The organism is Agromyces chromiiresistens, from assembly GCF_029167465.1.
GTDB lineage: Bacteria > Actinomycetota > Actinomycetes > Actinomycetales > Microbacteriaceae > Agromyces > Agromyces chromiiresistens.
This window is the reverse complement of the sequence record NZ_JARFNL010000004.1, coordinates 1-458,991: the sequence shown is the minus strand read 5'-3', so window position 1 is coordinate 458,991 and position 458,991 is coordinate 1. Positions and strand designations below refer to the sequence as shown.

Sequence of the window (458,991 nt, the reverse complement as noted above, 5' to 3'; positions counted from 1 at the left end):
CATCACCACCGGTCGGCACGTATGGGCCGGTCGGCGCATCGGCATCCTCACCGTTGGTGGCCTTCTCGATGTCGACAGCCGGCTCGGCACCGAAGTAGTGCGACGGATCGTCGTCGGTCACCTCCGTGTCCATGGTGTCGGTACCCGTCACGGTGCCGGTGTTCTCGTACTGGCCGGCCGTGGCCGTGCCGGTCGCCACGCAGGTGAAGGATGCCTCGGGCTCGAGCGGACCCGCGATCACGTTGCCGCCGGTGTCATCGCAGTCGATGTCGGCCGCGTCGACGAGGTCGTCGGTCACGGTCACGTCGGTGAGCGGCACGTTGCCGGTGTTCGTCACCACGTAGGTCCACTCGACATCGCCGCCGACCGGCACGAGCGGGCCCGGCGCCTCGTCGGCGTCCTGACCGTTCGTCGCCTTCTCGATGTCGATCGCCGAGTCGACCCCGAAGTAGTGCGACGGATCGTCGTCGTCGACCTCGACGCCCGGCACCGAGTTGCCATCGACATCGGTCGTTTCCGGACCGGTCGCGACCACGCTGCCGAGGTTGGCGTACTGCCCCTCGACGGCGACGCCGGCCGCGATGCACGTCACGGTGTCGTCGGGTTCGAGGGGGCCGGCCACGACGTTGCTGCCGGTGCCGGCGCAGTCGATGGCCGAGGCATCCACCAGGTCATCGGTCACCGTGATGTTCGTCAACGGGACGTCGCCGGTGTTCGTCACCACGTAGGTCCACGCGACGGTGCCGCCGACGGCGACCAGCGGGCCGGTCGGCTCGTCGGCGTCCTCACCGTTCGTCGCCTTCTCGATGTCGACCGCGGGCGTCGCGCCGAAGTAGTGCGACGGGTCGTCATCGGTGACCTCGACCGAGGTCGGGTCGGTGCCGACCACCGTGCCCGTGTTCTCGCACTGGCCGGCCGTCGCGGTACCGGTGGCGACGCAGGTGAAGGATGCCTCGGGCTCCAGCGGCCCCGCGATCACGTTCGAACCGGTCGCGTCGCAGTCGATGTCGGCCGCGTCGACGAGGTCGTCGGTGACGGTGATGTTCGTCAGGTCGACGCCACCGGTATTGGTGACGACGTAGGTCCAGCGGACGCCGCCGCCGACGGTGACGTACGGGCCGGTGGGGGTGTCGGCATCCTGCCCGTTGGTCGACTTCTCGATGTCGACCGCGGGCGCCGGCATGACGGCCAGGTCGACCGTGAAGGTCGTGAAGTCGTCGGGGATCAGGTCGCTGCCGAGGCCCGCGACGTTGTCGCCGGTGGGCCCGTTGCCGCCGACCAGCTCGTCGTCGGCGTTGTACTCGTACGACAGCGTCACCGGGGTGCTCGTCAGACCCGTCGCGGCGGGGTCGGGGGCGGCGGTGTTGTTGTTGTCGGCGTTCTCGTTCGGCGCGTCGGCCCCGCTCGACCCGACCGTGCGCACCACGTTGCCCGCCAGGGGTCCGCCCGGCGCGAACATGGCCGCCGGGACGTGCACGGTGTACTCGCCCGCCGGAATGCCGGCCACCGACCAGCGGCCGTCGGCGTCGGTGACCTCGGTCGCGACGAGGTCGCCGTCGGCGTCGCGCACCTGCACGGTCACGCCGGGCACACCCTGCTCGCCGTCGTCGAACCGGCCGTTGCCGTTGCCGTCGACCCACACCAGGTCGCCGAGCGTGAACCCGGGCATCAGCACGTACGGCTCGTTCGACAGCAGCGGCTGCTCCTCGAAGGTCGCCGAGAAGATCATCGCCCGGTTCACGTAGACGTTGTCGAGGCCGTTGCTCGTCGACACCGCAGGGATGACGGCGCGCACCCGCGACTGCACCGGCAGCGGATCGCTCGAGACGAAACGCACGGCCGTCACGTCGCCGAAGTCGGTCACCTCGTCCGCGGTGAGCCACAGCCCGCCGTCGGCGGCGGGATCCGCGTTCGACGCGTGACGCGCATCGTGGTTCACGGTCGACGGGTTCGCGGTCGTGTAGTACCAGGTGCCCGGCACCGGTCCGCCGACGCCGCCGCGGATGTACGTCGGCGGGTCGAGCTCACCGGTCAGCTGCGCCAGACCCGTGTAGTCCGTCGAGAACTGGTCGCGACGCGAGAGCGCGTCGTCGGCACCGTCGCCGTTCCACGGCAGCACGTCGATCACGTCGGGCGCCTGGAACGACAGCACGGTCGAGGTGTTGCCCCAGTCGAGCGTCCACGAGTACTCCTCGCCGCTCGCGACGAACGGCTTGTCGACGCTCTTGGAGATGCCCATCTGGCCCGACCCGACGACCTGGATGGTGGCGGTGTCGGTCGGTGCGGTGACCGAGTTGTCGGCGCTCGCCTGCATCGTGTTCACGTAGGTGTCGCCGGGCTGGGCGAGGGTGTCGACATCGGTGCAGATCTGCAGGTGCCGAGCCCCCGCAGCGGTCGGGTGGAAGAGCCACTGGTTCGTGCCCGTGGTGACGATGTCGACATCGCCGCCGACGAAGGTGACCTGCCGGGTCGCCTGGTCGTAGCTCATCGTCACGCCGTCGGGCAGCAGCTCCTGCGTGCAGGTGGGGTTGAAGTGCAGGTCGGCGGGGATCGTGTCGACGACGCGCACGTTGAGCATGGTCATGCCGGCGAACGTTCGGTTGGCCAGCACGTTGAGGTCCCACACCGCGGTGTCGCCCGGGAGGTACTGCGTGGGCGAGACCAGCTTGTCGACGAGCAGCTCGGGGCCCTCGTAGCGCCGTTCGCGCAGCGTCGTCGCCCAGCCGTCGGCGTCGCCGGCGGGCCAGCCGCCCGTGTTCGCGAGTCGGATCCGGTGCGGGATGGGCTCGCCGGCATCCGGTCCGCCGTTGTACACGCCGCGCACCTTGAGCCCGGACCACAGGTTGAGCCGGAACGGCCCGACCTCGGTGAGGCCGGCCTCGATCGGACGCACGCGCATCATGTTCACGTGGTCGCGCCAGTCCGCCCCGAACGTCGTGGGATCGGTCGACCACGGCCCGGCGAAGTCGCGACAGTCGGTCGCGGCATCCTGGAGCGAGGTCGTGTCGCTCGGGAACAGGTTGACCGTCGTGTCGAACGGCCCCGCCTGCGTGTCGACCTCGTTCGGGCCGACGGCGTACTCGATCACGTAGTCGGCCAGGTCGACCGATCCGCTGCCGGTGATCCACGCCTCGCCGCCCTCGCGGATGTACTGGGTCGAGACGTCGAAGACGTCGCACAGCTCGAGGTCGGTGACCGAGACGCGGTTGCTGCTGCCGTCGAGGTAGACGAGCGTGTTGAGCGTGTGCCCCGCGTACGACGGGCGGAACTCGTTCGGGTTGCTGCCGTAGGCGCCGCCCGTCTCGGTGGCGATGTACTGCTTGTCACCCGTCAGCGTGCCGCACTGGCTGGCCGAGGGCCGGATGCTGCGGACATCGAGGTTGTTGCCGGTCGCCGTCGTGCCGTCCCAGCCGGGCTCGAAGCCGGGTGCGGCGCCGTTCAGGCCGTCGGGATTGTTCGGGTCGCCCAGCACCGTCCAGTGCTCGGAGTCGATCACCTCGTTGCGCAGGTCGAGGGTCACGTTGGACTGGCAGATGTCGCCTTCGATCTCGTCCATGGGGATGAAGAACGCCGCGACGAAGAATCCGTAACGACGCTCGAAGCCCGACTGGTTCGGCACGAAGCTCATGTCCCATCCGTCGGCGGGCTGCGTGCCGGTCTCGCAGGTCGGCGTTCCGGTCTCGCGCAACGGAGAGCCGGTGGCGAGGGGGCTGCACACCAGGAGGACGGCGTTCGGATGGCTGACGAGCTGGTCCTTGAAGGTGACGGGGCGATCCAGCCATGGGCCGATGTTGTCTGGTCCGGCGAGGTCGCGGACCTGGATGTTGTAGCGGACGATGTACCCGTCGACCTCCTCCCCGCCGACCGTCTCGGTGCTGTAGGTCGGGCCGTCGCGGAAGGACTTGCTCAGATCCCACTGCGGGGGCTCGGCCTCGCCCGCCAGGACGGCGAGGTTGTTGCCGGTGCCGTCCCAGCCGGGCTCGTGGCCGTCGCCGTAGTTCAGCTCGCCGCCGTTGATCGACCAGTGGTCGGTGCCCTGCGCGCGGTTGTCGAAGTCGAACGTGCCGGTCGGCGACTCGTCGCCCGGCTGCCAGGTCGGGTCGATCGCGCGGTTCATCTCGTCGAGCGGCACGAACACCGTCATGACCATGTGGCCGACGCCGGTGTCGCCGCCGACGCCGCTGTTCGGGCTGATGGCGAGCTCCCAGCCGTCCGCGCCCTGCACCTCGCTCATCGCCGGGCACGTCAGCGTCCACGGCGATCGGCCGGCGTTGTCGGCGAGGTTCGTCGGCCGGCACTCCGTGATGCGGGCGCCGGGGAATTCGGGCATCACGTCGGTGAACGTGACCGGCCAGTCCAGCTCGGAGCCGCCGGTGCCGCCGAGCATGTCGGTGATGTTGAACTGGTAGCGCACGTAGTACCCCGGCGTGAGGACGCCGTCGATGGTCAGCTCGGTGAAGTCGGGGCCGGCCGCGACGTTCCCGTTGGTGGGGTAGATGACCTTCTGCAGGTCCCACTGCGCGGTTCCGGTGACCTCGACCTCGGGCCCCGAGACGGTGTTCGAGGTTCCGGCGTCTCCGCCGCCGGCGAGGGCGCGCATCGCGATGCTCGCGTGCGAGGGGATCGGCGTGTCGGTCGTGAACTTGTACGCGAGCTGCACCGCCGCGACGTTCGACGACATGGTGCCGAGGTTGCAGATCACCGTGATCGAGCCGTCGGGGTTGATCGTGCGCGACGACGGCGGGTTCGCGCCGTTGACGGCGGCGAGGCATCCCGCGGGAATCCCGTTCGTTCCCGGGCCCGCGAGGTCGAGCTGCGCGCCGTCGGGCGACGAGACGGTGAACTCGGCGACGACGTTGGGAACCGAGGCGCCCGTCGGCAGGCCGGTCAGGGAGACGGAGTACGCCTGCATGACGGTGTCACCCGTGCGGACGATGCAGTTGCCCGGCCCCGAGTCGTTGCCCGGCGCGTCGTCCGCGTCGAACGGCGGCGTGCCCGTGATCGCAAAGCCGTCGCAGGCGTTCGCCTCGGGCAGCTTCGCCGCCACCAGGTTCGCGATCGGCTGCAGGCCGGCATCGAGTGCGGTCACCTGGGTCGCGCCTGCGATGGTGAACGGCGCTGTCGCCCCCCGCTCGGGCTCACCCGTGTTCGGGGTACCGGTCCTCGCGAAGTCGTTCTGCCCGCTCGCCACCGCGGGGAAGATGAAGGCGCCGGGCGCGTCGGCCCGCACGACGTAGTCGCCGTCCCCCGCATTCGCGAAGCTGTAGGCACCGGTCGCGCTCGTCGTGGCCGACATGACGACGGCGCCGCCCGGCGACGACAGCAGCTGAACCGGCACGCCCGCCCTCACCGGTTCACCCGGATCGCGGACGCCGTTGCGGTTCGTGTCCGCCCACGCGACACCCGAGACCAGGCTCCCCGGGCCGGCCCAGGCCGACTGCGTCACCCCAGGCAGCACGAGCCCCGCGACCATCGCCAGTACCGCGACGAACACGAGTACCAGGCGCCCCCGCGCCCGCTCCGTCGTGCCGCCCCCGTCAACAGTTCGAACAGACATCGTTCCCCCTGTCCCCCGCAGGCGGTGCCGGTCACCATCGTGGAGGATCCCCGGCCCTACCGTTCCGAACCCACTCCGGGTACCGCATCACACAGATCGCATGATGTGCGTCGGCGGCGGTCACGCGCGGGCGGCCACGCTGAACGGGGGACGACTCGTCGACCGGCGGCGTCAGCCGCCGAACGCCTCGACGATCGGGCGGAACTTCATGTCGGTCTCGGCGAGCTCCTCGGCCGGCACCGAGTCGTGCACGATGCCGCAACCGGCATACGCGGTGACGGTGCCGTCGGGGTCGACCTGCGCACAGCGCAGCGCGATCGCCCACTCGCCGTCGCCGTCGCCGTCGACCCAGCCGACCGGCCCGGCGTAGCGCCGACGGTCGAAACCCTCGAGCTCGGCGATCGCGCGGAGCGCGACCTTGCGCGGAGTGCCCGCGACCGCCGCCGTCGGATGCACCGCCTTGACGAGATCGAGCGAGTTCGACCCGTCGCCGAGCGTGCCCTTGAGGTCGGTCGCGAGGTGCCACAGGTTCGGCAGCTGCAGTGTGAACGGCTCGGGGCTCGTGTCGAGCCGCGTGGTGTGCGGCTCGAGCCGCTGCACCGCGCTCGCGACCGCGAGCGCGTGCTCGGCCAGGTTCTTCTCGCTGGCCGCGAGGGCGGCGGCGTGATCGCGGTCGGATGCCTCGCCGGCACCCCGCGGCGCGGTGCCCGCGAGCACCCGCGCCGAGACCGTGCCGTGGTCGACGCGCACGAGCGTCTCGGGGCTCGCGCCGATGAGTCCGTCGACGGCGAAGGTCCACGTGTCGGGGTAGTCTTCGGCGAGCCGGTTGATCGTCGCCCGGAGGCCGGCGTCGTCGCTCAGCGTGCCGACGAGCTGGCGCGCGAGCACCGCCTTCTCGAGCTCGCCGGCGTCGATGCGACGCACCGCCTCGGCGACAGCCGTCTCGTATGCCTCGGGCGGCATGGCGCCTGCCTCGAAGGCGACCCGGGGGACCTGGCGCTTCGGCGACGGCTCGGGAATGGTCACCTCGGCGGGGGTCTCGAAGCCGATGCGGGTGACCCACGCCCGTCCGTCGCGGCGGCCGATCACGAGCTCGGGCACGATGAGCACGCTCGTCGCGGCCGACTCGTCGGCGAACGCGAACGCACCGAACGCGACGAGTCCGGTGCCGGGCAGGCCGACCCGGTCCTCGATGTCGGCGGCCTCGGCGAGCGAGGTCCACGCCGACGCGGCGTCTTCGATGCGGGTGGCGCCCGACGACTCGATGCGGAGCACTTCGCCGAGACCGACGATGCCCTCGCCGCGGCGCAGCCAGACGAGCGGGTGACGCGGGTCGGTGCGCGGAATCAGCGGTTCGGTCTCGTCGACGGCCACGGTCCGGACCACGAGGCGCGCCTGGGCGTGCGTCTGACTCACCGCTCCAGCCTACTTCCCGCCGGTCGCGGAGCGGCCCACCCGCTGCGCGTCAGCTGGCCGCGAGGCGCGCCCGCTCGGTGGCGAGGTCGAAGTCGGCGGCGGGCCAGTCGAGCTCCATCGCCTCGAGGGCGTCGATGAGCAGGTGCTGCACCGCCAGCCGCGCATACCACTTGTGATCCGCCGGAATCACGTACCACGGGGCATCCGGCGTCGAAGTGCGGTCGAAGACGAGCTGGAACGCCTCCTGGTAGGCGGGGGCCAGCAGCCGTTCGTCGATGTCGCCGGGGTTGAACTTCCAGTACTTGTCGGGCCGGTCGAGCCGGTCCTGCAGCCGCGCCTTCTGCTCGTCGCCCGAGATGTGCAGCATGACCTTGATGACGGTCGCGCCGTTCGCCACCTGTCCGCGCTCGAACTCGTTGATCGCGTCGTAGCGCCGCTCGATCTCCTCGGGCGGCGCGAGCTCGCGCACGCGCGCGATGAGCACGTCCTCGTAGTGCGAGCGGTCGAAGACGCCGATCATGCCCGGCCCCGGCGTCTCCTTGCTGATGCGCCAGAGGAAGTCGTGCTCGAGCTCCTCCTCGGTGGGCTTCTTGAACGACGCGAGGTGCACGCCCTGCGGGTCGACCGCGCCCATGACGTGCTTCACGATGCCGCCCTTGCCGGCGGTGTCGAGCGCCTGCAGCACGAGCAGGATCCGCCGGCGGTGTCCGCCCATGCGGCTGCCGGCGAACAGCTTCTCCTGCAGTTCGGCGAGGATGTCTGCGCCTTCGGCGAGCGCCTTCTTGCCCTCGGACTTGCCGCCGTCGAAACCCGGATGAGTGTCGGTCTCGGCGTCGGCCAGACGGAAGCCCTCCCCCACGCGCAGCAGTTCGGAAGGATCGGCGGTCCAGAACGATTCGCGGCTCATGCCGCCATCCTGCCCGAACCACCCGCGGGTTGAGTAGCGCCCGACGAAGTCGGACGCGTATCGAAACCCCCACCCCGCTGGTTGAGTAGCGCCCGACGAAGTCGGACGCGTATCGAAACCTCGTGCCCGGGTGTCGAGAACGGCTCACCCGGTTTCGATACGCGTCGCCGCTGCGCGTCGGCGCTACTCAACCAGCGAGAGGGGGGTCGCCGCTGCGCGTCGGCGCTCCTCAACCAGCGAGAGGGGACGCCGCTTCGCGTCGGCACTACTCAACCAGCGGGAGGGGCGTCGCCGCTCCGCGTCATCGCGGCAGCGGCACCTCGAGGATCGTCGGCCCCTCGACGCGCTTCGCGAGCGCCTCGTCGAGCTCGCCGCGCGTCGTCGCGCGCACGTAGTCCCACCCGTAGGCCGTCGCGAGCGCCGCGAGATCGACGTTCTGCGGCGTGTACTGCACCCGGTCGAACGCGTCGGCGGGCGCTGTTCCCGCGACCTCGAGCGAGTCGAAGATCGTGCCGCCGCCGTCGTTTCCGACGATCACGAGCAGTCGCGGCCTCGCCTCGCCGGCGCCGATCAGCATCGAGCCGACATCGTGCAGCAAGGTCAGGTCACCGATGAGCGCTCGCGTCGTGCTCGAGTCGGCGGCACCGCCACGGGATGCCTCGGCGGCGGCCGCGATCGACCGCTCGACCTGCTCGGCGGCGGCGAGCACCGCGGAGAGATCGCGTTCGGCAAGGAGCGGCGGAGCGGCGAGCGGCTCGGAGTCGGAGGTCGGGTTTCGAGACGCGTCCTCCTGCGTCGCGCGCCCCTCGACCCGCGGAGCAGACGCGTCCTCCTGCGTCGGGCGCCCCTCGACCAGCCGAGCCGACGCATCCTCCTGCGAGCGCGCCTGCGCCGAGGCATCCGCCTGGCTCGCGATCGCGATGCCGAGCGCGGTGGCGACCGTGCCGTCGATGCCGGCGAGACCGCGGTTCGCGTGAGCCGCGATGCGGCGGCCGGGCACGGCTCGGTCGGCGTCGCGGATCAGCCGGGACGCCCCGAACACGAGCCGGTCGTGCGGCCACGTCGCCGCCCAGATCGCGTCGACCAGCATGCGGCGCGTGATCGGCGCGCGCACGCCGTCGAGTTGGGCGCGCATGAACTCGCGGTGCGCCTCGAAGTCGTGCACGTGCCCGGTCTCGTCGATGCCGGGCGAGACCGGCGGCGGAGCGGTCGGCAGGCCCGCGTCGACGAGGATGCGGCTCGCGTGCACCCAGCGGCGCACCCACGCCCGCTCCTCAGGAGACGGCGCGGCCGAGTCGGCGTGCACCGCGCGTTCGAATCGGCGCACCCGTCGTCCGGGGTTGAACCACTCGACGCCCGACGGCGCCACGACGATCGACTCGACGTCGTCGCGCTGCACGAGCGCCGGCACCTCGCGCGACAGCGTCGGGTGCCCGAACACCACGACCCGCTGCACCTGGTCGCCGAAGCCCGCCTCGCGCAGCAGTTCGCGGTAGGCGACGACGAGGTTCGGCCCGAAGTGCGCGCCGCTCGTGACCTCGGCGATGAGCGGCCAGTCGCCCGCGCGGGCGAACGCCTCGGCCTCGGGGCCGGCCCCGGCGCCCGCCACGACGACGGTGCGAGGACCCCGGGCGATGAGGGCGCCGGCGGGTGCTGCCGGATTCGGAGATTCTGGCGACACGCCGGGGGCGCGGACCGCGTTATCGGCGTGTCGCGAAGAATCTCCGAATCCGGCAACAACGCTCCAGGCGGACGACAGCGGCTCGCGCAGCTGCAGGTTCAGGTGCACCGGTCCAGGACCGGGGTGCGCGATGCGCCCGCCCTCGAGGTCGAGACCGAGCGCCGCGGCGACGGCCTCGCGAGCGAGTCGAGCCGCGGCATCCGGTTCGCCGGGCGCCCCCTCGGGCGCGGTCGCGTCCCGTTCGAGCCGCACCGCACCGGCGAACATGCCGGGCTGCATGGTGGTCTGGTTCGAGCGGATGCCGCGCATCTCGGCCGGCCGGTCGCTCGTCAGCAGCACCAGCGGAACCCCCGAGTGATGCGCCTCGAGCACCGCGGGATGCAGGTTCGCGACCGCCGTGCCCGAGGTCGTCACGACGACGGCGGGTCGGCCGGTCTCGACGGCGAGGCCGAGCGCGAGGAATCCGGCGCCGCGTTCGTCGATGCGCACATGCAGGCGCAGCCGGCCGAGCCGCTCGAACTCGGCGGCGGCGAGGGCGAGTGCCTGCGACCGCGACCCGGGTGCGACGACGACATCGGTGACCCCTGCCGCGGTCAGGGCGTCGAAGAGCGCGACCGAGTAGGCGGTGGCGGGGGCGGTCTCGAAACGCTCGCCGGCGCTCACCGCTCGACCACCGGGGCGGGCTCAGGCATTCGGGCGGCCCGTGGATCCGGGCTCCCCCGGCTTGTCGGGGTTCTCGGGGTGCGTGCCGGGTTCGGCCTGGTGGCCGGCGTTGCGGCCGTCGGCCGAGGCATCGGGCTCGCCGTCGAGGTCGGCGAGTTCCGCTTCGAGGCGACGGATCCGCTCTTCCTGTGCCGCGTCGACGCCGAGGCGACGCAGGAAGTCGGCGTCGTCGTCGGGGGCGACCGTGCGGAGTCGGCCGCTGGGCATGCGTTCGGCGCGGGCGCGGCCGACGAAGAACCAGAGCAGCCCGCCGATCACGGGAATGACGAGGATCACGACGATCCACCATCCACGGGCGATGCCCCGGATGCGGGAGCGATCGATCAGGGCGCAGTCGACGACCGCGTAGATCATGAAGATCGCCACGGCGACGACGAGTCCGAAGAGCAGCCGTGCCATGCCCCAAGTCTATGCTCGCCGGGTCACGGCAGGCTGGGAGTCGCGTGCAGTCTCCGCGCCTACACTGTCAGGGTGAAATCCGTACCCGTCTGGATCTGGTACACGGCCATTCGCGTCGTGCTGTTCGCCGCGCCGCTCGCCGTGCTGCTGATCGCGGGGGTGAACGTGTGGGTGTCGGCGATCGTCGCCGCCCTGTTCGGGCTGAGCGCATCGCTCATCTTCCTGCGCAAGCCGCGCAACGCGATGTCGAGCGACCTCTACGAGGCGCGCCACCGCGAGAAGCCGCTCGTGCGCGAGGACGACGCCGAAGAGGACGCGGCGCTCGACGCCGCTTCGCGCGACGCGGATGCCTCGGCCGACGCCGCACGCAAGCCCGAGTAGCCCGGCCCGCCGGCGTCAGAACGCGAGCACGAGCCCCAGTCCGACGCCGTAGACGAGCGCCGTCAGGCTCGTGAGCTGCAGCGCCGTGATGAGTTCGCGCGGCGTCTTCGCGGTGAGCACGATGAGGCACGCCGGCAGCAGGGCGAGCAGCGCGAACTGCACGAGCCACGCCGTCGGGTAGAAGATCGCGAGGAAGCCGGCGATCGCGAACGGCACGAGCGCGAACACGACGAAGAGCACCCTGCCCGCGCGCTCGCCCACGAGCACGGCGAGGGTGCGCTTGCCGGCGAGCTTGTCCTGTGCGACGTCGCGCAGGTTGTTGGCCATGAGCACGGCGCACGCGAGCAGCCCGGTGCCGACGCCGCCGAGCCACGCCTCGAGGTTGACGGTGAGCGCCTGCACGTACGCCGAACCGGCGGTCGCGACGAGGCCGAAGAACACGAACACGAACAGCTCGCCGAGCCCGTAGTAGCCGTACGGGTGCTTGCCGCCGGTGTAGAACCAGGCTGCGACGATCGCGACCGCTCCGATCGCGAGCAGCCACCACTGCTGGGTCACGACGACGAGCGCGAGGCCCGCGAGGGCCGCGATCGCGAAGAACGCGAGGGCGACGGCGAGCACGTGCTTCGGCTTCGCCGCACCCGACCCGGTGAGTCGTGCTGGGCCGACCCGGTGGTCGTCGGTGCCGCGCACCCCGTCGGAGTAGTCGTTCGCGTAGTTGACGCCGATCTGCAGCGCGAGCGCGACGACGAGGGCGAGCAGGGCGCGGGCGGGATGCCACGGGCCTTCGGCGATCGCGAGCACGCCGGCGCCCGTGCCGAGCGCCACCGGGGCGATCGCGAGCGGAAGGGTGCGCAGGCGCGCGCCTGAGATCCAGTCGGCGGCGGTCGCGGGGCCGACCGGCTTCGCCGCCTCGACGCGGCCGGAGGCCTTCGCGGGGTTTCCCGATCGGCTGTGCGTGCGCGGGCGCTTCGCAGGCTGGTCGGCTGGGGTCATCCGTTGGGGTTTCGGGCGTGCCACACGGCCATGCTAGTTCGCGCGGCTATGGGGTCGCTCAGCGCAGGTCGGTCGAGGAGGCGCGCAGCGCCGGATCGAGACCGCGCCGGCCAGGTGGCCTCGATACGCTCCTCCGTCGCTACTCGACCGACCGCCTCACCGCACGTCCTTCACGACGTCGAGGTATCGCGCGACCACCTCGAGCTCGGCGACGGTGAACCCCTCGTGCGCCCGCCGCATGCCCTCGAGGATGTCGCGGTACGGGTCGTCGTCGCCGCCCGCACCTGCACCGGCGAGCGCGCCGGGCGCGAGCTGCACGACCACGCGGCGGCGGTCGGCCGGGTCGTGCGATCGCTCGATGTAGCCCTGCTTCTCGAGGCGGTCGAGCACGCGCGTCGTCGTGCTCGTCGGCAGCTCGGTCGCCTGGCTGACCTCACCGGCCGTCATGGGTGCGCCGCTGCGGGCGATGAACCCGAGCGCCTGCAGGTCGACGACGTTGATGCCCATCGACCGCGCGATGCGCTCGTTGCTCATGACCGACGACGCGATGACGAGCTGCATGAGCTCGGAGATGCGCGCGGAGATCTCGGCCTTGCTTGACATCCCGACGGCACCCTTCTATTCTCTCCAATGTGGGATTATCCCATATCGGAACTATTCCGTTCCGGAACCAAACCCAGCATACGAAAGGACGGCCGCCATGGCCACCGCACCTCGCCGAGGACTCGCCATCGGCATCCTGCTCTTCGCCTCGTTCATGGACCTGCTCGACGTCACCATCGTGCAGGTCGCCCTGCCGACGATCGGCGCCGACCTCGAGGCATCCGAATCGCAACTCGAATGGATCGTGAGCGGCTACATGCTCGCCTTCGCGGTCGCCCTCATCACGGGCGGCCGGCTCGGCGACCTGTTCGGGCGGCGGCGCATCTTCCTCATCGGCATCGGTGGGTTCACCCTCGCCTCTGCCGCCGCGTCGCTCGCCTGGTCGGGCGACGTGCTCGTCGTCACCCGCATCCTGCAGGGGCTGTTCGCCGCGCTCATGGTGCCGCAGTTGCTCGCCTCGGTGCAGGCGCTGTTCTCGCCGCGCGAGCGCGCGCCCATGTACGGCCTCATCGGCGGCGTCAGCGGACTCGCCGCGGTCGCCGGCCCCGTGCTCGGCGGGTGGCTCATCGACGCCGACCTGTGGGGGCTCGGCTGGCGCACGGTGTTCCTCATCAACATCCCGGTCGGCATCGTCATCTTCGTGCTCGCCGCGATCTTCGTGCCCGAGACCCGCTCGTCGCGGCCGATGCGCCTCGACCTCACGGGCGTGGTGCTGCTCAGCGCCGTCGTGCTCGCGTTCATGGTGCCGCTCGTCGAGGGGCAGTCGCTCGGCTGGCCGGCGTGGCTGTGGTGGCCGGTCGCCGCCGGCGTGGCGCTGCTCGGCGTGTTCGTCGTCGTCGAGCGCCGGCGCATGCGCCGTGACGGATCGGCCCTGCTGCCGATGCCGCTCTTCGCCGATCGCGGCTTCTCGGCCGGCATCGTCACGCAGGCCGCGTTCCAGGGCGCGCTCAACGCCTTCACGCTGCCGTTCATCGTCTACCTGCAGATCGCCCTCGGCTTCGACGCGCTCACCGCAGGGCTCAACCTGCTCGCCTTCAGCCTCGGCGCGATGGTCGGCACGGGCGTCGTCATCCCGCTCGTCGCGCGGGTCGGCAAGTACCTCGTGACGCTCGGCGCCGTGACGCTCGCCGCCGGCGTGCTGTGGACGTTCGCGATCGTCGCCGACACCGGCGCCGCGTTCACGGGCTGGGCGGCGGTCTGGCCGATGCTCATCGCCGGCATCGGGCTCGCGCTGCTCGTGATCCCGCTCGTCGATGTCGCGCTCGCGACCGTGCCGGTCACCGACGCCGGGGCCGCCTCCGGGGCGTACAGCACGTTCCAGCAGCTCGGCGCGGCGGCGGGCGTGGCGATCTCGACGACCGTGTTCTTCTCGATCGTCGGCGACGACTGGAGCCGCGAGCACGTGCTCACCGCCCTGCAGGCCTCGGTCTGGGTCGCGGTCGCCGGTTTCGCGATCGCCGCCGTCGCGAGCCTGCTGCTGCCCGGGCGGGCGGCCGTGCAGGCCCACCTCGACGAGGAGCGCCGGCTCGCCGAGGGCGACGCCGCGATCGAGGCGGATGCCGCGGTCGAGGCGGATGCCGCGGTCGAGGCGGGCGCCGCGGTCGAGGCGGATGCTGCGGTCGAGGCGGATGCTGCGGTCGAGGCGGATGCCGCGGTCGAGGCGGGCGCCGCGTCCGCGACGCCGATCGTCGTCGCGACGGGCCCCGCCTCGGCGGGCTGATCCCCACGCGCGGATCCCCGCGCGCGGCCCGCACTCCACCGGTGCGCGAGTCGCCGGAACGTGCGCTTCGCCGACCCGGGAAGCGCATTTTCCGGCGAGTCGTGCGACACGAGGCGGGTGGCACGTCAGCACCGCGCGGCGAGTCGCCGAAAGTTGCGCTTCGCCGACCCGGGAATCGCATTTTCCGGCGAGTCGTGCGACACGAGGCGGGTGGCACGTCAGCACCGCGCGGCGAGTCGCCGGAACGTGCGCTTCGCCGACCCGGGAAGCGCACGTTTCGGCGAGTCGTGCGCGGGGGGACGGGTTGCGGCGGCGAGTCAGCGCGGCGCGGCGGCGAGGGCCGCGAGGGCCCGGCGGTCGGGCTTGCCCGAGGCGAGCAGGGGCCAGGGGTCGGCGACCACGAGCCGCACGGGCCGGGCGGCGGGGCCGAGGCCCGAGGCATCCGTCGCCTCGCGGAGCCGGCCGAGCTCGAACTCCTCGTCGTCGACCTCGACGCCCTCCGTGCCGGCGCCCACGACGACCGCCGCCCGCTCGCCCCACTCGGGGTCGGGCACCGCGACGACGACCGCGTCGCCGCATCCGGGCAGCCGGCGCACCGCGCGCTCGACCTCGCCGAGCACGACCTTCACGCCGCCCGAGATCATGACGTCGTCGGCGCGTCCGCGCACGCGCAGCCGGCCGGTGTCGGTATCGAAGTCGCCGAGGTCGCCCGTGCGGTACCAGCGCACGCCGCGATCGACGACGAACGCCGACGCGGTGCGCTCGGGGTCGTCGAGGTAGCCGTCGGCGAGGCTCGAGCCGCCGAGCTCGATCGAGCCGTCGTCGAAGCGGATGCGCGTGTCACCGATCGGCAGCCCGTCGTACACGCACCCGCCCGCGGTCTCGCTCGAACCGTAGGTGCGCACGATGCGCGCACCGAGCGCGTCGGCCCGGGCCGCGACCTCGGCGCCGAGCGCCTGCCCGCCGACGAGGATCGCGTCGAACGACCGCAGCGCCGCCGCGATGAACGCGTCGCGCTCGGCCGCCTCGACGACCCGGCCGAGCTGCACCGGCACGAGCGACGTGTAGTGCGGCACGTCGGGCAGCATGCGGGCGGATGCCTCGGCGAACGCCGCGGGCCTGAAGCCGCCCCCTCCCCCGTCGCCGACCACGACGACCTCGGTACCGGCGACGATGCCGCGAACGAGCACCTGCGCCCCCGCGATGTAGTGACCCGGCAGGGCGAGCAGCCACTGCCCGGGCCCGCCGAGCGCATCGTGGGTCGCGTGCGCGCTCGCCTCGAGCGCGCCGGCCGACAGCAACACGCGCTTCGGGCGGTCGGTCGACCCGCTCGTCTCGACCACGAGCGCGACGGCGTCGTCGACCTCGCGGCCCGCGACGCGCGCCGCCGCACGATCCTGGGGTGCACCTTGGCGGAAATCGTGGGCCATCTCATCCGCCGCCTGCGGGACTGCTCCCCCGGAAGCCGCCGGGCCGGGCACCGGCCAGACGGCGGGGCCGCCGTCGAGCGCGGCGGCGAGCGCGGCGGTCAGCGCCGAGGCATCCTCGGCCGCAACCTGCACGAGCGGTTTCATGTCACCGCCCGAGCTAGAAGTGCCACGGGTACGGCCCCCAGTCGGGGTCGCGCTTCTCGAGGAACGCGTCGCGGCCCTCGACCGCTTCATCCGTTCCGTAGGCGAGCCGGGTCGCCTCACCGGCGAAGACCTGCTGGCCGACCATGCCGTCGTCGACCGCGTTGAACGCGAACTTCAGCATGCGGATCGCCGTCGGCGACTTCGTGAGGATCGTGCGCGCCATCGCGATCGCCTCGCGCTCGAGCTCGGCGTGCGGCACGACCCGGTTCACGGCGCCCATCTCGTAGGCGCGGTCGGCCGAGTACTCCTCGGCGAGGAAGAAGACCTCGCGCGCGAACTTCTGACCGATCTGGCGGGCGAAGTACGCCGAGCCGTAACCGGCATCGAAGGAACCCACGTCGGCATCGGTCTGCTTGAAGCGCCCGTGCTCGCGCGACGCGATCGTGAGGTCGCAGACCACGTGGAGCGAGTGCCCGCCACCGGCCGCCCAGCCGGGCACGACCGCGACGACGACCTTCGGCATGAAGCGGATGAGCCGCTGCACCTCGAGGATGTGCAGGCGGCCGACCGCCGCGTGCCCGTGCGGGTCGGCGGTGCCGCCCGACCCGTCGACGATCGCGGTCTCGGCGTCGGAGTACTTGTAGCCGTCGCGTCCGCGGATGCGCTGGTCGCCGCCCGAGCAGAACGCCCAGCCGCCGTCTTTCGGGCTCGGGCCGTTGCCCGTGAGCAGCACGACGCCGATGCGCGGGTTCGTGCGGGCGTCCTCGAGGGCGCGGTACAGCTCGTCGACCGTGTGCGGCCGGAACGCGTTGCGCACCTCGGGCCGGTCGAACGCGATGCGCGCGATGCGGCCGTCGAGCGAGTGGTGGTAGGTGATGTCGGTGAACGACGCCCCGACCGGAGCCTCGGCCCACTCGCCCGGATCGAACAGTTCGGAGACCTCGGCGCTCATGCACCCAAGCCTATTGCGGCGCCCGCCGGCGGGCGGGCCGGCCCGCGAGGCGCTGCCGCGCGAGGGCTGCCCGCCGCAGCGGGCCGCCGCAGTCGCGCGGTCTCAGACGCCGGTGCCCGTCGCCCCGGCGAGCATGCCGCTCACGAGCGCATACGCCGCCGTGCCCACGGTGAGGACACCCCACGTCAGCGGGATCGCCGCCGCGATGACGACGAGGATGCCGCCGACGCCGATCGCGATGTCGCGCCCGGTCGACTCGGCGCGCACCTCGGTCGCCTCGAGTCCGAACTCGTCGATTCCGTCAGCGCCCATGCGTCCCACCCTATTCCCCTGTTCGCGTCAGTCCACCGGATGCGAGACTTGGCTCATGCCGTCCGCCGAACGTCCCGCCGCCCCCGCAGCACTCCCGGCGCTCCCGGCGCTCCCCTCGCTCGACGAGCTGCTCGCCACCGCGCGCGTCGTCGCACTGCCGCTCGTGACGCGCTTCCGCGGCATCGACGTGCGCGAGGCGATGCTCGTCGAGGGGCCCGAGGGCTGGACCGAGTTCAGCCCGTTCGCCGAGTACGACGACGACGAGGCATCCGCCTGGCTGGCCGCCGCGATCGACTACGGCTGGAACGCTCCGCCGCCCGCCCTGCGCGACCGCATCCCCGTGAACGCGACGGTGCCCGCCGTCGATCCCGACAGCGTGCCCGCCGTGCTCGCCCGCTTCGCCGGGTGCCGCACGGCGAAGGTGAAGGTCGCGGGCTCCGACCAGACGCTCGCGCAGGACGTGGCGCGGGTGCGCGCCGTGCGCGAGGCGCTCGGCCCCGAGGGCCGGGTGCGCGTCGACGCGAACGGCGGCTGGAACGTCGACGAGGCCGAGCACGCCATCCATGCGCTCGCGCCGTTCGACCTCGAGTACGTCGAGCAGCCGTGCGCGACGGTCGAGGAGCTCGCCGAGATCCGTCGGCGCACGAAGTACATGGGCATTCCGATCGCGGCCGATGAGAGCGTGCGGCGCGCCGACGACCCGCTCGCGGTCGCCCAGGCGGGCGCCGCCGACCTGCTCGTGATCAAGGCGCAGCCGCTCGGCGGCATCCGCCGCGCGCTCGCCATCGTGGCCGAGGCCGGCCTGCCGGTCGTCGTGTCGAGCGCGCTCGACACGAGCGTCGGCCTCGCGATGGGCGCGCAGCTGGCCGCGTCGGTGCCGTCGCTCGAGTTCGACTGCGGGCTCGGCACGGCGTCGTTGCTGGCGGCGGATGTCTCGGCGTCGCCGCTCCTCGCCGAGGGCGGGTCGATCGCGGTCCGGCGGGTCGTGCCCGACCCCGGGCTGCTCGACCGCTACGCGGCCTCCGAAGAACGGGCCGACTGGTGGATGGAGCGCGTCGGCCGATGCCACGAGGTGCTCTCGCGCGCCCACGCCGCCGGAGCGTGAGGCCGGGGCGCGCGGTCAGCCCGCGATCGTCGCGCGGTCGAGGTACGCGGTGATCGCGTCGCGGTTCTTCGTGAGGCAGCCGATGCGCTGTTCGAGCTGTGCACGGCGTTCGGCGAGCGACTCGGCGAGCGCGCGCTGGATGACCGGCGTCTCGGGATCGGCCACGCTCGCGAGGCACGGGATCATGTCGAGGATCACCGCGGTCGGGATGCCGGCGTCGATGAGGTCGCGCACCTGCCCGACCCGCTCGACGGCGCCGTCGGGGTAGTCGCGGTACCCGTTGCTCTCACGCGTCGACGAGATGAGTCCCTGGGCCTCGTAGTAGCGCAGCAGCCGGGTCGACACCCCGGTCTGCGAGGCGAGTTCACCGATGCGCATGACGCCTCCAAGAAGTCGACTTGACCTTAACACTAGTGTCAAGGTTCGACACTTGCGGCATGGCTTCTCCGATCACCGCTCCCGCACCCGTCGTCGACGCGCCGTCGCGCACGCGACTCCCCTACAACGGCCTGCTCGCCCTGGCCGCGATCGTGTTCGTCGGCGTCGTCACCGAGATCATGCCGGCCGGCCTCCTGCCGCAGATGAGCGCCGACCTCGGCGTCACCGAGGCGCAGATCGGATGGCTCGTCGCCGCGTACGCCGTGACGACGGCCGTGACGGCCATCCCGCTCACCGCGCTGACCCGAGCCGTGCCGCGAAAGCGACTGCTGCTCGCCCTGGTGGTCGGCTTCGCGCTCGTCAGCGGCGTGACCGCGATCGCCGGCGACTACACGACCATCCTCGTGGCGCGCACGATCGGCGGAATGCTCGCCGGACTCCTCTGGGCGATCGCGGCCGGCTACGCGATGCGCATGGTCGAGCCCGAGCACTCGGGCCGAGCACTCTCGATCGCCATGGTCGGCACGCCGCTCGCCTTCGCCTTCGGCCTCCCGATCGCCACGACCCTCGGCGCGGCGCTCGGCTGGCGCTCGGCGTTCGCCGTGCTCGCGGGCCTCGCGCTCGTGCTCGCCGCATGGGCCGCGCTCGCGCTGCCCGGGTTCCCCGGCGAGAAGGCGGGCTCGCGTCCGCGGCTCGGCACCGTGCTGCGTCTGCCGGGCCTTGTCGCCGTGCTGGCGACGACCGCCGCATTCGTGCTCGCGCACAACGTCGCGTACACCTACATCGCGCCGCTCACGGTGCCGTCGGGCCTCGACGGACACCTCGACATCGTGCTGCTCGTGTTCGGCGTCTTCGCCGTCGCGGGCGTCCTCGTCTCGGGCGCGCTGGTCGACCGGCACCTGCGCGCGATGGTGCTGATCGCCGCGGTCGCACTCGGCGCGGCGATGATCGCGATCGGATGCCTCGCGGCGCAGCCGATCGCCGTGTACGCCGCGGTCGCGCTCTGGGGCATCGCCTACGGCGGAGCACCGACCCTGCTGCAGTCCGCGCCCGCGCGCATCGCCGGCAGCGCCGCCGATGTCGCCCAGTCGATGGTCGTCGCGACCTGGAACGGCTCGATCGCCGCCGGCGCCTTCATCGGCGGGATCGTGCTCGAGGCCGCCGGGGTCGCCGCCCTGCCCTGGGTCGCCCTCGTGCTCGTCGCCGTCGCGGCGCTCATCGCGTCGACCTCGCGTGCCGCCTTCGCCCCGCTCCGACACTGAGTCGCGCTGCGACTCAGTGTCGGAGGAGCGCGAACGCAACAGGATCGGCCTCGACACGTTGCCTCGCGCCTCCTCGACCGACGGGCTCGGCGCGCGCTCGAGTCATCATCGGCACCGGTCGAGTCCCCCCGGATTGGGGTGCAGCCTCCGGGCCGAGAACGCTTCGTCTCAGTGCGGGCACCGATGCCACCGACGGCCCCACCGGCGACGGTGGAGACCGTGCGTGCGCACTGCGCGTCGCACGACCCGATTTCCACCCGAAGGAGACCAGATGTTCAAGAAGACCATGACCACGATCGGGGCGGGCGTCGCGCTCGCCGCGGCGGGCGTGCTCGCGAGCGGCACCGCCGCCTTCGCGCACGAGTGCTTCAACCCGAACCGCTCGGAGCAGGGCAACGCGGGCGCCTCGCACTCGCAGGCCTGGCTGACCGTGCACATCGACGAACTCACCGCCGGACTGTCCGAGGCCGATGCCGAGTGCGTGCTCGACGCATACGCCGCCACCGGCGCGCCGACGTCGTTCACGATCATGGTGAAGGGCGCGGTCGGCCAGGACGGCACGATCGCCTCGAACAACCCGCACCCCGAGAAGGCTGGCGACGGGTCGGGCATCGACGAGATCTTCGCCGCGCACGGCGCCGACATCGTCGGCAGCTTCGAGGAGTGCGGCGTCCCGATGCCGTTCTGACGCGCGTGCCTCATCCAGGCGGCTACGCCTCCGGTGCGTGTGGCGCACCGGAGGCGTAGCCGTTCGAGCTACGCGATCGGCGGAGCGATCACCAGAGCACGAGCGGCACCGGCATGGTCTGCGCGTCGGCGTAACCGTCTCCGCCGGTGAACACGCCGCGCACGAGGTGCAGGCCGGCGGGCAGCTTCGGAAGCTTGACGTTCACGCGTCCGTCGTCGCCCGCCGCGAGCTCGACCTCGGCGAGCTTCGTGTCGCCCTCGTAGATCGCGAAGCTGCCGACCGGCGCCGAGCCGTCGAGCGCGACGACCTTGCCGAGGTACTTCACGGTCGAACCGGCCTTCGCGAGCGCCTTGCTCGGAGCGCCGACGGCGATCGTCGCGACCGCCGGCGGCGGCTGCTCGTCGACGAGCACGGCGACGCTGCGAGCGGGCACCGTGACCGTGCCGGTCGAGGCATCCCACGTCGTCTGCTTGACGACCTGGTCGGAACCCGACGCCTGCGCCTCGGCGAGCGCGAAGTCGCGCCCGGCGAGCCCGCCGACCGTCTGCGCGATAGCCGTCGGCGAGGCGTTGAAGACGACGAGCGCGCCCTCGAGCTCGGGGTCGACGTCGTCGCCGACGAGGTCGTCGACCTGCATCACGATCACGCCGGGCGTCGCGTCGGGCCCCGAGTTCGGGAACGACACCTTCTGGTCGATCAGCTCGGCGGAGCCCAGCTGCAGCAGGTCGACCGACGAGCGCACGCGCAGCAGGTCGAGGGCGGATGCCTCGGCCGCCGCCATGTCGGCCGCGGTCGGCTTCAGCGCGGGGTCGGCGAGGAGCGGCTGCATGATCGGCCACTTGTCGCCGTTGTCGGCCTCGCCCGGCAGGCCCGAGCCGAAGGTCGACTCCTGCCCGGTCCAGTCGACACGGTTGAACCAGTCGCCCGAGTCGTAGCTGTTGCGGTCGAGCGACTTCGATCGCAGCAGTTCAGTGCCCGCATGCCAGAACGAGGGCGACTGCGAGAGCGTCACGGTCGCGAGCGACAGCGTGTTCATGCGCACGCGGTCGGCCATCGACGTCGACTGCGGCAGCTTGAACACCGAGAGGTCGAAGAGCGTCTCGTTGTCGTGGGCGTCGACGTAGTTGATCGCCTCGTCGGGCTCGTCGGCGTAGCCGGCGGGCGCACCGCGGTAGTCGAGCTGGTCGCCGCGCACGGTCTCGCCCGAGGCATCCTCGAGCTCGTAGTCGCGCAGGTTGCCCGCGAGGCCGAGCTTCACGAGGTCGGTCTGGTGGCCGAGGTCGGCGAGCTGGTCGGCCTGCGACGGCGTGCCGGGTCGTCCGTTCGGGTCGGTGCCGAGGCCGGTGCCGAAGCCCTGCTGGAAGGTCGACGTGCCGTCGACCGGGCTGCCGCCGTGCACGGCGTCGCGCAGCCGGTCGTTGAAGGTGCCGATGCCGGTGCCGCCGAGCTGGCCCTGCGTCGCCTGCTCGAACAGCGCGTTGTTCGCGACCTCGCCGAAGTTCCAGCCCTCGCCGTAGAGGTAGATGGCCGCACCGTCGACCCCGTCGGCCTCGAGCGTCAGCTCGTCGAGCGCGGCGCGGATCGCGAGCATGTTCTCCTTCGAGTGGTGCCCCATGAGGTCGAACCGGAACCCGTCGACCTTGTACTGCTTCGCCCACAGCACGACGGAGTCGACCATGAGCTTCTGCGCCGCCTCGTGCTCGGTCGCGACGTTCTGGCAGCACGTCGAGGTCTCGACGGCGCCGAACGCGTTGAGCCGCTGGTAGTAGCCGGGCACGATGCGGTCGAGCACGCTCTTGCCGCCCTGTCCCGCCTCGGCCGTGTGGTTGTAGACCTCGTCGAGCACGACCTGCAGGCCGTCGGCGTGCAGCGCGCCGACCATCTCGCGGAACTCCTCGACGCGCGCGCCGCCCTCGGCGTCGACGGCGTACGAGCCCTCGGGCGCCTGGTAGTGGTACGGGTCGTAGCCCCAGTTGAAGCCGTCGGCGGCGCGCACCTGCTCGATGCATGCCTGCTGCTCGGCCGACGCGGGCCCGTACGACGCGAGGTCGCAGTCGGGCACGGCCTGCGCGTCGCGTCGCTCGTCGATCGTGGCGATGTCGAACGTCGGCAGCAGGTGCACGGTGTTGATGCCCGCGTCGGCGAGCTCGCGCAGCTGCTTCGTGCCGGCGGAGTCGCGCGTGAACGCGCGGTAGGTGCCGCGCTCGGCCTCGGGCACGGTCTCGTCGGTGATCGAGAAGTCGCGCACGTGCAGCTCGTAGATCGCACGGTCGACCGGGCGCTCGACCACCGGCGCCGGCGTCTCGGCCCACTGCTCGGGGGCGAGGGCCGGGTCGTCGAGGTCGACGACGACCGAGCGCGCCGAATTCGTCGTGAGGGCCACGGAGTACGGGTCGGTCACCGAGTTGGTCTCGATCTTCCCGGTCGTCGGCGCGTACACCTCGACGCGCCAGCGGTACTCGTCGTCCTTCGAGAGGGATGCCTCGGGCACCGCCCACGTTCCGGTCTCGGCGTCGAAGGCCGCATCGACGAGCTCGGGGTCACCGGCCGCGCCGGCGGCCCACCGCTCGAGCTTCACCGACTGCGCCGTCGGCGCCCAGACGGCCGCCGTCGCCGTGGCGGCGTCGCCGCTGCCCGACCAGCTCGTGCCGAGCGGTGTCGACGCGAGCGCGTCGGCGTAGAGGTCGTCGAGCACGCCCGGCACCTGCACGCCCGTGAAGGCGGTGAGCTCGTCGCCGACCCGCTGCGCGACCGCGAGCTGCTCGGTGAGCAGCCCGGCGACCTCGGCGCGGTCGAGCCCGACCGGGTGCAGTGCGAGGTAGCCCTCGAGCGCCGGGAAGCGCTCGAGCTGGCCGTCGCTGAGCCCGGCGGGGTCGAGCCCGAGCTCGACGGCGTCGCCGCCGCCCGTCACCGCGCCGTCGTCGACCGCGAGGCCGGCGTCGGCCGCGTGCTCGATCGACCACGAGGCATCCCCGGCCGCCGTGCCGCCGAGCAGGTCGGCCGGCCAGGCGAGCGTGTCCTCGTCGACCCAGTGCGCACGCGACTGGCCGGTGCCGGCGAGCGGCGGGTCGGTCACGACGATCTCGAGCGCGTGCGTGGCGAGCGTGTAGCGGAACTCGACGAGCTTGCCGCCCGTGGCGGTGAACGTGTAGTTCGCGCCGCCCGGGGCTCCGCCGGCACCGTAGTTCTCGTCCCAGCTGAGGCCGTGCGCGACCTTCACCTCGTACGAGCCGTCGGGGATCGCGGTGGTCGCGAACGTGTAGACGCCGTCCTTGTCGCCGTCCTGCATGAGCGAGGCGAGGCAGTCGGGCGCCCAGTCGCCCGCGCAGCCGATCTCCTGCTGGAAGCTGCCGGGCAGCGTCACGACCGGGCCCTCGGCCGTCGAGGAGACGACCTTCGTGGCGGGGTTCCAATAGAAGGTGACGGGCTTCGATCCGTCGGTCGAGTAGGCGATGTTGCCGCCGTTCTGCTCGCCGTCGGCGCCGTAGTTGACGTCCCAGTTGCCGTTGAGGGCGACCTTGTACTCGTAGTCGCCGGCCGGCACGTCGAAGGTGCCGGCGTAGATGCCGTCGGCGCGCAGCGTCAGCTTCGCCGCCTCGCAGCCCGGCGCCCAGTCGCCCGCGCAGCCCATCTCGCTGTTGTGCGAACCGGGCACCGTGACGAGGTCGATCGGCTGCTCGGGCTCCTCGCCGCCGTCGGCGAGGTTCACGGCGTTGCCGACCGACGCGTAGGTCGAGGCCGCCGAGCGGTTTCCCGCCGCGTCGGTCGAGATCGCGCGGTACTCGATGAGCGTGCCCTTCGCGAGCCCCGCGGTGTCGTGGAACACACGGGGGCTCGTGTCCTCAGCGGTGCCGAGCGCATGCCATGCGTCGTCGCCGGTCGCGCCGGCGACGCGCCACGCGAAGCTCGTCTCCTGCCACGTCGCGTCGTCGACGTCGGCGGCGACGGCGCTCACGCCGGTCACGCCGGCGCCCGCGGCGGGCGTCGCGACGGTGATCGCGGGCGCCGCGTCGGGGGCGCTCACCTCGCGGTCGGCGCGGAGCACGACGGTGCCGCGCGCCGGCACGGCGACCGAGGCCACGCCGTCGGCGTCGGCGGTGACCGCCGGGCCGTCGGTGCCGTAGAGGGGCGCGAACTCGCCGCCCTTCGTGAGCGTCGGCACGTTCACCGTGCGGGCCTCGTTCGCGTTGTTCGCGGCGACGAGGTACTCGACCTTCTCCGTGCGGTCGACCCGGCTGAAGGCGTAGACGCCCGCGCCGTCGTCGACGTGGCGCTCGATCTGCGCACCGCTCGAGAGGGCGGGGTGCGCCTCGCGCAGCTCCGCGAGCGCGGCGATGTGCTCGTAGAGCGGGGCATCCGTGCCGTAGCGGTCGACGCTGCCGGCCTGCTCGCCCGTCACGAGCTGCTGGTTCTGGTACTCGGCGACCTGGCTCGCGAAGAGCGACTGGCGGGCGTCCTTGTCGCCGCCGGTGCCGGCGAAGCCCTGCTCGTCGCCGTAGTAGACGACGGGCTGGCCGCGGGTGAGGAACATCAGGTCGTGCGCGAGCTCGTCGCGCTCGAGCGGAGCGTCGGTCGACTGCAGGAAGTGGCCGACACGACCCATGTCGTGGTTGCCGAGGAACGTCGGCAGCGCCGTCGCCGACGAGTCGGGCGTCGTGTAGTAGTCGTCGCCCGCGAACAGCGACTGCAGGTTCTTCGCCGAGTTGCCCGCCGCGAAGCTCACCGCCTGCGACTGGAACGTGAAGTCGAGCACCGAGCTCATGTCGGTCTTGCGCACGTAGGGGCTCAGCTTCTTCGGGTCGGCGTCGTAGACCTCGCCGAACATGAAGAAGTCGTCCTTGCCGGCGGCGTGCGCGTAGTCCTGCACCTCGGTCGCCCACTGCTGCCAGAACTCGAAGTTCACGTGCTTCGCGGTGTCGATGCGGAAGCCGTCGATGCCGAGGTCGATCCACGTGTCGTACACGTCGACGAAGCCGTTCACGACGGTCGGGTGCTCGGTCATGAGGTCGTCCAGGCCCGAGAAGTCGCCGTAGGTGACCGACTCGCCCTCCCAGGTCGAGTCGCCGCGGTTGTGGTACAGCGTGGGGTCGTTGAGCCAGGCCGGCACCTTGAGGTTCGCGTCGGCCTCGGAGAGCTTCGGGGTGTACGGGAAGCTCGTCGCCGCGTCGAGCTCGGGGAAGTCCGCGCCCGTGTCGGCGCCGGCGAAGTCGGAGGGCTTGAACGCGGTGCCGTCGGCGTCGAGGTACGGGCTCGTCGCCTGGTCGATGTACGAGTACTGCCCCTCCTCGTAGTCGATGACGTCGGCCGTGTGGTTCGTGATGATGTCGAAGTACACCTTGATGCCGCGCTCGTGCGCGTCGGCGATGAGCGCCTCGAGCTCGGCGTTCGTGCCGAGGTGCGGGTCGATCTGGGTGAAGTCGGTGACCCAGTAGCCGTGGTAGCCGGCGCTCGCGTTCGCACCCTCGCCCTGCACCGGGCGGTTCTTGAAGCTCGGGGTCAGCCAGATCGCGGTCGTGCCGAGGCCCTCGACGTAGTCGAGCTTCGAGCGGAGGCCCGCGAGGTCGCCGCCCTCGTAGAAGCCCTTGTCGGTCGGGTCGAAGCCCGTCGTGAGCCGGTCGCCGGTCAGCCCGCCCTCGTCGTTGGCGGGGTCGCCGTTCGCGAAGCGGTCGGTCATCACGAAGTAGAACGTCTCGTCACTGCCGGGCTGGCGCACCGGCGCGGCGACGAGGGCCGCATCGGATGCCTCGTCGTACGCGCCGGCCATCGCCGCCTGCGTCAGCTCGAGACCGACCTTCTTGAGGTTGTCGTCGAACACGACCCGCACGGTCGTGTCGCCCGCGACCGTCAGCGGGATGTTGTCGCCCCCGCCGTTCAGTCCGTACGCCTCGTCCCACGAGTCGTTCACGGCGACCTTGTACTCCCACGCGCCTGCCGGCACGGTGAACTCGGCGGCGTAGACGCCTGCGGTCGCGGTCGGCACGAGCTCGGTCTCGGCGCAGTCGGGCGCCCAGTCGCCGGCGCAGCCGAGTTCGGACTGCAGGCTGCCGACGAGGGCGAAGCTGCGGTCGTCGGCCGCCGCCGCGCTCAGGCCGAGCCCGGGGGCGAAGCTCAGCGCCGTGACGGCGAGCCCTCCCACCAGCGCTGAGGCGAACCACCTGCGAGCGAGCGCGCGTTGCGTCATCCTTGACTCCCGATTCCCGGCACGGCCGTGCCACCGACACTGCTCGCGAAGGTAGCAGCGCCGCGCACGTTAATGCAAGCGTTTACAACATGGATGCCTCAGCGTGACGCGATCGTTGGATTCATGCTGCTCTCAGTCGTGCAAGCGCTGCCAAGATCGGTCGGTTTCGAGTCGCGTCGGCGCTCCGCGTCGACGCGACTCGACCAGCGGGGGCCGCTCCGCGTCGGTATGCTCGACCGGCGGGTGGCGTTGGCGAAGGCCGTCAGAGCAGGCGCGCGTACGCGCCCGCGCGGAACTGCTCCTCACGCAGCCGCCGCGCGTCCTGCCGCAGCTGGTGCCGGCGCGCGAGCTCCTCGCGGTCGAGCGGTTGCGCGGCGGGGCGCCGGTCTCCGATGCGGATTGCAGCGAGTGCGCGCGTCATCCATCCGGACAAGCCCGAGCGGCGCGGGCGGAGTGCCGTGGATGCTGATGCGGCGAGTGCCGTGTTCATGGTGATCCCCTGTCGTTGCCGGTTCCCGCCTTCGCGGGCCGTGAGACCATCCCACCGCGATGCGATCGTCGGGGAATCGGCAAGCACTACCGAGATCACCGGTAGGCGCTACCGAGATCATTCCGACAGCAGATTCCGCTCCTCCGCGATGCGCACGGCGTCCTGCCGGGACGCGACGCCGAGCTTCGCGAGCACGGCGGCGACGTGGCTGTCGACCGTGCGCACCGACACCACGAGGCGGTCGGCGATCTCGGCGTTCGTGAGTCCCTCCGCGAGAAGCCGGAGCACCCCGAGCTGCCGCTCGGTGAGTCCCTCCGGGTTGGCGCGGGTGAGGCTCGACGGCCCTCGCGGGATGCTCCGGGCGCCCCGGTCCCGGAGCTCCGCCCTGACCCGCCGGGCGAGCGGCACGGCGCCGATGCGATCGAGGATGGCGATCGCCTCGATGAGATCCGCCTCGTCGGGGCTCTCGGCGAGTGCGGCCGCCTCGTGGTACGGCGCACCCGCCGCTCGCCAGGACTCGGCGGCGCGACGCCACTCGCCGCGCGCCTGCACGGCGAAGGGATGCGGATCGTCGTCGCCCACCTCGACCTCGTCGCCCGCCCGCCGCAGCAGGTACGCCAGTTCGGCGTGCAGTGCGCGGGCCTCACGGCGCTCGGCCTCGCCGAACTCGGGGCGGGCGATCGTGCGCGCCGCGTCGGCGTCGCCGCGCAGCAGCGCGGCTTCGGCCCTGGCGGCGGCCACCGGGCCGCGCCGCTGCAGCTCGCCGAGCTCCACGGCGAGGTGGTGCGCCTCGTCGAGCAGCTCGCCGGCGCCGTCGTCACCGCGTCGGAGGCGCACGGTGCCGGCCACCGTGAGGGCGACGCAGCGGGCGTGCGGCATGTCGGGTGGCGGCTCGACGAGCGCCAGGGCGTCGTCCCAGCGAGCCCGGGCGAGGTCGAGTCTCGCCTGTTCCATGCGCTGGTAGGTCGCGAAGCCGATGAACTCCGATCGCTCGGTCAGGTCGAGCGCCCGGGCGAGGTGCTGCTCGGCCTCGTCGAGCCGGTACTGGTCGAGCAGCGCCCAGACCAGGTTCACGAACGCGCGCGCCGCGTCTTCGATGTCGTCGATCGACAGCGCCGCATCGGCGGCCTCGAGCAGTTCGCCGACGCCCTCCTCGAGGCCGATGAAGAGCAACCCGGTGCCGTGGTTGTTGAGGGCATGCGACAGCACCCGCCGGTCGCCCGTCTCGCGCGAGATCGCGATCGCACGCGCGGCGAGGTCGAGGGCCCGGTGCGTGTCGTGGGCGAGCAGCGCGAGCTGCGCCTCGTTGCTGAGTGCCATCGCGTGAAGGCTCGGGTCGCCCGCCTCGGCGAGCACCGCGGAGGCCTCGCGGGCGGCGGCCTCGGCGTCGGATCGGTGACCGTCGAACCAGTCGAACCGGGAGAGCCACCGCAGGCTCGCCCCGAGCCTGCGGGCATCGCCGAGCTCACGACGGAGCGCGACCGCCCGCTTCTGCGCGGTCACCGCCGCACTCGCCGCCCCGATCGTGTACGACTCGATCGCGAGCTCCTCGTAGAGCTCGACGAGGTCGGCCGGGCGGTACCGATCGGAGTGGGCGAGCGCCGCACGGAAGTGCGCGGCCGACTGCCGATGCGCGCCCGAGGCCGCGGCATCGCGGGCCGCGCGCGGCGCCCACTCGACGAGCGCATCGACATCGCCCGCCGCAGCCGCGTGGTGCACGAGGCGCGCGGGATCGGCGATCCCCACGTCGAGCAGCGCGACGAGCGCCGCGTGCTCGACCTCGATGCGACGCGACGCCGGCAGTCCGTCGACGACCGCCCGCCGGGTCAGTTCGTGGCGGAAGCGCACGCCGTCGGGGCGGACGTCGAGCAGGCCGCCCTCCTCCGCCGTGCGCAACGCACCTGCCGCGCCGGGCACGAGGCGGGCGAGCAGCACGGGATCGACGGAGGACGGCACCACGGCCAGCTGCTCGACATGCTCCTGCGTCAGCGCGTCGAGCCGCCGCAGGCGACCGGTGACGGCGTCGACGACCGTCCGCGGCACGCCCGATTCGTCGGCCGACGCGACCACCTCGCGCACGAAGTAGGGGTTGCCGGCCGTCGTCTCGAACACGCGGTCGGCGTCGAGTCCGCTGCCGGCGATGAGCTCGCCCACGGCGCCCGAGCTGAGCCGGCGGGGCGCGAGCCTCCCGACCCGGTCGCCGTGGCCGAGGTCGCCGAGCAACCGGCCCAGCGGGTGGTCGCGTTCGATCTCGTCGCGATAGGTGATGACGAGCGCCGCGGGCAGCTCGTCGATGCGTCGCGCGAGGTAGCGCAGCGCATCGAGGGTCGCCTCGTCGGCCCAGTGCACGTCCTCGACGACGAGCACCGTGCCCGAGGCATCCGAGAGCTCGTCGCGGAGGGCGGCGAACACCTCTTCGCGCTCACCGGTGCGGAGCGCCTCGCCGAGGCGCGGCCCGACCGCGTGCTCGAGGTCGCGCAGCGGCCCGAGCGGCCGGGGTGTCGACATCGCGTCGCACGCGCCGAGCAGCACCCGCACGCCTCCGGGCGGATCAGCCCGGAGCGCGTTCACGAGAGTCGACTTGCCGATGCCGGCCTCGCCGTGCAGCAGCACCACCCGGCCGTGCCCCATCGACGCGTCGCTCGCGGCGCCGCGCAGTTCGTCGAGTTCTCGATCCCGCTCGAGCAGCTCCCTGCCCATGGGGTGATCGTGCCCGCAGGCGGCCGACTCCGCAACAGGGGCGGCCCTGACTCACCCCTGCCCGCCCCTCGAGCCCGAGCCCGCTCGCGCGGGTCCGCGCCACAGTCGCCCGCCGCCTGTCGCCCCTCTTCCTGCGCCGAGTTGCCGAAAAGCGCTGCTCGTGGCGCGATGAGCAGCGTTTTTCGGCAACTCGCCGCTGAGAGGGAGAGGCGGGGAGGGGCGGAGGGCGGGAGGCGTTGAGGGCCGGAGGGCGGAGGCGTTGAGGGCGGGGGGCGGGATCAGAGACCCGAGTACGCGTGCAGCCCCTTGAAGAACAGGTTGACCACGGTGAAGTTGAACAGCACCGTCGAGAAGCCGATGATCGCGAGCCAGGCCGAGCGCGAACCGCGCCAGCCGCGCGTCGCGCGCGCGTGGATGTAGCCGGCGTAGACCACCCAGATGATGAAGGTCCACACCTCCTTGGTGTCCCAGCCCCAGTAGCGGCCCCAGGCGCGCTCGGCCCAGATCGCGCCGGCCATGAGGGTGAACGTCCAGAGGATGAAGCCGATGATCGTGACCCGGTAGGCGAGGGTCTCGAGCGTGACCGAGTCGGGCAGCGTCGCGAGGAAGCTCTTCTTCACGGCCTGCGCGCTCGCCACGAGCGACTCGCGTCGCGCCTGCATGAGCTGCACGACCGAGAGCGCGAAGCTCAGCGCGAAGAAGCCGACCGACGTCGTCGCCACGAACACGTGGATCACGAGCCACGCCGACTGCAGTGCCGGCGGCAGCGGCACGACCGAGACGTAGAAGTTCACCGTCGCGACACCGAGCAGGATGAGCACGAGCCCCGTGACGAACGTGCCGAGGAACCGCAGGTCGTGCTTCGCGACCAGCAGCACGACGAGATAGACCGTCGTGATCACGAGCGTGCCGGTGAGCGCGAACTCGTACATGTTGGCCCACGGCACGCGCTCGGCGGCGATGCCGCGCAGCACGTCGGCGGTGAGGTGCAGCAGCCAGGCGACGACCGTCATCGCGACCGCGACGCGCAGCGCCGGCGAACGCCCGTAGTCGACGGTCGCACCGTCGTCGACGGCGCTCTTCCAGCGCGAGCGACGGCCTGCGGCGGGCGACTCGGTCGAACCGGATGCCGCGACCGGGGCCGCACCGGCCGTCGACGCCTTCGCCGCGGCGGCCGCCTGCAGCACGCCGACACGTTCGCCCGTGCTCTCTGCCGAGGCATCCACCGCCGCGTCTGCCGCCGCCGCGGCCGCAGCACCGCGCTTCGCGAGGTCGATCGCGTACGCGATGAACGCGATCGCGTACACGGCCATCGCCGAGTAGACGCAGAGGACCGAGATTTCGTCGAGGGAGGGCACGTGACTACCTTACGTCGTGGGTTTCGCGGTGTCGTCTGGGGATTCGGCGGCGGCCGCCGGCACGGGCGCGGCGTCGTCGGCCGCTTCGGGAACCGGCCCGGCGAGCCGGTCGGCGAACGCGCCGACGGCCTGTTCGAGGTTCGGGTCCTCGCCGCGCGCGAGGCCGGCGAACTCGAGCACGCGGGTGCCGTCGCGGCGCGTGGCGACCTTCACCCACATGCGGCGGCGCGGCACGAAGAGCGAGAGCAGCAGTCCGCCGAGGATGAGGATCGCGAACACCAGCACCCAGCCCTGCGTCGGGTCGTGGTGGATGTCGAACGACGCGAACCGCTTGACCGACTGGTCGAACGAGCGGTCGTCGGTCGGCACGGCGTCGGCCCGGTCGGCCGCGACCTCGACCGCGGGAGCCGCATCGGTGCTGTCGTCGACGAACTCGACCGTGCCGCGTCCGCCGGGCAGTTCGGTCACCTGCCCGGGCATGAGCTCGATCGAGGCGACGTCGGTGTTGCGACCGTTCAGCTGCGTCATGTCCGACGGGTCGAGCGTGTAGACCGACGTGGGCTTGCCCGCGTCGATGCCGAGGTCGCCCTCGTAGACCGTGAGCGACAGCACCGGGTAGACGAGGTCGGGATACGTCGAGGCCGACGCGCCGTTGTCCATCGTCTCCTGCGTCGGGTAGAACAGGCCGATCATGCCGAGCTGTTCGTCGAGCCCGTCGGTGACCTTGATGACGCCGATCGAGAACAGGTTCGCGTCCTGCGGCAGGAACGGCACCGCGTCGTCGAACACGACCTCGCCCGACGGGTCGCGGACGACGACGTGCGGTGCGTAGCCATTGCCGAGCAGGTAGACGTCGGTGCCGTGGGTGCGCAGCGGGTCGTTGACCTTGACCGCGCCCTCTTCGACGGTGCCGTCGCGGTCGGTCACGGTGACGTGCGCGGTGAAGTCGACGGGCTGGCCGAGCGCGTCCTGGTTCTCGGTCTCGTACACCGCGTCGAGCTCGCCCAGCGAGAGCTTGTACGGGTCGAGCTCGGCGTCGCTGAAGAACCGGCCGGGGTTGAACGAGTCGAACGCGGCGAGCGTGTTGACGAACGACTGCCCCTCGACGACGACGCGCTGGCCGGCGAAGCCGAACCCGCCGCCGACGCCGACGGCGACGAGCACGCCGAGCATCGCCGTGTGGAACACGAGGTTGCCGGTCTCGCGCAGGTACCCGCGTTCGGCCGACACGCTCGGGTCGCCCCGCAGTTCGTACGGTTCGACGCGGTACCCCTGCTGCTTCAGCAGCTTGGATGCCTCGGCCACCGCCGTCTCGGCGTCGACGCCGTCGGGCAGGGCGCGCTCGGTGTAGCCCGCAAGGCGGTTCAGCCGGGCCGGCGTGCGCGGCGGCCGGGCGCGCAGCGCCTCGAAGTGGTGCTTCGTGCGCGGGATGATGCAGCCGATGAGCGACACGAACAGCAGCAGGTACACCGCCGAGAACCAGGCCGACGTGTAGACGTCGAACATCTGGAAGCGGTCGAGCACCGGCGCGAGGTCGGGGTTGTCGGTGAAGTACTGGGTGACGCCGTTCGGGTCGCTCGATCGCTGCGGCACGAGCGAGCCCGGCACCGCGGCGATCGCGAGGAGCAGCAGCAGCAGGATCGCCGTGCGCATGCTCGTGAGCTGTCGCCAGCCGAACCGCAGCCAGCCGACGAAGCCCAGCTTCGGCTGGGCGATGCCGTCGCCGCGGTCGCCCGGGGCGGGCGCCTTGGGCTCGGGCGAGTCGAAGTGATCGGCGGGGCGCAGCGGATCGACGCCGTGCGTGTCGTGAGCCGGTCGAGGGCCCTTCCGATCAGAGGACGAGGTCGATGCCACTCATCACTCCCTGCAGGTCGCTCATCCACGCGGTCCAGAGGCCCGACACCATGATCAGTCCGATCACGATGAGCAGGCCGCCGCCGATGAGGTTGATGGTGCGGACATGTCGGCGCAGGAACGCCATCGACCCCGTCACCCAGCCGAACCCGAGGGCGACGAGGAGGAAGGGGATGCCGAGGCCGATGCAGTACGCGAGGCCGAGCAGCACGCCGCGCCAGACCGACTCGCTGTTGAGGCTCAGCGCGGACACGGCGACGAGGGCCGGGCCCATGCACGGGGTCCAGCCGAGGCCGAACACGACGCCGAGCAGCGGCGCACCCGCGAGCCCCGTCGCGGGGCGCCAGCTCGGCTTGAACTGGCGCTGCATGAAGGTGAACTGGCCGATGAACACGAGGCCCATGCCGATGAGCACGACGCCGAGCACGCGCGTGATCGGGTCCTGCCAGGCGCGCAGCCACGCGCCCGCCGCGCCCGCGAGCGCGGAGTAGATGAGGAAGATCGCCGTGAATCCGGCGATGAAGAGCAGCACGCCGAGCAACAGGCGACGGCGGTTGCGTCGTTCGATCGCGGCATCGGCCGAGGCATCCGTGAACCCGCCGATGTAGCCGAGGTAGCCCGGAACCAGCGGGAGCACGCACGGCGAGAGGAACGAGATGACGCCGGCCGCGAGGGCGATCGGCACCGCGATGAGGAGTTGGCCGCTGAAGACGATCTCGCCGGGCGACACGTCAGTTCTCCTCGAGCAGGCTGTCGACGAGCCCGCGGAGGATCGACGCGTCCTCGAGCTGGCCGAGCACCCGGGCCGCGACGCGGCCCTGCTTGTCGAGCACCAGCGTCGTCGGCACTGCGGCGGGCGGAACGTCGCCCGCGAACGCGAGCTGCACGTCGCCGTCGTCGACGTCGAGGATCGAGGGGTACTCGACGCCGTAGGTCTTCTCGAAGGCATTGGCGTTGCCGGCCTGGTCGCGCACGTTCACGCCGACGAATGCGACATCCTCTTCGCCCGAGCCGTAGTGATCGTAGACCTCTTCGAGGATGGGCGCCTCGACCCGGCACGGCGCGCAGCCCGCGTACCAGAAGTTCACGACCGTGACCTGGCCCTCGGTGTCGGCCGAGTCGAACTCGTCGCCGTCGGCCGTCTCGCCCGAGAACGCGACGGGCTTGCCGCGCGAGCCCTCGTCGAACTCCGAGATGCTGCCGTCACCGGCGATGTAGTTCTTGCCGCTGCCCTCGCGGAACTGGTCGGCGAGCGGGTCGCTCGTGCAGCCCGTCAACAGCAGCGCGGTCGCCGCGGCGATCGCGACGATCCCGACCGTCGGTCGAATAGCGCCGCGCGCAGCGCGACGCGTATCGAGACCACGTGCACGAACACGCATCACACCGCACCCACATCCGTCGCCTGCGCGGCGAGTCCCGCCGCGGGATCCGTGTACCCGACCTCGACGAAGCGGCGTCCGGCGGCACTGCCTGCGGCGCCCTGCATCTCGAGGGTCGTGATGCTCGACAGCGCGCAGCGTCGTCGCCGCGGGTCGTGCGAGAGTCGGGCGCCGGCGAGGTGGCGGTGCACCATCCAGATCGGAAGCTGGTGGCTCACGATCACGACGTCGCCGCCGTCGGCTGCGTTCCACGCGTCCTCGATGGCGGCCATCATGCGCGCCGCGATCGAGCCGAACGGCTCGCCCCAGCTCGGCTCCCAGGGGTTCACGAGCAGACCCCAATTGCGGATGTCGCGGAGCGCGCCGCCCGGGCCGCGCATGCGCTTGCCCTCGAAGCGGTTCTCGGGTTCGATCACGCGTTCGTCGAGCGTCGGGGTGAGGCCGAATGCCGCCGCGATGGGCTCGCCCGACTGCTGGGTGCGCTGCAGCGGCGACGTGATGAGCGAGGTGACGGGGCGTCCGCGCGCGACGAGGTCGTCGGCGGCGGTCTTCGCCATCTCGCGGCCGAGATCGCTGAGCCCGTAGCCGGGAAGACGGCCGTAGAGCACGCCCTGCGGGTTGAACACCTCGCCATGGCGCACGAGATGTATCTGCTCGGCCGGCACGGGTTCCAGTCTAGAGAGCCGCATCCTTTGAATCCGCCGAGACCCCGTCGGTCGAGTAGCGCCCGACGAAGGAGGGCGCGTATCGAGACCACCGCCCCGACGATGTCGGCCACACGGAGTGCTCATCGTCGACGGAACATGGTCAACGCTTCATCAGCCCCGTAGTACCTCAGACAGATGTCGAAACCGCACGTCACTGCATCGAGCTCGATCTCCGCCGCCGGTTCGACGGCATCCTGCCACCGGAGGTGCACCGAGTGCCTGTCCAGGCGCCAAGACCATTCGGCACCGCCGGACCCGCTCATCTCTGCTGTCCCGTCCGCGGCGAGCACCATCCGGCGGTCGGACACTGCGGCGCTCCAGACACCGACGAGGTCGTCCTCACTGACGTCCGCAGGGTAGCTCGAGCTGTGGATCGCTGTGACGGCGATCGGAACCGCCACGACGATCATTGAGACCCCCAGAAGAATGTCGGCAATCGTCGGCGCGGGCGCATCGCAGGACCAGCCTCGCCCCATCCCATGATCAAGCCTCGTTCGACATGAGTCGCGGGATGAGATGTTCAAGCGCCCAGCTCGCGACCGGTTCCAGCCCTGTGGCCTCATCGACCGTCGCCGGATGGATCTCTCCGCGAATATAGACCTTGGGTCGACCCGTGAGTGGATCCCATATCGCCTGCGTAGGCGGCCAGTCATCAGCCTCATCGATACCCGGGTCGTACCCGACGACGCTGACCGCGTCGCCACGCAGCGTCCGATCATCCACCCCGACGACGAACTGAAAGTCGCGACTTCCGATCGGCGGTTCACCGGGGCCGTCGGTCGTCGCGCTGTAGAACCCGACAGCAGCGTCATGGAGCACTCGCCCGTAGGCGTACCGACCGTTCGGAAGCGCGAACTGGACAACCGAGCCGAGCTTCGGGCGGCGGGCCATCCTCATTGGCGAATCTCCCCGCCACCAATCCGCGTAAACAGTCTCGACCTGCCGTCGGTCACTTGGTATCACCACTCCCATCCGCAATCCCTTCCAGCAACTGCAGCGAAGGCACGAAGAACGTCGCGCCGGTCACGGCGGTCGAGACATCGAGGATCCGGTCGTGGAACCCCGGCGGGTCTCCGAGGAACATGCGCTGCAGCATCCGTTCGATCACCCACAGGCGGCGGGTGTACCCGATGAAGTAGGTGCCGTACTCGCCGGCCGCGGGACTCCCGAAGGGCATGTTGTCGCGCAGGATGTCGAACTCGTTGCCGTCGTCGTCGGTGACCGTCGCGAGCGTCTTGTGCGCGCGCTGCGGCTCGGTGTCGTCGAGTTCGAGGTCGTCGGCCTTGCGGCGGCCGATCACCGCCTCCTGCTGTTCGGTCGTCATCGCGTTCCACGTGCCGAGGTCGTGCAGGTACTTCTGCACGACGACGTAGCTGCCGCCGGCGAACGCCTCGTCCTCGTCGCCGATGAGGGTCGCGTCGGCCATGCCGCGCCCCGTCGGGTTCGCGGTGCCGTCGACGAAGCCGAGCAGGTCGCGGGCGTCGAAGTAGCGGAATCCGTTGACCTCGTCGACGACCTCGACCGAGTCGCCGAGCTGCTCGAACAGCAGCCGCTCGAACTCGAAGCAGAAGTCGGGGCGTTCGGCGCGGATGTGGAACAGCAGATCGCCCGGCGTCGACGGCGCCGTGTGCTTCGGGCCTGCGATCGCGGCGAAGGGATGCAGCTCCGCGGGTCGGTCACTGCGGCCGAGCCGATCCCAGGCGCCGGATCCGATGCCGACGATGCACGAGAGGTTCGCCCCGAGGTCGCGGAAGCCGACCGACTTGACGAGGTCGTCGATGCCGGCCACGACCTCGAGTGCGGTCTTCAGCTGCTCCGGTGTCGGGCCGATCGTCACGGTGAGGAAGACGGCCGAACGCGACAGCGGCGCGTCGACCTGCTGCGCGTCGAACGGGACTCGGCGGCCGGTCGTGTCCATCGTGTGCTCCCTCGTCGGCGACGGTTCCTGCGGTCACCCTACGGCCGGCCGGGCCGACATGTCACGTGTTCTGGTTGCACGCCCGAAGTCCATCGGCAACCCGCTGAACGCGCCCCGCTCATCGGAAGCGCGCTTGGCGCAGCGTGCGACTCGTAGCTCGTCTCAGCCCCGGAGCGCGGGTATGCGCCGCGCCCAGAGTGTGTTCATGCTGCAGAGGGCGGCTGGAGCAATGACGAAGAGCGGTACGTAAAGACCCAAGCTCATCGGATACCCCCATGGGATCAGGTAGTAGACGGAAAGCGCACCCATCGCAGTTCCAAGGCCGACACTGGCTGCCTCGATCCACTCTGCTCGCACGAACAGCCCAACAACAAGGCGAACCAGCGCGCCCAAGCCCGCCACAGCGGCGCCGATGAAGACTCCGGCGCAGGCTCCGCCGACAGCGAAGAAGGCCGCGATGCCCGCGCCTTGTCGCAGAGCCGCATCGGTGAGAACGAGCGCATGGAGCAGACCGAACACAGCGCCGAGCAGAAGCCCGCCTACAGCACCGAGCAGAAGCAGCTCAGCGGCCCAGCCGGGTTTCGGTGGAACATAGCGGCTGGACTGCACGATCACAGATTCTGCGTCCACGTCATGGGGTTGTCGCGAAGCGTCGAGTTGCGCTGGGCGAGGCCGATGAAGCCGATGGTTCCGAGCAGGACCGGCGCTGGAACTGTGAGCACCCAGAACGACCCGAGCGTGAGCGTGCCCGCGATGCCTTCCGAGATGAGCCACACGATGATCGGCACGTACATCACGGTCGCCACGACGCCGGCCACAATGAGGAAGAGGCGTGCGCGGCGAGCCCGCACCGGAGCGTACTCATCCACCTCGATGTCTCTCGCCCGCTTCTTGCGGCGACGCTGCCCGCTTGAACCCATCTCATCCCGTCCTCTCCGACGCCCGATCGCAGTTCCAGGATGAGCGGACCACCACTCTCGCATGCGGGGGTGGTGGTCCGCTCATCCTGTAAGTCGTGCGGCAGGAGGGCTTCGATAGGCGTCGACGTCGTCGGCGCTGCTCAACCGACGGGAAACCGGCCGAATCGGGCGATCGCCCTGCTCAAGTAGACTTTCCCGCTGTGAACAACCGCACCCTCGTCAAGAACCTCGCCGCGCTGCCCGACGGCCCCGTCACCGTGTCCGGATGGGTCGAGACGGTTCGCGATCAGAAGAAGGTGCAGTTCGTCATCCTGCGCGATGAGACCGGGGCCGTGCAGCTGGTCAACCCGGCCACGCGCGAGCTCGACGAGAGCCAGCAGGGCGACGCCGAGGCATCCGCCCGCCTGGCGACGACCGAGGCGATCTCGGCCCTCGCGCACGGCTCGTTCATCACCGTGACCGGCGAGCTCAAGCACGACGAGCGCGTCAAGCTCGGCGGCATCGAGGTGAAGCTCGCCACGCTCGACGTCGTCGCGGCCGCGAACCCCGAGACGCCCATCGCAGCCGACTCGAGCCTCGACAAGCGCATGGACTGGCGCTTCCTCGACCTGCGCCACCCGAAGCAGAACCTCATCTTCCGCATCCAGACGACGTTCCTGCACGCGCTGCGCGGCGTCTGGGTCGAGAAGGGCCTCATCGAGATCCAGACCCCGAAGCTCATGGCATCGGCCTCCGAGTCGCGCGCCGAGCTGTTCGAGGTCGAGTACTTCGAGGGCAAGGCGTACCTCGCGCAGAGCCCGCAGTTCTTCAAGCAGATGGCGCAGGCCGCCGGCTTCGGCGGCGTGTTCGAGGTCGGCCCCGCGTTCCGCGCCGACCCCTCGTTCACGAGCCGCCACGCGACCGAGTTCACCTCGATCGACACCGAGATCAGCTGGATCGATTCGCACGAAGACGTCATGAACCTCCATGAGGAGCTCATGGTCGCGGGCTTCCAGGCCGTCGTCGACAAGCACGGCGCCGAGATCAAGGAGCTCTTCGACCTCGAGGTCCAGGTGCCGTCGCGGCCGTTCCCGCGCATCCCCCTCGCCGAGGCGAAGCAGATCGTCGCCGACCGCGGCTACGTCATCCCCCGCGCCGACGCCGACATGGACCCCGAGGGCGAGCGCCAGATCTCGGCGTACGTCAAGGAGACGTACGGCCACGACTTCGTCTTCCTGACCGACTACGCGGCGAGCATCCGGCCGTTCTACCACATGCGGCACGCGGATGACTCGGAGCTGACGAACTCGTACGACCTCATCTACAACGGCGTCGAGATCTCGACGGGCGCGCAGCGCGAGCACCGCATCGACGTGCTCGTCGACCAGGCACGCGACAAGGGCATGGACCCGGAGGAGCTCGAGTTCTACCTCGACTTCTTCCGCTACGGCGTGCCGCCGCACGGCGGCTTCGGCATGGGCCTCGCCCGCGTGCTGATGCTCATGCTCGACGAGCACTCGATCCGCGAGACGACGTACCTGTTCCGCGGTCCGACGCGCCTGCTGCCGTAGTCCCGCGGCGGGCCATCGGCCGGCCGGCGCCGAGGTCGCGCATCCCCGCGAGCCCGTAGGCTCGAGTCATGGTCGACCTCACCCCGCTCATCCGCATCGAGGGCGGCACGTTCCGCATGGGCTCGAACGAGTTCTACGCCGACGAGACGCCCGTGCACGAACGGGAGGTCGACGCGTTCGAGCTCGAGCAGCACCCCGTGACGACCGAGCAGTTCGCGGCCTTCGTCGAGGCGACCGGCTACGTGACCGTCGCCGAGCGACCGCTCGACCCCGCCGACTTCCCGGGTGCCGACCCCGCCGACCTCGTGCCGGGCGGCCTCGTGTTCACGCCCACCTCGGGCCGGGTCGACCTGCGCGACTGGCGCCAGTGGTGGCGGTGGGGCGCGGGCGCGAGCTGGCGGCATCCCTTCGGCGCCGACGGCCCCGACGCGCTCGCCGAACATCCGACGCACCCCGTCGTGCAGGTCAGCTTCGAGGATGCCTCGGCCTACGCTGAGTGGGCCGGCCGACGCCTGCCCACCGAGGCCGAGCTCGAGTACGCCCACCGGGGTGGCCTCGACGGCGCGCGCTTCGCATGGGGCGACGACGAGACTCCCGACGGCGAGGTCATGGTGAACCGCTGGCAGGGGCACTTCCCCTACGAGACGAGCGTGGGCTGGGCCGGCACCTCGCCCGTGAAGACGTTCGCGCCGAACGGCTACGGCCTCTTCGACGTGGCCGGCAACGTGTGGGAGTGGACGACCGACTACTACACCCCCCGCCACATCGTGCCGGGCACCGAGGCCGAAGCGGTGGACGCTGGGGCCCGGCCGAACCTGCTCGCCGCGGCGTCGGCCGAGCCCGGTTCGCGCATCCCGCGGCGCGTGCTGAAGGGCGGCTCGCACCTCTGCTCGCCCGAGTACTGCCTGCGCTACCGCCCCGCCGCCCGCTCGCCGCAGGCCGACGACACGGCCACGACGCACATCGGCTTCCGCTGCGCCCGCACCGCCGGCTGATTCGATCGACCGCGCCCGGCGGGCGTCGTCAGTTGCCCGAACCCTCCGACGACCTCGCCGAGACCGCTTCGTCGAGCGTCGGGTAGACGCGGCCCGCCGCCTCGAGCCCGGCGAACCAGCGCCCGCGGCGTGCCGCGGCGGCGCCGTCCTCGGGCACGTCCGCGACGCGCAGCTCGACGCCGTCGCCGGCGAGTTCGCGGTCGAGCTCGGCGAGCCCGTCGAGCACGGTCACCGACACCACGTCGAGCCGGGTGAGCTCGAGGGCGACCGCGGTGACGCCGGCGCGCGCCCGCACCGCGTCGAGCACGGCGTTCTCGTAGGCGAGCACGTTCGCGGTGTACATCGGCCCGAGCAGGCGCACCGGCAGCACGCCGTCGCGCGCCTCCCCCACGCGCACCCGCACCCGGTTGAGCTCGCGCAGGATGACGACCATCGTCGCGATGATGCCGACGGCGACCGCGAGCAGCAGGCCCGCGGTGAGGCCGACGACGGCCGTCGACACCGCGATCCAGAAGTCGTTGTGGCTGATCCGCCAGAACCTGGCCAGCGAGCCGAAATCGATCAGGCCGACCACCGCGACGAACACGAGCGAGGCGAGCGTCGCCTGCGGCAGCAGGCTCAGCACCGGGCCGAGGAAGAGCGCGACGAGCACCGCGAGCACGACCGTCACGAGCGTCGACAGCTGGGTTCGCGCGCCCGCCCCCTGGTTCACGGCGCTCTGCGAGAACCCGCCGGCGGACGGCAGCACCTGGAAGAACGATCCCACGGTGTTCGCCGCCGCCGTCGCGAACAGCTCTTGGTTGCTGTCGATCTGCGGCTCGCCCTGTCGGCGGATGCCGCGCGCCACCGCCGCCGACTCGAGGAACGCCATGATCGCGATCGCGCAGGCGCCCGGCAGCATCGGCAGCACGTTCGCGAACGTCGGCAGCTCGAAGGGCGGGAAGCCCTGCGGCACGGGGGCGATGAGCTCCACGCCCTGCTGTTCGATGCCGGTGAACGCGACGAGCAGGATGCCGGCGGCCACCACGATGAGCGGCGCCGGCACCCTCGGCAGGAACGCCTTCATGAGGAACATCGCCGTGATCGAGGCGACCGAGAGCAGCACGGTCGTCACGTGCGCCGAAGGCAGCGCCTCGAGGGCGGCGAGGAACGAACTGAAGAATCCCTCGCCCGACACGTCGGAGGTCTCGCCGAGCAGCTTCGGCAGCTGCCCGACCGCGACCGTCGCCCCGACGCCGATCTGGATGCCGACGATCGTCGCCTGCGAGATGTTCTCGACGAGCGAGCCGAGCTTCGCCGCACGGGCGATCAGCAGGATCAGCCCGACCATCAGCGTCAGCGCGATGAGGTCGGGCACCGGGTCGTCCGAGCCGGCTGCGACCCCCGCCGACACGAGCGTCGTCGCCGTGAGCGTCGCGATCGTCGACGTCGTCGACACGCTCATCGCCCGCGATCCGCCGAGCATCGCGTACACGAACATCGGCACCATGCAGGTGTAGAGGCCGAGCTGCACCGGCAGGTTCGCGATCGTGGCGTAGGCCATCGCCTGCGGCACGACGACGGCGCCCGCCGAGAGCCCGGCGATGAGGTCGGCGCCGAGCCAGCGGCGCTGATACCCGGCGAGCGTCGGGAAGAGCCGGAACCGTCGGGTCGCGTGGGCGGTCGTGCTCACGTGTTCAGCCCTGGGGGAAGATGCGGGTCCAGTCGCGCTTCACGCTGACGACCGCGTACCCGTTGGCGGATGCCTCGGCGAGCACCTTCTCGGCGCCCTTGTCGTAGGGGATGTCGCCGCGATCGGTGTCGTCGTCGTGGTGCACGACGAGGGCGAACCCGCCGCCCTTGCGGGTGAAGTCGAGCATCGCCTGGTCGCCGTTCGAGTTGCCGCCGGCGAAGAGCGGGCGGCGGCCGATGCGGCTCCAGATGCGCACCGGCTTCTCGGGGCCGTCGTCGAAGACGTCGAGACCGGCGGCGTAGCGGACCTCGTGCGTCTCGGGGTCGTACGAGAGCCCGAACGCCGAGCCGACGACCCGCTCGGGCGGGATGCCGTAGTTCTGCTGCGTCATCGGGCGCATGAAGTCGCGCTCGCCGCCCGAGACGATGTACACCGAGAACCCGTGCGCCTCGAGGTAGCGCAGCAGCTCGACCATCGGCGCATAGACGGCGTCGGCGTACGGGGTGCCGAGGGTGAGGTGCTTCGCCGTCGCGTAGAACTCGGTGACCGAGGTCGCGTAGTCGTCGACGCTCATGCCGGCGGTCACGCCGACGAGCGCGCCGATGAGGACCTTCAGGTCGCGGTCGTCGCCCGCGTAGTGCTTGTCGATCGCGCCGCCGAGCCACGCGAAGTCACCGGTCACCGCCGCCTTGTACGGCTGCTCGTCGGCGAGCGACGGGTCGGCCGCGGCCTGGGTGCGCCACTGCTCGACGATGTAGTGCAGCTGCGTCGGCATGGGCTTCTCGCTCCACAGCGTGCCGTCGTTGTCGAAGACGGCGACGCGCTCCGACTCGGGCACCGCGTCGGGGCCGGTGGTGACGCGTTCGACGAAGTCCACGATCGCCGCACGGGTCGGAGTGTCGGCCCACGAGGGCAGTTCGTTCGGCATGGGAATCCTCTCGAAACGCGGAACGGGGGCGCGAGGCATCCGCACCCCCGTTCCGCCATTCTGGCAGCGGGCCGCTCAGTCGCTCGCGAGCTTCGCCGCGAATTCCTTCTCGACATCGATGTAGTGATCGTCGGCCACGTCGTACACGACCTCGTGGATCGTGCCGCCCGTGAATTCGAACCGGTTCGGGTACGACGCGGTGACGGTGTCGCCCGAGTCGTAGCCGACGCTCAGGCCCTCGCCGGTCAGTGCGTACCGACCGAGCTGGGTGCGGATCTGTCGTGAGCCGACGGCCCGGTCGTCGACGTAGAGCGTCAGCTCCCCGAGCGCCTCGCCGTGCTCGCCGTTGCCCTGCTTCTCGAACCCGACGCCGACGAGGTGCCGGCCTGCCGCGGGCAGATCGGTCGAGAGGCGCTGCTCGGGCGGAATCCCGAGGAAGTTGTACACGAACGACAGCTTGCCGTCCTGCGCGTAGAGGCTGTACCCGCCGAACCGCGACCCCTGCGCGACGATCACGCCTTCGGTCTCGCCGGTGAGATCGACGTCGGCGATGATCTTGAACGACACCTGCTGGGTGCGGGCGGCGAGCTGCTCCTGCACCTCGGTGGTGCCCGGGTAGTAGGTGTACCGGCCGTCGACCGGCACCGGGCGGTGGTACTCGTGCTCGATCAAGTCGGCGACACCGAGGTCGTTCAGCGGCAGCACGTCGTACTTCTTCGCCTCCGACAGCCAGAGCGCCTTCAGCTCCTCGAGCTTCTCGGGGTACTGCTCGGCGAGGTCGTGCGCCTCGGCACGATCCTCGTCGACGTGGAACAGCTGCCAGCGGTCCTCGTCGAAGTGCCCGAGGCCGATCGGGATGGGACCGTGCTCGGCGACCGCCTTCCACCCCTTGTGCCAGATCCCGCGGGTGCCGAGCATCTCGTAGTACTGCGTCTCCTTCGCGGTCGGCGTGTCGGGGGCATCGAAGGAGTAGTTCATCGCGACGCCGGGCATCGGCGTCTGCTCGACCCCGTCGACGACCGCGGGGGCCTCGACGCCGCATGCCTCGAGGATCGTCGGAACGATGTCGATGCAGTGGTGGTACTGGCTGCGCACCTCGCCTTTGGCGGCGATGCGTGCGGGCCAGCTGATGACCAGGGGGTCGGCGGATCCGCCCGCGTACGAGTAGCGCTTGAACATGCGGAACGGGGTGGAGAACGCGGCCGCCCAACCGGTCGGATAGTGGTTGTAGGCCTCGGGTCCGCCGAGCTTGTCGATCATGGAGAGGTTCTGCTCGATGTCCTCGGGGTAGCCGTTGAAGAACAGGTTCTCGTTGATCGATCCGTTCGGGCTTCCCTCACCGGAGGCGCCGTTGTCGGCGGCGTAGATGATGAGCGTGTTCTCGAGCTGGCCCGACTGCTCGAGGTGGTCGATGACCCGGCCGATCTGGGCGTCGGTGTACTCGGAGAACCCGGCGTACACCTCGGCAGTGCGCGAGAAGAGCGCCTTCTCGGCGTCGCTGAGCTCGCTCCACGGACGCACGGAATCACCGGGCGAGAAGGTGCCCTCGGTCATCGGGTTGAGCTCGGTGAGCTCGGTGCCCTCGGGCAGGATGCCGCGCTCGACCATGCGCGGCAGCACCCACTCGCGGTACGCCTCGTACCCGTCGTCGAACTTGCCCTTGTACTTGTCGATGTACTCCTGGGGCGCGTGGTGCGGCGCGTGGTTCGCGCCGGGGCAGAACCACAGGTACCACGGCTTGTCGGGGTCGGACTGCTTCGTGTCGCGGAGCATCCGGATCGCCTGGTCGGCGAGGTCCCTCGAGAGGTGGTAGCCCTCTTCGGGCGGATAGGGCTGGTCGATGTAGTGGTTGTCGACCGCGAGGTCGGGGTACCACTGGTTCGTCTCGCCACCGATGAAGCCGTAGAACCGGTCGAAGCCATGGCCGAGCGGCCACTCGCTGCGGTTCGAGCCGCTCGAGATCGCGTTGACCGGCACGTTGTGGTTCTTGCCGACCCAGAACGTCGACCATCCGGCGTCGCGGAGGATGCGCGCGATCGACGCGTTCGACTTCGGGATGTGGCCGTTGTAGCCGGGGAACCCGACCGCTGATTCGGAGATGGTCGCGAAGGCATTCTGGTGATGGGTCCGCCCGGTGAGGAAGCTCGACCTCGTGGGCGAGCACAGTGCGGTCGTGTGCCACTGCGAGTAGGTCAGCCCGTTCGCCGCCAGCCGGTCGAGCGTCGGCATCTCGATGCGACCGCCGTACGGCGACCACGCCGCGAGGCCGGTGTCGTCGAACAGGATGACGAGGACGTTCGGGGCACCGTCTGGCGCCTTCTGCTCCTCGTACGCCTCCCAGTCGGGTGTCGAGTCCCGGATGTCGAGTTCGATCCTGCCCCTGAATTCTCGTGCCACGACGTGCTCCCCTCCGAACGGTGGGGAGCAGACCCGTGCCCCCCGCTCGTCACCCTAGCCACGGGCACCACGGTGCGCCACAGAATCGCGGCGGACTCGGAGTGATGAGGCACGCTCAACACGGCGCCCCGCGATCTGGGTGCGCTCAGGCCTTCGCGCAGATCGCCGTCTTCAACCGCACGGGGTCGACGCGCCAGTAGTCGTGCACCTCGCCGTCGATGAGCAGCACCGGGATCTCCTCCGCGTACCGGTTGCGCAGCGCCTCGTCGTCGAGGATCGACTGCTCGTCGAGGGCCACGTTGCGCGAGGCATCCTTCTCGAACTCGGCCATGACCGCCTGCACGACCTCGCGCGCGTCGTCGCAGAGGTGGCAGCCGGGCTTGCCGATGAGGGTGAGCTGGATGTCTCGGGCCATGGCTCGATCGTACGTCGCCGAAGACAGCGAAAAGCGCCGAACCCCGAAGGGCTCGACGCTCAGCTGCAGTCGCGAGCGACTACTTCTTGTTGCGACGCTGGTGGCGCGTCTTGCGAAGAAGCTTGCGGTGCTTCTTCTTCGCCATGCGCTTGCGACGCTTCTTGATGACGGAACCCATCAGAACCTCACAGAGAAAGATCGTGCCGGCCGCGCGTGCCGCAGCCGAAGGCAGAAAGCCTCGGAGTAGTCTAGCCGATTCCCGAAGCGTTCTCGTTCACGCGCTACCGTCGAGTGATGCACAGCCCCGACTTCGTGATCCGTTCGACGACCGCCGACGACTGGCAGGCGGTGCGCGCACTGCGCCTCGAGATGCTGCGCGACTTCCCGATCGCGTACGGCGAGACGCTCGAGCACGCGCTCGACGTCGACGAGGCGGGGTGGCGGCTGCGCGCGGCACGCGGCGAGCACACCGACCAGGCGGTGCGGGTCGCGATCGACGGAGCCAGGTGGGTGGGCACGATGGCCGGCTACATTCCGGATGCCGCGACCGGGCCCATGCTCGTCGGCGTCTACGTCGCTCCCGGGTACCGCGGCGACGCCGCGGGCGTCTCGCGGGCGCTGCTCGAATCGGTCGAGCGGTGGGCGCTCGGCTTCGCCGACACCCTGCGGCTCGAGGTGCACGAGACGAACGCGCGGGCCATCCGCTTCTACGAGAAGCTCGGCTTCACGTTCACCGGCCGCGACCGCCCGTACGAGCTCGCCCCCGGCGGCCTCGAGCTCGAGATGATCAAGCCGCTCCGCTGACGCCGAGCGCGCCCGTCCTCAGCCGGCGAGTCGCCGAAAAGTGCTCCTCAGCGCTCGCCGAAGAGCGTCTTTTGGCGACTCGATCGTGTGGGGGGGGCGTGGGCGGGGCCGGGACGGACCTAGGGGGCGACGAGGGGAACGACGAGGGGAACGACGAGGCCCGCGCACGCGGCGGCGGAGGCGAGCCAGCGCACGTGGTTCCAGGCGAGCCACGCCGCGCGAAACTCGTGCCAGGCCGCGGCGAGAGCTGCGGCATCCGCCTCGGGAACGGCGGCCAGGCGGTTGTTTCGCGGAACGTTCGCGCCCGCGGTGACGCCGACCGCACCGACGACATAGACGACTGCAGCCGCGGTCACCCACCACGTCGCGTCGGCGAGCTGGCCGACGAACCCGAGCACGACGAGCACCACGAGCACGAGCCCCGTGCCGAAGAGCGCGAGCATGAGCGGCGGGCGCGGCGCCGTCACGTTGATCTCGCGCATCGCCCGGGCGGCGTCGGCGGGCGGCAGTCGATCGAGCCCCTGCACGACGAATCCCGAGAATGCGAAGAAGACGCCCGAGACGGTTCCGGTGCCGACGATGCCGACGACGATGAGGACGGTGGCGACGATGCTCATCGGGACAGTCTGGCGGAAGTTGCCCGAATCCCGAGCCTTGCGACGCGCGCCGGCGCACGTTGCACGACCGCCGGGGTCGGGAGGCTACGGCTACTTGCGCTTGACGACGGCGGTGACCTGGTGCGCGGTCTCGGCGAACGCCTTGCCGATCTTCGAGGCGAAGGCGAGCTGATCGTCGTTCAGTGCCACCTCGTGCGAGTCGGCGCCGGCCAGGGTCGCGGCATCGGCCGCGGCATCGGATGCCGTGAACGGAATGAGCCAGTCTTCGATCGTCTCGAGCGGCGCGCGGTCGAGACGGTAGTACCGGTGCTGGCCCTCTTCGCGCACCGCGACGAGGCCCGACTCGCGCAGCACCTTGAGGTGCTTCGAGACCGTGGGCTGGCTCGTGCCGAGCGCGGCGACGATCTCGGAGACGCTGATCTCCCCGCCGGACTGCGGCACCGTCGTCTCGCGCTCGAGCAGCACGGCGAGGATGTCTCGCCTGGTCGCGTCCGCCACGACGTCGAAGATGTCAGCCATGCCCCAAGGGTAGTCATTCGGGGCGGGGAGTACCATGACACTCGCGCCGGGTAGGGCTGACGAGGGGGGTCGATGCGCGCACAGCGGGTGAGCCGCCTCGGTCGAGTCGACCGGCGTTCGTGGCTCGGGCGTCTTCGCGACGGCGTCGACGCGTTCATGAAGAGCTCGCCGTCGCGCTTCGCGATCGTCGTGTTCGCGGCGCTCATCCTGCTGTTCACGGTGCTCTTCTCACTGCCGATCGCGCGTGCCGGCGAGGCATCCTCGGCGCCGCTCTACGACGCGCTCTTCACGGCCGTCTCGGTCATCTGCGTGACCGGCCTCGCGACGGTCGACATGGCGACCTACTGGTCGCCGTTCGGCCACGCGCTCGTCTACATCGGCGTCAACATCGGCGGTGTCGGCGTGCTGACGCTCGCGACGACGCTCGGCTTCGTGATCTCGCGCCGGCTCGGGCTGCGGGCGAAGCTGATGGCCGCGAGCGACACCAACCCGTCGCGCATCCACGTCGGCCCGGTCGCCGAGCGGCAGGCGGTGCGACTCGGCGAGGTCGGCGGACTGCTCTTCACCGTCGCGGTCAGCGCGTTGGTCATCGAGGGCGTCATCGCCGTCGCGCTGCTGCCGAGCATGCTCGCGGCGGGCTACGACGGCTGGCATTCGATCTGGTACAGCCTCTACTACTCGGCGATGGCGTTCACGAACACGGGCTTCTCGCCGAACCCCGGCGGGCTCGAGCCCTTCGTCGACGACTACTGGATGCAGACGATGCTCATGCTCGGGGTGTTCCTCGGCGCGCTCGGCTTCCCGGTGATCTTCGCGCTCGCCCGCGCCTGGCGCACCCCGCGCAAGTGGAGCGTGCACGTCAAGCTCACCCTCACCACGACGACGATCCTCCTCGTCGCCGGCGCGGCGATGTTCCTGCTGCTCGAGCACGCCAACCCGAAGACGTACGGTCACCTCGACGCGGGGCCGACGATCTTCCAGTCCCTCTTCATGTCGATGATGACGAGGTCGGGCGGCTTCGCGACGATCGACATGCACGACCTGTACGGGTCGAGCCAGCTCGTCAGCAGCATGCTCATGTTCATCGGCGGCGGCTCGGCGTCGACCGCGGGCGGCATCAAGGTGACGACGCTCGCCGTGCTGTTCCTCGCCGCCTTCGCCGAGGCGCGCGGCGCCCCCTCGATGGAGGCGTTCGGCCGGCGCATCCCCCGCGACATGCTGCGCCTGTCGGTGAGCGTCGTGCTGTGGGGCGCCACGATCGTGGCGGTCGCGTCGATCGCGATCCTGCAGATCACGAAGGCGCCGTTCGAGAACGTGCTCTTCGACGTCATCTCCGCGTTCGCGACGTGCGGCCTGTCGACGGGGCTCACCGCCGACCTGCCGCCCGAAGGCGTCTACGTCATGGCCGCGACGATGTTCATGGGCCGTGTCGGCACCGTGACCCTCGCCGCGGCACTCGCCGCGAGCCAGCGCCGCCAACTGTTCAAACGACCGGAAGAGAGGCCCATCGTTGGTTGACAAGATCAGGCACGACGCCCCGGTGCTCGTGATCGGCCTCGGCCGGTTCGGCGCCGCCACCGCCGGCCAGCTCGACCGGCTCGGCCGCGAGGTGCTCGCCGTCGACACCGACGAGAACCTCGTGCAGAAGTGGTCGGAGCGGGTCACCCACGCCGTGGTCGCCGACGCGAAGTCGATCGACGCCCTCAAGCAGATCGGCGCGCAGGACTTCTCGATCGCCGTCTGCGCGGTCGGGTCGTCGATCGAGGCGTCCGTGCTCATCACCGCGAACCTCGTCGACCTCAAGATCCCCCAGATCTGGGCGAAGGCGATCTCGGCGTCGCACGGCAAGATCCTGCAGCGCATCGGCGCGAACCACGTCATCTACCCCGAGCGCGAGGCCGGCGAGCGCACCGCCCACCTCGTGTCGGGCCGCATGCTCGACTTCATCGAGTTCGACGACGACTTCGCGCTCGTGAAGATGTACCCGCCGAAGCCGATCCGCGGCAAGAACCTCACCGAGTCGGGCGTGCGCTCGAAGTACCGCGTGACGGTGGTCGGCGTGAAGAGCCCGGGCAAGCCGTTCACGTACGCGACCGAGAACACGGTCGTGTCGAACCACGACCTGATCATCGTGTCGGGCACCGAGGGCGACATCGAGAAGTTCGCGGCGCTCGAGTAGGCGGGGGTCGGATGCCTCGGAGTGGGACCGCGCGGCGACACGGCGGTGGTCTCGATACGGCGCTTCGCGCCTCCTCGCCGACCGGGAACCCTCCCGTTAGTGTTCCGTTAGGGAGATTCACAAATTTGTGAATCAGGCGTAGCATCGCGCTCATGACGACAGTGATCAGCGCCAGCGGCCTCGAGAAGCGATTCGGCCGCACCGTCGCGCTCGACGGTCTCGACCTCCAGGTCGATGCCGGCGAAGTGCACGGATTCCTCGGCCCGAACGGCGCAGGCAAGTCCACCACCATCCGCATCATCCTCGGCCTCGCCCGGGCGTCGGGCGGCTCGGCCGCGCTCTTCGGGCAGGACCCGTGGAAGCACGCCGGCGAGCTGCACCGGCGCGTCGCGTACGTGCCGGGCGACGTCAGCCTCTGGCCGAACCTCACGGGCGGCGAGGCGATCGACCTGCTCGCCCGCCTCCGCGGCGGCACGCACGACAAGGCCGGCTACGCCGCGCGCAAGCAGCGCCTGCTCGAGGTGTTCGACTTCGACCCGCGCAAGAAGGGCCGCGCCTACTCGAAGGGCAACCGGCAGAAGGTCGCCCTCATCGCCGCGTTCGCGACATCGGCCGAGCTGTACATCCTCGACGAGCCGACGAGCGGCCTCGACCCGCTCATGGAGCAGGTGTTCAACCGCGAGATCGCGCGCGTCTCCGCCGAGGGCGCGACCGTGCTGCTCTCGAGCCACATCCTCTCCGAGGTCGAGGAGCTCTGCGACCGGGTGAGCATCATCCGTGCGGGCAAGACCGTCGAGTCGGGCACGCTCGCAGAGCTGCGCCACCTCACCCGCACCGAGATCGCGTTCGCGGCCGACGGCGTCGACCCCACGACCCTCGCCGCCGAGGTCGACCGCATCCCCGACGCGCACGACCTCCTCATCGATCACGGGCGGGTGAGCTTCACGGTCGACAGCGACCGGGTGACCTCGGTGCTGCCCGAGCTCGCCCGCCTCGACGTGCACGGCCTGACCGTCTCGCCGCCGTCGCTCGAAGAGCTCTTCCTGCGCCACTACGGCGACGAACTCCGCGAGCGCACGGATGTCTCGGAGGAGGCGCTGGCATGAGCACCCTCGGCACGCTGCTCAGGCAGCGACTGCGCCGCGACCGCCTGCAGCTCGCCCTCTGGATCATCGGCATCGGCGTGCTCGCCTACGGCTCGATCGCCGCCGTGCTCGACACCTACGGCGACGAGGCGGAGCGCACCCAGATCCTGCAGCTCGCGACCGCGAGCCGCACGATCCTCGTGTTCCGCGGCACGCCGAACGGTACCGATCTCGGCGCCTTCAGCTTCTTCGAGCTGTTCGCCTGGCTCGCCCTCATGGGCGGGCTCATGAGCACCTTCCTCGTCACCCGGCACACCCGCGCGGAAGAGGAGCAGGGTCGAGCCGAGCTCATCGCCGCGACCCCTGCCGGCCGGGTGAAGCCGACCGTCGCGACGCTCATCCACGGCGTGGTCGCCAATCTCGTGCTCGGCGTCGTCGTCGCACTCGCGTTGATCGGCGCGGGGCTCGAAGCCGAGGGCTCGTGGGTGACGGGCGCGGCGATGGCAGCGACGGGCATCGCGTTCGTCGCGATCGGGCTGTTCGCCGCCCAGCTGTTCCGCACGTCGCGCGGGGCGAACGGCGCGGGCGTCGCGGTCGTCGTGGGGGCGTACCTGCTGCGCGGCATCGGGGATGCCGCGGGCACGCCGTCCGACGACCTGCTGCACGTCACCCCGGCCTGGCCGAGCTGGCTCTCGCCCATCGGCTGGGGGCAGGCGACGGGCGCGTTCGTCGAGAACGAGCTGTGGCCGCTCCTGCTCGCGCTCGGCGTCTCGGTGGTGCTCGTCGCGATCGTGTTCGCGCTGCAGTCGGTGCGCGACCAGGGCGCGAGCCTGCTGCCCGGCCGCAAGGGGCGCGCGTCGGCGAGCTGGGCCCTGTCGAGCTCGTTCGGGCTCGCCTGGCGGCTCAACGTCTCGACGCTCATCGCGTGGGCCGTCGGCGCGGCCGTCGCCGGGCTCACCGCGAGCTCGCTGTCGGGGCTCATCGACGAAGTCAGCGGCGACGTCCCGCAGGTCGTCGACACCCTGCAGGCCGCCCTCGGCGGCGGGGCGACGCTCGAGCAGGCGTTCATCGCGATGTTCTTCAGCATCATCGGCATCCTCGCCGCGTGCTGCGCCGTGCAGGTCGCGATCCGCGCCCGCCAGGAGGAGGCGCACGGCACCGCCGAACAGGTGCTCGCGACGCCCGTGCCGCGCATGCGATGGCTGCTCGAGTACTGGCTCGTCGGCGTGCTCGTGATCGTGGTCGTGCTCGCCGCGGCCTGGCTCGGCGGGCTCGCCGGTTCCGGTGCGTCGAACACCCCGTCGGACCTGGTGCCGCTCATCTCGCAGGCCGCCCTCGCGCAGCTGCCGGTCTCGCTCGTCTTCCTCGGCCTGACCCTGCTCGTGTTCGCGCTGCTGCCGCGGTGGACGATCGGCCTCGGCTGGTCCATCGTCGGCGTCGCCGCGATCGTCGGCGTCTTCGGTCCGCTGCTCGGTGCACCCGACTGGATGGTCGACCTCTCGCCGTTCACCCACTCGCCGGTGCCGACCGGCGACGACATCGACTGGTCGGGCGGGTTCTGGATGATCGCGATCGGACTCGTCGCCGCGGCGCTCGCGGTCGTGTCGATGCGGCGACGCGAGCTCGCCTCGGGCGCCTGACCCGACCTTGGACTGGAAGAATCGAAGGATGGCACGCGACGAGCAGGCACTGAGCACGGCGGTCGAGCAATCGGCCGCCGTGCTCACGGCCGCCGGCTTCCCGAAGATGCCGGCGCGCGTGCTGATGGCGCTCCTCGTCGCCGACGAGGGCGGGCTCACCGCCGCCGAACTCGGCGAGTCGCTCGGCGTGAGCGCCGCCGCGATCTCCGGCGCGGTCAGGTACCTGCGCTCCCTCGGCATCATCCACCGGATGCCGCATCCGGGCAGCCGGCGCGAGCGCTGGGAGATCTTCGACGACGCGTGGTACACGGCGCTCGCCGGCAAGAACTCGGTCTACGGCACCTTCGCCGAGACCGCCGCGCAGGCGATCGACGCGATCGGCGACCCCGAATCCGCCGGTGCCCGGCGCACGGGCGAGATGGTCGCGTTCTTCCGCTTCATCGAGGGCAAGATGCCCGAGCTCCTCACCGAATGGGAGGCGCTGCGCGCCGCCTCCGCTTCGGCCCCGGTCGAGTAAGCAGGGCGTAGGCACCGCGCAGGGCGGGCGTTAGGGGTCCGTGAGGATCGGCCGCGAGGCATCCCGGGCGGTGTTGCATCGGGGGTGCAGCGCAGGGGCGCTGCCCGCCGCCGCGTGAGCGGGGCGGATCCCGAACCCTGGAGTCTCCGTGCTCGACATCGTCTACCTCCTCGGCATCCTGGCCGTGTTCGTGGTCGTCGGCCTCATCGCCAAGGGGGTCGAGAAGCTGTGATCGTGTTCGAGCTCCTCGCCGCCGCGCTGGGCGTCGCCGCCGTCGTCTACCTCGTGGTCGCACTCGTGAAACCCGAGCGCTTCTGATGGCGGCCCTCCTCGCCGTCGCGCAGGCGGCGACCCTCGCACTCGTCCTCGGCCTGCTGTACCGCCCGCTCGGCGACTACATGGCCCGCATCTACACGAGCGACCGCGACCTGAAGGTCGAGCGCGGCCTGTACCGCCTGATCGGGGTCGACCCCCGCGGCGAGCAGTCGTGGCCCGCGTACCTGCGCGGGGTGCTCGCGTTCTCGCTCGTCGGGCTGCTGCTCGTCTACGCGCTGCAGCGCATGCAGGCCGTGCTGCCGTACTCGCTCGGCCTGCCGGCCGTGCCCGAGGGGCTCGCCTTCAACACCGCCGCGTCGTTCGTCGCGAACACGAACTGGCAGTCGTACTCGCCCGAGCTGACGATGGGCTACACCGTGCAGCTCGCGGGCCTCGCGGTGCAGAACTTCGTCTCGGCCGCCGTCGGCATCGCAGTCGCCGTCGCCCTCGTGCGCGGCTTCGCGCGACGCGGCTCGGCGACGATCGGCAACTTCTGGGTCGACCTCGTGCGCGGCGCGTTCCGGCTGCTGCTGCCCCTCTCGATCGTGGGCGCGATCGTGCTCGTCGTCGGTGGCGTCGTGCAGAACTTCAACGGGTTCACCGAGGTCTCGACCCTCGCCGGCGGCACCCAGCAGCTGCCCGGCGGCCCCGTCGCGAGCCAGGAGGTCATCAAGCTCCTCGGCACGAACGGCGGCGGCTTCTTCAACGCGAACTCGGCGCACCCGTTCGAGAACCCGACCGCGTGGACCAACCTCTTCGAGGTCGTGCTCATGCTCGCGATCCCGTTCGCACTCCCCCGCACATTCGGCCGCATGGTCGGCTCGAACCGGCAGGGCTATGCGATCCTCGCGGTCATGGCGACGCTCTACGTGGTCTCGCTCGTGACCCTCAGCGCGCTCGAGGCGGCCGGCAACGGCACGGCGCCGCAGCTCGCCGGCGCCGCGATGGAGGGCAAGGAGGCGCGCTTCGGCATCTTCGGATCGACCCTGTTCGGCACGACCTCGACGCTCACCTCGACCGGCGCCGTCAACTCGATGCACGACTCGTTCACCGCCCTCGGCGGCATGATGCCGATGCTCAACATGATGCTCGGCGAGGTCGCCCCCGGCGGCGTCGGCTCGGGCCTCTACGGCATGCTCGTGCTCGCGGTCATCGCGGTGTTCATCGCCGGCCTGCTCGTCGGCCGCACCCCCGAGTACCTCGGCAAGAAGATCGGCCCGCGCGAGATCAAGCTCGCGAGCCTCTACATCCTCGTGACGCCGACGCTCGTGCTCGCGGGCACCGCGCTGAGCTTCGCGATCCCCGGCGTGCGGGAGGACGTCGAACACGTCTCGATCTGGAACCCCGGCGTGCACGGCATGAGCGAGGTGCTCTACGCCTTCACGAGCGCGTCGAACAACAACGGTTCGGCCTTCGCGGGACTCACCGCGAACACGCCGTGGCTGAACACCGCGCTCGGCGTCGCGATGCTGCTCGGCCGGTTCGTGCCGATCGTGTTCGTGCTCGCGCTCGCCGGCTCGCTCGCCGCGCAGCGGAAGGTGCCCGAGACCGCCGGCACCCTGCCGACCTACAAGCCGCAGTTCGTCGGTCTGCTGGTCGGCGTCACCGTGCTCATCACGGCCCTCACCTACTTCCCCGTGCTCACGCTCGGACCCCTCGCAGAAGGACTCAGCTAGTCATGTCGCTCACCACCGCCTCGCACGGTTCGGATGCCTCGGCCTCCGCCGGCGCGACCGAAGAGCACCACCCGCACCCGCACCCGAGGCCGAAGGCCCCGTTCGGTCTGCGCCAGCTCGTCACCGCCCTGCCGGGCGCGCTGCGCAAGCTCGACCCGCGGCAGATGTGGCGCAACCCCGTCATGTTCCTCGTCGAGGCCGGCGCCGTGCTGACGACGGCGCTCGCGATCGCCGAGCCCTTCCTCGGGGGGCCGGGCACCTCTGGCGGCAGCGCCGTGCCGCCGAGCTTCACCTGGGCGATCGCCGCCTGGCTGTGGCTGACCGTGATCTTCGCGAACGTCGCCGAGGCGGTCGCCGAGGGCCGGGGCAAGGCGCAGGCCGACACCCTGCGCAAGACCCGCATGTCGACGATCGCACACCGCGTCGACGCGTCCGACGAGGTGTCCGACGCCCTGGCCGAACGCAGCGCCCCGACCGACGTCTCGTCGGCGGACCTGCGGCTCGGCGACCTCGTCGTCGTCTCGGCCGGCGAGCTCATCCCGGGCGACGGCGACATCGTGCAGGGCATCGCCTCGGTCGACGAGTCGGCCATCACGGGCGAGTCGGCACCGGTCGTGCGCGAGTCGGGCGGCGACCGCTCTGCCGTGACGGGCGGCACCCGGGTGCTGAGCGACCGCATCGTCGTGCGCATCACCTCGAAGCCCGGCGAGACCTTCGTCGACCGCATGATCGCCCTCGTCGAGGGCGCCGCCCGGCAGAAGACGCCGAACGAGATCGCGCTGAACATCCTGCTCGCGAGCCTGTCGATCGTGTTCGTCGTGGTCGTGCTCACGCTCAACCCGATCGCCTCGTACGCGGCGTCGCCGGTCAGCATCACCGTGCTGGTCGCCCTGCTCGTGTGCCTCATCCCGACGACGATCGGCGCCCTGCTCTCGGCGATCGGCATCGCCGGCATGGACCGCCTCGTGCAGCGCAACGTGCTCGCGATGTCTGGCCGCGCGGTCGAGGCCGCGGGCGACGTCACCACGCTGCTGCTCGACAAGACCGGCACGATCACCTACGGCAACCGCCGGGCGAGCGAGTTCGTGCCGATGCCCGGCATCGACGAGGCCGAGCTCGTGCGGGCGGCGGCGCTCGCCTCGCTCGCCGACCCCACCCCCGAGGGGTCGTCGATCGTCGAGCTCGCCGCAAGCCGCGGCTGGGCCCCCGCGCCCCGAGGCTCCGCGCAGCGCGCCAGCGATGCGTGGAGTGGGCGTGGGGACCGGTTCGAAGCGGCGCCCGAGGGCGAGGTCGTGCCGTTCACCGCGCAGACCCGCATGTCGGGGCTCGACCTGGCCGACGGCACGATCCTGCGCAAGGGCGCGGGCTCGGCCGTGACGGCCTGGGTCGAGGCATCCGCCCCGATCGACCGTGCGACGGCCGGCGAACTCGCCCGGCGCGTCGACGCGATCTCGGCCGGCGGCGGCACCCCGCTCGTCGTCGCGGTGCACGAGCCGGGGTCGGCACCGCGTCTGCTCGGCGTCGTGCACCTCAAGGACATCGTGAAGGACGGCCTCGTCGAGCGGTTCGCCGAGCTGCGCGCGATGGGCATCCGCACCGTCATGATCACGGGCGACAACCCGCTGACCGCGAAGGCCATCGCCGCCGAGGCGGGCGTCGACGACTACCTCGCAGAGGCCACCCCCGAGGACAAGCTCGCGCTGATCCGCCGCGAACAGGAGGGCGGCAACCTCGTCGCGATGACCGGCGACGGCACGAACGACGCTCCCGCGCTCGCGCAGGCCGACGTCGGCGTCGCGATGAACACCGGCACGTCGGCCGCGAAGGAGGCCGGCAACATGGTCGACCTCGACAGCGACCCGACGAAGCTCATCGACATCGTGCGCATCGGCAAGCAGCTGCTCATCACGCGCGGTGCGCTCACGACGTTCTCGATCGCGAACGACGTCGCGAAGTACTTCGCGATCATCCCGGCGATGTTCGCGGGCGTGTTCCCGGGACTCGAGGCGCTCAACCTCATGCAACTGCACTCCCCCGCGTCGGCGGTGCTGTCGGCGATCGTGTTCAACGCGATCGTGATCGTCTTCCTCATCCCGCTCGCACTGCGCGGCGTGAAGTACCGGCCCGGCGACGCGAGCTCGATCCTCAGCCGCAACCTGCTCGTCTACGGACTCGGCGGCATCATCGCCCCGTTCATCGGCATCAAGCTCATCGACCTCGTCATCAGCCTCATCCCGGGCTTCTAGGCCGAAAGGAACATTCGCATGGCCTCCACCCGCACCACCCTCCGCACCCACTGGGTCGCGCTCCGCGCGATGCTCGTCTTCACCCTCGTGCTCGGCGTCGCGTACACCGCACTCGTCACCGCGATCGGCCAGCTCGCCCTGCCCGCCCGGGCGAACGGCTCGCTCGTGCACGACGCCGCCGGCGAGGTCGTCGGCTCGTCGCTCATCGGGCAATCGTTCGCGGATGCCTCGGGCGCGCCCCTGCCCGGGTGGTTCCAGCCCCGACCGTCGGCGGCCGGAGACGGCTACGACGGCGGCGCGTCGAGCGGCAGCAACCTCGGCCCCGAGAACCCCGACCTCGTCTCGGCGATCGGCGAGCGCCGTTCGCGGGTCGCCGCGGCCGACGGCGTCTCGCCCGACGCGGTGCCCGCCGACGCCCTCACGGCCTCGGGCTCGGGCCTCGACCCGCACATCAGTCCCGAGTACGCGCGCCGGCAGGTCGCCCGCGTGGCCGAGGTGCGCGGTCTGCCCGAGGCCGAGGTCGCGAAGCTCGTCGACGCCCACGTGCAGGGGCGCGACCTCGGCTACCTCGGCGACGAGACCGTGAACGTGCTCGAGCTCAACCTCGCGCTCGCAGCGCTGGTGGGAGACTGACCACATGAAGCGGGGGCGATTGCGGGTGCTGCTGGGTGCCGCTCCCGGCGTCGGCAAGACCTACACCATGCTCGAGGAGGGCAGGCGACTCGTCGGCGAGGGGCACGACGTCGTCGTCGGCTTCGTCGAGACGCACGGGCGGCGCGCGACCGCCGACATGGCCGAGGGGCTCGAGATCGTGCCCCGACGCGCGATCGAGCACCGGGGCGTGACCCTCGACGAGATGGACCTCGACGCGGTGCTCGCGCGCCGGCCCGAGGTCGCCCTCGTCGACGAGCTCGCCCACACGAACGCCCCCGGCTCGCGCCACGCGAAGCGCTGGCAGGACGTCGAGGAGCTGCTCGACGCCGGCATCGACGTCGTCTCGACCGTGAACACGCAGCACATCGAGTCGCTCGGCGACGTCGTGCTGCAGATCACGGGAGTGCCGCAGCGCGAGACCATCCCCGACCGGGTGCTGCGCGCCGCCGACCAGGTCGAGGTCGTCGACCTGTCGCCGCAGGCCCTGCGCGACCGGCTCTCGGGCGGCCTCGTCTACCCCGCCGAGCGCATCGACGCCGCGCTGTCGAACTACTTCCGGCTCGGCAACCTCACCGCGCTCCGCGAGATCGCGCTGCTGTGGCTCGCCGACGAGGTCGACCAGGCGCTCAAGAAGTACCGGGCCGAGCACGGCATCGACCGCAAGTGGGAGGCGCGCGAGCGCGTCGTCGTCGCGCTCACGGGCGGACCCGAGGGCGAGACCCTGCTGCGCCGCGGCGCCCGCATCGCCGCCCGCGCGTCGGGCGGCGAGCTCATCGCCGTGCACGTGACGAACCCCGACGGCATGCGGGCGAGGCATCCCGGCGCGCTCGACGCCCAGCGCACGCTCGTCGAGCAGCTGGGCGGCACGTTCCACCAGGTGGTCGGCGAGGACGTGCCGCGTGCGCTCGTCGAGTTCGCGCGGTCGATGGACGCGACGCAGCTCGTCATCGGCGTCAGCCGCCGGTCGCGCCTCGCGGCCGCGTTCTCACCGCCGGGCATCGGCGCGACGGTGATCCGCGAGTCCGGCGACATCGACGTGCACATCGTGACCCACGCCGCAGCCGGTGCTGCGGTCTCGCTGCCCCGGCTCGCGCGCGGCGCGCTCGGCCGCACGCGGCTCGTGATGGGATTCGTCGTGGCGCTCGTCGCGGGGCCGCTGCTCAGCTGGGTGCTGACGCGCTTCCACACCGAGTCGTCGATCACGAGCGACGTGCTCGCGTACCAGCTGCTCGTCATCGTCGTCGCACTCATCGGCGGCATCTGGCCGGCCCTGTTCGCGGCCGTGCTCTCGGGCCTCACGCTGAACTTCCTCTTCATCGAACCGCTCTACACGCTCACGATCGCCGAGCCGCGCCAACTGCTGGCCCTCGTCTTCTACGTCGCCAACGCGCTGCTCGTGAGCTACGTCGTCGACCAGGCCGCCCGCCGCACCCGAGAGGCGCGGCGAGCGGCCGCCGAGTCGCAGATGCTCGCGACCATGGCCGGCAGCGTGCTGCGCGGCGAGGACGCCCTGCAGGCGATGGTCACCCGCACGCGCGAGGCGTTCGGTCTGACGGGCGTGCGGCTCCTGGTCGACGGCGAGCCGGTCGTCGCCGACGGCGAGCCCTCGAACGACGACCGCGTCACGCTGCTGCCCATCGCCGACCGCGCCGTGCTCGAGCTGCACGGACACGACCCCGATACCTCGGAGCGGCGCCTGCTGCAGGTCATCGCCACCCAGATGGATGCGGCCCTCGAGCACGGCGCGCTCGCCCGTGCCGCCGAGACCGCCGACGCGCTCGCCGAGACCGACCGGGTGCGCTCGGCGCTGCTCGCCGCGGTCGGGCACGACCTGCGACGACCGCTCACCTCTGCCTCGGCCGCCATCAGCGCGCTGAGGTCGGCCGAGGTACGGCTGCCCGACGACGAGCGGCAGGAGCTGCTCGACACGGCCGCCGAGAGCCTCGACTCGCTCGCCGAGCTCGTCACGAACCTGCTCGACGTGAGCCGCGTGCAGGCCGGGGCGCTCGCGGTGCGGCTCGCACCGGTGGAGGCGGCCGACGTCGTGTTCCCCGCACTCGACGAGCTCGGGCTCGGGCCGGGCGAGGTCGAACTCGATCTCGCCGACGATGCGCCGCAACTGCTCGCCGACGCGGGCCTGCTGCAGCGCGTCGTCGTGAACCTGCTCGCGAACGCGGTGCGGCACTCCCCCGTGGGCGAGCGGGTGCGGCTCGCGGCGTCCGGATTCCGCGGTCACGTGCAGTTGCGCATCGTCGACCGGGGTCCGGGCATCCCGCCCGAGCGCCGCGACGAGGTGTTCACCCCGTTCCAGCGGCTCGGCGACACCGACAACGAGACCGGGCTGGGACTCGGACTCGCCCTGTCGAAGGGGTTCGTCGAGGGCATGGACGGCACACTGGAGGTCGAGGACACACCGGGCGGTGGACTCACGATGGTGGTCACCCTGCCGGCCGTGACCGCCGACCGCGACGCCCGCCCACCCGCGACACCCGAGGAGGCGCGATGAGGATCCTCCTCGCCGACGACGACGAGCAGCTGCAGCGCGCCCTGCGCATCACGCTCGCCGCGAGGGGGTACGACGTGCTGCACGCGCGCGACGGCGCCGAGGCCATCGACCAGGCGGCCAACGGGCACCCCGATCTCATCCTGCTCGACCTGGGCATGCCGAAGGTCGACGGCATCGACGTGATCCGGGCCGTTCGGGCGTGGTCGAGCGTGCCGATCCTCGTGCTGTCAGGGCGCACCGACTCGGGCGAGAAGGTCGAGGCGCTCGACGCCGGTGCCGACGACTACGTCACGAAGCCGTTCGCGATGGACGAGCTCCTCGCCCGCATCCGTGCGCGCTCGCGCCGGCCGGCCGACGACGGCGACGGGGCGGCCGTGCATCGGGTCGGCGAGCTGGAGGTCGACCTCGCCGCCCGGGTCGTGCGGCCCGTCGCATCCGAGGGCGGCGGCCGCGAGGCATCCGTTCGCCTGACGCCGACCGAGTGGCGGCTCCTCGAGCTGTTCCTCAAGCACCCCGGGCGGCTGCTCACGCGCGAGATGCTGCTGAGCGAGGTGTGGGGCCCGTATCACGCGAACGACGCCGGATACCTGCGGCTCTACGTCGCGCAGCTGCGGCGCAAGCTCGAGCCGGTGCCGTCGGAGCCCCGCCACTTCCTCAACGAACCGGGCCTCGGGTACCGCTTCGAGCCGTAGGCGACGTCGGGTCGTCGGCAGCGCACCCGCCGGATCGCGCGTTGATCCCCGCCCGACCAGCTGGGATCGTCCCTCCGGTGAACCCGACCACACGGCCACACGGCCACACGGCCACACGGCCACACGGCCACACGACCACACGACCAGTGATGCGAACCCGCCGCCGCTCGTCACCCGCGCCCTACCTCCGACGGAGTACGCGCAGTGTCGCCGCCGGGCGGATGTGCGGCCGGCGCGGCTCGCGCAGGATCGAGGCATGACCGACCACTCCTTCCGATTCGGCGCCGTCGTCGGGCGACGCGGCACGGCAGCCGTCTGGGGCGCCACTGCGCGCGAGCTCGAGCAGGCGGGCTTCTCGTCGCTGCTCGTGCCCGACACGCTCGGTACCGCCTCCCCGTTCCTCGCACTCGCGGCCGCCGCGACGACGACCGAGCGGCTGCACCTCGGCACGTGGGTGCTCGCCGCGCCCCTGCGGTCGGCGGCTGCCGTCGCACGCGGGGCGTCGACCCTGCACGAGCTCGCGGGCGGGCGATTCGAGCTCGGCCTCGGCGCGGGGCGCACCGGCGGCGAGCACGACGCCCTCCGGCTCGGCGTCGACTGGGGTGCGCCCGGCCGGCGCGTCGACGCGGTCGAGCGGGTGCTGATCGCCGTGCACGCCGAGCTGCCGGACCTGCCGGTCGTGATCGCGGGCAACGGCGACCGGATGCTGCGCCTCGCCGGCGCCCATGCGCGCACGCTCGCCCTCGCCGTGCCGCCGACCGCGACGGTCGACGAGGTGGCCGCGCTCGCGACCCGCGCCCGGGATCGGGCGGGCGCCGACCTCGAGATCGCGCTGCAGGTCGCCGGCGTGGGCGAGTCCCTGCCCGAGTGGCTGTCGACGCGGCTCGGGCTGACGCCCGAAGGGCTGCGCGAGGCCGACGCGGCGGCCCTCCTCTCGGGCGACGTCGACCGCGACGCCGCCCACCTCGAGCGGCTGCGGGAGGTCGCCGGCGTCTCGTACGTCACGATGTCGCACGAGCACGCCGCCGTGCTCGGCCCGCTCGTCGCGAGGCTCGCCGGCCGCTGACGGCTGCCGACGTCCGCCGCGGCGCTATCCGAACGCGGGCAGTGCGGCGAGCGCGGCGAACCACGCCGCCGCGGTCGCGCCGTCGAACGGCGGTTCGCGGCGCCGCACCGCCCCGAGCACCCCGTCGGCGTCGGCACGCACCCGCGCCACGAGCTCGGAGGGGTAGCCGAAGCGCACCGAATGCTCGGCGAACTCCTCCTCGTCGTCGATGAACGCAGCCTCGCCGTCGCGTTCGACCACGTCGAGGTCGAGGTCGACGTACGCGACCGTGAAGCCCGAGGCATCCGCGCGCCATTCGGGCACCGTGGCGAGGTCGACGTAGGTGCCGAGTCCGCGCGGATGCCCGAGGTTGAAGGCCGGCACCCATCCCGCCGGCGTGACGAGCGTGAGCGACGGCCAGTCGGCCGTGAACTCCGCGCCCGGCCGCGCGAATCGCGTGCCCGGCGGGAAGCCGATCCATTCGCCGTGCTGGTCGGCGCCGAGCCAGACGCCGTCGAACGCCCAGTGCGGCGAGCCGTCCCACTTCGTTGCACGCACGCGCACGGTGTCGCCCGACCGGCGCCCGGTCATCGATGGGACGTCCATCCGACCACCGTAGCGCCGGGGAGAACCCGGGCGCGGGCGCCGCCGACGCCATGTCCGGAACTCGCCGGACACCCGGTGCGCGGCCCGCGAGGCTGGAGTCCCAGACCAGGAAGGCCGCCCATGGGAACCGTGACCTCGCTCGACGCCCACGCGCATGGCACCCGGCATGCGCCGATCTCGCCCGCGATCCTCTACTTCGGCAGCCAGGTGTCGCTGCTCTCGACCGTCGACGAGGAGGGGCATCCGAATCTCGCGCCGAACTCGTCGGTGTGGTGGCTCGGCCAGACCGCGATGCTCGGCGTCGCGGCGCGCAGCCAGACGGGCCGCAATCTCCTGGCGAACGGCGAGGCGGTGATCAACCTGCCCTCGATCGCCGGCGTCGACGCGGTCGACCGGCTCGCCCTCACGACCGGCCGCAGTCCGGTCCCCGACCGAAAGGCTGCGGCGGGCTACCGGCACGTGCGCGACAAGTTCGCCGAAGCGGGTGTGCGGCCGATCGCGGCCGAGACGGTCGCGCCCCCGCGCGTGGCCGAGTTCCCCGTGCACCTGGAGGGGCGGGTCGTCACGATCCACCCGATGGGCGGCACGGCGACCCCGGCGGAGGCGAGCCTGCTGGCGGTCGAACTCGGCATCACCCGTGTGCACGTGGTCGAGTCGCTGCGGATGCCCGGCCACGCCAACCGCATCGACCCCGGGCGCTGGCGGCCCCTCATGATGAACTTCCAGCGGTTCTTCGGACTCGGCGACGAGACGATGCCGTCGCGCCTCGCGAGCATCGACGAGGAGTGGTACCGCGGCTGAGCCCGCGGGCGCGCACCGGCGGGCTCAGCCGCGAGGCATCCCGTCAGCTCAGCTCGGCGACCGCGCGGCTCGCCTCGTCGACGGCGGCGTGCGTGTAGCCGAACGCCTGGGCGTCGGAGTTCGCGATCGTGATGTTGCCGTGCCGACGACGCGCGGCCTGGAACGGCTGCTGCTCGAGCGGGCCGAAGATCGCGGGGTCGGCGATCGAGTTGTACTCGTAGGCGTAGCCGTGCGACCAGCGGTTCACGGTGATCGCAGCGATGTCGCGCTTCGCCTCGAACCCGAAGCCGCCGAGCGAGCGCTGCATGAGATCGCGGATGTCTCGTTCGAAGTCCGCGAACGTCACCTGCAGCAGCTCGCGGCGACCGGCCTTGTGCTGGTCGCGGGTGATGCGCTCGCCCGGCAGGTTCGGCGTCTTCGACAGCGTGACGACGATCGGCTCCTCGGGGTCGCGCGCCGACCGGTAGCCGCCCTGGTCGGTCGGGGTGGCGAGGCCGAGGCTGTCCCAGAAGTGGTTGTACGGCGTGACCCGCGAGACGCCGGCGTCGGCGAACGCGGTCCAGTTCTTCACCGCGACGCGGGCGTAGACGAGCGGCACCTTCACGCCGTAGCGCATCGCCTCGACCTGCTCGGCGGGCAACCCGTCGACGATGTACGACGAGACCGCGTTCCAGCACGCCATGACGACGTGCTTCGCCTCGACCCGGTACGCCGTGCCGCCGTTGACGTAGTCGACGTCGATCGGCCCGCTCGTCCCGGCGCGGTGGCGCACGGCGGTCGCCATGCTGTTGAGGCGGATGCGGACCGGCGACTTCGGGTGGTCGAGCAGCGCGTAGTTGGCCGAGGCGCCGATGATGCTCTCCTGCGTCTGCACGCCGCCGAACGCCTGCGGGACGAGCCGAGAGACGAGCAGTCGCGACACGGTCGCGCCGCCGTCGGGGAAGTAGTACAGCTCCTCGTCGGTCGTCGTGAGCGACATCGCCGGCGTCCGGCCGATGCCGGGATACGGTTCGGGGCTCAGCCCGAGGCCGCCGAAGCCCGGATAGCCGACGCCCCAGCAGTCGCCGGCGGGCACGGCCTCGATACCGGCGCCCCACAGGCCGTGCGGGCGCTTCTGGTAGTAGACGAGGGCCTCGTCGCCGACGCCGACGAGGTTCTGCAGGTACTCGCGGTAGGTCATGCGGGCGAGCGCCTGCTTCTTCTCGGCATCGCTGAGCCCGGGCAGCACGTCGTCGTCGAACGTCTCGATGCGCATGATGTCGTCGCGGGCCTGCTGCGAGAGCGGCAGGCGTGACACGAGCGACGCGGTGGACTCTCCCGGCGCCCGCCGCAGGAAGGTGTCGGCGCCGAACGACTCCTCGGGGAAGAAGTAGCCGTTCGTGAGCCCCATCGATCCGTAGAGGCCGGTGTCGACGCCCTCCGCGAGCTCCGCGAAGTCGATGCCGAGGTCGTCCATGAGCTCGAGCGACGGCGCGTTCCAGGTGTCGGGGCTGTCGAGGTTCACCATTCCGCCGTTGCTGAGCAGGGTGCGCCCGCGCACCGAGAACTCGTTGCGGTGCTGGTGGCCGCCGAAGTCGGCGAGCGCCTCGACCACGAGGATGCGCGCCTCGGCACCGAACCGCTTGCGGTAGAAGTGGGTGGCCGCGAGCCCGCTCACCCCGCCGCCCACGACGACGAGGTCGTACGCCTCCCCCGTGCGCTTGGGCGTGCCGAAGTCGGCGCCGCCGAACGTCGCGCCGTGCCCGGCCTGTCGAGCCGAGTCGGTCTGCCCCACGAGCCCCGTCTGCCGCGGCCGGCTCGCCGCCGCATGCCCGCCTCCCGCCTGGGCGTGCGCCGCCCCGCCGGGCACCGCGGTCAGCGCCGCCGCGCCGGCCGCGACGGCCATGCCGTTGAGCAGGTCGCGCCGGCTGATGCCCGCCGACATCCCGAGTTCTTCATCTCCGTGCTTCGCCATGTCAGACCCCTTCGTCGTCCACTTCGTCTGCGTCGTCCGATGTCCGCGAGCCCGTGGCCCCGCGTGTCCGCAGGCTAACGAGCGGGTTCGACGAGGGTCAAGGATTTCGTTGAACAATCTGCGAAATCGGTCGAACTCGTCTGTCGCCGACCGGCGATCCGACGGAATCCGCAGCGGCGACGCAGCCGCGATGCCGCGCGGATCGTCGTCGCCCGCATGTCCCGTCCGTTCGCTCGACATCCCGGCGCGGGCGGGCCGGATGCGAGGATTGAACCCGTGGACTGTTCGTACTTCGACGCCGGGCGCTGTATCTCGTGCGCGCTCATGGGCCGACGGTACGACCTCCAACTCGCCGACAAGCAGGCGCACGCCGAAGCGCTGCTCGCGCCGTTCGGCGTCGGCCACTGGGAGCCGCCGGTCGCCAGTCGCGAGGACGCCTACCGCAACAAGGCGAAGATGGTCGTCGGCGGCACGGTCGACGCTCCCACGATCGGCATCCTCGACGCCGACGGCTACGGCATCGACCTGCAGGCGTGCGGCATCTGCTCCGACGGCCACCGGGCGGCGTTCCCCGTGCTCGCCCGCTTCATCACCCTCGCCCGTATCACTCCGTACGACGTACGCCGTCGCTCGGGCGAACTCAAGCACCTCATCGTCACCGAGTCGCCCGACGGCGAGCTCATGGTGCGCTTCGTGCTGCGCTCGACCGAGCCGGTCGCCCGCATCCGCAAGCACCTGCCGACGCTCCTCGCCGAGCTGCCGAACGCGCGCGTCGTGACCGCGAACGTGCTGCCCGAGCACAAGGCGGTGCTCGAGGGCGAGCACGAGATCGTGCTCACCGAGGCCGAGACACTGCCGATGCGGCTCAACGACGTGACGATGCACCTGCGCCCGCAGAGCTTCTTCCAGACCAACACCGCGATCGCGGCCGCGCTCTACGCCGAGGCCCGCACCTGGATCCGCGACCTCGCCCCCGACTCGGCGTGGGACCTCTACTCGGGCGTCGGCGGGTTCGCCCTGCACATCGCCGGCGCAGCCGGCTCGGCGAGCACCGCGGGCTCGGCCGACGGCGCGGGCCCTGCGGTCACGGGCATCGAGACGAGCGTCGAGGCGGTCGCGAGCGCCGAGTTGAGCAGAACGGATGCCGCGCTCTCACGCCTCCGGTTCGCCGCGGGCGACGCGACCGACTTCGCGCTTCGCGCGCAGCCCGCTGACGCCCCCGACCTCGTCATCGTCAATCCGCCCCGGCGCGGCATCGGCCCCGAGCTCGCGCACTGGCTCGAGGCATCCGACGTGTCGCACGTGCTGTACTCGAGCTGCAACGCCGCCTCGCTCGCGAAGGACCTCGCGGCGATGCCGTCGCTGCGGCCGGTGCGGGCGCGCGTGTTCGACATGTTCCCGCAGACGACGCACTTCGAGGTGATGGTGCTGCTCGGGCGGCGCTGACCGGATGCCGCCGGTCTCGCGCCGCGACCGCGTCACTTCGAGGTCGAGTGGCCGCCGGGCGGACTCGGCATCGAGGCCCGATCCCTGGCCTCCGCGATCGCGACGATCAGGTTCTGCATGCCGGCGAAGATGATGCCGTGGAACGGGAGGATCGCCCACCAGTAGAGGCGTCCGGTCAGGCCCTTGGGGAAGTACACGGCCCGCTGGGTGTACCGGGAACCGCCGCCGTTGGGTTCGCAACGCAATTCCAGCCACGCGCGGCCCGGCAGCTTCATCTCGGCGCGGAGCCTGAGCAGGCGTTCTTCCTCGCAGGCCTCGACCCGCCAGAAGTCGATCGCGTCGCCGACGGCGACACGCGTTCGGCTGCGACGCCCGCGCGCGAGGCCGACACCGCCGACGAGCCGGTCGGCCCAGCCTCTGAGCGACCAGAGCAGCGGCGTCGAGTACCACCCGTTCTCGCCGCCGATGCCGGCGATCACCGACCACAGCGCCGCGACGCTCGCGGAGGTCTCTCGCGATCGATCGTCGGTGTACACGGTGCGACCCGCCCAGTCGGGGTCGCTGGTCAACGGGTCGCTCGGCGCCTCGGGCACCTTGGCATCGAGCCAACTCGTCTCGACCTCGTCGTTCTCGACGCGGCCGAGCGCCAACGACACCGCCTCGCGATACGGCGTGAGCCCGCCCGGCGGCGGCGGGATGAGCGCATCGATGTCGTGGTTCTGCATGACGCAGTCGTTCTGCAGCGACTCGACCAGCGGTCGTGCCAGCGCACGAGGTATCGGGGTCACGAGGTCGACCCAGTGCGATGCGAGGCTCGGCGTGAGGACCGGGAGTGCGGCGATCCCTCGCTGCGGCAGGCCCGCTTCGATCGCATAGCCGTTCATCATCTGGCCGTACCGCCACACGTCCGGGCCGCCGATGTCGAGCGTCCGGTTCACCACGGCCGGGAGGTGCGCAGCGGCGAGGAGGTAGTAGAGCACGTCGCGTACCGCGATGGGCTGGATGAAGTTCCTGACCCATCGGGGGGCGGGCATGTACGGAAGCACCTCGGTGAGATGGCGGATCATCTCGAAGGATGCCGACCCCGACCCGATCACGACCCCCGCTTGCAGGGCCACGGTCGGCACTCCGGAACCGAGCAGGATCTCTCCGACCTCCACTCGGGAACGCAGGTGGTCGGAGAGCTCCGCGCCCGGCGGGTGCAGACCACCCAGGTACACGATGCGGCGGACGTTCGCCTGACGTGCCGCCCGTGAGGCGACCAGCGCCACCCTGCGATCGAGGTCCGCGAATCGCCGGCCGCTCGTCATCGAGTGGATGAGGTACCACACGACGTCGACGTCCTGCATCGCACGACCGACGACGTCGGCGTCGCGGGCGTCACCGACGACCACGTCCACGTCGGAGCCCCACGCGAAAGCCGCCAACCGCTCGGGGCTGCGCACGAGGACCCGCACGCCGTAACCGGCCGCGAGAAGTCGCGGCACGAGCCTCCCGCCGATGTACCCCGTCGAGCCCAGGACCAGCACCCGCTCGGCGGTGCCGTCGCCGCGCAGGCGTGACCGCAGTGCGGGTTCGCGCCCCGTCGGTGCCGTCAGGGCGTCAACGCTCATTCCCCAACACCTCCCGGAGCACGGCTCTCAGCGTCTCGCGAAGCCGTCGACACCCGGCGGACTCCGCGTCCTGCCCGCTCGATGCCCATCATCCACCTTCATCCGGGCGCAGCCAACCGAGCTCGGCGTCTGCGGAAGGATGGCGAAGCGACGTGCACCCGGCGCGCGCCCCGGCGGCGTCGGCCCCGCAATCCATTCCGGCGAATTCACCCCTGTTCAGGTGTTTCATTCCGAATCGGCTATACTGGAAGGTCACGCGAAAGGAGGTGACATGCGAAGGATCGGAATCATCCCCACGACCGTCATCGTCGCGGTATGGGTGTTCTTCATCGGCTTCACGTTCGGCTACCTGAACGAGCTCGAGGCCGGCACGACGACGGCGACGAACGCCGGGCTGCTCTCCGGAGCTGCCGCCCTCGCGCTCGGTGCCGCCACGTACCTCGTGGTCAAGCTCGTGCGCGCCGTGACCCACGCACGCCGCGGGCACGACGCGAAGCACGCGGGCTGAGGCCCGGGCGGTCGACGGCGCTGAGCGCCCGACCGCGCCTCATCGGCCGGGGAGCGATGGTCGCTTCCCGGCCGATCTGCGTCTCGGGGTGCTCAGCGGGTCGCGCCCGCCCGCGCCAGGCAGAACCGCCGCACCGGCTCGGTCGGCACGAGCCCGGCGAGCTCGGCGTACTGCGCCGACGCCTCGGCGCGACGCCCGGTGCGCCAGTCGAGGTCGGCGAGCGCGAGCCTCGCGTCGACCGCCGCATACGGTGCCGAGCCCTCGGCGAGCGCGCGCAACTCGCTCGACACCCTCCGCAGCACGGCCGTGCGCTCCCCCGACGGCGAGGCGAGCAGCGCCCGGTGCAGTTCGGCCGACAGCCGCGCGACCGTCACCGACGGCGCACCCCACACCCGTTCCAGCGCGCGGTAGAAGCCGACGACCCGGTCCCAGTCGGTGGCGGCGAAGCTCGGCGCAGTGCTGTGCAGGCCCGCGATGGCGGCCTCGAGCACGAACCTCCCGTCGCCGCGATCGGCCGCGGCCGCCGCGTCGTCGAGGCCGGCCTCGATGAGCCGGCGGTCCCACAGCCGGCGGTCGACCTCGTCGAGCGGCAGGGCCGCGCCCGCCTCGTCGAGTCGCCCCGGCCGGCGGGCGAGGCCCAGCCGGATCACCGCTCGCAGCCCCCGCACCTCGGCGTCGTCGGGATACTCGGCGACGAGCGCGTCGGCGATCGACAGCGCCTGCCGGCCGAGGTCGTCGAATGGCGTCTGCGGGTCGAGCACGTCGCGGTGCGCGACCGTGAACATGCCCGCGACGCTCGCGAGCACGACGGGCAGCCGCACCCGCCGCTCGGGCGCCTCGGGAACGTGGAACCGCCCGCGCGCCTCGGCGAGCGCGTGCTTCGCGCGCGTCAGCCGGGCGGCCGCGGCGGAGGGCTGCACACCGAGGTGGGCGGCGATGCGCGGCACGTCGAGCCCGCAGACCAGCCGCAGCGCGAGCACGAGCCGCGCCTGCTCGGTGAGTGCGGGATCGCACGCCACGAACAGGAGGGCGAGGCGGTCGTCGAGCGCGCCGCTCGAGAGCGGCCCGTCGATCGAGGATGCCTCGGCCGAGGCATCCTCGTCGGTGGCCGTCGCCTGTTCGGCGGCGACCCGCTCGGCGTGGCGCTGCTCGGTCGCGGCGCGACGGCGATCGTCGATGAAGGCGCGCTTGCCGACCGCGATGCACCACGCGGCGAGCGAGCCGAGCGGCGGACCGTCGCCGGCCCGGGCGACGGCCCTCGCGACGGCCTCGGCGGCGTACTCCTGCGCGTCGTCCACGCTGCCCGTGTAGGCGGCGAGGGCGCGCACGATCCGCGGCCAGGCGTCGACGAAGTCCTCGCCGAGGCCGGCGACCGACTCGCTCACGAGACGGGGAACACCTTGCGCCACTCGATGTGCCCGCCGGTGGGCACGAGGGCGGCGATCTGCCGGGCGAGCTGCTCGTCGTCGGTCTCGACGAGGTAGTAGCCCGAGACCACCTCGGTCGTGTCGGGGTAGGGCCCGTCGGAGTAGACCGCGTCGTCGAGCACCCGGTCGCCGTCGCCGGGGGTGACCCGCCCGCCGTGCCGCGCGTTCTGCAGGGCGGCACCGCCGACGAGGCGGGCGCCGAGCTTCACGACGGCCTCCTGGAAGGCCTTGTGCGCGGGGAAGTTGTTCTCGGGGTCGCCGCCGGGCACGCCGCCGCCCCCGTTCAGGAACGCGTCCGAGTCCCAGTCGGGCTCGTGGATGAGGTACATGTACGTGTCGGTCATGGCGTCTCCTTCGTCGGCCCTTTCGGGCACGTGACGACGTTCGTCACACCATGGTGACGAACTCGGCCGCTCGAAATCGACACCCGGCCGTGAAACTCAGAGGTTCGCCGTGAGGCGCGCGAGCTCGGCGAGCCGGTCGGCCCGGTCGCGCGGCGCACCCGGCACACCCGGCCGCTGCTGGTCGGGCCGCGGCCCCGAGGGCGGCCGGTAGGCGACACCCCGCGCATCGAGCCAGGCGAGATACCCGGGCAGCCGCGCGGCGAAGTCGTCGGGGTCGACGGGCCCGCCGTTCCAGGCGACCTCGGCGAACGCCCCGAGCCGCGGGAACACCGCGTAGTCGAGCCGATCGCGACCGTCGAGATGCTCGCACCAGACGTTCGCCTGCACGCCCGCCACGCGGTCGGCGAACCAGGCCGGCGACTCGGCGGGCACGGGGTCGAAGGTGCCGACGTCCTCGACCGACAGCACGGTGCCGACCGGGATCGGCTCCTCGGGCAGGTCGGACTGCCGGTAGTCGAGGTAGGTCCACAGGTCGGGGCACAGCACGACGTCGTGCCCGAGCCGCGCGCCCAGCTCGGCGCCGACCGGCCCGCGCCACGACGCCACGATCGCGTCGGGTGCGGGGTCGCGGCCCTCGAGCATCTCGTCCCAGCCGACGACCCGGCGGCCGCGGCCGCGTACGCGGTCGGCGATGCGCGCGAGGAACCACGACTGCAGCTCCTCCTCGGTCGTGAGCCCGCGCTCGGCCATGAGCTCCTGCGTGCGCGGGTCGGCCCGCCAGCGATCCTTGCGCACCTCGTCGCCGCCGATGCCGATGAACTCGGAGTCGAACACCTCGCACAGCTCGTCGAACACGGTGCCGACGAACTCGAGCGTCGCGTCGTCGACGTTCAGCACCTCGTCGCTGATGCCGAACCGCGGCCACGGCTCGGCGACGCGCTCGCTCACGGCCTCGGCGCCGCCGACCCCGAACTCGGGATACGCGGCGAGGATCGCCTGCGCGTGCCCCGGCACGTCGATCTCGGGCACGATGCGGATGCCTCGCGCCGCCGCGAATCGCACGAGCCCGCGCAGTTCGCCATGGGTGTACCAGCCCTCGTGCGGAACCCCGTCGAGCGTCGAGTGCGGCCCGTGGCCGAGCTGGGTCTGCGAACGCCGTCCGCCGACCTCGGTGAGGCGCGGGTAGGCGCGGACCTCGAACCGCCAGCCCTGGTCGTCGGTGAGGTGCAGCTGGAGCACGTTGATGCGGTGCGCGGCGAGCAGGTCGATGAACCGCTCGAGATCGGCCACCGGCCGGAAGCGCCGGGCGACGTCGAGCATGACGCCGCGCCACGCGAAGCGCGGCTCACCCTCGAGGCGGAGGCCGGCGGCGGTCGAGTCGGCGCGCAGCGCCGTCTCGAGACCCTCCCCGACGTGGTCTCGAAACGCTCCTCCGTCGCTCCTCGACCGACGCCCCACGGTCACGCGCCGGCCGCCAGCTCGCGGGCACGTGCGAGCGCGGCGTCGGTCGCGCGGTCGAACGTCTGCTTGAGCGACGCCTCCTCGAGCACGGCGACCGCGCGCTCGGTGGTGCCCTTCGGGCTGGTCACCCGGCGACGCAGCTCGGCCGGCTCCTCGCCCGCGTCGGCGAGCAGCTCGCTCGCACCGCGGAACGTGCCCTGCACCATGGTCGCGGCCTGCTCGGGCGTGAAGCCCTTGTCGATCGCCGTCGCCGTGAGCTGCTCGATGAGGTAGAAGACGTACGCCGGCCCCGAGCCCGAGATCGTCGACAGCGCGTCGAGCTGCGACTCGGGCACGAGGAGCACGTCGCCGACGGTCTCGAAGAGCGCGACCGCGAGGGCGAGGTCGTCGTCGCTCGAGCGGGTGCCGGGCGAGACGCCGGTCACGGCGCGCCCGACGACGGCCGGGGTGTTCGGCATCGTGCGGATGACGCTGACCGTGTCGGGCAGCAGCGACTCGTACGTCGCGACCGTGACGCCCGCGGCGACCGACACGACGACCGTCCCGGGCTCGAGCGCGTCGGCGATCTCGCGGAGCAGGCCGGGTACCATCGCCGGCTTCACCCCGACGACCACGACCTTCGCGCCGGCGACCGCGCGGCGGTTCGCCGAGGCATCCTCGTCGGTGGAAGCGCTCGTGACGCCGGGCAGCGCGGCGAGCGCGGCGGCCTTCGCCGCCGACCGGTTCGTCGCGCGGATGCCCTCGGCCTCCACACCCGGCCGGAGGAGCCCCGAGAGGATCGCCCCCGACATCGAACCGGCCCCGAGGAAGGCGATGACGGGCAGCTTCACGACGGCGTCGGCACTCATGCGACCATCCTAGGTTTCGTGAACGCGGGCGATCGCGGGCCTCCGTAGGATTGACGCCATGAGTGCATCGGGCGGTACCAAAGCCATCATCGCGGCGTTCCTCGCGAACCTCGGCATCGCGATCACGAAGCTCATCGCATGGGCGGTCTCGGGTTCGGCCTCGATGCTCGCCGAGGCGGTGCACTCGCTCGCCGACTCGGGCAACCAGGTGCTGCTCATCTTCGGCGGCCGCAAGGCGCGCAAGGTCGCCGACAAGGAGCACCCGTTCGGCTACGGCCGCGAGCGCTACGTCTACGCGTTCATCGTGTCGATCATCCTGTTCTCGGTCGGCGGCGTGTTCTCGATCTACGAGGGCGTCGACAAGCTGCAGCACCCGCACGAGCTGACGAACATCTGGGTGCCGATCGCCGTGCTCGTGATCGCGATCGTGCTCGAGTCGTTCTCGCTGCGCACCGCGGTGAAGGAGTCGAACCAGGTGCGCGGCCGGCAGAGCTGGGTGCAGTTCGTGCGACGCGCGAAGGCGCCCGAGCTGCCCGTGGTGCTGCTCGAGGACGTCGCGGCGCTCATCGGTCTGGTCTTCGCCCTCCTCGGCGTCGGCCTCACCGCGATCACGCACAACCCCGTGTTCGACGCGGTCGGCACGCTCATGATCGGCACGCTGCTCGTCGTCGTCGCGATCGTGCTCGGCATCGAGACGAAGTCGCTGCTCGTCGGCGAGGGCGCCGGCGAGGACGACGTGCAGAAGATCGAGCAGGCGATCCTCGCCGGTCCCGAGGCCGAGCGCATCATCCACATGAAGACCCTCTACCTCGGGCCCGACGAGCTGCTCGTGGCCGCGAAGCTCGGCTTCGCCTCCGACCAGCGCCTGCTCGAGGTGGCCGCCGCGACGAACGTCATCGAGCAGCGCATCCGGCATGCGGTGCCCGCGGCCCGGGTCATCTACATCGAGCCCGACGTCTACGTCGACCCGAACCAGACGGCGCCGCCGACCGACGCGATCGTCATCAAGGGCCTCGAGTGACGGCTGGTCCGCGGGCCGGTTCCGCGGCGCCGGCGATCGCGCGCACCGCGCTCGTGCTGCGGCACGACTCGGCGATCGGCCTCGGCAACCTCGGCCCGGTGCTCGAGGCGAACGGCTACGAGATCGTGACGGTCGACACCCCGACCGCGGACGTCTCGGGGCTCGACCCGCTCGGCGCCGACCTCGTCGTCGTGCTCGGCGGTGACGAGGCGGTCTACGAGACCGACCGCTACCCGTACCTCGCCGACGAGGTCGAGCTGCTGCGCGAACGCATCGCGGCCGAGGCCCCCGTCTTCGGGGTGTGCCTCGGTGCGCAGCTGCTCGCCGCATCGCTCGGCGGGCGGGCGTACCGGGGCGAGCGCAAGGAGGTCGGCTGGCTCGAGGTCGAGCCGACCGAGGCGGGCGCGGCGTCGCCGCTGCGTCACTTCGCCGGGGTGCCGACGGTGCAGTGGCACGGCGACACCTTCGAGCTGCCGGCCGATTCCGGGGTCGTGCGACTCGCCTCGTCGCCGCAGTACGAGAACCAGGCGTTCGCGAAGGGCCACTGGCTGCTCGCCGTGCAGTTCCACCCCGAGGTCGACGACGTCATCCACGACGAGTGGCTCGACGCGTGGGGCGACGAGCTGCCCGAGCACGGCACGAGTCGCGACGAACTGCGCGCCGGGCACGCCGAGCACGGCCGGCGCGCGCAGGAGGCATCCGCGCTGCTGTTCGGCGAGTATCTCGCGGGGCTCGACGCCCGCGCCACGACAGCGGCGGCCGAGTAGGCGCGACCGCCCGCCCGGCCACCGCGCCGGGTCAGGAGTGCGCGCCGCCGTCGATGCGCGACGCCTCCCGAGGAGTGGGAGGACCGGCGAGATCGCGCACGAGCGCGAGCACGTCGTCGACCGACTGGGCCGGGTCGGTCACGGGTGCCTGGATGTGCCGCACGACGCCCTCGGGGTCGACGAGCAGGGTGACGCGCTTCAGCCGATCGGCACCGCCGGCGCGGAACACGGGGAGCCGCAGCGCTGACGCTGCGAGGCCGTCCTGGTCGGAGGCGAGCAGGTAGGGCAGGTCGGCGTTCGCCGCGAAGGCTGCGAGCTGCTCGGGATGCTGCGTGCTCACGCCGAGCACCCGTGCGCCGGCCTCGGCGAGCGCCGCGTGGCGCCGGCCGTACGTGACGCACTCGAGCGTGCAGCCGGTCGTGCCGGGCACCTCGCCCCAGTGCGGCGGGTAGCCGTGCGTGCCGGGCGCGTAGGCGCCGGGGAAGAAGAACAGCGCCGTCCACCGGTCGGGGTCGACGAGACGGGCGGCGGACCCGTCGTGCGCCGCGAGCTCGACGTCGGGTACGTGCGCTCCCTCGAGGGCGCGGACCCGCGCGAGGTCGCCGTCGCCGAGCGCGCCGCTCAGCGTGCCGTCGCCCATGACGAACCGCGAGCCCCACTCCTGCAGCGCGAGCAGCACCGGCAGCAACCCCTCGCCGCTCGCCGTCAGGCGGTAGTCGTGCCGCGGCGGCCGTTCCGAGTACGGCACCTTCTCGAGCACCCCGTGCTCGACGAGCGCGCCGAGTCGCTCGGCGAGCGCGCGACGCGAGAGGCCGAGCTCGCGGGCGAACCCGTCGAACCGGGTGACCCCCGCGGCGGCCTCGCGCACGATCAGCAGGCTCTGCCAGTCGCCGACGATCGCAAGCGACTGCGCGATGCCGCACGAGCTGTCGGTGAGGTCCTCGCGGCGCATGCCGTCCATTCTCTCCTGCCCGCCGCTGATGCGCCGGGGTTCGTCCATGCTGTAAGTTCCAATATGGAACTTACCTGATCCCGTCCCGATCGAGGAGGTCGCCGGTGGCCACGAGTGCACGGCCGTTCTGGATCTACTGGACCGCGAGCACGACGAGCGGCGTCGGCACCGCGGTCACCGCCGTCGCGCTGCCGCTGACGGCCGTCACCGTGCTCCATGCCGGTCCGGTCGAGACGGGCCTGCTCGCCGCGTCGTCGTACCTCGCCTGGGTGGTGCTCGGCCTGCCGGCGGGAGCGATCGTGCATCGGCTGCCGCTGCGCGCGACGCAGGTCGTCGCCGACCTGGTGCGCGCCGCGGCGATCGTCATGGTGCCGCTCGTCTGGTGGCTGGGCGAGCTCTCGCTCGTGCACCTCGTCCTCACGGCGCTCGCGGTGAACGTGGCCGAGGTGTTCTACTTCACGGCCAACACGACGTTCCTGCCGTCCGTCGTACCGAAGCACGAGCTGACGAGCCGGAACAGCCTCGTCTCCGGCACCCAGGCCGCGACCCAGCTCGGCGGGCCCTCGCTCGCCGGCCTGCTCGTGCAGGCGGTCGGCGCGGTGCCCGCGCTGCTCGTCGACGTCGCCTCCTACGTCACGTCGGCGCTGCTCCTGCGCCGGCTGCCCGAGCGGCGCGAACCCGCCCCGGCCGACGGCGCCGCCCGCGCCGGGATGGGGGCGATGATCGCCGAGGGGTGGCGGTTTGTGGTGCGGCACCCGGTGATGGCGCCCGCCACCTGGTGGGCGTGCGTCGTCAACCTCGTCTGCGGCGTGCAGGCCGGACTGTTCGCGGTGTACCTGGTGCGCGACCTCGAGGCGCCGCCCGCCATGGTGGGAGTGCTGCTCGCCGCCGACGGCGTCGGTTCACTGCTCGCCGCGGCGGCCACACCCCGGCTCGTCCGCCGCTTCGGGTCGGCACGGGTACTGCTCGTCGACGGGCTGGTCGGGTTCGCCGGGGCCGCGCTCATTCCCCTCGGCGCCGGGGCGGCCGGCTGGCTGTGCTTCGCGATCGGCACCCTCGTGTTCGGCGCCGCGGTCGTGCCCGGCAGCGTCGTGACGCGCACGTACCGGCAGGTGGCCAGCCCGCCCGAGCTGCTCTCGCGCGTCATGGCGACGGTGCGCTTCGTCTCGTGGAGCATGATTCCGGTCGGCGCCGTCGTCGCGGGCCTGCTCGCCGCGCAGGTGGGCAGCCGGTCGGTGCTGCTCGGGTCCGCGTTCATCCTGCTGCTCGGCCCGTTCATCGTGTGGTTCAGCCCGGTGCGCAGGCTCCGCAACCTCGAGGACTACGACGAGGGGCGGCGCAGCGGGTCCTCGAAGAACTCGAGCAGCAGCGCCGCGGATGCCTCGGCCTCGACGCCCGCATAGACCTCGACCCGATGGTTGAGCCGGCGGTCGCGCAGCACGTCGTAGAGCGACCCGGCGGCGCCGGCCTTCTCGTCCCATGCGCCGAACACCACGGTCGGCACCCGCGCGGCGAGGATCGCGCCCGCGCACATCACGCACGGCTCGAGCGTGACGACGAGCGTGCAGCCCTCGAGCCGCCAGTCGCCGGTCGCCTCGGCGGCGCGGCGCAGCGCGATCACCTCGGCGTGCGCCGTGGGGTCGCCGTGCAGCTCGCGCTCGTTGCGGCTCGAGGCGACGACGCGGCCCTCGCGGTCGATCACGACGGCGCCGACCGGCACGTCGCGGGTCGCGGGCGCCCGGGCGGCCTCGGCGAGCGCGAGGCGCATCCACTCGCGGTGGATCGCCGGCCCCGAAGCATCCATGCCGTTCACCCCTTCGCCGAACTCCCCTGACGGAAGAAGACCCCCGCAACCTAGAATCGAGCCTATGCGAGTCCACGTTGCCGACCACCCGCTCATCACCCACAAACTGACGGTGCTCCGCGACGAGAACACGCCGTCGCCGGTGTTCCGCTCGCTCGTCGAAGAGCTCATGACCCTGCTCGCGTACGAGGGCACCCGCGGCGTCCGGGTCGAGCCGGTCGACATCGTGACCCCGGTCGCCCCGACCACGGGCGTGCGCATCGCCGACCCGAAGCCGCTCATCGTGCCGATCCTGCGCGCGGGTCTCGGCATGCTCGAGGGCATGGTGAAGCTCCTGCCGAGCGCCGAGGTCGGCTTCCTCGGCATGGCCCGCGACGAAGAGACCCTGCAGCCGACGACGTACGCCGAGCGGCTGCCCGACGACCTCTCCGACCGCCAGTGCTTCGTGCTCGACCCGATGCTCGCGACGGGCGGCTCGCTCAGCGCCGCGATCGAGTTCCTGCTCGCGCGCGGCGCGACCGACGTGACCGCGATCTGCATCCTCGCGACGCCCGAGGGGCTCGCTGCGGTCGAGAAGGCGCTGCACGGGCGCGAGGTCTCGCTCGTGCTCGGCGCGATCGACGAGCGCCTCAACGAGCACGGCTTCATCGTGCCCGGCCTCGGCGACGCGGGCGACCGCCTCTACGGCACGGTATAAGCCCACCGCCGATTCCACCGGTTCGAAGGATCTGCGAGGTCCGCCGCGCCGTGGCGCAGCTCCCTTGACGAAGATTTTACAGATTCACTATTCGTCGCAGATTCTTTCATGCGAGGCATCCGGCCGTCTGAATCCTCCGGATGCCTCGCGCTGACGCGCACCCGCTGCGACGTCACACCCCGTCATCCGGGGGTCACGAATTGACACACGCTCGACTCTCGGATTTACTCGCACCCATGACTGACAACGCACGCACCCTGACCACCCGCGAGGTGAACAGGACGACCGGCATCATGATGTCGGCGCGTGCGCCCATGTGTTGTCGAATGTGCCGCTGACCGCGACTCGACCGCCGAGTTCCGCAGCCGACCCGCATCCAGGTCGGCACGGACTCCACTGAACCCACCGGCTCTCGGGGGTTCGCCGGCCGTATCGGCCTCTCGTTTCCGACCCCGCAGATCGGGGTCGTCTGCAGCACCCTTCGACTCACAAGGATTCCCGTCATGTCTCTCGCACTCGCCACCGCTCCCGCCGCTCCCGTCGCCCCGGCCGTCCGCCCGGTGCAGGCCCGCACGGCCCCGTCGCTCTCCGCAGCCCCGTCGGCGGCGCCGCTCCGCTCGCTCTCCTCGGCCGTCGCCGCCGAGGCCGCCGCCGTCGCCCGGCCCGCCGCCGCGACGCCCGCCGCACCCCGGGTCCGCGCCGTGCCCGAAGGCACCGAGGCCCGCGGCTTCGTGCTCTACGTCGGCATCGACGAGGCCAAGGCCGCCGAAGACGGCACCACGCTCCACCGCATCGTCGAGGCGCTCCGCGCCCTGACCGCCGAGGTCGCCCCGTCGTCGGAGACCTACGCCGCCGTGGCCCTCGCTCCCGAGGGCGCCGGCGGCCGCGACGTCGACGTCGTGCGCCTCGCCCTGCAGGACCCGGCCGCCCTCGCGAAGCAGCGCGAGGGCAAGGGCACCCGCAACGACGCCGACCGTCACCCGAACGGCGTCATCATCGACATCTCGCGCAAGCGCGTGCTGCTCGACGGCGAGGCCGCCGGCCTCACCTACAAGGAGTTCGAGCTGCTGCAGTACCTCGTGCTGCGCGAGGGCCGCACGATCGACCGCCACGAGCTCATCGAGAACCTGTGGGACGCCGACGACGAGGCGCCGAGCGAGCGCACGATCGACGTGCACGTGCGGCGCCTGCGCTCGAAGCTCGCCCACTACCAGGACATCGTGCGCACCGTGCGCGGCGTCGGCTACCGCTTCGACCGTCACGCGGACGTGTCCATCCGCCAGGCTTCGACGCCGTCGCCCGACCTCTACTGAGCGCCCTGCGGTGCCGAGGCGAGCTCGCGCACCGCATGTGCAGGATCAGGCGTCGAGCGGGCTCGAATACGGCGGTACCGGCCGGCTCATCCTGCAAGTCGCAGCCGGATGCCGCACGGCAGGCACTCCGCCAGCCGTGTCTCGCACGCGATTGCAGGACATTCCATCCGGCAAGCCCGGATAGGGCGGCGCCGGCCGGCTCATCCTGCAAGTTGCGCGCGAGTGCCCCTCCGGTGGCCGATCACCCGTCTCGAGACGCATGATCCTTCGTCGCGCGCTACTCGGCCACCGGGTGCGCCCGCGCGACGTGGCTGCGGGCGTGCGCGACCGCGAGGCCGAGGTCGTCGAACAGGTGGTTCTGGTGACGCAGCGACGACACGACGCCGACCCGCGTCGCGACGCCGAGGTGATCGGCGCGGATGCCCTTCACGAGCACCGTGACCCCACGGCGCTCGAGCGCCGTGATGAGCTCGGTGATGACCTGGGCGCCCGTGGCGTCGAGCAGCTGCAGCTGCGACATGCGGATGATCACGACCTCGATGCCGCGGATGTCGCCGACGCGTTCGAGCATGCGCTCGGCCGCGCCGAAGAAGAGGGCGCCCTCGAGCCGGAACAGGGCGATGCGCTCGTCGCCGGGCTCGGCCGGCGGCGGCAGCTCCTCGCGGTGCACGCCGCTCGAGCGCGACAGTGCGCGCAGCGCGAAGAACGCCGCGACGGCGATGCCGATGAGCACGGCGTAGATGAGGTCGAAGCTCACCGTGATGACGGCCGTGACGACGAACACGACCGCATCCGACCGGGTCGAGCCGAGCACGGTGCGCACCGTCGCGAACGAGATCATGCGGGTCGCCGTGACCATCAGCACCCCGGCGAGCGCCGCGAGCGGGATGACGGCGACGACCGCGCCCCCGACGAGCACGATCGCGAGCAGCAGCAGCGCGTGCACCACGGCGGCGAGCCGTGTGCGTCCGCCCGAGCGCACGTTGACGGCCGTGCGTGCGATCGCCCCGGTGGCCGGCATGCCGCCGAAGAGCCCGGCCGCGACCGAGGCGAGCCCCTGCCCGACGAGCTCGCGGTCGGCGTCGTACGGGCCGGTGTCGGAGATCGACGCCGCGACGCGCGCCGAGAGCAGCGACTCGATGGCCGCGAGGGCGGCCACCGTGAGCGCCGCACCTGCGAGCCCGCTCATGGCCGCCCAGTCGGCCGTCGGCAGCGCCGGCGCCGGCAGCCCTGCGGGCAGTTCGCCGATCGTGGCGACGGGGGCCTGCACGAGCACGGCGACGGCGCTCACGACGATGATCGCGATGATCGAGCCGGGCAGCTTCGGATGCAGCCGCGGTGCGACGAGCATGATCGCGGCGACGACCGCGACGATGCCGATCGACCACGCGGCATCCGGCCATTCGACCGCCGCGAGCGACTGCACGGCCGCGACCGCGGCGTTCGTGCTCTCGCCGGGCGCCGAGCCGACCGCGGCCGGCACCTGCTGCAGGAAGATGATGATCGCGATCCCGAGCGTGAACCCCTCGATGACCGGCCACGGGATGTAGCTCACCGCACGGCCGAGCCGCAGCACGCCGGCCACGACGACGATCACTCCGGCGAGCACGCCCACGAGCGCGAGCACGCCGGCGCCGTGCGACGCGACGATGGGGGCGAGCACGACGACCATCGCACCGGTCGGCCCCGACACCTGCACGTTCGAGCCGCCGAACACCGCCGCCACGATGCCCGCGACGATCGCGGTGACGAGGCCCGCCTCGGCCCCGGCGCCCGAGCTGACGCCGAACGCGAGCGCGAGCGGCAGCGCGACGATCCCGACCGTGATGCCCGCGATCACGTCGCCCCGCCAGGTGCGGCGGAGGTCGCGGTAGTCGGCCGGGCTCGGCAGCAGCGCGAGCGCCGCACGCCCGAGGCGGGCGAGGGCGCCGGTGCGTGCCGTGCGCTCGGCGGCCGCCGGCGTCGGCCCGGTCACGAGCCCACGACCGCGGCGGGCGGGATCTCGGGCAGCCCGGTGCGCTCGATGAGCTGCCGCTCGGTCGTCTGCAGGATCTCGCCGAGCAGCGCCCGGGCGACGCGCAGCAGGTCGGCGACCTGCGGGTAGGCGAGCCGGTAGAACACCTGGTTGCCGCGGCGCTCGGCGACCACGAGCAGGTTGCGCTTGAGCACGGCGAGGTGCTGCGAGAGGTGCGAGGCCTCGAGGCCGGTGGCGTCGAGCAGCTCCGAGACGGATGCCTCGGGGCTGGCCGAGAGCACCTCGAGCACTCGCACCCGCAGGGGATGCGCGAGCCCCTTGAAGAGGTTCGCCTTCACCTCGTAGAGCGGCCGGTGGGCGTCGGGGTGCGGCACGAGACATCCTTCGTTTGATGGATTGATGAATCCATCATCCGCTGGAATCGGCTCTCGGAAGAATCACAGAACGATAACTAGCGCCTGTTACCGATCCGTTATATATTCGGAAGTGCGCCGGCTGTTTGCTGTGGCGGACGGCGCGGAATGTGATTGCAGGACACTCTTGGTGCAAGGGCGAGGGCCGGTCGTCAGCCTCTACGACCGGCCCTCAACCGTTCCCTCCTGCGCCGCCTCTCGCGGTTCCCTATTGTTGGATGCGTCCGATCGACGAAGGGGGCCGGCATGGCCGATCGCGCGACCACCGTCGCGGCGTGGGAGTCGCTCTTCCGTGCACAGGTGACCATCATGCGAGCGCTCGCGGCCGAGTTCCCGAGCGACGTGATCTCGCTCAACGAGTACGACGTGCTGTTCAACATCTCGCGCGCACCCGGTCGGCGACTGCGCCTGAAAGACCTCAACCGCAGCGTCCTCATCACGCAGCCGAGCGTGAGCCGACTCGTCGACCGTCTGGCCGCGCGCGGCTGCGTCACGAAGGCACCCGACCCCGCCGACGGGCGCGGCACGATCGTCGGCATCACCGAAGAGGGGTTCGCCCTGTTCCGCCGCGTCGCGATCTCGCACATGGACGCCATCAACCGGCAGTTCGGCGACGCGCTCTCCGACGACGAGCTGCACACCCTCACCGAGCTCTGCAACCGGCTGCGGGCCGACCCGCAGTAGCGCCCCCCGAACGGGACTAGACGCAGGGCGCCTTCGAGCAATACTCTCAGCCTCAAGAAGAGGTCCAGGGGTCGGGGCTTGGGGAGGTCGCCATGGAGATCGCGCTCGTCGTTCTGCAAGCCTGCGTCGTCATCGGGGCCATCGTGCTCGGCGTCCGGACCGGGGGCCTCGGCCTCGGGCTCTGGGGCGTCGTCGGCACGGTCATCCTGGTGTTCGTCTTCCAACTGCCGCCGGGCTCGATCCCGGTCGACGCCTTCTTCATCATCATCGCGGTGATCACTGCGTCGTCGGCGATGCAGGCGGCGGGCGGCATCGACTACCTCGTCGCGATCGCGTCGAAGATCATCCAGGCGAACCCGAAGCGGCTCACCTACGTCGCGCCGCTCGTCGCGTTCGTGTTCACGGTGCTCTCGGGCACGTCGAACATCTTCTTCGCCCTGATCCCGGTGATCTACGAGACGGCGTACCGCAACGGGCAGCGACCCGAGCGGGCGCTCGCGTCGTCGACGGTCACCTCGGGACTCGGCATCACCGCGAGCCCGGTGTCGGCGGCCATGGCCGCCTACCTCGTGCTCATGGACGGCACGGGCTACGGCCTGCCGCAGATCCTGCTCATCACGGTCCCGGCCGCGATCGTCGCGTGCATCGTGACGTCGATCGTGCAGCAGCGGGTCGGCAAGGACCTGCTCGACGACCCGGTGTTCCTCAAGCGCGTCGAGGCGGGCACCGTCGAGGTCCCCGAGGCGCTGAAGGCCCGCTACGCGGCGAAGGCCGGCTCCGGCACGACGGCCACGGCCGTGAAGACCGGCGGGTCGGATGCCTCGGCCGCGGCACCCGGTGACGCGAAGCCCGTGCGCATCGAGCACCCCGTGCCCCCGGGCGGCGCGATCTCGGCGTGGATCTTCGTCGCCGGCACGATGCTCATCGTGCTGCTCGGGCTGTTCCCGGGGCTCCGCCCCGCGTTCCCCGACGAGGAGGGGAACCTCGAGCCCATCGGCATGTCGACCGTCATCGAGATGATCATGTTCACGGTCGCCCTGGTCATCATCCTCGTGCGCAAGGTCAAGCCGTCGGCGGTCGTCGAACAGCCGCTGCTCAAGGCCGGCTTCGTCGCGGCCGTCGCGCTCTTCGGTATCGCGTGGATGGCCGACACGTTCATCTCGGCGAACGAGGAGACGATCATCGAGCCGCTCGGCGCGATGATCGAGGCCAACCCGCTGCTGCTCGCGGTCGCCCTCTTCATCGTCTGCGGCCTGACGACGAGCCAGTCGGCGACGACGAACACGATGATCCCGATCGCGCTGGCCGCCGGGCTGGCCCCGGGCATCATCACGGCGATGTGGCCGTCGCTCATCGGCGTCTGGCTCTTCCCGGCCAACGGCTCGCAGATCGCCGCGGTCGAGACCGACCTCACCGGGTCGACGAAGCTCACCCAGGTGCCGGTCTGGCACTCGTTCACGATCCCGATGCTGGTGTCGTGGGTCGCCGTCGTGCTCGCCGGCCTGCTGATCCAGCTCGTCGTCCCGGCCTGACCCGACGTCGCGCACCGCGGGCTGCCCCGCTCCGTTCGGCACACCTCGGACTTCCGTCAGAAGCGTCCATCGAAGGAGAGACCATGCCAGACACCGACGACCTGAAGCGTGCCGCCGCCGACCTCATGCCCGAGGTGATCGAACGGCTCGAGGCCCTCGTGCGCATCCCGTCCGTGGCCTTCCCGGGATTCGACCCCGAACCCGTGCACCGCATGGGCGAGGCCGTGGTCGAGCTGTTCGAGGCGGTCGGCGCCGAGGGCGTGCGCCTCCTCGACGTGCCCGGCGGCTACCCGTGCGTCTACGCCGACCTGCCCGGGCCGGAGGGCTCGCCGACCGTGCTGCTCTACGCGCACTACGACGTGCAGCCGGCGCCCGAGAGCCAGGGCTGGTCGAGCACGCCGTTCGAGCCCGTGACGAAGGCCGACGGCCGCATCTACGGTCGCGGCGCGGCCGACGACAAGTCGGGCCTCGTCATCCACTACGGCACGCTGAAGCTCATCGGGCCCGACCGGCCGTGCCGCATCAAGATCCTCGTCGAGGGCGAGGAGGAGACCATCTCGCATCTCGAGGGCTTCGTCGAGGCGAACCCCGAGCTGTTCGCGGCCGACGCCTACGTCATCGGCGACATCGGCCCGCAGAAGGTGGGCCGCCCCGGGCTCACGACCGCGCTCCGCGGCGATGTCGCGTGCACCGTGACGGTGCGCACGCTCGCGAACCCCGTGCACTCCGGCATGTTCGGCGGTGCGGCGCCCGACGCGATGACGGCGATGATCCGCATCCTCGACACCCTGCACGACGAGCACGGCGACACGGTCATCCCTGGCGTCGACAGCTCGGCGTGGAGCGGCGCCGACATGGACGAGGACGTCTACCGCGAGGGCTCGGCGATCCTGCCCGGCGTCGACTTCCTCGGCACGGGTTCACTCTCCGACCGCGTCTGGGCGAAGCCGTCGGTGACGGTGCTCGGCATGGACCTGCCGAACACGGCGGAGGCGTCGAACGTGCTGCTGCCCTCGGTCACCGCGAAGCTCTCGATGCGCATCGTGCCGGGCTCCGACGGCGACGCGCAGCTCGAGGCGCTCATGTCGCACCTGCGATCGCAGCGGCCGTGGAACTGCGAGGTCGAGGTCGAGAAGGTGAAGGTGGGTCACGCGTTCGCGGTGGATGCCTCGCATCCGGCGATCGTCGCCGCCGAGAGCGCCCTCGCCGACGCCTACGGCGCGCCCGTCGAGAACATCGGCAGCGGGGCGTCGATCCCGCTCGTCGCCTCCCTGCAGAAGGTCTCGCCCGGATCGGCGATCATCCTCTGGGGCGCTGAGGACACCGCGCAGTCCCGCATCCACGCGTCCGACGAGTCGGTCGACCCCGGAGAGATCGAGCGCATGATCGCGGCGCAGACGCTCTTCATCCGGGGTGTCGCGGCGTCGGCGCGGTCCTGAGCACCGGCGGGTCCGAGAAGGGGTGGGGTTCTCATGACCGCGGACGAGCCGACGCCGGACCAGCCGCCGGCGAACGTGCCGGAGAAGCGCATGACGGTGCTGCAGGCGACCTTCATCGGCGTCGGCTCGATGGTCGGCGCGGGCATCTTCGCGCTGCTCGGCGCCGCCGGCGCCGTCGCGGGCTCGGCCGTGTGGGTGTCGTTCCTCGTCGCCGGCATCATCGCCGCCCTGCAGGGCTACTCGTTCGCGAAGCTCGGTGCGAAGTACCCGTCGGGCGGCGGCATCCTCACCTACCTGTCGAAGGGGCTCGGCGAGGGCCATCTCACGGGCATCGGCTCGTGGCTCTTCTTCACGGCCGGGTCGATCGTCGTCGCGATGATCGCCTCGTCGTTCGGCGGCTACGCGAGCTCGGTGGTCGCGGGCGGCGACCCGGGGTGGGCGAAGGCGCTCGGGGTACTGCTCATCGTGGTCATGTCGTGCCTGAACGCGGTCGGCTCACAGGTCGTCGCGCGGGTGCAGTCGGTCATCGTCGTCGTCGTGCTCGCCATCCTCGTCGTCTTCGCCGCCGTGACGATCGCGAACTGGGATCCGGCGCTGCTCGACCCGGCCGGCTACCCGGGCCTGCAGCAGATCATCGCGAGCGTCGCGCTCACCTTCTTCGCATTCCTCGGCTTCGGTGTCATCACCTTCACCGCGAAGGACCTGCCGAACCCGTCGCGCCAGTTGCCGAAGGCGATCTACTTCGCACTCGCGATCGCGACGACGATCTACGTCGCCGTCTCGCTCGGCGTCTTCGGCACGCTGACGGCCGAGCAGGTCGTCGAATACGGCACGACGGCGCTCGCGGAGGCGGCGAAACCCACGCTCGGGCAGGCGGGCTACGTGCTGATGGTCGTCACGGCGCTGTTCTCGACGACGGGCGCGGTGAACGCCGGCCTGTACCCCTCGATCGGCATGACCCAGCACCTCGCCTCGGTCGGGCAGTTCCCGCCGGTGTTCGGCCGGTCGTTCGCCCGGTTCCCGTTCGGCCTCATCGTGATGGCGGTGCTCGCCATCGTGCTCGTCGTCGGGTTCGACCTGAACAAGATCGCTTCGATCGGCAGCGCGGTCGCGCTGCTCGTCTTCTCGGCGGTGACGGTCGCGCACTTCCGCATCTACCGCGAGACGGGTGCGAACATCGTGGTGCTCGTCATCGCGCTCGTCGCGACGCTCGGCACATTCGTCGTCTTCTGCACGACGACGCTCGTGAACGAGCCGGCGACCGCGATCGCCCTGGTCGCGATCATCGTGCTCGCCACGGTCGTGGACTTCGCCTGGAAGGCCGCGGCGGAACGGCGCACGACCGCCGCGCGCTGAGTCGCGACCGCGCACGACGATGGGGTGGGAACCCTACCTCCCACCCCATCGCGGTCTCGCATGGAGACCGTCCCGCCGAGCGACCCGAACTGAGCTCGGCGAGCTTGACCCGAGCGGTCGAGAGGGACATTCCGATCGCTCGGCACGTCGAGGTGCAACGGGCCGGTCCGGTCGGGTACGGACTCGGGTTGTGCTCGAATCGTAACCGCCAGCCCGAGTACGCCGCATCGCCCCGAACGGGGGGATTCCGACGGTCAGGCGGGCGACGGCCGGTTCGCGGGCTCAGGGCCAGTCGACGGATGCCTCGTAACCGGGGTGCTCGCGCAGGTACGCCGCGATGAACGGGCACTCGGGCACGATGCGGTCGCCACGGGAGACCGCGTCGTCGAGCACGTACTTCGCGAGGCGACTGCCGAGGCCGCGGCCCCCGAACTCGGGCTTGATCACGGTGTGGGTGAACACGATCGCCCGCGGCTCGAGCCGGAACTGCGCGAACCCGGCCCGCTCGCCGTCGACGACCAGCTGGTACCGCTGCCGGTCGTCGAGGCGAGTGATCTCCACGAGGGCGGCGGGCTCGGCCGCGCGGGCGTCGCTCACTGCTCGACCGGCTCGACGCGGTCGTCGCCGGCCGCCTGGTCGACGGCCGTGGTCGAGGCATCCCCCTGCTCGACCGCGATCTTGCGCGGCTTCGCCTTCTCACTGACGGGGATCGTGACGCTCAGCACGCCGTTCGTGTAGCTCGCGGAGATGCGGTCGGTGTCGACGCCCTGGCCGAGGTTGAGCTGCCGCAGGAACGAGGCGGCCTCGCGCTCGCGCGTGATCCACTTCACGCCGTCGCCGGTCGTCAGGGTGCGCTCGGCTCGGATGGTGAGCAGCTGGCCGTCGACGTCGATGTCGACCGAGCCGGGGTCGATCCCCGGCAGGTCGGCGGTCAGCACGTAGTGGTCGCCGTCGCGGTAGAGATCCATCGGCATGCGGCGCGGGCCGCGCCGGGTGTCGAAGAGGGCGGACGCGACCCGGTCGAGGTCGCGGAACGGGTCGTAGGCGGTGGCCATGATTCCTCCTGGTCGATGATGTTGAGTCGATCTGACTCAACTCTCTATCGAACATAACGCCGGCCCGCGCGGAGGATTCCGGGTCGGCGTGCGCCGACAGCGAACGGCCACGGGCGACATGGTGGATGCCTCGGCTCGAGCCCGCGGCATCCGCCTGCTGCTCGTGGTGACGGTGACCGGAGGTGGTCGCGACGAGGGCGATCAACCATGCGAAGACGAGCGTGAACGCGACGATCTCGAACACCGTCAGGTTGAACCACCCCAGCAGGTCGTAGCCCGCCATCGCCGCAACCTCGACGGCGAGCGCGACGTACGAGAAGCAGACGAACCCGCGCGGCATGCGCTCCGCGTACCAGCGGGTGCCGAGGCAGAGCGACGCGAACGCCGCCGCGGCGAGGAGGGCGAACGCGTTGTGCAGCACGGGCACCCGGTCGATCGGCACGGCGCCGACGCCCATGAGCCCGAAGCCGACGAGGCCGATGTGCACCCGCATCGTGGTGCGGGCGCCACGACGGATGCCGAACCGTCCGACCGCGAGTGCGCGGGTCAGCGCTCCGGAGAGGCCCGCCATTCCGGCGCCCGACACGACGACCGCGACGTTGAAGCACAGTGCGGCGAGGTCGTTCGACGTGCCCAGGGTCGAGAAGTTGCGGGTCCACCAGTCGCCCGTGGGCGTGATGCTCATGCTCGCGAGGCTGCCCGCGGCGAGCAGCATGGCGACGAGGTTGAAGGTGCGATATGCCTCGTGGTCGAGCGCGTGCCGGTGCAGTCGGTAGGTGCCGATGCCGAAGACGCCACCGAGCAGCAGCCCGTACAGTCCGTGCCCGCCCGGCAGGGGGTCGAACGCGGCCGCCGTGAAGTGCACGGCGAGCAGGGCGAGCGACGCCCAGGCGAGTCCGTTCGCGATCGCCCGCGGACGCGCGCCGAGGCCCGGCAGCCGCAGGTGTGCGATCGCCGCCAGGCTCGTGCGCGACGCCGAGGCGACGAGCAGCGCAGCGCACACGGCGGCGCCGCCCGCGATCGCGGGCACGAGACCCGCCGGGTCGAGCGATCGATGGCCGAGGACCCCGCCGTCGAACGTCGCGTCGTGCACGAATGCGCGATACAGCACGATCGAGACGGCAGCCGCGATGAGCAGTGCGTAGACGCGTCGCACGATCGACGCGAAGCGGGCCTGGGGCACCGCGAAGGCCGCGGCGGTGTCGCCGGCGGCGGGCAGCGCGACCGGCCGGCCGTGCTGATCACGGTCGGCATCGCCCGGGTCGCTCGCTCCGAGAGAAGTCGCGAGCGCCCGGCCGTATGAGGCGGAGATCGTCCCCGCGCGTTCACCCCACATCGGTCGATGTCCTTCACCGGAATCAGACGTCACACGAGCCTAACCGCGAGATTCCGGCGCTGCCATCGTACGGATCGAATGGAATCGGCCGACCGAGGCGCCGACGAGGGCCTCGACGGCCGCGTCGAGCCGGTCTCATCCCGTGTTCGATACACTACGGGGGTATCCCATCTTTCCGGAGGTGACCGCCCGATGCTCGACCGGATCCGTGGTGCGGCACTGCCGGCCTCGCGCACCGCGCGGGCGACGCTCCTGAGCGTGGTCGCGATGGCGGCCCTCATCGTCGGCCTGCTCGCGATGCATGCGACGGGATCGAGCCCGGAGCACTCGACGCACGTCGCGCCGACCTCCGCCGCACACCATGCGAACCCGGCGACGGACGCCCGCCACGCGGCCCGCGCCGAGCCCGAGGCATCCATCGCGGGTGCCGGTCACGCACCGGCCGACCTGGGCGACTGCGCGCTCATGATGCTCGGGTGCGTCATGCTCGTCGCCGCGGTCGCCGTGCTCATCGTCGCCGCCCCCGGAGCGGCCCGGGCCGTCGCGCGCGCCGTCGACGACACGCGTGCGCTGCTGCGGAGCAGCGCACCGCCGCGACCACCGAGCCTCATCGCACTCTCCATCAGTCGGACCTGAGTCGACCTCGACCCGCGACCGCGGAAGCGGCCTCCCGTGCACCCCGTGCATGCCGAGCGACCGCACCGCCTGCCGCTGCGGCGCCCCCTCGGGAGCCGCATCGCATCGAATCCACGACTCACGACTCCGACGGAAGAAGCAACCCATGAACACGACCCAGACCCTGCGCGCCGCCGCCGCGGCCGCCATCGCCGCGACCGCAGCGCTCGCCTTCGCGGCCTGCTCCGCCGCAGGCGGCGGCACCGGCACGAGCGCCGGCACCGACCCCGGCTCCGCGAACGACGCCGACGTGATGTTCGCCCGGATGATGATCCCGCACCACGAACAGGCGGTCGAGATGAGCGACGACCTGCTCGCGAAGGACGGCATCGACCCGGCCGTGCGCGACCTCGCGACGCAGATCAAGGACGCCCAGCAACCCGAGATCGACCAGCTGAACACCTGGCTCGAGGAGTGGGGCGCCGTCGACGACGCGATGCCGGGCATGGACCACGGCGACGGCGGCGGCATGGATCACGGATCGTCAGGCGACGGCATGATGTCGGACGACGACATGGCGGCCCTCGCCGAGGCCACCGGCGACGAGGCATCCCGCCTGTTCCTCGAGCAGATGATCGTGCACCACGAGGGCGCGATCGAGATGGCCGAGGCCGAGCTCGCCGACGGGGCGCACCCCGGCGCCCTCGAGATGGCGCAGGCGATCGCCGACACCCAGGCCGACGAGATCGCGACGATGCAGGAGCTGCTCGGCGAGGGCTGACCCGCGCGCGAGCCCCGGCGTTCGCCCATCGCTCGAACGTCGAAGCGGCCCCGCCTCACAGAGCGGGGCCGCTTCCGTTCTGGGGGGCGGACACCCCGGCGGCGTGCCGCGTCAGGGGCGCGGTTCGCCGCCCTGCTCGTGCTCGTGGAGCACCTCGCGGTCGGCCTCGTTGAGCGCCGCCTCGCCCTCGTCGCCCTCGGCGATGACCGCGTCCTCCTCGAACGACATGCGCAGGTTGCGGCTGAAGAAGCGGGTGATCGAGGCCAGCACGATGAAGCCGACCGCCAGCCAGAGCATCCCGTAGAGCATCGCGTCGCCGCTGAGGTTGAGCCAGAGCAGCACGGTGAGGGCGATGCCGATGAGCGGCAGCACGATGTTGCGGAAGACCTGCGCGAACCCCTTGACCTGCTTGTTGCGCACGGCGAAGTGCAGGATCACCGTGAGGTTCACGATCGTGAACGCGATGAGCGCGCCGAAGTTGATGAGCGTGAAGATGAAGTCGAGGTCGGCGACGGCGGCGCCGAGCGAGACGATGCCGACGAAGATCACGGCGACGGCCGGCGTGCGGAACTTCGGGTGCACGAACGAGAAGAAGTGCGAGATCGGCCCGGTGCCGTTGCGACCCATGACGTAGATCATGCGCGAGACGCTCGCGTGCGAGGCGAGGCTCGACGCGACCGCTGCGGCCACCGCGGCCGACACGAAGAAGATCTGGAAGATGATGCCGCCGACCGAGTTCGCGATCTCGGGCAGGGCCGTGCCCTCGAAGCCCGCGTCGGTCGGGAAGAGCGACTGGGTGAACCAGGCGGCGGTGAAGAAGATGAGCCCGCCGAGCACGAGGGCGAGCACGATCGCCTTCGGCACGGTGTGCGCGTCCTTCGCCTCCTCCGTGTACATCGTGATCGCGTCGAAGCCGATGAATGAGAAGCACACGATCGTCGCCGCGCTCACGACCGCCATGATCTGCACGTTCGCGTGCCAGAACGGCTCGAGGCTGAACGGCGTGCCGTTGCCCGCGCCCTGGTTCAGGGCGTTCCAGGCGAGCACGATGAACACGCCGATGAGCACGATCTGGAAGATGAGCAGCGTCGCGTTGACCCGCGACGTCGAGCTGATGCTCCAGAGGTTCAGCAGGGTGATCACCGCGACGTAGCCGACGACCCAGATCCAGCCCGGCACCTCGGGGAAGAACGACTCGAGGTACTGGCGCACGAGCAGCGCGTTGACGAGCGGCAGCAGGAGATAGTCGAGCAGGGCCGTCCAGCCGACGATCCAGCCGACGTTGGGGTGGATCGTCTCCGAGGCGTACGTGTACGCCGACCCGGCCGACGGATAGACCCGGGTCATTCGCCCGTAGCTGATCGCGGTGAAGATCATCACGACGAGCGCGACGAGGTACGCGAGCGGCACGACACCACCGCTCGCCTCCGAGACGTAGCCGAACGTGTCGAAGACGGTCATCGGCGTCATGTAGCCCAGGCCGAGGCCGACGATCGCCCATAGGCCGAGCGAGCGCTTCAGCGTCGGGTTCGCCATCGTGGCGGTTCGGGTCATCATCGATCCTCTCGGGTCTTCGTTGTCGAGCAGGGTGACGCTACCCGATCGCGAACCGCCGAGCCCCGACATTGTGTCCAGCGAAGCGCGACGAACCCTCCACTGTGTCCATCACCCCCACGGGTGAGCGTTCTCAGCGGAGCACGTCACGGGCACTCCCGGAAAACAGTGAAGGCGGCTCGCAAGCTGCGAACCGCCTTCTTCCGTGCGCCCGGAGGGACTCGAACCCCCAACCTTCTGATCCGTAGTCAGATGCTCTATCCATTGAGCTACGGGCGCATCAGATGCCGCCTGCCGCAGGCTTCGCGATCAGGCAACCACGTAACTCTAACCCAAGCCGCGTCGGTTCGCCAATCGAGGGTCGCGCGGGCCCCGAGGCATCCCACCGCCGCCTCGACCGATTCGCGCGCGACGGTCGCGACGGTCGCGACGGTCGCGACGGTCGCGACGGTCGCGACGGTAGGAAGAATCGTGCGACACCCCGCGCCGAGGCGGCGACACGCCGCCGCTTCGGCAGAAGTTCCTACATTCGGGCCTCGAGACGATTCGGATGCCGCGGCGAGGGCACCGAGGCACCCGAATCGCCCGGCGTCCGAGCCGGCACGGGCACGGGCACGGCCACGGGCACGGGCACGGCCACGGGCACGAGCACGAGCACGGGCACGGCCATCCCCCTAGCCCTTGACGGCGCCGCCGAGACCGGCGCCGCGGAGGAACAGCCGCTGGAACACGAGGAACAGCGCGACGGGGATGAGCGTCGAGATCGCGAGCGCCGCGAGGAACACGTCGAGCTCGGTCTGCGACTGCACCGCCGGCAGGCGCACCGACAGGGGCTGCACCGCGGGATCGGGCAGCACGAGCAGCGGCCAGAGGAAGTCCTTCCAGGCGGCGATCACCGCGAACACCGAGACGACGCCGAGGATGGGCTTCGACATCGGCAGCACGATCGACCAGAACACCCGGAAGGGCCCCGCGCCGTCGGTGCGGGCCGCCTCGAACACCTCGCGCGGCAGCCCGTCGAAGAACCGCTTCACGAGCAGGATGTTGAACGCGTTCGCCGCGGCCGGCAGCCACACCGCCCAGTACGTGTTGAGCAGCGACGTGTCGATGAGCGGCGGGTGCAGGATCGTCAGGTACAGCGGCACGAGCAGCACGACCGCGGGGATGAACAGCGTCGCGAGCACGAGCGCGTTCAGCACCGGCGCGTACTTCGGCCGCAGGATCGACAGCGCGTAGCCGGCCGTCGTCGCGATCAGCAGCTGGAAGAACCACGATCCGGCCGCCACCCAGATCGTGTTGAGGAAGTACTGATCGATGTGGATGTCGATCCACGCCTGCTCGAGGTTCGCCCAGTCGATGCCGTTCGGCCAGAGGGCGAACGGCTGGGTGAGCGTGTCCTGCGTGGGCGTGACGGCCGCCTTGGCGAGCCACAGGAGCGGGCCGAGCCCGGCGACGACGAGCCCGGCGAAGAGGAACACGTGGATCGCGCCCATCGACGCGCGGACGCCGCCGCGCCCCCGTTCGTGCTCGGAGACGATGCCCCGGTCGCCCCCGTCCTCCTTGGCGCCCCGGCCGCGCCGCGTCATCCGCGACAGGCGTGCGCGCAGCGTGATGGAATCCGCCGTCGTGGCGGGGGCCGTGCCCTGCGCGGTGGTCAATTCGTGCTCCAACGGTCGGTCAGCTTGAAGTAGAGCCAGCTCAGCAGGCCCAGGAAGACCGCGAGCATGAGGCTCAGCGCGGTCGCCTCCCCGTAGTCGCCGCCGAGGCTGTTCTGGAAGGCGTAGCGGTAGATCAGCAGCAGCACGGTGAGGGTCGAGTTGTTCGGTCCGCCGCCCGTGAACAGGTACGGCTCGAGGAAGACCTGCGCGGTGCCGATGACCTGCAGGATCAGCATGATGAAGAGGATGCCGCGCAGCTGCGGCAGCGTGACGTGCCAGATCTTGCGCCAGATGCCGGCGCCGTCGACCTCGGCGGCGTCGTAGAGCTCGGGCGGCACCGCGATGAGCGCCGCGAGGTAGATGATGATCGACCCGCCGGCGGCGGCCCACGTCGCCTCGATGACGAGCGACGGCATCGCCGTCACCGACGACTGCAGCCACGGCTGAGGCGGGATCCCGACCCAGCCGAGCACGGTGTTGAAGACCCCGTCGGGGCTCGCGTTGTAGAACACCTTCCAGAGCAGCACCGCGACGACGGGCGGCACGACGACGGGCAGGTAGGCCAGTGCGCTGTACAGGCCCTTGCCGCGGCGGACCTCGCTCATCAGCACCGCCATGAGGATCGGCAGCGGGAACCCGAACACGAGCGCGAGACCGGCGAAGTACAGCGTGTTGAGCACCGCGGTGCCGAGGTTCGGGTCGCTCAGCACACGTGCGAAGTTGTCGAGCCCGACCCACACGGGCGGCGTGATCAGGTTCGTCTTCTGGAAGCTCATGACGACCGCCTGCGCGATCGGGCCCCAGCTGAAGACCCCGAACACGACGAGCATGGGCGCGAGGAACGCGAGGTTCCACAGCCCGCCGCCGCGCACCCAGGTGACCGGAGTGCGGCGACGGCGGCGCGCCGCCGCACTCGGCTTCGAGGGCCCGGGATGCCGCGGCAGGGCCTCCGCCGCGGCATCCCGTTCGATCATCGTGGTCACTGGTCGAGCAGGGCCTGCGCGTCGACGTCGACCTGCTTCAGCAGCGCGTCGATGTCGGCGTTCTCATCGGTCAGCACGGCCTGCACGAGGTTGTCCATGAGGGCGTAGATCGGCTGCGTCTGCCCCTTGAACTCACCCACCGGCGTCTGCTCGAAGATGCCCTCGGTGAAGCCCGTCATCTGGTCGAGCGGAACGTTGACGTAGGGGGCGATCCACTCCTGCGACTCGAGGTAGGTCTCCTTGTCGAGCACGGGCAGCACCGGGGTGCCGACCGCCTGGTCCGACTCCGACAGCGCCTTCGCGTCGGCGACGGCCGCGTCCTCGTTCAGGAGCTTCTGCATGTAGTACCAGTCGATCCACTTGACCGCCGCGGCCTTCGTGTCGTCGTCGAGCGTCGGCGGCATGACCGCGATGTCGCCGCCGCCGAGCACGCCGCCGCCGTTCTCCGTCGGGATCACGGTGAGGCCGTAGATGTCGGGGCTCATGCCGAAGTCGCGCACGAGCGCCGTGTAGACGTCGGAGCCCGAGGTGTACATGCCGAGGTTGCCGGCGGCGAACTCCTGGTTGATGCTGCCCCAGTCGAGGTCGAAGGTCGACCCCATCGAGTCATCCTCCCAGCGGAGGTCGTGCAGGTACTCGAGCGTCGCCTTCGTCGCGTCGTTGTCGATGGTCGACGTGTAGCTGCCGTCGTCGTTGGCCTGCTGCAGCGACGCGCCGCGCGAGTCGGCCTGCACCGAGAGCTGCCAGCCGCCGGTGTTGCCGGCCGCCATCGTCGCGTACCCGGCCTTGCCGGTCTTCTCGGCGATGGTCTTCGCGGCTGCGCGCACCTCGTCCCACGTGGTCGGCGGGTTGTCGGGGTCGAGCCCGGCCTGCTCGAACAGGTCGCGGTTGTAGTGCAGGCCGTTGGCGTACGCCTGCCGCGGGAAGCCGTAGATCCGGTCGTCGCCGCCGGTGACCTCGTCGAGGATGATCGGGTTGAACTTGTCGGAGTACCCGAGCTCCTGCAGCTCGTCGGTCACGTCCATCAACTGGCCGTTCTCGAGCAGCGTCTTCGTGTCGGTGAAGGGCACGGTGAACACATCGGGCAGGCTGCCGCCCGCCAGCTGGGCGGCGAAGGTCGGCGCCGTCCATTCGTACTCGAGGCCGACGACGTCGATGTCGGGGTTCGCCTTCTCGAACTGCTTCTCCTGCTCGGCGAAGGCGTCGTAGGCGGCCTGGTCGGCGCCGGGCGGGAAGGTGGCGACGCGCAGTTCGAGCTTGCCGTCGTCGCCGCCCGCATCGGCGCTGCAGGCGGCGAGCGAGCCGGCGACCACGAGGGCGGTGAGCCCCGCGATCGCGATGCTGCGTGATGACTTCATTGTCCTGTTCCTTTCGGTGCTGTGCTGGGTGGTGCGGATGGTGCGGTTCCGGGGTGGTGCGATGGTGCGGTTCAGGGATGCCTCGGCGCCGGCGCGACGCGCAGCCAGGCCGTCGCATCGGCGGGGAGCAGGCCCGCCTCGAGCGGCGAGCTCGCGAGCAGGATGCTCTCGTGGTCGGGCAGCGCGACGGCCGCCCGCCCGAGGTTCGTGATCGAGACGAGGTCGTCGCCTCGGCGGAAGCAGAGCACGTCGGCGCCCGCGTCGATCCACGTCATGGGCCCGTCGCCGAGGGCGGCCTCCCGCTTGCGGAGCGCCAGCGCCTGGCGGTAGAGCCAGAGCATCGACGACGGGTCGGCCTGCTGGGCCTGCACGGTGAGCGACGCCCACTCGTCGGGCTGCGGCAGCCACGGTGCGGCCCCGTCGGGGCCGAACCCGAACGGCGCCGTCGTGCCCCGCCAGGGCAGCGGCACGCGGCATCCGTCGCGTCCGGGGTCGACGCCGCCCGAGCGGTAGTGCATCGGGTCTTCGAGCACGTCGCGCGGCAGCTCGACCTCGGGCAGTCCGAGCTCGTCGCCCTGGTAGAGGTAGAGCGAGCCGGGCAGCGCCGCCGTGAGCAGGGCCGCGGCCCGGGCCCGGCGCGTGCCGAGCTCGACGTCGGTGGGGGTGCCGAAGCGCTTCTTCGCGAAGGCGAACGACGAGTCGTCGCGGCCGTACCGGGTGACCGGCCGGGTCACGTCGTGGTTCGACAGCACCCAGGTGCTCGGGGCGCCGACGGGCGCGTGCGCGGCGAGCATGAGGTCGATCGAGGCGCGGAGCTCACCCGCCGCCCACGGCCGCGACATGAAGTCGAAGTTGAACGCCGTGTGCATCTCGTCGGGACGCAGGTAGGCCGCGAAGCGGGCGGCGTCCGGCACCCAGACCTCGCCGACCAGCACGCGCGTGCCGTCGTACGAGTCGGCGATGCGCCGCCACGAGCGGTAGACCTCGTGCACCTCGTCGCGATCCTCGGTTGGGTGCTGCCCCGGCGCGACCGTCTCGGGGACCTCGCGGAGCTCCGGGTCCTTGATGAGCAGGCCGGCCGAGTCGATGCGCACGCCGGCGACGCCGCGGTCGAACCAGAACCGCAGGATCTCCTCGTGCTCGGCGCGCACGTCGGGGTGGTTCCAGTTGAGGTCGGGCTGCTCGGGGGTGAAGAGGTGCAGGTACCACTCCCCCGGCGTGCCGTCGGGGTTCACCGTGCGGGTCCATGTGTCGCCCTGGAAGTTCGAGACCCAGCGGGTCGGCATCTCGTCGCCGTTCGGGCCCTTGCCCGGGTGGAACCAGAAGCGCTCGCGCTCGGGGCTGCCGGGACCGGCCGCGAGGGCGGCTTCGAACCAGGGATGCCTCGAGCTCACGTGGTTCGGGACGATGTCGATGATCGTGCGGATGCCGCGCTCGGCGGCCGCGGTGATGAGGCGCTCGGCGTCGGCGAGCGTGCCGAAGGCGGGGTGGATGTCGCGGTAGTCGGCCACGTCGTAGCCGCCGTCGGCGAGGGGCGACGGGTACCAGGGGTTGAACCACAGGGCGTCGACGCCGAGGTCGGCGAGGTAGTCGAGCCGGCTCAGCACGCCGCGCAGGTCGCCCGTGCCGTCGCCGTCGGAGTCGGCGAAGCTGCGCACGTACACCTGGTAGATGACGGCACTGCGCCACCAGAGCGGATCGTGCGCGAGGGCGGGCGGCACGGTTCCGGCGGCGGTGAGTGGCATGGTCACGCGGTCGTTCTCCTCGAGTCGGGCGGGCTTCGCGCCGGACCGTGGGAGACGCCGGCGTCGATGCGCCTCAACGTAATGAGAGCAACAGAATGATGCAACTATTCAACAATCGAGCACAGATTTGCGACAGCTTGCGTCGACTTGCGGCAGTCGTTTGCACGAACAGGTCGGTCGAGTGGGCGCGCGGCGCCGTATCGAGACCAGCGGCGCGCGGAGCGGTGGTCTCGATACGCGGTTCGCGCTACCCGACCGACCGCGCCGGCGCCGGCGCCGTCGACCCGCGCACCACGAGCTCGGGCGCGAAGAAGACCTCGTCGCCGATCGTGCGCTCGCTCGACATCTGCCGCATGAGCAGCTCGATGATCATCTTGCCCATCGACTCGATCGGCTGGCGCACCGTCGTGAGCGGCGGCTCGGTGCAGTTCATGAGCGCCGAGTCGTCGAAGCCGATCACCGACACGTCCTCGGGCACGCGCAGCCCGGCCCGCCGGGCGGCCCGCACCGCACCGAGCGCCATCGGGTCGCTCGCGCAGACGATGCCGGTGACCCCTGCCGCGAGCAGCTTCGCGGCCGCGGTCTGCCCCGACTCGAGCGAGTAGAACGAGTGCACGATGCGATCATCGGGCAGGTCGACGCCGAGCCGCTCGGCCGTCGCGAGCGCGGCCGCGAGCTTGCGCCGCGACGGCACATGGTCGCTCGGCCCGAGCAGCAGCCCGATCCGCTCGTGGCCGAGCTGTGCGAGGTGGCCGAGCGCCTGCTCGGTCGAGACGGCGTCGTCGCACGACACGGTCGCGAAGCCGATGCCGTCGATCGGCGCGTTCACGAGCACCGTCGGCAGCTTGAGCTCGCGCAACCGCTCGTAGTGGTCGTGGTTCACGTCGGCCTGGGCGTACGCGCCGCCCGCGAAGATGACGCCCGACACCTGCTGGTGCAGCAGCAGCTCGACGTAGTCGGACTCGGAGATGCCGCCCGCCGTCTGGATGCAGAGCACCGGGGTGAAGCCGTTCTGCGCGAGCCCGCCGCCGATCACCTCGGCGAGCGCGGGGAAGATCGGGTTCTGCAGTTCGGGCATGACGAGCCCGACGAGGCGGGCCCGCTCGCCGCGCAGCTTCGTCGGGCGTTCGTAGCCGAGCACGTCGAGCGCCGTGAGCACCGCGTCGCGCGTCGACGGCGAGACACCCGGCTTGCCGTTGAGCACGCGGCTCACGGTCGCCTCGCTGACTCCGACCTTGCGTGCGACGTCCGCGAGCCTTCTCGACATGGCGGCAATGCTACGCGAACGCTTGCAAGAACTCGACAAGATCTCGAGGCGCGAGGGGATGCCTCGTCAACCCCTTGCCCGCGCGCCCGGCACGACGGCAGCATCGAGCCGAGGGGGTCGGCATGACGAAGGACGCGACCGAGGCGCCCGCCGCGAAACCCGGCGAGCGGCGAGCGGTGCGCTGGCTGCACGAGCACGCCCTGATCATCGTGTGCCTCGCCGTCTTCGTCCTCTGCATGGCGGGCATGGCCGCCAGCGGGTTCCAGGTCGCCAACGAGGAGCGGCTCGATCACGGCGCGAGCGCGGTCGGCCTCTTCGAGTACCTGGGCTCCGGGCAGTTCGTCGAGGCGACCTTCGAGAACTGGGAGTCGGAGTTCCTGCAGATGGGCGCCTACGTCGTGCTCACGGTCTTCCTGTTCCAGAAGGGGTCGAGCGAGTCGAAGCCGCTCGGCAAGAAGACCCCGCAGGACGAGGACCCCCGCGACGCGACCGTCGGGCCGGACACCCCGTGGCCCGTGCGCCGTGGCGGGTTCGTGCTCGTGCTGTACGAGAACTCGTTGGCGATCTTCTTCTTCGTGCTCTTCGGGCTGTCGTTCGTGCTGCACGCCGTCGGCGGTGCCGAGGCGTACTCCGAGGAGCAGGCGCTGCACGGCCTGCCCGGCGTGACGGCCTGGGAGTACCTCGGCACCGCCCAGTTCTGGTTCGAGTCGATGCAGAACTGGCAGAGCGAGTTCCTCGCCGTCGCCGCGATCGTCGGGGCGTCGGTGCTGCTGCGTCAGCGCGGCTCGCCCGAGTCGAAGCCGGTCGCGACTCCGCACCACGAGACCGGCGCCTGAGCCCCTCCCCTCGCACCCTGCCGCGGGACTAGAGTTCGAGCATGGGCAAGCTCATCTACAACTCGTCGAACCGCGAGCTCGACATCGACGACCGCACCCTCGCCCACCTGCGCATCGCGATCATCAACAAGCTGCGCCGCTCCGAGAGCTTCGCGATGACCTGGGAGCACGGCATCGCCAACGGCAGCGGGCGCACGACGCTCTGGCTGAACGAGTCGATCCCGCTGCAGTTCGTGTTCAGCGGCAACCGGCCCCCGAAGCTCAACCGGCTCTGGGTCGAGCAGATGCTCCTCTCGGCGAACAGCACCGCGGGTCTCCAGAACGTTCCCGAGCCCGAGGAGAACGAAGAGTTCGACGGCGAGTGAGCGGCCGGCCGAGGCTCAGTCGACCGCCTCGATCTGCGTCAGCACGAACCGCTGCTCCGCCTCGGTGAGGCGGTCGGGCGCGGACGCCCCGGTGATGGCCACGATCTCCGCGACGACCAGTTCGTCGAGCGGGCCGGTGAGGTCGTCGAGCACGCGATGCCGCGCCCTGATGGAGAGATGCGGCCACCAGCGTTCGATCGCCGGCAGGCCCTCGTCATGGCCTTCCATACGCCATCACCTCCGCGGACCCGCACCGGATGCGTGCCCTGGTTCCCGTCTACCAGCACCGACGCCGAGCGGCAAGCCCCTCGCCGCTCGGCGGGGCCCCGCCTAACGTGCTCGACGAGGCACGCGATGCCTGCCGGGCTCCCATCGGCGCCCGGCGAACGCAGTGGAACGGAGGAACGACCATGACGACGACCGTGACGGCGACGACCGAGGTGGAGGTTCCCATCCGGGTCGCCTACGACCAGTGGACGCAGTTCGAGTCCTTTCCCGAGTTCATGACCGGCGTCGAGTCGATCACCCAGCTCGACGACGAGCTCACCCACTGGGTGGTCTCGATCGGCGGGGTGCGCCGCGAGTTCGACGCCGAGATCGGCGACCAGGTGCCCGACGACCACGTCGCGTGGCGGAGCTCAGGCGAGGTGGTGCACCGCGGGCGCGTCGAGTTCACGCCCGAGGGGGCGGATCGCACGCGCGTCGACCTCGAGCTCGAGTGGGAGCCGGAGGGCTTCGTCGAGCATGCCGGCGCCGTGCTGCAGATCGACGACCTGCAGGTCAAGAACGACCTCCGCCGCTTCAAGGAGTTCGTCGAGCGACGCGGAAGCGAGACCGGCGCGTGGCGCGGCGAGGTCCACGGGGGCGAGGCGACGAGCGACGGCGGATACGTACCCGGCCGGTCGCCCCGGCGAACCGGTGACGACGGCGTCAGCGGCGCCGATCCCGACATCGTCACCTGAGCGCGTCAGCCGGGCGACGGCGCGCGTTGCTCCGACCGGCGGCCGGTCACGACCCCGGAACCGGAGCGACGGGTGCGTCCTTGCGCGCGGAACCCGCCTCGTCGCCGCCGTCGCCGCCCGCGATCTCCTGCACGTCGACGCCGACCTGCACCGGTTGCTCCGCGATGGTCTCGATCGGGTCGGTGTCGAGATGCTCGGGAATCAGCAGGATGCCACCCGTGGTGTTCGCCGATCGCATGAGGTCCTCGATCCACTTGCGACTCAGTTCAGGCGGCTCGGGCTCGTCGAACACGAATCGCAGCGGGATCGACGCGTGCAGCCACAGCGTGCTGCGACCCCGCGGCTGCTCGTCGGCATGCCGCCATGAGAGCGTGAAGCTCTCACCGCGGCGCAGCTTCGTGATGATCGCGACCTTCAGATGCGCGAGCGCGCGGTCTTCGATGCCGATCGGGGTACCCGAGTCGCCGTAGTAGAGAGTGCCCACAGGATCACCGTATTCCTCTCCGCCGCACTGGGGGCCCGGAGTCGGGACGAGCGGCCTGCGCACATCCCACACGTGCGAAGCCCCGCATGTCAATCCCCTGCCGTCGCACCCGTCGCTCTGCCTACGGTTGCGTGGATCGAAGGAGGCGAGATGTCTGACCAGCTCATCGACCCGACGACGAAGCACACGACCGACCGGTTCCCGCGGCAGGAGCAGGAACCGCCCGGCCTCACCGGGGCGATGGCCCCGCTGCCCGACCACGGCGAGCAGAGCTACCGCGGGAGCGGCCGGCTCGAGGGCCGCCGCGCCCTCATCACGGGCGGCGACTCGGGCATCGGGCGCGCCGTCGCCATCGCCTTCGCCCGCGAGGGTGCGAGGGTCGCGATCGCCTACCTGCCCGAGGAGCAGGCCGACGCCGACGAGACGGGCGTCTGGATCTCGGACGCCGGCAGCGACCCACTGCTGCTGCCCGGCGATCTCCGCGACGAGGCGTACTGCGTGAAGCTCATCGAACAGGTCGAGCAGGCGTTCGGAGGGATCGACCTGCTCGTGCTCAACGCCGCGCACCAGCGCGATCGCGGCGGCATCGAGGGGGTGCCGAGCGACGACTTCGAAGACGTGATGCGCGTGAACCTGTTCGCCCCCGTCTACCTCGCGCGCGCCGCGGTGCCGCGGATGGATCCGGGCTCGAGCATCATCACGACCGCCTCGATCCAGGCCTCCGACCCGTCGCCCGCGATCGTCGACTACGCGATGACGAAGGCGGCGCTCGTGGCGTTCACCTACGCCCTCGCGGAAGAACTCGGTCCACGAGGCATCCGGGTCAACGCCGTGGCGCCGGGACCGGTCTGGACCCCGCTCATCCCCGCGACGGGATGGCCCGACAAGCTTCCCGGCTTCGGCAAGAACACGCCCATCGGCCGGGCCGGCCAGCCGGCCGAGCTCGCCGGCGCCTACGTGTACCTCGCCTCCGACGAGGCGTCGTACACCTCGGGCGCGATCGTGCCGGTCACCGGCGGACGCCCGCTCTGAGCAGGCGGGGAGGAAGGAGAGGACGATGCCCGGACGCAGGAACTCATCGCTCAAGGATCCCGAGCTCTACGAGGAACTCCGCGAGGACGGCGCCTCGAAGGAGAAGGCCGCGCGCATCTCGAACGCGGCGGCCAAGCAGGGGCGCAGCGCGGTCGGCCGCAAGGGCGGCCAGCACGGCGACTACGAGGAGTGGACGGTCGACGAGCTGAAGCGCCGCGCGAAGGAACTCGGCCTGCACGGCTACAGCGACAAGCGCAAGTCCGAGCTCATCTCGGCCCTGCGCAACCACTGAGCGCGCCGGCCTGGTGCGCCGGGGATGCCGCGCCTCAAGCGGGTCGAGCCCTACGTCTCACCCGGGTACACCAGGGTGAGACGGGGGCGCGGCTTCAGCTACGTCCACACCGACGGCGGTGCCGCCGGACGCGCGGAGCGTGCGCGGATCGCCGACCTCGCCGTTCCGCCGGCATGGAACGAGGTGTGGATCGCCGACGCCGCGAACGCGCACATCCTCGCCGTCGGCGTCGACGCCGCGGGCCGCCGCCAGTACCTCTACCACCCGGCGTGGCGCGAGCGGCAGGACGCCGAGAAGTTCCAGCGCATGGCCGAGCTCGCGCGCGTGCTGCCGACGGCACGCCGCAGTGCGCGCGGCGACCTCGCGACCGAGGGGATGCCTCGTGCCCGCGTGCTCGCGGCCGCGTTCACGACGCTCGACCTGGGCGGGATCCGGATCGGCTCCGAGGAGTCGCTCGCGGGCTTCCGCAATCGCGGCCTCACGACGCTCCTCGTGCGCAACGCCGCCCTCGAGACGGCCGAGACCGTGCGCTTCCGGTTCCGCGCGAAGGGCGGCATCGCACAGGAGCTCCGGGTCGCCGACGCCGGGCTGGCCCGGTTCGTCGGCGAGGCCGGAGAGCGCTCGGCGGCGGCGCGGCTGTACGCGTGGGCGGACGGCCGCACGATGCGCGCCGCCTCACCCTCCGACGTGAACGACGACATCCGCGCTCGCACCGGCGGCGAGTTCACGGCGAAGGACTTCCGCACGCTGCGCGGCACGCTCGTCGCCGCCGAGCACCTCGCCGCGCTCGGGCCCGCGACGAGCGCACGGGCACGGGCCGCCTCGGTGCGCGACGCGATCGAGGAGGCCTCGCGGGCGCTCGGCAACACGCCGGCCATCGCGCGTGCGAGCTACGTCGACCCGCGCATCGTCGAGGCGTACGAACGGGGCGCCGTCGTGGCATCCGGTCGTGATCGCGAGCGCCGCCTGCTCGACCTGCTCGACGGCTCCGCGTTCGCCGGGTGAGCTCGGCGCGCGCCGCGAGGTCGCCGCCCGCGACCGGCGCGAGTCGCCAGAAGGTGTCCTTCACCGGCCGCGGAAGCGCAGTTTTCGGCGACTCGATCCCGTGTGTGACGAGTGGGCGCGGGCTCAGGCCTCGCGGCGCACGTCGGCGGGCGACTTGTCGGGGCGCAGGCCCCGCCAGCGCGGGTGGCGGGCGACGCCCGTGCCCGTCCACTCGCCGAACTCGATCTCGCCCACGAGCTCGGGGCGCACCCACACCGCGTCGCCGACGTCGGCGGCGGGCACCTCGATGAACGGCGAGCGCGGCTGCGCCAGCCCGTCGAGCCGCTCGAGCAGCCGGTCGAGCTCGCGCTCGCGGAACCCCGAGCCCACGCGCCCCGCGTACTCGAGGCCGTCGTCGCCCGGGATTCCGACGAGCAACGACCGGATGCGCCCCTGACGCGTGCCCACGCCGCGCCGATACCCGCCGATCACGACCTCCTGCGTGCGGGTGAGCTTGAGCTTCAGCCAGTCGTCGGTGCGCACGCCCGGGCGATAAGGCGAGTCGGCCCGCTTCGCCATGATCCCCTCGAGCCCGAGCAGCCGGCTCTCCTCGAGCGCCTCCTCGGGCGAACCCTCGGCGGGAGCCGGCACCTCGATGGGGATTCCGCGGCGCGGGTGCACGAGCGCCTCGAGCCGCGCCCGGCGCTCGAGGTACGGTTCGTCGACGAGCGCCTCGCCTCCCGCTTCGAGCACGTCGAACACCAGCAGTCGCACCGGCACGGATGCCGCGGCGGCGGCGATCTCGCGAGCCTTGGTGAGTCCCATCCGCTGCTGGAGCACGCCGAACGACGGACGACCGGCCTCGTCGAGCGCGACGATCTCGCCGTCGAGCAGGGCGTCGCCGTCGACGATCTCGGGCAGTCGGTGCAGTTCGGGATATCGGGCGGTCACGTCGACGCCGTTGCGGCTGTGCAGGCGCACTTCACCGTGTTCGACCCGGGCAAGGGCTCGGATGCCGTCCCATTTCCACTCGAGCACCCAATCGCCGCCGCGCAGCATGCCGAGCGTGCCCGCGGTCGCGAGCATGGGCTTCTCCGCGACCCGGCCCGCCGGTGGTCGAGCGGCGAGCGACGAAGGAGCACGACCCGCCGGTTGCGCAGCGCCCGACGAAGGAGGGCGCGTATCGAAGCCAGGTGATCCGACCTCGGAACCGGTGGCCTCGATACGCCCCTCCGTCGCTGCTCGACCGACCGGGCCGCCCTGCTCCTTCATGCGGTGCAGCAGCCACGAGCTCTTCTCGCCGCGGCCGTCGGTGCGGATGAGCGCCAGCCGCACCCGCCCGAGCGGGCCTCCTGTGGTCCCCTCGAGGGTGAAGATCACCTCGTCGTCGCGCCATTTCTCGACGTCGTAGACCCCTGTGTCCCAGACCGTCATCGAGCCTGCGCCGTACTCCCCCTTCGGGATCGAGCCCTGGAACGTCAGGTACTCGATCGGGTGGTCCTCGGTCTGCACGGCGAGGTGGTTCGTGCCCGAGCTCTCGGGCACCCCCTTCGGCACGGCCCAGCTCTTCAGCACGCCGTCGCGTTCGAGTCGGAGGTCGAAGTGCAGCCGCCTCGCGTGATGCTCCTGGATGACGAACCGCGCACCCTCGCCCCGTGGCCGAGCACCGGACGCGGGCATGGGCTCGGGCGTTCGCCCCGCCCGGCGCATCGAACGGTACGTCGCGAGCGGGTCGGGCCCCGAGTCATCCCCCAGGTGCGACATGGGGTCGCCCTGCTCGGCGACCCGCTCGAGCACCTCGTGGGCCTCGAGGTGCCGCAGTCCCGGGTCGTCGAGCTCCTCCCACGTGCGCGGCACCGCGACGGTCGGCCGATGCCGACCGCGCAGCGAATACGGTGCGATCGTCGTCTTCTTGCCGTTGTTCTGGCTCCAGTCGATGAGCACGCGCCCCGTGCGCAGCGACTTGCGCATGCTCGAGACCACGAGCTCGGGGTGGTCGGCCTCGAGCGCGCGGGCGAGCTCGTGCGCGACGGCCGACACCTGCTCGGAGGTCTGCCCGCCGTCGAGGGCCGCGTAGAGGTGGATGCCCTTGCTGCCGCTCGTCACCGGCATCGCGTCGAGCCCCATGCCGCCGATGAGCTCGCGCACGTGGCGGGCGACCTCGGCGCACTCGGCGAGCCCCGTGCCGGGGCCCGGGTCGAGGTCGAACACCATGCGGTCGGGGTCGGCCGCCGAACCGTCCGCCGCGAAGCGCCACTGCGGCACGTGCAGCTCGAGGGCGGCCTGCTGGGCGAGCCACACGAGCGTGGCGCGGTCGCCCGCGATCGGGTACGTCTTCGGCCCGTCGGAGTGCTGGATGACCCCCCGCCTGATCCACTCGGGGGCGTGCCCGGCGAGGTTCTTCTCGAAGAAGGGCGTCTCGGGGTCGTCCTCGGTGCCGACGCCGTGCACCCAGCGCTTGCGGGTGACCGGACGACCCGCGACGTGGGGCAGCATGAACGGGGCGATCTCGGCGTAGTACGAGATCACCTCGCCCTTGGTCATGCCCGTCTCGGGATACATGACCTTGTCAAGGTTCGTCAGCCTGAGCCTCCGGCCGTCGACCTCGACGAGTTGCCGCTCCCCTTCGGCCATGCCCCCATCCTGCCGGGTCGTGGCGCGAGCGTCATCTCCCCCGGCCGCGCGACACGGCACGACGTCAGCGGCGGGCGGGCGGGCCGAGCGCGGGGGTATCGCCCAGGCATCCCTCGGGTGTGTACTGGTGGGTATGCGAGCCGTCTGGAAGGGGGCGGTCACATTCGGCCTCGTCAATGTGCCCGTCAAGTTGTACAGCGCGACCGAAGACCACGACGTGTCCCTGCACCAGGTGCACGATGAGGACGGCGGGCGCATCAGGTACCAGCGCAAGTGCGAGGTGTGCGGCAAGGTCGTCGCCTACCAGAACATCGACAAGGCTTACGACGACGGCGAGCGCACCGTCGTCATCACCGACGACGACCTGAAGTCGCTGCCCGCCGAGCGCAGCCGCGAGATCGAGGTCGTCGAGTTCGTGCCGAGCGAGCAGATCGACCCGCTCATGCTCGACAAGAGCTACTACCTCGAGCCCGACTCGGCGTCGAACAAGGCCTACGTGCTGCTGCGCGAGACGCTCGAGTCGACCGACCGCACCGCGATCGTGCAGATGGCGCTGCGCCAGAAGACGCGCCTCGCCGCCCTGCGAGTTCGGGGCGACGTGCTCGTCGTGCAGACCCTGCTCTGGAGCGACGAGGTGCGCGCGGCCGAGTTCGCCTCCCTCGACGAGCCCGTGAAGATCTCGACCAAGGAGCTCGACCTCTCGAAGCAGCTCGTCGAGAGCCTCGTCTCCGACTTCGAGCCCGAGCAGTACGTCGACGAGTACCAGAAGGAGCTGCGCACCCTCATCGAGGCGAAGCTCGAGCAGGGCGAGGCGCTCGACACCGCCGCGACCTTCGGCGAGGAGCCCGAGGAGGGCGAAGGCGGCGAGGTCATCGACCTGATGGAGGCACTGCGTCGGTCGATCGCCGACAAGCGGGGCGGCGCGAGCGGCAAGGGCGGCGCGAAGTCGGGCGGCAAGAGCACGTCGAAGGCGGATGCCTCGGCGAAGCCGAAATCGTCCTCGAAGGCGAAGTCGGCGGCCGACAAGCCCAAGAAGACGAAGTCGGCCTGATCACCGGACGCACCGCACGGCACGGCACGGCACGGCACCGCCCCGCACGCGGCATCGGCACCATGTCGGCAGACGAAAGCGCGCGGCACCCGATGGACGGGTGCCGCGCGTTCGCAGGAGTGCAGCGGAGGCGTTACTCGCCCTCGCACGCCTGGGTGACCGTGATGGACGCAGCCTGGATGTCGCCGGTGACGGCGGCCTGCGCGTCGGCGTCGGCCTCGAAGTTCTCGTCGGGCGCCGTCGGGAGCGTCTTCGCGTAGTCCTCTGCCGCGGTGACCTTCTCCTGGAGGGTTGCGATCGCTGCGGAGATGTCTTCGTCGTCGGCGTACTCGGTGGCGAGGTCGTCGAGACGCTGTTCGTAGCCGTCGAGCTTCTCGAGCACGGCCGCCTGCTCGGTGCCCGTGATGACGGCGTTCTGCGCGCCGTTCGAGATGTCGCGCACGGCGACGCGAACGGTCTCGCACTCGTCGGCGGCAGCGGTGCTGCCGCCGTCGTTGCCGCCGTTCGAGGCGCAACCGGTGAACAGGAGTGCACCGGCGAACAGGATCGCGGTGGTCTTCATGATTTTCTGCATGGTGGCATGTCCCCCAAATCGAATGTGACGTCAGAAGTCTAGTGAGGTGCCACCGACATGGCAGCGCCATCGCCCGGCGCCACCCCGCCGGCACCGGGCGACGGCGCGGTCTTGCACCCCCGTCAGGCGCGCCCCGGCGGATCGTCGTCGTCGAGGATCGCCGGGATGCTACCCGTCGGAATGATCTTCACCTCGCGGCCGTCGGCCGCGATGAGCTTGCCTCCCATGTAGTAGTCGCCGTCTTCGAAGGCGGTGAGCTCCTCCTCGCGCACCATGCGCGGCGGCGATGCGACGAATACCGAGGAGTCCTTCGAGTTGCCCGCCTTGATGTGGTTGAAGAGGATGTTCAGGAGGATGGCCGAGACCGCGGCCGACGAGATGCCCGAGTGGAAGATCGTCGAGAACCAGCTCGGGAAGGCGTCGTAGAACGCCGGCGCCGCGATGGGCAGCATGCCGATGCCGATCGACGTCGCCACGATGATGAGGTTCATGTTGCCGCGGTAGTCGACCTTCGACAGCGTGCGGATGCCGCTCGCCGCGACGGTGCCGAAGAGCACGATGCCGGCGCCGCCGAGCACCGCGGGCGGGACTGCGGCCACGACGCGCCCGAGGATCGGCAGCAGGCCCAGCACGATCAGGATCGCGCCGCCCGCGCTCACCACGAAGCGGCTCTTGATGCCGGTGATCGCGACGAGGCCGACGTTCTGCGCGAACGCGCTCTGCGGGAACGAGTTGAACAGCGGCGAGATCATGCTCGAGAGCATGTCGGCGCGCAGTCCGTTGCCGATGCGCTTCGCATCGACCTTGGTGCCCACGATCTCGCCCACCGCGAGGATGTCGGCGGTGGTCTCGGTGAGGATCACGAGCACGACGATGAGCATCGACACGATCGCGGCGAGGTCGAAGACGGGCGGCCCGAAGGCGAACACCGTCGGGAACGCGAAGACCGGGCCGGTGCCGACGTTCGAGAAGTCGGCCATGCCGAGCGGGATCGCGGCGAGGGTGCCGACGACGATCGCGAGCAGCACCGAGAGGCGCGAGACCGCGGCGTTGCCGAGCTTCGAGAGCAGCAGCACGACGAGGAGGGTCAGCGCGGCGAGCCCGACGTTCGCCATGCTGCCGTAGTCCTCGGCTTCGCGGTTGCCGCCCATCGCCCAGTTGGCGGCGACGGGCAGCAGCGAGAGGCCGATCATCGTGATCACGGTGCCCGTCACGACGGGCGGGAAGAACCGGATGATCTTCGAGAAGATCGGCGTGATCAGGAAACCGATGGCCGCGGCGACGAGCACCGCGCCGAAGACCGCCTGGATGCCGCTGCCGTTGACGATCGCGACCATGGTGGCGACGCTCGCGAACGAGACGCCCTGCACGAGCGGCAGCTGAGCCCCGAAGAACGGGATGCCGATGGTCTGGAGCAGGGTCGCGACGCCGCCCACGAAGAGGCAGGCGGCCACGAGGAGCCCGATGTCGCTCGCCGAGAGTCCGGCCGCCGAGCCCACGATGAGCGGCGGGGCGATGATGCCGCCGTACATCGTCAGCACGTGCTGGAGCCCGAAGGCGAATGAGGTGGCGAGCGGCAGCCGCTCGTCCTCGGGGCGTGGTGCGTCCGCGGTGCCGGCACCCGGCAACCGGGCCGCCCGCTTCGTGATCTTCATGCTCATGCGACGCACCGCGCCCCCGAGCCCAAGGAGAATGCTTCAAGCCTCACTGCTTGTCCTTCGTCCGTGGCCTCCGCCGTGTTTCCACAATACGGAAGTCGTTTTCCACTGAGTGAAGACATTGAACGCCGCGTCAGATCATCTGTCAACCCCCTGCACGACGAACGGCTCAGCGGGGGACCGCTGCCGCCGCCGAGCTTCCGGGTTCGGCGGGCGGCTCGCCGTGCGAATACGCGCCGATGGCGCGCACGAAGACGAGGAGCCACGCGAAGAGCAGGCCGGCGACGATGAACTCGGTGCCCGTCAGATTGAAGTAGCCGATCGGCACCCACAGGACGACCGCCACGAGAATGCCGATCACGACGAACAGCGAGAACCCGGCGACCTCGGCGGGCAGCCCCGGCAGCAGCCGCACCGCGCACAGCACGAACACCACGAAGATGACGACCATGCCCGACGCGGCGCCGACGTGCAGGGGCACGCTCACGGCATCGGGCACGACGCCGGCGACGATCAGGCAGATGCCGATGCCGGCGAACAACCAGGCGAGCGTGCGCACGCGCCCGGCCGGCGCGACGCCGCGTGCGACGAGCCCGAGCTCGAGGTCGTGCCCGACGTAGTTCGCGAGCACGGTCATCACGAGCCCGGTCAGGATGAGCGCGAGGTTGAACCGATACGCCGAGCTGTCGTCGACGTTGCCGAGCTGCGAGAAGTGCAGCTGCCACCACGACTCGTCGGGCGAGCTGAGCATGCTCGCCATCGTGCCGATGAACAGCACGAGCGTCGCGAGCGTCGCGAGGCCGTCGGTCGTGACGCGCGCGCCCGACAGGGCCGCCGCATACGTCGCGGCCGCCGCCGCGGCGCCCGCGAGCGCTCCCCCGCCGAGCGCGTCGACCGTGAGGCCTCGGAACCCGAGCTGGAACAGGTTCGCGACCGCGAGCACCACGAGATAGGCGAGCATCGCCATCGCGAGCGACATCGCGAGGAGGTCGATCAAGCGCTTCACCATCGGCAGCCTGCGTCGCCACAGCGCGTGTCCGCGCCACGACTCGATGATGAAGGATGCCGCGAAGGCGAGCCCGGCGCACGCCGATGCGATCCACCCGGCGAGGTTGCCGAGCGACGGACCGCCGCCCGCGAGCGACCACCGCGAGCCCGCCATGACGACGACGGTGATGAGCAGGCCGCCGACGAGGGCGGCGAGGCCCCAGCGTTCTGCCCGGGCCTCGACCCGCGCCGCCGGACTGCCCGCGATCGCGTCGCGACGCGCCGGATGCGAGTGCGGGATCACGGCGCCTCCTTCGCGAACGGTGCTCGGGCGGTGACGCTTCGATTCTCGACCGCGAGCGCGGCGCTGCCGCTGATGCCGCGCGGGAATCCGTCGGTCCGGGCTACTCCCGCTCGATCGGCATCCAGAGCTCGGTGGTCGCCGTGCTGAAGTCTTCGGCGCGGTCGACGACGGCGACGATCGACGGGCCGGGTCGCAGTCGCCACGGGTTCGAGGGGAACCACTCCGATGCCGTCGCCGCCCAGGTCTTCTGGAGTGCCGCCGGGTACGGGCCCGACGTGCGGAACACCGCCCAGGCGCCCGGTGCGACGTCGATCACGTCGAGCCCCTCGGGCACCGGCGTCGCCGCCTCGACGGCCACGCCGTGCAGGTAGGTCAGTTCGCTGCCCTCGCGATAGTCGGCGTCGACCTCGGCACTCACCTGGAGGAGGCCCGACGGCTCGGTCTCGCCGATCGCCTTGAGCCGGGCGTGCTCGGCCATGGGCAACGAGGCGATGTGCGCCTGGATGTGCGGATTCACCCCCTCGTGGATGAGCGGCACGCGAGCGGCGTGGCCGACGAGGCGGAAGCCGGGGCGATCGGCGATGCGGGTGTCCATGGTGTCGTTCCCTTCGATGGTCAGGCGGAACCTGAGTTTCGGTTGTGCGCGAAGGGGGCCGCCGTGACGCCGGACCTCTGCGGGCGAGGCGCCGTGCACGGCGCGGAACGCCCGGCCGAAGGCCTCGGTCGAGCCGTACCCGTAGCGGACCGCGATGTCGAGCAGCCGGTCGCCGTGGAGGACGTCGGTCGCGGCGACCGTCATGCGCCGGCGCCGGACGTAGTCCGACAACGGCAGTCCCGCCAGCGACGAGAACATCCGGCGCAGGTGGAACTCGGTCGTGCCGAGACTCCGGGCCAGCGCCGCGATGTCGAGCTCGTCGGACAGGTGCGCCTCGACGGTGTCGACGAGCCGGTTGAGCAGAGCGATCACGGTTCTCCCTTCACGCTCCAGCCTGCGCGTCGCGCCCGCCCGGCACCCGATCGTTCGGGTTCGATTCGATCATCGCGGTTCGCCGCGCGACCGCGGCCTGACCTCGTCCAGGAGATTCGGGTCGGGATCCGGGGTCAGGCCTTCGTTCGACGGGCGCGCTGTCGGATGATCCCGAAGATCAGGGTGCCGACGAACAACACGATTCCGATGATGGCGAGCCACAGCAGACCGTCGAAGGCGAAGCCGACGATCGACAGCACCACCCATGCCACGAGCAAGATCACGAGTACTGTCCACATGTTCGAGACGATACGCCGATCCGCACCCGGCCGACATGGGACTCACCCGGACGAAACACGAAGCACCCGAACAATACAAGAAGGCCCCCGACAACCGATCAGGAGCCTTCGCGAATTCAGTTCTTCAAACAGCCATTCGAGCGGAGACGGCGGGATTTGAACCCGCGGTCCCCTTACGGGGACTCCACCTTAGCAGGGTGGTGCACTCGACCGGACTATGCGACGTCTCCTCGCGGGTACGCAAGCGCACACGCGACAGCCATCATAACCCGACGATCCTCCGAAAGACGATTCGAGCACCCTCGACGAGCTTCGGCGAGCGGCGGTCTACTGGTCTTCGAGCGTACGGCCCGCGGAGCACCGGGTCTCGGCGGCGGTCTGACCCGTGACGTCGCTCGGCAGCGGCTCGGTCGACGGGGTCGGCGTCGGCACCTCGGCGGTGTCTTCAGCAGGTGCCTTTTCGCCGCTCTCCTCGGTCGCGAGCGCGGCCGTTCCGGCCTCGCCGTCGGTCGCGGTCTCTTCGGCCGGCGGCGCACTGGGGTCGCCGGACGACGCGAACGTCGCGTCGTCGGCCGTCGGGTCGAAGGTGACCGGGGTGTCCTGCTGGAGGGCGAGGTTCACGATCTCGGCCGAGTCGCTCGGCACGACGCCACCGTCGCTGTAGCCGGTCGGGTACTGGATGAAGGCGATCTTCGAGAGGTCGACGTCTTTCATCGCCTTCGCGATCGAGACCATCGTCGTCGGGTCGGCCATCGTGTCGGAGAGCTCCATGTTCGCGAGCGCCGCCTTGGCGATCGAGTAGAGCGCGACGGGGTCGCCGAGCGTGCCGCCGTCTTGCAGCTTGCGCGCGAGCGCCGACATGAAGACCTGCTGGTTCGAGATGCGCCCGAGGTCGGAGCCGTCGCCGACGCCGTGCCGGGTGCGCAGGAACTGGAGCGCCTCGAGGCCCTTGAGGTCGTGCTCGCCGGCGGTGAGGTAGAGGTTGGTGTGCTCGTCTTCGATGGGCTCGGCGACGCAGACCGAGACGCCGCCGACGGCCTCGCTCATCGCGGCGACGCCCATGAACTGCACGGTGCCCGCGAACGGGATGGTGACACCGGTGAGCTGCTCGACCGTCTTCACGACGCACGGCATGCCGCCGTACGACAGCACCGAGTTCATCTTGACGCCGTACTGCTCGTAGAGCGGCTCGCCGGCCGGGTCGGCCGGGTCGACGCACTGCGGCACATCGACGAACATGTCACGGGGGAAGCTGATGACCTCGACGTGCGAGTGGTCCTGCGAGATGTGCAGGAGCATCGTGACGTCGTTGAGCACCGCGGTCTCTTCGTCGGGGTCGCCGAAGGCGTCGCCCTGGCCCTCACGGCTGTCGCTGCCGATGAGCAGCACGTTCACGCCGCCTTCCATCGCGCCGACGTCGGGCACGCCCTCGAGCACGTCGGCGTTGCCGAGCGACACCGTGGGCTTGAGCGTGTTCGCGAGGTCCCACGCGGCGTAGGCGGCGACCGCGCCGCCCGAGACGAGTGCGACGGCGACGAACGACGCCGTCACCTTCGCGAGCGTGCGCCAGATCGAGTGACGGCCGAGCCGTCCGTGGCGCGCCACCGCAGGGTTCTTCGCGGCGCGACGCGAGCTGGGTCGCAACGCTTCGTTCACCGTGGTCCTCTCCTGTCGGGTCGCGCGGAGGGCGTGGGATTCGAACCCACGAGGCATTGCTGCCCACTGGTTTTCAAGACCAGCTCCATCGGCCGCTCGGACAGCCCTCCATGCCCGTGCGACCCCCTCCGGGGCGGAGGAGATCGTGCAGGCAGGCCCCGATTCTAGCCGAATTGCGCTCTCGACAGCCTGTCAGTCGCGCCTGAAAGAGCCCTGAGGCGAGTCGGATGCCCCGGTCAGTCGCTGTTTCCAGTGACGCAGCGTACTTCGTTGCCAGTGAGCCCTGTGACGTCGGGAGGCAACTGTTCCTCGGCCGGCGTCGTCGCCGGCGCATCGGACGCGGGCGCCTCCTCGGCGGCCTGCTCGTCGTCGGCGGACTGCGCCTCATCGGCGGTCACGGTCTCCGCGTCCGCGTCGGTCGTCGCCTGCTCGACCGCGGGCGCCGAGGGGTCGGCGGTGCCGTAGCCCGCGTTGTCGTTCGCGCTGGGGTCGATGACGACCGGGCGGTCCTCCTGCAGGGCGAGGTTCACGACCTCGGCCGACTCGGCGGGCTGCACGTGCACGCCGTCGCCGTAGTCGGCCGTCGGGTACTGCACGAACGCGATCTTCGACAGGTCGGTGTCCTGCAGCGCGCGGGCGATCGACATGAGTCGGGCCGGGTTCTGCAACTCCTTCGAGAGCTCCATGTTCGAGAGCACGGCCTTCGCGATCGAGTAGAGCTTGACGGGGTCGCTCAGGGTGCCGCTCGACTGCAGCGTGCGCGCGAGCGACGCGAGGAAGGCCTGCTGGCTCGCGATGCGCCCGAGGTCGCTGCCGTCGTTGGCGGCCTTTCGCGTGCGCAGGAACGCGAGCGCCTCGAAACCCTTGATGCTGTGCGTGCCTGCCGAGAGCTTGAGCCCCGAGTCGCGGTCGTCGATCGGGTCGGCGAGGCAGACCTCGACGCCGCCGACGGCCTCAGACAGGGCGGCAACGCCCTTGAACTCGACGACGCCGGCGACCGGGATCTTCGTGCCCGTGAGCTGCTCGATCGTCATCGCGATGCACGTGAGGCCCCCATGCTCCAGCACGCTGTTGAGCGGCACGCCGGACATCGCCGACAGCGGGCCCGAAGCCGGATCGACCGGGTCTGGGCACTCGGGCACCGGCACGATCATGTCGCGCGGGAAGCTCACGACCTCGACGTGCGAGTGGTCCTGCGAGACATGCAGCAGCATGTTCACGTCGTTGAGAATGCCCGAATCCTCTTCGGGGTCGCCGAAGGAGCCGTCGGCAGGGCGCTTGTCGCTGCCGACGAGCAGGAAGTTGAGGCCGCCGTCCATCGCACCGATGTCGGGCACCCCCGCGAGCATGTCCTCGCTCGCGAGCGAGGCACCCTGCTTGACCGAACCGACGAGGTCGACGGCCGCGTAGGCGGCCACCGCGGTCGCGCTCACCGCCACCACGGCGACGACGGATGCCACGAGCTTCAGGGTCGCGCGCGGCCCGGTGTGCCGCGGCAGGCGCCCGTGACGCGTCGGCTCGGGCGCGCCGACCGGCGCCGCGGCGTCGCCCGGCTCCTCGGTCTGGTGCTCCACGTCGTCCCCTCCCGACCACACGAGTCTATTTGCCGCGCCCCCACGCGGCCTGTGCGTCTTCCCCGGTCAGGGCAGCGTGTCGAGGATCGACGCGAGTCCGGCCTCCTCGACGGCGCCGGTCACCTCGCCGGCCGCCGCCCGCACCTCATCGGGCGCCTGGCCCATCGCGACCGCGCGACCGGCGGCCCCCGCCCAGGCGAACATCTCGAGGTCGTTGCGGCCGTCGCCGACGGCGAGCACCCGGTCGGCCCGGGCCCCGAGCCATCCGCGCACCCGTTCGAGTGCGGTCGCCTTGTTGACCCCGTCGGGCGCGATGTCGAGCCACGCCGTCCACCCGATCGCGTAGCTGACGTGGTGCAGGCCCATCTGGTCGACGATCTCGAAGAACTCGTCGAGCCCGTGCTCGAGGCTCGTCACGACGACGCGGGTGGCGCGCTGGTCGAGCAGCTCGTCGAAGACGACCTCGCGGGCGTTCTCGAGGTTCCACTCGGTCATGCCCGCGGTGTAGAGCCGGTATCCGTCGGGGAGTTCGACCATGAACTTGCCCGACGGCAGGAACGCCCGGATGCGCTCCAGCACCGCGGTCGGGTCGAACGTCTCGACGTGCTCGCGCGAGTACCCGCCCTCGGCGGTGTCGTCGCGGCGCATCGTGATGGCGCCGTTGGCGCACACCACGTACTCGGGCGTGAGCCCGAGCTGTTCGAGCACCGGCCGCGTCGTCGCCCACGAGCGACCGGTCGCGAGCGTGACGAGGTGGCCCCGGTCGGCCGCAGCGGCCACGGCGTCGGCGACGAGATCGTCGATCGTGCCGTCTTCGTGCATGATCGTGCCGTCGACGTCGAGCGCGACGAACCACTGGTCAGCCGCGATCTCGCTCGCCGTCGCCTGCTCGCTCATCGCGCGACGGGCTCGAATCGCTCGAGGCCGCCGAGATAGCCCCGCAGCGCCTCGGGCACGATCACCGAGCCGTCGGACTGCTGGTGCGTCTCGAGGATCGCGACGATCCAGCGGGTCGTCGCGAGCGTGCCGTTGAGGGTCGCGACCGGCGCGGTCTTGCCGCTCTCGGTGCGGTGGCGGATGTCGAGGCGGCGGGCCTGGAACGTCGTGCAGTTCGAGGTCGAGGTGAGCTCGCGGTACGCGTTCTGCGTCGGCACCCACGCCTCGATGTCGTACTTGCGTGCGGCGCTCGAGCCGAGGTCGCCCGCCGCGGTGTCGATGACGCGGTACGCGAGCCCGAGGCTCTGCAGCATCTCCTCCTGCCACGCGAGCAGGCGCTCGTGCTCGGCCTCGGCCTCGGCCGGGTCGATGTAGGTGAACATCTCGAGCTTGTTGAACTGGTGCACGCGGATGATGCCGCGCGTGTCCTTTCCGTGCGAGCCGGCCTCGCTGCGGTAGCAGGTCGACCAGCCGGCGTACCGGATCGGGCCGTTCGACACGTCGATGATCTCGTCGGCGTGGTAGCCGGCGAGCGCGACCTCGCTCGTGCCCGTGAGGTACAGCTCCTGCTCTGGCAGGTAGTACACCTCGTCGGCGTGGGCGCCGAGGAACCCGGTGCCGTTCATGATCTCGGGACGCACGAGCGTCGGCGTGATGAGCGGGGTGAACCCTGCGGCGATCGCGCGGTCGAGGCCCATGTTCATGAGGGCGAGCTCGAGGCGGGCGCCGACGCCCTTGAGGTAGTGGAAGCGCGCGCCCGACACCTTCGCGCCGCGCGGCATGTCGATCGCGTCGAGCAGCTCGCCGATCTCGAGGTGGTCGCGCGGCTCGAAGTCGAACGCGGGGATCTCGCCGACCTCGCGCAGCACGATGTAGTCGTCCTCGCCGCCGGCGGGCACGCCGTCGATGACGATGTTGCCGAGCTTCTGCACGGCGAGCGTGAACTCGGCCTCGGCGTCGCTCACCGCCTGGTTCGCGGCCTTGACCCGCGCCGCGAGCTCTTGCGCCTGGGCGACGAGCGCGGCCTTCGCGTCTTTCGGGGCCTGGGCGACCTGCTTGCCGAACGCGTTCTGCTCGGCGCGGAGCGTCTCGAAGACGGTGATCGCGGTGCGGCGCGCCGAATCGGCGGCGACGGCCTCGTCGACGAGCGCCGAGGACTCGCCACGGAGCTCCTGCGAACGCTTGATGAGGTCGGGGTTCTCGCGGAGCAGCACGGGGTCGATCACCCGAGCAAGTCTAGCCCGCGGCATCCACGGGTCTTCAGCGAACTCCCGCGCGCGGGTGCCGTACCGTTGGCAGTGTGACGGCCCAGCACCAGACCAGCGCGGATGGCTCGGAGCCGCGCCCGCGCGCGGCGGTCATCAGCAACCCCACGAAGTCGGGGGTCGATGCGCTCCGCGCCGCCGTCGAGCGCGCCGAGGAGCGGCAGGGGTTCGCCCCGTCGCTGTGGATCGACACCACCGAGGACGACCCGGGCAAGGGCATGGCCCGCGAAGCGGTCGAGGCCGGCGCCGACCTCGTGATCGCGGCCGGCGGCGACGGCACCGTGCGCTCGGTCGCGGCCGGGCTGCGGGGCACCGGGGTCCCGATGGGCATCGTGCCGCTCGGCACGGGCAACCTGTTCGCGCGCAACCTCGACATCCCGGTGAACGACGTCGACGACGCCGTGGTGCTCGCGTTCGCCGGGCTCGACCGGGCGGTCGACGTGCTCATCGCCCGCGTGCGTCGGCCCGACGGCAGCACGGAGGCGCACGCGTCGCTCGTGATGGCGGGCATCGGCATCGATGCGACGATGATCGCGAACACGAATCCAGACCTCAAGAAGAAGGTGGGCTGGCTCGCCTACGTCGACGCGGGCCTGCGTGCGCTGCCGAACTCGGAGCCGTTCCGCATCGTGCACCGCCTCGACGGCGGCCGGCACCACCGGTCGAGGGTGTCGAGCATCCTCGTGGCCAACCTCGGCTACCTGCCGGGCAACCTCGAGCTCATCCCCGACGCCGAGATCGACGACGGCCGCCTCGACGTCGTGCGGCTGCAGCCGCGCAACCTGTTCGGCTGGCTGTTCGTGTGGCGTGTCATCGCGTGGGAGAACCGGGTCATGCGCAAGACCGCGATCGGCCGGCAGGTGCTCGACCTCACGGGTGGCAACCGCCGGCAGGTCGTCGCGTACTCGCGTGGTCGCAACGTCGACCTCGCGATCGAGGGCGGGCCGCAGGAGTTCGAGATCGACGGCGACGAGTTCGGCACCGTCGTCGCGGCGCGGTTCGAGGTCGACCCGGCGTCGCTCGTCGTGCGGGTGCCGCGCTGACCGCTCCGGTGGTCGAGTAGCGAAGCGAGTCGAGACCCTCAGCCGAGCATCGATCCCTCCGCCGACGAGGAGGCCTTCGGGTCGGGGAGCCGACGCATGCGCAGCGCGTTCAGCACGCCGAGCAGCCCCGCGAGGATGGGCACGACGAGCGCGACCTGCAGGGCGATGAACCGCGAGTCGGTGTTGATGCGCAGGATCTCCTCCTGCACGGCTGGCGGCTGGTCGACGAGGAGCTCGGCGAGCCCGGTGTCGGTCATGATCTCGGCGTCCTCCTCGAGGACGGTCGAGACCTGCTGCGCCTCCTCGGCGCTCAGCACCGTGCTCGACTCGGCGCTCGCCGTGAACGTGAACGCGAGCGTCGCGAGCATGATCGCCCCCGCGAAGGCGAGTCCGAACGAGAGACCGAACGAGCCGGCCGCCGAGTTGACACCCGCCGCCTCGCTGACCCGCTCGTCGGAGATCGGCGACAGCGTGTAGTTGTTGAGCTGCGAGACGAGCAGGCCGAGGCCGCATCCGGCGACGATGAGCGGCAGCGTGAGGTACCAGCCCGAGTCGGCGATCGGCACGATCGGCACGAGCACCCCGACGCCCACGACGACGAGGGCGAAGCCCCACAGGATGATGCTCGCCGGCCTGCGTCTCAGCCCGCGGCCGGCCAGCAGGGCGACGACGAACATGCTGAGCGAGAGCGGCGCGATCGAGAGCCCGGCCTGCAGCGCGTTGTACTCGAAGACCATCTGCAGGTAGATCGGCAGCACGATCATGGTGCCGCCGAGGGCGATCTGCTGCAGCAGCTGCCCGCTCGCCCCGGTGCGGAACATCTTCGACTCGAAGAGGGCCGGGTCGAGCAGCACGGGCTTGCCGGCGCGCTTGCGGTTGCGCAGCCAGAAGACGAGGAGGCCGAGGCCCAGCACGCCGATGCCGATGATGAGGCCGACGTAGCCGCCGCCCTCCTGCCAGACGAGGATGCCGGTGACCACGCCCCCCATTCCGATGATCGAGAGCAGCGCGCCGACGATGTCGACCGACCGATCGCCGTGATACGGCACATCCTTCACGAGCCCGATGCCCGCGAGCACCACGGCGATGATGAGCGCCTCGAGCGCGAAACCGACCCGCCACGAGAGGAAGGTCGTGATGAACCCGCCGAGCAGGGGCCCGACGGCGGCGGCGATCGCCGCCGAGGCGCCGACGAGCGCGTACACCCGCTTCTGGTGGTCGCCCTCGAAGTTGCCGTGGATGAGCGACTGCATCGCAGGCAGCAGCAGCGACGCGCCGATGCCGCCGATCACCGCCCAGAAGATGATGATCGCGGTGAGGTCCTGCGCGAACACCATGGCGATCGCACCGATCGCGTAGCCGAGAAGGCCCAGGACGTACGCGAGCTTCCGGCCGATGAGGTCGCCCGTCTTGCCGCCGATGAGGATGAACGCCGCCGAGACGAGGGCCTCGAGCGCGATCGCGCCCTGCACGCCGCTCACCGTGGTGTCGAGATCGCGCACGACCGCGGAGATCGACACGTTCATGAGCGAGGTGTCGACCACGAGCACGAACATGGCCATCGCGAGCAGGAGCGCGAGCTTGCCGTTGAACCGCCCTTCGGCGGTGCCGCGAGAGTCCATGGCTCACTCAAGCACACCCGCGGCCGGGCCGGAAGGGCCCGCTCCGGTTCGAAGCGGTCCGAAACGGCGCGCAGACGGGGGCGGGGCCGGCCGGCCGGCCGGTCCCGCCCCCCCGGTTCGCGCCTGCGTCAGCCGCAGGTCACGATCGCGTCGGCCCAGTCCGCGCGGTCCCACCATTCGGCCTGGCCGGCGGGCGAGCCCGCCGCGTTCGGGTCGACCACGAGCTCGAGCCGCTCGACACCGGTGACGTCGACGTCGACCTCTGCGGCCAGCCCCTTCGTCATCGCGCCGCTGTCGTAACGCACCTCGCCGTCGGCGACGACCCGGAAGATGACGTTGGGCGATGCCCCCGCCTTGTTCATGATGTCGTCGATGCCCACGACCGCCGCGAACGCCGAGCACTGCCCGCCGAGGTTGAATCCGATCGTGGTCGGCGAGTTGACCCCGAGCCCCTTGCCGTACTCGACGCCGGCGAGCCGGATCGGCTTGCCGTCGCCGTACGCGGCCTCGCCGATCTCGGTGTCGCGCTCGATCGGCCCGTAGGCCGCGTTGAGCGACACCGAGGCGAACGGCAGGTCGGAGAGGAAGTGCTCGCCCGCCGTCGGCGGCTCGGGCACGTCGGGCACGGTCGCGTCGTGGGCCTCGACCGCGCGTCCGGCGAGCTCGACGATGTCGCCCTCGGGCTCGGTGAGGAACGCCGAGGTGGCGGTCGACGCCGTGAACTCGGCGCCGACGGCGTACCAGTCGATCGACGCCGGGGCCCTGCCGATGTCGAAGGCCGTCTGGATGCTCGCGAAGAACCGCTCCCACCGGTCCTTGTAGTAGGTGCTGACGAGACCCTGCCACTCGCGGTTCGCGTAGTCGTTGAGGCCGGCGTCGACGGCGCTGCGGTCGCCCCACGTCGTGACGATCGACCGCGCGTCGAACTCGAGCCGGTCGGCCTCGGCCGCATCGGCGCCCGCGGCGCGTGCGTCGGCGATCCAGCGGCCGAAGAGCGTCTGCGGCTGCGTCGCGACGATCGCGTCGAGCAGGTCCATGTTGCCGAGCCACTCCTCGCTGAGCCCGGTGAAGGCCGCCCGGTCGCGCATGCCGTAGGCCTGCTGCAGCTGCGGCAGCAGCACCCGCGAGGTGTTCGAGGTCACCTGGCGCGCGACATCCATGAGGTCGTACCGGTAGCTCGCGTTCCCGCCCGCGGCGGGAGCGGCGGCGAGCAGGTGGTCGAGCGCCTCGGCGAACCGGTCGGGGTCGTACGAGAGGCTGCCCGGCGACCAGGTCGCCGCGGCGCTCGCCGACAGCGACGGGCGGGCGCCGTAGAGCCCGTCGTGCGCCTCGCTGTAGCCCTCGTTGTCGGGCAGGGTGTAGGCCGTCTCTGCGAGAATGCGCCAGGCCGCCTTCAGCTCCGGGTCGTCGACGCCGTACCGGCGCTCGGTCCAGGCGTCGAACCACGCGTTCACGTCGATGGGGCCGTCGCGCCACGCGAGACCGGCGAAGAAGTCGATCGCGGCAGGGTTGTTGAGTCCGCCCTCCGGCAGGGCCGCGATGCCGTCGACGCGGCTGCCGTCACGGTTCAGCCACTCGTCGAACAGCTCGTTCCACTTCGCGAGCTCGGCACCCATCGTCGTGTGCCCGCCGAAGTTCCAGATCGTGCCGAACGCGTACGGCACCCCGCTCCACTTGGCCTCGAGGTCGCCGCGCGCCCAGCGGTCCGACAGGCCGTCCACGATGAAGGTCGTCTCGGGATCCACCGCAGCGGCGACATCCTCGGGCGGGTTGTTCTGCCAGCCGAGCAGCACCCAGGTCGCCCCGGGCTGCGCCGTCTGCAGGGCCGTCTCGATCGCGCGCGTCGCGCCGGGCACGTCGACGCTGCCGCGGCGGCCGCCCTCGTGCAGCACGTCCATCTTGTACGCGTTCGAGGCGCCCAGCTTCTCCTCGGATGCCTCGTAGAAGGCCTCGGCGACCGCCGGGAACACGGCCGAGTTCGGGTCGAGCCAGCCGGGGCGCTGGAACCCGACCCAGCCGCCCTGCGGCTCGACGCGCGCGTCGGCGTTGCGGTCGGCGAAGTCGGTCGGCACGGTGCCGAAGTACCCGGGCAGCACGGGGGTCATGTCGAGCTCGCGCAGCCGGTCGGCGATCTTGCGACCGAGTTCGGTGCGCTCCTCGAGCAGCGCCTCGCTCGTGCCGGCCGGATAGCCCGACATGTTCTGCAGCAGCCACCAGGGTTGGTGACCCGGCAGCGGGATCCACGCGCGGGCCTCCTCGGCCGAGTAGCCGAACTGCTCGAGCACCTCGGCGTAGACCGCTTCGGAGCCGACCGGCATGAACACCTCGTTGAAGCCGAGCGCGGCGAGTTCGTCGATCTCGCGCTCCCACTCGTCCCAGGTGCGGTAGGCGCCGGTGTAGCCGTCCTCGGTGTCGTTGCCGTAGAACCGGTGGCTGACGTTCGACGTCGCCGTGATCGGCTCGGCGGGCAGGGGCAGCGCCGCCTCGGGGTCGAGGTTGCGCACGTTCCACGAGACCGACTGGCCGATCGTGGCGAGGTAGGCGTTGACCCCGGCGATCGCCGTCGCCGAGTCGGTCGCCGCAACGCGCACGTGGTTGCGCTTCGAGGTGATCTCGTAGGCGTCGGCGCCGTCGGCGGACTCGAGCATCGCGAGATCGAACCCGTCGGATGCCTCGCCGAGCAGCCGCTCGACGGCGTCGCGCGCGGGCTCGAGGCCCGGCGCCGTCTTGGGCGGCACGTCGAGCTTCGCGTCGCGGGCAGGAGGCTCGGCGTTCGCCGCGCCGGCGGTGCCGGTCGTCAGCAGGAGTGCGGTCGCGATCGTGGCGAGCGGAGCGAGGGCCGCTCGTCGACGTCGTCTGGGCGTTGGGTGCATCATCGGGCCTTTCGCCGGTCGTTCGGATGCGGCGCGGATCGCGCCGCCATCCCGACCCAATCAGACCTCCGACCTTTACGCAAGGTCTTAACGTAAAGTCTCGGCTAAACTAACCGCCGGAACGGAGGCCGCATGAACGACCCGATCGTCGGCACCGCACGACTCAAGCGCTACAACACCGCGAGGGTGCTCGACGAGCTGCGCTCCGGCGGTGAGCCGGTGCGCATCGTCGAGATCGCGGAGCGCACCGGCCTCACCCGCTCGACCGTCGCCACGATCATCGAGGAGCTCGACGCCGACGGCTGGCTGCGCCGGCACGACCCGCTCGGCGCCCTCGGGCGGCCGGCAGCGCGGTTCTCGGTGACGCCCGAGCGCTTCCACGTGCTCGGCGTCGACATCGGACTGCACCGCGTCGTCGCCGAGGTCGCCGACGCCGCGGGCGCCGTGATCGCCGAGGCGAACGCCCTCCACGAGGTGCACGACGGCCGCGAGCTGCTGCGCCTCGTCAACGCGACCGTCGACCGCGCCCTCGCCGCGGCGGCCCTCGAACGCGACGGCATCGCGGCGGTCTCGGTCGCGAGCGTCGGCATGATCGACCGCGCCGAGGGGCGCGTGCGCGTCATCCGGGGCATCGACGCGTGGACCGACCTCGACCTGACCCGCGAGCTCGGCCGCGGGTTCGGCGTCGACGTCGACCTCGACAACGACGCGAATCTCGCCGCCCTCGCCATGTCGGAGCTCGACGACTGCCCGCCGTCGTTCCTGACGGTGCAGTGGGGCGAGCGGCTCGGCGCCGGCCTCGTGCTCGACGGTCGGCTCTACCGCGGCCCGCTCGGAGCCGCCGGCGAGATCGGCGCGCTCATGGTGACCGACCCGTGGAGCGGCGAGCGCGCGACGCTCGAGGCCGTGGTCGGCGCCGAGCACATCGACGAGATCGCCCGGCTCGTCGCGGCGAGGGACCCGTTCACCCGACTCGCCTCCGAGCTCGGCGCTGAGGCCGCCGCCGCCCACGTGTTCGAGCGGGCCAACGACGGCGAGCGCGCGGCCACCGAGATCGTCGACCAGCTCGCCGACGTCGCCGCGCGGGCGCTCGCGCCGATCCTGCTCGCGCTCGACCTGCACCGGGTCTACGTGACGGGCGGCATCGCGCGCGGCGGCGATGTGCTCACCGCCGCCCTCGAACGACGGCTCACCGCGATCGGCGCCGCACCGATCGAGGTGCGGTTGTCGCCGTTCGCCGAGAACACGGTGGTGCGCGGCGCCGTCACCGCCGCCGTGCGGTCGGCCTGGGAGTCGGCGCTCGACGGCGGCCTCGGCTCCGACGCGCGCACGAGGGCGCGGAGTTCCGCCCGCTGAGCGCGGGCTCAGCTCGACTGCGTCGATCTCGCCGCAGGACGGCGCAGCGCGCGGTGCGCCTCGTGCACGACGACCGCGACGACCGCCGCGACGACCGTGAGCGCGATGGTGCCGATGACCGCCTGGGCGAACTGGCCGCGGGCCATCGCGTCGAGCTGCGCCTGCTGCGTGTCGTCGACGACCATGCCGTTGCCGTCGACCACGATGCCCGAGTTCAGCACGATGGTCTCCTGGATCGCGCCGATCAGTCCCGGCATCGCGATGAGGCCCGCCGCGGCGATCGCGACGAGCGCCCACCACGCGGCCGAGCGCGCGAACCCGTTTCGCGGGGAGTCCGCCTCGCAGAGCCGGGCCGCCATCGCGGTCACGACGACGAGTCCGACCCCACCCGCCATGAGCAACGACGGCGACATCGCCCAGCCGAGGGTGCGCAGCAACTGCGCAGTGGGATCTTCGGCCGGTGACGGGCTCGCGTACCAGCTCGTGTCCGCGTTGGTGAGCCAGCTCAGCCAGGCACCGATCACGGTGACCGCCCCGGTGACGGCCCACCCCGCAGCGAGCCACACCCAGGTACGGCGTCCGAGCGGCTCTGCCGCGGGCTCCGGCGCTGGACCGAACCCATCGTCCTCGTCGGGCATCCCCGTGTGGACAGGTGCGGAATCGAGCGGGTCGCGCCGCACTGGATCCGAGCGGCCGGAGTCGTCGTCGCGCTCGAGGTCCGCCTCGCCGTCGCGATCCGGTTCGAGCACCGCGAACAGGTCGAGTTCCTCGTCGGTGTCGCGTTCGACCGGCACGTTCTCGGCCGGGGATGCGACCGATGCCGTGCTCGCCTCCGAGACGATCGGTGCCGCGGTGCCGGACGCCCCAGTGCCCGACGCCGTCGCCGCGACGGTCGGCTCGACGCCCTGCGCACGGCCCGCGGCCGAGGCATCCGCCCCGTGCCCGTCATACCCGCGCTGGAACCGCGCGTCGTAGCGAGGGTCGATGCCCTCACGTGCCCCGGTCATCGTCGACCCCCTCCGTGAGCCCGCGCCGCCGTCAGGCGCCGTCGGGTTCGCCGCTCAAGAGCCCGCGCAACCAGTCGCGGGCCTCGATGAAGATCTCGTCATCGTACTTCGAGTGGTACTCGATCTCGCGCCGGTCGGCGCGCGGATAGGAGCCGAGGAAGATCACCTTCGGCGAGTAGCGGCGGAGGCCGAGCAGCGCGTCGGCGACCCGCTCGTCTTCGACGTGCCCCTCGAGATCGATCACGAAGCGGTACCGGCCGAGCGCGTCGCCGATCGGCCGCGACTGGATGAGCGAGAGGTTCACGCCCCGCGTCGAGAACTGCTCGAGCATGTCGAGCAGCGCGCCCGGCTCGTCGTCGGGCAGTTCGACGATGAGGCTCGTCTTGTCGGCGCCCGTCGGCGCCGGGACGACGCGCGACCGGCTCACGAGCACGAAGCGGGTCACCGCGTTGGGGTTGTCGCCGATGTCGCGGGCGAGCACGTCGACGTCGAGGTGCTCGGTGATGCCGGGCGGGGCGACGGCCGCGTCGGCCTGCGCCGATTCGAACAGGGATGCCGCGGCCTGCACGTTGCTCGTCGCGGGAATGTGCCCGTGGTTCGGCAGCTCGCGCTCGAGCCAGCCGCGCGACTGCGCGTACGCGACGGGGTGGGCGTTGACGACCCGGACCTCGGCGAGCGTCGTGCCCGGGCGGGCGACGAGCACGAAGTTGACCGGCACGAGGTACTCGCCGACGATGCGCAGGCCGGGCACGGTCGCCAGTGCGTCCTGCGTGGCGCTCACTCCCCCGTCGATCGAGTTCTCGATCGCGATCATCGCGGCCGTCGAACGGCCCTCGACGACGTCGGCGAGCGCCTCGCCGACGTTGTTCACCGGGCGCCAGTGCTTGCCCGCCGCCTCGGGCACCTGCTTCAGCGCCGCCTCGGTGAAGGTGCCCGCCGGCCCGAGATACGAGTACGTCTCGTGAGGGGGCGTCGCCGAGGCATCCGTCGTCATGCGCCAAGCCTAACGAGCGGGGCGGGAGCCGACTGCGATACTGCCCACGTGGAGACCGCGGCGATCACGAGGGCCGTGCCGGGCGATGCGGAGCGGCGCATCGCGCTGCGCCGTATGAAGCGCGTCGCGACGAGCCTGCTCGCGGTGGCCGCCGTCGTGTTCGCAGTGTCGTTCGCCCTGCAGGACGAGATCGCCTGGATGGGCTACGTGCGCGCCGCCGCCGAGGGCGCGATGGTCGGCGCGATCGCCGACTGGTTCGCGGTCACGGCGCTGTTCCGTCATCCGCTCGGACTGCCGATCCCGCACACGGCGATCATCCCGCGGCGCAAGGACGAGATCGGGGCGAGCCTCGGGGCCTTCGTCGAGCACGAGTTCCTCTCCGACGAGGTCGTGCTCGGCAAGCTGCGCTCGATCGGCATCTCGCGGCGGGTCGGCGGTTGGCTCGCGGCGCCCGAGAACGCCGAACGGGTGACCGCCGAGGCCTCCGTCGCCGCACGCGGCGTGCTCACGATGCTCGGCGACGACGACGTCGAGGACGTGATCGAACGCCTCGCCCGCCGCCACCTGTTCGAGCCCGAGTGGGGGCCGGCGATCGGCCGCATCGGGGCGCAGCTCGTCGCGGCCGACCAGCAGCGCGCCGCCGTCGACGCCGTGCTCGAGAAGGCCGAGTCGTGGCTCGCCGGGCACCCGGAGGCGTTCGGGCGCATGGTCTCCGAGCGGCTGCCGCGGTGGGTGCCGGGCTTCGTCGACCGCCTCGTCGACGACCGCGCGCATCGCGAGGTGCTCGCCTTCGTGCGCGCGGTGCGCGCCGACGACGCGCACCCGCTGCGCCTCGCGATCGACCGCTACCTCGCGGAGCTCGCCGACGACCTGCAGCACGACCCGGCCATGATCGCCCGGGTCGAGCGGCTCAAGGCCGAGCTGCTCGCGAGCCCGCGCGTGCGCGAGTTCGCGGGCGAGGCGTGGGCCGCCGTGAAGGCGACCCTCGTCGACGGGCTCGCCGACCCCTCGAGCGAGCTGCGCACCGGACTGCGCGCGGCGATCGTCGAGGTCGGCACCCGCCTCGCGACCGACGACGCCCTCGCGGCGAAGGTCGACGACTGGGTGACGGATGCCGCGGCCTACGTCGTGCGCAACTACCGGCACGAGATCGCCGGCGTCATCACCGAGACCGTCGAGCGCTGGGACCCGCGCGAGACGACCGAGAAGCTCGAGCTGCAGGTCGGGCGCGACCTGCAGTTCATCCGCATCAACGGCACGGTGGTCGGCGCGCTCGCGGGCGTCGCCATCTACGCGGTCGCGACGGGCGTGCACGCGCTCGCCATCTCGATGTGATGTCCCGGCCGGTGGCGGGCGCAGTCCCATTCCTCAGGTGAGTCCCGCCCCATGGGGGCGGACGCGTCGAACGATCGCGGCCCGTCTGCGGGACGCCCGGTCCCTCCCGCATCGCGGGGCGCGGTGCCAGACTGGGGGGCATGCACGAGCGAGCGGGAACCCCGGCCATCGAGTCCGACCTCATCGACGTGGAGGCGCTCGTCAGGGCGTACTACGAGCTGAAACCCGATGCGTCGGTGCCCGGGCAGCGCGTCGCGTTCGGCACCTCGGGCCACCGCGGCTCGTCGCTCACGACGAGCTTCAACGAGCACCACATCCTCGCGACCACGCAGGCGATCGTCGAGTACCGCGCGGCGCAGGGCATCACGGGCCCGCTCTTCATCGGCGCCGACACCCACGCGCTCAGCGCCCCCGCCCAGACGACCGCGCTCGACGTGCTCGTCGGCAACCAGGTGCGGGTGCTCGTCGACGAGTTCGACGACTACGTGCCGACGCCGGCGCTCTCGCACGCGATCCTGACCTGGAACAACGACCCCGCGAAGCGCGCGGAGGGCGAGGCCGACGGCATCGTCATCACGCCGTCGCACAACCCGCCGCAGGACGGCGGCTTCAAGTACAACCCGCCGCACGGCGGACCGGCCGACAGCGACGCGACCGCGTGGATCGCGGCGCGCGCGAACGAGCTCATCGAGGGCGGGCTGCGCGGCGTGAACCAGGCCGAGCCGAGCGGCGTCGAGACCTACGACTTCCGCGGCGCGTACGTGGCCGATCTGGCGAGCGTGATCGACATGGAGGCGATCGCGCGCAGCGGCATCCGCATCGGCGCCGACCCGCTGGGCGGAGCCTCCGTGCACTACTGGGCGGCGATCCGCGACCGATACGGGCTCGACCTCACCGTCGTGAACGAGCGCGTCGACCCGACGTGGTCGTTCATGACCCTCGACTGGGACGGCAAGATCCGGATGGACCCGTCGAGCCGCAACGCGATGGCCTCGGTCGTCGCGAAGGCGGGCGCGTACGACCTGCTCACCGGCAACGACGCCGACGCCGACCGGCACGGCATCGTCACCCCCGACGGCGGGCTCATGAACCCGAACCACTACCTCGCGGTCGCGATCGAGTACCTGTTCGCGCACCGACCGGGCTGGCGCGACGACGCCGCGATCGGCAAGACGCTCGTGTCGAGCTCGATGATCGACCGGGTCGCCGCGTCGCTCGGCCGCCGCCTCTGGGAGGTGCCGGTCGGCTTCAAGTGGTTCGTGCCCGGGCTCGTCGACGGCTCGGTCGGCTTCGGCGGAGAGGAGAGCGCGGGCGCATCGTTCCTGCGCTTCGACGGCACCGTCTGGACGACCGACAAGGACGGCATCCTGCTGTGCCTGCTCGCGGCCGAGATCCGCGCGGTCACCGGCAGGTCGCCGTCGGAGCTGTACGCCGACCTCGTCGAGCGCTTCGGCGAGCCCGCCTACGAGCGGGTGGATGCCGCGGCGAACGCCGCGCAGAAGACCGCCCTCGGCCGACTCGACGGCGACGCGATCGCCGCGACTGAGCTCGCGGGAGACCCGATCAGCGCGAAGCTGTCGAAGGCGCCGGGCAACGACGCCGCGATCGGCGGGGTGAAGGTCGAGACGGCCGAGGCGTGGTTCGCCGCGCGGCCGAGCGGCACGGAGGACGTGTACAAGATCTACGCCGAGTCGTTCAAGGGGCCCGAGCACCTGAAGCTCGTGCAGGCCGAGGCGAAGCGCATCGTCGACGGCGCGCTCGACGTCTGACGCCTACTTCAGCGAGAAGTAGGTGACCGAGCCGCCCGACGCGAGCGCCTCGTCGACGTCCCAGTAGTCGGCGTCCTTCGTGTGGCCGCCGACCCAGATGCGGGTCGTGCCGCCCGAGTGCACGACCCGGGTCACGACGGCCGTGTGGTCGCGATCGCCCGAGTCATCCCAGTCGAACTGGGCGATGTCACCGACCTTGACGAGGCCGCGCTGCGAGTCGTCGAGCGCGGTGGCGAGGTCGGTGCGGCCGAGCAGGTAGTCCCGGAGCGCGGTCGAACTGGCCCAGCTCGGCGACATGGCGCCGGTCGCGTGGTCGTAGTACCAGCCGTCGTTCATCTTCCAGCCGCGGGCGATGAGCGACTGGCTCGTGAAGTTGGCGCAGTCGACACCGCTCAGGACGGTGTACGCGTCGGAGTTGTAGTCGCTCCAGTGGGCGAGCACGTAGCCGACCTGCGCGTCGATGCGGGGGTCGGTCGTGTAGTTCAGCGTGAGCGCGGTCGGCGCCTCGTTCGTCGACGCCTCGACGATGCCCGAGAGGTCGCTCGTCGACGCCGACGGCACGTCGACGCCGGCCGCGACCGACGCGGCGGACGCCTCGACGGGGACCGGGTTGCCCGCGGCGTCCGAGAAGCTCACCTCGACGCCGCCGAGCGAGTCGGCCGACGTCGCCGGCACCGCGAACGTCACGGTGCTCTCGTCGGCCGCGACGATCGTCGCAGCGGTTCCCGCGACCGTCACCCCGCCGACCTGGTCGAGTCCCTCACCGGTCACGGTCACCTTCGTGCCGCCCGTGAAGGGCACCGACGCGGTCGAGAGCCCGCTCGTGATGGTCGGCCGCTCGTCGGCCAGCGCCGCCGTCGAGACGATCTCGTCGCGGGCCGCCGCCGCCTCCGGCGATGCCGCGCGGACGGTGCTCGTCGAGCCCGGCACGCCGCCCGCGGTCACGGCGATCGCCGACCCGTCGGGAGCGATCGCCGAGGCGACGGCGCCGAAGGCGGTCACGCCGAACAGCGCGGTCGTCGCGCCGAGCGCGACGAGCCGGCGCGCACCGCTCGACGGGCGTCGGTTGCGCGCGTGGTCGGCGCGGTGCCGCGGGTGGCGGTCGCCCGGGTCGGTACCGGGCGGGTCGGGCGTGGCGGCCGTGCCGGCCGTGGTCGGCCGGGTGGGCCCGTGGGCCGGCCCGACTGCACCGTCGCCGTGGCGACGGGACGTCGGCGGGCCCGGGTTACGGGGAACGGAACCCGGACCCTGCGGCGTCCCGGCGTCGGGAGCCTCCGGATCGGCCGGCGCCGCGTCGGGGGACGCTGCGGCACCGGCCGATGCGTCGCGACCGCGCATCGCGGCCACGAATCCGCGACGAGCCTTCGCGGGGCGGGAGGGCTCGGCCGTATCGGGCGCGGCCGAGTCCTCCCGGATGCCGACCGGTTCCACCGCGTGCTCGAACGAGTCCCCCTCGCCGTCGCCGTCGACCGTCGCCTCCGCGCCTTCGGCGAGGAGTGCGGGGTCGATCGCGCCCGGCGCGCGGAACGTCGCGCGCCGGCGCTGCGGCATGGGGGCAGGCGGAGTCTTGGAGATTCGTTTGAACACGGGATGGGTTCCGGTCGGCGTTTCGGGGGACACGAAACCTCACCACGCGAGTTTGTGAGGAACCCTCTCGAACTCTGGGAGGACGATGAGAGCGATCTCCCAACACCCTGCACGCGACGTTGCGGAACCCGTCGTCAACTGTTCTAATAGTCATAGAACAGTTGTGAAAGGAGTGCCGCCGTGCTGATACGCGTCGACCCCGCGAGCGAGACACCGATCTTCGCCCAGGTGGCCGCATCGGTGCGGGCGGATGCCGCGGCCGGGCGCCTGCGAGCCGGCGACAAGCTGCCCTCGGCACGCGAGGTCGCCGCCTCGCTCGGCGTGAACCTCCACACGGTGCTGCGGGCCTACCAGTCGCTGCGCGAGGAGGGCCTCGTCGACATGCGCCGCGGTCGCGGCGCGGTGGTCACCGAGGCCGTCGAACCGCTCGCGCAGCTGCACCACGACGTCGCGACGCTCGTCGCGCGTGCCAAAGAGCTCGGGCTCTCCCCCGACACCCTCGCCGCCCTCGTGAAGGAGACGTACCGATGACCGCATCCGACGATGTCCGCACCGCCCGCCGCCGCTACCTCGTGGTCGGCTGCGCCGTCCCGGTCGCGCTGACGCTCGTCGCCGTCGCGCTCATGCTCGCCTGGCTGCCCGAGATGCCCGCCACCGTCGCGACGCACTGGAGCAGCACCGGCGAGCCCGACGCCTTCGCCCCGGCGTGGACCGTTCCGGTCGGCACCGCCGTGCTCGGCCTGGGGCTCACCGCGTTGTTCGCGACGATCATGCTCACGGGCACGCGCGACGGGCACTGGGGCCCGATGATGCGACTGCTCGGTGCCGCCTCGCTGGCCACCACCGTGCTCGTCACGGTCGGCATGACCTGGTCGTTCGGCCTGCAGCGCGGCCTCGCCGATCCGCACGACGCCCCGGGCATCGGCCTCCCGATGCTCGTCGCGCTCCTCCTCGGCGTCGTCGCGGGCGCGGCCGGGTGGTACGCGCAGCCGAACGTCACGACCGGCGCCCGGGCGACCCGGACGATCGAACCGCTCCGACTCGCCCCGGGCGAGCGTGCCGTCTGGGTGAGCACGACCACGATGTCGCGCGCGGCGATGGTCGCCATCGTCGCGAGCATCGTCGCGCTCGCGCTCGGCACCGTCGTCGTCGCGGCCACGGGCTCCCCGGCCTGGTGGGTGATGCTCGGCGTCACCGTGCTGCTCGTGCTGCTCGCCGCGACGACGTTCGTCTTCCGGGTGCGCGTCGACGATCGAGGGCTCACCGTCGCCTCGGCGGCGGGGGTGCCGCGGTTCGGCGTTGCGCTCGACGATGTGGCGTCGGCGGCGGTCACGACGGTCAACCCGACCGCGGACTTCGGCGGATGGGGGGTGCGGCTCGTGCCGAACGGGTCGTTCGGCATCGTGCTCCGCGCCGGCGAGGCGTTGCAGGTCACTCGCCGCGACGGACGTCGCTTCACCGTGACCGTCGACGACGCCGCGACGGCGGCGGCGCTGCTCGAGGCCCTCAGCTCGCGGGTTCGCGGGGCTCGGAACTGACGCGGGCGCGAGCCCGTGCGCGCAGGCCGGCCACGACGAGCGGCAGCAGCACGAGCGCGCCCACGAGGCACACGCCGGCGAACCCGCCGAGGCCGAGCACGAAGCCGCTGAGGGCCGCCGCGACCGCCGCCGAGAGGTTCATCGCCGCATCGGTCGCGCCCTGCAACGGCACCCGGATCTCCTGCGAGACGGAGTCGGTCACGAGGGTCGAGCCGCCGATGAGTCCGCACGACCAGCCGAGTCCGAGCAGGCCGAGCGCGAGCGGCACGAGCAGCATGTCGTCGGCCGGCGCGAGGATGCCGATGAGCGTCGCAGCGGCGAGCACCCCGATGCCGATGAAGATCACCCGCTCCGACCCGATGCGGTCGGCGAGCCACCCGACGATGGGGCTGGCGCCGTACATCCCGACGATGTGGATGCTGAGCACGACGCCGACCGCCGTCAGCGAGAGCCCATGCGCCATCATGTGCACGGGCGTCATCACCATGACGCCGACCATGACCGTCTGCGAGCAGACGATCGCGAGGATGGCGAAGAGCGCACGGGGGTTGCGCGCGGCGATGCGCATCGCCTGCCACGATCCGATGGGCTTCGAGGCGCCGCCCGCACCGGCCGCTCCGGTCGGCGTCGGGGATGCCTCGTCCGCCCCGGCGTCGCTCGCGAGCCGCCCGGCCTGCGGCAGGCGCAGGAGCGCCGCGACGAGCAGCGCGGAGAACGCGAACGCGGCACCCGAGAACAGGAAGGGGCCGACGAGCGCCGGCAGCCCGATGGCCTGGCCGACGGTGTCGCCGAGGTCGGAGAGCAGCGGCCCGGCGACCGAACCGAGCGTCGTCGCCCACAGCACGAGCGACATCGAGCGCGCCTCGAAGCCGGGCGCAGCGACCTCTGTGGCGGCGAAGCGCGCTTGCAGGCCCGCCGCGGTGCCGGCCCCGAACGCCATGAGCCCGAGGAACACGAGCGGCACGAACCCGCTCACGGCGGCGCCGATGACGAGCACTGCGCCGAGGCATCCGAGCGCGTAGCCCGTGGCGAGCGCGACGTGCCGCCCACGCCCGACGGCGAGCTTCGCGAGCGGGATCGCCGCGATGGCCGCGCCGAGCACGCTCGACGACTGGGCGAAGCCCGCGAGGGCGACGACGCCGGTGAGTTCGTCGACGAGGAGGGCCGCGACGGCGATGCCCGAGGCGACGCCGACGCCCGCGAGCAGCTGGTTGACGATGAGGACGGTCAGCGAGATCCCGCGGTGCGGCACCGGCGTCACCCGCGCCGTCGTCGGCTCGGGTGCGCTCGGCGCATCGCTCATCAGGCGCCGCCGCCCGGTACGCCGAAGAACTCCTCGAGCGTCGTGATGCCCTTCTCGTGCATCTCGGTCGCGAGCGGCACCCCGACGTAGCGGAAGTGCCACGACTCGTGCGGGTAGCCCGTGATGTCGACCTTGTCGGCGGGGTAGCGCAGGATGAACCCGAATCGCCAGGCGTTCGCACGCACCCATTCGCCCTCGGCGGAGTCGTCCATGCACTCGAACGTGCAGCCGCCCTCGGTGCCGATGTCCATCGCGAGGCCGGTCTGGTGCTCGGAGTGCCCCGGCGGGGCGGTCGTCGGGTCGCTGCCGTCGCCGTAGAGCTCGACCTGCGTGTCGTAGCTGCGGTAGGCGCTGTTCGAGGCCAGGTAGAAGTCGGCCTCGTCGGCCGCGGCGGCGAACATCGCGACGACCGCGTCGGACGCCTCCTGGCGCATCTCGGGCACCCAGCTGTGCGCGACGGGCACCTCGACGAGGTCGTCGGGAACGTAGTCCTGCGGGTTCAGCGGGCGCACCTGGTTGACGACGACCCAGATGCTGGCGGGGTCGTCGAGCGAGTGCGCCGTGCGATCGAAGGTGTCGACGCTCGCGGGCGGCGGCACGGTCGCCGGCGCCGGCCGCGGCGTCGCACTCGCGGAGCCGGATGCCTCGGGGCCGCCGCCGGTGGCGCCGGCCGAGCCCGAACCGGCTCCGGCGACCGCGCCGACCACGACGACGCTGATCGCCGCGAGGATCGCGATGAGCACGAGTGCCACGGTCATGCGCCGTCGCTGCACCGCCTCGTCGACGGCGGGAGGATCTGCGGGTTCGGACACGCTGCCGATTCTACGCGCGGCGGGCATCGCCGCCGCCCCGGGCGGCGAACACCCACCGCGGCCGCGGCGCTGTGAGAGCGCTCTCTTGACAGCAGCAGAGATCGCGTCGTAGAGTCACCTTCCGAAAGTGTGAGAGCGCTCTCACAATAGCGAGAGAGCGCTCTCTTGTTCCTGCATCATCCCCCATTCGACCACGCACACAAAGGAGTGACCGTGAAGCTTTCACGACGCACCCGGGGCGCCGTCGCCATCGCCGGCGCGGCATCCATCGCACTGCTGGCCACCGCCTGTTCGACCGGCGGTGGCGCGAGCGCCGAGGGCGAGGACATCACCCTCACCGTCACCACGTTCGGCACCCAGGGCCTCGAGGGCCTGTACGAGCAGTACGAGGCCGACCACCCCGGCATCACCATCAAGGCCACCAACATCGACACCGGCGGCAACGCCCTCACCGACTGGCAGACGAAGCAGGCTGCCGGCGCGGGCCTTCCCGACGTGCAGGCCGTCGAAGAGGGCTGGCTGTCGAAGGTCATGCAGGTGAGCGACTCGTTCACCGACCTGCGCGACTACGGCGCCGACGACCTCAGCGACCAGTGGGTCGACTGGAAGGTGAAGCAGGCCACCGACGCCGACGGGCGCATCATCGGCTACGGCACCGACATCGGCCCCGAGGGCCTCTGCTACAACGGCAAGCTCTTCGAGGAGGCCGGCCTGCCGAGCGACCGCGAAGGCGTGGCCGCCCTCTTCGGCGGCGAGGATGCCTCGTGGGAGAAGTTCTTCGAGGTCGGCAAGGCCTATCACGACAAGACCGGCAAGGCGTTCTACGACCAGTCGGGCTTCGTCTGGAACTCGATGGTCAACCAGCTGCCCGAGGGCTACTACACCGCCGACGGCGAACTGAACGTCGAGGGCAACGCCGAGCTCGAGGCCCGATGGGCCCTGCTCGCGCAGGGCGCGGCCGACGGCCTCTCGTCGAACCAGACCCAGTGGGACTGGGGCGGGGGCAAGGCGTTCACCGACGGCTCGTTCGCGACCTTCGTCTGCCCGGGCTGGATGCTCGGCGTGGTCAAGGGCCAGGTCGAGGCCGGCGGCGGCGACGCCACGACCGGCTGGGACTTCGCCGACGTCTTCCCCGGCGGCGCGGCCAACTGGGGCGGCGCGTTCCTGACGGTGCCGACCACCTCGAAGCACCCGAAGGAGGCGGCCGAGCTCGCCGAGTACCTGACGAACGCGCAGTCGCAGGTCGCGGCCTTCCAGGCCGCCGGAACGTTCCCCTCGAACGTCGAGGCGCAGGCCGACGCCGGAGTGACCGGCGAGAGCGAACTGACCGCGTTCTTCAACGACGCACCGGTCGGCGAGATCCTCGGCTCGCGTGCCGAAGGTGTCGTGGCCCAGTACAAGGGACCGGACGACTCGGTGATCCAGGAGCAGGTCTTCGGCCCCTCGATCCAGGAGCTCGACTCGGGCAAGGCCGACGGCCCGACCGCGTGGCAGCACGCGCTCGACCTCCTCGACCAGCTGGTCCAGCAGTAGTCCGACCGGCGAAGTGAACGCGGGCCCTTCGGAACGCTCCGAAGGGCCCGCCTCACGAGAGGAACCCCGAATGACTTCGACCATCACGCCGCCGGCGGAGGCGGCATCCCCCACGCCCTCGGGCGGCGCGAAGCACGACCGCACCGCGCACCGCACCGCACTCACCACCCGGCAGCGCCTCAGCCGCTGGGACGTGAGGTACTCCCCCTACCTCTACATCGCGCCGTTCTTCGTGCTGTTCGGACTCGTCGGGCTGTTCCCCCTCGGCTACACCTTCGTGGTGTCGCTGAACGACTGGAACCTGCTCACCGGCCCGGGCGAGTGGGTCGGCCTCGAGAACTTCGCCGCGGAGCTCCAGGACCCGCTGTTCTGGAACTCGCTGTTCAACACGTTCAGCATCTTCCTGCTCTCGGCGGTGCCGCAGCTCATCGCGGCGATCGTCATCGCCGCCGTGCTCGACCAGAACATCCGCGCCAAGACCTTCTGGCGCCTGTCGGTCATCCTCCCCTACGTCGTGACGCCCGTCGCCGTCACCCTCATCTTCAGCAACGTCTTCGGCGAGAAGTACGGCCTCATCAACAACCTCCTCACGACGATCGGCGCCGATCCCGTGATGTGGAAGACCGAGACCCTCCCGAGCCACATCGCGATCGCGACCATGGTCAACTGGCGCTGGACGGGCTACAACGCGCTCATCCTGCTCGCGGCGATGCAGGCCGTGCCGAAGGACATCCACGAGGCCGCCGCCATCGACGGCGCCGGCGCCGTGCGCCGCTTCTTCTCGGTCACGATCCCGAGCATCAAGCCCACGATCGTCTTCGTCATCATCACGGCGACGATCGGCGGCCTGCAGATCTTCACGGAGCCGAAGCTCTTCAACGCGACGAGCTCCGTGCCCGGCGGGCCGCAACGGCAGTACCAGACGACCGTGCTCTACCTCTGGGACCTCGCCTTCAACCGGCAGGACTTCGGCAAGGCCTCGGCCGTCGCATGGCTGCTCTTCCTCATCATCGTCGCGATCGGGCTCGTGAACTTCTGGCTCTCGCGGCGCATCGCGGGAGCCGAGGCGAAGCGCACGAAGCGCAGCACCCGACGCAGGCTCGACGCCCACGCCGCGGCGCGCGCCGAGGCATCCGCCCTCACCGCCCGGGTCGGCGCCGGAGGCGTGACCGGGGCCATGGTGGCCGAGCCGATGCTCGACGACCCAGATCTCGACGAACCACGTCCGGAGGAACGCGCATGACCGCCACGAAGGCCGTCGTCACCCGCGACGCGATCAAGCCCGCGCGGTACGACGCACCCCGCAGGCGCTCGCTCGGCATCGAGCGCCGCCCGGGCTGGCTCACCTACACGCTGCTCGGCGTCTTCTTCGTCGCCGGGGCGTACCCGCTGTACTGGTCGTTCGTCATCGGCTCGAGCGACAAGTCGGCGCTCACCGACACCTGGCCGCCGCTCCTGCCGGGCGGCCAGTTCTGGACCAACGTCGGCGAGGTGCTCGACACCGTGCCGTTCTGGCTCGCGCTCGGCAACTCGATCATCGTCGCGAGCGTCATCACGCTCTCGGTCGTGAGCTTCTCGACGCTCGCCGGCTACGCGTTCGCGAAGCTGCGGTTCCGCGGCCGCGAGGGGCTCATGGTGTTCGTGATCGCGACGCTCGCGGTGCCGACCCAGCTCGGCATCATCCCGCTGTTCATGCTCATGAAGCAGTTCGGCTGGACGGGCACGCTCGGCGCCGTGATCGTGCCGACGCTCGTGACCGCGTTCGGCGTGTTCTTCATGCGGCAGTACCTGGTCGACGTCATCCCCGACGAGCTCATCGAGGCGGCGCGCGTCGACGGGGCGTCGATGATCAGCACGTTCTGGCACGTCGGCGTGCCGGCCGCCCGCCCGGCGATGGCGATCCTCGGGCTCTTCACCTTCATGACGGCGTGGACCGACTACCTCTGGCCGCTGCTCGTCGTGCCGCAGAACCCGACCCTGCAGGTGGCGCTGAGCCAGCTGCAGTCGGCCCGCTACGTCGACTACTCGGTGGTGCTCGCGGGCGCGGTGCTCGCGACGCTGCCGCTGCTGATTCTCTTCATCATCGCCGGCAAGCAACTCATTTCAGGGATCATGGCAGGAGCAGTCAAGGGATGACCATCGGACTTCGAGAGGACCTGTCCATGACCGACACGTCGACGGCCCCGGCGCGCGCGTTCCCCGAGACCTTCCTGTTCGGTGCGGCGACCGCCGCCTACCAGATCGAGGGCGCCGCGTTCGAAGACGGCCGCACCGCCTCGATCTGGGACGCGTTCTGCCGGGTGCCCGGCGCGGTGATCGGCGGCGACCACGGCGACGTCGCGTGCGACCACTACCACCGCATGCCGCAGGATGTCGCGCTCATGCGCGAGCTCGGACTGCAGACGTACCGCTTCTCGGCGTCGTGGTCGCGGGTGCGCCCCGACGGCGGCCCCGTGAACCCCGCGGGCGTCGACTTCTACTCGAGGCTGGTCGACGAGCTGCTCGGCGCCGGCATCAAGCCGTGGCTCACGCTCTACCACTGGGACCTGCCGCAGGCGCTCCAGGAGCGCGGCGGCTGGACGGTGCGCGAGACGAGCGACCGGTTCACCGAGTACGCGCTCTCGCTGCACGACGTGCTCGGCGACCGGGTGACCGCGTGGACCACGCTCAACGAGCCGTGGTGCGCCTCGTTCCTCTCGTACACCGGCGGCGAGCACGCGCCGGGGCATCAGAGCATCGCCGAGGGCCTGCTCGCCGCGCATCACCTGCTGCTCGGCCACGGTCAGGTGGTGCGCGAGCTGCGGAGTCGCGACGCCGGGCTCGACCTCGGCATCACGCTCAACCACACGGTCGCCGACCCCGCCGACCCGAGCGATCCCCGCGACCTCGACGCGGTGCGCCGGCTCGACGGGCAGTTCAACCGATGGTTCCTCGACCCGCTGTTCCGGGCGAGCTACCCGGCCGACATCGTCGCCGACATCCGCGAGTCGGATGCCGCGGCCGTCGACCGGTTCGAGGCGGCCGTGCGCGACGGCGACCTCGAGCTGATCTCGACGCCGATCGACGCGCTCGGCGTCAACTACTACCACGGAGACCTCGTCTCGGCGACGCCGCCGGCTCCGGCCGACACCCCGGTGCCGAGCGCCCCCGGCAACCCGCGCCCGACCCGCAGCCCGTACCCGGTCGCTCGCGACCTCTACAACGTCGAGCGCGGCCTGCCGCGCACGGCGCAGAACTGGGAGGTGCAGCCCGAGGGGCTCACCCGACTGCTGCGCCGCATCTGGGAGGAATACGCGGCCGCGGCCGGGGTCGAGCTCTACGTCACCGAGAACGGCGCGGCGTACGACGATGTCGTGTCGACCTCCGGCGGCGCCGCCGTCGTCGACGACGCCGACCGCGAGTCGTTCGTGCGCGCGCACCTCGCGGCGATCCTCGACGCGATCGAGCAGGGGGTGCCGGTCAACGGGTACTTCTACTGGTCGCTGCTCGACAACTTCGAGTGGGCGTGGGGGTATGCGAAGCGGTTCGGCATCGTGCGGGTCGACTACGACACCCAGGAACGCACGGTCAAGCGCAGCGGGCACGCGTACGCCCGCGTCATCCGCGACCGGGCGCTGTGATGGCCGGCCGGCCGAGCGGGCGCGCGGCGCCGCATCGAGACCACGCACCCGCCGGTCGAGGAGCGCGCAGCGCGTATCGAGACCGCGGGCCGCGGCGCCACGCGACCTAGACTGACGACATGGCGAAGGATGCCTCGGGGGGTGCCCCCACGCTCGAGATGGTCGCACGCGTCGCGGGAGTGTCGCGGGCGACGGTGAGCCGCGTCGTCAACGGCTCGCCGAAGGTGAGCCCCGAGGTCGCCGCAGCGGTCAACGACGCGGTCAAGCGCCTGCGCTACGTGCCGAACCGGGCGGCCCGCTCGCTCGCCAGCCGCTCGTCGAACGCGATCGCGCTCGTCGTGCCCGAAGACGTCACGACGTTCTTCGGCGACCCGTACTTCGCCGAGATCGTCAAGGGCATCATGAGCCGCATCGACGACAGCGACTACGTGCTCAACCTGCTCGTCGCCTCGAGCGATCCGCGGCACAAGACGCGTGCCTACCTCGAGTCGGGCGTCGTCGACGGCGCCCTCGTGATCTCGCACCACACGGGCGACGAGATCGTGCTCGCCGATTCGACGGTGCCGCTCGTCTTCGGCGGCCGCCCGGTCGACGGGCTCGTCGAGGGCGCGACCTACGTCGACGTCGACAACGAGGCGGCGGCCGAGGTCGGCACGCGCCACCTCATCGATCTCGGCCGGCGTCGCATCGGGTCGATCACCGGTCCACTCGACATGCGCGCGGGCGTCGACCGGCTCGACGGGTTCCGTGCGGCGGTCAGCGCGGCCGGGCTGCCCGACGACCTCGTCGAGTCGGGCGACTTCACCGCCGAGGGCGCCGCGGCCGCGACCCGTCGGCTGCTCGACCGGGTCGGCGCTTCCGCACGCGGGAGCGACGGCCCCGGCATCGACGCGTTGTTCGTCGCGAGCGACCTGATGGCGAGCGGCGCCCTCGCCGTGCTCGCCGAGCGCGGCCTGCGCGTGCCCGACGACGTGGCCGTGGTCGGCTTCGACGACAGTCCCGTCGCGACCCGCACCGCCGTGCCGCTGACGACCGTCGCCCAGCCGTCGGAGGAGCAGGGCCGCACGATGGCGGAGCTGCTCATCCGCCTCATCTCGGGCGACGACGACGTGCCGAAGCAGACGATCCTGCCGACGCGCCTCGTGGTGCGCGAGTCGGCGTAGGCCCCGGCGCCCTCGGCACCGGTCAGGCCCCGGCGAGCAGCCGCTCGACGAACCAGAAGAGCCCGACCGCGGCGACCCCGAGCTCGATCCAGAGCGGCGAGCCCGGCAGCCGGCGACGCAGCAGCACGATGAGCGGGAACGTCACGGCGATGAGCACGAGCTGGGTCAGCTCGATGCCCACGTTGAACACGAGCAGAGCGCCGAGCAGGCCCCACGAGAACGGCTCGTCGATGCCGAGCGCACCCGCGAAGCCGACGCCGTGCACGAGCCCGAAGACGAAGACCACCGCGACCCGCACCCAGTCCTCGCGCGAGAACCCGCGGGGCGGCGCGAGCACCGTCGGCAGCACCGTCACGGCCGTGCGCTCGCGGAGGGCGAGGCCCCCGCGCGGGCCGGAGCCCGAGGCGCCGCCCGGGTTCGGGGTGGCGCCCGGCCGGGCTCCTGCGGCCGCAGCGACCTCCCCGGTGCTCGCCGCGTTCCCGCGCCGTCTCAGCAGGCCGTCCAGACCTCCCCGGCCGCGTCGCGACGCCCAGACGCTCCAGAGCGCGACGGCGGCGATCGAGAACGCGATGACCGGCTCGACGAACGCGGGCGGCACGCTCACGAGCCCGAGCGCGGCGGCGATGAACGTCATCGAGTGCGCCACCGTGAATGCCGTCGCGACCACGACGATGTCGCGCAGGCGCCTCGCACCGACGATGAGGGCGAGCAGGAACAGCAGGTGGTCGGGTCCGAAGAGCAGGTGCTCGGCGCCGAGGATCAGGAACTCGCCCATCCGCGAGCCCCAGTCCTGCGTCGTCGTCATCGTCGGGCTCGTGTCGGTGTCGAGGTTCGCGACACCGGCTCCCGAGCCGAGGTCGTAGCTGACGATCGTGGTCGTCCTGCCGCCCGGTGCCGTTCCCGGGAACAGCTCGGTGCCGATCCGGTAGACGGCGGCGGCCGCGCCGACCTCAGACCGGCAGTCGGCGTCGATCACGAGCCGGGCGTGCGGCACGCCGTCGCGGATCGTGATCGCGAACGGTTCGACGAGGGTGTTCGGGCAGGCCGCCCCAGCCGAGTCATCCCCCTCGACCGCGACCGAGTACCGCGGCAGGACGTACCCGAGCACCGTGTCGGAGTGGCGCTCGAGCACCTCGGTCGTGAGCTTCCGGGGATCGCGGCCCGACGCCTGCACGTCGGCGTACGCGTCGGCCTCGAACCCGGCGTCGTCCATCGCCCGCGCGCCGTCGGTCGCGAGCAGCACGTACTCGATCTCGAGCACGGTCCGCACGAGGCCGGGCTCGGGCTCGGTGACGTCGGCGAAGACGGTCGCGGCGTAGCTGTGCGCGGCCGCCGGGTCGGCCGGGGCGAGCACGGCCGACGCGAGTGACCCGACCGCGGCGACCGCGCAGAGGAGCGCACGCACGAGGCGCGCGCTCCCCCTGCGGCGTGGTTCAGGCCGCACCGAGGTCCGCCCAGGCCGGGTGCTTCGCGGTGCCGGGCACCTCGCCGCGGGTCCACCACTTGGCGCGATAGAGGCGCCCCTCGTGCTCGACGGTCTCGCCGCCGGTGTAGACCCACGACGCGGTCCAGGCCCGCACGATGCCCTTCGCGGTGCTCACCTCGACCCCCTGCTCGGCCCAGGCGCCGTTCACCTTGCCGTTCTTCGCGGTCGCCCCGGGCGTCGCCCCCTTGGTCCACCACTGCGCGACGAACACGCGGCCGTCATGGAGCACCCGGTCGCCGGCGACGTACGCGCGGTCGGCGCGCCAGGTCGGCAGCTCTGCGATCGCGACATCCTTCGAGGTCGCCGTGCCGTCGGCGCTGTTCGGGCGGCTCGCCGTCACGGTCACCGCGATCTCGGCGCCGTTGAGCGATCCGTCGACCTGCAGCTGCGCGCCGGTCTCTCCCGCGAGCTCCTCACCGTCCGCCGTCCAGCGGTAGGCGAAGGCGAGGCCCTCGGCGTCCCACTCGCCCGGCTTCGCGAAGAGGATGCCGCCGACCTCGGCGGTTCCCGAGACGCTCGGCTGCACGGTGGCGACCGGCGCGGGCTCCTCGACGGTGACGTCGAACTCGGCCGCGGTGTCGTTGCCGGCGGCGTCGACCGCGAGGTACCGCAACGTGTACGCACCGGCGGCCGGGGGCACGATCGTGCCCGGCTCGAGCGGCACGTCCTCGCCGATGGGCCCCGACGCCGTGATCGTGAGCTCGACCGAGCCCGAGTCGTCGCCCGCGAGGCCGGCGGGCACCGTGTACTCGGTGCCGACCGTCGCGGTCGCGGCGGGCGCGGGGTCGACCTCGACGAGCGGCGGCGTCGTGTCGTTGCTCGTCAGGGCGTGCGCGGCGAGGCGCTCGACCGATGCGGCCGCGAGCGGCTCGCCGAAGATCTTCGCCGTCGAGATGGTGCCCTCGAAGGGGTACTCGACCGTGCCCGACGACGAGATGTCTCCGCCGACGACGAACGACCGTGCTGCGCCCGTCGGGTTCTGCACCTTGCCGCCGCCCGTCGCGGTGGCCGTGCCGGCCTCGCGGCCGTCGACGAACACGCGCAGTGCTCCCGACGCGGCGTCGTACGTCGCCGCGATGTGCGACCACTGCCCGGCGGTGACGGCGTTCTCGGCACGGGCGACGACGTACTTGCCGCCGACGCGCACCCACAGCTCGGGCGAGACCTTGCCCGGCTGCGTGCCGGGCAGCATCTCGAGGCCCTGCCCCGCACTCTGCGTGTTCGAGATCATGTCGCGCTCGGTCGTGATCGCGGGCACCTTGACGACCGACTCGATCGTGAAGCCGTCCTCGGTCTCGGCGTAGTCGCCGTCGGACCATGCGATGCGCGAGCCCTGGGCGGAGCTGCCGGTGAACGTCGCGACCTCGGTGCCGAGTGCGGCGTCGACCGCGATCGGCGCGTTGCCGGCGGTGATGGCGTGCGCCCGCGGCGACCGGTCGACGGGCCTGCCGCCGACGTAGTCGAGATCGAGCAGGTCGGCCGCGGGGAGCGGCTCGAGGAGTCGGGCCAGCTCGGCCGATCCGTTCGCCGCGGTCACGGTGAACGAAGCCTGCGACTGGCGGGCGGCCGCGTCGGTGACGACGTAGGCGAGCGTGTGCGCGCCCGCCACGCTCGGCGTGAACGTGTACCGGCCGTCGTCGGTGCGCGCCACCTCGACGACACCACCCGTCGGGTCGGTCACCTCGACGGCGACCTTCACCCGGCCCGAGTTGTCGACCGCCTGCGGCGCCGGGGCGATGTAGGGCCGACCGACGACCGCGGAGGCACCGGGCGCCGGGCGCTCGGCCTCGACCTGCGGCGGCGTGGCGTCGATGAGCTTGAGCTCGCGGTTCGCGACGCGGTAGACGTTCTTGTCGCTCAGCGGCGTGCTGTAGATCTCGACGCCGGCGATGCGGCCGTCGAGCGTCGCGTCGTCGAGGGTGCCGCTCGCGTTCGCGTCGCCGCCGATCGCCATGTAGCGCGCCGCGGTGTTGCTCGGCTTGACCGGGAACGAGACGTCCTCCGTGGTCACCGCCCTGATACCGTTCACGTAGAGGCGGGCGTCGGTGCCGTCGTACCAGCCGGTCACGTGGTACCAGGTGCCGTACTCCAGCTCGACCGACGGACGAGGGCTCGAATACCAGAATCCGAGCTCGTACGTCGTGGCCGACGCCGTTCGCACCGCCTCGAGGCCGACGCCGCCGCCCTGCATGCCGCCGAACACGTCGACGTATCCGCCGACGGGCTTGTCGATCGCGTCGAGCTTGAACGTCGCGTCGATCGTGAAGCCGTCCTGCAGCTTCGCGTAGTCGGCGTCGCTCCAGGGCGCGGTCTTGAACGCGGTGGCCGCGTCCTGCTCACCGACCGCGACCTGTGCGCCGAGGTCGGCGTCGTCCGCGACTCGGGCAGCGCCGCCTGCGGTGAGGGTCCACGCCTTCGGCGAGGCATCCGCGGCCTTGCCGTCGGCGAAGCCGACATCGAGGAGATCGGCGGTCGGCACCTGCTCGCGCAGGTCGTCGAAGGTGAGCTTCTCGGGGTCGAACGGCGGCTCGACCGGGCCGGTCGAGCCGGTCGTCGTGAACCGCGCCGTGAGCGCCGTACCCTCCTTGCCCCACGCGTTGATCGGGGTGACCCGCACCTCGTACTGTCGCGACGGGCGCAGGTTCCACACCTCGTGGTTGCGGCTCGTCGGCATCGGCAGGTTGTAGAACCCCGACCACTGCAGGAAGGTGTTCACGGTCTGCCCGGTCGCGACGTCGACCGTCGTGTAGCGGTACTTGTGCACGATGTCCTGCACGGTGTTCGGAGCGGGCACGGCCTGCGGGAACGCGACCATCGCCTTGTCCTCGCCGATGCCGTCGACCGTCACCGCGGAGCCCGCCTTCCACTCGGGCGCCTTCGAGAGGCTCGCGCGGTGGGTGTTGTTGAGCGGGAAGCGCTCGTCGTACGTCTTCGTCGTGTCGACCGAGTCGGCGACGTCCCACGTCCACGTCTGGTCGATCCACTGATCGGCGAGCAGGTCGTAGTTCCTGATCGTGACCTTCGAGCCGGTGATCTCGACGACCGCCGTCTGGCGGTTGTTGCCCGCGTCGTCGGGCGTCGTGTCGTTCGATCGGCTCGTCGGGCTCGTGCCCACGACGCCCGACTCGAACTCGTAGTACGCGAGCGGCGGTGCATTGACGGTCGTGAAGCCCTTGTCGGCCTTGTCGCCGGCACGGTTCTCCTGGCCCTGCCAGACCGACGTCGGGATGTTCTGCGGCGTGTGGATGTGCCCGCCCCAGACGACCGCCTGCGGGAAGTCGTCGAAGACCGACTGCAGGGTGTTGCCGCAACCGCTCGAGAGGCCCGTGCCGTACCACTCGTTCGAGACGTAGTGCGTGCACTGCAGCGGGTGGTGCACGAGCACCATGACGGGCTTCGTCGGGTCCTCGGCCGTGGCGGCCGCGAGTCGCTGCTGCAGCCACGAGGCGGCGTAGGCGTAGTTGCCCGAGCTCGCCGACGACGGCTTGCCCGTGACGGGGTCGAGCGTGCCGGCACCCGGCGAGACGGTGATGAAGTGGTAGCCGTCGATCGTGTAGTCGGCGTTCGGCTTCTGGCCGCCGGTGGCCTGGGTGAACAGGTCGTACGACGAGATCGCGCTGACGTCGTGGTTGCCGAGCGAGGCGACGAGGTCGATGCCGAGGCCGGCCTTCGAGTCGATCGTCGACTTCAGCCCGGCGTACTCGCTCGCGGTCGCGGTATTCGTCAGGTCGCCCACGAAGAGGGCGGTGCCGACGTTCTCGGCGGCCCAGAAGTCGTACGCCTCGGCGAGCTCGCTCCAGTTGTTGTGGATGTCGCCGATCGCCGCGAAGCGGATGTCGGGCTCGCCGTCGGCGGTCGCAGGGGCTTCGACGACCGACTCGGTCGACGACGGCCCGGACGCCTCGGCGGCGGGCTCCTCGGACGCCGGCGCACCGGCCGGGGCCCGGGTCGCATCTCCGCCGACCGTGACGGTGCGCGTCTCCTCGGTGATGCCGCCCTCGGCATCGGTGACGGTGAAGGCGACCGTGTACTCGCCCGCGACGGCGGGCACGAAGCGGTAGGCGCCGTCGTCGCCCGGGCTCACAGCGGCCACGACGCCGTCGGGGCTCGTGACCGAGACGACGAGGTCGCCGGCCGCACCGGCCCCGCCGGTGAAGACGACGGTGTCGCCGACGACGGCGTCGGTCGGGCCGGCGATGGCGACGGGCGCGTCGGCCGCGCCCGCTGCGGTGGCGGCCGACTCGGCGTCGCCGTTCGACGGCGCGACGGCCGATGCGGTGGTGGCGGGCGCGGCCTGCGCCTGGGCAGGCGCGGCGGCGATGCCGGTGAGGAGCAGCGTCGCGGCGGCGACGGAGGTGACCACGAGGGCCGACCGACGCCGGGATCGGCGGGGAACGGCGGAATCGGACGGGGGGACGGCGGGCTGCGACACGATATGTCCTTCGAGTGACCTGGGCCGGAACGGTGCCACGAAACCGAGCCGAGGTGGCCGCCGGGTGAACGTGAGGGGACCGCGCGGCGGCGGATTCGCGAGCGGGGCCGGATTCGTCGGCCCGCTGCGCACAGTGGGTGCGCGGCCCGGTCGTGCCCGGGTCTCAGCCGGCGTCGGGCAACTCGGCCGTGCCTGCGGCCTGCGCCTCGAACGAGATGGTGTGCGGCAGGTACCGGTCTTCGCCGCACTCGACGGGGCGCCCGTTCGCGGCGTACGTCTCGCGCCGCACCTGCAGCATCGGGCTCGAGCGTCGGACCCCGAGCAGCCGTGCGTCCTCGCTCGATGCGGCGACGGCCTCGATGCGGTGGTTGCCGTGCGTGATGACGATGCCGGCGTCGGCGAGCCGTCGCGTGGTCGAGTGCGCATCGTCGGGCATGCGTGCGACGTGCGGCATCACCCACGGCGCCCAGGTCGAGCGCTCGACCATGACGTCGCGCCCCTCGAGCGTGCGCACGCGGATCATGTGCAGCACCTCGTCGCCCGTGCCGATGCCGAGCAGCCGCGCCTCGCGCGGAGTCGCGCGTCGGACCTCCCTCGCGACGACCCGACCGCCCGACGCGCGGCCCTGGGCCTCGGCCCACTGGGTGAACGAGCGCATGCGGTCGAATCCCTGGGTCTTCGCCGCCTGCACGAACCAGCCCGCGCCGCGGCGCGACTCGACGAGGCCCTGGCGCGCGAGCGCGGCGAGCGCGCTTCGCACGACGCTGCGCGAGGAACCCTGCGCCGCGGCGAGCTCGAGCTCGCTCGGCAGCCGGGTGCCTGCCGGCAGCTCGCCCGACACGATCCGGCGACGCAGGTCGCCGATGAGGTCGACCGACCCGGTCACTCGAAGACGACCCCCGCCACCTCGGCGAACCGTCCGCGCATGACGGCGATCGCATCGGGGTGTTCGTCGACGAGCACGAACCGGCGGCCGAGGGTCGCGGCGACGGCGCCGGTCGTGCCGGACCCCGCGAAGAAGTCGAGCACCCAGTCGCCCTCGCGGGTCGAGGCCTGCACGATGCGCCGCAGGATGCCCTCGGGCTTCTGCGTCGGGTACCCGGTCTTCTCTCGCCCGGTCGGCGAGACGATCGTGTGCCACCAGACGTCGGTCGGCAGCTTGCCGAGCTCGGCCTTCTCGGGGGTCACGAGGCCCGGCGCCATGTACGGTTCGCGGTCGACCGCGGTCGAGTCGAACCAGTAGCGCTCGGGGTTCTTCACGTACACGAGGATCGTGTCGTGCTTCGTCGGCCAGCGCCGCTTGGACTTCGCGCCGTAGTCGTACGCCCAGATCAACTCGTTGAGGAAGCACTCGCGCCCGAACAACGCGTCGAGCAGCACCTTCGCGTAGTGCGCCTCGCGGTAGTCGAGGTGCAGGTAGAGCGTGCCGTCGTCGGCGAGCAGGCGCCACGCCTCGACGAGTCGCGGTTCGAGGAACGCCCAGTAGTCGTCGAAGCGGTCGTCGTAGCGCAGCAGGTCTCCGCGGATGCGCTCGTAGCGCTTGCCCGCGAACCCGGTGATCGTGTTGACGGTGTTCGCCGCGCCCGGCTCGGGCTCCGAGTCATCCGCCTCGACCTGCCGCACGTGACGCAGCGACTGGCGCGCCTGCACCCGGCCGGTGTTGAACGGCGGGTCGAGGTAGATGAGCGTGAACCGGCCGTCGGGCAGGGTGGGCAGCACCGCGAGGTTGTCCGCATGGATGATGCGGTCGGGTTCGTCGGAGGCCACGGGCTCCAGTCTGCCAGTCGACCGCTCCGCCGGTTGCGGTAGCGCCCGCCGAAGTCAGCCGGCGTGCTCGTGCGCGTGCGCGTCGGCGATCTCGCGGCCCGCGGCGGGGTCGGATGCCGCGGCCGAACCGACGACGTCGGCGACGGCGCCGCGCGAGTGCACGACCTGCCCGCCCACCAGCGTCACCTCGGCGTGCTCGGCGAGGAGGCCCGCCGGGTCGTGCTCGTGCGCGTAGAGGTCGCCCGACCACACGACGAGGTCGGCGTCCATGCCCACCGCGAGTCGCCCGCGCGACCCCTCGAGATGCCAGGCCCGCGCACCGTGCACCGTGTAGGCCTCGAGCGAGCGGTCGACGCCGACCCGCTCCCCCGCGGTCCAGGCGTCGGTGCCGTCGAGCGCCGCTCGGGTCGCGGCCGAGAAGACGCCGACGAGCGGGTCCATCTCGCCGACCTGCCAGTCGCTCGAGAAGGCGACGGTCGCGCCCGAGTCGAGGAGGCTCCTGAAGCGCCAGGCACGGCTCCAGCGCTCTTCGCCGACGTTCTCCATCCACGTGCCGGCGACGAGGTCGGGCGAGCAGTGCCGCGGCTGCATCGCCGCGGTGACGCCCAGCTCCGCGAAGCGCGGCAGGTCGTCGGGGTGCAGGCACTCGACGTGCACGACGCCGTGGCGCCGGTCGACCGTGCCGTTCACCCGTTGCGCGTGCTCGATCGCGTCGAGCGCCAGCCGGATGCCCGCGTCGCCCGTCGCGTGCGTGTGGGTCTGCAGGCCCAGCCGGTCGAGTTCGGTGACGACGTCGACGAGCTCGCGCCCGCCGTTGCCGGCGTAGCTCGGGCGTCCGCGCCGGCCGGGCCGGTTCGCGTAGTCGTCGAGCATGAGCGCGGTGTGCGGCTCGATCACGTCGTCGGAGTAGAGCTTGATGGGCCCGAGGCGCAGCAGGCCCGCGTCATCCGGGTTCTCGGCCGCGTTCGCGATCGTGTCGCGGAGCGTGCGCCGGAACTCGCCGTCGGCCCCGACGGGGTGGAAGAGCGCGGCGATCACTCGGGAGCTCAGCACGCCCTCGGCGAGCGCACGCTCGAAGAGCGGAAGCTCGGCGAGCGGCACCTGCGGCTCGACGACGGTCGTGATGCCGAGCACGGTCGCCATGCGCATGCTCGACCGCAGCTTGCGGTACCGGCGTTCGGGCGAGTACATCGGGATGTCGCACTGCAGTGCCGCGAGTCCCGCGACGGTCATCGCGCTCGTGTAGAAGTCGGTGACCCATCCGGTCGCCGTGCCGTCGGCGTCGCGCTCGGCGCGGCCCCAGGCGATCTCGCCGCCGTCGGCGAGGCCGAGCACCTCGAGCGCGCGGCGGTCGAGCCACACCGAGTGCTGGTCGTAGGTCGTCACGAAGATCGGCCGGCCGTGCGGGTCGAGGCCGGCCAGGTCGCGCGCGTTCGGCCGGCGGTTCTCGACGACGGCGTACACGGCGTTCTCGGCGCAGATCCACGGCAGCTCGGGGCGGGCGGCCGCGAAGCCGGCGATGCGCCGGCGCACCTCGTCGAGGGTGTGCGCCCCTTCGAGCGAGACCGCATCGTCGTCGAAGCCGAGCAGCAGGTGGTTGTGGCTGTCGATCACGCCGGGCGTGACGAGCCGGCCGTCGGCCTCGACCGTGCGCCGCGCGGCGGGCGCCTCGGCCGCGGGGCCGACGTAGGCGATGCGGTCGCCCGTGACGCCGATCGCCTCGGCCCAGGGCCGCGCGGGGTCGAAGGTGCGCACGCGTGCGCCGGTGATGAGGAGGTCGAGGGTCATGGTGCTGGGCTTTCTGCGGTGTGCGGTGGAGCGCGGTGTGCGGTGGAGCGGTGGTGCGGTGATGCGGTGATGCGGTGATGCGGTGGCCGATGACATGGGGCAGTCACCAGCCACGATTCGCCGGACTCCGGGGGCGTTCGGTCCGCCGGAGCTGTGGATTTGTGGACATGTGCGCATCGATCGTGTGGATGTGTGGAATTGTCGACGCGCACGCTGTGGACATGTGGACGTGTGGACGCCCTTGCGAGAAGCGTCCCCGGCCGGTGCGTTCGCTCCTCGGACGGTGTGGTCGTGTGGGCACGTGGACTCGTCCCGTGTGGTCATGCGGTCATGTGGTCGCGCTCCCGGCCGAGACATCCCCGACCCGGGCGACGGGATCGCGGAGCCGACGCGGCCGGCCGCCGTGATCCCGTCGGACCGTGGGGATCCTCAGGCGAGGTCGTCGTCCTCGTCGGCGTCGAGCAGGTGCGCCGCGCCGGGGTTCGTGCGCAGGTACAGCGCGTAGTAGAGGAACCCGGCGACGATGATCCCCGCCGCGATGCCGAGGCTCAGCCACTGCGCGGGGTCGAGGATCCCGATCACGAAGATCGTCGCGATCGCGGCGAGGGCGACGATCGGCGCGATCGGCCAGAGCGGCATGCGGAAGTACGCCGACATCGACGCCCCGGCGGCGGCCTCGCGGTTCGTCTGCCGGCGCACGACGAGCGCGGCGAGGGCGATGAAGCCGTAGCTGAACGCGAGCGTCGATCCGGTGGCGTTGAGCAGCACGTCGAAGGGCACGAAGCATGCCGCGAGGGCGAGCACGCCCATGACGATCGTGGCGACGACCGGCATCTTCGTCGTCGGCGACACCTTCGCGAGCGGGCGGGCGAGCCCGGCCGGCATCGCCTGGTCGCGGGCAGCGGCGAAGAGCAGGCGGCCCGACTGCAGGGCGATCGCGATGATCGCGTTCACGATCGCGAGTGCGATCGCCACGAGCACGACGATCGTGACGGCATCGCCGGCGCTCTCGGCGAGGAACGTCTCGACCGGCAGCGCCGCGCCGAAGAGGTCCTCGAGCGAGTCGGCACCGAGCAGGATCGCGGTCAGCGGGATGAGCTCGGCGAGCACGGTGATGAGCGCGCTCCAGAGCACGGCGCGGGCGATGGTGCGGCGGGCGTTGCGGGTCTCCTCGGCGAAGTAGATCGCGCCGCCGTAGCCGTTGTACGAGAAGATGCCCTGCGTGATCGCCAGCACGAGCCCGGCGATGCCGAGCGGAGCGAGTCCGCCCGTCGCGGGGTCGAGCACCTGCGGGTCGAAGAGCGCGGTGATCGGGCGCTCGACGTTGATGAGCCCCAGCACCGCGAGCAGCACGAGCGCGGCCATCTCGACGAAGAGGAAGGCACCCGTCACCCACGCGTTCGTGCGGATGTTGAAGCACGCCGTCACGGTCGCGAGCACGATCACGATGAGCGCCGTCCACAACGGGTCGAGCCCCGCGATCGCGACGCCGAGGTAGTCGGCGACGCCGAGCGCGAAGATCGCCACGATGAGCGGCAGCGTGATGAGGTTGATGAAGAACACGGCCGCGCCCGCGGCCGGCCCGAGCACGCGGTTCACGAGCGAGTAGTCGCCGCCGGCGATGGGATGCCGCGACCCGAGCTCGGCGTAGCACAGCGCGACGAGCAGGCTGATGACGCCGGCGAGGGCGAAGCCCCAGAAGACGCCGGTGCCGTAGGTGGCGAGCGCGGCGCCGCCGAGGATGAACACGCTCGAGGCGGGCGAGATGCCCGAGAGGGTGATGAGCACGTTGCCGCCGACGCCGAGCGAACGCGACAGCTGCGCGCCGTGCGTCGTCGTCGCGGCCGTGTCGAGGGCGGGCGCTGGAGTGGGTGATGACATGGGTGGTCTCGCTTCGTCGGGGGAACCAAGGCATTATTTGACTCAAGTGTCAAAGAATGCACCGAGCATGACAGGCCGATCGGTTAGTGTCAAGAACATGGCCCGACCCCGCAACCAGCACGCCCGGCGCGCGGCCCTCATCGAGGCGACGTATGCCGCGGGGCGCATGCACGGGCTGCGGTCGCTGTCGCTGACGGATGTCGCGGCCCAGGCCGGCCTCACGCGGGGCGCGATCCTCTACTACTACGAAGACCTCGACGCACTGCTCGTCGAGGCCCATGCTGCCGGTGTGGAGCGGTTCTGCGACGATCGCGATGCCGTCGTCGATCGCCTCGACGACCCCCGTGCGCAGCTCGCCGCCGCCATCGACGGCGGTCTGCCGAGCGGGCCCGATGACGCGCTCATGAGCCTGCTCTACGAGTTCGACGTGCTCGCCGGCAACTCGCCGCTGCACGACGAGCTCGTGCAGAAGCTCTACCTGCGCCAGCTCGAGACGTACCGTCGCATCCTGGCCGCGGGGCGCACTGCCGGCGTCTTCACGCCGAACCTCGACGACGACCGGCTCGCGATGACGTTCGTCGCCCTCGAAGACGCGTACGGCCTGCACATCGTCGGCGGCAACGCGCTCATGACGGTCGAGACCGCGGCCGCGGCGATGCGGGCGGTCGCGGCGGAACTCGGCTGCCCGACCACCCCGTCGGCCGAGTAGGCGCGCAGCACCGTATCGAGGCCGGGCCGCTCGACCCGGTGGCCTCGATCCGCTTCGCCGCTCGACCGACCGACCGTCCTCAGACGTCGAGGCGGATCGAGCCCTTGAAGCGATCGGACCGCGCCGGAGGCGCGCCCGCGGCATCCCCCTCGTCGTCGGCGAAGGCGATGCCCTTGTCACCGTCGGGAGTCGGCGCCGGCGTGGGCAGGCGGTTCTGCCGGTCCATCTCGACCTGCGCCTCGTACTTGCGCGGCGCGAACACCTCGTCGCCGATCATCATGACGGCGCTGCCCGAGGGCTTGCCCTTCTTGGTCTTGTCGGAGAGGTCGATCCAGCCGAGCCGCACGGCGACGACGATGACGGCGAGCGCGCCGAGCGCGATCGCGAGCCAGATCCACCAATCCACCCGGCGATTCTAGCGGGGTGACCCTGAGCCTTCCTCGCGAGCCGTCGCTCAGCCGCGACGCGCGACCGTCACGGCACCCGGTAGAGCCACTCGCGCGTCGCGAACTTCGTCTCGACGAGCTCCTCGGCCTCGGCCAGCTCGTCGGCGGTCACGCTGCCCGGCGTCGCCCCGTTGAGCGCGACGAACGTCTGCTTGAGGCTCTCGATGATGGCGCCGCGGCTGAGCCCCGTCTGCGAGCGCAGCGGGTCGACGCGCTTCGCCGCCGAGGCGATGCCCTTGTCGCTGATCTTCTCGCGGCCGATGCGGAGGACCTCGAGCATCTTCTCGTTGTCGAGGTCGTACGCCATCGTGACGTGGTGCAGCACTCCCCCGTTGCCGAGGCGCTTCTGCGCGGCGCCGCCGATCTTGCCGAGCGGGCTCGTGATGTCGTTGAGCGGCTGGTACGTCGCCTCGATCCCGAGGGCGCGCAGGCCCTGCAGCACCCAGTCGTCGAGGTAGGCGTACGACTCGGCGAAGCTCATGCCCTGCACGAGCTCTGCAGGCACGTAGAGCGAGTAGGTGACGACGTTGCCCTGCTCCATCATCATCGCGCCGCCGCCCGAGATGCGGCGCACGACGTCGAAGCCGTAGCGCTCGGCGCCCTCGGGGTCGACCTCGTTCCTCACCGACTGGAACGAGCCGATGACGACGGCCGATTCGTCCCACTCCCAGATGCGCAGGGTCGGCTTGCGGCGGCCCTCGCCGACGCGGGTGGCGAGCACCTCGTCGAGCGCGAGGTGCAGGCGCGGCGGCACGGCGGGGTCGTGCACGACCTCCCAGTCGTAGTCGGCCCAGCTCGTCGCCTCGGTGAGCGCGCGGCGCACGGCGACCGCGACGGCGTCGGCCGAGAAGCCCAGCATGACGGCGTCCTTGCGGAGGCGCGCGCCGATCGCGGCCGAGATCTGCTTCGCGTCGGACGCCGCGGGCAGGCCCTCGAGCGCGGCGTTGATGTCGTCGAGCGCTTCGTCGGGTTCGAGGAAGAAGTCGCCGGCGACCCGCGGGTTGCGGATCGCGCCGCTCACCACGTCGAAGTCGACGATCACGAGCTTGCCGCCGGGCACCTTGTATTCACCGTGCATGCGGTACAGCCTACGGATGGGTTCCGTCGGTCGAGTAGCGCGGGAGCGTCACGGGCTCGGACGCGCCGCGTCAGGCCGACCGCCGGGTGCACTCGCGGGAAGGCGGCCACAAATCCACAAATCCACTCGATCGGTGTCCACAAATCCACAAGTGCACACCCGGTACGGACCGCATGGCCCGCCGGTGCCGCCCCGGCGTCGCCGGCCTGAGCGGGCTGCCACGCTCGGCGCCGTCATCCCCGAGTCGCCTCGGCCGACGCTTGCTCGAGGAAGAGGGCATCATCGGCGAGTGCCCGCGTTGCCGTGCGCCGCCAGCCGTAGGCGACGCTCGCCCCGGTCACGATTGCGCCGTCGATGGCGAACGCCGCTGCCGACGCGGCGATGGTCATGCTCGTTCCCGCGATCCACCCGACGACGGCACCGACCAATGCGCCGAGCAGTGCGAACGCGACGAGATGCACGCGGAACGACTCGACGCGCCGGAACGCGAGACCGAGCACCCATGCCGACGGACCGCCGATCAGAACCAGGGTGCCGATCGACCACGGAAGTGCGTAGAAGGCGCTCATCAGGATGCCGAGGAACGCCCAGCTCACCGCGTTCGCCATCGACTCGAACGGGTTCGGCGACCACAGCGCCATGACGATGAGCATGACCGGATAGCTCAGCGGGAACATCCACTGGAAGGTCCACCACCCCCACCCGGCCCCGCGCACGAACTCGCCCCACGTGAACGCCATCGGCGCCTCAGGCGTGCGCACCCGAGCGCCGTAGCGACCCGCCACACCGGGCGCCGGCACGGTCATGCCCGCACCTCGGCGATGAGCTCGACGAGTTCGCGGAGCGGCTTGCGCAGCAGTGGCACCTTCGCAAGCGGCAGGGCGAGGGCGAGGGCGAGCAGCTTGAGTCCGCGCTCGAGCAGGCGCAGCGTGCGCTCCCGGCCGGGCGACGTGTCGTAGACCCAGAACATCGCGAGCAGCAGGTAGCCGAGCCAGAACACCTCGGGCAGCGAACGGGCGAGGTCGTCGGGCAACGAGTGCTTGGCGCCGGCGACCGCCTCGGTGAAGAGGCCGACCGCGAGCTGGCGCGCCTCGGTCGAGTCCTCGGCGAGCGGGTTGATCGGCGACTTCGGCGAGACCGCCGCGCTGAGGAAGCCGGGCGCGAAGGCGTGGAACGGCTCGAGCGTCGCGAGCCCCGTGCGGTAGACGACACCCAGCCGCTCGACGAGATCGGTGTGCTCTGCCAACAGCGGCTCGGCCACCGCGCGGTGCTCGCGCTGCACCTCGACGTAGAGCTCCTGCACGAGGTGGTTCTTGGTCGGGAAGTAGTAGTACGCGTTGCCGAGCGAGACCCCGGCCTCCTGCGCGATCAGCCGCAACGTCGTGTCGTCGAATCCCCGCGCGCGGAACGAGGCCACCGCGGTGTCGCGGATGAGTGCCCGCGTGCGTTCGGCCTTGGTGCGAGGCATCCGCTCGCCATTTTCGAACATGTTCAAAAGATAGCGCAGATGGCCGAAGAAGTCACGTGGTCTCGATACGGCGCTGCGCGCCTACTCGACCGACGGGACCCTGCGTACGCTGGCGACATGACGACGTTCTTCCTGGCGCGGCACGGCGAGACCGTCTGGCACGCCGAACACCGCTACGCGGGCAACTCGGATGTCGCGCTCACGCGCCACGGCCTCGGCCAGGCCGCGGCGCTCGGCGCGTGGGCGGTCGACGCCCGGCTCGATGCGATCATCGCCTCGCCGCTCAGCCGCGCGCAGCGCTCGGCCGCACCCGCCGGCGAGACGACCGGCCTGCCGGTGCGCACCGACGCCCGGCTCGTCGAGATCGACTTCGGCGCCGCCGAGGGACTCACGCCCGACGAGCTCACCGAGCGGTACCCGGCCGAGTGGGCGGCGTTCTGCGAGGCGCCCGCGTCGAACCCGTTCCCGGGCGGCGAGACCGGCCGCGCCGGCATCGCTCGCGCGCTGCCGGTGTTCGACGAGCTGGTCGAGGAGTTCCCCGACGGGCGCGTGCTCGTCGTCGCGCACGCCACCCTCATCCGGCTGCTGTTCTGCGAGCTCGCCGGCATGGACCCCGACGGCTACCGCGACCTGCTGCCCGTGCTCGGCAACTGCAACGTGACGACGATCGTCTACCCCTGGGCGACGGAGTCGCGCGCGGCGCACCATCCCCGCATCCGACTACTGGGCTACGACGTGCCGCCCTGGCACGCGGGCATGTAGCCGCGGCGGTCGGCGGCGCTTCGAGGCGCTCGCGACGGGCCGGAACTCGAACGAGGCGCCACCGGGTGAGTCCCGGCGGCGCCTCGTGCGGGGCGACGACCCCTACTCCTCCCAGGGCACGTCGGGCGCCTTGTAGTAGCCGATGCCCATCTCGTCCCAGCGGTGGGCCTGCTGCCCGATGCGGCGTTCGAAGTCGTCGAACGAGCGCACCTCGGGCGCCGACCAGCCGACCTCGGCGATCGCCGGCATGCGCGGGAAGCTCACGAAGTCGGCGTACTGCGACACGGGGATGAACTGGTCGAGCGACGTCGGCAGCTTCGTCGAGCCGTAGTAGGCGCGGTCGGCCCAGAGCGCCGCCTCGACGCCCTCGATCTGCTCCTCGGTCGCGAGCGAGACGCTGCCGTCGGTGCTCGAGGTCACCGAGATCGGGTCCCAGTCGTACGAGCGCTCGAGGTCGACGAGGCCGGCCCAGCTGAGCCCGTAGGGCACGCTCGCGTCGTACTTCATGTCGAGGTACGAGCGGTCGGCGGGCGAGGCGACGACCGTCGCGCCCTGCGCGAGCGCGTTGCGGAGCTCCCGCACGTCGGGGCGCTCGTTCGGCGTGCCGATCGAGGCCTGGTCGCCGGCGTCGGCCCACCACTGCATGATGGAGCCCTCGGGCAGCGGCGAGGCGCCGATCTGGTGCCAGCCCATGACCCGCTTGCCCTGCTCGGCGAGCACCTCGGCGGAGGTCTCGACGTACCAGTCCATCTGCTCCTGCGTGGTCGACGGCACCTCGTCGCCGCCGATGTGCACGATGTCGGAGGAGCTCTGCTGCGCGGCCTCGGTGAACACGTCCTGCAGGTAGGCGCGCACCTCTTCGCGGCGTTCGGGCGTCAGGCAGATCGTGGGCAGGCCGACGTCGAAGCCGGAGTACGGCGCGACCGCCTTGCCGTCGCAGTTGATCTCGGGGATCGACGCCTTGGCCGCCATCGCGTGGCTCGGCCCGTCGATCTCGGGCACGACCTCGATGAAGTGGTCGGCGGCGTACTTCACGATCTCCTGGTAGTCGGCCTTGGTGTAGAACCAGGGCCCGCCGGTGCCGGGCTTCCATCCGCTCTGCGTCGATGCGCCGACCTGCGTGAGCTCGGGGCGCGCATCGACGGTGAGGCGCCAGCCCTGGTCGTCGGTGAGGTGCAGGTGGAGCGCGTTGTACTTGTAGAGCGCCATGTGGTCGATGAAGCGCTTCACGTCGTCGACGGGGTAGAACCGCCGACCGACGTCGAGCATGGCGCCGCGGTAGTCGTAGCGGGGCGCATCGCTGATGTCGACCGACGGGATCGCCCAGGCGACATCGGATGCCTCGGCCGATTCGACCTCGGGCGGCAGCAACTGCCGGAGCGTGGTCGCGCCGCGGAACAGCCCCTCGGCGGTGTGCGCCTCGAGCGACACGTGCGTTCCCTCGGCCTGGATCGTGTAGCCCTCGTCGCCGAGGGCGGCGTCGCCGCGAGTCGAGAGCTCGATCGTCGCGCCCCGGGATGCGCCCGCGGCTCGCTGGCCGACGGGGACCGCGTAGCCCGTGGCATCCCTCAGCAGTTCCGCGAAGCCCTCACCGACCGACGCCGCGCCGTCGTCGAGCGGGTGCACCTTGATGACGGTGCCGGCGCCGAGTTCGACGGGATCCGCGCCCGTCGCGGCGACGTGCGACGGTTGTGGAACGAGGGCGAGGTCGGCGAGCGGGTCGGCGCCGGCAGCGGAGTCGGCGGCATTCGCCGGCAGGGGCGCGGCGACGAAGGCGAGCGCACCCACCGCGACAGTGGCGGCGAGTGCGGCGCGGGGCGATCTGGACATCGGTGTCCTCCTCGAGCTCGGTGGTAGGGCGTCTCGGGTTCTCTCCGAAAGCTAGCCAGCGCTGATCGAGTCTGTCAATAGTCCGATGTTTTCGGTCAGAAACAATCACCAGGGGTGATCATTCGCTCATTTTTGCGATCAGTCGACCGCGTACCGCTCGTCGAGCCAACGCACGAGGTCGCCGAAGACCTCGGCCCGGTTGGTCTCGTTGAAGGGCTCGTGCCGCGCACCCTCGTACACGATGAGCTCGACGTCGCGCAGGCCCGACCGCTCGACGTACGCCTCGGCGAGGCGACGCACGCTGCGCTCGCCGCCGACGGCGCACTCGGTGCCGCTCATGATGAGCAGCGGCAGCTCGGGCGGGAGGCCGCGCGCGGGCCGGCCGAGCAGCCTGAGCGTGTCGGGCAGTCCGAACAGCTTCGGCAACGGCACCTCGGTCGCGTACGGGTCGGCCATGAACGCCCGGGCCACCTCGGGGTCGCGGCTGAGCCACTCCATCGGTGTCGGCCCGGTGTGCCCGAAGCGCCTGTTGCTCGGCGAGTGGAGGTCGAACAGCGTGCGGTAGGCGGTACCGGTGAGCACGAAGCCGTCGTACCGCTCGGGGTGCCGGTTCATGATGATCTGCCCGAGGAACGACCCCCAGGACTGCCCGAGGTAGACGAGCGGCAGGTCGGATGTCTCGTGCTCGCGGATCACGCCGGTGAACTGCTCGACCGCATCGATCGCCGCACGCAGGCCGCCCGGGCCGAGCCGCCCCATGCGGGTGAGGTCGCCGCCGTGCTGCACGTAGCCGGTCTGCCCGTGCCCGCGGTGGTCGTCGGCCCAGACCGAGTAGCCCGCCGCGTTCAGCACCCCGACGAGCTCGCCGTACCTGCCGATGTGCTCGCCCACGCCGTGCGCGAGCTGGACGACGGCGGTCGCATCGGGCACCCGCCACGATTCGTAGTGGATGGCGACCCCGTGCGCATCGATGAAGCTCGGCATGCCGAACATCATCGCAGGCGGCGCGCCGACCGCCGGGCGGCCGATCGTCCCGAACGAGCGCGACCCCTTGACGGGGGTGATTCCAAAGTGCTCTTATATGAACGTTTGGTGGCGGTAAACGTCACAATCCATCACTTTGAGATTGCGAGCAATGATGCAGCAACCGTGTACCCGGCCCGTCGGGCCGCCGCGTCGCTTCACCGCACTCGGCCTCGCCGCCCTCGTCGCGATGACGGGCCTCGGCTCGTTCGCGCTCGCGGCCGGCTCGACACCGAGCGTTGCCGAGGCCGCCTCGAGCGAGCCGACGCCGATCACGCCGAAGAAGGTGAACCCCGAGGTGCCCGTCGACGACACGGGCACCACGCTCGGTGCGATCACCGGCGTCGAGCAGGACGGCGCGACCGTCACCCTCGAGGCCGAGCACGGCGCGCTCAGGGCGACCTTCCTCGACGAGCGCACCCTGCGCCTCGAGGCCACCCCGACCGGCGAGTTCACCGACCCCGCGAACACCCCGCAGGGCGACCCCGCCCGCACGGCGAACATCGTCGTCGGCGAGGACGACTTCGACGAGGCATCCGTGACCGTCACCGAGGGCGACACGATCACCATCGCGACCGCGAAGGCGACCCTCGAGATCGACCGCGCCACCGGGCGCACCGCGCTCGAGCGCGCCGACGGCTCGACCGTCTGGTCCGAGTCCGAGCCCCTCACCTTCGGGCGCAGCTCGACGACCCAGCACCTCGAGGCGGTCGAGGGCGAGCAGTTCCTCGGCGGCGGCATGCAGAACGGCCGGTCGATCCACACGGGTGCGACCATCAACGTCGCCAAGAACTTCGACTGGGACGACGAGGGCTACCCGAACGCGGTGCCGTACTACATGTCGTCGAACGGCTACGGCGTGCTGCGCGACACGTTCGCCGCCGGCAGCTACGACTTCGCGGCGGGCACGACGACGCACGCCGAGCAGCGGTTCGACGCGTTCTACTTCGTGGGCGACTACGAGGACGCGCTCGACGGCTACACGAAGCTCACCGGCCGGCCGATCATGCCCCCGGTGTACGCCCTCGAGTACGGCGACGCCGACTGCTACAACCGCTCGAGCCCGACCTACTCGGGTTCGAAGGACCCGGCGAAGCTGAAGACCCCGCAGGCGCTCGAGATCGCGAAGGACTTCGTCGAGCACGACATGCCCGGCGGCTGGATGCTCGTCAACGACGGCTACGGCTGCGAGTACCAGGAGCTGCCCGAGACGGTCGACGCCATCGAGGCCGAGACCGGCCTCAAGACCGGCCTCTGGACCCAGCGCTCGCTCACGCAGCAGGAGTACGAGGTCGGCGAGGCCGGCATCCGCCTGCGCAAGCTCGACGTCGCCTGGGTCGGGTCGGGCTACCGGCTCGCGCTCACCGGCTGCGAGGCCGCGCACGACGGCATCGAGCAGTACTCCGACGCCCGCGGCACCTCGCTCATGGTCGAGGGCTGGGCGGGCGCGCAGCGCTGCGGCATGCAGTGGACGGGCGACCACTCGGGCAACCTCGACGCCGTTCGCTGGCAGGTCTCGGCGCTCACGGGCGCCGGCAACTCGGGCCTGCCCTTCACGACCGGCGACGTCGACGGCATCTTCGGCGGCTCCGCCGAGAGCTACGTGCGCGACCTGCAGTGGAAGGCGTTCGCGCCCGCGCTCTACTCGATGAGCGGCTGGGCCTCGGTCGACAAGCGGCCGTGGCTCTACGGCGAGCAGGCGACGGCGATCAACCGCTCGTACCTGCAGCTTCGCCAGCAGCTCATGCCGTACATCTACACGCTCGCGGCCGAGTCGCACCGGAGCGGCCTGCCGATGATGCGGTCGCTCGCGCTCGAGTACCCGAAGGACCCGGGCGCCTACAGCGTCGAGGCCAACAACGAGTTCCTGCTCGGCAGCGACTACCTCGTCGCACCCGTCTTCACGAAGACGACCGTGCGCAACGGCATCTACCTGCCCGAGGGCGAGCAGTGGGTCGACTACTGGACGGGCAAGCTCTACGAGGGCGGCCAGGTGATCAACGGCCACCCGGCACCCCTCGACAAGCTGCCGATCTTCGTGCGCGCCGGCGCGCTCGTGCCGCAGGGCGTCGTCGCCCGCAACGCCTCGTTCGTGCCCGAGGACTCGCCGATCACCCTGTCGGTGTACCCGCAGGACGAGAGCGAGTTCGCGCTCTACGAGGACGACAAGGTGACCCGCGGCTACGCCGACGGCGAGTCGAGCACCCAGGAGTTCACGGTCGACGCGCCGGAGCCCGGCAAGAAGGGCACCGTCACGATCGGCATCGGCGAGCGCGAGGGCGACTACGACGGCAAGGCCGGCGCCCGCCCCTACGTGATCGAGGCGCACACGGGCTCCGCGCCCCAGAACGTCGCGGTCGACGGCACCGGCCTGAAGAAGGCCGCGTCGCTCGAGGCGCTCGAGGCCGCGGCATCCGGCTGGTTCTACGACGCCGCCGACGCCGGCGGGGTCGTGACCGTGAAGCTCGCGCCGATCGCCTCCGGCGAGCGCGCCGAGGTCGTGCTGGCCGCGACGAGCGCGGTCGGCGGGCGCGACGCGGATGCCTCGGCGGCATCGGTCTCGGTCGACCTGGCCGATCGCGTGTTCCAGGGCGACGAGACCACGGTGACGGCGACGTTCCGCAACACCGGAACCAAGGCGAAGGACGACGTCGTGCTGACGCCGGCCGCGCCCGAGGGCTGGGAGCTCGTCTCCGCGACGGGCGACCGCGCCGGCACCGTGCAGGCGGGCGGCTCGGCGAGCGCCGAGTTCGTGTTCGAGGTGACGGATGCCGCGGCGGCCGACCGCCAGACCGTCGGCGTCGAGGCGGCGTACACGTCGCAGCGTTCGCCGCAGACGGTGTCGGGAGCGAACCAGATCTACGTCGCCTACGGCTCGCTCGCGGGCGCCTACAACGCCGACGCGATCAGCGAGATCGCGACGGCGAAGGCCGCGAACTTCGACGGCGGCGGCGCGAGCTTCTCGGCCGAGGCGCTCGCCCGCGCGGGCGTCACGCCGGGCTCGACGGTCACCGTCGGCACGGGCGACGCGGCGATCGGGTACACGTGGCCGGCGCCCTCGGGTGCGGCCGACTCGGTCTCGCCGGCCGGCCAGACGATCGCGCTCTCGGGCCGGGGCACGCACCTCGCGCTCCTCGCCTCAGCTGCGTCGGGCGGCGGGGTGAACCCCGAGCTCGAGCTGCACTACGCCGACGGCAGCGTGTCGAAGCAGAGCGTGTTCTTCCCGAACTGGCTGCCGCAGGCCTCGGGCCTCGGCGGTGCGAGCGTGGCGATCACCTCGCTCGGGCGCAACAGCGCGACGAACCCGGCCGTCTACGAGTATCCGACGTACAAGTACCAGGTGTACTCGAACGTGCTGCGGCTCAACCCCGCGAAGGAGCTCGCCTACGTCGTGCTGCCGACCGAGTCGCGACTGAAGATCTTCGACTGGAAGGTCGTCGACCAGCCGCTGCCGACGCCCCCGTCGGGCACGGTCTACGCCTCCGACCTGCCGTGGCTGAGCGCCACGAACGGCTGGGGCGTGATCGGCAAGGACGTCGCGAACAAGGACGCGGCGAGCTCGCCCGACGTTCCGCTGGCGATCAACTACACCGACCCGGCGACGGGCGCGAACCCGACGTACGAGAAGGGCCTCGGGGTGCACGCGCTCTCGAAGATCACGTACTACGTCGGCGGGGCGTGCTCGGCCTTCACGGCCGAGGTGGGCCTCGAGGCGCGGTTCGCCGGCAACGTGATCTTCAAGGTCGACGCCGACGGTGAGAACCGCTACCAGTCGCGGACGTTCACGCCCGGGTTCGCGCCCGAGTCGGTCGACGTCGACCTCAGCGGCGTGCAGTACGTCGACCTGATCGTCGAGGCGCCCGGCAGCATCAACGGCGCCCACGGCGTGTGGGGCGACGCGAAGTTCACCTGCGAGTGAGGCCGGTGCGGGCCGCTTCCCCACGGCCCGCCCAACACTGAACGGATGCCTCGGCGAGCGCTGCTCGCCGAGGCATCCGTTCGTTCGGGCTCAGAGTTCGACGCGCCCCACGAGGTTGACCTTCACGCCGAGCCGGTCGAGCATCGCGGCCTTCGCGACGAGGGCCTTGTCGGCGGTGTCGGCGTCGGGCGCGTAGACGAGCTGGGCGTGGTTGGCCTTGTGCCTGGCCATGAACTGGTCGCGGCTCACCTCGTGCAGCACGACGTGCGCGATCGGCCACTCGGGGTTCGTGGCGTTCTTGCGACGGATCGTCTCCTCCTCGGGCAGCACGACGACGGTGGCACGCAGGAGGTCGGCCTGCAGCCGGCCGTCGGCGATGAACACGCGCGAGAGGACCACCTCGCCGGGCTTCGAGACGCCGTTGACCGTCGATCCGCCCGCCGGGAAGAACACCGGGTCCTGCCGCCACCCCTCGGCGTTCTGCCAGCCGCCGAGGTGCGAGCCGGGCACGGAGCCCGAGATCTCGTACACCCACACGAACTCGCCCGCGAACTCCTCGCCCCAGCGCACGTCGTGCAGCGTGTTGTCGGGGACCATGCCCATCGCCCGCCAGATGCGGTCGGTGATGAGCGCGTCGACCGCGACGCCCTCGTCGGCCTCGTTGAAGTGCGGGAACGCGCGCCCCTCGTGCAGCACGCGCTCGCCGTCGCGCGACGTGACGGGCGGGCGCTCGGTCGAGTTGAGCAGGCCCTCGGCGAGGTCCGACGCCGGCACGAGGTCCTTCAGGCCCTGCTGGTACTGGATGCCGACGGCGTCGAGCCCGAAGTCGTCGGCGATCCGCAGCGCGGCGATGTACATCTTGTACTGCCAGCGCAGCTGCGCCTCGGTGAGCTCGGTCGCCTCGTCGCTGCCGAGCTTGAACGTCATGCCCCGCTCGACGAGCCAGGCCCCGACCGCGTCGGCCTCGTCGTCGCCGACCGTCAGCATCTCGGCGTAGAGCGCGGACTGCGAGAGCCGCTCCTTGTAGATGCCGAGCCGGTTCAGCAGCTCGTCGTCGAAGATCGCGTTGTACATGCCCATGCAGCCCTCGTCGAAGACGCCGATGATCGCCTTGTCGGCGAGCAGCTCGTCGGCGAGCGCACGCCCGAGCTCGACCTCGGCGGTGTCGGGCAGCTCTGGCAGGGGCCGCACGTGCGACGCGTCGTGCGTGATCGAGCCGGTCTCGACCCACTCGCGCAGCCCCTGCCGGAACCAGTCGTCGGTGAAGTCGACCGACCAGATCGTCGAGTACTCCCTGCCCATCTTGGTCAGACCGGCGTTCAGGCCGAGCAGGCCCACCAGGCCGGGCCAGTCGCCCGCGAAGTTCGCGACCGTGAGAATCGGCCCCCGGTGCGTGCGAAGGCCCGCGAGCACATGGTGCGAGTACTGCCACACCGCCTCGGCGACGATCAGCGGCGCGTCGACCGGAATGGACTTGAACACCTCGAGCCCCATGCGCTGGCTCGAGATGAACCCGTGCCCGGTCGCGGGATCGACCTCGTTCGCGCGCACCACTCGCCAACCGAGCTCGCCGAGGGCCGCCGTGACATCGGCCTCCATGGCGGCCTGCGTCGCCCAGCCCGCCGTGTTGGCCGACTCGCGCAGGTCGCCCGATGCGATCAGGTAGGCGGTGTTCGGCTCGGCCGCGGGGCGGGCCGCCGGCCGCGGGAGCGCGTACCGGGTCTGAGCGGTGTCGGTCATGGATGCCTCCTGGTGGGTGCTGCACGTCGGTGCTGGTGGTGGTTCGTGGTCATGCGCGGCCGCGCTGCTCGGCGGCGAGCTCGTGCACGACCTCTGCGCTCGCCGCATAGAGCCGCAGGTAGCGGTCGAAGAGCGCGTCGTAGGCGGCCCGCGCGGCGGGGTCGGGGCGGATCGTGCGGGTCGTCGGGTTCCAGTCGGCGATGACCGGGGGCGTCGCGCCGTCGCGCGAGGCGACCGCACCCGCGGCGAGGAAGGCCGCCCCGAAGCTCGCCCCGATCGTGATCTCGGGCACCTCCTGCACGAGCCCCGTGGCATCCGACACGATCTGCAGCCAGAGCTCGCCCTGCGTGCCGCCGCCGACTGCGACGATGCGGCGCAGGTCGGCGCCCGCGGCGCGCATCGTCTCGACGTTGTGCCGCACGCCGAGGGCGGTCGCCTCGAGTGCCGAGCGGTAGAGGTCGCCGCGACCGTGCTCGAGGGTGAGTCCGGCGATGACGCCGCGGGCGTCGGGGTCCTGGATGGGCGTGCGCTCCCCCGCGAAGTAGGGCAGGGTGACGAGGCCGCGTGCGCCGGGCCCCGACGCTGCCGCCTCGGCGAGCAGCTCGGGGTAGTCGGAGCCGGTGAGCTTCGCGAGCCACGCGGTCAGGGCGCCCGAGGTCGAGAGGCCGCCGGCGAGGTTGCGCGTTCCGGGGAAGGCGCCGGCCGTGGTCCACATCGAGGGGGTGCGCAGGGTCTCGTCGCCGGTGGCGATGAGGAACATCGTCGTGCCGTACATGAGCATCAGGTCGCCGACCCCATGGGCGCCGACGCTCACCGCCTCGGTCCAGGCGTCGATCGTGCCGACGATGACGGGCGTGCCCTCGGCGATCCCGGTCTCGGCGGCGGCCGACGCGGTCACGAGGCCCGCGAGGTCGCCGGCCCACGCGAGCGGGGGCGCCTCGACGGTCGCCGCGTAGCGGTGCCACCACGGCTCGTGCCATGCCTCCGCCTCGACGTCGTAGAGGGGCGAGGTCTGGCTCGCCGACTGGTGGTCGAGCACGTAGGCGCCGGTCAGCCGCCGGGCGAGCCACGAGGCCGGCATGTAGAGGCGGCGGGCGCGCGCCCATGCTCGGGGCTCCTCGTCGGCGACCCAGGCGATCTTCGCGCCGGCGGCCTGGGAGGTGAGCTGCGAGCCGCCCACGCGCGCGATCTCGTCGGTGCCGAGCTCACGGTTCATCCGGTCGATCTGCGCGCCGGCCCTCGTGTCGACGCCGTAGAGGATCGCGGGCCGCACGGGCTCGTCGTCGTCGTCGCAGAGCAGCACGCACGGGCCCATGCCGCTCACGCCGACCCCGACGATCTCGGCCCCGGGCGCACCGCCCCGGAGTTCGCGGGCGAGCTCGACGAACTCGCGCCACCAGATGCGTCCGTCCATCTCGACCCACCCGGTGCGCGGGCGGTCGACCTCGTGCTGCCGGGTCGCCGTGGCGAGCAGGGTGCCGTCGCCCGCGACCAGCACGCCCTTGCTGCTGGACGTGCCGATGTCGACCCCCAGGGTGCATCGCACCGACATGGCGCTCCTCCTCGATCACCGTCGTTCGCGTCGTCGCGGACGCTGCGTCCGCGCTCCGGCACTCTGCGGTCACTCTATGCGAAATCGATTTCATGATCAACCGCACGGGATGCCTCGACCCGGCGCCGATGCCCGTGTGCGGGCCGCGCTCAGCCGGCTGCGCGCGCCGGCTGCAGCTCGCCGCGCAGCACGACGGTGCGGGCCGGCTGGTCGTCGCCGGCGATGCGCTCGAGCAGCATCTTGGCCGCCGTCACGCCCATGTGGCGGGCCGGCAGCCGCACGAGGGTGACCGCGCTCGGCGACAGCGTCGTGAACGGCAGCGAGCCGACGACCGCGACCCCGAGCTTCGGCGGCGTGAGCCCGTGCTCGGTGAGCACCTGGATCGCGCCGACGCCGAGCAGGTTGTTGCCCGCGACGACGGCGTCGGGCGGCTCGGGCAGGGCCAGCAGCTCCTCCATCACCTCGCGCCCGCCGTCGACGCGGAAGGTCGAGTAGCGCAGCAGTTCGTCGGGATCGACGTCGGGGAACTGGCGGGCGACCACCGCGCGCCATCCCTGTGCTCGTTCATAGGCCGTCTCGATGAGCTGCGGGCCCGTGATGCAGGCGATTCGCCGGTAGCCGGCTCGCACGAGGTGCTCGGTCGCCGCCTGGCCGGCCGTGCGGTTCGCCATCACCACGCCGTCGATGTCGTACCCGGTGCCCCGGTCGACCGCGACGACGGGGCGGCCCGCCGCCTGGATGTCGTCGAGGTTCGTCGTGTCGGAGGCGGCGGCGAGGATGACCCCGGCCATGTGCTCGGAGATCGCGATCTGGAGGTAGGTCGCCTCCTTCTCGAGCTGCGAGTCGGTGTTGCAGAGCACGACCGAGTAGCCCGCCTTCTGGGCGACGTCCTCGACGCCGCGGGCGAGCTCGGTGAAGTACGGGTTCTCGATGTCGGGGATCACGAGCGCGATCACCTCGGACTCCTGCTTGCGCAGGGTGCGCGCCGTGCGATTGGGCGTGAACTTCAGCTGCCTGGCGGCGTCGCGGACGGCGGCGACCTTCTCGTCGGAGACGGCCACGCCGTTGAACACGCGTGAGACCGTCGCGGGTGACACCCCCGCGAGCTTCGCCACTTCGTAGATCGTCGCCATGCGCCCTGCCCTGCGCCGGCCCGCGTTGACATGCCGGTGAGGCCACTTTACAGTGTTGAAATCGATTCCAAACGCGAGCGCCGCAGCGCCGCGCCGACACACGAGGAAGTGGTCGCAACGTGAACGCCCCGCACCCGCCGAGTCCGGACCTCTCGTCGATCGCCGCGATCCGGCCGCTGCAGACGCGGTCGATCTCGCCCGAGAACTTCGACGGGTCGAAGGGCGGCGGCGCCCGCGCGACCGAGGGCACCGGGGCCTCGTGCGCACGCGACCTCGGGCCGGGGTGGAAGATCTCGCCGAGCGTCGACATCACGGCCGGCGAGACCTTCGACCTCGCCGCGATCGACGGACCCGGCCGCATCACCCACGTCTGGATCACGACGCATACCGACAACTGGCGCACGCTGATCCTGCGCGCCTACTGGGACGGCGCCGACGAGCCCGCCGTCGAGGTGCCCTACGGCGACTTCTTCTGCAACGGCTGGGGCGTGTTCGCGCAGGTGAACTCGCAGGTCATCGCGGCGAACCCGCACGGCGGCTTCAACTCGTACTGGCCGATGCCGTTCAAGCGGGGCGCCCGGCTCACGATCGAGAACACCTCGGTCGTCGACGTGCGCGTCTACTACCAGGTCACCTACGAGATCGGCGGCGACTACGCGAGCGACGGCTACTTCCACGCCCAGTGGCGCCGCTCGAACCCGCTCGAGGAGCTCGTGCCGCACACCATCCTCGAGGGCATCGAGGGGCAGGGCCAGTACGTCGGCACCTACCTCGCCTGGGGCGTGAACTCGAACGGCTGGTGGGGCGAGGGCGAGATCAAGTTCTACCTCGACGACGACACCGACCACCCGACGATCTGCGGCACCGGCACCGAGGACTACTTCGGCGGTGCGTGGAACTTCGACATCCCGGGGCGGGGCTACACGGCCTACTCGACCCCGTACCTCGGCATGCCCCAGGTGATCCGGCCCGACGGGCTCTACGTCTCGCAGCAGCGCTTCGGCATGTACCGGTGGCATCTGCTCGACCCGATCCACTTCACGACCGGCCTGCCGAAGGTCGACATCCAGGCCCTCGGCTGGCGCAGCGGATGGCGCTACCTTCCCCTGCGCGACGACATCGCCTCGACCGCGATGTTCTACCTCGACCGGCCCACCGCCCGCCGACCGAAGACGCCGACGGCCGACGACCTGGAGGTGCACTTGGGCTCGGCCCCTGTGCCCGACCTCGGCGCGACGCCGCCGCGCACCTGACCGCCGGCATGAGGGGCGACGCGCTCGGCGCGTCGCCCCCGTGTTCAGGCGGGCAGCTCGACCCACTGCACGAGCTGCCAGACGAGGCCGTTCGGGTCGGCGAACTGGCAGTAGCGCTCGCCCCATGGCTCCGTCTCGGGTGCCGTCACGACGCGGGCGCCGGCCCCCGCGATGCGCTCGAACTCGGCGTCGAGGTCGTCGACCACGAAGACGAGCAGCAGCCCCTGCCCCGCCGAGCCGGCGATCTCGCTCGGCTTGAAGGTGGCGAGGCCCGTGGCGAGGAAGATCAGGTTCGTGTTCGAGTCGGCGTGGCGGAGCGACACGAACCCGTCGGCCGCCATGGCCTCCTCGTAGCCGAAGCAGGTCTTGGCGAAGTTCGCCGAGGCGTCGACGTCGGCGACGTTCAGCGAGACGGCGGTCTGGGTGATGTTCATCGGTTCTCCCGTTCCGTAAACCCTGTACAACGTACAGTACCGTCTACAACGTACAATGTTGCGACGGTATTCCGAGGGAGGTCCCGCGATGCCCAGGCCCCTGATCGACCTGCTCTGGCGCGACCGCCCCGGCGCGACCGCCGGCGGCAGCCGCGGCCCCAGGGCCCGCTACTCCACGGGCGACGTCGTGTCCCGCGCGATCGCCCTCGCCGACGAAGGCGGCCTCGCCGCGGTCACCGTACGGGCTCTCGCCCAGTCGCTCGAGCTGACGGCGATGTCGGTGTACACCCACGTCAACAGCCGCGACGACCTGCTCGTGCTGATGGCCGACCACGCGCACGGGCAGATGACGACGACACCGTTCGGTCGATCGACGTGGCGCACCCGGGTGCGCCGCCTCGCCGAGGACAACCTCGCGCTGCTGCGCGACCACCCCTGGCTGCTCGGCATCGACGATCCGCGGACCGCCCTCGGCCCCGGCACCATCGCGAAGTACGACCACGAGCTGCACGCCTTCGACGGCACGTCGATCAGCGACATCCGACGTGATGCGGCGCTGACGTTCGTGCTCGACTTCGTGCGGTCCACGGCCGCCAGGACGGTGATGACACCTGCGACCGGAGACTTCGGCGAGCTCTGGGAGCAGTCGGTCGATCGCCTGGCCGGCTACCTGGGCGACGACTTCGCACTCGCGCAGCGGGTCGGTCGCGCGGCCGGTGAGGCGATGGGCGGCCCGCACGACGCCGAGCGCGCGTGGCAGTTCGGGCTGACCCGCGTGATCGCCGGCCTGGGCGACCTCGACTCGCGCTAGGCGGTCCGCGGGTGGAGCCGGCAGTTCGTGTGCAGGTAGCGCGCCGCGCCGCGCTCGACGTCGAAGATCGCCACGGTCTGCGAGTCCTCCAGCGGGCCGACCGGCGGCATCACGAAGTGCGTCTCGCTGATCGGCAGGAGCTCGTAGGTGATGCGATCGGGCAGGCCCGTGAACGCCGCCTGCATCGGGTTCAGGTCGACGGTGGCGAACAGCCTGCCGGCCTCGGCGGTCACTTCGAACGCCGTGCCCGGGCGCTCGTAGACGCCGACGTACCTCGACGTGTCGAGGACGAGCCCGGGGGCCGGCGCGGGCAGCGGCGGGATCCGACCGAGTCCGAGTTCGTCGAGGATCGCGTCGAACACGTCCCGGTAGAGCGAGTCGCGCTGGCCGCCGTTCGTCAGCAGGACGAGTGCGAGGTCCTCGGCGGGCAGCATGCGCAAGCGGGCGTTCTGCCCGATCGTGCTGCCGTCGTGCGCGTACACGGTGCGGCCGCCCCAGTCGCACACCACGAGGCCGAGCCCCCACTCCGGGCCGAACATGTACGGGTCGGGGACCGGAACGCGCGAGGTCGTCATCTCGCGGATCGCCGCCTCCGAGACGACGCGAGCGCCGTTCGGAGCGATGCCGCCGTGCAGGATCACGTGGGCGAGCGCGAGCACCTCGCCGGCCGTCGAGCTCACGTTGCCGCCGGGGCCGTACGCGCGCGGCAGCCGATCGATCGGCGTCGGGATCGGCCCCTCCTCCATCGACCGGATCAGGTGACCGGCTGCCGCGTGCGCCGGATCGACCTCGGCCGGCCGACTCGTGGTGGCGGCCAGTCCCATCGGGTCGAAGAGGCGGTCGCGCATGATCGCGTCCCAGCGCTTGCCGTCGGCGACCTCCATGATCCGGGCGAGGATCGCGTAGCCGAGCGCCGCGCTGTACCCGTGGACGGTTCCCACCGGACTGACCTGCGGGGCGTCGGCGACCTGCTCGACCATCCGCTCGTAGACGTCCTCCTCCTCGCCGGGATCGCCGAAGGCCTCTTCGATGCCGTTCGTGTGATCGAGCAGCTGGCGCGGAGTGACTCGTTCCGTCGCCTCAGGGTCGGCGACCCTGAACCCCGGGATGAGACTGCGCACGGGTTCGTCGAGGTGCACCGCGCCCTCGTCGACGAGTTGCATGAATGCCAGGGCGGTCCACGTCTTGGTCAGCGAGCCGCACTGGAAGACGGTGTCCGCCGTCACCGCGACGCCGGAGTCGATGTCCTGGACCCCGTGCACGAGTCCGGTGACCACGCCACCGTGGAGCAGGCCGACGGCGGCGCCGGGAACCCGGTGCTCGGTGAGGACCTCCGCGATCCGCTCCGCCGCACGTCCGAACTCCATCACAGCCCCGTGCTCACCGGGCGAGACCGACGGCATTCGCGGCGTCGGCTTCGAAGTACTCCGTCGTCGCGGCCCGTCCCGCATACGCCTCGAAGAACTCGCGCACCGCGTCGGCCGAGTCGTGCGCGATGACGTTCACCGCCCTGGTTCCGTCGGTGCTCGCGATCGCGAGCACCCACTTCGCCCCCTTGGGCAGCCGCCCGTGGGCCTTCTTCAGTGCGCCCCAGAACAGGTCGCCGTCGTCGACGGTCGAGATGGCCATGATGTGCATGTCGCGCCTTTCGTTTCCGAATGCCAGAACGCTACGTAGCCTTTCCATCTGCGTCAACGCCAGATCCCCGAAAACACGCCAATCGTTGCGTGGTACTGTCGTCGAACGCAACGTGCGTTGCGTTGCACTCCGTGAACGACGATGGGGACGCGGCATGACCGGTGGCAGGCTCACCCTGCACGAGCGACGATCGATCGCCGAAGGAATGGCCGACGGTCTCGGCTACGCCGAGATCGGCCGGCGCCTCGGCCGCCCGACGTCGACGATCAGCCGCGAGGTGGCTCGCAACGGCAACGGCCGGTACTCGGCCGGCGCGGCGCACGAGGCGGCAGGGCATCGTGTGCGCCGCCCCGCCGCTGCACCGGAGCCGCCGACCGAGACCCGCGCGTTCGTCGAGGAGTTCGCGGGCCTGCTGTCGGCCACCGGGATGCCGCGGATGGCCTCGCGCGTGTTCACCGCCCTCCTGCTCTCCGAGGCCGGAAGCCTCACCGCCGCCGAGCTCGTGCATGGACTGCAGGTCAGCCCGGCGGCGGTGTCGAAGGCCGTCGGCTACCTCGAGGGACTCGGCCTGCTCCGGCGCGAGGCCGATCGCCGCAGCCGTCGGGAGCGGTACGTCATCGACGACGACGTGTGGTTGCGGGCGCTGCGCACCGACTCGTCGGCGCACGCCGACGTGGCGACCGGTGCGGCGCGCGGCGCCGCCATCTTCGGGGCGGAGAGCCCCGCCGGCGTGCGACTCGGCCTCATGGGGCGGTTCTTCGGCGAGCTCACGGAGCAGATCGACGGAATCGACCTGGACGATCCGGAGGCGGGCGACGCGATGACCGTGCTCGCGGCGCTGGTCCACGCCGATCGGGCGCTCACGGTCGACGAGCTCTCGGGCGCGCTCGGCTGGACGCCGACACGTGCGGCCTCGGCGCTGACGGAGCTCGAGCGACGTCCCAACCTCGCCGATCCGCTCCTCGTCGGCGTCCAGGGCGAGCGGTACGCCGTCACCGCGCGGCCGGATCGGCTCTCGCAGGCCCAGCGCGCCGCACTGCGGCCGGCGAGCGGTGCCGCAGGCTAGGCCCGCACCACCTCGAGACCGAACGCGCCCTCGGCGATCTCGACGGCCACGTCGTCATCGGTCACGACGACCGTGCCGTACCCCGTCGAGGCGACCCACGGCCAACGACCGTTCGCCCCGACGTGCAGCGATCCCGTCGCCTCGTCGACGCGCACGCCCGATCGGGCCTGAAGCAGCGTCCAGCCGGCCATCGCCCTCGCGTAGTGGTCGCCGCACTCGATCTCGTTGTACGGGTTGCGTCGCGAGCCGTCGTGCCGGTTCCACAGTCCGTCGAGCACGGCCTGGCCCGCGTCGTCCAGGCCCTCGAAGAGGCAGTGCGCGGCGACCTGCGCCTCGATGCCCGTCCAGACCTCGTCGGCGTACCGCGTCGGGACCTCGGGTCGGCCGCCGTCGGGCCACGAGCACATGAGCAGCCCGACATCGTCGGCCGTGTCGGCGTAGACCCGGTAGGGGTGGGTGAAGTCGGCGAAGCCGTGCCGCAGGTTCGAGCCGACGACGTGTCGCAGCGCGCTGCGCACGTGCTCGGCGGGCAGGATGTGCCCGAGGCCGAGCTGGTGCGCCCACCACTGCCCGATGACCTGGTCGCTCAGGATGCCGGTCAGCCATTGGAAGTCGGTCGGGTCGCCCTCGTCGAGGCGCTGGATGTAGTGCGTGCCGTCGAAGATCGCCTCGTCGTAGCCGCGCGAGCCCGACTCGAAGCGCGCTCGCGCCTCGGCCGCCGCATCGTCGTCGCCGGCGAGCAGCGCGAGCTCCTCGTACGCGCGCAGCGCCGCGAGCCACAGCGTGCCCATGAAGGGATTGACCCCAGCCAGGTCGATGTCGTGCGTCGACGGCTGGATGCCGTGCAGCACGCCGTCGCCGTCGGCGTCCCACTTCTCGGCGATGTGGCGATAGAGCCGCTGGAGCGACGGCCAGCGCCGCTCGAGCCACTCGGCTCCCGCGCCCCGCTGCACGTCGCGGAGCGACTTGAGGATCGTCGCGAGCATGCCGTCGAGCGCCGGCTCCTCGGGCCCGCCGATCATCTCGTGGGTCATCTGCGGCAGGTACGTCGGTACCCGAAGGCGGTGCGGGATCGCGCCGTTCGGCGCCTGCATGACGTCGAACTCGGTGTCGCGCATGTCGCGCTCGAGCTCGGGCCAGAGCCCGGCGAGCGCCGCCTCGTACTGCCAGACGTGCGTGCAGTTGAGCGGGCACGACCCGCCGAACACCCCCGACCACATCCAGGTCGAGGCGCCGAGCGAACCCTCGTATCCGTAGAAGCGGCCGTCGGCGCCGATGAAGCAGGTCGGGCTCCGCACGTAGGCGGCCTGGGCGGCGAGGTAGTCGGCCTCGCGCGGCGCGAGGCTCGAGGTCGTGAGGGTCTCGGTCCAGCGCGAGGTGCGGGCGACGAGGTCGTCCCACCGCTCCTCGACCTCGGCCTGCACGTCGAGCGCATCGCGGTATCGCTGCCCGTAGCCGTTGCCGAGGTAGAACCGCGACGCGCCCGCCTCGGGGTGCGGCCGGCCGAACTGCTCGATGTCGACGAAGCGGTTCGGGAAATGCCAGGACATCGAGAACCGGATCGTGCGCGACTGCCCGGGCTCGAGCCAGTACGGCACCCCGACGACGCCGAGCCACGAGCGCCCCGGCGCACTCGCACCCGAGCCGCCGCGCGGCGCGTTCAACTGCGGGTCGCCGACGGTCGGCGCGACCTCGAGACGCGAGCGCCCGTCGTTGAGCGCGCGCGAGTCGAGGAAGGCGCGCAGGTGCTCGACGCCGGTGCACCGCGCGAGCACGGCCGCGGACGGGTCGTCGGCGGCGAGCACCAGCTGCCCGGCGAGCTGGTCGGACTCGTCGATCGACGGGTTGTCCATCACCACCCGCGACCAGCCCCGCCCGCGGAGCAGTCGGTTGACGTTGCCGCCGAGCCCCGGGGTGTGCTCGCCGATCGGGGTGATGCCGTCCCACCCGGCGGCGTTCAGCAGCGAGCCCGCGAGCGTGCCGTGCACCGGGAACTCGCCCGTGTTCGTGAGGGTGAACGAGAACAGCCCGCTCGGCATGCCGCTCGTCTCGACGTCGCCCGGCACCATGGGGTTCAGCGCCCGCATGGTGACGGCGACGGGATGCCTCGGATCGGAGAGCCCGACCTCGGCGATCGGATAGGTGCCGCTGAACCGGGCCGACGCGAAGGTGCCGAACCGGTCGGCCGCCGCCGACATCCACTCGGGCACGACCGCGTCCGTCGTCAGCGACGCCCCCGGGTCGTCGACGGGGTGCCCCTGCACCATCGAGACGACGTCGAGCGGCGGCTCGATCTGCGTGACGCGCAGCCAGAACCCGGTGCCGGGCAGGGCGCCCACGTGGTTCGGCATGCCGTGCAGCTGCCATTGGCGGAGCGAGCCGTCGGCGCCCACGGCGAATCCGCCCGTGCCGATGCCGCCGATCGGCATCGCGAGGGCGGGGACTGCGGAGTGCGGGAGCTCCTGCCGGAGGATGTCGGTCATGCCTCTCCTTGCGTGACGGTGATGGGGCTGCGGCGCAGCGGTACGAGCGGCGGCAGCGCGACGCCGACCGCGGCCGCCGTCGGCCAGGCGCAACCGACGGCGAGCACGACGAACACCGGCGCGGCGATCGCGAGCAGGACGGTCAGCCAGGTGAGTCCGAGCCAGACGACGGCGGCGGCGGCGACGACCGCGGACACGGGGCCGAGCGGCCGGCGCACGACGGCGATGAACGCCATCGCGACGATGCTGCGCAGGCGGACGTCGGCCCGCACGACGCCGACCGGGATCGCGACCGCCGCGACGAGCGCGGCGACGACGGCCAGCGCGGTGCCGGCGACGGCGAGCACCTGGAAGGCCACGGATCCGGAGGCCTCGGCGACGACGGCGACGAGCGCGCTCCACGCCGCCAGCATGCAGGGGGCGACCGCGAAGACCGCGACCACGAGCAGGCGCCGCCCGAAGCCGGGCCGCTCGCCGCCGAGTTCGAAGAGCTCGGCGCCGAGCCGGTCGACCGCCCAGAGCAGCCCGGGCGCCGCGAGTGCGGCGACGACGATCCAGGTGATCGGCGACGCGGGGCCGAGCACCCGACCCGCTGCGGCGTAGACGGCGACGACGGCGACGCCGAGCACGGCGAGCGCGGGCAGCGATCGCCACGCCGCAGCCGGCAGCCGGCGCAGCACGGGGTCGACGGCCGCGCCCGGCTCCACGGCGGTCATCCCTTCAACCCGGTCGACGCGACGGACTCGACGATCTGCCGCTGGAACGCGAGGAACACGATGAGCAGCGGCAGCACGACCATCGTGATCGCCGCGAAGACGACGACGGCCGGTGCCGCCCCGAAGCCGTTCTGCAGCGTGACGAGCCCGAGCGGCAGGGTCATGTTCTCGGGGCTCGAGAGGAAGATGAGCGGTCCGAAGTACCCGTTCCACGACGCCTCGAACCCGAGGATGGCGAGCGCGGCGATCGCCGGCGCCGACAGCGGCACGAGCATGCGGAAGAGGATCCACAGGTGCCCGGCCCCGTCGATGCGGGCGGCCTCGTCGAGCTCGCGCGGGATCGTCTTGAAGTACTGCGAGAGGAAGAAGATCTGGAACACGTTGATGAGGGCGGGTAGCCACAGCGAGGCCAGCGTGTCGACCAGCCCGACCTGCCGCATCATGATGAAGATCGGGATGATCACGAGCTGCGCCGGCACCATGAGCGCCGACAGCATGACGACGAGCAGCAGGCGGCTGCCCCGGAAGTCGATGCGGGCGAACGCGTAGGCGGCGAGGATCGAGAAGATCAGCGCTCCCGCCGTCGAGACGGCCGCGAGCAGCAGCGAGTTGCCGAACTGCTGGAAGAACGGCATGTAGTCGAGCACGTCGGCGAAGTTCTCGAACGTGAACGGGATCGGCAGCCAGCTCGGCGGGCTCGCGAAGGCGAACTCGGGCACCGTGAGGCTCTGCACGATCAGCCACACGAGCGGGGCGATCATGACGATGCCGAACACGACGAGCACGATGTCGACGGCGACGCCGCCCGGGGTGCGTCGCCGCGACTTGCGGCGGCCGGCCTTCTCGAGGGTGGCGAGCAGGTCGTCGCTCGGCATCGGCCGGGCCTGCGGAATGGTCGTCATGATTCGTGCACCCACCTTCTCCGGCCGATGAACTGCAGGAGCGTCACACCCATGATGATCACGAAGACGAGGAGCGCGACGGCGGCCGCGTAGCCCATGTCGAACGCCTGGAAGCCCTTCTCGTACAGGTACATGATGATCGTCGTGGTCGACCCCTGCGGCCCGCCCTTGGTGATGATCTGGATCGGGTCGAAGATCTGGAACGCCCCGATGAACGTGATGATCGTCGCGAAGAACAGGGTCGGCGACATGAGCGGAAGCGTGACGTTCCAGAAGATCTGCCGGCCCGTCGCACCGTCGGTGCGCGCCGCCTCGACGAGTTCGGACGGCACCGTCTGCAGGCCGGCCAGCATGATGATGAAGGTGAACCCGACCGTGTGCCAGAGGTCGATGACGATGATCGACGGCAGGGCCCACGCGGGGTCGGCGAGGAAGTTCGGCAGCTCGATGCCGAGCATCGCGGCGTACTGTCCGACGTATCCGAACGTCGGGTCGAGCACGTACTTCCACAGCAGCGAGACCGCCGCCCACGAGATCAGGAACGGGAAGAAGATCGCGACGCGGGCGAAGTAGCCGATGGACCTGCTGATGAGGTTGTTCACGGCGAGCGCCAGCAGTAGGCCCAGCACGAGGTGCGTCACGATCGACGCGAACGCGAAGACGAAGGTGTTCCACAGCACCTGCGGAAGCTCGGGGTCGGTGAACAGCTGCTCGAAGTTCGCGAGGCCCACGAACTCGGGCGGCGTCAGCAGGTCCCACTTGAGGAACGCGAGCGCGATCGCGAAGACGAACGGCCCCGCGACGAAGACGAGGAAGAGGAGGACGGCGGGGCTGACGAACAGCCAGCCCGCCGCCTCGGCGCGGCGCCGCTGGAGCAGTGCTCCGGGGCGCCGCGCCGTGATCGTGTCGCTACTCACTGACCAGCGACTCCAGCTTGTCCTGCGCGGCGTCGAGCGTCGGCTGCGCCTCGCCCTGGCCCGCGACGATCGTGCCCCAGGCCTCCTCGATGACCTTCTGCGCCTCGGCGCCCTGGTCGATCGACGGGATGGGCGTCGCCCAGCCCATCGCCTCGCTCAGCCGCACGGTGCCCTCGGGGGCGTTGCCGGTGAACGCCTCGGAGTTCGCGACCGACTCGCGCGCCGGCACGATCGTGCCGCCGATCGTCGCGAAGTACTCGCCGGCCTCCTTCGACATGAGGAACTTGATGAAGGTCCAGGCGGCCTGCTTGTTCTCGCTGTTCTTCGTGATGTTCCAGGCATCCCAGCCGACCGGCGAGCCGTTCTGGGTGTTGGTGGGCCAGTTCACGACGACCGTCTGGTCGACCATGTCCATGTCGCGGACGCCGAGCACCGGCCACCGCCCGCCGTTGAGGGTGGCGAGCTTGCCCTGCTTGAACGCCGTGTTGCCGTCGAACTGCCCCCCGGGCTTGGGCGCGAGGCCCATCTCGACGAGGCTGCGGGCGAACTCGGCCGATTCGACGGCCTCAGGGGTGTTGTAGGTCGGCTCGCTCCAGTCCTGGTTGAAGGTGCTCGCGCTGTTGGTCGTGAGCCACGGCATGACGTCGACGAAGTAGCCCGAGCCGGCACCGGTGAGGTACGCGCCCGTCTTCTCCTTGATCTGCTTGCCGGCCGCGACGAACTCGTCCCAGGTCCAGTTGCCGTCTTCGGGGATCGGCACCCCGGCCTTCTCGAACACCGACTTGTTGAGGTACATCGCCATGGTGTTGAAGCCGCCGGGGATGAAGACGGTCTCGCCGTCGGGTCCGGAGGCGTACTCCTCGTTGAACTTGACGAGGTTCGGGCTGAGGTCGGCCCAGTAGTCGTCGACGACCTCCTGGTCCTGCTCGATGTACGGCGCGAGGTCGGTGAGGATGCCCTTCGAGGCGAACAGCCGCTGCCCCTCGGTCGCCACCTGGATGATGTCGATCTTCTGCCCGCCGGCGAGCCGCGTCGCGACCGTCGTGGAGAACGTCGCCCAGTTGCCGCTCGGAATGCCGACGGCCTTGAGCTTGATGTCGGGGTACTCCTTGTTGAACTCGGCGAACAGGGCGTTGAAGGCCTTCTGCTGGTCGGCGTCGCCCATGTAGACGAAGCTCAGGTCGCCGCTGTCGGGGCTGCCCTCCGCGCCGCCGCCGCCTCCGCCGCCTCCGGCGGTGCAGCCCGTCATGAGCAGTGCCGCGGCCGCGATGACCGCGGCGGCCTTGGCGAGACCCTTCATTCTCTTGTGCATTCGTCCCTCCTCAGGAACTCGACTCGTCGATGAGTCGATGCTGTGGCCGGGTCAGGAACCCCGGTTCGGTCGGGCTTCGGCCGTGGGCGCCGGCAGGTTCTCGGTTCGCCGTTGACCTCACCTGCGGCCAGAGTATGCGAAATCGATTTCAAGCGCAACGATCGGATGTTTCGAGCCGATGCGGTGGGCGATGACGACGCCCGTCCGGGTCTCGATCACTCCGCCTTCTCGAGCTCGGCCGAGAACCAGTACACGTTGTACGGCCCCCAGAGCGAGAGCGCGAAGTAGACCGTGCGCCCGCCGTCGCCGACGTAGCGCGGGTTCAGGTAGGGCGCATACAACCCCGGATACTCGTCGCCCGGCACGAGCTCGACCGGGTCTCCCCACGGCCCCCACGGCGTCGCGCCCTCGCGCAGGTACGCGTTGCCCGCATCCGAGTAGCCCATGAGCCAGCGGTCGAGGTAGTCCGACCACATCACCGAGAGCTCGCCGATCGTGCCCTCGACGACCGTGGATGCCTCGGCCGGATCCGCGCTCCAGGCCGGAGCGTCGCCGGTGCCGGCGAAGTACTCGTACGCCGAGGCATCCTCGACGGCCTCGACCGTGGCGGGCACCCGCATCAGTTGCACGTCGCCGAAACGTCCGGCGGGGATGCCCCAGAGGTAGACGTACTCGGCGCCGTCGTCGACGACGTGCGCCGCGGCCACCTGCACGAAGTTCGAGTCGCCGGGCCAGGTCGGCGACTCGAGCGCGGTCCAGGTCTCGCCGCCGTCGGTCGACGTGGCGAGCCCCGCGAAGTTCGCGTCCCACGCGCCCGGTTCGCCCCAGAACTTCACCGACATGTACGAGAGGTAGAGCGTTTCGCCGATCGCGAAGCCGTACGTCGGGATCTTCGTCACCTCTCCGGTGCCGTCGTTCGCGTCGTGCTCGCCCTCGACCATCGCCGTCGCGAGGCCGAGCCCGTCGACCGGCGCCCACGCGTCGAACTCGATGCCGTCGGACGGGTCGTCGTCGGTCGTCCACGCCGACACGTTCGAGCGCCACAGGCCGCCCTGCCCGCCGTAGGCGTCCGGATCGCGCTCGCCGAACGTGTCGCCGAAGAGGAAGTACGTCGTGTCGCCGAGGTTGACCATCGAGCCGAGGTCGGTGCCGGCGACCCCGACCGACTCGGTGTCGTTCATCGCATCGGGGCCGGTGAGCTTCGCGATCTCGGTGAGCCCGGTGACACCGGTCAGCACGGCGGGCTTGTCGGGGTCGGGATCGACCGCGACGGGGCTCATGGGGTCGCCTCCGCCACCCGTCGCGCTGCACGCGCAGAGCGCGACGGCGATGGATGCCGCGACGGCGGCGACGCGGACGGGACGACGGGTTCGGGCACGGCGCATGATCCTCCTCGATCTCCCCGACACCCTACGCGCGACGCGCGATTTTCGAAATCGATTTCAGTACTTTTCGCACCGATCCGGCCGCTCCCGTGATCCGCGGGCACCCGCGTCCGCAGCGGGCGGCGAAATGCTTAGCCACACTAATTTGTTAGACTAAGCATCATGACCGATGCCCTGCAGACGACCGCGCCCGAGCGGCCCGCCCCCTCGGCATCCTCTCGGCTGACCCGGGACCGCCGTACGCTCGCCGAGCAGTCGACCGAACTCCGCATCGCCGTGATGCGCCTCTCGCGGCGCCTGCGACAGCAGCGCAGCGACACCGAGATCAGCGCATCGCAGTTCTCGACGCTCGGGTGGATCCACAGCGAGGGGCCGCTCACGATCGGCCGTCTCGCAGAGCTCGAGCGGGTGACCGCACCGAGCATGAACCGCACCGTCAACTGCCTCGTCGACGCGGGCTACGTCACCCGCCGCACCGACGACGACGACCGCCGCAAGGTGCTCGTCGAGGTGACCGACGCCGGCGACACGGTCGTCCGCGAGACCCGCAAGCGGCGCGATGCGTGGCTCGCGAAGCGGTACGCCGCCCTCAGCCCCGACGACCGCGAGGTCCTCGCCCGCGCCACCACGATCCTCGGGAGGCTCCTCGACCAGTGAGTGCCATGTTCCGCTCCCTCAGCCACGTCAACTACCGCATCTGGTTCATCGGCGCCCTCGTCTCGAACGTCGGCGCCTGGATGCAGGCCACCGCCCAGAACTGGGTCGTGCTCACCGAACTCAGCGACAACGACGCGTTCGCGGTGGGCATCACCATGGCCCTGCAGTTCGCCCCGCAACTGCTGCTCGTGCCGGTCACGGGCCTCATCGCCGACCGCTTCGACCGGCGCAAGATCCTCATGTGCACGCAGACGGCGCTCATGCTGCTCGCCCTCGGACTCGGCGCCCTGCTCATCTTCGGCCACGCCCAGCTGTGGCAGCTCTACGTCTTCGCGGGCCTGCTCGGCATCGTGAACGCGATCGACAACCCCGCCCGCCAGACCTTCGTGACCGACCTCGTGTCGAGCACCGACATGTCGAACGCGGTGGCCCTCAACTCGGCCTCGTTCAACACGGCCCGCCTGATCGGCCCGGCCGTCGCGGGCGTGCTCATCGTGCTCGTCGGCTCGGGCTGGGTCTTCATCATCAACGCGCTCACGTTCGTCGCGGTGCTCGCGGCCCTCGCCATGCTCAAGGGCAAGAAGCTGAAGCGGATGCCGCGGGCCAGCCGCGAGCGCGGCGCCTTCGTCGCGGGCTTCCGCTACGTGTGGAGCCGACCCGACCTCGTCGTCGTCTTCGTGATCGTGTTCCTCGTGGGCGCGTTCGGCATGAACTTCCCGATCTTCTCCTCGACGATGGCCGTCGAGTTCGGGCGCGGCGCCGGCGAGTACGGCCTACTCAACTCGATCCTCGCGATCGGCTCGCTCGCCGGGGCGCTGCTGGCCGCCCGGCGCGAACGAGCGCGCATGCGCGTCGTGATCCTCGCGGCCGCCGGCTTCGGCGTGGCGGCGGCGATCTCGGCGGTGATGCCGACCTTCGCCCTGTTCGCCGCCTCGACGGTGCTCATCGGCTTCGCCGCGGTCACGATGCTGACGACCGCCAACGGCTACGTGCAGACGACGACCGACCCCGCGCTGCGCGGGCGCGTGCTCGCACTGTACTTCGCGATCCTCTCGGGCGGCACGCCGATCGGGGCCCCGATCGTCGGCGCGGTCGCGAACAGCTGGGGCCCGCGCTGGGGCCTCGGCGTCGCCGCGATCGCCGCGGGCGTCGCCGCCCTCATCGGCGCGATCTGGCTCGTCGTCTCGCGCGGCATGCGGCTCACGAGGCATCCCGAACGCCGCTGGGCCCCGGCCGTGCGCTTCGACGCTCCGCCCACCGCCGCGATCGCGGTCGTGCCGACGGCGGCCATCGCCGTGCCGACCGAGGCGCTGCAGGTGCCGACCGCGGCGCTGCAAGTGCCGACCGAGGCGCTGCAAGTGCCGACGGCGGCCATCGCCGTGCCGACCGAGGCGCTGCAGGCACCGACCGCGGCGACGAGTGTCCGGGACGCCTCGCTGCGGGCCTCGCTCCAGGGCTGACCCGTCACCCGCGGCTGACGCGCGCGCACGCCTCGCACCCACACCGCGCGTCTGCGACGAGGTCGCGCGAAGAGTCCGGGCCGTCGCCGTTCAGCGGCCGTTCGCGCGACTTCGCGATGCGGAGTCGCACGAATTGCGCGAACGCGAACGGCGCCGGCGCCGCGCGGCTCAGGCGTCGAGCGCCGACTCGGGGTCCGCGAGCAGCGGCCCGAACGCCAGCTCGGCCGCCCCGATCGCGAGCCGATCCTCGCCGAGCGCGGCGACCCGCAGCTCGACACCCTCGGCAGCGGCGGGCATCGCCTGGGCCAGCACCGCGGCAGTGAGCGCATCGGCGTCGCTCTCGGCGATGGTCGCGAGGAACCCACCGAGGATCACCCGTGAGGGGTTCAGCACGTTCACCGCGTTCGCCAGGGCCGTCGCGAGGATACGCCGCTGCCTCACGAGCTCGGCCGCGACCTCTGGCGAGTCGCTTGCCTCGAGCGCGGCCCGCAACGTCGGCTCGTCGGCAGCGGCGAGCCCGACGACCGCGAGCAGTCGCGATCGCGCGACCTCGTCTTCGAGCACGCCGCCCTCGGCCCGGCGGTCCTCGTCCGCGGCGATGCCCGGGCGATTCTGCCCGAACTCGCCCGCGTATCCGCCGGCGCCGACGACGGCGACACCGCCGACGACGAGCCCGCCGCCGATGCCGCTCGCGCCGCCGTTGAGGTAGACGAGGTCATCGATGCCCCGGCCCGCGCCGAACAGGTGCTCGGCGCGGGCGCCGAGGCTCGCGTCGTTGCCGACGGCCGTGGGCAGCCCGGTCGCGGCCTCGACGAGTTCGCGCAGCGGAGCGTCGTTCCACTCGAGGTGCGGTGCCATGCGGACGAGCCCGTCGGCAGCGCGCACCAGGCCCGGCACCGCGAGGCCGACGCCCACGATGCGTGCCGAGCGCAGCGGCCCGTCGCGCCAGCGCGCGACGGTCGATGCGACGATCGCTGCGACCTCCTCGGGCGAGACGAGGTGATCGACCTCGTTGCGCTCTCGTACGGGGATCCGCCCGTCGAGTCCGACGGCCGAGATCGTGACGGCATCGACCTCGGGGTTCACCGCGATCGCGGTGACGCCGGGGTGGGCGGCGACGACGGGCGAGGGACGGCCGACGCGATTCGTCGGGTCGGGCGCCCGCTCCTCGACGAGCCCGGCCTCGGCGAGTTCGGCGGCGAGGGCCGCGATCGTCGAGCGGTTGAGGCCGGTCGCGGCGGTCAGCGCGGCGCGCGATCGAGGTCCCTCGAGGTGCACGAGCCCGAGGACTTTCGCGAGGTTTCGACGATGCACGCCGTCGAAGGTGCCGATGCGCTCTGCCACGCGACAACTCTAGGCGGGGCCGTCGACACGCCCGCTCGCAACGCACCGAATATGTTGCCCTTGACTCGAAATTGTCCGAGCCGTATATTCAAGGCGTCCAGATCACTTTCGACATTGGTGTCGAAACTTTCGAGAGGTTGTTCAAGGATGAACAGACGCAGCACGGCTCGTCTCATCGCCCTGGCGGCGGCGAGCGGCATCGCGATGGCCGCACTCAGCGGCTGTTCGGCGGGCGGCGGGGAGGAGAGCGGCGAGACCGCGATGACCTTCTGGCACAACTCCACCACCGGTGACGGCAAGGCGTACTGGGAGGCGACCGCAGCCGCCTTCGAGGAGGAGCACCCGGGCGTGACGATCGAGATCCAGGCGATCCAGAACGAGGACATGGACGGCAAGCTCCAGACCGCCCTCAACTCAGGCGACGCGCCCGACATCTTCATGGCGCGCGGCGGCGGCAAGCTCGCCGCCGTGGTCGAGGCCGGCCAGGCGCAGGACCTCAGCTCCGCGCTCTCCGACGAGACGAAGGCCGCCCTCGGCGAAGGCGCCCTCTCGGCGTTCTCGGTCGACGACAAGCTCTACGGGGTGCCGTCGTCGGTGCTGCCGGGCGGCATCTACTACAGCAAGGACCTCTTCGCCCAGGCCGGCATCACCGAGACGCCGACCACGTTCGACGAGCTCGGCGAAGCCGTCGACAAGCTGAAGGCCGCCGGCATCGACCCGATCGCGCTCGGCGCGAAGGACGCCTGGCCCGCCGCCCACTGGTACTACTTCTTCGCACTCCGCGAGTGCGGCCAGGACGTCATCACCGGCCTCACCGACGACCCCAGCTTCTCCGACGAGTGCTGGCTGCGCGCCGGTGAGGACCTCGAGGAGTTCGCCGGCATCGAGCCGTTCAACCCGGGCTTCCTGACGACGACCGCCCAGCAGGGCGCCGGCTCCTCCGCAGGGCTCGTCGCCAACCACAAGGCCGCGATGGAGCTCATGGGCGCCTGGGATCCTGGCGTGATCGCCTCGCTCACGCCCGACGAGAAGCCCTTGGCCGACCTCGGCTGGTTCCCGTTCCCCGAGGTCGAGGGCGGCGACGGCGAGGCCGGCGCGCTCATGGGCGGCGTCGACGGCTTCTCGTGCTACGTCGACGCACCGAAGGAATGCGGCGAATTCCTCGAGTTCGCTTCGCAGAAGGAGTACCAGGAGGGCTATGCGAACGCGTTCGTCACGCTGCCGGCCAACAAGGACGCCCAAGGGGTCGTGACCGACCCCGCCCTGCAGGAGGTGCTCGCCGCCGTCAACGAGGCCCCGTACGTCTCGGTCTGGCTCGACACGCTCCTCGGCCAGAACGTCGGCAACGCGCTGAACGTCGGCGTGGTCGACCTGCTCGCCGGCAAGGGCTCGCCCCAGGGCATCGTCGATGCGGTCGACGACGCCATCAAGAAGGGCTGAGGCCGAACGCATCATGAACGTTCGCACCAACTCCCCCGTTGCGGGACGAGTCGAGGCGGACGACGTCACGGCCGGAGGCGGTTCGCCGTCTCCGGCCGCCGGCCGGGTCGCTGCAACGTCGCCCCGCGACCGGCGTCGTCCCCGCCGCGACCCGCGCAAGGCCATCGAGATCGCCGTCCTCGTCGGCCCAGCACTGCTCGTCTTCCTCGCGTTCGTCATCTTCCCCGTGGTCATGGCCGGCTACTACGGCTTCTTCCGCTGGAAGGGCTTCGGCCCGCCCACCGACTTCGTCGGCCTCCAGAACTACGTCACGATCTTCCAGGACCCCACGTTCCACGAGGCCCTGTCGCACAACGCGATCATCGTCGTGATGTCGCTCGTGCTCCAGGGCCCCGCCGCCCTCCTGCTCGCGCTGCTCCTGAACCGCCCGATGCGCGGCCAGTCCGCGATCCGCGTGCTGATCTTCGCGCCGTACGTCATCGCCGAAGTGGTCGTCGGCACCGGATGGAGCCTCATGCTCCAGAGCCAGGGCGCGCTGAACGGGCTCCTCGAGAAGGTCGGGCTGGGGGCGTTCACCCAGGACTGGCTCGCCGACCCCGCGATCGCCATGGGGACCCTGCTCGTCATCCTCACGTGGAAGTACATCGGCTTCGCCGTCATCCTCTTCCTCGCCGGCCTGCAGGGCATCCCGCAGGAGCTCACGGAGGCCGCGCAGATCGACGGCGCCTCCTACTGGCAGATCCAGCGCCGCATCACGCTGCCGCTGCTCGGCCCGACCCTGCGCATCTGGGCGTTCCTCTCGATCATCGGCGCCCTGCAGCTCTTCGACCTCGTGTACATCATCTGGGGCCAGTACGTCGCGTCGACCGCGGGCACCTCGACGATGGCGACCTACATGGTCGCGAACGGCCGCAACGCCGGCAACTACGGCTACGGCAACGCCGTCGCAGTCGTGCTCTTCCTCATCTCGCTCGTCGTCGCCCTCGTCTACCAGCGATTCGTGCTCCGCCGCGACACGGCCGGAGCCCTCACCGAACGGACGGAACGATGACCGCGTCGTCAATCGCCCTGCCCCGACCGCCGAAGGCGCGGCAGACCAGCAGGCTTCCGTGGGGGAGCCCCACCATCTACGTCGTCGCCGTCGTCGTGATCGCCCTCATGCTCGCGCCGCTCGCGTACATCATCATCGGCGGCTTCCGCACGAACTCGCAGATCACGGCCGATCCGTCGGCGCTGCCTGCGCCCTGGGTGTTCACGAACTACGCCGACGTGCTGGCCAGCACCACCTTCTGGGGCCAGGTGCTCAATTCGGCCGTCGCGGCCGTGGTGACCACGGTCGGCGTCGTCGCGCTCGGGCTCATGGCGAGCTACGTGCTCGCCCGCTACCGGTTCAGGGCGCGCGGCGTGCTCTACGCGCTGTTCGCGGCGGGACTCATGTTCCCGATGACGGTCGCCATCACGCCGCTCTACATCATGGTGCGCAACCTCGGCCTCATGAACTCGCTCGGCGGCATCATCCTGCCGCAGATCGCCTTCGCCCTGCCGACGACGATCATCATCCTCGTGCCGTTCCTCAGGGCCATCCCCGACGAGATCGAGGAGGCCGCCGCGATCGACGGCTGTTCGCGGCTCGGCTTCTTCTGGCGGATGGTCGTGCCGCTCGCGCTGCCCGGCGTCATCACGGTGGGCATCCTCGCATTCATCGCGAGCTGGAACGGCTACATCCTCCCGCTCTTCATCCTGAACAACGAGGCCGCGTTCACCCTCCCGCTCGGGGTGCAGGCCTACGCGTCGCAGTACTCGGTCGACACGGCGAAGGTGCTCGCCTTCACCTCGCTGTCGATGATCCCCGCCCTCGTCTTCTTCAGCGTGTTCGAGCGCCGCATCGTCGGCGGCCTCACGGGAGCGGTGAAGGGATGACCGAGCCGACGATCACGGATACCGCGACCGACGGAACCACTCGCAGCACGACCGCCATGACCACCACGGACCCCACGATGACGGAAGCCACGATGACGGAAGCCACGACCCAACCCGCCGCGACGACCGACCCGCCGTGGCGCGATCGGTCGCTTCCGGCCGCCGCGCGAGCCGGTGCCCTCATCGCCGAACTCACCCTCGAGGAGAAGATCGCCCAGCTCTACGGCATCTGGATCGGCGCGGCCGAAGACGGCGCCGACGTCGCCCCGCACCAGCACGAGATGAGCGGCGTCGTCGACCTCGACGTCCTGCTGCCCAAGGGGCTCGGCCAGATCACCCGCGCCTTCGGCACCGCGCCGATCGACGCGGCCGTCGGCGCGCAGTCGCTCGCACGACTGCAGGAGCGAATCGTCGACTCGAGCCGGTTCGGCATCCCGGCCCTCGTGCACGAGGAATGCCTGGCCGGCTTCGCCGCCTACGGCGCGACCGCGTATCCGGTGCCCCTCTCGTGGGGCGCGACGTTCGACCCCGGCCTCATCGAGCGGATGTCGCGTCGAATCGGCGAGGACATGCGATCGGTGGGCGTGCATCAGGGACTGGCGCCCGTGCTCGACGTCGTCCGCGACGCCCGCTGGGGCCGGGTCGAGGAGACCATCGGCGAGGATCCGTACCTGGTGGGCCGGGTCGCCACCGCGTACGTGGTCGGGCTCGAAGCCTCCGGGATCGTCGCGACGCTCAAGCACTTCGTCGGGTACTCGGCGTCGCGCGCCGGCCGCAACCTCGCGCCCGTCTCGGTCGGTCGCCGAGAACTCGCCGACGTCCTGCTGCCGCCCTTCGAGATGGTCGTGCGCGAGGCCCGGCCGCGCTCGGTGATGAACGCGTACACCGATCTCGACGGCGTGCCCACCGCCGCCGACCACGAGCTGCTCACGGGGTTGCTGCGCGACACCTGGGGCTTCGAGGGGACCGTCGTCGCCGACTACTTCTCGGTGGCCTTCCTCCAGACACTGCACGGCACATCCGGCGACCTGGGCGATGCGGCCGTGGCCGCGCTCGAGGCGGGCATCGACGTCGAGCTGCCGACGGTCCAAGCCTTCGGCGATCCCCTCAGGGCCGCCGTCGCCGACGGCCGCATCGACGAGGCGGTCATCGACCGGGCCCTCCTCCGCGTGCTCGAGCAGAAGGTCGGGCTCGGGCTGCTCGACGACCCGGCCGCGCCCCCGGCCGCCGCTGCGGCGAAGGGCTCCGTCGACCTCGATTCCCCCGAGAACCGCGAACTCGCGCGCCGCATCGCGGAGCAGGCGATCGTGCTGCTCCGCAACGACGGCACGCTGCCGCTCGCCGCCCCGGCCAGGATCGCCGTCATCGGGCCGACCGCCGACGACCCGCTCGCGGTGCTGGGGTGCTACGGATTCCCGACCCATGTCGGCGTGCACCACCCCGAGAGCGGGATGGGCATCGAGCTTCCGACCCTCGTCGAGGCGCTGCGCGAGGAGTTCCCCGGGGCCGAGATCGCCCTGGCGTCGGGAACCTCGATCGACGGCGGCGAGACCGACGGCATCGCGGCGGCCGTCGACCTCGCGGCATCCGCCGACGTCGTCGTGCTCGCGCTGGGCGACCGAGCGGGTCTCTTCGGCCGGGGCACCAGCGGCGAGGGCTGCGATGCGGAGACCCTCGACCTGCCGGGCGCGCAGGGCGCCCTGCTCGAGGCGGTGCTCGACACCGGCACGCCGACCGTGCTCACGCTCCTCGCCGGCCGTCCCTACGTGCTCGGTTCCGCCCCCGAGCGCGCAGGGGGGATCCTGCAGGCGTTCTTCCCGGGAGAGGAGGGCACGCGCGCCCTCGCCGCGATCCTCTCGGGGCGGGTGAACCCGAGCGGGCGACTCCCGGTCAGCGTGCCGGCCAGCCCCGGCGCCCAGCCGTCGACGTACCTGGCTTCGACGCTCGCGCGTCGCAGCGAGGTCTCGAACATCGACCCGACAGCCAGATACCCCTTCGGCCACGGTCTCGGCTACACCTCGTTCGCCTGGAGCGACCTCGTGGTCGAGGCGGCCGAGGCGACGACCGACGGCAGATTCCGGCTGTCGCTCACGGTCGAGAACACGGGGCACCGGGCTGGGGCCGAGATCGTGCAGCTGTACCTGCACGACCCGGTGGCCTCCGTCGTGCGACCGCTGCAACGGCTCATCGGTTTCGAGCGGATCGAGCTCGAGCCCGGGGCATCCGTGCGGTTGGGGGTCGAGGTGCCGGCCGATCTCGCGTCGTTCACCGGACGCGACGGTCTCCGCATCGTCGAGCCCGGAGCGCTCGTGCTCGGGTTCGGCCGTTCGAGCGCCGACCTGTCGCTCACGGCGGCCGTCGAGCTCACCGGCCCGGTGCGCGTGGTCGACCACACCCGCGAGCTGCACCCCGTCTGGAACGCCGAGCGGATCGGCACCGAGGCACCGTGACCGCAGCACGCAACCCCGTGCTGCCGGGGTTCCATCCCGATCCGAGCATCTGCCGCGTGGGCGACGAGTTCTACGTGGTGACCTCGACGTTCGAGTACTTCCCCGGGCTGCCGGTGCACCGCTCTCGCGACCTCGTGGAATGGGAGCTCGTGGGTCACGCGGTGCACCGCGAGGAGCAGCTCGACCTGTCGAGGGTGGCGGCGTCGGGCGGCCTGTTCGCCCCGACGATCCGCCACCACGACGGCCGCTTCTTCGTGGCCTGCACGCTCATCGGCGACGAGGGAGCACAGGACAGCTTCGTGGTGACCGCGACGGACCCGGCGGGCCCGTGGTCGGACCCGGCATGGATCGAGGATGCCCACGGCATCGACCCGTCGCTCCTCTTCGACGACGACGGCCGAGCGTGGTGGTGCGGCACCCGGCTCGCCGATCCCGGCGACTGGCCCGAGCAGACCGAGGTCTGGGTGCGCGAGCTGGATGTCGCCGCGATGAGGCTCGTGGGCGAGGAGCACGTCGTCTGGCACGGCGCCGTCGAGGGCGCCGTCTGGGCGGAGGGCCCGCATCTGCACCGGCTCGACGACGGGGTGCTGCTCCTCGCGAGCGAGGGCGGCACCGAACACCACCACGCCGTCAGCGCGGCCCGCGGCACCGCACCGACCGGCCCGTTCACGGGGTCGAAGGCGAACCCGCTGCTCACCCACCGCCACCTCGGCGGTGACGTCGACGTGGCGAACGTCGGGCACGCCGACCTCGTCGACGACGGCCGCGGCGGATGGTGGGCCACGGTGCTCGCGACCCGGCGGCTCGCCGGGACCGGGATGACGCGCGCCGACGCCCTGCAGGGTCGTGAGACGTGGCTCGTGCCCGTCGCCTTCGAGGACGGCTGGCCCGTGTTCGCACCGGGCGAGGGCCGCCTCCGCCACGAGGTGGAGGTGCCCTGGGCCGACGCGACCGCTCCCGGCCCGTCGAAGCTCGTCGACGAGTTCGACGGGCCCGCGCTGCATCGCGAGCTGCTCACGATCCGCACGGCACCCGGCATGCGCCGGGCACGGCTCGGCGAGCGCCCGGGCCACCTGCGGCTCGAGGCCGTCTCCGGCGGTCTCGCCGAACCGGTCCCCCACGCCTTCGTCGGCTTCAGGCTCGAGCAGCCGGTCGCGCGCCTCTCGACCGAGCTCGAGATCCCGGATACCGCGTCGGCCGGCCTGGTCGCCGGGCTCGCGCTCCGGCTCACCGACCGCCGTCACGTGCGCTTCGCGGTCCGTGTCATGAACCCGGGTCCGCGTACCGAGGTGCCCGGCTCGGGATCGGCCCGGGTGCTCGAGCTCGTGCTCCACGTCGACGGCGACGACCGGCTGCTCGCGAGCGTCGAGGCGCCGCCCGGACGGCTCGGGCTCGTGTTCGACCTCGACGGGTTCGGGGCGGTCGCCCGCCTCGAGCGCGGCGACCGCGCCGACGACGACGCGGCCTCCGCCCCGGTCGGCGTCGTCGACCTCTCGCCGCTGAGCCCGAGCGAGGGCGGTGGCTTCGTCGGGGTCGTCGGCGGCGTCTTCGTCGTCCGCGAGCCCGTCCCGGCGGGGCCCGCCGGCTCCGGCTCGGCCGACGGCCCGATCCCCGGGTCCTCGCCCTGGGCCGACTTCGGCCGGCTCCGGCTGGACCATGCGGCGGAGCGGGGGGAACGAGCCGATGTCTGAAGCGGATGCCGTTCCCGGGGGCGCGATCGACCCGGTCGTCGCACCCGTGCACCTCGCGGACGGCACGGGCGACGTCGCCGCACTCACGTTCGACGACGGCCCGGACCCCCGGACCACCCCTGCCCTGCTGGACTTCCTCGCCGAGCACGACCTGCAGGCCGTGTTCTGCGTCATCGGCGAGATGATCACCGCCCCGGGGGGCGCGGCGATCCTGCGACGGATCGTCGCGGAGGGGCACGTGCTCTGCAACCACGCCACGAGCTACGCCGACATGGGCTCGTGGCCGGCGGGCCGGGTGCGGGCCGACCTGGTGGAGAACCTCGCGATCATCCGCGACGCACTCGGCGACCCGATCGCGCCGGTGCCGTACTGGCGGGCACCGAACGGCAGCTGGGGCATCACGCGACAGGTCGCCGTCGAGCTCGGCATGCAGCCGCTCGCCGTCGTCAACACGATCGGCGACTGGGAGACGCAGGATGTCGCGACGCTCACGTCGAACCTGCGTGCGGCGATGAAGCCCGGGGAGATCGTGCTCGGGCACGACGGCGGCACCGGCGACCGTGGCGACCGGGCAGGCACCCTCGCAGCCGTGAAGACCGTCGTGGCCGAACGCCTCGCCGCCGGCTGGACCTTCGTCCTCCCGAAGGGCACGCCGGCCGTCGGCGCGCCCTTCGCATCCGGCGACGGCGGCTGAGCCCGCCCCGGTGCCGCCGAGCAACAGGCGGCCGACGTCAGCCCGCCGGCGGCGCCGTGCTCTCGCGCACGACGAGGTTCGTCGCGAGGTCCATGCGAGGGGTCGTCGTGGGCTGATCGCCGCTCAGGCGGATCGCGAGCCGCGCGGCCTCCTCGCCCATGCGTCGGAGCGGCTGGTGCACGGTCGTGAGCGGTGGGCTCACCCACGGCGCGAGGGTGATGTCGTCGTAGCCGACGATCGAGAGGTCGCGGGGCACCGACAAGCCGGCGTCGCGGGCCGCATCGATGGCGCCGAGGGCCTGCAGGTCGCTGCCGGCGAAGATCGCGGTCGGCCGGCGGTCGGCGGGCAGGGCGAGCAACTCCCGCGCACGATCTCGGCCCCCGCCCACCTCGAAGTTGCCGTAGCCGACCCAGGCGGGGTCGATCGCGAGGCCGGCGGAGTTCATCGCGCTGCGGTAGCCGTCGAGCCTGGCGAGCGAGCACATCATGTCCTCCGGCCCGGTGACGGCGGCGATGCGCCGGTGCCCGAGCTCGATCAGGTGACGCGTCGCGGCGAGGCCGCCCGACCAGTTCGCCGAGCCGACGCTCGGCACGTCGGGCGACGGATCGCCGGCGGGGTCGACGATGACGTAGGAGATGGCCCGTGCCCGCAGCCGTTCGCGGTATTCGGGCGAGAGCTCGGAGAAGACGAGCACGACGCCGACCGGGCGTCGCCGGATGACGCCCTCGATCCAGTCGGGAGCCGGTGCATGGCGATCACCGCTCACGGTCAGCACGACACTCAGGCCGTGCTCCTTCGCGACAGCCTCCACGCCGCCGATGAGTTCCATCGACCAGATCGGGTCGAGGCCGTGGAAGACGAGCTCGAGCAGTTCGGGGCGGGATTCGGAGCGTGCTGGGCCGCGGCGCACGTACCCGCGTTCGCGCAGCACCTGCTCGACGCGTTCTCGCGTCGCGTCCGAGACATCGGTGCGACCGTTCAGCACCTTCGAGATCGTCGAGAGGCTCGTGCCGGTCTCGTCGGCGATCTCGGCGAGGGTGACGCGCTCGCTTGCGGCATCCGTCTTCATCTTTCGAAGCCTAATCACGAAAGTTGCGGCGCGAAAGTCTTGCGCGCGCTGTTCCTGCGGTTTATGTTGTATCTGCCAACAAATCATCGATGACGCTGAAAGGCGGACCCTCCATGGCCAGCGCGCCCACCCGCGACGACAAGTTCTCATTCGGTCTCTGGACGGTCGGGTACAACGGCACCGACCCGTTCGGGGGCCCCACCCGCGAGCCCCTCGATGTCGTGCACGCCGTCGAGAAGCTCGCCGAGCTGGGCGCCTACGGACTCACGTTCCACGACGACGACCTCTTCGCGTTCGGGTCGAGCGACGCCGAGCGCCAGACGCAGATCGACCGGCTCAAGGGCGCACTCGCCGACACCGGTCTCATCGTTCCGATGGTGACGACCAACCTCTTCTCGGCCCCCGTCTTCAAGGACGGCGGCTTCACCGCCAACGACCGCGACGTGCGTCGCTACGCGCTCCGCAAGGTGTTCCGCCAGCTCGACCTCGGCGCCGAGCTCGGCGCCAGGACGTTCGTCATGTGGGGCGGCCGCGAGGGCGCCGAGTACGATTCGGCGAAGGACATCCGCCAGGCGCTCGAGCGCTACCGCGAGGCCGTCGACCTGCTCGGCGACTACGTCGTCGACCAGGGCTACGACATCCGCTTCGCGATCGAACCCAAGCCGAACGAACCCCGCGGCGACATCCTGCTGCCGACACTCGGCCACGCGATCGCCTTCATCGATTCACTCGCGCGTCCCGAGCTCGTGGGCCTCAACCCCGAGGTGGGCCACGAGCAGATGGCCGGCCTCAACTTCGCCGCCGGCATCGCCCAGGCCCTGTACCACGGCAAGCTCTTCCACATCGACCTCAACGGCCAGCGCGGCATCAAGTACGACCAGGACCTCGTGTTCGGCCACGGCGACCTGCACAACGCGTTCGCGCTCGTCGACCTGCTCGAGAACGGCGGCCCCGGCGGCGTCCCCGCCTACGAGGGTCCGCGCCACTTCGACTACAAGCCGAGCCGCACCGAAGACGAGAAGGGCGTGTGGGAGTCGGCCGCGGCGAACATGCGCACGTATCTCCTGCTGAAGGAGCGCGCCGCGGCATTCCGCGCCGACCCCGAGGTGCAGGAGGCGCTCGCGGCCGCGCGGGTCGACGAGCTGTCGGTGCCGACCCTGAACCCGGGCGAGAGCTACGCCGACTTCCTCGCCGACCGGTCGGCGTACGAGGACTTCGACGCGAACGCCTACCTGGGCGGCAAGGGCGGCGGTTTCGTGCGTCTGCAGCAACTCGCCACCGAGCACCTGCTCGGCGCGCGCTAGAGCTCGCGAGGCGAACGGTCATGCCACTCGTCCTCGGGGTCGACTCGTCGACCCAGTCGTGCAAGGTCGTCGTCGTCGACGCCGACACGGGCAGCGTCGTGCGCTCGGGTCGTGCCGCCCACCCCGACGGCACCTCCGTCGACCCCGAGGCCTGGTGGCTCGCGATGCAGGCCGCGATCGTCGAGGCCGGCGGCCTCGACGATGTCGCGGCCTGGTCGATCGGCGGGCAGCAGCACGGCCTCGTCGCCCTCGATGCGTCCGGCGAGGTCGTGCGCGACGCCCTGCTCTGGAACGACGTGCGCTCGGCCGGGGCCGCCGAGGACCTGATCGCCGAGTTCGGCGCCGCCCGCCTCGCGACGCGGTCCGGCCTCGTGCCGGTCGCCTCGTTCACGATCACGAAGCTGCGCTGGCTGCGCGATCACGAGCCGGCGAACGCGTCTCGGGTCGCCGCGGTCGCGCTGCCGCACGACTGGCTGACGTGGCGGCTGCGCGGCTTCGGTCCGGCTCGGACCTCGCCACGCGGCCCGGTGCTCGACGAGCTCGTCACCGACCGTTCGGATGCCTCGGGCACCGGCTACTGGAACCCCGCGACCGGCGCGTACGACCGCGAGCTGCTCATCGCGGCGCTCGGCCACGACGTGGTGCTCCCACGGGTGCTCGGGCCGTTCGGGTCGACGACCGATGCGTCGGGCCGCCGGGTCGGTGCCGGTGCCGGTGACAACGCCGGCGCAGCCCTCGGCCTCGGCGCTGAGCCCGGTGATGCGATCGTCTCCATCGGCACGTCGGGCACGGTGTCCGCGATCAGCCGCGAGCCGATCTTCGATGCCTCGGGCACGGTGGCGGGCTTCGCCGACGCGACCGGCAACTTCCTGCCCCTCGTCGCGACCCTGAATGCGGCGCGCGTGCTCGACGTGACCGCGTCGCTGCTCGGCGTCTCGCACGAGGAGTTCGGGGTGCTCGCCCTCGAAGCGACGCCCGGCTCGGGCGGTCTCACCATGCTGCCGTACTTCGAGGGCGAGCGCACTCCGAACCTGCCCGACGCGACCGCGTCGCTCACCGGCATGACCCTCGCCTCGACGACTCGTCCGAACCTCGCGAGGGCCGCCGTCGAGGGCATGCTGGGCGGGCTCGGCGCCGGCCTCGATGCCCTGCGCGCCCTCGGCATCCCGCTCGAACGGGCCCTGCTCATCGGCGGCGGCGCGCAGTCGGAGGCCGTGCGGCGGATCGCTCCGGCCGTCCTCGGCCTTCCGGTCGAGGTGCCCGCTCCCGGCGAGTACGTCGCCCTCGGTGCCGCGCGCCAAGCCGTGCTCGCGCTCGAGGCTGCGGCCGTCGCGTAGTGGCACTCCCCCGACGTCAGCGCGACGCGAGCAGCCCCGCCAGCCAGCGACCGCTGTCCTTCACGATGCGCTGCTGCGTGTCGTAGTCGACGCGCACGATGCCGAACCGCTTCGAGTATCCGTAGCCCCATTCGAAGTTGTCGAGCAGCGACCAGACGAGGTACCCGCGCAGGTCGACCCCGCGATCCATGGCGCGCCGTGCCGCCGCGAAGTGCCGTTGCAGGTAGTCGACGCGCTCGGCGTCGTGCACGCGCGGCCCGTCTGGCCCGTCGGACACGACGTCGGCGAACGCCGCCCCGTTCTCGGTGATCATGAGCGGCAGCCCCGGGAACCGCTCGCCGAGCGACACCAGCAGGTCTTCGAGACCGTCGGGCGCGATGTTCCACCCCATGTCGGTGTACGGGCCGGCCTGGGGCAGGAACGCGACGTGCTCGCTGCCGGGCCACGGCGTGCCGCCGACGTCCTTGTGCCCGTCGTTGCGGCTGCGCTCACCCTCGCCGTCCCACATCGCGACGGTGACGGTCGAGTAGTAGTTGACGCCGAGCACGTCGAGCGGCTGGTGCACGAGCGCGAGGTCGCCGTCGTGCACGAACGACCAGTCGGTGACCCCGGCGGTGTCGGCGACGAGGTCGTCGTCGTACCGGCCGAGCAGCATCGGGCTCGTGAAGGCGCGGTTGGCGAGGGCGTCGATGCGACGGGTCGCCTCGGCGTCGCCGCCCCGGATCACGTGGAAGTTCAGGGTCACCGACACGTCGGGGTCGTTCGAGGCGCGACGCCGGATCTCGGGCACGGCGAGCCCGTGCGCGAGGTTCAGGTGGTGCACCGCGGCGAGCGCGGCGGCCCCGTCGGTGCGACCCGGCGCGTGGGCGCCCGACCCGTAGCCGAGGTAGGCCGAGCACCATGGCTCGTTGAGGGTGGTCCACGTGTGCACCCGGTCGCCGAGCGCCTCGACGGCGTGCCCCGCGTAGTCGGCGAAGCGCAGCGCGGTGTCGCGGTTCACCCAGCCTCCGGCGTCTTCGAGCTCCTGCGGCAGGTCCCAGTGGTAGAGCGTCGCGATGGGTCGGATGCCCCGGGCGAGCAGCCCGTCGACGAGGCGCGAGTAGAAGTCGACGCCGGCCGGGTTCGGCCGGTCGCCGGCGCCGGGCAGCAGGCGCGACCACGAGATCGAGAACCGGTACGCCTCGAGCCCGAGCGATGCCATGAGGTCGAGGTCGGCGTCGAGCCGGTGGTAGTGGTCGCATGCGACGTCGCCGGTGTCGCCGTTCCAGGTGCGGCCGGGGGTGCGGCTGAACGTGTCCCAGATCGACGGCGTGCGGCCGTCCTCGTCGGCGGCGCCCTCGATCTGGTACGACGCGGTCGCAGAACCGATCACGAACCCGCGCGGGAACTCGAGACGGCCGTGGTCACGGGGCGCTGCACTGGTCACGGCGCTCATCCTCGCACCTCTCGGAGCCGGCGACGATGCCGGCCGTCACGTTCCGTCAGCCGAGCGCGGCGATGCGCCACCCGGCGACGTGGGCGGCGCCGGGCTCGAGCACGACGAGGTCGACGCCCGAGTTGAAGGCGTCGGGCGGGCAGGTCATCGGCTCGACCGCGAGGCCGATGCGGTGCGTCGCGTCGGCACCGGGCGTGTCGGCGGTGTGCACCTGCACCCACGGGCAGTCGGCGCCCCACGCCATCTCGACGCCGGTGCCGCCCGGTGCCATGAGCACGACCCGGTACGGGGATGCCTCGGCGCCGGCGCCGATCGCCGCGTCGATCGCGCCACCCGGCGATGCCGCGAGCCCCGTGAATGCGTGGTCGATGAACGTCGGCCCGATGGCCCGCGGAGCACGGAAGTCGAAGCCCTGCACCTCGGCGGGCTCGACCGCGAGCGGGCTGAGGCGGTCGGGCGTCACCGTCAGCACCTCGGCGGCGGGCAGCTCGAGCGTCCAGTCGTCGACCCGTCCCGGTCCCGCGATGAGGTACGGGTGCGGGCCGGTGCCCCACGGCGCCGCGTCGGGCCCGAGGTTGCGGCCGGTGACGGTCTGGCCGAGGCCCGCCGCATCGACCCGGTACTCGACCTCCACCTCGACGCGGAACGGGTATCCCGCCTGCGGCTCGATGACCGCGGCGAGCACGACCCGATCGTGCTCGACGACGCGCGGCGCGAAGTCGAGCCAGGCGGCGAGTCCGTGCAGGGCCTGCCCGCGGGCGGGCTCGGTCAGCGGCAGCTGGAGCTCGTCGCCGGCGAACGCGTACCGCCCGTCGACGATGCGGTTCGGCCAGGGTGCGAGCGTCGCTCCCCGGTAGCCGGGGCGCACCTCGTCGGCGTCGAACGGCACGACGAGGTCGCGGCCGTCGAAGCGCAGCGTGCGCAGGCTCGCGCCGACGCTCGCGATCTCTGCGGCGTACCCGTGCGCGGCGATCCCGAACTGCCGCCCCGATCGGGGCACCGTCGTGGCCGCGAGCGCCGGCCGCGAGGCATCCGTCATCTCAGAGCCCCTGCGCCAGGCGGTAGTACGCCTGGTTCCAGCGCACCTGGTGGGCGAACCCCTCCCGCGTGGTCTGCTCGTCGATCACGAGCAGCTCGAGCTCGGCCATCTCGGCGAAGTCGCGGAAGGCCTCGATGCCGACCGCGTTCGACATGACGGTATGGTGCGCGGCGCCCGCGACGAGCCAGGCGCCGGCGCTCGTCGCGAAGTCGGGCGCGGGCTTCCACACGGCACGGCCGACCGGCAGCTTCGGCAGTGCCTCGCGCGGCGCGACGTTCTCGACGACGTTGGCCGTGAGCCGGAAGCGGTCGCGCAGGTCGGTGAGGGCGACGACGACGGCGGGACCGGGGTCGGCGGTGAAGACGAGTCGCACGGGGTCGTCCTTGCCGCCGATGCCGAGCGGGTGCACCTCGAGCGTGGGCCGCGCGGTCGTGAGCGACGGCGAGACCTCGAGCATGTGCGCGCCGAGGATGAGTTCATCACCCGGCGTGAGGTCGTAGGTGTAGTCCTCCATGAGGCTCGCACCGCCCGGGAGACCTGCGCCCATGACGTTCGCGATGCGCACGAGCACTGCGGTCTTCCAGTCGCCCTCGGCGCCGAAGCCGTAGCCCTCGGCCATGAGGCGCTGCACCGCGAGGCCGGGAAGCTGCTTCAGCTCGCCGAGGTCCTCGAAGCTCGTCGTGAAGGCGCCGAAGCCGCCCTCCTCGAGGAACGAGCGCAGGCCCAGCTCGATGGCCGCTCCGTCGCGCAGCGACGCGTGGCGGTCACCGCCGCGGCGCAGTTCGGGCGCGACGTCGTAGAGCTCCTCGTACTCGGCGACGAGCGCGTCGACGTCGGCCTCGGTCGCCGCGGCGACCGCCGCGGCGAGCTCGTTGACGCCCCACGTGTTGACCTGCACGCCGAGCCGCAGCTCGGCCTCGGTCTTGTCGCCCTCGGTGACGGCGACGTAGCGCATGTTGTCGCCGAACCGGGCGAGCTTCAGGTCGCGGCTCGCCGCGAGGCCGGCGGCGGCGCGCTGCCACGTGCCGAGCTCGCGCTGCACGGCCGGGTCGGAGGCGTGCCCGACGATCGTCTTGCGCGGCACGCCGAGCCTCGTCTGGATGTACCCGAACTCGCGGTCGCCGTGCGCCGCCTGGTTGAGGTTCATGAAGTCGAAGTCGATGTCGGCCCACGGCAGTTCGACGTTCGCCTGCGTGTGCAGGTGGGCGAGCGGCTTGCGCAGGGCGTCGAGACCGGCGATCCACATCTTGGCGGGGCTGAACGTGTGCATCCAGGCCACGAGCCCGATCACGCGGTCGTCGGCGTTCGCCTCGAGCGCGGTGCGCTTGATCGCGGCCGAGTCGGTGAGCACGGGCTTCCAGACGACCCGCACCGGCACGTCGGACGCCTCGTCGAGCTGCGCGGCGATCGCGCGGGACTGCTCGGCGACCTGCGCGAGCGTCTCGGGCCCGTAGAGGTGCTGGCTGCCGGTGAGGAACCACACCTCGTAGCCGTCGAGCGAGGTGGAGAGCTTGGTGCGGGTCATGTCGTTCCTTCTGGCCTGGTCGGCCGGGGTCTGGTCCGCGGCGGGGCCGTGACGGCCCCGCCGCGGAAGAGGTGGCGCGCCGCGGCCACCAAGCCGACTACTTCTGTTTCGTCGACTCGTCCTCGGGGGTCGGGGTGGTCGTGGGGGCGAGCGCCGCGACGGCCGCGGCTTCCGCGACGAGGCCCGCACGGTACCGCTCGAGGTAGGCGGCGAAGCCCGCGACGTCGGATGCCTCCGGCTCGACGACCTCGACGGCCGACCCCGCGAACACCCGGTGGTCGAGGTACGCGCCGAGCGAGGCATCCCGCTCGTCGTCAGTGCCGTGGCCGCGCTCGCGCAGGTACGCGGCGAGCACCGCGATGCCCCACGCACCGCCCTCGGCGGCCGTCTCGCCGACCGCGACCGGGGCATCGAGCGCCCCGGCGAGCAAGCGCTGCGCCACCCCGGCCGTGCGGAAGATGCCGCCGTGGCCGAACATGCGGTCGAGCTCGACGCCCTCGGCGGAGAGCACGCGCATGCCGAGCGCGAGCGTGCCGTACACGCCGTAGAGCTGCGCGCGCATGAGGTTCGCGAGCGTGAGCCGGCTGTCGGGCGTGCGCACGACCATCGGCCGGCCCTCGTCGAGCCCCGCGATCGGCTCGCCCGCGAGCGTGTTGTAGGCGAGCAGTCCGCCGGCGTCGGGCTCGCCCGCGAGCGCCTCGCCGAAGAGCACCTCGAAGACCGCGTCGCGCGCGAGCGGCGCGCCGTCGCGGGTCGCGCCGGCCGCTTCGGCGAAGCGCTCGAAGACGCCCGCCCACGCCGCCAGCTCGGAGGCGCCGTTGTTGCAGTGCACCATCGCGACGGGATCGCCCGCGGGGGTCGTCACCAGGTCGATCTCGTGGTGCGCGCTCGCGAGCGGCCGCTCGAGCACGACCATCGCGAAGATGCTCGTGCCGGCGCTCACGTTGCCCGTGCGCGGTGCGACCGAGTTCGTCGCGACCATGCCCGTGCCCGCGTCGCCCTCGGGCGGGCAGAGCGGCGCGCCCGGTCGCAGCTCGCCCGTCGGGTCGAGCAGCATCGCCCCCTCGGCGGTGAGCTCGCCGGCGTGCTCGCCCGCGCCGAGCACCTCGGGCAGCAGCTCGGCGACCCGCGTACCCGGCCGACGGCCCTCGGCGAGTGCGTCGTAGCGCACGAGGAGGTCGGGGTCGTAACCGCCTGTGGCGGAATCGATCGGGAACATCCCCGAGGCGTCGCCGATTCCCAGCACCTTCCGGCCGGTGAGCCGCCAGTGCACGTAACCGGCGAGGGTGGTCAGGAAGTCGAGCCGCTCGACGTGCGGCTCGGCGTCGATGATCGCCTGGTGCAGGTGCGCGATCGACCAGCGCAGCGGGATGTTGAGGCCGAACGCCGTGCTCAGCTCGGCGGCGGCCGGACCGGTCGAGGTGTTGCGCCAGGTACGGAACGGCACGAGCAGCCCGCCCTGCTCGTCGAACGCGAGGTAGCCGTGCATCATCGCCGAGACGCCGATCGCGCCGAAGGTCGTCGGCCGCACGCCGTGACGTCGCTCGGCGTCGGCGACGAGTTCCGCGTAGGCGGCGGCGAGACCCGACCAGACCGACTCGAGCGAGTAGCTCCAGCGACGATCCTCGGTGAACTCGTTCTCCCACTCGTGCGAGCCCGTCGCGAGCACCGTGGTGGGGTCGTCGGCGTCGACGAGGCAGGCCTTGATGCGGGTCGAGCCGAGTTCGATGCCGAGCGCGGTGCGCGCCTCGAGGATGGTCGACGGCGAGGCATCCGTGCTCATCGGCGCGCCTCGCCGGGCTGACCGTAGACGTGCTGGTAGCGCGCGAAGAGGCGGTCGATCGACTCCTGCGGGAGCGGGACGAGCGGCCCCGCCTCCCGGGCGTGGTGCACCGTGCGCGCGACGTCCTCGAGCATGACGGCGGCCTTGACCGCGTCCTTCGCGTCGGAGCCGATCGTGAACGGCCCGTGGTTCTGCATGAGCACCGCACGCGAGCGGTGGCCGGTGAGGGTTTCGACGATGCCGCGGCCGATCGAGTCGTCACCGATGATCGCGAACGGACCGACCGGCACCGGGCCGCCGAACTCGTCGGCCATCGCGGTGATCACGCACGGGATCTCCTCGCCGCGTGCCGCCCAGGCGACGGCGAAGGTCGAGTGGGTGTGCACCACTCCCCCGACCTCGGGCATGTTGCGGTAGACGTAGGCGTGCGCGGCCGTGTCGCTCGAGGGGCTGCGGTCGCTGCCCGGCGTGCCGGGCACGACCTCGCCGTCGAGGTTGCACAGGATCATGTTCTCGGGCGAGAGCTCTTCGTACGAGACCCCCGAGGGCTTGATGACGAAGAGGTCGGCTCCCGGCACCCGGCCGGACACGTTGCCGCCCGTCCAGACGACGAGGCCGTAGCGCACGAGTTCGCCGTGCAGGCGCGCGACCTCGTCGCGGACACGACTGATCGCGGTCTCGACCGCTGGTTCGTAGTGCCTCGATGCACTCATGCGGGTCGACTCCTCTGTTCTGGCCGGACCACCGGGGTCCCGGCCGGTCTCAACGAGCGGCCATGTTTCGAGACCACCGCACCGAGCCAGCGGCCGTGACCGGTCACTGTGACCGGTCACGGAACAGTGAACCATGAACCGGTGAGCGCGTCAACCCGCTCCGGTTCGTCGCTCAGCGGGGCGGTGCTGCGACCGAGCGGCGAACCATGAGCTCGGGAACGAGCGGCTCGCGGGGCACCTCATCCGCCCCCTCGGCCGCACCGATGAGGGCGTGCACGGCCCGGCGGGCGAGCTCCTCGAAGTCCTGCCGCACGGTCGTGAGGGGAGGCGAGTAGTATGCGGCGTCGGGCACGTCGTCGAAGCCGACCACGCTCATCGCGGCGGGCACGTCGATGCCGGCCTCACGCAGCCCGCTGAGGAGCCCGAGCGCCATCTGGTCGTTCGCGACGAAGACCGCGGTGACTCCGGAGGCGAGCACCGCGCCAGCGGCATCCGCCCCCGAGCGCGCGGTCCAGTCTCCGGCGAACCGGGGTCCGGTCTCGAGCCCGCGTGCGGCGAGCTCCGCCACGAAGCCCGCGGCACGGGACTCGGCCTCGAGCCAGTTCGATGGGCCCGCGAGGTGCGCGATGCGGCGGTGCCCGGCATCGGCGAGGCATGCGACCGCGAGTCGAGCACCGGCCACCTGGTCGACCGAGAAGCTGTTCGGCTCGTGCCCGGCCGAGTGCAGGGTGACGATCGGGATGCCCGCGTCGAGCGATTCGATCATCTCGAGCGCGCCCCTCGTCGGCGCGACCACGACGAGCCCTTCGACCGACTGCGCCTGCAGGTGCTGCACCGCGGCGGCGACCTGGCCGGGGTCGTCCGATTCGGCGAAGACGGCGCTGACCCAGTAGCCCGCGGCCCGAGCCGCCTGCTCGACCGCCGCGATGCTGCGCGATGGGCCGTACTGCAGTGCGTCCGAGGCGAGTACGCCGATGGTACGCGACCGGTTCGTGCCGAGCGCGCGGGCGGCGTTGTTCATGCGGTACCCGAGCTCGCGCATGGCGTCGAGCACCCGCTGCTTCGTCTCGTCGGCGACATCGGGATGATCGTTCAGCACACGCGACACGGTCTGCCGCGACACACCGGCGCGGGAGGCCACCTCGCGTACGCCGACCGGGCGGGCACGCGCGCGGTCGGCGCCGGATACCTCGGGGCTCGCCTCGCTCACCGCATCACACCTCCACCGCCCGAGTGTACGGCGGGCGGGGCCGGGCATGCGGCGGGCAGACCCGAGTGCGCGGCGGCGAGACCGCGCGTGCCGCCGCGGAGGCAGCCGCGCACACGGGCGACCGGCCGCTCACGCGAATGCGGCGAGGGCGAGGACGGCGCCGGTGACGGTGAGGGGCGCCACGACGAGTCCGAGCGCAGCGAATCTCAGCCACGAGATCTGGACGCCCATCGCGACCAGCCGGTGGTGCCACAGGAGCGTCGCCAGCGATGCCCATGGCGTGATCAGTGCGCCGGCGTTCACTCCGATGAGGAGGGCCGCGGTGCGCAACGGGCTGTCGGCGAACGGCTCGAGCGCGAGGTAGGCCGGAAGGTTGTCGAACGCATTCGCGCTCAATCCTGCGACCCCGGCGAGGCGCAGGAGCTCGATCGGGCCTTCCCCGCCGCCGGCGAGCGAGGCGAGGACCTCGGTGAGACGGAGCTCATGGGCGGCCTCCATGGCGAGGAAGAGCCCGGCGACGAACACCACGAGCCGCCAGGGCACCAGCGCGGGGCGGACCACGGCCGGTCGGCGCACGAGGAAGACGACCACCAGGACCGCTGCGGCGGCGGTCGCCGGAATCCACACCTCGACGCCCGACACGAGCAAGGGGACGAGCAGGACGAGCACGATCGACGCGATCGTCAGGAGCACGCGGTCTCGGGGCGGTGCGGGCTCGTCGGGCACGAACCGCGTGTTGAGCTGCCTCCGACGCGTGGCGAGGAGGAACCCGGCGGGCACGAGGATCCCGACGAGGGTCGGGGCCAACATGAGCGCCGCGAATCCGATCGGGTGCAGTTCGAGGCGCTGGGCGGCGAGCAGGTTGGTGAGGTTCGACACCGGGAGCAGGAGCGAGGTCGTGTTCGCGAGCCAGACGGTCGTCAGCGCGAACGGGATGGGCGAGATGCGGGCGTGCGCCGCGACCGCGACGACGACGGGCGTCAGCAGGACGGCCGTCGTGTCGAGCGAGAGGAAGATCGTCGACGCGGTGGCGGCCGCGACCACGAGCAGCCACAGCACGATCGCCCGGCCGCGGGCGAATCGGGCGAGCCGCTGCGCCATCGCACGGAAGACCCCGGCCTCGGCCGCGAGCTCCGCGACGATCGTCATCGCGACGACGAAACCCAGGATGGGCGCCGATCGAACGGCGAGTGCGCCGACTGCGTCGAGTGGGAGGACACCGCCGACCATCGCCGCGATTCCGAGGACGACGAGAACGACCCCCACGACTGCAATCCGCACGAGGAGAGGGTAGCCGACTCCCGGAGCGGCGCCCGCCACCGCCTTGGGCGGCCGAAGGTCCGCCTCGGCGACGGTCGCGTCGGCGACGGGCACGCGCGAACGGGCCGGACCGCCGGGGCCCGGCCCGTTCGCGTGCGATCAGCCGCGAGGTTTCGAGGGCGGCGTGGCCGGAGTCGCCCGCGCGACGCGCGGGCTCGCCACGACCGGCTCGGATGCCTCGGAGGTGCCGTGCTCATTGGTCGCCGTCACCACGACGGTGTAGTCGACGCCGTTGCGCAGGCCGCTGAGGGTCGCGGCCGGCTCCGTGGTCTCGACGACGACGGGCACCGCCTGCTTCGACTTGCCACCGGTGACCACGGGTGTCGCCGTCACGCGGTACGAGGTGATCTCCGAGTGGCCGTCGCTCGCGGGCGCCTGCCAGGTCACCTTCGCACTGGCATCGCCGGAGACGACGGCGACGGCCTGCGGCGCGGTGGGCGCCGTCGGCTGCAGGGCCGCGAACGCCCAGTTGTCGACCTCGACGAGGTCGGTGTCGGCGTCGAGGCCGTCGGGAGCGGCGAACACGAAGAACACGTCGTGGGTGCCGCTCGCGCCGTCGACGTCGGCCGTCACCGTGGTCCACTCGCCGACCTCGCCCTCGACGGGGATCTCGGCGACGACCTGGCCGTCGGCGTCGTCGAGGCGCACCTGGATGCTCCCGCCCTCGACCAGCGGCTTGACCTCGGCCGACACCGAGGTGGCTCCTGAGCCGAAGTCGACGCCCGAGAGGCCGGCGAAGTCGCCGTCGTCGATCCGCGACAGCACCATGTTGCCGTTGCCGTTGTGCTCCGGGAACTCGGCCGAGGGGACGTCGGTCTTGGCCGTGCCGATGCCGAGCTGCCAGGCGAGGGTCTCGGCCTCGAACGTGCGGTACGGGTCGAAGGCCTCGACCTGCTCCACCCCTGCGCGGGTGCCCGTGATCGGCTTGATCGTGCCGTCGGCGTTGAACTCGAGCTTGTCGATGTGCACCGAGCGGTAGCCCTGGGTCGCACCCGGGGTGCCGAGCGCAGCGGCCCACGCCGCCCCGCGCGTCTGCGCGTGGTAGGTGAAGTACGTCTCGCCCTTGTAGGTGAACATGTCCGAGTGGTTGTTGCCGCCGTTGCCCGCCCCGAAGAACGTGCCCTGGTTCTGGAACGCGACGCCGGCGTACTTCGCGGCGGGCAGGTCCATCGGGTCGTCCGTCATCATGTAGGCGATGGCGCCCCGAGAGGGGTACTTCCCCGGCACCTCGTTCACCTGGAAGTTCGACGAGTACGAGTAGTAGTACTTGTCGCCGTGCTTGAACATGCTCGAGGCCTCGAACATGCCGGGTCCGTCGATCTCGACCGGGTCGCCGTCGAGGGTGACCATGTCGTCCTTCAGCTTCGCCACGCGGGTCGACTTCGGGTTCTGCGGCCCCTGGATGTTCGGCGCGGTGCCGATCTGCGAGTTCCCGCCGAAGTACAGGTAGCCCTGCCCGTCGTCGTCGATGAAGACCTCGGGGTCGAAGAGCCACATGCCGGCCGGGAACCCGCCGCTCGCGATGTAGTCCTGCGAGACGGTGTCGGGGATGATCTTCTTGCCGAGCGGGTCGGTCCACGGCCCGAGCGGCGAGCCGCCGACGACCACCGCGGTGCCGGTTCCGCTGTCGCAGAAGTAGAGATAGACCTTGCCGTCCTTCTCGATGGCCGCCGGAGCCCAGGAGTTGCGGGCCCACGGGGCGGCGCCGCCCTCACGGGCGACCGGGACGGCGCCGTGGTCGACCCAGTTGACCATGTCGCTCGTCGACATGACGTTCAGCCGGGTGATGCCGCCGTAGCCGTTCGACTGCGTCGGCAGGCCGTTCGCGTCCTTGCTGTTGAGCTCGTACTGCTGGGTGTCGTCGGTCGAGTAGATGTAGAGCCGCCCGTTGTACACGAGGTGGTGCGGGTCTGCGCCGAACTTGTGGCCGACCAGCGGGTTGTGGTCGCCGACCGGCTTCGTCTGCACCTTCTCGAGGCTCGTGTACTCCGGAGCCGGCGGGGCATCGGCGATCTTGATCAGCGAGACGTCGTCGACCTTGAAGTCCTGCAGCGCGTTCGCTCCCCACGGCGTCTCGACGAAGAGCCAGTTCGCCGCGGCATGCTTCGCCTCCGCCGTGAACTCGCGCGAGAAGGTGCCCCACTCGCCGCGGGTGAAGCTCTGGCCGTAGTCGGCGCAGCCGTTGAAGTTCGAGGGGCAGAAGGTGAAGTTGAACTGCTGGGTGTCGTTGCCCTGCTCGTACTTCAGCTTGCCGCTCATGCGGTAGGTCGCCCCGACCTCGAGCTTGCCCGTGACGTCGGCGAACGGACCCGACTGCGTGTTGGCGCGGCCGGTGACCTGCAGGGAGTTGGCACCGCTCGAGGCATCCGTGCTGAGCGCGAGCGTGCCGCCGCGCACGCTGCTCCACCCCGTGAAGCCGTCGACGAAGCGACCGTCGGGAAGAAGATTGCCCGCGACGGCGGGCGGCTCTTCGATCGCCGGTCCTGACCCGCCCTCGGTCGTGAGCGACACGTCGTCGATGACGAACGTCTGGATGTCGGTGTTCCACGGGGTCTCGACGAAGAGGATGTCGTAGTCGGCCGAGAGGGGCGTGAACGCCTTCTCGATGGTGGTCCACTGGCCCGCCGTCACCGCCGCGGAGGCCACGACGTCGCAGCGGCTCCGCGATGCCGTGCAGAGCACGACGTTGAAGTTCTGGGATGCCCGCCCGGCGTCGAACTTGACGGCGAGGCTCAGATCGTAGGACCTGTCGGTCTCGAGCAGGCCGGTGACCGTCGCCGCAGGGCCGGACTGGAAGCTCGTCCGTCCGCTGATGGCGAGCGCCTTCGCACCCGACTTGGCGTCGTCGCTCTCCGAGAGCGTCCCGCCGAGCGGGGCCGACCATCCGACGATGCCGGTCTCGAACGTACCGTTCTCGATGATGTCCGTCGTTGCGCCGTATGCGCCGCCTCCCACGCTGAGCACGGAGGCGACCAGGGCGCCGATGCCGAGCGTCGCGGCGAACGCCCGGGCAGGGCGGCCGCGTCCGCGGCCCGCGAGTCGTTCATGTCGTTTCACGTCTTGTCTCCTTTGATTCGATCGCGATGAGCTCCGCCCGCCTCGCGCTGCGGACGCCGGAACACCGGCGCGACGCAACGTCTGGACACGATGGCAGAGCTCGATGGAGCTGCCGGCGGCAGTCGGTTCACGTGAACCGACTGCGGCCGGCCCCAATCGGGCTTGTGGGTGTGCGGGGAGGTGCCGTCGACGAGATCGCCGGGAACCGAGCGTGTCGGCTACGTCCGCCGGCGCATGAGCACGAGGCGCTGCAGGAGCACGAACACGAGCAGGATGCCGCCGGTGATGATCGTCGTCATCTCGGGCGGGATGCCGCCGTCGCGGGTGATGAGCACGTTCATCAGCCCGAGCACGAGGGCTCCGACGACCGAGCCCAGCACGTAGCCGTAGCCGCCCGTGAGCAGTGTGCCGCCGATGACGGTCGCGGCGATCGCGTCGAGCTCCCACCCGATGCCGGTGATGTTCTGCGCGATGCCGAGGCGCGAGGTGTACACGACCGCCGAGACGCCCGCGAGCGTCCCGCTGATGACGTACACGAGCACCTTCGTGCGCGGCACCGCGAGGCCCATGAGCGACGACGAGCTCTCCGAGCCGCCGATCGCGTAGACGGTGCGGCCCGTGCGGGTGCGGTGGAGCACGAAGAACGCGACGATGACGACCAGCACGGCGATGATGACGCCCGGCGTGATGACGACGTCGTTCACCTTCTCGCCGTCGATGACCTTGAACTGCTCGCCGAGCCAGAGGATCGGCGAGTCGTCGGCGAGCCGCTCGGGCCTCGTGCTGAGCAGCGATGCGAGGCCGCGCCCCAGGAACATCATGGCGAGCGTCGCGATGAACGGCTGCACGTTGAAGTACTGGATGAGGATGCCGCTCGCGAGGCCGAACGCGGTGCCGATGAGGATCATCAGCACGATCACGACCCACGGGTTCCATCCCGCGTTCGAGAGCATGACGCCTGCGACGCTCGACAGCGCGATCACCGAGCCGACCGACAGGTCGATGCCGCCGGTGAGGATCACGAACGTCATCGCCACCGCGAGGATGATGAGGTGCGCGTTGTTGATGAGCAGGTTCGACAGGGTGTTGTACTGCACGATGCGCCCGTAGGCCACCTCGCCGTAGATCACCATGCCGATGAAGATCACGATGGCCGCGGCCGTCGGCAGCACCGACGGGTTCGACGCGACGACGCGCTTCACGCGTTCCCACAGTCGCGAGTGCGGGGATGCCTCGACCTGGGGCTCGAGGCGGGGGGACTGCAGTGCGGTCATGCCGACACCTCTTCTCTCGCGGCGACGGCGTTCGGAACGGGTCGCTCCTTCGGAGGCTTCCGACGCTGTACGAACCAGCCGCGCACCCGGTCGGACTGCAGCAGGCAGAGCACGACGATGACGATCGCCTTGAACGCCGGCGTCGCCGACGACGAGACGCCGAGGAAGACGACGGTCTTGTCGAGCGTCGCGATGAGCAGCGCGCCGACCACTGCGCCGCCGATCGAGAACTTGCCGCCCGACAGGGACGTGCCGCCGATGACGACCGCGAGGATCGCGTCGAGCTCCATCTGGTAGCCGGTTCGCGAGACGTCCACCGTCATCACGGTGCCGACCGACATGATGCCGGCGATACCGGCGAGCACGGCGCTCAGCACGTAGACGGTCAGCAGCAGTCCGCTCGGTCGGATGCCGGCCATGCGGCTCGCCTTGGGGTTGATGCCGATCGCCTCGATCATGAGGCCGAGGGCGCTGCGGCGGACCACGAGCCCGACGAGCCCGACGATCGCGAGTGCGAGGAGGAACACCACGGGGAGGCCGACGACGAAGCCGTTCGCGAGCCAGCGGAACGGATCGTTCGTCGCCGACGTGTTCTGCCCCTCCGTGATCACCTTCGCGATGCCCCGCCCTGCGAGCATCATGATGAGGGTCGAGATGAACGGCTGCAGGCCGATGTAGGCGACGAGCACGCCGTTCACGACGCCGAGCACGGCGCTCACGGCGAGCGCGAGCCCGATGGCGCCGAGGGCGACGCCGAGGGAACCCGACTGTCCGGCGTCCTTCATGAACACCATCGCGACCGCGCCGGAGACCGCCATCACCGATCCGACCGAGAGGTCGATGCCACCGGTGGCGATCACGAGCGACATGCCCACCGCGATCATGAGGATCGGCGCCGAGGCGCGGAGGATGTCGACGAGGTTGCCGACCAGGTTGCCGTTGTCGGGGTTGACCGAGATCGCCAGGTACGTCGGGTCCTTCATGACGTTGAGCAGCAGGAGGGCGATGATCGCCACCACGCCCCAGAAGAACGGCTTGCGCACGAGGTCGTGCAGCCAGGTGGATCGAGCGGCGGTGCTCATGAGTGTTCCTCCGTCAGCTCGGGCAGTTGCCCGTCGTCGGTCGAGGCGGTCGGGTGCGCGTCGTCCTCGGCATCGATGATGCCACTGCGAGCGGCGGCGTCGACCCCGTGCGCGGCGATGACGTCGACGACCTGTTGCGCCGTCACGTCGGGGCCGTTCACGATCTCGCCGATCTTCTGGTGATCCTTCAGGACCACGATGCGTTCGCTGAGTCGCACGACCTCTTCGAGCTCCGAGGAGATGAACACGACCGAGACGCCGTCTTCGGCGAGCCGGGCGACGGCCTCCTGGATCTCGGCCTTCGCGCCGACGTCGATGCCCCGCGTGGGCTCGTCGAGGATGAGCAGGTCGGGCTTCGTGGCGAGCCACCGGCCGAGCAGCACCTTCTGCTGGTTGCCGCCCGAGAGGTTCTTGATGAGGCGGTTCGGGTCGGCGGGCCGCACGTTGAGCGCGCTGACGTATCGGTCGACGATCTCGTCCTGCTCCTTGCGCGACATCGGGCGCGCCCAGCCGCGCTCGGCCTGCACCGCGAGGATCATGTTCTCGCGGATCGTGAGATCGCCGATGATGCCCTCATCGCGCCGGTTCTCGGTCGAGAAGGCGATGCGCCTGCCGAGGCCGTCGCCGGGATTCTTGATGTCGACGTGCTCGCCCCGCAGCGTGATGGAGCCCTCGTCGAGGCGGTCCGCGCCGTAGAGCAGTCGGGCGAGCTCGGTGCGGCCCGACCCGAGGAGGCCTGCGAACCCGACGACCTCGCCGGGGTGGATGTCGAGGTCGGTCGGTTCGATCGAACCGCGACGGCCGATCCCCTTCGCTGCGAGCAGCGGCTCCTCCGCCGCGTAGTCGCGCTCCTCGACGCGGCGGTTGCCGCCGAGAGAGGAGAGCACGTTCAGGTCCTTGCCGATCATCGTCGAGATGAGTGCGTGCCGGTCGAGCTCTCGCGCGAGGTACTCGCCCTCGTAGCGGCCGTTGCGCAGGATCGTGATGCGATCGCTGATCGCGTAGACCTGATCGAGGAAGTGCGAGACGAAGAGGATGGCGACGCCCTCGTCGCGCAGGGTCCGCATGACGCGGAACAGGCCCTCGACCTCTGCCGCATCGAGGCTCGAGGTCGGCTCGTCGAGGATGAGGACCTTCGCCTTGATCGCCATCGCGCGGCTGATCGCGACGAGCTGCTGCATGGCGATGGACAGCGTGGAGAGGGGCTTGTGGGTGTCGAGGTGCCCGAGTCCGAGCCGGGCGAGCGCCTCGGTCGCGGCCGCGTGGGTGGCCTTCCAGTTGACGCCGAACGTGCCGCGCACCTCGTGCCCGAGCATGACGTTCTCGCCGATCGTGAGGTTGGTGACCAGGTTCACCTCCTGGTACACGGTCGAGATGCCCGCATGCTGCGCATCCGCCGTTCCGTTGAACTGGCGTTCCTGGCCGGCGACGACGATCGAACCGCCGTCGATCCGGTAGACGCCCGTGAGCGCCTTGATGAGCGTCGACTTGCCGGCGCCGTTCTCGCCCATCAGCGCATGGACTTCGCCCTGGAAGAGGCGGAAGTCGACCCCGTCCAGCGCTTTGACGCCCGGGAACTCGATCGAGATGTCGCGCATCTCGACGATGGGCAGTGCTTCAGTCATTACGTTCGCATCCTGTACCCGGCCGCAGCGGCCGACGTCTCGGTGGGCAGCGGTGCGGGGCCGCCATCGGGCTGACCCCGCACCGCATGTGCAGCGCGCCGAGGGAGACGGCGCCGTCGGCTGGTCAGTACTTGCGGTCGGCGAGCACGGCCTGGGCCGCCTCGGGCGAGTCGAACGCCTCGCTCGGCACGATGATGTACGACTCGACCGAGTCGCCCGCGAGGGTCTTCTCCACGACGTCGAGCGCGGTCTCGCCGAACAGCGGGTTGTACTCGTGCACGTAGCTCAGCTGGCCGTTCGCGAGCGCTTCCATGGCCGCGGCGGTGCCGTCGATCGTGGCGATCTTGACGTCGACGCCGGGCTTCAGGCCGGCCTCTTCGACGGCCTGCGCAGCGCCGAGGCCCATCTCGTCGTTCTGCGCGAAGATCAGCTGGATGTCGTTGCCGTTCGCCTTGAGCAGCGTCTCGGTGACGCTCTTGCCCTCCTCGGCCGACCAGTTGGCGGTCTGCGCGGCGACCTCGACGAGCTTCGAGCCGTCGACCGAGGCGTCCCAGCCCTCGTTGCGCTCGTTCACGACGCCGACGCCGGCCGGGCCCTCGAGCGTGATGTAGTTGCCGCCGTCCGGGAACGTCTCGACCGCCCAGGCGCCGACCTCCTTCGCGACCTCGACGTTGTCCGGTGCGATGCGGGTCACGTACAGGCTCGTGTCGTCGGGCTCGATGCCGCGGTCGAGCAGGATCACGGGGATCTCGGCTTCCTGTGCGCGGGAGAGCGAGTCCTCCCAGCCGGACGCCTCGGTGGCCGAGAGCAGGATGACGTCGACGCCCTCGTCGACGAACGACGTGAACGCGTCGATCTGCGACTTCTGGTCGAGGTTGGTGGCCGGAGCGTACTTCAGGTCGAAGCCGGCGTCCTTCGTGAACGTCTCCTGGATGTTCTTCTCGTTGGCTTCGCGCCACGCCCCTTCGGGGCCGACGGCGACGAAGCCGACGGTGGTGAGGTCGTCGTCGCCGGCCTCCGCGCTGCCGCCGCCGCTCGAGCAGGCCGCGAGGCCGATGCTGATCGCGCCGACGGCCGCCAGGCCGAGGAACTTCGTGAATCGCCTCTGAACTGACATGAGATCTCCTCCTTGAGACCCGGCACCGATGCGCCGGCTAGCTCCCCGCTCGCGCGGGATTTCGAGTGATTGCAGCGACGCTCGATGCGTGGCCACGCGGCGATGTTACCGGGAACAGAAACGTCCGCGCAATACAAAATGTTCCCGGGAACATAACGTTCTGGACACACGTCGGAAATCGAGCGGCAGGCTGGGGTTACGCGTCGTCGTCGGTGTCGGCCGCGATCATCTCGATGATCGTGTCGACGCTGAGCCCCGGGCCGTTGCTCACCTCGCCGATCTTGCGGCGGTCCTTGAGGATCACGATGCGATCGCTCAACCGCACCACCTCGTCGAGCTCGGACGAGATGAAGACGACGGCGACCCCCTCGCGCGCCAGCTCGGCGACGACGGCCTGGAGCTCGACCTTGGCCGCGATGTCGACACCGCGGGTCGGTTCGTCGAGCACGAGCACGTGCGGCCGCGTGGCGAGCCATCTCGCGAGCAGCACCTTCTGCTGGTTGCCGCCCGAGAGCTGCCGCGCGGGCGCATCCGGCCCCGGGGCGACGATGGCGAGCGACTCCATGAACCGATCGACGAGCGCATCCCGCTCCGCGCGCGAGATCGGCCTCGCCCAGCCGCGGATGCCCTGCAGCGCGAGGATGATGTTCTCGCGCACGCTGAGCTCTTCGATGATGCCGCCGTCCCGGCGGTCCTCGCTCGCGAACGCGACACGGCGGCGAAGGGCCGCTGCCGGGTTCGGCAGGGCGGCCTCCCGCCCGTCCACGCGGATCGTGCCCGAGTCCCGCCGGACGACCCCCGCGAGCAGCTGCCCGAGCTCGCTGCGACCGGAGCCGCGCAGGCCGCCCAGTCCGACGATCTCACCCCGGTGCAGCTCGAGGTCGGTCGGCGCGAACTCGCCGCGCCGCCCGACGCCGGCTGCCTGGTAGAGGGGCTCCCCGGTCGGGTCGGCGCGGTGCGCGCGCCGCTCCGATCCGATGCGCCGCAACTCCGTGAGGTCCTTGCCGATCATCTTCGAGATCAGCACGGCGCGATCGAGCTCGCGTGTCGGGTACTCGCCCTGACCGCGCCCGTCGCGCAGCACGGTGATGCGATCGCTGATCGCATAGACCTGTTCGAGGAAGTGCGAGACGAACAGGATGGCCACGCCCTGGTCGCGCAGCCTGCGCAGCGCGCGGAAGAGCGTCGCGACCTCGTCGGCGTCGAGGCTCGACGTGGGTTCGTCGAGCACGAGCACCTTGGGGTGGGTCACCATCGCTCGCGCGATGGCGACGAGCTGCTGCATCGCCGGCGCGAGCGTCGCGACGGCGCTGCGCGGGTCGAGGCCCCCCAAGCCGAGTTCTTCGAGCACCGACACGGCACGCCGCCGGGTCGCGCCCCAGGCGATGCCGTACCAGCGGCGCTCCTCGTGCCCGATCATGACGTTCTCGGCGACGGAGAGGTTGACGCAGAGGTCGACGTCCTGGAACGCCGCGGCGATCCCGGCGGATTCCGCCGCACCGGGTCCGGCGAGCGAAACGCTCTCCCCCGCGATCCTCACTTCACCGGCGCCGATGCGGTACGCGCCGGTCAGCGCCTTGACGAGCGACGACTTACCGGCGCCGTTGCCGCCCATGAGCGCATGCACCTCGCCCGGGTAGAGCCGCAGATCGACCTCATGCAGCACCGGCATCCCCTCGATCTCTACCGTGACGCCGATCATCTCGACGACGGGCCGCTCGTCGGCGACCCGCGACGGCGAGGCATCCGTCGCGGTCATGTCGACCTCGGCGGCGCGGTCGACGACCGAACGACCAGTTCGCTCGCGATCTTCGAGCGCTGCGGTATCTCTCGCCCCTCGAGCGCAGCCCGGAGCACCTCCATCGCCTTGGTGCCGAGTGCGTGGAAGTCCTGCCTGACGGTCGTCAGCGGTGGGATGAAGTGGCGGGAGAACGGCAGGTCGTCGAAGCCGACGACGCTGACGTCGTCGGGCACGCGGATGCCGCGGTCGTGGAAGCCGTGCACGACCCCGAGCGCCATCTCGTCGTTCGCGACGAACATCGCGGTGTAGTCGGGCACCCCCTTCAGCCCGGCCGCGTACTCGTAGCCGAAGTCGGCCGTCCAGTCGCCGACGACGATCGGGCGCGCCTTGAGTCCCCATTCCTCGATGCGGGTGTGGAACGCACGCTCGCGGCCACGGGCGTCGAGCCAGTCGAGCGGGCCGGCGAGATGCAGGATGTCGCGGTGGCCGAGCGACACGAGGTGATCGACGGCGAGCATCGTTCCAAGCTGCTGGTCGACGCTGACCGTGAGGAAGGTCGGATCCTTCGCGGCCTTGACGACGAGCACCGGCACGTCGATCGAGATGCTGCGCAGCGCCGTCACCGACGAGGAGCGCGGGGCCACGACGCACAGCGCGTCGACGCCCTCCGCGATGAGGTGGCCGACGGCCGCCTCGGGGGTGAGGTTCGCATCGTCCTGCATCGCGACGGAGGTCACGGAGTAGCCGCTCGACCGGGCCGCGAGCTCGAGTCCGCGCAACGTGCTCGTCGGCCCGAACTCGACCGCGCTGTCGACGATGACGCCGATGCGCTGGGTGCGCTGGGTCGCGAGGGCCCGGGCTGCGCTGTTCGGCTTGAAATCGAGCTCGCGCACGACATCGAGCACGCGCTGGCGGGTCGACGGCCGAATCCCGGGATGCCCGTTGAGCACTCGCGAGACCGTCATGTGCGATACCCCGGCGAGCGCGGCGACCTCGCGGATGCCGAGCTTCTCGGGGCGCTCACCTACCTCGATGCCGCTCACCACCGATCTCCTGCCTCGGGAGCGCAGATGCGCCGGACCTCGGCCGCGCATCCGCGAGCCGACGGGACCAGACTATTCGCTCCGTCCATCCCGCACACCGTGCGGGATGGACGGTTGCCGGAGGTGTCGCAGGACTCGGCAGGGCGGTTCAGAGCCCGAGCCGCTCCAGGTAGGAGTTCACGAAGCGGCGCTCGGGATCGAAGCGCTCCCGCAGTACCGCGAAGTCGCGCCAGCGCGGGTACCGGCTGGCCACCTCCTCGCCGGGCAGCGCGAAGAGCTTGCCCCAGTGGGGACGCGCGGTCGCCGGCAGGGCCGCCTCGATCCGCGGCAGCAGCGCCTCGACGGCCGCCTGCTCGCGCCGCCACGTGAAGTGGATGCCGACGGCGTCGACCCCGTACGACGAGCTCAGCCACAGGCGGTCGGCCGCGACGGTGCGGATCTCGCACACGTGGAGGAGCGGCGCGACGCGGTCGGCGAGCGAGCGCACGGCCGCGATCGCGGCGACCGCGTCACGGCGCGGCACGAGGTACTCCGACTGCAGCTCCTCTCCCGCGGAGGGCGTGAATGCGAGCCGGAAGTGCGGCAGCCGCTCGTGCCACGGGCCGGGCGCCCCGAGCTGCTCGGTCGTCGCTCGCGCGTCACCGCCCGGCACGGGATGGCGTGGCGATGCGGCGGCCGTCGCCCCGAGCGTGCCGGCGATGAACGCGGATGCCTCGCCGTCGGCACCCGGCCCCGAGGCATCCGCTCGCTGCTTGAGCCAGAGCAGGTCGGCCCGGTCGGTGCGCTGCCATGTCGTGAAGACGCTGACGCTCGTCGCGAGCGAGGTGACCCGGTCGAACCCGTCGAGCACGGCGTCCCACCGCGGCCCGTCGAAGACGTGCTGCGCGACCGCGTACGCCGGCTCGACGTCGAGTTCGAGGGCGACGACCACGCCGAGGGCGCCGAGGTTCACGACCACGCCCTCGAAGTCGGCGTCGCCGCGCCGAAGGCTCCGGACCTCGCCGTCGCCGCCGACGATCGCGATCGCGCGCACGGCGCTCGCGAGGGAACCGAGCCGGTCGCCCGAGCCGTGGGTGCCGGTCGCGATCGCACCCGCGACCGAGATGTGCGGCAGCGAGGCGAGGTTCGCGAGGGCGAGCCCGCGCGCGTGCAGCGCCTCGGCGAGTGCACCGTAGCGCAGTCCGCCCGAGATGCGAACCGCCCCGGGCGCGCTGCCGGCATCGACCTCGACCGGCAGCCCGTCGGTCTCGATGTGGGTGCCGGCCGTGTCGGCGAGGTCGTTGAAGCTGTGCCGCGAGCCGAGCGCGCGGAACCGGTCGCCGCCCACCCAGCCCGGGTCGGCGAGGAGATTCTGGAGCTCGGCGACCGAGCGGGGTCGCACGACCCGGCTCGCTCGATATCCGAGGTTGCCGGCCCAGTTCCGCCGGCCCTCACTGGTGCGCATGGTCACCACCGTACGGGTCGGCGCGCCCGCCGCTGCGCACGGTTCACCCGAGCGACAGCGCCGTCCACGACACCGGCGGCAGCGTCACGGTGAGGGCGCCGCCCTCGATGCGCACCGAGTCGTTCTCGTCCGGCGCGACCCGCTCGGGCTCGGCGAGGGTGTTCTTCGCGTACGCGTCCTCGTCGGCGAGCGTGTGCGACTCGAGGACCGAGACGTCGCCGAGCGAGGCGACGTCGACGGTCACGTCGAGCGCCTCGGTCGTCGAGCGGTTCACGAGGAAGACCGCCGAACGCCCCGTCGACGCGTCGTGCGTCGCGACCGCGTCGACGAGCGGCACGACGCCGTACTCCTTCGTCTCGTACGTCGGCGCGTCGAGCTTCAGCTCGAGCGCCGCGCCCTGCGCGAGGCGCGAGGTGATCGAGAAGGGGAAGAACGTCGTCTGGCGCCAGGCAGGTCCGCCGGGCTCGGTCATGATCGGCGCGATGACGTTGACGAGCTGGGCGAGACTCGCCGAGGTGACCCGGTCGGCGTGCTTCAGCAGCGAGATCATGAGGTTTCCGAACACGACCGCGTCGGCGACCGAGTACACGTCCTCGAGCAGGCGCGGCGCGACCGGCCAGTTGTCGAGGCCCTCGATCTTGTCGACGTTCTGGAACCGCGAGAGGTACCAGACGTTCCACTCGTCGAACGAGATGTTCACGGTCTTGTCGCTGCCGCGCACGGCCTTCACGTGGTCGGCGGTCGCGACGACGGTCTCGATGAAGCCGTCCATGTCGACGGCCGACGCGAGGAAGGAGCCGAGGTCGCCGTCCTTCTCCTCGTAGTAGGCGTGGCACGAGATGTAGTCGACGTCGTCGTAGGCGTGCGTCAGCACGACCCGCTCCCACTCGCCGAAGGTCGGCATGTGCGCACTCGACGACCCGCAGACGACGAGCTCGATCGACGGGTCGAGCTGGCGCATCGCCTTCGCGGTCCGCGACGCGATCTTGCCGTAGTCGTCGGCGCTGCGGTGGCCGAGCTGCCACGGGCCGTCCATCTCGTTGCCGAGGCACCACATCCTCACGCCGAACGCGTCGGTACGGCCGTTGTCGATGCGGCGCTGCGACAGGGCGGTACCGCCCGCGAGGTTCGCGTACTCGAGCAGGTCGAGCGCCTCGAGGGTGCCGCGGGTGCCGAGGTTGACGGCGAGCATGAGCTCCGAGCCGACCTTGTCGAGCCACGACGAGAACTCGTGCAGCCCGACCTCGTTGGTCTCGGTCGAGTGCCACGCGAGGTCGAGCCGGCGCGGACGCTCCTCGCGCGGTCCGACCGAGTCCTCCCAGCGGAAGCCCGACACGAAGTTGCCGCCGGGGTACCGGATGGTCGAGACGCCGAGCTCCCTGACGAGTTCGACGACGTCGGTGCGGAAGCCCTCCGCGTCGGCTGCGGGGTGACCGGGCTCGTAGATGCCGTCGTACACGTGGCGGCCGAGGTGCTCCACGAAGCCGCCGAAGACGCGGCGGTCGATGCGGCCGACCTCGAAGTGCGGGTCGATGGTGAGGTGTGCGCTGGGCATGCGGGTGCTTTCTGTTTCGTGTTCGGTTCAAGGGGGCGGTCGCCTCGGCACCGCCCGTTCGTCGAGTGCTACTTGATCGAGCCGACCGAGAGGCCGCCCTGCCAGTAGCGCTGCAGGAAGAGGAAGGAGAGGATGAGCGGCAGCACCGAGATGAAGGCGCCCGAGGTGATGAGGTTCCACACCTGCTCGCCGCCGGCGCCCGCGTTCGAGAGCGCCGTCCACCGGTTGAGCCCGACGGTGACGGGCAGCAGCTGCGGGTCGGTCAGCACGGCGAGCGGCAGGAAGAAGTTGTTCCACGTGCCGACGATCGAGAGCAGCAGCACCGTCACGATCGCGGGGCGCAGCAGCGGCAGCGCGACCTGGAAGAAGGTGCGCAGCTCGCCGGCGCCGTCGATGCGGGCCGCCTCGAGCATCTCGTCGGGCACCGCGTCCTGCGTGTAGACCCGCATCAGGTAGACGCCGAACGGGCTGAGCAGGCTCGGCAGGATGACGGCCCACGGGGTGTTGATGATGCCGTACTGGCTGAGCAGCATGAACGTCGGGATGACGAGGGCCGTGAGCGGCACCATGACCGAGCCGAGCACGACCGTGAACACCGCCCCGCGACCCCGGAAGTCGTACTTCGCGAAGCCGTACCCCGCGAGGATCGCGAGGATCGTCGCGCCGATGCCGCCCGCGAAGGCGTACAGGAACGAGTTGCCGAGCCAGCGCCAGTAGATGCCGCCCTGGTGGGTGAACAGCTCGGCGATGTTCGAGAACAGCGAGAAGTCGCCGGAGAACCAGAACGCCGGGCTCGAGAACAGCCCTGCCGTGTCCTTCGTCGAGGCGACGACGAGCCACCAGATCGGCACGACGAAGTAGATCGCGAGGATCACGAGGAAGACGTGCGAGCCGATGCGCCGCCCGCCGGCGCGGCGGCGGCCCTTGGCGCTTCGGTCGACGTGCGAGGGCACCCCGGTCGCGGTGGTGAGCGGCTCGGCCGCCTCGGTCGGGCGCTGGGTGAAGATCGACATCACTTCAGTCCGCTCTGCTTGCGGGTGAGGAACAGGAAGACGAACGAGCCGGCGAAGACGAGGGCACCGAGCGAGAACGCGATCGCCGACGCGTAGTTGAACTGGCTGTACGAGAAGGCGAGCGAGTACGCGTACATGTTGGGCGTGTACGCCGCGTCGATCGCGCCCTGGGCGACGTTGCGCAGCACGACCGGCTCGGTGAAGAACTGCAGCGTGCCGATGAGGGCGAACATGACGATCATGACCATCGACGAACCGATCATCGGCACCTTGATGCGCAGCGCCGTCTGCCAGCCGTTCGCGCCGTCGATGCGGGCCGCCTCGTAGATCGACGGGTCGATCGCGCGCAGGGCCGCGTAGATCACGACCATGTAGTAGCCCGCCCACTGCCACGTGACGATGTTCACGAGGCTGCCGAAGATCGTGCCCGGGGCGAGGAAGTCGGGGGTCGGCATGCCGACGAGGTTGAAGAGCGTGCCGCCCGGGCCGAACCGGGGGCTGTACAGGAAGCTCCACATGAGTGCGCCGATGACGCCGGGGATGGCGTACGGCGCGAAGATCAGCAGCCGCGAGAGCTTCGAGAGCTTCGTCGCGAGGGTGTCGAGCACGAGCGCCGCGGCGATCGCGACGATGAGCTGCGCGGGGATCATCACGACGGCGAACGCGAGCACCCGCAGCATGCCCTCGAGGAAGAGCGGGTCGGTGAACGCCTTCGCGTAGTTGCCGAGCCCGGTGAACTCGGTGCCGGTCGCGAGCGTCGACGTGAACAGGCTCATGCCGAACGCGTAGGCGAGGGGGAACACGAGCAGCAGCGCGAAGACGGCGAGGAACGGCGAGACGAAGAGCCAGCCCCAGCGCTGCCGTCGGCGCAGGAGGGTGGATCCGCCGGCGCGCAGGGCGCGGCGTCGCGGCACCGCGGGGGCGGCGACGCTGGTCTGGGTGGTCATGGCTCGTTCTCCTCGTCGAGACGGTCGGAAGCCGGGGTCCGTGGTCGGTGCGTGGGGCACGGGCGGATGCCTCGGCATGGGCGCGAGGCATCCGCCCGCCGATCACTCGAGCGTGAAGCCCTGCTCGGTCGCGTACTGCTCGAGCGAGGCCTGCAGGTCGTCGAGCGCCTGGTCGGAGGTCTTCTCGCCCTGCACCATCGCGAACTGCTCCTCGGTCAGCTGGTCGTAGGCGTAGTTCTGGAAGGGGCTGAACGTGAAGCCCTGGTAGCCGGCGGCGGCCTCGAGGAAGACGTCCTTGTTGATCTGCTGCCCACCGAAGAACGGGTACTCGAGGTCGCGGAAGTAGTCGGACTCGAGGATCGGCTTCCACAGCGGGAAGAGGGCGGCCTGCTCGATGCCGATCTTCCACGCCTCCTCGGTGCCGAAGATCTCCTTGGCGACCGTCGCTGCGGCCTCCTTGTCCTTCGCCTGGCTCGTCACGGCGAAGGTCGAGCCGCCCCAGTTGATCTGCACGGGGTTCGCCGGGTCCCACTGCGGAACCGGTGCGGCGCGCCACTCGGCGTCGCTGTCGGCGTCGGACAGGCCCTGCAGGTAGCCGGGGCCCCATGCGGCGGCGACGTAGATCGCGTACGAGCCGTCGACGAGCTTGGTGTTGTAGTCGGCGGTGAACGCGTCGTCGGTGGCGACGAGGCCGTCCTTCACGAGCCCGTCCCAGTAGGCGAGCACCTGCTTCGAGCCGTCGTCGTTCACGTCGATGCCGATCTCGGTCGGGTTCGCGTTGTCGTAGGCGAACGGCACCGAGCCGGCCTGGGCGAAGAGCGCCTGGTTGTAGGCGCGGCCGTTGGTCGGGAAGTCGGCGAGCACGCCGGGGGCGCCCGCATCCTTCAGGGCCTGCGCGGCGGCCTTGAACTCGTCCCACGTGGTGGGGGCGGCGATGCCGTACTGGTCGAGGATGTCCTTGCGGTAGAGCATGCCCATGGGGCCGCCGTCGACGGGGATGGCGTACACCGCGTCGCCGCTCGAGACGTCCTTCCAGGCGCCGTCGGTGTAGTCCGCCTGCACGTCGCCTGCGCCGTACTCGGTGAGGTCGACGAGCGCGTCGCGGATCGAGAAGCTCGAGAGCACCTCGCTCTCGAGCATGATGACGTCGGGGGCGCCCGAGCCGGCCTCGATGGCGGTCGAGAACTTCGTGTACTCGTCGTTGCCCTGCCCGGCGTTCGTCCAGCAGATCTGGACGTCGTCGTGGCTCTCGTTGAAGAGGTCGACGACGTCTTCGAACGCGGGGTACCAGGCCCAGACGCTGACCTGCGTGGCGTCGGCGTTGACGATCTTGTTGGTGCAGGAGGCCTCTTCGGCGCCGCCGGCCGAGCAGCCGGTGAGCGCGGCTGCGGCGACGGCGACGACGCCGCCCGCTGCCAGGAACTTCGACTTCATTGTGCTGTGCTTCCTCTCGCGGTGGGGACACCGGTGTCTCTGGGTGCCGCCGCGCCCACGTCGGCGCGGTCGGGGGGATCCGCTTGTTTTACAACGTTGTACGTAAACGTTGTAACGGACATGATGCCGCGCCCGTCGCGACGTGTCAACCTCGCACGGACGTACGGCGTGCGGTGTTCAGCCGACGACTGCGGCGATCGCCGCCGGCACAGGGTCGACCGCGGGCGCCGACTCGCGCGCGACGACGGCGAAGTCGGCGAGCAGGGTGCGCGGCCCGCCGGCCGCGTCGCCGCGCTCGATGCGTTCGAGCAGCGTGCCCACCGCGGTGTTGGCGATCCACTCGCGCCCCGGGTCGATCGTCGACAGCGACGGCACCGTGTACTGGGCCTCGTCGATGTTGTCGAACCCGATCACCGCCACGTCGTCGGGCACCCGCCTTCCGGCCTCGAGCAGCGCACGCATCGCGCCGAGCGCGAGCGTGTCGTTCATCGCGAAGACCGCGTCGAACGGCACCCCGCGCGCGAGGATCTCGCGCATCGCCCGCGCACCGCTCTCCCGATGCCAGGCCATCGACGGCCCCACGAGCGCCTCGTCGAACGCGATGCCGTGCGCCTCGAGCGCCTCGCGATAGCCCCGCAGGCGCAGCCCGGCCGAGCCGATCACCTCGCCCTCGTGCACGCCGACCACCGCGATGCGCCGGCGACCGGCGGCGATGAGGTGCTCGGTGGCCGCGCGCGCCGCCGCGACGTTCTGCATCGTCACGTGGTCGGTCGGGCCGTCGAAGATCCGCTCGCCGAGCAGCACGAGCGGGTACGGCACGTCGAGCACCTCCGCATCGTCCTGTCCGAGGCCGAGCGCGCTGAAGAGCAGCCCGTCGGTCATCTTGAACCGGGGGCTCCGCAGCAGCTCGAGCTCGCGGTCGCGGTCGCCGCCGGTCTGCTCCACGAGCACGACGAGGCCGGATGCCTCGGCCGCCGCGATCACCGACGCGGCGAGCTCGGCGAAGTAGGCGAGCGCGAGATCGGGCACGGCGAGGGCGATCGCGCCCGTGCGACCCGACCGCAGGCTGCGCGCCGTCAGGTTCGGGGTGTAGCCGAGCTCGGCGATCGCCTGCTCGACCTTCTCGCGCGTCGCCGGGCGGATGTGCGGGTAGTCGTTGATGACGTTCGAGACCGTCTTGATCGACACCCCGGCGAGCCGGGCCACGTCGTGCAGCGTGACCGCCATTGCGCCCTCCCTCGCCGAACCGGATGGAGTCACTGTACAACGTTGTGATCCGGAGGGGCGGCGCCGCGAGGCGCCCCGTCCCGGACCGTCAGATCACGCCGAGCGCGAGCATCGCGTCGGCGACGCGGATGAAGCCGGCGATGTTCGCGCCGACGACGTAGTCGCCGGGCGCGCCGTACTCGTCGGCGGTCGTCGCGCAGCGCTCGTGGATCGCGGCCATGATCGCGGCGAGGCGCTCCTCGGTGTGCTCGAAGCTCCACGAGTCGCGCGACGCGTTCTGCTGCATCTCGAGCGCGCTCGTCGCGACGCCGCCCGCGTTCGCCGCCTTGCCCGGCCCGAACAGCACGCCCGCCTCGCGCAGCACCGCGATCGCCTCGGGCGTCGTCGGCATGTTCGCGCCCTCGGCGACGGCGACGACGCCCGCGGCGACGAGCGCCCGTGCGTGCGCCTCGCCGAGTTCGTTCTGCGTCGCGCACGGCAGCGCGACGTGGACCGGGCCGCGATCGGCGAGGTCCCACACGGTGGCGCCCGCGACGAACTCGGCGCGCCCGCCGCGCTCGGCGACGTACCGTTCGATGCGCTCGCGGCGCACCTCCTTCACCTCGCGGAGGACGGCGACGTCGATGCCGTCGGGGTCGTGCACGGCGCCCGACGAGTCGGAGGCGCCGACGACGAGCCCGCCGAGCTCGTGCACCTTCTCGATCGCGTGGACGGCCACGTTGCCCGAGCCCGAGACCAGCACGCGGGCGCCGTCGAACGAACGGCCGCGGGTCTCGAGCATGTGCTGGGTGAAGAAGACGGCGCCGTAGCCGGTCGCCTCGGTGCGCACGAGCGAGCCGCCCCAGGTGAGCCCCTTGCCGGTCAGCACGCCCGACTCGTACTGGTTCGTCATGCGCTTGTACTGGCCGAAGAGGTAGCCGATCTCGCGACCGCCGACGCCGATGTCGCCGGCGGGCACGTCGCGGTACTCGCCGACGTGCCGCGAGAGCTCGGTCATGAACGACTGGCAGAACCGCATGATCTCGGCGTCGCTGCGACCCTTGGGGTCGAAGTCGCTGCCGCCCTTGCCGCCGCCGATCGGCATGCCGGTGAGCGAGTTCTTGAAGATCTGCTCGAAGCCGAGGAACTTCACCGTGCCCAGGCCGACGGTCGGGTGGAACCGCAGGCCGCCCTTGTACGGCCCGAGCGCCGAGTTGAACTGCACGCGGAAGCCGCGGTTGATCTGCACGCGCCCGGCGTCGTCGACCCACGGCACCCGGAAGATGATCTGCCGCTCCGGCTCGCAGATGCGCTCGAGGATCGACGCCTGCACGTAGTGCGGGTTGCGCTCGAGCACGCGGTCGAGCGAGCCGAACACCTCGCGCACGGCCTGGTGGAACTCGAACTCGCCCGGGTTGCGGGCGAGGATCTGGCTGTAGACGTCGTCGATGGCGGTGCGAGGCTCGGTCACGCGCGCTCCTTCAGGTTCGAACGGATGGCCACGTGGTGCTCTCGCGCGCGGCGCTCTCCACCATACCCACGGGCGCGGATGCCCCGGCCGAGTGTGACGCGGCCGCGGGTCAGTGGCCGTGCGCGAGCTGCTGCAGGCCGACCACGGCGAGGCCGAGGGCGATGAGCGCACCGAGTGCGACGAGCTGCTTCCACCACGCGACGCGGGTGCGGCGCACCGCGATGTACCCGATCAGGCCGAGCGTCGCGACGTACACGATCGACGCGGCGCGCAGCGCGAACTCGAGGTCGAGCAGCCCGAGCGCCGCGAGGGCGAGCAGCACCAGCGGCACGCCCGCCGACGCGATGGCCGACCCGGCGACGCGGAGCATGCCGCCGACCTCGGCGCGGCCGGGGAACGCGCTGTGCACGGCGAGGTGCGCGATCACCCCGGCGACGAAGCCCGCGGCGGTGATCGCGACGATGCCGACGAAGAGGGTCACGACCGCACGCGTCGCGTCGACGTGCTCGACGTTGCCGAGCTGCACGAGCACGATCGCGAGCCCCGTGAACGTCGCGTAGACGCGCTCCTTCAGCGCCTCGCCCCGCTCGTCCTCTGGACGGTCCTCACCGTGACCCTGCTCCATGCGCAGAACGGTAGCACCCGGCCCCGGCGCGGTCTGCGAGGATCGGAGCATGGCTGCCACGCTCACCGTCTCAGTGCCCGGCACCACCCTGCGCGACGCGCTCGGCGCCCCGCCCGACGGCGTCGAGGTCGTCGTGTGGGACCTCGAATCGCCGCCGCCCGCGGCGCACCTCGACATCGTGGTGCCGCCGTACATGGGCACCTCCGACCGGCTCGGAGCCCTCGCCGGGGTGACGACGCGCCTCGTGCAGTCGCAGTCGATCGGCTACGACGACATCGCCGACGCCCTGCCGCCCGGGCACGTGTTCGCGAACGCGGCGAGCGTGCACGAGCCCTCGACCGCCGAGCTCGCGGTCGGCATGGTGCTGGCGTGCCAGCGCGGCATCCCCGATTTCGTGCGTGCCGCGGCCGACGGCCGTTGGGCGCCCGCCCGGCACGAGAGCCTCGCCGACCGGCGCGTGCTCATCGTCGGCTACGGCGGCGTCGGCCGCGCGATCGAGGCCCGCCTCGAGCCCTTCGAGGTCGAGATCACCCGGGTGGCCGGGCACGCGCGCGACGACGAGCGCGGCCGCATCCACGGGGTCGACGAGCTGCCGGCGCTGCTGCCCGAGGCCGAGGTCGTCGTCGTGGGCGTGCCGCTCAGCGACGCGACGACCGGGCTCGTCGACGCCGGCTTCCTCGCCGCGCTGCCCGACGGCGCGCTCGTCGTGAACGTCGCCCGCGGCCGCGTGGCCGACACCGAGGCGATCCTCGCCGAGGCCCGCACCGGCCGGCTGCGGTTCGCGCTCGACGTCACCGACCCCGAGCCGCTCCCCCACGGCCACCCGCTCTTCGCCCTGCCGAACGTGCTCGTCACGCCGCACGTGGGCGGTGCGTCGACCGCGATGATGCCGCGCATGGCGCGGCTCCTGCGCCGCCAGATCGAGCGGATGCTGCGGGGCGAGGCGCCCGAGAACGTGGTGCTGCGCAGCTGACGTCGCATCGAGCGGCACGATCGGTCAGCGCGACCACGTGCCGAGGTGGTTGCCGTCGAAGAACTGCAGCGTCATCGTCGACGACCCGGCGCCGCCGAGCACGAACGTCGCCGAGGAGCGCGAGCCCTCGGGCGCGTTCTCACCGTCAGGGGTGAAGGCGAGGACGTCGCCGTCCCACGGCTCGAGCGGCACCTCGTAGCCGCCGTCGGGCCCGAGGTGCACGACGAGCGACCCGTCCTCGACCACGACCTCGGCCGGGCCGAAGTACTCGTTCGACCAGGTGCCCGCGTACGACTCGAGCGGTTCCGACGGCGCGGCGGGCGACGCCGGGGGCGACTGGTCGACGAGGTCCCCGGCCGGCTCGCGGTAGTGCGCGAGGGCCGCCCCGTACGCCCCGACCCAGTCGCGCGTCGACGCGCCGTACTGCACGAGGTCGAGGAACTCGCTCACGATCGCCTCGGCGGCACCGACCGGCGCCCCGTTCGTGAGGGCGACGACGCCGAGCCCGAGCGACGGCACCAGTTGGAAGTTCGTGCCCGCCCCGAGCACGAATGCGCCGGAGTGCGAGGCGGTGGCGCGGCCGCTCGTCTGGGTGCCGACGTTGAACCCGAAGCCGTACGAGCCCGACCGCATGCCGGGCACGTCGGACGGGGCAGAGGTGACCTGCGGGCGCATCGCCGCAGCCAGGTCGGCGGTGTCGACGAGCGTCTCGCCGTCGGCGAGCACGAAGCTCATCCACTTCGCCACGTCGACGACGTTCGAGCTCACGCCGCCCGCGGGCGACTGCGCGTCGGGGTCGCGCTCGTACAGGGGCTGGAACTCGCCGTCGACGAGGGCGTGCAGCGCGGCGCGGTCTTCGCGGGCGACGAAGTCGTCGTGCCGGGAGCTCGTCGAGGTCATGCCGAGCGGCTCGTAGAGCTCGCGTTCGGAGAGCGTCTCCCAGTCGACGCCGGCCGCGTTCGCGACCGCCTCGGCACCCGCCGTCATGCCGAAGTTCGCGTAGCCGTAGCTGATGCGGAACGGGTTCAGCGCCTGGTACCGGAGGTGGTCGATGACGTATTCGCGGTCGTATCCGAGGTCTTCGAGGTCGTCGCCCGCGGCGAGCGGCAGACCCGAGCGGTGGGCGTAGAGGTCGCCGACGGTGAGGTGCTCCGTCACCCACGGGTCGGCGAGCGCGAACCCGGGCAGCAGCGGCGCGACGGGGGTGTCCCAGCCGACGACGCCGTCGGTGACCTGCGTCGCGACGACGGTCGCCCCGATCGGCTTCGACATCGACGCCACCTGGAAGACCGTCTCGGCGTCGACGGGGTCGTCCTCGCCGACCTTCCGAACCCCGAACCCGTCGGCGAAGACCGTCTCGCCACCGTGCACGACCGCGACGGCGGCGCCGGGCACGCCGGTCTCGTCGAGCACGCGTTCGACGAGGCCCGGCAGCGACTCGAGCGCGGGGTCGAGGGCTCCCTCGGCGAGCTCGACCGCGTCGGCCGGCGGCGCGTCGCCGAGCTCGATCCTCGGCGCGTACGGTTCGGCCGCCGTGCACCCGACGAGCGCCGCGGCGATGATCACGACCGCCGGAACAGCGGCACCTCGGACGACGCGCATGGCGTTCCTCCCCCATCGCACCGGGCTCCCCCGAGCCCCGGACCCCCATGGACCGACGAGCGCAGCCTAGCGGTCGATCCGGTGCCGCCGCACGGATCAGGCCGACGCGTCGGCGAGCCCCGCGAGCTCCGCCGCGGTCAGCTCGAGCGGGATCGAGTCGAGCAGCTCGCGGAGCTGTTCGACGCTGCGGGCGCTCGCGATGGGCGCGACGACGGTCGGCTGCTGCCGGAGCCACGCGAGCGACACCGAGGCGACGGATGCCCCGTGCGCGGCCGCGACCTCGTCGAGCACCGCGAGCACACGGCTCCCCCGCTCGCCGAGGTACGGCGCGGCACCGCCCGCGCGCACGCTCGCCCCTTCGGCGGTGACATCGGCCTCGGTGCGGTACTTGCCGGCGAGGAAGCCCTTCGCGAGCGAGAAGTACGGGAAGACCGCGAGCCCCTCGCGCTCCGCGCGCTCGCGCAGCCCGTTGGCCTCGAAGTCGCGCTCGACGAGGTTGTAGTGCGGCTGCAGGGCGACGGCGCGATGGAAGTCGTTCGCCTCGGTCACCCGGAACCACTCGTCGATGCGCTCGGGCGTGTAGTTCGAGATGCCGATCGCGCGCACCTTGCCCGCGTCGACGAGCTCGGAGAGCGCGCCGACCGTCTCCTCGAGCGGCACCGCGGCGTCGTCGAAGTGGGCGTAGTAGAGGTCGATGACGTCGGTGCCGAGACGCTGCAGCGAGGCATCCGCGGCCGCCCGGATGTTCGCCGCCGCGAGGCCCGTGAACTCGGGGTGCGTGCTCACCTTGGTCGCGATGACGACGTCGTCGCGCGCTCCGCGCGACGCGAGCCACTCGCCGATGAGCCGCTCGCTGTCGCCGCCGGTGTTGCCGGGCACCCAGTGGGAGTACCCGTCGGCGGTGTCGAGGAAGTTCCCGCCGCCGGCGGTGAAGGCGTCGAGCACCGCGAAGGTGGCGTCGCGGTCTGCGGTCCAGCCGAAGACGTTCGTGCCGAGCGCGAGCGGGGCGACCTCGAGATCGGACGCGCCGATGGGGCGGCGGAAGGCGGTGGCGGTGGCGTCGGTCATGGGGCTCCTCGTGGTCGGAACGGTCGTCGGCACCGGAGGACAACGACGGCGTCGGCCGGGTATTCCCCGTGTTGCGCACGATGACGCGTGTGCGATCGGCGCGGGCGGGCATAGGCTCGAAGGTGACGCAACCGACGGAAGGTCGACATGCCCGCTTCGGCAGAACCCCGCGTGGCCCTCTACTTCGACTTCGACAACATCGTCATCTCGCGGTACGACCAGCTCCACGGCGACTTCGCCTACCGCAAGGACACCTCGCGCTCGAAGGCGCCCACCGCCGGCACCAAGACGGCCGAGAAGCTCCGCGAGGCGACGGTCGACATCGACGCGGTGCTCGACTTCGCCGCGACGTTCGGCACGATCGCGATCGCCCGCGCCTACGCCGACTGGTCAACCCCCGTGAACGCGAGCTACCGCGGCCAGCTCATCGACCGCGCCGTCGACCTCGTGCAGCTCTTCCCGCTCTCGGCGACGAAGAACGGCGCCGACATCCGCCTCGCGGTCGACGCGGTGGAGGACATGTTCCGCATCGACGACCTCACGCACATCGTGATCGTCGCGGGCGACTCCGACTACGTCGCGCTCGCGCAGAAGGCGAAGCGGCTCGGCCGATACGTCGTCGGCATCGGCGTCGCCGGCGGCACGAGCCGCGCCCTCACCGCCGCGGTCGACGAGTTCGCCGACTACGACGCGCTGCTCTCGACCGACGCCGCGGTCGACGACGAGGCCGACGTCGTCGAGCGCGCACCCGAGGCGGCGCCGCGGCGCCGCAGGGCGAGCACGAAGCAGCCGGATGCCGCGGCCGACGCCGCGCCCGAGGCATCCCCCCGCAGCAGCCGGAGGGCGAGGAGCCAGCCGAAGGAGGACGCGAAGAGCGCGGCCGAGGCGGACGAGACGCCGGCGGAGCCCGCCGAGCGGCCGTCGGCGCGCGTCATCCAGTTCGTGGCCCCGACCGACCACGTTCCCGACGAGGCGACCGGCAGCCCGCGCAACCCCGGTCGACTGCTGCTCAAGGCGATCGAGCTGCTGCGGTCGAAGAACGACGAGGAGTGGCAGTCCTCGAGCGCCGTGAAGAACCAGATGCTGCGCATGGACCCGTCGTTCCAGGAGCGGCGTCTGGGATTCGCCTCGTTCAGCGAGTTCCTGAAGTCGCGCGGCGGCGTCGTCGAGCTCGACGAGACGGGCCGGGGGCGCGTGCGCATCCGCACGAACAAGGACTGAGGGCGGGGTTCCGAGACGCCTCCGTCGTCGGCTCCTCAACCGGCGGACGAGGTCATACGAAGGGGGAAGCAAGATGAAGGCACTGCAGTACCGCACGATCGGGCAGCCGCCCGAGGTGGTCGAGATCGCGACGCCCGAGCCCGGACCGGGCGAGGTGCGCATCAGGGTGACCGCGGCCGGGGCCTGCCACTCCGACAGCTTCATCATGGGGCTGAATGAGGAGCAGTACGTCTACGGCCTGCCGCTCACGCTCGGGCACGAAGGCGCCGGTGTCGTCGACAAGCTCGGCGAGGGCGTCACCGGACTCGAGGTCGGCGAAGCGGTCGCCGTCTACGGTCCGTGGGGCTGCGGCCGCTGCGTGCAGTGCGCGCAGGGCAAGGAGAACTACTGCGAGCGCGCCGCCGAGCTCGGCATCCGCCCGCCCGGGCTCGGCTCCCCGGGCGCGATGGCCGAGTACCTCGTCGTGCCCGACGCCCGGTTCCTGCTGCCGCTCGGCGACCTCGACCCGGTCGAACACGTGGCCCTCACCGACGCGGGGCTCACGCCGTACCACGCGATCAAGATGTCGCTGCCGAAGCTCGTGCCCGGCTCGACCGCCGTCGTCATCGGCGCGGGCGGGCTCGGCCACGTCGCGATCCAGATCCTGCGCGCGCTCACGCCGGCGACGGTCATCGCCTTCGACGTGAGCCAGGACAAGCTGCGCCTCGCGACCGAGGTGGGCGCGCATCACGTGTTCCCGTCCGACGCAGAGGCGCCCGAGAGGGTCAAGGAGCTCACGGGAGGCAAGGGCGCCGCCGCCGTGTTCGACTTCGTCGCGATCCAGCCGACGCTCGACGCGGGCCACGCGATGCTCGCGGTCGAGGGCGACCAGGTCCTCGTGGGCGTCGGGGCCGGCATGCTGCCCGCCGGCATGCTCATGACGCCGTACGACGCGACCGTGCGTTCGCCGTACTGGGGTTCGCGCGCCGAGCTCTTCGAGGTGTTCGATCTCGCCCGCGCGGGTCTCGTCAAGATCGAGACCGAGCGCTTCTCGCTCGACGACGCCCCCGAAGCGTACCGGCGCCTGCACGACGGCACCCTGCGCGGGCGCGCGGTCGTCGTTCCCTGACGGGGCCGTTCCGCGCTGAATCGGTTTCGGCGCGCTGAGGTCGGTTCGAACCCACCTCAGCGCGTCGTACCTGATTCATGGCGGACGCTCTGTGGTCTGACCACATCTGGTACGCTGTGGTCTGACCACAGTGGCTGCAGGCACGGAGGCGACGGAGCATGAGCGAGACGCGCGCGTGGCGCACCGTGCTCGAGCACATCGAGTCGCAGCTCATCGAGGGCCGCCTGCGCCCCGGCGACCGGCTGCCCGGCGAGCGGGCCCTCTCGGCCGATCTCGGCGTCGGCCGCTCGAGCGTGCGCGAGGCGCTGCGGGTGCTCGAGGTGCTCGGGCTCATCCGCACCCAGGCGGGCTCGGGCCCGAACGCCGGCGCGATCATCATCGCGACACCGTCGGGCGGCATGAGCGCGCTCATGCGGCTGCAGGTGGCGGCGAGCGGGTTCCCGGTCGCCGACATCGTGCGCACCCGGCTGCTGCTCGAAAGCGCCGTCGCGGGCGAGCTCGCCGAGCGCGGCAGCCTCGACGGCGGCGCCCACTCCCCCGAGCTCGCCGCCGCCGACCGCCTGCTCGACGCGATGGACTCCCCCGCGCTCGAGCCCGCCGAGTTCCTCGCACTCGACGCCGAGTTCCACCTGGCGCTCGCCGAGGCATCCGGCAACCAGGTCATCACCGCGACCATGGCGGGCCTGCGCAGCGGCATCGAGGGCTACGCGCTCGAGGGGCTCGCCCGCATCGACGACTGGCCGACCACCTCCGCTCGCCTGCGCGGCGAGCACCGCGGGGTCGTCGACGCCATCCGCGCGGGCGATGCCGCGGCCGCCCGTACCCGCATCCACGACCACATCTCGGGGTACTACGCCGAGACGTTCATCGACCACCACTGAGAGAGGCACGCACCACGATGGTCCAGCGCCAGTTCCCGAACCCCAAGGAGCTCGCCGAGCTCATGCGCTTCAAGGCGCCCGAGCTCAACGCGACGAAGCGCCGCCTCGACAAGGCGCTGACGATCGCCGACCTGCGTGCGATCGCGAAGCGCCGCACGCCGAAGGCGCCGTTCGACTACACCGAGGGCGCCGCCGAGGGCGAACTCTCGCTGGCCCGCGCCCGCCAGGCGTTCGAGGACATCGAGTTCCACCCCGGCATCCTGCGCAGCGTGCCCGAGGTCGACACGAGCCGCGACGTGCTCGGCGGCCCGAGCGCCCTGCCGTTCGGCATCGCGCCGACCGGGTTCACCCGCCTCATGCAGACCGAGGGCGAGATCGCCGGCGCCGGTGCGGCGGGCGCGGCGGGCATCCCGTTCACGCTCTCGACGCTCGGCACGACCTCGATCGAGGGCGTGAAGGCGGCGAACCCGAACGGGCGCAACTGGTTCCAGCTCTACGTCATGCGCCGTCGCGAGATCTCGTACGACCTCGCGAAGCGCGCCGCGGCCGCCGGCTTCGACACCCTGTTCTTCACGGTCGACACGCCGGTCGCCGGCGCACGCCTGCGCGACAAGCGCAACGGCTTCTCGATCCCGCCGCAGCTCACGCCGGGCACGATCGTCAACGCCATCCCGCGACCGGCGTGGTGGATCAACTTCCTGACGACCCCGAAGCTCGAGTTCGCGTCGCTCAGCTCGACGGGCGGCACGGTCGGCGAGCTGCTCGACTCGGCGATGGACCCGACGATCTCGTTCGACGACCTCGACATCATCCGCGACATCTGGCCCGGCAAGATCGCGGTCAAGGGGGTGCAGACCGTCGGCGACGCGAAGCTGCTCGCCGACCGCGGCGTCGACGCGATCGTGCTGTCGAACCACGGCGGGCGGCAGCTCGACCGCGCGCCGATCCCCTTCCACCTGCTGCCGCACGTCGTGCGCGAGGTCGGCGACGACCTCGAGGTGCACCTCGACACCGGCATCATGAACGGCGCCGACATCGTGGCGTCGATCGCGCTCGGCGCGCGCTTCACCCTCATCGGCCGCGCGTACCTCTACGGCCTGATGGCCGGCGGCCGGGCCGGTGTCGACAAGACGATCTCGATCCTGCGCACCGAGATCGAACGCACCATGAAGCTGCTCGAGGTCGAGACGCTCGACGAGCTCGGCCCGCAGCACGTGACGCAGCTGGCCAGACTGCAGCCCATCGCACGGCCGGTGCAGGATGCCGCGGCCGAGGCTTCGACGGCGAGGCCCACGACCGTCCGGAGCCCGCGCGCGGCGAAGCCGGCGACGCGGGCCGCGGCCGCCGCCTCCGCGAAGACGACTGCGGCGGCGAAGGCCGCCCCGGCAGCGAGGGCGACCGCCGCTGCGAAGCAGGCGACCACCACCGCGAAGGCAACCACGGCGAAGACCGCCGCGAAGCCCCGCACTGCCCGAGGGACGAAGCCGAAGACGGCCGCCGCCGAGTGAGGCGACCGGCGCGGCCCGTGGCCCGGTGAGCCGGACGCGCCGGATCGGCGCCCTCAGTAGACCGGCGAGCTCAGCGCGCCCGCCCGGTGCGCCCCTTCGGCACCACGATCGACTGGGCGATCGTGAGCGCGGCCGCACGGGCCGCCATCTTGCGCGCCTGCTCGGCCTGCGTGCGCCGGCGTTTCACGAGCTTCGCACGCCGTCGGGCTCGCAGGGCGGCATCGGCGCCGACCGGCGGCACGTCACCCGCGCGTCCGGTCGACGCGGGGGCCGCTCCGTACCGGATCGAGGCCCGATCCAGTCGGGCGGCAGCAAGCGCCGCTCGTTCTGCGGCGAAACGCGGCGACCTGCGGCGCTCGGCGTCGGCGGCGAGGGCCGCGGCCTCCGCGAACTCCACGGCCGACTCGAGGCGACGCCTGGCCCGCGCGTCGCCCGGCAGCCGCTTCGCTATGCCGCGCACCTCGTCCTCCAGCTCGCGCACCGCGGCGATCGCCTCCTTCGCGCGGCGGCGGTCGGCCCTCTTCGAATCCCGCATGCTCACCCCTCGTCGATCAGCTCGAGCAGGCGCTTCGCCGCGTCGCGGATCTCGTCGTGGTCGTGTTGCCCGGCCCGGCTCTCGAGCGAGATCACGGCGCATCGGTGCACCCTGCGGAAGTCGCCGTAGGGGAACGAGTACGCCTCCTTCGTCTCATTGTCGGCGTCGTCGTCGATGCCGAGGTGCCAGTGCCGGTACTCGGTCCAGCCCTCGTCGTCGATGAATGCGTTCTCCTCGTCGGCGCTCGGCGCGTGCTCGCTCCAGTCGTCGCGCTCGTCGCGCTCGACCCTGTCGTCGCGCACGAGCGACCTCGCGTGGCGGAGCGCCGTCTCGTTCAGCCTGATCGCCATGTCGTGCTCCCTTCCATACCCTCCCGGTCTACGTTGCGACCGCCGGGTCGACAAGGGGGTTGCGGGCGCGCCGCAGAGCGAACGGCCCCGAACACCCCGGGAGCGGCCGGCTCAGCGCCGCCGTGCGAACTCGGCGATCGTGACGCCCGACCCGTGGCTCGTGCTCTCGACCGGTTCGAAGGCGCGCGACCGGTAGTCGAGCCCGGCGAAGAGCGGGATGCCGGTACCGAACAGCTTCGGGTTCACCTTGAGCACCAGGCGGTCGATCTCGTCGACCAGCTGCCCGGCGAGCGCCCCGCCGCCGCACAGCCAGATGTCGGTGCCGCCGGCCTCAGCCTTGAGCGCCCGCACGACGTCGACGGGATCGTCGTCGACGACGACGAGGTTCGCCCCCTCGGCCCGGTGCGACCGTGAGAACACGATCTGCCGGAGGTGGGAGTACGGACTCGTCATGCCGAAGGGCAGCCCGATCGCGTAGGTGTTCCAGCCCATGAGCACGGTGTCGAAGACGGCGCCGGACTGCTCGACCCCGAGCGCTGCGGCACCCGCCGTCGGCATCGCGTCGGGGTAGCGCTCGTAGATCGTCGCCATGTGGTCGCCCTCGGCGTCGAGCGCGTCGAATTCGCCGTTCGGCCCGGCGATGAAGCCGTCGAGGCTGACGGCCACGTAGTACACGAGTTCTCGCATCGTTTCCTTATCCACTACTGATGTTGTGGTTGCGAAACTACTACACCTGTCGTGATCTTGTCTAGACTCGACCGCATGGCCCGGAACGACGAACGCCGCCGACTGCTCGCCGATGCCGCGATCGGCGTGCTCGCCGCCGAAGGAGCGCGCGGGCTCACGCACCGTGCGGTCGACCGCGCGGCCGGGGTGCCGCTCGGCACGGCATCGAACTACTTCGCGAGCCGCGACGCCCTCATCGCCGGGCTCGTGGCGCGCATCGGCGAGCGACTCGGACCGACCGACGACGACCTCGAGATCCGCGCCGGCCAGCCCGCGGGTCCCGCGCTGTTCGCCGACTACGTGCGCGACATCGTGCGACGGCTGAGCACCGAGCGCGACGTCACCCTCGCCCTCTTCGAGCTCCGGCTCGAGAGCACGCGCCGGCCCGAGATCGCCGCCGTGCTCCACGAATGGCAGCGCACCGCGTTCGCCGCCGACGTCGCCTTCAACGAGGCAGCGGGACTGCCCGGCGGGCGCCGCGAGATCGCGCTCTTCCACTACGCCCTCGACGGGCTCGTGCTCGATCGCCTCACGACGCCGATCGATCCCGGCACCTCGACCGATGAGATCGTCGACGCGCTCGTGGCGGGGTTGCTGCCCCGCACCTGACGCGGCCCCCTACGATGAGCGGTGGGGAGGTCGAGCATGTCGGATGCCGCGGGCGAGACGGGCCAGAGCGACTCGGCCGAGCCGCCCGCCGAGCCGCCGGCCGGCGGCCCGCACCCTCCGAAGCGCGGGCCGGTGCGCCGCTACCTCGCCCGGTTCGGCACCCGGCGCACGATGCTCTCCGACGCCCGCGCCGGGCTCGTGCTCGGCATCGAGAGCATCCCCGACGGCCTCGCCTCGGGCGTGCTCGCCGGGGTGAACCCCGTCTACGGCCTCTACGGCTACCTGTTCGGCACGCTGGGCGGCGCGCTCGCGACGGGCTCGGTCTACATGTCGGTGCAGGCGACCGGGGCGATGTCGGTCATGATCGCCGACGTGCCCCTGGTGGTCGGCTCCGACCGGCAGGGCGTCGTCATCGCGACGCTGTCGATCCTCACCGGCCTCGTCATGCTCGGCCTCGGTCTCGCCCGGCTCGGCTCGCTCGTGCGGTTCATCCCGACCGCCGTGCTCGTCGGCTTCATCAACGCCGTCGCGGTGAACATCGTGCTCGGCCAGCTCGCCAACCTCACCGGCTACGCGGGCGAGGGCGCGAACCGCATCATCCGGACCATCGACACGTTCGCCCACCTCACGTCGATCCACTGGCCGAGCCTCGTCATCGGGGCGGTGACGATCGGGCTCATCCTGCTGCTCGAGCGCACCTTCCTCGGCCCGCTCTCGCTCGTGGTGGCCGTCGTGCTCGCCTCGCTGCTGCCGCTCGTGCCGTGGTTCGGCGACGCCGCCATCGTGGGCGACCTCACCGACGTGCCGAACGCGATCCCACTGCCCGCGCTGCCCGACCCGTCCCTCACGCTCGACCTGCTGGTGCCCGCGCTCTCGCTCGCCCTGGTCGGGCTCGTGCAGGGCGCCGCGATCTCCGGGTCCATCGCGAACCCCGACGGCGATTACCCCGACGCGTCCGCCGACTTCCGCGGACAGGGCATCGCGAACCTCACGAGCGGGCTCTTCCAGGGCATGCCGGTCGGCGGTTCGATGTCGGCGACCGCCATCGTGCGGGCCGCGGGTGCCCGCAGCGCGCTCGCGAACCTCCTCGCCGCCGTCGTCATGATCGTCGGCGTGCTGCTGCTCGGCGGCGTCATCACGCAGGTCGCGATGCCCGCCCTGGCAGGCCTGCTGATCCTCGTCGGCGTGCGCACGTTCAAGCCGCGCGACCTCGTGATGGTGTGGCGAACCGGCCCGATCCAGGCGAGCGTGCTCGCGGTCACCTTCGTGCTCACGCTCATCGTGCCGCTGCAGTACGCCGTGCTCGTCGGTGTCGGCCTCGCCGTGGTGCTGCACGTGGCCCGGCAGTCGAACCGGGTCGTGATCCGTCGCTGGGTCTACGCCGACTCGAGCCCGCACCCCGTCGAGACCGAGCCGCCCGCGGTGCTCGCGCCCGGCGAGGTCGTCGTGCTCGTGCCCTACGGCAGCCTGTTCTTCGCGGCCGCACCGATCTTCGCCGGCCAGCTGCCCGAGATCCCCGACCGCTGCGAGCGCGCCGTCGTGGTGCTGCGCATGCGCGGCACCGACGAGCTCGGCTCGACGTTCCTCCGGGTCGTCACCGACTACGCCGAGCGCCTGCGGCGAGCCGGCGGCGCGCTCATCCTCGTGGGGCTCGGCGACCGGGTCATGACCCAGCTCGATGCGACCCGGGCGACCGTCGTGATCGGCCGCGACCGGGTCTTCGCCGCGACACCGCGGATCGGCGACTCGCTCGACGCCGGGCTCGCCGCGGCGCGCGCGTTCGCCGCGCCCTCCGCCTCGTCGGGGCCGGGCGAGCCCGAGGCATCCGACCGCGACCGGTAGCGCAGGAACCAGGCGAGCATGAGCGCGGAGCTCGCGAGGTAGAAGCCGTGCAGGAACCAGATCGGCCCGAACGGCATGCTCACCACGTAGACCGTGTAGAGCGCGTTGCCGACGTTCGTGATGACGAGGTTGCCGACGCTGTACGACGACAGGTCCTTCGTGCGCGCCGCTTTCACCAGCATGGGCAGGTAGCTCATGGCGAAGAGGCCGGTCGAGATCGCGCCGGCGACGACGGCGAGGTCCATGCTCCGAAAGCTACGGGGCGGCCGGATGCCTCGTACCCGGGCCGTCCCGCCGAATGATGCGCCGATCGGAGCCGGCCGTCTCAGGGTTGCTCGCCTCGGGCGGCGCCCCGGTGCGACGCCGCCACCGACGCCCGTCCGGCGGCGGTGCCGGAGTCGGCTCCGATAGGACCCGTACGCGTCCTACCGGGCCCCGTCGCCACCCGCGTTCGCCGCGGCGATGAGCCGCCCGATCTGCTCGTACGACACGGTGACGCCATCGCCATCCGGGGGATCGCTTCTCGAGGCGGCCTCGCCGATGAGACCGAATGCGAAAACCATACGTCACTCGGTTTTGACGCGCAAGCGACTAGCATGCAGATATGGCAAGCAGGGGTTCGTACGCGAAGGGCGTCGCGAAGCGCGAGGAGATCCTCACCACCGCGCTCGAGGTCATCGCCCGCAACGGCTACCGCGGTGCGAGCGTGCGCGAGCTCGCCGACGCGGTGGGGCTCAGCCAGGCCGGCCTCCTGCACTACTTCTCCTCGAAGGAGGAGCTCTTCCAGGAGATCCTGCGCAAGCGCGACGAGGTCGACAGCCAGGCGCTCGAGGGCGAGCGCGAGCGCCCGATCGACGGGTTCTTCGCCGTCATCCGCCACAACGCCGAGGTCCCGGGGCTCGTGCGCCTCTACGCCCAGCTCTCGACCGAGGCGGGCGACCCCGACCACCCGGCGCGCGAGTTCTTCATCGAGCGGTACCGGCAGTTCCGGCTGCGCTTCTCCGACCTCATCCGCGACGAGCAGGCGGCCGGCAACGTCCCCGCCGACATCGACCCCGAGCAGACCGCGAACCTCTTCCTCGCCGCAGCCGACGGCCTGCAGACCCAGTGGATGCTCGACCCGTCGATCGACATGGCCGAGAGCATCGCCTACCTCTGGCAGCTCGTCGTCCGCCGGAGCTGACGCGTGCCCCGCTCCGCCCGCTCGCTCGTCTCGGGCGACGTCCGTCGCCACAACCTGTCGCTCGTGCTCGGGTACGTCGCGGCGGCCGGCCCGAGCGCGCGCAGCGAGATCGCGACCGCCACGGGGCTGACGCGGGGCGCCGTCACCGCCCTCGTCGCGTCGCTCACGGATGCCCGCGTGTTGCGCGAGCAGCCACCCCAGCCGGGCGGGGCCGGCCGTCCGGTGACGCGCCTCGAACTCGATGCGCCCGAGGTGGCGATCGTCGTCGCGCAGGTCGACGCCGACACCGCGACCGCGCTCGTGACCGACCTCGCCGGAACCGAGCTGCACCGCACCTCGCGCCAGCACGGCCGCCCGATGGGCGACCCCGGCCGCGTGCTCGACCTGCTCGCGACCGTCGTCGGCGAGGCGCTCGACGCCACGGCCGCGCTGGGCCGCCGCATCGCCGAGCTGCCGGTCGTCGTGTTCGCACCCGTCGGCGGGGAGCCGGCGGTCGTGCTCGCCGACACCGATCTCGGCTGGGATGCGGTCGACGTCGCCGCCGGCCTGCGGGAGCGCCTCCCCGAGCTCGACCCCGGCGCGAACGTCACGCTCGCCTCAGACGGCTGGCTCGCGGCGCTCGCCGAGCGCGCACTGCTGCCCGGAGTCGATGCGTTGCTCTACCTCAAGAGCAACTCGGGCATCGGCGGCGCGATCGTGTCGAGCGGCCTCATCCTCGAGGGCGCGCACGGGGCGGGCGGCGCGCTCGGCCACCTCCCCGTGGTGCCCGACGGACGGCACTGCGAGTGCGGCCAGCGGGGCTGCCTCGTGACCGTCGCCGGCCCCGACGTGCTGCTCGAGCGTGCGGGTCTCACGAACCTCGTCGGCGAGCGCGGCCTCGGCGCGACCCTCGACGAGCTGGCGGCGCGCATCCTCGCGGGCGAGCCGCTCGCCGCCGCGGCCTGGCGGGGGGCCCTCCCCTGGATCGCGCGCACGCTGCAGATCCTCTCGCTCGCCGTCGACCCCGAGCTGATCGTCATCGGGGGCTACTGGTCGAGGCTCACCGCGTCGATCGAGGCGGCCTTCCGGGAGAATCGGCCGACCATCACGCGGGGGGACGGCTCGTGGCCGGCCGTGCCGGCGATCGAGGCGGGCCGGTTGGGCTCGGACGCGGCGCTCCTCGGGGCGGTGCACGAGGCCCGCGACCGCCTGCTCGCCGACCCGCAGCTGCTGCTCGCGCGCTGAACCCGGCCGACTCGCCCGGGGCCCACGCGAACCGCGGCCGCCGCGCCGATCGGGCAGCGCCCATGCGAACAGGGCCGCCCGTTCGCGAGATTAGTTCAACGGTTGAATTTATACCCTGCGAGGTGCATACTCATTGCCGAGTGCCATTCGGCTTTCACCGCACGCGCTCGCACCGACCCGCCCAGCCCCCCGCTCGGCCGTCTCGACGAAGAGGAGCCACCGTTGTCCGCTCTGCCCCCCAGCGACCCCGCCACCGAGCTCGCCCCCACCGGGGTGATCACCGCGACCGAGCCGTTGCACGGCGACCCGCCCGCGAGCCCGCCGCCCACGTGGCGCACGCTGCCGGGCCTGCTCACCGTCGGCCTCGTGCTGTTCGGCATCTACGGCGGCATCGGGGCCATCCTGCTGCCGATGCAGGTCGCGATCATCGACGACGCGAACAAGGTGCAGAACCTCGCCATCGTCTCGACCGTGTCGTTCGTGTTCACGCTGTTCGCCCAGCCCATCGTCGGCGCGATCAGCGACCGCACCCGCTCCCGCCTCGGACGGCGCGCCCCGTGGATGGTGGGCGGCGCGCTCATCGGCGGCGTGCTGCTGCTCGGCATGGGCTTCCTCGACTCGGTGTTCTGGGTCGGCGTCTTCTGGGTCCTCATCCAGGTGGCGCTGAACGCCGTGCAGGGCCCGCTCTCGGCGATCACGCCCGACCGCTTCCCGCGCGACAGGCGCGGTGGCGCGAGCGCCATGTTCGGCATCGGCACCCAGGTCGGCATGACGCTCGGCATCATGGCGGCCGGCGTCTTCGCGGAGACCCTCGACCTCGGCCTCGGCTACGCCTCGTACGGCATCGCCATCATCGTGGTGACGGTCGTCTTCGTCGTCGTCGACCGCGACTGGTCGTCGAAGGAGGCCGCGGTCGAGGCCTGGAGCTGGAAGAAGTTCCTCGCGGGCTTCTGGGTCAGCCCCAGGCAGTACCCCGACTTCGCCTGGGCCTTCACCGCCCGTTTCGCGCTCATGCTCGGCTACTTCGTCGTCGTCGCGATGTCGTTCTACATGCTGACCGACTACGTCGGCATGTCGCTCGTCGAGGCCGGCCAGGCCACCGTCATGCTGACCCTCGTCTCGCTCGTGCCCACGCTCGCGGCGATCGCCCTCTCGGGCTGGTGGAGCGACAGGATCGGCAAGCGCAAGGTCTTCATCTACGTGTCGTCGGCGATCATGGCCGCCGGCTTCGTCGCCCCGATCCTCATGCCCGACATGACCGGCATGATCATCCTGAACGTGGTCAACGGCATCGGCTTCGGGCTGTACATGTCGGTCGATGCCGCCCTCATGACCGAGGTGCTGCCCGGCGGCGGAACGGCCGCCGCGAAGGACCTCGGCATCCTCAACATCGCCACCAACGTGCCGCAGGCGATGAGCGCCGCGATCGCCGGCATCATCATCACCTCGCTCGGCGGCTATGCGATGCTGTTCGTCTTCGGCATCGTGCTCACGGTCGTCGCGGCGATCGCGACGGCCCCGATCAAGAGCGTGCGTTAGGAGATCCACATGTCGCACACCCCTGCCCGGCCGGGCACGAGCACCGAGCAGGATGCCTCCGCGGCATCCCCGTTCGTCGAGGTCGACACCCTCGGCGGCCGCGTGCGCGGCCGGTGGCGCCCGACCGTTCGCCACGCAGCCGACGCGAGCGGAGGTCGCGGTGCCGCGCGGTCGGCGGCGTTCCTCGGCATCCCGTTCGCCGAGGCGCCGGTCGGCGAACTGCGGTTCGCGGCGCCCGTGCCGAAGGCGCCGTGGGCGGGGGTGCGCGACGCCCTCGAGTTCGCGCCGACCGCGCAGCGCGGCGATCCCGGCGTGACGCTCATCCCCGAGCCGAGCATCGAGGGCGACTCGACGCTGAACGTGAACGTCTTCACCCCCTCGCCCGAGCGCCCCGCCGAGGGCGACGCCGGCCTGCCCGTGCTCGTCTGGATCCACGGCGGCGGCTACTTCGCGGGCTCCCCCGCGAGCCCCTGGTACGACGGCCGCAACTTCAACCGCGACGGCGTCGTCACCGTGACGATCTCGTACCGTCTCGGTTTCGACGGCTTCGGCTGGATCGCCGACGCCCCATCGAACCGCGGCGTCCGCGACTGGCTGCTCGCACTCGAGTGGGTGCAGCAGAACATCGCCGCGTTCGGCGGCGACCCGGCGCGCGTGACGATCGCCGGCCAGTCCGCCGGCGGCGGCGCGGTGCTCACGCTGCTCGGCATGGAGGCGGCGCAGCACCTCTTCCACGGGGTGTACGCGATCTCGGGCGCGACGGCCGACGTGACGCCCTCGCGGGCCGAGGCGCTCGGTCGCAGGGTCGCCGCCGAGCTCGGCGTCGAGCCGACCCTCGCCGGGTTCCGATCGGTGAGCGAGGAGCGCCTGATCGAGGTGCAGAAGTCGGCCACCGCGCTCGAGGGCCCCGACGCCATGAACGACCTGCTCGAGGTCGGCCTGCAGCTCGGGCCCGCGATCGACGGCGAATTGCTGCGCCGTTCGACGATCGACTCGTTCGCCGCGGGCGTGGGCGCCGACAAGCCGCTCGTGCTCGGCGCGACCGACGACGAGTTCGCGATGGCCCTGCTCGATGCGCCGAAGGCGCTGCGGTTCGTGCCGAAGTCGATGCTGCTGAAGAGGTCGGGCCTGTCGAAGTCCCAGGTGCGCCCGTACCTCGACGCCAACCGCGAGGTCGCGAAGCACGGCAACGCCAGGCTGCTCGGCCGGCTCATCACCGACCGCATGTTCAAGGTGCCGATGCTGCGCGCCGTCGCCGCCCGCGCGGCGGCGACCGGCGCGGCGGAAGGGCCCACGGGCGGCACGTGGCTCTACCGCTTCGCCTGGCCCAGCGGCACGTTCGGCTTCGCCGAGCACTGCCTCGACGTGCCGTTCTTCTTCGACTGCCTCGACGGCCCCGCGATGGTGCCGCTCGCCGGCCCGAACCCGCCGCAGGCGCTGGCCGACGAGCTGCACGCGGGCGCGGTCGCGTTCGTCGTCGGCGGCTCGGTGCCGTGGGCGCCCGTGGGCGCCGACCCGCACGCGTACCCGACGCGCGTCTACGACACCCCGTCGATCGTGGCGGACGACGGCTACGCGAGCGTGCGCCCCCTGCTCTGACGCCGAGCGGGCCGGATCGATCGGCCGGACATCCGTTCACGCGACGCCGGTTCCCCCTCAGCGATGAGGGGGAACCGGCGTATCCGTTCCGAAGACCGAGCCCCGGCACCAGGGCGAGCACCCGCCGGTGCCCCCGGCGGCGCGCACCGCACGGTACGAAATGCCCCCCGAACGGGGTACGTGACCGCGTGACCCGAGCCGAGCATGCTTGCGAACATGACCGCGGCCGGCGAACATCCCGTACCCACCACCACCGGCCCGCTCGACGAGGTGCACCGCGCGCAGTCGGCCCGGCTGCTCGATCACCTCGTCGTGCACGGGCCCGCGACTCGCTCGGAGCTCGCGTCCGCGACCGGCCTCGGCCGCGGCACGATCGCCGGGCTCACCTCGCGACTCCTCGACTCGGGCGTGCTGCGTCCCGGAGCGTCGGGCACGGCGGGCGACGGTCGCGCCGCCCCGCTCACCCTCGCGGCCGCCGACCACGCGCTCATCACGGCGATGCTCGGCACCGATGAGGCGATCGCGACGGTCGCCGCGCTCGACGGCACCGAGCTCGCCCGATTCACCGAGCCGCTCACGATCGAAGCCGACCCCCTCGAGCTGCTCTCGACCGTGCTCTCGAGGTCGATCGGCCGCGCGCAGCGCGGGAAGCATCCCATCGCCGAGGTCACGGTGCTCGCCGGCGGCGCCGTCGTCGGCCGGCCCGCGATCGTCGTCGCCGACCCCCGCCTCGGCGCCGAACCGCTCGACCTGCTCGGGGTGCTGCGCGGGTACGCCCCCGCGTTCGCCGACGTCGAGTCGTCGCTCGCGCTGCCGGTCTCGCTGCGCCCGGCTGCGGCCGCGGCCGTCGCGGCCGAGCACTCCGAACTGCCCGGCATCGACGACGTGCTCTACATCGTCGGCGACGACGCCCTCGCCGCAGCGACGATCTCGGGCGGACGCCCCATGCCCGGCGCGCACGGGCTCGCCACGGGCTTCGCCCACCTGCCCGTCGTTCCCGGCGGGGTGCGCTGCGAATGCGGCCAGCAGGGATGCCTCGTCACCGTCGCCGCTCCCGAGCGCATCGTCGAACGTGCCGGCCTCGCCGACCTGGCTGCCGAGCAGGGGCAGCTCGCCGCGCTCGCGGAGCTCGTCGCCGGGGTGCGGTCCGCCGACGACCGCGCCCGTTGGTCGTGGCTCGACGCCGCCCACTGGGTCGGTCGGGCGCTGCAGCTCATGGTGCCGACCCTCGACCCGACCGTCGTCGTCGTCGGCGGCTACTGGGGGCAGCTGATCGGCGACATCGACGCCGCCTTCCGGGCGAACCGGCCGACGCTCGGCGGCGGTGCGCTCGAGGCGATCCCGACCCTCTCGCCGAGCCGTGTCGGCGGCGAGGCCGCACTCGTGGGGGCCCGCCTGCAGGCCCGCGAACGGCTGCTCGCCGAGCCGCTGCTGCTCGCCGGCTGAGGGCTCGGCGCGCTCAGCGCGGGGGTCGGCGGAACCGGCTCGAGATGCCCCAGCCGGTCACGCGCAGCATCGCCTCGACGACGATGCCGGCGCTCATCTTCGAGCGACCGCGCTCGCGCTCGACGAAGGTCACGGGCACCTCGACCACGGTGAGTCCGGCCTCGCGGGCGTGCCACAGCATGTCGACCTGGAAGCCGTAGCCGCGCGTGTGCACGTCTTCGAGCCTGATGCGCCGCAGCGCGTCGGCGCGGAACGCGCGATACCCGGCGGTCGCGTCGCGGGTCGGCAGCCGCAGCACCCAGCGCGCGTACGCGCTGCCGCCGCGCGAGAGCAGCTGACGGCGCCGGGGCCAGTTCTCGATCGCCCCGCCCGGGATCCAGCGGGAACCGATCACGAGGTCGACGGGTTCGCCGGCCGGGTCGGTGCCCGCGAGCGCGGCGAGCAGCGACGGCAGCTGCTCGGGCTGGTGCGACCCGTCGGCATCGAGTTGCACGACGGGGTCGAACCCGTGCCCGAGCGCCCAGTCGAAGGCCTCGAGGTAGGCGGCGCCGAGCCCCTCCTTGCCGCCGCGGTGCAGCACCTGCACCGCGGGGTCGGCGGCCGCGAGCTCGTCGGCGAGCACCCCGGTGCCGTCGGGCGATGCGTCGTCGACCACCAGCACCGAGGCATCGGGAACCGCCGTGCGCACCCTCGCCACGATCGAGGCGAGGTTCTCACGTTCGTTGTACGTGGGAATCACCACGAGCGGTCGGGACATCCAGAGAATCGTAACCGGTGCGGGCGACCCCTCACCGCACTCCGGCCATGAGCTTCAGCACCCCGCGGCTGCCGAGCGCGAGCGCGGCGCCGAGCACGATCGCGATGGCACCCAGGACACCGAAGTACGTCACCTGGTCGACGACCGTGTAGAACTCGGCGAGCAGGCCCGCGATCGACGTGCCGAGCGCGATCGACAGGAAGAACAGCGCCACCATCTGCGTGTGGAACCGCCGCGGTGCGAGCTTCGTCGTGACCGACAGCCCCACGGGCGAGAGCAGCAGCTCGGCGACCGTGAACACGAAGAGGATGAGCACCATCCAGAGCAGCGGGGTCGAGCCCTCGCCACCGCCCGCGAACGGCAGGAACAGCAGGAATGCGACGCCCATGATCATCGTGCCGAGCGCGAACTTGACGGGCGTCGACGGCTGCCGGTCGCCGAGCTTCGTCCAGATCGCGGCGAACACGCCCGACAGCACGATGATGAAGATCGGGTTGATCGACTGCACCCACGACACCGGCATCTCCCAGCCGAACAGGTCGCGGTTCAGCTGCTCGTCGGAGTAGATCGTGAGCACCGTGAACTGCTGCTGGTAGAGCGACCAGAACGCCACGCTCGCGATGAACAGCGGGATGAACGCGAACACCCGGCTGCGCTCGGTCGACGAGAGGTGCTTGCTCGCGAGGATCACGATGAAGTACGCGACGGCCGCGGCGATCGTGCCGCCGATCACCCAGTTCACGAGGTTCGTCGCGGTCACGAGACCGGTGAGCACGAGCACGGCGACGAGGATGACGGCCGCCACGGCGATGCCGATCACGAGCCCGATGCGGTCGCGCGGCAGCGGGTTCGGCACCACGGATGCCTCGGCCGGCAGCTTCTTGCGGCCGAACGAGTACTGGATGAGGCCGAACGCCATGCCGGCCGCGGCGAGCCCGAAGCCCCAGTGGAAGCCGAGCGTGGTCTGCGCGAGCCCCGTGAGGATCGGCCCGAGGAACGCGCCGAGGTTGATGCCGAGGTAGAAGATCGAGAAGCCCGCGTCGCGACGCGGGTCGTGCTCCGAGTACAGCGTGCCGACGACGCTCGTGGCGTTCGCCTTCAGGCCGCCCGAGCCGAACGCCACGAGCACGAGCCCGACGCCGACCCCCCAGAAGCCCGGCAGGAACGCGAGGGCGAGGTGGCCGGCCATGATGACGCTCGCGCTGTAGAACAGCACCCGTTCGCTGCCGAGCAGCCGGTCGGCGATCCACGCGCCGAGGATCGTCGAGAGGTAGACCGTGCCGCCGTAGGCGCCGACGATGCCCGCCGCAGCGGTCTGGTCCATGCCGAGCCCGCCGTCGGCGACCGAGTAGTAGAGGTAGAGCAGCAGGATGCCCTGCATGCCGTAGAAGCTGAACCGCTCCCACATCTCCACGCCGAAGATGTGGATCAGCGGTCGCGGCTGCCCGAAGAATCCGTGGTCGCCCCGGGTATCGCGTTCGCCGCCGTCGGTCACACCCGGCTCAGGCGGTCCGTACTCCCCCGGGGCAGGTTCGGTGACACTGCCCATGCGGGTCACCCTACTCCCCACCCGTCGAGCGGGTTGAGGAGCGAGCGCAGCGAGCGTCACGAGACCCCCGGGGGTCCTCCCCCGTGCGACGTCGCCTTCCACGTGCCACCATCGAATGGGGGCTGGGAGACACCGTGCCCCGAGGAGAAGGCATGATGACGCGCACCACCCGGACCATCGCATCCGCCGTCGCGGTCGCGGCGACCGCACTCGTCGCCGGGTGCGCCTGGCTGGCGCCGGTCGAGCGGTTCAGCGACGACGCATCGTTCGACGAACCGGTGCGCGCGATCGAGATCGACGATCCCGACGGTGCGGTGAGCGTCGAGGGCGGGTCCGGTTCCGGACCCGTCACGGTCGAGCGCACGGTGTCGTACCGCGGCGAGCGCCCGACCCGCGAGACCGCCGAGGTGCGCGACGGCGTGCTCGTGCTCGGCGGCTGCGGGCGCAACTGCTCGGTCGACTACACGGTGTCGCTGCCGGCAGGCGTCGAGGTGCGCGGCTCGACGTCGAACGGGTCCATCGAGCTCACGGACGTGTCCGACGTCGACGTCGAGACGAACAACGGACGCATCGAGCTCGACGAGGTGTCGGGCACCGTCGCTGCGCGCACGAGCAACGGGCGCATCGAGGGTCGCGGCCTCGCCGGCGCCGGAATCCGCGCCGTGACCTCGAACGGGGCGATCGACCTGCAGCTCGAGACCGGGCAGGAGGTCGAGGCGCGCACGTCGAACGGGGCGATCGACCTCGCCGTGCCGACCGACGGGGCGACCTACCGGGTCGAGACCGACACCTCGAACGGTTCGGTCGACGTCGACATCGACGACCTCGCCGACGGCGAGTTCCTGCTCGACCTCTCGACGTCGAACGGGGCCATCCGCGTCGTCGGCCGGTGACGCGGCCCGCAGCGGCTGCCGCTTGCCACGGCGTGCAGCCTGCGGCATCCTGAGCAGACCCGGCGGCCTGCCGGCCGAACCCGGAGGTCGCGTGGACGGTTCCGAGCACGACGAACGGCGGCGACGCCTGCAGCGGATCGCCTACGGTGCGGATGCCTCGCCCGAAGAGCGGGCGGCCGCCGAGGCGGAGCTGCTCGAGCTCGCGGACGTCGCGGCGCAGGCGGGCGAGGCCGTTGCCGCTGCCGCCGGCGCCGATGCCGACGTCTCGCCGGGCGGCGTCGATCCCGACGCGCCGTCCGACGCGATCGACGCCGCCCCGTCACCACGCTCGACGCGGTCGACCGCGCGCTGGGCCGTCGTCGCCGGGGCCGCCGCCCTCGTCGCCGGCCTTGTCGGCGGTGCGAGCCTCGGCCCGCTGACCTCGGCGATGATCCCGGAAGAGCCTGTCTCGCCGGGCATCATCGACGCGGGCGATCCGCGCTCCGGCAGCGCACCCGACGCCGAGAGACCCATGATGATCGGAGCAGCCGAAGCCGCCACTGCCACGGAGGCCTACAGCATCATCCGGCGCGACCCGCAGCCGTCCGACGAACTGCCCGCCGATATCGTCTCGGGGTCCGAACTCGATGCCATGAGCAGCCGGCTGCTGGTCACCCGCTCGGACGGCGCCGCGGCGTATGCGGTGACGAAGGGCGCCGATCTCTGCCTCGTGATGGTCATGCCGAACGGCGGCGCCGGAACCACCTGCACCTCCGACGGCATGCTTCCGGCGACCGGCCTGCAGGTCACCGTCGGCTACGAGGACTACCCGCCGATCACCGCTTTCCTCAATCCCGACGGCACGGCCGGTTTCGGAGCGGTCGTGCGACCGGAAGCCGAGTAGGCCCGGCTCGACGCCATGCGTTTCAGCCGTTGCGGGCGTCTCGCCAGGCGAGCCAGCGCTTCACCGGCCCGAGGTCGTAGTCGGGGCCGTCGACCCCGATCGTGAACAGTCGCACGCCCTGCGCGTAGAGCGCGTCGGCGTGCTCGACATCGACCCCGTGACGGTCGAGCTCGTTCGAGACGGTGATCTCCGAGACATCCCGGCCGACCTCGTCGCCCCACCGACGCAGCACGTCGAGCTTGTGGGCGAGCTCGTCGGGCGCGACGAACGAGTGCCAGATGTCGGCGTGCTTCGCGACGAGCCGCAGCGTCTTCTGCTCGCCCTTGCCGCCGATCATCACGGGGATGCGCCGGGTCGGCGCCGGGTTGAGCTTCGCCCAGCGCGCCTCGATGCGCGGCAGCGCCCGCGCGAGGTCGTTCAGCCGTGACCCGCGGGTGCCGAACTCGTAGCCGTACTCGACGTAGTCGCGCTCGAACCAGCCGGCGCCGGTGCCGAACACGAAGCGGCCGACGCCCGTGCCCTTGGCCGAGATGTGGTCGAGGGTGCGGGCCATGTCGGCCTGCAGGTCGGCGTTGCGGTACGAGTTGCAGTTGACGAGCGTGCCGAACTCGATGCGCTCGGTCTGCTCGGCCCAGGCGCCGAGCATCGTCCACGCCTCGAAGTGCAGCCCGTCGCGATCGCCGTGCAACGGGAAGAAGTGGTCCCAGTTGAACACGAGGTCGGCACCGAGCTCTTCGAGGCGCAGCACGGCATCGCGGATCGCCGGGTAGCGGGCGTGCTGGGGCTGCAGCTGCACGCCGAGGCGCGCACGATCGTCGTAGGGCATGCGCCCAGCCTACGACTCGGGTTGCGGTTCAGCCGGTCAGGGGATGACCACCTCGACGCTCACCGTGTCGGCCTCCTGCCCGTAGTCCTGCACGTCGGCGTCGAGCACGAGGGTCGTGCCCGACTCGAGGTACTCGAGCGCGTACTCGATGGACGGCAGGTCGGCGGCGATGCCGTCGTCGTCGGTGCGCTGGTACTCCCACTCCTCGTCGCCCGTGAGCACGAGGGCGACGGGGTAGATCGTCGCCTCCGGGTCGGGCGTCATCGCACCGTAGGTGCCCGACTCGTCGACCACGTAGAAGTCCTCTTCGAGGACCGAGCCGTCGGCGTCGACGACGATCGAGAGCAGGGCGTCCTGGTACTCGTCGTCGTCGGGCGCGACGTATTCGAGCGGCACGTCGATCGTGCGGTAGCCGGTCTCGTCGTCGGTCGTGATGTCCTGGTAGACGGCGATCTCGCCGTCGCCGTCGCTGAGCGTGAGGTAGGTCAGGTCGTACCGGGCCGACACCGACGCCTCGTCGTCGCCCGCCGTGAGCGCGGCCGGCATCTCGGCGAGGTAGACGAGGTCGTCCCCGTCGCGGTAGCCGACCGAGACGGTCGAGCTGATCACCGCCGCGGCCGATGCCGGCGGCAGGTAGGCCGTGAAGGCGACGCCGTCGTCGTCGAACGCCACCTCGGTCGCATCGTCGCCCGTCTCGAACCGCGCGCGTACGTCGTCGGCGAGCCGGCTTCCGCTGTCGAAGAACGCCGACAGGGCGTCGGGCCACGCGGGCACGTCCCGCAGGGAGTAGTAGTCGTCCGAGAAGTACGCCTCGACCTCGGGGAAGTAGATGGAGAGGCCCGATGCCGAGTCGGTCGCCGGCCCGGTCGTCTCGTCGAGCACGAGCGCGTCGAGCGACTGCGCGACCGCCTCGGCCGCGGCGGCCACCTCGGGCCCGCCGGTCTCGGCGAGGCTCTGCACGTATCCGCCGAGGTCGATCTGGTTCGTGGCGAGCTCTGGGTCGGGGTTGCGGCCGAACTCGAGCACGTCGGTCTGCGCGGTCGCCATCTCCGGGCCGAGGCCGTCGGGATCGGCCTCGTAGACGTCGGCCAGTCCCGTGACGGCCTCCTGCACCCCGGCGACCTGGGCGAGGTCGAGCATCGCGAGCGTGATGTCGGCGCCCGTGCCCCATTCCTCCGCCTGTTCGGCGTAGCCCTCGATGAACGCCGAGCCGAGGTCGGTCGGGGTCGTGCCGGGGTCGTCGGCGAGCGTCGCGAGTTCCGTGTAGTTCCAGCCGTGGCCGGGCTCGAGCTCCTGCGATGCGACCATCACGCCGGCGTGCTCCGACATGACGCTCGCGACCTCGTACGTCGACATCAGGCACGCATCGAACCCGATGAAGTCGAGCGCGTCGATTCCTGCGCGGCCCAGTCCGTCGGTGAGGGCCGCGTTCATCTCGTCGAGGTCGAGCACGTCGTAGCCGTCGGTCTCGTCGGGCCCGATGCCCGGCCAGCCGGCGCCGTGGTCCCACAGCACGAGGCCGTACTGGTCGGCCGGGAACCGCGTCGTCGTGTCGGCGATGAAGTCCGCGAGGGTCTCGGGGGCGCCCATGTTGAGCTCGCCGGGCTCGTCGATGATCGCGAGGTGATCCTGCTGCACCTGGAAGGATACCGTGTCCTCCCAGTCGGCGAGGTCGACGGCCGGATCGGTCGTGTAGTCGGCGCTGCGGTCGACGAGCGCGACGATGTTCACCTCGTCGGTGGAGCCGACCGACGCCATCTCGGCGAGGTCGTCGAGCGCGTACGGCTCGAGGTTGGTGTCACCGATCATGTAGACCATGAACGTCCAGCTCTTGTGCTCGCCTTCGCCCTCGACGCCCGGCCCGGTCGCGACCGGCGTCGAGGACGACGAGTTGTAGAGCACCCCCACGAACATGACGAACACCGCGAAGATCGCCGCCAGAATTCCCCACCAGACTTTCGGCACCATGTCCCCCATCGTGGCGATGGCCGGGGGACGGCCTCAAGCGCGGCGCACGGGCGGGGCCGGATTTCACACAGATCGCACGACCCCGCCCGGCACGGCTACTCCTTCAGGTCGAGCATCGGGGTCGGCCGGCGGAAGCCCTTCGTGGCGATCGCGAGGATGACGACGCCGATGGCGAGCCACGAGAGGCCGATGATGAACGTGCGCGGCGACAGGTTCGTCCACAGCCAGACCGTGAGGCCGAAGCCGACGAGGGGCAGGATCAGGTTTCGCAGCACGGCGATGCCCGACCGCTCCTTGCGGTCGACGTAATAGTGCTTGATGACCGCCAGGTTCACCACCGAGAACGCGATGAGCGCGCCGAAGCTGATCATCTCGCTGAGCAGCGTCAGGTCGAACACGATCGCGAGCAGCGACACCGCCGAGACGATGAGGATCGCCACGTGCGGGGTGCCGAAGCGCTTGTTCAGGTGCCCGAAGACCGACCGCGGCAGCACGCCGTCGCGGCCCATCGCGAAGAGGATGCGCGCGACCGACGCCTGCGAGGTCAGGGCGGAGCCGAAGGCGCCCGCGACGAAACCGGCGATGAAGAGCGGCGTCAGCCACTGGCCGCCGACCGCCTGCACGACGTCGAACGCCGCGGTGTCGGCCGAGCCGAACTCGTTCGACGGGAACCCGATCTGGGCGCAGTACGCGAGCACGATGAAGAGCAGGCCGGCACCGATGGTCGTGATCATGATGGCCCGGGGCACCGTGCGGGTCGAGTCCTTCGCCTCCTCCGAGAGGGTCGACACCGCGTCGAAGCCGAGGAACGACAGGCAGAGGATCGCCGCGCCCGCGAAGAGCGGTGCGAAGCCCTCGACCGTGCCGTCACCGGTGAACGGAGCCAGCAGGTCGACGTCGCTGCCGCCCACCGAGGCGAAGACCAGCGCGACGAACACGGCGATGAAGATCACCTGCACGGCGATGATGACGAAGTTCGCGCGGGCGACCGAGACGATGCCGATGAGGTTCAGCACGGTGACGATCGCGATCGACAGCACGATCCAGACCCAGGGCGGAACGACGGGGAAGGCGGTGTTCAGGTACAACCCGAGCACCAGGTAGTTGATCATCGGCAGGAAGAGGTAGTCGAGCAGCAGCGCCCACCCGGCCATGAACCCGACGGCGCCGCCGAAGCTGCGCTGCGCGTACACGTACGCGGAGCCGGCGTACGGGTACGCGACCGCCATCCGCGCGTACGAGCGAGCGGTGAACACCATGACGACGAGGGTGATGATGTACGCCGCCGCCACCCGGCCGCCCGTGATCTGCGTCACGATGCCGTACGTGGTGAACACCGTGAGCGGCACCATGTAGGCCAGGCCGAACAGCGTGAGGGAGGGCACTCCGAGCACCCGCTTGAAGCGGCCCTCGGTGACCTGGGCGGTGGCCGACGTGGGTGAGATCAACGGCTCGGGGCCGGTCGACTGGGACATGGTGGGGGATCCTTTCGTGGGCGCCGCTACATTGCGGCGCGGTATCGGGGGCTTCCTGCGAGATAGGTGGCGCGGATGGGGAGGACGGGCAGTTCGCCCGGTTCGAGCTCGCGCGGGTCGCGCGCGAGCAGGACGAGGTCGGCGCTCGCACCGGGTTCGATGCGGCCCCACGGGGCGGATGCCGCGTCGCGGGCGTCGACGGCCGAGGCATCCCCGAACGCCTGGTAGGCGACCGAGGCCGAGTACGCGTCGAGCGCGCGGTCGACGGGGAGGATCTCGTCGGGGGTCCAGCCGCCGGCGGGAACGCCGTCGGCCGTCCGCCGGGAGGCCGCGATCGCGAGCCCGTCGAGCGGGGCGCCCGAGCTCACCGGCCAGTCGGAGCCGAACGAGAGCACCGCGCCCGACTCGTCGATCGAGTGCATCCGGTACTGGCGGTCGGCGCGCTCCCGACCGAGGCGGGGCACCGTGAGCACGGTCATGAGCGGGTCGAGCTGGGCCCAGAGCGGTTGCATGCAGGCGATGACGCCGAGCTCCGCGAAGCGGGCGAGGTCGGCGTCGTCGACGAGCTGGGCGTGGGCGATGACGGGGCGTCGGTCGCGCGGACCGTTGGCGTCGAGCGCCCGTTCGATGGCGTCGAGCGCCTGGCGCACGGCGGCGTCGCCGATGGCGTGGATGTGCACCTGGAACCCCGCCGCGTCGACCGCGCGGACGGCGTCGTCGAGATCACGACCCTGCCAGACCGACATGCCGTGCTTGTGCAGTGCCGAGCAGTACGGCTCGAGCAGCGCGCCCGTCTCCGACTCGATGACGCCGTCGGCGAAGAACTTGACCGTGTTCGCGGTGAGCAGCGGCGACCCGAGCGCCTCGACGCGGCGACGCGAGTCGAGCATGCGCGGCAACTGCACGGCGAAGCGGCGCGGGTCGGCGTAGAGCGCGAGGTTGAACCGCACGGGCAGCAACTCGTGCCGGGCGGCGTCGAGGTAGCTGTCGACGTCGCCGGGCTCGACCCAGGCGTCCTGCACCCAGGTGACCCCGTGCGAGAGGTAGTACTCCCCCGCGCGCTGCAGGGCGCGACGTCGCTCGTCGGCGGGCCGGGTCGGCGCGACGTCGAGCACGAGGTCGACGGCGCCCCACTCGCGCAGCGTGCCGAGCGGGCTGCCGTCGGCGCGGCGGGTGATCTCGCCGAGCACGGGTTCGGGGGTCGCGGCGTCGATGCCGGCGAGCTCGAGCGCCTTCGAGTTGACCCAGATGGTGTGGTAGTCGTAGGCCCGCAGCACGACGGGGCGATCGGCGACCGCCTCGTCGAGCCAGCGGGCGTCGAAGAGCCCCGCCTCGACGAGGGCCGGGTCGTACGAGGCGCCGAAGATCCAGGGCACGTCGGGGTGCGCGGCGGCGTACTCGCCGACGGCGGCCACGATCGCTTCGACCGAGCGGCAGTCGCGTACCGCCGGACCCTCGGCCTCGAGGCCGCCGAAGAGCGGATGGGCGTGGCCGTCGCCGAACGAGGGCATGAGGAACCCGCCGTCCAGGTCGACCCGCTCGAGATCGGCGGGCGAAGCGGCGACGACGGCCGCGGCCGCGGCATCCGCCTCGTCGTCGAGCGCGACGACGACGCCGTCGCGCGCGAGGAGCGAGCGCGACGTGGCCTCACCGGCCCCGCGCCAGATGGTTCCGCCGAAGAAATGGGTCGTGGTCAATGCACCGTTGCTTTCCGTGAGCCGCGTCCGCCCGCGTGTGCGGGCCGTACGAACATCGTTCATACGAACACTGTTCGTACCGAGTGCTGAGAGGTTACACTCTCCGCAGGGCGAACGGAAGATGCGGGGCGCAACATGTCGACGGTGAATCGCGAACAGCTCGTGCGCGTCGCGCTCGAGATCGTCGACGAGCAGGGCAGCGACGCGCTCACGATGCGCACCCTCGCGGGCCGCGTGCACCGCCAGGTCTCGTCGCTCTACAACCACGTCGGCAGCCGCGACGAGCTCATCGAACTGGTGCGCGCCCACATCGTGCGCGACATCGACACCTCGGCGTTCGGCGAGCACCCGTGGGACGTCGCCCTCGAGGCCTGGGCCCGCTCGTACCTGACCGCGTTCGCCGCGCACCCGAACCTCATCCGCGTGCTCGCGACGACGCCCATCCGCGACGTGTCGACGTTCGAGATCTACGACGTCGTCATCGGCGCGCTCATCGACGCCGGGTGGCCGATGCACCACGCGGTCGCCGTGATGCGCACGGTCGAGGCGCACGTGCTCGGCTCGGCGCTCGACATCGTCGCTCCGAGCGACATGCTCGACCAGGCTTCCGTGCCCGCCGAGCTCGAGATGGTGCACGCCGCCCTCGCGCCCGAGTACCAGGAGTCGACGAGCGCGATCGCCGCGTTCGAGATCGGCATGGCCGCACTGCTCGACGGGCTTCGCGCGCGGCGCGCGGCCGCGCTCACCCCGGTCGACTAGCGCAAGCACGATTCCGCCGCAATCCGGTGTCGTCGCGCAAAGAATCCGCGTACACTCCCACCATGGACAACCTCGATCGCGCGATCCTCGATCTGCTGCGGCAGAACTCCCGGGCGGGCTACGGCGACATCGGCTCGTCGGTCGGGCTCAGCGCCTCCGCGGTGAAGCGGCGCGTCGACCGACTCGTCGCCGACGGCGTGATCCGGTCGTTCACGATCCAGGTCGATCCCACCGTCGACGGCATGTCGACCGAGGCCTACGTCGAGCTGTTCTGCCGCGGCACCGTGGCGCCCGACGAGCTCAAGCGCATCCTGCAGGAGGTGCCCGAGGTCGTCTACGCCGGCACCGTCACGGGTTCGGCCGACGCGATCGTGCAGATCCGCGCGCGCGACATCGCCTCGCTCGAAGACGCGCTCGAGCGCGTGCGCATCGCCCCCAACGTCGACCACACCCGCAGCGCGATCGTGCTCTCGCGCCTCGTCAACCGCAACCGCGACTGACCCGCGGGCGACCTCGGCCACGACATGGATGCCTCGAGCCTGAGCATCTCGATCGATCAGCCCTCGTCCCTGCCGCCGTACGAGCAGCTGCACGCGGCCGTCGTCGAGGCGGTGCGCACCGGCCGCGCGGCCCCCGGCACGAAGCTGCCGACCGTGCGCGCCCTCGCCGAGCAGCTCGGCCTCGCGGTGAACACCGTCGCGAAGGCGTACAAGGCGCTCGAGGCCGACGGCGTCGTCGAGGGCCGGGGCCGCAACGGCACCTTCGTCGCCGAGCACGGCGACCCGGCCGAACGAGCCCTGCAGGCCGCCGCCGCCGACTACGCCGCGCTCGCGAAGCGGCTCGGCGTCGAGGCATCCGCCGCCCGCTCGATCGTCGCCGCCGCACTCGACGCGGGCTGACCGCCCACGCCCAACACTCCGGCCCGCGGCGCAGCATGCGCGACTTCACGATGCGGGAAGACCCGTGGACAGCGCCGGGCGGAGGCTGGCGCGACGAGCGAAGGCGTGCCCTGCGCGGCGCGCGCTACTCGCTCTGCTGCAGCGGCTGCTTCGGGAGCTTGCGCACCTTCGCCCGGCGGCGCCGGCGCTCGGGGATCATCGACCGCATCTCCTCGAGCTTGCCGAAGCAGAGCAGCCGGTCGTCGGCCTCGAGCACGACGCCCTTGCGCGGGTTCGGGATGACGGTCGTGCCGCGGTGCAGCGTCAGCACGGTGATGTCGCGTTCCCACAGGCCCGATTCGCCGAGCGTCTTGCCGACGAGGTCGGCGTTGCCGTGCACGAGCAGCTCGGCGACCCCGTAACCGGTCGAGACGGTGAGTCGCTGGCGTACGTCGATCTCGGGGAACGCGACCTGGTTGGCGATGTAGTCGATGATCGCGCCCGCGACGTCGAGGTTCGTCGCCGTCTCGATGCCCTGCAGGCCCGGCGAGGAGTTGACCTCCATCACGAGGGGGCCCTCGTCGCCCTCGAGCATGTCGACGCCGGCGACCTTGAGCCCCATGATCTGCGCGGAGCGCACGGCCGCGAGCTCGTACTCGGGCGCGAGCTCGACGGGTTCGACGGTGCCGCCGCGGTGCACGTTCGAACGGAACTCGTCGCCCGCCGCCACGCGTCGCATCGCGGCGACCACGCGGTCGCCGACGACGAGGGCGCGGATGTCGCGGCCGCGGCTCTCGGCGATGAACTTCTGGATCAGCACGTTCTGCTTGGTCGAGTGCAGCGTCTCGATGATCGCCTCGGCGACCTTGACCTGCGGGGCGAGGATGACGCCGATGCCCTGCGTGCCCTCGAGCAGCTTGATGACGACCGGCGCACCGCCGACGCGCTCGATCGCGGGCCGCACGTCGGCCCGGTTGCGCACGAACGCGGTCGGCGGCAGGGCGATGTTGTGCCGCGAGAGGATCTGGTTCGCGCGCAGCTTGTCGCGGGCGTTCGAGATGCCGTTCGCCGTGTTCGGCGTGTACACGTCCATCTGCTCGAACTGGCGCACGACGGCCGTGCCGAAGTACGTGATCGAGTTGCCGATGCGCGGCAGGATCGCGTCGTAGTCGCTCAGCTGGCGCCCGCGGAACTGCAGGTCGGGCTCGGGCCCGGCGAGGTCGATCGCGAACCGCAGCGTGTTGAGCACCTTCACCTGGTGCCCGCGCTGCTGCGCGGCCGCGCGCAGCCGCTGGGTCGAGTACGCCTGCGGCGCGCGCGAGAGGATCGCGAGTTTCATGCGTGGTGCCCTGCCAAGATGGACGATGTGACTGAGACCTCCCATTCAAGCACCATCGCAGGATGGCGCGAATGGGTTTCGCTGCCCGCACTCGGGGTGCCATGGATCAAGGCGAAGCTCGACACGGGCGCGCGGAGTTCGTCGCTGCACGCGTTCGACGTCGAGGAGCTGCCGTCGCCGTCGGCCGAGCCCGCCGAAGGGTCGGATGCCTCGGCCGACGCCCCGCTCGGACGCGTGCGCTTCGGCGTGCACCCGTGGCAGGAGAGCGAGGACGACGCGGTCGTCGTCGAACTGCCGGTGCACGATCGCCGCCAGGTGCGGAGCTCGTCGGGCCACTCGGAGGAGCGCATCGTCGTGCTCATGGACGTCGTGCTGCAGGGCCGCACCGTGACGGCCGAGGTCACGCTCACGAATCGCGACGAGATGGGCTTCCGCATGCTCATCGGCCGCGAGGCGCTGCGACAGGGCTTCGTCGTCGACTCGGCGCAGTCGTTCGTCGGCGGGCGCGCGCCCCGAGGCATCCGCCGCCGCAACCGCGGGCGCTGACTCGCCGTGAACGAGGGGGCGCGAACCGCCGCACTGCGCCGCGAGATGCTGCTCAGGATGAATCAGGGCTGGGATGTGGCCCGGCAATCGGCGTTCGAGCTGACGATGACCCATGTCGCCACCCCGCCCGGCTGGCGGATGCTCATCGAGCTGATCAATCCGCTCTACTGGCTGTCCGGAGTGCCGACGTACCGGCTGCATACGCGGACGCTGCACATCGAGATCGATGAACAGGGCGCGCTACACCGCCGAACCACCGGCGAGCTCCCGACGCACTGGTCGCGAGCGGAATGGGAGGTCGAGGACGGCTCGACTCCCGCACCGCGGCGATCGCCGCGGTGACTGAGTGCTTTCGAGGCCGCGGTGGTCGAAAGTTGCAGGATGAGCCGGCGAGCACCGTCTCATACGAAGGTGCCGACCGGCCCATCCTGCAACTGACCGAACTCGGCTCAGATGACCCCGTCGGAGAGGGTCGTCGGGTTGCCGAAGCGGTGATTGGTGATCGAGATCGCCTGCTCGTGGAGGAACGGCAGCAGCTCCACGCGGCCCGACGGGGTCACGGGGTGCGACCACACGGCCACGTCGGGCGAACCGCCGAGCGCCGACGCCAGCGCCGAGGCATCCCCGCCGACGAGCCGCACGCGGCTGGCGCCGCCCAGCGCGTTCGCGCGGTTGGCGCGCACCCGCTCGAGCCAGTCGCGGTCGTTCTCGCGCACGACCCGCACGTCGCGGGCGGCGAGCACCGTGCGCACGTTCTTGGGCAGCTCGACGCCGCTCGAGACCGTGAACGGCGCCTTCGCGAGCAGTCCCGCCGCGATGACCCGCAGACCCTCGGCCAGGGTCGCCTGCTCACCGATGCGCACGGCGACCGGCAGCGTCCGGTAGCGGAACACGTTGCGCTCGACGCCGAGGCCCGAGACGTCCCGCGTCGTGCCGTACTCCTCGGCCCAGGCGACCTCGTCCGACAGTGCCGACCGTCGCAGCACCTCGAACGAGTCGTAGTCGAGGGCCGACTGCGCCGCCTCGATGAGCTCGGTCACGCGGCGCTCGAGGCCGCGCAGGTGCAGCGACTTCGAGGCGCTGCCGTGCTCGGGCACCCAGTCGCCGAGGCCGAACAGGTAGTTCGGGCCGCCGGCCTTGGCACCGGCGCCGACGGCCGACTTCTTCCAGCCGCCGAAGGGCTGGCGCTGCACGATCGCCCCGGTGATGCCGCGGTTGACGTAGAGGTTGCCCGCCTCGACGCGGTCGAGCCAGGTCGCGAGCTCCTCCGAGTCGAGCGAGTGCAGGCCCGCCGTGAGGCCGTAGTCGACGGCGTTCTGGAAGCGGATCGCCTCGTCGAGGTCCTTCGCGTGCATGATGCCGAGCACCGGGCCGAAGAACTCGGTGAGGTGGAAGTACGAGCCGGGCGCGACCCCCGTCTTCACGCCGGGCGACCACAGCTTGCCGGTGTCGTCGAGCTGCTTGGGCTCGACGAGCCACTCCTCGCCGATGCCGAGCTCGGTGAGCGCGTTCAGCAGCTTGCCGTTCGCGGGCTCGATGATCGGGCCCATCTGGCTCTGCGCATCGGCCGGGTAGCCGACCCGCAGCGAGGTCGCCGCGTCGACGAGCTGGCGGCGGAACCGCTCGGACTTCGCGACCGACCCGACGAGGATGACGAGGGAGGCCGCCGAGCACTTCTGGCCGGCGTGGCCGAAGGCGCTCTTCACGACGTCGGAGGCCGCGAGGTCCAGGTCGGCCGACGGGGTGACGATGATCGCGTTCTTCCCGCTCGTCTCGGCGAGCAGGGGCAGGTCCTCGCGGAACGAGCGGAACAGTTGCGCCGTCTCGTACGCACCCGTGAGGATGACGCGGTCGACCGTCGGGTGCGAGACGAGCTGCTTGCCGAGCTCGCGTTCGCCGATGTCGACGAGGGCGAGCAGGTCCTTGGGGATGCCGGCCTCCCACAGCGCCTCGACCATGACGGCGCCCGAGCGCTGCGCGAGCTTCGCGGGCTTGATGATGACACCCGAGCCCGCGGCGAGCGCCGCGAGCACGCCGCCGGCCGGGATCGCGACCGGGAAGTTCCACGGTGGCGTGACGACCGTCAGGCGAGACGGCACGAAGGTCGCGCCCTGCACGTGGTCGAGCTCGCGGGCGCGCTCGGCGTAGTAGTGCGCGAAGTCGATCGCCTCGCTGATCTCGGGGTCGGCCTCGGCGATGGTCTTGCCCGTCTCGGCGGCCATGATCTCGATGAGCCGGTCGCGGTTCGCGGCGAGCGCGAGGCCCGCGCGGTGCAGCACGGCGGCGCGCTCGGCGCCGGGCAGTTCGCCCCAGGCCTTGCCGTTCGCCGCGACGGTCTCGATGATGCGCTCGAGCGTCGCCTCGTCGTCGACGCGAGCGGCCGCGACGGCGTCGAGGCCGAGCTTCGTGTCGGGCACCTTGGCGAGGATCCTGCGGCCCCATTCGCGGTTCGCCGCGAGGGCGGGGTCGGTGTCGGGCTCGTTGCGGAACCCGGGGGTCACGCCCGGACCGGCCACCGCTCCGGGCGCATCGGCCGATGCCGACGCGGATGCCTCGGGCGAGACGAGCTCGTCACCCGCCGAACCGCGCGTGATGCCGAGCACCACGCTCGTGAGCGATCCCTCGTGCTCGCTGCCCGGTGCGGGTGCGTCGGAGGCGGCCATCGCCGTGGCGAGCGCGTCGCCCTCCCACTCGGTGCGGCGGTTCTGGGTGCGGTTCGGCGACGGCACCGCGGCATCCCCGTTCGAGGCCTCGAGGGCGTCGAGCGAGCGCTGGTACCGTTCGCGCTCGCGCTCGAACAGGCGCCGGTCTGCGCCGAGCTCGAACACGGCCGACATGAAGTTCTCCTGGCTCGCGTTCTCCTCGAGGCGGCGGATCAGGTACGCGATCGCGACGTCGAACTCGGAGGGGTTCACGACGGGCGTGTAGAGCAGCAGGTTGCCGACATCGCCGCGCACCGCCTCGGCCTGGCCGGTCGCCATGCCGAGCAGCATCTCGAACTCGACCCGGCTCTCGACGCCGCGCTCGCGCGCGGTGAGCCAGGCGTGGGCCACGTCGAAGAGGTTGTGACCGGCGACGCCGAGCTTCACCGCGTCGGCGCGCTCGGGGGTCATCGACCAGTCGAGCACCCGCTTGTAGTTCGTGTCGGAGTCCTGCTTCGACGAGTAGGTCGCGAGCGGCCAGTCGTGCACGGCCGCGTCGACCTGCTCCATGGCGAGGTTCGCACCCTTCACGATGCGCACCTTGATCGGCGCGCCGCCCGCGGCGCGCCGGGCCTGCGCCCACGCGGTGAGCTCCTGCATGGCGCCGAGCGCGTCGGGCAGGTAGGTCTGCAGCACGATGCCGGCCTCGAGACCGCGCAGCTGCGGCTGGTCGAGCAGGGTCGTGAAGACCGCGATCGTGAGGTCGAGGTCGCGGTACTCCTCCATGTCGAGGTTGATGAACTTCGCCGTGCCCTTCGCGCTGCCGGCGGCCGCGAGTTCGTAGAGCGGGGTGAGCTTCGCGACGACCTTCGCGACCGCCTCGTCGAACGACCACATCGAGAGCTGGCTGACGACCGACGACACCTTGATCGACACGTAGTCGACGTCGTCGCGCGCGAGGAACTCGTAGGTGCCCGTGAGGCGCCGGTCGGCCTCGTCCTCACCCAGCACGGCCTCGCCGAGGAGATTGAGGTTGAGCCGGTTGCCCGACTCGCGCAGCTTCGTGATCGCCGGCCCGAGCTTCGCCGGGGTGGCGTCGAGCACGAGGTGGCCGACCATGGCGCGCAGCACGCGGCGCGCGATCGGGATGACGACCCACGGCAGCACGGGCGCGACGATCCCGCCGAGGCGGATCGCGGCCTTCAGGTACCACGGCAGGAACTTCGGGGTGAGCTTCGCGACCTGGGCGAGGTTGCGGCCGGCGACGCCGAGGTCTTCGGGGCGCATGACGCCGTCGACGAAGCCGACGGTGAACGCGAGGCCGTTCGGGTCTTTCAGCACGCCGGCGAGACGCTCGGCGGCGGGGTCGACGGGGTGATTCGCGCTCTCTTCGAGCCAGCGGCGCACGAGGGCGACGACGTGATCGGTATCCGGCCGTGCGTCAGTGGCGGCGTTCGACATGGTCACGAGGGTAGTGTCCTTTGCTTCGGGCACGCCGGGGGTTGTCGCGCGCCTCTCGAGATAAGTGTGCGCCGCGACATCCGTCAGGTACAGCGAACGATTCCGATGCATACTATTCAGGGAAACCGAACGATTGCTCGGATGCCCCCGGAGGCCCCCATGCTCGATGTGCGCCGCCTGCGCCTGCTGGTCGAACTGAGCCAGCGCGGCACGCTCGCCGCAGTCGCCGAGGCCCTCTCGTACAGCCCCTCCTCCGTGTCGCAGCAGCTCAGCCAGCTCGAACGCGAGGCCGGCGTGCCGCTGCTCGTGCAGGTCGGCCGGCGCGTGCAGCTCACGCCGCAGGCGCTCGTGCTCGTCGAGCACGCGCGCGCGGTGCTCGACCGGCTCGAGGAGGCCGAGGCCGACGTCGCCCGCTCGCTCACCTCGGTCGGCGGCACCGTGCGCATCGCGGTGTTCCAGTCGGCGGCGCACGCGGTCGTGCCGCAGGCGCTCACCCTGCTGCGCGCCGAGCACCCCGCGCTGCGGGTCGAGATCACCGAGCGCGAACCCGACGTCGGGCTCTTCGAGGTCGCCGCGCGCGACTTCGACCTCGTCATCGCCGAGCAGTACCCGGGGCACACGCGCGCGCACCGCGAAGAGCTCGACCGGGTGCACCTCGCCGCCGACGCCATCCGGCTCGCACTGCCGCCGCACCCCGCGTCGCGCCCCGCCGGGCTCAAGACCGCCGCGAGCATGCCCTGGGTGCTCGAGCCTGCCGGCACGGCGTCTCGGGAGTGGGCCGAGCAGCTCTGCCGCGAGGCGGGCTTCGAACCCGACGTGCGGTTCGAGACCGCCGACCTCATGGCGCACATCCGGCTCATCCGGTCGGGCAACGCCGCCGGGCTCCTGCCCGACCTCGTGTGGGCGGGCGAGGCGCCGAGCGTGCGCCTCGTCGACCTGCCGGGGCACCCCGAGCGCGAGGTCTTCACGTCGACGCGGCACGCCGCCGCCGCCCGGCCGGCCGTCGTCGCGTGCCGCGACGCACTCGCCCGCGCGGCCCGCGCGACCGCGACGCCCGCCGCCGACTGACGCGGCACGGCGCGGCACGGCGAGCCCCACCGAGGGCTACGCTCGGCGCATGGAACCGCTGACGCTCCGGAACCGCGCCCCGCGCCGCCCGCTCATGCGAACCGGCGCGGCGATCATCGCCGTCATGACCGTCGCCCTGGTGTCCGCGTGCGCGAGCCCGGGCGGGTCGGATGACTCGTCGCCGAGCCCGAGCCCGGCGAGCGCCGTCGGCACGTGGGGCGACCCGACCGACACCACGGCGCCGTCGCTCTCGCTCGCCGCCGACGGCACGCTCACCGGCACCGACGGCTGCAACCGGCTCACCGGCCGCTGGGAGGACCAGGGCGCCGGCCGCATCGAGTTCGACGACGTCGCCTCGACACGGATGGCCTGCGAGGGCGTCGACACCTGGCTCTCGGCACTCGACGAGGCGACGATCGACGGCGACACGATGACGGTGCTCGGCGACGACGACGTCGAGCTCGGCACGCTCGAACGCACCTCCGACGAGCCGGCCGTCGCGGGCGACGACCCGGCGGCGTCGGGAGCGGCGAGCGCGTTCGTCGGCACCTGGGGCACCGATGCGCCGCAGCAGCCGTTCCTCGTGATCGCCGCCGACGGCACCGTCACGGGCAGCGACGGCTGCAACTCGCTCACCGGTTCGTGGGAGCCCGACGACGACGGCACGATCGAGTTCGACCGGATGGCGTCCACGATGATGGCCTGCGAGGGCGTCGACCAGTCGCTCGCGAAGCTCGACTGGGCCAAGGTCGACGGCGACACCCTCACCGTCCACGACGATCACGACGCCGTGGTCGCGACGCTCCCCCGCACGGCATAGGCAGAGCCCGCTTCTGGGCATGGCGGCCGACCCGCCGGGCCACTACCCTGACCGGCATGACCATCACTCGGAGGGTCGCGCTCGGTGCAGGCGCAGCGGTCATGCTGCTCCTGTTGACCGGATGCCTCGGGGAGGAGGGGTCGGTGCAGGGAGGCTCCATCGACCCGACCGGCACCTGGGGCGATGCGACCGACACGGCTTCACCCTCGCTCACCCTCGACGAGGGCGGCGACTTCAGCGGCACCGACGGCTGCAACCGGCTGAGCGGCACCTGGACGGTCGACGAGTCCGACCACGTCCACTTCGAAGACGTCGCCGTCACCCAGATGGCGTGCGAAGGCGTCGACACCTGGCTCGCGGGGCTGAACGAGGCCACGATCGCCGACGACACGATGACCGTGCTCGGCCAGGACGGCTACGAGATCGGCACCCTCGAACGCTCCGACTGAGCGCGCCCGCTCAGGCGGTGGCCTGCGCGAAGCGTTCGGCCTGCCGGCCGAGGAACTCGGCCAGCTCCGGCCCTTCGACGCGGTAGCGCACGCCCGGAGGAATCCACATGAGGGCCATCGCGAGCGCCTCGACCGACTCGGCCTCGAGCGGCCACGCGCAGTGCGCCTCATCGACGGCCTGGACCTCGCGCCCGTACCAGCCGAGGTGCTCGACGAGCTCGGCGCGCGGAAGCTCGACGATCACGCGCGCCTCGATGCTGCGGCGCCGGTAGCGCACCGCGCGTTCGACGCGCTCGCGCGCATCCTCCTCGGTCAGCGCACGCGGCTCGAAGCGCACCCTGGTCGGGAACACGTCGCTGATGCGGTCGAGCCGGAACGTGCGCCAGTCGTCGCGATCGCGGTCCCACGCGAGCAGGTACCAACGACGGGCGACGGGCACGAGCCGGTACGGTTCGACGCTGCGGGCGGACCCCTGCCCCGAGGCATCCGTGTACTTGAACCGCAGCCGCTCGCCGTCGCGGCACGACAGGGCGAGCAGTCCGAGCAGTTCGGCGTCGACCTCGGGTGCCGGACGGCCCGAGCGGTTCCACCCGCCCGCGCCGACGCCGACCGCCGTGTGCGACTGCAGCGCCTCGATGCGCCGGCGCAGCGCGGGCGGCAGCACCTGCTCGATCTTCGCGAGCGCCGAGAGCGTCGTGTGCTCGGCGCCGCGCAGCCCGGCCGTCGCCTGCGAGCGCAGGCCGAGCGCGATCGCGACGCCCTCGTCGTCGGTGAGCAGCAGCGGCGGCAGTCCCGTACCCGCTTCGAGCCGATAGCCTCCGGCGCTGCCGCGCACCGATTCGATGCCGTAGCCGAGCTCGCGCAGCCGTTCGACGTCGCGTCGGAGCGTTCGCTCGCTGACGCCGAGCCGGCCCGTGAGTTCGCGCGCCGACCAGTGCCGGTGGCTCTGCAGGAGGGAGAGCAGTTCGAGGGTTCTCGAGGTGGTCGCGGCCATGTTCCGATCCTCCCTCTAATGCGGACAGAAAGTGACCGGATGCCTCGAGAGACTGGCCGCATGACGAACCAGATGATCACCGCACAGGGCCTCACGAAGACGTTCCGCTCCAAGGGGCAGACCGTCGAGGCCGTCCGTTCCCTCGACCTCGCCGTCGGCGAGGGCGAGCTCGTCGCGTTCCTCGGCCCGAACGGCGCCGGAAAGTCGACGACGCTCCGCATGCTCACGACCCTCCTGCCCGCGACGAGCGGTGGGGCCACGGTCGCCGGATGCGACATCCGCACCGACGCGGCCGGGGTTCGCCGCCGCATCGGCTACGTCGGCCAGGGCAGCTCCGGCGGGCACACCCAGCGCGTGCGCGACGAACTGCACGCGCAGGGCGCGTTCTACGGGCTCGGCCGCCGAGAGACCCGCGCCCGCGCGGCCGAGCTCATCGAGTCGCTCGAGCTCGGCCAGGTCGCGAACCGCACCGTGCAGCAGCTCTCGGGCGGGCAGAAGCGCCGGCTCGACATCGCGCTCGGGCTCATCCACCGGCCCGGGCTGCTGTTCCTCGACGAGCCGTCGACGGGCCTCGACCCGCACAGCCGGGCCAACCTCTGGCAGCACATCGTCGAGCTCCGCCGCGAGACCGGCACCACGATCTTCCTCACGACGCACTACCTCGACGAGGCCGACCAGCTCGCCGAGCGCGTCATGGTCATGGACCACGGCTCGGTCATCGCCGACGACACGGCAGGGGCGCTCAAGTCGTCGCTCGCGGGCGACCGCGTCACGCTCGCGTTCGACACCGCCGCGGATGCCGCGGCCGCAGCCGCCCGCATCGGCGCCGAGCCCGACCCGGCCGACCCGAGGGTCGTCGCCGTCACGGCACCGGGCGGCGACCGGGCGCTGCCCCGCTACATCCGCGACCTGTCGGACGCCGGGATCGAGGTCGTCGCCGCCACGCACCGGCAGCCGACCCTCGACGACGTCTTCCTCGCCCTCACCGGCCGCAGTCTCCGCGAGGAGGCGGCGCACGCCGAGCCCGCCGAACTCGCCACCGTCTGACCGCACGATCACCTGAAGGGACCGCTCTCATGACCACCACCGCACCCACCGCCCGCCCCACGGGCTTCGTCCACGACACCGCCGCCGTCTTCGTGCGCGAGTCGAAGCCCCTCATCCGAGACCCGTTCAGCGTCGTGTTCTCGCTCGTGCAGCCGCTCGTCTTCCTCGGGCTCTTCGGGCCGCTGCTCATCGGCGCCGCCGGCGGCGACGTCGCAGGCACGCTGCAGTGGTTCGTGCCCGGCATCCTCGTCATGGTCGCCCTCTTCGGCACCGCCTCGACCGGGGCGAACCTGCTGTTCGAGATGCAGACCGGCTCGCACGAGCGCACCCTCGTCGCCCCGCTCTCGCGGAGCGCCCTGCTCGTCGGCCGCGCCCTGAAGGAGGTCGTGCCCCTCGTCATCCAGGGCACGATCGTCGTGCTCGTCGCCGTGCCGTTCGGGTTCAGCGTGAACGCGGCAGGGCTCGTGGCCGGCCTGCTCGTGCTCGCGGTGTTCGGCATCGGCTTCGGCGCACTGAGCTACACGCTCGCGCTCGCCTGCCGGAACCGCGACTGGATGTTCTGGATGGTGCACCAGACGCTGCTCTTCCCGCTCATGATCCTCTCGGGCATGCTGCTGCCGCTCGACGACGGCCCCGGCTGGATGAAGGCCGCCGCTGCCGTGAACCCGCTGAGCTACCTCGTCGGCGCCGAGCGGGCGCTGCTCGCCGGCGACTTCGGAGCCCCCGCCGTCGTCGGCGGCGCGATCGCCGCGATCGTCACGTGCGCGGTGGGTGTCGTCGTCGGCGTGCGCGCGATGCGCCGGGCGCGCTGAGCGCGCTCAGCCCTTCGAACCTCGACGCGCCAGCACGACGGCAGCGACGACGATCACCGCCCCGAGCACGAGCAGGGTCGCGACCAGCCAGGACGCATCGAACGTGACCGCCGCCGTGTCGTGACAGTCGACGTTCGTCGCGCACGAGGTGAGCACAGTCGAGCCGATCATGACGCCTCCCGAGTTGATGCTCGCTCCATCGTGACGCCCGCAGCCGTCGTCGGCACCCCGCCGGGAGTAACGATTCGGCCAATGCCGGTTCCGCCCCATGTGAGGCGGAACCGGCATTGCCGTTTGCGGAACCCCCGCCCCAGCCGGGGCGTTTACGCTCGGAGGATGCCGCTCCCCCGACCAGCGCCCGAGCCCGCCGCCGCCGCCCCCACCGCCGCCGCCCTCACCGCACACGACGTCGTGATCGTCGGCGGAGGCCACAACGGCCTCACGGCCGCCGCCTACCTCGCCCGCGCCGGCCTCGACGTGCTGCTGCTCGAGCGCGACGACCACCTCGGCGGCGCGGCGGTCTCGGCCGAGGCGTTCGAGGGCGTCGACGCACGGCTCAGCCGCTACTCGTACCTCGTGAGCCTGCTGCCGCAGCGGATCGTCGACGACCTCGGCCTCGAGATCGGGCTCGTCCGCCGCCGGTTCTCGTCGTACACGCCCGACCCCGCCGACCCCGGGCGCGGCCTGCTCGTCGACGGCGACGCCGGCCCCGAGGCATCCCGCGCCGCCTTCGAGCGCGTCGACGCGCAGGCCGACGCCGCCGCCTGGGACGCGTTCTATCGAAGCACCGCACGGCTGGCCGAGCGCCTCTTCCCCACCCTGACCGAGCCGCTGCCGACCCGCGCCGAGGCCCGCGCGCTCGTCGGCGACGACGACGTCTGGAATGCGTTCGTCGAGCGCCCGCTCGGCGAGACGATCGACGCGACCTTCGCGAGCGACCTCGTGCGCGGGGTCGTCGCGACCGACGGGCTCATCGGCACGTTCACCGCGCTCGACGACCCGTCGCTCGACGCGAACCGGTGCTTCCTCTACCACGTCATCGGCGGCGGCACCGGCGACTGGGACGTGCCGATCGGCGGCATGGGCGCGGTCTCGGGCGAGCTGGAGCGTGCGGCGCGCACGGCAGGAGCGCGGCTCGTGACCGGCGCCGAGGTCGTGGCCGTCGACCCGACCGGTCGCGTGCGCTACCGGGTCGACGGCGGCGAACGGGTCGCGACCGCGGGCACGGTGCTCGCGAACGTCGCGCCCGCCGTGCTCGAGCGGCTCGTCGAGGCGGGCGACCCCGATGCCGCCGCGGTGCCGCCCGTCGTGCGTGCGCGCCTGCACGCTCTGCACGCGCCCGAGGGCGCACAGGTCAAGGTCAACCTGCTGCTCGAGCGGCTGCCCCGGCTGCGCGACGCAGACGTCGCCGCCGAGCAGGCGTTCGCGGGCACCTTCCACATCAACGAGCTCGCGACGCAGCTCGACGCCGCCTTCTCGACAGCCGTGCGCGGCGGCATCCCCTCGCCCTTGCCGTGCGAGATCTACTGCCACACGCTGAGCGATCCGTCGATCCTCGCGCCCGAACTCGCCGCCGCGGGCATGCACACGCTCACCGTCTTCGGGTTGCACGTGCCGCACCGCCTGCTCGAACGCCACGGCAACGCCGAACTGCGCGAGCTGCTGCAGCAGGCGGTGCTCGACTCGCTCGACAGCGTGCTCGCCGAACCCGTCGAGGGCGTCATCGCGAAGGATGCCTCGGGCCGGCCGTGCATCGAGACGAAGACGACCCTCGACCTCGAGGAGTCGCTGCGCATGCCGGGCGGCAACATCTTCCACGGCCCGCTGTCGTGGCCGTGGGCCGACGACGGCGCGCCGCTCGCGACGTCGGCCGAGCGGTGGGGCGTCGCCACGCGGCACCCTCGCGTGCTCCTGTGCGGGTCGGGCGCGGTCCGCGGCGGCGCGGTCAGCGGCATCGGCGGGCACAACGCCGCGATGGCCGTGCTCGAGGAGCTGGCGGGCTGAGGGCGCGGCGGCTGAGGATGGGGCGTCGCGCCATACCCTCCGGTACGGTGGCTCCATGTCGACGACACGCGAGCGCTGGCTCGACGAGGGACTCGAGGTGCTCGCGACCGAAGGCGCGCCGGGGCTGCGGATCGACCGGCTCGCGGCACGCCTCGGCGTGACGAAGGGGTCGTTCCACCACCACTTCACCGGGGCGGGCGCCTACAAGGACGCACTGCTCGCGTACTACGAGGAGCACACCCTCGCCGCGATCGACGAGGGGATCGCGGCACAGCGCGCCCGCGGCACGCGCGCCACCCTCTCGTGGCTCAGTGAGCTCGCGATCTCGGGCGCTCCATCGATCCGCCCGACCGCGCTCGACGCGGCCGTGCGCGCCTGGGCGCACTCCGACGACGATGCGCGGGCGACGCAGGCGCGCATCGACGCGCGCATCATCGATGCACTGCAGGCGGTGTGGCGGCCGGCGACGACGTCCGACGCGGCCGCCCGGACCGCGGCACTCGTGCCGTACCTCGTCTCGGTCGGCGCGGCCGCGACGGTGCCGCCGATCAGCAGCGACGAGCTCCGGGCGGTCTACGAGCTCCTGCTCGAGATCGCCCCGGTCGCGGGCGGACCGACGGCCGACGGCGACGGCGACGGCGCCGGCGCCGGAGACTGAGGCCGGCCGGCGCACCGGGGCGGAGGCCCGCAGGTCAGAGCACGAAGCAGAAGAGTCCGGTCGCGAGGCAGATCACGAGCATGCCCGTCGCGTTGAGGAACAGGTTGCGCCCGAGGTCGCGCGCCCGCACGTGCATGCCGATCGCGACGAGGAAGTAGGCGATGAGCGCGGCGCAGGTGAGCGCGCCGAGGTACGGAATCCAGATGCCCGCGATGAGCCCTGCGGCGGCGGCGAACTTGATCGGCGGCATCACCCACCACCACTTCTTCGGGAAGCCCACGTCCTCGAAGCACTTCGCGATGAATGCGACGGGCTTCAGGCAGAGCAGGGCGTCGCCGAAGCAGATGGCAGCGAGCAGCACGACGGGCCAGACCGGGTCGGGAAGGGCGGCATCCATGGGCCATACCATACCGTATGGTATGGCCTGCGACCAGACACGAGGATGCCGCGGTTCAGGCGAGCACGATCCAACCGACGCCGACGACGAGCGAGACGACGCCCAGCACGAGGCTCGGCACGAACGACTCCTTGCGCTTCACGTGCAGCGCGACGGCGAACACCATGGTGACGGCGAGCGCGAACGCCGCGGTCGGGGTGAGCCAGGCGAGGATGCCGGTCGCGGCGGGCAGCACGAGCCCGATGCCGCCGAGCAGCTCGAGGATTCCGATGGTCTTCAGCTGGCCGGCGCTGACGTCTTCGACCCAGGGCATGTTGGCGAGCACGGCCTCGCGCGACTTCAGCGCCTTCATGCTTCCGGCCATGACGAACAGGAGGGCGAGCAGGCCGGTGACGATCCACAGCGCGATGATCAAGGTGTTTCTCCAGACGAGTCGGTTACCATCAGTGCGTAACGCACGATCGGTGACTCTAACCGACGACCCCCACGCACTTCACCGTGCGTCACGCACCCCGAGGTGCGTATCGGGGGCGGCGTGCGACCGGAGAGGAGCACCATGGCGACCCCGCTGACCGCCGACGCCGTCGTCGATCGCCTGCCGCCCGCGGCGTCGCCGTGCAGCGTCGAGCACGAGGCGAGCGACGTCATCCGCGACGTGCTCGCCCGCGTCGGCGACAAGTGGAGCCTGCTCGTCGTCGGGCTGCTGCACGACGAACCGCTGCGCTTCACCGAACTGCAGCGCCGCATCGACGGCATCTCGCACCGCATGCTCACGCAGACCCTGCGCAACCTGCAGCGCGACGGACTCGTCTCACGGACGAGCTACGCCGAGATCCCGCCGCGCGTCGAGTACGCCGCGACCGAGCTCGGCCGTTCGCTCGCCGAACCCGTGCTCGGACTCGTGGGGTGGGCTGCCGCCCACCACGAGCAGATCACCGACGCCCGCGACGCCTTCGACGAGGCATCCACCCGAACGGGGTGAGACCCGGTGCCGGGGTCAGAAGATGAACATCTGGCCGAGCACGATGATCGCGATGACGAACAGCGCGATGATGGCGCCCGCGATCGCCAGCGACTTCGCCGAGAGATTCGCGACGACGTAGCCCACGAGGATCGGCACGGCCACGAGGAAGAGCGTCACGATCCACCAGAAGGTCTGGTAGGCGCCGGTGCCCACTTCTTCGAGCCGCCCCGAGAACAGCTGCTGCGTGTGCGGGTTCGTCGCGAATGCGAACGCGGCCGACAGCGGCAGGGCGACGAGGACGAGCACGATCAGGCCGGCGAGCCAGCCCCACAGCCCCGACTTGCCCTCGGTGATGTCCATCGTCTCTTCGTGCGCAACGCGCCCCTTCGAACTCATGCCACCGACTCTAGTGGTTCGTGCATCCGCGGGCTTAGCCTGAATTGAACGAAAGACTGGGGGCGATGATGACCGCGAAACCGACCGGGCACTACGTGCTGAAGGCCGACGGGCTCTACCTGCAGTTCGATCGGCTGTTCCATGCGCCCATCGAGGACGTCTGGTACAGCCTCACGAACCCGAACGCCATGAAGGCGTGGATCGGCACCTACACGGGCAGCCCGTCGACGGGCGGCGTGCGCTTCCAGATGAGCGAGGAGGGCGCCGAGTGGATGAACGTCTCCATCCTCGAGTGCGCGGCACCCCACCGGTTCACGGCCGATTCGGGGTCGGGACCGAGCGGGGTCCGGGTGTTCTGCCACCTCGTCGAGGGCGGCGGCATGACGACCCTGACGCTCGGCCAGCGCGTGAAGGACGGGGCGGACGCGGCGAGCATCGGCCCGGGCTGGGACTTCTACCTCGACCGGCTCATCGCCGCCCGCTCGGGCGCCGCGATGCCCGCGTGGGAGACCTACTTCCCCCAGTTCTCGCCCCATTACCGCGAACTGAAGGTGCCCGACACCGCCAACTGAGGCCGGCCCGACCCTAGACTGGCGCGCGTGAACACGGCAGAACGCCTCCGGCGGCGACGCGATCGCCCGCGCGACGGGCTCTTCGTCAACCACCCGCTGCGCTGGGGCTTCATCGTCACGCTCGGCGTGCTGCTCGCGCTCATGCTCGCGTCGGCGCTCGTCGCGCTGCAGGGCGTCGTGCTCTCGGTGTTCATCGCCGCGTTCGTCGCGCTCGGGCTCGACCCGCTCATCCGCTGGTTCCAGCGCAGGGGGATGCCTCGGGGCGCCGCGATCGTGACCGTCATCCTGTTGTTCGTCGCCGTCGTGGTCGGCATCGTGTGGCTCGTGGTGCCGCCGGTCGTCAACCAGGCGGCGGTCTTCATCAAGACGATGCCGGCCGAGATCCACCACCTGGTCGACTCCGGGTGGTTCGAGCGGTACGACGAGTCGACGAACGGCGTGCTCTCGTCGATCGTCGAGTGGGTCGGCGGGGTGCTCACCGACCCCGACACGTGGGCGGCGATCGGCGGCGGCGCCCTGCAGTTCGGCGCCGCGCTGCTCGACGGCATCTCGACGGGCGTGTTCGTCGTGGTGCTCTCGATCTACTTCATCGCGACCCTCGACACGACCAAGCGCGCCTGCTACACCCTGGTGGCCGCGAGCCACCGAGCCCGGGTCGAGAGCCTCGCCGAGCGCATCATGCTCTCGGTCGGCAAGTACCTGAGCGGCATGGTCGTGCTCGCGTTCTGCAACTCCGTGTTCTCGACGATCCTGCTCGCGGCAGTCGGCGTGAAGTACGCCCTCTTCATCGGTGTGCTCGCGTTCTTCATCACGCTCATCCCGCTCATCGGTACCGTCATCACGACCGTGATCATGACGATCGTCGCGCTCTTCGTCTCGCCGCTCGCCGGCATCATCGTGCTCATCGCGATGCTCGTCTACATGCAGGTCGAGGCGTACATCCTGACGCCGAAGGTGATGGGCAAGGCCGTGCAGGTGCCCGGCACGATCGTGCTCATCTCCGCCCTCGCGGGCGGCACGCTGCTCGGCCTGCTCGGCGCCCTCGTGGCGATCCCGATCTCGGCGGGCATCCTGCTCATCATCCGCGAGGTCGTGATCCCGAGGCAGGCGCGCAGCTAGCGGTTTCGCCGCCCACGGCCCCTCCGCCTGCCGCGCCACCCTCTGCGCCGCGCCTTCGCCGCCCGGTCGCGGCCGCGCTACACGGCAGCAGGCTCGGGCTCGGCAGGCTCGGCGCGCGCGGCCGGGCCGGCCGGCTCGGCTCCGACCGCGGATGCCCCGGCCGCGTCGTCCTCGGCCGCCGGACCCTGCTCGCCGGTGCCGCGGCCCGCGGGCAGGAAGAGCGCCGCGACGAGCGCGACCACGAGGCCGGCGGCGCCGACGAGCACGGCCGGCACCGCGGCATCCGTGAAGCCGGTGGGCGTGAGCTCACCACCCGCTCCCGTGAAGACGGCCGTCAGCACCGCGACGCCGAGCGCGACGCCGACCTCGCGGAGCGTCGAGTTCGTGCCCGATGCCTTGGCGTGGTCGTCTTCGGGCATGTGCGCGAGCACGGCGGTCGACATCGGGGCGAAGACGAGCGACATGCCGATGCCGGCCATGAGGAACGGCCCGACGAGCGACGCGTAGGCGACGTCGGGGTCCATCTCGAGCGCGATCCAGGTGAGCGCCGCGGCCTGCAGGGCGAGACCGGTGACGATGAGGGTGCGCGTGCCGACGCGCGGGGCGATCGCGCCGGCGATCGGGGCGATGAACATGGGCGCGAGCGTCCACGGCATCGTCTGCACGCCGGCTTCGAGGGGCGACGCGCCCTGCACGACCTGCAGGAACTGGATGAGCACGAAGACCGAGCCGAACATGCCGAAGCTGAACCAGAAGCCGACGAGGTTGGCCGCCGTGAAGCTGCGGTCGCGGAAGAGGCGCAGCGGCAGCAGTGGCGCCTTCGCCCGCGCCTCCCAGGCGATGAACCCGGCGAGCAGCAGCGCGCCGGCGACGAGCGAGCCGATCACCTCGGGGCTCTCCCAGCCCGCGTCGTTGCCGCGGACGATCCCGAAGACGAGCCCGAGCACGCCGAGACCGGCGAGCGCGACCCCGACGAGGTCGATGCGGGCCCGCGCCCCGAGCGTGTTCGGCAGCACGGCGAGTGCGAGCGGGATCGCGACGAGGCCGACGGGCACGTTGAGCCAGAAGATGGCCTGCCAGTTCCAGCCCTCGATGACGGCGCCGCCGATGAGCGGGCCGAGCGCGACGCCGAGGCCGGCGACGCCGCCCCAGATGCCGATCGCCATCGGGCGCAGTCGCTTCGGCACGCTGCCGGCGAGCAGGGTGAGCGAGAGCGGCATGATGCCCGCGGCGCCGAAGCCCTGCACGGCGCGGCTCGCGATGACCATCCACGGCTCGGTGCTGAGCGCGACGAGCACGCTCGCCCCGGTGAAGATCGCGATCGCGACGACGAAGACGGTGCGGCGGCCGATGCGGTCGCCGAGCGCGGCCGCGGCGAGGATGAAGGTCGCGAACGCGAGCGTGAAGGCGTTGACGAACCACTGCAGCTCTTCGATCGAGGCACCGAGGTCGACGGCCATCGCTGGGAGCGCATTGGTGATGACGAGGTTGTCGAGCGTCGCCATGAACATCGGCAGGGATGCCGCGACGATCGCGAGCCACACGGGGATGCGGCGTGCGCTGGTGGACATCGGAAGCTCCTTCGAGATGGTGTGGTAATCGACTGATAACCAGTATGGGAGCGACTGTAGTAATCGACTGATAACATGTCAAGCATGAGTTCCACCACGGATCGCATCCCCGCGACGGAGCGGCGCGAACAGATCCTCGAAGCCGCCACGGGCGTGTTCGGCGAGCTCGGCTACGCCGGCGCCACGACCGACCGCGTCGCGAAGGCCGCCGGCATCAGCCAGCCCTACGTCGTGCGCCTCTTCGGCACGAAGGAGCAGCTGTTCATCGACGTGCTCGAGCGCACCTGCGCCCGCATCCTCGCGGCCTTCGACGCGGCGGTCGCCGACGAGACCTCGGAGAAGCCGGTCGGCCCGCGCATCGGCGAGGCGTACGTCGAGCTCGTCGAGACCGACCGCGGCATCCTGCTCGCGCTGATGCAGGGGTTCCTCCTCGGCCACGACCCCCGCATCGGTCCGGTCGCGCGCGCCGGGTTCATGCGCATCTACTCGCGCATGCGCGACGTGATGGACGCCGACGAGGCGATGCGCTTCATGGCCCAGGGCATGCTCATCAACACGCTCATCGCCTCGAACCTGACCGAGCAGATCGACGACGGCCCGGTCGACGAGCTGTTCGCGTGCACGTTCGGCGACAAGCTCGGCCTCGTGCTCGAGGGGCTCGCGAAGGAGGCCTGAACGGGGGTCTCGACACGGCGCTCCGCGCCGACCCGACCGCCGGGGGCGTCACTCCCAGATCGACGGCGCCGCGGCGCGGGTCACGGGGAGCGCGACGTCCTTGCCCCAGCGCTCCATCCACTCGGGGATGCCTTCGAAGCCCTCGACGCCGAACGCCTCGACGAGCTCGCCCATCGGCACCGTGCCGCCCGCCTTCCGCAGGAACCGGGCCCTGATGTAGCCCGTGGCATAGATCTCGGGCTTGCCCGATGCATCGGGGCGCACGAATCGCTGCTCCATGTAGACGGCCTTGTCGTCGTGGCCGATGATGCGCGACTCGACCGTGAACCGCTTCCACGGATTGAGCGACTTGCGGAACGTGATCGTCTCGCTCGCGACCACCGGGTACCAGCCGCGATCACGCATGAGCTGCCAGACGCCGTTGCGCACGAGCATCTCGAACCGCGCGACATCCATGATCGAGAAGTAGACCCCGTTGTTCATGTGGTTGAGGATGTCGAGGTCGGTCGGCAGCGTGACGAAGTTCGTGCGGGCGACGTCGCCGTGGCCGAGCCGTGAGCGGAAGCGCGCGAGGACGAAATGCAGCATCGTGCGGAAGAACATGTGCATGATCCACGACTGTATGACGAGATCGCAGTGGATATGGATAATCCGTCGATCCTGACAATCACGGGCGGATGCCTCGCGCCGAAGTTGTGGGGACCGATCACGATGCGCGTGCCCCTGCCTGGCGGAGCCGCTACCGTGGTGTGGTGCTCGCCATGCTGAAGACGACGGGACGGCTGCTCGCCGCGCACTGGCCGGCACTGCTCGCGTGGTTCCTCGCCGGAGTGCTCGTCCGCTATCTCGTCATCGAGCTCGCCGGGTTCGTCGGGGCGTACAGCGCGGTCGGCGGCCTGCTGCTCATGCCGCTCGCGATCCTCGCGCGGCTCGTGGGCTTCGTGGCCATGTTCCTCACCGTGCGAGACGGCATGGCCCGTCTCGGTGCGATCGCCCCGCTGCCGCCGTCGGCGTCGGAGCGGCGCCGGGCATTCGTCGACGCACTGCTCGCCGGCGTGCTGCCGTTCTTCGCGTTCTACGCCGCCTGGGGCTACCTGCGCGACGACATGGCCGCCTACTCGGCACGTGCACTCGAGGTGCAGACGGAGGTCAACGGGGCGTCCGAGCTGCTGGGCGGCGAGGCGGTCGCTCGCGGTGCGGGCACCATCGACCAGCTCGGCTTCGAACCCGTCACGATCCTGCTCATCGTCGTCGCCTTCGCCGGTCGTTGGGCCTGGAATCGCTACCGCGACCGGCTCCCCCGCCTGCTCAGCCTCGTCGCCGTCTACCTCGAGGCGATCTGGGTGTTCCTCACCGTGATGCTGCTCTCGCAGGCGACCGGCTGGATCGGCGAGTGGGTCGCCTCGCGGCAGGGGATGGTGTGGCTCGCCGACCTCCGCGCGTGGACCGCCGAGCAGCTGGTGCCGATCGCCTGGGTCTGGGAGGGCGTCGAGTGGCTCCTCGGCGAACTCGGCGGCGTCATCCTGCTGCCGGTCGCCTGGCTCACGATCGCAGGGGTGATCTACGGGCAGGCGGTCGCCGCCGAGGCGCCGCAGCTGTCCGTCGGCATCCTCGATCGGGCGCGCCACGGCTGGGGCGCACTCCCGTCGGGCGTCCGCCGCCGGCTCGCCGACATCGGAGGCGAGCTCGTCTCGCGGTTCCGACCCATCGGCCGCGCCTTCGTGCTCATGTGGCGCGCGGGGCCGGTGCTGATCGGCGGCTACATCCTGCTCGCCACCCTCCTCGTCGCCGGCGAGCGGCTGCTGGGCTACGGCATCACCCGGGCGATCGGACCGCACGACCTCAAGACGTTCTGGTTCGTGGCCGACACGGCCATCCTGCTCGTCGTGCCGCTCGTGACGGAGCCCGTGCGCATCGCCCTCGTCTCGAGTGCGTACGACGCGGTCATCGGACGGCTCGCCGCGACGGATGCCTCGGCGCCCGGCACCCCGACGGCGCCCGGTTCCGACGCCGATGCCGCGGCGGCCTCAGTCGCCGACGGGCAGCCGGAGGATCGCCGGCGCGTCGGCGACGAGCTCGAGGTCGACGACGAACGGGCCCTCGGCATCGGGCGGGAGGACGAACGGAGCGACGATGTCGAACGGCTCGGTCCCCATGAGCGCGCATGAGGTGGTGTTCCAGCCGAGGAGGATCCCCGACTGATCCCACTGCCGCTGCTCGCCGCCCGTCTCGAGCAGCGTCGGCGGGAAGCATCCCGGTTCCTCATCGCCCGGCACCACCGGGATGGTGACCTCGATGAGGCGAGCGTCCTGCGGGATGTCGTACTCGTCGGTGACGGGCAGCTCTTCGACGGTCGCGGGCCCCCATGTCGTGCCCGCGTAGTCGTACGTCTGCCCCCACTCGACCTCGATCGGCACGATCTGCGCGCGAGTCGCGTTCGTGCTCGCCTCGTTCGAGCTGATGATGCCGAAGGTCGCGGGCACGAGCAGCGCCAGCGCGACGAGGGCTGCGGCGTTGCGCCGCCACCAGCCGCCCGGGCGTCGGCGTCGCCCTGGCCGCACGGCCCCCTCCTGCCGCACCTCGCTCATGAGCCCGCCCAGTCGACGGGCGCGATCTCGGCCTCCCCGACGTGCTCGAGATCGTCGAGCGGCACGCGGGTCTCGAGCACGGAGTCGAGTCGGTCGTCGAGGTTCAGGCCGAAGCGCAGCACGAGCTCGTCCGGTACGCCCGCTGCGCCGGCGTCGAGCGCGCCCTCGGGCAGCTCGAATGCGACCGAGCCGGCCGACGGCAGGCCGACCGAGAGCGGATGGCCGAACATCGAATCGGGCGGGCGCTCGCTCGCCCGGTAGGTGCGGCCGCCGAGGCGGAGGGTCACGAACTGCAACAGGGTTCCCGTCTCCATCCGGGTCGCCTCGGACTCGACATCGACGACCACCCACTCCCCCTCGGCTCGCCAGCCCTCGTTCACCACGGCGTCGGCGGCGCGCACGCCGGTGACGGTGAGCGCGAGGTTCCGGCCCTCGGCGCGCATCCCCACCGGCGCGGCGACGACGAACGGCTGCTCGGCGGAGTCCTCGGCCGGGGTCACGGCCGTGACGCCCCAGGCCGCCGCGACCAAGGCGGCGCCCGCGACCGCGGGCACCCAGCGGCGGGTCATCCGGCGGCCCCTTCGTCGCTCTGACCGACGGCGGGATCGACGGGCGGGTCGTCCGCGGCATCCGCATCGGGATCCTTCCCCGCCCCGACATCCTCGATCGCGACGGTGACGTACGCCGCCGGAACCGGGTCCTCCCAGCTCCGCCCGCTCGCCACGAACGACGCGGTGTAGAGGGTCTCGTCGCGCACCACGAAGCGCAGCTCCTGGTCGTCGCGGTACGACCGCCCGTCGACCGCCCACGCGAGCACGAGGGTCGCCGGCACCCCGGGCTGCAGCCACGGTCCGAAGGTGCCGTCGTCGAGCCGGGCGACCTCGTCGGCCTCGACCACGTCGGAGCCCCGCTCGAGGACGACCGCGTCTCGCACGCTGTAACCCCGCGCAGTCATGAGCGGCTCGGTCCACAGGTTCTCGGCGTCGACGACGAGCGCGAGCACCCGCTGTCCCGGCTCGACCGTGATGCCGGCCTCGGGCAGCTCGTCGATGAGCACCGCGCGCTGCACCGCGACGGCGAGCTGGTCGTTGCGATGCTCCTCGCCGACGGCGAGGGCGGCGGGGCCGGGCTCCTCCGCGGTGGCCAGGCCGCCGAAGGCGGCGGTCGCCGCGAGGAAGAGCACGGTGCCCGCGGTCGCGAACCACTTCGTCGGCACCCGGTCGCTCGCGGTGCGCAGCCAGTGGAACCGCCGCTTGGGCACGGGCTGCTGCGCCCGCGTCTCGGGTTCCGGTTCCACGTCAGCAGCATAGGGTGCGGCGAGCGGTCGAGGCATCCGACATGCTCGGTGGCCCGCCGCCGCGCGCCGCCACCGGGCGCCCCATTCGGCGCCTCGGGGCCCCGCCGTAGACTCCATGGCATGTCGACCGCCGCCGCCACGACCACCGAACGCCTCCGCCGCCTCGCCGGCACCGCACGCGACGCCGACGTCGATGTCGTGCTGGTCGCGCCCGGGCCCGACCTCGCCTACCTCGTCGGCCGCTCGGTCGCCTCGCACGAGCGGCTCACGCTGCTGGCCGTGCCCTCGGACGCACCCGACGATGCGGTCATGATCCTGCCCGCCCTCGAGCGCGGCGGCTGGGACGGGAGCCCGGCCGAGGCGGCCGGAATCCGTTTCGTGACGTGGCTCGACGGCGAGGACCCCTACGCCGCGCTGCTCGGCGAACTCGGCGACGATCTCGGCGCCGCGGCCGTCGACGATCACCTCCCGTTCCTGCATGCGTTCCGGCTGCAGTCGGCCCGACCCGAGCTGCGCCTGCGGCCCGCCGGCGAGCTCATCGGCGAACTGCGGATGCGCAAGGAGCCGCACGAGATCGAGGAGCTGGCCTCGGTCGGCGCGGCGATCGACCGTGTGCACCGGCGCATCGGCGAATGGCTCCGCGCCGGCCGCACCGAGAACGAGGTCGCCGCCGACATCGCCGCCGCGCTCGTCGAAGAGGGACACCGCACGGCCGACTTCGTGATCGTCGCGTCGGGCCCGAACGGCGCATCGCCGCACCACGAGGCATCCGACCGGGTCATCGAGGCCGGCGACCCGGTGGTCGTCGACATCGGCGGGCCGAACCCGGCGGGCTACAACTCCGACAGCACGCGCACCTACCTCGTGGCGGGCGGCGAGCCCGACCCCGAGTTCGCGCTGGTCCACGAACTCGTGCGCACCGCGCAGCGCGCCGCCGTCGCCGCCGTGCGGCCGGGCGCGACCGCCGAGTCGATCGACCGAGCCGCGCGCGAGGTGATCGAGCAGGCCGGGTACGGCGAGTTCTTCATCACGCGCACGGGCCACGGCATCGGGCTCGAGGTGCACGAGCACCCCTACATCGTCGCCGGCAACACGCGGCCGCTCGAGCCCGGCATGGCGTTCTCGATCGAGCCCGGGGTCTACCTGCCCGGGCGGTTCGGGGTGCGCATCGAGGACATCGTCGTGGTCGGCGACGAGGGCGCGGTGCTCATGAACACCTCGGCCGTCGACCTCATCACGGTCCAGCCGTCGGTCGAGTAGGTGCGGAGCGCCGTATCGAGACCACCGGCGAGTGGTCTCGATACGCTCGCTGGCGCTCGCTACTCGACCGCCTCCGGACGCAGCACCCGGTAGCGCAGATGCGTCGCTTTCGCGCCCTGCGCGACGCTGAGCGTCTCGAGCTCGACGCGGTGCGCCGCCGAGTCGGGGAACAGTCGCGAGCCGCCGCCGAGGAGCACGGGCACGAGGTGCAGGCGCGCCTCGTCGACGAGGCCGGCGGCGAGCGCCTGGCGGGCCACCTCTGCGCCGCCCATCACGCACACCGACGCGGCGCTCGCGGCGGCACTCGCACGCTCGACCGCCTCGGCCACCCCGCCCGTGACGAACTCGAATCGCGAGCCGCCGCGCACGATCGGCTCGCGATCGCGACTCGTGACGACGAAGCACGGCCGGCCCTCGAACACCGGGTCGTCGCTCCACGGGCCCTCGCCCACGTCGAACGTGCGCCGACCGATGACGAACGCCCCCGTCGACTCGAACATGCGCTCGGCCGCCTCGCGATCGATGCGCTGCGGCCCCGTGTCGACGACGGCGTCGCTGTCGCGCGGCACCGTCCCGTCGAACACCGAGTTGCGGATCCACTCGTGCACGCGTTCGCCGTCGATGCCGAGCGGATGCTCGAGGCTCACGCCGTGTGCGGCCGTGAAGCCGTCGAGCGTCATCGTCATCTCGAGGAAGACGTGCGACATGGTCAGCCCTTGGCCGGGACGTGCCGCTCGTCGACCCCGTTGTACACCGAGAGCGGGCGGATGAGCGCGTTCGACGCGGCCTGCTCCATGATGTGCGCCGTCCACCCGGTGACCCGCGAGGCGACGAACAGCGGCGTGAAGGTCAGGGTGTCGAAGCCCATCATGTGGTACGTCGGGCCCGCCGGGTAGTCGAGGTTCGGCTTGATGTTCTTGCGCTCGCCCATCGCCTGCTCGAGGGCGACGTAGAGCTCGAGCAGGTCGGGGCGGTCGTAGAACTCGACCATGCGCTCCATCGCGTCGCGCATCGTCGGCACGCGCGAATCGCCGTTCTTGTAGACGCGGTGCCCGAAGCCCATGATCTTGCGCTTGGAGGCGAGCGCGTCGTCGAGCCACGCCACCGCGCGCTCCGCGCCGCCCTCGCCCGGGCCGATCTCATCGAACGCGTGCATGACCGCTTCGTTGGCGCCGCCGTGCAACGGCCCCTTGAGCGCACCGATCGCACCCGTGACGGCGGAGTACAGGTCGGCCAGCGTCGAGGTGATGACCCGCGCCGTGAACGTCGACGCGTTGAAGGAGTGCTCGGCGTACAGGATCATCGACACGTCGAAGGCGTTCGCGACCGGCAGCTCGGGCACCTCACCGAACGTCTGCCAGAGGAAGTTCGCCGAGTACCCGAGGTCGTCGCGCGGCTCGACGAACTCGAGCCCGCGCCGCCGCAGCTGGTCGTAGGCGACGATCGACGGCAGCTTCGCGAAGAGCCGGATCGCCTTGTCGAGGTTGGCCTCGGGCGAGTCGTCCGGCGTCGCGGGGTCGCTCGCGCCGATGACGCTCACCGCCGTGCGCACGACGTCCATCGGGTGCGCCGACAGCGGCAGCTCGTCGATGATCCGCTTCACCTCGTGGTCGAGGCCGCGCAGCGACCGCTCGCGGTCCTCGAACGCGGCGAGCTCGTCGTCGTTCGGCAGCTCGCCGTACCAGAGCAGGTACGCGACCTCCTCGAACGTGCACGACGCGGCGAGCTCCTGCACGGGGTACCCGCGGTAGAGCAGCGAGTTCGTCTCGGGGTTGACCTTCGAGATGGCGGTGTAGTCGACCGGCACCCCGGCCAGCCCCTTGTAGATCTCCTGCTCGGCCATGGATGCTCCCTTGCGTTGGCGTTCTGCGGTCGTCAGCGTGCGACGGTGAAGTTGAAGATCGAGGTGTCGAAGTGGTTGTACGCCTCGTAGTCGACGAGCTCGTAGAGCTCGGCCCGGTGCTGCATGTCGCCGAGCTTGGCGGTGAGCGAACCGGATGCCTCGAGCTCGTCGAGCCCGCGCATCGCACTGCCCATCGCGAGTCGCAGCAGCGACACCGGCCAGATGACGATGTTCATGCCGACATCGGCCAGCTGCTGCACCGTGAAGAGCTCGCTCTTGCCGAACTCGGTCATGTTCGCGAGCAGCGGCACGTCGACCGCGGCGCGGATCGCAGCGAACTCCTCGAGCGAGCGCATCGCCTCGGGGAAGATCGCGTCGGCACCGGCGTCGACGAGCGCCTTCGCCCGGTCGATCGCGGCCTGCAGCCCGTCGACCGCGGCGATGTCAGTGCGCGCCATGATGAGGAAGTTCTCGTCGCGGCGCGCGTCGACCGCGGCACGGATGCGGCGCAGCGCGGTCTCGTAGTCGACGACCTGCTTGCCGTCGAGGTGGCCGCAGCGCTTCGGGTTGACCTGGTCCTCGATGTGGAGGCCGGCGAGACCCGCGTCCTCCATCTCCTGCACGGTGCGGGCGACGTTCATCGGCTCGCCGAAGCCGGTGTCGGCGTCGATGATGGCCGGCAGCTCGGTCATGCGGGCGATCTGCCTGCCCCGGCCGGCGACCTCGGTGAGCGTCGTCAGCCCGATGTCGGGCAGGCCGAGGTCGGCCGACAGCACAGCGCCCGAGATGTAGACGCCCTCGAAGCCGCGTTCGCCGATGAGCTTCGCCGACAGCGGGTTGAACGCGCCGGGGAACCGCATGATCTCGCCGGTCGCGAGCCGCTCGCGGAAGAGCCGCCGCTTCTCGTGGGCCGGAATGGATGAGTACAGCATCAGAACAGCCCCTCGGGGATCTCGACGCCCGTGAGGGCGCCCGGCGCGACCGTGAAGGTGAGGCCGCCGAGCTCGTCGGGGCCGAGCTCGGGCAGGCGCTGCGCGACGTCGAGGAACCGCTCGATCTCGTCGGGCGTGAGCGCCCACTCGGCGAGCGTGCGGAACTTGTTCACGTACTGCTCGCGGGCGAACGGCCGGGCGCCGAGCGGGTGCGCGTCGGCCACGGCGATCTCGTCGACGATCTCGCCGCCGTCGGCGAGCTTGATGACGACGCGGCCGCCGAACGCCTTCTCGGCGATGTCGAGCGAGTGGTAGCGGCGGGTCCACTCGGGGTCCTCGACGGTCGACACCTTCTTCCAGAGCGCGATCGTCTCGGGGCGGTGCGCACGCTCGGGCGAGTACGAGACCTCGTGGTCCCAGGCCCCGTCTTGCAGCGCCACCGTGAAGATGTACGGGATCGAGTGGTCGAGCGTCTCGCGCGAGGCATCCGGGTCGTATTTCTGCGGGTCGTTCGCGCCCGAGCCGATGACGTAGTGCGTGTGGTGCGAGGTGTGCAGCGTGATCGACTCGATGTGCTCGGCGTCGAGGATCAGCGGGTACTCCTCGTGGAGCTTGCGGGCGAGGTCGATCCACGCCTGCGCCTGGTACTCGGCCGAGTGCTCCTTCGTGTACGAGTCGAGGATGGCGCGCTTCGACTCGCCCTCGTCGGGCAGCGGCACCTCGTACGAGCCGTCGGGCCCGTCGAGCAGCCACGCGATCACGCCGTCCTCCCCCTCGTAGATCGGCACGGGGCTCGTCTGGCCGCGCATCGCGCGGTCGACGGCCTCGATCGCCATCTTGCCGGCGAAAGCGGGCGCGTGCGCCTTCCACGTCGAGATCTCGCCCTTGCGCGACTGGCGCGTCGCGGTGGTCGTGTGCAGGGCCTGCCCGATCGCCTGGAAGATCGTCTCGCGGTCGAGGCCCAGCAGGGTGCCGATGCCGGCGGCGGCCGACGGGCCGAGGTGCGCGACGTGGTCGATCTTGTGCTGGTGGAGCGAGATCGCCTTGGCGAGGTCGACCTGGATCTCGTAGCCGGTCGCGATGCCCCGCACGAGGTCGCGCCCGCTGAGGCCGCGGCCCTGCGCGAGGTGCTGGGCGACCGCAGTGATCGGCGGGATGTTGTCGCCCGGGTGCGAGTACTCGGCCGCGAGGAAGGTGTCGTGGTAGTCGAGCTCGCGCACGGCGACGCCGTTGGCCCACGCCGCCCACTCGGGGCTCGTGCGGCGTGCCGCGTCGGCGCCGAACACGGTCGCGCCGTCGCCGCCGATCGAGACGGGGTGGGCGAGTGCCTGGCTGCGGGCCGAGACGACGGGGCGGCGTGCGATCGCGGCCGCCGCGACCGCGGCGTTGTCGATGACGCGGTTCACCACCATGTCGACGACGTCGTCGTCGAGCTCGACCGGGTCGGTCGCGACACCGGCGAGCGCCCAGGCGAGCTGGCCCTCGCGCTGCAGGTTCTCATCGCTGCGGTGCGTGCGGACGTGGTGGTTGTGCATGGGGTGGACCTTTCTGAAGTGTTCCATCGGTCAGGCTACGCGGTGCCCGTCGGGCTGACGAGCGCGGATCTCTCCTCGATCGACGCGAGCGCGTGCCGGAGGCTGAGGTGCAGGTGCACGTGGGTGGCGTGCGCCGCGAGATCGGTGTCGCCGGCGATGATCGCGTCGACGATGAGCAGGTGCTCCGATGCCGCGGCGCGGAGTCGCTCGGGGTGCTGGCGCGCGAGCCGGCGCACGCGGGCCGAGTGCAGGCGGGCGCTCTGCAGGGCGGCGGCGAGCATGGGGTTGGCGACGGCCGCCTCGATCTCGTCGTCGAGGGCGTCGACGACGTCGTAGTAGGCGCGAAGCCCGTCGTCGCCCTCGTCGAGCAGCTCGGGCGCCTCGGCGAGCCGACGCCGCAGCTCGGCGAAGCGAGCCGGGTCGCGACGGCGCGCGGCGAGGCGCGAGGCCTGGCCTTCGAGCGCCTCGCGCACCTCGTAGAGCGAGACGATGCTCGCGGCGTCGAGCGCAGAGACCTGCAGCACGCGCGCCGAGGCGGCCGTCGCGAGCCCGTCGGCCTCGAGTCGCGCGAGCGCCTCGCGCACCGGGGTGCGGGAGACGCCGAGCCGGTTCGCCTGCTCGACCTCGGCGAGCGCGGTTCCGGGCGCGAGCACGCCGTCGAGGATCTCCTCGCGGAGCGCCCGGTAGGCGCGTTCACTCGCTCGCATGGTTACCCTCCCCCATTCATGTATACGCTCACGCCCGCTTCGGCGCAAATTCCGAGCAAATCTGGCAATTGTGTATACATCGAGTTCCCAGCCGACACGGCTCTCATGCGTGGGACGATTGAAGGGATGAGCACCACCGACCTCGACCGCATCGGCGCACGTGCGGTCTCAGACCTCCGCGGCGACTTCCCCGCATTCGCCGACCGCTCGGCCCCGGCGTACCTCGATTCCGCCGCGACCGCACAACGCCCGCGGCAGGTGCTCGACGCCGAACGCGACTACCTCGAACGGCACCTCGCGCCCGTGCACCGCGGTGCGAGCGCGGCCGTGGGCCGCTCGACGACGCTCTTCGAAGACGCCCGTGCGACGGTCGCGCGCTTCGTCGGCGCCGGCGACCGCGAGGTCGTCTGGACCGAGAACGCCACCGACGCGCTCAACATCGTCGCGCTCGGCCTGGCCGACGCCTCGGCCGGACTCGCCGGCCCCGAGGCATCCCGATTCGTGCTCGAAGCCGGCGACGAGATCGTCGTGACCGAGGCCGAGCACCACGCGAACCTCATCCCGTGGCAACGACTCGCGGCCCGCACGGGCGCGCGCCTGCGCGGCGTGCGGGTCGACGAGCACGGGTTGTGGTCGCTCGACGGGCTCGCGGCCGAGCTCTCGGAGCGCACCCGGGTCGTGGCGTTCGCCGAGGTGTCGAACGTCACGGGTTTCATCGCGCCCGTCGCCGACGTCGTCGCGCTCGTGCGCGAGCGGGCGCCGCGGGCGCTCGTCGTGCTCGATGCGTGCCAGTCCGTTCCGCACCGCCCGACCGACTTCGCGGCGCTCGGCGTCGACTTCGCCGCGTTCTCGGGACACAAGATGCTCGGTCCGAACGGCATCGGCGTGCTCTACGGACGCGCCGAGCTGCTCGACGCGCTGCCGCCCGCTCGCACCGGCGGATCGACGATCACCCGGGTGACGCTCGACCATGCCGAGTTCCTGCCGGCACCGCACCGCTTCGAGGCGGGCACCCAGCCCGTGTCGCAGGCCGTCGCCCTCGCCGAGGCGGTGCGCTACCTCGAGGCGATCGGCATGGAGGCGGTCGCCGCCCACGAGCAGGCGCTCGCGGCGCGCGTCGTCGACCGGCTCGCGTCGCTGCCCGGCGTGCGGGTCGTCGGCCCGCAGGCCGGTGCCCCGCGTGCGGGCCTCGTCGCGGTCGGCGTCGAGGGGGTGCACGCGCACGACGTGGGGCAGTTCCTCGACGAGGCCGGCGTCGTCGTGCGGGTCGGCCACCACTGCGCGCAGCCGCTGCACCGTGCGCTCGGCGTCACCGCCACGACGCGTGCGAGCGCGCACGTCTACACGACGGCCGACGAGATGGACCGCTTCGTCGACGCACTCGGTGAGGTGCGACGGTTCTTCGGCGTCGCCGACCAGGCCGCGGCGGTGATCGCGTGAGCGGGCTCGAGGGGCTGTACCAGCAGATCATCCTCGACCAGTCGAAGCGGCGCAACGGCGACCGACTGCTCGAGGACCCCGACGCCGAGCACCACGAGTACAACCCGACCTGCGGCGACGAGATCACCGTGCGCGTGAAGCTCTCGTCCGCCGATGCCGCCGACTCGACCGACGACCGCGGCGGCCCCGGCACCGCCCGCATCGCCGAGCTCGCCTGGCAGGGCGACGGATGCTCGATCTCGATGGCCTCGGCGTCGACGCTCACCGAACTCGTCGCCGGGCGCACGGTCGACGAGGCGCGCGAGCTCATCGAGGCGTTCCGCGCGATGCTGCGGTCGCAGGGAGCGGGCGAACCCGATGAAGAGGTGCTCGGCGACGCGATCGCGTTCCACGGCGTCTCGAAGTACGTGATGCGCGTCAAGTGCGCGATGCTCGCGTGGGTCGCGCTCGAGGCGTGCCTCGCGCAGGCGACCCGACCCGCTCGCTGAGGAGCGGTGCCCCTCAACCGGCGGGAGTGTCGAAGACGCGGCCGGCGCTCGGGTCGTCGAGCACGCGCGCGCCGAGGTCGCGCGGCAGGTCGCGCAGCTCGGGCGGGTTCCACTTCGGGTCGCGGTCCTTGTCGATCACCTGCGCCCGGATGCCCTCGTGCAGGTCGTGCTGGCCGAGGAACCAGTTGACCGCGCGGAACTCCTGCTCGAGCGCCGCCTCGAGGTTCGGCAGGGTGCGCGCCCGGCGCACCGATTCGAGCGTCACGGCCATCGCCGTCGGCGAGAGCGTCTCGAGCTCGTCGGCCGCGGTCGCGGCATCGGGGTGCCCGTGCGCGCGCAGTCGGGCGATGATCTCCCCCACCGAGGGCGCGACGTAGCAGTCGTCGATCCAGTCACGGGCGAGGGCGAGCGTGGATGCCTCGGCCGGCGTCTCGTCGAAGAGCATGACGATCTCGGCGGGGCTGCCGGGGTCGGCGCGCTCGGCGAGCGCCTGCAGCAGGTGCGGCAGATCGCGTGAAGGGACGTAGGCGTCGGCGAAGCCGGCGTAGAGGGCATCGGCCGCGGTCATCGTGCGCGAGTTGAGGGCGAGGTGCACGCCGAGCTCGCCCGGCGCCTTCGCGAGCAACCAGGTGCCGCCCACGTCGGGAGTGAAGCCGATGCGGGTCTCGGGCATCGCGAGCTTCGACCGCTCGGTGACGACGCGGATCGAGGCGTGGCCCGAGAGGCCGATGCCGCCGCCCATCGTGATGCCGTCCATGATCGACACGACGGGTTTCGGGTAGCGCGCGATCGCGGCGTCGAGCCGGTACTCGGTGCGGAAGAAGTCGCGCGCCTCGCCGTGCCCGCCGTTGGTCGCGTAGCCGTAGAGCTCGCGGATGTCGCCGCCCGCGCAGAACCCGCGGTCGCCCGCGCCGTCGAGCACGACGACGCCGACCTCGCTGTCGTCGCGCCAGGTGTCGAACACGGCGGTGAGTTCACGCACCATCTCGTAGGAGAGGGCGTTGATGGCCTGCGGTCGGTCGAGCGTGACGTGGCCGACGCCGTCGGCGACCGTCGCGGAGATGTGGGCGCTCACGTGTGCCACCGTATCGCTCCGAGTCGTCCTGCACGGGTTCGAGTGCCCGCCCGGCCCCACCCGCGCCGCATGCAGAGCACCGGCACCGGGCCGGGCGGAAGGGGCACCGCGGATCCGTCCGCATGGCGAGCGACCGCCCGGAGAGGTGCGAGGGCGGGTTGAGGGAGCGATCAGGCGTACGATTCCGGAATGGTCCCCGCATCGAACCTCTGGGCGTTCATCGTCGCGTCGGTCGTGCTCATCGTCATCCCGGGGCCGAGCGTGCTGTTCGTCATCGGGCGGTCGCTCGCACTCGGCCGCGTGGGCGGGCTGCTCAGCGTCGTCGGCAACGCGATCGGCATGCTCCCGCTCATCGCCGCCGTCGCGCTCGGCGTCGGGGTGATCGTCGCGCAGTCGGTCGTCGTCTTCACGGCGATCAAGATCGCGGGCGCGCTCTACCTCGCATATCTCGGCATCCAGGCGATCCGGCACCGGGCCGACGCGTCGGCCGCGGTGACCGGAACCGTCGTGCGCCGCTCACCCGTGCGGCTGCTCTCCGAGGGATTCTTCGTCGGCGTCTCGAACCCGAAGACCATCGCGTTCTTCGTCGCGGTGCTGCCGCAGTTCGTCGACTTCGACGCCGGCTCGATCCCGCTGCAGCTCGCCGAGCTCGGCCTCGTGTTCGTCGTGCTCGCCCTCGCGTGCGACTCCGTGTGGGCGCTCGCGGCCGGGTCGGCTCGCGACTGGTTCGCGAAGTCGCCGAAGCGCGCCGAGCACCTCGCGGCGACCGGCGGCGTGATGATGATCGGCCTCGGCGGCGTGCTCGCCTTCAGCGGCTCGAAGCACTGACGCGGGCTACGCGTCGGCGGGGTTCACGTCGGTGCCGACGAGGATGCCCCGGGCCACGCCGTTGAAGAAGCACTGGGCACTCAGCACCGTCGGCGTCGTCGTCGCGGGGTCGACGTCGAGTCGCTCGACCCCCAGCGCATGCACGACGAAGAAGTAGCGGTGCACGCCGGTACCGGCGGGCGGCCCGGAGCCGCGGTACCGGGGCTCGCGGTACTCGTTGTCGAGCACGACCACGCCCTCGGGCAGCAGGCCTCGCGACAGCGCATCGGGCGCGCCGGCGCCGGCCTCGAGCGATGTCGTCGTCACCGGGATGTTCGCCACGGCCCAGTGCCACCAACCCGCCCCGCTCGGCGCATCGGCGTCGAAGCACGTCACCGCGAAGCTCTTCGTCTCCGCCGGGAATCCCGTCCAGCCGAGCTGCGGCGACACGTCGGACCCGCCGCGACCGGCACTCCGCTGCGGCGCGGCGAGCGGCTGCCCCGGCTCGAGGTCCGCGCTCGTCACCGTGAACGAGTCGAGGGGCCTCAGGGCCTGCAACTGCGCGTAGGGATCGTAGTCGAACATCGGCGTCCTCTCCGGCCTCGGACGCGGCATCCGAGCCCGTCGTCAGCCTACGCCCGTAAGATCTGCGGGTGCCCGTCGCCAAGATCCTGCTGTACTACGCCTTCACGCCGCTCGCCGACCCCGAGGCGATCCGGCTGTGGCAGCGCGACCTCGCCGAATCGCTCGGACTCCGCGGGCGCCTGCTCATCTCGCACGACGGGCTCAACGGCACCCTCGGCGGCGAGCTGCGGGCGCTCAAGCGCTACGTGCGCAAGACCCGCGAATACGCGCCCTTCAAGCACGTCGACTTCAAGTGGAGCGAGGGCACGGGCCTCGACGACGAGGGCCGCAGCCTCGACTTCCCGAAGCTCAGCGTCAAGGTGCGCGACGAGATCGTGTCGTTCGGCGCGCCCGGCGAGCTCCGCGTCGACGAGACGGGCGTCGTGGGCGGCGGCACGAAGCTCGACCCCGACGCGCTGCACGACCTCGTCGGCGAGCGCGGCGACGACGTCGTCTTCTTCGACGGCCGCAACGCGCTCGAGGCCGAGATCGGGAGGTTCCGCGGAGCGATCGTGCCGCCGACCGAGACGACGCGCGACTTCGTCGGCCTGCTCGACTCGGGAGCGTACGACCACCTCAAGGACCGCCCGGTCGTCACGTACTGCACGGGCGGGATCCGATGCGAGGTGCTCTCGAGCCTCATGACGAGCCGCGGCTTCGGCGAGGTCTACCAGCTCGACGGCGGCATCGTGCGCTACGGCGAGCGCTACGGCGACGACGGGCTCTGGGAGGGATCGCTGTACGTCTTCGACGGGCGCGGGTCGATCGACTTCTCCGACCATGCGGCCGTCATCGGCGAGTGCGCCCGCTGCGGTGCGGCGACCAGCAGGACCGCCAATTGCACGGATGCCTCGTGCGACGCCGAGTTCGTGCTGTGCGAGCCGTGCGGCGCCGCGCCGTGCGCGGCGCACCGATCGCTCGTGGAGTAGCGGCGACGCACCTCGAAACCACGTGACCGGTCGCGAGACCGGGCCACCAGGGCGTCGATACGGGTGCGACTTCGTCGCGCGCTACTCGGCCGGCGGCGCGGTCTGCGGCTCCCCCGCGATCGCCGCGACGGCGAGCGCGAGCTCGTCGCCCGTCGGCACCAGGTCGGGGTCGACGAGCCACAGGATGCCGAGGCTCTGCGTCAGCGCGAAGTCGAGCTTCGCGATCGCGTCGACCCGGGCGTCGTCGAGCTCGGGCCGGGAGATGCGAAGATGCTCGGCGATCCCGCGGCAGGCCTCGTTCGTCGCCGCGGCGAGGTCGTGCGCGCCTTCGGGACCGCGCAGCACACGCACCGTGTTCTCGAGGCTGGCGAGCAGGGCCTCGCGGTTGTCGGCGAACACCTCGGGCATGCGGTTGAAGAGCGCCGCGAACCCCTCGAGGGCCGGGAGCGCGGTCGTCTCCTGGATGACGGCCTCCATGCGATCGCCGATACCCGATCCGAGCGACTCCGTGAGCGCCTCGGTGATGAGCTGCTCCTTCGACCCGAAGTGGTAGCCGATCGCCGCCAGGCTCACGCCGGCCGCCGCCGCGATGTCGCGCGCGGTCGCCTTCGCCACGCCGCGCTCGAGGATCACCCGGCGCGCGCCCTCCAACAGGTCCTCACGATTGCCCATGCCCCCATCGTACCGAACGATTCAGACGTTTGTATTAGACATTTGTCTAACGCAGGTGTAGAACAGACGTATCAGACAAACGTCTCAATCCTGGAGGAGCACGAACATGAGCAGCACCGCAGCACCGCACGTCCTGATCTCCGGCGCCGGCATCGCCGGCCTCGCGCTCGCACTGCAACTCGTGCGCCACGGCATCCGCGCCACCGTCGTCGAGCGCGCCGACGCGCCGCGCCCCGGCGGCCAGGCCGTCGACCTGCGCGGCGCGAGCCGCGAGGTCGCCGAGCGCATGGGGCTCATGCCGGGCATCGACGCCCGCCGGGTGCACGAGACCGGCATGTCCTACGTCGACGAACAGGGCCGGGTCTTCGGCCGCATGTCGATGGAGGACTTCGACGGCGAGGGCGCCGTCGCCGAGATCGAGATCGCCCGCGGCGACCTCGCCGATGCACTGCTCGAGGCGCTCGACGAGGCGGCGGCCACCGCTCCGGGGCTCGTCGAGGTGCGCTACGGCGACCGCATCACTGCGCTCGAACAGCACGACGACCGCGTCGACGTCGGCTTCGAGCACGCCGCGCCCGCCTCGTTCGACCTCGTCGTCGGTGCCGACGGCGTGCACTCGGCGACCCGGCGACTCGCCTTCGGCCCCGAGGAGCGCTACGCGCACCCGCTCGGCGGATACGCCGCGTTCTTCACCCTGCCGACGCCGGCCGACCTCGAGCCCGGCTGGTTCGCGTTGCGCTTCGTGCCCGGCATCGCGTTCGGTCTCCGGCCCGACCGCGACCCGGCCACCTCGAAGGCGATCCTGACGCTGCGCGGCGCGCACGACCCCGCCCTGCGCGGCGACCGCGCCGCGCAGGAGGCGTTCGTCCGCCGGGCGCTCGACGGCGCCGGGTGGCACGCCGACACCATCGTCGCGGCGATGGCCGAGGCATCCGACTTCTACTTCGACGAGCTCGTGCGCATCGACCTCGACGAGCCGGTGAACGGCCGGGTCGCGCTCCTCGGCGATGCCGCGTCGTGCGGCTCGCCGATGACGGGCATGGGCACCGCGACCGCGCTCATCGGCGCCTACCTGCTCGCCGAGCACGTCGTGGCCTCGCCCGGGGAGCTGCCGGCGGCGCTCGCCCGGTACGCGAGCGACATCGCGCCGTTCGTCGAGGCGGGCAAGCGGATCCCGGGCGGCGGCATCAAGCGCATGGTGCCGGCGAGCCGGTTCGACGCGGCGATGGCCAGGCTGATGACGCGCGTGATGCTGTCGAAGCCGTTCCTGCCGATCGTGCGGCGCATGTTCGCGGCCGGAACGCCCGACCTGGCACTGCCCGCGATCGAGCCGGGCGAACGGGTCGCGGCCGGGTGAAGGCGGCGGGACGTTCGTCCCGCCCCCGCGGCCCGTCGACGGTCGTCGCGCTCAGCCGGCGGGGCGATACCGCGGGCGGCGCGACCAGGTGCGGGCCGCCCGGCTCGACAGTGCGAGCAGCACGAGGATGTCGACGGCGAGGGTCAGCAGCGTCGTGCGGATCGTGATCTCGGCGCTGCCGACCCAGTAGTCGATCGCCGACAGCAGCGTCGACAGCACGGCGACGACCATGACGGTGACGCGGGCCCAGTTGCTGCCCCGGAAGACGAGCCAGGCGAAGACGAGCTGCGCGAGCAGCACGATCGCCCCGGCGCCCACGATGAACCACAGCACGATCTGCGCCGCGTCGGCGTCGGAGACGTCGTCGATGTGGATGTCGGCCGCCTCGCCCACGATCGTCGGCCACTGCATCGCGAGCGAGATGAGCCAGACGACGCCGAGCAGCACGCGCACCAGGATGAGCGCGGCACCGAGCGAGATCGTGATCGGCCGTCGAGCGGCCGCCGGCCGAGGCATCCGGCCGGTGTCGCGCTCGGCGAGACGGGCGAACGGCTCGAAGGCGGTGCGCTTGCCGACCTCGCCGGGCCCGCCGCCGGCGGCGAGTGCGGCCTCGAGCTCGTCGCGTCGTGCGCGCGCCGCCGCATCGGCGGCCGCGGGTTCCACGCCGATGGCATCGCCCAGCACGACGACCGGCAGGTCGCCGTCGGTGCGGATCGTGTCGCCGCCGCCGTTGCGCGAGTGGTAGCCGGTCGAGAAGTCGCTGATCACCCCGACCTCGACGGGCACGCCCGAGTCGACGAGCGTGCGCACGATGTGGTCGCGCTCGACGTCGGTGTCGGCGTCGATCTTGTGCGTGATCTGCAGGGTGAAGAGCGAGAACCCGACCGAGCGGTCGAACGTGCCGGCGGCGAGCCAGTCGACCCGGCGCCCGCCCGGCAGCAGCCAGCCGTCGGGGGTGCGCCAGAACCGCACGTGGTGGCGCTTCGCCGGGTTGCCCGCGACCTCCTGCTGGTAGGCGAAGTCCTGCATCCGGCCGAAGAGGAAGAGGGGGCTCACGGGCGCCTCGTCGTAGCTCCTGCGCGTGAGCGTCGAGGCGATGATGCGCCAGCTCGAGCGGGCGTCGACGTCGTCGGCACGGGTCCAGCCGGCGGCGGCCATCGCCTCGTGCAGCGATCGCTCGTCGCCCCGGAGCGCGAGGTTCACGGGGTCGCCCAGCAGCCCGTCGCTCGTGCGGGCCCGGCCGATGAAGTAGTCGGGCACGTAGATCGTCGTGAGGATGCGGTGCAGGCGCGGCAGCACGAGGTACGCGAGCACGAGCCAGAACACGACGAAGAACAGCGGCCCGAACCAGCCCCAGTCGAAGCTCTGCTCGAGCACGAGCCAGGCCAGCCAGATCGAGGCGAGCCCCGCGTAGACGAAGAAGAAGCCGTCGAGCACGGCACTGAGCGACACCCTGCGGGCGCGCGGCGGCCCGGATGCCTCGGCCGGACGCTCCCCCATGTCCGAATGCTACTCGCGGCGAACGCATGGCGCCCCTGTCGGACGAGGCCCGTAGGGTGAGGTCATGACCCTCGCCGAGACCGCCGCCGAACTGCGCCGACTGCACGCCGCCCCCGAGCTCCTGCAGGTGGTGAACGTGTGGGACGTCGTGAGCGCCCGCGCCGTCGCCGCCCTGCCCGAGACCCGCGCCCTCGCCACCGCCGGCCACTCGATCGCCGCGTCGTTCGGCTACGCCGACGGCGAGATCCCGGTCGAGCTCATGCTCGACATGGCCGGTCGCATCGCCCGCGCCGTCGAGGTCCCGGTGAGCGCCGACCTCGACGACGGCTACGGCGCCCCCGGCGAGACGGTCCGTCGTGCGATCGGCGAGGGCATCGTCGGCGCGAACATCGAAGACCGGCTGAAGCCGCTCACCGAGTCGGTCGCCACGGTGCAGGCGGCCGTCGCCGCGGCCGAGGCCGAGGGCGTCCCGTTCGCCCTCAACGCCCGGACCGACGCGTGGCTGCGCGGCCGCGAACGCCCGCGCGAGGTGTGGATCGCCGACGTCGTCGAGCGCGGCAGCGCCTACCTCGACGCCGGTGCGACGAGCGTGTTCGTGCCCGGCGTGTTCGGCGAGGCCGAGATCGAAGAGATCGTCGCTACCCTCGGCGAGCAGAAGCTGGCCCTCATCGGGCTGCCAGGGGTGCCGGCCCCCGCCCGCCTCGAGGCGCTCGGCGTCGCCCGCCTCTCCTACGGCCCGACGACCCAGCGGGTCGCACTCGGAGCCCTGCAGGACCTCGCGACCGACCTCTATTCGGGCGGGGTGCTGCCCGACGGCATCCGGGCGCTGAACTGAGACCGAGCGATCCTCGCGCTGATCTGCGAATCCCCCGCGAGACGGATGCCCGAGGGCCCGCACGCTCGCTAGGGTGAGCATGTCCGCGGCCTCGGCCGCGAGCATGGGTCGAGCGGGGGCGCGGCCCGGTCCCCGAGCTCGTCGAGGGGGCGACCTGCGACGCCCCTGACGTGAGGAGCGCGCATGGCCGACGGCATCCCCATCGAGATCACGGGTCTGACGAAGCGCTTCGGCGCGGTCACCGCGGTCGAGGACCTCGGGTTCACGGTGCAGCCCGGCAAGGTGACCGGCTTCCTCGGGCCCAACGGCGCGGGCAAGACCACGACCCTGCGCGTGCTGCTCGGGCTCGAGCGACCCGACGCCGGCACCGCGACGTTCGGCGGCACGCCCTACGCGGCGCTGCCGCGCCCGCTCGAGACCGTCGGCGCATCGCTCGACGCGAGCTTCCACCCCGGCCGGTCGGCCCGCAACCACCTCCTCGTGTACGCGACGGCGGCGGGCATCGACCGCTCGCGCGTGCCGGCGGTGCTCGCCCAGGTGGGCATCGCCGAGTACGCCGACCGCCGCGTCGGCGGGTACTCGCTCGGCATGCGGCAGCGCCTCGCGCTCGCGTACACGCTGCTCGGCGACCCCGGCGTCTTCGTGCTCGACGAGCCGATCAACGGGCTCGACCCCGAGGGAATCAAGTGGATCAGGGGCTTCCTGCAGGCGCTCGCCCGCGAGGGACGCACCGTACTCGTCTCGTCGCACCTGCTGAGCGAGGTGCAGCAGTCGGTCGACGACGTCGTGATCATCTCGAAGGGCCGGCTCGTGAAGCGCGGCACCCTCGCGAGCCTCGAGCTCGACGCGGCGCCCCGCACCATCGTCGACTCGCCCGACCGGGCGGCGCTCGTGGCGGCGCTCGACGCGGCCGGGCTCGAGTACACCGAAGGGCGCGGCGGGCTCATCGTCGCCGAGCCCGATCCGGCGCGCGTCGGGCACGCGGCCTTCGTCGGCGGCGTCGAGCTCAGCGCGCTGCACCGGCTGAAATCCGGGCTCGAGGAGTCGTTCCTGTCGCTCGTGGGCGGGGGTGACGAGTCGTGAACGGCTGGAACGCGATCGGCGCCGAGTTCCGCAAGGTGTTCACCACGCGGATGTGGTGGCTGCTCGCGATCATCCTCTTCGCCTACGTCGGGGTCACGGCCGGCGGACTCGGCGCCTTCCTCGGCTGGGCGACCGCGAACCCCGAGGCGGCCGCCGAGGCGAGCGGCGGACCGGGCGGCGGCGCGGTCGTTCCGCCCGGCACCGAACTGGCACCGCTCATCTACAGCTTCGCCTCGTCGATAGGGTACGTGTTCCCGGTGCTCCTCGGCGCGCTCGCGGTCACGAGCGAGTACCGGCACAAGACGCTCACGCCGACGTTCCTCGCAGCGCCGCACCGTCAGGTCGTGCTGTGGTCGAAGTTCGCGACGCAGATCGTCATCGGCGCCGGCCTCGGCGTGGTCGCGTTCGCCGCCTCGGTCGGCGCCGGAGCCGCGGCGCTCGCGGGCTTCGGCCTCGACACCGGCCTCGACTCGTCGGACACCTGGGCCCTCATCGGCCGCGGCGTGCTCGCCCTCGCACTCTGGGGCGGCATCGGCGTCGGCCTGGGCGTGCTCGTCGTCAACCAGGTGGCGGCCATCGTGATCGTCATCGTGTTCGCGCAGTTCATCGAGCCGATCCTGCGCATCGTGGCCTCGCTGAGCGAGGTCACGGCCGCGATCGGCAAGTTCCTGCCGGGCGCGGCGAGCGACGCCCTCGTCGGGGCGTCGTTCTACACGATGGCGACGCCGGGCGGCACCGCCCAGTCGCTCGAGTGGTGGCAGGGCGGGCTCGTGCTGCTCGGCATCGCCGTCGTCGCGACCGTGATCGGCGGCGCGACGACCTGGCGGAGGGACGTGACGTAGGTGCTCGCCGCCGAGCTGCGCTCGCGGCGCCTGTTCGCGCAGGGCCTGCGCGGGCCGGATGCCTCGAGGCCGGCGCCCACGACGGCCCCCGAGGTCGTGCGGCGTGCGCTCGCGGTGCAGGCGCAGGAGTACCTGCCCGCGCAATGGGGTCTCGCGCAGCGCATCGCGCCCGACGGTCGACCCGACGCCGCCGCGGTCGCCGCCGCGATCGATCGCGGCGAGATCCTGCGTACCCACGTGCTGCGCCCGACCTGGCACTTCGTGGCGCCCGACGATGCACGATGGCTGCTCGAGCTGTCGGCGCCCCGGGTGCGCCGGCAGATGGCCGGCACGATCCGCAAGGCCGGATGGGACGGCGAGGCCGGCACACGGGCGGTCGACGTGGTGGCGCGCTCGGTCGCGGGCGGCCACCGCACGCGCGGCGAGATCGCCCAGGAGCTCGAACGGGCCGGCCTGCCGACGGCGGGGCTGCTCTTCGTGCTGCTCATCGCCGAGCTCGAGCTCGTCGCGATCTCCGGTGCGAGCGCCGGGCGGCAGCGCACGTACGCGGCGTTCGACGAGCGGGTGCCCGCCGCGGCGCCCCGCCCACGGGAGGAGGCCCTCGCCGAACTCGTGGACCGCGCGCTCTCGACCCGGGGCCCCGCGACGGTGCGCGACCTCGCCGCCTGGTCGGGCTCGACGCTCGGCGACGTGCGGACGGCACTCGCCGCGGCATCCGAACGCAGCCCGGGCCGGATCGAGCGGCTCGACGACGACGAGGAGGAGCTCTGGCACGACGCCGAGGTCGCGGCCGCCTGGTCGGCACGGCCCGCGGCGCGGGCCGCGCACGACGACGACGGGGAGCGGGTCGACCTGCTCCAGGGCTACGACGAGTACATCATGGGCTACGCGATGCCCCGCGCGTACCTGCAGCCGCCCGGCGTCGAGGCGCCGATCATCCCCGAGTTCCCGCTGCACGCGATGCTCGCCGGCGGCGTCATGGTCGGCCGATGGGCGCCGGTCGTGCAGGGCGGGCGGGCGACGCTGCGCGTGCTGCCGTGGCGGGTGTTCTCGCGCGGCGAGCGGCGCTCGCTCGACGCGGGCCTGGCCGAGGTCGGCGCGTTCCTCGGAATGTCGACCGACGTCGCCTTCGAGCCGATGGACGGGGAGTGAGCGTATCGAGACGGTCGCATCTGGGAAGACGAGCACGGCATGCGGCCCGCGGGCAGGGCCCCGACTCGGTCGATGACGTGTTCGCCGAGGAGCGCACGATCGTGCAGATGAACTCGACGCCCTCGCCGACATCGCCCGGCGCTCGTTGGGCGCGAATGACGGGCACCGTTGCGGCGGGTGCGCGTGGCCCGGGTGCACAGGGCCACCGTCGCACACCCAGGCGCACCGCATCAGGTGGTGGAAGCGCCACAAGGGCACGACCGATCTCGACAACGGGATCATGCTCTGCTCTCACCATCACCACCGCCACCCGACCCCGCAACCCACCTCGCAACAGACGCCGCCTGACGTCGACACCCGCTCGGTACGACCGTCATGCCTGCGCGCCGGTGCCGCCCCAGATCCGTTCATCGCGGTGCGGCTCCACGCGCGGCGCCCGCCACGAGGCATCCACTGCGCGTACGATCGCGGCATGGCCGCCGTCATCGGAACCGTCTTCGTCGCCCTCGCCGCCCTCCTGCACGGCTACATCTTCCTGATGGAGAGCGTGCTGTGGACGCGCCCGTCCACCTGGAAGCGGTTCGGCGTCGCCGACCAGGCACAGGCCGACGCCACGCGCCCGATGGCGTACAACCAGGGCTTCTACAACTTGTTCCTCGGCGTCGGCGCAGCCCTCGGGCTCGTGCTGTACTGGGCCGGCGCGATGCCCGTCGGCAAGACGCTCGTGCTGTTCACCACGGCGTGCATGTTCCTCGCGGCGGCCGTGCTCACGACGACGGGTCGCGGCTATCTGAAGCCGGCGCTGATGCAGGGCACGCTCCCGCTGATCGGCTTCGTGCTGTTCGCCTTCGCCTGAGGCGGAGCGCACCGCCGGAGCGAGGGACCGGTCAGCCCAGCAGCTCGCCGAGCACGACGAGGGCGACGGCCGTGAGCCCGCCGACGGCGACGAGGCACGCCCCCGCGAAGACGGCGATCGCCGCCGCGGCGCTGCGTCGCGTCCGGCGGCGCACCGACGGCAGCGGGCGGTCGGTCGCGCGAGTGGCCGGCGGTCCGTCGGCGAACCGCGGCGGCGCGGGCGGGGCGGATGCCTCGAGCTCGCGCACCTCGTAGCGTTCGAGCGGGCCGGGGCCGGCACCGGGTTCGGCGGTGCGCAGCACGTCCTCGGTGACCGGGGCGGGGGCCGGGCGGCGTCGATCGCGACGGCGGGGCGTGTTCATGACCGGCTCGCCGTGGGTGAGGCGCTGCTTCACCTGGTCGCCGCGCTCGACCACCCGGGTGGCGTCGTCGGAGTCGGCCGGGCGCACGACGACCGTCGCATCGTCGGCGGCATCCGCCGCATCGGCCCCGGGAGCCGCGGCATCGGGATGGCCGCGCTCGACCACGATCGTCGCGTCGGGATCGCCGGCCGCCCTGATGACGACGGTGGCGTCCTCGTCGTGCCGGTCGGCGATCACGCCGTCGACGTTCAGGTCGGTGTCGTTCAGGTCGGTGTCGTCGCTCATGAGCGTCCCCGCACCGGAATCGTGGTCTCGTCGTCGACCTCGGGGCCCTCGGGCGGTGTCGGTCGCGGCAGCCCGGTCGTGGCGTCGCCCTGCTCGTCGATGCCGCCCGAGACGACGTCGACCACGACGACCGTGATGTTGTCGCGACCGCCGGCCTGCCGGGCGCGCTGCACGAGTGCGGCCGCGGCCGACTCGGGGCGGCCGCTCATGGTGAGCGTCGCCCGGATGCCCTCGTCGCTGACCTCGCCGGTCAGCCCGTCGCTGCAGATGAGCAGCCGTTCTCCGTTCACCACGGGCAGCAGCCAGCTGTCGGCGGTCGAGTCGGGTGCGCCGATCGCGCGCGTGATGACGTTGCGCCGTTCGAACGTCGCGAGGTCCTCGGGCTGCATTGCCCCGCTGTCGACGAGCTCCTGGCCGAGGGAGTGGTCGACGGTCAGCTGCTCGAGCACGGTGCCGTGATGGCGGTACACGCGCGAGTCGCCGACGTTGAACACGAGCCATGCGGGTTCGCCGTCGTCGTCGACGAGGGCGATGCCGGCGACCGTCGACCCGGCGCCGCGGGCCGTCGTCGCGGCGACGGCGGCGACCGCGTCGCTCGCCGTCGCGAGGGCCGAGCGCACGTCGGTGACGGTCGCGAGCTGCTGTCCGACGACGTGCTCGCGGAATGCCGCGACCACCGCGGCGCTCGCCCGGTCGCCCGCCTCGTACCCGCCCATGCCGTCGGCGACGACGTAGACGGGCCATTCGGCGAGGGCGGCGTCCTCGTTGGCGCGCCGGACGAGCCCGACGTCGGTCGCGGCGGCGGCGGAGAGGATCACGGCACGAGCGTCGGTCATCGGCCGCCCGCGGTCTCGTCGACGCGCTCGAGCCGGACGCCGAGCGTGCCGAGCACGAATCGGTCGCCCACGGGCGTCGGCACGCCCGCGTCGATGAGCTGGTCGACGCCCGAGCCGTCGGGCACCATCACGCCGTTGGTCGAATCGAGGTCGGTGATCGCCCACTGCTCGCCCTCGAGGCGGAGCACGGCGTGGGTCTTCGACAGCGTGCGGCTCGGGTCGGGCACGACGAGGCGCTGCTCGCCCGTGAGCGCTTCGCGCGGGTTCCGGCCGAGCACGACCACGACGGCGTCGAGCGAGAGCGGGGTCCCGTCGTCGAGCACGAGGCGCCACGGCACGGTCGGCCGCCGGGTGACGACGACCGTCCGGTCGAAGGGGTCGTCCTCGCCGTCGCCCGTGACGATCGTCTCCGCGTCGGCGGGGTCGTAACCGGCGATGGGCGTCGCGGCGGCTGCGGCGAGGCCGGGCGGCGGCGCGACCGGCAGCCCCGGCAGAGGAGACGGCACGGGCTGGGCCGCCGCAGGCGGCGCCGGGGCCGCAGCAGGCGGTGCCGGGGGCGTCGCGGCGGGCGAAACCGGCGTCGCCGCGGGCGGCGGCATCACCGGCGCCGGCGGCAGCGGCTCGATGCGTCCGGGAATGCGTGCCGGCTCGGCGGGCGCAGCGGCGGGTGCGGGGGGCGCGTCGCTCGGCGGGGCGAAGAGCGACGACAGCGCCGCGGCGCCTCCGGTCGCGCCGGTTCCGCCCGGCTCGGCGGAGGCCGGCGGCGGCACGGCCGGCACGGCGACCGCCGTGGAGCCGGGCGCGGCAGCTGCAGGCGGCGCGGCGTTGGCGGGTGCCGCCCACGAGGCCGGCGGCGCGGTCTGCACGGGCGCCGCGGGCTGGACGGGCGCCGCGGTGGGCGCCGGCGGAACGATCGGCGCCGGTCCGGCCTGCTGCTGCGCCAGGAACCATCCGTCGGGAGCGGCCGGCGCAGCGACCGGGGTCGACGGCGCTGCCGCGGCCGGCGCGGGCGCGCCCGGAGCCGTGCCCGCGAGCGGTCCGGTCGGAGCGACGGGCGGGATCTCACCGGCCGGCGTGCTCCGCACCGGCATACGACCCTGCTCGGGGTCGGGCGACGGGCCGAACGCGAGCACGGTCGCCCACACCGGCGGCAGCAGCACGCCGAGCACCGTCGTGCCGATGCCCCGCCAGCTCTGCTGGCTGATGCGGTGGAGCGCGAACACCTTGAACACGATGCCCACGATCTGCGCGAGCGGCACGTAGAGCAGCAGTGCGAGCCACGGCTGCTGGCCGCCGATCTTGAAGAGCTGCATCTCGTTGTACACCGGCACCCACGCCGACCATGCGGGCTGGCCGAAGCGCTTCAGCACCTTCGCGAACATCACCGCGTACCAGACGTACACGCCGACGGCGACGAGGAAGGAGATGCCGAGCATCATGAGCGAGAGCGCGGCGAGTTGCTGCGTGTCGGCGTTGGTCATCGTGCGGGCTCCTCGAGTGATGCGCGAGCAGGTCGGAACGGGTGGAAGAGTGAGGCGAGGGACAGCCTCGCGGAAAGTCGGCGTCGAGCGCGAGCAGCCGCGCGGAGCTCGCGCCGTTCGGTGTCGACGATCGCCCACGCCGCATCGGCGTCGGAGGCCGACGGCGGGTCGCCGGCGAACACCGCGCGGGCGACCAGCGAGGCGAGCGAGACGGCCGCAGGACGACCGGCTGCGCGGGCGGTGTCGGCGCGGACGGCGCGCTCGGAGTCGATCACGCCGTGGTCGATGTAGAGGTCGACGAGATCGTCCCACGCGCCGACGATGCGCACCTCGGGTACCGGGTCGTTGCGACGCCGTCGCGTGCGCGCCCCCTTCACGACGAGCAGCACGATCAGCGGGAGCACGAGGAACAGTGCGGCGGCGACGCCGAGGCCGACCCAGCGCAGCGTCGCGAACAGCGACGAGCCGAACACCGCGTCGTCCTTCGGCGGCGCCGCGGCGGCGTCGCTCGACTCGCTCTGCGCCGACGGCGGATCGACGGTCGCGGTGTCCGGCCGATCGGGTGTCGTCGGGTGCTGCGGCAGCTGCTCGCCCTCCTGGATCAGGCTCGGCGCGACCTCGAACTGCGGCGTCGCGTCGACGGGCACCCAGCCGTCGGTGCCGCTGCTCGACACCTCGGTCCACACCGTGAGCGCACCGCCCCTGCAGACGTCGGTGCAGGTCGCGACCCCCGGCACCTCATCGGCACCGGGCAGCCGGAACCCGAGCACGACCCGCGAGTCGTAGCCGAGGGCGCGGGCGATGAGCGCGGTCGCGACGGCGAACTGCTCGTCGTCGCCGATCCCGGCGACGAGGGCCGCGTCGGAGGCCTTCGGACCCGCCAGACGCTGCTGGTCGACGAGTTCGGTGAAGAGCGCCTCGATGCGCGCCTTCGAGTGACCCGAGTAGCTGGGCAGGAAGGAGTAGCCGCCGCCGAGCTGCCCGATCCAGCCCGCCGCGTCGGGACCGTCGACCGCCGAGTGGCTCAGGTAGCCGCGGGCGCGGAGGCGCTGCACGAGCTCGGTGAAGCCCGACGCGGAGTTCGGCTGGGCCTGCAGCTCGAGCCACGCCGACAGCGCCGGGTACTCCTCGAGGTCGAGCTGCGCGCTCGCACCGGGCTCGCCGAGCTGCGCCGCGACGGTGTCGGGCGCCGCGACGAGGTCGTACACGTCGCCCGGCGCGAGCCCTCGCGTGACGCTCGGAGGCGCGGCCGAGGCATCCGGGATCTTCGCGATGCTGATGGCGGTCGATCCGTCGGCCGACCGGTGGAAGCCGTCGTCGAGCGCCGACTGCCGCGCCCCGCCGAAGTCGGGCGCGGCACGCAGCCCGAGCGGGGCGGGCACCCAGATGCCCGCGTAGCCGTCGCCGACGGCGACCTCGAACGCGACGTCGCCGGGCGCACGCACCGCAGCACGCGGCAACCGGCTGAACCGCGACGCCGCGCCCTCGGTCGCGACGTGGAAGGTCTCGCCGTCGTAGTCCTCCAGGGTCGCCAGCCGCAGGCGCTGCACGCCCGTGGTGCTGCCGTCGAGTTCGAGCCACGTCTCGTCGATGCGGTCGGCGCCGAACGCGGCGCGGTAGCTCGCGAGCGGGGTGGCGGTCTGCCGCACGACGACCTCGGGCTCGACCCGGTCGCGGAGCGCCGTGCGGTCGGCGAGCGAGGCGGCCGCGGGCGTCGCGACGGCACCGGCGACGAGCGCCAGCACGACGAGCACGCCCGCGAGTCCGCGTCGGCGCCAGGCCGGCCAGCCCGACAGGCCCGCGCGCTGCACGGTGCCCGCGGTCGCCCGGCGCAGTGCGACCGCCCGGATCGAGCGCGACCGCAGCAGCAGCCAGACCAGCGCGGCGGCGAGTCCCCCGATGCCGACGAGCAGCTCACGGGGGGCGGGCACCGACACGGGCCCGATCACGAGGGGGTCGCTGAGCGTCGACGACCCGAAGGCGAGGCCGAAGCCCGACATCGCGAGTCCGACGATCACGGCGAGCGGCGAGGTGCGACGGTCGGGCACGACCAGGAGCGTCGCGACGAGCGTGCCGACGAGCATCACGACCAGGAACGGCACGAGCACCGCCTGGTACTCGCCGAGGGGCAGCGAGAGGGTGAGCAGCTGCTTCCAGCCGACGACGACGCCGACGAAGCCGTCGCGGATGCCTCGCAGCCAGCTGGGCGCATCGGCCATCGCCGACGGGATCGCGACCGGCACGACGACGATCGCGTACGCCGCGGCGGTCGCGAGCACGACGACGATCGCCTTGACGACGCCGTGCAGCGGCAGGGCGCGGGCGAGGGCGGCGAGCCCGAGTCCCGCGAGGATGGCGACGACGGCGACGACGAGCATGCGCACCGAGGCGTAGACCGGCCAGGCGGCGACGGTCGCGAGCAGGCCGGCGACGACGACATAGCCGATGCCGAGCGCGGTTCGCGTCGACTCGCGGTCGCGTGCACGTGACGCCGCCCGGGCGCCGGCCGGCGCCGCGGCGGAGACCGCGGAGGTGGCAGCAGTGCGGGGGCCGTTCGCGTCGGTCATCGCACCGCTCCCCTCGCGAGCAGCTGCGGAAGGTCGCCGAGCTCGCCGAGCGTGAGCACCGTGAGCTCCCTCGAGCGGCGCGCACCGGGCTCGGCGCCCGGCTCGCAGCGCACCGCGACGACCGTGATGCCCGGCGGCAGGGTGATCGCGGCCCGACGCAGCCGCTGCAGCGGCACCTGCGAGCCGGTCACGAGGAACGCGATCGAGAGGTCGCCGAACGACTGGGCGACGAGGGCCGCGACCGATTCGAGGCGGATGACGCGTGCACCCGTTCCGGCGGCGGAGCCGCCCTCGAGGCCCGACATGCCGTCGAGCAGCACGCGGGGCGTGACGGTCGGCAGTGACCGCATCGACTGCACGGCGCCGCGGTCGGCGGTGTCGAGCCAGGCGCTCACGCCGACGAGCACGTCGCGACCCTCGTGCACGCCCTGCACGCCGAGCGAGGCGGCGGCGCTGACGGCGGTCTCGAACTCGTCGTCGCTCGAGTAGCCGTCGAGGTCGAGGTCGAGCAGCACGGCGATGCGGGCGTGGCGCGACTCCTCGTACTGGCGCACCATGAGCTTGCCGGTGCGGGCCGTGGACTTCCAGTGCACGTGCCGCTGCGAGTCGCCGACCACGTACTCGCGCACCGCATGGAACGACAGGTCGGCGTCGACGAGCTGGTTCGACGGGGCGCCCTCGAGGTCGCGGATGAGGCCCGCGCTCGACGGCGGCAGCGCCACCGTGACCGGGTGCACGTGCACGCGCTGCACCTCGGGCCAGCTCATCTCGCGTCGCAGCACCCGCAACGGGTCGCCGCGCGAGACCGTCATCGGGCCGACGTCGATGATGCCCCGGCGCTGCGCCGCGATCACGAGCTCTTCGCGGTGATGCCCGCCGCCGCGCAGCAGCGGGATGTGCGCCTCGACGAGGCCCTTGCCGACCGGGATGTCGACGACGCCCGGCAGCGACGGCCGCGACCCGCTGTTCACGAGGTCGAGGGTGCCGTGGATCTCGGAGCCGGCGACCACCCGGTCGCGGTCGAGCTCGAGCTTCACCCGGTAGTCGTGCGCCCCGAGCAGGAACGGCACGCACACGACGAGGAGCGTCGCCGCCATCACCGCGACCACCCAGGCCTCGAACCACCCGAACACGGCACCGCAGGCGATGCCGGCGACGACGAGCCCTGCGAGCAGCATCCCCGCCGGTGAGACCGTCTCCCGCACCCACTCGACGGCGCGCAGGACCGCGCCGCCCGCCCACCGCGCGCCGCGGCGCAGTCGCGCCGCACCCTCGGCCACGGGGCCGCGGCGCGTGCGCGAGAGCCTCGTGACCGTCGCGCCACGCGTCGAGGTGAGCGTGTCGGCGGTCGCGGGCTTGTGGAGGAGATCGGTCGGTTCGGTCACGCCACGCCGTTCTCCCGGGGCGCCGGCACGTCGAGCAGGATCTGGTTGACCACGGCGATCGCGGTCACCCCGTCGAACTCGGCCTCGGGCTCGAGCACGAGGCGGTGCGCGAGCGCGGCGACGGCGAGCTCGCGCACGTCGTCGGGGGTCGCATACGTACGGCCCGCGGCCGCGGCCCAGGTCATCGCGAGGCGCGACAGCGCGATGGCACCGCGCACGCTCACACCGAGGCGCACCTCGCTGGCGCGGCGGGTCGCGTCGACGATGCGCATGATGTAGTCGGAGACGAGCGGGTTCACGTAGACCCCGCGGCTCAGCTCGGTCATCGCGACGACCGTGTCGGTGCCGACGATGCCCTCGAGGCGCGGCTTCGGTGCGCCGACCGCCTGCAGGATGCGCATGGTCGAGGCCTCGTCGGGGTAGCCGATCGAGGTCTTCACGGTGAAGCGGTCGAGCTGCGCCTCGGGCAGGCGGTAGGTGCCGCCCTGCTCGATCGGGTTCTGCGTCGCGATCACCATGAACGGATTGCCGACCGGGCGGGTGACGCCGTCGATCGTGACGTTGCCCTCCTCCATGACCTCGAGCAGCGCCGACTGCGTCTTGGGGCTCGCGCGGTTGATCTCGTCGGCGAGGACGATGTTCGCGAACACCGGGCCGGCGTGGAACTCGAACTGCCCGGCCTTCTGGTCGTAGACCGTGATGCCGGTGACGTCGCCGGGCAGGAGGTCGGGCGTGAACTGGATGCGCGAGCTGGTGCCGTGGATGGTCTGGCCGATCGCGCGGGCGAGCGCGGTCTTGCCGGTGCCGGGGGCGTCCTCGAGCAGCACGTGGCCGCCCGAGATCGCCGTCGCGAGCACGAGCTCGACGACGTGGCGCTTGCCGAGCACGGCCTGCTCGACGTTGTCGGCGATGAGCGAGAACGTCTCGGCGAACCAGGCGGATTGCTCCGGGGCGATCGTCACGGTGGTGTTCCTCTCGAAGGGCGGTCGGGGATGTCTCGGGGCTGGTGCTGCGACGTCAGGGCGCCGGCGCCTCGGGCGTCGGGGTCGGCGTCGGCGTCGGCGTCGGTTCGGGCGGCGGGCACAGCTCGCCCGTGCGCGGGATCGGATCGAGCGCGATGAACGCGCCGGTGAACACGAGGTCGTACGCGACCGCGAGCGGCGCGTTCGTCGGGTCGGTCTGGCGCCAGTTGCGGATCTCGTACGAGCCGCGCGCCGCGTCGGAGACGGTGACGCCGATCTCGTCCTGGCTGGGGATGCAACCGGTCGCGAAGTCGACCGTGACCTCGGTCGGCGCGGTCTTGGCGACGATGGCGACGTCGCCGGAGCACTTCGTGTCGAACCACGACCGCTTGCAGGTCCTCACCTTGACGTCGCCGGGCGTGCCCCACGTCTCGAGCACGAAGTCCTCGCGCCACTCGCCGTACATGTAGAAGTACGGGGTGAACCCGTTGTCGGCCTCGACGACGGGCGCCTGCTCGAGCCGGTACTCGAAGTGATCGCCGCCGCCGGCGGGCGCCGTCGCGACCGTGTAGGTCAGCGTGCCGCTCGGCGGGTCGACGTCGTGGATCGTGTCGGCGCGCACCGTCTCGGTCTCGACGACGCCGTACCCGTTCGAGGCGCAGGCCTTGATGTAGTAGCGCTGGCTGTCCTGCAGCCCGGCGATCGTCGACGAGCTCGAGACGACCTCTGCGCCCGAGGTCTGGAGCCCCCCGTCGCCGTCGGCCCAGCACCGCGCGTCGCCCCGCTGCCATGCGAGGTACACGAGCTCCGACGCACGAGCGCTGTGGTTGGCGTCGAGGCCGACGCCCGTCACGAGGATCGAGGTGTTCGACGCCGCGGCCGCCGCGATGCCGTTCGGGTTCAGGACGGGCGACCCGGCCGCCGTGATCGGCACGACGGCGTTGCCGCCCTCGTTGCCGCCGCGGCCCGTCGGGGGCTCGTAGATGCTGATCGGCACGAGCGTGAGCATCTGCGGGCCGGGCACGAGCGTGAGCTCGGTCGTCGTGGTCGCACCACGGCGGTCGATGACCTGGCCGGTCTCCTGCACCCGGAACGAGCGTGCATCGCGCTCCGCCGAGATGCGCAGCTCGACGACGCCCGTGTTCGGACCGGTCGTGCCCTCTCGGTAGACCGGCGACGCGGAGGCCGCGGAGATGACGGGGGCCTTGTAGCTCCACGTCTCGACGGGGCTCGTCGCGGTCGAGACCCCGACGCTGTTGACCGCGCGCGCCGCGAACCGGTGCCGTTCACCGGGTGTCAGCCCGCCGACCGTGCACCACCACACCCCGGGGGCGCCCGGCTTGCAGTCGGCGCGCACGGCGCGCTCGCCCTCGAGGATCTCGACGCCGGTGACCTCGGGGTGGGCGCGCAGCGCCTCGCCGAGCGAGACCTCGAGCGTCACCGAGTTCGCCGTGTAGTCGGCGGTCGACACCGACGCGGGCGCCTGCGGCAGACCGAGCAGGTCGACCGTCAGCCGGCCGTCGCCCGAACGGCCCTGCGCGTCGGTCACCGAGAACGGCACGACGCACTCGCCGCCGAACGCGTTCTTGCCGGTCGGCCAGGTGACGGTGACCGAGCGGTCGTCGACGGCCCGGATGCTCGCGACCTGGCAGCTGTTCGCGCCCGACCCGAGGCCGGCGAGCTTGAGGCCCGCGCCCGTCTTGCCCGAGAACGGGTCGTACTCGCCCGGCACGCCGACGACCGCGATCGTGCACGAGGCGCCCTCGCCGACGGAGCACTGCTGCGTGAAGACGGCGCCGCGCGGAGTGTCGGGCGGCGCCTGGCCGACGACGAGCGTGATGGCCGAGGTGAGCCCCCCGAACGCGCTCACGCTGACGGTCGCGGTCTCGCGGGTGCCCGGGCGGGCATCCGCGTGCGCCTCGAAGGTGACGCCGTCGCCCTTCTGCTCGACGGTGAACGCGCTGCCCGAGTACGAGATCGAGTAGTCGAGCTTCGCGCGGTCGCCCTCGCGGCCCCCCTCCCACGTCGTCATCTCGTCGTAGAGGGCGACGCTCTCGGAGGCACCCGGCGCCACCGTGCGGCTCACCGCCGAGAGGATGGCCTGCGGGTCGCGCGGCACGATCGCGATCGGGACGCCCACCCACGACCAGCTCTTCTGGCCGTCGAGGCGCACGGGCACGAGGCAGTGGTCGCTCCACGGTGCGTCGCGCCCGGCCGCGTACTCGGCACCGCCGCCCGCGACCGGGCGGCAGGTCGCGTTCGCGCGCTGGACGGTGTACCCGTCGGTGCCGACCTCGGCCGAGTCTCCGGGCGCGAGGTCGAGCAGTTCGCGCACGTCGAACGAGACCTTCGCGTCCTCCTTCACCTCGAGGTCGTCGAGGTCCCCTCGCAGTTGCACGCGGAGGTCGTCGGTCGCGGGTACGACGAGGAAGCCGAACGCCTCGGCGTCGCGCCCGGCGCGGTCGGCGCCGTGCACGCGGAACGGCACGAGCGCGCCCCCGTCGGGCAGCGGCCCGATAATGCGGTGCCCCTCGACCCGGAACCCGGAGGGCGCCTTGCCCCACAGCTCGAGCTCGAGGGCGGCGAGGTCGCCCGAGGCCCAGGTGACATGGCCGGCGATCACGTCGAGCCCCTTCTCGGGCAGGTCGGCGCGCGAACGCGCCGTGACGACCGTGTCGGCGACCACGGGCGCGTCGGGCGACTCGCCCTCGGTGACCTTGACCACGATGAGTCCCTCGGCCGTGCTCGAGGTGCGCTCCGATCGCACGGTGTAGCGATACGAGTTGGAACCGGCGACGTCGCCGGGGTGCAGCACGACGCGACCGGCGGCGGGATCGGTCGACGGGTCGATGAGCGCGGCGAGCCGGTCGTGCTCGGGGCTGCCCTCGGGCGCGTTCGGCACCACCTTGACGAGCTCGAGCTCGCCCTGGGCGGGGTCGAGGTCGTTGCCGGCGGGCTCGACCGTGACGGGCGACGCGGCAGACTGCTGCACGCGCACGTAGTCGCTGAACGTCACGGGTGCGGCGTCGGTCACGGCGGCAGTGAGCACGCCGACTCGCACGCGCCCCTCGCCCTCGGAGCCCGAGGCGTCGCGCACGGTGTACTCGAACGACGGCTGGCCGTCTCCGGTGCCGTTCTCGGGCGCGGTGTAGACGATCGCGTCGCCCTCCGCCGAGATGGTCGCGATGCCGAGGCCCGCCTTGGGCTGGGCGACGCCGACGAGCACGGTGCGGTCGCCGTCGGGGTCCATCCCGGTCGAGGGCACGGGGATGCGCACGCTCTGGCCGCTCAGCACGCGGGCGACGAGCGGGTGCGGCTCGGGCGCGCGGTTGGCTCCGTCGGGCAGCACCGTCACCGTGACGGTCGAGTGGTCGAGGCGCTCGGGCGCCTGCGCGAGCCCGACCGCGTAGCCGAGCTCGTAGGTGCCGGGCGTCTTGGGCGCGAGGTAGCGCACCTCGTCGCCCGAGGCGAAGGCGAGCTCGCCGTCGGCGCCCGAACTCGACACCTCGGGGTGCACGACGAGCGCCTCGGCGCGCGGGCTCACGTCGTTGTCGGTCACGGGGATCGAGATGAGCTCGCCGACGCGCATCGTGACCGTGTCGGGCATCGCGATGGGGCTGATGCCCGCCGAGGGCGCGACGAGGAACACGCTGAGGTCGCCGGTCGCCGTCGCACCGGCACCGTCGGCGACCGTCACCTTCGCCCGGCCGACGAGGCCCGGCTCGCCGTTGCGGGTCACGCCCGTCACCCGCACCTGCGACTGGGCGACGACGCCGACGCCGAGCTCGGGGCTGCCCGACACCGCGCCGGTGACGACGAGCACGCGACCGCTCGTGTTCTGCGCCGCGCCGAGCACGTCGACCATCGTGTCCTCGCCCGCACGCACGAACGCCGTCATCGGGGCGAGTGCGACGGGCGCGCCGGGAGCAGCGACCGTGACGCGGATCGTCGCGGTCTGCTCGGCGCGGGTCACCAGGTCCTGCACGGTGAACGTCGCGAGGTAGGCGCCCGGCTTCTCGGCCGAGAGCTCGACCTCGCCGGCGGCGGCGTTCGGCACGACGACGAGCCCGGCGCCTGCGGCCGCGGCCGTGGGAACGGCGTCGAGCAGTCGCAACGAGCCGGAGCCGCCGCTCACGTGCTCGGCGATGTCGACGATCGCCGTCTCGCCGGCACCCGCGGTCACCGCGACCGGCGCGACCTCGAGCGAGGCGCTCGTGGTGACGCGCACGTCGAGCGTGGCCTCGGTCGCCGCGCCGTTCACGTCGGCGACGGTGAGTCGCACCTGCACCTTCTCGGCGGCGGCGTTCGGGTCGGTGTGGCGGATCGCGACGCGACCGTCGGCCATCGGCACGACCGTCACCGGTGCGCTCGCATCGACGGGCTGGGCGTCGGCGAGCACGAACGCGTCGCCCTCTGGGTCGACCCAGCCGGGCAGCACCGACACGAGCGCCGTGCCGCCGGGCATGAGCTGCGGCTCGGGCCAGGTCTGCAGGCAGTCGTCGACGCCGCACCAGACCGGTGCGGAGTTCACGTCGGAGGGCACCACGGTGAGCGTGACCGTCACGGGCGCCGAGCTCGCCGACCCGTCGGTCACCGCGTAGGTGAACGTCGTCGACCCCGACTCGGCGCGCACCCGCACGGTCGGCGTCTGGTCGTTCGAGGTGAGCGCGAGCTCGCCGAAGGCGGGGTCGGCGAAGCCGCCCGTGATCGACGCGGGGTCGACCGTGAGCACGTCCTTCGCGTTGGGGTCGTGGTCGTTGTAGAGCACGGGGAGCTCGACCTGCTGGCCCGACCGCACGCCGAAGCTGTCGGCCACGGCGACCGGCGGCTCCTGGCGGGCGAGGTCCTCGACCTCCTCCGTGCCGACCCGGTCCTCGATCTCGTCGTCGAGCTCCCATTGCTCGAGCGGCACCACGCGGCCGTCGGGCACCGTCCAGACGATGCCCGACGAGGTCTCGTTGAGCACGGCTCGGTCGCCGTTGCCGCGAAGCACGGGGGTGAGCGACTGCGGTCCCTCGCCGGCGGCCTCGCCCTCGGGCACCTCGAGCGGCACCGTCTCGCCACCGCTCGACGTCCACACGGCCCCGCCGTCGGTCGAGAGCCAGGCCGCCACGAGCTCGTCGCCCACGAGGATCGGCTGGGCGGGCGCCCCGCTCGCCTCGACCACGCGATCGGCGTCGCCGCCGTCGAGCGGCAGCTCGACGAGGCCGGCCGAGTCGGCGACGTGCACGGATGCCTCGGGGCCGGAGCCCTGCTGCAGGCGCGCGTCGGGCGCCACGTCGAGGGCGACCGGCGCGTCGCGCCCCGACAGCCAGACGCGTCCGTCGGCGGGGTCGAGCATGACCCAGCGTTCGCCGAGCACGGTCAGCTCGAGGGACGCGTCGGCCGCGGGCGGCTCGGGCACCCCCACCTCGCCGCCGGTGAACTCGCCCGTCGACGCGTCGTAGAGCCGCACGGCCTCCTCGCGGGCCGAGTACATCGCGATCAGCCCCGCCGACGACACGCCGACGGCGGTCGCGGCGTACGTCTCGTCGCCCTCGCCGTCGCCTCCGTCGTCGCTGCGAGCCTCGGCGTAGGGGTCGACCGGGAAGGCGTCGTCGCCGTCGATGCGCCCCGCGTGCACGGTACCGGTGTCGGTGCGGTAGGCGACCCAGTCGCCCGCCGTGACGACGTCGCGCGTTCCGGTCGGCGTGGGCACCGAACCGCCGCCGTCCTCAGCGACGAGGTCGACGGGTTCGGCGGGGTCGATCGCCCAGCGCTGCCGCAGGCCCTGGCTGTAGATCGCGGCCGTCGAGCCCGACTGCACGACGGTGCTCGGGTCGTCGACGTCGCGTACGAGGTCGATCTCGGCGAGGTCGGTGTTGACGCGCGCGTACTGGCCGGCGTCGCGCGTCACCCAGATCGAGGTCTCGAGCTGGGGCACCTCCTGCGCCTCGTAGCCGTTCGCCGTGACCGCGAGCGTGACGACGGTCGCGACCGCGGCGATCCCCGCGATCGAGGCGATGATCGCGCCCCGGCGGCCCGCCATCAGATCGCTCCCGACAGGACGAGCCCGGCCGCGGCCAGCCCGATGACGACGACGGCCGAACCGACGCCGATGAGCAGGGGCTTCCACACGCCGCCGCGCGCCCTGGCGGGTGCGAGGCCGCCGTCGTCGACGCGCGGTCCTGAAGGGCGCGCCGCGGCGACGGCGGCCGCCCGGCCCGCCCGACGAGAGTCGGGGTTCACGGTGGTGACGACGGGGCCGCGCTCCGAGGCATCCGCGAAATCGAGCGGCGCCGCAGCCGCCCACTCGGGCGACGCGACCTCGAGGCTCGTGGGCGCGACGCCCAACTCGTACTGGGCCCAGCGCAGCGCCTCGCCGAACTCGGCCATCGTGCCGTAGCGACGAGCCGGGTCGCGCTGCATCGCCGTCGAGAGCACGGTGTCGATGCGGGCCGGCACCCCGCGCGGGGCGAGCGGCGTGAACTTCGCGCCGAGCACGCGGCGCGAGAGCTGATCGACGGTGTTGCGGCTGCGATCGGGCAGCTCGAACGGGCTGTGGCCGGCGAGCAGCGTGTAGAGCGTGGCACCGAGGCTCCAGATCTCGGTCGCGACGGTGCCGGTGGTGCGTTCGCCGAGCACCTCGGGGGCGCTCCACGGGATCGACATCGCGAACGTGTCGCCCGTGCCGTCGTCGCTGATCGCGCCCGCGATGCCGAAGTCGGCGAGCACCGGGGCGCCCAGCGAGTTGACGAGCAGGTTCGAGGGCTTGATGTCGCGGTGCAGCAGGCCCGATCGGTGCGCGGTCTCGAGGGCGCCGGCCATGCGCACGCCGATGTCGAGCACCTCGCCGACGGGCATCGGGCCGCGCTTCGAGCGGGCGCCGAGCGATTCGGGGCAGTACTCCATGACGAAGTACGGGCGGCCGTCGGCCGAGATCGAGGCCTGGTAGATCGTGACGATCGAGGGGTGGGCGCTCAGCCGGGCCATCGCGTCGGCCTCGACCGTGAACGAGCGGCGGGCGTCGGGGTCGACGACGTCGACGAGCAGCACCTTGACGGCGGTGACGCGGCGGGGCAGGTCCTGCTCGTAGAGGAACACGTCGGCGAAGCCCCCGGTGCCGAGGGGTCGCACGTAGCTGTACCCGGAGAGCACGGGTGGTGCCGAGGGCAGGCGTTTCGCCACGAGCTGCGCCCCTCCTGCCAGCTGTTCGGGTCACCGGCGGGGCCGGTCGGGTTCGGGTGACGGACGCCTCGCCGAGACCGCCGACGGCGACGAACATCCCCCGGACGGCGGCGCGGCAGGGCCGCGGCATCCGGGGGACATCCTAAACGAGGGCGGTCGTGCCGCCGAATCCGGGCGCGACGAGATGACGCGGGCGCGCCACGACCGGGTCGCCGAGCCTCGCGGCGACTACTCGCCGGCGCCGTCGGCGGGGTCGTCGACGGGGGTGAGCCGGAGGCGGTCGATGAGCTCGGCCGCGTGGTTCGTGCTCAGGATGATGCGGGCGAACTCGCCGTCGGCCAGCTCGAGCACGACGGCCTGGCGCTTGCCCTTGACGATCACGAAGTCGCTGCCGCCGTGGTACTTCCACACGCCGACGGCGATGACGAGGGGCACCTCGGTGCCGCGTCGGCGGATGCCGCGGATCCAGATCCACGGGTCGTCGGTGATGGTCGCCGACCGGATGTCGTCGCGCTGCACCACGAGGTCGTCGGCACGGAGCGCGAGCGACTTCTCGGCCGCGGTGAGGTGGACCTCGACCCGGTCGTGATGCACGCGGAGCTTCGCCATACTCCCATCCTGCCCGAAACCTGGGACAACCGCCGGTCGAGTCGCGCCCGACGCCGGAAGAGGTGCATCGCAACCCGCCGCTCAGCGGCCTCGGGACGCTCCTTCGTCGCTACCCGACCGACGGAACGGCGCGTGCCGCAGCCCGAGCCGCGGCCGGCAGCGCCTCGACGATGCGCCCGATCGCGACGTCGTCATGGGCCGCGGTCACGAACCAGGCCTCGAACACGCTCGGCGGCAGCGAGACGCCGGCGTCGAGCATCGCGTGGAAGAACGGGGCGTAGCGCCACGACTCCTGCCGTTGCACGGTCGCGTAGTCGCGCACCTCGTCGCCCGCGACGTCCTCGCCGAACACGAAGCTGAAGAGGTTGCCGGCGCGCTGCACCCGGTGGGCGACACCCTCCGCGGCGAGCGCGGCGGTCACGGCCTCGCTGATCGCCTCGGCCGCGGCATCCAGCCTCGCGTACACCGCGGCGTCGGCGGCGCGCAGCGTCGCGATGCCCGCGGCGACCGCGACCGGGTTCCCCGAGAGCGTGCCGGCCTGGTAGACGGGGCCGAGCGGGGCGAGTCGCTGCATGATCTCGGCGCGGCCGCCGAGGGCCGCGACCGGCATGCCGCCGCCGATGACCTTGCCGAACGTCATGAGGTCGGGCGTGTAGGCGGATGCCTCGTGCCGCGCCTCGACGCCCCACCAGCCGGCCTCCGACACGCGGAATCCGGTGAGCACCTCGTCGCTGATGACGAGCGCGCCGTTGGCGTGGGCGAGGTCGACGAGCGCGCGGTTGAAGCCCGGCGCGGGCGGCACGACGCCCATGTTGGCGGCCGCCGCCTCGACGATGACGGCGGCGATGCGGTCGCCGTGCTCGGCGAACACGGCGCGCAGCGCGTCGAGGTCGTTGTAGGGCACGACGAGGGTGAGCGCGGCGATCTCGGCGGGAACGCCGGCCGAGCCGGGCAGGGCGAACGTCGCGAGGCCCGACCCCGCCTCGGCGAGGAGGCCGTCGGAGTGGCCGTGGTAGTGCCCGGCGAACTTCACGAGCAGGTCGCGGCCGGTGAATCCCCGGGCGAGGCGGATGGCGCTCATCGTCGCCTCGGTGCCCGTCGACACGAGCCGCAGCTGCTCGACCGGTGCGACTCGGCCCTCGACGAGTTCGGCCAGCTCGGTCTCGGCGGGGGTCGACGAGCCGAACGAGAGGCCTCGCGCCGCGGCATCCTGCACCGCCTGCACCACCCGCGGGTCGGCGTGGCCCAGGATCGCGGGCCCCCATCCGGCGACCAGGTCGACATACTCGCGGCCCTCGACGTCGGTGAGGTAGGCGCCCTTCGCCGAGACGAAGAAGCGCGGGGTGCCGCCGACCGAGCGGAACGCGCGCACGGGCGAGTTCACCCCGCCCGGGATCGCGGCCTGCGCGCGGGCGAACAGTTCGGCGTTGGTCGCGGTCACGCGGCGTCCCCCTTCCGGATCCACTCGGCCAGTTCGACGGCCCAGTACGTGAGCACGGCGTCGGCGCCGGCGCGCTTGATCGAGCGCACCGACTCGACGACGGCGCGCTTGCGGTCGATCCAGCCGTGCGCGGCGGCGGCCTCGATCATCGCGTACTCGCCCGACACCTGGTACGCCCAGACGGGCACCTCGCTCGCGGCGGCGACGTCGGCGAGCACGTCGAGGTAGCCGCCCGCGGGCTTCACCATCACCACGTCGGCGCCCTCGTCGATGTCGATCATCGCCTCGCGCAGGCCCTCGCGGCGGTTGCCGGGGTCGAGCTGGTAGCTGCGGCGGTCGCCCTCGAGCGTCGACTCGACCGCGTCGCGGAACGGACCGTAGAACGCGCTCGCGTACTTCGCCGAGTAGGCGAGGATCGCGACGTCCTGCCGGCCGGCGTCGTCGAGCGCCTCGCGCACGGCGGCGACCTGGCCGTCCATCATGCCGCTGAGGCCCAGCAGCTCGGAGCCGGCACGCGCCTGGGCGAGCGCCATGGCGGTGTAGCGCTCGAGGGTCGCGTCGTTGTCGACACGACCGCGCTCGTCGAGCACGCCGCAGTGCCCGTGGTCGGTGAACTCGTCGAGGCAGAGGTCGGTCTGCACGACCAGGCGGCCGGCGGATGCCTCGGCGGCGACGCGCGTCGCGACGTTGAGGATGCCGTCGGGGTCGGTCGCACCCGAGCCGCGCGCGTCGCGCACCGCGGGCACGCCGAAGAGCATCACGCCGCCGAGCCCGGCGGCCGCGGCCTCGTCGACCGCCTGCGGCAGGCTCTCGACCGAGTGCTGCACGACCCCCGGCATCGAGCCGATCGGCACGGGAGCCGCCGCGCCCTCGCGCACGAAGATCGGCAGCACGAGGTCGGCGGGGTCGAGGCGGGTCTCGGAGACGAGGCGGCGCAGGGCCGGGGTCTCGCGGAGCCGGCGCGGTCGGACGCGGGGAAGGGGCGCGGAACTCACCGGACCAGCCTACGCGCGCCCGGCTGGGCGCACTCCGGGAGTGGTGGCGCGCGGAGCGGGTTCCGCGGGCTCGGCTGGCGCAGCGCGGTCGGCGGGCGCCGCGGGCTCGACCGGGGCCCGGCCGGCGATCCTCGCGAAGCCGCGACCGGTCCAGTTGACGAGCGTCTCGAGCGGCCCCCGGCGATGCAGCCAGGAGAGGACGGCTCCGATCACGAGGGCGCCCGCGACGTGCACGCCCCAGATCCACGGGCTCGACAGCAGCCACGGCACCGGGCCTGCCGCCTCGACGAGCCAGTCGGCGACGACGAACTCGGCGACGAGGCCCGCGGCGATCACGTGCAGCGTGTAGATCGTCAGCGGGGCGGCGCCGGCACCGGCGACGGGGCGCAGCAGCCGCGCGGCACGCTCGGGCAGCACGGTCCGCAGGGCCAGGCAGCCCCCGATCACGGCGACCGCGATGCCCCCGGTGATCGCGAGGTCGAAGAAGGTGCCCGTGTGCGGTGCGGGCGAAGCGAGCCAGCGCAGGTCGCCCGGGGGCGCGTAGTGCATCTCGAGGTAGTACGTGAACTCGATCTCCTCGGGCGAGCCGTACCCGGCGTAGTCCTCCTGGAGCCGGGCGAGCCCGCCGAGGGGCGCCGTCAGGAGCCAACTCAGGGCAAAGGCCGAAGACGCGACGGCGGCACCGGCCACCAGCAGGCGCAGCGCGAGCCGCCGCATCCCGTCGTGCTCTCGGGCACGCAGGACGAGCCTGCCGACCGCGAGCCCGACGATCGGGTAGACGACCCAGGTGAGCACCGGGTAGACGCCCGTGATGAGCAGGCCGGCGACGAATCGGCCGGGGTCGGCGAGTTCGAGCCAGTTCGCCTCGATGAAGTCGAACGGATCCGTCGGGTCCTGCACGGCGAACCGCAGGAAGCTCGAGATGATCGGCCAAGTGATCGCCCAAACGACGGCGAGCGCGAAGAGGCTCCGCACCGGTCGGCGGAGCCAAGGGATGACGAACCAGAACGCCACGCCGTAGAAGACGAGGATGACCGCGATCGACCCGGGCACGAGCCCGAGTGTCATGCCGATCACGACGAGCGCGAACCCGCGGCCGAACACCGTCAGCCTGGCCGCCGCCAGGCGTCCGTTCGCGATCGGCGCGTCCGTGACGAACGCGATGCCGACGCCGGCGAGCACGGCGAAGAGCGCCGCAGCTTTGCCGGCGATCACCTCGCTGATGAGCGGCGTCGTCCAGAAGTCGTCCGTGCTCGATGCCCACAGGTGGGTCGCCATCATGCCGACGAGGGCGAGGAATCGGGCGTCGTCGATTCCGAGGATGCGGTCGCGCACGACGGTGTGCGCGTGGCCCCGCGAGGGTTCGGGTGCGGTCACTCCTGCATGATAGGGGCGTCGCGACCGTCGTGCGCAAGCGATTTCGAGCGCGGCTTCCGCGCCGCACGCGGCATCGCGAAGATCCAGGCGCCGACGAGCACGAGGGCAGTGCCGACGGCGTGCCAGACGGTGAAGGGCTCGCCGAGGAGCCACACGGCGAACACGATCGTGATGACCGGCGAGACGTTGCCGATGACAGCCGTGCGCTCCGAGCCGATCATGCCGATCGCCGCCGAGATGCAGTACGCGGGCAGCACGGTCGAGACGAGCCCGATCGCGATGACGAGCGGCCACGCCTCGCCGGGAACCGCGAGGTCGGTGATCGGGTGCGTCACCGCGAAGTGCACGACGATCGCGACGCCCGCCCCGCTCATCGCGATCGAGGTGAAGAGCCCAGCCCCCATGCGGTCGATGAGGGGCTTCGCGAGGATCTGGTACACGGCGTACGCGATCGCCGCTCCGAGCACGAGGGTCGCGCCGAGCAGCACGTGGTCGCCCGCGAGGCTCAGGTCGCGCCAGAAGATGACGGCGATGCCGAGGTAGCTGAGCACCTGCCCGACGATCATCACGCGGGTGACCTTGCGGCGGAAGAACACGACGCCGAACAGCACGACGAAGAACGGATAGAGCAGCAGGATCAGCCGGTCGAGCTGCGCCGAGATGTACTCGAGGGCGGTGAAGTCGAGGAGGCTCGCGAGGTAGTAGCCGATGGCCCCCACGCCGGCGGCCTGCAGCGCCGAGGCGACGTCGAGCACCCGCTCCCCCGTCGGCGTGCGGTTGCCCCGGTGGCGGAGCACGCCGACGAGGCCGACCGTCGCGAACACCGGCACGGCGACGATCATTCGCCACGTCAGCGTGGTGAGCGAGTCGACACCCTCGGCGAGCGCGAGCTTGACGACGATGCCCTTGGTCGCGAACGCGGCGGCGCCGATGACCGCCAGCACGCCCCCGAGGGTGCCGACGACGGGCACCCAGCGGCGGCGCGGCCGCGTCTCGAGCGACGTGGATGCCTCGGGCGAGTCGGTCCGCGTCATCGCGTCTCCCGCGGCGACGCAGTGCTGCGAGCCCGCGCTCGGCGCCTCACGCGAGCGCGGTGGCGGCGTCGACGACGGCGTCGATGAGCGACTCGGCCGAGCGCTCGCGGGCGACGACGTCGACCCGCAGGCCGACCTTCGCCGCGTCCTTCTTCGTCTGGGGGCCGATGGCGGCGACGAGGGTCGACTCGGGCAGGGGCCCGAGCTGGTCCTGCACCTGCTCGGCGACGCTGCCCGACGTGACGAGCACGGCGTTCACGCGGCCGGCCCGCACGTCCTCGGCGACCTTGGCCGAGACCGGCACGCCGATGGTGCGGTACGCGACGACCGCCTCGACGTGGTGGCCCATTCGCTCGAGGCCGACCGAGAGCACCTGCTTGGCGATCGCCGAGCGGAGCGCGAGCACGCGAAGCCCCTTCGCCCCGCCGGTCGCGGCCTCCCATTCCTCGAGCATGCCGCGCGCCGAGTTCTCCTCCGACGGCACGATGTCGGCGTGGTACCCCGCGGCGCCGAGCGCGGCAGCGGTCGTCTCGCCGACTGCTGCGACCTTCGTCGTCTCGGGAATCACGGCGCCGTACGACGAGAGCACGTCGACGGTCGTCGCGCTCGTGATCGTCAGCCAGTCGAAGCCGCCTGCGGCGAGCTTGGCGAGTGCGGCCTCGAGGGCCGGCTGGTCGTCGGCCGGTGCGAAGTTGATGAGCGGGGCGACCATCGGCGAGGCGCCGCGGGCGCGCAGCGCGGCGGCGACGCCGTCGCCCCACGGACCGCCGCGCGGCACGAGCACGCGCCACCCGGCGAGCGGCTTGGCGCCGCCGGCCGACGCGGGCAGGTTGATCGCGCCCGTCATCGGTTCGAATTCGCTCACGGCTGCTCCTCTGGGGGAACGAGGGTTGCGGCGCCGTTGCCGAGGAGTTCTGCGACGACGCGGTCTGCGACGTCGTGCGCTGCGACCGCGAGATCGGCGGCCGAGTGGCTGTCAGGAGTGGTCGCGTGCGAGCTCGTGAGTCGTCGCGTCCCGTCGGCACTGTACACGCTCGCCGTCAGGAACAGAAGTTCGTCCTCGACGAAGGCCGTCGCCCCGACGGGTGCGGCGCATCCGGCCTCGAGCCCGGCGAGCACGAGACGTTCGGCGAGCGCGGTCGCCCGTGACGCACGGTGGTCGATCGTCTCGAGCGCGCGTTCCAGGTCGCGGTCGCCGCGCTCGCGGCGCACCTCGATCGCGAGGGCCCCCTGGCCCGGTGCGGTCGGCCAGTCGCCCAGCGAGAAGTGCTCGGTCGCGACGTCCGATCGGCCGAGGCGCCCGAGTCCGGCGGCGGCGAGGATGACCGCGTCGAGGTCGGCGTCGTCGCCGTGCACCCGGCCCAGCCGGGTGTCGACGTTGCCCCGCAGGTCGACCGCCTCGAGGTCGGGGCGGGCGCCGCGGAGTTGCGCGATGCGGCGCGGCGAGCCCGTGCCGACCCGCGCGCCCTCGGGCAGCTCGTCGAGCGTGAGCCCGTCGCGTGCGCAGAGCACGTCGCGCGCGTCGACCCGCTTGGGCACCGCACCGAGCCGCAGGCCCGGGTGCTCGGCGGTCGGCAGGTCCTTCAACGAGTGCACGACGAGGTCGCACTCCCCCGCGAGCAGGGCCTCGCGCAGGGCCGCGGCGAACACGCCCGTGCCGCCGATCGACGCGAGCGAGGCCCGCGACGTGTCGCCCTGCGTCGTGATCGGCACGAGCTCGATCTCGGCGTTCGCGGCCTTCGCGATGCGCTCGGAGATCTGGCGCGTCTGCGCCATGGCGAGCGCGCTGCCACGGGTGCCGACCCGGATGACGGCGGTCATCGCGACGTCGCCTCCTGGGCGGGGTCGAGCACCGCTCCGCCGGCGACGCGCGCGTGGTCGGGCCAGGGGCCGAGGGCGGTGAGGTGCGGGCGCTCGGCCTCGGGCACGTCGTTCACGCGCTCGAGCACGAGGTCGACGAGGCCCGCGACGTACGCGGGGTGCACGCCCGGGGTGGGGACGCGACGGACCTTCAGCCCGTGCTCGCCCGCCGTCTCGACGGCTTCGTTGTCGAGGTCCCACATGACCTCCATGTGGTCGGAGACGAAGCCGAACGGCACGATGACGATCGCGTCGGTGAGCCCGCCGACGGCGAGCTCCTCGATGGCGTCGTTGATGTCGGGCTCGAGCCACGGCGTCGAAGGGGCACCCGAGCGCGACTGGTACACGAGCGACCACGGCGACGACGACGCGGCCGCCTCGTTGATGACCTGCGCCACGGCCAGGTGCTGGGCGACGTACGCCCCGCCCTCGCCCGTGCCGACGCGGTCCTCGAAGCCGGCGCCCGACTCCTGCGACGCGCGCGTCGGGATCGAGTGGGTCACGTACATGATGTGGGTGCGGTCGGCGGCGACGCCCTCCGCGGCGAGCTCCGCCGCGGCATCCTGCACGCCCTCGATGAAGGGCTGCACGAAGCCGGGGTGGTCGAAGTACTCGCGCACCCGGTCGATCGCGACGCCCGTGCCCGCGGTCGCCTTCTGGAAGTCCTCGCGATACTGGCCGACGCCCGAGTAGCTCGTGTACGCGCTCGTGACGAGGCCGAGCAGCTCGGTGTGGCCGTTGCGCTCGGCCTCGGCGACGACATCGCCGAAGTACGGCGCCCAGTTGCGGTTGCCCCAGTAGACCGGCAGGTCGATGCCGCGCTTCGCGAGCTCCGCCTCGAGTGCGGCCTTGAGCTGCCGGTTCTGCTCGTTGATCGGGCTCACGCCGCCGAAATGGCGGTAGTGGTGGGCGACCTCTTCGAGGCGCTCGTCGGGGATGCCTCGGCCGGCGGTCACGTTGCGCAGGAACGGGATCACGTCGTCCTGCCCCTCGGGCCCGCCGAACGACGACAGCAGGATCGCGTCGTAGTGCGCCATTACTGCAGGACCTCCACGAGTTCGGCGGTCGAGATGCGTCGACCGGTGTAGAAGGGCACCTCTTCGCGCACGTGCATGCGCGCGTCGGTGGCGCGGAGCTCGCGCATCATGTCGACGAGCTCGGTGAGCTCGTCGGACTCGATCGGCAGCAGCCACTCGTAGTCGCCGAGGGCGAACGCGGCGACCGTGTTCGCGATGGCGCCGCGGAACGAGGCGCCCTTGCGGCCGTGCTCGGCGAGCATGCGGCTGCGCTCGGCGGGGTCGAGCAGGTACCAGTCGTAGCTGCGCACGAACGGGTAGACCGTGAGCCAGCCCTTGGGCTCGAGGCCGCGGAGGAACCCGGGCACGTGCGCCTTGTTGAACTCGGCGTCGCGGTGCACGCCCATGGCGTTCCACGTCGGCAGGAGCGCCTTGAGCAGCCGGGCGCGGCGCAGCTCGCGGAGCGCCCACTGCAGGCCCTCGGCGGTCGGGCCGTGCAGCCACAGCATGACGTCGGCGTCGGCACGGAGGCCGGAGACGTCGTAGATGCCGCGGAGGGTCACGCCCTCGTTCTCGATCAGCGAGATCACGCCGTCGAGCTCGGACACGACGCGGGGGACGTCGTGGCCGTCGAAGTCGTCGGGACGAGCGGGATCGCGGCGGAGCACGGCGAAGACCGTGTACCCCTCGAGCGTCTGCGCTGCGTCGGAATCGGTGTGGAACGCGTCGGCTGCCGCTTCGGCAGCGGGGGAAGACATGTCTCCAGTCTCCCCCTTCCGGAGCGAACGGCCAAAAGCGGTCCGTCCGCCGGTCGGCGCATAGGCTGCCTGCCATGCGGATCTGGTCGCTGCACCCCCGGTACCTCGACCGCCAAGGCCTCACCGCCTGCTGGCGGGAGACGCTGCTCGCGCAGGCGGTGCTCGAGGGCGCCACCCGCGGATACACGCGGCACCCGCAGCTCGAACGGTTCCGGGAGGCGAGCCGGCCGTTGGAGGCGATCGGCGACTACCTCGCCGCCGTCGCCGACGAGGCGAGCGCCCGGGGCTACCGTTTCGACACGACCAAGGTGCACCGGCGCGGCGCGGCGGCACCCATCGAGGTGACAAGCGGTCAGCTCGACCTGGAGTGGCGGCACCTGCGGGCGAAGCTCGCGGCGCGGAGTCCCGAGGTCGCCGAACGCTGGTCGGCGGTCGTGACGCCCGACCCGCATCCGCTGTTCACGGTCGTCGACGGCCCGGTCGCGTCGTGGGAGCGAGCAGGTGCAACGCCCGAGGTCACCGGTCAGGCCTGATCGGGGTCCGGCTCGGGCTCGGTCACCTCGTCGGGCTCGGTCGCGCTCAGCGCGTCGAGGAACCGGATCACCGTCTCCCGCTCGACGGGGGTGAGCGCGGCGGCGACGGCGAAGCGCCTGGCGTGGAGACGCCCGACCGACTCGCGCGCCGCGACGCGGGTCGCGTCCGTCACCGAGATCGCGAGCGCACGACGATCGGTCGGGTGCGGTGCGCGCACGATGTGGCCGCCGTGCTCGAGCCGGTCGAGGAGCTTCGTGGTCGAGGCGCTCGAGATTCCGAGGTAGGCGCTGAGCGCACCCGGCGTCGCGATCTCGCCCTGGTTGCGGGCGGCGATGAGGTAGCGGATCGCTCGCATGTCGGTCTCGTTGAGCTTCATGTAGCGCCGCGAGGCCTCGCTCATGCGGCGCTGCGTCTCGTGCCAGCCGCGCAAGCTCCGCATGACGCGCACGACCTGGTCGACCTCGGCATCGTCGAGGCCCGAGCGGTCGACGAGGTCGCCGTCGCGGTCCGAGATGCGGGGGTCGTGCATGCCTCGCGCGACCTCCCGCCACGAGGCGGACTCATCTGCCATGTCGTGATTCTAGCCAACTCGGCATATAGTTCGCTAAGCTAGCTTCTTGCCAAGGCAGATAGAACGAGGAGTCGCCGTGACAGTGACCCAGATCGAAGAGGTCGTCCTGCTCGACGCCGACGACCGGCCCATCGGTCGAGCTCCGAAGGCGAGCGTCCATGGAGCCGACACCGCACGACATCTCGCCTTCTCCTGCCACGTCTTCGACGGGCAGGGCAGACTCCTGGTCACGCGCAGGGCGCTCTCGAAGCAGGCCTGGCCCGGCGTTTGGACGAATTCGTTCTGCGGGCACCCGGCCCCCTCGGAGACCCTCCTCCATGCGATCCGCCGCCGCGGCGAGTTCGAACTCGGCCTCGAGCTCGACGACATCGAACCCGTGCTTCCCACCTTCCACTACCGCGCCGTCGACGCGTCGGGCGTGGTCGAGAACGAGCTCTGCCCGGTCTACACCGCCCGCACCCGCTCGACGCCCGATCCGCACCCGAACGAGGTCATGGACATCGCGTGGGTCGATCCCGCCCGCCTCGCCGCAGCCGTCGACGATGCCCCGTGGGCATTCAGTCCGTGGCTCGTGCTGCAGGCGCGGCTGCTGCCGTTCCTCTCGGGGGCGGCCGTCGAGCCGCGGGTGCTCGCGTCATGACGGGCGTGGCCCTCGACGCGGCGCCGCGCGCCGCGATCACCGACATCGACGACGAGATCGAGGCCTTCTTCGCCACGCGGATCGCCCGGGCGGTCGCGCACGACGCGGAGTACGCGCAACTCTGGACGGCGGCACGCGACAGCGCGGCCGGTGGCAAGCGGCTGCGCCCCGAACTCGTGCTCGCCGCGCACGCCGCATACGCGGGAGCGGGCCATGGTGAGGCGGTGCGGCTCGCGCTGGCGTTCGAACTCCTGCACACGGCCTTCCTCATGCACGACGACGTCATCGACCACGACCTCGTGCGCCGCGGCGCACCCAACGTGACCGGCCGATTCATGCTCGAGGCCCGCGCACGCGGACTCGCCGTCGGCCGGGCTCGCGACTATGGGGAGGCCGCGGCGATCCTCGCCGGCGACCTGCTGATCAGCGCCGCGCACCGCATCGTCGCCGAGGTCGAAGCGCCCGACCGTGTCCGTGCCGCGCTCCTCGACGTGCTCGACGACTGCGTCTTCCTCACCGCCGCGGGTGAACACGCCGACGTGCGGCAGGCGACGGCCTCGCCCACGCGGCACGAGATCATCGCGATGATCGAGCGCAAGACGGCGTGGTACTCGTTCAGCGCGCCGCTGCAGGCGGGCGCCCTGCTCGGCGGCGCGCCCCGCGACGCGGTCGACCGGCTCGGCGAAGTCGGCCGGCACCTGGGTGTGGCGTTCCAGCTGCGCGACGACGTGCTCGGCGTGTTCGGCACCTCGGCGGTGACGGGCAAGTCGGTCGTCGGCGACCTCCGAGAGGGCAAGCAGACGCTGCTGATCGCGTGGGCTCGCAGCGACCCGGCGTGGCGCACGGTCGCCGACGACTTCGGACGACCCGACCTCGACGACGCGGCCGCCGCCCGACTGCGCGAGGTGATCGAGTCGACCGGGGCCCGGGCGCGGGTCGAGGCCGTCATCCGCGAACGCCACGCCGAGGCGGTCGCCGCGATCGAGTTCGGCGACTTCCCGAGCGCCCTCCGTGCCGGCCTCCTCGCCACGGCGTCGGGATGCGTGGGGCGAGAGCGATGACCCCGACGGGCCTCGACCTCTACCACCGCACGGCCCGGCTCGGCTCGGCGCGCGTGATCACCGAGTACTCGACCTCGTTCGGCCTCGCCAGCCGGCTCTGCTCGCGCGCCGTGCGCACGCACGTGGCCGCCATCTATGCGCTCGTCCGGATCGCCGACGAGATCGTCGACGGTCCGGCCGAGGAGGCCGGGCTCGACCGCGACGAGCGCCGCGCCGTGCTCGATGCCCTCGAGGTCGAGACCGAGCGGGCGATCCGCTGCGGCTACAGCGCGAACCTCGTCGTCGACGCGTTCGCGCAGACGGCCCGCGCGACGGGCTTCGGCGTCGAGTCGACGCGGCCGTTCTTCGCGTCCATGCGCCGCGACCTCGACCCGGTCGACTTCGACGCCGACGAGCTCGACGCGTACGTGTACGGTTCGGCCGAGGTGATCGGGCTCATGTGCCTGCGTGCGTTCAGCGAGGGCCTGCCGGCCGACGCCGAGCGCGACCTGCGGTGGCAGCGCGGCGCGCGGCACCTCGGTGCCGCGTTCCAGAAGCTGAACTTCCTGCGCGACCTCGCCGACGACTTCGGCGAGCGCGGACGCCGCTACCTTCCGGGCATCGACCCGGCCCATCTCACCGAGGCGCAGAAGTCGCGGGTCCTCGACGACATCGACCGCGACCTCGCGATCGCGGGCGGCGTGATCGCGGAGCTGCCGGGCGGATGCCGTCGGGCGGTCGCCGCGGCGCACGGGCTCTTCTCCGAGCTCTCGGCGCGGCTCCGGCGGACGCCGGCGCCGCGGCTCGTCCGCGAACGGGTCAGCGTCCCCTCGCCGAGGAAGCTCGCGCTGCTGCTCCGTTCGGTCGTCCGGCCACGACGCGGGATGCCTCGGCCGGGCGCCCCGGCCGAGGCCAGCGCGTTCGCGCACGGGGCACGGCCGTGAGCCGGGTGGTCATCATCGGCGCCGGCATCGCCGGGCTCGCCACAGCCGCCCTCCTCGCGCGCGACGGCCACGACGTGACGGTGCACGAGGCGCGCGACGCGATCGGCGGGCGGGCCGGCCGGTGGGAGGCAGGGGGCTTCCGCTTCGACACCGGTCCGTCCTGGTACCTGATGCCCGAGGTCTTCGAGCACTTCTTCCGGCTCATGGGCACGAGCGCCGAGGCGCAGCTCGACCTCGTGCGCCTCGAGCCGGGGTACCGCGTGTTCTTCGAGCACGATCCCGCGCCGCTCGACCTGCACGCCGACCGACGGCGGGCGACCGCCGTGTTCGAGTCGATCGAACCGGGTGCCGGCGTCGAGCTCGAGCGGTACCTCGACTCGGCCGGGTCGACCGCGCGCCTCGCCGTCGACCACTTCCTCTACAACGACTTCTCCTCACCCGCGTCCTTTGCGGCCCGCCCCGTGCTCCGCCATGCCGGGCCCCTGGGGCGTCTGCTCTTCCAACCGCTCGACCGCTTCATCGCCCGGCGCTTCCGCGACCCGCGGCTCCGCCAGATCCTGGGCTACCCGGCGGTCTTCCTCGGCACGTCCCCGGCGGCTGCGCCGAGCATGTACCACCTCATGAGCCACTTCGACCTCGACGACGGCGTGCTCTACCCGCGCGGCGGGTTCGGCGAGCTCATCGATCGCGTGGCGGCCCTCGCCCAGGAAGCCGGCGCCCGCGTGGTGACCGGTTCCCGGGTGACGGGCATCGTCGTGGAAGACGGAACGGCACGAGGCATCCGCGTGCTCGACGCCCGCGGCCTGCCGCGCGTGGAGACGGCCGACCTCGTGGTCTCGGCGGCCGACCTGCACCACACCGAGACCGCCCTCCTCGCGCCCGAGCACCGAAGCCGGTCGGCCGCGTCGTGGCGGCGCGCCGACCCCGGTCCCGGAGCCGTCCTCGTGATGCTCGGCGTCCGCGGGCGCCTGCCGCAGCTGCTGCACCACAACCTGCTCTTCACCGCCGACTGGCAGGACAACTTCGCGCGCATCTTCGGCCCGTCGCCGTCGGTACCCGACCCGGCGTCGTTGTACGTGTGCCGGCCGAGCGCCACCGACGCCTCGGTCGCCCCGGCCGGCGACGAGAACCTGTTCGTGCTGGTGCCGGTGCCGGCCGACCCGCGCCTCGGCCACGGGGGCGTCGACGGCGGAGGGGACCCCGCGATCGAACGGGTCGCCGACGCCGCGATCGCGCAGATCGCGGCGTGGACGGGCATCGAGGACCTCGCCGACCGCATCCTGGTCCGCAGGACCGTCGGACCCGGCGACTTCGCGGACGAACTCAACTCGTGGCGAGGCTCGGCGCTCGGGCCGGCGCACGTGCTGCGGCAGAGCGCGTTCCTACGCGGTCGGACGGCGTCGAAGAAGGTCCGCGGGCTCTACTTCGCCGGGGCCACGACGGTGCCCGGGATCGGCCTGCCGATGTGCCTCATCAGCGCGGAGCTCGTCGCCAAGGCCGTGCGCGGCGAGCGCGGCGCCGCGCGCCTGCCGGAGCCGCAGGGCGGGCGGGTGCCCGCATGAGCTTCGCCTACCTCGGTGCGCTCGCCGCGAGCATCGCGTGCCTGGCGCTCGTCGACGTGCGGTTCCGCCTCGTCTTCGCCGCCCCCGGTCGGTCGCGACGCGCGGCCGTGGTGGTCGCCGCGGGCGTGGCGTTCTTCCTCGCATGGGATCTCGCGGGCATCGCGCTCGGCATCTTCCATCGGGCTGAGAACGCGGTGAGCACTGGCGTGCTGCTCGCCCCCGAGCTGCCGATCGAGGAACTCGTGTTCCTCGCGTTCCTCGCGTACCTGACGCTCGTGCTGTACACGGCGGCGCTGCGCTTCGCCTCGACGCGGGAGGATCGCCGACGATGACCTATCTCGTGCTCTCGGCGGCGTTCCTGGCCGCAGCGATCGCCGTCGCCGCCGTCGGGGCACCGCGCGCTCCCCGACGGCACTGGGAGGCGGTCCTGGCGAGCGGCGGCATCCTCGTCGTGCTGACCGTCCTCTTCGACTCCGTCATGATCGCCGCCGGGCTCTTCGACTACGGCGACGCGCACATCTGGGGGGTGCGCATCTGGCTCGCCCCGGTCGAGGACCTCGCCTACCCGATCGCCGGCGTGCTGCTGCTCAGCGGGCTCTGGAACCTCCTCGACGGGCCTCGCCATGCGCGCTGACGTCCGCCGGCGCGGCGCCTTCGCCGATCTCGTCACCGCGTCGCGGCCGCTCAGCTGGGTGAACACGGCGTACCCGTTCGCCGCGGCGTACCTGCTCACGACTCGCGAGGTCGATGCCGCATTCGTCGTCGGCACGCTCTTCTTCCTCGTGCCGTACAACCTCGCGATGTACGGGGTGAACGACGTCTTCGACTACGCGTCGGATGCCGCGAACCCGCGCAAGGGGGGCGCTGAGGGCGCGCTGCTCGTGCCCGGACGCCACCGGCTGACGATCATCGCGGCGATCACGGCCTGCCTGCCGTTCGTCGTGGTGCTCGTGCTGCTCGGCGGTCTCGCGGCGTCGGCGGTGCTCGCGGTGTGCCTGTTCGCTGTCGCGGCGTATTCGGTTCCGGGCCTCCGCTTCAAGGAGGTGCCCGGGCTCGATTCGCTCACCTCGAGCGTGCACTTCGTCGGGCCCGCCGTCTACGGGCTCGTCCTGGCAGGGGCCGCGTTCACGCCACCGCTCGTCGCCCTGCTCCTCGCGTTCCTGGCGTGGGGCGTCGCGAGCCACGCCTTCGGAGCCGTGCAGGACATCGTGCCCGACCGGGCGGGCGGAATCGCCTCGATCGCCACGGCGATGGGGGCGCGCCGCACCGTTCGCCTCGCGATCGCGCTGTGGGCGGTCGCCGGGGTGCTCATGCTCGCGACGTCGTGGCCGGGCCCGCTCGCCGCGGTGCTCGTCGTGCCCTACATCGTGGCGGCGGCTCCCTTCGTCGACGTCACCGACGCGACGTCGGGCCGTGCGAACGCGGGGTGGAAGCGGTTCCTCGGCATCAACTACGCCGTCGGCTTCGTCGTGACGCTGCTGCTGATCTGGTACGCCGCGATCACGCCGTGACGTCGGAACCGTCGATCTGGCCGAGCAGCAGGTCGGTCGAGTGACCGAGATGCTCGCGCATCGCCTCGGGACCCTGCGCCTGGATCTCGACGAGGAGCTCGCGATGCTCGTCGATGATGGCCTCGAGCGTGTAGTGCGGGCGCACGTGCAGCAGGAACAGCAGCAGCTCGCTGCCGAGCGCGTCATGGGCCTCGATGATGCGCGGGCTCGCCGACGCGGCGACGATCGCGCGGTGGAAGTCGGCGTGGAGCCGTTCGACCTCGAGCCAGTCGACGTCCCCGTCCACCGGTCGAGCGGCGCCCGACGCCGGAGGACGTGCATCGAGGCCCGCGACCGCATGCGACTCGGCTTCAGGACGTTCGCCGCGCTCGCTCGTCAACCCGCTCAACCGCTCGAGCACGTCGACCGCCGGCGCCAGCAGCTCGTCAGGCCACGTGTCGCCGTACCGCTCGGCGATGATGCGCACCGCCTCGCCCTCGAGGGCGGCGCGCAGCTGCTGCAGCGCCCGGATCTCATCGCGATCGAAGCTGACGACCCGCACGCCGCGGTACGGCTGGGCCTCGGCGAGGCGCTCGGCCACGAGCCGCTGGAACGCCGAGCGCACCGTGTGCCGCGAGACCCCGTGGCGCTCGGCCTGCGCCTCCTCGCGCAACGGCGAGCCGAGCGCGATCGCCCCGCTCAGGATCTCCGAGCGGATCGCGTCGGCGACCCGCTCGACGGCGGTGTCCGCTGAGGACGTCGTCACCGGTGCCGGCCCGCTTCTCGCACCGCTCAGTCGCCGAGCTTCGATCGCACGACGAGCCACACGAGGCCGCCCACGGCGGCGGCGACGCCGACGGCGGCCGCGATCGCGACCCCGGGCTGCTCGTCGTAGAACGCCTTGAGCGACAGCTTCGCCCGGTCGACCCGGATGCCGACCTGCTTCGGCACGTTGAGCTTGTCTTCGAGGGCGTCGAGGGTGCGGGCGAACTCGTCGCGCGCCTGCCGGGAGGCGACCCGCGCCTGCACCCGGGTGAGGTTGCGCTCGCGCTGCGCGGACTCGCGCTTCGAGGGGCGGGGTGCGTCAGTAGCGGCGGTCATAGTCACCCGTTCCCTTCAGGGCGTCGAGGTCGGCCTTGAGGCTCTCGACCGATTCGAGAGGCTCGGAGCCCCGCTGGAAGTTCACGATGCCGATCCACACGAGCACGGCGATGACGAGCACGAGCACGCCCGACACGACGAGCGCGGCCGCCCACGCCGGCATCACGAGCGCGAGCGCGAAGATCGCCGCGGCGAGCAGGGTGAAGATCAGGAAGGGCAGCACGATGAGCGCCACCACGAAGAAGCCCGAGCCGATGCCGAAGTGCTTGACCTTGTAGGTCACCTCGGCCTTGATCTGGTCGATCTCGGCCCGCACGAGGTTCGAGATCGTGTCGGGCAGTTCGCCGATCAGCGTGAAGAGCGAGCGTTCGTCGTTCGTCGGTGCGGCCATCGCGCGGTCGCCTCCCGTCTAGGAATCGGATGCCGCGGGCTTGCCGCCGCGCGACGTGGTGCGTTTCGGCGCGGGCTTCGACGGCTTCGCCGCCCCCTCTGCGACCTCGGCGGCCGAGTCGATCGCCTCGCTCAGCGTGTCGGCGACCCCGTCGACCGCCGACTTCGCAGCCTTCGCACCGTCGGACACGCCGCGCTTGGCCTTCGCGGCGGCATCGCCGACGTCGGTCTTGGTGGCGCCGGACCCGCGCGTGGCATTGCCGATGAACGACTTCACGCCGTCGAGCACCGAGTCGGAGAGATCGCCCACCTTCGAGGCCGCGAAGCCCTTCACCTGGTCGACGCCCTGCTGCACCGCCGGCGTGTTCCACACGCCCTCTGCGGCCCGCTTGATCTGCTCGTACCGTTCTCGACCGGCCCGCGTGCCGAGCACGTAGCCGACTCCCAGCCCTACGACGAAGAGGATCTTGCCCTTCATGTGCACCCCGTCTTCCCCCGCTGATCCGCCCACAGCGACCCCTCCAGCGTAGACCCCGCACCGAGGCGCGCAAGGGGGTTGCGTCGAAATATTCCGTTCCGGCTATGCGATCGGGCCTCGTTCGGACGTCAACTGCCTGCCCGCCCTTGCGACGTCGCAGAGCCCGTGCACGTGAACGCGTCTCGGTGGTCGGTTCGATGCGTGCAACACTTGGGCGACTCCCGGCCATGTTCATGATGAGAGCAGGGAGAAGCCCATGGATCAGGATCTGGATCGCCGACTGAAGTACGCCGATCCTGCGCGACCGACTCCGGTCGCGCTCGACGCGGTGATCGACGAGCTCACGGCTCAGTCGGTATCCCGACGACGCCGCTGGTGGCTGCCCGTCATCACACTCTGCGGAGGGCTCGCGCTCGCCGGCGGGCTCGCGGCCGCGACCGATCTCGACACGTACCTGCTCTCGGTACCGCCGTTCTCGACCCTCACTGACGGAGCGATGCGCCCGATGTCGGGACTTCCGTATGTTTCTGTCGGCGAAACGGATCGTGGCGAGCAATGCGCGCTCTACCTCGACCTCGAGGGTCTCACCGATGATGAGTTCACTGCGGTGAGCGACTACTGGGCGACAGCTGACTCCGAGGCATTCGCGACGAGCATCGAGAGCCGACTCGGCGTTGTGCCGACGACGGACGACAAGGAATGGAAGGCGATCCAGGATCAGATCATTCACGACCTCGACGAGGTGGTGCCCGGCATCGTCTGGGGGATGGCGCCACCGAACCAGCCGTTCAGTCATGGTGAGCCGCACCTCGGCGCGATCAGCCGGGTGTGCACGGACGATCTCGATGCGCTGGGGTACCGCGGATGACCGCGGACTCCACGGTGATACGGCGACTGCAGGGCCGGGTCGAGTGCGTGGTGCGACGTGAAGCACCGGCGCTGCTCGCGTACTTCGAGCGACGCTGTCCGTACGAGGAAGCGCCGGATCTCCTCGGTGAGACCCTGCTCGTCGCTTGGCGACGCGCAGACGTCCTCCCCGACGATGACCAGGAAGCGCGCATGTGGCTGTACGGAATCGCCCGGCGGGTGCTCGGCACCAGCCGCCGAGGTCGAGTTCGGCGACAAGCGCTCATGGACCGCCTGCGGGACCAGGCACTCACCGACGGCACCCACGTGCCAGCACGCGACGACGATGTCCACCGAGCCCTCGGGGCCCTCGCGCCCCTGGATGCCGAGATCATCCGGCTCCACCACTGGGACGGTTTCAGCTTGGCAGAAATCGCTCGCCACCTCGGCCGGCCCGCCGGCACCATCCGCAGCCGCTACAGTCGCGCACGCGCCACGCTGCGTCTCGCTCTGGACGACGCGCCGTAGCGCGAGGCCCGACCTGTTCACGACGTCGCGGGCGCAGCCTCGTCGTTGTTCCGGCCGCGGTGCTCGTCGGCGCGCGCCTCTAGACTCCCTCGCATGACCCGACGCACCGCCCGCCTGCTCCTCGACGAGACGGTCGCCGCCGACCTCGGGCCGCTCCACGAGATCTACGGCGACGAGCGCACGTGGCGGCACCTGCCGTCGGGCCGGCACGCCGGCCTCGACGAGACGAGGCGGGTGCTCGACCGCTGGCTCACCGATTGGCGCACCGTCGGCTTCGCCGCGTGGACGGTGCGCACCGCAGCCGACCCGTCGACGGTGATCGGGCACGGCGGCTGTGCGGTTCGGGGTGGGGCGACGACCGGCGGCGCCTTCTGGAACCTCGGCTACCGATTCCGGCCCGAGGCGCACGGGCAGGGGTATGCGACCGAGCTCTCGCTCGCCGCCGTCGAGGACGCCCGTGCGCATCGGCCCGAGCTGCCCGTCGTCGCCTACCTGCTCGAGCACAACCTCGCCTCGGCGCGCGTCGCCGAGAAGGTCGGGCTCGCACTCCGCCACCGCGCGCCCGACGCGGGCAACCCCGACGCGTCGGCGATCCGGCTGGTCTACTCCGACCGCGAGCTCACGGCCGAGCAGCTCGCGGCGACCCTCGCCTGAGCGGCCGCGTCAGCCCTGCTCGCGCCGGCCGACCGCCCGGTGGCGGATGCGCGCCGCCGCCTCGCGCGCGTGCGGAACGACCGAGGCGAGCCCGGTTCCCGCGACCCACGAGCCGGTGACCTCGACGCCGGGCTCGGCTGCGACGGCGTCCTCGAGGGCGCGCACGCGATCGCGCTGCCCGATGGCGGCGTGCGAGACGGCGTCGCGCCACTCGGTGCGGCCGGATGCGCGAAGCATCCCCGCGTCGAGCGGCACTCCGAGCAGCCGGCTCGCGTCGGCGAGCGCGAGCGCCGCGACCGCGTCGTCGGCGAGGCCGTCGAGCGGGTTCGGCTGACCGGCCCGCCCGTACGAGAGCCGCACCACATGGCGCCCACCGGCGCGCTCGGCGAGCCAGCTCCACTTCGCGGTCGAATGCGTGAGCGCCTTTGCGGCGACCCCGGAGGTGTCGGCGGCGACGAGCACGCCGGTGCCACGGGGTGACGCGTCGAGCGCCGGCGCGTCGAGCACGAGCGTGACGAGCTCGACCGAGGCCGCGTGCGGCCAGTCGCCCGTCGACTCCCAGCCCTCGACGGCCTCGTCGAGGAGGCGGAGCGAGGTGTGCGCCGGCGCCGCGAGCACTACGTCGGGTGCGACGAGGTCGAACTCGTCGGCGGCATCGGCATCGGCATCGGCATCGGCATCGGCATCGGCGTCGGACACCGTCGCGCGCACCCGCCACCCCGCGTCGCCGACGCGCTCGATCGAGGTGGCCTCCGCACCGGTGATCACCGTCACGTCGAATCGCTCGAGTTCGCGCACGAGCGCATCGACGAGGGTGTGCATGCCCCCGCGCAGGCCGCGTACCGCACCGCCCGCCTTGCGCTGCTCGACGAGCTGGCCGACGCCGCCCGACAGCGACCCCATGCGGGTCATCGCCTCGTTGAGGCCGGGCGCGACGACGTCGAGGTCGAGCAGGTCGGGGTCGGCCGAGTAGACGCCGGCCGAGATCGGCGTCACGAGCTTGTCGAGCACGGCCGATCCCATGCGCGAGCGCACGAGTTCGCCGAGGCTGCGGGCGCGACCGATCCGCAGGATCGGCATGAGCCGGTCCCCATACGCCCGGGCCGCGCCGTTCCATCCGATGATGCGGCGCACGTCGTCGCCGAGCGGATTCGCGGGAATGCCGAGCACGCCGGTCCTCGGGAGGGGCGCGGCGTCGAGCGCATCGTTCGCCGCACCGCTCCAGACGAGCCACGCGCCCGCCGGGTTCGGGTCGACCACCTCGTCGTCGAGCCCGAGCGAGGCGACCAGTTCGGCGACCGTGCCGCCGCGCGTCGCGAACGACTCGGCGCCCGAGTCGAGCGTGAGGCCGTCGAGCTCGATGCGTCCGACGCATCCGCCGAGCGCGTCGCGACGCTCGAGCAGCGCGACCCGCAGGCCGATCTTCGCGCACTCGAGCGCGGCGACCATGCCGGCGACCCCGCCGCCGATCACCACGACGTCGGCCGCGGTCACCGGACTCGGAGACTCCGCCTGTGCGTCGCGCCGACGAGCGGGTTCGTCGTCGCGACGCGCCGCGTCTCCGGATGCCGCCAGGTCGCTCATGACGCGCCCGCCTCGTGCACGAGCTCGACCACGCGGGTGAGCACCGTCGGGTCGGTCTCGGGCGGAACGCCGTGGCCGAGGTTGAAGACGTGCGCGGGCGCGACCGTTCCCCTGGCGAGGACCTCGCGCACCGCGGCCTCGAGGACCGGCCACGGCGCGGCGAGCAGCGCCGGGTCGAGGTTGCCCTGCAGCGGCACCCCCGCGCCGACGCGCTCGGCGGCGACGTCGAGCGGTACGCGGTAGTCGACGCCGACGACGTCGACCCCGACCTCCTTCATGGCGCCGAGCAGCTCGCCCGTGCCGACGCCGAAGTGCACGACGGGGACCGGCCGGGTCGCGCCCGAGGCGTCCGCGGTCTCGAACTCGAGATCGTGCACGAAGCTCAGCGCGCGTGCCGAGGCCGGGGCGACGTGGGCCTCGTAGTCGGCGAGCGAGAGCGCGCCGGCCCACGAGTCGAAGAGCTGCGCGGCCGAGGCGCCCGCGACGATCTGGGTGCGCAGGAACCGGCCGGTGAGCTCGGCCGTCCACTCCATGAGCGCCCGCCAGGCACCGGGATCGGCGTGCATGAGCGTGCGGGCGGCGAGGTGGTCCTTCGAGGGGCCGCCCTCGGCGAGGTAGGCGGCGAGGGTGAACGGCGCGCCCGCGAAGCCGATGAGCGGGGTCGCCGCGTTCCCGCCGGTCGACGCCGCCTCGGGCGTGCGGTTCAGCTCGGCGATCGTCAGCGCGACCGCCTCGGCGATGGGGGCGGATGCCTCGTCGAGTCGGGCGGGATCGATGGCGGTGAGCTCGGCGACGGCCGCGGCATCCGCGTAGCCCTTCGTGAAGACCGGGCCGCGACCCGGCTGGATCTCGACGTCGACGCCGACGAGCCTCAGCGGCACCACGATGTCGCTGAAGAAGATGCCCGCGTCGACCCCGTGGCGCCGCACCGGCTGCAGGGTGATCTCGCTCGCCATCGCCGGGTCGAGGCAGGCGTCGAGCATGCGCGTGCCGACGCGCAGGTCGCGGTACTCGGGCAGCGAGCGACCGGCCTGGCGCATGAACCAGACGGGCGTGGTGTCGGCACGCTCGCCGCGGTACGCGCGCACGAGTCGCGAGTCGCTGGTGAGGCCGGCGGAGAGGGGATGCTGCGGGGAGAGGATCACGCCCGACATTGTCTCGCATCGGGCTGGGAGCAGCGGGCTGCTGCAGCGAGCGGTGGAAGCGGAGCGCGTCGTCGATCTACCCGAGCACGCTCGCCGGGCACCGGCCGATCGCCGCTCGCACTCGCGAGAAGAGGGTCCGAGGCGAATAGGAAGGAAAGCTCACCGACTCTTCCGCTCGCGGCGCGCCACGCGCTATGGTCGGAGGCGTTGTGCGCCACCCACGCATGACGACGCGCCGCCAGGCGGCGCGCCTCCGCCCCCACGGAGAAACGCATGTCCCGAACGATGTCGTCCACCCTGTCCATCGCGCGTGCCGCTCGCGGCGCCGGTCGCCTGCGAGGCGTCCGGTGAACGCCGAGGCGCCGCACCGGGCGAAGCTGACCGTCCTCATCGCGCTCTTCGCCGCCCTCGTGATCGCGGCCCTCGCCCTCGGCGGCAGCGGCGTCGACGAGGTCGTGCTCGGGCTGCCGTCGGTGTCGGGCGGCAGGGCCACGCTCGCCGTGATCGCGGCCGCCGCGGTCGTCTGCGCGATCTGGCTCCTCGTCCGCCTCGGTCGTGCCGGACGCTGCCGTGCCCGGCGTCGTGCGCTCGAGGCGAGCGTGCGCGGCCAGGTCAGCTGCGGCATCCGCACGCGCATGCTCGTCGCCGACCTCAACGAGCTGCGCGTCGACGAGCCGCATCCGATCCGCCTCGCGGCCCGCTACTCGATCGTCGTCGACGAGCTCGGCGTCGCGTTCTGGAACGGCGGCCGCCGCCCCCGCCGAGCGGTCTTCTTCCCGTGGCGCGAGGTGCGCAACATCCGCGCCGACTCGATGGTCATCGGCGGCACGCTCGTCTCCGTGCTCGTGCTGCGGGTTCGCCGAGGCGGCACGAGCGTCGAGTTGCCGATCGTCTTCAGCGCACCCCGCCCCGGTGCCTACGCCCTGGGCGACGCCCCGTTCTTCGCGCTCGTGCGCAGCTGGAAGGCGCTGCACCGCGAGGCGCTCAGGGCCGAGGGCATCGAGCCGCCGCCCGTGACCGGCGCGATCCCGGTGATCCGGCCGGGCGCGGCGTTCGCGGGGGTCCGGTAGGGCGCGACGCGAGGCTGTTGCGCCCCGAGTCATCCTCGCTTTCGACCCCGGGTAGAATCTACGAGTGCTCATCTGCCTGACCGCGAGCCACAAGAACGCCGCATTCGACACCCTCGAACGGCTTTCGGCGCACGCGGAATCCGCCGCGCCGCGCATCCTCGACCGTCATGACTCGCTCCAGGGTGCGGTCGTCGTCGCGACCTGCAACCGCTTCGAGGCCTACCTCGACCTCGACACCCGCGAGGGCGACTCCCCCGTGCCCGCCGTGCACGAGGCGATCCGCGCGGTCGGCGACGCGGCCGGCGTCGAGCCCGACGAGCTGCGGTCCACCTTCGGCTTCGTGCACGGCAACGCCGTCGCCGGCCACCTCTTCTCGGTCGCCGCCGGCCTCGAGTCGGTCGTCGTCGGCGAGGGCGAGATCGCCGGCCAGGTGCGTCGTTCGCTCGAGCGCGCCCGCGCCGAGGGCACCACGACCCCCGAACTCGAGCGGCTCTTCCAGCGCGCCTCGCAGACCTCCCGCCGGGTGAAGAACGAGACGGGCATCGGCGGCGCCGGGCGCTCGCTCGTGCGCCTCGCGCTCGAGCTCGCGTCGAGCCGCGTCGCCGACTGGTCGGCCGCGCGCGTGCTGCTCGTCGGCACCGGCCAGTACGCCGGGGCGACGCTCGCGGCGCTCCGCGACCGCGGCGCGAACGACGTGCGCGTCTACTCGCCCTCGGGCCGGGCTGCGAAGTTCGCACGCGGCCACGACATCACGGCCGTCTCGCACGCGGGCTACGCCATCGCCGCGGCGGCCGCCGACGTCATCATCACCTGCACGACCGCCGACCACCACGTCGTCGACCGGGTGCTGCTCGAGGGCGGCCGGGCGACGCTCGCGGGTTCGCACGCGGCGCTCGCCGCTTCCGGCGCGCCCGAGTCGCAGGCGACGGGCCCGGATGCCGCGGCCCACGTCGTGCTCGCCGAGTTCCGCGCGTGGTGCCCCGTGCCCGAGGCCGCGCAGGGCGCGCGCCAGCTCGTCATCGACCTCGGCATGCCGCGCAACGTCGCGACCGACGTCGTCGAGGTCGAGGGCGTCGAGCTGCTCGATCTCGAGACCATCCGCCGGCATGCACCGCTCGAAGAGCTCGGCGCCTCCGACGACGCACGCGTGCTCATCGAGCGCGCGGCCCGCAACTTCGGCGCCGTCGGCGAAGAGCTCGACCTCGCCCCCTCGGTCGTCGCGCTCCGCGCGCACGTGCAGGGCGTGCTCGAGGCCGAGATCACCCGCGCCCGCTCGCGCGGCACCGGCGACCCCGCAGCCGACGAACGCGTCGAGGCCGCACTGCGGCACATGGCTGGCGTGCTGCTGCACACGCCCATGGTGCGCTCACGCGAATACGCTCGCGCCGGCGAGCAGCGTGCGTGGATCGACGGCCTCGAGGCCGTGTTCGGCGTGCGCGCCGACGAGTCGCGCTGACCCCGCAGCCGCATCGCCCGGCGCTCAGCCGGGGATCGGGGCACCCAGATCGGCGATGATGCGCTCGATCTCGCCGACCGCATAGGCCGCGAGTTCGCGTTGCTCGGCCTCGGCCGCGGCATCCGTCTCTTCGAGGTCGCCGATCACGATGATGTTCTCGTCGTTGAGGGTGTTGGCGGGGGCGGTGTAGTTGAAGCTGCCCACGACGAGCAGGCGCTCGTCGATGACCATGAGCTTGTGGTGAAGCTTGCGCACGCCCGTCTTCGGCTTGTTGACGTAGAGGTCGACGTCGCCGGCGGCGAGGCCGGCGGTCGCGGCCCACTTCGCGGCGCCCTGCTCGCGGTCGAGCACCCCGCGGATGCGCTGCACGAGAGGACGCAGCCGGATCATCGTGTCGTCGATGCCCGAGGACTGCGCGAAGGTGAACATCGCGAAGTCGACCGACTCTCTCGCCTTCAGCATCTGCTTCATGATCTCCATCTCGGGGCCGTGCCGCGGCGCGAACAGCGGCTTGACCCGCACGTGCGGCAGGTCGAACTCCTTCGGCTTCGGCTCGACTCGCTCGTGGAGGTCGCCGAACGTGCCCGAGCGCATGCGCTCGAACTCGTGGACGTACTCGGTCGCGGCCCGCTGCCCGTGCAGCACCACGACGTGGTTGAGGTTCTGTCCGGCGCCGCGGCCCGAGGTGGCGTTCGTCCCGGTGTCGGTGAGCGTGAAGTTGGTCGAGCCGGTCAGCACCGCGGCCTTCGGCTTGCGCGTGTCGCGCACGATGAACTTCTGGTGGAAGATCTTCGGGTTGAGGTCACTCACGACGTCGACCCTGGCCTTCAGGAGCGCCCCGAGGATGATCCGGTTCTCCTCGTGGTCGCCGGCGCTTCGCCAGGGGTCGGCGAGTGCGGTCTCCTCCGTGAGGTAGTCGCCTTCGAGAATGAGGCGCACCCGGACGCCGCGGGCCCTAGCCGCGATGATCGATGCCGCGATCGCGCGCGAGTCGATCTCCTGCACCGCGATCGCGAGGCTGTGGTCGGCCTCGTCGATGAAGTCGCGGATCGCGCCGTCGAGGTCGTCGGGTCCCCCGACCGACCGCGGGCCGAGGTGCAGCTCGATGCCGCCGATGCTCACCGACATGATGGGCCTCCTTATCTGAGACATCCTCACCCAGGATGCCGCGCGGAGTGCCCGTCCGGATCAGGGCGGGCCCGGAGGCCGGTGCCTCGGAACCGGCGCCGGATCTCGTGCATGCTCCGGCGATTCGACCGCGCAGGATCGACGACGGCTCGGCCGTCGGCGCCCGCAGGGGCGTACGGTACGGGGCCGCTGCCCCGGTCCGGCATGAGCACGAGCGGTCACGCGGGCGCCGAGCCGCTCACAGCCCGTCCTCCAGGTGCCAGTGGTTCTGCCAGCGCCAGTCGATCGGCTCCGACAGGCGCTGGTACCGGATGTCGGTCGACAGGCGCATGCGCCCCTCGGCGTCGACGTTGTCGAGGCCGGCGTGCACGAGGTGCGCGGAGTGCACCATGACGTCGCCCGCGGCGTAGTCGGCGACGAGCCAGCGGGCGTCGTACTCGTCGGCGAGGCCGGGAAGATCGGCGGTGATCGACGCCGCGGGGTGGCGGAGTTCACCGGCCGCCTCCTGCGCCATCACCCGGCGATGGCTGCCCTCGAGGTAGGCGAGTCCGCCCCGCTCGAGCGGGATGTCGCCGAGCGGGATCCACATCGACAGCACGCGGTCGCTGCCCTCGCGGAGGTACACGAGGTCGTAGTGCGCCTGCGTGGCCGTGCCGATGCCGCGCTCGCCCGGCTTCGTGTGTCGGATGATCTTGCGCCGGTGCAGGTGCACGTCGTCGCCGAGCAGCCACGCGAACCACTCGGAGATCCGCGGCGACCGGCAGAGCGCCTCGTACTGCGCGCCGGGCACGATCTCGTCGAACAGGATGCGCCGGTACGAGGCCCGGTCGACGTCGTGCGGCGCGGCGATGCCGTCGACGGGGTCGGACCCTTCGGCGATGAGGCCCGCTTCGGCGAGCACCTCGAAGTAGTAGCGGCGGAACTCGAGGACGTCCTCCGGCACGAGATGGCCAGTGAGGTAGAGGTACCCGTCTCTGCGCAGCCGGGCCCACAGCGCATCGCGATCGCGGCGCTCGGCCATCGGCACCGGCTCGAGCTCGCCGAGACGTGATGGAGTTTCTTCGAGCACGTATCCGTTGGACGTCAGCATGCGTCCATCATCAACTCGGGCGAGCGCACGCGGAATAGTCTCCTGAGACGAAGGAATTGGACTTTCATGACCGCTTGGGCGCTCTACTCGCAATCGCACCCGCTGCTCGTCGAGTACGGCCTCGCCTGCCTCGGGGCCGGTCGGCACGAAGGCCCGTCGCCCGGGTTCGGCGGCCGGCGCCGGCTCGGCGACTATGCGATCGTCTTCGTCACGAGCGGCGCCGGTGTCTACCGCGACCCGCTCGTCGGCACGATCGAGATCGAGGCGCCGGCGACGATCCAGGTGCTCCCGCAGCGTCCGCACGACTACGCCTCGCCGCGAGGCTGGACCGAGCACTGGGTGCTCTATACGGGGGCGACCGTCGCCGCCTTCGAGGGGCTGGGCGTGCTCGACCGGCGCCGGCCCGTGCAGCTCGGCGTGACGCTTCCGGCCGACCTCGCCGTCCGATTCGACGCGCTGCGCGGCGCGCTCGGCCGACCGGGCTGGCGGGGAGCGTTCGACGCATCGACCCTCACGCAGGACCTCCTCGCCGACTCGGTCGCCGGCCGCCGCGCCTCGCCGACGGCGAGCGAGGCGACGGTCGCCGCCGTGCAGGCCGATGCTGCGCTGCACCTGGATGTCGCGGCCCGAGCCGCGCTCGCGGGCGTGAGCGTCGGCACGCTCCGCGAGCACGTCAGGGAGGTGACCGGCGGGACGCCCAACGAGCTCGTCATCGGCACCCGGATCGACCGCGCGTGCGGGCTGCTCGCATCCACCCGCCTCGCAGTGCGGGCGGTCGCGGCGAGTGTCGGCTACGACGACGCAGCCTACTTCTCGCGCCTGTTCACGCAGCGCATCGGAGTCGGCCCGGCCGAGTTCCGCAGGCGGCACCGCCGCTAGCCGGTGGCTAGGCCTCGTCGTCGGGCCAGAGGCGCCGCGTCGCCGGAAGCACGTCGAAGAGGTCCGCGCCGAGCACTCGACGGAGCTCGGGCACCGCGAAGTCCGACCTCGAGCCCGTTCGAGAATCGGCGCAGCTCGCGCAGCACGATCACGAGCCGTCGGTCGTGACACAACACCTCATCGAGTACGAGCCGCCCGGGCAGCTCGCCGGGCGGCGGCTGCCACCACGGAGGTATCGGCGGCTGGGCGCCCGGCTCGGGAGGCACGGGCAACCGGTCGAAGAATCCGCCTTCGGAGTGCATGATCCGCAGGCTAGACGCACGAACGCCCCCGCGGTGAGGATCGCGGGGGCGTTCGCACAGGTGGGCGCCGGGCGGGGCGGCGAAGCGGCCCGGCGCCGGTCGATCACTCGGCGCCGAAGAACTCCAGTTCGGCGATCGAGGCCCATGGCTGCCCGTTGTGCGAGCTCATGGCGACGACCTTGACGAAGCCGGCGGTCACCGGCTCGTCGAACATGACGGGCTGCGGCGCAGTGCCGGTGGCGAGCTCACCGCTCGCGACGGGGTCGCCCCAGTCCTCGCCGTCGGCGCTCACGTACACCTCGTAGCCCTTGATGCGGCCGTTCGGCTCGGTGCCCGGACGCTGCTGGATCGAGATCCCGCGCAGCTCCTGCGCACCGCCGAGGTCGATCGAGACGTGGTGCGGGTAGGCCGGCGAGGCGTTGAGCCACTCGCTGTGCCAGCAGCTCGCCGGGTCGCCGTCGATCACGTTCGTCGCGTGGCCGTCCTCACCCTCCGTCTCCTCCGAGTCGGCGTCGACGACCGTCATCGCGTCCTTCGGCAGCGGCGTCGGCGCGGCCGCGCGGGTGCCCCAGACGTTGAGCTCGTTCGCGCCGGCGAAGGCCGCACCGTTGATCGCGTTGAGCCCGACGAGCTTCACGTACCGCGCGTCCGTCGCCGCGAACGACAGGTGCTGCACCTCGGCGGTGCTCGCGAACTGGCCGGCCTTCACGGGGCTGCCCCAGTTCTTGCCGTCGGTGCTGAGATACAGCTCGTACTGCTTGATCGAACCGTTGCCACGACGCACCTGGTAGTCGAACCCGTCGACCGCGTAGCTGTCGCCGAGGTCGAGCGCGATCCAGTGCGGGTACGGGGTGTCGGGGTTCACCTGCGACCATGCGGAGTGCCACATGGTCGCGGCGTTGCCGTCGATCGCGGCATTCGCGCTGCCGTCGCCGGTGCCCGGCTCGGCGTCGCTGACCCCGGCGATCGAGAGGCGCGACTGCGGGATCAGTCCCGGCGGCAGGGTCGGCACCGAGACGGATGCCTCGACGGTTCGCGTGCCGCCCGTGACGGTGTACCCGGTCGAGGCCGAGATCTCGTAGCTCCCCTGCTCGATGTCGGCCGGGGCCGACACGCGCCAGGTCGTCTTCACCGTGGCTCCCGGCGCGACCGAGGCGAACTCCGCGGCGCCGACGGGGGCGACCTTCCAGCCCTCGGGCGCGACGAGCTCGGTCGCGACCTGCGTCACGGGCTCGGGCTCATGGTTCGTGAAGGCGGTGGTGAAGGCGTTGGCCTCACCCGGCACGAGGCCGCTCACGGGCGCGGTGAGCGCGAGGCGGGCGCAGGCGCCCGAGGTCTCGCTCTCACCGAGGTCGACGATGCGGAGGTTGTCGAGGATGAGGTCGGACCCTGCGCCGCCGACGGCGTTGCGCCGGAGGCCGATGTACGGGTCGCCGCAAGCGGGTGCGTCGAACTCGTGCACGAACTCGGTCGTCTCGTGGACGGCGTCGAACGCCGACGAGGTGAGGTCGACCGTCTTGGACGCACCGTCGGCGATCTGGTCGACGCCCGTGACGAACGAGTAGGCGCCCGCGACCCCGCTCTGATAGTCGAACGAGACCCGGTAGCGATGCCCCGCCACGAACGGCGCGGTGTACTCGGAGGTGCGGTAGACGAGTCCGCGGTTCTCCTCGTGCGCCATGAGCGAGAAGTCGCCGTCGAGCACCATGTCGAACGAGCGGCCGTTCCAGCCCTGCTGCGTGAAGGGCTCGTTGCGCTTCGCGATGTGGGTGCGCGGGTCGGTCGAGCCGCCCGCGTCGCCCTTGAAGAACGGGCCCCAGCCCTGGTCGACCTGTTCGAAGTCCTCGTCGACGAGCACGTCTTCGCGCCCCGTCGGGTCGTCGCTCGAGACCACCCGCACGTTGTCGATGCGCACGGGCGCCTCACCGTCACCCGCGGCGATCGTGAGCGTCGGCCGGGTGTCGGCGGTCACGGTGATGTAGGTCCGCAGCCGCTGCAGCGTGGTGTCGCGCCATTCATCGGCCGCCATGAGGTTGACGGCGCCAGAGCTGTCGATGCTCGTCGAACCGCCCTTGCCGGCGTCGCCTGCGACGTCGACCGACAGGGTCGTCGGCCTGGTCCGCCCGGCCGCGACGCCGAGGTCGGCCGAGACCGCGTAGGTGCCGGGCGCGAGCTCGCCGAGACGCTGGCTGATCGAGGCCTCGCCGGCACCGAGCACGGCGGCACGGCGGCCGCGGCCGTCGATTTCGACGGTCGCTGCGCCCTGCGGGTTCCAGCCGTCGAGGTCCGTCTCGTTGAAGCCGGGGTCCTGCACCGGGGTGCCCTGGCCGAACGAGGCCTTCTTCGGCAGCGTCGATGCGCCCGTCGCCTTCGCACCGGGCACGAGCACGTAGGCCCGGCCCGCTTCGGCGTCGATCGTGACGGCGCCGCCCGTGACGGGCAGGTCGGCGACCTTCGTGCGGCCCTCGTCGCCCAGGGCGAACAGCTGCAGGGACGAGGCATCCGCGAACCCGTCGGTGAGCTGCCACGTGGTCTGACCGCCCGCCGGGCTGTAGTGGTAGAGCTTGTCGGCGGCATTGCCCGCCTTCGACGACCACGGCAGCAGGTACGTGTCACCGCGCAGCACCTCGGTGCCGTCGACGGTGATGACGCGGTCGGCGGCCGAGGTGCCGGTCACGCTCACGCCGTCCTCGAAGTCGATGCGGTCGGCTGCCCACCGCCTGATCTCGTGGTGCTGCAGGAATTTCGCGGGCACGTTCGCCGTCCACACGTTCTCGAGGAAACCGGGGAAGTCGTTCTGCCCGGTCCAGCCCTCGAACTCGACGATGTGGCTCGTGCCGAGCAACGGATGCGGGTTCCACACGTCGGACTGCGTGTTGTTCACGAAGCGCAGGATCTGCGAGTTCACGCCCTTGTTCGACGAGCCGCCGTAGTTCTCGTCGTTCGCCCAGTGCGACCACGTGTTGTTCTCGGCGAGCTTGTCGGCCCACTCGGAGCCGACGCGGAAGCCGTGCTCGACGAGCGAGTCCTGCAGCGTCTGGGCGAGCCAGCCGTGCTCGTAGTAGACGTCGATGTAGGCGAAGTCGAGGTTGTCGTCGGTCGCGTCTGCGAGCTCGCCGATGCGCTTGTCGAGCTCGCCCGAGACGCGGTCGTAGCGCTGGTCGATGTAGTACGACTGGTCGAGCCAGTTCCAGCCCTTCGAGTTCTCGTTCGCGATCTCGTCGCTGAACGAGTTCGCCTCGGGGTAGATCTCGGTCGCGTTGAGGTGAACGCCGAAGGAGGCGTTCCACTTCTTGCCGGCCTTCACAGCCGCGTTGAGCTCGTCGAGCCCGCCGGCGCGCTCGTTGAAGTTGTCGCCGTAGTCGGTGTTCGCCGAGTCGTGGCCCTCGCTCGTGAAGCCCTTGAGCATGGCCACCTGGCCGAGGCCGTCGGTGTTGAGCGCGATGCGCTTCACGTCGTCGAGGGTGCGCAGGAACGGGTGGGTCGCCTGCGAGGCGAAGTTGAACGGGATGTGCGTGATGACGTTCTCGGGGGTCTGGTCGCCCTTGTTCGGGGCGACGCGGATGTCGCGCATCGCGATCGCGCCGTCCTGCCAGTCGACGACGTCGTCGCCGTTGGCATCGGGGGTGATCGCGACCGCGACCCACGGCAGCTCCTCGGTGTCGCTCGACCCCTGGGCGCGGTAGAGCCACGGTCCGCTCGCGATGCCGACCTCGACGCCGTCGCCGTCGCCGTCCGCGACCGCCTGGCGCCAGAAGTTGCCGGCGTCCTTCTGCGAGGGCCCCGACGAGGTGTCGTAGAGCGCGTTCGTCGCGAACGCCGCGGCGAGCTCGCCCGTGTTCGCGATGATCGCGTTCGAGCCCTTGGGCGCGGCATCGAGGGGGGTGCCGGCCGTCACGGGGAGGAACACGTCGCCCGAGACGTTGCGGTCGACCGACAGGTTCGCCGCCGCGACCGCGGCGCCGGCCTCGTCGGAGGAGACGGTGACGAGCCGGTGGTTCGGGATCTGCAGCGTCTTCACGACGCCGTCGGGGTCGGTGATCTTCGTGACGTCGATGGTGACGACGTTCTGCTTCACCGAGAGCCGCGCCTCGATCGAGACGCCGTCGAGGGCGGACGGCGTGAGCACGTAGTCGACCGCGTCGCCGTCGTCGACGCGCGAGGCGACCTCGACGGGCTCGGCCGTGCCGTTGATCGTGATCGACGTGATCGTCGCGTCGTTGCCGTGCATCGTCGCGCCCGACTCGCGGTCGGTGTACGCGACGACCTGCGGGAAGCCGGCCGACGCCGTCACCGCGAGATCGCGGCTCTGCAGGGCGAACGTCTCGCCCGCGACGGCGACGGCGAACCCGTCGGGCACGAGTGGGGCGGCCTGCGCCGGCACCGCGCCGAGCGGGGCGATCACGCCGCCCGCGATGGCGCACCCCAGCCCGAGTCGCCAGAGGCGGCCAGGGGGTCGTGATGAAGGCATCTTCGTCTCCATTCCCGCGTCGTGTCGACGCGTCCACATCGACCTGCGCCGACGGCGCAGTTCAGTCGAAGGTCTCGATGTACTCCTGCTCGGGTCCGAGCTCGGCACGCTCGCGCAGCTCGACGGCGTCGCCGAGTCGCTCGAGCTCGAGCACGGCGATCGTGTTCTCGCCCGCCCGCAGCAGCGGCGCGGGCACGTAGTAGGTCTGCTGGGGACCGATCTCCCAGTAGCGGCCCAGCAGGAATCCGTTCACCCACACGAACCCCTTGCCGAAGCCGGGGAACGCGAGGAACGCATCGGCCGGCTCGTCGACGGCGAGGTTCGCCGTCGTCAGCCCGGCCAGCTCGCGCGCGCCCCACTCGTCGAGCGGCAGCGGTCGCGCCGCCCAGCGCTGCACGAGCCGTCGGTCGAGCTGCACGCCGCCGAGGATGCCCTTGCCCTCGCCGAGCAGCGGACCGTAGTTGATGCGACCCTGGTTCTCGACGACGAGCTCGAGCACGACGGGCCGCCCCTCCCCCGCGAGCCGCACGCCCGATGCGGCCTGCTCGGCGTCGAGCACCGCGACCCGCACGCCGTCGACGAACACGAGGGCGCGGTCGCGCAGCCCCCGGATCGTGAGCAGTGCCCCGCCCGACGGCACGACCGGACGGGCCTCGTAGAGCACGAGGCCCGCGTCGAGGCCGAGCTCCTCGAACGTGGGCGGGTTCGCCGCGCGCACCGGCTCGCCGGCCGCGCGCAGCACGTCGAGCAGCTCGCGACCCGGCCGCACGGGCAGCGTCGCCGCCGGCAGCACGGGCGGGGTCGGGGATGCCTCGGGCGGCGTCAGCCCCGAGGCATCCTGCAGCACGTCGCGGATGCGACAGAACTTCTCGGTCAGCGCGCCGTTCTCGGCGATCGGGGCGTGCGAGTCGTAGCTCGTCTGCGTCGGCTGCAGGCGCACGCCGTCGTGGTTCGCGCCCGACCAGAGGCCGAAGTTCGTGCCGCCGTGCGCCATGTAGAGGCTCAGCGAACCACCCTCGGCGATGATGTCGGCGACGACACCGGCCGCGCCCTCGGGCGTCCGCACGTGGTGGGGGTCGCCCCAGTGGTCGAACCAGCCGTTCCAGAGCTCGGCGCACATGAACGGCTCGTCGGCGCGGCGATCGCGCAGCATCGACGCCGCCTGCGCGGCGCGCGAGCCGAACGTCGCGGTCGCGAGCACGCCCGGCACGCTCCCGCCGTCCTGCATGAGCTCGGTCGGGCCGTCGGCCGTGTAGACGAGCTCGGTGACGCCGCCCGCGACCAGACGCTCGTGCAGCCACGCGAGGTAGTCGGCGTCGTCGCCGTAGCTGCCGAACTCGTTCTCGAGCTGCACGGCGACGATCGGGCCGCCGTGGCTCGCCTGCAGCGGCACGAGCCGCGGCAGCAGCTCGTCGAACCACGCGTCGACGGCGTCGAGGTAGGCGGGGTCGCTCGAACGCAGGCGCAGGCCCGGCGTACCCGAGAGCCAGGCGGGAAACCCGCCGTTGTCCCACTCGGCGCAGATGTACGGCCCGGGCCGCACGATCGCGTCGAGGCCGACCTCGGCGGCCAGCTCGAGGAAGCGCTCGAGATCGCGCCAGCCCGAGAAGTCGACCTCGCCGCGGCGGCGCTCGTGGAAGTTCCACGCGACGTAGGTGTCGACGGTGTTGAGGCCGAGCGCGACCATGCGCTCGAGGCGGTCGCGCCACTGCGCCGGGTGCACCCGGAAGTAGTGCAGCGAGCCCGAGAGGACGCGGTGCCGACGGCCGCCGCGCAGGAAGGCGCCCGCCTCGTACGTGAGCAGCGCGGTCGCGGCGCGCTGTTGCGTGTCGGTCACTTCACGGCCCCCGCGGTGAGCCCGGCGCGCCAGAAGCGCTGCAGGCTGAGGAAGGCGATGATGAGCGGCACCACCGAGAGCAGCGCGGCCACCACGACCGTGCCGGCCGGCACCTGCCCGTTGCTGCCCGCCCAGCCGACGAGGCCGACGGTCACGGGCTGCAGCGAGCTGTCGTTCAGCACCATGAGCGGCAGCAGGAAGTTGTTCCAGACCTCGACGAACTGGAAGAGGAAGATCGTGACGAGCGCCGGCGACATGATGCGCATGCCGATCGAGAAGAAGATGCGGAACTCGCCCGCCCCGTCGATCCGGCCGGCCTCGATGAGCTCGTCGGGCACCGACTGCGCCGCGAACACGCGGGCGAGGTAGACCCCGAACGGGCTCACGACGCTCGGCAGCAGCACGGCGAGCGGGTTGTTGAGCAGCCCCACCTGGTTGAACAGCAGGAAGAGCGGCAGCGTGAACATGACCTTGGGGATGAGCACGGCGGCGAGGATGACGCCGAACACGACGCCGCGGCCGCGGAACTCGTACTTCGCGAGCGCGTATCCCGCCATCGCCGAGAGCAGCGTTCCGACGAGCGCCGACGTCCCCGCGTAGAAGACGCTGTTGAGCATCCACCTGCCGAAGATGCCGTCGCTCTCGGCGAAGACGAGCGCGATGTTGTCGAACAGCCCGAAGCCGTCGAACCACAGGCCCGGCTCGGAGAACTGCTTGCCGACGGGCTTCGTCGACGCGACGACGAGCCACCAGATCGGAACGATGAAGTAGAGGGCCGAGAGCCCCAGCAGGGCGAAGACGCCGAGGCGGCTCGCGAGGTTCGCCTCTCGCCGCGAGCGGCCCGGGCGGTCGGCATCCGGTCGGTCGGAACGCGGCGGTCGCTCGGCCGACACGAGGGCGGGGGCGCTCATCGCTCGCCTCGATTCATGAGCTTGAAGAAGGTGAACGAGAGCACGCCGACGAGGAGCGCGAGCACGACCGACTGCGCGGCCGCGTAGGGGTAGTTCTGGGCGGTGACCTGCGCCTGCGCCGCCATGAGGGGCGTGAACGTGTTGCTGATCGCTCCGCCCGAGATGGTCTGCAGCACCTTGGGCTCGTTGTAGAGCTGGGCGGAGCCGATGATCGAGAAGACGGCGGTCAGCACGAGGGCCGGGCGCACCATGGGGATCTTGATGCTCCACGCGATGCGGAAGGCGCCGGCGCCGTCGAGGCGTGCCGCCTCGATCGTCTCGGCGGGGATCGTCTGCAGCGACGAGTAGATGATGAGCATGTTGTAGCCGGTCCAGCCCCAGGTGACGATGTTGGCGACCGCCCACAGCACCACCTCGGGTGCGAAGAAGGGGATGCCGGTACCGACGACCCGCTCGAGCAGGGTGTTGATCGGGCTCGTCACGGGCGAGTAGAGGAACGACCACATGACGGCGGCGATGACGCCGGGCACGGCATAGGGCAGGAAGGCCGCGAGCCGGAAGAAGCCCTTGCCGCGGGCCGAGCGCGAGTCGAGCAGGAGGGCCAGCACGAGCGCGAGGCCGAGCATGACGGGCACCTGCACGAGTCCGAACAGGGCGACCCTGCCGAGCGACGCGATGAAGTCGGCATCGCCGAGCAGGCGGGCGTAGTTCGCGAACGGCGTGAACTCGAGCGTGGGCGCCTCGAGCCCGAGGCCCGAGCGCTGCAGGGTGAACAGGCTCTGCACGAACGCGAAGGCGATCGGCACGAGGTACATCGCGGCGAACAGCACGCCGAAGGGCAGCAGGAAGAGCAGCGGGATGCGCCAACGGCCGGCGGCGCGGCGCGGGGCCCGACCGCCGGGGGCGGGGGCATCGGGCCCGGAGAGCCCGGGGCCGCCCGTGCGCCCGCGGCGCGCGGTGCCGGCGGTCGTGACCGCCCGGGTCGATGAGGTGAGCATGTCGTCCTGCGTGGTTCTCGTGGTGGCGCGCGGTGGTGATGCGCGGTGGTGGTGCGGGCCGGGGCGGATCCTCGCCGCCCCGGCCCGGGTCTCGCGGGCTACTCCGAGACGGAGAGGCCCTGCGCCTCGAGGGCGTCGACGGTCTGCTGCTGGGTGCCCTTCAGCGCGTCGGCGAAGGTGCCCTGCTTCGACCAGGCCTTGCCCAGGCCGTCGTCGAGGAAGCCGACGGTCTCGGGCATGTTCGGCCCCCAGGTCCATCCGGTCGTGACGAGCGGCGAAGCCTCGGCGAAGACGTCGAAGATGACCTGGTCGCCGAAGTACGGGTCGGGCTCGGTGAGTACCGGCAGGTCGAGCAGTTCGGTCGCCGCCGGGTAGAGCGCGGCGGCCTCGATGAGGCCCGTGTAGATGTCGGGATCGGTGCTCATGGCATGCGCGAACGTCCACGCCGCCTCGGGGTTGTCGCAGCCCTTCAGCACGGCCGTGGCCGAGCCGCCGACGTTGCCGACCTTGTCGTCGCCGGCCTCCCACTGCGGCATCGGGGCGACGGCCCACTTGCCGGCGCCGTCGGGGGCGCTGCCCTTCAGGATGCCGGCGATCCAGACCGCGCCGACGTGCGTCGCGATCGAACCGTCGCCGAGGCCCGTGTACCAGGACTGGTCCCACATGGGGGCCTGGCTGATGAGGCCGGCGTCGGTGAGGCCCTGCCAGTAGTCGGCGACCTTCTGGCCCTCCGGCGAGTCGATCGAGACGTTCCAGCTGTCGCCGTCGACCGAGAACCACGGCGCCTCGGCCTGCCAGTCGAAGCCGGCGTAGTCGTAGTTCAGGTAGCTCGCCGAGAGCGACTTGCCCGCGGCCTTGAGCTTCTCGCCGGCGGCCTGGTACTCGGCCCACGTGGTCGGCACGGCGATGCCGAGCGAGTCGAAGACCTCCTTGTTGTAGAAGAGCGCCATCGGGCCCTGGTCGACGGGCGCGCCGTACACGGCGTCGCCGATCGAGACGGCCGACCACGTCGCGGGCGAGAACTCGCCCTCGCTCTCGTTCGCGAACTCGGACACGTCTTCGAGCGCGCCCTGCGCGGCGAAGCTCGTGAGCGTCTCGTAGCCGACCTGCGCGAGGCACGGCGCGTTGCCGGCCGTCACGGCGTTGAGCATCTTGTCGTAGCCGCCCTTGGCGCCGGGGGCGACCTCCTCGTAGGTGACGACCACGTCGTCCTGCGAGGCGTTGAACGCCTCGACGGCGTCGGCGTAGCCCGGGGCCCAGCCCCAGAACGTGACCTCGGCCGGACCGGACTGCTCGGGCTGCGCGGCCCCGGCACAGCCGGCGAGCGCCAGGCCGATGCCGATCGCGCCGGTGATGCCCACCGTGCGCATGACTGTCTTCTTCACTGCTGCCTCTCCTTTGAATGAGCTCGGAATGCGTCGTGCAACGAACCGGGCCCCGCGCGGTCTCGGGTGCGGGTTCCGCGGGGCGTGCTCTGATGGTGCCACATCTTGTTATCGATAACAAGCACGGATTCTTGACGAAAGAACGGGACAATCGACCCAGTCTTCGAGATAGCATGTTTTCGCTAGCATGGGGGCTGGCATGGCGAAGGGGCATCAGATGAGCACGACGCGGCGACTCGACGCGAACGGACGCGCGCGCACGCCGAGCATGGCCGACGTCGCCGCCCACGCCGGCGTCTCGGCGCAGACGGTGTCGCGTGTGCTGAGCGGCCACCCCAACGTGCAGCCCGCAACCCGCGACCGCGTGCTCGCCTCGGTCGACGAGCTCGGCTATCGCATGAACAACGCCGCGCGCTCGCTCTCGTCGGGCCGCACGCGCACGATCGGCGTCGTCGTGCTGCCGACGGTCGACTACTCTGGCGCCGCCGTCACCCATGGCGTCGAGTCCGCCGCCCGCCGCGCGGGCTACGCGGTCAACATCTCGACGGCGAGCTCGCCCGACCCTGCGGCGATCGCCGCCGCGATGACCCGCCTCGACCGGCAGTCGGTCGAGGGCATCGTGCTCGTCGTGCCGGTGGCGACCGGCACCGACGAGGTCGAGACGATCGCCCGCCGCATCCCGACCGTCACGATCGACGGCTCGCGCACGATGTCGAGCGAGGTCGTCGCGATCGACCAGTTCGAGGTGGGCCGGCTCGCGACCGAGCACCTGCTGTCGCTCGGGCACCCCACCGTCTGGCACGTCGCCGGACCCGACGAGTGGCTCGACTCGACCGGCCGGGCCGCCGGCTGGCGTGCGGCGCTCGAGGCCGCGGGCCGCGAGGTGCCGCCGCTCCTCCACGGCGACTGGTCGCCCGAGTCGGGCTACCAGGCGGGGCTCCTGCTCGGCCGCATCCCCGAGGCGACGGCCGTCTTCGTCGCGAGCGACGAGATGGCGTTCGGCGCGATCCGAGCCCTGCACGAGCTCGGCCGCCGGGTGCCCGAAGACCTCTCGGTCGTCGGCGTCGACGACATCGCCCTCGCCGCGTACTGCAGCCCCGCGCTCACGACCGTCGCCCAGCCGTTCGGCGACATCGCCGCGCTCGCGGTCGAGCACCTGCTGCGACGCATCGACGACCCGACCGCGCCGCCGGCGTCGACCGAGGTGGCGGCGCAGCTCGTGATCCGGTCGAGCACCGCGCCCTACGCGGGCTGAGGGGCATCGTCCCGTCCCGCATCGTCCGCTCTGGAGGAGGATCCGCCCGACACGCCGATCGCACGCCGTCAGGTCCGGCGTGTCGCGCAGAAGTTCCTCCATTGCGCCGGGCGACGGCGCGGGTTCAGCCCCGAGGCATCCATTCACGCCGCAGGATCGCGTAGAGCTCGCTGTCCTGCCAGCCGTCGTCCTCGAGGATCTCCTCGAGCATCGTGCCCTCGAGGCGCATGCCGAGCCGGCGGCACAGCGCGGCCGAGGCGGTGTTGCGCGCATCGAGGTGGGCGAACACGCGGTGCGCACCGATGACCTCGAAGGTGAAGCGCAGCACCTCGGCGGCGGCCTCGCGCGCGAGCCCGCGACCCTGGAACGCAGGATGCAGCACCCAGCCGATCTCGACCTGCGCGCTCTCGATGCTGCCGACCCGCAGCATCACGTCGCCCACCACGCGGTCGCGAGGGGCGGATGCCTCGGCGCCGGCGCCGCCCGCGACCGGCACGCCGACGGACGGCTCGCCGTGCAGCACCATCGCGAAGTGGGTCGCGTCGCCGTCGGCGGCGAGCACCCGCATGCCGGCGCGCTTCAGCGTGTGCACGTGCGCGTCCTCGCGGCTGCGCGGCGGCCACGGGATGTAGCGCAGCACCTCGGGCAGGCGCTGGTACTCCCAGACGTCGTCGCTGTCATCGGGCGAGATCGGGCGCAGCGTCATGCGGTCGGTCCGCAGCGGGGCACCCTCGATCGACGCGATGTCGAACGGGAACGCTGCGCCGGTCGCCGCGGCCGCGCCGGTCGCCGCGGTCGCGGTCGTGCCGTCGACGGGCTCGGCCGAGGCGGGCACGGACGCCCTACGCCCCGATGAGCCGCGCCGCGAGGAAGCCCTCGAGCTCGGCGAGCGGCACGCGCTGCTGCTCCATCGTGTCGCGGTCTCGCACCGTCACGGCGTCGTCGTCGAGCGAGTCAAAGTCGACCGTGATGCAGAACGGGGTGCCGATCTCGTCCTGGCGGCGGTAGCGGCGGCCGATCGCGCCGGCATCGTCGAAGTCGACGTTCCAGTACTGGCGCAGCGACGCGGCGACCTCGCGCGCGAGCGGCGAGAGCTTCTCGTTGCGGCTGAGCGGCAGCACGGCGGCCTTGACGGGCGAGAGGCGCGGGTCGAGCTTCAGCACGGTGCGGGTATCGGTGCCGCCCTTCGCGTTCGGCACCTCCTCGACGTGGTACGCGTCGACGAGGAACGCCATGAGCGAGCGGGTGAGGCCCGCTGCGGGCTCGATCACGTAGGGGATCCAGCGCTCGTTCTTCGACTGGTCGAAGTAGCTGAGCTCCTTGCCCGAGTGCTCGGAGTGCGTCGAGAGGTCGAAGTCGGTGCGGTTCGCGACGCCCTCGAGCTCGCCCCACTCGCCGCCGGTGAAGCCGAAGCGGTACTCGATGTCGACGGTGCGCTTCGAGTAGTGGCTGAGCTTCTCCTTCGGGTGCTCGAAGAGGCGCAGGTTCTCGGGGTCGACGCCGAGGTCGACGTACCAGTTCCAGCGGTAGTCGAGCCAGTACTGGAACCACTCGTCGTCGGTGCCGGGCTCGACGAAGAACTCGAGCTCCATCTGCTCGAACTCGCGAGTGCGGAAGATGAAGTTGCCGGGCGTGATCTCGTTGCGGAACGACTTGCCGATCTGCCCGATGCCGAACGGCGGCTTCATGCGCGCCGCCTGCAGCACGTTGGCGAAGTTCGTGAAGATGCCCTGCGCGGTCTCGGGGCGCAGGTAGTGCAGGCCCGACTCGTCTTGCACCGGGCCGAGGTAGGTCTGCAGCATCATGTTGAAGTCGCGGGGCGGGGTCCACTCGCCGCGGGTGCCGCAGTTCGGGCAGGCGATGTCGCCCATGCCGTTCTCGGGGGTGCGGCCCTTCTTCTCCTCATACGCCTCGAGCAGGTGGTCCTCGCGGAAGCGCTTGTGGCAGTGCAGGCACTCGACGAGCGGGTCGGTGAAGACGCCCACGTGGCCCGAGGCCACCCAGACCTGCTTCGGCAGGATGACGCTCGAGTCGAGGCCGACGACGTCGTCACGGCGGGTGACCATGTAGCGCCACCACTGCCGCTTGATGTTCTCCTTCAACTCGACGCCGAGGGGGCCGTAGTCCCACGCCGAACGCGAACCGCCGTAGATCTCGCCGGCCTGGAAGACGAACCCCCGGTGCTGGGCGAGGGCGATGACGGATTCGAGACGGCTGGGTGCGGCCACGGTGGCTCCAATGGTCGGGGGTGGAGATCTCGGGCGGACAGCCCGGCGGTGCCACCATCCTACGGGCGACGGCACTCTAGGCTTGAACGGATGCCCCAGCTGCCCGACCTCCTCGTCTCCGCGATCGCGCTCGTGCGCGACCGTCGGGTGCTCATGGTCACCGCCCGTGATCGCGAGGTCTACTACATGCCCGGCGGCAAGATCGATGCGGGCGAGACGGCCGCCGAAGCGGCCGCGCGCGAGGCGTTCGAAGAGGTCGCGCTCGAGCTCGACCCTGCCTCCCTCGACGAGCTGTTCGAGGTCGTCACCCAGGCGCACGGCGAGCCCGACGGCCGGCTCGTGCGCATGCGGGTCTTCCAGACCGACACGGATGCCTCGCCGGCGCCCTCCGCCGAGGTCGGCAGCCTGCACTGGGTGACCACGGCCGACGCCGACCGCTGCCCGCCCGCCGGGCGCGAGGTGCTCGCCCGGCTCGCTGCGACCGGCCTGATCGACTGAGCACGGTCCCGGCCGCCGAGTGAGCGCCGGGGCGCCGTGTCCGGACCCCGCCCGTCCCCATAGACTGCGGGGCATGGCGTCGACTCGCGTATTCCGCACCGGAGGCCGCGTCACGCGCATCACGCGCAGCGGTCGCGACGACGGCCCGGGCTACGTGCTCGTGCACGGCATCGGCATGGCCCACGAGTACTGGTCGGATGTCGCGGCGGAGCTCGGGCGCAGCGGCACGGTCTACGCACTCGACCTCCCGGGCTTCGGCGACGCGCCCCAGCCCGACGAGCCGCTCACGATGCGCGGGGCCGGCGACCTCCTCGCCGATCTCGTGCGGGCGGAGGGCATCGCCGACCCGGTGCTCGTCGGCCACAGCGCGGGGGCCCAGGCCGTCGCCGAGGCGGCGGCGTGGCATCCCGAGCTGTTCGAGCGCATCGTGCTCATCGCGCCGACGGTGAACCCTCGCGAACGCTCGGCCGGCAAGCAGGCCCTGCGGCTCCTGCAGGACCTCTCGCTCACCCACCCGAAGGTGCTCGGGCTCGGCGTCGTCTCGTATGCGAAGGCGGGGGTCTCCTGGTACCTCGAGAGCCTGCCGCCGGTCATCGAGCACCGCGTGGAGCTCACGCTGCCGAACGTCGCGGCCCGCACCCTCGTGATCCGGGGCGAACGCGATCGCCTCGTGCCGCGCGAGTGGGCCGAGCGGGTCGCATCGCTCGTCGGCGACGGCCGGTACGCCGAGGTGCCGGGCCGTGGACACGAGACGATGATCACGGCGGGAGCGCGGGTCGCGAACCTGATCGCCGCCCACGCGAGGGGCGAGGCGGTCGGCCGGGTCGTCGGGCCTGCTGACGGCGCCGTCGTCGTGCCCGCCCGCCGGCGGCCGCCCCTGGCGAAGATCATCCGCTGGTGGGCGCTCGACTACCTCTACGCGGGATGGCGCCAGCTCGCCGTGCTCGGTGCCTGGAAGCCGCCCGCGAAATGGTCGCGCGGCGACACCGCGCTCCCGACGATCGTGCTGCTGCCGGGCGTGTACGAGCACTGGTCGTTCCTGCGACTCCTCGGCGACGCGCTCAACGCCCGCGGCCACCGCGTGCGCGTCGTGCACGGCCTCGGGGCGAACCTGCTCGACATCCCCGAGACCGCCGCCCGCGTCTCGCGCGCGCTCGCCCGGGTGTCGATCCCGGCGGCCGGCCAGGTGCTCGTCGCCCACTCGAAGGGCGGGCTCGTCGCGAAGCGCATGCTGCTCGACGACGACGCGCCGTCGCTCGGCCTGCTCGGCATGGTCGCGATCGCGACGCCGTTCGGCGGTTCGATCTACTCGCGATTCATGTTCGACCGGGCCCTGCGCGAGTTCGATCCCGATGCGCCGATCATCGTCGAGCTCGCCGACGGCGTCTCGGTGAACTCGCGGATCGTCTCGGTGTTCGGGCCGTTCGACCCGCACGTGCCGAAGGGAAGCGCGCTCGACGGGGCGACCAACGTGCAGGTGCCGGTCGCCGGCCACTTCCGGGTGCTCGGCGCGACCGAGACGGTCGACGCGGTGGTCACCGGCATCCGGCAGCTCGCCGTCGCCGACGCCACGGCCGACGCCGCCGACCAACCCGCGGAGCAGCCGGGAGCGGGTCAGAGCTCGTCGAACGGGGCCGCGTAGCGGAACGCGCCGACCGGGGCGTCCGCCTCGGCCGCGCCGAGCCGGATCGCCTGGAAGTACGCGCCCCAGGCCGGCTCGGGCGGCGTGATGCCGAGGTCGACGCTCGGCACGAAGCCGAGCCGGCCGTAGTACGCCGGGTCGCCGAGCAGCGCCACGACTCGTTCGCCGTGCTCCGCGGCGAGCCGCAACGTCTCGCGCACGAGCGCCGAGCCGATGCCGCGCCGCTGCGCTGAGGGATCGACCCCGATGGGGCCGAGCCCGAGCGCGGGCCCGTCGCCGACCCACCCCCTCGTCGTGATGCAGTAGCCGGCGACCGCCCCGTCGATCTCGGCGACGAGGGCGAGGTGCGGCAGGAACTCCACCGAGGTGACGAGCGCCGTGTTGAGCACGACCTCGATCGGCGGCGACGCCGCCGGCGAACCGTCGGGCTGCGGCCCCGAGAACGCCTCGGCGAGAAGCCGGTCGACGGCCGCGCGGTCGTCCACGCGGTACGTGCGGATCAGCATTCGGGCGAGCACCTCAGTGCACGAACTCGAGCAGGTCCATGCCGACCTGGCGCATGCCGTCGAGCACCGCGAGGCGCGACGAGAGCATCGTGTCGGCGTAGTACATCGAGACGGCGTAGGCGACGCTCGCGCGCGGCCCCCGCAGCACACCGACCTCGCTGCGCACTCCCCCGTCGGTGCCGGTCTTGTTCATGAGCAGCACGCCGTGGTCGGGCGTGCGATGCGAGAGCGGGTCGAGCCCGAACGCCGAGGCGACCATCGAGAGATCGGCGTTGAGCGAGAGCCAGCCGACGACGCGCTGCGACACCTCGGGCGAGACGATCTCGCCGCGGGCGAGCGAGGCGAAGAGCCAGGTGAGCTCCTTCGCCGAGCCGATCGAGAGCTGCGGGGCGTCGTCGGGCCCGCGGTGGTCGCGCACGAGGTCGAGCAGCGCGGTTCGCGTGAGGCCGAGCGTCTCGGTGCGCGCGCGCACCGCCTCGAGGCCGATGTGGCGGATGAGCACGTTCGTCGCGAGGTTGTCGCTCGTCGCGCCGACGAGTGCGGCGAGGTCGGCGATCGGCAGCGACGGCGACTGCAGGTGCTGCCAGATGCCCGAGTCGCCGGCCGCATCGCGGGGAGCGCGGTCGAGCACGGTGAACGTCTCGGTGCTCGCCCCGACGAGGCGCGAGGCGATCTCGACGAGCAGCAGCACCTTGCCGATCGAGGCGGTCGGCATCACGACGTGGTCGTCGACCGAGAACAGCACCTTGCCGGTCGCGAGGTCGGTCGCGCGGGCCGAGACCTGCACCCCGGCGAGCGCGAGCTCGCCGAGCGCGGCGAACCCGCGGGCGAAGTTCTCGCCCGGCTCCTCGGTGCGGTGCTTGCCCTTGCGCAGATCGGCATGACGTGCGCGTCGCTCGGATCCCTGCGACGACGTCACCACGGTGCTTGCACGCTCTTCCTCGGACGGTCGGCGCTCCCCCACCGCAGGCCGCGGCGCGCTCGAGATGTTCGGATACTCGGACTTCGGATCTGCGACTACCAGATGGTCACCCGCTCGGCAGGGTCGAGCCAGAGGGCGTCCTCTTCAGTCACTCCGAAGCCAGTGTAGAACTCATCGATGTTGCGGACGATCTGGTTGCACCGGAACTCGTTCGGCGAGTGGGGATCGATCGCGAGCAGGCGCACCACCTCCTCGTCGCGGCCCTTCATCTGCCAGGCCTGCGCCCACGACAGGAAGAACCGCTGCACCGCCGAGTACCCGTCGATCTCGGGAGCCCCGTCGACGTCGCCGCCCTGCGAGAGCACGTACGCCTTCCACGCGATCGCGAGCCCGCCGAGGTCGCCGATGTTCTCGCCGATCGTGAGCGCGCCGTTCACGTGCGGCGCCCCGTTCGCCTCGGCCCCGCCCTGGGTGGATGCCTCGCCCGCGGCACCCTCGGACCCGGGCGCGCCGTCGGCGAGCTGGGCGGGAACGAGCGCGTCGTACTGCTCGATGAGCGCCTTCGTGCGCTCCTCGAAGGCGGCGCGGTCGTCGGCCGTCCACCAGTCGGTGAGGCGCCCGTCGCCGTCGTACTTCGACCCCTGGTCGTCGAAGCCGTGCCCGATCTCGTGTCCGATCACCGCGCCGATCGCGCCGTAGTTCGCCGCGGCGTCGCGGCCGGCGTCGAAGAACGGGAACTGCAGGATCGCCGCAGGGAACACGATCTCGTTGAAGCCGGGGTTGTAGTACGCGTTGATCGTCTGCGGGGTCATGAACCATTCGTCGCGGTCGATCGGCCCGCCGACCTTGCCGAGCTCGCGCTTGAACTCGAACTCGGCCGTCGCGCGCACGTTCCCGACGAGGTCGTCGGTGATCTCGAGGGTCGAGTAGTCGCGCCACTTCACGGGGTAGCCGATCTTCGGCGTGAACTTCGCGAGCTTGTCGAGCGCCTTCTTCTTGGTGGCCTTCCCCATCCAGTCGAGGCCCTCGATCGACTCGCGGTAGGCCGCGACGAGGTTCGCGACGAGCTCGTCCATCGCCTCCTTCGCCGCGGGCGGGAAGTGCCGTTCGACGTAGATGCGGCCGACCGCCTCGCCCATGGCGCCCTCGACGAGCGAGACCCCGCGCTTCCACCGCTCGCGCATCTGCGGCGTGCCGGTGAGCGTGCGGCCGTAGAAGTCGAAGTTGGCCTCGACGAGGTCGCTCGAGAGGTAGGCCGCGCTCGAGCGCACGACCTGCCAGGCCAGCCAGTCGCGCCAGGCGGGCAGCCGGTCCTCGGTCAGCAGCCGGCCGAGGCCCTGCACGAACGACGGCTGCCGCACGACGAGCTCGTCGAAGGCGCCCGACGGAACGCCCATCGCGTCGCGCCAGACCGACAGCCCCGAACCCGCGGGCTCGGCGCCGGGGAACGCCAGCGCCGAGGCATCCGCCCAGCTCTTCAGGTTGTAGGTCTTCTCGCTGTCGCGCGAGTCGACGTTGTTCCAGTGCACCCTCGCGATCTCGGTCTCGAGCTCGAACACGCGGGCCGCCCGCTCGGCGGCCGCGTCGAACTGCGCGAGCCGCAGCATCCGCTCGAGGTGCTCGCGGTAGGCCGCGCGGATCGGCTCGAAGCGGTCCTCGCGGAAGTAGCTCTCGTCGGGCAGGCCGATGCCGCCCTGCTCGACGAAGACGAGATAGCGCTCGGGGTCGCCCGGATCGTTGTCGACGTAGAGCTGCGCGAAGCCCGACACGCCCTGCCGCTCGAGCCGGCCGAGGGTCTCGACGAAACTGCCGATCGAGTTCACGAGCGACACCTCGAGCAACTGGCCGGCGATCGGCGTGACCCCGAGCAGCTCGGCCCGGTCCTCGTTCATGAAGCTCGCGTAGAGGTCGCCCACCTTGCGGGCCTCGGTGCCGGGCTCGGCCTGCTGCGACTCCTCGATGATCTCGCGCACGGCCTCCTCGGCCTCCTCGTGCAGCACGTAGAAGGAGCCGTAGCGCGCCTTGTCGGCGGGGATGTCGGTGCGTTCGATCCACCTGCCGTTGACGTGCCGGAACAGGTCGTCCTGCGGGCGCACGCCCGGGTCGAGCTCGTCAAGCGTGATTCCGGAGGGCAGCGCGACGTCGGTCATGCGCAACAGCCTATGCTCGGCTTCCGGCGCATAGGCTGAGGATCGACATGAAGACGCTGCTGAACATCATCTGGCTCGTGCTCTCGGGCATCTGGCTGTTTCTGTCGTACGTGCTCGCGGGCGTCGTGATGTGCATCCTGATCGTGACGATCCCGTGGGGCATCGCGTCGTTCCGCATCGCGATGTACGCCCTGTGGCCGTTCGGCCGCACGGTCGTGCAGAAGCCGACCTCGGGCGCGTGGTCGTTCATCGGCAACGTGATCTGGGTCATCCTCGCCGGCTGGTGGCTCGCGCTCGAGCACATCGTCACGGGCCTGCTGCTCTGCATCACGATCATCGGAATCCCGCTCGGCATCGCGAACTTCAAGCTCGTGCCCGTCTCGCTCGCGCCCCTCGGCAAGGAGATCGTCGACGCCTGAGCCGTCGGCTCGCCCCCGCTCGCCCGACCCTCCTCACGGGGATGACGCGATCCAGGTCCATTCCGTTCGCCGACGGCCTCGGCCAAGATGGGGCTGGGCGCCGGGTCGGCGCGGGGCGGAGGGGCATGGCATCGGACTGGTCGGCGCCCCCGCTCGCACGATCGCTGGGCGCCGCGCTCACCCTCATGATGGTGCTCGGCGTGCTGTTCGCCGCGCTCGAGTTCGCGCTGCTCCTCCCCATCCCGCCCGAGTTCTGGGTGATCGCCCTGTTCCCCGCCGTCGCGCTCGTCTGGTTCGTCGCGGGAACGATCGCGTGGCGCCGACGGCCGAGCAGTCGCACCGGCCTGCTCATCTGGGTCGGCGGCATCTCGCTGCTCGCCGGCGGCCTGCTCAACACCGGCATCCAGTTCGGCATCGTGGTCGGCAGCGTCTTCGCGACCGTCATCGTCGCCGTCATCGTGCACCTGCTGCTCGCCTTCCCGTCCGGCCGGCTGCCCGACCGGACCTCCCGCGCGATCGCGCTCGCGGGCTACTTCGTCGCGCTCGTGCTGCAGACCCCGGTCTACGTGTGGGGCATGGGCCTGTTCGCCCCCGCGATCCCGGCGAACGCGGGGCTCGCGACGATCGGCGGCGAGGTGCAGCGGTGGGCCGGGCTCGTCGTCGTCGTCGCGACGGCGGTCGTGCTCGGCATGCGGCTGCGCGCGACGTCGCCCGGCCGCCGGCGCGTGCTGGTGCCGCTCTACGGCTACGGCATGGCGTCGGTCGTGCTCATCCCGGCGAGCGCGAGCCTCGACGTCGCCCTGCCGGTGCCCGCCGTCGTCGCCGTCCAGCTCGCGCTCATCGCCGGCGTCGCCGTCGCCTTCACGGTCGGGGTGCTCGTCGGCGGCTTCGAGCGCACGGCCGAGCTCGAGGAGCTCGCGGCGTGGCTCGGCACCGAGTCCGGACGCGAGCCGTTGCGCTCCGCCATCGCGCGCGCGCTCGGCGATCCGAGCGTCGAGCTCGTCTACTGGCTGCCGGTGCGCGAGGGATTCGTCGACGAGCAGGGCATCGGCGTCGACCCGCCCGACGATCCCGGTCGCGGCTTCGCCGTCATCGAGTCCGACGGCGCCCCGGTCGGCGCGATCGTGTACGACGCCAGGCTCGTGGGCGACCAGCAGCGCGTGCAGGCCGTCGGCCGGGTCGCTGCGATCGCGATCGCGCGCGAACGGCTCACGACCGAGCTGCGAGCGAGCCAGACGGCGCTGCGGCACTCGCGCGTGCGCCTCGTCGAGGCGGCCGACCGGGAGCGCGCCCGCATCGCGAAGGACCTGCACGACGGGCTCCAGGTGCAGCTCGTGCTGCTCGCACTCGAGGCGGGGCGCATCCACGACGACGCGCAGGTCGAGGCCGTCCGCGATCGTGCGCTGCACCTGCGTCAGGGCATCGAGGAGGCGGCCGACGAGCTGCGCCGGCTCGTGCACGAGGTGATGCCGTCGGCGCTCGTCGAGCGCGGACTGGTGCTCGCCGCGGAGGACCTCGTCGACCGGATGCCGATTCCGACGACGTTGCGCGCCGAGGGACTCGACGCGCCGCTGTCGCCGACCGTCCTGAACGTCGCGTACTTCGTCGTCGCCGAGGGGCTCGCCAACACGGTCAAGCATGCGCGCGCGGCATCCGCGTCGGTCAGCCTGACCCGCGAGGGCGACGTGCTCGCCGTCGAGATCGCCGACGACGGCGTCGGCGGGACGGGCGTGCATCGCGGCCGCGGGCTCGCGGGGCTCGCCGACCGCATCGATGCGGTCGGGGGCAGGATGTCGCTGCGGAACGTCCCCGGCGGTGGCACGAGCCTCAGGGCGGAGCTGCCGTGCGGGTCGTGATCGCCGAAGACGAGACCCTGCTGCGGCAGGGGCTGCGACTGCTGCTCGAGGAGGGCGGGTTCGAGGTCGTCGCCGCGGCGGGCGATGCCGACGAGCTGCTCGGCGCCGTCGACGCGCACGGGCCCGATCTCGTGATCACCGACATCCGGATGCCGCCGTCGCACAGCGACGAGGGCCTGCGAGCGGCCCTCCGCATCCGGAACGAGCGCCCCGACATCGCGATCGTCGTGCTCTCGCAGTACGTGCAGCGGCGCTACGCGCTCGAGCTGCTCGGGGGCGAGGCATCCAGGATCGGGTACCTGCTGAAGCAGCGGATCGCCGATGTCGGCGCGTTCCGCGACGACCTCCGCCGCGTCGCCGAGGGCGGCACGGCGCTCGACCCCGAGGTGGTCGCGGTGCTCATCTCGCGCGCCGGGCGCGGCGGCGGCGACGTGCGGCGACTCACGCGCCGCCAGCGCGAGGTGCTCGCCTACATGGCGGAAGGTCGGAGCAACGCCTGGATCGGGCAACGGCTCGTGCTCACCGAGAAGGCGATCGTGCAGCACACCTCGGGCATCTACGACGCGCTCGGGCTGCCCGTCACGGCCGACGATCACCGCCGGGTGCTCGCGGTGATCCGGTACCTCGACGGCGCGGCCGACTGAGCGAGGCGTCGCGAGGCCCCGACCCCCGTTCTGGGTGCCGCCGCCGCGGCGAATGGCGACATGGGTCCATGTCGGCGGCGGCGACGCGCGAGGAGAGTGTGCGATGCGCGCCCCTACGCGAGCCACTCCCGGAAGGATCATCCATGGCTCTGTCGACCTCCGTCCAGATGACGAACGCCGCGCTCAGCGCGGTGCGCACCGCCGACCGCGTCTCGCCCGCACTCGCCGCGGGCATCGCCGGCCCCATGTTCGAGCGCACGCGCCCGTCGCGCGTCGTGCATCCGAGCGAGCAGCCCGTGCACCTCGCCGCCGAGCGGCACCCGCTGCCGCTGCCGCACGGCGACGGCGTGCTCTACGAATGGGGCACGGGCCCCCGCACCGTTCTGCTGGTGCACGGCTGGCGCGGCCGCGCCTCGCAGTTCGCGCCGATCATCCGCGAGCTGCGCGCCGCGGGCTTCCACCTCGTCGCATTCGACGCACCGGCGCACGGCGACGCGGCGGGCCGGCGCACCGACATCCGTTCGTGGGTGGAGGCGATCAACCGGCTGCACCTCAAGTACGGCCGCTTCGAGGCGATCATCGGCCACTCGCTCGGCGCGCTCACGACGATGACCGCGGTGCGCGACGGCGTCTCGACGCGCGGTGTCGTCGGGCTCGCGCCGATGTCGTCGGGCCGCTACCTGTTCGACGCCTTCGCGCACGGCGTCGGTCTCAGCGAGCAGGCCGCCGCGATCCAGCGCGAGCGCTACACCCGGCGGGTCTTCCCCGACGCGTCCGACCCGTGGCGTCGTTTCGACACGCTCGCCGCACCGCTGCCGGCGTCGGTCGAGCTGCTGCTGCTGCACGACCGTGAAGACCGCGAGATCGACGCCGCGCAGAGCGAGCTGCTGCACGCAGCGCACGGCGACCGGTCGAGGATGCTGCTGTCCAGCGGATCCGGTCACGTCAGGCTGCTCGGGGCCGACCGCACGCTCGACGCCGTCACGGCCTTCGTCGGCGGCGGCGTCGCCGCGGTCGACCGCATCGAGCGGGGCGAGGAGCGGAGCGTGCGCACCGCCGCGTGAGCCGGGCCGGCGCGCAGCCCGAGCGCCGCGCCGGTTCCCGAAGACGACCGGATGCCGGAGCGCCCCGGCCGGCATCCGGTCGTGTCACCGGCCCGACGTAGGCTCGAGGGCACATGAATCGCTCCGACGCCTCCGAACCGGGCACCGCCGGCACCACGGGCTCGTCGACCGACCCGACCGACCCCGCCGCGAGCTCCGCGGCCGCACGGTCGGCGGGGCGCGCCGTCGACCGCGACATCCTCCGCCTCGCGATTCCCGCGCTCGGCGCGCTCATCGCCGAACCGCTGTTCCTGCTGGCCGACACGGCGATGGTCGGCCACCTCGGTGCGGAGCCCCTCGCCGGGCTCGGGCTCGCGAGCGCGGTGCTGCAGACGATCATCGGGCTGATGGTGTTCCTCGCCTACGCCACGACGCCCGCGGTCGCCCGCAGGCTCGGCGCCGGCGACCTGCGCGGCGCGGTCGCGTCGGGCATCGACGGGCTCTGGCTCGCCCTCGGCATCGGCGTCGTGCTCGCCGTCGGCGGGTGGTTCGCGGCACCGTGGCTCGTGGGGCTGTTCGGGGCGACGAGCGAAGTCACGGCCGAGGCATCCACGTACCTGTCGATCTCGATGGGCGGCCTGCCGGCGATGCTGATCGTGTTCGCGGCGACCGGACTCCTGCGCGGCCTGCAGGACACGAAGACCCCGCTCTGGGTCGCGGGCATCGGCTTCGCCGTCAACATCGCGCTCAACTACGTGTTCATCTACGTCGCGGGGTGGGGCATCGCGGGCTCGGCCGTCGGCACGGTGATCGCGCAGTGGGGCATGGTCGTCGTCTACCTCGTCGTCGTCGCGACGCACGCGCGCCGGGCGGGGGCGAGCCCGTGGCCCCACCACGCCGGGGTGCTGCGCGGGGCGAAGTCGGGCGGCTGGCTGTTCGTGCGCACCGCGAGCCTGCGCGTCGCGCTGCTGCTCGCCACCTGGGCGGCGACCTCGCTCGGGTCGAACGAGCTCGCCGCGTTCCAGGTCGCGATGACGATCTACTTCACGCTCGGTTTCGCGCTCGACGCGCTCGCGATCGCCGCACAGGCCCTCGTCGGGCGAGGGCTCGGCGCCGGCGACGTCACGGCCGTCCGGCGCGTGCTGCAACGCTGCATCGAGTGGGGCATCGGGTCGGGTGCGGCCATCGGGGCGCTGCTCATCGCGCTCGCCTGGGTGCTGCCCGGGCTGTTCACGAGTTCGGCCGAGGTGGCCGCCCTGCTGCCGCCGGCGCTCGTCGTGCTCGGCCTGTCGGCACCGCTCGGCGGCCTCGTCTTCGTGCTCGACGGCGTGCTCATCGGCGCCGGCGACGCCCGCTACCTCGCCTGGACCGGCCTCGTGAACCTCGCCGTGTTCGTGCCGCTCGCCCTCGGCGTCGCGTCGGTGGCCCCGCCGGGTGCCGCGGGGCCCGCCTGGCTCATGGCGGCGTTCGCCATCGGCTACCTGGCGGCGCGCGCGGTGACCCTCGGGCTCCGGGCGCGCGGCGAGCGGTGGATGGTCACGGGCGCGCCCGCCTGACCTCGACCGGGCCGGTCACGCCCGCTGCCCCGCTGAAGGAGGTTCGCGCGCGAGAACGAGGTTGCAACTCGCTTCAGGCGCGACGACTCACCTCAGGCGCATCGAGACGACCGCGGGTCTACCCGACCGACGCACCGAGCCACTCGCGCGCGGCGGCGACGAGGGCCGCGACGCCGCTCTCGAGGGTCGGGTCGATGACCGGCGCGAACTTCGGCGAGTGGTTCGAGGGCAGGTTCTCGGGCAGTCGCCCCGCGGCGAGCGCGGCGGGGTCGAACAGCGACGGGTCGAATCCGCCGAGGAACCAGTAGACGAGCGGCACGCCCGCGGCGGTCGCGAAGACGCCGACGTCCTCGCTGCCCGAAACGACGCCCGGGTCGAACACCCGCCCCTCGCCGAGCGCACGGCGCAGCGCCGCGGCGGTGCGCTCCGAGGCATCCGCGTCGTTGACGGTGGCCGGGAACCGCGCGCCGTAGTCGAAGTCGGGGTCACGAGGGGCGCCCGAGGCGGCCGCTTCGCCCGTCGCGATGCGCTCGATCGCGGTGAGCACCTTCGTGCGCACCGACTCGTCGAAGCTGCGCACGTTGATGCCGAGCATCGCCTCGGACGGGATGATGTTGTGCTTCGTGCCGGCGTGCAACTGCCCGACGGTGACGACGGCGGCATCGGTCGCGGCGATCTCGCGGGCGACGACCCCCTGCAGCCGCACGGTGATCGCCGCGGCGAGCAGCACCGGGTCGATCGTCGCCTCGGGGCGCGAGCCGTGGCCGCCGACGCCGTGCACGCGCACCGTCAGCTCGTCGGCCGCCGCCATCGCGACGCCGGCGTGCACGCCCGCGAATCCCGCGGGCAGCGGGGCGACGTGCTGGCCGAGCACGATGTCGGGCCGGGGCACGCGGTCGAAGAGGCCGTCGGCGACCATCGACTCGGCGCCGCCGCCGAGCTCTTCGGCGGGCTGGAAGACGACGACGAGCGTGCCCGACCACCGGGAGCGCTCGGCGGCCATCCGTTCGGCCGCACCGAGCAGGCACGTCACGTGCACGTCGTGGCCGCATGCGTGCATCACCGGCACGTCGTTGCCGTCGGCGTCCGTCCCGCGTGCGGTGCTGGCGTATGGCAGTCCGGTGTCCTCGAGCACGGGCAGCGCGTCCATGTCGGCGCGCAGCAGCACCGTCGGGCCGGCGCCGTTCGCGAGCACGCCCGCGACGCCGGTGGTGCCGAGCCCCGTCACGACGTCGAAGCCGAGCCCGGTCAGGGTCTCCGCGACGATGGCGGCGGTGCGGTGCTCCTGGAACGAGAGTTCGGGGTTGGCGTGCAGGTCGCGGTAGATCGCTGCGAGGTCGAGGCTCATGCGGTCAGCCTACGACCGGCCCTCGCTCTGCCCTCAGCGGGCGGGCGGCGGGGCGGTCGTGTCGCCGACGTGCAGGGTGCTCGTGAAGCAGACCGACTCGGGCGACTCGCCCGCGAGCAGGCTCACGACCGCCTCGCCGGCGGCCCGCCCCTTCGCGACCGACGGCTGCGAGAGCGTCGTCAGGTCGTGCTGCAGCCCGTCGACGCGGATGCCGTCGAACCCGATGACGCTGAGCTCGGCCGGCACGGCGATGCCGAGCTCCTCGGCGGCGCGGATCACGCCGGCCGCGAGCAGGTCGCTCTGCGCGATGATCGCAGTCGGACGCGTCGCGGGGTCGGCGAGCAGCGCGCGGGCGGCCTCGAGGCCCTCTTCGATCGAGCTCGCCCCGGCGACCTGGCCGGTGATGTCGGGGAAGATCTCGCGGGCCCCCGCGAGCCGGTCGCGTGCGGTCGCCGCGGTGCCCGACTGCTCGAGCTCGGGGGTGAGCGGCCCGCGCGTTCGCGCCGCGTCGAAGGGCAGCGTCACGAGTGCGACGCGCGTGTGCCCGAGCTTGCGCAGGTAGTCGGCGCCCCGCCGGGTGGCCTGGTGGTTGTCGATCGAGATCTCGGGCAGGCCCTCGCCGGTGTCGCCCTCGATGGCGACGGCGGGGATGCCTCGGCGCCGGAGCGCCTCGATCGACACCGCGAGTCGCGGGCTGCACCCGATGAGCACGACCGCATCGACGGGGGCGCTCTCGATGTTGACGGCGTTCTCGCCGGGTTCGCCGGTGTCGGTGAGCAGCAGCAGGCCGGCGCCGAGCGGGGCGATGCCCTCGGTGATGCCGTCGAGCATCTGGATCTTCACCGGGTCGAGGAACGCTGCTCGCACCCGCTCCTCGAGCACGACGCCGACGATGCCCGACCGCCCCTGCCGCAGCGAGCGGGCGCGCGGGTCGGGCCCGCCGTAGCCGAGCGCGGCGGCCGCGTCGAGCACGCGCTGCTTCGTCGCGTCCGAGACGGGGCCGGACCCGCTGAATGCGAGCGAGGCCGTCGACGCGGAGACGCCGGCCTTCGCGGCGACGTCGGCGAGCGTCGGCCGGGAGGCGGCCGGGGCTGCGGGTTCGGGCTGCATGCGCCCGATTCTAGGCCGAATCGATTCGAAGACGTCCGGGCCCGCCGCCGCACCGCGTCGCGACGGCGGCGTCAGGCCTGCTCCGAGAGTTCCTTCACCTTCGCGACGAGCGTGTCCCACATCGCCTTCGAGTGCTGCGCGGCCTCGGCCGTCGGATTGTTGTCCTGGGTGAGCGTCAGCTCGGTCGCCCCGCCGGCATCTCGCAGGGCCCAGGTCAGGGTGTGGTGGTGCTCGGGCGCATCGGCCTCGCCGCTCAGCGGGCTGAAGTGGGTGTGCACGAGGCGCTCGGGCGGTGCGAACTCGAGCACGACGCCGTGGTCCTCGTAGGGCTTCCCCTCCCAGACTCCGCGCCAGCGGACCGGGCCGCCCACCGACCAATCGGTCACGAGTTCGGTGCCGAACATGAACTCACGCGCCGCGGCCGGGTCGGTCACCACCGCCCAGACGCGCTCGCGCGGCGCGTCGATCGTGATGCTCGAGACCGCATCGAAGTGCCCAGCCATCATCGTCTCCCCTCGCTTCGTCGCCGAACGGCGATCTCCGCTCATGGTTCGGGATTCAGGCTACGCCGGGCCGATCGCGCCGGTCTTGCAGATACGCGACACCGGCGGCGCCGGCCTCAGCCCGCCGCGACGGCGTCGCGCGCCTCGGCGAACGCGGCCACGCAGCGGCGGATCTCGTCGTCGGAGTGCGCCGCCGAGAGCTGCACGCGGATGCGCGCCGCGCCCTTCGGCACGACCGGGTACGAGAAGGCCGTGACGAACACGCCGCGCTCCTGCAGCGCGTCGGCGATGCGCGCGGTGAGCGCGGCGTCGCCGAACATGACGGGCACGATCGGGTGCTCGCCCGGCAGCAGCTCGAACCCCGCGGCATCCATGAGCTCGCGGAAGAGGGCCGCGTTCGCGTTCAGCCGCGTGCGCAGCTCGCCCGAGGAGGCGAGCAGCGACAGCGCCTCGAGCGTGCCGGCGACGATCGCGGGCGCGAGCGTGTTCGAGAACAGGTACGGGCGGGCGCGCTGGCGCAGCAGGTCGACGATCTCCTGGCGGGCCGCGACGTAGCCGCCCGACGCGCCGCCGAGCGCCTTGCCGAAGGTGCCGGTCGTGATGTCGACCCGGCCCTCGACGCCGCAGTACTCGGGCGTGCCGCGACCGCCTGCGCCGACGAAGCCGACGGCGTGCGAGTCGTCGACGAAGACGAGCGCGCCGTACCGGTCGGCGAGGTCGCAGATCTCCCGCAGCGGTGCGATGTAGCCGTCCATCGAGAAGACGCCGTCGGTCACGATCACCGTGCGGCGGGCACCGGATGCCTCGACCAGGCGGGCCTCGAGGTCGGCGAGGTCGCGGTTCTTGTACCGGAACCGCTGCGCCTTCGAGAGCCGGATGCCGTCGATGATCGACGCGTGGTTGAGCTCGTCGGAGATGATCGCGTCGTCGGGACCGAACAGGGTCTCGAAGACCCCGCCGTTCGCGTCGAAGCACGACGAGAAGAGGATCGTGTCGTCGTAGCCGAGGAACTCGGACACCCGCCGCTCGAGCTCGAGGTGCTGCTCCTGCGTGCCGCAGATGAACCGCACGCTCGCCATGCCGTAGCCCCACTCGTCGAGGCCGCGGTGCGCGGCGGCGACGATGCGGGGGTCGTCGGCGAGGCCGAGGTAGTTGTTGGCGCAGAAGTTGAGCACCTCGCGGCCGGCGACCTCGATCTCGGAGGACTGCGGGCCCCGGATGCCGCGTTCGCGCTTGGTGAGGCCCGCGGCCTCGATCTCGTCGAGTTCCGCGCGCAGCTGCGCCTTCACGTCTCCGTACATCTCAGACCTCCGTCCAGTCGAGGATGACCTTGCCGACGCCGCCAGAGGCGGCCACGTCGAACGCCTGCCGCCAGTCGCGTGCGGCGAAGCGGTCGCTGATGATCGACGCCACGCGCGAGCGCAGCTCGCTCGAGGTCTGCAGCATCGCCGACATCGAGTTCCAGGTCTCGAACATCTCACGGCCGTAGATGCCCTTGAGGGTCAGCATGTGGGTCACGACCTTGCCCCAGTCGATCGCATAGGGCTCGGAGGGCAGGCCGAGCATCGCGATGCGGCCGCCGTGGTTCATGTTCTCGATCATCTCGGGCAGCGCCTTCGGCGACCCGCTCATCTCGAAGCCGACGTCGAAGCCCTCGCGCATGCCGAGCCGCGACTGCACCTCGCGCACGCGCTCCTTCGAGACGTCCACGACCGCGTCGGCGCCCATCTCCATCGCCAGTGAGAGCCGCGACGGCGAGACATCCGAGGCGACGATGAACCGCGCGCCGACGTGGCGGGCGACCGCGATCGACATGAGGCCGATCGGGCCGCAACCCGTGACGAGCACGTCTTCGCCGACGACCGAGAAGGCGAGGGCGGTGTGCACGGCATTGCCGAACGGGTCGAAGATCGCGCCGACCTCGGGGTCGACGGGCGAGTGGTGCACCCACACGTTCTCGCCCGGGATCACCACGTACTCGGCGAACGCGCCGTCGCGGTGGAGGCCCACGCCCTGCGTGCGGATGCACATCTGACGGCGGCCGGCACGGCAGTTGCGGCACATCCCGCAGACGACGTGCCCCTCGCCCGACACGCGGTCGCCGACGGCGACGTCGTGCACGAGCTCGCCCACCTCGACGACCTCGCCGTAGAACTCGTGACCGGGGATCAGCGGAGTGCGGATCTCGGACGCGGCCCAGTCGTCCCACTTCTCGATGTGCAGGTCGGTGCCGCAGATTCCGGTGCGCAGCACCCGGATCTTCACGTCGGCGGGACCGGGCTCGGGCTCGGGCCGTTCGACGAACTCGAAACCGGCGCCCGGGGCGGCTTTGTAGAGGGCCTTCATCGCTTCGAAAACTCCGTTGTTCGGCGCACGAACCGCTGGGTGCGGCGGCTCATGCGAGTGGTCCGGTGGGTGCGCCGGATGACTCAGCCATCGTACCGGCGCGAGGTCGGGGTCGGCGGCGGGACGCCTCAGGCCGGCGTCGCGGCCGGCTCGACCTGCCCGGCCTCGAAGTACGCGACGAGTGCGGGGTCGAGCGGCGGCACCTCGAGCGTGCCGCCGTCGCTGCGCAGCGACTCCGTCGCCCGGATGCCGACGGCGACCGCCTCGCGGGCTGCGACCGGCGAGGTCTCGGTGAGGCCGCCGTCGCGCACGAAGCGGAGGAACTCGGCGACGAGCAGCGCGTCGGCGCCGTCGTGCCCCACGTCCTCGGGCGACTCGGGCACGATGAAGGTCTCGTCGGCAGGCGCCGCGCCCTGGTGGCGGCGGTTCCAGAGGCCGACCTCGGAGCCCGAGACGTCGCCGAAGTTCTCGATGCGGCCCTCGGTGCCGATGACGGTGTAGTTGCGCCAGTAGTCGGGCGTGAAGTGGCACTGCTGGTAGCTCGCGAGCACGCCGTTGCCGAGCCGCATGTTGACCATCGAGATGTCCTCGACGTCGATCACCGGGTTCAGCCCGGTCTGCGCGGTCGGCGGCCAGTTATCGAGGCTGAACCAGTCGCGCATCCGCTCGCCCGCGCGGTCGCGCCGGTCGTCGATGTCGCCGTAGACGCTGAGCGAGCCCATGGCCTGCACCTCGGTCGTGTAGGCGCCCGCGAGCCAGTGGATGACGTCGAGGTCGTGCGCGCCCTTCTGCAGCAGCAGGCCCGTGGTCTTCTCGCGCTCGGCGTGCCAGTCCTTGAAGTAGAAGTCGCCGCCGTTGCCGACGAAGTGGCGGCACCAGATCGCCTTGACCTCGCCGATGCGGCCCTCGAGGATCAGCCGGCGCATGAGGAGCACGACCGACATGTGGCGCATGTTGTGGCCGACGTAGAGACGGGTGCCGGTGCGGCGGGCGGTCTCGAGGATCGCGTCGGCGTCCTCGACGGTCACGGCGAGCGGCTTCTCGCAGAAGACGGGCACCCCCGCCTCGAGCGCCGCGATCGCGACCGACGCGTGCTGGTGGTCGGGGGTCAGCACCATCACCGCGTCGACGCCGCTCGCGAGCAGCTCGTCGAGCGAGTCGGTGACGGTCGCCTCGGGCAGCGCCGCACGCGCCTCCGCGCGCGAGCGCTCGGACAGGTCGCAGACGCCCGTCACGCGGGAGCCCCGTCCGGGCCGGTGCGCCTCGTGCACGAGGGTCGCGCGCGCGCCGAAGCCGACGATGCCGATGTTCAGATCCACGGGGTGGTGCTCCTTCGAGTCTTCCTGCGCGAGTTCGCGTCGCAGGGGGTCACAGCGTGCGCACCGCGCGCGGCGGTGCGTCCAGATCGGTCGAGCCGCCCGGGACGAGCGACCAGGGGAATTCGTGCAGGCGGGGCTCGGTCACGCCCGAGTCGAGGGCTCGCGCGACGATGATCTCGGCCTGCCTGCGATAGAAGTCCGTCGGGCCGACGGTGGTGAGGGTCGGGGCGATCGACTGCGCGTCGGGGGTGTTGCCGACGCCGATCACGGCGACGTCGTGCGGCACCCTGAGGCCCAGCATGTGCGCCGCGTTGATCGCCGCGATCGCGGCGAAGTCGGTCGTCGCGTAGATCGCCGTGGGGCGGTCGTCGCGCGAGAGCAGGGCGACCGCCGCGGCGAACGCGCTTGCCTGCGTGTTCGCGTAGGTCGCGGTGTGCTCGGGCACCACGGGCAGCCCGCGCTCGCGCATGCGAGCGAGGTACGGGGTGTACCGCGAGTGCTCGGGTGCACGCACGGCGTCCTCGGCCACGAGGCATCCGATCGCGGTGTGCCGTTCGAGCAGGTGGTCCATCGCGAGGTAGCAGCCGGGGATCGCGTCGGAGCGGATCACGTCGTAGCCGTCGGGCTCGAGCGTCTCGCTGAAGACGACGAGCCGCTGGCCGCGTTCGGCGAGCGCCTGCAGGTGGCGCCTGACCTCGTCGCTGCCGACCGCGGCGTCGAGGTAGGCGACGTCGCTCTCGACCCGTTCGAGCGCGGCGTACCAGTCGCCGTCGGCCAGGATCAGCGTCGTGAGGCCGTGCCGGTTCGCCTCGTCGTTGACCGCGGCCGCGACGGCGAGCGACCACGGGTCGCTCAGCATGTGCAGCGAGAGCTGCACGGTGTCGCTGCGGCCGGTGCGAATCGTGCGGGCGGCGCGGTTGGGCCGGTAGTTCAGCTGCTCGGCGGCCTCGAGCACGCGCTTGGCCGTCGCCTCGGCGACGCCCGAGCCGCCGCCGGAGCGGCCCGAGAACACGTACGACACCGTCGCCGTCGAGACGCCGGCGAGCTCGGCGACCATCCGCAGCGTGGGGCGGCGGCGCACGTTCGTGCCCCCTGCCGGGCCGGAGCTTCCGTGCGCCGTCGAGCCTCCCGCATTCGCCCGCACCATCACGTCACCCCTTCGTTCCCGAGAACGCGATGCCCTGGATGAACTGCTTCTGCAGGATCATGAAGGTGACCAGCATGGGCAGCGTCGCCAGCAGTGCGCCCGCCATCAGCACAGGGTAGTCAGTGCCGTGCAGGCCAACGAGCTGCGACAGGCCCACCGAGAGCGGCATCTTCTCGGGGTCGGTCGTGACCACGAGGGGCCACAGCAGGTCGTTCCACGACCACAGCACCGTGAACACCGTGAGGGCGACGATGCCGGGCTTGGCGAGCGGCACCATCACGCGCCAGAACGTCTGCCAGGGGTTCGCACCGTCGATGCGGGCCGCCTCCTCGAGCTCGGCCGGCATCGACATGAAGAACTGCCGCATGAGGAAGGTGCCGAAGGCGCTGAAGATGCCGGGCACGATGAGCGCCTGCAGGGTGTTGAGCCAGCCCAGGTTCTGGATGATCTCGTACTGCGGCAGCAGGTAGAGCTGCGAGGGCACCATGAGCACCGAGAGGAACAGCACGAAGACGACGTTGCGGCCCCTGAAGGGGATGCGCGCGAAGGCGTAGCCCGCCATCGTGCACAGCACCACCTGGCCGACGGTGCGGCCGACGGTGAGCAGCACCGAGTTGAGGAACATCTGGCCGAACGGCATCGACTCGAAGACCTCGGCGAAGTTCGTCCACACCCACGGATCGGGGAACACGACGGGCGGCACCTGCACCGAGTCCTGGAACGTCTTGAACGCGGTCAGCGTCTGCCACACGAACGGGAAGACCATGAGCACCGCGCCGCCGGCGAGCAGCAGGTGCACGACCCAGTGGCCGCGGTTGCGGCCGCCGCGGGTGCGGGCGGGGCGAGGGGCGGATGCCTCGGGCGGGGCGCCCGTCATGGCACGGGTGTCGACGGCGAGGTCACTCATAGTGCACCCACTTCTTCTGCAGACGGAACTGCACGACCGTCAGGATGAGGATGATGATGAGCAGCAGGAACGCGATCGCGGCCGCGTACCCCTGCTGGTTGTCGAGGAAGCCCGCCTCGTAGAAGAGGTAGACGATCGTACGGGTGCTCGGCATCGCGGGGTTCGACCGGCCGAGCATCATGTAGATGAGGTCGAAGACCTGCAGCGCGCCGATCACGCTGATGACGCTCACGAAGAAGATGCTGGGGCTCAGCAGCGGGATCGTGATCGAGAAGAACTTGCGCATCGGACCGGCGCCGTCGAGGTCTGCGGCCTCCATCACCGTGTCGGGGATGCTCTGCAGGCCCGCGAGGAAGATGACGATGTTGGTTCCGAGGCCGGCCCAGATGCCGACGACCGCGATGGCGACGAGGGCGGTGTTCGGGTCGGTGAGCCAGCTCTTGCCCTCGATGCCGAACACCGCGAGCGCCGCGTTGAGCACGCCGTAGTCGCCGTTGTAGATCATGCGCCAGACGAGCGCGATCGCCGCGGGCATCGTCACGACGGGGATGAAGTAGAGGGTGCGGTACACGCCGCGCCCGCGGAGCCCGGTGGTGTTGAGCAGCGCGGCGATGGCGATGGCGATCGGGATGCCGACGAGCGCGATCACGGTGTAGACCGCGGTGTTGCGGAGCGCCCCGATGAGCTCCGGCTCCTGGAAGAGGCGGACGTAGTTGTCGAGGCCGACGAACTGGGAGCCGCCGAACGGGCCCGACTCCGTGAACGACATCAGGAAGGTGCGCACGGTCGGCCACAGGTAGAAGGCGAGGAGGCCTGCGGCGGTCGGACCGATGAAGAGCAGCGCCCACCACGGCGACTGCCCGGGACCCCGGCCGCGTCGCCGCCCCCGGCCGGGAGCGGCCTCGGGCCGCTCCCGGTCGAGTTCGGAGATCGGCGCGCTCGTGCGCTGCGCGATCAGGTCGGACATGGGATTACTCCGACTCCGCGTCCAGCGCGGCCTGCATCTGCTCGGCGAGCTGCTGGAGGCCCTCCTCCGGCGAGACCGTGCCGGCCCAGACCTGCGCGAGGACCTCGCTCTCGATCGACGTCCACGCCGAGGTGTTCTTCGAGACGGGGTAGGCGACGGCCGTGTCGAGCGCGTCGATGTAAACCTGCAGGTCGTACTGCGGGAGCGCGTCGACCCACGCCTGCTGGGTGCCGTTGAAGGCCGGGATGACCGTGCCGGTCTCCGCCTGGATCTCGGCGGCCTGCTCCGAGCTCGCGAAGGCGGCGAACTGCTTCGCGACGTCGACGTGCTCGCTCTTGGCGTTGGCGACGTTGCCGATGCCGTGGATCACGCTCTGGTTGCCGGTGGCGCCCTCGGCGAGCGGCGCGACGTCGACCTTGTCGGCGATGTCGGCGTTGTCGGCGTACGCGACCGCGGCCCATGAGCCGTTCTGGAACATGGCGACCTTGCCCGAGAGGAAGAAGTCCTCGGGGTTCGTGTCGGTCATCTGCTGGGCCGTCGGTGAGGAGCCGGCCTCGATGAGGTCGGTCCAGAGCTCGATGCCGGCGAGGGCCTCGGGCGACCCGTAGCCCGACTCGGTACCGTCGGCGTCGATGACCTCGCCGCCTGCCTGGGCGATCGAGTTGTAGAAGTTCTCCTGGCCGTACTGGCTCGCGGCGATGCCGTACTGGCCCTTCGCCGGGTCGGTCAGCTTCGCGGCGGCGGCCTTCAGGTCGTCCCAGGTCCAGCCGGCCTCGGGGTAGGCGACGCCCGCCGCGTCGAAGAGCTCCTTGTTGTACCAGAGCGCGACGGTGTCGAAGTCCTTGGGCGCACCGTAGAGCGCGCCGTCGTAGGTGTACAGGTCGATGAGTCCCTGCGGGTAGTCGGCGGCGTCGATCCCCTGGTCGTCGAGGGGCGCGAGCACGCCGTTCGACGCGTAGAGCTGGAAGTTCGGACCGTTCATCCAGAACACGTCGGGCGCCGATCCGCCCGACACCGAGGTCTGGAGCTTCGTGAAGTACTCCTTGTACGGCGTGAGCTGGATGTCGACCGTCACGTTCGGGTGCTCCTCGGTGAACGCCGCGGCGATCTCCTCCATCGCGGGCTGCTGGTTCTCGTCCCAGATCCCGTACGTGATGGTGACGTCCTCGCCGTCGCCTCCGTTCGAACCCGAGCCGCTGCAGGCGCTCATCGCGAGCGCCGCGGTCGCGGCCACGGCCAGCGCGGCGGCACCGCGGCGGGTGATTGCACGTCGAAGCATCCGATCCTCCTTTGGATCTGTCTCTCTGGTGAAGGGTGCGGGTGCGGAGCCCGCGAGTGTTAATCGTTTAGCTAAACGATTAACACGTGACTGTAGGGGAGGCCGGAGGCCGACGCAAGCGCGAGCCGCCGATTGCGGACGATCGGCTCGGCCGCGGCTTGCGGGCGATCCCGCGGGCGGCTAGGGTTCTCGACGAGTCGAATCGATTCGACTCGTCCGATCGCCCACCGGAACCCCACCGCCGACCTGAGAAGCAGCACCGACCATGACCGAGACCTCCGGCAACGCCGCGCCGACGACGCGCCCCGCTCACGAGCTCGTCGCCTGGCGCAACGCGATCTTCGCGATCTTCTTCCTCTCGGGGCTCAGCATGGCGAGCTGGGTCGCGCGCATCCCCGCGATCCGCGACGACACCGGGCTCAGCACCCAGGGCGTCGGGCTCGTCATCCTCGGCGGCTCGATCGGCTCGATCCTCGGTCTCGTCGCGGCCCCCTGGCTGCTCGCGCGCCTGGGCGCCCGCCTCGGCATGATCGCCGCACTCGTGACCGTCTCGGTCGGGCTCGTGTTCGTCGGCGTCGGCGGCTCCCTGCTGCCCGCCGTGCCCCTCGTCGTCATCGGGCTCGTGCTCTTCGGCCTCGGCAACGGCGCGGTCGACGTGATGATGAACGTCGAGGGCGCCGAGGCCGAGCGCGAGATCGGCCGCACGGTGATGCCGCTCATGCACGCGTTCTTCTCGTTCGGCACGGTCGCGGGTGCCGCGGTCGCCGCCGCCGCGTCGGCGATCGACGTGCCGGTGTCGATGCACCTCGGCGTGATGGCACTGCTCATCGCCGCCAGCATCCTCGTGGCCGTGCGCTACGTGCCGCTGCGCGCCGAGGTCGGCGACGACACGCACGCCGGCGCACCCCGGCCGCCGTGGACCGAGCGGCTCAAGGCGAACCTCGCCGTGTGGGGCGACGTGCGGCTGCTGCTCATCGGCGTCATCATGCTCGGCATGTCGTTCGCCGAGGGCTCGGCCAACGACTGGCTCGCCCTCGCCGTCGTCGACGGCCACGGCTTCGACGCCACCACCGGCGCGCTCATGTTCGGCGTCTTCACGGTCTCGATCACGGCCGGCCGGGTCGTCGGCGGTCCGATCCTCGACCGGTTCGGGCGCGTGCCCGTGCTGCGCACGCTCGCGATCATCGGCATCGCCGGGCTCTCGCTCTTCATCTTCGGCACCGAGACGTGGATGCTCGTCGTGGGCACCGTGCTGTGGGGCCTCGGCTCGTCGCTCGGGTTCCCGGTCGGCATGTCGGCCGCGGCCGACCACCCGACCGACTCGGCGGCGCGCGTGAGCGCCGTCGCGATCATCGGCTACTGCGCCTTCCTTGCCGGGCCACCGCTGCTCGGCTTCATCGGGCAGCACTTCGGCATCCTCAACGCGCTCCTCGTGATCCTCGTGCTGCTCGTGCTCTCGGCGCTGGCGGCGCCGGCCGCCCGCGAGCAGACGCGGCCCGCGGCATCCGGCTCGCAGGCCTGACCGTGACCTGCGCGCCCGCGCGCACCCGCCGGTAAACTCGTCGGGTGCGTCTCGTCATCGCCCGCTGCTCCGTCGATTACGCGGGGCGGCTGCAAGCCCACCTCCCGCTGGCCACCCGGCTGCTGATGGTGAAGGGCGACGGCAGCCTGCTGGTGCATTCCGACGGCGGCAGCTACAAGCCGCTCAACTGGATGAGCCCGCCGTGCACGCTCGAGACGGCCGAGCCCGACGACGAGCAGCGCGAGGCGGGCGTCGTCGAACTCTGGACGGTCACGCACAAGAAGACCGCCGACCGCCTCATCGTCTCGATCCACGAGGTGCTGCACGACACCTCGCACGAGCTCGGCATCGACCCCGGCCTCCAGAAGGACGGCGTCGAGGCGCACCTGCAGAAGCTGCTCGCCGAGCAGATCGAACTGCTCGGCGAGGGACACCGGCTGGTGCGCCGCGAGTACATGACGGCGATCGGCCCGGTCGACATCCTGGCGACGGATGCCTCGGGCGCGAGCGTCGCGGTCGAGCTGAAGCGACGCGGCGACATCGACGGCGTCGAGCAGCTCACCCGCTATCTCGAGCTCATGAACCGCGACCCGCTGCTCGCGCCGGTGTCTGGCGTGTTCGCCGCGCAGGAGATCAAGCCGCAGGCGCGCACGCTCGCCGAGGACCGCGGCATCCGCTGCCTCGTGCTCGACTACGACGCCATGCGCGGCGTCGACGACGGGCATGCTCGGCTGTTCTGACGACGGACTGCGCCGGCCCCGGCTGGACTGGGACGCTTGACCCAGTTTCCTGAGCGCGGGCTGCCGGTTCTCTGTGATCCCGCGGCGATGCGAGCAATGCTCGCATTCGATGACCCTAGGATGTCACGGTGACCTCCCCCGCACCCATGCTCACCCGCACCTGGTCGGCGGTGCTCTTCGACCTCGACGGCACCATCATCGACTCGGCCGCCGACATCACCGCCTCGCTCGCGCACACGTTCTCCGCGCTCGGGCTGCCCGTTCCCGACGACGCGACGCTGCGCTCGTACGTGGGCCCGCCGCTGACGGAGGTGTTCGGCGCCGGCCACGGCCTCGAGGACGCGCTGGCCGAGGAGGCCGTCGCGACGTATCGCGCGCACTACGCCGACCACGTGCTGTCGTCGCCGGTGTTCCCCGGCGTGCGGGGCCTCCTCGAGCGGCTGCACGCCGCGGGCGTGCCCGTTGCGCTGGCCACGTCGAAGCCCGAGCACACCGCACGCGCGGTGCTCGACAACGCCGGGCTCAGCGAGTACTTCACCGTGGTCACCGGGGCCACCACCGACGGCACCCGCGCCACGAAGACGGCCGTCGTCGCCGAGGCGCTCCGCCGCCTGCAGGCGGAGGGCGTCGACACGTCGCAGTCGGTGATGGTGGGCGACCGCAGCCACGACACGATCGGCGCGCTCGCGAACGGCGTTCCGACCATCCTCGTCGAGTGGGGGTACGGCTCGCCCGCCGAGGCCGACGACGCCATGGCGATCGTGCATTCGACCGACCAGCTGCGCGGCCTGCTCGTCGGGTAGCGAGGCGACGTTCGAGCCCCTTCGCACTCCCACCGGGGATCGTGCCGCCGACCGACCGGAAGGTCGGAGTCTATTCGACTCCCTCGCCTCGCGGAAGCGTTCTCGGACATCGTGACCCGATCGCCGCCGTCTGCATGACGGATGGGCCGAGTTCTCCACAGTTTGAATCTCAGGTCTTCCATAGGCCCGCCCGTTAAGGGCAGGATTCCGATTACGTCCGTCCACCGACGGGCGCCATGCGTGTTGCCGGCGGTCACCCCCGCCGCGGCACTCGAAGGGAGAAGCATGTCTGGAAACTCCACTCGCGCGCGCAGGCGCGTGGTGGCGACGACTTCCGTGCTTGCGCTCGCGGCCGCCGGTCTGGCGACCTTCGGCGCAGTGCCCGCGAACGCGACGCCATCGCACATCTCCGCGCCGGTGATCGGCGACGACGAGTACTACATGAACTACGTCGCGCCTCGCGCCGAAGCCGAACTGACGGGCGACGATGAAGCGGTCGTCGACGTCAACGGCAAGAAGTCCGGCGCCCCGAGCGCCGAAACGGCGCTCGAGCTCGCCAAGTCCGTCGACCAGAAGTACGCGCAGGGCAACCCCAAGGCCGCGCATCAGCTGGCGAAGACCGAGGCCAAGGCGCAGAAGACGGGCAAGAGCCCGAAGGCGCTCAAGAAGGCCAAGGGCACGCAAGAGGCGAAGCTCCTCACGATCCTCGTCGAGTTCGACGGAACCGAGGACTTCAGCAACCTGCAGGTGCCGACGTCGTTCGGAGCGACCGACTGCAAGCCCGGTGCCGTCCAGTCCGGCCCGCTGCACAACAACATCCCCGACCCCGCCACGTACGAGCTCGAGGACAACAACTCGATGTGGGTGCCCGACTTCTCGAGCGAGCACTTCAACAAGATGCTCTTCACCGATGAAGGCATCACCGAGCGCGTCCGCACCGACCTGACGGGTCCCGACGGCCAGCCCGGCTTCGACATCTCGGGCTTCACCATGAAGAACATGTACGAGGAGATGTCGCGCGGCGCCTACACGGTGCACGGCGAGGCGACCCCGTGGATCAAGGTGCCGCACTCCGAGGCGTACTACGGCGCCACGGTCTGCCACCTCAACGACGAGGGCGTCTACGAGGCCGGCCCCATGCAGGACATGCAGGGTCACCCCGACAACCCGCTCGGCCCGGGCCAGCTGCCGATCGACGCGGTCGCAGCGCTCGCGGCGGCACAGCCCGACTTCCCGTGGGCCGACTACGACATCGAAGACCAGGGCGACCGTGACGGCGACGGCAACGTGCTCGAGCCCGACGGCGTGATCGACCACGTCGTGCTCGTGCACGCCGGTGAAGACAAGTCGGGCGGCGGCGGCGCCGAGGGCACCTACGCCCTCTGGGCCCACTCCTCCGCCGTCGCAGGCGGCGCCGACATCCCCGGCACCGACCTCAAGCTGTCGAACTACATCGTGCAGCCCGAGGACTCGGGCGTCGGCGTGTTCGCGCACGAGTACGGCCACGACCTCGGCCTGCCCGACCTCTACGACACCTCGAACGTCGCGTCGAGCGACGTCGACTTCTGGGACCTCATGAGCTCGGGTTCGCACTCGGGCCCGATCTTCCAGTCGATGCCCACCCACATGGGCCTCTGGGACAAGTGGGTGCTCGGCTGGGCCGACCCCGAGGTCGTGTCGCCCGGTGACGACGAGACCACCATCAAGGTGGGCCAGTCCTCGCGCCCCGCGAAGGGCACCGAAGACGGCATCAAGATCGACCTTCCCGACAAGGTGATCACGCTCGCCGAACCGCACAGCGGTGAGAACATGTGGTACTCGGGCGCCGACCAGGACTGGGCCGACCTGCGCCTGGGCCGCACCGTCGAGGTTCCCGCCACCGCTCCGAAGTTCTGGATGTGGAACAACTTCGTCATCGAAGAGGACTGGGACTTCGGCTACGTCGAGGTCTCGACCGACGGCGGCACGACGTGGGCCGAGCAGAAGGTCTACGACGCGGCCGGCAACCTGGTCTCGACCGACGACGGCTACTCCGACCCCAACGGGCGCATGAAGGACTTCGGCGCGGCAGAGGGCGCACCGAAGGTCTACGGCCTCACCGGCTCGAGCGACGGCTGGCGTCACGACTACGTCGACCTCACCGCCTACGCGGGTCAGACCGTGCAGGTTCGCCTGCGCCTCGCGACCGACGCGGCCTACCAGGACCGCGGCTGGTTCAGCGACGACTTCTCGGTCACGAGCGGCGACACGGCCGTCTGGAGCGACGACGTCGAGGGTGCCGACGACAACGGCTGGACGAAGGAGGTCGCCTCCTTCACGACGACCACCGGCCCCGGCTGGCGCAAGGACACCGGCACGTCGGTCAAGGCGCAGTACTACCTGGTCGAGTGGCGCAACTTCGACGGCTTCGACGAGGGCCTGAAGTACGGCTACAACAGCATCTACCAGGACGGCGCATGGAAGGTCGCGAAGCTCGCCTACAACGCCCCGGGTGCCCTCGTTTGGTACCGCGACACGACGTACGGCAACTCGAACATGCCGGCGGCGAACGAAGCGGCCCTGCCGAGCTACGGCGCCAAGGGCGGCCTGCTCATCGTCGACAGCCACTTCAACCCGCTGCAGCGCACGGGTGAGGCCGCCGACGTCGACCCGTCGACGCTCAACGTGATGGCCTCGCGTGCGCAGTCGTCCAACGCGGCCTTCGGCCTCGAGAAGACGCACCCGTTCACCGAGTGCATCGCCGACGCCGACTTCAACGAGTACTGCACCGACATCCCCGCGCTCGACCCGGTGAGCACCTTCACCGACGACCACGGCTGGGTGCCGGGCTTCGCCCTCCGCGAGTCGGACGGCGCGCTGTTCTACCGCGACCGCGACGCGTCGACCGTCGTGCCGTCGGTGGGCAACGCGCAGTACAGCACCCCGCTGTACGACCTCGAGGGCAACCGCCTGCCCGATTACGACGGCCTCGACGTGGGCCTCGGCCCGTTCGGCTCGGGCAACCCGGCCGACGACGGCGTGGGCTACGGCACCGTCGTCCAGGTCAAGAAGGCCTTCAAGGGCAACACCGCGGCGCTCATCCGCGTCGTGCCCCCGACGGTCGACTGACCACCGCACCTTCGCAACACCGACGAGGCGTCGGCCCCTCCGGGGGTCGGCGCCTCGCCGCATGCGTCAGGCGGACGGGAGCGAGCCGACCATCGTGCGGGCGGGCCGAGCCGAGTCAGGACGTGGCGCGCGACGCGACGCTGCTCGCTACTCGACCACCGACGCGGTGACGCCGGCGATGAGCCGCTCGATCGCGGCGGAGAACTCGGCGTCGCCTTCGCCGTCGAGGTCGAGATGCGCCGTCTGTTCCACGAGCGGGTGGCGCGAGTCCGACCACAGCGTTTCAGATCCGGATGCCTCGCCCGGAGCCGCGCGACGGGCCGCCTCGAGCGCCGCCTGCCCGAGCGTGAACGCGCGCACGGCGTGGCCCGCGCGTGCGGCGTCGGGGGCGTCGAGTCCCGACTCGACGAACGCCTCGATGAGCGTCTCGGCCAAGGCGAGGGCGTTCGGTCCGTCGAGCGGCCCGCTCGTCACGAGCACGATCGAGCCGGCATGCTCCGCGAGGCGCGCCCGGAGGGCGAGCGCGATCGCCACGACCCGCTCGCGCCACGCCGGCGCCGAGGCATCTCCGATCGACTGCGGATGCTTCGCGATGCCCGAGAGCAGCTGTTCGACCATCGCCTGCAGCAGCGCGTTCTTCGAGGCGAAGTACGTGTACATCGCGGTCGGCGTGAGGCCGAGCGCCGCGGCGACGCCGCGCACCGAGACGGCGGCGACGCCCTTCTCCTCGAGGATCTCGAACGCGGCGTCGACGATGTCGGACTGGCTGACGCTGCGCCTGGGGCCGGGTCTCATGTGCGGTGGTGCTCCTCGGGGTCGACCCTCAACGCTACCGGGCGCGCGGCAGCCTTCAGCGCACCAGTCGCACCGTGGAGATGTCCCAGGGCTCGAACGGCAGATCGACCCCGTCGGGTTCGAACCCGTTGCGCCGGTAGAACGCGCGGGCCCTCGTCTCACCCGCCATCGCCCAGAGGAACGCCGGCCGGGAACCGATCGCGGCGTCGAGCAGCGCCTGGCCGAGGCCCGAGCCCTGGTACGCATCGAGCAGGTACAGCCCCTTCAGTTCGAGGTCGCGCGGCGCGTCGGGCTCCTCCGTGCGATCGGCCGGTCTCGCGTCGGCGAAGCCGACGATGCGTTCGCCGTCGACGGCGACGACGACGGTGCGCTCGCCGCGCACCGATTCGTCGACGATGCGCTCCCACGCCTCGCTGCGCCGGTCGAGCGTCCACGCCTCGATGCGTTCCCGTGCGACGGCGCCCGACGCGATGTAGGTCGACTGGTGGCTCTCCCAGTGCATGCGCGCGATGAACGGCGCATCGCCCGACCGGGCGTCTCTGATGACCGGGGATGCCGCGGAGCTCGCCATCACTCGAGCGTATCGATCGCGGCGCGACGCGACGAGGTGCTGCACGACGGCGTGCGATGCCACCGCCCGATCAGGCGAGGAGCCGCGCCCGCACGCGGTCGATGCCGTCTGCCTCGAATCCGTTCGCGACGAGGTAGCCGGCGACGTCGAGGCCGTCGAGGAACTCATCGAGTTCGCGCACCCGACGCTCGTTGAGCACCTCGAACTCGGCCGGCGACACCGTGCGGCCGCCGGCGCTCGCGTCGCCCGCGAGCCGTTCGTGCGCATCGATCGCGTGCACCGCGCCGAGGTAGTCGGCGACGATCTCGGTGCGGTCGACCTCGCACAACTGCAGCAGCATCGACGTGATCATGCCGGTCCGGTCGCGACCGTGGGCGCAGTGGAGGAGCAGCGCGCCCGGCCGGGAGTCGCGCGGACCGCCTGAGCCGGCGAGCGCGTCGAACACCGCGACGATGAGCTCGGGCCAGCGCTCGAGCACCTCGGCGTAGTAGCCGGGCGAGTCGAGCGTCTCCCATCTCGCCATGAACTCGGTGTTCGACTGGTCCTCCACCGGACGGTGGTGACGCGTGAACGGCTCCTCGATCGCCCTGCCGACCTCGTCGTCGTTGCGCAGGTCGATGATCGTGCGCACGCCGTTGTCGTACAGCTCGGAACGCCCGGCCTCGCCGAGGCCGTCGAGCATCGCCGACCGGTAGACCCGCCCGTGCCGAGTGGTACCGAGTGCACCGTCGAGCCCGCCGAGGTCCCACGTGTTCGGCAGCCCGGCCCAGGTCATTCGACGCGTCATGCGCTCGACGCTATCGGACCGGGTCGCACCGAGCGCATGGGGAGTGCTCCCCTGCGTTGCCCTCCAGCGCGGGGCAGCGCTTCAGTGCAGCGCGCCGGCGCGGTACGCCGCCTCGGTGCGGGTCGCCGCACCCAGCTTGCGAAGGATCGACGACACGTGCACGCTCGCCGTCTTCCCACTGATGAAGAGGCGCTCCCCGATCTGCTTGTTGCTGAGGCCTTCGGCGATGAGCTCGAGCACCTGTCGCTCGCGGGCGGTCAGCTCGGCGGCGGCACCGGTCGAGGCGGCGACGCCGTCGGTGATGCCGATCACCTCGGCGCCGACGCGCCGGTCGGCCTCGAGCGCCAGCCCGGCCGCACCGGCGACTCGCATGACCGACGCGAGCACCGCGCCCACGCCGACCGCCTCGGCCTCGTCGTGCGCGGCCTGCAGGGTCGCGCGTGCGGCGGCCCGATCACCCGCCGCGAGCTCGGCCTGGCCGAGCCTGAGCAGCGCGTACGGCCGGAGGAACGCCTCGGCCGTCGGGTCGGAGGTCGCGGCGACCGCGGCCCGCCAGGCGGCCGCGTCTGCGCCCACGGCGGACGCTCCGGCGGCGCCGGTGACGCCGGTGCCCGAAGGGTCGTCGGTCGGCGCGGCGAGCTCCGCGTCGATGAGGGCGGACCAGAGCGGCTGCAGCGGCCACTCGTCGAATTCGTCGATGAGCTCGCGCAGTGCTGGCTCGGCTGCGGCGGCCTCGGCGACGATCGCCGCCCCCTCGGCATCGGCGGCGCCCGCTCCGGCCTTCGCCGCGGCCACGACGCGGGCCGCCGCCCAGGCGTACGGGAAGCCGAGCGCCACCGCCGGGCGCTCTCGTGGATCGAAGAGCCCCTGCGTCTCGCGCCAGGCCCTGGCGACGTCGCCGCGCGCGAGCGCGAGCTCGGTCGCGAGCCGGCCCACCGAGAGCCGGGTCTGCATCTCGATGTTGACGGGATTGACGGTGATCGGGCGGATCGCGCGGAACTCGCGATCGGCGCCCTCCGCGTCGCCCTGCCACAGCCTCGCCCAGACCTTCGCCCGAAGCAGGTACACCTTGAACTGCATCGGCGGGTCGAGCGCGAGCGCACGCTCGATGAGCGGCAGCGCCTGCTCCCACTGGCCGAGCGCGTAGTGCGGGTCGACGGCGTTCGAGGCGAGGATCACGCCCGAACCGCGCTCGAGGCCGAGCTGTCGCGCGCGGGCGAGGCCCGCCTCGGCGAGCTCGACGGCCCGCGCGTACTCGCCGATCAGGTAGTGCACGTCGGAGGCGTTGACCCAGTACCGCAGCAGTGCGGGCCCGTCGCCCTCCGCGAGCTCCCGACTGCGCTCGAGGTCGGCGAGGCCGCGTTCGACCTCGCCCAGGTTCACCCGGCACACGGCAGCGACGTTGAGCGACACCGAGGCCGTGCGCGCCGAGCCCTCGCGCAGTGCGAGTGCGAGTGCGCTCTCGGCCGTCTCGATCGCCTGTCGCAGTCGGCCCTCGATCATCTGCCGGCCGGCGAGCGCCGAGAGCACCGTCGCCCGCATGAGCGATGACCGGTCGCCGAGCACCTCGAGCGCCTGCTCGAGCAGCGGGATCGAGCCCGGCCGCCCCGCCCCGGCGAGGGTGAGCGCCTCGTCGCGGAGGAGGCGGGGGAAGTCGGGGTCGTCGGGCGGGCACTCGGCGAGGGCGGACTTCAGCAGGGTGAGGCTGCGCTCGTTCTCGCCCGCGTTGCGCAGATGCGAAGCGGTGCGGCCCATGAACTCCATGCGGCTCATGCCGGCGATCTGCTCGGCATCGTCGACCACGTCCCACAGGCCCAGCGCCCGCTCGCCGAGCTGCGCGGCCGACGCGAACGCCGTCGAGCGGCGGGCCTCGTGCATCGCCTGCACGGTGGCGGGGAACGCCTTGGCCGCATTGTTCGCACCCAGCCAGTGGTACGAGATCTCAGCCGCGAGACGGCGCGTGCCGGCGGCGGCCAGCGACTCGTAGGCCTCGGCGTACCGGGCGTGGTACCGCGCCCGTTCGCCGGGAAGGATGTCGGCCGCGATCGCCTCGCGGACGAGCGCGTGGCGGAAGCCGTACTCGTCGCCGTCGACGACGAGAACGCCGCCGAGGATCGCCTCGCGCGCTGCCTCATCTAGGCGCTGGCCCGCGCCGGTCGAGGGATCGGCGTCACCGCCGCGGAAGACCGCGGTGAGCATCGAGTGGTTCACGCGCACGCCGCCGGTCGCGATCAGCCGGAGCAGTTGCTGCGCCTCGTCGGAGAGGCGCTCGTAGCGTGCGAGCAGCAGCTCGCGCAGGGTGTCGGGAAGGTCGGACTCGTCGCGGCAGCCGTCGAGGCCCACGACCTCTTCGACGAAGAACGGCACGCCGTCGCTGCGGCGGAAGAGGACGTCGAGCACACCGTCGGTCGGCCACTCGTCGGCGATGGATGCCACGAGCTCGCGCACCTCGTCGCGCGAGAGGCGCGCGAGCTCGCGCCGCTCGACCCAGCGGTCGCGCTCGAGCTCGGAGAGGAAGGGCCGCAGGAGATGGCCACGGGTGACGTCTTCGCTGCGGTAGCTCAGCACGATGAGCACCCGGCTCGACGCGAGCATGCGGGTGAGGAAGCGCAGCAGTGCGAGGCTCGCGGGGTCGATCCAGTGGAGGTCTTCGACGATGAGCACGATGGGCCGCTCGTGCGAGAGCGTCTCGAGCAGCACCGCGATCGCCTCGTGCAGCTGCCCGCTCGCACCCGACCCACCGGCGATCGCCACGGTGTCGACGGGCTCGCCGATCGCCCCCAGCTCGGGCAGGAGGGCGACGAATGCGGCGCGGCCCGGGCCGACGATCTCGAGCGCCCGCTCGCCGCCGACCTCCGCGACCAGGGCGCGGAGCGCCGCCTTGACGGGCGCGTAGGGCGCCGCGACCGCGCCGAGGTCGACGCACTGGCCGAACACGACTCGCGCGGTGCGCTCGGCGCGCTGCCGGAACTCGCGGATGAGGCGACTCTTGCCGATGCCGGCCTCGCCGCCGATCACGACCGTGCGGGGCACCCCGGCGGCAGCCTCGTCGAGGAGGCCGCCGAGCCATGCGAGCTCGGCATCGCGCCCGATCATCGTGGCGCTGGACGCGGCGGTGGTCACCAACACATCGTCCCATGCGCCGGTGACACGCGCGGTGCGTTCGGCCGAGGCATCCGCGATCGATCGCACGACCGGGAAGATGCTCACGACCGCGGCCGAACCGCTCACCGCAGGGCGAGCTGCGGAGCGCGGCGGCCGACGTGCCGCCGGCGCCGGACGTGACCGGCCGAGGCCGTGCCCGCGGCGTCCGCCTCGACCGCCTGCTCGTCGACGGCGAGCCGCTGCGCGAGCCGGCGCTCCGCCAGGAGCACGTTCGCCTCATGCGTGCGGATCGCGACGAGATCTGCCGAGTACTGCATGGTTTCCTCCTGTGTCGGACTCCGACCGTTGCGATCGGATGACCTCAGACTCCTCGCTAAGGCGCCTCGGGCCCATCGGACGATCGCCCTATTTCGGCGCCGCAGCCGCCGGAGACCGGCTTAAGACGATCGCGAGCCCGGCGCCGGAAGGGTCTGCCGAGGCCTGCCGAGCCCGTCGAGGCGGACCTCGACGACGGCGGCGACGATCGCCGAGACGGCGAGCATTCCGAGGGTGAGCATGAGCATGAGCATGAGTGGGTCTCCATTCCGTCAGGAGAGCATTCGGGAGTCTCCGGGCCGCGTCATCAGCGCGCGCACCGAATCGGACCGGGGCCTGCCCGCCGGGGTGGGCCCTGAGGTCGGCGGCGAGTATCGTGATCGACGACGCGGACTGCCGCGACCTCGCTGTCGCCTCGACGCTCGACCGCACCGCCGCGATCGGCCCGCGAACCGCCCGTGCACGCAGTAGGAGACCACGCAGTACGAACAGAGCGGAGGCCAGCTGTGAACGAGATCGTCACCGTCACGCCGTGGCATCCCTGGCCGCTCGCGATCCCCATCGTGATCGCGATCGGCGGCATCGTCGTGTCGAGCATCGGCACGCGCCGGCACTCGAAGCCGGTGCGCGAGCTCGGCAGCGCGATCTTCTTCCTCGCCGCACTCGGGGCGCTCGCGATGTTCGGCTTCATGCCCGGCTCGTGGGACCAGGGTGCGCGCGCCGACGCGCTCATCGGGCTCGGCTACGAGTCGCCGACGTTCTCGGCCGAGCAGATCACCGGCCCGGGCGAACCGGCCGTCATCGCGTTCCAGGCCGAGCGCGACGGCGAACGGGTGCGAGGGTTCCTCAAGAGCACGGGCGGCGACCAGTGGCAGGTCACCGAGGTCGAAGAAGACGACTGAACGGGATGCCTCGGCGCCGGCGCCGGCAGCAGGGATGAATGCCCGCGCAGGCGCCCGGTATCGTCGGGTCATCAGGTGAGGCGAGGAGGCCCGAATGACCGAGGTCGTCACCATCGCGGCATGGAACCCGTGGCCGCTCGTGATCCCGCTGCTCATCGTGTTCGGCGGCACCGTCGTGGTCGCCATCGGCGTCCGGCGCAGGGGCTCGCGGATGATCGAGCTCGGCGTGTTCGCGGCGATCGGCGGGCTCGTCGCCGGGGGGCTCATGACCTGGGGGATGTCGCAGGCCTGGGATGCCGAGGCGCAGCGGGTCGCACTCGCGGAGCTCGGCTACACCGACACCGAGGTCACGGCCGGTGAGGAGCGGTCGGGATCGCAGCCCGTGCTCGACTTCGTCGGCGTGCTCGACGGACAGCACGGCGAGCGGGGCCGGCTGCGCCACGTCTCGGGCGACCGGTGGGAGGTCGTCGAGTTCTGACCGCCTCGGCCGTCAGCGGCTCAGGCGAACAGCTTCTGCCCCACGAACTCGCCTTCGGAGACGCCGCCGGGCACGGCGAAGATCGCCGAGCCGACGTGCTTCAGGTACTCGTTGAGCCCGTCGGTCGCGAGCGACGTCTGGATGTCGATGAACTGCTTCGGCGACCGCTGGAACGACAGGAAGAACAGGCCCGCGTCGAGGCGGCCGAGCTCGTCGTTGCCGTCGACGAAGTTGTAACCGCGACGCAGCATGCGCGCGCCGTTGTTGTTCGACGAGTGCGCGAGGCGAACGTGGGCGTTGGTGTCGATGAGCGGTGCCCCGGTCGCTCCCTCGGCCTCGAAGTCGGGCTCCGTGAACTCCGTGCCGCCCGAGAGCGGTGCGCCCTCGCCCTTCGACCGGCCGACGAGCATCTCCTGCTCGCCGAGCTGCACGCGGTCCCAGTTCTCGATGATCATGCGGATCCGCCGCGCGACGAGGTACGAGCCGCCCGCCATCCACGCAGGCCCGTCGGACTCCGCGACCCAGACCTGCTCGTCGACGACGTCCGTCTCCTCGGCCTTGACGTTCGCGGTGCCGTCCTTGAAGCCGAACAGGTTGCGAGGCGTCGCCTGTGCGGTCGAGGTCGACGAGGTGCGGCCGAAGCCGAGCTGCGACCAGCGCAGCGTCGCCCGCCCGAACGCGATGCGGCTGAGGTTGCGGATCGCGTGCACCGCGACCTGCGGGTCGTCGGCGCACGCCTGGATGCAGAGGTCGCCACCCGTGCGTGCCGGTTCGAGGGCGTCGCCCTGGAAGCGCGGCAGCGGCGCGAGCTCCGGCGGTCGGCGGCTCGCGAGGCCGAAGCGGTCGGCGCCCGAGGCGTCCTCGAAGATGCCGGGCCCGAAGCCGAAGGTGAGGGTCAGGCCCGCGGCCGGGAGCCCCTGCGCCTCGCCGGTGTCGGCGGGCGGCGCGTAGTCGGAACCGCCCACGGCGCCGCCCTCCTCGACGTCGAGGCCCTGCGACAGCCGTGCGGCCGCGTTCGTCCAGTCGGTGAGCAGCTCGATGAGGCCCTCGCGATCGAGCGACGCATCCACGTCGAACGCGGCGAAGTGCAGGCGATCCTGCGCGGGCGTCGTGATGCCCGCCTGGTGCATTCCGTAGAAGGCATACGAGGATGCCGCAGAGCCGGCGCCGCTCACGGAGGCCGACGCCGACGACATCGCGGCGCCCACCGCGGCGGCCCCGCCGGCGAAGCCGACCGCTGCGCCCGCGGCGCCCGCACCGAAGAGGCCGAGCAGGCCCCGGCGCGAGACGCTCGGCGTCTCCTCCTGGGGTGCCGACGTGGGCTCCGTGTCAGACATGTCAGACCCCGAGCACCGTGGCCGTGAGCTGCGAGAGCGGCTCGGCGAGCGCGTTGACCTGGTCGCTCAGCGCCTTCTTGTCGGCGTCGGTGAGCTCGCTGTAGTTCACGAAGCCCTCCTCGAGCGAGCCGTACTTCGCGAGCTCGGCCTCGAGTGCGGCGAACTGCTCGTCGATCTCGGCCGCGAGCTCGGTGCCCTCGTCGCCCTTCGACTCGGCGAGCGGGCGCACCGCGCCGAACGCCACGCCGGCGCCCTGCACGTTCGCCGCGAAGTCCGAGAGGTCGGTGCCGCTCCACCAGTCCTCCTCACCGGTGATCTTGCCCGAGGCCACCTCGTCGAGGAGCGCGATCGCGCCGTTCGAGATGTCGGCGAGGCCGACCGAGAACGACTCGTCGGTGACGAGCTCGTGCAGCTCGGTGACGTCGGCGACGAGGCCCTCGGCGTACGCCGTGCGCTCCTCGGGCGTCGACGGCGCCCAGCCCTTCAGGGCGTCCTGGCCGTCGGAGTTGAGGTCGCCGGGCTGCGGCGCCCAGAGGTCCTTCTCGATGCGGTGGAACCCCGTCCACTCGAGGCCGTCGGCGACGGCGTCGACCTCGCGGAAGTCGATCTTCGGGTCGAGGTCGCCGAACGCCTCGGCGGTCGGCTCGATGCGCTCGTAGGGCACGCGCGCCGCCGCGAACAGCGAGCGCGCCGTCTCGTCGTCGCCCGCCTTGTACGCGTCGGCGAACTCCTGCACGAGCGGCAGCAGCTCGCTCGTCTGCGAGCGAACGTACGCGAGGTACTCGGTGACGGCCTGGTCGCTGAGCTCCTGCTCTCCGGAGGACACGGTGGAGGCCTCGCCGGTGACCGTGAACTCGGCGAGCCCGACCGGCGCCCCGACCTGCTGGAACTTGCACGCCGTGTAGTAGGTGCCCGGTTCGAGCTGCGCCGTGAAGTCGACCTGCTGGCCAGGGGTGACGTTCTCCTTCTCGCCCACGATGCGCAGCTTGTCGTCGGCGAGGATCTCGAACTCGTTGACCTCGGTGCCGTTGTTCTCGAGCGCGAAGGTGACCGCGCCGGCGGGGGCGGTGTCGACGGCGACGGCGCAGCCGTCGTCGGTGATGTCGACGCCGATCGCCTGTGCGAGATCGGCCTTCGCCACGCACCCGGTGAGGGTGAGCGCGGTGAGTGCGGTCACGGCGACGGAGGCCGCGAGGGCACGACGGGTCATAGGTGGCTCCTGGTTCGAGGGTGATGAGGGAAGAATCAGTGGGCCGCGACGACGGCCGAGGCCGCCGCCGGGGCGGGCTTGGGAGCATGGCGGCGCCCCAGCATCACGAGATAGAGCGTCACCGTCACGGCGACGTAGACGACCCAGCCGATGACCTGCGCCCACGTCGGCTGCGGGGTGAAGTTGAAGATGCCGCCGAGCAGCGAGTCGAGCCAGCCGCCCGCGGGCACGACCGCGGTGAGGTCGTAGGCCGCGGTGCCCCAGCCGGGGATGACCGAGGCCTCCTGCAGGTCGCCGATGCCGTACGAGAGCACGCCGGCGGCGACGAGGATGAGGAAGAGCCCGGTCCACGTGAAGAACGTGCCGAGGTTGAATCGCACGAGGCCCTTCGAGATGCCCCACGAGATGACGACGGCCGTGGCGATGCCCGCGAGGGCGCCGAGCGTGCCGAGCACCGGGTCGCTGCCTCCGGAGACGTTCGCCCACACGAAGAGCGCGGTCTCGATGCCCTCGCGCCCGACCGACAGGGCGCCGAGCAGCACGAGCGCCCACGTCGAGCGCTCGACCGCGGCATCCACCCGCCCGCGCAGTTCGCTCGAGAGCGTGCGGCCGTGGGTGCCCATCCAGAAGATCATCCAGGTGACCATCGCGACGGCGACGAGCGACAGCACGCCGCCGAGGATCTCCTGCGCCTGGAACGTCATCGCGTACGGGCCCCAGGTGAGCAGGGCGCCGACCCCGAGCGAGACCGCAACGGCGATGCCGATGCCGATCCAGAGCCGGCCGCGCAGCTCGCGGTGCCCGATCTTCGAGAGGTACGCCAGGAGGATGCCGACGATGAGACCGGCCTCGAGGCCTTCGCGAAGGCCGATCAGGTAGTTGGCGAGCACGCGCGTCTCCAGGGATGAACGATGTGGGGGCTGAGCCGTTGAAGGGCTGAGCTAAGGCTAACCTAAGTCGACAGCGGAGCAAACTTCAGTTTCCTTACCCATGGAGTTCGAGCGGCCGGGAGCCGTGACCCCCCAACGACCCCCGGAGTAGCGTGGACCTCGTGCTGACTCCGCCCAAGACTCCGAAGCGACCGATCGAACGCGTGCACCACGGCGACGTCGTCGTCGACGACTACGAGTGGCTGCGCGACAAGGACGACCCCGAGGTCATCGCGCACCTCCACGAGGAGAACGCGTACACGAACGCGAAGACCGAGCACCTCACGATCCTGCAGGAGCAGATCTTCGAGGAGATCCGCACCCGCACGAAGGAGACCGACCTCTCGGTCCCGGTGCGCGAGGGCGACTGGTGGTACTACAGCCGGACCGTGGAGGGGCTCGAGTACCCGATCCACTGCCGCGTCGCGGCGGCAGGCCCCGACGACTGGGAGCCGCCGGTCATGGACGGCTCGGGCGCGGCGCTTCCGGGCGAGCAGGTGCTGCTCGACGAGAACGTCGAGGCCGAGGGCCACGAGTTCTTCGCACTCGGCAGCTTCGACGTGTCCACCGACGGCGCCCTGCTGCTCTACGGCGTCGACGTCGAGGGCGACGAGCGGTACACGATCCGGCTCCGGGCGCTGGATGACTCGGCGCGCGAGTTCGCCGACGAGATCGAGGGCACCGCGGCCGGCGCGGTGTTCGACCCGAGCGGACGCTTCGTGTTCTACGCGACCGTCGACGAGTCCTGGCGGCCCGACACGATCCACCGCCACGAGGTCGGCGCCGAGGCATCCGGCGACGTGGTCGTGTTCTCGGAACCCGACGAGCGCTTCTGGCTCGGCGTCGGGCTGACCCGCAGCCGCCGCTTCCTCGTCATCGAGGCGGGGTCGAACGTGACGAGCGAGACCCGGCTGCTGGATGCCTCGGATCCGACGGGTGAGTTCTCGGTCGTGTGGCCGCGCAAGGAGGGCGTCGAGTACGACGTCGAGCACGTCGTCGCGGGCGGACGCGACCGGCTGCTCATCACCCACAACGACGGCGCGGTGAACTTCGAGCTCGTCTCGGTCGCGGCCGACGACCCGCAGGGTCCGCGCCGCATGCTGCTGCCGCACAGCGCCGACGTGCGCATCGAGGGCGTCGACGCGTTCCGCGACTTCGTCGCCCTCGAGTACCGGCGCGAGGGGCTGCCCCGGGTCGCGGTCGCGAAGGTGCCGGCCGGCGGGCTCCCCACCGATGCGACGCCCGACGACACCCTCCACGAGCTCGCCTTCGACGAGGAGCTCTTCTCAGTCGGGCTCGCCGGCAACCCCGCGTGGGACCAGCCGACGCTGCGCCTCGGCTACACGAGCTTCACGACCCCGTCGACCGTGCTCGACCTCGTCGTCGCGACTGGCGAGCGTCGGCTGCGCAAGCGGCAGGCCGTGCTCGGCGACTACGACGCCACCCGCTACGCGCAGCGCCGCGAGTGGGCGACGGCGACCGACGGCACGCGCATTCCGATCTCGCTCGTGTACCGGCACGACCTCGTCACGCTCGGCGAGCCGGCGCCGACCCTCTTGTACGGTTACGGGTCGTACGAGCACTCGATCGACCCCGGCTTCGGCATCCCCCGGCTGTCGCTGCTCGACCGCGGCATGGTCTTCGCGGTCGCGCACGTGCGCGGCGGCGGCGAGATGGGGCGGCTCTGGTACGAGCACGGCAAGAAGCTCGAGAAGCGCAACACCTTCACCGACTTCATCGCGGCCGCCAGGCACCTCGTCGACAACGACATCACCGCCCCCGACCGGCTCGTCGCCCAGGGCGGCAGCGCCGGCGGCCTCCTCATCGGCGCAGTCGCGAACCTCGCGCCGAAGTACTTCTCGGGATTCCTCGCCGAGGTGCCGTTCGTCGACCCGCTCACGTCGATCCTCGATCCGTCGCTGCCGCTGACCGTCATCGAGTGGGACGAGTGGGGCAACCCCCTCGACGACGAGGAGGTCTACTCGTACATCAAGTCGTACTCCCCCATCGAGAACGTGCACGTCAACCACTACCCGCCGATCCTCGCGGTGACCTCGCTCAACGACACGCGGGTGCTCTACGTCGAGCCGGCGAAGTGGGTGGCGAAGCTGCGCGACGCGGGCGCCGACCCGCTGCTGAAGATCGAGATGGCCGCCGGGCACGGCGGGGTGTCGGGCCGTTACGCGGCCTGGCGCGAGCGCGCCTTCGCGTACGCGTGGGTCATCGACGCGGCGGGAGCGCACCCGAGCGGCGAGTGACGTGATCGTTCACCGCTGCACGTCGTAGGTGATGTGCGTCACGAGGTCGGTCTGCAGCACGTCGACGGGCGTGAACTCGAGGTCGAGGCCCTCGAACAGGCGTGCGCCCGAGCCGAGCGTGATCGGCGCGACGCTCACGATGATGCGGTCGATGAGCCCGGCCCTCAGGTACTGCTGCACGGTGCTCGCGCCGCCGGCGATCGAGATGCGGCCGCCGCCGCCCACGGAGGCCCTCGCCCGGTCGAGCGCGTCGTGGATGCCGGTCGTCACGAAGTGGAACGTCGTGCCGCCCTCCATCTCGACGGGCTCGCGCGGGTGATGGGTGAGCACGAAGACGGGGCCGTGGTACGGCGGGTCGTCGCCCCACCAGCCCTTCCACGAGTCATCGGGCCACTCGCCTCGTACGGGGCCGAACATGTTGCGGCCCATGATGTACGCGCGCGGCGCGAGGATCTGGTCGACGATGGGCTGCGCCTCGTCGGGCTGCTCGAACATCCAGCGGTGCAGCGACTCGCCGCCCTCGCCGAGCGGATCTTCGAGCGACTGGTTCGGGCCGGCGACGAAGCCGTCGAGTGAAACCGTGATGTTGGCCGTGACCAGGCCGTCGTCGAACGTCATGCCGAGCACCATACGCCGTGGCGCCGACACCCGCTACGACCCCGACGCGGTCCCATGCGCGCGCATCCATTCAGCGGTGAGCGAGCACGCTTCCGCGTGTCGGCGGCCGCTGCCAGACTGACGAAATGTCTCTTCTCACCGATCTGAGCGAGCAACTCCCAGGCCGGGCCTTCGGTCCCGGCGCATCCGAATACGACACCGGCCGCACCGTCTTCGCGGGCGCCGGCGACCCCGAGGCCGTCGTGCGGCCGCACACGGTCGACGAGATCGCGACCGCGGTGGCCGCGGCATCGTCGGCCGGCCGTTCCATCGCCGTCCGCAGCGGCGGGCACGGCCTCCTCCCGGTCGACGACGGGCTCGTCGTCGACATGGGCGAGTTCGACACGATCGAGGTCGACGACGCCGGCCTCGTCACCCTCGGCCCGGCCGCCCACTGGGGCGACGTCGCGGCGGCGCTCGCGCCCCGCGGTCTCGGCATCAGCTCCGGCGACACCCGCCAGGTGGGCGTCGGCGGGCTTCTGCTCGGCGGCGGCATCGGCTGGCTCGTGCGCACCTACGGCCTCACGATCGACGCGCTCCGCGAGGTCGAACTCGTGACCGCAGCGGGCGAGGTGCTCATCGTGAACGCCGAGTCGCACCCCGACCTGTTCTGGGCGCTGCGCGGCGGCGGCGGCAACTTCGGCGTCGTCACGCGCTTCACCGTGCAGGCGAGCTCCGTCGACGGACTCGTCGGCGGTTCGATCCACTTCGACCGCTCCGACGTGCCGACCGTGCTGCGGGCCTGGCGCGAGGTCATGCGCGCAGGCTCCGACGACCTGAACTCGTCGATCATGCTCATGCCCCCGATGGGTCCCGAGATGCCCGGCGGCCCGCAGGTCGGCATCGCCCTCCGCGGAACCGAGGCCGAACTGCGCGAGCTCGCCGCACCGCTGCTCGCGCTGCCGTCGGTCACGAAGGTCGACCTCGCACCGCTCGCGTACGGCGACCTGCTCGAAGACGCCCCGCCCGGGCGACCGCCGTTCCAGTTCGTGGGCGGCAACGGCTTCGCGCCCGAGGTCTCCGACGAACTGCTCGAGGCGGTCGCCGCGGCGTACGCGCGCGACGTGCCGACGATGGCGCTGCTGCGCTGGCTCGGCGGCGCGTTCTCGAGGGTCGCTGCCGATGACACGGCGATCGCCCATCGCGACGCCGAGGCGCTCGTCGTCGTCAACGGCGTGCTGCCGGCCGATGCCGCTCCCGAGCTCGTCACCGCGGTGAAGGCGGGCAGTGATGCGGCGATCGCGTTCACGACGGGTTCGTACGGCGGCTTCGAGGCGAACCGCAGCGACGAGATCACGGCATCGATGTACCCGCCGGCGACGCTCGAGCGACTCCGCCGCATCAAGGCCGAGGTCGACCCGGGCAACGCGTTCCGGCGCAATCACAACATCGCACCGGCGGGCTGAGCGACCTCGTGACGCACCCGGGTCGCGGCACCCGCCGCGGCCCGGGTTTCGTCGTGCCCGGCCCGAACCGTCCTCGGCGGTCATATATCTGCCAAACTTTGTTAGGACATTCTGTGTAGACTGATCGCACCGCGAGCGCCGGGGAAGCGCTCGCGGCCCCGAGAGAAAGTTGTACGGCGCAGTATGACCAGCACCACCGCAACGAGCCGGTTCGAGATCATCACGATGGGGCGGGTCGGCGTCGACCTCTATCCGCTGCAGGACGGCGTGCATCTCGAAGACGTCGACACGTTCTCGAAGTCCGTCGGCGGCAGTGCGACGAACGTCGCCATCGCGGCGGCCCGGCACGGTCGGTCGAGCGCCGTCATCACGCGCACGGGCGACGACGCCTTCGGCCGCTACATCCGCCGCGAGCTCGGCGGCTTCGGCGTCGACACCGCGTTCGTCGGCACCGTCGACGCACTGCAGACGCCCATCACGTTCTGCGAGATCTTCCCGCCCGACCAGTTCCCGCTGGTGTTCTACCGCAGCCCGAAGGCGCCCGACCTCGAGATCACGGCCGAGAGCCTGCCGCTCGACGCGATCCGTGACGCCGGTGTGTTCTGGGCGACGGTCACGGGCCTCAGCGCCGAGCCGAGCCGCGCCGCGCACCACGCCGCGTGGGCCGCCCGCGAGCGGCGGCCGCTCACGATCCTCGACCTCGACTACCGACCCATGTTCTGGTCGTCGCCCGACGAGGCCCGCCGTGAGGTGAGCCGCGCGCTCGACCACGTCACCGTCGCCGTCGGCAATCAGGAGGAGTGCGAGATCGCCGTCGGCGAGCGCGACCCGCACCGCGCCGCCGACGCGCTGCTCGCCCGAGGCGTCGAGCTCGCGGTCGTCAAGCGCGGTCCCGACGGCGTGCTCGCGAAGACTCGCGACGAGACGGTCGAGGCCCCGAGCTTCCCGGTCGACGTCGTCAACGGGCTCGGTGCGGGCGACGGCTTCGGCGGCGCGCTGTGCCACGGGCTGCTCTCGGGCTGGCCCCTCGATCGCACGATCGCCTTCGCCAACGTCGCCGGAGCGATCGTCGCCTCGCGTCGTGAGTGCTCGACGGCGATGCCGACGACCGCCGAGGTCGAGGCCCGGCGCAGTGCCGGTCCCGGGCGCGCCGCGGGCGAAACCGGCCCCGTGAGCCGTCTGCCGGAAGGAGCGTCCGATGTCGCACGGTGATCGATACCTCGAAGAGGCCCGATTCGACCGGCTGCGCGAACTGCGCGCGGCCGGGCCCGGTGCGATCGCCGACGCCCACGCCGGCCGCACCCGCCGCCCGCTGCTGGGCGAAGACGGGCGCCTCTTCATCCTCGCCGCCGATCACCCCGCGCGCGGCGCGCTCGGAGTCGGCGACGAGCCGATGGCGATGGCCGACCGCTACGAGCTGCTCGACCGGCTGGCGCTCGCGCTCTCGCGCCCGGGCGTCGACGGCGTGCTGGGAACCCCCGACATCGTCGACGACCTCGCGCTGCTCGGCCTCCTCGACGACAAGGTCGTCGTCGGCTCGATGAACCGCGGCGGCCTCCGCGGCGCGAGCTTCGAGCTCGACGACCGGTTCACGGCCTACGACATCGACGGCATCGTGCGCGACCGGCTCGACTTCGCGAAGACGCTGCTGCGCATCGACCTCGACGATCCCGCCACGGCCGCGACGATCGAGGCGACCGCCCGAGCCGTGACGGATGCCTCGGCGGCGAGCCTGCCCATCATGCTCGAGCCGTTCATGAGCACGCGGAGAGACGGCCGCGTCGTGAACGAGCTCAGCACCGAGGCGGTCATCACATCGGTGGCGATCGCGGCGGGTCTCGGGTCGAGCTCGGCCTGCACGTGGATGAAGCTGCCCGTCGTCGACGACATGGCGCGGGTGATGGCTGCGACCACGATGCCGACGCTGCTGCTCGGCGGCGAGCGCACCGCCGACCCCGATGCGGCCTACGCGAACTGGCGCGACGCGCTCGCGCTGCCCGGCGTGCGCGGCCTCGTCGTCGGACGTACGCTCCTGTATCCGCCCGATCACGACGTGCAGCACGCCGTCGACACCGCCGCCGCGCTCGTGCACGACGCCTGACGCGAGACCTGGGAGACGAGAGATGAGCACCGACGCCGCCTGGTTCCACCCGCACGGCTCGCTCGCCCGCGACGGCTGGAGCATCGTCGTCGACGATTCGCTGCCCGGCTGGCGGCACACGGGCCTGCGGGTCGCCGAGCTCGGCGACCGCGGCGATGCGGGTCTCGAGCTGCCCGCGGGTGAGATCGAGCGCCAGCTCGTGCCGCTCGCGGGCGGCGGCGTGCACGTCCAGGTCGTCGACGCCGACGGCACCGCACACGCGTTCGACCTCGACGGCCGCGGCTCCGTGTTCGACGGGCCGACCGACACGCTCTACCTTCCCGTCGGGGCGAGCGCCGTCGTCACCGGCCCCGGCAGGCTCGCGGTGGCCGAGGCGCCCGCGACCACGAGGCATCCGCTTCGGCTCATCGGTCGCGACGAGGCGCCCGTCGAACTGCGCGGCCGCGGGCAGGCGAGCCGGCAGGTGCACGACCTCGGCACGCCCGCCGTCATGGCGGCCGATCGGCTCATCGTGTGCGAGGTCATCACGCCCGCCGGCAACTGGTCGTCGTACCCGCCGCACAAGCACGACGAGGAGGTGCCCGGCGTCGAGTCGCAGCTCGAGGAGATCTACTACTTCGAGGCGGCCGTCACGCGCGGGGATGCCTCGCGGCCGGCGCCGCACGGCACCGCCGAGCCGTTCGCGCTGTTCTCCGCGTCATCCTCGTCGGCGACCGAGATCGCGATCGACGAGCGGGTCACGACCGGCGACGTCGCGCTGCTGCCCGGCGGCTACCACGGGCCGGCCGCCGCGGCGCCGGGCTACGACCTCTACTACCTCAACGTGATGGCCGGCCCCGGCGAGCGCGTCTGGCGCATCACCGACGAGCCCGCCCACGCCTGGGTGCGCGACACGTGGGACGACGAGATCGTCGACCCGCGGCTGCCGTACCCGGCGTCGGCTCCGGCCTCGCACCCGACCGCGGCCACCGCGACCGCGCCGAACGAAGGAACCCCGCAGTGACCACCAAGCGCATGACCGTCGGCCAGGCACTCGTCGAGTTCCTGGCCCACCAGTGGACCGTCGACGGCGACGTGCGGGAGCGCACGATCCCGGGCGTGATCGGCATCTTCGGCCACGGCAACGTCGCCGGGCTCGGCCAGGCGCTCATGGAGTCGAACGCCGCAGACCCCGAGCAGATGCCGTACTACCAGGCGCGCAACGAGCAGGCGATGGTGCACCAGTCGGTCGGCTACGCGCGCATGCGCCGCCGGCGGGCGACGTTCGCGAGCACCGCGTCGGTCGGGCCGGGCGCTGCGAACATGCTCACGGGCGCGGCCCTCGCGACGAGCAACCGGCTGCCCGCGCTGCTGCTGCCGAGCGACACGTTCGCGACCCGGGTTGCCGACCCCGTGCTGCAGCAGCTCGAGCTGCCGCACGACACGAGCGTGCAGGTGACCGACGCGTTCCGACCGCTGTCGCGGTTCTTCGACCGGGTCGAGCGGCCCGAACAGCTCTTCTCGATCGCCCTCGCCGCGATGCGCGTGCTCACCGACCCCGTCGAGACGGGCGCCGTGACGATCGCGCTGCCCGAGGACGTGCAGGCCGAGGCGATCGACGTGCCGATCGCGTTCCTCGCCGACCGCGAGTGGCACGTGCGCCGGCCGGTGCCCGAAGCGGGGCCGCTCGAGCGGGCGGTCGCCGCGATCCGCGCCGCGGAGCGCCCGTTCATCGTCGCGGGCGGCGGCGTCCTCTACTCGGGCGCCGAGGAGGCGCTCCGTCGCCTCGTCGAGGCGACCGGCATCCCCGTCGGCACGACCCAGGCGGGCGGCGGCTCGCTGCCGTGGGACCACCCGGCCTACCTCGGCGGCGTCGGTGCGACGGGCACGACCGCCGCAAACCGGCTCGCCGCCGAGGCCGACCTCGTGATCGGCGTCGGCACCCGCTACAGCGACTTCACGACCGCGAGCCGCACCGCGTTCCAGCACCCCGAGGTGCGGTTCGTGAACCTCAACGTCGCGAGCTTCGACGCCTACAAGCACGGCACGCAGCTGCCGCTCATCGCCGACGCGCGTGAGGGCCTCGAGGCCCTCGCGCGAGCACTCGAGGGCTACCGCGTGGGCGACGACCTGCGTGAGCGCATGGCGCGCGAGAAGGCCGAGTGGGATGCCTCGGTCGACGCCGCGTTCGAGCCGGCGGGCCGCGATCGGCCGAGTCAGGCCGAGATCATCGGCGCGGTGCAGGCGGCGAGCGACCCGCGCGACGTGGTCGTGCAGGCCGCGGGCTCGCTGCCGGGCGACCTGCACCGCATGTGGCGGGTGCGCGACCCGCTCGGCTACCACGTCGAGTACGCGTTCTCGTGCATGGGCTACGAGATCGCGGGCGGCCTGGGCGTGCGGCGTGCGGCGCCCGACCGCGACGTCATCGTCATGGTGGGCGACGGCTCGTACCTGATGCTGCACACCGAGCTCGTAACCGCCGTCGCCGAGGGGCAGAAGCTCATCGTCGTGCTCGTGCAGAACCAGGGCTTCGCCTCGATCGGCAACCTCTCGGAGTCGGTCGGCTCGCAGCGCTTCGGCACCCGCTACCGGGAGTACGACGAGGTGGCGCGCAACTTCCAGGCCGGTGCGGTGCTGCCCGTCGACCTCGCCGCGAACGCGCGCAGCTACGGAGTCGACGTGATCGAGATCGCGCCCGGTCCCGACGTGATCGCCGAGCTCGGCCGGGCGATGGCGACTGCGAAGGCCTCGGACACCACGACGCTCATCCACGTCGAGAGCGACCCGCTGCTCGGCGGACCCGACGGCGGCGGCTGGTGGGACGTGCCCGTGTCGGAGGTCTCGTCGACGCCGAGCATCCAGGAGGCTCGCGCCGGGTACGACGAGGCACGCAAGGCGCAGCGCCCCCTGGTCGGCTGAGCCCGTCGAGCGTTCTCCGGCGCCGACACCTGTACGGGCCGCCCGGGCACCGATGGCGTGAGACCCCGTGCGCATCCACGCACCCGTGGGACTCGATGGGGAGGCCCGTCAGTGGGTGCTTTGGTCGGTAGGGCCCGCGGGGTCGGTGCGGTCTGCGGAGTCGGCCTGTCGGTGCTGCTTCCGACCGGATGCGCTTCGGTCGGCGTTGCGGGTGCGGCGACCACGGCGCACGGGGCCATCGAGGTGGCGGTGGTCGAGCCGATGACCGGCGATCATCTCGTGGTGGCGCTTCCCGACGACATGACCGTCGAACGGTTCGTCGAGGCCGTGGCACGTCACTGATTTCGGAGATGGTGGAACCTTTCGGCCGGTGCCGGACATATCTATAGTGCGGCGGCCGTCTGCACCGGCCGCCGCACCAGCTTCGCGCCCGGCGTGAGAAAGGAACCGACGATGCTCCCACTCGGGCCGCCCGACTCGACCCAGCCGCCGACTGTGCCGATCGACTTCACGGCGTACCTCCCCGACCCCGCCGACGAACCGACCGATTAGGCCGACCGCCCATGGCGGCCCGCGCTGTCGACGCCGACGGCGTGCGGGCGTACCGCACGGCCATGGGCGTCACCGGCGAGACCTGGCCGGCACTCGCACTCGCGAGCATCTTCGTCACGCCGTTCGTGCTCTGCCTCGTCGCGTTGCCCTGGCTCGTGCGCGCGCGGCACCGCCACCGCACGGCCGCTCACATCGTCGGTGCGGTCGTCACCTCCGACGAGGTGTTCAACCCCGAGGCATCCGCGCCGACGATGGTGCTGGGAGCGCAGACGGCACTGCCGTGGGCGGGCCCGCATCGGCGATCGTGAACACCCGCAGTCGACTGGCCGCCCACACGAGTGCACCCGCCGCGAGCAGCGCGGCGAGCAAGCCGACGACGTGGGCGACCAGCGACGGCAGCCCCCGCTCGAGCAAGAGGAATCCGTAGGGAACCCAGCCGTCGGTGACGCCGCGTGCGAGCACGACGACGAGCCAGGCGATCGGGTACGGCAGGACGAGCCAGAGTCGCCGCCACGGCAGCGCCGGTCGGTCGGCGACGAGCATCCAGTCGAGCACGACCGCGACCGGGAAGACGAGGTGGAGCAGGGCGCTCACCCAGGGGGGCGCCGACCCCGTGCCCGGCACGAGCAGGTTGTAGACGAGTGCGACGACGACGAGGCACGCGACGGCGATGCCGCGCGCCGTCGAGAGCCAGTCGGGCACGCGGCGACCTCGGAGCGCGATCGCGCCGGTGCCCATCAGCACGACGCTCGTGAGCAGGCTCGTCTGGTTCGTGAAGTAGCCGAAGAAGTCGAAGGCGCTGCCGTCGCCGACGGAGACACGGAGTGCGTAGGCGTATCCGAGCACCGCGATGCACACCGCCGCCGCACCGATGCGCGCTCCGGCGATCGCGCGAGCAGCGTTCGGCGGCCGTCGGCGCGGGGTCATGCGGGCCAGCCTAGTGAGCGCATCGGCGCGGCTCGGAGGACGGTTCAGGAGCAGCGGTCGACGAGGTCGTACTGCATGCCACCGATCGCGACGGACTCGACGCCCGCGACCTCGTACACGACGCGAATCCCTTCGGCGTGACCCGGTGCTTCTCCGCGTTCGACGATCACAGCGACCGACAGCGGGTCCCCCGCCTTCACGGTCGTGCCCCGCGCCGGCACGCGGTCTTCCAGTTCGGGAATCGCCGGCGGATACTCCGCCGCGATGATGGCCCCCGTGTTCGCGATCACCCCTCGCGCCCCGCATCGACCAGCGAAAGTTTCCTCACGATCACCGATGAGCGCGCCGCCGCACCCCGCCGCTCACCGATCGACGAGCGTCACCTCGAACGAGTACCGGTCGGGTCGGTAGCAGTGCTGGCCGAACTCGACCGCGACACCCGAGTTGTCGAACGCCGTGCGCGACATCGTGAGCACGGGCGCGCCGCGCGAGAGGTCGAGCAGTTCGGCCTCGCCGGCGGTCGCAGCCCGGGCGCCGATGCGCTGCTTGGCGACGCGCATGGTCACGCCGCGGGCACGCAGCAGCTGGTAGAGCCCGTGCTTCTCCAGCGCCTCTCGGTCGAGGTCGATGAACGGCTCGGGCAGCACGTTGTCGAGGATCGCGAGCGGCACCCCGTCGGCGCTGCGGAGGCGCCGGATGTGCAGCACGGGGCTTCCGAGCTCGACGCCGAGCGCCTCGGCGACCCGCTCGTCGGCGGCGCCCTGCTCGACCGCGAGCACCGCGGTCTCGGGCTTCTGGCCCGATCGCTCGAGGTCTTCGTAGAGGCTCGTCAGCTCGACGTTGCGCGTGACCTTGCCGTGCACGACCTGCGTGCCGATGCCGCGCCGGCGCACGAGCAGCCCCTGGTCGACGAGCTCCTGGATGGCACGGCGGATCGTCGGTCGCGACAGCCCGAGGCGGGCCGCGAGCGCCACCTCGTTCTCGAGACGCGACCCCGCGGGCAGCGTCTCGTCGCGGATCGCCTGCTCGAGCCGGCTGGAGATCTGGTAGTACAGCGGCACCGGCCCCGAGCGGTCGAGGTCGAGGAACAGCTCGACGGGAAGTCGCTGCTCGGGGAGCTGGGCCATCGTTTCTCCAGTTGTTCGGATGTTCTGACAGTAGACGGTCGGCGGGTCTCGCGGTTCACCCGTGACCGAGGGTCACGCGGATCGCCGCCGGAACGTCTCGATGCGCGCCGCCCCGATCTCGAACGACGCGAGGTCGACGTCGGTCTCGAGCGCGGTGCCGGTGAGGTCGGTGCGGTCCCAGACGCCGTCGGCACGGGCGGCGAGCGGCTGCGCCGCACCCCGGTAGTTCACGAATCGCGCCTCGAGCACGGGCGTGCCCGAGGCATCCGTCACCGTACGCAGCGACTCGAGCACGACATCGCCGCCGACCTCGAGCACCGGTCCGGCGGGCAGGTCGTCGGCCGCGCCGGCGGCTCCGCCCGCGCCCGCGACGCCGCCCACGACCGCGGGGCCGCCGCGAGTGCCGCGCACGACCTCGGGTTCGGTGCGCACGAGCTCCGACCAGCGGGCCGCGCCCGACTCGGCCCAGCCCGCGGCCGAGGGCAGCACGGCGAACGAGGTGCGCACGCGGGTGCCGAGGTACTGCGCACCCGGAACCTCGAACTGGCCGCCGGCCGGCTCGTCGCGCAGCGGGTGCACGTTGACGCTCATCATGCCGACGGCGCGCACGAGGGTGAGCGCGATCGCATCGTCGCCCGAGCGCTCGTCGGCGACGACCTCGTATTCCGAGTGCTTCGTCACGATGAGGCTCGCCCGCCCCGCGTGCACGAACCGGGCGGCCGGGTAGGTCGGCAGCGGGAACTCGCCCCAACCTCCCTCGCCCTCGCGGCCGCGCTCGGTGACGACGTACTGCCCGGCGGCCGACGAACCGGCAAGCGCCCGCTCGGCCGTGGGTACGAGCACGCGCAGGCGGTGGTCGGCTGCGGGGTTCACGAAGTCGACCTCGACCCGCAGCATCGGCTCGCCCTCGCGCAGTTCGAGCACGGTGTCGACGACGAGCGGCACGGATGCCTCGGCGCGGGCGTCGTGGTCGCGGGCGTCGAGCCGTGCGGGCACGGCGTACCGGCGCCGCACGCGCAGCCGCCCGCGCAGCGGGCCCGCTTCGAGCACCGCGACCTCGACCTCGTCGGGGTCGGTCACGGCCGTCGCCGCGGACACCGGGCCGTAGTTGTAGGAGTCGCCGCGGTCGCCCTCGTCGACCAGCCGCAGCGCGTCGCGGAGCACGGTGCCGTCGGCGGCCTCGATCGTGACGTTGCCGCGCTCGTCGACGGTGGCGGTGAGCCGCCGGTTCGCAAGGGTGCGGCCGCTGGCCGTCACCGGGTCGTCGGACACCGTCGCGGTGGCGGGGTCGAGCTCGGCGAGCGCGATGCCGCCGACGTCGACGCCGACGAGTGCGACGCGGCGGGGGTCGGCCATGATCTCGACCCGCCAGGTGCGCTCGCCGGTCGGGTCGGAGGCGATGCGCCGCTCGAGCTCCTCCGTGAACGCGGCGAGATCGAAGTCGCCGACGGGCGCCTCGGCCACCTGGAACCGGACGCCGTGGTCGGTGAAGGTCCAGTCGTTGATGAGCTGGCCGAACAGCTCGCGGCCGTGGATACGGGCGAGCAGCTTGCGCAGTTCGCGGGTCGCCATGGTCTCGTCGCCGAGCACTTCGGGCAGCGCGTCGAGCAGCTGCACGCCGCTTCCGAGCTCGAGCCGCTCGGGGTCGTGCAGTCGGATCTCGACGTGCGCCCGCCGCGCGAAGCCGGTCGGGTTCGCGACGACGTGCCGGTCGGGCGTCACCGAGGCGGCGATGCGCTCCATCGTGCGCAGCACGACGCCGCGGGCGACGTGCGCGGCGGTGGCGAGCCGGCCCTCGACCTCGCTCGCGGTGGCGTCGACGCCGCAACCGGTCACCGAGTCGTGCGCGGTCGACTCGACGAGCCGGTACCAGGCGGTGTCGAAGAACGCGCGGTGGTCGTCGGAGCCGAACGCGGCGTCGAGCCGCTCGGCGACGCCCAGGCGACGCTCGGCGTCGGCCATCGCCTGCTTGAGGTTCGTGCGGATCGAGAAGACGCCGGGCAGCAGGTTGCCCCGCGCGTGCGAGCGCAGCTCGCCCGCGACGACGGGCAGGCCCGCGAGCGCGCCGTCGTCGCCGGCCGCCCACCCGGGTGCGACCCGGCGCACGTAGCCCTCGGCGGTGTCGACGGTGAGCTCGACCTCGCCGTTCGCCGCCTCGACGACCTGCATGAGATCGGCCGGCGGCGCGCTGTGGTCGGTGCCGAGCATGCCGAGGATCGGCTCAGAGCCGTAGCGGCCCGCGACCTGGTCGCGATACTCGCGCACGAGTCGGTCGAGCTGCCCCGGCAGGGCGAACAGGTCGAGCGCGTTGCCGTAGCCGTCCATCAGGTACTCGGTGCGCACGGTCGAGCCGTCGGGCGCGGTCCACGCGAAGGCGTGCGAGTCGACCCGGGCGGGCACTCCGCGCCACAGCATCGCGTCGCGCAGGCCGAAACCGCGCAGGAGCTGCGGCATCTGCGCCGAGTGGCCGAACATGTCGGGCAGGTACCCGAGCCGCATCTCGGTCCCGAGCCGGCGGCTCGAGCGCAGCCCGAGCTCGAGGTTGCGCACGATCGTCTCGCCGTCGCACAGGAACTCGTCGAGCAGGATGAGGAACGGCCCCACCGCGAGCTGCCCCCGCTCGACCGCAGCGGCGATGCGCTCGCGCTGCTCGGGCCGCATCTCGAGGTAGTCGTCGACGGCCGCGGCCTGCCCGTCGAGCGTGAACCGGTAGCCGGGGTTCTGCTCGAGCGTGTCGAGCAGCCGGTCGACCATGTGCACGAGGCGCAGCCGGAAGACGTCGTGCGGCTCGTACCACTCGCGGTCCCAGTGGGTGTGCGGCACGATCACGAGTTCGTCGGGGGTGTCCATGGGCGGCTCCGGGTGAAGAAGGAAGGGGCGGAGGTGAAGGAGAAGGAGTTGGGCTCAGGCGCAGAGCGCCATGATGCGGCGGTCGGCGAGCACCAGGTAGTGGGGCCCGTCAGCCGGGTCGGCCGCGAACGACTCCCGCGCGGCACGCACCGATCGCCGTCGGCCGAAACCGTCGACGAGCACGAGCCCCTCGGCGTCGACCGCGACGACCTCGTCGCCGAGACGCACGAGGGCGGGTGCGCGCATGAGCTCGGGCATGAGCACCGTGCCGTCGAAGCGACCGCTGCCCGTGATGGCGGTGCGACCGGCGCGCACCCCCTCGAGGATGGCCTCGGCCGAGGCATCCTCGGCGGCGACCCACGTGGTGGGGGTGCCGGGTCGTTGCGGCTCCTCGAGCATGTGCACGTCGCTGCCGCCGAGCAGGGTCGCGCCGGCGGGCCAGGTGCGGAACCAGGCGAACGGCGCCGTCGAGATGAGCTCGAGGAACCACGTCGCGTGCCACAGCTCGACCGCCGCGGGGCGGCGTTCGAGACGGTGCAGCCACGAGCAGTCGCCCGAGATCGGGTGGTTGATGCTCAGGATGCCTCCGCGCCGGTCGACCTCGTCGACCCAATGCTGCGCGGGTTCGCGGAAGTCGATCCAGCCGATCTCGCCGAACGCGTTCGCGTGGCCGCGATGGGTCGTGACCTCCTGGCCCGGCAGCAGCGTGATGCCGTGCTTCGCACCCTCGCCGGGCAGGTGGGCGTGGTGGCTCACGGTGTTGTGGTCGGTCACCGCCATGAAGTCGAGGCCGGATGCCACGCCGAGTGCCGCGAGCCCGCCGATCGGGAGTCGGCCGTCGGAGTGGATCGTGTGCCCGTGGAAGTCGCCGGCGAACCAGGTCAGTCCCGCCTCGGCCGGGAGCCCGCGATCGCTGCCGCGCACCTCGCGGGCGACCGGTGCGGCCTCGGGCACCGGTGGCACCGGTCGCGACGAGGGCATCGTGATCTCGACTTCGACCTCGACGCCCTGGAGCGGCACGCGGTGGAGACCGAGCACGACGTTCCACTCCCCCGGCTCGAGTTCGCCCGGAAGGTACCCGGGCGTGGCATCCGTCGCCGTGATGACGTACTCGGTGCGCGCGCCGCCCGACCAGCCGCGCCAGCCGCCGGCACCGGCGCAGCCGAGGTCGATGCCGGACTCGCTCGGGTCGAAGCGGATGACGACCTCGAGCGAGTCGGTGCCCGCGGGCACCTCGAACGGCACGTTCAGGTACCGATCGGCGTTCTGCACGTCGACCGTGACGGGGACGGTGCGGCGGATCGTCGTCACCGCGTCACCCGATGCGCTCGGTCGACTCGGCGTCGAAGAGCAGGGTCTTCGAACCGGTCGGCACGAGGTAGCCGCGGTCGCCCGGGGCGGGCTCGTGGTCTTCGGGCACGACGACCTGCAGCTTGTGGCCGTCGACGTGCACCGCGATGAGCACGCTCGCGCCGAGGTTCTCGACGACGCTCACCTCGGCCGCGATCGCGCCCGGCTCGTCGGCCGTGGTCCAACGCAGGTACTCGGGTCGCACGCCCCACACGACCGACTGGCCCTCGCGCACATGGTCCTCCGTGCCCGGGGGCAGGGTCGTCGACACGGCGTCGCCGATCGCGATCGCCCCGGCCGAGACGGTGGCCGGCACGAGGTTCATCGGGTTCGATCCGATGAAGCCCGCCACGAACGTGTTGTTCGGCCGCTGGAAGACCTCGCGCGGCGAGCCGATCTGCTGCAGCTTGCCCGCCTTCATCACCGCGATGCGGTCGGCGAGCGCGAGCGCCTCGGCCTGGTCGTGGGTCACGAACACCGTGGTCACGCCGAGGTCGCGCTGCAGCTCCTTGAGGAAGGTGCGCGCCTCGAGCCGCAGCCGCGCATCGAGGTTCGACAGCGGCTCGTCGAGCAGCAGCACGTCGGGCCGGGTGGCGACCGCCCGGGCGAGGGCCACGCGCTGCTGCTGGCCGCCAGAGAGCTGTCCGGGCCGGCGCTCGATGAGGCCCTGCAGGCTCAGGCCGTCGGCGACCTTCTCCGCCGTCGCACGGCGGTCGTCGCGCTTCACGCGCTTGATGCGCAGCGGGTAGGCGATGTTGTCCGCGACATCCATGTGCGGGAACAGGGCGTAGTCCTGGAAGACCATCGCGACGCCGCGGGCGCCGGGCTCGGCGTCGGTCACGTCGCGGTCGCCGATCACGAGCTGCCCCGACGAGATCGCCTCGAGGCCCGCGATCGAGCGCAGCAGGGTGGTCTTGCCGCAGCCCGAGGGGCCGAGCAGGGCGAAGAACTCGCCGTCGTTGATCTCGACGTCGACCTCGTCGACGCCGCGCACCCCGCCGGGGTACTCCTTGACGAGTCGGGTGGCGTTGATGCCGGCCATCAGGACTTGATACCTCCATGGAAGCGGAAACCGTAGCGACGGTTCACGACGAAGTAGATGATGAGGACGGGAGCGGAGAACAGCAGGGCGAAGGCCGAGATGAGCCGGAGGTCGGCCTGTCCGCTCTCGGTGTAGAAGGTGTACATGAGCACGGCGGCCGGCTGCAGGTCGGGGCTGCGCAGCAGGATGAACGGCACCAGGAAGTTGCCCCACACCTGCACGATCGTCCAGATCGCGATGAACGCGAGGCCCGGCCGCGCGATCGGCACGACGACGTCGCGGAGGATGCGGAAGGGACCTGCGCCGTAGAGCCGGGCCGACTCCTCGTACGACTTCGGGATCGAATCCATGAAGTCCTTGAGGATGAAGATGACGGTGGGCAGGATGCCGCCGGCCAGCACGAGCAGCACGCCCGTGTAGGTGTTGATGAGCCCCAGCGAGGTGATGATCTGGAACGTCGGCACCATCGCGGCCGTGCCGGTCACGATCGACGAGAGCAGCAGCAGCCCGTAGAGGATGCCGTCGCGCCCCGGGATGCGGATGCGACTCATCGCGTAGGCGGCGAGCGCGCCGAGCACGACGACGATGATCATCGTGCCCACGCCGAGCAGCAGCGAGTTGCCGATCGAACGCATGGCGTACGGGTTCTGGAAGAGGCGCGCGAAGTTGTCGAGCGTCCAGTCGGGCCACTCGAGCGAGAGCGTCGGGGTCGCGTCGAACGGCGCGAGCACGAGCCACACGAGCGGCAGCGCGAACAGCAGGCCGACGATCGTCAGCACGAGGCCGAAGGCGACGCGGGCGAGGTAGTGCCGCACGGTCGTGTTCGACGCGACCTTGCGCACGGTTTCGGTGCTGCCGGTCATCCCTTCTTCCTTCCTCTCGACACGCGGATGTAGGCGAGCGCGATGACGAGGTTGATGAGCAGCATGATGAGCGAGATCGCGGCGCCGAGGCCGAGCTGGCCGCCGGGGATCGCCGTCTCGTAGATGTACACCGAGAGGATCTCGGTCTTGCCGTTCGGGCCGCCGGCCGTGACGAGGTAGGGCGTGAAGGTGTTGAACGTCCACAGCGTGATGAGCAGCGTGTTCGTGAGGATGTGACCCTTGATGTTCGGGATGATCACGTCGCGCAGCTGCTGCCATCCCGAGGCGCCGACCATCTTCGCGCTCTCGATCTGCGACGGTGGCACGGCGCTCAGCGCCGACGAGAACAGCTGCATCGAGAAGGCGGTGCCCACCCAGATGTTGAAGAGGATGATCGCCTCCATCGGATGCTCGATCAGCCACGCGTAGCCGTCGGTGCCGAGGAGTCCGTTGAGGGTGCCCGAGCGCCGGTCCATGAGCACGAGCCAGAGGAACGAGGCGACGGAGGCCGGGATCACCCAGGCGGCGAGCACGAGGCCCTCGATGAGGGCCTTCACCCAGCCGTGGATGTTGCGGACCGACCATGCGAGCGCGAAGCCGATGAGGGTCTGGCCCACGATGCCCGAGGCGACCACGAAGACGAGGGTCAGCCACAGCGAGTTCCAGAACGACGGGTCGGTGAGCGCCTCGACGTAGTTGTCGAGGCCGACGAACTCGGGCGACGCGGCCTGCAGGCCGGTCAGCCGGTAGTCGGTCATGCCGAGCCAGATGGTCCAGACCGCCGGGAACAGCAGGAACAGCCCGATGAGGATGAGGGCGGGGGCGACGAAGATGCCGGCGCGGGCCGTGCCGAGGCCCGCGACGTCGTCGGCCCGCCGACGGCGGGGAGCCGTGAGGCTCCCCGCCGGGGTGGTGGTGCTCGCCGTCATCAGTCACCCGAGACCGCGTCGTCGCCGACGATGTCCTTGAGCGAGTCGACGTAGGTCGCCAGGGCGTCGTCGACGCTCGTGCCCGACACCACGTCGAGGCTTGCCTGCTGCATCGCGGTCGAGACCTGCGGGTACGCCGCGAGCGGCGGCCGGTACGCGGTGATCGGCAGCACCTCTTCGCTCACGTAGGTCAGCATCGGGTCTTCGGAGAGGATCTCGTCATTGACGTCGGTGCGCGGCGTGATCGAGATCGTGCCCTCGTTGCGGGCCTCGTAGGCCTCCTTCGAGTTCATGAAGGCGAGCAGGTCCCACGCGAGCTCGGGGTGGTCGCTGTTGGGGTTGAGCACACGACCCGTGCCGCCCGACATCGACACGAAGTCCTGGTCGTCGATGCCCGAACCGGGCTCCATCGCGGGGATCTTGGTGTAGCCGACGACGTCGTCGCGGTTCGCCATCGGCGCGGTGCCGACGCCCTCTTCGGGATTGATGACGCTGCGCCAGAAGTAGTCGCCCTCGAGCAGGATGCCGATCTGGTTCGCGGCGAACATCTGGAACGAGGTGTCGCGGCCGGACGCCTCCTGCTGCAGCACGGCGTCGCCGAGGCCCTCGTCGACGTAGATCGTCTTGTAGAGGTCGAGCACGTCGCGCATGCCGTCGGTGTCGCCGACCCACTTGTCGTCCTCGTAGACCTGCTCGCCGGTGCCGACGAGCATCGGCAGCATGCCCTGCATGGTCGTCGCCTCGCCCATCGCCGTGCCGGCGTTGAGCTGGATCGGGGTCACGCCGTCGAGCTTCTTGAGCGCCTTGCCGGCCTCGATCACGTCGTCCCAGCTCTCGGGCTGCCAGTCCGCCGGCAGGCCCGCCTGCTCGAACAGGTCCTTGTTGTAGTAGAGCACGCGGCCGTCGGCGCCCTGCGGCACGCCGTAGCGGTCGCCGTCGAACGAGACGGCGTTCTGCACGGCCTCGGGGATCTGGTCCCAGCCCTCCCAGCCGTCGACGGCGTCGCCGCCGACGTCGCTGAGCGGCTTGATGTAGCCGGCCTCGGCGAACTCGCCGACCCAGATGCCGTCCATGCCGATGATGTCGGCGCCCTCGCCCGACTGCAGGTCGAGCGCGATCTTGGTCTTGTAGTTCTCGTCGTCGACGCCCTGGGGCTCGAACTCGACGGTGACGTCCTTGCCCTCCTCCTTCATGGCGTCCTCGAACTGGGGGATCACCCAGTCGGTGACCCAGTCGGCCTCGGCAGCGTTCTTGCCGCCGGTGATGGCGTTCGCCGTGATCGTGAGGGTGACGGGACCGTTCTCGTCATCGTTCGAGTCACCGGAGCATCCGGTGAACACGAGTGCGCCGGCTGCGGCGAGTGCGATCGCCGCGACGGTCTTGCGCCTTGCGTGGTGGATCATCTTCGACCTCTCTCTGGTTCGCGGCCGGCAGGGTGACCGGCGCGCGGGTGGTGCTGCGGGTTCGGGTCTTGCATGTCCCGAGCGCGAGGCTCGGGGTTACGAGGCGGATGCCTCGGTGCCGGCGCCGATCGGCGTGCCGGCGGAATCGGCGAGGGCGCGGAGCATCCGCTGGCCCACGACGATGTCGGCGGCGCCCTCGTCGACCGAGGGGCCCGGTGCCGGACGACCTGCGACGAGCGCCGCGAAGGCGCGGAGCTCGTGCTCGAACGCCTCCTCCTGCATCCACCGCGTCTCGGAGCGCCGGGCGCCGAGGCGGTCGGCGTTCTCGACGACGGTGAGCACGGTGGGCACGTTGAGCACGTACGGCACCGCGAAGACGAGCGAGATGCTGCCCTCCTCGTGGTGGAACGTGACCGTCTCGCGGTACTCGGGGTAGCGCGGGATGAAGTGCCAGTCGACCGACCAGGGCACGTCGGCGTGCTCGGCGAGGGTGCCGCCCAGGCTCAGCGATCCCGGGAACCCGCCCGTGTGACGGGCCCGGTCGACCGCCCCGATGCCGCCCACGAGGTACCGCAGCAGGCCGATGTCGTGCACGATCGAGCCGAGCACGACGTTCGTGTAGAGCTTCGGCAGGTCGCCCGCCACCTCGCCGATCGCGGTCCCGACCGAGGCATCCGTCGCGGCTGTGAGGGCCGCGAGCAGGTCGGCGGGCACGTCGGCGGGCGGAGCCTGCAGGTTCGCGAACGCGAGCTGGGCCCCGTCGGCCGGATGCAGCACCTCGACCGTGACCGCGCGCAGCTCGACGCTCTGCAGCAGGGCCTTCACCTCGGCCGAGGCCGGGTCGTGCTCCTTCATGTAGCCGACCCGCACCCAGTCGGCGAGGTCGACGCCGCGCTCGGCGGCGAGGGCGCGGAGCGACTCGACCTCGGCGAGCGAGAACGCGAGGGGCTTCTCCGCGAGCACGCGGATGCCGGCGCCGACGAGCTTCGCGACGTCGGGCGCGTGCGAGCCGGAGGTCGCGAGCACGGCGCCGTCGACGGCGACCTCGCCCGCGACGACGGCGTCGATGAGCGCGTCGATCGAGTCGAACGCGGCGACGCCCGTGCCGGATGCCTCGGCCATGCCCCGCGCGCGCGACGGTGAGAGATCGACGACGGCGGTGAGGGCGATGCGGTCGGCGTTGCGCCGGATGAGCGGGAGGTGCACGCTCTGGCTGATGGCGCCGAGGCCGATGACGGCGAGGTTCACGCGCTCGTGGGTCGCGGCATCCGCCTGCTCGCTCGTGCGGTCGGGGGCGTCGAAGCCGGTCATGCGAACCACCGCCGCAGGCGCTCGCGGTTGGCCGCTTGATCCGTTCGGGCGCGGTCGACGTCGGCCGCGCTCTGCAGGATGACGTCCTGCTCGACGACGAGCCAGCCGGCGTAGCCCGAGTCGACGATCTGGTCGACGATGCGGTCGACCTCGAGGTCGCCGTCGCCGAGGGCCACGAACACACGGCGCTGCCAGACGTCGCGCATCGGGTCGTCGGAGCCGGCGGCCGAGGCGAGCACCGAGCGATCGGCGTCCTTGAGGTGCACGTGGTTGATGCGGTCCGCCCAGCGCGAGAAGTCGGCGACGGGGTCGCCGCCGCCGATGAGCAGGTGGCCGGTGTCGAAGGTCAGGTCGATGTCGGTGTCGGCGAGCAACCGTTCGATCTCGTGCGGAGTCTCGACGTACGTGCACGCGTGGTGGTGGAACGTCGGTTCGAGGCCGGCGGCGCGGGTCGCATCGGCGGCGCGCTGCACGCGGGCGGCGAACCGGGCCCACCGGTCGTCGTCGAGCTCGAGCTCGGGGGCGCCGCCCGGGCGGGCCTTGCGCTCGGCGGAGCCGGAGTCGGCGATCGTGGGCTTCGGCGCGAGCGCGCCGGCGGGCGCTGCGGCAGCGGCGGCGGCGAACAGGTCGAGCACGTGCGCGAGCCCCGCGAAGGATGCCTCGAACTCGTCGTCATCGGCGGCGAAGGGCAGGTCGACCCATCCGCCTGCGAGGGCCAGGCCGTGTCGGCCGAGCAGGGCGGGCAGCGTCTCGCGGTCGCCGAAGAGGCCGACGGGGCCGAGATCGATGCCGTCGTACCCCGCCTCGGCGACCCAGCCGGCGAGTTGCTCACCGTCGGGCAGCGGAACGAGATCGGGAATGGACAGTTCGAAGACGCCGTAGCTGACGGGGGCGTTCGCTGTTCGGATCAACCGAGGTTCCTCTCAACCGCGGAGACGCACCTGCGCTGTCTCCGCGGTCAAGGGTACTAGGTTCTGACATATTCACAACATGACAGACAAAGTCTGTGGATCGTCCGCATCCGAGCCCGACTCCGATCACTCCCCCGGCGGATCGGCGTGCAACTCGACATCCGCCGGCGCCAACGCCCAGCGCGGGAAGCGCACTTCGAGACCGGCCCGCAGCGGCGCGCACAGCATCGGCCCAGCCTGCGCGTCGCCGGCGGTGAACGGCGCGACCCGCAACGTGCGCCAGGGCCCGCCGTCGGCTCGCGCCCGAAGCGTGACGGCGTCACCGGTTTCGCCGCCAAGGCTCGCGCGGATGGTCACGAGGCGTCCCGCCCATTCGGGCACGGGCGCGAGCGACCAGTCGGACACCCCGTTCGTGACGACCGCCCCGAGGTGCAGCACTCCGTCGCTCACTTCGATGCCCGCCTTCACCCACTGGGCCTCGTTGGCGAAGAGCAGCAGCCCGGCCTGGTCGTAGAGCCCCGTGAGCGACGACGTGTCGAAGTCGACCTCCACGGCGGTGTCGGCGGGCCACTCGGCGAGCAGTCCGTGACCGTCGTCGTGCACGAACCCGTAGTGGGTCGTCCGCCAGTAGTCGCTGCCTTCGAGCGCCTGCGCGACGAGCGCGCCGTCTTCGACGCGAGTCGACGCCGGCTCCCTCGTCCAGTGCCCCTCGCTCCACGTCACCGTTCGCCCGATCATGCGCCCACGCTACCCGTGCCCCGTGTCCCGGGCGACGTGCGGCCGGGGCCCGGCCGCCCCGGCCGAGCGATCAGGCGTCGAGCAGTGGCGCAGCGGCGGCCTCGAGCGCTCCCGGCACGAGCCGGTAGTACGCCCACGTGCCGCGCTTCGAGCGGGAGAGGAACCCGGCCTCGGTGAGGATCTTGAGGTGGTGCGAGACCGTCGGCTGGCTCAGTCCGACGGGTTCGATGAGGTCGCAGACGCACGCCTCCTGCCCCGCCGAGGCGGCGACGATCGAGACGAGCCGCAGCCGCACCGGGTCAGCGAGCGCCTTCAGCCGGCGTGCGAACCGCTCGGCCTCGTCGGCGGTGATCGTCTCGCGCACGAGCGGCGCGCAGCATGCCTCGGTACTGACATCGCGGACCTCGAGCATCGTGACCATGCATCGATACTACTCGATATTGACAACCATCGATATATCGCGGCATCCTGATATCGAAGTTCATCGATATCAGGAGGATGCAGTGACGCTGCTCGACTTGACCACCCGACCCGTGACGAACGACCGGCTGTCCACACTGCCCGTCGTGATCATCGGTGCCGGCCCGATCGGCCTCGCCGCTGCGGCGAACCTGGTGGAGCGCGGTATCGACTTCGTCGTGCTCGAGGCGGGTGACGACATCGCCGACAGCGTGCGCGCCTGGGGTCACACGCGGCTGTTCTCGCCGTGGAAGCACCTGGTCGACCCGGCGTCGCGCCGCCTCCTCGAGGCCGAGGGCTGGGCGCTGCCGGCCCTCGAGCGCGCGCCTGCGGGCAGAGAGCTCGTCGACGCGTACCTCCTGCCGCTGAGCCGCCTCGAACCGATCGCGTCGCGCATCCGCACCGGTGCCGAGGTGCTCGCGGTCAGCCGCGAGGGAATGGACCGCACGCGCACCGCGAACCGGTCGGCCACGCCGTTCCTCGTCCGACTCCGCACGGTCACCGGGGTGGAGGAACTGACCGCCCGCGCGGTCATCGACGCCTCGGGCACGTATCGTTCGCCGAACTCGTTGAACTCGAGCGGGCTCGACCTGCTCGGCTTCGACGAGATCGCCGATCGCGTGCAGCCGGCCCTGCCCGACGTGCTCGGCCGCGACCGCGACGCGTTCGCGGGGCGGCACACCACCGTCGTCGGCGCCGGGCACTCGGCGGCCAACACGCTCCTCGCGCTCGTCCAGCTCGCACGCGAGGTGCCGGGCACCGAGGTGAGCTGGCTGATCCGCAACGCCAAGGCCGTGCGCGTCTCGTCGTCGGCCGATGACGAGCTCGCCGACCGCGCCAAGCTCGGCGGCCGCGTCGATGCCGCGGTCCGCCGCGGAGACATCCGGCTCGTCGACGGATTCGAGATCCTCCGCGCCCGTCGCGCCGGCGACGGCGCCGAGCTCGTCGGACAGCACGGCGGCGAGCTCGCCGTGCACGCGACCGACGTGGTGGTGAACGCGACCGGCTTCCGGCCGAACCTCGACCTGCTGCGCGAGATCCGCCTCGAGCTCGACGAGATCGTCGAGGCCCCCAAGCGCCTCGCGCCGCTCATCGACCCGAACGTCCACTCGTGCGGCACGGTCGAGCCGCACGGCTTCGCCGAGCTCACCCACCCCGAGCACGGGTTCTTCATCGTCGGCATGAAGTCGTACGGCCGCGCCCCCACCTTCCTGCTGGCCACCGGCTACGAGCAGGTGCGGTCGGTCACGGCGTGGCTCGCGGGCGACCTCGCCTCGGCGTCCAACGTCGAACTCGTGCTGCCGGCGACGGGCGTGTGCTCGACCGACCTCGGCGGCTCGTCGAGCTGCTGCTCGGGCCCGACGTGCTGATCCGCCCGATGCGCGCCGCGGACTGGCCCATGGTCGGGGAGATCTTCGACCAGGGCATCCGCGGCGGTGAGGCCACGTTCGAAACGACGGCGCCGAGCTGGGAGGCGTTCGACGCCGGCAAGATCGCCTCGCCGCGCCTGGTCGCCGAAGTCGACGGCCTCGTGCTCGGGTGGGCGGCCGCGTCGCCGGTGTCGGGCCGCCCGGTCTACCGCGGCGTCATCGAGCACTCGGTCTACGTGCACGAGGATGCGCGCGGCAGAGGCATGGGCCGCGCACTCCTCGCCGCGTTCGTCTCCGCGGCCGACGAGTCCGGGTTCTGGACGATTCAGTCGAGCATCTTCCCTGAGAACATCGCGAGCCTCCGGCTACATGAGCAGGCGGGATTCCGCGTCGTCGGTCGACGTGAGCGCATCGCTCGCTCGACGCTCGGCCCGCACGCCGGGCACTGGCGCGACACCGTCCTCATCGAGCGCCGCTCGACCCGGAACGGCGTCGGCTGACGCTTCGATGCGCGCAGCACGTCGTGCGGGTGGTTCAGTCCGAGTTCGCCGGTCGCGCGTCGGCACGCTGCGGCAGCAGCTCGGCGAGCAGCGCCTCGACGCGGCCGCGGATCTCGTCGCGGATCGGGCGGACCGCGTCGATGCCCTGGCCGGCCGGGTCGTCGAGCTTCCAGTCCTCATAGCGCTTGCCCGGGAAGATCGGGCAGGCGTCGCCGCACCCCATCGTGATCACCACGTCCGAGTCGCGGACCGCCTCGGTGGTCAGCACCTTCGGCACGTTGCTCGCGATGTCGATGCCCTGTTCGGCCATCGCCTCGACCGCGACCGGATTGATCCGGTCCTTCGGCTCCGATCCCGCGGAAAGCACCTCGACGCGGTCGCCGCCCAGTTCGCGCAGATACCCGGCGGCCATCTGCGACCGGCCCGCGTTGTGCACGCAGACGAACAGGACGGTGGGCTTCTCGGACATCGCAGATCCTCTCCTCGGGCTCGAGCACTTCAACCATAGACCATCATCTATGGATGAGGGGACGCCGTGCCCGCCAATTCAGCCGTTGTTCACGCGGCAGACCGCCCCAGGGACGCGATGAGCTCGCGCACGCGCCGATCGATGTCGTCGCGAATCGCGCGCACCTCGGCGAGTGGTCGCCCAACCGGATCGTCGAGCTCCCAGTCGAGATACCGGGTGCCGGGGTAGACGGGGCAGGCGTCGCCGCAGCCCATGGTGATCACCACGTCGGCCGCACGCACCACCTCGTCGGTCAGCGGCTTCGGGAACTCGCCGCCGAGCGGCACCCCGATCTCCTCCAACGCTGCGGCGATCGTCGGCGCCACGGTCGCCGCAGGCTCGGAACCTGCCGTTCGCACCTGCACGCGGTCGCCGGCGAGCCGGCGAAGCAGTGCCGCCGCCATCTGCGAACGCCCCGCGTTCTGCACGCACACGAACAGCACGGCCGGCGCTCCGCCGGGGTCCCGGTCTCGCGCCGCGACCGCGGCCAGCCGCTGCTCCGAGAACTCGGCCGTGCGCGATGCCAACCGCGCACCGCCACCCACCCGGGCGAGCAGCAGGCGGCTCTCGTCGACGAAGCGTTCGACGGTCTCCCGGTTGAACGTTCCGGCGAACCGGACGGACAGGTCGTCGACGATCCGCGCGAAGACGGGATCATCGGGCTCGGCGCCGGATTCCGACCCGAGCAGCTCGAGCACGCGATCGAGGTGCTCCGGCGCGATCGAGTACCAGACCCGGCGGCCCTCGGGACGGCGCTCGAGCACGCCCGCCTCCGTCAGCACCTTCGCGTGATGGGTGATCGTGGGCTGTCTCAGGCCGAGCCGTTCGGCCATCCGCGTCACGGTCTCGCGCCCATCGGGCTGATCGAGGATGAGCTGCAGCATCCCAGCACGGGTCGGGTCGGAGACCGTGGCCGAGAGCTGGTGGGCTGGACTCATAGACAAGAGTCTATGCCTCACGCGTCGTGTTCGTCGGCCCCCTCGAGCAGCATGCCGACCGGCGTCGCGCACGTGTCGCCACGCCATGCCTCGAGGCCCTCGCGCACCGCGAAGACGACGATCACGAGCGCCGCCACCGAGTCGGCCCACGCCCAGCCGAACAGCGAGTTGAGCAGCAGGCCGAGCAGCGTGGCGGCCGAGAGATAGGTGCAGATGAGCGTCTGCTTGCTGTCGGCGACGGCGGTCGCCGAGCCGAGTTCGCGCCCGGTGCGGCGCTCGGCGAGCGACAGGAACGGCATGACGACCACGCTCAGCGCGGTGATCGCGATGCCGAGCGCCGAATGCTCGGCCTCGGGCAGCACCCCGACGAGGCTGAGCACCGCGTTCACCCCGACGTAGGCGGCGAGCGCGAAGAAGGCGAACGCGATCACCCGCAGGGTGGGCTGCTCGTACTTCTCGGGTTCGCGGCGCGTGAACTGCCAGGCGACCGCCGCCGCCGAGAGCACCTCGACGAGCGAGTCGAGCCCGAATCCGAGCAGGGCCACCGAGGATGACGCGGCACCGGCCGCGATCGAGACCGCCGCCTCGACGAGGTTGTACCCGATGGTGATCGCGACGATCCAGCGGATGCGCCGATGGAGCACCGCCCGGCGATCGTCGCTCAGTGTCGCGCTCATGCGGATGCCTCGCCCATCAGCCGACGTACCCCCGGAAGGGATCGGCCTCCTCGCCGCGGCGCTCGCGCTCGGACTCGGCCTCGCGCAGGTCGCGCTCGAGATCGCCCAGCAGGTCGCGAAGGCGGTCGTCGCGCTCGGCCTCGTAGGTCTCGTCGACCTCGATCTCGGGCCAGCCGCTGCCCCACTCCCGGGCGAGCCGCGCGTCGATCGCCCCGGCGACGTCGTCCCAGGCCTCGTTGCGAGCGCGTTCGGCGAAGGACGCGAGGTACTCGGGATCACCCCGTCGCGTCCACAGCTCTTTCGCGATCGCCGCGTAGACCTGTTCGCGGCGTCGGAGGTTCGCGGCGTCGGCGCGGCGGTAATCGTGCTCGTTCGACGCGCGACCCTCGCGCTTGGCGGCGACGCTGCGGTCGTCGGCGGTGCGCTCGGCGACCTCGTCGGCCTCCTGCACGAGCTCGTAGAGCACCTCGCGGGCGGCGGCCGCGGCGCGGTCGTTGTCGAAGGGCTCGTCGCCGCGCAGGGCGTGCATCACGAAGCGGTTGCGCAGGGCCATCCGACCTGCGGCCTCGGCGACGAGCAGGCCCTCGGCGAGCATCTCGTCGAACGTGGGAGGAACCACCTCGGGCAGGGCGCTGCGGTCGAACGGCTTGAACCGCTTCGCTCGCCTCCTGCGCCAGAACGCCATGCTTCACGCCCCTCGAACACCGATGTCCGACGCCACTCGACGTCGGAGAACGAGCCTATCGCGGGCGGGTGACGGGCGGTCGTGTCGGCGGCCGGTCGTACCGTTGCCGCATGGTTGAGAGGGATGCCTCGGCCGCGCGCTGCTCGATCGTCGAGGCCGACGGCGTGCACTGCTCGCGGCCCGTCGCTGCCGGCACGCCGATCGCGCTCTGCGCGGGGCACCTGCTCGTCGCCTACGACTGGGTCGCGCGTGAGGTCGGCGAGCTCGACCTGCTGCCGGGGCCGTGCCCGGCGTGCGGGGCCCGGGTCGGAGTGCACTACCCCTCCGGCTGGATCTGCGCCGACTGCGAATGGCGCTACGGCGAGCTGCCCGATCGAGCGCTCGGCGACGACCCCGTCGAGGTCGTCTACTACCTGCGCTATCGCGACCGGGTGAAGATCGGCACCTCGGCGAACCCGCGGCAGCGCGTCGCGAGCCTGCCGCACGACGAGGTGGTCGCGTTCGAACGCGGCGGCCGGCGACTCGAACGGCGTCGGCACGAGCAGTTCGCGCGGTACCGCGGTGCCGGCACCGAGTGGTTCGACGTGCACGACGCGCTGCTCGAGCACATCGCCGGGCTCGCCGTCGGTGTCGACGACCCCTGGGCGCAGTACGACCGCTGGGTGAGTCGGCATCTCGCCCGGCCGCGGCTCGACTGAGCAGACCGGCGGCGACTTCTCCACAACCCGCGCATTCGGCCCGACGGGCGGGCTCACGTCGCTAGTCTTCGACGATGGATCGAGTGACGGTGCGCCGAGCGCTGCGTTCGGCGGCGACGGCTGCGGCGCTCGCGTTCGTGCTGACCGGCTGCATCCCCGCCGCCGGAGACACACGACCCGTCACCTCGGCTCCACCGACCGATGCGGCCGCGGCGTTCGGCGACGCCGAGCATGAACCCGACGCCGAAGCCGCGCCGCAGAGCATCGCCGGCCTGGCGCCGGGCACCGTCCTCGCGACCGGAGAGTTCCACGACCGCGGTACGAGCGGCGCGATCGAGCTCCGGGCGAACGGCACACCCAGCGGGTTCGAGGTCGTGCTCACCGGCATCTCGCCGGCGCCGACCGCCGGCATGACGCTGGAGCTGAACTCCGAGCCGTCGACCGCCACCAGGGAGGTGCTGAAGGAGGGCTTCAGCTACTACCGCTACGACCCGCTCGCGACGACGGCCGACCAGGCCTTCCGCGTACCGACCCCGGGCACGGGCGGGTTCGTGACGAACGACCCGAGCTACCTGCGCACGGCGGTGCTCTGGGCACCGGCGGCCGGAGCGGAGCGGGGATTCGACGAGGTCGTCGCGACCGCCCCGCTCACCTGGAACCTTCCCGACTTGAACCCCGGCCTGCGGGTGGTCGACCACGGGGCTGCAGAGGGCGCGACCGGAGAGGCGGTCCTCGACGACGGCGGCACGCCGCTCCGCTACCGCATCGCGGCCGGCGACACGTCGATCGGAGTGACCGCCAGGTTCGGCGTCACGGTCGACGATCTCAGGTGGTTGAACCCCGATCGCGCAGGCTCGAAGCTCCTCCTCGCGGATCGCTGGCTCAACCTCTCCCGCGAGGACCGCGGCCTTCGAGGTTGAGGCGGGTGCGCGGCTATGCCGCAGGCACCGGGCAGTGCAGCTGCGTGCGCTCGCCCGAGCGGTCGATCTCGTGCGCCGACATCGCGGCACCGCAGAGCGGGCAGGCCGGCGGAGTCGCCGGCTTCGGTTCCTCGTCGTACGGACCGAGCGGCGGCGGGCCGATGTACGGCAGCAGCTTCGCGTTGAGGCGGTCGATGAATCCGGCGTAGCCGCGCTGCACTCCTGGCTCGACCGGTCGCTTCCTTCGTGTCACAATCATTAGTGTACTAACTATTTGTCCCCACGTCATACTGGAAGCCTGATGACCGAGCAGACCGCAGCCGCACGAACGGCGATCGCCGAGACATCCGCCCCCGAAGACGGCGACGGCGCAGTCGACCTGCTCGCCCTCGAGAACCAGGTGTGCTTCGCCCTCGCGGTCGCCGCGCGCGGTGTGATCGGCGTGTACCGGCCGATCCTCGAGCCGCTCGGGCTCACCCACCCGCAGTACCTCGTGATGCTCGCGCTCTGGCAGCGCAATCCGCGCACGGTGCGCGACCTCGGCGAGGCGCTCCAGCTCGAGCCGGCGACGCTGTCGCCCCTGCTGAAGCGCCTCGAGGCGCAGGGCTACCTCACCCGAGCACGCAACCCGCACGACGAGCGCGCCCTCGACGTCGCCCTCACCGAGAGCGGGCGCGCACTGCGCGAGCGGGCGCTGTCGATCCCGCCCCAGGTCGTCGACCGGCTCGGCATGAGCCTCGACGAGCTCGGCGCGCTGCGCGACCGGCTCACCGAGGTGATCGCGGCGGTGCAGCGAGGCTGACGCGGCGCAGGCGTCAGGCAGCCGGCGGGGTGAACCCCGGCACGCCGCCGTCGGCGGTCGCGAACTTCGCGATGAGGCTGCAGTCCTTGCCGCCGAAGCCCTCGTCGATGAGGCGCTCGAACTGCTCGAGCGCAACCCGCGAGGCAGGCATCGGCAGGCCGGCCGTCGTGCCGGCGTCGACCGCGAACGACAGGTCCTTCTCGGCGAGCGCGGTCGTGAACGTCGCGTCGTAGTTGCGATTCGCCGGACTCGTCTCGACCACGCCGGGTGCCGGGTACCAGAGCCGTAGCGGCCACGACTCCCCCGACGAGACCGACGCGACCTCGAAGAACCTCTTCGGGTCGAGCCCGAGCGAGTCGGCGAGCGCCGCCCCCTCGGCGACGCCGAGCAACGACACGAACAGCATCAGGTTGTTGGCGAGCTTCGCAGCGATGCCGAGCGTCGGCCCGCCGAGTTCGAAGACATGGCCCGCCATCGGCTCGACGAGCTCGCGGGCGTCGGCGGTGGCATCCGCGTCACCGCCGAGCATGAACGTGAGGCTGCCCGCGGCGGCCCCCGCGATTCCGCCCGAGACCGGCGAATCGACGAAACGGAACCCGCGCCGTGCCGACTCCTCGTGGCACCAGCGCGACGTCTCGACGTCGACCGTCGACGTGTCGAGCAGCAGCACCCCGGCGGGTGCCGTCGCCCACACCCCGCCGTCGCCCGCGTAGACCTCGCGCACGTGTTCACTGCGCGGCAGGCTCGTGAAGACCGCGTCGGCGCCCGCGACCGCCTCGGCGACCGAGTCGACCACTGCGACCCCCCGCGACGCCGCGGCCTCCCGCGCCTCCGACATCGGGTCGACGCCGCGCACGGCGTGACCCGCCGCGACGAGATTCGCCGACATGGGTCCACCCATGTGTCCCAGTCCGATCCAGGCGATGTTCGCCATGGGCCTGCCCTCCCGACCTCGTCGACGTGAAGCGCTCTCCGTCCCCACGATACGCCGAGGCCGCGCGCGTTGCGGAGCGACGGAGGAGCGTCGCGAGTCGGTCGATCGCGCCGGTCTCGAGACGCCGCCGCGCGCCCCCGCGACCGGGGAGACGCTCAGAACCGGATGACCTGCCGGATCGCCCGCCCCTCCGCGAGGGTGTCCATCGCCGCGTTCACGTCGTCGAGCTCGACGGTCGACGAGATGAGCGCCTCGACGGGCAGCCGGCCCTGCCGCCAGAGTTCGGCATAGCGCGGGATGTCCCGCGACGGGATCGCCGACCCCAGGTACGACCCGATGATCGTGCGCGCCTCGGCCGTCACGGTCAGCGGCGCGATCTGCGAGACGGCCGATGCGGGCGGCAGCCCCACGGTGACCGTTCGTCCGCCGGGTGCGGTCAGCGCGAACGCCGTCTCGAATGCGCGCGGATGGCCCGCCGCCTCCACGACGAGCGGAGCCCGCAGCCCTGCGGCCACCGCCTCGTCGGGCGTGTACGCCGCGTCGGCGCCGAGCTCGAGCGCCCGCTCGAGCTTGTCGTCGACGCCGTCGACGCCGATGACCCGGCCGTAGCCGAGCGACGCCGCCGTGATGAGCGCGGCCATGCCGACGCCGCCGAGCCCGACCACGACGATGTCGTCGCCCTCGCGCGCGGCACCCGCGTTGAGCACGGCTCCGCCCCCGGTGAGCACGGCGCACCCGAGCACGGCCGCGACCTCGGGCGGCACATCGTGCCCGACGACCACCGCCGAGCGCCGGTCGACGACCGCGTGCGTCGCGAACCCCGAGACCCCGAGATGGTGGCGCACGGGCTCGCCGTCGCGGTGGAGGCGCACGTCGCCGTCGAAGAGCGTGCCCGCCGTGTTCGCGGCGGTGCCCGGAGTGCACGGCAGGGCGCCGCCGGCGAGGCATCCCTCGCACTCACCGCAGCGAGGCAGGAAGGCCATCACCACCCGGTCACCCACCGAGAAGCCGGCCGCGGATGCCTCGGCGCCGAGCTCCTCGACGATGCCGGCGGCCTCGTGGCCGAGCAGCATCGGCACCGGGCGCGGGCGATTGCCGTCGACGACCGAGAGATCCGAGTGGCAGATGCCCGCCGCCTCGATGCGCACGAGCAGCTCGTCGGGACCGGGGCGTTCGAGCTCGAGCTCGCCGATCGTGATCGGCCGCGACTCGGCGAAGGGCCGGGAACGCCCGAGCTCCTCGAGCACGGCCCCGCGGATGCGGATCGACATCGCCGCGGCCCCGTCAGTGCGTCGGGAAGCCGAGGTCGATCTGCGACTCGCTCGGCTCGGGCCAGCGCGTCGTCACGACCTTGCGTCGCGTGTAGAAGTTGAAGCTCTCCGGGCCGTACATGTGGGTGTCGCCGAAGAGCGAGTCCTTCCAGCCGCCGAACGAGAACGCGCCGACGGGCACCGGAATGGGCACGTTGACGCCCACCATCCCGACCTCGATGTCGAATTCGAAGCTGCGCGCGGTCTTGCCGTCGCGGGTGAACACGGCGACGCCGTTGGCGAAGCGGCTCGCGTTGATGAGCGCGACCGCCGCGTCGTAGTCGTCGACCCGCACGACCGAGAGCACCGGCCCGAAGATCTCCTCGTCGTAGACGCGCATGCCGGGCTCGACCCGGTCGACGAGCGAGGCGCCGATGAAGAAGCCGTCGCCCTCGAAGCGGTGGTCGCGGCCGTCGACCACGACGTTCGCGCCCTCGGCCGCGGCGCCCTCGACGAAGCCGGCGACGCGGTCGCGCGCCTCGCGCGTGATCAGGGGACCCATCTCCGAGGCGGGATCGGTGCCGTCGCCGACGACGAGCCGGGACATCCGCTGGGTGATCTTCTCGATCAGCGGGTCGGCGACCTGCCCGACCACGACGAGCACCGAGACGGCCATGCACCGCTCGCCCGCCGAGCCGTACGCGGCCGAGATCGCCGCGTCGGCGGCCGCGTCGAGGTCGGCGTCGGGCATGACGACCATGTGGTTCTTCGCTCCGCCGAGGGCCTGCACCCGCTTGCCCTGCTCGGCGGCGCGCGTGTAGATGTACTTGGCGATCGGGGTCGAGCCGACGAACGAGATCGCCTTCACGTCGGGGTGGTCGAGCAGCGCGTCGACCGCGACCTTGTCGCCGTGCACGACGTTGAGCACGCCGTCGGGCAGCCCCGCCTCGCGGAACGCCTCGGCGAGCCAGACCGCCGCCGAGGGGTCGCGCTCGCTCGGCTTCAGGATGACGGCGTTGCCCGCCGCGATCGCGGTGGTGACCATCCACAGCGGCACCATCGCCGGGAAGTTGAACGGCGTGATGCAGGCCACGACGCCGAGCGGCTGGCGCACCTGGTGCACGTCGACGCCGCGCGCGACCTGCTCGGCGTAGTCGCCCTTGAGGTGGTGCATGAGGCCGGCGCAGAACTCGACGTTCTCGAGCCCGCGCGCGACCTCGCCGAGGGCGTCGTCGACGGTCTTGCCGTGCTCGGCGGTGATGATGCGCGCGAGCTCGCCGCTGCGCGCCTCGATGACCTCGCGCAGCTTGAACATGACGTGCGAGCGCTTGGCGAGTCCGGTCGCGCGCCACGTCTTCTGGGCGAGGGATGCCGCGGCCACCGCCTCGGCGACGCGGGCGTCGTCGGCGAGCACGACCTCGGCGGTCTGCTCGCCGGTCGCCGGGTTGAAGACGGGGCTGCGACGGGCGTCGTCGTCGATGCGGCCGCCCGCGATGACGTGCGGGATGGTCCGCACGGCGGTGAGGGTGTCGGTCATGGGCGTTCCTTTCAGGCGGTGTAGCCCGCGACGGCGCCGTCGGCGCGCACGAGCTTGGCGATGAGGCTGCAGTCCTTGCCGCCGAGGCCGTCGGCGATGAGCTCCTCGAACTGCTCGCGCGCGAGCCGCGCGGCGGGAAGGTTCAGGCCTGCGGCCTCCCCGGCGCCGAGCGCGAGCGAGACGTCCTTGAGGGCGAGGGTCGTCGCGAAGGTCGCGTCGAAGTTGCGGTTCGCGGCGGCCGAGTCGACGATCCCCGGCACCGGGTACCAGGTGCGCAGCGCCCACGAGTCGGCCGACGAGACCCGGGCGATGTCCCAGAACGTACGGGGGTCGATGCCGAGGCTCGACGCGAGCTGCGAGCCCTCGGCCGCGGCGACGAGCGAGATGAAGAGCATCATGTTGTTCGCGAGCTTCGCGGCGATGCCCTGGGTCGGGCCGCCGACGGCGAAGACGTTGGCGGCCATGGGCCGGACGAAGTCGGCGGCGTCCGCGACATCCGCCTCGCCGCCGCCCAGCATGAACGTGAGGGTGCCGGCCGCGGCACCCGAGATGCCGCCCGAGACCGGTGCGTCGACGAATCGGAACCCGCGCTCGGCGGAGCCGTCGTGGCACCAGCGCGAGGTCTCGATGTCGACGGTCGAGCTGTCGAGCAGCAGGGCGGTCCGCGGCGCGTTGGCCCAGACCCCGCCGTCGCCCTCGTACACGGCGCGCACGTGGTCGCCCTTCGGCAGCATCGTGAAGACGGCGTCGGCGTCCGCCACCGCTTCGGCGACGGAGCTCGCGACGCGCGCGCCGCGCCCGGCGGCCGCCCGGCTCGCCCGCTCGTCGAGGTCGAAGCCGACGACCTCGTGCCCCGCTTCGATGAGCCGGCCGGTCATCGGACCGCCCATGTTGCCCAGTCCGATCCATGCGATCGTCGCCATCGTGTCCTCCTCGACTTCGGCGTGTGCGGCGGCGCCTCCCCCAAGGCGCCGCGCTGAATCACCATATGGTCGCGATGAATGCACATTCAACGGGCGAGAACCGCGAATATTGCACTCGCGCTGTGCATTCATGCACGATGTGTGGGTGACGATGACGACGCACGACCCCAACCCCGAATGGCTCATGACCTTTCTGGCCGTCGCCCGGCTCGGCCGGTACACCGCGGCCGCCCAAGTGCTGGGGGTCAACCACTCGACGGTGTCGCGGCGCATCGCCGCGCTCGAGTCGGCGATGGGCGGGCACGTGCTCATCCGGGCCGCGGGCGGGTGGGCGACGACGCCGCTGGGCCAGCGCGCGATGGCGGTCGCCGAGCGCATCGAGCTCGAGATGCGCTCGCTCGTCGAGGTCGACCAGCCGGGGCTCGCGGGGCTCGTGCGCATCGCGGCGCCCGACGCCTTCACCGCGCTCTACGCCGTGCCCGCGCTCGCGCCGCTGCAGGCCGCGAACCCCGGGCTGTCGTTCGAGCTGCTGAGCGCGACGCAGCGCGTGCGGCAGAACCGCTCGGGCGTCGACATCGAGGTCGCCGTGGGCCGGCCCGACGTCCGCAAGGCGCTCGCGACACCCGTGCTCGAGTACTCGCTCGCGCTCTTCGCGAGCGAGGCGTACCTCGCGGAGCACGGTGAGCCGCGCACGATCGCCGAGATGTCGGGGCACCGCCTCAACTACTACATCGAGTCGGCGCTGCAGATCGACGAACTCGACCTGGCCGTCGACGAACTGCCGCCGACGCTGCCGAGCATGCGCTCGACCGGGGTGTTCGCGCACCTCGCGGCGACCGTCGCCGGTGCGGGCGTCGGGCTCATGCCCGACTTCCTCGCGGCGCGCGAGCCGAGCCTCGTGCGGGTGCTCGCCGACGAGTACGACCACCCGATCGCGTACTGGGCGGTCACCCGCGAGGAGAGCCTGCGCAACCCGGCGGTGGCAGCGGCCTTCCGCGCGCTCGTCGAGCACCGGCCGGATTGGCGGGCCGTCGCCGCGAGCTGAGCGGCCACGACCCGGCGGCGGCGCCCGCCGCGGCTCTCGCTCCGCCGCTCCACGGCGCAGATCGCGCGCACCCGGCGCAGCCGGGGCGGACTTCATCGGGGGCGACTCCATTCGTGCCCCGCGCGGCAGCCCGCGAACGACGGCTCTGCCGGTTCCGCCTCATCGATGAGGTGGAACCGGCAGAGCTCGGATCGGAACAGCGGTCGTGCACCAAGGACTCGCCGACTGCGTCGGGCGGGGCCCGGCCGTCCTACGCGGTGGTCCTCACCGCTGCCTCCTCCGCGACCCGTGCGCGGTCGGCGTCGTCGATCGATCGCAGCGAGATGCCGTTCGTCTCGCGCATCGCGACGACCGCGATGAGCGTGACACCGGCGGCGAGCGCGAGGTAGATCGCGACCGGCACCCACGAGCCGAAGCTCGACAGCAGCATCGTCGCGATGATCGGGGCGACCGATCCGGCGATGATCGACGTGACCTGGTAGCCGAGCGAGACGCCCGAGTAGCGCATGCGGGTCGGGAACATCTCCGCCATGATCGCCGGCTGGCTCGCGTACATGAGGGCGTGGATGATGAGGCCGACGATCAGGATGCCGACGATCAGCCAGTCGTTCTTCGTGTCGAAGAGCGGGAAAGCGACGAAGCCCCACACCGCACCGAGGATCGCGCCGGCCGCGTACACCGGCTTGCGGCCCAGCTTGTCGCTGAAGCGGCCGACCACCGGGATGATGCAGAAGTGCACGACGTGCGCGAACAGGATGAGCGTGAGGATCGTCGACGTGTCCATCTGCAGGTGCGCCGACATGTACGTGATCGAGAAGGTCACCACGAGGTAGTACATGATGTTCTCGCCGAAGCGCAGGCCCATCGCGGTGAAGACGCCGCGCGGGTAGCGCTTGAGCACCTCGATGACGCCGTAGTTCGTCTTCTTCGCGGCTTCGACCTCCTTCTGCGCCTCGATGAAGATCGGCGCATCGGTGACCTTCGTGCGGATGTAGTAGCCGACGGCGACGATGACGACCGACAGCCAGAAGCCGACGCGCCAGCCCCAGCTGAGGAACTGCGCCTCGGTGAGCGTGCGCGAGAGGATCAGCAGCACCACGGTGGCGAGCAGGTTGCCCGCGGGCACCGCGGCCTGCGGCCAGCTCGCCCAGAAGCCGCGCTGCTTGTCGGGCGAGTGCTCTGCGACGAGCAGCACGGCGCCGCCCCACTCGCCGCCGACCGCGAAGCCCTGGAAGAAGCGCAGGATGATGAGCATGATGGGCGCCGCATAGCCGACCTGGTCGAACGTCGGCAGGCAGCCCATGAGGAACGTCGTGACGCCGACCAGGATGATCGCGAGCTGCAGCAGCTTCTTGCGCCCGTACTTGTCGCCGAAGTGGCCGAACACGATGCCGCCGAGCGGGCGGGCGACGAAGCCGACGGCGTAGGTGAGGAACGCCTTGATGATGTTGTCGAGCGGGTTGTCACTCGGCGGGAAGAAGATGACGTTGAAGACGAGGGTCGCGGCGGTGGCGTAGAGGAAGAACTCGTACCACTCGACGATGGTGCCGGCCATCGAAGCGGCGACGACCTTTCGCAGTCCGGTGGGGACGGACGAGCCGGGGGGATTCGGGGACGTGCGGGGCGTCGAAGCGTCGACAGCCATAGGGACTACCTCCTTGTAGTGTGGCCCGCGATCGGGGGTCGCGATGCAGGCGATTCTCACCGTGCATCGATGCGAGCGGCAAGCCCCGATCCCGCACACGCGGTGTGCGTTTGCGCACACTCGGCGCGCTCAGCGGGCGTCGGCGAACATCGCGGCGCGCGCCGCATCGAGGTCGGTGCCGAGCCCCGGTGCACGCACCTCGGCCATGACGAACCCGTCGCGACGCACGAGGTACACCCGGTCGTGGCGCAGCCGTGGACGCCCCCGCACCCCGCGGTCGCTCGGGAACACGTGGGGCTCGACGCCGAGCTCGCGCGCGATGCGCAGCACCACCCGCTCGGGCACGCCGTAGCCGTGCAGCTGCCACTGCATCGATCGCAGCACCTCGTAGTTGCCGCCCGTCCACGGCAGCCGCACTCCGACCACCGCCCCGCGACGACGTTCCCGCCGCGATCGGCCCGCGGCCGAGGCATCCGGCACCTCGTACCTGATGCGCGTCTGCGAGAGATAGCCGAACACGCGGCGACCCGCCACGAACGGCAGCAACCGGACCCCGATCGGACCGAGCGCGGGCAGCGCGCGCCCGCGCACGAAGCGCGCGAACCGCGACTCGGACGTGACCTCGCCGAAGAGCCGGTCCGTCGTCGCGACGAGGGTCTCGCCGACCGGGCGGCGCTCGGCCTCGTACCGGTCGAGCCGGGCGTCGGGCATGCCGCCGACGATGACGTCGGCCAGCGCGCACGCGAGGTTGTGCGCCTCCTGCAGGCCCGTGTTCATGCCCTGAGCGCCGACCGGCGAGTGGATGTGCGCCGCGTCGCCGACGACGAAGCACGGCCCCTCGCGGAACCGTGCGGCGAGCCGGTGGTGCACCCGGTAGGTCGTGAACCAGGCGCTCTCGGAGTACTCCACGCCGAACTCGCGGCCGACGAGCTCGCGCACGCGCTCCTCGTGCAGGTTCCCGTCGGCGTCGAGGTCGGCGTCGCGCACGATGCCGAGCAGCCGCATGCGCGTGCCGCCCATCGGGAACGCCAGAATGAAGTGCTCGGTCGTGAAGCGCAGGTTGATCGCGTCGCCGACGAGGCCGGACACGCCGAGCGCGTCGGCGATGTAGTACGTGTACTCGTTCGTGACGCCCTCGAACGCGATGCCGAGCGACTCACGCACCCTCGAGTGCGCGCCGTCGGCACCCACGCAGTACCGCGCGCGAACCGTGCGGCGGTCACCGCCCGGCGCGGTGAGCTCGGCGACGACGGTGGATGCCTCGGCGCCCGCGCCCTGCTCGACCTCGAGGCGCTCGAGGCGATGCCCCCAGAGCACCTCGCGGCCGGCCTCGGCGAGCGCGTCGACGAGCAGCCGCTCGTTGCGGCTCTGCTCGAAGACGGTGATGTCGGGGTAGGGCGTGATGCCGTCGCCGAGTCCGCGGAACGCGACCGTGCCGAACGCCCGACGGCCCGCCCCCGGCGCGATCGCGGCGGCGGGCGCGCGCTCGGCGAGCACGCGGTCGACGAGGCCGAGCTGGTCGTAGAGCTCCATCGAACGGGCCTGCACGCCGAGCGCACGCGACTCGCGGGTGGGGCCGCTCTTGCCATCGACGATGAGCGCGTCCACGCCGAGCTTCGCGAGGCTGACCGCGAGCATGAGGCCGCTCGGGCCCGCGCCCACGATGAGCACGTCGGTCGTGATGGAGCCGCTCGCCGCTTCCATGCCTCCATCGTGGCACCACCCCCCGCCGGCCGAGTAGCACACGACGAAGGAGCACGCGTATCGAGACCCCGCCCGTGGCCTCGGTTCGGCGCTTCGCGCCTACTCGACCGACGATGCGTGCAGCAGCACCTCGTCGAACGACTCGATGCGCCGCCAGCCGGCGGCGATCGCGGTCGGCGGAAGCACGTCGGCGGCAATGAGCTCGGGCATCTCGAGGCCGGTCAGCTCCGCGACATCCGCCACGGGAACCTGGAATGTGCGGAACGGGCCGAGCGGCGGCGCCCCGCCGACGACCGGCCGGGCCTCGCTCGTGTCGACGAGCGGCGCCTGGTCGACGATGAACGCGGTCGCGGCGAGCGCGCCACGGGCGTTCCAGGCGACGACCTTCCAGAACCGGAGCGGCACCCGGATGCCTCGGTACTCGGGGTCGCCGGCGGCGAGCACGGGCGCCGTGAACACGCTCAGCCGCTGCGCGGTCGCCTCTGCGTAGGCGAGCACGTGGTCTTCGAGGCCGAGCCAGAGCTCCTTCGACTGGTTGAAGCCCGACGCCTGCGGCGCCGCGTTCGTGTAGTGGAAGGTGTCGGCGTTCGCCCTCGCGGCGACGGCGCGCTCGCCCCACACCGGGTCGCGACGCCGCACGAGATGACCGCGATCGAAGTCGTTGTCGGCGTAGACCACGGGGCCCGCCTGCCAGTCGGCGGGCACCCGGTCGTCGAGTCGCCACTCGTCACCGCCTCGGTCGAGGTCGACGAGCGCCGCACCGTCGACGTTGACGCCCGTGACCCGTGCGAGCCGCCGCGCCGGGTCGAGCACGACCGCGAAGTGCACGTAGTCGAGTTCGACGCACTCGGGGGCGCCCGGCCCGGCCACCCGCGGCATCGGCGCCGCCACCCCCAGGAACGTCGCGTCGAAACCCATGCCACGAGTCGACCACGACCGTCCGACAGCGTGCCGGCGACGCGCGGCCGGCGCGCGATGGGGCTCAGTACCCGACCGTGCCGCCGAACAGGCCGAGCGCCACGACGGACTCGCGGGCGAGCAGGAAGCCGATGATGCCGACGATCCACCCGGTCAGGTCGGCGGCACTGCGTTCCATCCAGGCGCCGAAGCGTTCGAGCGGACGCTCGATCGCTCGCGCCGCCACGATGCGCAGCACGAGCAGCACGAGCGCAGGCAGCACCATGACGAGGCAGTACCCGGCGAGCACGAGCAGGCGCGCGCCCGCGTCGAAGTCGGAGGTCGAGAGCAGGCCGATGCCGATCAGGTAGGGCAGCATCGAGGCGACCTCGACCGCCGCGGCCGCGATCGCGAGCCCCATGAGCGGCAGCAGGCCGCCCTCGTCGCCCGACACGTCCGTCACGGCCCGCTCGCGCCAGCGCGAGAACCTGCCGGGGCCGCTGCGCTTGCGCTTGCCGCCGATGAAGAACGAGCCGACGAGCAGGCCGGCACCGACGACGAGCTGCCCCCAGAGGAACACGGGCGTCGTCGTGATCGCCGCGAGCTGCGGCAGCGCGGCCGCGGCGACCGTGAGCAGCACGACCCCGACCAGCAGGTAGAAGCCGGCGACGGTCGCGAGGTACGCGAGGATGCGGCCGGGTCGGAGCCGGCCGGGGGCGAGGAGCAGCCAGGTCGGGATGAGGAGGGTGCCGAAGCTCGTCGAGTCGACGAGCGCGAGCAGCGCGAGTGCGCCGAGCAGCGCGGGGCCGGTGAGGGCGGCGGCGCTCAGGAGATCGAGGTCCATCGGCTCAAGGCTGCCGGATGCCTCGGCGCCGACGGATCCCCCGCGCGACGGATATCGCCGCCGACGAGGACCGGACGCCGGTTCGCTGCCCCTCGACCCTCTGCGGGGCCAGAATGGGCGGATGGACCTGCTGCTGGCCGGAGTGCTCGCCCTGCTCGCCATCGCCGCCGCCACCGCGTTCGGGCCGAAGCTCGGGGTGGCGGCCCCGCTGCTGCTCACGCTCCTCGGCCTCGGCATCGGCCTGCTGCCGGTCGTGCCCGCCTTCGAGATCGACCCCGAGTGGATCCTCGCAGGCGTGCTGCCGCCGCTGCTCTACTCGGCCGCCGTGTCGATGCCGACGATGGAGTTCCGCCGCGACTTCTCGACGATCGGCGGGCTGTCGGTCGTGCTCGTCGTCGTCACCTCGGTGCTGCTCGGCCTGCTGTTCGCGTGGCTCATCCCCGACCTCGGCATCGCCGGCGGCATCGCGCTCGGCGCGATCGTGAGCCCGACCGACGCGGTCGCGACCTCGATCGTGAAACGCCTCGGCGTCTCGCCGCGCGTCGTCGCCCTGCTCGAGGGCGAGAGCCTGCTCAACGACGCCTCGGCGCTCGTGCTGCTGCGCGCGTCGATCGCGGGCATCGCCGCCTCGGTGTCGCTGTGGTCGGTCGCCGGCTCGTTCGTCTACGCCGTCGTCGTGGCCGTCATCATCGGCGGGGCGGTCGGCTGGCTCAACCTGCGCGTCCGCGCCCGCGTCTCGAACCCGACGGTGAACACGGTGATCTCCTTCACGATGCCGTTCATCGCGTCGCTGCCGGCCGAGCGCCTGGGTGCCTCGGGACTCGTGGCCGCCGTGGTCGCCGGCATCGTGACGGGACGCGGGGCCGCGAAGTTCCTGAGCCCGCAGCACCGCCTCTCCGACGTGCAGAACTGGCGAACGGTCGAGCTCGTGCTCGAGGGAGCGGTGTTCCTCGTCATGGGACTCGAGCTGACCGCGATCGTCGACGACGTCGAGGCATCCCATGCCGGTGCCTGGCACGCGGCGGGGCTCGCGGCCATCGCGCTCGTGGCGACGGTGCTGATCAGGGCGGCCTACGTCGCCTCGCTGTTCGGCGGGCTCGCGAGGCGCGCGAAGCGTGCGGCGACCATCAAGTCGGTGCTCGACGACCGGGCCAGGGGCATCCCGTCGACGACGCCCGAGCTCGAGCGGCGGCGAGCCGAATACGAGGCGCGGCGCGCGAAGCGCCCACGCCGCGGCGACCCCGAGCCGACGCCCGCGCAGGCCGAACGGTTCCGTGCGATCTTCCGCCGCCGGGTCGCCGACATCGACTACTACCTCGACGAGCGGCTCGGATGGCGCGAGGGCACCATCGTCGTGTGGGCGGGCATGCGCGGCGTCGTCACGCTGGCCGCCGCGCAGACGCTGCCGTCCGACACCCCGAGTCGGTCGCTGCTCGTGTTCATCGCCTTCCTCGTCGCGGTCGGTTCGCTGCTCGTGCAGGGCGGCACGCTGCCGTGGCTCGTGCGCTGGCTCGTGCCCCCACGCGACACGAGTGCCGACGCGGCCGAGCGGCGCGAACTGCGCGGGGTGCTGCGCCGAGCGGCGATGAGCGAACTCGCGGACTCCGACGACCCCGAACTGCGCGCGGTCGCCGAGAAGATGCGCGCGGCCTGGCAGCTGTCGATGGACGCGGGCACCGACGAGCCCGACGGCGCGGACGCGACGGACGCCGTCGAGGCTCGCGCGCCCTCGAGCGGCGACCGGCGTGAACTCGACACGGCCATGATCGCGACCGCGGCCGCGAGCGGCGCCGAGCCCGGCCGGACGGCCCCCAGGGTCGACCCCGAGCAGGTGCGCCGCCTGCGCGTGCGCATGATCGAGGCCGAGCGCGACGCCCTGCTCGACGCGCGCGACGAGGGTCGCTTCAGCGCCGCCGCGCTCAACGCCGCGCTCGAAGGACTCGACGCCGAGCAGATCAGCCTCGAGATCCGGGGCGTCGAAGGCTGACCCTCGCCCCGACCGCCTGCGCGGTTCAGCGATCGGCGGCCGCCCCGGGCGGCAGTTCGAACGCCCGGCCCTGGATGTCGCGGGGGCTGATCCGCACCCAGCGATCCTTCCGGCCTGGCGCCCACGTCGTGATGCCGAGGCGCTCGGCGGCGTCGATCTCACGTTCCTGTTCGAGTCGTGCAGCGCGCCCCTTCACGACCACGCTGAACGCCTCGCCGCCGTCGACGCCGTCCACCTCGAACAGGACGTCCCGCTCCACGGTCATCGCGAGCAGCTTCGTGCCGGGTGCGGTGCGGAACACGATGCTGTGCCGATCCACGCCGTGGTTCACGGGGAACAGGTCCATCTCGCCGCCGGCGTACGTGCCGACCCGGCCGTACGGCGCCTGCTCGATCCGCTCCCAGCACTCGGCCGACCGCATCTCCCGCATCGGCGGGCGCTCGTCGTCGTCGGTCATCTCCGTCCCTCCCTCCCCGCCGAAGCGGACGCCCGGCAGAGCCTGCGGCCTGTCTACCGCTGCGTGCGACCGCCGTCAACACGCAGCGCCGTGACCGGCATGGCTGCGGGAACGTTGGCGCGAACCCGCGTCATGATCGGCGTCGCGGTGCATCTCTTCGGGTAGAGCCATCAGTTCTGCCGTCAGGAAGGGGAAGCGCCATGGCCCACCACCTCGAGTTCGTGTTCGGACCGCTCGGCGAGGAGACCCGCCTGGCCTGCTCCTGCCCGCGGGGCGCCAACCACCTGCGCCCGAACTCCGAGTCGCGCATCGCCGACGAGTTCGACGGCCGACTGGTGGCTGCGGCGGCCGCCGCCACCGTACCGCCGCGCGCCCAGCGCGTGCGGGCGCGTCGGCACGGGCAGCACCGGTCGCGCTTCACCTTCGCCGCAGCGTCCGCCCCGCGCGCGCGACACGCCGCCTGACGCCCGACCGCGGCGGCGAGGCATCCGCCCTCGTGCGCCTGCCGCACCCCCGAAACGCTCGCGCACCCGCCCGGGCCGCGCGTATCGTGTGACCCAGCCGACCGTGACGATGCCGTCCCGGCATCGATCGCGACCGTCTCGGCGGAGGGGGAACCGCGATGACGACCCAGCACGATCACATCCCGGATCACGATCCGGTCGACGACCTCGAGAACACGCGGGAGCGCATCGGCGACGAGATGCTCGCCGTGCAGGACTTCTCGAACGAGGAGCACGGCTACCACAAGAGCCTCAAACCCCGGCAGATCCAGATGATCGCGATCGGCGGCGCGATCGGCACGGGCCTCTTCATGGGCGCCGGCGGGCGGCTCAACAGCTCGGGCCCGTCGCTCCTGATCGTCTATGCGATCTGCGGGTTCTTCGCCTTCCTGATCCTGCGCGCGCTCGGCGAGCTCGTGCTGCACCGACCCTCGTCGGGCTCGTTCGTCTCGTACGCGCGCGAGTTCTACGGCGAGAAGATGGCGTACACCGCGGGCTGGCTCTACTTCCTGAACTGGGCGTTCACCTCGATCGTGGATGTCACGGCCGCAGCCCTCTACGTGAAGTTCTGGGGCCAGTACTTCCCGGCGCTCGAGGCGATCCCGCAGTGGGTGATCGCCCTCGTCGCGCTCATCGTGGTGCTCTCGCTCAACCTCGTCTCGGTGAAGATGTTCGGCGAGATGGAGTTCTGGTTCGCGCTCATCAAGGTCGCCGCGCTCATCGCGTTCCTCGTCATCGGCGTCATCTTCATCGTCTTCATCGGGCAGACCGACGTCGGCCCGACCGGGTTCAGCGTGATCGCCGACAACGGCGGGTGGTTCCCGACGGGCATCATCCCGCCGATCCTCGCGATCTCGGGCGTCGTGTTCGCCTACGCGGCGATCGAGCTCGTCGGCACCGCCGCCGGTGAGACCGCCGAGCCGCGCAAGATCATGCCGAAGGCGGTCAACACGGTCGTGCTCCGCATCGCGGTGTTCTACCTCGGCTCGATCCTGCTGCTCTCGCTGCTGCTGCCGTACACCGTGTACCAGGCCGACGAGTCGCCGTTCGTGACGTTCTTCTCGCACATCGGATCGCCGGAGGCGGGCGCGGTCTCTGCGTCGGTGATGAACTTCGTCGTGCTCACCGCGGCGCTGTCGTCGCTCAACGCCGGCCTGTACTCGACCGGGCGCATCCTGCGGTCGATGGCGGTCAACGGCTCGGCGCCCCGTTTCACGGAGCGCATGAGCAAGAGCGGCGTGCCCTACGGCGGCATCCTGCTCACCGCGGTCATCACGCTGTTCGGCGTCGGGCTCAACGCGCTCGTGCCGTCGGAGGCGTTCGAGATCGTGCTCGAGGTCGCGGCGGTCGGCATCATCGGAGGTTGGGCGACGATCATCCTCTGCCAGATGAAGCTCGCGAAGTGGGCGAAGGAGGGGCGTCTCGAGCGGCCGTCGTTCCGGCTGTGGGGCGCCCCCTGGACCGGGTACCTCACGCTCGCGTTCCTCGCGTTCGTGCTCGTCACGATGGCGTTCTCGCCGACCGGGCGATGGGTGCTGATCTGCAGCCTCGCGCTCATCCCGCTGCTGGTCATCGGCTGGTTCGCCTTCCGAAAGCGCATCGCCGAGGCGGCGCTCGAGCGCGAGGGGCACACGGGGGCGTTCCCGGTCGTCGCCGAGCGGCCGGCCGTCGACAACCCGCCGAGGTTCGGCAGCAAGGACGAGTAGGCCTACACCCCGACCTCGGTCGCGACGCTCGCGTTGTCCCTGAACAGGTTGCCCGGGTCGACCTCGGCCTTGATGCGGCGCAGCCGCTCGAGCGTCGCGGGCGGGAAGGCGGCGGCGAGCTGCGCCGGCCCGACCTCGGTCTCGAAGCTCAGGTAGGCGCCCGACATGTGCGGGGCGAGCAACTCGTCCCAGGTCTCCGAAGTCCGGCGAGCGCGGGTCCCCATCGCGACGACCGAGAACTCGGCGTCGCGGTGGGCGTAGGCCGTGACATCCGCCGGCACGTCGTGCACCGCACCGCCGGCGGCCCGCACCTGGAAGAAGTAGCTCGCCCCCGTCTCGAGGAACCGCGCGACGTCGCGGGCGAACTCGGGCGTGAAGCGCCCGATGAGCCCCGTACGCGAGAGCGGCTCGCCCTCGGCGCTGTGGCTGCCGTCGCCCGCGTTCGAGATGATCGCGCGGTAGCTCGTGAGCCGCACGTCCTGACCGATGAGCGGGGCGGCGTCGGCGATCGGCTGCAGCCGGGCGAGCACGCTGTCGGCGTCGTCGGAGTCGACGACCGTCATCACGTGCGCGATCGGCGGCCTGCCGCCGCCCGCGGGCTGCACGAGCAGGAAGCTCGTCAGGTCGCGCGGCGCGTCGACGACCCAGTCGCTCCACGCGAGGAGGAATGCCTCCGTGTCGCTCGCGTCGAAGGTGAGCTGCGCGAACGCGACCGTGCCGACCTCGTCGACCTCGAACTCGAAGGCCGTCGCGATGCCGATGTTCGCACCCGCGCCGCGCACGGCCCAGAACAGGTCGGGCCGTTCGTCGGCGCTCGCGCGCACGACGCTGCCGTCGGCGAGCACGAGTTCGACCGCGCGCAGGTGGTCGATCGTGAGGCCGTGCTCGCGTACGAGCCAGCCGATGCCGCCGGCCGTCGCGAGTCCGCCGACGCCGACCCCGCCGTAGTCGCCCGAGCTCAGCGCCCAGCCGTGCGGTTCGAGGGCGGCGGCGACGTCCTTCCAGCGGGCGCCCGGTTCGATGCGCACCAGCCGGGATGCCTCGTCGAGCACGTCGATCGCGCGCATGCGCGAGAGGTCGATGACGATGCCGCCGTCGTTCGTCGAGCGGCCGCTGATGCCGTGCCCGGCACTGCGGATGCCGAGCGGCACGTCGGGGTTCGCGCGTGCGAACGCGACCGCGTCGACGACCTCGGCGGTCGTGGTCGGCTGCAGCACGAGTCCGGGGTCGCCGCCGCGCAGGTAGGTCGAGCGCACGCGCGCGAACCTCGCGTCGCCCGGTTCGATCGCGGATGCCGCGAGCGAGGCGGGCACGGCGTCGTAGTCGATTCCGTCGCGGCGCTTCGCGAGCGACGCGGTCGAGCGGATCACGGCGGCCGAGGCATCCGGCCCGAGCTCCCGCTCGACCGCCTCGCGCAGGGCGGGCGCGACCTCCTCGATGAAGCGCTGCATGCTCGTCGGGTCGTCGCCCGCGAGGATGAACGTGTCGGCCCCGTCGTCGACGACGAAAGGCAGCAGCTGCTCGACCCAGTCGGCGGGCGCGCCCTCGATCGCGCCGCCGCGGCGCCGTACGTCGACCCCGCCTCCCGCGCCGTTCGTGAACCGCCCGGCGACGTTGATGAGCCGGCGGATCTCGGCCGGGTTGCGCCCGGCCTTCAGTGCGGCCTCGTCGATGCGTGCGGCGCCGTCGGCGTAGTCACCGGGCTGCAGGTACGCGAGCGAGGGCAGCCAGCCGTCGCCCGCGCGGCCGATGAGGCGCAGCATGCGGGGCTTGAGCGCGCCGATCCAGATGGGGATGTCGTGCGCCGGCGCCGGCCCGCGCTTCGCGCCGTCGACGTGGTAGTACTCGCCCGGCACGGTGAAGCGGTCGCGGTTGCCGGCGTCCCAGGTGCCGCGGATGATGCGGATCGCCTCGTCGAGTGCCTCGACCGCCTGGCCGGGCGTGAGTCGGCGACCGCCGATCGCGGCGATCGCGTCCCAGAAGCCGCCCGCGCCGAGGGCGAGCTCGAAGCGGCCGCCGCTCAGCAGGTCGAGGCTGGCCGAGGCGCGGGCGAGCACGGCGGGCTCGCGCTGGAGCGGCACGTTGAGCACGTTGCCGGCGACGTGGATGCGGCTCGTGCGCGCGGCGACCCAGCTCATGAGCGTCCACGTGTCGTGGAACGCCGGCTGGTACGGGTGGTCCTGGAAGGTCACGAGGTCGTAGCCGAGCGTCTCGCTGAGCTCGGCGAGCCGCACCGCCTGCTGCGGCGGGTCGTTGACGGGCGTGACGAAGGTGCCGAACTGCAGTTCGCGTCCGTAGTGCATGGTGCTCCGTTCCAGCGGGGGTCGGGTTTCCATCATTCCGGGATGCCGCGACCCGCGCACACAGCAGGTAAGCTGCTTACTCGAAGTAAGTGAAGGAGCGGCGCACATGGAGTATTCCCGCGAGGCCGAGGGCGGCTCGGCCGGGCGTTCGGCCGACGAGCTCGGCGCGCGCCGCTCGGCGCGCCTGCGCGAGCTCGGGCACATCGACGACGAGGCGTGCCGCCGGTTCACCGGCGCGATCGAGTTCGCGGGCCGCAAGTGGAACGCCGCGATCCTGCTCGCGGGAGTGCGCGGCGCGCGGCGCTTCAGCGAGTACCGCGACACCGTGCACGGCATCTCCGACCGGGTGCTCACCGCACGACTGCGAGAGCTCGAGGCCGACGGGCTGATCGAGCGGCACGTGCGCCCGACGACCCCCGTCACGATCCACTACACGCCGAGCACCCGCGCACTCCAACTCATGGAACTGCTGCAGCCCCTCGTCGAATGGCAGCGCGCCGACGACCGGGCCACGCGAGTCACGGGCGCAGAATCCCTCTGAGCCATCCGTTCGACGAATGCGAGCCCGCCGAGACCGACATCGCGCGAGGCGACCGCGTCCGACAGGATGGAGCTCGTGACTGCAAACGTTTTCATCGCCGGCCCGGCGTCCTGGAACCGCATCGTCCTGCTCGACCGGCTGCCCGAGCCGGTGCCGCACATGCAGTTCGCACTCTCCGAACACGAGACCGTCGGCGGCACCTCGGCGGGCAAGGCGCTCGGCCTCGCCGGCCTCGGCCGCCGCCCCGCGTTCTACACGCTCATCGGGGCCGACGCCGACGGCGCTCGCGTATCGGCGGCGTTGCAGGCGGCCGGGGTCGAACTCATCGTCGGGCCGACCGGCGCGACCGAGCGGCACCTCAACCTCATGACCCCCGCCGGTGAGCGCGTGTCGCTCTACCTCTCCTCCCCGGGCGAGGCGTCGGCCGAGTCGCGGCAGGCGACTGAGGCATCCGTGAGCCAGGCGATGGCGGATGCCGCGGCCATCGTGCTCGACCTCGCGCCCGAGGCCGGCCGGCTCATTCCCGCCGCTCGCGCGACCGGCCGTCCGATCTGGACCGACATCCACGACTACGACGGACGGGCGGCGTTCCACCGCCCGTTCATCGAGGCCGCCGACGCCGTGTTCATGAACGCCGACGGCATCGGCGATCCGGTGCCGTTCCTGCGCACCCTCATCGACGGCGGCGCCTCGATCGCGGTGTGCACGCTCGGCGCCGAGGGCGCGGTCGCGCTCGACGCCGCCGGTCGCGAACACCGGGTCGACGCGGCGCCCGTCGACGTGCTCGACACGAACGGCGCAGGCGACGCATTCATGTCGGGAGTGCTCGACGCCACCCTCGACGGAGCCGAGCTGCCCGAGGCACTCGCGGCGGGCGCCCGGCACGCGGCATCCGTGCTGACGACCCGCCACCTGCACCCTGCGCTCGACGCCGTGCTGGGCGGGTAGGCCGTCGAGGAGCGACGAAGGAGCGTGTCGAGACCACTGGCAGTGGTCTCGATCCGGCGCTGCGCGCCTATCGATCGACCCGCGTCGACGAACTAGCGGCCGCGATGGTCGACGAACTCCATGCGCGGGCCGCGGCGCGGCTTGCCGCGAGCACCCGAGTACCCGAGCAGCCGGATGACCCGGTAGCGCTGGCCCGCCCACGGCTCGAGCGCGGCGAGCATCTCGTCGTCGGTCATGTCACGGCCCTCGAGCGCGTGCCCGACGAAGTTCGCGAGGTGGTAGTCGCCGACCGAGACGGCGTCGGCGTCGCCGAGCGCGCGCTGGGCGACCTCGGCGGCCGTCCACGCCCCGACGCCCGTGAAGTGGGTGAGCCGGGCGAACGCGTCGGCGGGTGTCATCGACGCGGCCTCGTCGATGCGCGCGGCGTACGGGGCGAGCGCGACGATCGTGCGCGAGCGCTTCGGGTCGACGCCGGCCCGGTGCCACTCCCAGCTCGGGATGCGTCGCCAGCCGTCGGCCGACGGCGCCACCCGCATCGTGCGCGGCACGGGCCCCGGCGCCGGTTCGCCGAACCGCTGCAGCAGCGCGCGCCAGGAGTCGTGGGCCTGCAGCGTGATCACCTTCTGCTCGAGCACGGCGGGCACGAGCGTCTCGAAGACGCGACCGCTGCGCGCGACCCGCATGCCCGGATTGCGCCGATGCGCGTCGGCGAGCCGCGGCAGCAACGGCTCGAACGCATCGGTCGCGTCGCGCGCCCCCACCAGCTCGGGGGCGGATGCCGCGGCCTCCGCCGCGCCCGGCCCCCAGGCCTCGCAGCGGAACTCGTCGGTGCCGCGCTGCGAGAGCCGCATCGTCGCGATGCCCGAGGGCATCCGCGTCGTGCGCCAGACCGAGCGGTCGGGCGCGGTGGCGAAGCTCGGGTCGCGGGGGCCGCGGCGCAGCGCGCCGACGGTCTGGTGCAGGTCGGTCGGGTGCGGCGCGCGCCAGTCGAGCTCGGCGTCTGCGGTCACCTCTCCAGTGTGCGCCATCCCGCCGACGCGCCCGCCGCGAGGCCGGAGCACCGTGTGCAGGCCGACGCACGGAGCTTGCACAGAATCGCATCGGACAATGGATCGTTGCGCTTCGATCGCGATCTGTGCGAGGAAGTTGCGTGAAACCCCATCAGGGGTGAGACTTGCTCTGCCATTCGAGAGGACAGACATGGGCACCGCACCAGAATCCCCCGCCCGCGCGACCACCGCCGCTTCCGAGCGGGGCGCCGCCGCGGCGTCCTCGTCGATCGACGCGACCCGCATGCACGCCGTCACCGGAGAGACCGAATCGATCGTCGACCTGGTGCTCGACTACTCGCGTCGGCGCCTGCTCTCGACCGACACTCCGCTCGACAAGCCCGAGACCGAGGCCGAGCTGCAGCGCCTGGCCGGCCGCACCATCGACGAGCGCGGCATCGGCGCGAGCCGTGCGCTCTCGATCTTCGAGCACGTGCTCGCGCCCGCGTGCATCACGATCGACCACCCGCAGTACCTCTCGTTCATCCCCGCGGCACCGACGAAGGCCGCGATGGCGTTCGACCTCGTCGTCTCGGCGTCGAGCCTCTACGGCGGCAGCTGGATGGAGGGTTCCGGCGCCGTGCACGCCGAGAACGAGGTGCTCGCCTGGCTCGCGAACGAGTTCGGCCTGCCGACGGGTGCCGGCGGCGTGTTCGTGCAGGGCGGCACGATCGGCAACCTCTCGGCGCTCGTCGCCGCGCGCGAACTCGCCCGCGAGAAGCGCGCCGCCACCGGCGCGCCGATGCCCGCCCGCTGGAAGCTCGTCTGCTCGACCGAGGCGCACTCGTCGAACAAGTCGGCCGCGAAGGTCATGGACGTCGACGTCGTGCTCGTTCCGGCCGGCGACGACGGCATGCTTCGCGGCGACGCCGTGCGCGCGGCGCTCGAAGAGCACGGCGACGACGTGTTCGCGGTGATCGCGACGACCGGCTCGACGAACTTCGGCATCGTCGACGACGTCGCCTCGATCGCCGCGCTCAAGGACGAGTACGACTTCTGGCTGCACATCGACGGCGCCTACGGCCTCACCGGCATGCTCTCGCCGGTCGCCCGTGCCCGTTACGCCGGCGTCGAGCGGGCCGACTCGGTGATCGTCGACCCGCACAAGTGGCTGTTCGCCCCCTTCGACGCGTGCGCGCTCATCTACCGCGACCCCGAGATCGGCCGCCGCGCCCACACGCAGCACGCCGAGTACCTCGACACCCTCACGGGCAAGCCCGAGTGGAGCCCGTCGGACTTCGCGGTGCAGCTGACCCGCCGCCCGCGCGGCCTGCCGTTCTGGTTCTCGCTCGCGACCTACGGCGCCGCCGCTTACCGCGCCGCGATCACGAACTCGCTCGAGCTCGCCCAGCGCATCGCCGACGAGATCCGCACCCGACCCGAGCTGCGGCTCGTGCGCGACCCCCAGCTGTCGATCGTGGTCTTCGAGCGCGAGGGCTGGACGATGGACGACTACGAGCGCTGGTCGGCGAAGCTGCTCGACGAGCAGCGCGCGTTCGTCACGCCGAGCTCGCACGCCGGGCGGCCGAACACCCGGTTCGCGATCATCAACCCGATGACGACGTTCGAGCAGCTGGTCGCGATCCTCGACTCGATGCGCTGAGCGCGCGCGAGCTGCTCGACGCGGGGCCGTTCCGCGCTGAGGTGGGTTCGGCGCGCTGAGGTCGGTTCGAACCCACCTCAGCGCGTCGTACCTGATTCATGGCGGATGCCACGGGCCCTCTCGCTGCGGGTGCTCGAGGTGCTCCGGCTCATCCGCACCCAGGCGGGTTCGGGCCCGAACGCCGGGGCCATCTCGGGGCGGAGTCCGGCGCTGCCTGACCCCCGATCCGCGGTGCCCGCGTCGTCACATACGGCGGCGCGGGCAGCGTGCGGGCGTAGCGTTGAGGCATCCGCGAACCGACCGCCGGGAGGCGAACAATGCCGCGAGCCGATGCGCCCGACCCCGCCGTGAACGACGAGCACCTCGTCATCGAGCCGACCGTGCTCTACGTGGGCACGCCCGTCTACCTCGTCGTCACCGAGAACGCCGACGGCACGGCGAACCTCGCGCCCGCGTCGAGCCATTGGGCGCTCGGGCGCATGCTCGTGCTCGGACTCGAGGCCGACGGCCAGTCGGCGCAGAACCTGCTCGAACGTCCGCAGCTGACGGTCAACTTCCCCGCGGCGAAGCAGTGGCGCGAGGTCGAGCGGCTCTCGGCCGTCACCGGTCGCGACCCGGTGCCCGACGCGAAGGCCGACCAGTACCGGTTCGAGCCGCGCAAGTTCGAGCTCGCGGGGTTCAGCGCGCAGCCGTCCGACCTGGTCTCACCACCGCGCGTGCGCGAGGCGCCGCTGCAGTTCGAGGGCCGAGTGCGCTGCATGACCCCCGGCGTCGACGCCGGGTACTTCATGGTCGAGGTCGAGGTGGTGCGCGTGCACGCCCTGCCCGAGCTCAACGTGCCCGGCACCCAGCACGTCGACCCGCACGCGTGGCACCCGCTCATCTACAGCTTCCGCCACTTCTTCGACCGCGGCGAGCAGGTCGGATGGACGCGCAAGTCGCCCACTGCCGCTTCGCTTCCGGATGTCTCGGGGCGGGCGCAGCCCGAGGCATCCCGCGTCGCCCGTACCCCGCTCGAGGAGCTCGAGCGCTGGGAGAGCTTCGGCGGAACGTGGGCCCTGCGCGAGCTGACCGACGACGGCGCGATCGTGAGCCTGTGCCGGTGCGACGGCGGCGAGGAGGTGTCGCGGATCGTCTCGGCCGATCCGGCGTTCGTGAGCTGGGCGGCCGAACAGGAGGTGCAGTCGTGAGCGACGCCACCCCGGTGCTCTCGACGGCGTGGTCGCGTTCGCTCGGCCTCGCCACGCCGATCGTCAGCGCGCCGATGGGCGGCGTCGCCGGTGGACGCTTCGCCGACGCGGTGTCCCGTGCGGGCGCGCTCGGCATGATCGGCATGGGCAGCGCGGGCTCGGCGGCGAAGCTCACGGCGCAGCGCGCCGAGTTCGAGGCGGCAGGAGGCCGGCGCCCGTTCGGCATCGGCATGGTGCACTGGGGGCTCGAACGCGACCCGGCGATGTTCGACGTCGCGCTCGAGGCCCGCCCGGCGCTCGTCTCGGTCGGCTTCGCAACCCGCTTCGACTGGGTCGACCGCGTGCACGGGGCCGGATGCCTCGCGGCGACGCAGGTCTACACCGCGGCCGAGGCGGTCGTCGCGGCCGATGCCGGGGTCGACGTTATCGTGGCCCGCGGCGCGGAGGGCGGCGGGCACGGCGACCCGCGCATGGGAACGCTCGCCCTGCTCGACGCGGTGCTCGACGCGCTCGACGACCGCCGGGCCGCCGCCGGGGCGACCGGCGCGCACGAGTCGACCGGTCGCTCGGGGTCACCCGCGGTGCTCGCCGCCGGCGGGATCGGCTCGGGTCGCAGCCTCGCGGCGGTGCTCGCGGCCGGTGCCGACGCCGCTTGGATCGGCACCGCGTTCATCGCGAGCCCCGAGGCGCTCACGCCCGAGTCGGCGAAGCCGGTGATCTTCGCCGCGACGGGCGACGACACGGTCAACACGAGCGCGGCCGATGCCGCACTCGGGCTGCCGTGGCCCGACCGCTTCCCCGAGCGGGTCATCCGCAACGACTTCGTCGACGAATGGGAGCACCGCTTGCCCGAGCTGCGCGGCGAGAGCCACGGCGACGGTCTCGACGCGTTCAAGGCCGAGTTCGCACGCGCCAACTCCGCCGGCGAGCACGACCTCGTGCCCTTCGACGCCGGTCAGGGGGTCGGGCTGCTGCGCACGTCACGCCCGGTCGCCGACGTGATCGCGGGGCTCACGCACGAGGCATCCCGGTTGCTCGCCCGCCGGTTCTGAGCGCCGTTACGAGACCGCGTGCCCGGTCTGCTCGTCCGGCGTCCGGAACACCTGCCGCATGTGGTCGCTGTCGAGGAAGTCGGCGATGCCGATCAGGATGAGGCTGAACACGATCTGCTCGGTCACCATCCAGAACGGGAAGAGCCCCGGGATCGCGGCCATCACGAGCGTCACGACCGGGAAGATCTTGCTGAACAGCCGCAGCCGCGAGTACGCCCAGCGGTAGCCCTTCTGCGCCCGCCAGGCGAAGTAGAAGAGCGTGACGGTCATGCCGAGCACGACGAGGATGCGCATCCGCACCGGGAACGCGAGCACCGTGCCGTTGAAGAACAGCACGGCCGCGACGACGAACGCCGCGAGCCCGATGAGCACCTCGAGCGCGAGCAGCCAGGTGATCCACGTGAACGCGCGGCGGGTGCGCGGGTGGCCGACGAGTTCGTCCGCGACCTTCACGCCCGCGGCGCGGCCGCCGGCGATGCGGTCGAGCTTCAAGAGCATCGGCTCGAGATCCATGGTGTTCCCTCCCCTCCGAGGGTACGCGGATGCCTCGGGGCCCGGCATCGATGGGAAGTTCGAGTCCCGCTCCACCGGTCGCCGCTACGCTGCGACCATGCGCTTCGGAACCCTCGACTTCTCACCCGCCGTCGATTCGCCCGAGCTGCTCGCCCCGCCGACCGCCGCCGCACTGGCCGCCGCGCCCGATCGCGACGTGCTCGTCGCGTCGATCGACCCGTCGCTCGCCGACACCGCCGCGTTCTGCGAGCACTACGAGGTCTCGCCCGGCGACGGCGCGAACTGCGTCGTCGTGCAGGCCCGCCGCGGCGACCGCACCTGGTACGCCGCGTGCCTCGTGCGCGGCGCCGACCGGCTCGATGTGAACGGCGCGGTCCGACGGCGCCTCGACGCCCGCAAGCTGTCGTTCGCGCCCATGGACCTCGCGGTCGAGCTCACCGGCATGCAGGTCGGCGGCATCACACCCCTCGGCCTGCCCGAGGGCTGGCCGATCCTCGTCGACGAGTCGGTCGCCGCGCACGAACGCCTCATCGTCGGCGGCGGCAACCGCGACGCGAAGCTGCTCGTGTCGGGCGCGTACCTCGCCGGCCTGCCCGGCGCCGAGGTGCTGCCGATCGCGCTCCCGCTCGCGGGTTGAGGAGCGAGCGCGGCGAGCGTCCCCGCACCCCCCCCGCTCAGCCCGGGTCTGGCTCGACCGCGCGCGACGAGAGCGCGGCGGCCAAGCGCTGGCGCGCCCGTCTGATCCGCTGGCGCACGAGCGCCGGGCTGATGCCGAGCAACTCGGCGATCTCGTTGCCCGATCGATCCTCGAGCGCCGAGAGCACGAGTGGGGTCCGTAGCGGCTCGGGCAGGTCGCCGATCGCGCTGAGGGTCGCGCGAAGGTCGACGCGTGCTTCGATGCGCTCGTCGACCGACGGTGCGTCGACGTGCGACTCGGCGTCGAGCCGGTCGTCGAAGCGCCGCCCGCGGAGGTGGTCGACGGCGGTGTTGCGCGCGATCGCGTCGACCCACGCGCACACCGTGCCCGCGCCGGGGTCGCGCACGCCGTCGATCGCCTTCCAGGCGCGCAGCAGCACGGTCTGCGCGAGGTCGTCGGCGTCGTCGGGATGGATTCCGAGACTGAGCGCGCGACGACGGAGCCGCTGGGGCTCATCGGCGATGAGTTCGAGCAGCGTGCTCTCCTGAGGGGCGGATGAGGGCATCTGTCACATCTCTCGCTCGTCGACGTCTTTCTCGATGACCCGTCCTCCGGGTCACCTACTCGAAGATCGGAGCCTCCATGTCTATTCCCGTCACCGACCTCGGCGCCCTGCCCCTCGCCTTCGCCGAGCGCTTCAACGCCCAGGACCTCGAAGGCCTGCTCGACCTCAACGAGCCCGGCGCGGTGTTCGTGCCGGCCCCGGGCCAGCCGGTCGAGGGCGATGCCGTGCGCCCGGCACTCGAGCAGTTCCTCGCGTTGCGGCTGCCGATCTCGATGCGCACCAAGCACGCGTTCGTCACGGGCGGGACCGGCCTCGTGATGGCCGAGTGGGCGATCGCGGGTGCCGGTCCCGACGGCTCGGAGGTGTCGCTCTGGGGCATCACGGCCGACGTCGCCCGGTACGACGAGCAGCACGGCTGGCGGTACGTGATCGACAACCCGTTCGGCACCGTCTGAACCTGTCGCCGACCGAGCGCGTCCGCCGAGCGTCGTCGGCGGGGCCACTTCCGCGCGAGGCGCTCAGCCTCGCGCCGCCTCCTGCACGACGTCGCGCAGGCGCTCGAGCGCGGGCAGTGCGACGGCGAGCGCCGCACGGTCGGCGTCGTCGAGCCGGGCGAGCGATGCGACGAGGATCGCCTCGCTCGCCCGGTCGAACCGGTCGAAGAGCGAGAGCGCCCGCGTCGAGGCCCGCACCTCGACGCGGCGCCGGTCGGTCTCGGGCACTTCGCGGGTCACGAGCCCCGCCGACTCCATCGCCTTCAGCAGGTTGCTCACGGTCGGCCGGCTGAGGCCGAGCTCGGTGGCGAGCTCCCCCGGCGATCGCATGACGCCGCGCGGCAGCGCGCGCAGCACCTCGATGTGCGCGTCGGGCAGGTCGGGCAGGTGCGCGGCCGTGCGGGCGGCCTTGAGCAGGCCGCGCCGCAGCGGCGACACGATCGAGCCCAGCCGCGCGAGCTCCTGTGCCGGCTGTCCCTCGGTCATCCGTTCAGTCTGCCATCGGCGGCGCCGACTCGGGCGTGAGCGACGCTCGCTCGTTGAGCGCGGCGGGGTGGAAGCCGGCGGTGCGCTTGTAGCCGTCGGCGATCTCCTGCAGCTCCTCGGCGGGGATGACGTCGTGGATGTCGGCGAACCCCTCGGGCGCGCGGTCGTAGGCGAGCTGCATGACCTTCTCGGGCCCGAGCTGCCGGGTCATCTCGAGCAGCCGCGCGGTCGTGGGACGGCGGTCGGCCTCGTAGGCCGCGAGGGCGCGGCGCACGGCACCGGCACGCGCCTCGGCGTCGGTCGAGACCTCCGGACCGGATGCCTCGTTCGCGAGGTGGAAGGCGAGCGTGCGCCCGTCGATGATCGCCTGCGAAGCGCCGTTCGACCCGTTCGGGTACATCGCATGCGCGGCGTCGCCGATGAGCGTCGATCCGCCGAAGGTCCACTGCGGCAGCGCGTTCCGGTCGACCATCGGGTACTCGAGGATCTCGTCGGCGGCAGCGATGACCGCGGGCACGTCGAGCCAGTCGAAGCTCCAGTCGGCGAAGAGCCGTTCGATGGGGCCCGCGTCGACGGCGTGGTTCCAGTCGGCGGTCTCGTCGACGCCCTCGGGCGCTCGGCGCTCGGCGATGAAGTTGAGGCGGGTGGCGCCCGCGTCGGCGCCGGGGGCGACGAGGGGGTACGAGACGAACTTCTGCTCGCCGTCGCCCGCCATGATCATGGTGCGGCCGTCGAGGTAGGTCGGCACGGTCGCGGTGCCCCGCCAGAGGATGAGGCCGTTCCACACGGGGCCGCCCTCGTCGGGGTAGGCCTGGGCGCGCATCGCCGAGTGGATGCCGTCGGCGCCGATGACGACGTCGGCGGCGACCTCGAACTCCTCGGGCCGGCCGTCGCCGCCCTCGCGCACGAACTTGGCGAACTCGGCGTGGCCGGCCACCCGGGCGACGGGCGAGTCGGTCTCGAGGTGCTCGACGCCGACGAGCCGGCAGCCGAGGCGGATCGTGTCGGGCCCGAGGCGGCGCTCCACCTCGCGGGCGAGCAGCAGCTGGAACTCGCCGCGGTGCACCGAGAGCTGCGGCCAGCGGTAGCCGGCGCCGAGGCCGCGGGGCTCCGACCAGATGGGCTGCCCGAAGCGGTTGTAGTACGAGAGGCGGCTCGGCGGCACGCCGATCGAGGCGACCTCATCGGCGAGGCCGAGCTCGGTGAGCTCGCGCACCGCGTGCGGCAGCAGGTTGATGCCGACGCCGAGCGGCTTGAGCTCGCGCACGCGCTCGTAGACGGTGATGTCGCGGAAGCCCGCGCGGTGCAGGCTCAGGGCAGCGGCGAGCCCGCCGATGCCGGCCCCGGCGATGACGATCTTCAACATGGCCTCCTTGTCATGGGCGCGCCTCGGTCGCAGGGGTGCGGTCTCGTCGGGAGCGTGCAGATAGTTTTGCAACAAAACTCTTTCTCCGCAAGCGCAGTCGGCACCGATCCGAGCGTGTGCCGATACCTCTCGCCGGGCAGGAGCGAGCCCTTGCGCGCGCATTGAACAAACGTTTAGTATATTGAATGTGCGTTCAATGCAGCAGGATCTCACGACGCGGGCGCGGATTCGTGATGCCGCGGTGCTCCTGTTCGGCCGCGACGGGTTCGAGCGCACCAGTCTGCGCGCGATCGCCAAGGCAGCGGGGGTGAGCCCCGGTCTCGTAATCCACCATTTCGGCTCGAAGGACGCGCTTCGCACTGCCTGCGACGAGTTCGTGGTCAGTGAATTCATCGGCCGGAAGGATGAGCTCCGCACCGGCGACCCGTCAGCGGCGATGCAGCGGTGGCTTGACGATACGGAGAAGCATCGACCGCTGATCGACTACGTGTCGCGAATGCTGACCGAGCCCACATCGGCCGCCGACGAACTGTTCGACGCGTTGCTGGCGGGCACGACCTCGCTCGTGGATGAGCAGGTCGCGGCCGGCATCATGCGGGTCCCGGCCGACCGCGAGGTGACCGCGCTGTACCTGACCATGTACGGGGTGGTGCCTCTGGTCATGCAACGCCAGCTCGCTCGCTCCCTCGGCACCGACGTCGTGGATGCTGCAGCTCTTCGCCGATCGACGATCCCGATTCTCGAGCTCTACACGAACGGTCTCTACGCGGACGACCGATTTCTCGTCGCGGCGCGTGATGCACTCGGGCGGAGCGCGGGACCACGCTCGGACAAGGGGGAGAACGACCCGAACCAGGACCCGGACCCGCCGCGCGGGTAGGCGTCCCGAGGTTCGATTCTTCGTTCGATTCTTCATTCCCCTTGAAAGGAGCACGGGCGATGACCCCTGCTATCCAAACAGTTGATCTACACAAGCGATACGGCAACAAGACCGCCGTGCACGACCTCACCCTGACCGTCGAGCCGGGCACGGTGTTCGGGTTGATCGGGCCGAACGGCGCCGGGAAGACCACGACGCTCCGCATGCTGCTCGACATCATCCGTCCCACCTCCGGCACCGCGACGGTGCTCGGCCAGCCTCCGCGAACCGGTGGGCCATCACTCCGTCGGCGGATCGGGTTCGTGCCGGGCGAACTCCGTCTCGAAGGACGAGTCCGTGGTCGTGCGCTCCTTCGTCACTTCGCCGAGATCAGCGGCCCGGTCGCACCCGGCGTCATCGATGGGTTCGCCGACCGGCTCGGCGTTGACCTGAACCGTCAGGTCCGCACGCTCTCGAAGGGAAACAAGCAGAAGCTCGGCCTCATCCAAGCGTTCATGCACCGCCCCGAGCTGCTCGTCCTCGACGAGCCGACGAGCGGGCTCGACCCGCTCGTGCAACGCGAGTTCTTGAGCATGGTGCGTGAGGCTCGAGCCAACGGGCAGACCGTCTTGCTCAGCTCGCACGTGCTGAGCGAGATCCAGCAGACCGCTGATCATGTCGCGGTGCTCGCCGAGGGACGTATCGTCGCAGAGGGTGATGTCGCCTCCCTGCGGCTCGGCCGCATCCGGCGGATCCGCGCCAGTGTCGACGGGGTGCCCGCAGCGGTCCTCGAAGCCGAGCTCCGCGTGCTCGGTCAGGTCCGCGACCTGATCGTGAACGGTGACGGTATCGTGCGGATCGGTGCGACCGTCGATGGTGACATCGATCCCGTCGTGAAGCTGCTGGCCTCCCACCACGTGCTCGACCTCGCTGTCGAGGAACCGGACCTCGAGGAATCGGTGCTGCGACTGTACGGCGCTGAAGCCAACGGGCCGATGGAGGAGGTGCACGGTGCGTAGCATCCTGCCGGTGTTCCGTCGCTCTCTGGCCGACTCCTGGCGGAGCTTGCTCGCCTGGAGTCTCGGGGTCGCCGCGGCCCTGTTCATGTACCTGCCGTTGTTTCCCAGCATCGGCGGCGACGGTGAGATGCAGCAGATCATCGACAGCATGCCACCCGAGCTCGTGAAGACGCTCGGGTACGAACAGATCTCCTCCGGTCCCGGCTATGCGCAGGGCACGTTCTACGGACTGATCGGGTTCCTGCTGCTCGTGATCGCCGCAACGTCCTGGGGATCCTCGGCGATCGCCGGCGCTGAGGAAGCCGGGCGACTCGAACTCACCCTCGCACACGGGGTCGGCCGAGCGCAGTACGCCTTCGAGTCAGCACTCGCCGTGCTGGTGCGGCTAGCGTGGCTCGGCCTGTTCGGCGCGGCGATCGTCGTGATGTTGAACGAACCGTCGGAGCTCGGCATCGAGTCCGGGCACGTCGCGGCCGTCACGGCGTCGCTGGTCGGGCTGGCGTTCCTGTCCGCCGCGGTGGCGCTCCTCGTCGGCGCGTCGACCGGGAGGAAGATCCTCGCGACCGCGGCCGGTGCCGGCATCGCCGTTCTCGGGTACGTCGCGAACGCGATCGCGAATCAAGTCGCCGACGCGGACTGGGTGCGAGCGGTGTCCCCGTACTCCTGGGCGTATCACGAGTCCCCGCTCACCGAGGGCGCCGACTGGGGTGGGCTCGGCTTGCTCTGGGGAATCAGCATCCTGTTCGTCGCCGGCGCGACGTTCGCCCTGAGCCGTCGGGACGTCACCGGATGATTGCGCGGGGCGCAGCGAATGCTGCGCCCCGCCCCTAGGGCGTGTCTCCTAATGCGCCTGCGGCATGATGTGGATGTGGAGCGCCTCGTAGACC

General features: G+C 71.7%; 399 protein-coding genes, 3 tRNA genes and 2 pseudogenes (1 of these 404 only partly in view). 165 read left to right on the top strand and 239 right to left on the bottom strand.

Annotated elements, in window-relative coordinates; genetic code table 11:
* The 5 genes from PX701_RS09515 to PX701_RS09495 all read right to left on the bottom strand — a co-directional run.
* Window positions 1-5,557, bottom strand: the 5' portion of a protein-coding gene (locus PX701_RS09515; RefSeq protein WP_275506141.1) for a DUF7507 domain-containing protein. Its footprint begins 803 nt before the window's first position; the window shows 5,557 of its 6,360 coding nt (coding positions 1-5,557); it begins with the start codon at window positions 5,555-5,557; its stop codon lies off the left edge, out of view.
* A gap of 171 nt (window positions 5,558-5,728) precedes the next feature.
* Window positions 5,729-6,973, bottom strand: coding sequence for an isochorismate synthase (locus tag PX701_RS09510; protein WP_275506140.1), 1,245 nt, complete (start codon window positions 6,971-6,973; stop codon window positions 5,729-5,731).
* Window positions 6,974-7,022: 49 nt separating this feature from the next.
* Complete coding sequence (locus PX701_RS09505) at window positions 7,023-7,880, bottom strand: PPK2 family polyphosphate kinase (protein WP_275506139.1); 858 nt, start codon at window positions 7,878-7,880, stop codon at window positions 7,023-7,025.
* Window positions 7,881-8,181: 301 nt separating this feature from the next.
* Window positions 8,182-10,224: a 2-succinyl-5-enolpyruvyl-6-hydroxy-3-cyclohexene-1-carboxylic-acid synthase gene (menD, locus tag PX701_RS09500; protein WP_275506138.1), complete on the bottom strand. Its 2,043-nt coding sequence runs from the start codon at window positions 10,222-10,224 to the stop codon at window positions 8,182-8,184.
* Between the two features lie 21 nt (window positions 10,225-10,245).
* Entirely contained in the window at window positions 10,246-10,683 is a 438-nt protein-coding gene (locus PX701_RS09495) for a PLDc N-terminal domain-containing protein (RefSeq protein WP_231428820.1), read from the bottom strand.
* A 72-nt stretch (window positions 10,684-10,755) separates the two neighbouring features.
* Between PX701_RS09495 and PX701_RS09490 the strand changes: the two genes are divergently transcribed.
* Complete coding sequence (locus PX701_RS09490; protein ID WP_231428821.1) at window positions 10,756-11,064, top strand: DUF4229 domain-containing protein; 309 nt, start codon at window positions 10,756-10,758, stop codon at window positions 11,062-11,064.
* 15 nt (window positions 11,065-11,079) lie between these two features.
* Here the strand turns inward: PX701_RS09490 and PX701_RS09485 are convergent, their stop codons facing one another.
* Together PX701_RS09485 and PX701_RS09480 are read right to left on the bottom strand one after the other, a co-directional pair.
* Window positions 11,080-12,060, bottom strand: coding sequence for a 1,4-dihydroxy-2-naphthoate polyprenyltransferase (locus PX701_RS09485; RefSeq protein WP_231428822.1), 981 nt, complete (start codon window positions 12,058-12,060; stop codon window positions 11,080-11,082).
* Window positions 12,061-12,216: 156 nt separating this feature from the next.
* Complete coding sequence (locus tag PX701_RS09480; protein ID WP_231428823.1) at window positions 12,217-12,663, bottom strand: MarR family winged helix-turn-helix transcriptional regulator; 447 nt, start codon at window positions 12,661-12,663, stop codon at window positions 12,217-12,219.
* A gap of 97 nt (window positions 12,664-12,760) precedes the next feature.
* Here PX701_RS09480 and PX701_RS09475 point away from each other — a divergent pair, with 97 nt between their 5' ends.
* Complete coding sequence (locus tag PX701_RS09475; protein WP_275506137.1) at window positions 12,761-14,383, top strand: MFS transporter; 1,623 nt, start codon at window positions 12,761-12,763, stop codon at window positions 14,381-14,383.
* Window positions 14,384-14,700: 317 nt separating this feature from the next.
* Here the strand turns inward: PX701_RS09475 and PX701_RS09470 are convergent, their stop codons facing one another.
* The 3 genes from PX701_RS09470 to PX701_RS09460 form a co-directional block, all read right to left on the bottom strand.
* A complete protein-coding gene (locus tag PX701_RS09470) occupies window positions 14,701-15,957 on the bottom strand; it encodes an AMP-binding protein (RefSeq protein ID WP_275506136.1) in 1,257 nt (418 codons plus the stop codon).
* 13 nt (window positions 15,958-15,970) lie between these two features.
* Window positions 15,971-16,909, bottom strand: a complete 939-nt coding sequence (locus PX701_RS09465; RefSeq protein ID WP_275506135.1) for a 1,4-dihydroxy-2-naphthoyl-CoA synthase — start codon at window positions 16,907-16,909, stop codon at window positions 15,971-15,973.
* 102 nt (window positions 16,910-17,011) lie between these two features.
* A complete protein-coding gene (locus tag PX701_RS09460) occupies window positions 17,012-17,221 on the bottom strand; it encodes a hypothetical protein (protein WP_231428827.1) in 210 nt (69 codons plus the stop codon).
* 55 nt (window positions 17,222-17,276) lie between these two features.
* Between PX701_RS09460 and PX701_RS09455 the strand changes: the two genes are divergently transcribed.
* Entirely contained in the window at window positions 17,277-18,326 is a 1,050-nt protein-coding gene (locus tag PX701_RS09455) for an o-succinylbenzoate synthase (RefSeq protein WP_275506134.1), read from the top strand.
* Window positions 18,327-18,341: 15 nt separating this feature from the next.
* Here the strand turns inward: PX701_RS09455 and PX701_RS09450 are convergent, their stop codons facing one another.
* Window positions 18,342-18,704: a MerR family transcriptional regulator gene (locus tag PX701_RS09450; RefSeq protein ID WP_275506133.1), complete on the bottom strand. Its 363-nt coding sequence runs from the start codon at window positions 18,702-18,704 to the stop codon at window positions 18,342-18,344.
* Window positions 18,705-18,763: 59 nt separating this feature from the next.
* Between PX701_RS09450 and PX701_RS09445 the strand changes: the two genes are divergently transcribed.
* Window positions 18,764-19,966 carry an MFS transporter gene (locus PX701_RS09445; RefSeq protein WP_231428830.1) on the top strand — a complete coding sequence of 401 codons (1,203 nt, stop codon included), beginning with the start codon at window positions 18,764-18,766 and terminating at the stop codon, window positions 19,964-19,966.
* Between the two features lie 271 nt (window positions 19,967-20,237).
* Entirely contained in the window at window positions 20,238-20,654 is a 417-nt protein-coding gene (locus PX701_RS09440) for a hypothetical protein (protein ID WP_275506132.1), read from the top strand.
* Between the two features lie 88 nt (window positions 20,655-20,742).
* Here PX701_RS09440 and pulA read toward each other — a convergent pair whose 3' ends face one another.
* The 13 genes from pulA to PX701_RS09375 form a co-directional block, all read right to left on the bottom strand.
* Window positions 20,743-26,835, bottom strand: coding sequence for a pullulanase-type alpha-1,6-glucosidase (pulA, locus tag PX701_RS09435; RefSeq protein WP_275506131.1), 6,093 nt, complete (start codon window positions 26,833-26,835; stop codon window positions 20,743-20,745).
* 262 nt (window positions 26,836-27,097) lie between these two features.
* On the bottom strand, window positions 27,098-27,325 hold the full coding sequence (locus PX701_RS09430; protein ID WP_275506130.1) for a hypothetical protein: 228 nt from the start codon (window positions 27,323-27,325) through the stop codon (window positions 27,098-27,100).
* A gap of 117 nt (window positions 27,326-27,442) precedes the next feature.
* The gene (locus PX701_RS09425; RefSeq protein ID WP_275506129.1) at window positions 27,443-30,025 is read right to left on the bottom strand and encodes an ATP-binding protein; all 2,583 of its coding nucleotides are present in this window, start codon (window positions 30,023-30,025) and stop codon (window positions 27,443-27,445) included.
* Between the two features lie 278 nt (window positions 30,026-30,303).
* The gene (gene ccsB / locus PX701_RS09420; protein WP_275506780.1) at window positions 30,304-31,338 is read right to left on the bottom strand and encodes a c-type cytochrome biogenesis protein CcsB; all 1,035 of its coding nucleotides are present in this window, start codon (window positions 31,336-31,338) and stop codon (window positions 30,304-30,306) included.
* A gap of 54 nt (window positions 31,339-31,392) precedes the next feature.
* Window positions 31,393-33,168, bottom strand: a complete 1,776-nt coding sequence (gene resB, locus PX701_RS09415; RefSeq protein ID WP_275506779.1) for a cytochrome c biogenesis protein ResB — start codon at window positions 33,166-33,168, stop codon at window positions 31,393-31,395.
* Window positions 33,169-33,214: 46 nt separating this feature from the next.
* Window positions 33,215-33,967: a cytochrome c biogenesis CcdA family protein gene (locus PX701_RS09410; RefSeq protein WP_231428835.1), complete on the bottom strand. Its 753-nt coding sequence runs from the start codon at window positions 33,965-33,967 to the stop codon at window positions 33,215-33,217.
* 1 nt (window position 33,968) lies between these two features.
* The gene (locus tag PX701_RS09405; RefSeq protein ID WP_275506128.1) at window positions 33,969-34,616 is read right to left on the bottom strand and encodes a TlpA family protein disulfide reductase; all 648 of its coding nucleotides are present in this window, start codon (window positions 34,614-34,616) and stop codon (window positions 33,969-33,971) included.
* On the bottom strand, window positions 34,616-35,281 hold the full coding sequence (locus PX701_RS09400) for a histidine phosphatase family protein (RefSeq protein WP_275506127.1): 666 nt from the start codon (window positions 35,279-35,281) through the stop codon (window positions 34,616-34,618). Before PX701_RS09400 ends, PX701_RS09405 begins: the two co-directional genes overlap by 1 nt.
* 122 nt (window positions 35,282-35,403) lie before the next feature.
* Window positions 35,404-35,733, bottom strand: coding sequence for a hypothetical protein (locus PX701_RS09395; protein ID WP_275506126.1), 330 nt, complete (start codon window positions 35,731-35,733; stop codon window positions 35,404-35,406).
* Between the two features lie 73 nt (window positions 35,734-35,806).
* Window positions 35,807-36,295: an Imm26 family immunity protein gene (locus PX701_RS09390; RefSeq protein WP_275506125.1), complete on the bottom strand. Its 489-nt coding sequence runs from the start codon at window positions 36,293-36,295 to the stop codon at window positions 35,807-35,809.
* Window positions 36,273-37,241, bottom strand: a complete 969-nt coding sequence (locus PX701_RS09385) for a Dyp-type peroxidase (protein WP_275506124.1) — start codon at window positions 37,239-37,241, stop codon at window positions 36,273-36,275. The genes PX701_RS09390 and PX701_RS09385 overlap by 23 nt, the downstream gene beginning before the upstream one ends.
* A gap of 162 nt (window positions 37,242-37,403) precedes the next feature.
* Window positions 37,404-37,856 (bottom strand): hypothetical protein, encoded by a 453-nt coding sequence (locus tag PX701_RS09380; protein ID WP_231428839.1) that lies wholly within the window; start codon window positions 37,854-37,856, stop codon window positions 37,404-37,406.
* Entirely contained in the window at window positions 37,853-38,110 is a 258-nt protein-coding gene (locus tag PX701_RS09375; protein ID WP_231428840.1) for a hypothetical protein, read from the bottom strand. The genes PX701_RS09380 and PX701_RS09375 overlap by 4 nt, the downstream gene beginning before the upstream one ends.
* A gap of 251 nt (window positions 38,111-38,361) precedes the next feature.
* Between PX701_RS09375 and aspS the strand changes: the two genes are divergently transcribed.
* Both aspS and PX701_RS09365 read left to right on the top strand, forming a co-directional pair.
* Window positions 38,362-39,711 carry an aspartate--tRNA(Asn) ligase gene (aspS, locus tag PX701_RS09370; RefSeq protein ID WP_275506123.1) on the top strand — a complete coding sequence of 450 codons (1,350 nt, stop codon included), beginning with the start codon at window positions 38,362-38,364 and terminating at the stop codon, window positions 39,709-39,711.
* Window positions 39,712-39,779: 68 nt separating this feature from the next.
* Entirely contained in the window at window positions 39,780-40,706 is a 927-nt protein-coding gene (locus PX701_RS09365; RefSeq protein ID WP_275506122.1) for a formylglycine-generating enzyme family protein, read from the top strand.
* A gap of 28 nt (window positions 40,707-40,734) precedes the next feature.
* Here the strand turns inward: PX701_RS09365 and PX701_RS09360 are convergent, their stop codons facing one another.
* The 5 genes from PX701_RS09360 to PX701_RS09340 all read right to left on the bottom strand — a co-directional run bounded on the left by PX701_RS09360 (window position 40,735) and on the right by PX701_RS09340 (window position 46,296).
* Window positions 40,735-42,378 (bottom strand): SulP family inorganic anion transporter, encoded by a 1,644-nt coding sequence (locus PX701_RS09360; protein WP_275506121.1) that lies wholly within the window; start codon window positions 42,376-42,378, stop codon window positions 40,735-40,737.
* Window positions 42,379-42,382: 4 nt separating this feature from the next.
* Complete coding sequence (locus tag PX701_RS09355; protein WP_231428844.1) at window positions 42,383-43,306, bottom strand: HAD family hydrolase; 924 nt, start codon at window positions 43,304-43,306, stop codon at window positions 42,383-42,385.
* 75 nt (window positions 43,307-43,381) lie between these two features.
* Window positions 43,382-45,703, bottom strand: a complete 2,322-nt coding sequence (locus PX701_RS09350; protein ID WP_275506120.1) for an arylsulfatase — start codon at window positions 45,701-45,703, stop codon at window positions 43,382-43,384.
* Window positions 45,704-45,848: 145 nt separating this feature from the next.
* Complete coding sequence (locus tag PX701_RS09345; RefSeq protein WP_231428846.1) at window positions 45,849-46,118, bottom strand: glutaredoxin family protein; 270 nt, start codon at window positions 46,116-46,118, stop codon at window positions 45,849-45,851.
* A gap of 79 nt (window positions 46,119-46,197) precedes the next feature.
* Window positions 46,198-46,296 (bottom strand): 30S ribosomal protein bS22, encoded by a 99-nt coding sequence (locus tag PX701_RS09340; RefSeq protein ID WP_003792170.1) that lies wholly within the window; start codon window positions 46,294-46,296, stop codon window positions 46,198-46,200.
* 116 nt (window positions 46,297-46,412) lie between these two features.
* Between PX701_RS09340 and PX701_RS09335 the strand changes: the two genes are divergently transcribed.
* Entirely contained in the window at window positions 46,413-46,922 is a 510-nt protein-coding gene (locus PX701_RS09335; RefSeq protein ID WP_231428847.1) for a GNAT family N-acetyltransferase, read from the top strand.
* A gap of 119 nt (window positions 46,923-47,041) precedes the next feature.
* On the opposite strand, the gene PX701_RS09330 is transcribed toward PX701_RS09335, so the two are convergent.
* Complete coding sequence (locus tag PX701_RS09330) at window positions 47,042-47,539, bottom strand: anthrone oxygenase family protein (RefSeq protein WP_275506119.1); 498 nt, start codon at window positions 47,537-47,539, stop codon at window positions 47,042-47,044.
* A 90-nt stretch (window positions 47,540-47,629) separates the two neighbouring features.
* Window positions 47,630-48,058: an ArsR/SmtB family transcription factor gene (locus PX701_RS09325; RefSeq protein ID WP_231428849.1), complete on the bottom strand. Its 429-nt coding sequence runs from the start codon at window positions 48,056-48,058 to the stop codon at window positions 47,630-47,632.
* Window positions 48,059-48,130: 72 nt separating this feature from the next.
* Between PX701_RS09325 and PX701_RS09320 the strand changes: the two genes are divergently transcribed.
* The 12 genes from PX701_RS09320 to PX701_RS09265 all read left to right on the top strand — a co-directional run bounded on the left by PX701_RS09320 (window position 48,131) and on the right by PX701_RS09265 (window position 62,634).
* Window positions 48,131-49,576: a TrkH family potassium uptake protein gene (locus tag PX701_RS09320; RefSeq protein ID WP_374201060.1), complete on the top strand. Its 1,446-nt coding sequence runs from the start codon at window positions 48,131-48,133 to the stop codon at window positions 49,574-49,576.
* Window positions 49,569-50,237 carry a potassium channel family protein gene (locus PX701_RS09315; protein ID WP_231428850.1) on the top strand — a complete coding sequence of 223 codons (669 nt, stop codon included), beginning with the start codon at window positions 49,569-49,571 and terminating at the stop codon, window positions 50,235-50,237. The genes PX701_RS09320 and PX701_RS09315 overlap by 8 nt, the downstream gene beginning before the upstream one ends.
* A gap of 152 nt (window positions 50,238-50,389) precedes the next feature.
* Complete coding sequence (locus PX701_RS09310; protein ID WP_275506118.1) at window positions 50,390-51,343, top strand: ABC transporter ATP-binding protein; 954 nt, start codon at window positions 50,390-50,392, stop codon at window positions 51,341-51,343.
* A complete protein-coding gene (locus PX701_RS09305) occupies window positions 51,340-52,962 on the top strand; it encodes an ABC transporter permease (protein WP_275506117.1) in 1,623 nt (540 codons plus the stop codon). Before PX701_RS09310 ends, PX701_RS09305 begins: the two co-directional genes overlap by 4 nt.
* A gap of 28 nt (window positions 52,963-52,990) precedes the next feature.
* A complete protein-coding gene (locus tag PX701_RS09300) occupies window positions 52,991-53,479 on the top strand; it encodes a GbsR/MarR family transcriptional regulator (protein WP_231428853.1) in 489 nt (162 codons plus the stop codon).
* Between the two features lie 228 nt (window positions 53,480-53,707).
* Window positions 53,708-53,797, top strand: coding sequence for a potassium-transporting ATPase subunit F (locus tag PX701_RS09295; protein ID WP_122936024.1), 90 nt, complete (start codon window positions 53,708-53,710; stop codon window positions 53,795-53,797).
* Complete coding sequence (gene kdpA / locus PX701_RS09290; RefSeq protein ID WP_275506116.1) at window positions 53,797-55,470, top strand: potassium-transporting ATPase subunit KdpA; 1,674 nt, start codon at window positions 53,797-53,799, stop codon at window positions 55,468-55,470. Before PX701_RS09295 ends, kdpA begins: the two co-directional genes overlap by 1 nt.
* Before the next feature lie 2 nt (window positions 55,471-55,472).
* Entirely contained in the window at window positions 55,473-57,716 is a 2,244-nt protein-coding gene (gene kdpB, locus PX701_RS09285; RefSeq protein ID WP_275506115.1) for a potassium-transporting ATPase subunit KdpB, read from the top strand.
* 18 nt (window positions 57,717-57,734) lie between these two features.
* Window positions 57,735-58,349, top strand: coding sequence for a potassium-transporting ATPase subunit KdpC (gene kdpC / locus PX701_RS09280; RefSeq protein WP_231428856.1), 615 nt, complete (start codon window positions 57,735-57,737; stop codon window positions 58,347-58,349).
* A 4-nt stretch (window positions 58,350-58,353) separates the two neighbouring features.
* The gene (locus PX701_RS09275) at window positions 58,354-60,876 is read left to right on the top strand and encodes a DUF4118 domain-containing protein (RefSeq protein WP_231428857.1); all 2,523 of its coding nucleotides are present in this window, start codon (window positions 58,354-58,356) and stop codon (window positions 60,874-60,876) included.
* Window positions 60,873-61,568, top strand: coding sequence for a response regulator transcription factor (locus tag PX701_RS09270; protein ID WP_275506114.1), 696 nt, complete (start codon window positions 60,873-60,875; stop codon window positions 61,566-61,568). The genes PX701_RS09275 and PX701_RS09270 overlap by 4 nt, the downstream gene beginning before the upstream one ends.
* Before the next feature lie 256 nt (window positions 61,569-61,824).
* Entirely contained in the window at window positions 61,825-62,634 is an 810-nt protein-coding gene (locus PX701_RS09265) for an LLM class flavin-dependent oxidoreductase (RefSeq protein WP_275506113.1), read from the top strand.
* A gap of 24 nt (window positions 62,635-62,658) precedes the next feature.
* Here PX701_RS09265 and PX701_RS09260 read toward each other — a convergent pair whose 3' ends face one another.
* Window positions 62,659-63,219, bottom strand: a complete 561-nt coding sequence (locus tag PX701_RS09260; protein ID WP_275506112.1) for a DUF402 domain-containing protein — start codon at window positions 63,217-63,219, stop codon at window positions 62,659-62,661.
* A 120-nt stretch (window positions 63,220-63,339) separates the two neighbouring features.
* Here PX701_RS09260 and PX701_RS09255 point away from each other — a divergent pair, with 120 nt between their 5' ends.
* The gene (locus PX701_RS09255; protein WP_275506111.1) at window positions 63,340-64,020 is read left to right on the top strand and encodes a flavin reductase family protein; all 681 of its coding nucleotides are present in this window, start codon (window positions 63,340-63,342) and stop codon (window positions 64,018-64,020) included.
* A 43-nt stretch (window positions 64,021-64,063) separates the two neighbouring features.
* Here PX701_RS09255 and PX701_RS09250 read toward each other — a convergent pair whose 3' ends face one another.
* Window positions 64,064-65,974, bottom strand: a complete 1,911-nt coding sequence (locus PX701_RS09250) for an NAD(P)-binding protein (protein ID WP_275506110.1) — start codon at window positions 65,972-65,974, stop codon at window positions 64,064-64,066.
* 276 nt (window positions 65,975-66,250) lie between these two features.
* On the opposite strand from PX701_RS09250, the gene rlmC reads away from it, so the two are divergent.
* Window positions 66,251-67,420, top strand: coding sequence for a 23S rRNA (uracil(747)-C(5))-methyltransferase RlmC (rlmC, locus tag PX701_RS09245; protein ID WP_275506109.1), 1,170 nt, complete (start codon window positions 66,251-66,253; stop codon window positions 67,418-67,420).
* Window positions 67,421-67,452: 32 nt separating this feature from the next.
* Here rlmC and PX701_RS09240 read toward each other — a convergent pair whose 3' ends face one another.
* On the bottom strand, window positions 67,453-69,033 hold the full coding sequence (locus tag PX701_RS09240) for an SDR family oxidoreductase (RefSeq protein ID WP_275506108.1): 1,581 nt from the start codon (window positions 69,031-69,033) through the stop codon (window positions 67,453-67,455).
* Window positions 69,034-69,304: 271 nt separating this feature from the next.
* Between PX701_RS09240 and PX701_RS09235 the strand changes: the two genes are divergently transcribed.
* Window positions 69,305-69,541 carry a hypothetical protein gene (locus PX701_RS09235; protein WP_231428865.1) on the top strand — a complete coding sequence of 79 codons (237 nt, stop codon included), beginning with the start codon at window positions 69,305-69,307 and terminating at the stop codon, window positions 69,539-69,541.
* A gap of 92 nt (window positions 69,542-69,633) precedes the next feature.
* On the opposite strand, the gene PX701_RS09230 is transcribed toward PX701_RS09235, so the two are convergent.
* The 4 genes from PX701_RS09230 to proC all read right to left on the bottom strand — a co-directional run bounded on the left by PX701_RS09230 (window position 69,634) and on the right by proC (window position 73,621).
* Complete coding sequence (locus PX701_RS09230) at window positions 69,634-70,926, bottom strand: DUF6596 domain-containing protein (protein WP_231428866.1); 1,293 nt, start codon at window positions 70,924-70,926, stop codon at window positions 69,634-69,636.
* Complete coding sequence (locus tag PX701_RS09225; RefSeq protein ID WP_231428867.1) at window positions 70,923-71,312, bottom strand: YciI family protein; 390 nt, start codon at window positions 71,310-71,312, stop codon at window positions 70,923-70,925. The genes PX701_RS09230 and PX701_RS09225 overlap by 4 nt, the downstream gene beginning before the upstream one ends.
* 96 nt (window positions 71,313-71,408) lie before the next feature.
* Window positions 71,409-72,770: a beta-N-acetylhexosaminidase gene (locus PX701_RS09220; RefSeq protein WP_275506778.1), complete on the bottom strand. Its 1,362-nt coding sequence runs from the start codon at window positions 72,768-72,770 to the stop codon at window positions 71,409-71,411.
* A gap of 2 nt (window positions 72,771-72,772) precedes the next feature.
* Window positions 72,773-73,621 carry a pyrroline-5-carboxylate reductase gene (gene proC / locus PX701_RS09215; protein ID WP_275506107.1) on the bottom strand — a complete coding sequence of 283 codons (849 nt, stop codon included), beginning with the start codon at window positions 73,619-73,621 and terminating at the stop codon, window positions 72,773-72,775.
* A gap of 58 nt (window positions 73,622-73,679) precedes the next feature.
* Between proC and PX701_RS09210 the strand changes: the two genes are divergently transcribed.
* Both PX701_RS09210 and PX701_RS09205 read left to right on the top strand, forming a co-directional pair.
* The gene (locus tag PX701_RS09210) at window positions 73,680-74,642 is read left to right on the top strand and encodes a cation diffusion facilitator family transporter (protein ID WP_231428870.1); all 963 of its coding nucleotides are present in this window, start codon (window positions 73,680-73,682) and stop codon (window positions 74,640-74,642) included.
* Window positions 74,639-75,409, top strand: a complete 771-nt coding sequence (locus PX701_RS09205; RefSeq protein WP_275506106.1) for a glutamine amidotransferase-related protein — start codon at window positions 74,639-74,641, stop codon at window positions 75,407-75,409. The genes PX701_RS09210 and PX701_RS09205 overlap by 4 nt, the downstream gene beginning before the upstream one ends.
* 31 nt (window positions 75,410-75,440) lie before the next feature.
* Here the strand turns inward: PX701_RS09205 and PX701_RS09200 are convergent, their stop codons facing one another.
* Complete coding sequence (locus tag PX701_RS09200) at window positions 75,441-76,361, bottom strand: winged helix-turn-helix transcriptional regulator (protein ID WP_275506105.1); 921 nt, start codon at window positions 76,359-76,361, stop codon at window positions 75,441-75,443.
* A 104-nt stretch (window positions 76,362-76,465) separates the two neighbouring features.
* On the opposite strand from PX701_RS09200, the gene PX701_RS09195 reads away from it, so the two are divergent.
* A complete protein-coding gene (locus PX701_RS09195) occupies window positions 76,466-77,764 on the top strand; it encodes an MFS transporter (RefSeq protein WP_275506104.1) in 1,299 nt (432 codons plus the stop codon).
* On the opposite strand, the gene tadA is transcribed toward PX701_RS09195, so the two are convergent.
* Window positions 77,683-78,165 (bottom strand): tRNA adenosine(34) deaminase TadA, encoded by a 483-nt coding sequence (gene tadA, locus PX701_RS09190; RefSeq protein WP_231428874.1) that lies wholly within the window; start codon window positions 78,163-78,165, stop codon window positions 77,683-77,685. The genes PX701_RS09195 and tadA overlap by 82 nt on opposite strands.
* Window positions 78,166-78,229: 64 nt before the next feature.
* Between tadA and upp the strand changes: the two genes are divergently transcribed.
* Together upp and PX701_RS09180 are read left to right on the top strand one after the other, a co-directional pair.
* The gene (gene upp / locus PX701_RS09185) at window positions 78,230-78,862 is read left to right on the top strand and encodes a uracil phosphoribosyltransferase (RefSeq protein ID WP_231428875.1); all 633 of its coding nucleotides are present in this window, start codon (window positions 78,230-78,232) and stop codon (window positions 78,860-78,862) included.
* Between the two features lie 503 nt (window positions 78,863-79,365).
* The gene (locus PX701_RS09180) at window positions 79,366-80,175 is read left to right on the top strand and encodes a winged helix-turn-helix domain-containing protein (protein ID WP_275506103.1); all 810 of its coding nucleotides are present in this window, start codon (window positions 79,366-79,368) and stop codon (window positions 80,173-80,175) included.
* Between the two features lie 277 nt (window positions 80,176-80,452).
* On the opposite strand, the gene PX701_RS09175 is transcribed toward PX701_RS09180, so the two are convergent.
* Both PX701_RS09175 and PX701_RS09170 read right to left on the bottom strand, forming a co-directional pair.
* On the bottom strand, window positions 80,453-82,150 hold the full coding sequence (locus PX701_RS09175) for a SulP family inorganic anion transporter (RefSeq protein WP_420831070.1): 1,698 nt from the start codon (window positions 82,148-82,150) through the stop codon (window positions 80,453-80,455).
* Window positions 82,147-82,524 (bottom strand): ArsR/SmtB family transcription factor, encoded by a 378-nt coding sequence (locus PX701_RS09170; protein ID WP_231428877.1) that lies wholly within the window; start codon window positions 82,522-82,524, stop codon window positions 82,147-82,149. The genes PX701_RS09175 and PX701_RS09170 overlap by 4 nt, the downstream gene beginning before the upstream one ends.
* A 285-nt stretch (window positions 82,525-82,809) precedes the next feature.
* On the opposite strand from PX701_RS09170, the gene PX701_RS09165 reads away from it, so the two are divergent.
* The 4 genes from PX701_RS09165 to PX701_RS09150 all read left to right on the top strand — a co-directional run bounded on the left by PX701_RS09165 (window position 82,810) and on the right by PX701_RS09150 (window position 87,574).
* Window positions 82,810-83,247 carry a MarR family winged helix-turn-helix transcriptional regulator gene (locus tag PX701_RS09165; RefSeq protein WP_231428878.1) on the top strand — a complete coding sequence of 146 codons (438 nt, stop codon included), beginning with the start codon at window positions 82,810-82,812 and terminating at the stop codon, window positions 83,245-83,247.
* Window positions 83,248-83,339: 92 nt separating this feature from the next.
* Window positions 83,340-84,779 (top strand): SLC13 family permease, encoded by a 1,440-nt coding sequence (locus PX701_RS09160; RefSeq protein ID WP_231428879.1) that lies wholly within the window; start codon window positions 83,340-83,342, stop codon window positions 84,777-84,779.
* A gap of 83 nt (window positions 84,780-84,862) precedes the next feature.
* Entirely contained in the window at window positions 84,863-86,218 is a 1,356-nt protein-coding gene (locus PX701_RS09155; protein WP_275506102.1) for a M20/M25/M40 family metallo-hydrolase, read from the top strand.
* Window positions 86,219-86,251: 33 nt separating this feature from the next.
* Entirely contained in the window at window positions 86,252-87,574 is a 1,323-nt protein-coding gene (locus PX701_RS09150; protein ID WP_231428881.1) for an APC family permease, read from the top strand.
* A gap of 282 nt (window positions 87,575-87,856) precedes the next feature.
* Here PX701_RS09150 and PX701_RS09145 read toward each other — a convergent pair whose 3' ends face one another.
* Complete coding sequence (locus PX701_RS09145) at window positions 87,857-88,171, bottom strand: GNAT family N-acetyltransferase (RefSeq protein ID WP_275506101.1); 315 nt, start codon at window positions 88,169-88,171, stop codon at window positions 87,857-87,859.
* The gene (locus tag PX701_RS09140) at window positions 88,168-88,629 is read right to left on the bottom strand and encodes an Hsp20/alpha crystallin family protein (protein ID WP_231428883.1); all 462 of its coding nucleotides are present in this window, start codon (window positions 88,627-88,629) and stop codon (window positions 88,168-88,170) included. The genes PX701_RS09145 and PX701_RS09140 overlap by 4 nt, the downstream gene beginning before the upstream one ends.
* A gap of 88 nt (window positions 88,630-88,717) precedes the next feature.
* Between PX701_RS09140 and PX701_RS09135 the strand changes: the two genes are divergently transcribed.
* From PX701_RS09135 to PX701_RS09125, 3 genes are all read left to right on the top strand, one after another.
* Complete coding sequence (locus tag PX701_RS09135) at window positions 88,718-89,932, top strand: hypothetical protein (RefSeq protein WP_275506100.1); 1,215 nt, start codon at window positions 88,718-88,720, stop codon at window positions 89,930-89,932.
* Between the two features lie 225 nt (window positions 89,933-90,157).
* Window positions 90,158-90,601 carry a DUF6153 family protein gene (locus tag PX701_RS09130; RefSeq protein ID WP_231428885.1) on the top strand — a complete coding sequence of 148 codons (444 nt, stop codon included), beginning with the start codon at window positions 90,158-90,160 and terminating at the stop codon, window positions 90,599-90,601.
* A gap of 145 nt (window positions 90,602-90,746) precedes the next feature.
* A complete protein-coding gene (locus PX701_RS09125) occupies window positions 90,747-91,361 on the top strand; it encodes a DUF305 domain-containing protein (RefSeq protein WP_231428886.1) in 615 nt (204 codons plus the stop codon).
* 111 nt (window positions 91,362-91,472) lie between these two features.
* Here the strand turns inward: PX701_RS09125 and PX701_RS09120 are convergent, their stop codons facing one another.
* From PX701_RS09120 to PX701_RS09090, 7 genes are all read right to left on the bottom strand, one after another.
* Entirely contained in the window at window positions 91,473-92,915 is a 1,443-nt protein-coding gene (locus tag PX701_RS09120; RefSeq protein ID WP_275506099.1) for an APC family permease, read from the bottom strand.
* Between the two features lie 206 nt (window positions 92,916-93,121).
* Window positions 93,122-93,194, bottom strand: a tRNA-Arg gene (locus PX701_RS09115).
* A 395-nt stretch (window positions 93,195-93,589) separates the two neighbouring features.
* Window positions 93,590-94,501 (bottom strand): carbohydrate ABC transporter permease, encoded by a 912-nt coding sequence (locus PX701_RS09110; protein WP_275506777.1) that lies wholly within the window; start codon window positions 94,499-94,501, stop codon window positions 93,590-93,592.
* Window positions 94,502-94,569: 68 nt separating this feature from the next.
* Window positions 94,570-95,547: a carbohydrate ABC transporter permease gene (locus tag PX701_RS09105; RefSeq protein ID WP_275506776.1), complete on the bottom strand. Its 978-nt coding sequence runs from the start codon at window positions 95,545-95,547 to the stop codon at window positions 94,570-94,572.
* 5 nt (window positions 95,548-95,552) lie between these two features.
* Window positions 95,553-96,914 carry an ABC transporter substrate-binding protein gene (locus PX701_RS09100; RefSeq protein WP_275506098.1) on the bottom strand — a complete coding sequence of 454 codons (1,362 nt, stop codon included), beginning with the start codon at window positions 96,912-96,914 and terminating at the stop codon, window positions 95,553-95,555.
* 71 nt (window positions 96,915-96,985) lie between these two features.
* A complete protein-coding gene (locus tag PX701_RS09095) occupies window positions 96,986-98,659 on the bottom strand; it encodes a glycoside hydrolase family 13 protein (protein ID WP_231432198.1) in 1,674 nt (557 codons plus the stop codon).
* Between the two features lie 247 nt (window positions 98,660-98,906).
* Complete coding sequence (locus tag PX701_RS09090; protein WP_231428911.1) at window positions 98,907-99,926, bottom strand: LacI family DNA-binding transcriptional regulator; 1,020 nt, start codon at window positions 99,924-99,926, stop codon at window positions 98,907-98,909.
* Between the two features lie 122 nt (window positions 99,927-100,048).
* Between PX701_RS09090 and PX701_RS09085 the strand changes: the two genes are divergently transcribed.
* Both PX701_RS09085 and PX701_RS09080 read left to right on the top strand, forming a co-directional pair.
* Complete coding sequence (locus PX701_RS09085; protein WP_231428912.1) at window positions 100,049-100,762, top strand: DUF6766 family protein; 714 nt, start codon at window positions 100,049-100,051, stop codon at window positions 100,760-100,762.
* Between the two features lie 41 nt (window positions 100,763-100,803).
* Window positions 100,804-101,127 carry a DUF7882 family protein gene (locus tag PX701_RS09080; protein WP_231428913.1) on the top strand — a complete coding sequence of 108 codons (324 nt, stop codon included), beginning with the start codon at window positions 100,804-100,806 and terminating at the stop codon, window positions 101,125-101,127.
* Window positions 101,128-101,142: 15 nt separating this feature from the next.
* On the opposite strand, the gene PX701_RS09075 is transcribed toward PX701_RS09080, so the two are convergent.
* Entirely contained in the window at window positions 101,143-101,355 is a 213-nt protein-coding gene (locus PX701_RS09075) for a hypothetical protein (RefSeq protein WP_231428914.1), read from the bottom strand.
* Between the two features lie 182 nt (window positions 101,356-101,537).
* On the opposite strand from PX701_RS09075, the gene PX701_RS09070 reads away from it, so the two are divergent.
* Window positions 101,538-102,089: an SRPBCC family protein gene (locus PX701_RS09070; RefSeq protein ID WP_308191602.1), complete on the top strand. Its 552-nt coding sequence runs from the start codon at window positions 101,538-101,540 to the stop codon at window positions 102,087-102,089.
* Window positions 102,090-102,267: 178 nt separating this feature from the next.
* Here PX701_RS09070 and PX701_RS09065 read toward each other — a convergent pair.
* Window positions 102,268-102,573: pseudogene (locus PX701_RS09065) on the bottom strand (DUF7882 family protein); the annotation flags it as partial.
* Between the two features lie 150 nt (window positions 102,574-102,723).
* Here PX701_RS09065 and PX701_RS09060 point away from each other — a divergent pair.
* Genes PX701_RS09060 through PX701_RS09050 form a run of 3 tightly spaced genes read left to right on the top strand, consistent with a single transcriptional unit; the run spans window position 102,724 to window position 104,902 of the window.
* The gene (locus PX701_RS09060) at window positions 102,724-103,605 is read left to right on the top strand and encodes an SDR family oxidoreductase (RefSeq protein WP_231428915.1); all 882 of its coding nucleotides are present in this window, start codon (window positions 102,724-102,726) and stop codon (window positions 103,603-103,605) included.
* Between the two features lie 25 nt (window positions 103,606-103,630).
* Window positions 103,631-103,897 carry a DUF7218 family protein gene (locus PX701_RS09055; protein WP_231428916.1) on the top strand — a complete coding sequence of 89 codons (267 nt, stop codon included), beginning with the start codon at window positions 103,631-103,633 and terminating at the stop codon, window positions 103,895-103,897.
* Between the two features lie 24 nt (window positions 103,898-103,921).
* Entirely contained in the window at window positions 103,922-104,902 is a 981-nt protein-coding gene (locus PX701_RS09050) for a DNA topoisomerase IB (protein ID WP_231428917.1), read from the top strand.
* 123 nt (window positions 104,903-105,025) lie between these two features.
* Here the strand turns inward: PX701_RS09050 and PX701_RS09045 are convergent, their stop codons facing one another.
* On the bottom strand, window positions 105,026-107,515 hold the full coding sequence (locus tag PX701_RS09045) for an ATP-dependent DNA ligase (RefSeq protein ID WP_275506097.1): 2,490 nt from the start codon (window positions 107,513-107,515) through the stop codon (window positions 105,026-105,028).
* Between the two features lie 133 nt (window positions 107,516-107,648).
* Here PX701_RS09045 and ku point away from each other — a divergent pair, with 133 nt between their 5' ends.
* Window positions 107,649-108,566, top strand: a complete 918-nt coding sequence (gene ku / locus PX701_RS09040; RefSeq protein WP_275506096.1) for a non-homologous end joining protein Ku — start codon at window positions 107,649-107,651, stop codon at window positions 108,564-108,566.
* A gap of 133 nt (window positions 108,567-108,699) precedes the next feature.
* On the opposite strand, the gene PX701_RS09035 is transcribed toward ku, so the two are convergent.
* The 11 genes from PX701_RS09035 to serS form a co-directional block, all read right to left on the bottom strand.
* Window positions 108,700-109,128 carry a hypothetical protein gene (locus tag PX701_RS09035; RefSeq protein WP_231428920.1) on the bottom strand — a complete coding sequence of 143 codons (429 nt, stop codon included), beginning with the start codon at window positions 109,126-109,128 and terminating at the stop codon, window positions 108,700-108,702.
* A 134-nt stretch (window positions 109,129-109,262) separates the two neighbouring features.
* On the bottom strand, window positions 109,263-110,795 hold the full coding sequence (locus PX701_RS09030; protein WP_275506775.1) for a nucleobase:cation symporter-2 family protein: 1,533 nt from the start codon (window positions 110,793-110,795) through the stop codon (window positions 109,263-109,265).
* A gap of 172 nt (window positions 110,796-110,967) precedes the next feature.
* Entirely contained in the window at window positions 110,968-112,089 is a 1,122-nt protein-coding gene (locus PX701_RS09025; protein ID WP_231428921.1) for a DUF998 domain-containing protein, read from the bottom strand.
* 100 nt (window positions 112,090-112,189) lie between these two features.
* The gene (locus PX701_RS09020) at window positions 112,190-113,056 is read right to left on the bottom strand and encodes an AraC family transcriptional regulator (protein ID WP_275506095.1); all 867 of its coding nucleotides are present in this window, start codon (window positions 113,054-113,056) and stop codon (window positions 112,190-112,192) included.
* A 134-nt stretch (window positions 113,057-113,190) separates the two neighbouring features.
* Window positions 113,191-113,355 (bottom strand): hypothetical protein, encoded by a 165-nt coding sequence (locus PX701_RS09015; protein ID WP_231428923.1) that lies wholly within the window; start codon window positions 113,353-113,355, stop codon window positions 113,191-113,193.
* Window positions 113,356-113,496: 141 nt separating this feature from the next.
* Window positions 113,497-113,585 (bottom strand) — tRNA-Ser (locus PX701_RS09010).
* A gap of 97 nt (window positions 113,586-113,682) precedes the next feature.
* Window positions 113,683-114,960 carry an LCP family protein gene (locus PX701_RS09005; RefSeq protein ID WP_275506094.1) on the bottom strand — a complete coding sequence of 426 codons (1,278 nt, stop codon included), beginning with the start codon at window positions 114,958-114,960 and terminating at the stop codon, window positions 113,683-113,685.
* 76 nt (window positions 114,961-115,036) lie between these two features.
* A tRNA-Ser gene (locus PX701_RS09000) sits at window positions 115,037-115,121 on the bottom strand.
* Window positions 115,122-115,247: 126 nt separating this feature from the next.
* Entirely contained in the window at window positions 115,248-116,585 is a 1,338-nt protein-coding gene (locus PX701_RS08995) for an LCP family protein (RefSeq protein WP_231428925.1), read from the bottom strand.
* A 66-nt stretch (window positions 116,586-116,651) separates the two neighbouring features.
* Window positions 116,652-117,482: an HAD family hydrolase gene (locus PX701_RS08990; protein WP_231428926.1), complete on the bottom strand. Its 831-nt coding sequence runs from the start codon at window positions 117,480-117,482 to the stop codon at window positions 116,652-116,654.
* Window positions 117,479-118,747, bottom strand: a complete 1,269-nt coding sequence (serS, locus tag PX701_RS08985) for a serine--tRNA ligase (RefSeq protein ID WP_275506093.1) — start codon at window positions 118,745-118,747, stop codon at window positions 117,479-117,481. The genes PX701_RS08990 and serS overlap by 4 nt, the downstream gene beginning before the upstream one ends.
* Before the next feature lie 74 nt (window positions 118,748-118,821).
* Between serS and PX701_RS08980 the strand changes: the two genes are divergently transcribed.
* Window positions 118,822-119,829: a diacylglycerol/lipid kinase family protein gene (locus tag PX701_RS08980; protein ID WP_231428928.1), complete on the top strand. Its 1,008-nt coding sequence runs from the start codon at window positions 118,822-118,824 to the stop codon at window positions 119,827-119,829.
* A 38-nt stretch (window positions 119,830-119,867) separates the two neighbouring features.
* Here the strand turns inward: PX701_RS08980 and PX701_RS08975 are convergent, their stop codons facing one another.
* Window positions 119,868-121,451, bottom strand: coding sequence for an MFS transporter (locus PX701_RS08975; protein WP_275506092.1), 1,584 nt, complete (start codon window positions 121,449-121,451; stop codon window positions 119,868-119,870).
* A 128-nt stretch (window positions 121,452-121,579) separates the two neighbouring features.
* Window positions 121,580-124,327 carry an alpha-N-acetylglucosaminidase TIM-barrel domain-containing protein gene (locus PX701_RS08970; RefSeq protein ID WP_275506091.1) on the bottom strand — a complete coding sequence of 916 codons (2,748 nt, stop codon included), beginning with the start codon at window positions 124,325-124,327 and terminating at the stop codon, window positions 121,580-121,582.
* 129 nt (window positions 124,328-124,456) lie between these two features.
* Here PX701_RS08970 and PX701_RS08965 point away from each other — a divergent pair, with 129 nt between their 5' ends.
* A complete protein-coding gene (locus PX701_RS08965) occupies window positions 124,457-125,680 on the top strand; it encodes an ROK family transcriptional regulator (RefSeq protein ID WP_275506090.1) in 1,224 nt (407 codons plus the stop codon).
* Between the two features lie 8 nt (window positions 125,681-125,688).
* Here the strand turns inward: PX701_RS08965 and PX701_RS08960 are convergent, their stop codons facing one another.
* Window positions 125,689-126,687 carry a hypothetical protein gene (locus tag PX701_RS08960; protein ID WP_275506089.1) on the bottom strand — a complete coding sequence of 333 codons (999 nt, stop codon included), beginning with the start codon at window positions 126,685-126,687 and terminating at the stop codon, window positions 125,689-125,691.
* 31 nt (window positions 126,688-126,718) lie between these two features.
* Complete coding sequence (gene pheA, locus PX701_RS08955) at window positions 126,719-127,681, bottom strand: prephenate dehydratase (RefSeq protein WP_231428933.1); 963 nt, start codon at window positions 127,679-127,681, stop codon at window positions 126,719-126,721.
* A gap of 48 nt (window positions 127,682-127,729) precedes the next feature.
* On the opposite strand from pheA, the gene PX701_RS08950 reads away from it, so the two are divergent.
* Together PX701_RS08950 and pgm are read left to right on the top strand one after the other, a co-directional pair.
* On the top strand, window positions 127,730-129,016 hold the full coding sequence (locus tag PX701_RS08950; RefSeq protein WP_275506088.1) for a DUF445 domain-containing protein: 1,287 nt from the start codon (window positions 127,730-127,732) through the stop codon (window positions 129,014-129,016).
* 140 nt (window positions 129,017-129,156) lie between these two features.
* Window positions 129,157-130,785, top strand: coding sequence for a phosphoglucomutase (alpha-D-glucose-1,6-bisphosphate-dependent) (gene pgm / locus PX701_RS08945; RefSeq protein WP_275506087.1), 1,629 nt, complete (start codon window positions 129,157-129,159; stop codon window positions 130,783-130,785).
* Between the two features lie 3 nt (window positions 130,786-130,788).
* Here pgm and PX701_RS08940 read toward each other — a convergent pair whose 3' ends face one another.
* Window positions 130,789-132,336, bottom strand: a complete 1,548-nt coding sequence (locus tag PX701_RS08940) for an amidase domain-containing protein (protein ID WP_275506086.1) — start codon at window positions 132,334-132,336, stop codon at window positions 130,789-130,791.
* Between the two features lie 216 nt (window positions 132,337-132,552).
* On the opposite strand from PX701_RS08940, the gene PX701_RS08935 reads away from it, so the two are divergent.
* Entirely contained in the window at window positions 132,553-132,903 is a 351-nt protein-coding gene (locus PX701_RS08935; protein WP_231428937.1) for a GntR family transcriptional regulator, read from the top strand.
* Window positions 132,900-133,910: a DUF1648 domain-containing protein gene (locus PX701_RS08930; RefSeq protein ID WP_275506085.1), complete on the top strand. Its 1,011-nt coding sequence runs from the start codon at window positions 132,900-132,902 to the stop codon at window positions 133,908-133,910. The genes PX701_RS08935 and PX701_RS08930 overlap by 4 nt, the downstream gene beginning before the upstream one ends.
* Here the strand turns inward: PX701_RS08930 and PX701_RS08925 are convergent.
* Complete coding sequence (locus PX701_RS08925) at window positions 133,879-135,213, bottom strand: MFS transporter (RefSeq protein ID WP_275506084.1); 1,335 nt, start codon at window positions 135,211-135,213, stop codon at window positions 133,879-133,881. The genes PX701_RS08930 and PX701_RS08925 overlap by 32 nt on opposite strands.
* Entirely contained in the window at window positions 135,213-136,025 is an 813-nt protein-coding gene (locus tag PX701_RS08920; RefSeq protein ID WP_275506083.1) for a M15 family metallopeptidase, read from the bottom strand. The genes PX701_RS08925 and PX701_RS08920 overlap by 1 nt, the downstream gene beginning before the upstream one ends.
* Window positions 136,026-136,238: 213 nt before the next feature.
* Here PX701_RS08920 and PX701_RS08915 point away from each other — a divergent pair, with 213 nt between their 5' ends.
* From PX701_RS08915 to PX701_RS08895, 5 genes are all read left to right on the top strand, one after another.
* On the top strand, window positions 136,239-137,558 hold the full coding sequence (locus PX701_RS08915) for an ABC transporter substrate-binding protein (RefSeq protein WP_231428941.1): 1,320 nt from the start codon (window positions 136,239-136,241) through the stop codon (window positions 137,556-137,558).
* Window positions 137,559-137,628: 70 nt separating this feature from the next.
* Window positions 137,629-138,801 (top strand): carbohydrate ABC transporter permease, encoded by a 1,173-nt coding sequence (locus PX701_RS08910; protein WP_231428942.1) that lies wholly within the window; start codon window positions 137,629-137,631, stop codon window positions 138,799-138,801.
* Window positions 138,798-139,694 (top strand): carbohydrate ABC transporter permease, encoded by an 897-nt coding sequence (locus PX701_RS08905; protein ID WP_231428943.1) that lies wholly within the window; start codon window positions 138,798-138,800, stop codon window positions 139,692-139,694. The genes PX701_RS08910 and PX701_RS08905 overlap by 4 nt, the downstream gene beginning before the upstream one ends.
* A 26-nt stretch (window positions 139,695-139,720) precedes the next feature.
* Window positions 139,721-141,178 carry a glycoside hydrolase family 1 protein gene (locus PX701_RS08900; RefSeq protein WP_275506082.1) on the top strand — a complete coding sequence of 486 codons (1,458 nt, stop codon included), beginning with the start codon at window positions 139,721-139,723 and terminating at the stop codon, window positions 141,176-141,178.
* A gap of 119 nt (window positions 141,179-141,297) precedes the next feature.
* Window positions 141,298-142,341, top strand: a complete 1,044-nt coding sequence (locus tag PX701_RS08895; protein ID WP_275506081.1) for a LacI family DNA-binding transcriptional regulator — start codon at window positions 141,298-141,300, stop codon at window positions 142,339-142,341.
* A gap of 22 nt (window positions 142,342-142,363) precedes the next feature.
* Here PX701_RS08895 and PX701_RS08890 read toward each other — a convergent pair whose 3' ends face one another.
* The 6 genes from PX701_RS08890 to PX701_RS08865 all read right to left on the bottom strand — a co-directional run bounded on the left by PX701_RS08890 (window position 142,364) and on the right by PX701_RS08865 (window position 153,695).
* Window positions 142,364-143,746, bottom strand: coding sequence for a HupE/UreJ family protein (locus PX701_RS08890; RefSeq protein ID WP_275506080.1), 1,383 nt, complete (start codon window positions 143,744-143,746; stop codon window positions 142,364-142,366).
* A 28-nt stretch (window positions 143,747-143,774) separates the two neighbouring features.
* Complete coding sequence (locus PX701_RS08885; protein WP_275506079.1) at window positions 143,775-148,190, bottom strand: LamG-like jellyroll fold domain-containing protein; 4,416 nt, start codon at window positions 148,188-148,190, stop codon at window positions 143,775-143,777.
* Window positions 148,191-148,422: 232 nt separating this feature from the next.
* On the bottom strand, window positions 148,423-149,145 hold the full coding sequence (locus PX701_RS08880; RefSeq protein ID WP_231428948.1) for a GntR family transcriptional regulator: 723 nt from the start codon (window positions 149,143-149,145) through the stop codon (window positions 148,423-148,425).
* Window positions 149,142-150,026, bottom strand: a complete 885-nt coding sequence (locus PX701_RS08875; protein ID WP_231428949.1) for a DNA-methyltransferase — start codon at window positions 150,024-150,026, stop codon at window positions 149,142-149,144. Before PX701_RS08875 ends, PX701_RS08880 begins: the two co-directional genes overlap by 4 nt.
* 54 nt (window positions 150,027-150,080) lie before the next feature.
* Window positions 150,081-151,814, bottom strand: coding sequence for an amidohydrolase (locus PX701_RS08870; protein ID WP_275506078.1), 1,734 nt, complete (start codon window positions 151,812-151,814; stop codon window positions 150,081-150,083).
* A 429-nt stretch (window positions 151,815-152,243) separates the two neighbouring features.
* On the bottom strand, window positions 152,244-153,695 hold the full coding sequence (locus tag PX701_RS08865; protein ID WP_231428951.1) for an APC family permease: 1,452 nt from the start codon (window positions 153,693-153,695) through the stop codon (window positions 152,244-152,246).
* 97 nt (window positions 153,696-153,792) lie between these two features.
* Here PX701_RS08865 and PX701_RS08860 point away from each other — a divergent pair, with 97 nt between their 5' ends.
* Window positions 153,793-154,404 carry a TetR/AcrR family transcriptional regulator gene (locus PX701_RS08860; protein ID WP_231428952.1) on the top strand — a complete coding sequence of 204 codons (612 nt, stop codon included), beginning with the start codon at window positions 153,793-153,795 and terminating at the stop codon, window positions 154,402-154,404.
* A 79-nt stretch (window positions 154,405-154,483) separates the two neighbouring features.
* Here PX701_RS08860 and PX701_RS08855 read toward each other — a convergent pair whose 3' ends face one another.
* From PX701_RS08855 to PX701_RS08840, 4 genes are all read right to left on the bottom strand, one after another.
* A complete protein-coding gene (locus PX701_RS08855; RefSeq protein ID WP_275506077.1) occupies window positions 154,484-154,810 on the bottom strand; it encodes a hypothetical protein in 327 nt (108 codons plus the stop codon).
* 68 nt (window positions 154,811-154,878) lie between these two features.
* A complete protein-coding gene (locus PX701_RS08850) occupies window positions 154,879-155,928 on the bottom strand; it encodes a lipoate-protein ligase LplAB (RefSeq protein WP_275506076.1) in 1,050 nt (349 codons plus the stop codon).
* A 233-nt stretch (window positions 155,929-156,161) separates the two neighbouring features.
* On the bottom strand, window positions 156,162-156,734 hold the full coding sequence (locus PX701_RS08845) for a hypothetical protein (protein WP_275506075.1): 573 nt from the start codon (window positions 156,732-156,734) through the stop codon (window positions 156,162-156,164).
* The gene (locus PX701_RS08840) at window positions 156,731-157,417 is read right to left on the bottom strand and encodes a TetR/AcrR family transcriptional regulator (RefSeq protein ID WP_275506074.1); all 687 of its coding nucleotides are present in this window, start codon (window positions 157,415-157,417) and stop codon (window positions 156,731-156,733) included. The genes PX701_RS08845 and PX701_RS08840 overlap by 4 nt, the downstream gene beginning before the upstream one ends.
* 96 nt (window positions 157,418-157,513) lie before the next feature.
* Here PX701_RS08840 and PX701_RS08835 point away from each other — a divergent pair, with 96 nt between their 5' ends.
* Entirely contained in the window at window positions 157,514-158,158 is a 645-nt protein-coding gene (locus tag PX701_RS08835; protein ID WP_275506073.1) for a histidine phosphatase family protein, read from the top strand.
* Window positions 158,159-158,260: 102 nt separating this feature from the next.
* On the opposite strand, the gene PX701_RS08830 is transcribed toward PX701_RS08835, so the two are convergent.
* On the bottom strand, window positions 158,261-159,988 hold the full coding sequence (locus PX701_RS08830) for a beta-N-acetylhexosaminidase (protein ID WP_275506072.1): 1,728 nt from the start codon (window positions 159,986-159,988) through the stop codon (window positions 158,261-158,263).
* Window positions 159,989-160,126: 138 nt separating this feature from the next.
* A complete protein-coding gene (locus PX701_RS08825) occupies window positions 160,127-160,972 on the bottom strand; it encodes an alpha/beta fold hydrolase (protein WP_231428957.1) in 846 nt (281 codons plus the stop codon).
* 151 nt (window positions 160,973-161,123) lie between these two features.
* Between PX701_RS08825 and PX701_RS08820 the strand changes: the two genes are divergently transcribed.
* The gene (locus PX701_RS08820) at window positions 161,124-164,930 is read left to right on the top strand and encodes an NPCBM/NEW2 domain-containing protein (protein WP_275506071.1); all 3,807 of its coding nucleotides are present in this window, start codon (window positions 161,124-161,126) and stop codon (window positions 164,928-164,930) included.
* Window positions 164,931-165,020: 90 nt separating this feature from the next.
* Here the strand turns inward: PX701_RS08820 and PX701_RS08815 are convergent, their stop codons facing one another.
* From PX701_RS08815 to PX701_RS08805, 3 genes are all read right to left on the bottom strand, one after another.
* Entirely contained in the window at window positions 165,021-166,670 is a 1,650-nt protein-coding gene (locus PX701_RS08815) for a fucose isomerase (RefSeq protein WP_231428959.1), read from the bottom strand.
* A 49-nt stretch (window positions 166,671-166,719) separates the two neighbouring features.
* Complete coding sequence (locus tag PX701_RS08810; protein WP_275506070.1) at window positions 166,720-168,222, bottom strand: FGGY-family carbohydrate kinase; 1,503 nt, start codon at window positions 168,220-168,222, stop codon at window positions 166,720-166,722.
* A 149-nt stretch (window positions 168,223-168,371) separates the two neighbouring features.
* The gene (locus PX701_RS08805; RefSeq protein ID WP_231428961.1) at window positions 168,372-169,355 is read right to left on the bottom strand and encodes a LacI family DNA-binding transcriptional regulator; all 984 of its coding nucleotides are present in this window, start codon (window positions 169,353-169,355) and stop codon (window positions 168,372-168,374) included.
* Window positions 169,356-169,474: 119 nt separating this feature from the next.
* On the opposite strand from PX701_RS08805, the gene PX701_RS08800 reads away from it, so the two are divergent.
* On the top strand, window positions 169,475-170,608 hold the full coding sequence (locus PX701_RS08800; protein WP_231428962.1) for a glycoside hydrolase family 172 protein: 1,134 nt from the start codon (window positions 169,475-169,477) through the stop codon (window positions 170,606-170,608).
* Between the two features lie 44 nt (window positions 170,609-170,652).
* On the opposite strand, the gene PX701_RS08795 is transcribed toward PX701_RS08800, so the two are convergent.
* Complete coding sequence (locus PX701_RS08795; protein ID WP_231428963.1) at window positions 170,653-171,042, bottom strand: VOC family protein; 390 nt, start codon at window positions 171,040-171,042, stop codon at window positions 170,653-170,655.
* 88 nt (window positions 171,043-171,130) lie between these two features.
* Between PX701_RS08795 and PX701_RS08790 the strand changes: the two genes are divergently transcribed.
* The gene (locus tag PX701_RS08790; RefSeq protein ID WP_231428964.1) at window positions 171,131-171,853 is read left to right on the top strand and encodes a TetR/AcrR family transcriptional regulator; all 723 of its coding nucleotides are present in this window, start codon (window positions 171,131-171,133) and stop codon (window positions 171,851-171,853) included.
* Here PX701_RS08790 and PX701_RS08785 read toward each other — a convergent pair.
* Window positions 171,850-173,220, bottom strand: a complete 1,371-nt coding sequence (locus PX701_RS08785; RefSeq protein WP_275506069.1) for a serine hydrolase domain-containing protein — start codon at window positions 173,218-173,220, stop codon at window positions 171,850-171,852. The genes PX701_RS08790 and PX701_RS08785 overlap by 4 nt on opposite strands.
* 13 nt (window positions 173,221-173,233) lie before the next feature.
* Window positions 173,234-173,491, bottom strand: a complete 258-nt coding sequence (locus PX701_RS08780) for a hypothetical protein (RefSeq protein WP_231428966.1) — start codon at window positions 173,489-173,491, stop codon at window positions 173,234-173,236.
* 154 nt (window positions 173,492-173,645) lie between these two features.
* Here PX701_RS08780 and PX701_RS08775 point away from each other — a divergent pair, with 154 nt between their 5' ends.
* Complete coding sequence (locus PX701_RS08775) at window positions 173,646-174,557, top strand: GbsR/MarR family transcriptional regulator (RefSeq protein ID WP_275506068.1); 912 nt, start codon at window positions 173,646-173,648, stop codon at window positions 174,555-174,557.
* Here the strand turns inward: PX701_RS08775 and PX701_RS08770 are convergent.
* From PX701_RS08770 to PX701_RS08745, 6 genes are all read right to left on the bottom strand, one after another.
* Entirely contained in the window at window positions 174,554-177,040 is a 2,487-nt protein-coding gene (locus PX701_RS08770) for a GH116 family glycosyl-hydrolase (protein WP_275506067.1), read from the bottom strand. The genes PX701_RS08775 and PX701_RS08770 overlap by 4 nt on opposite strands.
* The gene (locus tag PX701_RS08765) at window positions 177,037-177,756 is read right to left on the bottom strand and encodes a hypothetical protein (protein WP_275506066.1); all 720 of its coding nucleotides are present in this window, start codon (window positions 177,754-177,756) and stop codon (window positions 177,037-177,039) included. The genes PX701_RS08770 and PX701_RS08765 overlap by 4 nt, the downstream gene beginning before the upstream one ends.
* Entirely contained in the window at window positions 177,753-178,658 is a 906-nt protein-coding gene (locus PX701_RS08760) for a carbohydrate ABC transporter permease (protein WP_275506065.1), read from the bottom strand. Before PX701_RS08760 ends, PX701_RS08765 begins: the two co-directional genes overlap by 4 nt.
* Window positions 178,655-179,575 (bottom strand): carbohydrate ABC transporter permease, encoded by a 921-nt coding sequence (locus PX701_RS08755; RefSeq protein WP_275506064.1) that lies wholly within the window; start codon window positions 179,573-179,575, stop codon window positions 178,655-178,657. Before PX701_RS08755 ends, PX701_RS08760 begins: the two co-directional genes overlap by 4 nt.
* Window positions 179,568-180,887 (bottom strand): ABC transporter substrate-binding protein, encoded by a 1,320-nt coding sequence (locus PX701_RS08750; protein WP_231428972.1) that lies wholly within the window; start codon window positions 180,885-180,887, stop codon window positions 179,568-179,570. The genes PX701_RS08755 and PX701_RS08750 overlap by 8 nt, the downstream gene beginning before the upstream one ends.
* 215 nt (window positions 180,888-181,102) lie before the next feature.
* Complete coding sequence (locus PX701_RS08745) at window positions 181,103-182,272, bottom strand: DUF4185 domain-containing protein (protein WP_275506063.1); 1,170 nt, start codon at window positions 182,270-182,272, stop codon at window positions 181,103-181,105.
* A gap of 162 nt (window positions 182,273-182,434) precedes the next feature.
* On the opposite strand from PX701_RS08745, the gene PX701_RS08740 reads away from it, so the two are divergent.
* Both PX701_RS08740 and PX701_RS08735 read left to right on the top strand, forming a co-directional pair.
* Window positions 182,435-182,929 (top strand): MarR family winged helix-turn-helix transcriptional regulator, encoded by a 495-nt coding sequence (locus tag PX701_RS08740; RefSeq protein WP_275506062.1) that lies wholly within the window; start codon window positions 182,435-182,437, stop codon window positions 182,927-182,929.
* A gap of 5 nt (window positions 182,930-182,934) precedes the next feature.
* Complete coding sequence (locus PX701_RS08735) at window positions 182,935-184,389, top strand: MFS transporter (RefSeq protein ID WP_231428975.1); 1,455 nt, start codon at window positions 182,935-182,937, stop codon at window positions 184,387-184,389.
* Window positions 184,390-184,557: 168 nt separating this feature from the next.
* Here the strand turns inward: PX701_RS08735 and PX701_RS08730 are convergent, their stop codons facing one another.
* Window positions 184,558-185,733 (bottom strand): ROK family protein, encoded by a 1,176-nt coding sequence (locus PX701_RS08730; protein ID WP_275506061.1) that lies wholly within the window; start codon window positions 185,731-185,733, stop codon window positions 184,558-184,560.
* A gap of 147 nt (window positions 185,734-185,880) precedes the next feature.
* On the opposite strand from PX701_RS08730, the gene PX701_RS08725 reads away from it, so the two are divergent.
* From PX701_RS08725 to PX701_RS08700, 6 genes are all read left to right on the top strand, one after another.
* On the top strand, window positions 185,881-187,173 hold the full coding sequence (locus tag PX701_RS08725) for an extracellular solute-binding protein (RefSeq protein ID WP_275506060.1): 1,293 nt from the start codon (window positions 185,881-185,883) through the stop codon (window positions 187,171-187,173).
* 13 nt (window positions 187,174-187,186) lie between these two features.
* Complete coding sequence (locus tag PX701_RS08720; protein ID WP_231428978.1) at window positions 187,187-188,224, top strand: carbohydrate ABC transporter permease; 1,038 nt, start codon at window positions 187,187-187,189, stop codon at window positions 188,222-188,224.
* Complete coding sequence (locus tag PX701_RS08715) at window positions 188,221-189,093, top strand: carbohydrate ABC transporter permease (RefSeq protein WP_275506059.1); 873 nt, start codon at window positions 188,221-188,223, stop codon at window positions 189,091-189,093. The genes PX701_RS08720 and PX701_RS08715 overlap by 4 nt, the downstream gene beginning before the upstream one ends.
* A 92-nt stretch (window positions 189,094-189,185) precedes the next feature.
* The gene (locus PX701_RS08710) at window positions 189,186-191,543 is read left to right on the top strand and encodes a beta-xylosidase/alpha-l-arabinosidase (protein WP_275506058.1); all 2,358 of its coding nucleotides are present in this window, start codon (window positions 189,186-189,188) and stop codon (window positions 191,541-191,543) included.
* Window positions 191,540-193,234: a glycoside hydrolase family 43 protein gene (locus PX701_RS08705; RefSeq protein ID WP_275506057.1), complete on the top strand. Its 1,695-nt coding sequence runs from the start codon at window positions 191,540-191,542 to the stop codon at window positions 193,232-193,234. The genes PX701_RS08710 and PX701_RS08705 overlap by 4 nt, the downstream gene beginning before the upstream one ends.
* On the top strand, window positions 193,227-193,928 hold the full coding sequence (locus tag PX701_RS08700) for a polysaccharide deacetylase family protein (protein ID WP_275506056.1): 702 nt from the start codon (window positions 193,227-193,229) through the stop codon (window positions 193,926-193,928). The genes PX701_RS08705 and PX701_RS08700 overlap by 8 nt, the downstream gene beginning before the upstream one ends.
* Before the next feature lie 37 nt (window positions 193,929-193,965).
* Here PX701_RS08700 and PX701_RS08695 read toward each other — a convergent pair whose 3' ends face one another.
* The gene (locus PX701_RS08695) at window positions 193,966-194,997 is read right to left on the bottom strand and encodes a LacI family DNA-binding transcriptional regulator (RefSeq protein WP_231428983.1); all 1,032 of its coding nucleotides are present in this window, start codon (window positions 194,995-194,997) and stop codon (window positions 193,966-193,968) included.
* A 113-nt stretch (window positions 194,998-195,110) separates the two neighbouring features.
* Here PX701_RS08695 and xylA point away from each other — a divergent pair, with 113 nt between their 5' ends.
* Complete coding sequence (gene xylA, locus PX701_RS08690) at window positions 195,111-196,301, top strand: xylose isomerase (RefSeq protein ID WP_231428984.1); 1,191 nt, start codon at window positions 195,111-195,113, stop codon at window positions 196,299-196,301.
* Between the two features lie 20 nt (window positions 196,302-196,321).
* Complete coding sequence (locus PX701_RS08685; protein ID WP_275506055.1) at window positions 196,322-197,638, top strand: xylulokinase; 1,317 nt, start codon at window positions 196,322-196,324, stop codon at window positions 197,636-197,638.
* Window positions 197,639-197,654: 16 nt separating this feature from the next.
* Here PX701_RS08685 and PX701_RS08680 read toward each other — a convergent pair whose 3' ends face one another.
* The 22 genes from PX701_RS08680 to PX701_RS08575 all read right to left on the bottom strand — a co-directional run bounded on the left by PX701_RS08680 (window position 197,655) and on the right by PX701_RS08575 (window position 227,297).
* A complete protein-coding gene (locus PX701_RS08680; protein ID WP_275506054.1) occupies window positions 197,655-199,073 on the bottom strand; it encodes a GH1 family beta-glucosidase in 1,419 nt (472 codons plus the stop codon).
* A gap of 46 nt (window positions 199,074-199,119) precedes the next feature.
* Window positions 199,120-200,112, bottom strand: coding sequence for an aldose 1-epimerase family protein (locus tag PX701_RS08675; RefSeq protein WP_275506053.1), 993 nt, complete (start codon window positions 200,110-200,112; stop codon window positions 199,120-199,122).
* A gap of 1 nt (window position 200,113) precedes the next feature.
* On the bottom strand, window positions 200,114-201,637 hold the full coding sequence (gene araA, locus PX701_RS08670; protein ID WP_275506052.1) for an L-arabinose isomerase: 1,524 nt from the start codon (window positions 201,635-201,637) through the stop codon (window positions 200,114-200,116).
* Window positions 201,638-201,734: 97 nt separating this feature from the next.
* Complete coding sequence (locus tag PX701_RS08665; RefSeq protein ID WP_231428989.1) at window positions 201,735-203,420, bottom strand: xylulokinase; 1,686 nt, start codon at window positions 203,418-203,420, stop codon at window positions 201,735-201,737.
* Window positions 203,417-204,133 carry an L-ribulose-5-phosphate 4-epimerase gene (locus tag PX701_RS08660; RefSeq protein WP_275506051.1) on the bottom strand — a complete coding sequence of 239 codons (717 nt, stop codon included), beginning with the start codon at window positions 204,131-204,133 and terminating at the stop codon, window positions 203,417-203,419. The genes PX701_RS08665 and PX701_RS08660 overlap by 4 nt, the downstream gene beginning before the upstream one ends.
* A 172-nt stretch (window positions 204,134-204,305) precedes the next feature.
* Entirely contained in the window at window positions 204,306-205,343 is a 1,038-nt protein-coding gene (locus tag PX701_RS08655) for a LacI family DNA-binding transcriptional regulator (RefSeq protein ID WP_275506050.1), read from the bottom strand.
* A 129-nt stretch (window positions 205,344-205,472) separates the two neighbouring features.
* Window positions 205,473-206,624: an SLC13 family permease gene (locus tag PX701_RS08650; protein ID WP_275506049.1), complete on the bottom strand. Its 1,152-nt coding sequence runs from the start codon at window positions 206,622-206,624 to the stop codon at window positions 205,473-205,475.
* 138 nt (window positions 206,625-206,762) lie between these two features.
* Window positions 206,763-209,720, bottom strand: a complete 2,958-nt coding sequence (locus tag PX701_RS08645; RefSeq protein WP_275506048.1) for a carbohydrate binding domain-containing protein — start codon at window positions 209,718-209,720, stop codon at window positions 206,763-206,765.
* Window positions 209,721-209,938: 218 nt separating this feature from the next.
* Window positions 209,939-210,994 (bottom strand): ABC transporter permease, encoded by a 1,056-nt coding sequence (locus tag PX701_RS08640; RefSeq protein WP_275506047.1) that lies wholly within the window; start codon window positions 210,992-210,994, stop codon window positions 209,939-209,941.
* Window positions 210,991-212,076: an ABC transporter permease gene (locus PX701_RS08635; RefSeq protein ID WP_231428994.1), complete on the bottom strand. Its 1,086-nt coding sequence runs from the start codon at window positions 212,074-212,076 to the stop codon at window positions 210,991-210,993. The genes PX701_RS08640 and PX701_RS08635 overlap by 4 nt, the downstream gene beginning before the upstream one ends.
* Window positions 212,073-213,701, bottom strand: coding sequence for a sugar ABC transporter ATP-binding protein (locus PX701_RS08630; RefSeq protein ID WP_231428995.1), 1,629 nt, complete (start codon window positions 213,699-213,701; stop codon window positions 212,073-212,075). The genes PX701_RS08635 and PX701_RS08630 overlap by 4 nt, the downstream gene beginning before the upstream one ends.
* A 124-nt stretch (window positions 213,702-213,825) precedes the next feature.
* Window positions 213,826-214,818 carry an ABC transporter substrate-binding protein gene (locus PX701_RS08625; RefSeq protein ID WP_231428996.1) on the bottom strand — a complete coding sequence of 331 codons (993 nt, stop codon included), beginning with the start codon at window positions 214,816-214,818 and terminating at the stop codon, window positions 213,826-213,828.
* 196 nt (window positions 214,819-215,014) lie between these two features.
* Window positions 215,015-216,577, bottom strand: coding sequence for a sugar ABC transporter ATP-binding protein (locus tag PX701_RS08620; protein ID WP_275506046.1), 1,563 nt, complete (start codon window positions 216,575-216,577; stop codon window positions 215,015-215,017).
* Window positions 216,574-217,602 carry a LacI family DNA-binding transcriptional regulator gene (locus PX701_RS08615; protein WP_231428998.1) on the bottom strand — a complete coding sequence of 343 codons (1,029 nt, stop codon included), beginning with the start codon at window positions 217,600-217,602 and terminating at the stop codon, window positions 216,574-216,576. The genes PX701_RS08620 and PX701_RS08615 overlap by 4 nt, the downstream gene beginning before the upstream one ends.
* A gap of 148 nt (window positions 217,603-217,750) precedes the next feature.
* A complete protein-coding gene (locus PX701_RS08610) occupies window positions 217,751-219,046 on the bottom strand; it encodes a D-arabinono-1,4-lactone oxidase (protein WP_275506045.1) in 1,296 nt (431 codons plus the stop codon).
* A 43-nt stretch (window positions 219,047-219,089) separates the two neighbouring features.
* Window positions 219,090-220,601 (bottom strand): arabinosylfuranosidase ArfA, encoded by a 1,512-nt coding sequence (gene arfA / locus PX701_RS08605; RefSeq protein WP_275506044.1) that lies wholly within the window; start codon window positions 220,599-220,601, stop codon window positions 219,090-219,092.
* Between the two features lie 68 nt (window positions 220,602-220,669).
* Complete coding sequence (locus PX701_RS08600) at window positions 220,670-221,614, bottom strand: carbohydrate ABC transporter permease (RefSeq protein WP_275506043.1); 945 nt, start codon at window positions 221,612-221,614, stop codon at window positions 220,670-220,672.
* Complete coding sequence (locus PX701_RS08595; RefSeq protein ID WP_275506042.1) at window positions 221,614-222,561, bottom strand: carbohydrate ABC transporter permease; 948 nt, start codon at window positions 222,559-222,561, stop codon at window positions 221,614-221,616. The genes PX701_RS08600 and PX701_RS08595 overlap by 1 nt, the downstream gene beginning before the upstream one ends.
* Window positions 222,562-222,663: 102 nt before the next feature.
* Window positions 222,664-223,995 (bottom strand): ABC transporter substrate-binding protein, encoded by a 1,332-nt coding sequence (locus tag PX701_RS08590; protein ID WP_231429003.1) that lies wholly within the window; start codon window positions 223,993-223,995, stop codon window positions 222,664-222,666.
* Window positions 223,996-224,172: 177 nt separating this feature from the next.
* Entirely contained in the window at window positions 224,173-225,222 is a 1,050-nt protein-coding gene (locus tag PX701_RS08585) for a LacI family DNA-binding transcriptional regulator (RefSeq protein WP_231429004.1), read from the bottom strand.
* An 88-nt stretch (window positions 225,223-225,310) separates the two neighbouring features.
* Window positions 225,311-226,672, bottom strand: coding sequence for an NADP-specific glutamate dehydrogenase (gdhA, locus tag PX701_RS08580; protein ID WP_275506041.1), 1,362 nt, complete (start codon window positions 226,670-226,672; stop codon window positions 225,311-225,313).
* A gap of 109 nt (window positions 226,673-226,781) precedes the next feature.
* Entirely contained in the window at window positions 226,782-227,297 is a 516-nt protein-coding gene (locus PX701_RS08575; protein ID WP_231429006.1) for a hypothetical protein, read from the bottom strand.
* 49 nt (window positions 227,298-227,346) lie between these two features.
* On the opposite strand from PX701_RS08575, the gene PX701_RS08570 reads away from it, so the two are divergent.
* Window positions 227,347-228,270 (top strand): 2-hydroxyacid dehydrogenase, encoded by a 924-nt coding sequence (locus PX701_RS08570; RefSeq protein WP_231429007.1) that lies wholly within the window; start codon window positions 227,347-227,349, stop codon window positions 228,268-228,270.
* 24 nt (window positions 228,271-228,294) lie between these two features.
* On the opposite strand, the gene PX701_RS08565 is transcribed toward PX701_RS08570, so the two are convergent.
* On the bottom strand, window positions 228,295-229,872 hold the full coding sequence (locus PX701_RS08565; protein ID WP_275506040.1) for a serine hydrolase: 1,578 nt from the start codon (window positions 229,870-229,872) through the stop codon (window positions 228,295-228,297).
* Between the two features lie 96 nt (window positions 229,873-229,968).
* Window positions 229,969-230,940 carry an aldo/keto reductase gene (locus PX701_RS08560; protein ID WP_231429009.1) on the bottom strand — a complete coding sequence of 324 codons (972 nt, stop codon included), beginning with the start codon at window positions 230,938-230,940 and terminating at the stop codon, window positions 229,969-229,971.
* Window positions 230,941-231,087: 147 nt separating this feature from the next.
* Between PX701_RS08560 and PX701_RS08555 the strand changes: the two genes are divergently transcribed.
* The 4 genes and pseudogenes from PX701_RS08555 to PX701_RS08540 form a co-directional block, all read left to right on the top strand.
* On the top strand, window positions 231,088-232,161 hold the full coding sequence (locus PX701_RS08555) for an NYN domain-containing protein (RefSeq protein ID WP_231429010.1): 1,074 nt from the start codon (window positions 231,088-231,090) through the stop codon (window positions 232,159-232,161).
* Between the two features lie 73 nt (window positions 232,162-232,234).
* Window positions 232,235-233,269 carry an NAD(P)-dependent alcohol dehydrogenase gene (locus PX701_RS08550; RefSeq protein ID WP_231429011.1) on the top strand — a complete coding sequence of 345 codons (1,035 nt, stop codon included), beginning with the start codon at window positions 232,235-232,237 and terminating at the stop codon, window positions 233,267-233,269.
* Between the two features lie 158 nt (window positions 233,270-233,427).
* A complete protein-coding gene (locus PX701_RS08545) occupies window positions 233,428-234,150 on the top strand; it encodes a FadR/GntR family transcriptional regulator (RefSeq protein ID WP_231429012.1) in 723 nt (240 codons plus the stop codon).
* Between the two features lie 17 nt (window positions 234,151-234,167).
* A pseudogene (locus PX701_RS08540) lies at window positions 234,168-235,400 on the top strand (alpha-hydroxy acid oxidase); the annotation flags it as partial.
* Window positions 235,401-235,728: 328 nt separating this feature from the next.
* Here the strand turns inward: PX701_RS08540 and PX701_RS08535 are convergent.
* The 3 genes from PX701_RS08535 to PX701_RS08525 all read right to left on the bottom strand — a co-directional run bounded on the left by PX701_RS08535 (window position 235,729) and on the right by PX701_RS08525 (window position 237,230).
* On the bottom strand, window positions 235,729-236,193 hold the full coding sequence (locus tag PX701_RS08535; protein WP_275506039.1) for a hypothetical protein: 465 nt from the start codon (window positions 236,191-236,193) through the stop codon (window positions 235,729-235,731).
* 2 nt (window positions 236,194-236,195) lie between these two features.
* Window positions 236,196-236,543 carry a hypothetical protein gene (locus tag PX701_RS08530; protein WP_275506038.1) on the bottom strand — a complete coding sequence of 116 codons (348 nt, stop codon included), beginning with the start codon at window positions 236,541-236,543 and terminating at the stop codon, window positions 236,196-236,198.
* 111 nt (window positions 236,544-236,654) lie between these two features.
* On the bottom strand, window positions 236,655-237,230 hold the full coding sequence (locus PX701_RS08525; RefSeq protein ID WP_275506037.1) for a dihydrofolate reductase family protein: 576 nt from the start codon (window positions 237,228-237,230) through the stop codon (window positions 236,655-236,657).
* A 75-nt stretch (window positions 237,231-237,305) separates the two neighbouring features.
* Between PX701_RS08525 and PX701_RS08520 the strand changes: the two genes are divergently transcribed.
* The 7 genes from PX701_RS08520 (at window position 237,306) to PX701_RS08485 (ending at window position 246,711) form a co-directional block, all read left to right on the top strand.
* The gene (locus tag PX701_RS08520) at window positions 237,306-237,878 is read left to right on the top strand and encodes a TetR/AcrR family transcriptional regulator (protein ID WP_231429016.1); all 573 of its coding nucleotides are present in this window, start codon (window positions 237,306-237,308) and stop codon (window positions 237,876-237,878) included.
* 36 nt (window positions 237,879-237,914) lie between these two features.
* On the top strand, window positions 237,915-239,720 hold the full coding sequence (locus PX701_RS08515) for a SulP family inorganic anion transporter (RefSeq protein ID WP_338029113.1): 1,806 nt from the start codon (window positions 237,915-237,917) through the stop codon (window positions 239,718-239,720).
* 604 nt (window positions 239,721-240,324) lie between these two features.
* A complete protein-coding gene (locus tag PX701_RS08505; protein ID WP_231429018.1) occupies window positions 240,325-240,903 on the top strand; it encodes a TetR/AcrR family transcriptional regulator in 579 nt (192 codons plus the stop codon).
* 3 nt (window positions 240,904-240,906) lie between these two features.
* Window positions 240,907-242,127 carry an ROK family protein gene (locus PX701_RS08500; RefSeq protein WP_275506034.1) on the top strand — a complete coding sequence of 407 codons (1,221 nt, stop codon included), beginning with the start codon at window positions 240,907-240,909 and terminating at the stop codon, window positions 242,125-242,127.
* A 222-nt stretch (window positions 242,128-242,349) separates the two neighbouring features.
* Entirely contained in the window at window positions 242,350-243,666 is a 1,317-nt protein-coding gene (locus PX701_RS08495; RefSeq protein ID WP_275506033.1) for an MFS transporter, read from the top strand.
* Window positions 243,667-243,675: 9 nt separating this feature from the next.
* Complete coding sequence (locus tag PX701_RS08490; protein ID WP_275506032.1) at window positions 243,676-245,265, top strand: carboxylesterase/lipase family protein; 1,590 nt, start codon at window positions 243,676-243,678, stop codon at window positions 245,263-245,265.
* A 216-nt stretch (window positions 245,266-245,481) separates the two neighbouring features.
* Window positions 245,482-246,711 (top strand): ROK family transcriptional regulator, encoded by a 1,230-nt coding sequence (locus PX701_RS08485; protein WP_231429022.1) that lies wholly within the window; start codon window positions 245,482-245,484, stop codon window positions 246,709-246,711.
* A 13-nt stretch (window positions 246,712-246,724) separates the two neighbouring features.
* On the opposite strand, the gene PX701_RS08480 is transcribed toward PX701_RS08485, so the two are convergent.
* Together PX701_RS08480 and PX701_RS08475 are read right to left on the bottom strand one after the other, a co-directional pair.
* Window positions 246,725-247,468 (bottom strand): polyprenol monophosphomannose synthase, encoded by a 744-nt coding sequence (locus tag PX701_RS08480; protein ID WP_231429023.1) that lies wholly within the window; start codon window positions 247,466-247,468, stop codon window positions 246,725-246,727.
* 31 nt (window positions 247,469-247,499) lie between these two features.
* A complete protein-coding gene (locus PX701_RS08475) occupies window positions 247,500-249,017 on the bottom strand; it encodes a peptide MFS transporter (RefSeq protein WP_275506031.1) in 1,518 nt (505 codons plus the stop codon).
* A 152-nt stretch (window positions 249,018-249,169) separates the two neighbouring features.
* Between PX701_RS08475 and PX701_RS08470 the strand changes: the two genes are divergently transcribed.
* Window positions 249,170-249,910 carry a DUF4097 family beta strand repeat-containing protein gene (locus PX701_RS08470; RefSeq protein WP_275506030.1) on the top strand — a complete coding sequence of 247 codons (741 nt, stop codon included), beginning with the start codon at window positions 249,170-249,172 and terminating at the stop codon, window positions 249,908-249,910.
* A 91-nt stretch (window positions 249,911-250,001) separates the two neighbouring features.
* Window positions 250,002-250,793, top strand: coding sequence for a hypothetical protein (locus tag PX701_RS08465; RefSeq protein WP_231429025.1), 792 nt, complete (start codon window positions 250,002-250,004; stop codon window positions 250,791-250,793).
* A 22-nt stretch (window positions 250,794-250,815) separates the two neighbouring features.
* Here PX701_RS08465 and PX701_RS08460 read toward each other — a convergent pair whose 3' ends face one another.
* From PX701_RS08460 to PX701_RS08445, 4 genes are all read right to left on the bottom strand, one after another.
* Entirely contained in the window at window positions 250,816-251,619 is an 804-nt protein-coding gene (locus tag PX701_RS08460) for an LLM class F420-dependent oxidoreductase (protein WP_231429026.1), read from the bottom strand.
* A gap of 36 nt (window positions 251,620-251,655) precedes the next feature.
* Window positions 251,656-253,587 (bottom strand): clostripain-related cysteine peptidase, encoded by a 1,932-nt coding sequence (locus tag PX701_RS08455; protein WP_231429027.1) that lies wholly within the window; start codon window positions 253,585-253,587, stop codon window positions 251,656-251,658.
* A 95-nt stretch (window positions 253,588-253,682) separates the two neighbouring features.
* Entirely contained in the window at window positions 253,683-255,062 is a 1,380-nt protein-coding gene (locus PX701_RS08450; protein WP_275506029.1) for an APC family permease, read from the bottom strand.
* A gap of 26 nt (window positions 255,063-255,088) precedes the next feature.
* Entirely contained in the window at window positions 255,089-256,759 is a 1,671-nt protein-coding gene (locus tag PX701_RS08445) for an amidohydrolase (protein ID WP_275506028.1), read from the bottom strand.
* A 135-nt stretch (window positions 256,760-256,894) separates the two neighbouring features.
* Between PX701_RS08445 and PX701_RS08440 the strand changes: the two genes are divergently transcribed.
* The 3 genes from PX701_RS08440 to PX701_RS08430 all read left to right on the top strand — a co-directional run bounded on the left by PX701_RS08440 (window position 256,895) and on the right by PX701_RS08430 (window position 258,417).
* Entirely contained in the window at window positions 256,895-257,518 is a 624-nt protein-coding gene (locus PX701_RS08440; RefSeq protein WP_231429030.1) for a TetR/AcrR family transcriptional regulator C-terminal domain-containing protein, read from the top strand.
* Between the two features lie 62 nt (window positions 257,519-257,580).
* Window positions 257,581-258,018 carry an Lrp/AsnC family transcriptional regulator gene (locus PX701_RS08435; RefSeq protein ID WP_231429031.1) on the top strand — a complete coding sequence of 146 codons (438 nt, stop codon included), beginning with the start codon at window positions 257,581-257,583 and terminating at the stop codon, window positions 258,016-258,018.
* A 24-nt stretch (window positions 258,019-258,042) separates the two neighbouring features.
* Window positions 258,043-258,417, top strand: coding sequence for a GntR family transcriptional regulator (locus PX701_RS08430; protein ID WP_231429032.1), 375 nt, complete (start codon window positions 258,043-258,045; stop codon window positions 258,415-258,417).
* A gap of 124 nt (window positions 258,418-258,541) precedes the next feature.
* On the opposite strand, the gene PX701_RS08425 is transcribed toward PX701_RS08430, so the two are convergent.
* The gene (locus tag PX701_RS08425; protein ID WP_231429033.1) at window positions 258,542-259,735 is read right to left on the bottom strand and encodes a RimK family alpha-L-glutamate ligase; all 1,194 of its coding nucleotides are present in this window, start codon (window positions 259,733-259,735) and stop codon (window positions 258,542-258,544) included.
* 18 nt (window positions 259,736-259,753) lie between these two features.
* On the opposite strand from PX701_RS08425, the gene PX701_RS08420 reads away from it, so the two are divergent.
* Together PX701_RS08420 and PX701_RS08415 are read left to right on the top strand one after the other, a co-directional pair.
* Window positions 259,754-260,281, top strand: a complete 528-nt coding sequence (locus PX701_RS08420; protein WP_231429034.1) for an ATP-dependent zinc protease family protein — start codon at window positions 259,754-259,756, stop codon at window positions 260,279-260,281.
* Window positions 260,282-260,338: 57 nt separating this feature from the next.
* The gene (locus PX701_RS08415) at window positions 260,339-260,623 is read left to right on the top strand and encodes a hypothetical protein (RefSeq protein ID WP_275506026.1); all 285 of its coding nucleotides are present in this window, start codon (window positions 260,339-260,341) and stop codon (window positions 260,621-260,623) included.
* A 107-nt stretch (window positions 260,624-260,730) separates the two neighbouring features.
* Here PX701_RS08415 and PX701_RS08410 read toward each other — a convergent pair whose 3' ends face one another.
* Window positions 260,731-264,384 (bottom strand): bifunctional proline dehydrogenase/L-glutamate gamma-semialdehyde dehydrogenase, encoded by a 3,654-nt coding sequence (locus PX701_RS08410; RefSeq protein WP_275506025.1) that lies wholly within the window; start codon window positions 264,382-264,384, stop codon window positions 260,731-260,733.
* Window positions 264,385-264,543: 159 nt separating this feature from the next.
* Here PX701_RS08410 and PX701_RS08405 point away from each other — a divergent pair, with 159 nt between their 5' ends.
* From PX701_RS08405 to PX701_RS08395, 3 genes are read left to right on the top strand one after another with little or no spacing between them, the layout of a single operon-like run.
* Window positions 264,544-265,452, top strand: a complete 909-nt coding sequence (locus tag PX701_RS08405) for a LysR family transcriptional regulator (protein ID WP_231429037.1) — start codon at window positions 264,544-264,546, stop codon at window positions 265,450-265,452.
* Window positions 265,453-265,501: 49 nt separating this feature from the next.
* Window positions 265,502-266,272, top strand: a complete 771-nt coding sequence (locus tag PX701_RS08400; RefSeq protein WP_275506024.1) for an META domain-containing protein — start codon at window positions 265,502-265,504, stop codon at window positions 266,270-266,272.
* A gap of 56 nt (window positions 266,273-266,328) precedes the next feature.
* Window positions 266,329-266,721: an META domain-containing protein gene (locus tag PX701_RS08395; RefSeq protein WP_231429039.1), complete on the top strand. Its 393-nt coding sequence runs from the start codon at window positions 266,329-266,331 to the stop codon at window positions 266,719-266,721.
* Between the two features lie 10 nt (window positions 266,722-266,731).
* Here the strand turns inward: PX701_RS08395 and PX701_RS08390 are convergent, their stop codons facing one another.
* The gene (locus tag PX701_RS08390) at window positions 266,732-267,715 is read right to left on the bottom strand and encodes a helix-turn-helix transcriptional regulator (RefSeq protein WP_231429040.1); all 984 of its coding nucleotides are present in this window, start codon (window positions 267,713-267,715) and stop codon (window positions 266,732-266,734) included.
* 60 nt (window positions 267,716-267,775) lie between these two features.
* On the opposite strand from PX701_RS08390, the gene PX701_RS08385 reads away from it, so the two are divergent.
* Complete coding sequence (locus PX701_RS08385) at window positions 267,776-268,762, top strand: ATP-binding cassette domain-containing protein (protein WP_231429041.1); 987 nt, start codon at window positions 267,776-267,778, stop codon at window positions 268,760-268,762.
* A 29-nt stretch (window positions 268,763-268,791) separates the two neighbouring features.
* Window positions 268,792-269,574 (top strand): ABC transporter permease, encoded by a 783-nt coding sequence (locus PX701_RS08380; protein ID WP_231429042.1) that lies wholly within the window; start codon window positions 268,792-268,794, stop codon window positions 269,572-269,574.
* Window positions 269,575-269,580: 6 nt separating this feature from the next.
* Here PX701_RS08380 and PX701_RS08375 read toward each other — a convergent pair whose 3' ends face one another.
* On the bottom strand, window positions 269,581-269,745 hold the full coding sequence (locus PX701_RS08375) for a hypothetical protein (RefSeq protein ID WP_231429043.1): 165 nt from the start codon (window positions 269,743-269,745) through the stop codon (window positions 269,581-269,583).
* A 165-nt stretch (window positions 269,746-269,910) separates the two neighbouring features.
* Between PX701_RS08375 and PX701_RS08370 the strand changes: the two genes are divergently transcribed.
* Complete coding sequence (locus PX701_RS08370; RefSeq protein WP_275506023.1) at window positions 269,911-271,578, top strand: phytoene desaturase family protein; 1,668 nt, start codon at window positions 269,911-269,913, stop codon at window positions 271,576-271,578.
* Between the two features lie 55 nt (window positions 271,579-271,633).
* The gene (locus PX701_RS08365) at window positions 271,634-272,236 is read left to right on the top strand and encodes a TetR/AcrR family transcriptional regulator (protein ID WP_231429045.1); all 603 of its coding nucleotides are present in this window, start codon (window positions 271,634-271,636) and stop codon (window positions 272,234-272,236) included.
* 34 nt (window positions 272,237-272,270) lie between these two features.
* Here the strand turns inward: PX701_RS08365 and PX701_RS08360 are convergent, their stop codons facing one another.
* Window positions 272,271-272,633: a DoxX family protein gene (locus PX701_RS08360; RefSeq protein ID WP_231429046.1), complete on the bottom strand. Its 363-nt coding sequence runs from the start codon at window positions 272,631-272,633 to the stop codon at window positions 272,271-272,273.
* Between the two features lie 55 nt (window positions 272,634-272,688).
* Window positions 272,689-273,048 (bottom strand): DoxX family protein, encoded by a 360-nt coding sequence (locus PX701_RS08355; RefSeq protein WP_231429047.1) that lies wholly within the window; start codon window positions 273,046-273,048, stop codon window positions 272,689-272,691.
* A gap of 141 nt (window positions 273,049-273,189) precedes the next feature.
* Here PX701_RS08355 and PX701_RS08350 point away from each other — a divergent pair, with 141 nt between their 5' ends.
* Window positions 273,190-273,615 carry a winged helix-turn-helix transcriptional regulator gene (locus PX701_RS08350; protein WP_231429048.1) on the top strand — a complete coding sequence of 142 codons (426 nt, stop codon included), beginning with the start codon at window positions 273,190-273,192 and terminating at the stop codon, window positions 273,613-273,615.
* A 15-nt stretch (window positions 273,616-273,630) separates the two neighbouring features.
* On the opposite strand, the gene PX701_RS08345 is transcribed toward PX701_RS08350, so the two are convergent.
* A complete protein-coding gene (locus PX701_RS08345) occupies window positions 273,631-273,993 on the bottom strand; it encodes a hypothetical protein (protein WP_231429049.1) in 363 nt (120 codons plus the stop codon).
* A gap of 65 nt (window positions 273,994-274,058) precedes the next feature.
* On the opposite strand from PX701_RS08345, the gene PX701_RS08340 reads away from it, so the two are divergent.
* Entirely contained in the window at window positions 274,059-274,565 is a 507-nt protein-coding gene (locus PX701_RS08340) for an SRPBCC family protein (RefSeq protein ID WP_231429050.1), read from the top strand.
* A gap of 27 nt (window positions 274,566-274,592) precedes the next feature.
* Complete coding sequence (locus tag PX701_RS08335; RefSeq protein ID WP_231429051.1) at window positions 274,593-275,684, top strand: AI-2E family transporter; 1,092 nt, start codon at window positions 274,593-274,595, stop codon at window positions 275,682-275,684.
* A gap of 77 nt (window positions 275,685-275,761) precedes the next feature.
* Here PX701_RS08335 and PX701_RS08330 read toward each other — a convergent pair whose 3' ends face one another.
* Entirely contained in the window at window positions 275,762-277,255 is a 1,494-nt protein-coding gene (locus tag PX701_RS08330; RefSeq protein ID WP_275506022.1) for a DHA2 family efflux MFS transporter permease subunit, read from the bottom strand.
* An 84-nt stretch (window positions 277,256-277,339) separates the two neighbouring features.
* On the opposite strand from PX701_RS08330, the gene PX701_RS08325 reads away from it, so the two are divergent.
* Window positions 277,340-277,930, top strand: coding sequence for a TetR/AcrR family transcriptional regulator (locus tag PX701_RS08325; protein WP_231429053.1), 591 nt, complete (start codon window positions 277,340-277,342; stop codon window positions 277,928-277,930).
* Between the two features lie 48 nt (window positions 277,931-277,978).
* Here PX701_RS08325 and PX701_RS08320 read toward each other — a convergent pair whose 3' ends face one another.
* Window positions 277,979-278,539: an acyl-CoA thioesterase gene (locus PX701_RS08320; RefSeq protein ID WP_231429054.1), complete on the bottom strand. Its 561-nt coding sequence runs from the start codon at window positions 278,537-278,539 to the stop codon at window positions 277,979-277,981.
* 152 nt (window positions 278,540-278,691) lie between these two features.
* Between PX701_RS08320 and PX701_RS08315 the strand changes: the two genes are divergently transcribed.
* Window positions 278,692-280,098: a hypothetical protein gene (locus PX701_RS08315; RefSeq protein WP_420831082.1), complete on the top strand. Its 1,407-nt coding sequence runs from the start codon at window positions 278,692-278,694 to the stop codon at window positions 280,096-280,098.
* 416 nt (window positions 280,099-280,514) lie between these two features.
* Here the strand turns inward: PX701_RS08315 and PX701_RS08310 are convergent, their stop codons facing one another.
* Window positions 280,515-281,087, bottom strand: a complete 573-nt coding sequence (locus PX701_RS08310) for a hypothetical protein (RefSeq protein ID WP_231429056.1) — start codon at window positions 281,085-281,087, stop codon at window positions 280,515-280,517.
* Window positions 281,084-281,815, bottom strand: coding sequence for a hypothetical protein (locus PX701_RS08305; protein ID WP_231429057.1), 732 nt, complete (start codon window positions 281,813-281,815; stop codon window positions 281,084-281,086). The genes PX701_RS08310 and PX701_RS08305 overlap by 4 nt, the downstream gene beginning before the upstream one ends.
* Before the next feature lie 120 nt (window positions 281,816-281,935).
* On the opposite strand from PX701_RS08305, the gene PX701_RS08300 reads away from it, so the two are divergent.
* Window positions 281,936-283,075: a M24 family metallopeptidase gene (locus PX701_RS08300; protein ID WP_231429058.1), complete on the top strand. Its 1,140-nt coding sequence runs from the start codon at window positions 281,936-281,938 to the stop codon at window positions 283,073-283,075.
* Between the two features lie 59 nt (window positions 283,076-283,134).
* Here the strand turns inward: PX701_RS08300 and PX701_RS08295 are convergent, their stop codons facing one another.
* Genes PX701_RS08295 through PX701_RS08275 form a run of 5 tightly spaced genes read right to left on the bottom strand, consistent with a single transcriptional unit; the run spans window position 283,135 to window position 288,092 of the window.
* Window positions 283,135-283,782: a dihydrofolate reductase family protein gene (locus PX701_RS08295; protein ID WP_275506020.1), complete on the bottom strand. Its 648-nt coding sequence runs from the start codon at window positions 283,780-283,782 to the stop codon at window positions 283,135-283,137.
* Between the two features lie 2 nt (window positions 283,783-283,784).
* On the bottom strand, window positions 283,785-284,918 hold the full coding sequence (locus PX701_RS08290; RefSeq protein ID WP_231429060.1) for a bifunctional 2-methylcitrate synthase/citrate synthase: 1,134 nt from the start codon (window positions 284,916-284,918) through the stop codon (window positions 283,785-283,787).
* A 32-nt stretch (window positions 284,919-284,950) separates the two neighbouring features.
* On the bottom strand, window positions 284,951-285,850 hold the full coding sequence (prpB, locus tag PX701_RS08285; protein WP_275506019.1) for a methylisocitrate lyase: 900 nt from the start codon (window positions 285,848-285,850) through the stop codon (window positions 284,951-284,953).
* Complete coding sequence (locus tag PX701_RS08280; protein WP_231432203.1) at window positions 285,850-287,385, bottom strand: MmgE/PrpD family protein; 1,536 nt, start codon at window positions 287,383-287,385, stop codon at window positions 285,850-285,852. Before PX701_RS08280 ends, prpB begins: the two co-directional genes overlap by 1 nt.
* Before the next feature lie 35 nt (window positions 287,386-287,420).
* Window positions 287,421-288,092, bottom strand: coding sequence for a GntR family transcriptional regulator (locus PX701_RS08275; protein WP_231429062.1), 672 nt, complete (start codon window positions 288,090-288,092; stop codon window positions 287,421-287,423).
* A gap of 126 nt (window positions 288,093-288,218) precedes the next feature.
* Between PX701_RS08275 and PX701_RS08270 the strand changes: the two genes are divergently transcribed.
* Complete coding sequence (locus PX701_RS08270; RefSeq protein WP_231429063.1) at window positions 288,219-289,532, top strand: aminotransferase class V-fold PLP-dependent enzyme; 1,314 nt, start codon at window positions 288,219-288,221, stop codon at window positions 289,530-289,532.
* Window positions 289,529-290,020 (top strand): Fe-S cluster assembly sulfur transfer protein SufU, encoded by a 492-nt coding sequence (gene sufU, locus PX701_RS08265; protein WP_231429064.1) that lies wholly within the window; start codon window positions 289,529-289,531, stop codon window positions 290,018-290,020. Before PX701_RS08270 ends, sufU begins: the two co-directional genes overlap by 4 nt.
* Before the next feature lie 13 nt (window positions 290,021-290,033).
* On the opposite strand, the gene PX701_RS08260 is transcribed toward sufU, so the two are convergent.
* Window positions 290,034-291,095 (bottom strand): enoyl-CoA hydratase/isomerase family protein, encoded by a 1,062-nt coding sequence (locus PX701_RS08260; RefSeq protein ID WP_275506018.1) that lies wholly within the window; start codon window positions 291,093-291,095, stop codon window positions 290,034-290,036.
* A gap of 189 nt (window positions 291,096-291,284) precedes the next feature.
* Between PX701_RS08260 and PX701_RS08255 the strand changes: the two genes are divergently transcribed.
* Window positions 291,285-291,923 carry a LysE family translocator gene (locus tag PX701_RS08255; protein WP_275506017.1) on the top strand — a complete coding sequence of 213 codons (639 nt, stop codon included), beginning with the start codon at window positions 291,285-291,287 and terminating at the stop codon, window positions 291,921-291,923.
* Between the two features lie 6 nt (window positions 291,924-291,929).
* On the opposite strand, the gene PX701_RS08250 is transcribed toward PX701_RS08255, so the two are convergent.
* On the bottom strand, window positions 291,930-292,487 hold the full coding sequence (locus PX701_RS08250; RefSeq protein WP_231429067.1) for a YbhB/YbcL family Raf kinase inhibitor-like protein: 558 nt from the start codon (window positions 292,485-292,487) through the stop codon (window positions 291,930-291,932).
* 68 nt (window positions 292,488-292,555) lie between these two features.
* Between PX701_RS08250 and trhO the strand changes: the two genes are divergently transcribed.
* Window positions 292,556-293,455 carry an oxygen-dependent tRNA uridine(34) hydroxylase TrhO gene (trhO, locus tag PX701_RS08245; protein WP_231429068.1) on the top strand — a complete coding sequence of 300 codons (900 nt, stop codon included), beginning with the start codon at window positions 292,556-292,558 and terminating at the stop codon, window positions 293,453-293,455.
* Window positions 293,456-293,536: 81 nt separating this feature from the next.
* Here the strand turns inward: trhO and PX701_RS08240 are convergent, their stop codons facing one another.
* Window positions 293,537-294,127: a TetR family transcriptional regulator gene (locus PX701_RS08240; RefSeq protein ID WP_231429069.1), complete on the bottom strand. Its 591-nt coding sequence runs from the start codon at window positions 294,125-294,127 to the stop codon at window positions 293,537-293,539.
* A gap of 106 nt (window positions 294,128-294,233) precedes the next feature.
* Between PX701_RS08240 and PX701_RS08235 the strand changes: the two genes are divergently transcribed.
* On the top strand, window positions 294,234-295,484 hold the full coding sequence (locus PX701_RS08235) for an FAD-dependent monooxygenase (protein WP_275506015.1): 1,251 nt from the start codon (window positions 294,234-294,236) through the stop codon (window positions 295,482-295,484).
* Between the two features lie 51 nt (window positions 295,485-295,535).
* Here the strand turns inward: PX701_RS08235 and PX701_RS08230 are convergent, their stop codons facing one another.
* Window positions 295,536-296,984 carry an LssY C-terminal domain-containing protein gene (locus PX701_RS08230; RefSeq protein ID WP_275506014.1) on the bottom strand — a complete coding sequence of 483 codons (1,449 nt, stop codon included), beginning with the start codon at window positions 296,982-296,984 and terminating at the stop codon, window positions 295,536-295,538.
* 64 nt (window positions 296,985-297,048) lie between these two features.
* Between PX701_RS08230 and PX701_RS08225 the strand changes: the two genes are divergently transcribed.
* The 5 genes from PX701_RS08225 to PX701_RS08205 all read left to right on the top strand — a co-directional run bounded on the left by PX701_RS08225 (window position 297,049) and on the right by PX701_RS08205 (window position 301,752).
* Window positions 297,049-297,819, top strand: coding sequence for an isocitrate lyase/PEP mutase family protein (locus PX701_RS08225; protein ID WP_275506013.1), 771 nt, complete (start codon window positions 297,049-297,051; stop codon window positions 297,817-297,819).
* Window positions 297,820-298,002: 183 nt separating this feature from the next.
* A complete protein-coding gene (locus tag PX701_RS08220) occupies window positions 298,003-298,902 on the top strand; it encodes an ATP-binding cassette domain-containing protein (RefSeq protein ID WP_231429073.1) in 900 nt (299 codons plus the stop codon).
* Window positions 298,899-299,744 carry an ABC transporter permease subunit gene (locus PX701_RS08215; protein WP_231429074.1) on the top strand — a complete coding sequence of 282 codons (846 nt, stop codon included), beginning with the start codon at window positions 298,899-298,901 and terminating at the stop codon, window positions 299,742-299,744. Before PX701_RS08220 ends, PX701_RS08215 begins: the two co-directional genes overlap by 4 nt.
* Window positions 299,745-300,896 carry a winged helix DNA-binding domain-containing protein gene (locus PX701_RS08210; RefSeq protein WP_275506012.1) on the top strand — a complete coding sequence of 384 codons (1,152 nt, stop codon included), beginning with the start codon at window positions 299,745-299,747 and terminating at the stop codon, window positions 300,894-300,896.
* Between the two features lie 472 nt (window positions 300,897-301,368).
* The gene (locus tag PX701_RS08205) at window positions 301,369-301,752 is read left to right on the top strand and encodes a DUF1304 domain-containing protein (protein WP_275506011.1); all 384 of its coding nucleotides are present in this window, start codon (window positions 301,369-301,371) and stop codon (window positions 301,750-301,752) included.
* Between the two features lie 31 nt (window positions 301,753-301,783).
* Here PX701_RS08205 and PX701_RS08200 read toward each other — a convergent pair whose 3' ends face one another.
* From PX701_RS08200 to hemQ, 17 genes are all read right to left on the bottom strand, one after another.
* The gene (locus PX701_RS08200; protein ID WP_275506010.1) at window positions 301,784-302,398 is read right to left on the bottom strand and encodes a hypothetical protein; all 615 of its coding nucleotides are present in this window, start codon (window positions 302,396-302,398) and stop codon (window positions 301,784-301,786) included.
* A complete protein-coding gene (locus PX701_RS08195) occupies window positions 302,395-303,216 on the bottom strand; it encodes a PP2C family protein-serine/threonine phosphatase (RefSeq protein WP_231429078.1) in 822 nt (273 codons plus the stop codon). Before PX701_RS08195 ends, PX701_RS08200 begins: the two co-directional genes overlap by 4 nt.
* Window positions 303,217-303,230: 14 nt before the next feature.
* Window positions 303,231-304,715, bottom strand: a complete 1,485-nt coding sequence (locus PX701_RS08190; protein WP_275506009.1) for a DUF5684 domain-containing protein — start codon at window positions 304,713-304,715, stop codon at window positions 303,231-303,233.
* Window positions 304,712-307,282: a transglutaminase-like domain-containing protein gene (locus tag PX701_RS08185; RefSeq protein ID WP_275506008.1), complete on the bottom strand. Its 2,571-nt coding sequence runs from the start codon at window positions 307,280-307,282 to the stop codon at window positions 304,712-304,714. The genes PX701_RS08190 and PX701_RS08185 overlap by 4 nt, the downstream gene beginning before the upstream one ends.
* Entirely contained in the window at window positions 307,279-308,667 is a 1,389-nt protein-coding gene (locus PX701_RS08180) for a DUF58 domain-containing protein (RefSeq protein ID WP_275506007.1), read from the bottom strand. Before PX701_RS08180 ends, PX701_RS08185 begins: the two co-directional genes overlap by 4 nt.
* Entirely contained in the window at window positions 308,664-309,629 is a 966-nt protein-coding gene (locus PX701_RS08175; RefSeq protein WP_231429082.1) for an AAA family ATPase, read from the bottom strand. The genes PX701_RS08180 and PX701_RS08175 overlap by 4 nt, the downstream gene beginning before the upstream one ends.
* 55 nt (window positions 309,630-309,684) lie before the next feature.
* Window positions 309,685-315,657 carry an Ig-like domain-containing protein gene (locus tag PX701_RS08170; RefSeq protein ID WP_275506006.1) on the bottom strand — a complete coding sequence of 1,991 codons (5,973 nt, stop codon included), beginning with the start codon at window positions 315,655-315,657 and terminating at the stop codon, window positions 309,685-309,687.
* On the bottom strand, window positions 315,657-316,796 hold the full coding sequence (locus PX701_RS08165) for a serine/threonine-protein kinase (RefSeq protein WP_231429084.1): 1,140 nt from the start codon (window positions 316,794-316,796) through the stop codon (window positions 315,657-315,659). The genes PX701_RS08170 and PX701_RS08165 overlap by 1 nt, the downstream gene beginning before the upstream one ends.
* A gap of 228 nt (window positions 316,797-317,024) precedes the next feature.
* Window positions 317,025-317,405, bottom strand: a complete 381-nt coding sequence (locus PX701_RS08160; RefSeq protein WP_231429085.1) for a hypothetical protein — start codon at window positions 317,403-317,405, stop codon at window positions 317,025-317,027.
* Window positions 317,406-317,514: 109 nt separating this feature from the next.
* The gene (gene hemL, locus PX701_RS08155) at window positions 317,515-318,846 is read right to left on the bottom strand and encodes a glutamate-1-semialdehyde 2,1-aminomutase (protein WP_275506005.1); all 1,332 of its coding nucleotides are present in this window, start codon (window positions 318,844-318,846) and stop codon (window positions 317,515-317,517) included.
* The gene (gene hemB / locus PX701_RS08150; protein ID WP_275506004.1) at window positions 318,843-319,841 is read right to left on the bottom strand and encodes a porphobilinogen synthase; all 999 of its coding nucleotides are present in this window, start codon (window positions 319,839-319,841) and stop codon (window positions 318,843-318,845) included. Before hemB ends, hemL begins: the two co-directional genes overlap by 4 nt.
* 9 nt (window positions 319,842-319,850) lie before the next feature.
* Entirely contained in the window at window positions 319,851-321,218 is a 1,368-nt protein-coding gene (locus tag PX701_RS08145) for a heparan-alpha-glucosaminide N-acetyltransferase domain-containing protein (protein WP_275506003.1), read from the bottom strand.
* Window positions 321,215-322,252 (bottom strand): DMT family transporter, encoded by a 1,038-nt coding sequence (locus PX701_RS08140; protein WP_275506002.1) that lies wholly within the window; start codon window positions 322,250-322,252, stop codon window positions 321,215-321,217. Before PX701_RS08140 ends, PX701_RS08145 begins: the two co-directional genes overlap by 4 nt.
* 46 nt (window positions 322,253-322,298) lie before the next feature.
* Window positions 322,299-323,099, bottom strand: coding sequence for a uroporphyrinogen-III synthase (locus PX701_RS08135; RefSeq protein WP_275506773.1), 801 nt, complete (start codon window positions 323,097-323,099; stop codon window positions 322,299-322,301).
* Between the two features lie 14 nt (window positions 323,100-323,113).
* The gene (hemC, locus tag PX701_RS08130) at window positions 323,114-324,073 is read right to left on the bottom strand and encodes a hydroxymethylbilane synthase (RefSeq protein ID WP_231429089.1); all 960 of its coding nucleotides are present in this window, start codon (window positions 324,071-324,073) and stop codon (window positions 323,114-323,116) included.
* Complete coding sequence (locus PX701_RS08125; RefSeq protein ID WP_275506001.1) at window positions 324,070-325,149, bottom strand: ferrochelatase; 1,080 nt, start codon at window positions 325,147-325,149, stop codon at window positions 324,070-324,072. The genes hemC and PX701_RS08125 overlap by 4 nt, the downstream gene beginning before the upstream one ends.
* On the bottom strand, window positions 325,149-325,886 hold the full coding sequence (gene hemQ / locus PX701_RS08120; protein WP_231429091.1) for a hydrogen peroxide-dependent heme synthase: 738 nt from the start codon (window positions 325,884-325,886) through the stop codon (window positions 325,149-325,151). The genes PX701_RS08125 and hemQ overlap by 1 nt, the downstream gene beginning before the upstream one ends.
* Window positions 325,887-325,960: 74 nt before the next feature.
* Here hemQ and PX701_RS08115 point away from each other — a divergent pair, with 74 nt between their 5' ends.
* Window positions 325,961-326,419, top strand: coding sequence for a pyrimidine dimer DNA glycosylase/endonuclease V (locus PX701_RS08115; RefSeq protein WP_275506000.1), 459 nt, complete (start codon window positions 325,961-325,963; stop codon window positions 326,417-326,419).
* Here PX701_RS08115 and PX701_RS08110 read toward each other — a convergent pair.
* The gene (locus PX701_RS08110) at window positions 326,410-326,991 is read right to left on the bottom strand and encodes a MarR family winged helix-turn-helix transcriptional regulator (protein ID WP_275505999.1); all 582 of its coding nucleotides are present in this window, start codon (window positions 326,989-326,991) and stop codon (window positions 326,410-326,412) included. The genes PX701_RS08115 and PX701_RS08110 overlap by 10 nt on opposite strands.
* 82 nt (window positions 326,992-327,073) lie before the next feature.
* Between PX701_RS08110 and idi the strand changes: the two genes are divergently transcribed.
* Genes idi through PX701_RS08075 form a run of 7 tightly spaced genes read left to right on the top strand, consistent with a single transcriptional unit; the run spans window position 327,074 to window position 332,688 of the window.
* Window positions 327,074-327,631, top strand: a complete 558-nt coding sequence (gene idi / locus PX701_RS08105; RefSeq protein WP_231432206.1) for an isopentenyl-diphosphate Delta-isomerase — start codon at window positions 327,074-327,076, stop codon at window positions 327,629-327,631.
* Complete coding sequence (locus tag PX701_RS08100; protein WP_275505998.1) at window positions 327,628-328,692, top strand: polyprenyl synthetase family protein; 1,065 nt, start codon at window positions 327,628-327,630, stop codon at window positions 328,690-328,692. Before idi ends, PX701_RS08100 begins: the two co-directional genes overlap by 4 nt.
* Window positions 328,689-329,615: a phytoene/squalene synthase family protein gene (locus tag PX701_RS08095; protein WP_275505997.1), complete on the top strand. Its 927-nt coding sequence runs from the start codon at window positions 328,689-328,691 to the stop codon at window positions 329,613-329,615. The genes PX701_RS08100 and PX701_RS08095 overlap by 4 nt, the downstream gene beginning before the upstream one ends.
* Window positions 329,612-331,177: a phytoene desaturase family protein gene (gene crtI / locus PX701_RS08090; RefSeq protein ID WP_275505996.1), complete on the top strand. Its 1,566-nt coding sequence runs from the start codon at window positions 329,612-329,614 to the stop codon at window positions 331,175-331,177. The genes PX701_RS08095 and crtI overlap by 4 nt, the downstream gene beginning before the upstream one ends.
* Window positions 331,174-331,509 (top strand): lycopene cyclase domain-containing protein, encoded by a 336-nt coding sequence (locus tag PX701_RS08085; protein ID WP_275505995.1) that lies wholly within the window; start codon window positions 331,174-331,176, stop codon window positions 331,507-331,509. Before crtI ends, PX701_RS08085 begins: the two co-directional genes overlap by 4 nt.
* Window positions 331,506-331,811 (top strand): lycopene cyclase domain-containing protein, encoded by a 306-nt coding sequence (locus tag PX701_RS08080; RefSeq protein WP_231429098.1) that lies wholly within the window; start codon window positions 331,506-331,508, stop codon window positions 331,809-331,811. The genes PX701_RS08085 and PX701_RS08080 overlap by 4 nt, the downstream gene beginning before the upstream one ends.
* Window positions 331,801-332,688, top strand: coding sequence for a prenyltransferase (locus PX701_RS08075; protein WP_275505994.1), 888 nt, complete (start codon window positions 331,801-331,803; stop codon window positions 332,686-332,688). The genes PX701_RS08080 and PX701_RS08075 overlap by 11 nt, the downstream gene beginning before the upstream one ends.
* Here the strand turns inward: PX701_RS08075 and PX701_RS08070 are convergent.
* The 4 genes from PX701_RS08070 to PX701_RS08055 are packed head-to-tail and all read right to left on the bottom strand — an operon-like array spanning window position 332,678 to window position 334,636.
* The gene (locus tag PX701_RS08070) at window positions 332,678-333,433 is read right to left on the bottom strand and encodes a GntR family transcriptional regulator (RefSeq protein WP_275505993.1); all 756 of its coding nucleotides are present in this window, start codon (window positions 333,431-333,433) and stop codon (window positions 332,678-332,680) included. The two genes, PX701_RS08075 and PX701_RS08070, sit on opposite strands and share 11 nt — an antisense overlap.
* A 26-nt stretch (window positions 333,434-333,459) precedes the next feature.
* Entirely contained in the window at window positions 333,460-333,768 is a 309-nt protein-coding gene (locus tag PX701_RS08065) for a DUF3618 domain-containing protein (protein WP_231429101.1), read from the bottom strand.
* Complete coding sequence (locus PX701_RS08060) at window positions 333,752-334,159, bottom strand: phage holin family protein (protein WP_231429102.1); 408 nt, start codon at window positions 334,157-334,159, stop codon at window positions 333,752-333,754. The genes PX701_RS08065 and PX701_RS08060 overlap by 17 nt, the downstream gene beginning before the upstream one ends.
* 18 nt (window positions 334,160-334,177) lie before the next feature.
* A complete protein-coding gene (locus tag PX701_RS08055; protein WP_275505991.1) occupies window positions 334,178-334,636 on the bottom strand; it encodes a hypothetical protein in 459 nt (152 codons plus the stop codon).
* Window positions 334,637-334,964: 328 nt separating this feature from the next.
* Here PX701_RS08055 and PX701_RS08050 point away from each other — a divergent pair, with 328 nt between their 5' ends.
* The 3 genes from PX701_RS08050 to PX701_RS08040 all read left to right on the top strand — a co-directional run bounded on the left by PX701_RS08050 (window position 334,965) and on the right by PX701_RS08040 (window position 336,664).
* On the top strand, window positions 334,965-335,504 hold the full coding sequence (locus tag PX701_RS08050; protein WP_275505990.1) for a hypothetical protein: 540 nt from the start codon (window positions 334,965-334,967) through the stop codon (window positions 335,502-335,504).
* Window positions 335,501-336,010: an RNA polymerase sigma factor gene (locus tag PX701_RS08045; RefSeq protein ID WP_231429105.1), complete on the top strand. Its 510-nt coding sequence runs from the start codon at window positions 335,501-335,503 to the stop codon at window positions 336,008-336,010. The genes PX701_RS08050 and PX701_RS08045 overlap by 4 nt, the downstream gene beginning before the upstream one ends.
* A gap of 93 nt (window positions 336,011-336,103) precedes the next feature.
* Complete coding sequence (locus tag PX701_RS08040; protein WP_231429106.1) at window positions 336,104-336,664, top strand: GNAT family N-acetyltransferase; 561 nt, start codon at window positions 336,104-336,106, stop codon at window positions 336,662-336,664.
* Between the two features lie 9 nt (window positions 336,665-336,673).
* Here the strand turns inward: PX701_RS08040 and hemG are convergent, their stop codons facing one another.
* Both hemG and hemE read right to left on the bottom strand, forming a co-directional pair.
* Window positions 336,674-338,248 (bottom strand): protoporphyrinogen oxidase, encoded by a 1,575-nt coding sequence (gene hemG, locus PX701_RS08035; RefSeq protein WP_275505989.1) that lies wholly within the window; start codon window positions 338,246-338,248, stop codon window positions 336,674-336,676.
* Window positions 338,245-339,402, bottom strand: coding sequence for a uroporphyrinogen decarboxylase (gene hemE / locus PX701_RS08030; RefSeq protein ID WP_275505988.1), 1,158 nt, complete (start codon window positions 339,400-339,402; stop codon window positions 338,245-338,247). The genes hemG and hemE overlap by 4 nt, the downstream gene beginning before the upstream one ends.
* A gap of 338 nt (window positions 339,403-339,740) precedes the next feature.
* Between hemE and PX701_RS08025 the strand changes: the two genes are divergently transcribed.
* Together PX701_RS08025 and PX701_RS08020 are read left to right on the top strand one after the other, a co-directional pair.
* Window positions 339,741-340,463 carry a hypothetical protein gene (locus tag PX701_RS08025; protein ID WP_275505987.1) on the top strand — a complete coding sequence of 241 codons (723 nt, stop codon included), beginning with the start codon at window positions 339,741-339,743 and terminating at the stop codon, window positions 340,461-340,463.
* 64 nt (window positions 340,464-340,527) lie between these two features.
* On the top strand, window positions 340,528-341,919 hold the full coding sequence (locus tag PX701_RS08020) for a glutamyl-tRNA reductase (RefSeq protein ID WP_275505985.1): 1,392 nt from the start codon (window positions 340,528-340,530) through the stop codon (window positions 341,917-341,919).
* A 24-nt stretch (window positions 341,920-341,943) separates the two neighbouring features.
* Here the strand turns inward: PX701_RS08020 and PX701_RS08015 are convergent, their stop codons facing one another.
* Both PX701_RS08015 and PX701_RS08010 read right to left on the bottom strand, forming a co-directional pair.
* Window positions 341,944-343,047, bottom strand: coding sequence for a phospholipase D-like domain-containing protein (locus tag PX701_RS08015; protein WP_275505984.1), 1,104 nt, complete (start codon window positions 343,045-343,047; stop codon window positions 341,944-341,946).
* A gap of 238 nt (window positions 343,048-343,285) precedes the next feature.
* A complete protein-coding gene (locus PX701_RS08010) occupies window positions 343,286-344,137 on the bottom strand; it encodes a phytanoyl-CoA dioxygenase family protein (protein ID WP_275505982.1) in 852 nt (283 codons plus the stop codon).
* Window positions 344,138-344,203: 66 nt separating this feature from the next.
* Between PX701_RS08010 and PX701_RS08005 the strand changes: the two genes are divergently transcribed.
* On the top strand, window positions 344,204-345,016 hold the full coding sequence (locus PX701_RS08005; RefSeq protein ID WP_275505981.1) for a helix-turn-helix domain-containing protein: 813 nt from the start codon (window positions 344,204-344,206) through the stop codon (window positions 345,014-345,016).
* Between the two features lie 405 nt (window positions 345,017-345,421).
* Here PX701_RS08005 and PX701_RS08000 read toward each other — a convergent pair whose 3' ends face one another.
* From PX701_RS08000 to PX701_RS07980, 5 genes are all read right to left on the bottom strand, one after another.
* Window positions 345,422-349,789 (bottom strand): endo-alpha-N-acetylgalactosaminidase family protein, encoded by a 4,368-nt coding sequence (locus PX701_RS08000; protein WP_275505980.1) that lies wholly within the window; start codon window positions 349,787-349,789, stop codon window positions 345,422-345,424.
* Window positions 349,790-349,850: 61 nt separating this feature from the next.
* A complete protein-coding gene (locus PX701_RS07995; RefSeq protein WP_275505979.1) occupies window positions 349,851-351,626 on the bottom strand; it encodes a glycoside hydrolase family 35 protein in 1,776 nt (591 codons plus the stop codon).
* Window positions 351,623-352,537, bottom strand: coding sequence for a carbohydrate ABC transporter permease (locus PX701_RS07990; protein ID WP_275505978.1), 915 nt, complete (start codon window positions 352,535-352,537; stop codon window positions 351,623-351,625). Before PX701_RS07990 ends, PX701_RS07995 begins: the two co-directional genes overlap by 4 nt.
* Window positions 352,534-353,535: a carbohydrate ABC transporter permease gene (locus PX701_RS07985; protein WP_275505977.1), complete on the bottom strand. Its 1,002-nt coding sequence runs from the start codon at window positions 353,533-353,535 to the stop codon at window positions 352,534-352,536. The genes PX701_RS07990 and PX701_RS07985 overlap by 4 nt, the downstream gene beginning before the upstream one ends.
* A 98-nt stretch (window positions 353,536-353,633) precedes the next feature.
* The gene (locus tag PX701_RS07980; protein ID WP_231429118.1) at window positions 353,634-354,920 is read right to left on the bottom strand and encodes an ABC transporter substrate-binding protein; all 1,287 of its coding nucleotides are present in this window, start codon (window positions 354,918-354,920) and stop codon (window positions 353,634-353,636) included.
* Between the two features lie 217 nt (window positions 354,921-355,137).
* Here PX701_RS07980 and PX701_RS07975 point away from each other — a divergent pair, with 217 nt between their 5' ends.
* On the top strand, window positions 355,138-356,175 hold the full coding sequence (locus PX701_RS07975; RefSeq protein WP_231429119.1) for a LacI family DNA-binding transcriptional regulator: 1,038 nt from the start codon (window positions 355,138-355,140) through the stop codon (window positions 356,173-356,175).
* Window positions 356,176-356,299: 124 nt separating this feature from the next.
* On the opposite strand, the gene PX701_RS07970 is transcribed toward PX701_RS07975, so the two are convergent.
* Together PX701_RS07970 and PX701_RS07965 are read right to left on the bottom strand one after the other, a co-directional pair.
* Entirely contained in the window at window positions 356,300-357,010 is a 711-nt protein-coding gene (locus PX701_RS07970; RefSeq protein ID WP_275505976.1) for a GNAT family N-acetyltransferase, read from the bottom strand.
* A gap of 7 nt (window positions 357,011-357,017) precedes the next feature.
* The gene (locus tag PX701_RS07965; RefSeq protein WP_275505975.1) at window positions 357,018-358,403 is read right to left on the bottom strand and encodes a glycine--tRNA ligase; all 1,386 of its coding nucleotides are present in this window, start codon (window positions 358,401-358,403) and stop codon (window positions 357,018-357,020) included.
* Between the two features lie 90 nt (window positions 358,404-358,493).
* On the opposite strand from PX701_RS07965, the gene PX701_RS07960 reads away from it, so the two are divergent.
* Together PX701_RS07960 and PX701_RS07955 are read left to right on the top strand one after the other, a co-directional pair.
* The gene (locus tag PX701_RS07960; RefSeq protein ID WP_231429122.1) at window positions 358,494-358,901 is read left to right on the top strand and encodes an NUDIX domain-containing protein; all 408 of its coding nucleotides are present in this window, start codon (window positions 358,494-358,496) and stop codon (window positions 358,899-358,901) included.
* 73 nt (window positions 358,902-358,974) lie between these two features.
* A complete protein-coding gene (locus PX701_RS07955) occupies window positions 358,975-360,543 on the top strand; it encodes an alpha/beta hydrolase (RefSeq protein WP_275505974.1) in 1,569 nt (522 codons plus the stop codon).
* On the opposite strand, the gene PX701_RS07950 is transcribed toward PX701_RS07955, so the two are convergent.
* From PX701_RS07950 to PX701_RS07940, 3 genes are all read right to left on the bottom strand, one after another.
* A complete protein-coding gene (locus PX701_RS07950) occupies window positions 360,516-361,049 on the bottom strand; it encodes a GNAT family N-acetyltransferase (protein ID WP_275505973.1) in 534 nt (177 codons plus the stop codon). The two genes, PX701_RS07955 and PX701_RS07950, sit on opposite strands and share 28 nt — an antisense overlap.
* Before the next feature lie 13 nt (window positions 361,050-361,062).
* Window positions 361,063-361,971, bottom strand: coding sequence for a serine hydrolase (locus PX701_RS07945; protein WP_275505972.1), 909 nt, complete (start codon window positions 361,969-361,971; stop codon window positions 361,063-361,065).
* Between the two features lie 95 nt (window positions 361,972-362,066).
* Window positions 362,067-364,121, bottom strand: a complete 2,055-nt coding sequence (locus PX701_RS07940; RefSeq protein ID WP_231429127.1) for a M13 family metallopeptidase — start codon at window positions 364,119-364,121, stop codon at window positions 362,067-362,069.
* 47 nt (window positions 364,122-364,168) lie between these two features.
* Here PX701_RS07940 and PX701_RS07935 point away from each other — a divergent pair, with 47 nt between their 5' ends.
* From PX701_RS07935 to PX701_RS07915, 5 genes are all read left to right on the top strand, one after another.
* The gene (locus tag PX701_RS07935) at window positions 364,169-364,540 is read left to right on the top strand and encodes a YccF domain-containing protein (protein ID WP_231429128.1); all 372 of its coding nucleotides are present in this window, start codon (window positions 364,169-364,171) and stop codon (window positions 364,538-364,540) included.
* Between the two features lie 125 nt (window positions 364,541-364,665).
* Window positions 364,666-366,396, top strand: coding sequence for a sensor histidine kinase (locus tag PX701_RS07930; RefSeq protein WP_275505971.1), 1,731 nt, complete (start codon window positions 364,666-364,668; stop codon window positions 366,394-366,396).
* On the top strand, window positions 366,384-367,040 hold the full coding sequence (locus PX701_RS07925; protein ID WP_275505970.1) for a response regulator transcription factor: 657 nt from the start codon (window positions 366,384-366,386) through the stop codon (window positions 367,038-367,040). Before PX701_RS07930 ends, PX701_RS07925 begins: the two co-directional genes overlap by 13 nt.
* 143 nt (window positions 367,041-367,183) lie before the next feature.
* Window positions 367,184-368,104 carry an alpha/beta hydrolase gene (locus PX701_RS07920; RefSeq protein WP_275505969.1) on the top strand — a complete coding sequence of 307 codons (921 nt, stop codon included), beginning with the start codon at window positions 367,184-367,186 and terminating at the stop codon, window positions 368,102-368,104.
* Between the two features lie 113 nt (window positions 368,105-368,217).
* Window positions 368,218-369,639 carry an MATE family efflux transporter gene (locus PX701_RS07915; protein ID WP_275505967.1) on the top strand — a complete coding sequence of 474 codons (1,422 nt, stop codon included), beginning with the start codon at window positions 368,218-368,220 and terminating at the stop codon, window positions 369,637-369,639.
* Window positions 369,640-369,757: 118 nt separating this feature from the next.
* On the opposite strand, the gene PX701_RS07910 is transcribed toward PX701_RS07915, so the two are convergent.
* From PX701_RS07910 to PX701_RS07865, 10 genes are all read right to left on the bottom strand, one after another.
* Window positions 369,758-370,987 carry an amidohydrolase gene (locus PX701_RS07910; RefSeq protein WP_275505966.1) on the bottom strand — a complete coding sequence of 410 codons (1,230 nt, stop codon included), beginning with the start codon at window positions 370,985-370,987 and terminating at the stop codon, window positions 369,758-369,760.
* 33 nt (window positions 370,988-371,020) lie between these two features.
* Entirely contained in the window at window positions 371,021-372,097 is a 1,077-nt protein-coding gene (locus PX701_RS07905; protein WP_231429134.1) for a LacI family DNA-binding transcriptional regulator, read from the bottom strand.
* A gap of 71 nt (window positions 372,098-372,168) precedes the next feature.
* Window positions 372,169-372,600: an SRPBCC family protein gene (locus PX701_RS07900; RefSeq protein WP_275505965.1), complete on the bottom strand. Its 432-nt coding sequence runs from the start codon at window positions 372,598-372,600 to the stop codon at window positions 372,169-372,171.
* Between the two features lie 116 nt (window positions 372,601-372,716).
* Entirely contained in the window at window positions 372,717-373,901 is a 1,185-nt protein-coding gene (locus tag PX701_RS07895) for a glycine C-acetyltransferase (RefSeq protein ID WP_231429136.1), read from the bottom strand.
* A 1-nt stretch (window position 373,902) separates the two neighbouring features.
* Window positions 373,903-374,946 carry an L-threonine 3-dehydrogenase gene (gene tdh, locus PX701_RS07890; RefSeq protein ID WP_231429137.1) on the bottom strand — a complete coding sequence of 348 codons (1,044 nt, stop codon included), beginning with the start codon at window positions 374,944-374,946 and terminating at the stop codon, window positions 373,903-373,905.
* Between the two features lie 128 nt (window positions 374,947-375,074).
* Window positions 375,075-376,265, bottom strand: coding sequence for a Gfo/Idh/MocA family protein (locus PX701_RS07885; protein WP_231429138.1), 1,191 nt, complete (start codon window positions 376,263-376,265; stop codon window positions 375,075-375,077).
* Between the two features lie 49 nt (window positions 376,266-376,314).
* Entirely contained in the window at window positions 376,315-377,346 is a 1,032-nt protein-coding gene (locus PX701_RS07880) for a LacI family DNA-binding transcriptional regulator (protein WP_275505964.1), read from the bottom strand.
* Window positions 377,347-377,416: 70 nt separating this feature from the next.
* The gene (locus PX701_RS07875; RefSeq protein WP_275505963.1) at window positions 377,417-378,319 is read right to left on the bottom strand and encodes a carbohydrate ABC transporter permease; all 903 of its coding nucleotides are present in this window, start codon (window positions 378,317-378,319) and stop codon (window positions 377,417-377,419) included.
* A complete protein-coding gene (locus PX701_RS07870) occupies window positions 378,312-379,286 on the bottom strand; it encodes a carbohydrate ABC transporter permease (protein ID WP_275505962.1) in 975 nt (324 codons plus the stop codon). The genes PX701_RS07875 and PX701_RS07870 overlap by 8 nt, the downstream gene beginning before the upstream one ends.
* A 4-nt stretch (window positions 379,287-379,290) precedes the next feature.
* Complete coding sequence (locus PX701_RS07865) at window positions 379,291-380,565, bottom strand: ABC transporter substrate-binding protein (RefSeq protein WP_231429142.1); 1,275 nt, start codon at window positions 380,563-380,565, stop codon at window positions 379,291-379,293.
* 265 nt (window positions 380,566-380,830) lie between these two features.
* Between PX701_RS07865 and PX701_RS07860 the strand changes: the two genes are divergently transcribed.
* The 4 genes from PX701_RS07860 to PX701_RS07845 all read left to right on the top strand — a co-directional run bounded on the left by PX701_RS07860 (window position 380,831) and on the right by PX701_RS07845 (window position 386,738).
* Complete coding sequence (locus tag PX701_RS07860; protein WP_275505961.1) at window positions 380,831-382,087, top strand: MFS transporter; 1,257 nt, start codon at window positions 380,831-380,833, stop codon at window positions 382,085-382,087.
* Between the two features lie 44 nt (window positions 382,088-382,131).
* Window positions 382,132-382,827 carry an endonuclease NucS gene (gene nucS, locus PX701_RS07855; RefSeq protein ID WP_275505960.1) on the top strand — a complete coding sequence of 232 codons (696 nt, stop codon included), beginning with the start codon at window positions 382,132-382,134 and terminating at the stop codon, window positions 382,825-382,827.
* A gap of 128 nt (window positions 382,828-382,955) precedes the next feature.
* Window positions 382,956-383,630: an HAD hydrolase-like protein gene (locus PX701_RS07850; RefSeq protein ID WP_275505959.1), complete on the top strand. Its 675-nt coding sequence runs from the start codon at window positions 382,956-382,958 to the stop codon at window positions 383,628-383,630.
* Between the two features lie 321 nt (window positions 383,631-383,951).
* Window positions 383,952-386,738 (top strand): immune inhibitor A domain-containing protein, encoded by a 2,787-nt coding sequence (locus PX701_RS07845; protein ID WP_231429146.1) that lies wholly within the window; start codon window positions 383,952-383,954, stop codon window positions 386,736-386,738.
* A gap of 147 nt (window positions 386,739-386,885) precedes the next feature.
* Here the strand turns inward: PX701_RS07845 and PX701_RS07840 are convergent, their stop codons facing one another.
* From PX701_RS07840 to PX701_RS07820, 5 genes are all read right to left on the bottom strand, one after another.
* The gene (locus PX701_RS07840; RefSeq protein ID WP_275505958.1) at window positions 386,886-387,533 is read right to left on the bottom strand and encodes a TetR/AcrR family transcriptional regulator; all 648 of its coding nucleotides are present in this window, start codon (window positions 387,531-387,533) and stop codon (window positions 386,886-386,888) included.
* Window positions 387,534-387,588: 55 nt separating this feature from the next.
* Window positions 387,589-388,104 (bottom strand): GNAT family N-acetyltransferase, encoded by a 516-nt coding sequence (locus PX701_RS07835; protein ID WP_275505957.1) that lies wholly within the window; start codon window positions 388,102-388,104, stop codon window positions 387,589-387,591.
* 70 nt (window positions 388,105-388,174) lie between these two features.
* Window positions 388,175-388,891 carry a tyrosine-protein phosphatase gene (locus PX701_RS07830; protein ID WP_275505956.1) on the bottom strand — a complete coding sequence of 239 codons (717 nt, stop codon included), beginning with the start codon at window positions 388,889-388,891 and terminating at the stop codon, window positions 388,175-388,177.
* Window positions 388,892-388,972: 81 nt separating this feature from the next.
* Window positions 388,973-392,014, bottom strand: a complete 3,042-nt coding sequence (locus PX701_RS07825; protein ID WP_275505955.1) for a helix-turn-helix transcriptional regulator — start codon at window positions 392,012-392,014, stop codon at window positions 388,973-388,975.
* A 104-nt stretch (window positions 392,015-392,118) separates the two neighbouring features.
* Window positions 392,119-392,313, bottom strand: a complete 195-nt coding sequence (locus PX701_RS07820; RefSeq protein ID WP_231429151.1) for a hypothetical protein — start codon at window positions 392,311-392,313, stop codon at window positions 392,119-392,121.
* Between the two features lie 504 nt (window positions 392,314-392,817).
* On the opposite strand from PX701_RS07820, the gene PX701_RS07815 reads away from it, so the two are divergent.
* Both PX701_RS07815 and PX701_RS07810 read left to right on the top strand, forming a co-directional pair.
* Window positions 392,818-393,213 carry a hypothetical protein gene (locus PX701_RS07815; RefSeq protein ID WP_275505954.1) on the top strand — a complete coding sequence of 132 codons (396 nt, stop codon included), beginning with the start codon at window positions 392,818-392,820 and terminating at the stop codon, window positions 393,211-393,213.
* A 94-nt stretch (window positions 393,214-393,307) separates the two neighbouring features.
* Window positions 393,308-393,691 (top strand): hypothetical protein, encoded by a 384-nt coding sequence (locus tag PX701_RS07810; protein ID WP_275505953.1) that lies wholly within the window; start codon window positions 393,308-393,310, stop codon window positions 393,689-393,691.
* A 20-nt stretch (window positions 393,692-393,711) separates the two neighbouring features.
* On the opposite strand, the gene efeB is transcribed toward PX701_RS07810, so the two are convergent.
* The 3 genes from efeB to efeU are packed head-to-tail and all read right to left on the bottom strand — an operon-like array spanning window position 393,712 to window position 397,128.
* Window positions 393,712-395,028, bottom strand: coding sequence for an iron uptake transporter deferrochelatase/peroxidase subunit (efeB, locus tag PX701_RS07805; RefSeq protein WP_275505952.1), 1,317 nt, complete (start codon window positions 395,026-395,028; stop codon window positions 393,712-393,714).
* Between the two features lies 1 nt (window position 395,029).
* A complete protein-coding gene (gene efeO / locus PX701_RS07800; protein ID WP_231429155.1) occupies window positions 395,030-396,238 on the bottom strand; it encodes an iron uptake system protein EfeO in 1,209 nt (402 codons plus the stop codon).
* 35 nt (window positions 396,239-396,273) lie between these two features.
* Window positions 396,274-397,128 (bottom strand): iron uptake transporter permease EfeU, encoded by an 855-nt coding sequence (gene efeU / locus PX701_RS07795; RefSeq protein ID WP_231429156.1) that lies wholly within the window; start codon window positions 397,126-397,128, stop codon window positions 396,274-396,276.
* 161 nt (window positions 397,129-397,289) lie between these two features.
* Between efeU and PX701_RS07790 the strand changes: the two genes are divergently transcribed.
* Window positions 397,290-399,425 (top strand): S9 family peptidase, encoded by a 2,136-nt coding sequence (locus tag PX701_RS07790; protein WP_275505951.1) that lies wholly within the window; start codon window positions 397,290-397,292, stop codon window positions 399,423-399,425.
* 9 nt (window positions 399,426-399,434) lie between these two features.
* Here the strand turns inward: PX701_RS07790 and PX701_RS07785 are convergent, their stop codons facing one another.
* Entirely contained in the window at window positions 399,435-400,043 is a 609-nt protein-coding gene (locus tag PX701_RS07785) for a dihydrofolate reductase family protein (RefSeq protein ID WP_231429158.1), read from the bottom strand.
* A 125-nt stretch (window positions 400,044-400,168) separates the two neighbouring features.
* Between PX701_RS07785 and PX701_RS07780 the strand changes: the two genes are divergently transcribed.
* From PX701_RS07780 to PX701_RS07755, 6 genes are all read left to right on the top strand, one after another.
* Complete coding sequence (locus PX701_RS07780) at window positions 400,169-401,488, top strand: FAD-binding oxidoreductase (RefSeq protein WP_231429159.1); 1,320 nt, start codon at window positions 400,169-400,171, stop codon at window positions 401,486-401,488.
* Window positions 401,489-401,671: 183 nt separating this feature from the next.
* Window positions 401,672-402,700: a 5-dehydro-2-deoxygluconokinase gene (gene iolC / locus PX701_RS07775; RefSeq protein WP_275505950.1), complete on the top strand. Its 1,029-nt coding sequence runs from the start codon at window positions 401,672-401,674 to the stop codon at window positions 402,698-402,700.
* The gene (locus tag PX701_RS07770; RefSeq protein WP_275505949.1) at window positions 402,687-403,589 is read left to right on the top strand and encodes a class I fructose-bisphosphate aldolase; all 903 of its coding nucleotides are present in this window, start codon (window positions 402,687-402,689) and stop codon (window positions 403,587-403,589) included. The genes iolC and PX701_RS07770 overlap by 14 nt, the downstream gene beginning before the upstream one ends.
* 22 nt (window positions 403,590-403,611) lie before the next feature.
* A complete protein-coding gene (gene iolB, locus PX701_RS07765; RefSeq protein WP_275505948.1) occupies window positions 403,612-404,592 on the top strand; it encodes a 5-deoxy-glucuronate isomerase in 981 nt (326 codons plus the stop codon).
* A gap of 11 nt (window positions 404,593-404,603) precedes the next feature.
* Entirely contained in the window at window positions 404,604-406,487 is a 1,884-nt protein-coding gene (gene iolD / locus PX701_RS07760) for a 3D-(3,5/4)-trihydroxycyclohexane-1,2-dione acylhydrolase (decyclizing) (RefSeq protein ID WP_275506772.1), read from the top strand.
* 563 nt (window positions 406,488-407,050) lie between these two features.
* Complete coding sequence (locus tag PX701_RS07755) at window positions 407,051-407,347, top strand: hypothetical protein (protein WP_275505947.1); 297 nt, start codon at window positions 407,051-407,053, stop codon at window positions 407,345-407,347.
* Here PX701_RS07755 and PX701_RS07750 read toward each other — a convergent pair.
* The 13 genes from PX701_RS07750 to PX701_RS07690 all read right to left on the bottom strand — a co-directional run bounded on the left by PX701_RS07750 (window position 407,265) and on the right by PX701_RS07690 (window position 420,911).
* Window positions 407,265-407,966, bottom strand: coding sequence for a Pr6Pr family membrane protein (locus PX701_RS07750; RefSeq protein ID WP_275505946.1), 702 nt, complete (start codon window positions 407,964-407,966; stop codon window positions 407,265-407,267). The genes PX701_RS07755 and PX701_RS07750 overlap by 83 nt on opposite strands.
* Before the next feature lie 44 nt (window positions 407,967-408,010).
* Complete coding sequence (locus tag PX701_RS07745) at window positions 408,011-408,256, bottom strand: hypothetical protein (protein WP_275505945.1); 246 nt, start codon at window positions 408,254-408,256, stop codon at window positions 408,011-408,013.
* 72 nt (window positions 408,257-408,328) lie between these two features.
* The gene (locus tag PX701_RS07740; RefSeq protein ID WP_231429166.1) at window positions 408,329-409,093 is read right to left on the bottom strand and encodes a GntR family transcriptional regulator; all 765 of its coding nucleotides are present in this window, start codon (window positions 409,091-409,093) and stop codon (window positions 408,329-408,331) included.
* 72 nt (window positions 409,094-409,165) lie between these two features.
* Window positions 409,166-411,943 (bottom strand): glycoside hydrolase family 38 N-terminal domain-containing protein, encoded by a 2,778-nt coding sequence (locus PX701_RS07735; protein ID WP_275505944.1) that lies wholly within the window; start codon window positions 411,941-411,943, stop codon window positions 409,166-409,168.
* Between the two features lie 54 nt (window positions 411,944-411,997).
* The gene (locus tag PX701_RS07730) at window positions 411,998-413,254 is read right to left on the bottom strand and encodes a CehA/McbA family metallohydrolase (RefSeq protein ID WP_275505943.1); all 1,257 of its coding nucleotides are present in this window, start codon (window positions 413,252-413,254) and stop codon (window positions 411,998-412,000) included.
* A gap of 4 nt (window positions 413,255-413,258) precedes the next feature.
* Entirely contained in the window at window positions 413,259-414,335 is a 1,077-nt protein-coding gene (locus tag PX701_RS07725; RefSeq protein ID WP_231429169.1) for an ABC transporter ATP-binding protein, read from the bottom strand.
* Window positions 414,335-415,198: a carbohydrate ABC transporter permease gene (locus PX701_RS07720; RefSeq protein WP_231429170.1), complete on the bottom strand. Its 864-nt coding sequence runs from the start codon at window positions 415,196-415,198 to the stop codon at window positions 414,335-414,337. The genes PX701_RS07725 and PX701_RS07720 overlap by 1 nt, the downstream gene beginning before the upstream one ends.
* On the bottom strand, window positions 415,195-416,127 hold the full coding sequence (locus tag PX701_RS07715; protein WP_275505942.1) for a carbohydrate ABC transporter permease: 933 nt from the start codon (window positions 416,125-416,127) through the stop codon (window positions 415,195-415,197). The genes PX701_RS07720 and PX701_RS07715 overlap by 4 nt, the downstream gene beginning before the upstream one ends.
* Window positions 416,127-417,530 carry an extracellular solute-binding protein gene (locus PX701_RS07710; RefSeq protein WP_275505941.1) on the bottom strand — a complete coding sequence of 468 codons (1,404 nt, stop codon included), beginning with the start codon at window positions 417,528-417,530 and terminating at the stop codon, window positions 416,127-416,129. The genes PX701_RS07715 and PX701_RS07710 overlap by 1 nt, the downstream gene beginning before the upstream one ends.
* Window positions 417,531-417,626: 96 nt before the next feature.
* Window positions 417,627-418,841, bottom strand: a complete 1,215-nt coding sequence (locus PX701_RS07705; protein ID WP_275505940.1) for a Gfo/Idh/MocA family protein — start codon at window positions 418,839-418,841, stop codon at window positions 417,627-417,629.
* Entirely contained in the window at window positions 418,838-419,752 is a 915-nt protein-coding gene (locus tag PX701_RS07700) for a TIM barrel protein (RefSeq protein ID WP_231429174.1), read from the bottom strand. The genes PX701_RS07705 and PX701_RS07700 overlap by 4 nt, the downstream gene beginning before the upstream one ends.
* A 126-nt stretch (window positions 419,753-419,878) precedes the next feature.
* Complete coding sequence (locus PX701_RS07695; protein ID WP_275505939.1) at window positions 419,879-420,490, bottom strand: DUF1349 domain-containing protein; 612 nt, start codon at window positions 420,488-420,490, stop codon at window positions 419,879-419,881.
* Between the two features lie 70 nt (window positions 420,491-420,560).
* Entirely contained in the window at window positions 420,561-420,911 is a 351-nt protein-coding gene (locus PX701_RS07690; RefSeq protein WP_231429176.1) for an ArsR/SmtB family transcription factor, read from the bottom strand.
* Window positions 420,912-421,008: 97 nt separating this feature from the next.
* On the opposite strand from PX701_RS07690, the gene PX701_RS07685 reads away from it, so the two are divergent.
* Both PX701_RS07685 and PX701_RS07680 read left to right on the top strand, forming a co-directional pair.
* The gene (locus PX701_RS07685; protein WP_275505938.1) at window positions 421,009-422,319 is read left to right on the top strand and encodes an FAD-dependent oxidoreductase; all 1,311 of its coding nucleotides are present in this window, start codon (window positions 421,009-421,011) and stop codon (window positions 422,317-422,319) included.
* An 8-nt stretch (window positions 422,320-422,327) separates the two neighbouring features.
* Window positions 422,328-422,819 (top strand): GNAT family N-acetyltransferase, encoded by a 492-nt coding sequence (locus tag PX701_RS07680; RefSeq protein ID WP_231432209.1) that lies wholly within the window; start codon window positions 422,328-422,330, stop codon window positions 422,817-422,819.
* Window positions 422,820-422,853: 34 nt separating this feature from the next.
* Here the strand turns inward: PX701_RS07680 and PX701_RS07675 are convergent, their stop codons facing one another.
* The 4 genes from PX701_RS07675 to PX701_RS07660 form a co-directional block, all read right to left on the bottom strand.
* Window positions 422,854-423,288 (bottom strand): arsenate reductase ArsC, encoded by a 435-nt coding sequence (locus PX701_RS07675; protein WP_231429178.1) that lies wholly within the window; start codon window positions 423,286-423,288, stop codon window positions 422,854-422,856.
* Between the two features lie 89 nt (window positions 423,289-423,377).
* A complete protein-coding gene (locus tag PX701_RS07670) occupies window positions 423,378-424,265 on the bottom strand; it encodes a metalloregulator ArsR/SmtB family transcription factor (RefSeq protein ID WP_231429179.1) in 888 nt (295 codons plus the stop codon).
* Window positions 424,266-424,282: 17 nt separating this feature from the next.
* Window positions 424,283-424,942: a cation efflux transmembrane domain-containing protein gene (locus PX701_RS07665; protein ID WP_231429180.1), complete on the bottom strand. Its 660-nt coding sequence runs from the start codon at window positions 424,940-424,942 to the stop codon at window positions 424,283-424,285.
* A 16-nt stretch (window positions 424,943-424,958) separates the two neighbouring features.
* Window positions 424,959-425,627 (bottom strand): hypothetical protein, encoded by a 669-nt coding sequence (locus PX701_RS07660; RefSeq protein WP_231429181.1) that lies wholly within the window; start codon window positions 425,625-425,627, stop codon window positions 424,959-424,961.
* Between the two features lie 110 nt (window positions 425,628-425,737).
* Here PX701_RS07660 and PX701_RS07655 point away from each other — a divergent pair, with 110 nt between their 5' ends.
* Complete coding sequence (locus PX701_RS07655) at window positions 425,738-426,325, top strand: GIY-YIG nuclease family protein (RefSeq protein ID WP_275505937.1); 588 nt, start codon at window positions 425,738-425,740, stop codon at window positions 426,323-426,325.
* A gap of 74 nt (window positions 426,326-426,399) precedes the next feature.
* A complete protein-coding gene (locus PX701_RS07650) occupies window positions 426,400-427,245 on the top strand; it encodes a LysM peptidoglycan-binding domain-containing protein (RefSeq protein ID WP_275505936.1) in 846 nt (281 codons plus the stop codon).
* Window positions 427,246-427,258: 13 nt separating this feature from the next.
* Here the strand turns inward: PX701_RS07650 and PX701_RS07645 are convergent, their stop codons facing one another.
* Window positions 427,259-427,498 carry a hypothetical protein gene (locus PX701_RS07645; protein WP_275505935.1) on the bottom strand — a complete coding sequence of 80 codons (240 nt, stop codon included), beginning with the start codon at window positions 427,496-427,498 and terminating at the stop codon, window positions 427,259-427,261.
* Between the two features lie 48 nt (window positions 427,499-427,546).
* Between PX701_RS07645 and PX701_RS07640 the strand changes: the two genes are divergently transcribed.
* Window positions 427,547-428,047, top strand: coding sequence for a MarR family winged helix-turn-helix transcriptional regulator (locus PX701_RS07640; RefSeq protein ID WP_275505934.1), 501 nt, complete (start codon window positions 427,547-427,549; stop codon window positions 428,045-428,047).
* Between the two features lie 13 nt (window positions 428,048-428,060).
* On the opposite strand, the gene PX701_RS07635 is transcribed toward PX701_RS07640, so the two are convergent.
* From PX701_RS07635 to PX701_RS07620, 4 genes are all read right to left on the bottom strand, one after another.
* A complete protein-coding gene (locus PX701_RS07635) occupies window positions 428,061-428,936 on the bottom strand; it encodes an NAD(P)-binding domain-containing protein (RefSeq protein ID WP_338029112.1) in 876 nt (291 codons plus the stop codon).
* Window positions 428,937-429,136: 200 nt separating this feature from the next.
* Complete coding sequence (locus PX701_RS07630) at window positions 429,137-430,246, bottom strand: alcohol dehydrogenase catalytic domain-containing protein (RefSeq protein ID WP_231432210.1); 1,110 nt, start codon at window positions 430,244-430,246, stop codon at window positions 429,137-429,139.
* A gap of 19 nt (window positions 430,247-430,265) precedes the next feature.
* The gene (locus tag PX701_RS07625) at window positions 430,266-431,768 is read right to left on the bottom strand and encodes a CoA-acylating methylmalonate-semialdehyde dehydrogenase (RefSeq protein WP_275505931.1); all 1,503 of its coding nucleotides are present in this window, start codon (window positions 431,766-431,768) and stop codon (window positions 430,266-430,268) included.
* Between the two features lie 11 nt (window positions 431,769-431,779).
* The gene (locus PX701_RS07620) at window positions 431,780-432,691 is read right to left on the bottom strand and encodes an NAD(P)-dependent oxidoreductase (protein WP_275505930.1); all 912 of its coding nucleotides are present in this window, start codon (window positions 432,689-432,691) and stop codon (window positions 431,780-431,782) included.
* Window positions 432,692-432,842: 151 nt separating this feature from the next.
* Between PX701_RS07620 and PX701_RS07615 the strand changes: the two genes are divergently transcribed.
* Window positions 432,843-433,736, top strand: coding sequence for a LysR family transcriptional regulator (locus tag PX701_RS07615; protein ID WP_275506771.1), 894 nt, complete (start codon window positions 432,843-432,845; stop codon window positions 433,734-433,736).
* A 250-nt stretch (window positions 433,737-433,986) separates the two neighbouring features.
* Here PX701_RS07615 and PX701_RS07610 read toward each other — a convergent pair whose 3' ends face one another.
* The 4 genes from PX701_RS07610 to PX701_RS07595 form a co-directional block, all read right to left on the bottom strand.
* The gene (locus PX701_RS07610; RefSeq protein WP_420831069.1) at window positions 433,987-435,291 is read right to left on the bottom strand and encodes an MFS transporter; all 1,305 of its coding nucleotides are present in this window, start codon (window positions 435,289-435,291) and stop codon (window positions 433,987-433,989) included.
* A 219-nt stretch (window positions 435,292-435,510) separates the two neighbouring features.
* The gene (locus PX701_RS07605) at window positions 435,511-437,085 is read right to left on the bottom strand and encodes an FAD-dependent monooxygenase (protein ID WP_275505929.1); all 1,575 of its coding nucleotides are present in this window, start codon (window positions 437,083-437,085) and stop codon (window positions 435,511-435,513) included.
* 99 nt (window positions 437,086-437,184) lie between these two features.
* Window positions 437,185-438,003 (bottom strand): DNA/RNA non-specific endonuclease, encoded by an 819-nt coding sequence (locus PX701_RS07600; protein WP_231429191.1) that lies wholly within the window; start codon window positions 438,001-438,003, stop codon window positions 437,185-437,187.
* A gap of 64 nt (window positions 438,004-438,067) precedes the next feature.
* Window positions 438,068-438,826 carry a GAP family protein gene (locus PX701_RS07595; protein WP_275505928.1) on the bottom strand — a complete coding sequence of 253 codons (759 nt, stop codon included), beginning with the start codon at window positions 438,824-438,826 and terminating at the stop codon, window positions 438,068-438,070.
* 121 nt (window positions 438,827-438,947) lie between these two features.
* On the opposite strand from PX701_RS07595, the gene PX701_RS07590 reads away from it, so the two are divergent.
* The gene (locus PX701_RS07590; protein WP_231429193.1) at window positions 438,948-440,813 is read left to right on the top strand and encodes a cation:proton antiporter; all 1,866 of its coding nucleotides are present in this window, start codon (window positions 438,948-438,950) and stop codon (window positions 440,811-440,813) included.
* A 25-nt stretch (window positions 440,814-440,838) separates the two neighbouring features.
* On the opposite strand, the gene PX701_RS07585 is transcribed toward PX701_RS07590, so the two are convergent.
* Entirely contained in the window at window positions 440,839-441,270 is a 432-nt protein-coding gene (locus PX701_RS07585) for a pyridoxamine 5'-phosphate oxidase family protein (RefSeq protein WP_231429194.1), read from the bottom strand.
* A 200-nt stretch (window positions 441,271-441,470) separates the two neighbouring features.
* Between PX701_RS07585 and PX701_RS07580 the strand changes: the two genes are divergently transcribed.
* A complete protein-coding gene (locus tag PX701_RS07580) occupies window positions 441,471-441,734 on the top strand; it encodes a hypothetical protein (protein ID WP_231429195.1) in 264 nt (87 codons plus the stop codon).
* A gap of 239 nt (window positions 441,735-441,973) precedes the next feature.
* Entirely contained in the window at window positions 441,974-443,479 is a 1,506-nt protein-coding gene (locus PX701_RS07575; protein WP_231432213.1) for an amino acid permease, read from the top strand.
* A gap of 2 nt (window positions 443,480-443,481) precedes the next feature.
* Here PX701_RS07575 and PX701_RS07570 read toward each other — a convergent pair whose 3' ends face one another.
* Window positions 443,482-445,782 (bottom strand): LLM class flavin-dependent oxidoreductase, encoded by a 2,301-nt coding sequence (locus PX701_RS07570; RefSeq protein ID WP_231429196.1) that lies wholly within the window; start codon window positions 445,780-445,782, stop codon window positions 443,482-443,484.
* A 106-nt stretch (window positions 445,783-445,888) separates the two neighbouring features.
* Here PX701_RS07570 and PX701_RS07565 point away from each other — a divergent pair, with 106 nt between their 5' ends.
* Entirely contained in the window at window positions 445,889-446,323 is a 435-nt protein-coding gene (locus tag PX701_RS07565; RefSeq protein ID WP_231429197.1) for a winged helix-turn-helix transcriptional regulator, read from the top strand.
* Between the two features lie 75 nt (window positions 446,324-446,398).
* Entirely contained in the window at window positions 446,399-447,271 is an 873-nt protein-coding gene (locus tag PX701_RS07560) for a carbohydrate kinase family protein (protein WP_231429198.1), read from the top strand.
* 92 nt (window positions 447,272-447,363) lie between these two features.
* On the opposite strand, the gene PX701_RS07555 is transcribed toward PX701_RS07560, so the two are convergent.
* Window positions 447,364-448,281: a DNA-3-methyladenine glycosylase family protein gene (locus PX701_RS07555; protein WP_275505927.1), complete on the bottom strand. Its 918-nt coding sequence runs from the start codon at window positions 448,279-448,281 to the stop codon at window positions 447,364-447,366.
* Window positions 448,282-448,564: 283 nt separating this feature from the next.
* On the opposite strand from PX701_RS07555, the gene PX701_RS07550 reads away from it, so the two are divergent.
* From PX701_RS07550 to PX701_RS07540, 3 genes are all read left to right on the top strand, one after another.
* On the top strand, window positions 448,565-449,923 hold the full coding sequence (locus tag PX701_RS07550) for a pyridoxal phosphate-dependent decarboxylase family protein (RefSeq protein WP_275506770.1): 1,359 nt from the start codon (window positions 448,565-448,567) through the stop codon (window positions 449,921-449,923).
* A gap of 317 nt (window positions 449,924-450,240) precedes the next feature.
* Complete coding sequence (locus PX701_RS07545; protein ID WP_275505926.1) at window positions 450,241-451,113, top strand: flavin reductase family protein; 873 nt, start codon at window positions 450,241-450,243, stop codon at window positions 451,111-451,113.
* On the top strand, window positions 451,110-452,165 hold the full coding sequence (locus tag PX701_RS07540; RefSeq protein WP_231429201.1) for an NAD(P)H-dependent flavin oxidoreductase: 1,056 nt from the start codon (window positions 451,110-451,112) through the stop codon (window positions 452,163-452,165). Before PX701_RS07545 ends, PX701_RS07540 begins: the two co-directional genes overlap by 4 nt.
* A gap of 6 nt (window positions 452,166-452,171) precedes the next feature.
* On the opposite strand, the gene PX701_RS07535 is transcribed toward PX701_RS07540, so the two are convergent.
* Window positions 452,172-452,678 (bottom strand): hypothetical protein, encoded by a 507-nt coding sequence (locus PX701_RS07535; RefSeq protein WP_275505925.1) that lies wholly within the window; start codon window positions 452,676-452,678, stop codon window positions 452,172-452,174.
* A gap of 97 nt (window positions 452,679-452,775) precedes the next feature.
* Here PX701_RS07535 and PX701_RS07530 point away from each other — a divergent pair, with 97 nt between their 5' ends.
* Window positions 452,776-453,315: a YbaK/EbsC family protein gene (locus PX701_RS07530; protein ID WP_275505924.1), complete on the top strand. Its 540-nt coding sequence runs from the start codon at window positions 452,776-452,778 to the stop codon at window positions 453,313-453,315.
* A 37-nt stretch (window positions 453,316-453,352) separates the two neighbouring features.
* Here the strand turns inward: PX701_RS07530 and PX701_RS07525 are convergent, their stop codons facing one another.
* Window positions 453,353-453,880, bottom strand: a complete 528-nt coding sequence (locus PX701_RS07525; protein WP_275505923.1) for an RNA polymerase sigma factor — start codon at window positions 453,878-453,880, stop codon at window positions 453,353-453,355.
* A gap of 77 nt (window positions 453,881-453,957) precedes the next feature.
* Between PX701_RS07525 and PX701_RS07520 the strand changes: the two genes are divergently transcribed.
* Window positions 453,958-454,335 carry a YybH family protein gene (locus PX701_RS07520; RefSeq protein ID WP_231429205.1) on the top strand — a complete coding sequence of 126 codons (378 nt, stop codon included), beginning with the start codon at window positions 453,958-453,960 and terminating at the stop codon, window positions 454,333-454,335.
* 63 nt (window positions 454,336-454,398) lie between these two features.
* Here PX701_RS07520 and PX701_RS07515 read toward each other — a convergent pair whose 3' ends face one another.
* Both PX701_RS07515 and PX701_RS07510 read right to left on the bottom strand, forming a co-directional pair.
* Window positions 454,399-454,860, bottom strand: a complete 462-nt coding sequence (locus PX701_RS07515) for a MarR family winged helix-turn-helix transcriptional regulator (RefSeq protein WP_231429206.1) — start codon at window positions 454,858-454,860, stop codon at window positions 454,399-454,401.
* 4 nt (window positions 454,861-454,864) lie between these two features.
* Window positions 454,865-456,223 (bottom strand): flavin-dependent oxidoreductase, encoded by a 1,359-nt coding sequence (locus tag PX701_RS07510; RefSeq protein ID WP_275505922.1) that lies wholly within the window; start codon window positions 456,221-456,223, stop codon window positions 454,865-454,867.
* A gap of 199 nt (window positions 456,224-456,422) precedes the next feature.
* Between PX701_RS07510 and PX701_RS07505 the strand changes: the two genes are divergently transcribed.
* From PX701_RS07505 to PX701_RS07495, 3 genes are read left to right on the top strand one after another with little or no spacing between them, the layout of a single operon-like run.
* Entirely contained in the window at window positions 456,423-457,106 is a 684-nt protein-coding gene (locus tag PX701_RS07505; protein WP_275505921.1) for a TetR/AcrR family transcriptional regulator, read from the top strand.
* 59 nt (window positions 457,107-457,165) lie between these two features.
* Entirely contained in the window at window positions 457,166-458,104 is a 939-nt protein-coding gene (locus PX701_RS07500) for an ABC transporter ATP-binding protein (protein ID WP_275505920.1), read from the top strand.
* Between the two features lie 10 nt (window positions 458,105-458,114).
* Window positions 458,115-458,897, top strand: a complete 783-nt coding sequence (locus PX701_RS07495) for an ABC transporter permease subunit (RefSeq protein ID WP_338029111.1) — start codon at window positions 458,115-458,117, stop codon at window positions 458,895-458,897.
* The last annotated feature ends 94 nt before the right edge of the window (window positions 458,898-458,991 follow it).

Excerpts from the sequence above, each read along its gene's own strand:
- PX701_RS07620 (WP_275505930.1), bottom strand. The coding sequence starts at position 432,691 with ATGGCGACGATCGCATGGATCGGACTGGGCAACATGGGCGGTCCGATG.
- PX701_RS07690 (WP_231429176.1), bottom strand. The coding sequence starts at position 420,911 with ATGGTCACGATGCTCGAGGTCCGCGATGTCAGTACCGAGGCATGCTGC.
- PX701_RS09015 (WP_231428923.1), bottom strand. The coding sequence starts at position 113,355 with ATGTGGACAGTACTCGTGATCTTGCTCGTGGCATGGGTGGTGCTGTCG.
- PX701_RS08200 (WP_275506010.1), bottom strand. The coding sequence starts at position 302,398 with ATGAGCGACGACACCGACCTGAACGACACCGACCTGAACGTCGACGGC.
- PX701_RS08910 (WP_231428942.1), top strand. The coding sequence starts at position 137,629 with ATGACTTCGACCATCACGCCGCCGGCGGAGGCGGCATCCCCCACGCCC.
- PX701_RS08075 (WP_275505994.1), top strand. The coding sequence starts at position 331,801 with ATGCGCGCTGACGTCCGCCGGCGCGGCGCCTTCGCCGATCTCGTCACC.
- PX701_RS08840 (WP_275506074.1), bottom strand. The coding sequence starts at position 157,417 with ATGTTCGAAAATGGCGAGCGGATGCCTCGCACCAAGGCCGAACGCACG.
- PX701_RS08060 (WP_231429102.1), bottom strand. The coding sequence starts at position 334,159 with ATGGCCGCACCGACGAACGACGAACGCTCGCTCTTCACGCTGATCGGC.
- PX701_RS08220 (WP_231429073.1), top strand. The coding sequence starts at position 298,003 with ATGGCCGACGGCATCCCCATCGAGATCACGGGTCTGACGAAGCGCTTC.
- PX701_RS07670 (WP_231429179.1), bottom strand. The coding sequence starts at position 424,265 with ATGAGTCCAGCCCACCAGCTCTCGGCCACGGTCTCCGACCCGACCCGT.
- PX701_RS08065 (WP_231429101.1), bottom strand. The coding sequence starts at position 333,768 with ATGACCGCCGCTACTGACGCACCCCGCCCCTCGAAGCGCGAGTCCGCG.
- PX701_RS08505 (WP_231429018.1), top strand. The coding sequence starts at position 240,325 with ATGGCAAGCAGGGGTTCGTACGCGAAGGGCGTCGCGAAGCGCGAGGAG.
- PX701_RS08040 (WP_231429106.1), top strand. The coding sequence starts at position 336,104 with ATGACCCGACGCACCGCCCGCCTGCTCCTCGACGAGACGGTCGCCGCC.
- PX701_RS08450 (WP_275506029.1), bottom strand. The coding sequence starts at position 255,062 with ATGTCCCAGTCGACCGGCCCCGAGCCGTTGATCTCACCCACGTCGGCC.
- PX701_RS08765 (WP_275506066.1), bottom strand. The coding sequence starts at position 177,756 with ATGACCGCCGTGGAGCCGGGCGCGGCCGTCGACCCCGTGCTGCGCCGG.
- PX701_RS07940 (WP_231429127.1), bottom strand. The coding sequence starts at position 364,121 with ATGACCGACGTCGCGCTGCCCTCCGGAATCACGCTTGACGAGCTCGAC.
- PX701_RS07590 (WP_231429193.1), top strand. The coding sequence starts at position 438,948 with ATGGACCTGCTGCTGGCCGGAGTGCTCGCCCTGCTCGCCATCGCCGCC.
- PX701_RS07725 (WP_231429169.1), bottom strand. The coding sequence starts at position 414,335 with ATGGCCGGCATCAACGCCACCCGACTCGTCAAGGAGTACCCCGGCGGG.
- PX701_RS09090 (WP_231428911.1), bottom strand. The coding sequence starts at position 99,926 with ATGTCGAGAAGGCTCGCGGACGTCGCACGCAAGGTCGGAGTCAGCGAG.
- PX701_RS08400 (WP_275506024.1), top strand. The coding sequence starts at position 265,502 with ATGGAACCGCTGACGCTCCGGAACCGCGCCCCGCGCCGCCCGCTCATG.
- PX701_RS08695 (WP_231428983.1), bottom strand. The coding sequence starts at position 194,997 with ATGAAGACGGATGCCGCAAGCGAGCGCGTCACCCTCGCCGAGATCGCC.
- PX701_RS08425 (WP_231429033.1), bottom strand. The coding sequence starts at position 259,735 with ATGAAACTCGCGATCCTCTCGCGCGCGCCGCAGGCGTACTCGACCCAG.
- PX701_RS07865 (WP_231429142.1), bottom strand. The coding sequence starts at position 380,565 with ATGCTTCGACGTGCAATCACCCGCCGCGGTGCCGCCGCGCTGGCCGTG.
- PX701_RS07710 (WP_275505941.1), bottom strand. The coding sequence starts at position 417,530 with ATGATCCACCACGCAAGGCGCAAGACCGTCGCGGCGATCGCACTCGCC.
- PX701_RS07640 (WP_275505934.1), top strand. The coding sequence starts at position 427,547 with ATGACCGAGCAGACCGCAGCCGCACGAACGGCGATCGCCGAGACATCC.
- PX701_RS08640 (WP_275506047.1), bottom strand. The coding sequence starts at position 210,994 with ATGACCGCACTGCAGTCCCCCCGCCTCGAGCCCCAGGTCGAGGCATCC.
- PX701_RS07565 (WP_231429197.1), top strand. The coding sequence starts at position 445,889 with ATGGAGTATTCCCGCGAGGCCGAGGGCGGCTCGGCCGGGCGTTCGGCC.
- PX701_RS08250 (WP_231429067.1), bottom strand. The coding sequence starts at position 292,487 with ATGTTCGACTACGATCCCTACGCGCAGTTGCAGGCCCTGAGGCCCCTC.
- PX701_RS07500 (WP_275505920.1), top strand. The coding sequence starts at position 457,166 with ATGACCCCTGCTATCCAAACAGTTGATCTACACAAGCGATACGGCAAC.
- PX701_RS08535 (WP_275506039.1), bottom strand. The coding sequence starts at position 236,193 with ATGCGGGATTCGAAGAGGGCCGACCGCCGCCGCGCGAAGGAGGCGATC.
- PX701_RS08815 (WP_231428959.1), bottom strand. The coding sequence starts at position 166,670 with ATGACCGACACCGCTCAGACCCGGTACGCGCTCCCGCGGCCGGCGGCC.
- PX701_RS07550 (WP_275506770.1), top strand. The coding sequence starts at position 448,565 with ATGCACGCCGTCACCGGAGAGACCGAATCGATCGTCGACCTGGTGCTC.
- PX701_RS08720 (WP_231428978.1), top strand. The coding sequence starts at position 187,187 with ATGAACGTTCGCACCAACTCCCCCGTTGCGGGACGAGTCGAGGCGGAC.
- PX701_RS08375 (WP_231429043.1), bottom strand. The coding sequence starts at position 269,745 with ATGATCGGCTCGACTGTGCTCACCTCGTGCGCGACGAACGTCGACTGT.
- PX701_RS08320 (WP_231429054.1), bottom strand. The coding sequence starts at position 278,539 with ATGCACATGTTCTTCCGCACGATGCTGCATTTCGTCCTCGCGCGCTTC.
- PX701_RS07580 (WP_231429195.1), top strand. The coding sequence starts at position 441,471 with ATGGCCCACCACCTCGAGTTCGTGTTCGGACCGCTCGGCGAGGAGACC.
- PX701_RS09440 (WP_275506132.1), top strand. The coding sequence starts at position 20,238 with ATGTTCAAGAAGACCATGACCACGATCGGGGCGGGCGTCGCGCTCGCC.
- PX701_RS08000 (WP_275505980.1), bottom strand. The coding sequence starts at position 349,789 with ATGCCTTCATCACGACCCCCTGGCCGCCTCTGGCGACTCGGGCTGGGG.
- PX701_RS07990 (WP_275505978.1), bottom strand. The coding sequence starts at position 352,537 with ATGAGCGCCCCCGCCCTCGTGTCGGCCGAGCGACCGCCGCGTTCCGAC.
- PX701_RS08230 (WP_275506014.1), bottom strand. The coding sequence starts at position 296,984 with ATGGGGGAGCGTCCGGCCGAGGCATCCGGGCCGCCGCGCGCCCGCAGG.
- PX701_RS07975 (WP_231429119.1), top strand. The coding sequence starts at position 355,138 with ATGAGCACGACGCGGCGACTCGACGCGAACGGACGCGCGCGCACGCCG.
- PX701_RS07750 (WP_275505946.1), bottom strand. The coding sequence starts at position 407,966 with ATGACCCCGCGCCGACGGCCGCCGAACGCTGCTCGCGCGATCGCCGGA.
- PX701_RS08775 (WP_275506068.1), top strand. The coding sequence starts at position 173,646 with ATGACCGGTGGCAGGCTCACCCTGCACGAGCGACGATCGATCGCCGAA.
- PX701_RS08685 (WP_275506055.1), top strand. The coding sequence starts at position 196,322 with ATGCCACTCGTCCTCGGGGTCGACTCGTCGACCCAGTCGTGCAAGGTC.
- PX701_RS08620 (WP_275506046.1), bottom strand. The coding sequence starts at position 216,577 with ATGACCGCGACGGATGCCTCGCCGTCGCGGGTCGCCGACGAGCGGCCC.
- PX701_RS09240 (WP_275506108.1), bottom strand. The coding sequence starts at position 69,033 with ATGAGCGTTGACGCCCTGACGGCACCGACGGGGCGCGAACCCGCACTG.
- PX701_RS08295 (WP_275506020.1), bottom strand. The coding sequence starts at position 283,782 with ATGTCGCACGTCTTCCTCGAGATGACGATGACGCTCGACGGCTTCACG.
- PX701_RS09150 (WP_231428881.1), top strand. The coding sequence starts at position 86,252 with ATGACCGCGGACGAGCCGACGCCGGACCAGCCGCCGGCGAACGTGCCG.
- PX701_RS09045 (WP_275506097.1), bottom strand. The coding sequence starts at position 107,515 with ATGGCCGAAGGGGAGCGGCAACTCGTCGAGGTCGACGGCCGGAGGCTC.
- PX701_RS08665 (WP_231428989.1), bottom strand. The coding sequence starts at position 203,420 with ATGAGCACGGATGCCTCGCCGTCGACCATCCTCGAGGCGCGCACCGCG.
- PX701_RS07955 (WP_275505974.1), top strand. The coding sequence starts at position 358,975 with ATGGCGTCGACTCGCGTATTCCGCACCGGAGGCCGCGTCACGCGCATC.
- PX701_RS08790 (WP_231428964.1), top strand. The coding sequence starts at position 171,131 with ATGCCCAGGCCCCTGATCGACCTGCTCTGGCGCGACCGCCCCGGCGCG.
- PX701_RS08470 (WP_275506030.1), top strand. The coding sequence starts at position 249,170 with ATGATGACGCGCACCACCCGGACCATCGCATCCGCCGTCGCGGTCGCG.
- PX701_RS09480 (WP_231428823.1), bottom strand. The coding sequence starts at position 12,663 with ATGTCAAGCAAGGCCGAGATCTCCGCGCGCATCTCCGAGCTCATGCAG.
- hemC (WP_231429089.1), bottom strand. The coding sequence starts at position 324,073 with ATGACCGCCGTCATCCGGGTCGGCACCCGTGGCAGCGCGCTCGCCATG.
- pulA (WP_275506131.1), bottom strand. The coding sequence starts at position 26,835 with ATGACGCAACGCGCGCTCGCTCGCAGGTGGTTCGCCTCAGCGCTGGTG.
- PX701_RS07905 (WP_231429134.1), bottom strand. The coding sequence starts at position 372,097 with ATGCAGCCCGAACCCGCAGCCCCGGCCGCCTCCCGGCCGACGCTCGCC.
- PX701_RS08710 (WP_275506058.1), top strand. The coding sequence starts at position 189,186 with ATGACGGAAGCCACGACCCAACCCGCCGCGACGACCGACCCGCCGTGG.
- PX701_RS08010 (WP_275505982.1), bottom strand. The coding sequence starts at position 344,137 with ATGCTGACGTCCAACGGATACGTGCTCGAAGAAACTCCATCACGTCTC.
- xylA (WP_231428984.1), top strand. The coding sequence starts at position 195,111 with ATGGCCAGCGCGCCCACCCGCGACGACAAGTTCTCATTCGGTCTCTGG.
- PX701_RS08485 (WP_231429022.1), top strand. The coding sequence starts at position 245,482 with ATGACCGCGGCCGGCGAACATCCCGTACCCACCACCACCGGCCCGCTC.
- PX701_RS09165 (WP_231428878.1), top strand. The coding sequence starts at position 82,810 with ATGGCCGATCGCGCGACCACCGTCGCGGCGTGGGAGTCGCTCTTCCGT.
- PX701_RS07870 (WP_275505962.1), bottom strand. The coding sequence starts at position 379,286 with ATGTCCGACCTGATCGCGCAGCGCACGAGCGCGCCGATCTCCGAACTC.
- PX701_RS09445 (WP_231428830.1), top strand. The coding sequence starts at position 18,764 with ATGGCTTCTCCGATCACCGCTCCCGCACCCGTCGTCGACGCGCCGTCG.
- PX701_RS07820 (WP_231429151.1), bottom strand. The coding sequence starts at position 392,313 with ATGCAGTACTCGGCAGATCTCGTCGCGATCCGCACGCATGAGGCGAAC.
- PX701_RS08290 (WP_231429060.1), bottom strand. The coding sequence starts at position 284,918 with ATGGCCGAGCAGGAGATCTACAAGGGGCTGGCCGGGGTGCCGGTCGAC.
- PX701_RS07605 (WP_275505929.1), bottom strand. The coding sequence starts at position 437,085 with ATGGAAGCGGCGAGCGGCTCCATCACGACCGACGTGCTCATCGTGGGC.
- PX701_RS08005 (WP_275505981.1), top strand. The coding sequence starts at position 344,204 with ATGACCGCTTGGGCGCTCTACTCGCAATCGCACCCGCTGCTCGTCGAG.
- PX701_RS08870 (WP_275506078.1), bottom strand. The coding sequence starts at position 151,814 with ATGACCCTCGACCTCCTCATCACCGGCGCACGCGTGCGCACCTTCGAC.
- PX701_RS08370 (WP_275506023.1), top strand. The coding sequence starts at position 269,911 with ATGCCGCTCCCCCGACCAGCGCCCGAGCCCGCCGCCGCCGCCCCCACC.
- PX701_RS08760 (WP_275506065.1), bottom strand. The coding sequence starts at position 178,658 with ATGACGACCATTCCGCAGGCCCGGCCGATGCCGAGCGACGACCTGCTC.
- PX701_RS08525 (WP_275506037.1), bottom strand. The coding sequence starts at position 237,230 with ATGCGAGAACTCGTGTACTACGTGGCCGTCAGCCTCGACGGCTTCATC.
- PX701_RS07535 (WP_275505925.1), bottom strand. The coding sequence starts at position 452,678 with ATGGATCTCGAGCCGATGCTCTTGAAGCTCGACCGCATCGCCGGCGGC.
- PX701_RS09155 (WP_275506102.1), top strand. The coding sequence starts at position 84,863 with ATGCCAGACACCGACGACCTGAAGCGTGCCGCCGCCGACCTCATGCCC.
- PX701_RS08560 (WP_231429009.1), bottom strand. The coding sequence starts at position 230,940 with ATGACCGACGCCACCGCCACCGCCTTCCGCCGCCCCATCGGCGCGTCC.
- PX701_RS07660 (WP_231429181.1), bottom strand. The coding sequence starts at position 425,627 with ATGGCGTTCTGGCGCAGGAGGCGAGCGAAGCGGTTCAAGCCGTTCGAC.
- PX701_RS08785 (WP_275506069.1), bottom strand. The coding sequence starts at position 173,220 with ATGGAGTTCGGACGTGCGGCGGAGCGGATCGCGGAGGTCCTCACCGAG.
- PX701_RS07650 (WP_275505936.1), top strand. The coding sequence starts at position 426,400 with ATGGATCGAGTGACGGTGCGCCGAGCGCTGCGTTCGGCGGCGACGGCT.
- PX701_RS09365 (WP_275506122.1), top strand. The coding sequence starts at position 39,780 with ATGGTCGACCTCACCCCGCTCATCCGCATCGAGGGCGGCACGTTCCGC.
- PX701_RS08960 (WP_275506089.1), bottom strand. The coding sequence starts at position 126,687 with ATGACCGGGGCACGTGAGGGCATCGACCCTCGCTACGACGCGCGGTTC.
- PX701_RS08490 (WP_275506032.1), top strand. The coding sequence starts at position 243,676 with ATGTCGCACACCCCTGCCCGGCCGGGCACGAGCACCGAGCAGGATGCC.
- PX701_RS07715 (WP_275505942.1), bottom strand. The coding sequence starts at position 416,127 with ATGACGGCGAGCACCACCACCCCGGCGGGGAGCCTCACGGCTCCCCGC.
- kdpA (WP_275506116.1), top strand. The coding sequence starts at position 53,797 with ATGGCGGCCCTCCTCGCCGTCGCGCAGGCGGCGACCCTCGCACTCGTC.
- PX701_RS08725 (WP_275506060.1), top strand. The coding sequence starts at position 185,881 with ATGAACAGACGCAGCACGGCTCGTCTCATCGCCCTGGCGGCGGCGAGC.
- PX701_RS08170 (WP_275506006.1), bottom strand. The coding sequence starts at position 315,657 with ATGGCGGGCCGCCGGGGCGCGATCATCGCCTCGATCGCGGGGATCGCC.
- PX701_RS09305 (WP_275506117.1), top strand. The coding sequence starts at position 51,340 with ATGAGCACCCTCGGCACGCTGCTCAGGCAGCGACTGCGCCGCGACCGC.
- PX701_RS07740 (WP_231429166.1), bottom strand. The coding sequence starts at position 409,093 with ATGGCCCAGCTCCCCGAGCAGCGACTTCCCGTCGAGCTGTTCCTCGAC.
- PX701_RS08805 (WP_231428961.1), bottom strand. The coding sequence starts at position 169,355 with ATGGCGACGATCTACGAAGTGGCGAAGCTCGCGGGGGTGTCACCCGCG.
- PX701_RS08865 (WP_231428951.1), bottom strand. The coding sequence starts at position 153,695 with ATGTCATCACCCACTCCAGCGCCCGCCCTCGACACGGCCGCGACGACG.
- PX701_RS08700 (WP_275506056.1), top strand. The coding sequence starts at position 193,227 with ATGTCTGAAGCGGATGCCGTTCCCGGGGGCGCGATCGACCCGGTCGTC.
- PX701_RS08275 (WP_231429062.1), bottom strand. The coding sequence starts at position 288,092 with ATGCGAGCGAGTGAACGCGCCTACCGGGCGCTCCGCGAGGAGATCCTC.
- PX701_RS09505 (WP_275506139.1), bottom strand. The coding sequence starts at position 7,880 with ATGAGCCGCGAATCGTTCTGGACCGCCGATCCTTCCGAACTGCTGCGC.
- kdpB (WP_275506115.1), top strand. The coding sequence starts at position 55,473 with ATGTCGCTCACCACCGCCTCGCACGGTTCGGATGCCTCGGCCTCCGCC.
- PX701_RS09455 (WP_275506134.1), top strand. The coding sequence starts at position 17,277 with ATGCCGTCCGCCGAACGTCCCGCCGCCCCCGCAGCACTCCCGGCGCTC.
- PX701_RS08455 (WP_231429027.1), bottom strand. The coding sequence starts at position 253,587 with ATGGTGCCGAAAGTCTGGTGGGGAATTCTGGCGGCGATCTTCGCGGTG.
- PX701_RS09160 (WP_231428879.1), top strand. The coding sequence starts at position 83,340 with ATGGAGATCGCGCTCGTCGTTCTGCAAGCCTGCGTCGTCATCGGGGCC.
- PX701_RS09385 (WP_275506124.1), bottom strand. The coding sequence starts at position 37,241 with ATGGACACGACCGGCCGCCGAGTCCCGTTCGACGCGCAGCAGGTCGAC.
- PX701_RS08795 (WP_231428963.1), bottom strand. The coding sequence starts at position 171,042 with ATGAACATCACCCAGACCGCCGTCTCGCTGAACGTCGCCGACGTCGAC.
- PX701_RS07770 (WP_275505949.1), top strand. The coding sequence starts at position 402,687 with ATGTCGCACGGTGATCGATACCTCGAAGAGGCCCGATTCGACCGGCTG.
- PX701_RS08390 (WP_231429040.1), bottom strand. The coding sequence starts at position 267,715 with ATGGCCGCGACCACCTCGAGAACCCTCGAACTGCTCTCCCTCCTGCAG.
- PX701_RS08820 (WP_275506071.1), top strand. The coding sequence starts at position 161,124 with ATGATGCAGCAACCGTGTACCCGGCCCGTCGGGCCGCCGCGTCGCTTC.
- hemQ (WP_231429091.1), bottom strand. The coding sequence starts at position 325,886 with ATGTCTTCCCCCGCTGCCGAAGCGGCAGCCGACGCGTTCCACACCGAT.
- PX701_RS08100 (WP_275505998.1), top strand. The coding sequence starts at position 327,628 with ATGACGGGCGTGGCCCTCGACGCGGCGCCGCGCGCCGCGATCACCGAC.
- PX701_RS08570 (WP_231429007.1), top strand. The coding sequence starts at position 227,347 with ATGGCTGCCACGCTCACCGTCTCAGTGCCCGGCACCACCCTGCGCGAC.
- PX701_RS08190 (WP_275506009.1), bottom strand. The coding sequence starts at position 304,715 with ATGACCAACGCCGACACGCAGCAACTCGCCGCGCTCTCGCTCATGATG.
- PX701_RS08735 (WP_231428975.1), top strand. The coding sequence starts at position 182,935 with ATGTTCCGCTCCCTCAGCCACGTCAACTACCGCATCTGGTTCATCGGC.
- PX701_RS08440 (WP_231429030.1), top strand. The coding sequence starts at position 256,895 with ATGTCGACGGTGAATCGCGAACAGCTCGTGCGCGTCGCGCTCGAGATC.
- PX701_RS08895 (WP_275506081.1), top strand. The coding sequence starts at position 141,298 with ATGGCGAAGGATGCCTCGGGGGGTGCCCCCACGCTCGAGATGGTCGCA.
- tadA (WP_231428874.1), bottom strand. The coding sequence starts at position 78,165 with ATGGATGCTTCGGGGCCGGCGATCCACCGCGAGTGGATGCGCCTCGCG.
- hemE (WP_275505988.1), bottom strand. The coding sequence starts at position 339,402 with ATGTCGGGCGTGATCCTCTCCCCGCAGCATCCCCTCTCCGCCGGCCTC.
- PX701_RS07755 (WP_275505947.1), top strand. The coding sequence starts at position 407,051 with ATGGCGGCCCGCGCTGTCGACGCCGACGGCGTGCGGGCGTACCGCACG.
- PX701_RS08015 (WP_275505984.1), bottom strand. The coding sequence starts at position 343,047 with ATGTCGGTGAGCATCGGCGGCATCGAGCTGCACCTCGGCCCGCGGTCG.
- hemG (WP_275505989.1), bottom strand. The coding sequence starts at position 338,248 with ATGAGCGACCTGGCGGCATCCGGAGACGCGGCGCGTCGCGACGACGAA.
- PX701_RS08550 (WP_231429011.1), top strand. The coding sequence starts at position 232,235 with ATGAAGGCACTGCAGTACCGCACGATCGGGCAGCCGCCCGAGGTGGTC.
- proC (WP_275506107.1), bottom strand. The coding sequence starts at position 73,621 with ATGAGTGCCGACGCCGTCGTGAAGCTGCCCGTCATCGCCTTCCTCGGG.
- PX701_RS09200 (WP_275506105.1), bottom strand. The coding sequence starts at position 76,361 with ATGCGCCGCGAGGACCTCACCGACAGCTCGTGCGGCATCGCGCAGTCG.
- PX701_RS07960 (WP_231429122.1), top strand. The coding sequence starts at position 358,494 with ATGCCCCAGCTGCCCGACCTCCTCGTCTCCGCGATCGCGCTCGTGCGC.
- PX701_RS08900 (WP_275506082.1), top strand. The coding sequence starts at position 139,721 with ATGACCGACACGTCGACGGCCCCGGCGCGCGCGTTCCCCGAGACCTTC.
- PX701_RS07635 (WP_338029112.1), bottom strand. The coding sequence starts at position 428,936 with ATGTCGGCGAATCTCGTCGCGGCGGGTCACGCCGTGCGCGGCGTCGAC.
- PX701_RS08345 (WP_231429049.1), bottom strand. The coding sequence starts at position 273,993 with ATGAGTTCGAAGGGGCGCGTTGCGCACGAAGAGACGATGGACATCACC.
- PX701_RS09075 (WP_231428914.1), bottom strand. The coding sequence starts at position 101,355 with ATGGAAGGCCATGACGAGGGCCTGCCGGCGATCGAACGCTGGTGGCCG.
- PX701_RS08810 (WP_275506070.1), bottom strand. The coding sequence starts at position 168,222 with ATGTCGGTGCGATGCACCCTGGGGGTCGACATCGGCACGTCCAGCAGC.
- PX701_RS09320 (WP_374201060.1), top strand. The coding sequence starts at position 48,131 with ATGCGCGCACAGCGGGTGAGCCGCCTCGGTCGAGTCGACCGGCGTTCG.
- PX701_RS08430 (WP_231429032.1), top strand. The coding sequence starts at position 258,043 with ATGGATGCCTCGAGCCTGAGCATCTCGATCGATCAGCCCTCGTCCCTG.
- PX701_RS07780 (WP_231429159.1), top strand. The coding sequence starts at position 400,169 with ATGTCTCTTCTCACCGATCTGAGCGAGCAACTCCCAGGCCGGGCCTTC.
- PX701_RS08990 (WP_231428926.1), bottom strand. The coding sequence starts at position 117,482 with ATGAGCGAGCAGGCGACGGCGAGCGAGATCGCGGCTGACCAGTGGTTC.
- PX701_RS08235 (WP_275506015.1), top strand. The coding sequence starts at position 294,234 with ATGAGCAGCACCGCAGCACCGCACGTCCTGATCTCCGGCGCCGGCATC.
- PX701_RS08555 (WP_231429010.1), top strand. The coding sequence starts at position 231,088 with ATGCCCGCTTCGGCAGAACCCCGCGTGGCCCTCTACTTCGACTTCGAC.
- PX701_RS08585 (WP_231429004.1), bottom strand. The coding sequence starts at position 225,222 with ATGGCGGTCACGCTGCACGACGTGGCCCGGCTCGCCGGGGTGTCGATC.
- PX701_RS08350 (WP_231429048.1), top strand. The coding sequence starts at position 273,190 with ATGGCGACCCCGCTGACCGCCGACGCCGTCGTCGATCGCCTGCCGCCC.
- PX701_RS09340 (WP_003792170.1), bottom strand. The coding sequence starts at position 46,296 with ATGGGTTCCGTCATCAAGAAGCGTCGCAAGCGCATGGCGAAGAAGAAG.
- PX701_RS08780 (WP_231428966.1), bottom strand. The coding sequence starts at position 173,491 with ATGCACATCATGGCCATCTCGACCGTCGACGACGGCGACCTGTTCTGG.
- PX701_RS09485 (WP_231428822.1), bottom strand. The coding sequence starts at position 12,060 with ATGACCCCAGCCGACCAGCCTGCGAAGCGCCCGCGCACGCACAGCCGA.
- PX701_RS08850 (WP_275506076.1), bottom strand. The coding sequence starts at position 155,928 with ATGCACGGTGAATACAAGGTGCCCGGCGGCAAGCTCGTGATCGTCGAC.
- PX701_RS08085 (WP_275505995.1), top strand. The coding sequence starts at position 331,174 with ATGAGCTTCGCCTACCTCGGTGCGCTCGCCGCGAGCATCGCGTGCCTG.
- PX701_RS08600 (WP_275506043.1), bottom strand. The coding sequence starts at position 221,614 with ATGTCGATCTTCACCCAGCGCCCGACCGAGGCGGCCGAGCCGCTCACC.
- PX701_RS07720 (WP_231429170.1), bottom strand. The coding sequence starts at position 415,198 with ATGACCGGCAGCACCGAAACCGTGCGCAAGGTCGCGTCGAACACGACC.
- PX701_RS08680 (WP_275506054.1), bottom strand. The coding sequence starts at position 199,073 with ATGAGCGCCGTGACCAGTGCAGCGCCCCGTGACCACGGCCGTCTCGAG.
- PX701_RS08460 (WP_231429026.1), bottom strand. The coding sequence starts at position 251,619 with ATGCCCTACGACGATCGTGCGCGCCTCGGCGTGCAGCTGCAGCCCCAG.
- PX701_RS09225 (WP_231428867.1), bottom strand. The coding sequence starts at position 71,312 with ATGACCGACACGTACATGTACCTCATCCACGAGCCCGACTGGGACTCG.
- PX701_RS08380 (WP_231429042.1), top strand. The coding sequence starts at position 268,792 with ATGACCACCACCGCACCCACCGCCCGCCCCACGGGCTTCGTCCACGAC.
- PX701_RS08110 (WP_275505999.1), bottom strand. The coding sequence starts at position 326,991 with ATGGCAGATGAGTCCGCCTCGTGGCGGGAGGTCGCGCGAGGCATGCAC.
- PX701_RS07840 (WP_275505958.1), bottom strand. The coding sequence starts at position 387,533 with ATGAGACCCGGCCCCAGGCGCAGCGTCAGCCAGTCCGACATCGTCGAC.
- PX701_RS09235 (WP_231428865.1), top strand. The coding sequence starts at position 69,305 with ATGCGAAGGATCGGAATCATCCCCACGACCGTCATCGTCGCGGTATGG.
- PX701_RS08045 (WP_231429105.1), top strand. The coding sequence starts at position 335,501 with ATGACCGCGGACTCCACGGTGATACGGCGACTGCAGGGCCGGGTCGAG.
- PX701_RS07835 (WP_275505957.1), bottom strand. The coding sequence starts at position 388,104 with ATGGCGAGCTCCGCGGCATCCCCGGTCATCAGAGACGCCCGGTCGGGC.
- PX701_RS09070 (WP_308191602.1), top strand. The coding sequence starts at position 101,538 with ATGACGACGACCGTGACGGCGACGACCGAGGTGGAGGTTCCCATCCGG.
- PX701_RS07600 (WP_231429191.1), bottom strand. The coding sequence starts at position 438,003 with ATGGGTTTCGACGCGACGTTCCTGGGGGTGGCGGCGCCGATGCCGCGG.
- PX701_RS08625 (WP_231428996.1), bottom strand. The coding sequence starts at position 214,818 with ATGTCAGTTCAGAGGCGATTCACGAAGTTCCTCGGCCTGGCGGCCGTC.
- PX701_RS08750 (WP_231428972.1), bottom strand. The coding sequence starts at position 180,887 with ATGCACAAGAGAATGAAGGGTCTCGCCAAGGCCGCCGCGGTCATCGCG.
- PX701_RS08405 (WP_231429037.1), top strand. The coding sequence starts at position 264,544 with ATGCTCGATGTGCGCCGCCTGCGCCTGCTGGTCGAACTGAGCCAGCGC.
- PX701_RS07935 (WP_231429128.1), top strand. The coding sequence starts at position 364,169 with ATGAAGACGCTGCTGAACATCATCTGGCTCGTGCTCTCGGGCATCTGG.
- araA (WP_275506052.1), bottom strand. The coding sequence starts at position 201,637 with ATGACCCGCACCAAGCTCTCCACCTCGCTCGACGGCTACGAGGTGTGG.
- PX701_RS09255 (WP_275506111.1), top strand. The coding sequence starts at position 63,340 with ATGGGAACCGTGACCTCGCTCGACGCCCACGCGCATGGCACCCGGCAT.
- PX701_RS08660 (WP_275506051.1), bottom strand. The coding sequence starts at position 204,133 with ATGAGTGCATCGAGGCACTACGAACCAGCGGTCGAGACCGCGATCAGT.
- PX701_RS09335 (WP_231428847.1), top strand. The coding sequence starts at position 46,413 with ATGCACAGCCCCGACTTCGTGATCCGTTCGACGACCGCCGACGACTGG.
- PX701_RS08435 (WP_231429031.1), top strand. The coding sequence starts at position 257,581 with ATGGACAACCTCGATCGCGCGATCCTCGATCTGCTGCGGCAGAACTCC.
- PX701_RS09080 (WP_231428913.1), top strand. The coding sequence starts at position 100,804 with ATGGGCAAGCTCATCTACAACTCGTCGAACCGCGAGCTCGACATCGAC.
- PX701_RS08055 (WP_275505991.1), bottom strand. The coding sequence starts at position 334,636 with ATGAAGGGCAAGATCCTCTTCGTCGTAGGGCTGGGAGTCGGCTACGTG.
- PX701_RS09395 (WP_275506126.1), bottom strand. The coding sequence starts at position 35,733 with ATGATCGTCGTGGCGGTTCCGATCGCCGTCACAGCGATCCACAGCTCG.
- PX701_RS08975 (WP_275506092.1), bottom strand. The coding sequence starts at position 121,451 with ATGGACTCTCGCGGCACCGCCGAAGGGCGGTTCAACGGCAAGCTCGCG.
- PX701_RS09180 (WP_275506103.1), top strand. The coding sequence starts at position 79,366 with ATGTCTCTCGCACTCGCCACCGCTCCCGCCGCTCCCGTCGCCCCGGCC.
- PX701_RS09325 (WP_231428849.1), bottom strand. The coding sequence starts at position 48,058 with ATGGCTGACATCTTCGACGTCGTGGCGGACGCGACCAGGCGAGACATC.
- PX701_RS08300 (WP_231429058.1), top strand. The coding sequence starts at position 281,936 with ATGTCGACCGCCGCCGCCACGACCACCGAACGCCTCCGCCGCCTCGCC.
- PX701_RS09430 (WP_275506130.1), bottom strand. The coding sequence starts at position 27,325 with ATGAACACGGCACTCGCCGCATCAGCATCCACGGCACTCCGCCCGCGC.
- PX701_RS07610 (WP_420831069.1), bottom strand. The coding sequence starts at position 435,291 with ATGGCCGGCACCATCGTCGAGTGGTACGAGTTCTTCCTCTACGCCACC.
- PX701_RS07695 (WP_275505939.1), bottom strand. The coding sequence starts at position 420,490 with ATGATCGGGCGAACGGTGACGTGGAGCGAGGGGCACTGGACGAGGGAG.
- PX701_RS08610 (WP_275506045.1), bottom strand. The coding sequence starts at position 219,046 with ATGCGCACCAGTGAGGGCCGGCGGAACTGGGCCGGCAACCTCGGATAT.
- PX701_RS07515 (WP_231429206.1), bottom strand. The coding sequence starts at position 454,860 with ATGACCGAGGGACAGCCGGCACAGGAGCTCGCGCGGCTGGGCTCGATC.
- PX701_RS07595 (WP_275505928.1), bottom strand. The coding sequence starts at position 438,826 with ATGGACCTCGATCTCCTGAGCGCCGCCGCCCTCACCGGCCCCGCGCTG.
- PX701_RS09390 (WP_275506125.1), bottom strand. The coding sequence starts at position 36,295 with ATGGGAGTGGTGATACCAAGTGACCGACGGCAGGTCGAGACTGTTTAC.
- PX701_RS09060 (WP_231428915.1), top strand. The coding sequence starts at position 102,724 with ATGTCTGACCAGCTCATCGACCCGACGACGAAGCACACGACCGACCGG.
- PX701_RS09260 (WP_275506112.1), bottom strand. The coding sequence starts at position 63,219 with ATGGACGTCCCATCGATGACCGGGCGCCGGTCGGGCGACACCGTGCGC.
- arfA (WP_275506044.1), bottom strand. The coding sequence starts at position 220,601 with ATGCCCAGCGCACACCTCACCATCGACCCGCACTTCGAGGTCGGCCGC.
- efeB (WP_275505952.1), bottom strand. The coding sequence starts at position 395,028 with ATGTCTGACACGGAGCCCACGTCGGCACCCCAGGAGGAGACGCCGAGC.
- PX701_RS08565 (WP_275506040.1), bottom strand. The coding sequence starts at position 229,872 with ATGCGCGTCGTCCGAGGTGCCGCTGTTCCGGCGGTCGTGATCATCGCC.
- PX701_RS08530 (WP_275506038.1), bottom strand. The coding sequence starts at position 236,543 with ATGGCGATCAGGCTGAACGAGACGGCGCTCCGCCACGCGAGGTCGCTC.
- PX701_RS08315 (WP_420831082.1), top strand. The coding sequence starts at position 278,692 with ATGCTGAAGACGACGGGACGGCTGCTCGCCGCGCACTGGCCGGCACTG.
- PX701_RS09270 (WP_275506114.1), top strand. The coding sequence starts at position 60,873 with ATGAGGATCCTCCTCGCCGACGACGACGAGCAGCTGCAGCGCGCCCTG.
- PX701_RS09460 (WP_231428827.1), bottom strand. The coding sequence starts at position 17,221 with ATGGGCGCTGACGGAATCGACGAGTTCGGACTCGAGGCGACCGAGGTG.
- PX701_RS08520 (WP_231429016.1), top strand. The coding sequence starts at position 237,306 with ATGGCCCGGAACGACGAACGCCGCCGACTGCTCGCCGATGCCGCGATC.
- PX701_RS07545 (WP_275505926.1), top strand. The coding sequence starts at position 450,241 with ATGCCGCGAGCCGATGCGCCCGACCCCGCCGTGAACGACGAGCACCTC.
- PX701_RS07525 (WP_275505923.1), bottom strand. The coding sequence starts at position 453,880 with ATGCCCTCATCCGCCCCTCAGGAGAGCACGCTGCTCGAACTCATCGCC.
- PX701_RS09345 (WP_231428846.1), bottom strand. The coding sequence starts at position 46,118 with ATGGCCCGAGACATCCAGCTCACCCTCATCGGCAAGCCCGGCTGCCAC.
- PX701_RS08205 (WP_275506011.1), top strand. The coding sequence starts at position 301,369 with ATGGCCGCCGTCATCGGAACCGTCTTCGTCGCCCTCGCCGCCCTCCTG.
- PX701_RS09300 (WP_231428853.1), top strand. The coding sequence starts at position 52,991 with ATGGCACGCGACGAGCAGGCACTGAGCACGGCGGTCGAGCAATCGGCC.
- PX701_RS08410 (WP_275506025.1), bottom strand. The coding sequence starts at position 264,384 with ATGTCGAACGCCGCCACTGACGCACGGCCGGATACCGATCACGTCGTC.
- PX701_RS09130 (WP_231428885.1), top strand. The coding sequence starts at position 90,158 with ATGCTCGACCGGATCCGTGGTGCGGCACTGCCGGCCTCGCGCACCGCG.
- tdh (WP_231429137.1), bottom strand. The coding sequence starts at position 374,946 with ATGAAGGCCCTCTACAAAGCCGCCCCGGGCGCCGGTTTCGAGTTCGTC.
- PX701_RS08475 (WP_275506031.1), bottom strand. The coding sequence starts at position 249,017 with ATGGGCAGTGTCACCGAACCTGCCCCGGGGGAGTACGGACCGCCTGAG.
- PX701_RS07575 (WP_231432213.1), top strand. The coding sequence starts at position 441,974 with ATGCTCGCCGTGCAGGACTTCTCGAACGAGGAGCACGGCTACCACAAG.
- PX701_RS07910 (WP_275505966.1), bottom strand. The coding sequence starts at position 370,987 with ATGAGCCTCGACCTCGCAGCGATCTACCGCGACCTGCACGCCAACCCC.
- PX701_RS09405 (WP_275506128.1), bottom strand. The coding sequence starts at position 34,616 with ATGCGTGTTCGTGCACGTGGTCTCGATACGCGTCGCGCTGCGCGCGGC.
- PX701_RS07875 (WP_275505963.1), bottom strand. The coding sequence starts at position 378,319 with ATGAGTGACCTCGCCGTCGACACCCGTGCCATGACGGGCGCCCCGCCC.
- PX701_RS07930 (WP_275505971.1), top strand. The coding sequence starts at position 364,666 with ATGGCATCGGACTGGTCGGCGCCCCCGCTCGCACGATCGCTGGGCGCC.
- PX701_RS08080 (WP_231429098.1), top strand. The coding sequence starts at position 331,506 with ATGACCTATCTCGTGCTCTCGGCGGCGTTCCTGGCCGCAGCGATCGCC.
- PX701_RS09425 (WP_275506129.1), bottom strand. The coding sequence starts at position 30,025 with ATGGGCAGGGAGCTGCTCGAGCGGGATCGAGAACTCGACGAACTGCGC.
- upp (WP_231428875.1), top strand. The coding sequence starts at position 78,230 with ATGCGAGTCCACGTTGCCGACCACCCGCTCATCACCCACAAACTGACG.
- PX701_RS08930 (WP_275506085.1), top strand. The coding sequence starts at position 132,900 with ATGACCGCATCCGACGATGTCCGCACCGCCCGCCGCCGCTACCTCGTG.
- PX701_RS08860 (WP_231428952.1), top strand. The coding sequence starts at position 153,793 with ATGGCCCGACCCCGCAACCAGCACGCCCGGCGCGCGGCCCTCATCGAG.
- PX701_RS07860 (WP_275505961.1), top strand. The coding sequence starts at position 380,831 with ATGACCGAGACCTCCGGCAACGCCGCGCCGACGACGCGCCCCGCTCAC.
- PX701_RS09210 (WP_231428870.1), top strand. The coding sequence starts at position 73,680 with ATGAGTGCATCGGGCGGTACCAAAGCCATCATCGCGGCGTTCCTCGCG.
- PX701_RS08770 (WP_275506067.1), bottom strand. The coding sequence starts at position 177,040 with ATGACCGACATCCTCCGGCAGGAGCTCCCGCACTCCGCAGTCCCCGCC.
- PX701_RS08515 (WP_338029113.1), top strand. The coding sequence starts at position 237,915 with ATGTCGGATGCCGCGGGCGAGACGGGCCAGAGCGACTCGGCCGAGCCG.
- PX701_RS08115 (WP_275506000.1), top strand. The coding sequence starts at position 325,961 with ATGCGGATCTGGTCGCTGCACCCCCGGTACCTCGACCGCCAAGGCCTC.
- ku (WP_275506096.1), top strand. The coding sequence starts at position 107,649 with ATGCGAGCCGTCTGGAAGGGGGCGGTCACATTCGGCCTCGTCAATGTG.
- PX701_RS09310 (WP_275506118.1), top strand. The coding sequence starts at position 50,390 with ATGACGACAGTGATCAGCGCCAGCGGCCTCGAGAAGCGATTCGGCCGC.
- iolB (WP_275505948.1), top strand. The coding sequence starts at position 403,612 with ATGAGCACCGACGCCGCCTGGTTCCACCCGCACGGCTCGCTCGCCCGC.
- PX701_RS09105 (WP_275506776.1), bottom strand. The coding sequence starts at position 95,547 with ATGATCGAACGGGATGCCGCGGCGGAGGCCCTGCCGCGGCATCCCGGG.
- PX701_RS07570 (WP_231429196.1), bottom strand. The coding sequence starts at position 445,782 with ATGCACTACGGACGCGAACTGCAGTTCGGCACCTTCGTCACGCCCGTC.
- PX701_RS08185 (WP_275506008.1), bottom strand. The coding sequence starts at position 307,282 with ATGACCGACGCGAACGGCCCCCGCACTGCTGCCACCTCCGCGGTCTCC.
- PX701_RS08715 (WP_275506059.1), top strand. The coding sequence starts at position 188,221 with ATGACCGCGTCGTCAATCGCCCTGCCCCGACCGCCGAAGGCGCGGCAG.
- PX701_RS08925 (WP_275506084.1), bottom strand. The coding sequence starts at position 135,213 with ATGAGCGATGCGCCGAGCGCACCCGAGCCGACGACGGCGCGGGTGACG.
- PX701_RS07810 (WP_275505953.1), top strand. The coding sequence starts at position 393,308 with ATGACCGAGGTCGTCACCATCGCGGCATGGAACCCGTGGCCGCTCGTG.
- pgm (WP_275506087.1), top strand. The coding sequence starts at position 129,157 with ATGCACGAGCGAGCGGGAACCCCGGCCATCGAGTCCGACCTCATCGAC.
- iolD (WP_275506772.1), top strand. The coding sequence starts at position 404,604 with ATGACCGTCGGCCAGGCACTCGTCGAGTTCCTGGCCCACCAGTGGACC.
- PX701_RS09470 (WP_275506136.1), bottom strand. The coding sequence starts at position 15,957 with ATGAAACCGCTCGTGCAGGTTGCGGCCGAGGATGCCTCGGCGCTGACC.
- PX701_RS08095 (WP_275505997.1), top strand. The coding sequence starts at position 328,689 with ATGACCCCGACGGGCCTCGACCTCTACCACCGCACGGCCCGGCTCGGC.
- PX701_RS09355 (WP_231428844.1), bottom strand. The coding sequence starts at position 43,306 with ATGCCGAACGAACTGCCCTCGTGGGCCGACACTCCGACCCGTGCGGCG.
- PX701_RS08545 (WP_231429012.1), top strand. The coding sequence starts at position 233,428 with ATGAGCGAGACGCGCGCGTGGCGCACCGTGCTCGAGCACATCGAGTCG.
- PX701_RS07615 (WP_275506771.1), top strand. The coding sequence starts at position 432,843 with ATGACGACGCACGACCCCAACCCCGAATGGCTCATGACCTTTCTGGCC.
- PX701_RS09265 (WP_275506113.1), top strand. The coding sequence starts at position 61,825 with ATGACCGACCACTCCTTCCGATTCGGCGCCGTCGTCGGGCGACGCGGC.
- PX701_RS07985 (WP_275505977.1), bottom strand. The coding sequence starts at position 353,535 with ATGCTCACCTCATCGACCCGGGCGGTCACGACCGCCGGCACCGCGCGC.
- PX701_RS08420 (WP_231429034.1), top strand. The coding sequence starts at position 259,754 with ATGGACGATGTGACTGAGACCTCCCATTCAAGCACCATCGCAGGATGG.
- PX701_RS09140 (WP_231428883.1), bottom strand. The coding sequence starts at position 88,629 with ATGGCCACCGCCTACGACCCGTTCCGCGACCTCGACCGGGTCGCGTCC.
- PX701_RS08745 (WP_275506063.1), bottom strand. The coding sequence starts at position 182,272 with ATGCGCCGTGCCCGAACCCGTCGTCCCGTCCGCGTCGCCGCCGTCGCG.
- PX701_RS07530 (WP_275505924.1), top strand. The coding sequence starts at position 452,776 with ATGCGCTTCGGAACCCTCGACTTCTCACCCGCCGTCGATTCGCCCGAG.
- PX701_RS09125 (WP_231428886.1), top strand. The coding sequence starts at position 90,747 with ATGAACACGACCCAGACCCTGCGCGCCGCCGCCGCGGCCGCCATCGCC.
- PX701_RS08160 (WP_231429085.1), bottom strand. The coding sequence starts at position 317,405 with ATGGCGAAGCTCCGCGTGCATCACGACCGGGTCGAGGTCCACCTCACC.
- PX701_RS09095 (WP_231432198.1), bottom strand. The coding sequence starts at position 98,659 with ATGCCACTCACCGCCGCCGGAACCGTGCCGCCCGCCCTCGCGCACGAT.
- pheA (WP_231428933.1), bottom strand. The coding sequence starts at position 127,681 with ATGACGACGGATGCCTCGGCGACGCCCCCTCACGAGACGTACTCGTAT.
- PX701_RS08395 (WP_231429039.1), top strand. The coding sequence starts at position 266,329 with ATGACCATCACTCGGAGGGTCGCGCTCGGTGCAGGCGCAGCGGTCATG.
- PX701_RS08360 (WP_231429046.1), bottom strand. The coding sequence starts at position 272,633 with ATGGATGCCGCCCTTCCCGACCCGGTCTGGCCCGTCGTGCTGCTCGCT.
- PX701_RS08135 (WP_275506773.1), bottom strand. The coding sequence starts at position 323,099 with ATGACGGGCGCGATCAACCTGCCCGCGTCGGCCGGCGGCGCCAAGCCG.
- PX701_RS08965 (WP_275506090.1), top strand. The coding sequence starts at position 124,457 with ATGAACGACCCGATCGTCGGCACCGCACGACTCAAGCGCTACAACACC.
- PX701_RS07705 (WP_275505940.1), bottom strand. The coding sequence starts at position 418,841 with ATGACCGGCTTCGACGCCCCCGACCGCACGAGCGAGCAGGCGGATGCC.
- PX701_RS08825 (WP_231428957.1), bottom strand. The coding sequence starts at position 160,972 with ATGCCGAGCTTCATCGATGCGCACGGGGTCGCCATCCACTACGAATCG.
- PX701_RS08940 (WP_275506086.1), bottom strand. The coding sequence starts at position 132,336 with ATGCCGCAGCGCCGGCGCGCGACGTTCCGCGCGCCGGGCGCGATCGAC.
- PX701_RS08140 (WP_275506002.1), bottom strand. The coding sequence starts at position 322,252 with ATGACGCGGACCGACTCGCCCGAGGCATCCACGTCGCTCGAGACGCGG.
- PX701_RS08675 (WP_275506053.1), bottom strand. The coding sequence starts at position 200,112 with ATGACGGATGCCTCGCGGCCGGCGCTCGCGGCCACGACGGTGCCCCGA.
- PX701_RS09030 (WP_275506775.1), bottom strand. The coding sequence starts at position 110,795 with ATGAAGATCACGAAGCGGGCGGCCCGGTTGCCGGGTGCCGGCACCGCG.
- PX701_RS07785 (WP_231429158.1), bottom strand. The coding sequence starts at position 400,043 with ATGACGTTCGACGACGGCCTGGTCACGGCCAACATCACGGTTTCACTC.
- PX701_RS09100 (WP_275506098.1), bottom strand. The coding sequence starts at position 96,914 with ATGAAGTCATCACGCAGCATCGCGATCGCGGGGCTCACCGCCCTCGTG.
- PX701_RS08365 (WP_231429045.1), top strand. The coding sequence starts at position 271,634 with ATGTCGACGACACGCGAGCGCTGGCTCGACGAGGGACTCGAGGTGCTC.
- PX701_RS09050 (WP_231428917.1), top strand. The coding sequence starts at position 103,922 with ATGCCGCGCCTCAAGCGGGTCGAGCCCTACGTCTCACCCGGGTACACC.
- PX701_RS08330 (WP_275506022.1), bottom strand. The coding sequence starts at position 277,255 with ATGTCCACCAGCGCACGCCGCATCCCCGTGTGGCTCGCGATCGTCGCG.
- PX701_RS07900 (WP_275505965.1), bottom strand. The coding sequence starts at position 372,600 with ATGGCTGGGCACTTCGATGCGGTCTCGAGCATCACGATCGACGCGCCG.
- kdpC (WP_231428856.1), top strand. The coding sequence starts at position 57,735 with ATGGCCTCCACCCGCACCACCCTCCGCACCCACTGGGTCGCGCTCCGC.
- PX701_RS08415 (WP_275506026.1), top strand. The coding sequence starts at position 260,339 with ATGAATCAGGGCTGGGATGTGGCCCGGCAATCGGCGTTCGAGCTGACG.
- PX701_RS08340 (WP_231429050.1), top strand. The coding sequence starts at position 274,059 with ATGATGACCGCGAAACCGACCGGGCACTACGTGCTGAAGGCCGACGGG.
- PX701_RS08270 (WP_231429063.1), top strand. The coding sequence starts at position 288,219 with ATGAGCACCACCGACCTCGACCGCATCGGCGCACGTGCGGTCTCAGAC.
- PX701_RS08280 (WP_231432203.1), bottom strand. The coding sequence starts at position 287,385 with ATGCACAACCACCACGTCCGCACGCACCGCAGCGATGAGAACCTGCAG.
- PX701_RS08480 (WP_231429023.1), bottom strand. The coding sequence starts at position 247,468 with ATGTCCCGACCGCTCGTGGTGATTCCCACGTACAACGAACGTGAGAAC.
- PX701_RS08385 (WP_231429041.1), top strand. The coding sequence starts at position 267,776 with ATGACGAACCAGATGATCACCGCACAGGGCCTCACGAAGACGTTCCGC.
- iolC (WP_275505950.1), top strand. The coding sequence starts at position 401,672 with ATGACCAGCACCACCGCAACGAGCCGGTTCGAGATCATCACGATGGGG.
- PX701_RS09465 (WP_275506135.1), bottom strand. The coding sequence starts at position 16,909 with ATGAGCGCCGAGGTCTCCGAACTGTTCGATCCGGGCGAGTGGGCCGAG.
- PX701_RS07665 (WP_231429180.1), bottom strand. The coding sequence starts at position 424,942 with ATGAGCGCGACACTGAGCGACGATCGCCGGGCGGTGCTCCATCGGCGC.
- PX701_RS08240 (WP_231429069.1), bottom strand. The coding sequence starts at position 294,127 with ATGGGCAATCGTGAGGACCTGTTGGAGGGCGCGCGCCGGGTGATCCTC.
- PX701_RS09275 (WP_231428857.1), top strand. The coding sequence starts at position 58,354 with ATGAAGCGGGGGCGATTGCGGGTGCTGCTGGGTGCCGCTCCCGGCGTC.
- PX701_RS07520 (WP_231429205.1), top strand. The coding sequence starts at position 453,958 with ATGTCTATTCCCGTCACCGACCTCGGCGCCCTGCCCCTCGCCTTCGCC.
- PX701_RS09495 (WP_231428820.1), bottom strand. The coding sequence starts at position 10,683 with ATGGCACGGCTGCTCTTCGGACTCGTCGTCGCCGTGGCGATCTTCATG.
- PX701_RS09120 (WP_275506099.1), bottom strand. The coding sequence starts at position 92,915 with ATGACCCGAACCGCCACGATGGCGAACCCGACGCTGAAGCGCTCGCTC.
- PX701_RS09475 (WP_275506137.1), top strand. The coding sequence starts at position 12,761 with ATGGCCACCGCACCTCGCCGAGGACTCGCCATCGGCATCCTGCTCTTC.
- PX701_RS08635 (WP_231428994.1), bottom strand. The coding sequence starts at position 212,076 with ATGAGCACCGCCGCTCGATCCACCTGGCTGCACGACCTCGTGCGCAAG.
- PX701_RS07655 (WP_275505937.1), top strand. The coding sequence starts at position 425,738 with ATGGTTGAGAGGGATGCCTCGGCCGCGCGCTGCTCGATCGTCGAGGCC.
- PX701_RS07950 (WP_275505973.1), bottom strand. The coding sequence starts at position 361,049 with ATGCTGATCCGCACGTACCGCGTGGACGACCGCGCGGCCGTCGACCGG.
- PX701_RS08590 (WP_231429003.1), bottom strand. The coding sequence starts at position 223,995 with ATGAAGTCGAAGTTCCTGGCAGCGGGCGGCGTCGTCGCCGTCGCCGCA.
- prpB (WP_275506019.1), bottom strand. The coding sequence starts at position 285,850 with ATGCTGTACTCATCCATTCCGGCCCACGAGAAGCGGCGGCTCTTCCGC.
- PX701_RS08830 (WP_275506072.1), bottom strand. The coding sequence starts at position 159,988 with ATGTCCAGATCGCCCCGCGCCGCACTCGCCGCCACTGTCGCGGTGGGT.
- PX701_RS07830 (WP_275505956.1), bottom strand. The coding sequence starts at position 388,891 with ATGACGCGTCGAATGACCTGGGCCGGGCTGCCGAACACGTGGGACCTC.
- PX701_RS08255 (WP_275506017.1), top strand. The coding sequence starts at position 291,285 with ATGGTCCCCGCATCGAACCTCTGGGCGTTCATCGTCGCGTCGGTCGTG.
- PX701_RS07505 (WP_275505921.1), top strand. The coding sequence starts at position 456,423 with ATGCAGCAGGATCTCACGACGCGGGCGCGGATTCGTGATGCCGCGGTG.
- PX701_RS09055 (WP_231428916.1), top strand. The coding sequence starts at position 103,631 with ATGCCCGGACGCAGGAACTCATCGCTCAAGGATCCCGAGCTCTACGAG.
- PX701_RS09035 (WP_231428920.1), bottom strand. The coding sequence starts at position 109,128 with ATGAAGACCACCGCGATCCTGTTCGCCGGTGCACTCCTGTTCACCGGT.
- PX701_RS07585 (WP_231429194.1), bottom strand. The coding sequence starts at position 441,270 with ATGACCGACGACGACGAGCGCCCGCCGATGCGGGAGATGCGGTCGGCC.
- PX701_RS09450 (WP_275506133.1), bottom strand. The coding sequence starts at position 18,704 with ATGCGCATCGGTGAACTCGCCTCGCAGACCGGGGTGTCGACCCGGCTG.
- PX701_RS09110 (WP_275506777.1), bottom strand. The coding sequence starts at position 94,501 with ATGACGCGGCGCGGCCGGGGCGCCAAGGAGGACGGGGGCGACCGGGGC.
- PX701_RS08845 (WP_275506075.1), bottom strand. The coding sequence starts at position 156,734 with ATGACCGTGCCGGCGCCCGGTGTGGCGGGTCGCTACGGCGCTCGGGTG.
- PX701_RS07735 (WP_275505944.1), bottom strand. The coding sequence starts at position 411,943 with ATGGACACCCCCGACGAACTCGTGATCGTGCCGCACACCCACTGGGAC.
- PX701_RS08835 (WP_275506073.1), top strand. The coding sequence starts at position 157,514 with ATGACGACGTTCTTCCTGGCGCGGCACGGCGAGACCGTCTGGCACGCC.
- ccsB (WP_275506780.1), bottom strand. The coding sequence starts at position 31,338 with ATGGCCGTGTACGCGATCGCGTTCATCGCGTACGCGATCGACCTCGCG.
- PX701_RS08225 (WP_275506013.1), top strand. The coding sequence starts at position 297,049 with ATGACCCTCGCCGAGACCGCCGCCGAACTGCGCCGACTGCACGCCGCC.
- PX701_RS07680 (WP_231432209.1), top strand. The coding sequence starts at position 422,328 with ATGCGCGCCGCGGACTGGCCCATGGTCGGGGAGATCTTCGACCAGGGC.
- PX701_RS07915 (WP_275505967.1), top strand. The coding sequence starts at position 368,218 with ATGAATCGCTCCGACGCCTCCGAACCGGGCACCGCCGGCACCACGGGC.
- PX701_RS08970 (WP_275506091.1), bottom strand. The coding sequence starts at position 124,327 with ATGATGCACCCAACGCCCAGACGACGTCGACGAGCGGCCCTCGCTCCG.
- PX701_RS07895 (WP_231429136.1), bottom strand. The coding sequence starts at position 373,901 with ATGTACGGAGACGTGAAGGCGCAGCTGCGCGCGGAACTCGACGAGATC.
- PX701_RS08310 (WP_231429056.1), bottom strand. The coding sequence starts at position 281,087 with ATGACCCGCCGCTGGGTGCCCGCGGTCGCGGGCGCCGCCTTGGTCGCG.
- PX701_RS07625 (WP_275505931.1), bottom strand. The coding sequence starts at position 431,768 with ATGACCGACACCCTCACCGCCGTGCGGACCATCCCGCACGTCATCGCG.
- PX701_RS09250 (WP_275506110.1), bottom strand. The coding sequence starts at position 65,974 with ATGGCGAAGCACGGAGATGAAGAACTCGGGATGTCGGCGGGCATCAGC.
- PX701_RS08905 (WP_231428943.1), top strand. The coding sequence starts at position 138,798 with ATGACCGCCACGAAGGCCGTCGTCACCCGCGACGCGATCAAGCCCGCG.
- PX701_RS08575 (WP_231429006.1), bottom strand. The coding sequence starts at position 227,297 with ATGGAGCAGGGTCACGGTGAGGACCGTCCAGAGGACGAGCGGGGCGAG.
- PX701_RS08595 (WP_275506042.1), bottom strand. The coding sequence starts at position 222,561 with ATGACCACCCAGACCAGCGTCGCCGCCCCCGCGGTGCCGCGACGCCGC.
- PX701_RS09085 (WP_231428912.1), top strand. The coding sequence starts at position 100,049 with ATGACGAAGGACGCGACCGAGGCGCCCGCCGCGAAACCCGGCGAGCGG.
- PX701_RS08740 (WP_275506062.1), top strand. The coding sequence starts at position 182,435 with ATGACCGATGCCCTGCAGACGACCGCGCCCGAGCGGCCCGCCCCCTCG.
- PX701_RS08630 (WP_231428995.1), bottom strand. The coding sequence starts at position 213,701 with ATGACTGAAGCACTGCCCATCGTCGAGATGCGCGACATCTCGATCGAG.
- PX701_RS08325 (WP_231429053.1), top strand. The coding sequence starts at position 277,340 with ATGAGTTCCACCACGGATCGCATCCCCGCGACGGAGCGGCGCGAACAG.
- PX701_RS09330 (WP_275506119.1), bottom strand. The coding sequence starts at position 47,539 with ATGAGCATCGTCGCCACCGTCCTCATCGTCGTCGGCATCGTCGGCACC.
- efeO (WP_231429155.1), bottom strand. The coding sequence starts at position 396,238 with ATGACCCGTCGTGCCCTCGCGGCCTCCGTCGCCGTGACCGCACTCACC.
- PX701_RS08125 (WP_275506001.1), bottom strand. The coding sequence starts at position 325,149 with ATGGCGCACTACGACGCGATCCTGCTGTCGTCGTTCGGCGGGCCCGAG.
- PX701_RS07675 (WP_231429178.1), bottom strand. The coding sequence starts at position 423,288 with ATGTCCGAGAAGCCCACCGTCCTGTTCGTCTGCGTGCACAACGCGGGC.
- PX701_RS07920 (WP_275505969.1), top strand. The coding sequence starts at position 367,184 with ATGGCTCTGTCGACCTCCGTCCAGATGACGAACGCCGCGCTCAGCGCG.